454 protein-coding genes, 3 tRNA genes, 2 other RNA genes, 7 pseudogenes and 1 riboswitch (2 of these 467 running past the window's edge) are annotated in these 461,373 nt (G+C 32.6%); of the genes and pseudogenes, 142 read left to right on the forward strand and 324 right to left on the reverse strand.

Translation table 11 applies throughout. The features are described 5' to 3' along the window. The 31 genes from QNH69_RS05700 to QNH69_RS05850 form a co-directional block, all read left to right on the forward strand. On the forward strand, positions 1–169 hold the end of the coding sequence (locus QNH69_RS05700; protein WP_282929591.1) for a tyrosine-protein phosphatase. It extends 548 nt beyond the left edge of the window; only the last 169 of its 717 coding nucleotides appear in the window; the start codon falls outside the window, past its left edge; its stop codon occupies positions 167–169. 9 nt (positions 170–178) lie between these two features. Next, the gene (whiA, locus tag QNH69_RS05705) at positions 179–1,072 is read left to right on the forward strand and encodes a DNA-binding protein WhiA (RefSeq protein ID WP_282929592.1); all 894 of its coding nucleotides are present in this window, start codon (positions 179–181) and stop codon (positions 1,070–1,072) included. Between the two features lie 30 nt (positions 1,073–1,102). After that, positions 1,103–4,570 carry a DNA polymerase III subunit alpha gene (locus tag QNH69_RS05710; RefSeq protein ID WP_282929593.1) on the forward strand — a complete coding sequence of 1,156 codons (3,468 nt, stop codon included), beginning with the start codon at positions 1,103–1,105 and terminating at the stop codon, positions 4,568–4,570. Beyond that, complete coding sequence (pfkA, locus tag QNH69_RS05715) at positions 4,567–5,526, forward strand: 6-phosphofructokinase (protein WP_282929594.1); 960 nt, start codon at positions 4,567–4,569, stop codon at positions 5,524–5,526. Before QNH69_RS05710 ends, pfkA begins: the two co-directional genes overlap by 4 nt. 14 nt (positions 5,527–5,540) lie before the next feature. Continuing rightward, complete coding sequence (gene pyk / locus QNH69_RS05720) at positions 5,541–7,319, forward strand: pyruvate kinase (protein ID WP_282929595.1); 1,779 nt, start codon at positions 5,541–5,543, stop codon at positions 7,317–7,319. Then, positions 7,319–8,569: a 23S rRNA (uracil(1939)-C(5))-methyltransferase RlmD gene (gene rlmD / locus QNH69_RS05725; protein ID WP_282929596.1), complete on the forward strand. Its 1,251-nt coding sequence runs from the start codon at positions 7,319–7,321 to the stop codon at positions 8,567–8,569. Before pyk ends, rlmD (QNH69_RS05725) begins: the two co-directional genes overlap by 1 nt. A gap of 229 nt (positions 8,570–8,798) precedes the next feature. Continuing rightward, on the forward strand, positions 8,799–9,572 hold the full coding sequence (locus tag QNH69_RS05730) for a replication initiator protein A (protein WP_282929597.1): 774 nt from the start codon (positions 8,799–8,801) through the stop codon (positions 9,570–9,572). Further along, a complete protein-coding gene (locus QNH69_RS05735; RefSeq protein WP_282929598.1) occupies positions 9,569–10,396 on the forward strand; it encodes an ATP-binding protein in 828 nt (275 codons plus the stop codon). Before QNH69_RS05730 ends, QNH69_RS05735 begins: the two co-directional genes overlap by 4 nt. Continuing rightward, positions 10,389–10,874 (forward strand): PcfB family protein, encoded by a 486-nt coding sequence (locus QNH69_RS05740; protein ID WP_000606600.1) that lies wholly within the window; start codon positions 10,389–10,391, stop codon positions 10,872–10,874. The genes QNH69_RS05735 and QNH69_RS05740 overlap by 8 nt, the downstream gene beginning before the upstream one ends. Then, positions 10,871–11,605 (forward strand): phage antirepressor KilAC domain-containing protein, encoded by a 735-nt coding sequence (locus QNH69_RS05745; RefSeq protein ID WP_282929599.1) that lies wholly within the window; start codon positions 10,871–10,873, stop codon positions 11,603–11,605. The genes QNH69_RS05740 and QNH69_RS05745 overlap by 4 nt, the downstream gene beginning before the upstream one ends. Further along, on the forward strand, positions 11,598–13,388 hold the full coding sequence (locus QNH69_RS05750; protein WP_282929600.1) for a VirD4-like conjugal transfer protein, CD1115 family: 1,791 nt from the start codon (positions 11,598–11,600) through the stop codon (positions 13,386–13,388). The genes QNH69_RS05745 and QNH69_RS05750 overlap by 8 nt, the downstream gene beginning before the upstream one ends. A gap of 63 nt (positions 13,389–13,451) precedes the next feature. After that, positions 13,452–13,970, forward strand: a complete 519-nt coding sequence (locus tag QNH69_RS05755; protein ID WP_001258253.1) for a ClbS/DfsB family four-helix bundle protein — start codon at positions 13,452–13,454, stop codon at positions 13,968–13,970. A gap of 37 nt (positions 13,971–14,007) precedes the next feature. After that, the gene (locus tag QNH69_RS05760; RefSeq protein WP_282929601.1) at positions 14,008–14,430 is read left to right on the forward strand and encodes an SRPBCC family protein; all 423 of its coding nucleotides are present in this window, start codon (positions 14,008–14,010) and stop codon (positions 14,428–14,430) included. 67 nt (positions 14,431–14,497) lie between these two features. Beyond that, a complete protein-coding gene (locus tag QNH69_RS05765; RefSeq protein WP_282929602.1) occupies positions 14,498–15,115 on the forward strand; it encodes an SAP domain-containing protein in 618 nt (205 codons plus the stop codon). A 221-nt stretch (positions 15,116–15,336) separates the two neighbouring features. Then, positions 15,337–15,648, forward strand: a complete 312-nt coding sequence (locus QNH69_RS05770) for a single-stranded DNA-binding protein (protein ID WP_282929603.1) — start codon at positions 15,337–15,339, stop codon at positions 15,646–15,648. Between the two features lies 1 nt (position 15,649). Continuing rightward, on the forward strand, positions 15,650–15,865 hold the full coding sequence (locus QNH69_RS05775; RefSeq protein ID WP_000394204.1) for a Maff2 family mobile element protein: 216 nt from the start codon (positions 15,650–15,652) through the stop codon (positions 15,863–15,865). Between the two features lie 10 nt (positions 15,866–15,875). Beyond that, on the forward strand, positions 15,876–16,739 hold the full coding sequence (locus QNH69_RS05780) for a VirB6/TrbL-like conjugal transfer protein, CD1112 family (RefSeq protein WP_000466919.1): 864 nt from the start codon (positions 15,876–15,878) through the stop codon (positions 16,737–16,739). Between the two features lie 9 nt (positions 16,740–16,748). Then, positions 16,749–17,039, forward strand: a complete 291-nt coding sequence (locus QNH69_RS05785) for a hypothetical protein (protein ID WP_282929604.1) — start codon at positions 16,749–16,751, stop codon at positions 17,037–17,039. Between the two features lies 1 nt (position 17,040). Further along, complete coding sequence (locus QNH69_RS05790) at positions 17,041–17,451, forward strand: PrgI family protein (RefSeq protein ID WP_282929605.1); 411 nt, start codon at positions 17,041–17,043, stop codon at positions 17,449–17,451. Then, positions 17,342–19,765, forward strand: a complete 2,424-nt coding sequence (locus QNH69_RS05795; protein ID WP_282929606.1) for a VirB4-like conjugal transfer ATPase, CD1110 family — start codon at positions 17,342–17,344, stop codon at positions 19,763–19,765. Before QNH69_RS05790 ends, QNH69_RS05795 begins: the two co-directional genes overlap by 110 nt. Positions 19,766–19,772: 7 nt before the next feature. Beyond that, positions 19,773–22,346 (forward strand): C40 family peptidase, encoded by a 2,574-nt coding sequence (locus QNH69_RS05800; RefSeq protein ID WP_111821620.1) that lies wholly within the window; start codon positions 19,773–19,775, stop codon positions 22,344–22,346. A 14-nt stretch (positions 22,347–22,360) separates the two neighbouring features. Next, positions 22,361–22,600 (forward strand): hypothetical protein, encoded by a 240-nt coding sequence (locus tag QNH69_RS05805; RefSeq protein WP_001080402.1) that lies wholly within the window; start codon positions 22,361–22,363, stop codon positions 22,598–22,600. Beyond that, complete coding sequence (locus QNH69_RS05810) at positions 22,587–24,170, forward strand: stalk domain-containing protein (protein WP_282929607.1); 1,584 nt, start codon at positions 22,587–22,589, stop codon at positions 24,168–24,170. The genes QNH69_RS05805 and QNH69_RS05810 overlap by 14 nt, the downstream gene beginning before the upstream one ends. A gap of 14 nt (positions 24,171–24,184) precedes the next feature. Next, the gene (locus QNH69_RS05815; protein WP_282929608.1) at positions 24,185–25,048 is read left to right on the forward strand and encodes a CD1107 family mobile element protein; all 864 of its coding nucleotides are present in this window, start codon (positions 24,185–24,187) and stop codon (positions 25,046–25,048) included. A gap of 74 nt (positions 25,049–25,122) precedes the next feature. Continuing rightward, positions 25,123–25,734, forward strand: a complete 612-nt coding sequence (locus tag QNH69_RS05820; protein WP_282929609.1) for a DUF6088 family protein — start codon at positions 25,123–25,125, stop codon at positions 25,732–25,734. After that, entirely contained in the window at positions 25,727–26,710 is a 984-nt protein-coding gene (locus QNH69_RS05825; protein WP_282929610.1) for a nucleotidyl transferase AbiEii/AbiGii toxin family protein, read from the forward strand. Before QNH69_RS05820 ends, QNH69_RS05825 begins: the two co-directional genes overlap by 8 nt. 92 nt (positions 26,711–26,802) lie before the next feature. Continuing rightward, on the forward strand, positions 26,803–28,524 hold the full coding sequence (locus QNH69_RS05830; RefSeq protein ID WP_282929611.1) for a DNA topoisomerase 3: 1,722 nt from the start codon (positions 26,803–26,805) through the stop codon (positions 28,522–28,524). Continuing rightward, complete coding sequence (gene dcm / locus QNH69_RS05835; RefSeq protein ID WP_282929612.1) at positions 28,517–29,482, forward strand: DNA (cytosine-5-)-methyltransferase; 966 nt, start codon at positions 28,517–28,519, stop codon at positions 29,480–29,482. The genes QNH69_RS05830 and dcm overlap by 8 nt, the downstream gene beginning before the upstream one ends. Continuing rightward, on the forward strand, positions 29,469–35,723 hold the full coding sequence (locus tag QNH69_RS05840) for a DEAD/DEAH box helicase family protein (RefSeq protein WP_282929613.1): 6,255 nt from the start codon (positions 29,469–29,471) through the stop codon (positions 35,721–35,723). The genes dcm and QNH69_RS05840 overlap by 14 nt, the downstream gene beginning before the upstream one ends. 70 nt (positions 35,724–35,793) lie before the next feature. Beyond that, on the forward strand, positions 35,794–36,006 hold the full coding sequence (locus QNH69_RS05845; RefSeq protein ID WP_282929614.1) for a helix-turn-helix transcriptional regulator: 213 nt from the start codon (positions 35,794–35,796) through the stop codon (positions 36,004–36,006). Between the two features lie 327 nt (positions 36,007–36,333). Continuing rightward, positions 36,334–36,615, forward strand: a complete 282-nt coding sequence (locus QNH69_RS05850) for a toll/interleukin-1 receptor domain-containing protein (RefSeq protein ID WP_282929615.1) — start codon at positions 36,334–36,336, stop codon at positions 36,613–36,615. A 304-nt stretch (positions 36,616–36,919) separates the two neighbouring features. On the opposite strand, the gene QNH69_RS05855 is transcribed toward QNH69_RS05850, so the two are convergent. Continuing rightward, complete coding sequence (locus QNH69_RS05855) at positions 36,920–37,348, reverse strand: DNA starvation/stationary phase protection protein (protein ID WP_019116040.1); 429 nt, start codon at positions 37,346–37,348, stop codon at positions 36,920–36,922. 321 nt (positions 37,349–37,669) lie between these two features. Here QNH69_RS05855 and QNH69_RS05860 point away from each other — a divergent pair, with 321 nt between their 5' ends. The 16 genes and pseudogenes from QNH69_RS05860 to QNH69_RS05935 form a co-directional block, all read left to right on the forward strand. Then, the gene (locus QNH69_RS05860) at positions 37,670–37,960 is read left to right on the forward strand and encodes a DUF3847 domain-containing protein (protein ID WP_282929616.1); all 291 of its coding nucleotides are present in this window, start codon (positions 37,670–37,672) and stop codon (positions 37,958–37,960) included. A gap of 345 nt (positions 37,961–38,305) precedes the next feature. Continuing rightward, on the forward strand, positions 38,306–39,946 hold the full coding sequence (gene mobQ / locus QNH69_RS05865; protein WP_282929617.1) for a MobQ family relaxase: 1,641 nt from the start codon (positions 38,306–38,308) through the stop codon (positions 39,944–39,946). Positions 39,947–40,019: 73 nt separating this feature from the next. Continuing rightward, positions 40,020–40,193: a hypothetical protein gene (locus QNH69_RS05870; protein ID WP_062551877.1), complete on the forward strand. Its 174-nt coding sequence runs from the start codon at positions 40,020–40,022 to the stop codon at positions 40,191–40,193. Between the two features lie 183 nt (positions 40,194–40,376). After that, entirely contained in the window at positions 40,377–40,904 is a 528-nt protein-coding gene (locus QNH69_RS05875) for a PcfB family protein (RefSeq protein WP_282929618.1), read from the forward strand. Positions 40,905–41,168: 264 nt separating this feature from the next. Continuing rightward, positions 41,169–41,720 (forward strand): class I SAM-dependent methyltransferase, encoded by a 552-nt coding sequence (locus QNH69_RS05880; protein ID WP_282929619.1) that lies wholly within the window; start codon positions 41,169–41,171, stop codon positions 41,718–41,720. An 84-nt stretch (positions 41,721–41,804) separates the two neighbouring features. Beyond that, positions 41,805–42,533, forward strand: a complete 729-nt coding sequence (locus QNH69_RS05885; protein ID WP_282929620.1) for a phage replisome organizer N-terminal domain-containing protein — start codon at positions 41,805–41,807, stop codon at positions 42,531–42,533. A gap of 157 nt (positions 42,534–42,690) precedes the next feature. Then, a complete protein-coding gene (locus tag QNH69_RS05890) occupies positions 42,691–42,852 on the forward strand; it encodes a hypothetical protein (RefSeq protein ID WP_019213949.1) in 162 nt (53 codons plus the stop codon). A gap of 78 nt (positions 42,853–42,930) precedes the next feature. Continuing rightward, positions 42,931–44,550, forward strand: coding sequence for a recombinase family protein (locus tag QNH69_RS05895; RefSeq protein ID WP_282929621.1), 1,620 nt, complete (start codon positions 42,931–42,933; stop codon positions 44,548–44,550). A 20-nt stretch (positions 44,551–44,570) separates the two neighbouring features. After that, positions 44,571–46,043, forward strand: a pseudogene (locus QNH69_RS05900) (DNA helicase); the annotation flags it as partial. A gap of 43 nt (positions 46,044–46,086) precedes the next feature. Next, entirely contained in the window at positions 46,087–46,743 is a 657-nt protein-coding gene (locus QNH69_RS05905) for a DNA-binding protein (RefSeq protein ID WP_282929622.1), read from the forward strand. A gap of 552 nt (positions 46,744–47,295) precedes the next feature. Then, complete coding sequence (locus tag QNH69_RS05910) at positions 47,296–47,928, forward strand: TetR/AcrR family transcriptional regulator (protein WP_011528983.1); 633 nt, start codon at positions 47,296–47,298, stop codon at positions 47,926–47,928. A gap of 84 nt (positions 47,929–48,012) precedes the next feature. Next, the gene (locus QNH69_RS05915) at positions 48,013–48,894 is read left to right on the forward strand and encodes an ABC transporter ATP-binding protein (protein WP_000129978.1); all 882 of its coding nucleotides are present in this window, start codon (positions 48,013–48,015) and stop codon (positions 48,892–48,894) included. Then, positions 48,884–50,533 (forward strand): hypothetical protein, encoded by a 1,650-nt coding sequence (locus QNH69_RS05920; RefSeq protein ID WP_000644977.1) that lies wholly within the window; start codon positions 48,884–48,886, stop codon positions 50,531–50,533. The genes QNH69_RS05915 and QNH69_RS05920 overlap by 11 nt, the downstream gene beginning before the upstream one ends. Positions 50,534–51,266: 733 nt before the next feature. Then, entirely contained in the window at positions 51,267–51,998 is a 732-nt protein-coding gene (gene erm(A) / locus QNH69_RS05925; RefSeq protein WP_000810833.1) for a 23S rRNA (adenine(2058)-N(6))-methyltransferase Erm(A), read from the forward strand. 216 nt (positions 51,999–52,214) lie between these two features. Beyond that, on the forward strand, positions 52,215–52,739 hold the full coding sequence (locus QNH69_RS05930) for a phosphotransferase (RefSeq protein WP_001176020.1): 525 nt from the start codon (positions 52,215–52,217) through the stop codon (positions 52,737–52,739). A 283-nt stretch (positions 52,740–53,022) separates the two neighbouring features. After that, positions 53,023–53,238: pseudogene (locus tag QNH69_RS05935) on the forward strand (recombinase family protein); the annotation flags it as partial. Positions 53,239–53,755: 517 nt separating this feature from the next. On the opposite strand, the gene QNH69_RS05940 reads toward QNH69_RS05935, so the two are convergent. Together QNH69_RS05940 and QNH69_RS05945 are read right to left on the reverse strand one after the other, a co-directional pair. Beyond that, positions 53,756–54,973 (reverse strand): tyrosine-type recombinase/integrase, encoded by a 1,218-nt coding sequence (locus QNH69_RS05940; RefSeq protein ID WP_001291561.1) that lies wholly within the window; start codon positions 54,971–54,973, stop codon positions 53,756–53,758. An 81-nt stretch (positions 54,974–55,054) separates the two neighbouring features. Next, entirely contained in the window at positions 55,055–55,258 is a 204-nt protein-coding gene (locus tag QNH69_RS05945) for an excisionase (protein WP_000814511.1), read from the reverse strand. Between QNH69_RS05945 and QNH69_RS05950 the strand changes: the two genes are divergently transcribed. Then, the gene (locus QNH69_RS05950; protein WP_001845478.1) at positions 55,242–55,493 is read left to right on the forward strand and encodes a hypothetical protein; all 252 of its coding nucleotides are present in this window, start codon (positions 55,242–55,244) and stop codon (positions 55,491–55,493) included. The two genes, QNH69_RS05945 and QNH69_RS05950, sit on opposite strands and share 17 nt — an antisense overlap. Positions 55,494–55,718: 225 nt before the next feature. Here the strand turns inward: QNH69_RS05950 and QNH69_RS05955 are convergent, their stop codons facing one another. Together QNH69_RS05955 and QNH69_RS05960 are read right to left on the reverse strand one after the other, a co-directional pair. Then, on the reverse strand, positions 55,719–55,949 hold the full coding sequence (locus QNH69_RS05955; protein WP_000857133.1) for a helix-turn-helix domain-containing protein: 231 nt from the start codon (positions 55,947–55,949) through the stop codon (positions 55,719–55,721). Then, on the reverse strand, positions 55,946–56,368 hold the full coding sequence (locus tag QNH69_RS05960) for a sigma-70 family RNA polymerase sigma factor (protein ID WP_000804885.1): 423 nt from the start codon (positions 56,366–56,368) through the stop codon (positions 55,946–55,948). Before QNH69_RS05960 ends, QNH69_RS05955 begins: the two co-directional genes overlap by 4 nt. 504 nt (positions 56,369–56,872) lie before the next feature. Here QNH69_RS05960 and QNH69_RS05965 point away from each other — a divergent pair. Beyond that, a complete protein-coding gene (locus tag QNH69_RS05965; protein ID WP_001227347.1) occupies positions 56,873–57,226 on the forward strand; it encodes a helix-turn-helix transcriptional regulator in 354 nt (117 codons plus the stop codon). A gap of 59 nt (positions 57,227–57,285) precedes the next feature. Here QNH69_RS05965 and QNH69_RS05970 read toward each other — a convergent pair whose 3' ends face one another. From QNH69_RS05970 to QNH69_RS06070, 21 genes and pseudogenes are all read right to left on the reverse strand, one after another. Next, the gene (locus QNH69_RS05970; RefSeq protein ID WP_000336323.1) at positions 57,286–57,453 is read right to left on the reverse strand and encodes a cysteine-rich KTR domain-containing protein; all 168 of its coding nucleotides are present in this window, start codon (positions 57,451–57,453) and stop codon (positions 57,286–57,288) included. A gap of 118 nt (positions 57,454–57,571) precedes the next feature. After that, entirely contained in the window at positions 57,572–59,491 is a 1,920-nt protein-coding gene (tet(M), locus tag QNH69_RS05975) for a tetracycline resistance ribosomal protection protein Tet(M) (RefSeq protein WP_000691727.1), read from the reverse strand. Positions 59,492–59,506: 15 nt separating this feature from the next. Next, positions 59,507–59,623, reverse strand: a complete 117-nt coding sequence (locus tag QNH69_RS05980; RefSeq protein WP_282929623.1) for a tetracycline resistance determinant leader peptide — start codon at positions 59,621–59,623, stop codon at positions 59,507–59,509. A gap of 244 nt (positions 59,624–59,867) precedes the next feature. Then, positions 59,868–60,803, reverse strand: a complete 936-nt coding sequence (locus tag QNH69_RS05985) for a conjugal transfer protein (RefSeq protein WP_001224320.1) — start codon at positions 60,801–60,803, stop codon at positions 59,868–59,870. Further along, a complete protein-coding gene (locus QNH69_RS05990) occupies positions 60,800–61,801 on the reverse strand; it encodes a bifunctional lysozyme/C40 family peptidase (protein WP_000769868.1) in 1,002 nt (333 codons plus the stop codon). The genes QNH69_RS05985 and QNH69_RS05990 overlap by 4 nt, the downstream gene beginning before the upstream one ends. Further along, a complete protein-coding gene (locus QNH69_RS05995; RefSeq protein ID WP_000804748.1) occupies positions 61,798–63,975 on the reverse strand; it encodes a membrane protein in 2,178 nt (725 codons plus the stop codon). The genes QNH69_RS05990 and QNH69_RS05995 overlap by 4 nt, the downstream gene beginning before the upstream one ends. 2 nt (positions 63,976–63,977) lie before the next feature. Beyond that, positions 63,978–66,425: an ATP-binding protein gene (locus QNH69_RS06000; protein WP_000331160.1), complete on the reverse strand. Its 2,448-nt coding sequence runs from the start codon at positions 66,423–66,425 to the stop codon at positions 63,978–63,980. Further along, on the reverse strand, positions 66,409–66,801 hold the full coding sequence (locus tag QNH69_RS06005) for a conjugal transfer protein (RefSeq protein ID WP_000723888.1): 393 nt from the start codon (positions 66,799–66,801) through the stop codon (positions 66,409–66,411). Before QNH69_RS06005 ends, QNH69_RS06000 begins: the two co-directional genes overlap by 17 nt. An 88-nt stretch (positions 66,802–66,889) precedes the next feature. After that, positions 66,890–67,387 (reverse strand): antirestriction protein ArdA, encoded by a 498-nt coding sequence (locus QNH69_RS06010; protein WP_000342539.1) that lies wholly within the window; start codon positions 67,385–67,387, stop codon positions 66,890–66,892. A 116-nt stretch (positions 67,388–67,503) separates the two neighbouring features. Next, positions 67,504–67,725, reverse strand: coding sequence for a hypothetical protein (locus tag QNH69_RS06015; RefSeq protein WP_001009056.1), 222 nt, complete (start codon positions 67,723–67,725; stop codon positions 67,504–67,506). 42 nt (positions 67,726–67,767) lie between these two features. Continuing rightward, positions 67,768–68,973, reverse strand: a pseudogene (mobT, locus tag QNH69_RS06020) (MobT family relaxase). A gap of 22 nt (positions 68,974–68,995) precedes the next feature. Beyond that, positions 68,996–69,148, reverse strand: a complete 153-nt coding sequence (locus tag QNH69_RS06025) for a hypothetical protein (protein WP_000879507.1) — start codon at positions 69,146–69,148, stop codon at positions 68,996–68,998. Positions 69,149–69,150: 2 nt separating this feature from the next. Then, the gene (locus QNH69_RS06030) at positions 69,151–70,536 is read right to left on the reverse strand and encodes an FtsK/SpoIIIE domain-containing protein (RefSeq protein ID WP_000813488.1); all 1,386 of its coding nucleotides are present in this window, start codon (positions 70,534–70,536) and stop codon (positions 69,151–69,153) included. A 28-nt stretch (positions 70,537–70,564) separates the two neighbouring features. Beyond that, positions 70,565–70,951 carry a YdcP family protein gene (locus tag QNH69_RS06035; RefSeq protein ID WP_000985015.1) on the reverse strand — a complete coding sequence of 129 codons (387 nt, stop codon included), beginning with the start codon at positions 70,949–70,951 and terminating at the stop codon, positions 70,565–70,567. Between the two features lie 15 nt (positions 70,952–70,966). Continuing rightward, positions 70,967–71,281, reverse strand: coding sequence for a YdcP family protein (locus QNH69_RS06040; protein WP_000420682.1), 315 nt, complete (start codon positions 71,279–71,281; stop codon positions 70,967–70,969). Positions 71,282–71,675: 394 nt separating this feature from the next. Further along, positions 71,676–73,007 (reverse strand): relaxase/mobilization nuclease domain-containing protein, encoded by a 1,332-nt coding sequence (locus QNH69_RS06045; RefSeq protein ID WP_025195295.1) that lies wholly within the window; start codon positions 73,005–73,007, stop codon positions 71,676–71,678. A gap of 1 nt (position 73,008) precedes the next feature. Then, positions 73,009–73,365: a plasmid mobilization relaxosome protein MobC gene (gene mobC / locus QNH69_RS06050; RefSeq protein WP_000370326.1), complete on the reverse strand. Its 357-nt coding sequence runs from the start codon at positions 73,363–73,365 to the stop codon at positions 73,009–73,011. A gap of 169 nt (positions 73,366–73,534) precedes the next feature. Then, on the reverse strand, positions 73,535–74,617 hold the full coding sequence (locus QNH69_RS06055) for a virulence RhuM family protein (protein ID WP_282929624.1): 1,083 nt from the start codon (positions 74,615–74,617) through the stop codon (positions 73,535–73,537). Continuing rightward, complete coding sequence (locus tag QNH69_RS06060; RefSeq protein ID WP_111821607.1) at positions 74,610–75,092, reverse strand: hypothetical protein; 483 nt, start codon at positions 75,090–75,092, stop codon at positions 74,610–74,612. The genes QNH69_RS06055 and QNH69_RS06060 overlap by 8 nt, the downstream gene beginning before the upstream one ends. A gap of 8 nt (positions 75,093–75,100) precedes the next feature. Beyond that, positions 75,101–75,649, reverse strand: coding sequence for an ImmA/IrrE family metallo-endopeptidase (locus QNH69_RS06065; RefSeq protein ID WP_053308409.1), 549 nt, complete (start codon positions 75,647–75,649; stop codon positions 75,101–75,103). 8 nt (positions 75,650–75,657) lie between these two features. Further along, positions 75,658–76,059, reverse strand: coding sequence for a helix-turn-helix transcriptional regulator (locus tag QNH69_RS06070; RefSeq protein ID WP_000852880.1), 402 nt, complete (start codon positions 76,057–76,059; stop codon positions 75,658–75,660). 188 nt (positions 76,060–76,247) lie between these two features. On the opposite strand from QNH69_RS06070, the gene QNH69_RS06075 reads away from it, so the two are divergent. The 10 genes from QNH69_RS06075 (at position 76,248) to QNH69_RS06120 (ending at position 84,112) form a co-directional block, all read left to right on the forward strand. Further along, entirely contained in the window at positions 76,248–76,769 is a 522-nt protein-coding gene (locus QNH69_RS06075) for a hypothetical protein (RefSeq protein WP_181566453.1), read from the forward strand. A 269-nt stretch (positions 76,770–77,038) separates the two neighbouring features. Continuing rightward, a complete protein-coding gene (locus QNH69_RS06080) occupies positions 77,039–77,449 on the forward strand; it encodes a sigma-70 family RNA polymerase sigma factor (protein ID WP_053308408.1) in 411 nt (136 codons plus the stop codon). Between the two features lie 537 nt (positions 77,450–77,986). Further along, positions 77,987–78,124: a hypothetical protein gene (locus QNH69_RS06085; protein ID WP_162832783.1), complete on the forward strand. Its 138-nt coding sequence runs from the start codon at positions 77,987–77,989 to the stop codon at positions 78,122–78,124. A 55-nt stretch (positions 78,125–78,179) separates the two neighbouring features. After that, positions 78,180–79,952 (forward strand): recombinase family protein, encoded by a 1,773-nt coding sequence (locus QNH69_RS06090; RefSeq protein ID WP_282929625.1) that lies wholly within the window; start codon positions 78,180–78,182, stop codon positions 79,950–79,952. Between the two features lie 155 nt (positions 79,953–80,107). Continuing rightward, positions 80,108–80,614 (forward strand): GNAT family protein, encoded by a 507-nt coding sequence (locus QNH69_RS06095; RefSeq protein WP_282929626.1) that lies wholly within the window; start codon positions 80,108–80,110, stop codon positions 80,612–80,614. A 196-nt stretch (positions 80,615–80,810) separates the two neighbouring features. Further along, positions 80,811–80,999 carry a hypothetical protein gene (locus QNH69_RS06100; protein WP_282929627.1) on the forward strand — a complete coding sequence of 63 codons (189 nt, stop codon included), beginning with the start codon at positions 80,811–80,813 and terminating at the stop codon, positions 80,997–80,999. Positions 81,000–81,025: 26 nt separating this feature from the next. Continuing rightward, positions 81,026–81,562: a class I SAM-dependent methyltransferase gene (locus QNH69_RS06105; RefSeq protein ID WP_282929628.1), complete on the forward strand. Its 537-nt coding sequence runs from the start codon at positions 81,026–81,028 to the stop codon at positions 81,560–81,562. 132 nt (positions 81,563–81,694) lie between these two features. After that, positions 81,695–82,867 carry an iron-containing alcohol dehydrogenase gene (locus tag QNH69_RS06110; protein ID WP_282929629.1) on the forward strand — a complete coding sequence of 391 codons (1,173 nt, stop codon included), beginning with the start codon at positions 81,695–81,697 and terminating at the stop codon, positions 82,865–82,867. A gap of 4 nt (positions 82,868–82,871) precedes the next feature. Next, positions 82,872–83,807, forward strand: a complete 936-nt coding sequence (locus tag QNH69_RS06115; protein WP_282929630.1) for a serine hydrolase — start codon at positions 82,872–82,874, stop codon at positions 83,805–83,807. A 2-nt stretch (positions 83,808–83,809) separates the two neighbouring features. Further along, positions 83,810–84,112, forward strand: coding sequence for a DUF4298 domain-containing protein (locus QNH69_RS06120; protein ID WP_282929631.1), 303 nt, complete (start codon positions 83,810–83,812; stop codon positions 84,110–84,112). Positions 84,113–84,156: 44 nt separating this feature from the next. Here the strand turns inward: QNH69_RS06120 and QNH69_RS06125 are convergent. Then, a tRNA-Lys gene (locus QNH69_RS06125) sits at positions 84,157–84,232 on the reverse strand. A 46-nt stretch (positions 84,233–84,278) separates the two neighbouring features. Continuing rightward, on the reverse strand, positions 84,279–85,172 hold the full coding sequence (locus QNH69_RS06130; protein WP_282929632.1) for a C39 family peptidase: 894 nt from the start codon (positions 85,170–85,172) through the stop codon (positions 84,279–84,281). 119 nt (positions 85,173–85,291) lie between these two features. Here QNH69_RS06130 and QNH69_RS06135 point away from each other — a divergent pair, with 119 nt between their 5' ends. Continuing rightward, positions 85,292–85,786 (forward strand): QueT transporter family protein, encoded by a 495-nt coding sequence (locus QNH69_RS06135; protein WP_282929633.1) that lies wholly within the window; start codon positions 85,292–85,294, stop codon positions 85,784–85,786. Positions 85,787–85,810: 24 nt separating this feature from the next. Here the strand turns inward: QNH69_RS06135 and QNH69_RS06140 are convergent, their stop codons facing one another. Both QNH69_RS06140 and QNH69_RS06145 read right to left on the reverse strand, forming a co-directional pair. Continuing rightward, positions 85,811–86,086: a metal-sensing transcriptional repressor gene (locus QNH69_RS06140; protein ID WP_044566171.1), complete on the reverse strand. Its 276-nt coding sequence runs from the start codon at positions 86,084–86,086 to the stop codon at positions 85,811–85,813. Continuing rightward, the gene (locus QNH69_RS06145) at positions 86,086–88,647 is read right to left on the reverse strand and encodes a heavy metal translocating P-type ATPase (protein ID WP_282929634.1); all 2,562 of its coding nucleotides are present in this window, start codon (positions 88,645–88,647) and stop codon (positions 86,086–86,088) included. Before QNH69_RS06145 ends, QNH69_RS06140 begins: the two co-directional genes overlap by 1 nt. Before the next feature lie 100 nt (positions 88,648–88,747). Here QNH69_RS06145 and QNH69_RS06150 point away from each other — a divergent pair, with 100 nt between their 5' ends. The 13 genes from QNH69_RS06150 (at position 88,748) to QNH69_RS06210 (ending at position 102,803) form a co-directional block, all read left to right on the forward strand. After that, complete coding sequence (locus tag QNH69_RS06150; RefSeq protein WP_282929635.1) at positions 88,748–89,017, forward strand: acylphosphatase; 270 nt, start codon at positions 88,748–88,750, stop codon at positions 89,015–89,017. 37 nt (positions 89,018–89,054) lie between these two features. Beyond that, on the forward strand, positions 89,055–90,383 hold the full coding sequence (locus QNH69_RS06155; RefSeq protein ID WP_282929636.1) for a Mur ligase family protein: 1,329 nt from the start codon (positions 89,055–89,057) through the stop codon (positions 90,381–90,383). Beyond that, entirely contained in the window at positions 90,380–91,042 is a 663-nt protein-coding gene (locus QNH69_RS06160; RefSeq protein ID WP_282929637.1) for an adenosylcobyric acid synthase, read from the forward strand. Before QNH69_RS06155 ends, QNH69_RS06160 begins: the two co-directional genes overlap by 4 nt. A 117-nt stretch (positions 91,043–91,159) precedes the next feature. Beyond that, positions 91,160–91,483 carry a YerC/YecD family TrpR-related protein gene (locus QNH69_RS06165; RefSeq protein WP_044566176.1) on the forward strand — a complete coding sequence of 108 codons (324 nt, stop codon included), beginning with the start codon at positions 91,160–91,162 and terminating at the stop codon, positions 91,481–91,483. A gap of 89 nt (positions 91,484–91,572) precedes the next feature. Further along, entirely contained in the window at positions 91,573–93,768 is a 2,196-nt protein-coding gene (locus tag QNH69_RS06170; protein WP_282929638.1) for a UvrD-helicase domain-containing protein, read from the forward strand. Between the two features lie 2 nt (positions 93,769–93,770). Beyond that, positions 93,771–95,771 carry an NAD-dependent DNA ligase LigA gene (ligA, locus tag QNH69_RS06175; RefSeq protein WP_282929639.1) on the forward strand — a complete coding sequence of 667 codons (2,001 nt, stop codon included), beginning with the start codon at positions 93,771–93,773 and terminating at the stop codon, positions 95,769–95,771. Position 95,772: 1 nt separating this feature from the next. Beyond that, a complete protein-coding gene (gatC, locus tag QNH69_RS06180) occupies positions 95,773–96,051 on the forward strand; it encodes an Asp-tRNA(Asn)/Glu-tRNA(Gln) amidotransferase subunit GatC (RefSeq protein WP_282929640.1) in 279 nt (92 codons plus the stop codon). An 8-nt stretch (positions 96,052–96,059) separates the two neighbouring features. Then, the gene (locus tag QNH69_RS06185) at positions 96,060–97,463 is read left to right on the forward strand and encodes an amidase family protein (protein ID WP_282929641.1); all 1,404 of its coding nucleotides are present in this window, start codon (positions 96,060–96,062) and stop codon (positions 97,461–97,463) included. Then, positions 97,463–98,881: an Asp-tRNA(Asn)/Glu-tRNA(Gln) amidotransferase subunit GatB gene (gene gatB, locus QNH69_RS06190; protein ID WP_282929642.1), complete on the forward strand. Its 1,419-nt coding sequence runs from the start codon at positions 97,463–97,465 to the stop codon at positions 98,879–98,881. The genes QNH69_RS06185 and gatB overlap by 1 nt, the downstream gene beginning before the upstream one ends. A gap of 27 nt (positions 98,882–98,908) precedes the next feature. After that, positions 98,909–100,171 (forward strand): amidohydrolase, encoded by a 1,263-nt coding sequence (locus QNH69_RS06195; protein WP_282929643.1) that lies wholly within the window; start codon positions 98,909–98,911, stop codon positions 100,169–100,171. Further along, a complete protein-coding gene (locus QNH69_RS06200; protein WP_282929644.1) occupies positions 100,168–101,346 on the forward strand; it encodes an NAD(P)H-hydrate dehydratase in 1,179 nt (392 codons plus the stop codon). The genes QNH69_RS06195 and QNH69_RS06200 overlap by 4 nt, the downstream gene beginning before the upstream one ends. Before the next feature lies 1 nt (position 101,347). Beyond that, positions 101,348–102,460, forward strand: coding sequence for an alanine racemase (alr, locus tag QNH69_RS06205; protein ID WP_282929645.1), 1,113 nt, complete (start codon positions 101,348–101,350; stop codon positions 102,458–102,460). Then, positions 102,450–102,803, forward strand: coding sequence for a type II toxin-antitoxin system PemK/MazF family toxin (locus tag QNH69_RS06210; protein WP_282929646.1), 354 nt, complete (start codon positions 102,450–102,452; stop codon positions 102,801–102,803). The genes alr and QNH69_RS06210 overlap by 11 nt, the downstream gene beginning before the upstream one ends. Before the next feature lie 46 nt (positions 102,804–102,849). On the opposite strand, the gene murC is transcribed toward QNH69_RS06210, so the two are convergent. Then, positions 102,850–104,253 carry a UDP-N-acetylmuramate--L-alanine ligase gene (murC, locus tag QNH69_RS06215; RefSeq protein WP_282929647.1) on the reverse strand — a complete coding sequence of 468 codons (1,404 nt, stop codon included), beginning with the start codon at positions 104,251–104,253 and terminating at the stop codon, positions 102,850–102,852. Between the two features lie 121 nt (positions 104,254–104,374). Between murC and rpiB the strand changes: the two genes are divergently transcribed. The 9 genes from rpiB (at position 104,375) to QNH69_RS06260 (ending at position 114,364) form a co-directional block, all read left to right on the forward strand. Then, positions 104,375–104,818, forward strand: coding sequence for a ribose 5-phosphate isomerase B (gene rpiB, locus QNH69_RS06220; protein WP_282929648.1), 444 nt, complete (start codon positions 104,375–104,377; stop codon positions 104,816–104,818). 67 nt (positions 104,819–104,885) lie between these two features. Then, positions 104,886–105,599, forward strand: a complete 714-nt coding sequence (gene deoD / locus QNH69_RS06225; RefSeq protein ID WP_282929649.1) for a purine-nucleoside phosphorylase — start codon at positions 104,886–104,888, stop codon at positions 105,597–105,599. Between the two features lie 7 nt (positions 105,600–105,606). Beyond that, on the forward strand, positions 105,607–106,998 hold the full coding sequence (gene glmU, locus QNH69_RS06230) for a bifunctional UDP-N-acetylglucosamine diphosphorylase/glucosamine-1-phosphate N-acetyltransferase GlmU (RefSeq protein ID WP_282929650.1): 1,392 nt from the start codon (positions 105,607–105,609) through the stop codon (positions 106,996–106,998). Further along, the gene (locus QNH69_RS06235) at positions 106,998–107,984 is read left to right on the forward strand and encodes a ribose-phosphate pyrophosphokinase (RefSeq protein WP_282929651.1); all 987 of its coding nucleotides are present in this window, start codon (positions 106,998–107,000) and stop codon (positions 107,982–107,984) included. The genes glmU and QNH69_RS06235 overlap by 1 nt, the downstream gene beginning before the upstream one ends. Then, positions 107,985–108,566, forward strand: a complete 582-nt coding sequence (gene pth, locus QNH69_RS06240; protein ID WP_282929652.1) for an aminoacyl-tRNA hydrolase — start codon at positions 107,985–107,987, stop codon at positions 108,564–108,566. Next, positions 108,566–112,054, forward strand: coding sequence for a transcription-repair coupling factor (gene mfd, locus QNH69_RS06245; RefSeq protein ID WP_282929653.1), 3,489 nt, complete (start codon positions 108,566–108,568; stop codon positions 112,052–112,054). The genes pth and mfd overlap by 1 nt, the downstream gene beginning before the upstream one ends. After that, positions 112,038–113,123 (forward strand): peptidylprolyl isomerase, encoded by a 1,086-nt coding sequence (locus QNH69_RS06250; protein WP_282929654.1) that lies wholly within the window; start codon positions 112,038–112,040, stop codon positions 113,121–113,123. Before mfd ends, QNH69_RS06250 begins: the two co-directional genes overlap by 17 nt. Continuing rightward, the gene (locus tag QNH69_RS06255) at positions 113,086–114,003 is read left to right on the forward strand and encodes a SurA N-terminal domain-containing protein (RefSeq protein ID WP_282929655.1); all 918 of its coding nucleotides are present in this window, start codon (positions 113,086–113,088) and stop codon (positions 114,001–114,003) included. The genes QNH69_RS06250 and QNH69_RS06255 overlap by 38 nt, the downstream gene beginning before the upstream one ends. A gap of 85 nt (positions 114,004–114,088) precedes the next feature. Further along, positions 114,089–114,364 carry an HU family DNA-binding protein gene (locus tag QNH69_RS06260; protein WP_044566195.1) on the forward strand — a complete coding sequence of 92 codons (276 nt, stop codon included), beginning with the start codon at positions 114,089–114,091 and terminating at the stop codon, positions 114,362–114,364. Between the two features lie 44 nt (positions 114,365–114,408). Here the strand turns inward: QNH69_RS06260 and QNH69_RS06265 are convergent, their stop codons facing one another. Beyond that, the gene (locus tag QNH69_RS06265; RefSeq protein ID WP_282929656.1) at positions 114,409–116,145 is read right to left on the reverse strand and encodes an NFACT RNA binding domain-containing protein; all 1,737 of its coding nucleotides are present in this window, start codon (positions 116,143–116,145) and stop codon (positions 114,409–114,411) included. Between the two features lie 85 nt (positions 116,146–116,230). On the opposite strand from QNH69_RS06265, the gene gmk reads away from it, so the two are divergent. The 11 genes from gmk to QNH69_RS06320 all read left to right on the forward strand — a co-directional run bounded on the left by gmk (position 116,231) and on the right by QNH69_RS06320 (position 129,848). After that, entirely contained in the window at positions 116,231–116,839 is a 609-nt protein-coding gene (gene gmk / locus QNH69_RS06270) for a guanylate kinase (RefSeq protein ID WP_282929657.1), read from the forward strand. Continuing rightward, complete coding sequence (gene rpoZ / locus QNH69_RS06275) at positions 116,832–117,017, forward strand: DNA-directed RNA polymerase subunit omega (RefSeq protein WP_282929658.1); 186 nt, start codon at positions 116,832–116,834, stop codon at positions 117,015–117,017. Before gmk ends, rpoZ begins: the two co-directional genes overlap by 8 nt. After that, entirely contained in the window at positions 117,014–118,186 is a 1,173-nt protein-coding gene (gene coaBC / locus QNH69_RS06280; protein WP_282929659.1) for a bifunctional phosphopantothenoylcysteine decarboxylase/phosphopantothenate--cysteine ligase CoaBC, read from the forward strand. The genes rpoZ and coaBC overlap by 4 nt, the downstream gene beginning before the upstream one ends. Positions 118,187–118,205: 19 nt before the next feature. Beyond that, a complete protein-coding gene (gene priA / locus QNH69_RS06285) occupies positions 118,206–120,560 on the forward strand; it encodes a primosomal protein N' (RefSeq protein ID WP_349252254.1) in 2,355 nt (784 codons plus the stop codon). Between the two features lie 9 nt (positions 120,561–120,569). Beyond that, the gene (ftsY, locus tag QNH69_RS06290; protein WP_282929660.1) at positions 120,570–121,886 is read left to right on the forward strand and encodes a signal recognition particle-docking protein FtsY; all 1,317 of its coding nucleotides are present in this window, start codon (positions 120,570–120,572) and stop codon (positions 121,884–121,886) included. 140 nt (positions 121,887–122,026) lie between these two features. Further along, positions 122,027–122,803 (forward strand): 30S ribosomal protein S2, encoded by a 777-nt coding sequence (gene rpsB, locus QNH69_RS06295; protein ID WP_282929661.1) that lies wholly within the window; start codon positions 122,027–122,029, stop codon positions 122,801–122,803. 10 nt (positions 122,804–122,813) lie between these two features. Next, positions 122,814–123,482 (forward strand): translation elongation factor Ts, encoded by a 669-nt coding sequence (gene tsf / locus QNH69_RS06300; RefSeq protein WP_282929662.1) that lies wholly within the window; start codon positions 122,814–122,816, stop codon positions 123,480–123,482. 73 nt (positions 123,483–123,555) lie between these two features. Continuing rightward, the gene (locus tag QNH69_RS06305; RefSeq protein WP_282929663.1) at positions 123,556–125,289 is read left to right on the forward strand and encodes an ABC transporter ATP-binding protein; all 1,734 of its coding nucleotides are present in this window, start codon (positions 123,556–123,558) and stop codon (positions 125,287–125,289) included. After that, on the forward strand, positions 125,282–127,030 hold the full coding sequence (locus QNH69_RS06310) for an ABC transporter ATP-binding protein (RefSeq protein ID WP_282929664.1): 1,749 nt from the start codon (positions 125,282–125,284) through the stop codon (positions 127,028–127,030). The genes QNH69_RS06305 and QNH69_RS06310 overlap by 8 nt, the downstream gene beginning before the upstream one ends. Before the next feature lie 100 nt (positions 127,031–127,130). Continuing rightward, positions 127,131–128,672, forward strand: coding sequence for a ribonuclease Y (gene rny / locus QNH69_RS06315; RefSeq protein ID WP_282929665.1), 1,542 nt, complete (start codon positions 127,131–127,133; stop codon positions 128,670–128,672). 195 nt (positions 128,673–128,867) lie between these two features. Continuing rightward, positions 128,868–129,848 carry a tyrosine recombinase XerC gene (locus tag QNH69_RS06320; protein WP_282929666.1) on the forward strand — a complete coding sequence of 327 codons (981 nt, stop codon included), beginning with the start codon at positions 128,868–128,870 and terminating at the stop codon, positions 129,846–129,848. An 18-nt stretch (positions 129,849–129,866) separates the two neighbouring features. On the opposite strand, the gene QNH69_RS06325 is transcribed toward QNH69_RS06320, so the two are convergent. The 6 genes from QNH69_RS06325 to dut all read right to left on the reverse strand — a co-directional run bounded on the left by QNH69_RS06325 (position 129,867) and on the right by dut (position 137,506). Beyond that, on the reverse strand, positions 129,867–131,144 hold the full coding sequence (locus tag QNH69_RS06325) for a methionine gamma-lyase family protein (protein WP_282929667.1): 1,278 nt from the start codon (positions 131,142–131,144) through the stop codon (positions 129,867–129,869). Then, complete coding sequence (gene miaA / locus QNH69_RS06330) at positions 131,134–132,081, reverse strand: tRNA (adenosine(37)-N6)-dimethylallyltransferase MiaA (protein ID WP_282929668.1); 948 nt, start codon at positions 132,079–132,081, stop codon at positions 131,134–131,136. Before miaA ends, QNH69_RS06325 begins: the two co-directional genes overlap by 11 nt. Continuing rightward, entirely contained in the window at positions 132,071–133,864 is a 1,794-nt protein-coding gene (mutL, locus tag QNH69_RS06335) for a DNA mismatch repair endonuclease MutL (protein WP_282929669.1), read from the reverse strand. The genes miaA and mutL overlap by 11 nt, the downstream gene beginning before the upstream one ends. Beyond that, entirely contained in the window at positions 133,864–136,476 is a 2,613-nt protein-coding gene (gene mutS / locus QNH69_RS06340) for a DNA mismatch repair protein MutS (RefSeq protein ID WP_282929670.1), read from the reverse strand. Before mutS ends, mutL begins: the two co-directional genes overlap by 1 nt. Positions 136,477–136,541: 65 nt before the next feature. Continuing rightward, positions 136,542–137,075, reverse strand: coding sequence for a hypothetical protein (locus QNH69_RS06345; RefSeq protein WP_044566211.1), 534 nt, complete (start codon positions 137,073–137,075; stop codon positions 136,542–136,544). Continuing rightward, the gene (dut, locus tag QNH69_RS06350; protein WP_282929671.1) at positions 137,075–137,506 is read right to left on the reverse strand and encodes a dUTP diphosphatase; all 432 of its coding nucleotides are present in this window, start codon (positions 137,504–137,506) and stop codon (positions 137,075–137,077) included. Before dut ends, QNH69_RS06345 begins: the two co-directional genes overlap by 1 nt. 209 nt (positions 137,507–137,715) lie before the next feature. Here dut and QNH69_RS06355 point away from each other — a divergent pair, with 209 nt between their 5' ends. Then, entirely contained in the window at positions 137,716–137,985 is a 270-nt protein-coding gene (locus tag QNH69_RS06355; RefSeq protein WP_044566213.1) for a hypothetical protein, read from the forward strand. A gap of 115 nt (positions 137,986–138,100) precedes the next feature. Here QNH69_RS06355 and QNH69_RS06360 read toward each other — a convergent pair whose 3' ends face one another. The 21 genes from QNH69_RS06360 to QNH69_RS06460 form a co-directional block, all read right to left on the reverse strand. Further along, complete coding sequence (locus QNH69_RS06360) at positions 138,101–138,379, reverse strand: hypothetical protein (protein ID WP_282929672.1); 279 nt, start codon at positions 138,377–138,379, stop codon at positions 138,101–138,103. 80 nt (positions 138,380–138,459) lie between these two features. Continuing rightward, positions 138,460–139,701, reverse strand: coding sequence for a U32 family peptidase (locus QNH69_RS06365; protein WP_282929673.1), 1,242 nt, complete (start codon positions 139,699–139,701; stop codon positions 138,460–138,462). Further along, positions 139,698–140,330: an O-methyltransferase gene (locus QNH69_RS06370; protein ID WP_282929674.1), complete on the reverse strand. Its 633-nt coding sequence runs from the start codon at positions 140,328–140,330 to the stop codon at positions 139,698–139,700. The genes QNH69_RS06365 and QNH69_RS06370 overlap by 4 nt, the downstream gene beginning before the upstream one ends. Continuing rightward, on the reverse strand, positions 140,317–141,996 hold the full coding sequence (locus QNH69_RS06375) for a ribonuclease J (RefSeq protein ID WP_282929675.1): 1,680 nt from the start codon (positions 141,994–141,996) through the stop codon (positions 140,317–140,319). Before QNH69_RS06375 ends, QNH69_RS06370 begins: the two co-directional genes overlap by 14 nt. Further along, positions 141,993–142,436, reverse strand: a complete 444-nt coding sequence (locus QNH69_RS06380; RefSeq protein WP_282929676.1) for a Fur family transcriptional regulator — start codon at positions 142,434–142,436, stop codon at positions 141,993–141,995. Before QNH69_RS06380 ends, QNH69_RS06375 begins: the two co-directional genes overlap by 4 nt. Next, the gene (locus tag QNH69_RS06385; RefSeq protein WP_282929677.1) at positions 142,426–142,668 is read right to left on the reverse strand and encodes a DUF1292 domain-containing protein; all 243 of its coding nucleotides are present in this window, start codon (positions 142,666–142,668) and stop codon (positions 142,426–142,428) included. The genes QNH69_RS06380 and QNH69_RS06385 overlap by 11 nt, the downstream gene beginning before the upstream one ends. Beyond that, entirely contained in the window at positions 142,661–143,080 is a 420-nt protein-coding gene (gene ruvX, locus QNH69_RS06390) for a Holliday junction resolvase RuvX (RefSeq protein ID WP_282929678.1), read from the reverse strand. Before ruvX ends, QNH69_RS06385 begins: the two co-directional genes overlap by 8 nt. After that, complete coding sequence (locus tag QNH69_RS06395) at positions 143,073–143,333, reverse strand: IreB family regulatory phosphoprotein (protein WP_282929679.1); 261 nt, start codon at positions 143,331–143,333, stop codon at positions 143,073–143,075. The genes ruvX and QNH69_RS06395 overlap by 8 nt, the downstream gene beginning before the upstream one ends. 12 nt (positions 143,334–143,345) lie before the next feature. Continuing rightward, positions 143,346–145,961, reverse strand: coding sequence for an alanine--tRNA ligase (alaS, locus tag QNH69_RS06400; protein WP_282929680.1), 2,616 nt, complete (start codon positions 145,959–145,961; stop codon positions 143,346–143,348). Further along, positions 145,942–146,370, reverse strand: a complete 429-nt coding sequence (locus tag QNH69_RS06405; protein ID WP_044566223.1) for an Rrf2 family transcriptional regulator — start codon at positions 146,368–146,370, stop codon at positions 145,942–145,944. Before QNH69_RS06405 ends, alaS begins: the two co-directional genes overlap by 20 nt. An 8-nt stretch (positions 146,371–146,378) precedes the next feature. After that, the gene (locus QNH69_RS06410) at positions 146,379–146,999 is read right to left on the reverse strand and encodes a helix-hairpin-helix domain-containing protein (protein WP_282929681.1); all 621 of its coding nucleotides are present in this window, start codon (positions 146,997–146,999) and stop codon (positions 146,379–146,381) included. Between the two features lie 28 nt (positions 147,000–147,027). Next, complete coding sequence (gene rsfS / locus QNH69_RS06415) at positions 147,028–147,336, reverse strand: ribosome silencing factor (RefSeq protein WP_044566225.1); 309 nt, start codon at positions 147,334–147,336, stop codon at positions 147,028–147,030. Then, on the reverse strand, positions 147,329–147,883 hold the full coding sequence (gene yqeK / locus QNH69_RS06420) for a bis(5'-nucleosyl)-tetraphosphatase (symmetrical) YqeK (protein ID WP_282929682.1): 555 nt from the start codon (positions 147,881–147,883) through the stop codon (positions 147,329–147,331). The genes rsfS and yqeK overlap by 8 nt, the downstream gene beginning before the upstream one ends. Beyond that, positions 147,876–148,472 (reverse strand): nicotinate (nicotinamide) nucleotide adenylyltransferase, encoded by a 597-nt coding sequence (gene nadD, locus QNH69_RS06425; protein WP_282929683.1) that lies wholly within the window; start codon positions 148,470–148,472, stop codon positions 147,876–147,878. The genes yqeK and nadD overlap by 8 nt, the downstream gene beginning before the upstream one ends. A 12-nt stretch (positions 148,473–148,484) precedes the next feature. Then, positions 148,485–148,769, reverse strand: coding sequence for a ribosome assembly RNA-binding protein YhbY (gene yhbY / locus QNH69_RS06430; RefSeq protein WP_282929684.1), 285 nt, complete (start codon positions 148,767–148,769; stop codon positions 148,485–148,487). An 8-nt stretch (positions 148,770–148,777) separates the two neighbouring features. Continuing rightward, positions 148,778–150,058 (reverse strand): GTPase ObgE, encoded by a 1,281-nt coding sequence (obgE, locus tag QNH69_RS06435; RefSeq protein ID WP_282929685.1) that lies wholly within the window; start codon positions 150,056–150,058, stop codon positions 148,778–148,780. Positions 150,059–150,112: 54 nt separating this feature from the next. Continuing rightward, positions 150,113–150,406: a 50S ribosomal protein L27 gene (rpmA, locus tag QNH69_RS06440; RefSeq protein ID WP_044566230.1), complete on the reverse strand. Its 294-nt coding sequence runs from the start codon at positions 150,404–150,406 to the stop codon at positions 150,113–150,115. Position 150,407: 1 nt separating this feature from the next. Beyond that, a complete protein-coding gene (locus QNH69_RS06445) occupies positions 150,408–150,719 on the reverse strand; it encodes a ribosomal-processing cysteine protease Prp (RefSeq protein WP_282929686.1) in 312 nt (103 codons plus the stop codon). 3 nt (positions 150,720–150,722) lie between these two features. Continuing rightward, the gene (gene rplU, locus QNH69_RS06450; protein ID WP_044566232.1) at positions 150,723–151,034 is read right to left on the reverse strand and encodes a 50S ribosomal protein L21; all 312 of its coding nucleotides are present in this window, start codon (positions 151,032–151,034) and stop codon (positions 150,723–150,725) included. Between the two features lie 112 nt (positions 151,035–151,146). Then, a complete protein-coding gene (thiI, locus tag QNH69_RS06455) occupies positions 151,147–152,307 on the reverse strand; it encodes a tRNA uracil 4-sulfurtransferase ThiI (protein WP_282929687.1) in 1,161 nt (386 codons plus the stop codon). Further along, the gene (locus QNH69_RS06460; RefSeq protein WP_282929688.1) at positions 152,304–153,422 is read right to left on the reverse strand and encodes a cysteine desulfurase family protein; all 1,119 of its coding nucleotides are present in this window, start codon (positions 153,420–153,422) and stop codon (positions 152,304–152,306) included. Before QNH69_RS06460 ends, thiI begins: the two co-directional genes overlap by 4 nt. 67 nt (positions 153,423–153,489) lie before the next feature. On the opposite strand from QNH69_RS06460, the gene QNH69_RS06465 reads away from it, so the two are divergent. Then, a complete protein-coding gene (locus tag QNH69_RS06465; protein ID WP_282929689.1) occupies positions 153,490–154,395 on the forward strand; it encodes a ribonuclease H-like domain-containing protein in 906 nt (301 codons plus the stop codon). Here QNH69_RS06465 and QNH69_RS06470 read toward each other — a convergent pair. From QNH69_RS06470 to QNH69_RS06695, 46 genes and pseudogenes are all read right to left on the reverse strand, one after another. Beyond that, the gene (locus QNH69_RS06470; protein WP_282929690.1) at positions 154,390–155,067 is read right to left on the reverse strand and encodes a uracil-DNA glycosylase; all 678 of its coding nucleotides are present in this window, start codon (positions 155,065–155,067) and stop codon (positions 154,390–154,392) included. The genes QNH69_RS06465 and QNH69_RS06470 overlap by 6 nt on opposite strands. Before the next feature lies 1 nt (position 155,068). Beyond that, entirely contained in the window at positions 155,069–155,512 is a 444-nt protein-coding gene (lspA, locus tag QNH69_RS06475; protein WP_282929691.1) for a signal peptidase II, read from the reverse strand. Continuing rightward, positions 155,509–156,276, reverse strand: coding sequence for a YlmH/Sll1252 family protein (locus tag QNH69_RS06480; RefSeq protein ID WP_282929692.1), 768 nt, complete (start codon positions 156,274–156,276; stop codon positions 155,509–155,511). Before QNH69_RS06480 ends, lspA begins: the two co-directional genes overlap by 4 nt. Before the next feature lie 47 nt (positions 156,277–156,323). Beyond that, a complete protein-coding gene (locus QNH69_RS06485; RefSeq protein ID WP_282929693.1) occupies positions 156,324–156,944 on the reverse strand; it encodes a cell division protein SepF in 621 nt (206 codons plus the stop codon). Positions 156,945–157,010: 66 nt separating this feature from the next. After that, entirely contained in the window at positions 157,011–158,000 is a 990-nt protein-coding gene (locus tag QNH69_RS06490; RefSeq protein WP_282929694.1) for an NAD(P)H-dependent glycerol-3-phosphate dehydrogenase, read from the reverse strand. A 3-nt stretch (positions 158,001–158,003) separates the two neighbouring features. Continuing rightward, the gene (plsY, locus tag QNH69_RS06495; RefSeq protein ID WP_282929695.1) at positions 158,004–158,579 is read right to left on the reverse strand and encodes a glycerol-3-phosphate 1-O-acyltransferase PlsY; all 576 of its coding nucleotides are present in this window, start codon (positions 158,577–158,579) and stop codon (positions 158,004–158,006) included. Continuing rightward, entirely contained in the window at positions 158,576–159,895 is a 1,320-nt protein-coding gene (der, locus tag QNH69_RS06500) for a ribosome biogenesis GTPase Der (protein WP_282929696.1), read from the reverse strand. Before der ends, plsY begins: the two co-directional genes overlap by 4 nt. A gap of 2 nt (positions 159,896–159,897) precedes the next feature. After that, on the reverse strand, positions 159,898–161,133 hold the full coding sequence (gene glyA, locus QNH69_RS06505; protein ID WP_282929697.1) for a serine hydroxymethyltransferase: 1,236 nt from the start codon (positions 161,131–161,133) through the stop codon (positions 159,898–159,900). Further along, on the reverse strand, positions 161,133–161,549 hold the full coding sequence (locus QNH69_RS06510) for a SoxR reducing system RseC family protein (protein ID WP_282929698.1): 417 nt from the start codon (positions 161,547–161,549) through the stop codon (positions 161,133–161,135). Before QNH69_RS06510 ends, glyA begins: the two co-directional genes overlap by 1 nt. Then, positions 161,533–163,305 carry an aspartate--tRNA ligase gene (gene aspS, locus QNH69_RS06515; RefSeq protein ID WP_282929699.1) on the reverse strand — a complete coding sequence of 591 codons (1,773 nt, stop codon included), beginning with the start codon at positions 163,303–163,305 and terminating at the stop codon, positions 161,533–161,535. Before aspS ends, QNH69_RS06510 begins: the two co-directional genes overlap by 17 nt. A 9-nt stretch (positions 163,306–163,314) precedes the next feature. Then, a complete protein-coding gene (locus QNH69_RS06520) occupies positions 163,315–163,917 on the reverse strand; it encodes an MBL fold metallo-hydrolase (protein ID WP_282929700.1) in 603 nt (200 codons plus the stop codon). Continuing rightward, positions 163,918–164,367: a D-aminoacyl-tRNA deacylase gene (dtd, locus tag QNH69_RS06525; protein ID WP_282929701.1), complete on the reverse strand. Its 450-nt coding sequence runs from the start codon at positions 164,365–164,367 to the stop codon at positions 163,918–163,920. Next, positions 164,367–166,556, reverse strand: a complete 2,190-nt coding sequence (locus QNH69_RS06530; protein WP_282929702.1) for a bifunctional (p)ppGpp synthetase/guanosine-3',5'-bis(diphosphate) 3'-pyrophosphohydrolase — start codon at positions 166,554–166,556, stop codon at positions 164,367–164,369. Before QNH69_RS06530 ends, dtd begins: the two co-directional genes overlap by 1 nt. Before the next feature lie 6 nt (positions 166,557–166,562). Then, a complete protein-coding gene (gene recJ, locus QNH69_RS06535; RefSeq protein WP_282929703.1) occupies positions 166,563–168,293 on the reverse strand; it encodes a single-stranded-DNA-specific exonuclease RecJ in 1,731 nt (576 codons plus the stop codon). A gap of 73 nt (positions 168,294–168,366) precedes the next feature. Beyond that, complete coding sequence (locus QNH69_RS06540; RefSeq protein WP_282929704.1) at positions 168,367–168,627, reverse strand: preprotein translocase subunit YajC; 261 nt, start codon at positions 168,625–168,627, stop codon at positions 168,367–168,369. After that, positions 168,624–169,745: a tRNA guanosine(34) transglycosylase Tgt gene (tgt, locus tag QNH69_RS06545; RefSeq protein WP_282929705.1), complete on the reverse strand. Its 1,122-nt coding sequence runs from the start codon at positions 169,743–169,745 to the stop codon at positions 168,624–168,626. The genes QNH69_RS06540 and tgt overlap by 4 nt, the downstream gene beginning before the upstream one ends. An 8-nt stretch (positions 169,746–169,753) precedes the next feature. Continuing rightward, positions 169,754–170,776: a tRNA preQ1(34) S-adenosylmethionine ribosyltransferase-isomerase QueA gene (gene queA, locus QNH69_RS06550; RefSeq protein WP_282929706.1), complete on the reverse strand. Its 1,023-nt coding sequence runs from the start codon at positions 170,774–170,776 to the stop codon at positions 169,754–169,756. Further along, a complete protein-coding gene (gene ruvB, locus QNH69_RS06555) occupies positions 170,777–171,784 on the reverse strand; it encodes a Holliday junction branch migration DNA helicase RuvB (RefSeq protein WP_044566253.1) in 1,008 nt (335 codons plus the stop codon). It lies immediately after the preceding gene. Between the two features lie 9 nt (positions 171,785–171,793). After that, a complete protein-coding gene (gene ruvA / locus QNH69_RS06560; RefSeq protein ID WP_282929707.1) occupies positions 171,794–172,384 on the reverse strand; it encodes a Holliday junction branch migration protein RuvA in 591 nt (196 codons plus the stop codon). Next, complete coding sequence (ruvC, locus tag QNH69_RS06565; protein WP_044566255.1) at positions 172,384–172,878, reverse strand: crossover junction endodeoxyribonuclease RuvC; 495 nt, start codon at positions 172,876–172,878, stop codon at positions 172,384–172,386. The genes ruvA and ruvC overlap by 1 nt, the downstream gene beginning before the upstream one ends. Positions 172,879–172,912: 34 nt before the next feature. Next, positions 172,913–173,632 (reverse strand): hypothetical protein, encoded by a 720-nt coding sequence (locus QNH69_RS06570; RefSeq protein ID WP_230197739.1) that lies wholly within the window; start codon positions 173,630–173,632, stop codon positions 172,913–172,915. A 181-nt stretch (positions 173,633–173,813) separates the two neighbouring features. After that, positions 173,814–174,557, reverse strand: coding sequence for an HAD-IB family hydrolase (locus QNH69_RS06575; RefSeq protein ID WP_282929708.1), 744 nt, complete (start codon positions 174,555–174,557; stop codon positions 173,814–173,816). Positions 174,558–174,568: 11 nt separating this feature from the next. After that, entirely contained in the window at positions 174,569–175,117 is a 549-nt protein-coding gene (locus QNH69_RS06580) for a hypothetical protein (protein ID WP_282929709.1), read from the reverse strand. A 10-nt stretch (positions 175,118–175,127) separates the two neighbouring features. Then, complete coding sequence (locus QNH69_RS06585; protein WP_282929710.1) at positions 175,128–175,598, reverse strand: YfcE family phosphodiesterase; 471 nt, start codon at positions 175,596–175,598, stop codon at positions 175,128–175,130. Then, the gene (gene rdgB / locus QNH69_RS06590; protein ID WP_282929711.1) at positions 175,595–176,170 is read right to left on the reverse strand and encodes an RdgB/HAM1 family non-canonical purine NTP pyrophosphatase; all 576 of its coding nucleotides are present in this window, start codon (positions 176,168–176,170) and stop codon (positions 175,595–175,597) included. The genes QNH69_RS06585 and rdgB overlap by 4 nt, the downstream gene beginning before the upstream one ends. Before the next feature lie 47 nt (positions 176,171–176,217). Beyond that, on the reverse strand, positions 176,218–177,699 hold the full coding sequence (locus tag QNH69_RS06595) for a hypothetical protein (protein WP_282929712.1): 1,482 nt from the start codon (positions 177,697–177,699) through the stop codon (positions 176,218–176,220). Then, positions 177,683–179,125: a HAMP domain-containing sensor histidine kinase gene (locus QNH69_RS06600; RefSeq protein WP_282929713.1), complete on the reverse strand. Its 1,443-nt coding sequence runs from the start codon at positions 179,123–179,125 to the stop codon at positions 177,683–177,685. The genes QNH69_RS06595 and QNH69_RS06600 overlap by 17 nt, the downstream gene beginning before the upstream one ends. Further along, on the reverse strand, positions 179,116–179,814 hold the full coding sequence (locus QNH69_RS06605) for a response regulator transcription factor (RefSeq protein WP_044566259.1): 699 nt from the start codon (positions 179,812–179,814) through the stop codon (positions 179,116–179,118). Before QNH69_RS06605 ends, QNH69_RS06600 begins: the two co-directional genes overlap by 10 nt. Further along, a complete protein-coding gene (locus tag QNH69_RS06610) occupies positions 179,804–180,706 on the reverse strand; it encodes an ROK family protein (protein WP_282929714.1) in 903 nt (300 codons plus the stop codon). Before QNH69_RS06610 ends, QNH69_RS06605 begins: the two co-directional genes overlap by 11 nt. A gap of 9 nt (positions 180,707–180,715) precedes the next feature. Further along, entirely contained in the window at positions 180,716–181,672 is a 957-nt protein-coding gene (locus QNH69_RS06615; protein ID WP_282929715.1) for an RluA family pseudouridine synthase, read from the reverse strand. A 1-nt stretch (position 181,673) separates the two neighbouring features. Then, positions 181,674–182,216, reverse strand: a complete 543-nt coding sequence (locus QNH69_RS06620; RefSeq protein ID WP_326544528.1) for a DUF6648 family protein — start codon at positions 182,214–182,216, stop codon at positions 181,674–181,676. A 43-nt stretch (positions 182,217–182,259) separates the two neighbouring features. Beyond that, on the reverse strand, positions 182,260–182,682 hold the full coding sequence (locus tag QNH69_RS06625; RefSeq protein WP_044566262.1) for a hypothetical protein: 423 nt from the start codon (positions 182,680–182,682) through the stop codon (positions 182,260–182,262). Further along, complete coding sequence (locus QNH69_RS06630) at positions 182,683–183,630, reverse strand: TIGR01212 family radical SAM protein (RefSeq protein WP_282929716.1); 948 nt, start codon at positions 183,628–183,630, stop codon at positions 182,683–182,685. After that, positions 183,623–184,015 (reverse strand): DUF1292 domain-containing protein, encoded by a 393-nt coding sequence (locus QNH69_RS06635; RefSeq protein WP_282929717.1) that lies wholly within the window; start codon positions 184,013–184,015, stop codon positions 183,623–183,625. The genes QNH69_RS06630 and QNH69_RS06635 overlap by 8 nt, the downstream gene beginning before the upstream one ends. A 10-nt stretch (positions 184,016–184,025) precedes the next feature. Beyond that, positions 184,026–185,393 carry a hypothetical protein gene (locus QNH69_RS06640; protein WP_282929718.1) on the reverse strand — a complete coding sequence of 456 codons (1,368 nt, stop codon included), beginning with the start codon at positions 185,391–185,393 and terminating at the stop codon, positions 184,026–184,028. A 9-nt stretch (positions 185,394–185,402) separates the two neighbouring features. Next, complete coding sequence (locus QNH69_RS06645; protein ID WP_282929719.1) at positions 185,403–186,143, reverse strand: peptidylprolyl isomerase; 741 nt, start codon at positions 186,141–186,143, stop codon at positions 185,403–185,405. Then, complete coding sequence (locus QNH69_RS06650) at positions 186,143–186,688, reverse strand: RNA-binding protein (RefSeq protein WP_282929720.1); 546 nt, start codon at positions 186,686–186,688, stop codon at positions 186,143–186,145. The genes QNH69_RS06645 and QNH69_RS06650 overlap by 1 nt, the downstream gene beginning before the upstream one ends. 111 nt (positions 186,689–186,799) lie before the next feature. Continuing rightward, positions 186,800–186,952, reverse strand: a pseudogene (locus QNH69_RS06655) (S1-like domain-containing RNA-binding protein); the annotation flags it as partial. Between the two features lie 9 nt (positions 186,953–186,961). Beyond that, the gene (locus QNH69_RS06660) at positions 186,962–187,798 is read right to left on the reverse strand and encodes a YitT family protein (RefSeq protein WP_282929721.1); all 837 of its coding nucleotides are present in this window, start codon (positions 187,796–187,798) and stop codon (positions 186,962–186,964) included. Positions 187,799–187,884: 86 nt separating this feature from the next. Then, positions 187,885–188,748: a hypothetical protein gene (locus QNH69_RS06665; RefSeq protein ID WP_282929722.1), complete on the reverse strand. Its 864-nt coding sequence runs from the start codon at positions 188,746–188,748 to the stop codon at positions 187,885–187,887. A gap of 1 nt (position 188,749) precedes the next feature. Further along, positions 188,750–190,453 carry a phosphoenolpyruvate--protein phosphotransferase gene (ptsP, locus tag QNH69_RS06670; protein WP_282929723.1) on the reverse strand — a complete coding sequence of 568 codons (1,704 nt, stop codon included), beginning with the start codon at positions 190,451–190,453 and terminating at the stop codon, positions 188,750–188,752. A 65-nt stretch (positions 190,454–190,518) separates the two neighbouring features. Next, positions 190,519–190,779, reverse strand: coding sequence for an HPr family phosphocarrier protein (locus QNH69_RS06675; protein ID WP_282929724.1), 261 nt, complete (start codon positions 190,777–190,779; stop codon positions 190,519–190,521). Between the two features lie 60 nt (positions 190,780–190,839). Next, on the reverse strand, positions 190,840–191,850 hold the full coding sequence (locus tag QNH69_RS06680) for a LacI family DNA-binding transcriptional regulator (protein WP_282929725.1): 1,011 nt from the start codon (positions 191,848–191,850) through the stop codon (positions 190,840–190,842). A 51-nt stretch (positions 191,851–191,901) separates the two neighbouring features. Next, positions 191,902–192,345 carry a hypothetical protein gene (locus QNH69_RS06685; protein ID WP_044566271.1) on the reverse strand — a complete coding sequence of 148 codons (444 nt, stop codon included), beginning with the start codon at positions 192,343–192,345 and terminating at the stop codon, positions 191,902–191,904. Positions 192,346–192,355: 10 nt separating this feature from the next. Further along, positions 192,356–193,036: a YtxH domain-containing protein gene (locus QNH69_RS06690; protein WP_282929726.1), complete on the reverse strand. Its 681-nt coding sequence runs from the start codon at positions 193,034–193,036 to the stop codon at positions 192,356–192,358. 274 nt (positions 193,037–193,310) lie between these two features. Beyond that, a complete protein-coding gene (locus tag QNH69_RS06695; protein WP_282929727.1) occupies positions 193,311–194,147 on the reverse strand; it encodes an RluA family pseudouridine synthase in 837 nt (278 codons plus the stop codon). A gap of 43 nt (positions 194,148–194,190) precedes the next feature. On the opposite strand from QNH69_RS06695, the gene QNH69_RS06700 reads away from it, so the two are divergent. Continuing rightward, positions 194,191–194,976, forward strand: coding sequence for an NAD(+)/NADH kinase (locus QNH69_RS06700; protein ID WP_282929728.1), 786 nt, complete (start codon positions 194,191–194,193; stop codon positions 194,974–194,976). 1 nt (position 194,977) lies between these two features. On the opposite strand, the gene QNH69_RS06705 is transcribed toward QNH69_RS06700, so the two are convergent. From QNH69_RS06705 to QNH69_RS06745, 9 genes are all read right to left on the reverse strand, one after another. Next, the gene (locus tag QNH69_RS06705; protein ID WP_282929729.1) at positions 194,978–196,507 is read right to left on the reverse strand and encodes a penicillin-binding protein 2; all 1,530 of its coding nucleotides are present in this window, start codon (positions 196,505–196,507) and stop codon (positions 194,978–194,980) included. Then, on the reverse strand, positions 196,500–197,762 hold the full coding sequence (locus tag QNH69_RS06710) for an FtsW/RodA/SpoVE family cell cycle protein (RefSeq protein ID WP_282929730.1): 1,263 nt from the start codon (positions 197,760–197,762) through the stop codon (positions 196,500–196,502). The genes QNH69_RS06705 and QNH69_RS06710 overlap by 8 nt, the downstream gene beginning before the upstream one ends. Continuing rightward, positions 197,755–198,258, reverse strand: coding sequence for an FHA domain-containing protein (locus tag QNH69_RS06715; RefSeq protein WP_044566281.1), 504 nt, complete (start codon positions 198,256–198,258; stop codon positions 197,755–197,757). The genes QNH69_RS06710 and QNH69_RS06715 overlap by 8 nt, the downstream gene beginning before the upstream one ends. A gap of 84 nt (positions 198,259–198,342) precedes the next feature. After that, positions 198,343–200,040: a phospho-sugar mutase gene (locus QNH69_RS06720; protein WP_282929731.1), complete on the reverse strand. Its 1,698-nt coding sequence runs from the start codon at positions 200,038–200,040 to the stop codon at positions 198,343–198,345. Continuing rightward, positions 200,030–201,925: a type I pullulanase gene (gene pulA, locus QNH69_RS06725; RefSeq protein WP_282929732.1), complete on the reverse strand. Its 1,896-nt coding sequence runs from the start codon at positions 201,923–201,925 to the stop codon at positions 200,030–200,032. The genes QNH69_RS06720 and pulA overlap by 11 nt, the downstream gene beginning before the upstream one ends. After that, the gene (locus QNH69_RS06730) at positions 201,915–204,161 is read right to left on the reverse strand and encodes a glycogen/starch/alpha-glucan phosphorylase (RefSeq protein ID WP_282929733.1); all 2,247 of its coding nucleotides are present in this window, start codon (positions 204,159–204,161) and stop codon (positions 201,915–201,917) included. The genes pulA and QNH69_RS06730 overlap by 11 nt, the downstream gene beginning before the upstream one ends. Before the next feature lies 1 nt (position 204,162). After that, positions 204,163–205,593: a glycogen synthase GlgA gene (glgA, locus tag QNH69_RS06735; RefSeq protein ID WP_282929734.1), complete on the reverse strand. Its 1,431-nt coding sequence runs from the start codon at positions 205,591–205,593 to the stop codon at positions 204,163–204,165. A gap of 2 nt (positions 205,594–205,595) precedes the next feature. After that, positions 205,596–206,717: a glucose-1-phosphate adenylyltransferase subunit GlgD gene (glgD, locus tag QNH69_RS06740; protein ID WP_282929735.1), complete on the reverse strand. Its 1,122-nt coding sequence runs from the start codon at positions 206,715–206,717 to the stop codon at positions 205,596–205,598. A 1-nt stretch (position 206,718) separates the two neighbouring features. Next, positions 206,719–207,852 carry a glucose-1-phosphate adenylyltransferase gene (locus QNH69_RS06745; protein ID WP_282929736.1) on the reverse strand — a complete coding sequence of 378 codons (1,134 nt, stop codon included), beginning with the start codon at positions 207,850–207,852 and terminating at the stop codon, positions 206,719–206,721. A 152-nt stretch (positions 207,853–208,004) separates the two neighbouring features. Between QNH69_RS06745 and ssrA the strand changes: the two genes are divergently transcribed. Further along, positions 208,005–208,359, forward strand: a transfer-messenger RNA (tmRNA) gene (gene ssrA, locus QNH69_RS06750). A gap of 401 nt (positions 208,360–208,760) precedes the next feature. Further along, positions 208,761–209,261 (forward strand): IS200/IS605 family transposase, encoded by a 501-nt coding sequence (gene tnpA / locus QNH69_RS06755; protein WP_084593708.1) that lies wholly within the window; start codon positions 208,761–208,763, stop codon positions 209,259–209,261. A 396-nt stretch (positions 209,262–209,657) separates the two neighbouring features. Here tnpA (QNH69_RS06755) and QNH69_RS06760 read toward each other — a convergent pair whose 3' ends face one another. The 8 genes from QNH69_RS06760 to dnaX all read right to left on the reverse strand — a co-directional run bounded on the left by QNH69_RS06760 (position 209,658) and on the right by dnaX (position 217,695). Beyond that, a complete protein-coding gene (locus QNH69_RS06760) occupies positions 209,658–210,089 on the reverse strand; it encodes a type II toxin-antitoxin system HicB family antitoxin (RefSeq protein ID WP_282929737.1) in 432 nt (143 codons plus the stop codon). 36 nt (positions 210,090–210,125) lie between these two features. Continuing rightward, positions 210,126–210,320, reverse strand: a complete 195-nt coding sequence (locus tag QNH69_RS06765) for a type II toxin-antitoxin system HicA family toxin (protein ID WP_282929738.1) — start codon at positions 210,318–210,320, stop codon at positions 210,126–210,128. 417 nt (positions 210,321–210,737) lie between these two features. Further along, positions 210,738–212,135 (reverse strand): glycoside hydrolase family 32 protein, encoded by a 1,398-nt coding sequence (locus QNH69_RS06770; RefSeq protein WP_282929739.1) that lies wholly within the window; start codon positions 212,133–212,135, stop codon positions 210,738–210,740. After that, on the reverse strand, positions 212,135–214,063 hold the full coding sequence (locus QNH69_RS06775) for a sucrose-specific PTS transporter subunit IIBC (protein WP_282929740.1): 1,929 nt from the start codon (positions 214,061–214,063) through the stop codon (positions 212,135–212,137). The genes QNH69_RS06770 and QNH69_RS06775 overlap by 1 nt, the downstream gene beginning before the upstream one ends. 60 nt (positions 214,064–214,123) lie before the next feature. Then, positions 214,124–215,074, reverse strand: a complete 951-nt coding sequence (locus QNH69_RS06780; RefSeq protein WP_282929741.1) for a hypothetical protein — start codon at positions 215,072–215,074, stop codon at positions 214,124–214,126. After that, on the reverse strand, positions 215,067–215,672 hold the full coding sequence (gene recR / locus QNH69_RS06785; protein WP_282929742.1) for a recombination mediator RecR: 606 nt from the start codon (positions 215,670–215,672) through the stop codon (positions 215,067–215,069). The genes QNH69_RS06780 and recR overlap by 8 nt, the downstream gene beginning before the upstream one ends. After that, positions 215,672–216,007: a YbaB/EbfC family nucleoid-associated protein gene (locus QNH69_RS06790; RefSeq protein WP_282929743.1), complete on the reverse strand. Its 336-nt coding sequence runs from the start codon at positions 216,005–216,007 to the stop codon at positions 215,672–215,674. The genes recR and QNH69_RS06790 overlap by 1 nt, the downstream gene beginning before the upstream one ends. Positions 216,008–216,018: 11 nt before the next feature. Continuing rightward, positions 216,019–217,695, reverse strand: a complete 1,677-nt coding sequence (dnaX, locus tag QNH69_RS06795) for a DNA polymerase III subunit gamma/tau (protein WP_282929744.1) — start codon at positions 217,693–217,695, stop codon at positions 216,019–216,021. Between the two features lie 87 nt (positions 217,696–217,782). Between dnaX and QNH69_RS06800 the strand changes: the two genes are divergently transcribed. From QNH69_RS06800 to cbpB, 3 genes are all read left to right on the forward strand, one after another. Beyond that, a tRNA-Ser gene (locus QNH69_RS06800) sits at positions 217,783–217,875 on the forward strand. After that, positions 217,875–218,142, forward strand: an RNA gene (gene ffs / locus QNH69_RS06805) — signal recognition particle sRNA large type. Before QNH69_RS06800 ends, ffs begins: the two co-directional genes overlap by 1 nt. A 132-nt stretch (positions 218,143–218,274) precedes the next feature. Next, on the forward strand, positions 218,275–218,739 hold the full coding sequence (gene cbpB / locus QNH69_RS06810; RefSeq protein ID WP_282929745.1) for a cyclic-di-AMP-binding protein CbpB: 465 nt from the start codon (positions 218,275–218,277) through the stop codon (positions 218,737–218,739). Positions 218,740–218,755: 16 nt separating this feature from the next. Here the strand turns inward: cbpB and QNH69_RS06815 are convergent, their stop codons facing one another. From QNH69_RS06815 to glmM, 27 genes are all read right to left on the reverse strand, one after another. Further along, the gene (locus QNH69_RS06815; RefSeq protein WP_282929746.1) at positions 218,756–220,390 is read right to left on the reverse strand and encodes an alpha amylase C-terminal domain-containing protein; all 1,635 of its coding nucleotides are present in this window, start codon (positions 220,388–220,390) and stop codon (positions 218,756–218,758) included. A gap of 35 nt (positions 220,391–220,425) precedes the next feature. Next, a complete protein-coding gene (locus tag QNH69_RS06820; protein WP_282929747.1) occupies positions 220,426–221,127 on the reverse strand; it encodes a glucosaminidase domain-containing protein in 702 nt (233 codons plus the stop codon). A gap of 98 nt (positions 221,128–221,225) precedes the next feature. Then, positions 221,226–221,807, reverse strand: a complete 582-nt coding sequence (pyrE, locus tag QNH69_RS06825; protein WP_282929748.1) for an orotate phosphoribosyltransferase — start codon at positions 221,805–221,807, stop codon at positions 221,226–221,228. A gap of 8 nt (positions 221,808–221,815) precedes the next feature. Then, positions 221,816–222,715, reverse strand: coding sequence for a dihydroorotate dehydrogenase (locus tag QNH69_RS06830; RefSeq protein WP_282929749.1), 900 nt, complete (start codon positions 222,713–222,715; stop codon positions 221,816–221,818). After that, positions 222,712–223,431: a dihydroorotate dehydrogenase electron transfer subunit gene (locus QNH69_RS06835; RefSeq protein ID WP_282929750.1), complete on the reverse strand. Its 720-nt coding sequence runs from the start codon at positions 223,429–223,431 to the stop codon at positions 222,712–222,714. Before QNH69_RS06835 ends, QNH69_RS06830 begins: the two co-directional genes overlap by 4 nt. Continuing rightward, complete coding sequence (pyrF, locus tag QNH69_RS06840) at positions 223,418–224,281, reverse strand: orotidine-5'-phosphate decarboxylase (protein WP_282929751.1); 864 nt, start codon at positions 224,279–224,281, stop codon at positions 223,418–223,420. Before pyrF ends, QNH69_RS06835 begins: the two co-directional genes overlap by 14 nt. Next, positions 224,265–225,458 (reverse strand): dihydroorotase, encoded by a 1,194-nt coding sequence (locus QNH69_RS06845; RefSeq protein ID WP_282929752.1) that lies wholly within the window; start codon positions 225,456–225,458, stop codon positions 224,265–224,267. The genes pyrF and QNH69_RS06845 overlap by 17 nt, the downstream gene beginning before the upstream one ends. 1 nt (position 225,459) lies before the next feature. Further along, complete coding sequence (locus QNH69_RS06850) at positions 225,460–225,888, reverse strand: aspartate carbamoyltransferase regulatory subunit (RefSeq protein ID WP_282929753.1); 429 nt, start codon at positions 225,886–225,888, stop codon at positions 225,460–225,462. Beyond that, positions 225,881–226,807, reverse strand: coding sequence for an aspartate carbamoyltransferase (pyrB, locus tag QNH69_RS06855; RefSeq protein ID WP_282929754.1), 927 nt, complete (start codon positions 226,805–226,807; stop codon positions 225,881–225,883). Before pyrB ends, QNH69_RS06850 begins: the two co-directional genes overlap by 8 nt. Positions 226,808–226,865: 58 nt before the next feature. Continuing rightward, on the reverse strand, positions 226,866–227,399 hold the full coding sequence (locus QNH69_RS06860; protein ID WP_282929755.1) for a class IV adenylate cyclase: 534 nt from the start codon (positions 227,397–227,399) through the stop codon (positions 226,866–226,868). Beyond that, positions 227,399–228,076, reverse strand: coding sequence for a metallophosphoesterase (locus QNH69_RS06865; protein ID WP_282929756.1), 678 nt, complete (start codon positions 228,074–228,076; stop codon positions 227,399–227,401). The genes QNH69_RS06860 and QNH69_RS06865 overlap by 1 nt, the downstream gene beginning before the upstream one ends. Beyond that, entirely contained in the window at positions 228,073–229,863 is a 1,791-nt protein-coding gene (locus QNH69_RS06870) for an AAA family ATPase (protein ID WP_282929757.1), read from the reverse strand. The genes QNH69_RS06865 and QNH69_RS06870 overlap by 4 nt, the downstream gene beginning before the upstream one ends. Further along, the gene (locus QNH69_RS06875; RefSeq protein WP_282929758.1) at positions 229,860–230,870 is read right to left on the reverse strand and encodes a metallophosphoesterase; all 1,011 of its coding nucleotides are present in this window, start codon (positions 230,868–230,870) and stop codon (positions 229,860–229,862) included. The genes QNH69_RS06870 and QNH69_RS06875 overlap by 4 nt, the downstream gene beginning before the upstream one ends. Next, positions 230,867–231,436: a histidine phosphatase family protein gene (locus tag QNH69_RS06880; protein WP_282929759.1), complete on the reverse strand. Its 570-nt coding sequence runs from the start codon at positions 231,434–231,436 to the stop codon at positions 230,867–230,869. Before QNH69_RS06880 ends, QNH69_RS06875 begins: the two co-directional genes overlap by 4 nt. A 150-nt stretch (positions 231,437–231,586) precedes the next feature. Then, complete coding sequence (locus QNH69_RS06885) at positions 231,587–235,057, reverse strand: FtsX-like permease family protein (protein WP_282929760.1); 3,471 nt, start codon at positions 235,055–235,057, stop codon at positions 231,587–231,589. Positions 235,058–235,059: 2 nt separating this feature from the next. Beyond that, complete coding sequence (locus QNH69_RS06890; protein ID WP_282929761.1) at positions 235,060–235,761, reverse strand: ABC transporter ATP-binding protein; 702 nt, start codon at positions 235,759–235,761, stop codon at positions 235,060–235,062. A gap of 59 nt (positions 235,762–235,820) precedes the next feature. Continuing rightward, positions 235,821–236,483: a hypothetical protein gene (locus QNH69_RS06895; protein WP_282929762.1), complete on the reverse strand. Its 663-nt coding sequence runs from the start codon at positions 236,481–236,483 to the stop codon at positions 235,821–235,823. An 87-nt stretch (positions 236,484–236,570) separates the two neighbouring features. Then, the gene (locus QNH69_RS06900; protein ID WP_282929763.1) at positions 236,571–237,014 is read right to left on the reverse strand and encodes a Fur family transcriptional regulator; all 444 of its coding nucleotides are present in this window, start codon (positions 237,012–237,014) and stop codon (positions 236,571–236,573) included. Positions 237,015–237,129: 115 nt separating this feature from the next. After that, positions 237,130–237,513 carry a 50S ribosomal protein L7/L12 gene (rplL, locus tag QNH69_RS06905; protein WP_282929764.1) on the reverse strand — a complete coding sequence of 128 codons (384 nt, stop codon included), beginning with the start codon at positions 237,511–237,513 and terminating at the stop codon, positions 237,130–237,132. Between the two features lie 35 nt (positions 237,514–237,548). Next, positions 237,549–238,121 carry a 50S ribosomal protein L10 gene (gene rplJ, locus QNH69_RS06910; RefSeq protein ID WP_282929765.1) on the reverse strand — a complete coding sequence of 191 codons (573 nt, stop codon included), beginning with the start codon at positions 238,119–238,121 and terminating at the stop codon, positions 237,549–237,551. Positions 238,122–238,332: 211 nt separating this feature from the next. Continuing rightward, entirely contained in the window at positions 238,333–239,043 is a 711-nt protein-coding gene (gene rplA, locus QNH69_RS06915; RefSeq protein WP_282929766.1) for a 50S ribosomal protein L1, read from the reverse strand. Between the two features lie 38 nt (positions 239,044–239,081). Further along, a complete protein-coding gene (rplK, locus tag QNH69_RS06920) occupies positions 239,082–239,510 on the reverse strand; it encodes a 50S ribosomal protein L11 (protein WP_044566321.1) in 429 nt (142 codons plus the stop codon). Between the two features lie 58 nt (positions 239,511–239,568). Beyond that, positions 239,569–240,153, reverse strand: a complete 585-nt coding sequence (nusG, locus tag QNH69_RS06925) for a transcription termination/antitermination protein NusG (protein WP_282929767.1) — start codon at positions 240,151–240,153, stop codon at positions 239,569–239,571. Positions 240,154–240,160: 7 nt separating this feature from the next. Further along, the gene (secE, locus tag QNH69_RS06930; RefSeq protein WP_282929768.1) at positions 240,161–240,349 is read right to left on the reverse strand and encodes a preprotein translocase subunit SecE; all 189 of its coding nucleotides are present in this window, start codon (positions 240,347–240,349) and stop codon (positions 240,161–240,163) included. Positions 240,350–240,358: 9 nt separating this feature from the next. After that, positions 240,359–240,508: a 50S ribosomal protein L33 gene (gene rpmG, locus QNH69_RS06935; protein WP_044566325.1), complete on the reverse strand. Its 150-nt coding sequence runs from the start codon at positions 240,506–240,508 to the stop codon at positions 240,359–240,361. Positions 240,509–240,571: 63 nt separating this feature from the next. Further along, the gene (locus QNH69_RS06940) at positions 240,572–240,901 is read right to left on the reverse strand and encodes an aspartate 1-decarboxylase (aspartate alpha-decarboxylase) (protein WP_282929769.1); all 330 of its coding nucleotides are present in this window, start codon (positions 240,899–240,901) and stop codon (positions 240,572–240,574) included. Beyond that, the gene (gene glmM / locus QNH69_RS06945) at positions 240,902–242,248 is read right to left on the reverse strand and encodes a phosphoglucosamine mutase (protein WP_282929770.1); all 1,347 of its coding nucleotides are present in this window, start codon (positions 242,246–242,248) and stop codon (positions 240,902–240,904) included. 122 nt (positions 242,249–242,370) lie between these two features. Here glmM and QNH69_RS06950 point away from each other — a divergent pair, with 122 nt between their 5' ends. From QNH69_RS06950 to rsmI, 3 genes are all read left to right on the forward strand, one after another. Beyond that, complete coding sequence (locus QNH69_RS06950) at positions 242,371–243,795, forward strand: aldehyde dehydrogenase family protein (protein ID WP_282929771.1); 1,425 nt, start codon at positions 242,371–242,373, stop codon at positions 243,793–243,795. Between the two features lie 201 nt (positions 243,796–243,996). Next, a complete protein-coding gene (locus QNH69_RS06955; RefSeq protein WP_282929772.1) occupies positions 243,997–244,701 on the forward strand; it encodes a methyltransferase in 705 nt (234 codons plus the stop codon). A gap of 20 nt (positions 244,702–244,721) precedes the next feature. Next, a complete protein-coding gene (rsmI, locus tag QNH69_RS06960) occupies positions 244,722–245,543 on the forward strand; it encodes a 16S rRNA (cytidine(1402)-2'-O)-methyltransferase (protein ID WP_282929773.1) in 822 nt (273 codons plus the stop codon). A 58-nt stretch (positions 245,544–245,601) separates the two neighbouring features. Here the strand turns inward: rsmI and QNH69_RS06965 are convergent, their stop codons facing one another. The 9 genes from QNH69_RS06965 to hemW all read right to left on the reverse strand — a co-directional run bounded on the left by QNH69_RS06965 (position 245,602) and on the right by hemW (position 254,431). Next, positions 245,602–246,585 carry an NAD(P)-dependent oxidoreductase gene (locus QNH69_RS06965; RefSeq protein ID WP_282929774.1) on the reverse strand — a complete coding sequence of 328 codons (984 nt, stop codon included), beginning with the start codon at positions 246,583–246,585 and terminating at the stop codon, positions 245,602–245,604. A 76-nt stretch (positions 246,586–246,661) separates the two neighbouring features. Beyond that, a complete protein-coding gene (gene rpsU, locus QNH69_RS06970) occupies positions 246,662–246,844 on the reverse strand; it encodes a 30S ribosomal protein S21 (protein WP_282929775.1) in 183 nt (60 codons plus the stop codon). 52 nt (positions 246,845–246,896) lie between these two features. Beyond that, positions 246,897–247,232 (reverse strand): histidine triad nucleotide-binding protein, encoded by a 336-nt coding sequence (locus QNH69_RS06975; RefSeq protein ID WP_073997852.1) that lies wholly within the window; start codon positions 247,230–247,232, stop codon positions 246,897–246,899. 80 nt (positions 247,233–247,312) lie between these two features. Further along, positions 247,313–248,608: a tRNA (N(6)-L-threonylcarbamoyladenosine(37)-C(2))-methylthiotransferase MtaB gene (gene mtaB / locus QNH69_RS06980; RefSeq protein WP_282929776.1), complete on the reverse strand. Its 1,296-nt coding sequence runs from the start codon at positions 248,606–248,608 to the stop codon at positions 247,313–247,315. After that, entirely contained in the window at positions 248,608–249,723 is a 1,116-nt protein-coding gene (gene dnaJ / locus QNH69_RS06985) for a molecular chaperone DnaJ (RefSeq protein ID WP_282929777.1), read from the reverse strand. The genes mtaB and dnaJ overlap by 1 nt, the downstream gene beginning before the upstream one ends. A 95-nt stretch (positions 249,724–249,818) precedes the next feature. Continuing rightward, positions 249,819–251,630, reverse strand: coding sequence for a molecular chaperone DnaK (dnaK, locus tag QNH69_RS06990; protein ID WP_282929778.1), 1,812 nt, complete (start codon positions 251,628–251,630; stop codon positions 249,819–249,821). Positions 251,631–251,643: 13 nt separating this feature from the next. After that, positions 251,644–252,201: a nucleotide exchange factor GrpE gene (gene grpE, locus QNH69_RS06995; protein ID WP_044566988.1), complete on the reverse strand. Its 558-nt coding sequence runs from the start codon at positions 252,199–252,201 to the stop codon at positions 251,644–251,646. Between the two features lie 11 nt (positions 252,202–252,212). After that, positions 252,213–253,226, reverse strand: coding sequence for a heat-inducible transcriptional repressor HrcA (gene hrcA, locus QNH69_RS07000; RefSeq protein WP_282929779.1), 1,014 nt, complete (start codon positions 253,224–253,226; stop codon positions 252,213–252,215). A gap of 80 nt (positions 253,227–253,306) precedes the next feature. After that, positions 253,307–254,431, reverse strand: a complete 1,125-nt coding sequence (hemW, locus tag QNH69_RS07005; protein ID WP_282929780.1) for a radical SAM family heme chaperone HemW — start codon at positions 254,429–254,431, stop codon at positions 253,307–253,309. Positions 254,432–254,540: 109 nt separating this feature from the next. Here hemW and QNH69_RS07010 point away from each other — a divergent pair, with 109 nt between their 5' ends. The 4 genes from QNH69_RS07010 (at position 254,541) to QNH69_RS07025 (ending at position 258,017) form a co-directional block, all read left to right on the forward strand. Then, entirely contained in the window at positions 254,541–255,206 is a 666-nt protein-coding gene (locus QNH69_RS07010) for a response regulator transcription factor (RefSeq protein ID WP_282929781.1), read from the forward strand. 130 nt (positions 255,207–255,336) lie between these two features. Then, positions 255,337–256,248, forward strand: a complete 912-nt coding sequence (locus QNH69_RS07015; protein WP_282929782.1) for an ABC transporter ATP-binding protein — start codon at positions 255,337–255,339, stop codon at positions 256,246–256,248. Between the two features lies 1 nt (position 256,249). Continuing rightward, entirely contained in the window at positions 256,250–257,095 is an 846-nt protein-coding gene (locus tag QNH69_RS07020; protein WP_282929783.1) for a hypothetical protein, read from the forward strand. 13 nt (positions 257,096–257,108) lie between these two features. Further along, the gene (locus QNH69_RS07025) at positions 257,109–258,017 is read left to right on the forward strand and encodes a HAMP domain-containing sensor histidine kinase (protein WP_282929784.1); all 909 of its coding nucleotides are present in this window, start codon (positions 257,109–257,111) and stop codon (positions 258,015–258,017) included. Positions 258,018–258,038: 21 nt separating this feature from the next. Here QNH69_RS07025 and QNH69_RS07030 read toward each other — a convergent pair whose 3' ends face one another. After that, positions 258,039–258,770 carry a hypothetical protein gene (locus QNH69_RS07030; RefSeq protein WP_282929785.1) on the reverse strand — a complete coding sequence of 244 codons (732 nt, stop codon included), beginning with the start codon at positions 258,768–258,770 and terminating at the stop codon, positions 258,039–258,041. Positions 258,771–258,822: 52 nt separating this feature from the next. After that, a complete protein-coding gene (locus QNH69_RS07035) occupies positions 258,823–259,980 on the reverse strand; it encodes an AI-2E family transporter (protein WP_282929786.1) in 1,158 nt (385 codons plus the stop codon). Positions 259,981–260,074: 94 nt separating this feature from the next. Between QNH69_RS07035 and QNH69_RS07040 the strand changes: the two genes are divergently transcribed. The 3 genes from QNH69_RS07040 to QNH69_RS07050 are packed head-to-tail and all read left to right on the forward strand — an operon-like array spanning position 260,075 to position 261,804. After that, on the forward strand, positions 260,075–260,563 hold the full coding sequence (locus QNH69_RS07040) for a sigma-70 family RNA polymerase sigma factor (protein ID WP_282929787.1): 489 nt from the start codon (positions 260,075–260,077) through the stop codon (positions 260,561–260,563). Continuing rightward, positions 260,553–261,413, forward strand: coding sequence for a zf-HC2 domain-containing protein (locus QNH69_RS07045; protein ID WP_282929788.1), 861 nt, complete (start codon positions 260,553–260,555; stop codon positions 261,411–261,413). Before QNH69_RS07040 ends, QNH69_RS07045 begins: the two co-directional genes overlap by 11 nt. A gap of 28 nt (positions 261,414–261,441) precedes the next feature. Then, entirely contained in the window at positions 261,442–261,804 is a 363-nt protein-coding gene (locus tag QNH69_RS07050) for a VOC family protein (RefSeq protein ID WP_282929789.1), read from the forward strand. Positions 261,805–261,851: 47 nt separating this feature from the next. Here QNH69_RS07050 and QNH69_RS07055 read toward each other — a convergent pair whose 3' ends face one another. The 3 genes from QNH69_RS07055 to lepB all read right to left on the reverse strand — a co-directional run bounded on the left by QNH69_RS07055 (position 261,852) and on the right by lepB (position 265,332). Next, entirely contained in the window at positions 261,852–262,805 is a 954-nt protein-coding gene (locus QNH69_RS07055; protein ID WP_282929790.1) for a 3-hydroxyacyl-CoA dehydrogenase, read from the reverse strand. A gap of 88 nt (positions 262,806–262,893) precedes the next feature. Then, the gene (gene lepA, locus QNH69_RS07060) at positions 262,894–264,711 is read right to left on the reverse strand and encodes a translation elongation factor 4 (RefSeq protein ID WP_282929791.1); all 1,818 of its coding nucleotides are present in this window, start codon (positions 264,709–264,711) and stop codon (positions 262,894–262,896) included. Beyond that, complete coding sequence (gene lepB, locus QNH69_RS07065; RefSeq protein WP_282929792.1) at positions 264,712–265,332, reverse strand: signal peptidase I; 621 nt, start codon at positions 265,330–265,332, stop codon at positions 264,712–264,714. It abuts the gene before it with no gap. A 154-nt stretch (positions 265,333–265,486) separates the two neighbouring features. Between lepB and rpsT the strand changes: the two genes are divergently transcribed. After that, on the forward strand, positions 265,487–265,750 hold the full coding sequence (gene rpsT / locus QNH69_RS07070) for a 30S ribosomal protein S20 (RefSeq protein WP_282929793.1): 264 nt from the start codon (positions 265,487–265,489) through the stop codon (positions 265,748–265,750). A 60-nt stretch (positions 265,751–265,810) separates the two neighbouring features. Here rpsT and holA read toward each other — a convergent pair whose 3' ends face one another. Beyond that, a complete protein-coding gene (gene holA / locus QNH69_RS07075; RefSeq protein ID WP_282929794.1) occupies positions 265,811–266,824 on the reverse strand; it encodes a DNA polymerase III subunit delta in 1,014 nt (337 codons plus the stop codon). Beyond that, on the reverse strand, positions 266,821–268,995 hold the full coding sequence (locus QNH69_RS07080) for a DNA internalization-related competence protein ComEC/Rec2 (protein WP_282929795.1): 2,175 nt from the start codon (positions 268,993–268,995) through the stop codon (positions 266,821–266,823). The genes holA and QNH69_RS07080 overlap by 4 nt, the downstream gene beginning before the upstream one ends. Positions 268,996–269,061: 66 nt before the next feature. Between QNH69_RS07080 and QNH69_RS07085 the strand changes: the two genes are divergently transcribed. The 3 genes from QNH69_RS07085 to QNH69_RS07095 all read left to right on the forward strand — a co-directional run bounded on the left by QNH69_RS07085 (position 269,062) and on the right by QNH69_RS07095 (position 273,403). Then, complete coding sequence (locus tag QNH69_RS07085; protein WP_282929796.1) at positions 269,062–269,691, forward strand: hypothetical protein; 630 nt, start codon at positions 269,062–269,064, stop codon at positions 269,689–269,691. A 213-nt stretch (positions 269,692–269,904) separates the two neighbouring features. Next, positions 269,905–271,650 carry an ABC transporter ATP-binding protein gene (locus tag QNH69_RS07090; protein WP_282929797.1) on the forward strand — a complete coding sequence of 582 codons (1,746 nt, stop codon included), beginning with the start codon at positions 269,905–269,907 and terminating at the stop codon, positions 271,648–271,650. Next, positions 271,643–273,403 (forward strand): ABC transporter ATP-binding protein, encoded by a 1,761-nt coding sequence (locus tag QNH69_RS07095; RefSeq protein WP_282929798.1) that lies wholly within the window; start codon positions 271,643–271,645, stop codon positions 273,401–273,403. Before QNH69_RS07090 ends, QNH69_RS07095 begins: the two co-directional genes overlap by 8 nt. Positions 273,404–273,529: 126 nt before the next feature. Here the strand turns inward: QNH69_RS07095 and tnpA (QNH69_RS07100) are convergent, their stop codons facing one another. The 19 genes and pseudogenes from tnpA (QNH69_RS07100) to hflX all read right to left on the reverse strand — a co-directional run bounded on the left by tnpA (QNH69_RS07100) (position 273,530) and on the right by hflX (position 292,023). Beyond that, the gene (gene tnpA, locus QNH69_RS07100) at positions 273,530–274,030 is read right to left on the reverse strand and encodes an IS200/IS605 family transposase (protein ID WP_084593708.1); all 501 of its coding nucleotides are present in this window, start codon (positions 274,028–274,030) and stop codon (positions 273,530–273,532) included. A gap of 163 nt (positions 274,031–274,193) precedes the next feature. Next, positions 274,194–274,784, reverse strand: a complete 591-nt coding sequence (locus QNH69_RS07105) for a TVP38/TMEM64 family protein (protein WP_282929799.1) — start codon at positions 274,782–274,784, stop codon at positions 274,194–274,196. Positions 274,785–274,850: 66 nt separating this feature from the next. Continuing rightward, positions 274,851–275,372, reverse strand: a pseudogene (locus tag QNH69_RS09325) (VTT domain-containing protein). A gap of 428 nt (positions 275,373–275,800) precedes the next feature. Then, positions 275,801–278,227, reverse strand: coding sequence for a leucine--tRNA ligase (gene leuS / locus QNH69_RS07115; protein ID WP_282929801.1), 2,427 nt, complete (start codon positions 278,225–278,227; stop codon positions 275,801–275,803). Positions 278,228–278,234: 7 nt separating this feature from the next. Next, positions 278,235–279,623 carry an asparagine--tRNA ligase gene (asnS, locus tag QNH69_RS07120; RefSeq protein ID WP_282929802.1) on the reverse strand — a complete coding sequence of 463 codons (1,389 nt, stop codon included), beginning with the start codon at positions 279,621–279,623 and terminating at the stop codon, positions 278,235–278,237. Beyond that, the gene (locus QNH69_RS07125) at positions 279,613–280,932 is read right to left on the reverse strand and encodes a replication-associated recombination protein A (protein ID WP_282929803.1); all 1,320 of its coding nucleotides are present in this window, start codon (positions 280,930–280,932) and stop codon (positions 279,613–279,615) included. The genes asnS and QNH69_RS07125 overlap by 11 nt, the downstream gene beginning before the upstream one ends. Before the next feature lie 58 nt (positions 280,933–280,990). Then, positions 280,991–281,440 carry a transcriptional regulator NrdR gene (gene nrdR, locus QNH69_RS07130; RefSeq protein ID WP_282929804.1) on the reverse strand — a complete coding sequence of 150 codons (450 nt, stop codon included), beginning with the start codon at positions 281,438–281,440 and terminating at the stop codon, positions 280,991–280,993. 1 nt (position 281,441) lies between these two features. Beyond that, positions 281,442–282,542 (reverse strand): cell division protein FtsZ, encoded by a 1,101-nt coding sequence (gene ftsZ / locus QNH69_RS07135; RefSeq protein WP_044565023.1) that lies wholly within the window; start codon positions 282,540–282,542, stop codon positions 281,442–281,444. A gap of 25 nt (positions 282,543–282,567) precedes the next feature. After that, entirely contained in the window at positions 282,568–283,398 is an 831-nt protein-coding gene (locus tag QNH69_RS07140) for an FtsQ-type POTRA domain-containing protein (protein ID WP_282929805.1), read from the reverse strand. Continuing rightward, positions 283,388–284,482 (reverse strand): undecaprenyldiphospho-muramoylpentapeptide beta-N-acetylglucosaminyltransferase, encoded by a 1,095-nt coding sequence (gene murG / locus QNH69_RS07145; protein ID WP_282929806.1) that lies wholly within the window; start codon positions 284,480–284,482, stop codon positions 283,388–283,390. The genes QNH69_RS07140 and murG overlap by 11 nt, the downstream gene beginning before the upstream one ends. Beyond that, the gene (gene murD / locus QNH69_RS07150; protein ID WP_282929807.1) at positions 284,479–285,804 is read right to left on the reverse strand and encodes a UDP-N-acetylmuramoyl-L-alanine--D-glutamate ligase; all 1,326 of its coding nucleotides are present in this window, start codon (positions 285,802–285,804) and stop codon (positions 284,479–284,481) included. Before murD ends, murG begins: the two co-directional genes overlap by 4 nt. Continuing rightward, positions 285,801–286,751 (reverse strand): phospho-N-acetylmuramoyl-pentapeptide-transferase, encoded by a 951-nt coding sequence (mraY, locus tag QNH69_RS07155; RefSeq protein WP_044565020.1) that lies wholly within the window; start codon positions 286,749–286,751, stop codon positions 285,801–285,803. The genes murD and mraY overlap by 4 nt, the downstream gene beginning before the upstream one ends. 1 nt (position 286,752) lies before the next feature. Then, positions 286,753–287,154, reverse strand: coding sequence for a hypothetical protein (locus tag QNH69_RS07160; protein ID WP_282929808.1), 402 nt, complete (start codon positions 287,152–287,154; stop codon positions 286,753–286,755). Positions 287,155–287,156: 2 nt separating this feature from the next. Then, entirely contained in the window at positions 287,157–288,077 is a 921-nt protein-coding gene (gene rsmH, locus QNH69_RS07165) for a 16S rRNA (cytosine(1402)-N(4))-methyltransferase RsmH (protein ID WP_282929809.1), read from the reverse strand. Positions 288,078–288,079: 2 nt separating this feature from the next. Continuing rightward, positions 288,080–288,493: a division/cell wall cluster transcriptional repressor MraZ gene (gene mraZ / locus QNH69_RS07170; RefSeq protein ID WP_044565017.1), complete on the reverse strand. Its 414-nt coding sequence runs from the start codon at positions 288,491–288,493 to the stop codon at positions 288,080–288,082. 135 nt (positions 288,494–288,628) lie between these two features. Continuing rightward, positions 288,629–289,429: a prolipoprotein diacylglyceryl transferase gene (gene lgt, locus QNH69_RS07175; protein WP_282929810.1), complete on the reverse strand. Its 801-nt coding sequence runs from the start codon at positions 289,427–289,429 to the stop codon at positions 288,629–288,631. Continuing rightward, on the reverse strand, positions 289,429–290,163 hold the full coding sequence (locus QNH69_RS07180; RefSeq protein ID WP_282929811.1) for a YebC/PmpR family DNA-binding transcriptional regulator: 735 nt from the start codon (positions 290,161–290,163) through the stop codon (positions 289,429–289,431). The genes lgt and QNH69_RS07180 overlap by 1 nt, the downstream gene beginning before the upstream one ends. 8 nt (positions 290,164–290,171) lie before the next feature. Next, positions 290,172–290,810, reverse strand: coding sequence for a YigZ family protein (locus tag QNH69_RS07185; RefSeq protein WP_282929812.1), 639 nt, complete (start codon positions 290,808–290,810; stop codon positions 290,172–290,174). Further along, positions 290,788–292,023, reverse strand: a complete 1,236-nt coding sequence (gene hflX, locus QNH69_RS07190; protein WP_282929813.1) for a GTPase HflX — start codon at positions 292,021–292,023, stop codon at positions 290,788–290,790. The genes QNH69_RS07185 and hflX overlap by 23 nt, the downstream gene beginning before the upstream one ends. Positions 292,024–292,162: 139 nt before the next feature. Here hflX and QNH69_RS07195 point away from each other — a divergent pair, with 139 nt between their 5' ends. Then, positions 292,163–295,090 (forward strand): transglycosylase domain-containing protein, encoded by a 2,928-nt coding sequence (locus tag QNH69_RS07195; RefSeq protein WP_282929814.1) that lies wholly within the window; start codon positions 292,163–292,165, stop codon positions 295,088–295,090. Between the two features lie 106 nt (positions 295,091–295,196). Here the strand turns inward: QNH69_RS07195 and QNH69_RS07200 are convergent, their stop codons facing one another. Continuing rightward, positions 295,197–295,490 (reverse strand): GlsB/YeaQ/YmgE family stress response membrane protein, encoded by a 294-nt coding sequence (locus QNH69_RS07200; protein WP_282929815.1) that lies wholly within the window; start codon positions 295,488–295,490, stop codon positions 295,197–295,199. A 201-nt stretch (positions 295,491–295,691) separates the two neighbouring features. On the opposite strand from QNH69_RS07200, the gene QNH69_RS07205 reads away from it, so the two are divergent. The 3 genes from QNH69_RS07205 to QNH69_RS07215 are packed head-to-tail and all read left to right on the forward strand — an operon-like array spanning position 295,692 to position 299,099. Beyond that, positions 295,692–296,405, forward strand: a complete 714-nt coding sequence (locus QNH69_RS07205) for a response regulator transcription factor (RefSeq protein WP_282929816.1) — start codon at positions 295,692–295,694, stop codon at positions 296,403–296,405. Further along, positions 296,386–297,708 (forward strand): HAMP domain-containing sensor histidine kinase, encoded by a 1,323-nt coding sequence (locus tag QNH69_RS07210; RefSeq protein ID WP_282929817.1) that lies wholly within the window; start codon positions 296,386–296,388, stop codon positions 297,706–297,708. Before QNH69_RS07205 ends, QNH69_RS07210 begins: the two co-directional genes overlap by 20 nt. Before the next feature lie 11 nt (positions 297,709–297,719). Continuing rightward, positions 297,720–299,099: a S41 family peptidase gene (locus QNH69_RS07215; RefSeq protein ID WP_282929818.1), complete on the forward strand. Its 1,380-nt coding sequence runs from the start codon at positions 297,720–297,722 to the stop codon at positions 299,097–299,099. 28 nt (positions 299,100–299,127) lie between these two features. Here the strand turns inward: QNH69_RS07215 and thyX are convergent, their stop codons facing one another. From thyX to QNH69_RS07240, 5 genes are all read right to left on the reverse strand, one after another. After that, positions 299,128–299,886, reverse strand: a complete 759-nt coding sequence (gene thyX, locus QNH69_RS07220; RefSeq protein WP_044565009.1) for an FAD-dependent thymidylate synthase — start codon at positions 299,884–299,886, stop codon at positions 299,128–299,130. A 69-nt stretch (positions 299,887–299,955) separates the two neighbouring features. After that, a complete protein-coding gene (locus tag QNH69_RS07225) occupies positions 299,956–301,149 on the reverse strand; it encodes a hypothetical protein (protein ID WP_282929819.1) in 1,194 nt (397 codons plus the stop codon). A 108-nt stretch (positions 301,150–301,257) separates the two neighbouring features. After that, entirely contained in the window at positions 301,258–302,181 is a 924-nt protein-coding gene (locus QNH69_RS07230; RefSeq protein ID WP_282929820.1) for a hypothetical protein, read from the reverse strand. Further along, the gene (locus QNH69_RS07235; RefSeq protein WP_282929821.1) at positions 302,165–302,668 is read right to left on the reverse strand and encodes a macro domain-containing protein; all 504 of its coding nucleotides are present in this window, start codon (positions 302,666–302,668) and stop codon (positions 302,165–302,167) included. The genes QNH69_RS07230 and QNH69_RS07235 overlap by 17 nt, the downstream gene beginning before the upstream one ends. A 53-nt stretch (positions 302,669–302,721) precedes the next feature. Next, a complete protein-coding gene (locus tag QNH69_RS07240) occupies positions 302,722–303,738 on the reverse strand; it encodes a transglutaminase domain-containing protein (RefSeq protein WP_282929822.1) in 1,017 nt (338 codons plus the stop codon). 128 nt (positions 303,739–303,866) lie between these two features. Between QNH69_RS07240 and QNH69_RS07245 the strand changes: the two genes are divergently transcribed. Then, complete coding sequence (locus tag QNH69_RS07245) at positions 303,867–305,006, forward strand: glycerate kinase (protein WP_282929823.1); 1,140 nt, start codon at positions 303,867–303,869, stop codon at positions 305,004–305,006. A 9-nt stretch (positions 305,007–305,015) separates the two neighbouring features. Continuing rightward, positions 305,016–306,398, forward strand: a complete 1,383-nt coding sequence (locus tag QNH69_RS07250; protein WP_282929824.1) for a GntP family permease — start codon at positions 305,016–305,018, stop codon at positions 306,396–306,398. Between the two features lie 73 nt (positions 306,399–306,471). Here QNH69_RS07250 and QNH69_RS07255 read toward each other — a convergent pair whose 3' ends face one another. The 8 genes from QNH69_RS07255 to QNH69_RS07290 all read right to left on the reverse strand — a co-directional run bounded on the left by QNH69_RS07255 (position 306,472) and on the right by QNH69_RS07290 (position 316,763). Then, on the reverse strand, positions 306,472–307,470 hold the full coding sequence (locus QNH69_RS07255) for a HAMP domain-containing sensor histidine kinase (RefSeq protein WP_282929825.1): 999 nt from the start codon (positions 307,468–307,470) through the stop codon (positions 306,472–306,474). Then, entirely contained in the window at positions 307,467–308,144 is a 678-nt protein-coding gene (locus QNH69_RS07260; RefSeq protein ID WP_282929826.1) for a response regulator transcription factor, read from the reverse strand. The genes QNH69_RS07255 and QNH69_RS07260 overlap by 4 nt, the downstream gene beginning before the upstream one ends. Further along, positions 308,137–310,011: an FtsX-like permease family protein gene (locus QNH69_RS07265; RefSeq protein ID WP_282929827.1), complete on the reverse strand. Its 1,875-nt coding sequence runs from the start codon at positions 310,009–310,011 to the stop codon at positions 308,137–308,139. The genes QNH69_RS07260 and QNH69_RS07265 overlap by 8 nt, the downstream gene beginning before the upstream one ends. A gap of 6 nt (positions 310,012–310,017) precedes the next feature. Next, on the reverse strand, positions 310,018–310,770 hold the full coding sequence (locus tag QNH69_RS07270; protein WP_282929828.1) for an ABC transporter ATP-binding protein: 753 nt from the start codon (positions 310,768–310,770) through the stop codon (positions 310,018–310,020). Positions 310,771–310,813: 43 nt separating this feature from the next. Next, complete coding sequence (locus tag QNH69_RS07275; protein ID WP_282929829.1) at positions 310,814–311,530, reverse strand: hypothetical protein; 717 nt, start codon at positions 311,528–311,530, stop codon at positions 310,814–310,816. 73 nt (positions 311,531–311,603) lie between these two features. Continuing rightward, complete coding sequence (locus QNH69_RS07280; RefSeq protein ID WP_282929830.1) at positions 311,604–313,706, reverse strand: DEAD/DEAH box helicase; 2,103 nt, start codon at positions 313,704–313,706, stop codon at positions 311,604–311,606. Continuing rightward, positions 313,703–315,028 carry an ATP-binding protein gene (locus QNH69_RS07285; RefSeq protein WP_282929831.1) on the reverse strand — a complete coding sequence of 442 codons (1,326 nt, stop codon included), beginning with the start codon at positions 315,026–315,028 and terminating at the stop codon, positions 313,703–313,705. The genes QNH69_RS07280 and QNH69_RS07285 overlap by 4 nt, the downstream gene beginning before the upstream one ends. Next, positions 315,012–316,763 (reverse strand): tellurite resistance TerB C-terminal domain-containing protein, encoded by a 1,752-nt coding sequence (locus tag QNH69_RS07290; RefSeq protein ID WP_282929832.1) that lies wholly within the window; start codon positions 316,761–316,763, stop codon positions 315,012–315,014. The genes QNH69_RS07285 and QNH69_RS07290 overlap by 17 nt, the downstream gene beginning before the upstream one ends. A 184-nt stretch (positions 316,764–316,947) precedes the next feature. Between QNH69_RS07290 and QNH69_RS07295 the strand changes: the two genes are divergently transcribed. Continuing rightward, positions 316,948–318,882 carry a 5'-nucleotidase C-terminal domain-containing protein gene (locus QNH69_RS07295; RefSeq protein WP_282929833.1) on the forward strand — a complete coding sequence of 645 codons (1,935 nt, stop codon included), beginning with the start codon at positions 316,948–316,950 and terminating at the stop codon, positions 318,880–318,882. Between the two features lie 122 nt (positions 318,883–319,004). Further along, on the forward strand, positions 319,005–319,277 hold the full coding sequence (locus QNH69_RS07300) for a hypothetical protein (RefSeq protein ID WP_282929834.1): 273 nt from the start codon (positions 319,005–319,007) through the stop codon (positions 319,275–319,277). Positions 319,278–319,337: 60 nt separating this feature from the next. Here the strand turns inward: QNH69_RS07300 and QNH69_RS07305 are convergent, their stop codons facing one another. The 5 genes from QNH69_RS07305 to QNH69_RS07325 all read right to left on the reverse strand — a co-directional run bounded on the left by QNH69_RS07305 (position 319,338) and on the right by QNH69_RS07325 (position 323,147). Continuing rightward, positions 319,338–320,486 carry a CapA family protein gene (locus tag QNH69_RS07305; protein ID WP_282929835.1) on the reverse strand — a complete coding sequence of 383 codons (1,149 nt, stop codon included), beginning with the start codon at positions 320,484–320,486 and terminating at the stop codon, positions 319,338–319,340. 112 nt (positions 320,487–320,598) lie between these two features. Beyond that, complete coding sequence (locus QNH69_RS07310; protein ID WP_282929836.1) at positions 320,599–320,787, reverse strand: hypothetical protein; 189 nt, start codon at positions 320,785–320,787, stop codon at positions 320,599–320,601. A 96-nt stretch (positions 320,788–320,883) separates the two neighbouring features. Continuing rightward, positions 320,884–321,528 carry a pyroglutamyl-peptidase I gene (gene pcp, locus QNH69_RS07315; RefSeq protein WP_282929837.1) on the reverse strand — a complete coding sequence of 215 codons (645 nt, stop codon included), beginning with the start codon at positions 321,526–321,528 and terminating at the stop codon, positions 320,884–320,886. 9 nt (positions 321,529–321,537) lie between these two features. Continuing rightward, a complete protein-coding gene (locus QNH69_RS07320; RefSeq protein WP_282929838.1) occupies positions 321,538–322,482 on the reverse strand; it encodes a DUF979 family protein in 945 nt (314 codons plus the stop codon). Further along, the gene (locus QNH69_RS07325) at positions 322,482–323,147 is read right to left on the reverse strand and encodes a DUF969 domain-containing protein (RefSeq protein WP_282929839.1); all 666 of its coding nucleotides are present in this window, start codon (positions 323,145–323,147) and stop codon (positions 322,482–322,484) included. The genes QNH69_RS07320 and QNH69_RS07325 overlap by 1 nt, the downstream gene beginning before the upstream one ends. A gap of 236 nt (positions 323,148–323,383) precedes the next feature. On the opposite strand from QNH69_RS07325, the gene QNH69_RS07330 reads away from it, so the two are divergent. Then, entirely contained in the window at positions 323,384–323,683 is a 300-nt protein-coding gene (locus QNH69_RS07330; RefSeq protein ID WP_282929840.1) for a rhodanese-like domain-containing protein, read from the forward strand. A 28-nt stretch (positions 323,684–323,711) separates the two neighbouring features. Here QNH69_RS07330 and QNH69_RS07335 read toward each other — a convergent pair whose 3' ends face one another. The 4 genes from QNH69_RS07335 to QNH69_RS07350 are packed head-to-tail and all read right to left on the reverse strand — an operon-like array spanning position 323,712 to position 328,303. Further along, positions 323,712–324,722, reverse strand: a complete 1,011-nt coding sequence (locus QNH69_RS07335; protein WP_282929841.1) for an alpha/beta hydrolase — start codon at positions 324,720–324,722, stop codon at positions 323,712–323,714. After that, positions 324,719–324,934: a cold shock domain-containing protein gene (locus QNH69_RS07340; RefSeq protein ID WP_044564984.1), complete on the reverse strand. Its 216-nt coding sequence runs from the start codon at positions 324,932–324,934 to the stop codon at positions 324,719–324,721. The genes QNH69_RS07335 and QNH69_RS07340 overlap by 4 nt, the downstream gene beginning before the upstream one ends. Position 324,935: 1 nt before the next feature. Next, positions 324,936–325,664, reverse strand: coding sequence for a class I SAM-dependent methyltransferase (locus QNH69_RS07345; protein ID WP_282929842.1), 729 nt, complete (start codon positions 325,662–325,664; stop codon positions 324,936–324,938). After that, on the reverse strand, positions 325,664–328,303 hold the full coding sequence (locus QNH69_RS07350; protein WP_282929843.1) for a valine--tRNA ligase: 2,640 nt from the start codon (positions 328,301–328,303) through the stop codon (positions 325,664–325,666). The genes QNH69_RS07345 and QNH69_RS07350 overlap by 1 nt, the downstream gene beginning before the upstream one ends. 414 nt (positions 328,304–328,717) lie before the next feature. On the opposite strand from QNH69_RS07350, the gene QNH69_RS07355 reads away from it, so the two are divergent. Together QNH69_RS07355 and ppdK are read left to right on the forward strand one after the other, a co-directional pair. Continuing rightward, positions 328,718–329,527, forward strand: coding sequence for a pyruvate, water dikinase regulatory protein (locus QNH69_RS07355; RefSeq protein WP_282929844.1), 810 nt, complete (start codon positions 328,718–328,720; stop codon positions 329,525–329,527). Between the two features lie 11 nt (positions 329,528–329,538). Beyond that, positions 329,539–332,166, forward strand: coding sequence for a pyruvate, phosphate dikinase (ppdK, locus tag QNH69_RS07360; RefSeq protein ID WP_282929845.1), 2,628 nt, complete (start codon positions 329,539–329,541; stop codon positions 332,164–332,166). 64 nt (positions 332,167–332,230) lie between these two features. Here ppdK and QNH69_RS07365 read toward each other — a convergent pair whose 3' ends face one another. The 3 genes from QNH69_RS07365 to QNH69_RS07375 are packed head-to-tail and all read right to left on the reverse strand — an operon-like array spanning position 332,231 to position 334,773. Beyond that, positions 332,231–332,572, reverse strand: coding sequence for a hypothetical protein (locus tag QNH69_RS07365; protein WP_282929846.1), 342 nt, complete (start codon positions 332,570–332,572; stop codon positions 332,231–332,233). Further along, entirely contained in the window at positions 332,565–333,809 is a 1,245-nt protein-coding gene (locus tag QNH69_RS07370; protein WP_282929847.1) for a DUF1576 domain-containing protein, read from the reverse strand. The genes QNH69_RS07365 and QNH69_RS07370 overlap by 8 nt, the downstream gene beginning before the upstream one ends. Continuing rightward, entirely contained in the window at positions 333,793–334,773 is a 981-nt protein-coding gene (locus tag QNH69_RS07375) for an alpha/beta fold hydrolase (RefSeq protein WP_282929848.1), read from the reverse strand. Before QNH69_RS07375 ends, QNH69_RS07370 begins: the two co-directional genes overlap by 17 nt. A 122-nt stretch (positions 334,774–334,895) precedes the next feature. Here QNH69_RS07375 and QNH69_RS07380 point away from each other — a divergent pair, with 122 nt between their 5' ends. Then, complete coding sequence (locus tag QNH69_RS07380; RefSeq protein WP_282929849.1) at positions 334,896–335,357, forward strand: MarR family transcriptional regulator; 462 nt, start codon at positions 334,896–334,898, stop codon at positions 335,355–335,357. After that, entirely contained in the window at positions 335,344–336,201 is an 858-nt protein-coding gene (locus tag QNH69_RS07385) for a DUF6544 family protein (protein WP_282929850.1), read from the forward strand. Before QNH69_RS07380 ends, QNH69_RS07385 begins: the two co-directional genes overlap by 14 nt. Positions 336,202–336,220: 19 nt before the next feature. Here QNH69_RS07385 and QNH69_RS07390 read toward each other — a convergent pair whose 3' ends face one another. From QNH69_RS07390 to QNH69_RS07570, 37 genes are all read right to left on the reverse strand, one after another. Then, on the reverse strand, positions 336,221–337,120 hold the full coding sequence (locus QNH69_RS07390) for a DegV family protein (protein ID WP_282929851.1): 900 nt from the start codon (positions 337,118–337,120) through the stop codon (positions 336,221–336,223). A 125-nt stretch (positions 337,121–337,245) separates the two neighbouring features. Then, positions 337,246–337,719, reverse strand: coding sequence for an AI-2E family transporter (locus tag QNH69_RS07395; protein WP_282929852.1), 474 nt, complete (start codon positions 337,717–337,719; stop codon positions 337,246–337,248). 118 nt (positions 337,720–337,837) lie between these two features. Beyond that, positions 337,838–338,911, reverse strand: a complete 1,074-nt coding sequence (locus tag QNH69_RS07400; RefSeq protein WP_282929853.1) for a DUF2871 family protein — start codon at positions 338,909–338,911, stop codon at positions 337,838–337,840. After that, on the reverse strand, positions 338,898–339,479 hold the full coding sequence (locus QNH69_RS07405; protein WP_282929854.1) for a TetR/AcrR family transcriptional regulator: 582 nt from the start codon (positions 339,477–339,479) through the stop codon (positions 338,898–338,900). Before QNH69_RS07405 ends, QNH69_RS07400 begins: the two co-directional genes overlap by 14 nt. 177 nt (positions 339,480–339,656) lie before the next feature. Beyond that, complete coding sequence (gene aac(6'), locus QNH69_RS07410) at positions 339,657–340,091, reverse strand: aminoglycoside 6'-N-acetyltransferase (protein WP_282929855.1); 435 nt, start codon at positions 340,089–340,091, stop codon at positions 339,657–339,659. Then, entirely contained in the window at positions 340,088–340,621 is a 534-nt protein-coding gene (locus tag QNH69_RS07415; protein ID WP_282929856.1) for a GNAT family N-acetyltransferase, read from the reverse strand. Before QNH69_RS07415 ends, aac(6') begins: the two co-directional genes overlap by 4 nt. A 23-nt stretch (positions 340,622–340,644) precedes the next feature. After that, the gene (locus QNH69_RS07420; protein WP_282929857.1) at positions 340,645–341,112 is read right to left on the reverse strand and encodes a GNAT family N-acetyltransferase; all 468 of its coding nucleotides are present in this window, start codon (positions 341,110–341,112) and stop codon (positions 340,645–340,647) included. Further along, entirely contained in the window at positions 341,084–342,016 is a 933-nt protein-coding gene (locus QNH69_RS07425; protein ID WP_282929858.1) for a DUF422 domain-containing protein, read from the reverse strand. Before QNH69_RS07425 ends, QNH69_RS07420 begins: the two co-directional genes overlap by 29 nt. 200 nt (positions 342,017–342,216) lie before the next feature. Continuing rightward, positions 342,217–342,720, reverse strand: coding sequence for a YbaK/EbsC family protein (locus QNH69_RS07430; protein ID WP_282929859.1), 504 nt, complete (start codon positions 342,718–342,720; stop codon positions 342,217–342,219). 9 nt (positions 342,721–342,729) lie between these two features. Then, positions 342,730–343,218: a thioesterase gene (locus QNH69_RS07435; RefSeq protein WP_282929860.1), complete on the reverse strand. Its 489-nt coding sequence runs from the start codon at positions 343,216–343,218 to the stop codon at positions 342,730–342,732. Between the two features lie 18 nt (positions 343,219–343,236). Next, the gene (locus QNH69_RS07440) at positions 343,237–343,650 is read right to left on the reverse strand and encodes a GNAT family N-acetyltransferase (protein WP_282929861.1); all 414 of its coding nucleotides are present in this window, start codon (positions 343,648–343,650) and stop codon (positions 343,237–343,239) included. Between the two features lie 2 nt (positions 343,651–343,652). Next, the gene (locus tag QNH69_RS07445) at positions 343,653–344,330 is read right to left on the reverse strand and encodes an FAD-dependent oxidoreductase (protein WP_282930195.1); all 678 of its coding nucleotides are present in this window, start codon (positions 344,328–344,330) and stop codon (positions 343,653–343,655) included. Positions 344,331–344,429: 99 nt separating this feature from the next. Next, complete coding sequence (locus QNH69_RS07450; protein WP_282929862.1) at positions 344,430–344,867, reverse strand: FAD-binding oxidoreductase; 438 nt, start codon at positions 344,865–344,867, stop codon at positions 344,430–344,432. A 10-nt stretch (positions 344,868–344,877) separates the two neighbouring features. Further along, positions 344,878–346,101 carry a hypothetical protein gene (locus QNH69_RS07455; RefSeq protein WP_282929863.1) on the reverse strand — a complete coding sequence of 408 codons (1,224 nt, stop codon included), beginning with the start codon at positions 346,099–346,101 and terminating at the stop codon, positions 344,878–344,880. 21 nt (positions 346,102–346,122) lie between these two features. After that, positions 346,123–347,190, reverse strand: a complete 1,068-nt coding sequence (locus tag QNH69_RS07460; RefSeq protein ID WP_282929864.1) for an enoyl-CoA hydratase/isomerase family protein — start codon at positions 347,188–347,190, stop codon at positions 346,123–346,125. A 156-nt stretch (positions 347,191–347,346) separates the two neighbouring features. Next, on the reverse strand, positions 347,347–348,714 hold the full coding sequence (locus QNH69_RS07465) for an aminotransferase class V-fold PLP-dependent enzyme (RefSeq protein WP_282929865.1): 1,368 nt from the start codon (positions 348,712–348,714) through the stop codon (positions 347,347–347,349). A 270-nt stretch (positions 348,715–348,984) separates the two neighbouring features. After that, entirely contained in the window at positions 348,985–350,283 is a 1,299-nt protein-coding gene (locus tag QNH69_RS07470; RefSeq protein WP_282929866.1) for a S41 family peptidase, read from the reverse strand. A 197-nt stretch (positions 350,284–350,480) separates the two neighbouring features. Further along, the gene (locus QNH69_RS07475) at positions 350,481–351,254 is read right to left on the reverse strand and encodes a hypothetical protein (RefSeq protein WP_282929867.1); all 774 of its coding nucleotides are present in this window, start codon (positions 351,252–351,254) and stop codon (positions 350,481–350,483) included. Between the two features lie 31 nt (positions 351,255–351,285). Continuing rightward, positions 351,286–351,708, reverse strand: a complete 423-nt coding sequence (locus tag QNH69_RS07480; RefSeq protein WP_282929868.1) for a DUF523 domain-containing protein — start codon at positions 351,706–351,708, stop codon at positions 351,286–351,288. Between the two features lie 37 nt (positions 351,709–351,745). Beyond that, entirely contained in the window at positions 351,746–352,504 is a 759-nt protein-coding gene (locus QNH69_RS07485) for an NERD domain-containing protein (RefSeq protein WP_282929869.1), read from the reverse strand. A gap of 47 nt (positions 352,505–352,551) precedes the next feature. Then, positions 352,552–353,079: a GNAT family N-acetyltransferase gene (locus QNH69_RS07490; protein ID WP_282929870.1), complete on the reverse strand. Its 528-nt coding sequence runs from the start codon at positions 353,077–353,079 to the stop codon at positions 352,552–352,554. A 19-nt stretch (positions 353,080–353,098) separates the two neighbouring features. Then, positions 353,099–353,545 (reverse strand): GNAT family N-acetyltransferase, encoded by a 447-nt coding sequence (locus QNH69_RS07495; protein WP_282929871.1) that lies wholly within the window; start codon positions 353,543–353,545, stop codon positions 353,099–353,101. Positions 353,546–353,683: 138 nt separating this feature from the next. Continuing rightward, a complete protein-coding gene (locus QNH69_RS07500; RefSeq protein ID WP_282929872.1) occupies positions 353,684–354,364 on the reverse strand; it encodes a phosphoribosylaminoimidazolesuccinocarboxamide synthase in 681 nt (226 codons plus the stop codon). Between the two features lie 10 nt (positions 354,365–354,374). Continuing rightward, positions 354,375–355,394, reverse strand: a complete 1,020-nt coding sequence (gene purM, locus QNH69_RS07505; RefSeq protein WP_282929873.1) for a phosphoribosylformylglycinamidine cyclo-ligase — start codon at positions 355,392–355,394, stop codon at positions 354,375–354,377. Next, positions 355,394–355,870, reverse strand: coding sequence for a 5-(carboxyamino)imidazole ribonucleotide mutase (gene purE / locus QNH69_RS07510; protein ID WP_282929874.1), 477 nt, complete (start codon positions 355,868–355,870; stop codon positions 355,394–355,396). Before purE ends, purM begins: the two co-directional genes overlap by 1 nt. 9 nt (positions 355,871–355,879) lie before the next feature. Next, on the reverse strand, positions 355,880–357,331 hold the full coding sequence (guaB, locus tag QNH69_RS07515) for an IMP dehydrogenase (RefSeq protein ID WP_282929875.1): 1,452 nt from the start codon (positions 357,329–357,331) through the stop codon (positions 355,880–355,882). Next, positions 357,331–362,223 (reverse strand): phosphoribosylformylglycinamidine synthase, encoded by a 4,893-nt coding sequence (locus QNH69_RS07520; protein ID WP_282929876.1) that lies wholly within the window; start codon positions 362,221–362,223, stop codon positions 357,331–357,333. Before QNH69_RS07520 ends, guaB begins: the two co-directional genes overlap by 1 nt. Positions 362,224–362,235: 12 nt before the next feature. Continuing rightward, complete coding sequence (purH, locus tag QNH69_RS07525) at positions 362,236–363,741, reverse strand: bifunctional phosphoribosylaminoimidazolecarboxamide formyltransferase/IMP cyclohydrolase (RefSeq protein ID WP_282929877.1); 1,506 nt, start codon at positions 363,739–363,741, stop codon at positions 362,236–362,238. Then, complete coding sequence (locus QNH69_RS07530) at positions 363,729–364,283, reverse strand: phosphoribosylglycinamide formyltransferase (protein WP_282929878.1); 555 nt, start codon at positions 364,281–364,283, stop codon at positions 363,729–363,731. Before QNH69_RS07530 ends, purH begins: the two co-directional genes overlap by 13 nt. Further along, positions 364,280–365,623 carry an amidophosphoribosyltransferase gene (purF, locus tag QNH69_RS07535; protein ID WP_282929879.1) on the reverse strand — a complete coding sequence of 448 codons (1,344 nt, stop codon included), beginning with the start codon at positions 365,621–365,623 and terminating at the stop codon, positions 364,280–364,282. Before purF ends, QNH69_RS07530 begins: the two co-directional genes overlap by 4 nt. A 54-nt stretch (positions 365,624–365,677) precedes the next feature. After that, complete coding sequence (locus QNH69_RS07540; protein WP_282929880.1) at positions 365,678–365,821, reverse strand: hypothetical protein; 144 nt, start codon at positions 365,819–365,821, stop codon at positions 365,678–365,680. A gap of 113 nt (positions 365,822–365,934) precedes the next feature. Next, positions 365,935–367,590, reverse strand: a complete 1,656-nt coding sequence (locus QNH69_RS07545) for a formate--tetrahydrofolate ligase (protein ID WP_282929881.1) — start codon at positions 367,588–367,590, stop codon at positions 365,935–365,937. A 175-nt stretch (positions 367,591–367,765) separates the two neighbouring features. Then, positions 367,766–370,204 (reverse strand): ABC transporter permease, encoded by a 2,439-nt coding sequence (locus QNH69_RS07550; RefSeq protein ID WP_282929882.1) that lies wholly within the window; start codon positions 370,202–370,204, stop codon positions 367,766–367,768. After that, the gene (locus QNH69_RS07555; RefSeq protein WP_282929883.1) at positions 370,197–370,877 is read right to left on the reverse strand and encodes an ABC transporter ATP-binding protein; all 681 of its coding nucleotides are present in this window, start codon (positions 370,875–370,877) and stop codon (positions 370,197–370,199) included. Before QNH69_RS07555 ends, QNH69_RS07550 begins: the two co-directional genes overlap by 8 nt. A 50-nt stretch (positions 370,878–370,927) precedes the next feature. Next, complete coding sequence (locus QNH69_RS07560) at positions 370,928–371,782, reverse strand: HAMP domain-containing sensor histidine kinase (protein ID WP_282929884.1); 855 nt, start codon at positions 371,780–371,782, stop codon at positions 370,928–370,930. After that, on the reverse strand, positions 371,783–372,433 hold the full coding sequence (locus QNH69_RS07565) for a response regulator transcription factor (protein ID WP_282929885.1): 651 nt from the start codon (positions 372,431–372,433) through the stop codon (positions 371,783–371,785). It lies immediately after the preceding gene. Between the two features lie 403 nt (positions 372,434–372,836). Then, a complete protein-coding gene (locus QNH69_RS07570) occupies positions 372,837–373,445 on the reverse strand; it encodes a GNAT family protein (RefSeq protein ID WP_282929886.1) in 609 nt (202 codons plus the stop codon). Between the two features lie 253 nt (positions 373,446–373,698). Between QNH69_RS07570 and QNH69_RS07575 the strand changes: the two genes are divergently transcribed. Continuing rightward, a complete protein-coding gene (locus tag QNH69_RS07575) occupies positions 373,699–374,706 on the forward strand; it encodes a potassium channel protein (RefSeq protein ID WP_282929887.1) in 1,008 nt (335 codons plus the stop codon). Positions 374,707–375,136: 430 nt separating this feature from the next. Here QNH69_RS07575 and QNH69_RS07580 read toward each other — a convergent pair whose 3' ends face one another. The 5 genes from QNH69_RS07580 to QNH69_RS07600 all read right to left on the reverse strand — a co-directional run bounded on the left by QNH69_RS07580 (position 375,137) and on the right by QNH69_RS07600 (position 378,967). Beyond that, positions 375,137–375,448: a PadR family transcriptional regulator gene (locus QNH69_RS07580; protein ID WP_282929888.1), complete on the reverse strand. Its 312-nt coding sequence runs from the start codon at positions 375,446–375,448 to the stop codon at positions 375,137–375,139. Positions 375,449–375,450: 2 nt separating this feature from the next. Then, positions 375,451–376,674 (reverse strand): DUF2812 domain-containing protein, encoded by a 1,224-nt coding sequence (locus QNH69_RS07585; protein WP_282929889.1) that lies wholly within the window; start codon positions 376,672–376,674, stop codon positions 375,451–375,453. 161 nt (positions 376,675–376,835) lie between these two features. Further along, positions 376,836–377,081 carry a PLP-dependent transferase gene (locus QNH69_RS07590; RefSeq protein WP_282929890.1) on the reverse strand — a complete coding sequence of 82 codons (246 nt, stop codon included), beginning with the start codon at positions 377,079–377,081 and terminating at the stop codon, positions 376,836–376,838. 215 nt (positions 377,082–377,296) lie between these two features. Next, on the reverse strand, positions 377,297–378,061 hold the full coding sequence (locus QNH69_RS07595) for an MBL fold metallo-hydrolase (RefSeq protein ID WP_282929891.1): 765 nt from the start codon (positions 378,059–378,061) through the stop codon (positions 377,297–377,299). Between the two features lie 255 nt (positions 378,062–378,316). Then, positions 378,317–378,967, reverse strand: coding sequence for a hypothetical protein (locus QNH69_RS07600; RefSeq protein WP_282929892.1), 651 nt, complete (start codon positions 378,965–378,967; stop codon positions 378,317–378,319). Positions 378,968–379,211: 244 nt separating this feature from the next. Between QNH69_RS07600 and QNH69_RS07605 the strand changes: the two genes are divergently transcribed. Further along, a complete protein-coding gene (locus QNH69_RS07605; protein WP_282929893.1) occupies positions 379,212–380,954 on the forward strand; it encodes a hypothetical protein in 1,743 nt (580 codons plus the stop codon). A 146-nt stretch (positions 380,955–381,100) separates the two neighbouring features. Here QNH69_RS07605 and QNH69_RS07610 read toward each other — a convergent pair whose 3' ends face one another. After that, positions 381,101–381,730, reverse strand: a complete 630-nt coding sequence (locus tag QNH69_RS07610; RefSeq protein ID WP_282929894.1) for a sugar O-acetyltransferase — start codon at positions 381,728–381,730, stop codon at positions 381,101–381,103. A 258-nt stretch (positions 381,731–381,988) separates the two neighbouring features. Here QNH69_RS07610 and QNH69_RS07615 point away from each other — a divergent pair, with 258 nt between their 5' ends. Together QNH69_RS07615 and QNH69_RS07620 are read left to right on the forward strand one after the other, a co-directional pair. After that, the gene (locus QNH69_RS07615; protein ID WP_282929895.1) at positions 381,989–383,167 is read left to right on the forward strand and encodes a hypothetical protein; all 1,179 of its coding nucleotides are present in this window, start codon (positions 381,989–381,991) and stop codon (positions 383,165–383,167) included. 151 nt (positions 383,168–383,318) lie between these two features. After that, positions 383,319–383,477, forward strand: a complete 159-nt coding sequence (locus QNH69_RS07620; RefSeq protein ID WP_282929896.1) for a hypothetical protein — start codon at positions 383,319–383,321, stop codon at positions 383,475–383,477. A gap of 152 nt (positions 383,478–383,629) precedes the next feature. Here QNH69_RS07620 and QNH69_RS07625 read toward each other — a convergent pair whose 3' ends face one another. The 34 genes and pseudogenes from QNH69_RS07625 to QNH69_RS07790 form a co-directional block, all read right to left on the reverse strand. Then, the gene (locus QNH69_RS07625; protein WP_349252250.1) at positions 383,630–383,878 is read right to left on the reverse strand and encodes an acyl-CoA thioester hydrolase/BAAT C-terminal domain-containing protein; all 249 of its coding nucleotides are present in this window, start codon (positions 383,876–383,878) and stop codon (positions 383,630–383,632) included. Continuing rightward, positions 383,872–384,411, reverse strand: a complete 540-nt coding sequence (locus QNH69_RS07630; protein WP_282929897.1) for an acyl-CoA thioester hydrolase/BAAT C-terminal domain-containing protein — start codon at positions 384,409–384,411, stop codon at positions 383,872–383,874. The genes QNH69_RS07625 and QNH69_RS07630 overlap by 7 nt, the downstream gene beginning before the upstream one ends. Continuing rightward, positions 384,351–384,668 carry a hypothetical protein gene (locus QNH69_RS07635; RefSeq protein WP_282929898.1) on the reverse strand — a complete coding sequence of 106 codons (318 nt, stop codon included), beginning with the start codon at positions 384,666–384,668 and terminating at the stop codon, positions 384,351–384,353. The genes QNH69_RS07630 and QNH69_RS07635 overlap by 61 nt, the downstream gene beginning before the upstream one ends. Positions 384,669–385,001: 333 nt before the next feature. After that, the gene (locus tag QNH69_RS07640; protein ID WP_282929899.1) at positions 385,002–385,193 is read right to left on the reverse strand and encodes a ferredoxin; all 192 of its coding nucleotides are present in this window, start codon (positions 385,191–385,193) and stop codon (positions 385,002–385,004) included. A 313-nt stretch (positions 385,194–385,506) separates the two neighbouring features. Then, positions 385,507–386,202 (reverse strand): DUF542 domain-containing protein, encoded by a 696-nt coding sequence (locus QNH69_RS07645; RefSeq protein WP_282929900.1) that lies wholly within the window; start codon positions 386,200–386,202, stop codon positions 385,507–385,509. A gap of 73 nt (positions 386,203–386,275) precedes the next feature. Then, positions 386,276–386,962 (reverse strand): Crp/Fnr family transcriptional regulator, encoded by a 687-nt coding sequence (locus QNH69_RS07650; RefSeq protein WP_282929901.1) that lies wholly within the window; start codon positions 386,960–386,962, stop codon positions 386,276–386,278. Positions 386,963–387,067: 105 nt separating this feature from the next. Further along, positions 387,068–388,279 carry an MBL fold metallo-hydrolase gene (locus tag QNH69_RS07655; RefSeq protein WP_282929902.1) on the reverse strand — a complete coding sequence of 404 codons (1,212 nt, stop codon included), beginning with the start codon at positions 388,277–388,279 and terminating at the stop codon, positions 387,068–387,070. 152 nt (positions 388,280–388,431) lie between these two features. Beyond that, entirely contained in the window at positions 388,432–388,734 is a 303-nt protein-coding gene (locus tag QNH69_RS07660) for a hemerythrin domain-containing protein (protein WP_282929903.1), read from the reverse strand. 3 nt (positions 388,735–388,737) lie between these two features. After that, positions 388,738–388,926 carry a DUF542 domain-containing protein gene (locus tag QNH69_RS07665; protein WP_282929904.1) on the reverse strand — a complete coding sequence of 63 codons (189 nt, stop codon included), beginning with the start codon at positions 388,924–388,926 and terminating at the stop codon, positions 388,738–388,740. A gap of 716 nt (positions 388,927–389,642) precedes the next feature. Continuing rightward, positions 389,643–390,383, reverse strand: coding sequence for a hypothetical protein (locus tag QNH69_RS07670; protein WP_282929905.1), 741 nt, complete (start codon positions 390,381–390,383; stop codon positions 389,643–389,645). Between the two features lie 1,358 nt (positions 390,384–391,741). Beyond that, positions 391,742–392,347 (reverse strand): CadD family cadmium resistance transporter, encoded by a 606-nt coding sequence (locus tag QNH69_RS07675; protein ID WP_071125584.1) that lies wholly within the window; start codon positions 392,345–392,347, stop codon positions 391,742–391,744. A gap of 242 nt (positions 392,348–392,589) precedes the next feature. Next, entirely contained in the window at positions 392,590–392,913 is a 324-nt protein-coding gene (locus QNH69_RS07680; RefSeq protein WP_282929906.1) for a hypothetical protein, read from the reverse strand. A 65-nt stretch (positions 392,914–392,978) separates the two neighbouring features. After that, the gene (locus QNH69_RS07685; RefSeq protein ID WP_282929907.1) at positions 392,979–393,146 is read right to left on the reverse strand and encodes a hypothetical protein; all 168 of its coding nucleotides are present in this window, start codon (positions 393,144–393,146) and stop codon (positions 392,979–392,981) included. Between the two features lie 621 nt (positions 393,147–393,767). Then, entirely contained in the window at positions 393,768–394,442 is a 675-nt protein-coding gene (locus QNH69_RS07690) for a DNA alkylation repair protein (protein ID WP_349252255.1), read from the reverse strand. 157 nt (positions 394,443–394,599) lie between these two features. Continuing rightward, entirely contained in the window at positions 394,600–395,043 is a 444-nt protein-coding gene (locus QNH69_RS07695) for a DUF4143 domain-containing protein (RefSeq protein ID WP_282929909.1), read from the reverse strand. A gap of 284 nt (positions 395,044–395,327) precedes the next feature. Continuing rightward, complete coding sequence (locus QNH69_RS07700) at positions 395,328–395,798, reverse strand: AAA family ATPase (RefSeq protein ID WP_282930197.1); 471 nt, start codon at positions 395,796–395,798, stop codon at positions 395,328–395,330. A 439-nt stretch (positions 395,799–396,237) separates the two neighbouring features. Further along, positions 396,238–397,047 (reverse strand): PTS system mannose/fructose/sorbose family transporter subunit IID, encoded by an 810-nt coding sequence (locus QNH69_RS07705; protein ID WP_282929910.1) that lies wholly within the window; start codon positions 397,045–397,047, stop codon positions 396,238–396,240. An 11-nt stretch (positions 397,048–397,058) separates the two neighbouring features. Then, on the reverse strand, positions 397,059–397,787 hold the full coding sequence (locus QNH69_RS07710) for a PTS sugar transporter subunit IIC (protein ID WP_282929911.1): 729 nt from the start codon (positions 397,785–397,787) through the stop codon (positions 397,059–397,061). Positions 397,788–397,800: 13 nt separating this feature from the next. Further along, positions 397,801–398,256 (reverse strand): PTS sugar transporter subunit IIB, encoded by a 456-nt coding sequence (locus QNH69_RS07715; RefSeq protein WP_282929912.1) that lies wholly within the window; start codon positions 398,254–398,256, stop codon positions 397,801–397,803. Further along, positions 398,249–398,659, reverse strand: a complete 411-nt coding sequence (locus QNH69_RS07720; protein ID WP_282929913.1) for a hypothetical protein — start codon at positions 398,657–398,659, stop codon at positions 398,249–398,251. The genes QNH69_RS07715 and QNH69_RS07720 overlap by 8 nt, the downstream gene beginning before the upstream one ends. A gap of 46 nt (positions 398,660–398,705) precedes the next feature. Continuing rightward, on the reverse strand, positions 398,706–399,410 hold the full coding sequence (locus QNH69_RS07725; RefSeq protein ID WP_282929914.1) for a GntR family transcriptional regulator: 705 nt from the start codon (positions 399,408–399,410) through the stop codon (positions 398,706–398,708). Positions 399,411–399,511: 101 nt separating this feature from the next. Further along, positions 399,512–400,528 carry an SIS domain-containing protein gene (locus QNH69_RS07730; protein ID WP_282929915.1) on the reverse strand — a complete coding sequence of 339 codons (1,017 nt, stop codon included), beginning with the start codon at positions 400,526–400,528 and terminating at the stop codon, positions 399,512–399,514. Between the two features lie 1,355 nt (positions 400,529–401,883). Continuing rightward, complete coding sequence (locus tag QNH69_RS07735; RefSeq protein ID WP_000700631.1) at positions 401,884–402,363, reverse strand: Csac_0668 family 2Fe-2S cluster-binding (seleno)protein; 480 nt, start codon at positions 402,361–402,363, stop codon at positions 401,884–401,886. A 398-nt stretch (positions 402,364–402,761) separates the two neighbouring features. Then, positions 402,762–403,696: pseudogene (locus QNH69_RS07740) on the reverse strand (IS3 family transposase); the annotation flags it as partial. Between the two features lie 372 nt (positions 403,697–404,068). After that, complete coding sequence (locus QNH69_RS07745; protein WP_002846220.1) at positions 404,069–404,359, reverse strand: hypothetical protein; 291 nt, start codon at positions 404,357–404,359, stop codon at positions 404,069–404,071. Further along, positions 404,307–406,127 (reverse strand): recombinase family protein, encoded by a 1,821-nt coding sequence (locus QNH69_RS07750; protein ID WP_282929916.1) that lies wholly within the window; start codon positions 406,125–406,127, stop codon positions 404,307–404,309. Before QNH69_RS07750 ends, QNH69_RS07745 begins: the two co-directional genes overlap by 53 nt. Before the next feature lie 55 nt (positions 406,128–406,182). Then, positions 406,183–406,320 (reverse strand): hypothetical protein, encoded by a 138-nt coding sequence (locus QNH69_RS07755; protein ID WP_282929917.1) that lies wholly within the window; start codon positions 406,318–406,320, stop codon positions 406,183–406,185. 304 nt (positions 406,321–406,624) lie between these two features. Then, positions 406,625–408,361 carry an ABC transporter ATP-binding protein gene (locus QNH69_RS07760; protein ID WP_282929918.1) on the reverse strand — a complete coding sequence of 579 codons (1,737 nt, stop codon included), beginning with the start codon at positions 408,359–408,361 and terminating at the stop codon, positions 406,625–406,627. Beyond that, the gene (locus QNH69_RS07765) at positions 408,354–410,075 is read right to left on the reverse strand and encodes an ABC transporter ATP-binding protein (protein WP_282929919.1); all 1,722 of its coding nucleotides are present in this window, start codon (positions 410,073–410,075) and stop codon (positions 408,354–408,356) included. The genes QNH69_RS07760 and QNH69_RS07765 overlap by 8 nt, the downstream gene beginning before the upstream one ends. A 37-nt stretch (positions 410,076–410,112) precedes the next feature. Further along, positions 410,113–411,465, reverse strand: a complete 1,353-nt coding sequence (locus tag QNH69_RS07770; protein WP_282929920.1) for an MATE family efflux transporter — start codon at positions 411,463–411,465, stop codon at positions 410,113–410,115. 12 nt (positions 411,466–411,477) lie between these two features. After that, positions 411,478–412,926, reverse strand: coding sequence for an ABC transporter ATP-binding protein (locus QNH69_RS07775; RefSeq protein WP_282929921.1), 1,449 nt, complete (start codon positions 412,924–412,926; stop codon positions 411,478–411,480). Next, a complete protein-coding gene (locus tag QNH69_RS07780; protein WP_129848987.1) occupies positions 412,923–413,603 on the reverse strand; it encodes an energy-coupling factor transporter transmembrane component T in 681 nt (226 codons plus the stop codon). The genes QNH69_RS07775 and QNH69_RS07780 overlap by 4 nt, the downstream gene beginning before the upstream one ends. Then, positions 413,603–414,181 (reverse strand): MptD family putative ECF transporter S component, encoded by a 579-nt coding sequence (locus tag QNH69_RS07785; RefSeq protein ID WP_180501097.1) that lies wholly within the window; start codon positions 414,179–414,181, stop codon positions 413,603–413,605. The genes QNH69_RS07780 and QNH69_RS07785 overlap by 1 nt, the downstream gene beginning before the upstream one ends. Positions 414,182–414,232: 51 nt before the next feature. After that, on the reverse strand, positions 414,233–414,805 hold the full coding sequence (locus QNH69_RS07790) for a TetR/AcrR family transcriptional regulator (protein ID WP_282929922.1): 573 nt from the start codon (positions 414,803–414,805) through the stop codon (positions 414,233–414,235). A 292-nt stretch (positions 414,806–415,097) separates the two neighbouring features. On the opposite strand from QNH69_RS07790, the gene mobC (QNH69_RS07795) reads away from it, so the two are divergent. Then, a complete protein-coding gene (gene mobC / locus QNH69_RS07795; protein ID WP_282929923.1) occupies positions 415,098–415,448 on the forward strand; it encodes a plasmid mobilization relaxosome protein MobC in 351 nt (116 codons plus the stop codon). Positions 415,449–415,453: 5 nt separating this feature from the next. Beyond that, entirely contained in the window at positions 415,454–416,785 is a 1,332-nt protein-coding gene (locus QNH69_RS07800; RefSeq protein WP_070241767.1) for a relaxase/mobilization nuclease domain-containing protein, read from the forward strand. 22 nt (positions 416,786–416,807) lie between these two features. Here QNH69_RS07800 and QNH69_RS07805 read toward each other — a convergent pair whose 3' ends face one another. From QNH69_RS07805 to QNH69_RS07835, 7 genes and pseudogenes are all read right to left on the reverse strand, one after another. After that, a complete protein-coding gene (locus tag QNH69_RS07805; protein ID WP_282929924.1) occupies positions 416,808–418,523 on the reverse strand; it encodes an ATP-binding protein in 1,716 nt (571 codons plus the stop codon). 9 nt (positions 418,524–418,532) lie between these two features. After that, positions 418,533–419,597: an SIR2 family protein gene (locus QNH69_RS07810; RefSeq protein ID WP_282929925.1), complete on the reverse strand. Its 1,065-nt coding sequence runs from the start codon at positions 419,595–419,597 to the stop codon at positions 418,533–418,535. After that, positions 419,584–419,796: a helix-turn-helix transcriptional regulator gene (locus QNH69_RS07815; RefSeq protein ID WP_282929926.1), complete on the reverse strand. Its 213-nt coding sequence runs from the start codon at positions 419,794–419,796 to the stop codon at positions 419,584–419,586. The genes QNH69_RS07810 and QNH69_RS07815 overlap by 14 nt, the downstream gene beginning before the upstream one ends. Positions 419,797–419,965: 169 nt before the next feature. Further along, positions 419,966–420,809: pseudogene (locus QNH69_RS07820) on the reverse strand (nucleotidyl transferase AbiEii/AbiGii toxin family protein). Beyond that, positions 420,806–421,393 (reverse strand): type IV toxin-antitoxin system AbiEi family antitoxin domain-containing protein, encoded by a 588-nt coding sequence (locus tag QNH69_RS07825; RefSeq protein ID WP_282929927.1) that lies wholly within the window; start codon positions 421,391–421,393, stop codon positions 420,806–420,808. The pseudogene QNH69_RS07820 and the gene QNH69_RS07825 overlap by 4 nt, the downstream one beginning before the upstream one ends. A gap of 318 nt (positions 421,394–421,711) precedes the next feature. Further along, positions 421,712–423,082 carry a 23S rRNA (uracil(1939)-C(5))-methyltransferase RlmD gene (gene rlmD, locus QNH69_RS07830; protein ID WP_282929928.1) on the reverse strand — a complete coding sequence of 457 codons (1,371 nt, stop codon included), beginning with the start codon at positions 423,080–423,082 and terminating at the stop codon, positions 421,712–421,714. After that, complete coding sequence (locus QNH69_RS07835; RefSeq protein ID WP_282929929.1) at positions 423,069–425,372, reverse strand: ATP-dependent DNA helicase; 2,304 nt, start codon at positions 425,370–425,372, stop codon at positions 423,069–423,071. Before QNH69_RS07835 ends, rlmD (QNH69_RS07830) begins: the two co-directional genes overlap by 14 nt. 108 nt (positions 425,373–425,480) lie before the next feature. Between QNH69_RS07835 and QNH69_RS07840 the strand changes: the two genes are divergently transcribed. Continuing rightward, positions 425,481–426,245 (forward strand): nitroreductase family protein, encoded by a 765-nt coding sequence (locus QNH69_RS07840; RefSeq protein WP_282929930.1) that lies wholly within the window; start codon positions 425,481–425,483, stop codon positions 426,243–426,245. Between the two features lie 2 nt (positions 426,246–426,247). On the opposite strand, the gene QNH69_RS07845 is transcribed toward QNH69_RS07840, so the two are convergent. Then, positions 426,248–426,856: a DNA-3-methyladenine glycosylase gene (locus tag QNH69_RS07845; RefSeq protein ID WP_282929931.1), complete on the reverse strand. Its 609-nt coding sequence runs from the start codon at positions 426,854–426,856 to the stop codon at positions 426,248–426,250. A gap of 49 nt (positions 426,857–426,905) precedes the next feature. Further along, a riboswitch (THF riboswitch) is annotated at positions 426,906–426,996 on the forward strand. Between the two features lie 21 nt (positions 426,997–427,017). On the opposite strand from QNH69_RS07845, the gene QNH69_RS07850 reads away from it, so the two are divergent. Continuing rightward, complete coding sequence (locus tag QNH69_RS07850) at positions 427,018–427,536, forward strand: folate family ECF transporter S component (protein ID WP_282929932.1); 519 nt, start codon at positions 427,018–427,020, stop codon at positions 427,534–427,536. A 23-nt stretch (positions 427,537–427,559) separates the two neighbouring features. Here QNH69_RS07850 and QNH69_RS07855 read toward each other — a convergent pair whose 3' ends face one another. The 8 genes from QNH69_RS07855 to QNH69_RS07890 form a co-directional block, all read right to left on the reverse strand. Continuing rightward, positions 427,560–428,066, reverse strand: a complete 507-nt coding sequence (locus tag QNH69_RS07855; RefSeq protein ID WP_282929933.1) for a nucleoside 2-deoxyribosyltransferase — start codon at positions 428,064–428,066, stop codon at positions 427,560–427,562. A gap of 9 nt (positions 428,067–428,075) precedes the next feature. Continuing rightward, complete coding sequence (locus QNH69_RS07860; protein WP_282929934.1) at positions 428,076–428,927, reverse strand: TPM domain-containing protein; 852 nt, start codon at positions 428,925–428,927, stop codon at positions 428,076–428,078. 9 nt (positions 428,928–428,936) lie between these two features. Then, the gene (locus QNH69_RS07865) at positions 428,937–429,530 is read right to left on the reverse strand and encodes a LemA family protein (protein WP_282929935.1); all 594 of its coding nucleotides are present in this window, start codon (positions 429,528–429,530) and stop codon (positions 428,937–428,939) included. 26 nt (positions 429,531–429,556) lie between these two features. Continuing rightward, positions 429,557–430,048: an anaerobic ribonucleoside-triphosphate reductase activating protein gene (nrdG, locus tag QNH69_RS07870; RefSeq protein ID WP_282929936.1), complete on the reverse strand. Its 492-nt coding sequence runs from the start codon at positions 430,046–430,048 to the stop codon at positions 429,557–429,559. Then, on the reverse strand, positions 430,045–432,162 hold the full coding sequence (nrdD, locus tag QNH69_RS07875; protein ID WP_282929937.1) for an anaerobic ribonucleoside-triphosphate reductase: 2,118 nt from the start codon (positions 432,160–432,162) through the stop codon (positions 430,045–430,047). The genes nrdG and nrdD overlap by 4 nt, the downstream gene beginning before the upstream one ends. 114 nt (positions 432,163–432,276) lie before the next feature. Then, positions 432,277–434,859, reverse strand: coding sequence for an ATP-dependent chaperone ClpB (gene clpB, locus QNH69_RS07880; RefSeq protein WP_282929938.1), 2,583 nt, complete (start codon positions 434,857–434,859; stop codon positions 432,277–432,279). Between the two features lie 3 nt (positions 434,860–434,862). After that, positions 434,863–435,786, reverse strand: coding sequence for a J domain-containing protein (locus tag QNH69_RS07885; RefSeq protein WP_282929939.1), 924 nt, complete (start codon positions 435,784–435,786; stop codon positions 434,863–434,865). Between the two features lie 170 nt (positions 435,787–435,956). Further along, complete coding sequence (locus QNH69_RS07890; RefSeq protein WP_044566138.1) at positions 435,957–436,475, reverse strand: adenine phosphoribosyltransferase; 519 nt, start codon at positions 436,473–436,475, stop codon at positions 435,957–435,959. An 85-nt stretch (positions 436,476–436,560) separates the two neighbouring features. Here QNH69_RS07890 and QNH69_RS07895 point away from each other — a divergent pair, with 85 nt between their 5' ends. The 4 genes from QNH69_RS07895 to QNH69_RS07910 all read left to right on the forward strand — a co-directional run bounded on the left by QNH69_RS07895 (position 436,561) and on the right by QNH69_RS07910 (position 440,154). Further along, the gene (locus tag QNH69_RS07895; protein WP_282929940.1) at positions 436,561–437,889 is read left to right on the forward strand and encodes an aminotransferase class V-fold PLP-dependent enzyme; all 1,329 of its coding nucleotides are present in this window, start codon (positions 436,561–436,563) and stop codon (positions 437,887–437,889) included. Positions 437,890–437,949: 60 nt separating this feature from the next. Continuing rightward, positions 437,950–438,099 (forward strand): six-cysteine ranthipeptide SCIFF, encoded by a 150-nt coding sequence (scfA, locus tag QNH69_RS07900; protein WP_044566136.1) that lies wholly within the window; start codon positions 437,950–437,952, stop codon positions 438,097–438,099. Between the two features lie 77 nt (positions 438,100–438,176). After that, positions 438,177–439,562: a thioether cross-link-forming SCIFF peptide maturase gene (gene scfB, locus QNH69_RS07905; RefSeq protein WP_282929941.1), complete on the forward strand. Its 1,386-nt coding sequence runs from the start codon at positions 438,177–438,179 to the stop codon at positions 439,560–439,562. Between the two features lie 70 nt (positions 439,563–439,632). Next, positions 439,633–440,154, forward strand: a complete 522-nt coding sequence (locus QNH69_RS07910) for a hypothetical protein (RefSeq protein ID WP_282929942.1) — start codon at positions 439,633–439,635, stop codon at positions 440,152–440,154. Here the strand turns inward: QNH69_RS07910 and QNH69_RS07915 are convergent. The 15 genes from QNH69_RS07915 to QNH69_RS07985 form a co-directional block, all read right to left on the reverse strand. Then, entirely contained in the window at positions 440,146–440,772 is a 627-nt protein-coding gene (locus QNH69_RS07915; RefSeq protein WP_282929943.1) for a ComF family protein, read from the reverse strand. The two genes, QNH69_RS07910 and QNH69_RS07915, sit on opposite strands and share 9 nt — an antisense overlap. After that, entirely contained in the window at positions 440,765–442,921 is a 2,157-nt protein-coding gene (locus QNH69_RS07920) for an ATP-dependent RecD-like DNA helicase (RefSeq protein WP_282929944.1), read from the reverse strand. Before QNH69_RS07920 ends, QNH69_RS07915 begins: the two co-directional genes overlap by 8 nt. Further along, positions 442,922–444,199 carry a UDP-N-acetylglucosamine 1-carboxyvinyltransferase gene (gene murA, locus QNH69_RS07925; protein ID WP_282929945.1) on the reverse strand — a complete coding sequence of 426 codons (1,278 nt, stop codon included), beginning with the start codon at positions 444,197–444,199 and terminating at the stop codon, positions 442,922–442,924. 11 nt (positions 444,200–444,210) lie between these two features. After that, positions 444,211–444,843: a uracil phosphoribosyltransferase gene (gene upp, locus QNH69_RS07930; protein ID WP_282929946.1), complete on the reverse strand. Its 633-nt coding sequence runs from the start codon at positions 444,841–444,843 to the stop codon at positions 444,211–444,213. A 9-nt stretch (positions 444,844–444,852) separates the two neighbouring features. Further along, entirely contained in the window at positions 444,853–445,890 is a 1,038-nt protein-coding gene (locus tag QNH69_RS07935; protein ID WP_282929947.1) for an L-threonylcarbamoyladenylate synthase, read from the reverse strand. Further along, a complete protein-coding gene (locus QNH69_RS07940; RefSeq protein WP_282929948.1) occupies positions 445,871–446,866 on the reverse strand; it encodes a cation diffusion facilitator family transporter in 996 nt (331 codons plus the stop codon). Before QNH69_RS07940 ends, QNH69_RS07935 begins: the two co-directional genes overlap by 20 nt. A gap of 1 nt (position 446,867) precedes the next feature. Next, positions 446,868–447,938, reverse strand: a complete 1,071-nt coding sequence (prfA, locus tag QNH69_RS07945) for a peptide chain release factor 1 (protein ID WP_282929949.1) — start codon at positions 447,936–447,938, stop codon at positions 446,868–446,870. Positions 447,939–447,940: 2 nt separating this feature from the next. Beyond that, complete coding sequence (prmC, locus tag QNH69_RS07950) at positions 447,941–448,735, reverse strand: peptide chain release factor N(5)-glutamine methyltransferase (RefSeq protein ID WP_282929950.1); 795 nt, start codon at positions 448,733–448,735, stop codon at positions 447,941–447,943. Between the two features lie 36 nt (positions 448,736–448,771). Next, positions 448,772–448,975 carry a 50S ribosomal protein L31 gene (gene rpmE, locus QNH69_RS07955; RefSeq protein ID WP_282929951.1) on the reverse strand — a complete coding sequence of 68 codons (204 nt, stop codon included), beginning with the start codon at positions 448,973–448,975 and terminating at the stop codon, positions 448,772–448,774. 69 nt (positions 448,976–449,044) lie between these two features. Continuing rightward, positions 449,045–450,349 (reverse strand): transcription termination factor Rho, encoded by a 1,305-nt coding sequence (rho, locus tag QNH69_RS07960; RefSeq protein WP_282929952.1) that lies wholly within the window; start codon positions 450,347–450,349, stop codon positions 449,045–449,047. A gap of 54 nt (positions 450,350–450,403) precedes the next feature. Further along, positions 450,404–451,270: a class II fructose-1,6-bisphosphate aldolase gene (fba, locus tag QNH69_RS07965; protein WP_282929953.1), complete on the reverse strand. Its 867-nt coding sequence runs from the start codon at positions 451,268–451,270 to the stop codon at positions 450,404–450,406. A 54-nt stretch (positions 451,271–451,324) separates the two neighbouring features. Further along, the gene (locus QNH69_RS07970; RefSeq protein ID WP_282929954.1) at positions 451,325–453,037 is read right to left on the reverse strand and encodes a proline--tRNA ligase; all 1,713 of its coding nucleotides are present in this window, start codon (positions 453,035–453,037) and stop codon (positions 451,325–451,327) included. An 8-nt stretch (positions 453,038–453,045) separates the two neighbouring features. Further along, positions 453,046–455,133, reverse strand: a complete 2,088-nt coding sequence (locus tag QNH69_RS07975) for a Tex family protein (RefSeq protein WP_282929955.1) — start codon at positions 455,131–455,133, stop codon at positions 453,046–453,048. Between the two features lie 9 nt (positions 455,134–455,142). Beyond that, the gene (locus QNH69_RS07980) at positions 455,143–455,916 is read right to left on the reverse strand and encodes a TraX family protein (protein ID WP_282929956.1); all 774 of its coding nucleotides are present in this window, start codon (positions 455,914–455,916) and stop codon (positions 455,143–455,145) included. A gap of 7 nt (positions 455,917–455,923) precedes the next feature. Further along, the gene (locus QNH69_RS07985) at positions 455,924–457,120 is read right to left on the reverse strand and encodes a hypothetical protein (RefSeq protein ID WP_282929957.1); all 1,197 of its coding nucleotides are present in this window, start codon (positions 457,118–457,120) and stop codon (positions 455,924–455,926) included. A gap of 104 nt (positions 457,121–457,224) precedes the next feature. Here QNH69_RS07985 and QNH69_RS07990 point away from each other — a divergent pair. After that, positions 457,225–457,300, forward strand: a tRNA-Thr gene (locus QNH69_RS07990). Between the two features lie 151 nt (positions 457,301–457,451). On the opposite strand, the gene QNH69_RS07995 is transcribed toward QNH69_RS07990, so the two are convergent. The 6 genes from QNH69_RS07995 to QNH69_RS08020 form a co-directional block, all read right to left on the reverse strand. Beyond that, positions 457,452–457,625 carry a 4Fe-4S binding protein gene (locus QNH69_RS07995; protein ID WP_282929958.1) on the reverse strand — a complete coding sequence of 58 codons (174 nt, stop codon included), beginning with the start codon at positions 457,623–457,625 and terminating at the stop codon, positions 457,452–457,454. A gap of 129 nt (positions 457,626–457,754) precedes the next feature. Further along, positions 457,755–458,564, reverse strand: coding sequence for a regulatory iron-sulfur-containing complex subunit RicT (gene ricT, locus QNH69_RS08000; protein ID WP_282929959.1), 810 nt, complete (start codon positions 458,562–458,564; stop codon positions 457,755–457,757). Beyond that, positions 458,545–459,360: a DNA polymerase III subunit delta gene (locus QNH69_RS08005; RefSeq protein ID WP_282929960.1), complete on the reverse strand. Its 816-nt coding sequence runs from the start codon at positions 459,358–459,360 to the stop codon at positions 458,545–458,547. The genes ricT and QNH69_RS08005 overlap by 20 nt, the downstream gene beginning before the upstream one ends. After that, the gene (locus tag QNH69_RS08010; RefSeq protein ID WP_044566113.1) at positions 459,357–459,686 is read right to left on the reverse strand and encodes a cyclic-di-AMP receptor; all 330 of its coding nucleotides are present in this window, start codon (positions 459,684–459,686) and stop codon (positions 459,357–459,359) included. Before QNH69_RS08010 ends, QNH69_RS08005 begins: the two co-directional genes overlap by 4 nt. Beyond that, a complete protein-coding gene (tmk, locus tag QNH69_RS08015) occupies positions 459,687–460,310 on the reverse strand; it encodes a dTMP kinase (RefSeq protein WP_282929961.1) in 624 nt (207 codons plus the stop codon). Positions 460,311–460,377: 67 nt separating this feature from the next. After that, a complete protein-coding gene (locus QNH69_RS08020; RefSeq protein ID WP_282929962.1) occupies positions 460,378–461,040 on the reverse strand; it encodes a 50S ribosomal protein L25 in 663 nt (220 codons plus the stop codon). Positions 461,041–461,161: 121 nt separating this feature from the next. On the opposite strand from QNH69_RS08020, the gene tpx reads away from it, so the two are divergent. Beyond that, on the forward strand, positions 461,162–461,373 hold the start of the coding sequence (tpx, locus tag QNH69_RS08025; protein ID WP_282929963.1) for a thiol peroxidase. Its footprint extends 289 nt past the window's final position; 212 of the gene's 501 nt are visible here — the first part of the coding sequence; its start codon is at positions 461,162–461,164; its stop codon lies off the right edge, out of view.

Consider the following 461,373-nt stretch of genomic DNA (forward strand, 5'->3'; position numbering starts at 1 on the left):
ATATGATGAAAATGAACCATATTCTGTATTTAGGATTACCAACCCATATTATATGAAAGAAGCTTATGAATACGTAGCACGTAAGTACGATTCTTTTGAAGAATACCTAGCTTATGCGGGAGTAGACGAAAATACTATTAATAAGGTTAAGAAGAAATTATTAGACTAGGTGGCCAAAATGTCTTTTTCAAAAAGATGTAAAAAAGAAGTTTTAAAAAAAGATCCTATAGATGCTCATGCTGAACTACTTACATTTTTTCAGTATATTTCTAGTATAAGAATTTCAAATGCTAGTTATCAGGTGATTTTTAAGACTTATTCAAATACCATAGCAAGATATATCTACAATCTAATCAAAAAAGTATACGATTATTCGCCAATCTTTGAGATAAAAGATATGGATAAGGATAGGTTGTTTTCAGTAATCGTCGAAGATGAATCCCTTTCAGAAGAACTCATGGATGCTTCTAATGAGTTTTTTATAAATAAGGATTCTTATTTGGAAGATGTATCCCTTGATGATATAAAGTCATATCTTAAAATTGCCTTTGTGTTGAAAGGATCAGTAAACGACCCTCAAAGAGGCTATAATCTTGAGCTTTCAACAAATTCTATTGAAGAATCTATACTAACAAAAGAATCTATGGACATCTTTGACCTAAAGCCTAAAATTAACGACAAGGGAGAAATCAAAGTAGTATATCTAAAAGATTCAGATAAGATTTCTGACTTTTTGGCTATAATTGGTGCCAATAAGTCCTTGTTTGAGCTTGAAGATGTTAGAGCCATGAAGTCAATTAGAAACAACATCAATAGGCAAACTAATTTTGATAAGGCCAACATTGACAGAACTGTGAATGCATCACTAAAGCAAGTAGATGCCATAAAGGCTATATTTAAAGCTGGTATGATGGATGTTTTGTCAGCTGAGATGAAAGAATTGGCTGAGCTTAGACTAGTAAATCCCTATACTTCTATAGAAGAATTGGGACAAATGTTAGATCCGCCTATGAGCAAGTCCAAGGTTAATTATAGGTTACAGAAATTTATTAAGATGGCTGAAGATTTGTGAAAACAAGTCTTTTTTAATTAAGGATTAAGTATGGAAAATAAATTTACTCACCTACATGTGCATACAGAATATTCACTATTAGATGGATTTTCTAGGATAAATCAACTACTTGATAGGTGTCAAGAATTGAATATGGATTCTATTGCCATAACAGACCACGGGCAGATGTATGGGGTCATAGAATTTTATAAGGCAGCCAAGGCTAGAAATATCAAGCCAATAATAGGTTGTGAAGTCTATATATCAGAAGATGATCATCTTAAAAAAGATCCTAGCAATAAGCGCTACTACCATTTGATTTTGCTTGCCAAAAACAAAGAGGGCTATAAGAATTTACTAAAAATAGTATCTGAAGCCTATGTAAATGGATTTTATTACAAGCCAAGGATTGACTTTGACTTTATAAAAAATCACAAGGATGGGCTCATCGCCCTAAGTGCTTGCCTAAATGGCGAAGTAAATCAGAGAATTTTAGAAAATGATATCAAAAAGTCCTATGAAACAGCCCAAAAATACAAGGACTTATTTGGCAAAGATAATTATTACTTGGAGCTGCAAAACCATGGTCTAAGGGAACAAAGGCAGGTTAATGAAGTTTTAGACAAAATACACAAAGACTTGGACATAGAACTTGTTGCCACTAACGATGTGCATTACATAAACAAGGAAGATGCTTATTACCAAGACGTACTCTTGTGTGTGCAGACAGGTTCTTTGATCAAGGATGAAGATAGGATGAAAATGCCTGCCGATGAGTTTTATCTAAAAAGTTACGACGAAATGCAGGCGATTTTTAAAGACTATGATAGGGCATTAGCAAATACCCAAAAGATTGCAGATATGTGTAATCTAGAAATTGAATTTCACAATCCTCACCTTCCATACTTTAGCAAATTACCAGAGAATACTACAAACCTTGAGTATTTGACCGATTTGGTTGACCAAGGCTTGGCAAAAAAGTATGAAAATGTGACTGAAGAAATTAGATCACGTGCCCAAAAAGAGATTACCGTAATCAACAATATGGGTTATATAGATTACTTTTTGATAGTATGGGACTTTGTAAAATATGCCAAAGACCATGACATAGCAGTAGGGCCAGGCCGTGGTTCGGCAGCAGGCTCCATTGTCTCCTATGCCTTAGACATCACCCAAATAGATCCGATTAAATACCATTTAATCTTTGAGCGTTTTCTAAACCCCGAAAGGGTATCTATGCCAGATATAGACATAGACTTCGACTACGTCAGACGTGACGAAGTAGTAGAATATGTAAACGAACTTTATGGCAGGGACCACGTATCTCAAATTGTAACTTTTGGTAGGATGCAGGCTAGAAATGCCATAAGAGATGTGGGAAGAGTCCTTGATATTTCTTATGGCAAGGTTGATAGGATAGCGAAATTAGTTCCACAGGTGATTAATATGACCCTCGATAGGGCCCTTGAGGAATCGGATAAGTTCAGGGAAGCCTATCAAAATGATGCAGAAAGCAAGAGACTTATCGACACTGCAAGAAAACTAGAAGCTCTTCCTCGTCACACTTCAATACATGCGGCTGGAGTTGTAATGAGCAAGGAAATCTTGACAGACATAGTACCTTTGGCCTTATCAAATGATCTTGTAGTCACCCAATACAATATGACTGAAATAGAAGAGCTGGGTCTACTAAAGATGGATTTTTTGGGACTTAGAAACCTTACAGTTATCAAGGATACCATAAAGGATGTCAAAAAAAACCGTGGCATAGAAATTGATATAGAACAGATAGATGAAAATGATCCAAATGTCATAAAACAGTTTAATAAGGCTAAAACCATAGGCTTATTCCAATTTGAGTCTGCTGGAATGAGAAATTTCCTTAAAAACTTAAAGCCGACAGTTTTTGATGATCTTATAGCAGCAAACTCATTATTTAGGCCAGGGCCAATGGATGAAATACCAACCTACATCCACAACAAAAACAATCCTGAAGACATAACATATATTGATGAGAAATTAAAGCCAATACTTGGAGTGACTTATGGAATCATAGTTTACCAAGAGCAGGTAATGCAAATAGTTCAACAGCTTGGAGGTTTTTCTCTAGGAGAGGCTGACAATCTAAGACGTGCTATGAGTAAGAAAAAAATGGATGTCATGGAAGCCAATAGAGAAGTATTTGTCCATGGCAAGGTCGATGAAGATGGCAATGTCTTAGTACCAGGATGTATCAGAAATGGCGTAAGCGAGAAAAATGCAAATATAATTTATGATGAAATGATATCTTTTGCCAAGTACGCCTTTAACAAATCTCACTCAGCAGCATATTCATTGGTTGCTATACAAACAGCATATTTGAAACACTATTTCCCAGAAGAATATATGGCCAATCTCATATCATCTGTCATGGACAATACATCTAAGCTATATGCTTATATAAGCGAAACCAAATCAATGGGAATTGATCTGATAGCCCCAGATGTCAACATTTCCTACGAAAATTTCCATGCAAAAGATGGGAAAATAATCTTTGGCCTTTCAGCTATAAAAAATCTAGGAATAAACTTTATAAATGCAATTGTAGGTAGTCGTAATGAGGGAGAGAAATTTTCAAATTTCAAAGATTTCTTAGAACGAGTTGAGGCCTACGACTCAAGAGCTCTTAACAAAAAAGGTCTTGAGTCACTTATAAAGGCTGGTGCTTTTGATTCTATGGGATATATGAGAAGTAGGCTTATGGCTGTCTATGAGTCAGCTATGACCAATGTTCATGAGGGTCAAAAGATAAATGTCAAGGGCCAAATGAACCTTCTAGACTTTGCCGATGATTCAGCTACCAAGTCAACAGATGATATCAATATGCCAGAAATCAACGAATATCCCAAAAAAGTCAAGTTATCTTTGGAAAAAGATGTACTAGGTTTTTATATATCTGACCATCCTTTAAGTGATGCTAGCGATAGGCTATCAAAGCTAGTAAATTTCAAGACTTCATTCAAAGAAGAACTGACAGACTTAGAGATCCAGAGATTGGACAACAAATATGTTACAATGGCTGGAATTATTACTGGAAAATCTGAGATAATGACTAAGTCAAGGACTCTTATGTCCTTTGCAAGCTTGGAAGATATGTACGGTACAATTGAAATGGTTATTTTCCCAGAGACATACAGAAAATATAGGAATTTGATCGAAGAAGATAATGTAGTCCTAGTAAAGGGTAAATTACAAGTAGATGAAAATGATGTGAAATTACTTACATCAGAATTTATAGACATCGAAAGTTTGAATCTTGATATTTTATACCTGAAAACTGAATATAACAGGTATAATGATTTAAGGAGGATATTACAAGAATCCCAGGGAGACACCCCTGTTGTGATATATTTTGCGGATAAGAATAAATCAGTCAAACTTGACCAGAAACTTTGGATTAATATTAATGATAATTTAATGGAAAAACTGTATAATTTTCTTGGATTTGAAAATATTATATTAGATGGAGGAGAATTATGAAAACTATAGGAATTTTAACAAGTGGTGGCGATGCACCAGGTATGAACTCTGCCATTAGGGCTGCAGTTCGTACAGCATTAAGTAGTGGAATGAGAGTAAAGGGTATCAGAAATGGATACGATGGCTTGATGAAAGGTGATATCTATGAGATGAATGTATCATCTGTTGCAGATATCATACATAAGGGTGGTACTATACTTGGTACTGCAAGAAGCCTAGAATTTAAAGGTAAGAAGGGACAAGAAAGAGGTGCCCAAATCCTAAGAGATTATGGTATAGGGGGCCTTATTGTAATCGGTGGTGATGGTTCCTTCCAAGGAGCAAAGGCTCTTTCAGATCTTGGTATCAAAACTGTAGGAATCCCAGGAACCATAGATAATGATATGGGATACACAGACTTTACAATTGGATTTTTTACAGCAATTGAGACAGTATCTGATGCTGTAGGCAAACTTCGTGATACATCAAGTTCTCACGGTAGGGCTGTTGTAATAGAAGTAATGGGCAGAAATTGTGGAGACTTGGCACTATTTTCTGGCCTTGCTGGTGGTGCAGAATCTATCATAGTACCTGAACACGAATTTTCAATAGATGAAATCATAGAAAAAATGGAACACGGTAAGGCTAGAGGCAAGCTCCACCATCTTATAACCCTAGCAGAGGGAGTTGGAGATCCATACTCTGTAGCAAATGAACTAGAAGAAAAGACTGGAATTGAAACAAAGGTTACAGTCTTAGGTCACGTGCAAAGAGGTGGTTCACCATCAACAGTTGATAGACTACTAGGTTCAACAATGGGAGCTCACGCAGTAGAACTTTTACAAGAAGAGAAAACAGGACTAGCTATTGGATATGCTAATGGTAAACTAATTGAAGTTAGCATTGATGAAGCAGTAAATTCTAAGTCACAGTTTAACGAGAAGCTATACGCATTAGCAAATAATCTTTCACGATAGAAAGGAATCATAATATGAATCAAATGCCAGATCACTTAAAAAAGACAAAAATTGTTTGTACTATTGGTCCATCATCTGAAGCACCAGAAATCCTTGAAGAACTTGTAAAAAGTGGGATGAATGTTGCAAGACTTAATTTTTCCCACGGTACACACGAAGAACACTTAGAAAAAATCAAAACTATAAGAAAAATTAGACGCAAATTAAATACACCTATAGCTATAATGTTAGATACTAAGGGACCAGAAATTAGAACTGGTAACTTTGACGTTGACGAAATTTTCCTAAAGCCAGGAGATACATTTATCCTTACAACTAGGGATGTGATTGGTAACCAAGATATAGTATCAGTATCTTATGCTGGTTTGCCAGAAGATGTAGAAGTGGGAAGCGAAATATTTATAGACGATGGTCTAGTACAACTAGAAGTAGTTGATATAAAAGATGGCACAGACGTAGTTTGTAAAGCACTAAATAACGGTGTTTTATCCAATCACAAGGGTGTAAACCTACCAGGACGTCAAACAAATCTACCAGCAATAACACCTAAAGATATTGATGATATCAAGTTTGGTATAGAAAATGATATTGACTTCATAGCTGCATCATTCGTCCGCAAAAAAGAAGACGTATATGACATCAGAAGAGTTCTAGAAGATCACGGTGGAGAAAATATCAAAATCATTTCAAAAATAGAATCTCAAGAAGGTGTAGATAACCTCGATGAAATCATCGAAGCTTCTGATGGTATCATGGTTGCTCGTGGTGATTTGGGTATAGAAATCCGTACAGAACTTATTCCAATTGTCCAAAAAGAGATGATCAGAAAGGCAAACCTTGCATCCAAACCAGTAATAACTGCAACACAAATGCTTGACTCTATGATTAGAAACCCAAGGCCAACTCGTGCAGAAACAACAGACGTAGCCAATGCTATCATAGACGGAACAGACTGTGTCATGCTATCTGGTGAGACAGCTGGAGGAAAATATCCAGTAGAAGCAGTTCGTACTATGAGAAACATCTGTATAACGACAGAATTATCAGATGACTTTAATAAGAATGTATACGAAACAGACATATCAAGCTTTAACAACGTAACAAACTCTATTGCAAGAAACACTTGTGAAATTGCCAAGGAACTTGAAGCATCAGCTATCATTTCATGTACATCAAGTGGTAATACATCAAGAGTAATCTCTAAATTTAAACCAAGAACTAATATAGTTGCAGCCACAACAACAGAAAAAGTTGCAAGACAACTATCAGTTGTTTGGGGAGTATATCCAATAGTAATCCAAGAAGCCAAAGAAACAGATGAATTAATCGAAAGAGCAATATTTGGAGCTATCAACGAAAATTATGTTAATGAGGGAGACTTGACAGTAGTAACAGCTGGTATCCCATTAGGCGTATCTGGTAACTCAAACTTAATAAAAGTTCATATCATAGGCGACATCATTACGAGTGGTACAGGTATAGGAACTAAGTCTGTAGCAGGAAAAGTATGCCTAGCATCAACCAAAAAAGAACTAGAAGAGAAATTTGAAGAAGGGGATATCCTAGTAGCCAAATTTACAGACTCTGATATCACAGAATACATCGAAAAAGCAAAAGCTATAGTAACAGAAGAAGGTGGACTAACAAGCCATACTGCTATATCCGCAGTACACTTTGGAATTCCAGCAGTAGTAGGTGCATTTAACATCAGAAACTTAGTAAATGATGGTGATATAATCACAGTAGATCCAATAGGTGGAGTAATTTACAAGGGAGAAACAAAAGTTATCTAATGATCCTAAAAGATTTAAAGATAATTGATATCATCCAAGACGGCAGAGGAGTAGCAAGAACAGATGCAAAAACAGTTTTTGTAGAAAACGCAATCTATGGCGAGACTCTTGATGCCGAAATCATAGCTGAAAAGAAAAATTTCTTAGAAGCTAGGAAAATAAAAACAAATATAAAAAGCAAATTTGAAAGAAAACCTCCATGTCCATATTTTTATGAATGTGGGGGTTGTTCTATAATGGATATCAATTATGACACACAAATAAAATTAAAAAAGAACTTGATAAAAAATGCCATAAAAAAATCAACACATCTAGAAATTGAAGATATTGAAATCATTGAAAGTCCAGAATTCGCATATAGAAACAAGATTCACTTACAAGTAGACAAAGACGGTGGCCTAAATTATCTTAAAAAATACTCAGATGAAAAAGTTAAAATAAATAATTGTCTGATAGCAAGTGATTATATAGGTCAAAATTTAGGTCAAATAGAAGAAATAAGTAAAGAAATCAATGGGAAATTCGACGGAGTTATTACTGAAATCTCCATTCGCACAAACAATAAAGACATCTTATTAAATCTTTACGGAACTTATGATAAAGACTGTCAAAAATACATCAAAAAGAACTGGCAAAATTCAAAATTTCATATCAATTTGATAGACAGAAGAAAGGCATATGCAATAAATGGCAATGGCAAGTTAGACTTTAAAATAAAGGATAAAACATTTAAAATCAGTGCAGATGACTTCTACCAAGTAAACCAATATCAAATAGAAAATCTCTATGGTGTAGCAAGAGAATTTTTAGGAGAAAATCAAAAACTCCTAGACCTCTACTGCGGAAGCGCAACAAGCTCCATGTCAATCAATGACGATCACATAGTAGGAATAGAAATCAACAAAAATGCTATCAAAGATGCCAAAGAAAATGCCAAAAGAAATGGTTTAAAAGATTATAAATTCATAGCAAAAAACGCAAAGTTTATCGATAGCAAATTCATAAAAGAAAATAAAATCGATGCAATAACAGTAGACCCACCAAGGGCAGGCCTAGACAAAGAAGTAGTAAAAACAATTGCCAATGCTGGCATAGACAAAATAGTCTACATATCCTGCAACCCTCAAACATTAGCCAGGGATATCAAAAGATTTATGGATAGGGGCTATGAACTTAAAAAATTAAAGGCAGTAGATATGTTCCCTCAGACTATGCATGTGGAGACTATAGCGTTGATACAAAAGATGTAAATTTAGAAATCCTGCATTTTAAGCAGTTTCATAAGCATTTTGTCTTCGATAAAGATGAAGAAGGATACGTCAAAAAGACCCCAAAAAACTACATGGACGTAAGAGTAGTTTTACAACTGGTATGAGGAGACACAAAGAAAAATATAATAAGATAAAACCCATTTTATACTTTCTACAAGAGTAGCTTAAATAAGGCTGCTCTTTTTTATTTTAAAGAAAGGAGGTAAGGATGAATTTTGATTATTTTTATAATAGGCAATCTGAAATGTATAACTTCATTAGGTTACCTATGGTATTAATGGAAGATGAGATTTTTAAGAGCATTTCTATTGAAGCTAAAGTTTTGTATTCATATATGCTTAATCGAATGGGTCTTTCATATAAAAATGGCTGGATAGATGAAGATGGAAAAGTCTTTATTTACTACACAATAGAAAGAATAAAAGATCAATTTAATTGTGCGAGTGAAAAAGCAAATAAATTAATATCTGAACTTGATATTAAATCAGGAATAGGACTGATTGAAAAGAAAAGACAAGGACTGGGAAAGCCTAATAGAATTTATGTTAAAGACTTTATGAGCATATTTAATAATATGGAATTAAAAAATCAAGAAGTTCGAAAAACAAAATTACAGAAGTTCGATAATCGAAATTCAAGAGATTCGAATATCGAAAGTCAAGATTTTCGAAAATCGGAAGGTAACTATAACAATATTAGTAATAATGAGTTAAGAAATAATGATTTTAATAAAGGGCAAAAGTCTTATGGAATATATAAAAATATATTTTTGACTGATGAAGAATACAAGGACTTAACAAATGAGTTAGGAATCAGAATTAGTGAGTACATTGATAGGCTCTCATCTTATATGAAAGCAAATAACAGAGTGTATCAAGACCACAAGGCAACGATAATCAATTGGTATCTTAATGATCAGGCAAAAAACATTAATGATAATACAACAAGGAAAATGAATTACGATATAGGAGAGAGTTTATGACAAGCTTAAAAGATTTTGTATTAAGAGAAAATGATATTGAGAGAAATGGTCATATTTATTGTAAGGTATGTGGCAAAAGAGTCGATGGAGAATTACTTGACATTGGATTTACAAAGTTTATTCCAAGAATTAAATGTGAGTGTGAAATAAAGAGAGATAAGGAAAATGAAGCAAGAGAAAGACTAATGAAAATATCATCGCTAAAAAAAGATTGCTTCTCATCGCCAATCCAACACCAGTATACTTTTGAGAAATTCTTAAATGAAAAAGGTCAAGCTTACAAGGTTGCTTACAATTATGCCAAGAGTTTTGAGCAAATGAAGGAAGACAATGTTGGACTGTTATTTTATGGAGATGTTGGCAGTGGAAAGACTTATCTTGCTTGTTCTATTGCAAATGAATTAATTGAAAGAGAACAAGTTAAAGTTAAGATTATGAATTTATCTCAGGTTATAAATCAAATACAGAAATCAGCATTTAAGCTAGATTCAAATGAAATTATTAATAACCTCTCTAATATTCCTTTGTTAATCTTAGATGACCTTGGAATTGAAAGAGATACATCTTATGCAAGAGAACAAGTATATAACATTATAAACTCAAGATACTTAAAGGGTAAGCCGACAATTTTTACTACAAACTTATCATTGGAAATTATTCAAAACCCTAATATTGACCTTGAGTATCAGAGAATATATTCAAGAATACTTGAAATGACAATACCAGTTAAAGTTACAGGAGAAGATTTTAGAAGAAAAATCCATCAAGAGAAGTTAAGAAAATACAAAGAGTTACTTTTATATGGAGGTGGAATAGATGATTAATGAAGAAGTATCTAGGTCAAGTCTTAATCTTGAAGTAAGACTTGCAAAAGCAACAAGTAAAGCAATTCTTGATGCCTTAAAGAAAGTACACAAGCAAATAGAGGAACAAGGAGGCTTGAAAAATGTAATAAAAAATAATGGAGAAGAAGTAAAACTAAAGGATATGGTTAAAAAGGGACAGTTAGAAGAAATTAATCTAAAAGATCCTGAGTTAAAAGAACTAAAGAAAATTTTAAATAAACACGGAGTGAAGTTTTCTGTTATGAAAGATAAGGAAACTGGTAACCACTCTGTGTTTTTTCAATCTAAGGATATAAAGGTAATGGAACATGCCTTTAAAAAAGCAGTTAAGGCTTCTGAAAGAAAGGCCGATAGAAAAGATTCAATAACAAAGACAATAAATAAGTTTAAAGATATGGCTAAGGACACCATTAGCAAAGATAAAGTTAAAAATAAACATAAGGAGCAAAGCTTATGATAAGTAATTTAAAAACATTTGAAAATAAGAATTTTGGGAAACTCACTGTTATAGAAAAAGACGGTGAGTTTTTCTTTATAGCAAATGAAGTAGCAACTATGCTAGGATATGTCAATCCAAGAAAAGCTGTTTATGACCATGTAGATGAGGAAGATAAGGGTGTAACGAAATGGAACACCCCTGGAGGAATACAGAATATTTCAATAATTAACGAATCAGGATTGTATTCACTTATCCTTTCATCAAAACTACCACAAGCAAAAATATTCAAAGCTTGGGTAACTAGAGAAGTCTTACCAAGTATTAGAAAAAACGGAGGATATATAGTAGGGCAAGAAAAGAAAACTAATGAAGATCTACTTGCAGATGCAATTCTTGTAGCCAATAGAATTATTGCCGAAAGAGAAGAAGAGATTGAAGAATTAAGAACAAAGGCAGACTATTATGACAAATTAGTAGATTATAATCTACTTACAAACTTTAGAAATACTGCCAAAGAGTTAGGAATACCACAAAATCAGTTTATAAGTTTTCTAATGGATAAAGGATTAATTTATAGAGATAAGAAAAAGAAACTCTTACCTTATGCAGATAAGAACAAGGGATATTTTGAAGTAAAGGAATGGGTTGATCCACTAGGTACACTTGTAGGAATACAAACATTTATAACACCAAAGGGAAGACACTACCTACTAATTTTATTAGATAGTGAAGGTTTCTACGATGAATAAGGTATTAGAAGCCATTCTTTCTGATATTAAAAACCTAATTAAAATAGACAACCCAAAGAAATTTATATTATCAAACATTCCCTATCTATCATTTTTCTATATTGGAAATATTTTTTCTAAGCACATCAATTCTTATGTAGGAGGAGATATTATTGATAGAATAATGGTAGGAATTTCTGATATAGGAACTTTATCCTATATACCAAGCCTTAATCCAAGGGACTTGTTAGTAGGTGTTTTTGTTGCTGGTATTGTTAAACTAATTGTTTATATCAAAGGAAAAAATAAAAAGAAATATAGGCAAGGTAAGGAATATGGATCTGCAAGATGGGGAGAAAATAAGGATATTGCTCCATATATTGATCCAAAGTTTGAAAACAATGTTCTTATAACTAATACCGAAAGACTTACAATGAACTCAAGACCTAAAAACCCTAAATATGCTAGAAATAAAAATGTATTAGTAATAGGTGGTTCTGGATCAGGTAAGACAAGATTTTATGTAAAGCCAAATCTAATGCAAATGCACTCTTCCTATGTAGTAACAGACCCTAAAGGCACACTTGTGTTAGAGTGTGGAAAAATGCTCTATGAAAATGGATATGATATAAAGATATTAAATACAATAAACTTTAAAAAATCTATGAAATACAATCCCTTTGCTTATTTGAGAAGTGAAAAAGATATTTTAAAGCTTGTTCAAACCATAATTGCCAATACCAAGGGAGATGGAGAAAAGGCAGGAGAAGATTTCTGGGTAAAGGCTGAAAAGTTATATTACACTGCCCTCATCGGTTATATTTATTATGAAGCACCAGAAGAAGAAAAGAACTTTAAGACACTATTGGATATGATTGACGCAAGTGAAGTTAGAGAAGATGACGAAACCTATATGAACCCAATTGATAGGCTCTTTGAGGCTCTTGAAAAGAAAGACCCAAGTCATTTTGCAGTTAAGCAATATAAGAAATATAAGCTGGCAGCAGGAAAAACTGCTAAGTCCATTTTAATATCATGTGGAGCAAGACTAGCACCTTTTGATATAAGAGAGCTTAGAGAACTAATGAGCGAAGATGAATTAGAACTTGATAAAATTGGAGATAGGAAAACAGCTTTGTTCGTAATAATATCAGATACAGATGATACCTTTAACTTTGTAGTTTCAATAATGTATTCTCAATTATTTAATCTACTATGTGATAAGGCAGATGATGTGTATGGTGGAAGACTTCCAGTTCATGTTAGGTGTCTACTTGATGAGTTTGCAAATATCGGTTTGATTCCTAAATTTGAAAAACTAATAGCGACAATTCGTTCAAGAGAAATATCGGCAAGTATAATACTACAAGCACAATCTCAATTAAAAGCAATTTATAAAGACCATGCAGATACAATAGTTGGTAACTGCGACTCTACACTCTTTTTAGGAGGAAAAGAAAAAACAACAGTAAAAGAATTATCAGAAACCTTAGGAAAAGAAACTATAGACCTATATAACACATCAGAAACAAGATCCAACCAAAAATCTTTTGGTCTAAATTACCAAAAAACTGGTAAGGAACTTATGAGTCAAGATGAAATAACTGTAATGGATGGCGGTAAATGTATATACCAACTAAGAGGAGTAAGACCTTTCTTGTCAGATAAATTTGATATTACAAAGCATAAGAATTACAAGTTGTTGGAAGATTATGATAAGAGAAACTTGTTTGATGTGGAAGAGTATTTAAAGAATAGAGATAAAATAAAAATAAACAGGAACAGTTTGATTACAAGATTATGAATTAAGCTTAGGATAAAAATATTTTTGGTATAATATCTATATATAAACCATGGAGGTAGGCATATGAGGTCTTATGAAAGTAATGAAGAATTAAAAAATGAGATAAAGAAAACTTTTGAAAAGTATATTTCTGAGTTTGATAATATACCGGAAGAACTAAAAGACAAAAAAGTAGAAGAAGTTGATAGGACACCGGCAGAAAATCTTGCCTATCAAGTAGGTTGGACAACTTTACTCTTAAAATGGGAAGAAGATGAGAAAAAAGGACTGGAAGTTAAAACGCCATCAGATAATTTCAAATGGAATCAACTTGGAGAATTATATAAGTGGTTTACAGATACTTATGCTCATAAATCTTTAAAGGAGCTAAAAGAACAACTAACACAAAATGTAGAAAATATTTGTCTTATGATAGATGAATTAACAGATGAGGAGTTATTTAAACCCCATATGAGAAAATGGGCGGATGAAGCAACAAAAACCGCAACTTGGGAAGTTTATAAATTTATTCATGTAAATACAGTAGCGCCATTTGGAACATTTAGGACTAAGATTAGGAAATGGAAGAAATTAGTTCTATAGATAGAAAAGTATAAATAAGTTTACTTAGGAGGATTTTATGGCAGTTGCAAATATCAAAGTTACATTAAATTGCCCAATAGAAAAAGTATGGGATAAAGTTACTGACCTTCGTGATTTTGGTTGGAGAAGTGATATCAAAGATATCAAAATTATTGATGATAAGAATTTTGTAGAGATTACAAAAGATGGGATAGAAACAAATTTTAAAGTTATAGAATATACGAAACATCAATGCTGGTCTTTTGAAATTGAAAACGCAAATATAAAAGGAACTTGGATAGGAAAATTTTATTCGAATGGAGATAAAACAACATTAGATTTTACAGAAAATGTTATTTCTAAAAAATTTATATTTAAACCTTTTGTAGGATTATATTTAAGAAACCAACAAAAACTGTATTTTAAAGATTTGAAGGAAGCACTTAATTGTGAAGAAGCAAGTCATGTTCAAGTGTTATGAAAATAATAAAATAGATAAATTGGAGTAGCCTATTCATATATTTATATCTTTTCGAAAGGATAAAACAATGATAGAAAGTAGACCTAAGTTTGATAAAATCACATCGTTTGATGAGTTTAATAAATACTATTGGTATCGTGAAGAACTTTCACAGATATGCAAGTTATTAGGATTAGAATATAGAGGTACAAAACAAGAACTCACTTATATTATTGAGCAGTACTTTAAGGGTGATGTGATTAAAAAGTCATCAATAAAAAACATAAAGAAACAAGTTGATTATATTACTTTAGATATGCCTTTACTTGAGTGTGAATTTTCCTTTAATTCAAAATTCAGAGAATATTTTTCTGTTGTAACAGGTGTTTTGCCTTTCAAATTTACTGCAGATATGGCAACGGCTTGGAGAAAAGTAAAAAGAGAAAATGATTTGAGTTTTACAATTCAAGATATGCTCAAAGTTTATTATGGAAAATCAGATTATGCTAAGTATGATAATTCGGTTTGTCAATGGAATCAATTTTTAAAGGATTTTTGTGCAGACGAAAATAGTTGTAACTACTCTAATAAAATACAAGTAGCTGCAATTCTTTGGAAAGAAGTCAGAGATTCAAAAAACAAAAAAGTTTATTCACGAGAACTTATAAAAAAATATGAGGATAAAATAGAAGACTATCACAAGTAAACAGAAACTATTTTTTTGAATGAAAAAATTAATACAGATAGATGTTAGGCGATAGAAATTAAAAACTCTATCGTCTTTTTTTATACTCAAAATTAGGAGGTTATGATGGTAAGGATAAGAAGTCCCACTTAAAACAATTTAATATATAAGACATTTAGCGATTGAAATATAAGTTCAGTCGCTTTTTTAATTGAAATTTATAGATTAAGGAGAAGAAATTAATGGATAGAGAAATGATAAATATTAATGCAAATTTAGTTAAGGAAGCTGAATTTTCAGAATTTGAAAAAGATGGAGAAAATGTTCAAGTAGCAAATTTTGCTCTTGTAAAAAAATATGGAAAGGGCAAAGAATATACAAATTGCTCAGTATATGGAGAAAAGGTAGAAATTGTAAAAGATTTTGAAAAAGGAGATCTAATCCATGTCTTTGGATATTTCAAAGAAAATAAAAAAGGAGATAAGGTCTACAAGAATTTTATAGTTAAATCACTAAACAAAATAGAAAATAAGAAAGAAAATGAGGAGGAATAATATGGAATTTTTTACAGCTGGAGTTGGAGTTTTAAAGACACTTGTAACTGCAATTGGTGCAGGTTTAGGAGCATGGGGAGTTATTAACTTGATGGAAGGTTATGGTAATGATAACCCTGGTGCTAAATCTCAAGGTATTAAGCAGCTTATGGCCGGTGGGGGAATTGTACTAATTGGTATTAAATTAATTCCACTACTTGCAAATGCTTTAAATTAGGAGAAAGTCTATGTTTGGTATCTTTGACAAGCTAACTGAATTTTTTAAGGATATGCTACTCGGAGGTATCAAAGCAAATCTTGAGTCCATGTTCTTAGATATAAATGACAAGGTAGGAGTTATTGCAACTGATGTTGGGAAGACACCAATGGGTTGGAATGGAGAAGTGTATAACTTCATAAAAAACATTAATGATAATGTGATCGTTCCAATAGCAGGTCTTATCATAACAGCAGTTTTATGTATTGAACTCATAAATATGGTTATGCAAAAGAATAATATGCACGATACAGATACTTTTGAGTTTTTCAAATACATTATAAAGATGTTTATAGCAGTCTACCTTGCAAGCCATGCCTTTGAATTTTCAATGGCAGTCTTTGATGTGGCACAAAATCTTGTAAACAAAGCGGCAGGGGTAATCACTACTTCTGCCACTGTTTCAGGAGATCAGATAGTTGCAATGGTTGATACATTAAAAGAAAAAGAAATAGGTGAGCTTTTAATGATATTAGTTGAAACAAGCCTTGTAAGGATTGCAATTCAATGTATATCTTTAACTATTACCTTAATAGTATATGGGCGTATGTTTGAAATATATGTCTACTCATCAGTATCATCCATACCATTTGCGACTATGGGAAATAAAGAATGGGGTCAGATTGGAACAAATTATATCAAGGGACTTTTTGCCTTGGGATTACAAGGTTTGTTTTTGATGGTATGTTTAGGTATCTACACCGTTTTAATAAGGACGGTACAGATTACAGATATTCACGCAAGCTTGTTTAGTATATTAGGATATGCTCTACTACTTGGACTTATGATGTTTAAGAGTGGAACAGTTGCAAAAAGTATTATGAATACGCACTAGGAGGAATAAATGTTAAAAAAGAAAAATTGTGCTTTATTGGGACTTGGAATTTTATTAGGAGGAACTTATGAAATCTTAAAAGAGAAAAAAAGAAATGAAGAGATTAGAAACTTAAAGAGGAGAATAAATAGACTAGGAAGATGTCACAATGAATTTGTTATGTATCAAGGAGAATACAATGACAGAAATGAAGAAAATCAAGAAGAATTAGAAGAAAGAATTAGCTACCTAGAAGAAGAAACAACATCTAATTATGACCATATACTTGAACTTTCCAAAGAAGAAGTAGAGGGAGATTAAAATGGCATATGTACCAATACCAAAAGATTTGGACAAGATTAAAACAAAGGTTGCCTTTAACTTAACCAAAAGACAACTTATAGGTTTTTCGGTGGCAGGACTAATTGGCATACCAACCTATTTATTTATGAAGAAATATCTACCTAATGATGTTTCAATCATTGTAATGCTAATAGTAACCCTGCCAATCTTTTTTATAACCTTATATGAAAAAGACACTTTAACTTCTGAAAAGTATTTTAAATTTTTCTATCTTCATAAGTTTTATCAACCAACTAAGAGAATAAGAAAGGAGGCATACCTTGAAGCTAAGAAAAAAGCAAATCAGCGACTTAAATCTAAGGGAAAAACAATTAAAAAAAGACCGAAAGGAAGTAAGAAGGCTAAAAACAAAGAAAGATCCAACAAATAGTCTTCTAAGTTTAATTTTAAATAAAGAGAAAAAGAGATTTACAGTTGAGGATACAATTCCATATATAAGAATGTTACCAGAGGGCATTTGCCAGTTAGATGAAAAAAATTATTCAAAGACAATTTCATTTCAAGATATAAATTACCAGTTGGCATTGGAAGAAGATAGAGATTTAATCTTTAACCAATTTGCCAACTTTTTAAATTCTTTTGATCCAAGTGTCCACATTGAACTTTCGTATGTAAATCAATTAGGAAGAAATAAAGACCTACAAGATGCAATTAAAATTGCTGATAAGGGAGACTTCTATGACGATGTAAGAAAAGAGTTTAGGGAGATGTTAAAGCTTCAACTTGCAAAGGGGAATAACGGACTTAAAAAGATGAAGTATATAACCTTTACCACAGAAGCCGATAATCTAGAGCAAGCAAGAGCAAAGTTAAATAGACTTGAAGTAGATATTTTATCTAACTTTAAATCTATGGGAGTAAGAGCAGAAAGCCTTGATGGAGAAGAAAGACTAAGACTTGTTCACGATATGTTAAATCCAGACAAAAACTTTGATTTTTCATATAAGGATTTGAAGAAGAAAGAGTCTACAAAATCACATATAACTCCCAATATCTTTAATTTTACACCAGCAAATAATTTTAAATTTGGGAAATTCATTGGAGCGACGAGCCATTTTCAAATACTTGCAAGCGAGTTATCAGACAGAATGTTATCTGAGTTTTTAGATATTGATGACAACATTTATGTGGCATTTCATATAGATGTAGTTGAACAAGCAGAAGCTATTAAACTCATTAAAAGAAAGAACACAGACCTAGACAGAATGAAAATTGAAGAACAAAAGAAAGCAGTTCGAGCAGGATATGATATGGATATTATTCCATCAGATATAAATACTTTTGGGGCTGATGTTAAGTCAATGTTATCTGACTTACAAAATAGAGATGAAAGGCTCTTTGCAGTATCCATAGTAATGATGAATTTTGCTAGGACTAATCAAAAATTAGAAAATACAATTGCTCAAATTTCATCAATTGCAAATAGACATAATTGTCAGGTAAAAAGATTATCTCATCAACAAGAGCAAGGACTTGTTTCTGTCTTACCTTTAGGAGTTAATCAAGTCGAGATAAAAAGATTTTTAACTTCATCATCAACGGCAGTATTTATGCCTTTTACAACAGAAGAGCTATTTATTGATTCGGCAAATTCTTTGTACTATGGCTTAAATGCCCTTAGCCAAAACTTGATAATGGCAGATAGGAAGAAACTAAAGAACCCTAACGGACTAATATTAGGTACACCAGGTTCTGGTAAATCTTTCTCGGCAAAGAGAGAGATGGCAAATGCAATTCTTGTAACAGACGATGATGTAATTATTTGTGATCCTGAGGGTGAGTATTCAAACCTTGTAAAACAATTTAATGGAGAAGTTATTAAAGTTTCGGCAAAGTCAAAGGACTACCTAAATCCACTAGATATAAATATGAACTATGGAGATGGGGACGCACCTTTAAAGGATAAGGCAAACTTCATAATGTCTATGCTTGAACTTGTAGTAGGAGGATCTGGTCTTACTGCTGCAGAAAAATCTGTTATAGATAGGTGCTTACCAAAGATATACCAAAAATATTTTGAAGACCCAAAGCCAGAAAATATGCCGATTTTAGGAGATTTATACGATATGCTCCTATCTCAAGAAGAGGGAGTTGGTAGAAAACTAGCAACAGAAATGGAAATTTATGTTAAGGGAAGTCTTAATGTCTTTAATAATAGGTCAAATGTTGACTTAAATAGGCAACTGCTCTGTTTTGATATAAAAGAGCTAGGAACACAACTTAAAAAAATAGGTATGCTTGTAATTCAAGACCAGGTTTGGAACAAGGTTTCCTTAAATAGAGGAAGCAAGTCTACAAGATACTATATAGATGAGTTCCATCTTCTATTAAAAGACCCACAAACTGCTTCATATTCAGTAGAAATCTGGAAAAGATTTAGAAAATGGGGCGGTATTCCAACAGGTATAACTCAAAACGTAAAAGACCTTTTAACAAGTCAGGAAATTGAAAATATCTTTGATAATACAGACTTTGTTCTAATGTTAAATCAAGCATCTGGAGATAGGGATATTCTTGCTAAGAAATTAAAAATATCGCCTTATCAGTTAAACTATATTACTAATTCAAACGCAGGTGAGGGACTATTATTCTTCGGAAATACTATTGTTCCATTTATAGATAAATTCCCTAAAGACACCATGTTATATAAGCTAATGACAACAAAACCAGAAGAAGCTAAGTAGGTGTGATATGGATAAAAAACTAAAAAAAGATTTTCAAAAGAAAATTATACGAAATAGGGACGCTCCTGAAAAGAATCTTGAAAGTAAACTTGTTCATTCAGATGATTATACCAATAAGATTATTAAGACTAAGGATAGGTTCGGAGATAAAATTTCAGAAAAAGAATCTAAACTTATTCACGAGAATGTATTAGCAAAAGATCAAAAACAAGATAAACTAAAAGATTTTCAGAAGTCTAAAAACAAGGAAAGAATCAGAAAAGAAATTTTAGATAATAAAGATAAGACCAAAGAAATAAAACAAGCTAATCTTGAAATAAGGACAGATGAAAGCTTTGAACTTGATGAAGACTTAGATGTAGACTTTAAAAAAGTTGATTTTGATAGTGAAAACAGTAGAAATATTAATTCTAATAAACTAACAACAGATGATATTTCAGCTAAGGCTCAACCAATAAGCAATAAGAAGCCATCAAGTAAAAGACAAGTTCTTAAAAATTACGAGGATAAACTTATCCATAATAAGGATAAATTCCAAGACAAAATCAACGAGAAAGAGTCTAAGCGAATCCACACAAGTGAAGATAAACCTATCGAAGCAAAGAAAAGCAAGAGAATATATAGAAAAGAAAAGCTTGTTAAAGATGAAGTAAGTAAGAACGAGAGTAATGCTAATATCGATAAAAAGCAAAAGCTTTATCAAGAAAAGAAGTTTAGAGATAAGGAAAAAATTTCTAAAGAGATAGATAAAGAAAATAAGCTAAGCGAAGTTGATACAGAAAAAACTTTTGATAATCCTGAGATTAAAGAAAATAATCAAGAATTTATAAAAGATGAAAAGGAAACAAGCCTTAAACCTTCAGAACAAAAGAAAGCTAATAAAAAGAAGACTTACTACAAGAGAAAAAATTATAAAAGTGATAAATTCACTCGAAAGAAAATCGATGACTTAAAAAATGAATCTAAGAAAGTTACAACGAAAGATTCTAAGAAAGCACAAGATGTTAAAGACTTTATCTCAGATAAAAAGATTGGAGAGCTTGAAAAGTCTAAAAGTAAGCTAAAAGATAATATCTTAAAAAATAAAACTAAAGGAAGTCTATCTTCTGGGGTTTTATTATCTGGAGCTAAGTCATCAGAGTTAGTGAGAGATTATCTAAGTTCAGGATCTGACAATACTGGTGTAGAATCTGGAGAAAAGGCCGCTAATGTAAGCTCTAAGCTCCAGCATGGAATAAGGAAGTATAAGTTAGACAAAAAGAAAAAGTCCTTAAAAAAGCTATCTAAACTTGATAAGAAAATAAGAAATAGAAAAAGCAAGCTGGAGTTTAAAAGCGGCTTGGAAGATTTAAAAAAGTCAGAATCCTATATAAAGAAAAATAGATTTAAGAAGTTTTACCAAAGAAAACAAATGAAGAGCATGATAGCTAAAAAGCACGAAGCAAGACTTGTAGATAGAGTAAAAAAAGCTATTTTAAGTTTAGGTAAGGCTTCTAAAGAGCTAATAGTAAGAAAAAGCAAGATGGTTCTATTTCTAGTAATAGGACTAGGTCTTATGCTATCAATAATGATTGGTGGTGGAAGTGTTGGTATGAGTGGACTAAGTAACTCAGTAAACTCAGTAATGACAACAACATACCTATCACAAGATACAGTTCTAAGTGAAGTTAATCAAGAATTTTCATCAATGGAATATGACCTACAATCACAAATCGAAAGTGTAAAAACAAGTCATCCTGGATATGACGAATATATTATAAATAAAGAAGGAGAAATTGGTCATAATACCCATGAACTTTTATCCTATATAACTTCAAGATGTGGAGAAGTAAAATCAGCATCTGAAGTAAAAGGAATTTTAAAAGAACTTTTCGATAAGATATATAAACTTGATTTTAAGGAAGAAATTGAAATTAGAACAAGAACAGTAGCAAGAACAAGATATGATAGTCGTGGTAATCCTTATACTAGCTATGAAAAAGAAGAGTACGAATATAAAAAGTTAATTGTAACTTTAAAGAAAAAAGAAATGGATGAAGTTGTTAGGGAAATATTTAAAGATTATCCAGACAATGTAGTTCATTATGAAGCTCTTCTTGAAGCTAAGGGGAATATGGGAGATGTTTTTGGATCAGGTAATGGGGACTTAGGAGAAATAGTAGACAATCCAAACTTTGGAAATCCTGGTCTTGCTTTTGATTCAGCTACTGCAAAAGCCTTATTTAATGAAGCAGAAAAACATATAGGAAAAAGATATGTGTTTGGAGCAAGTGGACCATCTAACTTTGACTGCTCAGGATTTGTATGTTGGTCATTTACAAAGTCTGGTGTAAAGAGAATGCCAAGAACAACTGCATGGAGAATATACAAAGACTATTGTAACCCAGTAAGTCCAAGCGAAGCTCAACCTGGTGATATTATATTTTTCCACTCAACATATAACAGTGGAACACCAATATCTCATGTAGGAATATACGCAGGTAACGGAATGATGATTCACGCAGGAGATCCAATTCAATACACATCAATAAATTCAAAATATTGGAAATCACACTTTTATGGTTTTGGAAGACCAAGATAGAAGGGAGATATTATGTGAACAGAAAACTTATAAGTATTAGAAACAAAAAGAAAAAAATAGAAGAGAAATTGAAAGATTTAAATGCAAAATACAAGGAAATTTGTGATGAAGAAATACAAGTTGAAAATGAAGAAATAATTGTAACTCTTAGGAGAAACAATATTAGCTTGGAAGAATTAATGGAGAAAATTAATGATAGAAAAAGAGAAGAAAAATTAAAAGAAAAGGAGAACATTCATAATGAAGAAATTTAACACGAACAAACTAAGAGCCTTTTTTATGGCTCTTTTATTAGTTTTAACATCAACTTCAACTACTAATGTACTAGCTAAATCTGATGATGCAGATGTTAGTAAAAAAGTGATAGAAAGTTCAATAAGTAATATTAATGATTTAGAAAATCAAATCAAAGACTTAAATGATAAGAGAAAAGAAGACCAATCAAAGATAGATGAATTAAAAGAAAAGTTAAAATCTTGCAAGGATAATGGAGAGAAACTAAAACAAGAAAAGGCTAAGTTAGAAGAAGAGATTAGAGATAAAGACAATAAGATTGCTCAATTGAATAAAGAAATTGAGGATCTTAAAAATTCTAACAATGATGAACTAATAGCAGAAATTACTCAGCTTAAAGATGAATTAAAAAGATTACAAGATGAAAATGCAAAACTAAAAGAAGATTGTTCATCTACAAAATGGGAGTTAGAATCTGAAAAAGAAAAGACCGACAAAAACGAAAATAAAATCAAAGAAATGCAAGAAAAGCTCGAGTCTTTAGAAGGGGAGCTTGCAAAGAAGACTAAAGAAATTGAGGATAAAGATAATAAAATTAAGGGTTTGGAAAAAGCTCTTGATGAAAAAGATACTAAGATAAAAGACTTAGAGTCTAAAAAGAAAGAAACAGAAAATTCTAAGTCAGAATGCTTTAAGAAAATTGAAGAGCTTCAAAAGGTTATTGATAGTTTAAAAGTATCTTCTGAAAATACAAAAAAAGAATTAGAAGATAAGATTAAAGGACTAGAAGAAAAACAAAAAGCTTCTGAAGAAGAAATTAAAAAGCTAAAAGAAGAATTAGATAAGAAAATCGAAGAAGCAAAGAAGTTAATCGAGGAAGCAAATAAAAAATCGAAAGAAGAACTTGAAAAACAAGCTAAAGATGAAAAAAACAAAAACCTAAACCAAGACTTATCTAAGAAATTAGATGAACTTCTAAAACTTCAAAAAGAAAACAAAGAGAAGAAAGAAGATAAGAAATCTCAAGATAAGAAGTGGGACGAAATTTTGAAAGCTGATGACAAGAATATCCTAAATCAATTTGATCTTAACAAGATGAAAAAACAAGAGGAACAACAATCCAAAAAACAAGTTAAAGATGAAAAAGAATTTGCAGTTTTTCAAGTAGACAAAAACTTTTATAACATTATCAACAAAGATGGTAAGACAACAGTTTACATGGATGTAAAAACTTATGTAGACCAAGGAAGAACTATGATTCCAGTTAGATATATTGCCTATACTCTAGGTTTTAATGTTGAGTATGACAACTCTACTCGTGAAGCCATTTTCTCAAATAAAGAGAATAATATCTTAGCTAAAAAAACGTTAAGACTAAATATTGATACTGGTGTTATGAAAGATTCGGATGGTAAGGTCTACAATTCAGATGTTAAGCCAGTGATTATAAATGGAAGAATTCATGCTTCAATTTCAAATATTGCTAAAGCTTTTGGAGCAAGTCATGGAGATATTAAAGATGGTAAAAACCAAACAATAGAATGGGACAATGCTAGAAAAGCAGTCTATGTATTTAAAAATGTAAAATAAGAAAGGATAAAAAAATGAATAAGAGCATTAAACGAGGAGTAGCCATAGCGTTACTCCTTTTTACATTTACAGTACCAGCAACTACATTTGCGATGACAAATGAAGGACAGATTGAAAGTCAAAACGAATCAATCTATGAACCACAAAAAGAAGAATTTGAAAAAATGTTGAAAGATGATGTTTTTACACCATCAAAAGAAGAAATTCCTTATCAAGATGTTCCAAGAATACCAGGAAATACAAGTGAAGCAAACAAGCCTTCAAATAATCCTCCTAAGAAAACACCACTTGTAAAAGGTGGTAATACTAAGGCAGTAAATAGTCTAGCAACACAAGAAAATAAGGCAAGAGGTTCAGTAATTGAAAATGTAGATAGGAATGGAAAAGATATTACACCAAGTGGAGATACAGAAAAAGATAAAGAAAATCCAGTAGATGTAAGACAATTTTTAACATTTCAAACTAAAAGTGGAAAAACTATGCACCTAATAGTGGATCACTCATCAAATCAAGATAATGTAAGGCTATTGACAGAGGTAGGAGAACAAGACCTACTTAATATGATTGAATCAGAAGATAAAAATACTATAAAGGTTGAAGAGCCTAAGAAAGAAGAAGTAAAAAAAGAAGAACCTAAGACTGTTCCAGTAAAAGAAGAAAAGAAAAGCGGAATAGGTTCATTTCTAATTGTTATACTTGTAATTGGAGGAGTAGTAGGAGCAGGATACTATTTTAAGGTAGTCAAAGCTAAGGAAGATAAAATGTTGGAAGACTTTGAAGAAGATGATGAGGATTATATTAGTGAGTCAGAAGATGAATCTGACAATGATGAAAGTCATGAAGAATCAACAGAAGATGAAGATGATGAACTATTATAAGGATATGAAAATTTAATCTAAATTGATTATTTCTCCCGAATATGATACAATATTTGGGAGAAAGGTGGTGCAAAATGAATTCCTATTTAGATCAAATAAAAAATAGAATTAATGATTTTGATAGCAGAAAAGTTTTTATAAACAATGATTTCTTAGATATAGCAGGAAATGAAACTGTTCGTAGAACTTTAAATCAACTAGTTAGTGAAAATAAAATAAAAAGAGTAATTAATGGATTCTATTATAATCCAATATACAGTGAATTAATTGGAGAGTACGAGGCAGTATCGATTCACGAATTAGCAATTGCTATAGCAAGAAAATACAATTGGAATATTGCACCATATAATAGCACAGCCTTAAACTTATTAGGACTTTCAACACAAGTACCAACACATTATAAATATATATCTAGTGGAAGATATAAGGAATATAAAATTGGAGATACCATTTTAGAATTTAAAAAAGTAAATCCAGGAGAAATTGCCAATATGTCCTTAAAGACTGCAACAGTTATTCAAGCAATTAAGTCTTTAGGTAAAGAAAATATAACTAGCGAAGTTATACAAAAGATAAGAGAAAACTTAAGTGAAAAAGAAAGAATAGACTTAATGAACGAATCAAAATCAGTGCCAGCATGGATATATGAAGTAATAAGGGAAATTTGTGAGGGCAAAAATGAATAAGTTTTATATAGAAAACAAAGAAGACTTAAGAGTTTTAATGGTAAATACAGCTAGAAAGAGAAATATATCTGAGGCAGTTATTGAAAAGGACTATTGGGTTACTTTTATCTTAGATTATCTATTTAATGAAAACAAATGGAGGGAATATTTTACCTTTAAAGGAGGAACATCACTTTCAAAATGCTTTGGACTCATTGAAAGATTTTCTGAAGATATAGATCTAATCTTAGACTGGCGAGTATTAGGCTATGAAGAAAAAGAACCATGGTTAGAAAGGTCAAATACCAAGCAAGATAAATTCAACAAAGCAGTTAATGAAAAGACAGAAGAATTTTTAAGAGAAGAATTTTTAAAAGTTTTAGAAGAAGATTTAAATGATATGGACTTTGAATTTTGTGTTGATAGTCTCGATCCACAAACAATTCTATGTAAATATCCTAAAATCTTTGAATCTAATTATTTGACACAAAATATAAGGCTTGAAATAGGAAGCCTTGCAGCATGGACACCTGCAATTGATGTTGAAGTTTTGCCGATAATTGGCGAAGCATATCCAAATGTATTTAAAGAAAAAACTAATATAAGAACAGTATCATCAGAGAGAACTTTTTGGGAAAAGGCAACTATACTTCATCACGAAGCGAATAGACCTGAATCTTCTCCTATGCCACATAGGTATGCAAGGCACTTTTATGACTTATATAAAATAGCAAAATCAGATTATAAAAACAAAGCCTTAGAGGATAAAGAGTTATTAAAAAAAGTGACTGAATTTAAAATGAAATTCTACCCTAGAAAGTGGGCAAGGTATGAAGATGCATTAAATGGTAGATTGAAGTTAGTCCCAAGAGAGTTTCGATTTTCTGAAATAGAAAAAGATTATAAGGCTATGTCAGAAATGATATATGGAGAATATCCAAACTTTGAAGAGATTATAAAAGTTCTTCAAGAACTAGAAAAAGAAATTAATAAGTAAATAGAATTCTCCCGAAAATAATATAATATTCGGGAGAAATACTTTGAGCGAGAGAGAAATCTTTCGCTCTTTTTTTATTTATGGAGGTATTAATGAAGTTAGTAATAGCAGAAAAGCCAAGCGTAGCAGTTACAATTGCAAAGGCAATTGGATCAAGAGTAAGAAAGAACGGATATTATGAGGGAGGTGGGTATATTGTTTCTTGGTGTGTTGGTCATTTAATTCAAATGGCAAGACCAGATAAGATAGATGAAAAATGGAAGAAATGGACAATAGACACTCTTCCTATAATTCCAGAAGAATATATTTATGAAGTATCTAAAAGCACTAAAAAACAATATGGAGTTTTAAAGAAACTTTTAAACGATAAGAACATCGACACAGTTATAAATGCTTGTGATGCTGGAAGAGAGGGAGAACTTATCTTTAGGCTTGTATATAATCAAGCTAAATGTAAGAAGAAGATTAAAAGACTTTGGATATCTTCAATGGAAAACAAAGCTATTGAAGACGGCTTTAGAAATCTTAAAGATGGAGAAAACTTTGAAGACCTATATAGATCAGCAAGTGCAAGAGCCATTGCAGATTGGCTGGTAGGAATGAATTTAAGTAGGCTTTATTCTTGCATTTACAAGGAAACATATTCAGTTGGTAGAGTACAAACTCCAACTCTATATTTGATAGCTAAAAGAGATAGCGAAATAAACCTATTTAAGAAGCAAAAATATTATACAGTTGACCTATCTTATGGAGGATTGAAACTTGTATCAGATAGGATTGATAGAATTGAAGTTGCAGAACAACTATTAAATCTACTAGAAGATGAAATAGTTATTACAGAGGTGGAAGATAAAGAAATAAGCACAAAACCAGATAAGCCTTATGATCTCACTACCTTACAAAGAGAAGCAAATAAATATTTTGGATATTCAGCAAATGACACTTTAAATCTGGCGCAAGGCTTGTATGAAAAAAAGATAATCACATATCCAAGAACAGATAGTAGGTATTTAACCGATGATATGGTTACTACTATGAAAGAATTATTAGAAGGACTTGAAGAAGATTTTAAAATCAATGAATCAAACTTTAAGTCTATTTTTAATTCATCTAAGGTTACAGACCACTATGCGATTATTCCTACTATATCAGGTATTGGAAAAGCTAAAGATTTATCTGATAAAGAAAGCAAAATCTATAATCTAATTAAGGATAAATTACTTGCTTCATGTTCGGATAACTTAAAGGAATCTAGTAGAAAAATCAGATATGAATATGATAAATTTAACTTTAATGCAAGTGGCAAGACTATAATCGATGAAGGTTATACCAAGTATCTAAAGAGCTATGGAAAAGAAAAACAAGAAAATGAATTACCAGATATAAAGACTGGAGATAAAATTAAGCTAACTTCTAAAAATATATCGGAGAAATTTACAAAAGCTCCGAGTCATTATAATGAAGATACACTTTTAAAGGCTATGGAGAATGCAGGGATTGAATCACTGGATAAAGATATAGAAGTTGAAAGAAAAGGCTTAGGAACACCAGCTACAAGAGCAGGAATTATTGAAAATCTTATCCATAAGGACCTTATAAGAAGAGATAAGAAAAATCTACTTGTAACAGAAAAAGGCAATAGGCTTGTATCGATTGTAGAGGATAAGTTTAAATCAGCAGGAACAACATCTGAATGGGAAATGAAACTTGTAAAGATTAGCTCTGGCGAAGTTGATAAAGAAGACTTTTTAAGAGAAATAGAAGATAGTATAAGGGAGCTTGTAGATAGGTACAAGAATAATCTAAATGAATAAGGTAAAAATATTAGAGCTTTTCGGTGGCATAGGTGCTATTAGAAAGGCTTTTATTAATTTAAAGATACCTTATGAAGTAGTTGATTATGTAGAAATAGATAAGGCTTGTGTTAAATCATACAACGCACTTTATGGAGAAGACTATAAGCCAAAATCAGTAGTAGGATATAAAGCACCTAATGAGAATATAGACCTAATTATGCATGGAAGTCCTTGCCAAGACTTTTCAAGAATAGGAAAAAAGCAGGGAGGAGTAAAGAATTCAGGAACTAGATCAAGCTTACTATTTGAAACAATTAGAATAATTAAAGAAATGAAAGAAAAACCTAAATGGATAATTTGGGAAAATGTAAAGGGAGTCCTTGATAGAAATATGAGGGACTCCTTTTTTATTTATCTAAAAGAGTTAGAGAGCCTAGGATATGAAAGCAAGTATGAAATCTTAAATGCAATGGACTTTGGCATACCTCAAAAAAGAGAAAGGATATTTGTTGTTTCATGTCTTGGAGCAAATAACTTTTCTTTTAATAAATTGGAGAGAAAAGAAACAAGACCACTAAGTGAATTTTTGGAAAAGGATGTAAGTGAACTTTACACCATGACCCAACCTTATATGCTGAAATTTTTAAATAAAGGTATAGATAACAGTTTTAGAGGGCGACTAAAAGTGATTAAAGATTTTTCTTATACTATTTCTACAAAACAAATGAGAGTACCCAATTCTGGAATAATAGATATTGGAAATGGTAAATATAGGTATTTAACAGAAAGAGAATGTTTAAGACTCATGGGTTTTGATGACAGTGATATAGATAAACTAGACAAAGTACATCCAAGAAGAAAAAATTGTACTTCAAGCAAGCTATATAAGCAGGCCGGCAATTCTATTGTGGTTGATGTTTTAATGGCTATTATAAAAGAAATTCATAGAATGGAGGTAGGAAATGCAAGTAAATGATTTTAAGAATATACAAGAAGCAATAAAGTATGAAGTTTTGCAAGATGAAAAAGAGTATTTAAAACTCTTAAAAGTTATAGGTAACAATCAAAAATATGATTTTTCTAGCCAACTAAGTATATATAACAAAGAACCTGAAGCTAGAGCTTGTGCGACTTTTGATATGTGGAAAAAATATTTTGGTCGAGTTGTTATGAGAGGTCAAAAGGGTATTCCAATTTTAGTTGGAAGTGATGTAAATCAAAGAATTTCATATATTTTCGATATTAGTCAGACCACATCAATGGATAGGAATATCAATGAGGTTAGCTTATGGCAGTTTGATCACGAAAATCATAACGAGGCTTTAAAAGAAATAATAAGAGATTTTTCATTTGAAGCTAGTGATTCACTTAATGAAAATATATTTTCTTTAAGTCGAATTTATGGAGATGAATATATTAATTTGGCTCTTGCTGATTTGAGAATAGATATAGAGGATAGACTGAGTTTTGAAAAGTTTATGAGAGACTCAATATCCTATGCAGTAGCTAATAGGTTTAATACAGTCTATCCTATGGATATGGAAAATTTAAAAAATAATTTTTCTAGGATTAATACAATTTCTTTAGAACAGATAGGTACTGTAATATCAAGAGTTAGTGAAGATATTATAGATAGAACAATAGAAAAATCTAAGGAAATGGATCGTGCTAGGCTGCTGACAGAAAGGGCCGATGCCGACTATAATAAAGATATAGAAAATATAAATGAAGATAGAGGAGGTCAAGATGATTTATATAGACGAGATGATAGGTCAAGAAGTAGAGATGGACGAGTTTTCACAGATGGAAGCGACAGAGGAAATAGCAATGAAGATCGAAGAGAAAACCTTGGACATGATGGAGAAGGATCTGGAATTTATGGAGAGATTTCCGAATCCGACTTACGCAGTTCTAAGACTGTCTTACCTAGTAGGGAGCGAGGACATGGAGAACTGGAAGAAACTTCAGGAAATGTACGAGGAGAAAACACTTTTGAATCATCTGAAGGAAATTCAAGATCAGGCAGTGGACTTTATCAAGAGAGAGAAAGTCAAGATGATGAAAGCACAAGGATTGACAGAGAAGATGATGAGAGAGAATCCAGAGGAATACCAAGGACAGATGAACAACTTGATAGCAACAGTGAAGAGAATAGCAATCAAGGAATACGTGGAAGCTTAGAAAATGAAATAAGCCAAGAAAAGGAAGCTGATGAAGCTTCTTTTTTTGATGATAAAAACACTGAAAACGGAAAAGATTATTGGATTGTAGAATTTAATGAAAACCACGAATTAGTTCCCGATTATAGTGGGCAGATAGTAACTAAAGACTTAATTAATGTCCTAAGACAAAAGGATATTGATGTTAAAGACCATAATCAAACTCTTGGAGAAAATGAATTTGGAGAAATGACTGATGATTATATCGGATATTTCAAATTCTATTTTGACCACTATGTAGACGGAGAAGTTGTCGAGCATTATAGGATTGACCTTGGTGATGGTGAGGAAGTAAATGAGCGTGAATTTTCATATTTAGTAGAACAAGTTGCATTAAGTGAGGAAAAATCTTTACAAGAAGAAGTTAAGGAAAAGATAGAGCCTAAGTTTAAGATAGGTGATCAGGTTAGATATAAAGATAAGGACTTTACCATTACAGATTTTGATGAACTAAGTGGAGGACTTAAAACTGTAACCATTAGAGATAATATGGAATATATGGGAGGTATGAATAGGGGTTCGGAAGTAATTCCATATAGAAACGATTCATACCTTGAAGAAATCTTTGAAAATCTAAGTCAAACATCAGAAAAACTAGCAGTAAAGGTTGGTAAGGAATTTATTTTAGAAGATGAGAATACCTTTGATGGAATTAACTTAATTGAAACTGGAACTAAGGTAGAAGTTAATGGCGAAGAATTTCCTTTATATAAGGGTAAAACATTTGAAGAAAGTAGAAAGATTGATGAGCTTTTAGATAGTGGAAATTATGAGATATACAAATTATCTGAGTATGAAAAACAAATTGAAAGACAAGTAGAACAAGAAAGCTTTATAGATAACCACAATCCTGAAATTGACCAAATGATGGATAGATACAATGTCCCAAGACAAGCAGCCGAAAACTTATTTAGGGGTAAAGAAGATTTAAATAATCTAGGCTATGAACCTAATAAGGAAAGACTAAGTTTTGCTAGAAATTATGATTTGAAAAATCATATCTACTCAGAATACCTTACACCATCAGAAAAGCTAGATAAAAATATCAAAGCTATTAAAATGCTAAAAAGACTTGAAAATGAAAATAGGAGTCCAAGAGAGTATGAACAAGCCTATCTGGCTGATTATCTGGGTTGGGGTGGTCTTGCCGATGTCTTTGATGAAGAAAAGGGAGGACAATGGCTCGAAGCAAGAAATATTTTAAAAGAAAATCTAACAAATGATGAGTATATGAATGCTAAAGAGTCTACTTTAACATCATTTTATACACCTAGAGAGGTAATGGATGGAATATATAAGACTCTAACAGATATGGGGTTTAAGACCGGGAATATCCTTGAGCCATCTGCAGGGGTCGGTAATTTTATTGGTAATATTCCAAATGAAATGAAAGCGTCTAAAATCTATGGAGTAGAAAAAGATAGTCTAAGCGGAAGAATAGCAAGAGAACTTTATCCTGAAGCTAATATTCAAATTAGAGGCTTTGAAGAAACAAACTTCTCAAATAATTTCTTTGACTTGGTAATAGGAAATGTTCCCTTTGGAGATTTTAAAGTTAACGATCGTGAATATAACAGAAATAACTTTCTGATTCACGATTATTTTTTTGCAAAGTCAATAGATAAGGTTAGGAATGGAGGAATTATTGTCTTCATAACATCATCTGGAACTATGGATAAAAAAGATGAATCTGTTAGAAAATATATTAATGCAAGATGTGAGTTTTTAGGAGCTATGAGGCTTCCTAATACAACATTTAAAGGACTTGCTGGTACAGAGGTTACTTCAGATATTATTTTCTTGAAAAAGAGAGATTCAGTTATAGAAAGAGATGATGATTGGATACACCTAGCAACTGATAAAAATGGTTTGACTTACAACAAATATTTTGTAGATAATCCTCAAATGGTATTAGGGGATATGAAAGAAGTATCTGGAAGATTTGGAAATACAATTACTTGTGATGAAAGAGAAGACGAAAATCTAAAAGATTTAATGGATCTTGCAAGTAAGGAAATATCTTCAAATTCAAAATATGAAGAGGTCGAACTATTGGAAGATGAGGAATTAAGTCTTCCAGCAACAGACGATGTTAAGAATTTTTCTTACACTATCATTGATGAAGAAGTCTACCTAAGAGAAAACTCAGTCTTAATCAAGCAGAATATATCAGATAAAAACAAAGAAAAGATAAAAGATTATCTTGATGTAATGAGTGCTTTAAAAGATGTAATAGAAAAACAAAAGGATGATTTTTCTGATGAAGAAATAAAAGAGTCACAAGCAAAGTTAAATGAAGTCTATGATAACTTTTCAAAGAAACATGGCTTTATTAACTCCTTATCAAACACTAGAGCCTTAAAGGAAGACTCAAACTTTCCTTTAGTATCATCAATAGAAATACTTGATGATGAGGATAATTTCAAAGCTAAGAGTGATATATTCTCAAAAAGAACAATAACAAAGGCAAAAGTAGTAGACCATGTAGATACTTCTCTTGAAGCTTTAGTTTTATCAGTTTCACAAAAGGGATATGTAGACTTTGAATATATGGAATCTATCACTAATAAAGATAGGGACACCTTAATTGGTGAACTTGAAGGCGAGATATTTTTAGATATTAAGGACACAGACCTAATAAATAACAGAATGCCCTTTGAGAACTTTGACAATGACGATCCATTTCATTTTTCATATGTATCTGCTGACGAGTATCTAAGTGGCAATATTAGAGAAAAGATTGGTTATCTCAATTCATATATCGGAGAAATTGAAAATGTAATAGATTTAGCACCTTCTGAAAAGAAAGACACATTATTAAACGAGTTAGGCAAACTCAAATATCAAAGAGAAAAATTACAAGAAGTTATGCCTGAAGAACTCACTGCTTCTGATATAAATGTAAGGTTAGGAGCAACATGGATACCTCAGAAAGATATAGAAGACTTTACTTTTAATCTTTTAAAAACACCAGGTTATGATAGGTGGAATATAAATGTTAGGTTCTCGCCACACACAAGTGAATGGAACATTGAAGGTAAAAGTGTTGACTCAACTAATGACCTTGCTAACATGACTTATGGTACAAGTAGAGTGAATGCCTATAAGCTAATTGAAAATGCTCTTAATCTAAAAGATACGAAGGTATTTGACCAAGTAATAAATGATGATGGGTCTAAGACTTCTGTATTGAATAAAAAAGAAACTATGCTTGCAAGTCAAAAGCAAGAACTGATAAAAGAAGAATTTAAGAATTGGATATTTGAAGATCCTGATAGAAGATATAGGCTAGAAAAGATTTATAATGAAAAATTCAATTCAATTAGAAATAGAGAATTTGATGGTTCTAACTTAACTTTTGATGGAATGAATACTGAAATTAGACTTCGAGAACATCAAAAAAATGCCATAGCAAGGACTCTTTATGGTGGGAATACACTACTTGCCCATGTAGTAGGAGCAGGAAAAACTTTTGAAATGGTAGCTTCTGCTATGGAATCTAAAAAGTTAGGACTTGCAAGTAAATCATTATTTGTAGTTCCTAACCATCTAACCACTCAAATTGGTAGAGAGTTTATGCAGTTATATCCTTCAGCAAACATTATGGTGGCCGATAAAAAAGACTTTCAACCCAAAAATAGGAAAAGATTTATTGGTAGGATTGCAACAGGAGAATATGATGCGGTCATCATAGGACACTCTCAATTTGAAAAAATACCGATGTCTAAGGAATATCAGGTAAGGCATATACAAGACCAAATAGATGATATAGTTTCCTTTATTGATGAGAACAAAAGAAATAGAGGGGAAAATTTCACTGTAAAACAACTAGAAAAGACAAAGAAGAAACTTTTAGTAAGACTTGAAAAACTAAATGATGATTTTAAAAAAGATGATGTAATAACCTTTGAAGAACTAGGAGTAGATAAGTTATTTATAGACGAAGCTCATAATTACAAAAACCTATTCTTGCATACAAAGATGAGAAATGTTGCGGGTATCGGTCAGAGTGAAGCCTTTAAGTCTTCAGATATGTATATGAAATGTAGGTATATGGATGAAATGACAGGTGGAAAGGGAGTTGTATTTGCTACTGGTACACCAATATCAAATTCAATGACAGAGCTTTATACCATGCAAAGATACCTTCAATATGATGATTTAAAGGCAAGAGGATTAGAACATTTTGATGCCTGGGCTTCTACTTTTGGAGAAACAGAAAATACCTTTGAATTATCTCCAGAAGGCACTGGATATAGGCAAAAGACAAGATTTTCAAAGTTCTATAACTTGCCAGAGTTGATGAGCATGTTTAAAGAAGTAGCAGATATAAAGACTTCAGATATGTTAAATTTGCCAGTTCCTGAAGCAAATTTTGAAGTTATAAAAACAAAACCTACTGAGGAACAAAAAGAAATATTAGAAGCTATTTCAGAAAGAGCTGATGCGGTTAGAAACAACCAAGTCGAGCCAACAGAAGATAATATGCTAAAGATTACAAATGATGGTAAGAAACTTGCTCTAGATCAAAGATTAATAAATCCACTACTTCCAGATGATCCTAATTCAAAGGTAAATGTATGTGTAAAAAATATCTTTTCGATCTGGGATAAAACAAAAGAAAAATCATCGACACAATTAGTATTTTCAGATATGTCTACACCAAAAGGAGATGGAGAATTTAATATCTATGATGATATTAGAAACAAGCTAGTGAATATGGGAATACCAAAAGATGAAATAGCCTTTATCCACGAAGCAGATACAGACAAACAAAAAGATGAACTATTCTCCAAGGTAAGAAAAGGAGAAGTAAGAGTATTATTAGGTTCTACTCAAAAAATGGGAGCAGGTACAAATGTACAAAATAAACTAATAGCCTTACACGATTTAGACGTCCCTTGGAGACCGTCTGATTTGGAGCAGTTCCAAGTGGGACAAGTAAAAAAAACAAGGACTATCTCAATAAATACTAACGTAAGCACAAGTATAAAATAGGCTAAAGTGACTTATCAGCCTATTTATGATACAATATATCTTAACAATAAAACGGATAAGGGGTAATAATATGGCAATTTCTTATAAACCATTATGGCACTTATTGGTAGAAAGAGAAATGAACAAAGAAGACTTAAAAAGAGCTGCAAACATAACAAGCAACATAGTTTCAAGAATGAGCAAAAATTCTTATGTGAACTTAGAGTCACTAGAAAAGATTTGCCTGGCATTGGATTGCAGAATTGAAGATGTTATAGAGATTCATATAAATGAGGTGGAATAAAATTGGAAAATCTATCACAGATCAGAAGAGCTGAAATGCTTGAATACCTAGATCATCTAAAAGAAATTCCACAGATGATGAAAGTAGGATTGCACTTAGCAAGATTGAAACAGCCTTAACTGAGAAAAAATATGGATTAGTTTGGGAAGAACACGAAGAAGAAGTGGCAAACAACTCGTTCATATCATACTAGTTTTTAGAGAGGTAGAAGACAAAAATATATTAGCTGATGAAAATGGAGATTTTAATTTTCTTTTAGAGGAGGATAATCTACACTCCCTTAAATTATTGGAAAAGACTAGAAGATTTATTTTAATGAGGTGTTAGATGACAGAAAATAACATTCCAAAAGTATTTATATCATATTCATGGGAAAGTAAAGAACACTCTGATTGGGTTAAATATTTAGCAGATAAATTATTAGCAGACGGTATTGAAACCATAATAGATAGCTATGATGTAAGTCCAGGGGATAGACTTCCAAAATTTATGGAAAGCTCGATAAGAGATAGTGATTATGTAATAATAATATGCACTGAAGAGTATAAAAGGAAAGCTAATAATAGAGAAAAAGGTGTAGGTTATGAAAGTCATATAATATCTGCGTAACTCTACAACAATCACAATGATAGGAAGTTTATTCCAATCATTAGACAAGGAGATTTCAATACAGCTTTACCTACTTACCTAGACGGAAAACTTGCAATAGATTTAAGAGGTAATTCATTTAATGAATGTGAGAATATCTAAAAAACTAGACAAGAACCATTCCTATAGGAATGGCTAAATACTGACACAAAAAAATGTATCAACCATTGCCCTTTTATCAGGATTTAGGTTGATACACAAAATTATTTACAGACCCTAATTATAGGATGACAGTAATTCAAAGTTCTACAAAAGTTAATTTTGCCTATTTAAGGCTTGATTCCACAAACCAAATTTGTTTGTTGTAGTCCTCTATATGATCTTCCATAGCATTAGCTACAGGGAAATTATCAGCTTCATCTGCTTCCTTTCTAATCTCTAGTGCGAGTTCTTTTTGAAGTTTTATGTCAGATAGGACTATTTCTAATGCTTCTTTAATAGATACTTCTTTAGAAGTTTCAATCTCTTTGATTGTAGAAATTTCTAAATATTCTTTTAGATTAGCAACTGGAAATTCTCCAGACATTCTGATAAGCTCAGCAACTTCATCAAGTCTTTCACCAGCCTTATCATATTCAGATTCAAGATACTCATGTACAGATACAAATTGAGAGCCTACGATATTCCAATGTAGATTATGGATTTTAATGTTTAGTACTGCAAGATTTGCAAGATATGTGTTTAATTTTGTCATTTTCTTCCTCCTTTAAAATGATTTTAATTATCTTTATCATTATATGCAATAATAATAAAAAAGTCAAGTCCATAATATTGAATAAAATTTACTAGCAAATATTTATTATTAAATCCTAATATCGTAAAAATGAACAGAAGAAAATTAATTCAGAGATACAAAATCACATCATGCAACAAAAAGGAATGGAAGAAAGATAGAACATATACAAAAGGAAATATTAGATATTATCGAAAAGAGTATTATATAAATTTAATAATGAAACTTTGAAAGGGATAGCAGAAATGTTATCTCTTTTTTAATACAAGAAAGGATATAAGTATGAAAAAATTAGAACAAATAAGACAAGAGTCAAAAGAAATAAAAGATAAAATTGATAATACAGAAGAAAGATTAAGGCAACTAAAAAATCAAGAAAAGAAGATATTAAAACAAGACATAGTAAAAAGAAGAAAAGAAAGAACACATAGGCTAATAACAAGAGGAGCAATCTTAGAAAGCCTTATAGAAAATTCAGAAGAACTAACAGATGAAGAAATAAAAATCCTACTAGAAGAAGCAACAAAGACAAAAGAATTTAAAGAAACACTAAGAATAATGAGAGCAAATTAAGAAAAAATAAAGGGGTTTGTAAATAATCAAATCTCCCTTAGATTTTCTAAGGGCGCAATTATACACCCTAAAGGGTGCTTGCGTCCTGCGGAGCCAAACCCTTGCAGGGAGCAACAACCATTCGCTTTTTAAAAGTCAAGGGTAAATAAACTCGCTAACGCTCGCCCTTGACTTTTAAAATTTGAAATGAAAGTAACAATTAAGCCGACATACTGAAACAACAAAAATTAATTCAGTAGTCGGCTTTTTCTATTCTATCATTTCAAAACGCTCATTCACAAAGAGGATATAGAAAATCTATTAAGCCTCCACATAAAACAACAAAAAAGAAAGGAAGTGATAAAAATGGCAGACAGTTTTCATTTTTCAGTAAACATAATATCAAGAGGAAAAGGAAAAAGTGCAGTAGCAAGTGCAGCATATATAAGTGGAGAAAAAATAAAAAATGAATGGGACGGAGTAACCCATGACTATACAAAAAAACAAGGAGTAATTAGCAAAGAAATATATTTACCAGATCACGCACCAGAAGAATATAAAGACCGAAAAACCTTGTGGAACTCGGTAGAACTATTTGAGAAAAACTCTAATGCCCAACTTGCAAGAAACTTTATCATATCTTTACCAAAAGAGTTAAGCATAGAAGAAAATAAAAAGATGATAGAAGAATATGTTCAAAACAATTTTGTAAAAGAGGGAATGATAGTAGACCTAGCAATTCATGATGAAAGTAGAGAAGGAAATCAAAACATTCATGCTCATATAATGACCATAGTAAGACCAATAAATGAAGATGGAACATGGGGGCAAAAAAGTAAAAAAGAATATATCCTAGATGAAAAAGGAGAAAAGATTTTAAACAAAAATGGAAAACCTAAGACAAGAAAAGTAGAACTAACAAGCTGGAACGATAAAGGCAATGTAGAAAAATGGAGAGAAAATTTTTCAGACCTTTGCAATGAATACCTAGCAAAAAACAAGATAGAAAAAAGAGTAGACCATAGGAGTTTTAAAAGACAAAATTCAGATTATCTACCGACAATCCATTTAGGATCAGCAGCAAGTGCAATGGAAAGAAAAGGAATAGAAACTGACAAGGGAAACTATAATAGAGAAATAAGAAAATATAATGAACTTGTAAAAACAATAAAAGAAGAGATAAAAACATTAAAGGGTTGGATAGGGAATTTATTAGATAACCTAACTAATGCTTATGAAAAATTTAAGGATATAGAAAGAGATAAGGTAATAGACAACCCTAAACTTTTCAATCTAACAAATTATCTATTAACTTATTCAGAAATTCAAAAAGAAAAAAGTAAATACCTAAAAGGATATGCCAAAACTTATAAAGAAAAGTATGACTTCAAAAAGCTAACAAGTGCATATAGTTATTTAAGAAAAAATGACATAGAAACCATAGGTCAGTTACAAACAAAAATAGAAAGTTTAAAGTCTAATAGTTATAGGCTAAATAAAAAAGCAAAGACAATCCATAAAGAAATGGAAGATGTAGAAAAGAAAATTCTATACTATGAAATCTACAAAGCCAAAAAAGAAGTTTATGAAGAATATCAAAAGAAAAACATATTCACAAAAGACACATTCTATAGTAAACATAAGAAAGACATAGACCAATATAAGGTAGTAAGCGAGAAATTAAAAAAACTCCTATCAGATAAGGAAAAACTAAGTCCTAAAAAATGGAATGAAGAAAAAAATCTTTTAATGGCAAATCTTGAAGAAATAAATAAAGAAAAAGACAAGATAAAAGATGAATACCAGGAAATTAATCATATAAAATATTCAGTAGATTTTGTAAATAAAGAACTTGGCATAGACTTATCCATAGAAATAGATAAGTTAATAAAACAAGGTGAAAAACCAAGTGTAATAGCACAGATTAAAAAATTCCAAGACCAAGTTATTAAAGATAATGAATACAGAGAAATGATGAAAAACAAGAAAATGGATCAAGAAAGATAAGACCTGGTAAAAATATCCTATCCAAGCTATAATATGACCAAGAAAATAAAGGCAGATCTAGGAGGTAATAGAGATGAATAAAAGGCAAGAGCTAATAGATGAACTCATAAAAGCAGATCAAGATGGAACATACAAAACCTATAAAAGCACAGAAGAAATAAAAGCGATGAGCAATGAAGAAATACAGATTATATATTCCAACATGAAAAACTATCTATCAGACAAAAGAACACACATAAACTACTAAAGGTGGAAAGGCATTGTAAGCTATTTTAAAGTATAAAAGGTACAAATACCTAAGAAAGCTATATAAACATCAAAATAAGGCATTCCACCACTACCAACAACCAAATAAAAACAAGCAAAGGGAAGTATAGAAAAATTAAAGCCTATACTTCCCTTTTTTTAATTCAAACAAAGGAGATAAAACATGATAAACGAAGAAATAAGCAAAGAAGCAGGTCAAGCAGCACAAACCATAATATCATACACAATAAAAACAGCAAAAGAATCAATCAATCTTGAAAAAGAAATAAGAAAAAAGATGAATGATACCTTAGAAAAAGCAAATGGAAACTTAAAAAGTCTTATGGGAGATAAAATGAAAATAAAAGACTTATATAAAAAAGGACAACTAGAAAATATAAGCGTAGATCAAAGCGACCTCAAAGACTTAAAAAAAGAACTAAACAAACTTGGAGTAAGTTTCTCAGTAATGAAAAACAAAGAAAACCAAAACTATGAAATATTCTTCCAAGCCAAAGACATAAAAGTAATGGAATATGCCTTTAAGCAAGTCATAGCCAAAGAAAATAAAAAAGAAAAAGAAAGTATCCTAAAACAAATAAAGAAATACAAAGACCTATCCAAGAACAAGGATAAGACAAAAGAAAAAGTCAAAAGGAAAGTAAAAGAAAAAGTAAAACCAAGCAAAAAAGATATGACCAGAGAAATCTAAGGGAGTAACGAAAAGTTACACCCTTAAATAACAATAATAACAAGACTTCTAAAAAGCAGAAGTCCAGAATTCCGAAAATCGGAAATCAAGAATTTCGATTATCGAAAATCTGGGAAATATCAAGGCGGATAGGATATAAAATTGAATAAATATAAAATTTATGATAAAATTACACTGATAATAGTTATTAATAGGAGATAGAAATGTTAAAAAAAATTTTTTGAAAATGTAAAAAATCCGAAAAATAATTTCGGCGGTCGCTTCATGGTGAAAGGAATGAATATTGGTCACGAAAAATTGGCGAAATGGGGCAGATCCTTTCTGAATATTAAACCATCAGATGTAGTTTTAGATCTAGGATGTGGCGGTGGACGTAATGTTCAATACTTCTTAACAAAGGCTAGAAAAGTATATGGAATGGACTATTCTAAAACAAGTGTAGATATTGCAAGTTCAGTAAATAGCGAAGCTATAAAAGATGGCAGGTGTAAAATTATTGAAGCAGACGTGGCTAAACTACCTTTTGAAGATGAATCCATAAATATAGTAACTGCCTTTGAAACAATTTATTTTTGGAAGAATATAGAAGTATCTTTTAGGGAAATCCATCGTGTTCTAGTAAAGGACGGTCAGTTTCTAATATGCAATGAAGGAGCATATAGAGAGCATAAAAACATAAAAAAATGGGCGGATATGCTAGATTTTGAAGTTTATTCACCCGAATATCTTACAGAAACATTGAATAAGATAGGATTTAAATGCGAATGCCATCTTGACGAGAAAGAGCATATAGTATTGTTAGCTAGAAAATTATAAAAGAATTTGCGAATAATGAAAAATAAATCATAAGGAGAAGTAGAGAAAAAATCTACTTCTTTTTTTATTGCAAGGAGGATTAGAATGGTAACAAACAAAAGATATTATTGGATAAAATTAAAAGAAGAATTTTTCACAGACAAAAGGATAAAAAGACTAAGGAGAATATCGGGAGGAGATACCTACACGATAATCTACCTTAAACTTCTACTACTAAGCCTAAAAGATGAGGGCAAACTCTATTATGACGGAGTAGAAAGTGATTTTATAAAAGAGTTAGCACTAACGATAGATGAAACAGACGATGATGTAATGGTCACAGTTAATTATTTAATCAATCAAGGCTTATTAGAAGTTGTAACAGAAAATGATGAATACTACCTAACTGAAATACCAAACTTAATCGGATCAGAAACAGCCTGGGCAGAGAAAAAAAGAAGATACAGACAAAATAAACAGAGGACATTGTCCTTAATGAGTCCAACCCATGTCCGACAAGAGATAGAGATAGAGAAAGATATAGAGATAGATAAAGATAGAGAGGGAGAGATAGATAAAAAGTCCACCCCCATCTTTTATGGAGAATTCAAAAATGTAAGGTTAAGCAAAGAAGAATATAAAAACCTTAAAGAAAAATTAAACTCACACACAGAAATAATGATAAATAAACTATCAAGATACATGGAAAGCAGTGGTAAGACCTATCAAAACCACTATGTGACAATTTTAAAATGGTATGAAGAAGATAAAGATAAACTAAGACAGAAAGGTTTAAATAAAAAAATGAACTATGACGTAGGAGAATCTTTATAGATAAAAAGAGGTGGGAAGGCATTATTAAAGACTTTAAGTATAAAAAGGTATAAAAGTATGCCAGAGATAATAAAAATGTAAATATGACACCTAAAAGGCGATTAGAAAATTAAAAATCTAATCGCCTTTTTTTATTGCAACAAAATGGAGGAATTTTATGGAATTAAAAAAGAAAAAACGAAGTGGAAAAATCAACTATGAAATAAAGCGAGTATATGTAGGGAAAAAGCCGATTGAAGAAGTATTTGAAGATATTATCGAGCATGTAGTCGAAAGAAACTTAGAAAAAGACAGAGAAAACAAACAAACGCAAGCGTAAGTATTGATTGACTAAGCGGGAGTATTTTAGTATAATTTAATTATTGAGATAGTCCTGTTTAGAGAAAGGAGATTGAAATTGAGCAGGACTAAAAAATATGTAGCAGGACTTTATTGTAGACTATCAAAAGACGATGGAAACTCAGTTGAGAGTATGAGTATATGGTCACAAAAAGTAATGTTAAAGCAATATGCAGAAAGTAACGGTATCGCTATTTATGATTATTATGTAGATGATGGTTATTCGGGGACAAACTTTGAAAGACCATCATTTAAGAAGATGATTACTGATATTGAAAACGGAAAAATAAATTGTGTTATAACAAAAGACTTATCAAGGTTAGGAAGAAACTATCTTCAAAGTGGAGCATATATCGAAATGTACTTTCCACAAAAGAACATAAGATATATTGCAATAACAGATGGTATAGACACATTAAATAGCAATCAAAATGATATTATGCCATTTAAAAACATTTTAAATGAGATGTATGCAAAGGATACTTCCAAAAAAGTTAAAAGTGCAATTCAAAGCAGAATGAGAGAGGGAACATATATAGGCTCTAAAGCTCCATTTGGTTATCTAAAAGACCCTAATAATAAACGCAGATTAATCATAGATGAGAAAACTAAACCTATAATAGAACTCATTTATAAACTGTGTTTAGAGGGTAAGGGTACTCAACTTATTAGCCAGGAGTTGATGAAGAGAAAAATTCCAAGACCAAGTGCTTTTGTTGAAAATGCTGAAAAGCTTTATGGACTAACAGAAGAAAATAAATATCAATGGTCACATAGAATGGTGTTAAATGTCTTGCGAGATCCAGTTTATTGTGGAAATATGGCAAGAAATAAAAGACCTACCTTATCATTTAAGAACTCAAAAAGAATGTATATTCCTAAAAGTGACTATATTTATGCTAAAGATACCCACGAGGGAATAGTCAGTGAGGAAATATGGGAACAAGTTCAAACAATGATTGATAAGAGGAAGTGTAACAATAAAAAGGGACTCTATTATGACAACATTTTTCAAGGACTTGTAAGATGTCCTAAATGTGGTTATGCATTGACACCAAAAACTGATTATAGGCTTAAAAAGAAAGAACTCATAGACTTTGTTCACTTTTCTTGCTCCACATATAAAAAATATGGAGTAAATGCTTGTTCATCACACAGAATTGAAGCTAGGGATATATATAATATTGTTCTTGAAGATATACAATATCATGGAAGTATGGCACTATCTGCTAAAGAAGACTTTGTAGAAAAGATAATAGAAAAGATTGAAGTAGAAAAAATTGACGAGGGAAAAGAACTATCTAATAAGCTGGAGCTTAAAAAGAACCAATTAGCAGAATTAGACAGAAGCTATGAACAGTTATATGAAGATAGGTTAGAGGGAAATATAACCGAAAGAAACTTCAATCTAATGAATGTGAGCATATCTAAAAAACAAGACAAGTTAATCGAGGAAATCAAGGTCTTAGAGGGCGATATAGAAGTATCTTTTGAAACTGAAGATAACTACAAGAAATTCATGAATAATATTAGCAAGTACGCTAAGATAAAATCGCTAAACAGATATATTTTAAATCAAATAATAGATAAGATATATGTCTATGACAAGGAAGAAATAGACGGTCAAATTAGCCAAAAGGTTGAAATTCACTACAAGTTTATAGGTAAATTAAATTGACCACTTCGGACTACTCACCAGACCTAGAGCAAAGAAGTGGTAGAATTGTTCGTCAAGGTAATGAAAATGATAAGGTAAATATCTTTAGATATGTAACAGAAAATACCTTTGATGCTTATTTGTGGCAGACAATAGAGAATAAGCAAAAATTCATTTCTCAAATTATGACAAGCAAGACACTTGTGCGTGTTGCAGAAGATGTTGATGAAGCAAGTCTATCTTATTCAGAAATTAAAGCTTTAGCTACAGGTAATCCTCTAATTAAAGAAAAGATGGATTTAGATAACGAAGTTACAAAACTAAAAATGCTTGAAGCAAACTACAAGTCTAATAAATATAAGCTTGAAGATAAGGTAAATAAATATTATCCTCAAAGTATTTTAAAAACTGAAATAGAAATACAAGCAGTTAATGAAGATATTGCAAATGTAGAGAAATTAGGAGAGGGAGATAGCAAATTCACTTCAATCAGTCTTGGTGCAAATAAGATTTTAGATAAGAAAGAGGCTGGAGAGAAGCTATTAGAAGAAATAAAAAAGGTAAAGATAAATGATAGTAAGATCATTGGTAAATATAGAAATTTAGACTTACAAGTTTCATATAACTTTATGACTAATGCTCATACCTTTAAACTCCTAGGAAAAGCAGAATACTTCGGAGAGTTTTCAAACTCTACTGATGGCAATATAACAAGACTTGATAACGTAATTGAAAAAATGCCTTCAAGACTTGATAGGTTAAATCAAAACCTTGAAAACTATAAAGAATCTTTAGAAAATGCCAAAGTAGAATTAACTAAACCATTTGAAAAAGCAGATGAGTTAAGGGATAAGACACTAAGACTAGCTGAAATTAATAAACTTTTAGATATGGGAGAAGTAGAAGAATTAGAAAACCAATCACCACTATTAGAAGATTTAAAGAGGGCGATAGTTGATTATTCTAACTACGAGTTTTCAGAATCTAATAGCTATGACGATTTTGACAAACTATATCCTGATTTAAGTCATATAGGACTTGCCTATACAGAAACACCTGATGGTAAGCACTCTATTCAATATGAGGTAAATTTGGAAGAAAAAACATGGACTCAGTATGTAGATAATGTAGCTATTAGAACAGAATCTTTTGTAGAAGACGGTATATCTGATTCACAAGCTATTAAAGACATGACTGAAGCCATAAAGATGTCAAGTTTTGATGATCTGGTATCAGTAGATGAAGAAGATTTAAAACAAGCTCTAGGACTAGAAATAGATGATGATGGAAACTTCTATGACCCACTAGCAAAAGATCTTGATAATGATGGAATACCAGATAGGTATGACAATGATTTTAAAGATAGTGATTACTTTGAATCAACTTATGATGTAGAGGATAATCTTCAGGCAAGGGAAGAGAAACCATCAATATTGGGACAAATATCAAAATTCAAATCAGAAGAAGAAAAAGATAAAAATCAAGAAAAAAGTAAAAAGGAACAAGAAAGATAGAAGAGGGCGAATAGCTCTCCTTATTTAGTACAAGGAGGAAATTATGGAATACAAAGATATTAGAGAAAACTTAGAAGAAATGATGAATGATAATTACAAGGATTTTATAAAAGCACTTGTGAGCATAGAAAAAGGTGTTAATGATGAAAAGGCACTTGAAGAAGTCTATGTTTTATTTATGATCAAAGACACAACAGGTCTATTAAATGATGACTTTGACTATATGATTGATGATATGAAAGAACAAGGTAAGATTGTTGAAAATTCCAACGAACTTGAAGAAAAAGACGACCTCATAAATCTCGTGGGTAATATATCAGGTCAAGTAGAAAATCTTGAAAGAGAAAATGCTAATGGAGAAAAGTTCAAGGTAAGCAACTTTTCAATTGTTTCAAAAGATGACGATGGGAATAAAATTTATACCAATTGTTCAGCCTATGGAGATAAGACAAAAGATTTAGAGAACTTAAAACAAGGAGATTTTGTTAAAATATTTGGACAAGTAAAAACAAGTATTGACAACAACGGAAAGGAACATAAGAATGTTCGTATTTTGTCTTCTAAGCTCTTAAAAGCAAAAGAACAAGTAAAGAGTCAAGACAAGGATAAAAAGTCCATATTAAAGCAAATAAAAAGCTTTAAGACAGATGACAAAGCTAAGTCAACTAAGAAAGACCATAGCAAAGGTGCAGAGAGATAAATATCGGCAGTCTTCGGACTGCCTTTATTTTTTTATATGTATATAGGTTGTATAATGACGTAATAGGGGAAAGGCGTTTTAAATATATTTCATATATTTTTTGACCACTCTACTGTATCTTCCATCCGATAACTTTTCTCCCTAGACATATCCATAATATGGGCCCTATGAGCAAGTCTATCAACGATAGCCCCAGTAAGCATAGAATCTTTAAAAACCTACTCCCATCTTTCAAAGTTCAAATTCATTGTTAAAATTATTGATTCCTTATCAATTCTAGATGATAAGAGTTTAAGGAATCTCACATCCTATCTTATCAAATGAAACATAATCAGGCTTTGAGGTGAATTTACGTAAAGAGCAATGCTAAAGCTTAAAAAATACCTATCTAACAAAGGTGAATTTTTATTTTTATCATATTATGTAGATGGATGTAAATGAATATTATTTTTAAGTATATGTTATTTTTAATTGCTTCATTTCATATTGACTGGATCGGTCAATTTTGATATACTCTAAATGACCAGTTGGGTCATCGGTTTATAAAGAAAGGTGGTTTTGATCATTTATTCAAAATTTAATAACTTAAAACCAGAAAAACAAAAGCAAATTATTAACGCAGCTATAAAAGAATTTGTTCGAAATGGTTTTGAAAAAGCATCTACTAACGAAATTGTAAAAAGAGCTAATATTTCAAAAGGCTCGCTGTTTAACTATTTTAACAGTAAAAAGGATCTTTACTTGTACTTGATTGAGTATAGTAGTAAAGCAATCGTGAATCTAAATGAAGAAATTGATTTGTCTGAAACTGATTTATTTAAAAGAATCGAAAGAGTTGCTTTACAAAAGTTCTATGTTCAACAAAAGTACCCACAGGCATTTGAATTCTTGGCATCAACTAAACAAGAGGAGTCTGTAGAAGTAAAGGATATCATTAAACAAAGGCTCAATCCAATCTATAATCAAGCCATAAATAAATTATATAAAGACATTGATTACTCTAAATTCAGGGAAGGAGTTGATATTGAAAAAGCAATTGAGATTTTGAATTGGACGATGTTTGGTGTAGGAGAGAAAGGACTAAAGGAATTGTTTACCTTTGATGATATTGGTAGATTTGGAGAGAAATATCTAGAAGAGTGGAACGTTTATGCCGAATTACTGAAATACAGCTTTTATAAATAAAACTAAATTAAAGGTGTATTGAAATGAAAATATAATAGCTTTAGATTTTTATCTAAAAAAATTTTAAAGGAGTGTGTCTATATTATGACCGATATAGTAAAAGTACAAGGATTACAAAAAAAGTTTGGTAAATTTCAAGCATTGCGTGACGTTTCGTTCACGATAAAATCGGGGGAAGTGGTAGGGTTTATTGGTCCTAATGGTGCTGGGAAATCTACAACTATTCGTGCCCTATTAGGAATTATAAAACGTGATGCTGGTATTGCCGAGATATTCGGTAAGGATGTTTGGAAGGATAGCCTTGAAATTCATAAGCGAATTTCTTATGTCCCTGGAGATGTTGCCCTTTGGGGATCTTTAACGGGAGGAGAAATTATCGATCTCTTCATTAAATTACATGGTAGTGGAGATAAAGAAAAGCGCGATTATTTAATTAAACGTTTTGAATTAGACCCTAAGAAAAAAGCCAAAGGATATTCAAAAGGAAATCGTCAAAAAGTTGGATTGATTGCAGCATTATCTGTTGATTCTGATTTATATATTTTTGATGAACCAACATCTGGTCTTGATCCTCTAATGGAACAAGTTTTCCAAGAAGAAGTTGAAAAAATTAAAGCATCTGGTAAAGCTATTTTATTGTCCTCCCATATTTTAAGTGAGGTAGAACGATTAGCAGATAAGGTTGTAATTATACGCCAAGGTGAAATTGTTGAAACTGGAACCCTTGATGAATTACGACATTTAACTAGGTCTACTGTCACTTTAGTGACAAGTGGAGATGTATCAAAAATGGCTTTTGTAGATGGAGTACATGATTTTGTTCAAAATGATAGCCAAGCAACATTCTCTGTCGATAATCAATATCTCAATAGTATTTTAATTGAAGCTAGCAAATTAGGTGTCACAAGGTTTGAATCTATACCGCCAACACTTGAAGATTTGTTTATGCGTCATTATGAAAGCTAAACCGTGGGAAGGTGGAAAAATTATTATGAAAGAAAAATTTGCTCGTTGGAACATATTGTTTTTACAGTATTTAAAACGAGATTGGAAAAAAATTATTATATGGGTATTGGGACTTGGCATGTTTTCGGCTGGATTTGTTCCAGCTTTCAAAGAAATAGCAAAAGGGCAAGGTTTAGTCGGCATGTTCGAAACTTTGCAAAACCCTGCAATGATATCTATGGTAGGGCCGACCCCAGTTGAAACAGGAGCTGATTATACCTTAGGAGCAATGTATGCACATGAAATGTTGTTGTTTTGTGGTTTGTTTGCGATGATAATGTCTATTTTACACGTGATAGGTCATACTCGTAAAGAAGAAGATCTTGGCCTTACTGAGCTACTGCGTTCCTTTCAAATAGGTCGTCAGGCAAATTCTCTTGCAGCAATAGCAGAGATAGTCTTTATCAATGGTATACTAGCACTTTTTATTGCAGTAGTAATGATAAGTTTCGGTGCCGATACGATTTCTATTTTTGGTTCCGTGTTATACGGGGCATCAATTGGAATGGCAGGGATTATTGGTGCTGGGATTGCTCTAATAATGGCACAAATTATGCCCACGTCATCGGCTGCAACAGGATCATCATTAGGAATTGTAGGCTTACTATACATTGTTCGTGCTGGAACAGATGTCTCCAATGTTGACTTATCTATGATGAATCCTTTGGGCTGGACATATTTAACTTTTCCTTTTACAGATAATAATTGGTTTCCACTTATTTTTGCTTTAATTTTCAGTATAATAGTGGTGTTCATAGCTTTTTCACTTGAAGGTGGCCGCGATATGGGGGCTGGATATTTACCGCAAAGAGAAGGGCGTGAAAGTGCAAAGCAGTCTTTGCTGTCCGTCCGAGGATTATTTATAAATATTAATAAAGGTGTCATTATTAGTTGGTTAATCGCATATGTTGTTATGGGTGCTGCCTATGGTTCGATTTATGGAGATATGCAGACATTCCTAGAAAGTAATGAAATGATGAAACAAATGTTTTCTCATACAGGATTTTCTATTGAAGAATCATTCACAGGCACAGTTATGATGGTTTTGATTGGTTTAGTTTCCATTCTACCAATTGCGATTGTAAATAAACTCTTTTCTGAAGAAAGACGATTACACTTAAGTCAGATTTATGCAACAAAAGTAACCCGCAGTCAATTATATTGGACTAGTATAGGGTTATCGATATTAAGCGGATTATTAGGAGTTTTATTAGCAGCAGGTAGTCTTGGAGGTACTGCTATCTCTGCGATGGGGAATAGCGGAGAGATGGATATTGTTGACTTTTTTGCTGCTGGCTTTAACCTTTTCCCTACTGTTTTATTCTTTATAGGTCTGGCAGCGTTAGCTCTTGGATGGGCACCGAAACTAGGTAAAATAGTGTATATTTATCTTACATTCTCTTTTTTATTAAATTATTTTAGCGGCTTAATAGACCTCCCGGAATGGTTTTTAAATACTGCTATACAAAGTTGGATGCCTCAAATGCCAATGGATGATTTTGAAGCATCAGTTTTTCTTACAGTTACTATAATTAGCATTGCTTTAATAGTAATAGGTTTCTTGGGGTATAGTAGAAGGGATATGAATGAAGGAGCTTAAATTGATTGAATAGTAAATAGTGTAATCTAATGATTTAAATTCTTGTGTTGTAGGTTTTAACATTAGTCGATGAAAGCAATTAAATTTTATTATTACAGTTTCATATATTTGATAAGGATAGAAGTATTCTAAACTAGAATTATATTTCGATTCTTTTGGCGACCATTAGAAAGCTAGTCGTTATGTTCCCACGAACGTACAAATTAGTCGATATGTTCCCATATACAACAGTTTCGCTAAAAATCATAAATACATCAATTCTATCAACTCGTCCCACGTTGAAGCAGCAATTCTGATGACGTATTGTGGTTTGGACAAGGAATAATAGGAGTCAACCACAACATGTAGTGGTTTGAGTACGAAAATTGGGTCAAAAACAGGCTAAAAAATACCGTTTTTTGACCCTTTTAAATAGGGCATTTGACAGATGACATTTGATGTTTCGGGATTAAAAATCCATAGGGTGAGGTAGATTAGCACAGAACTTTATTGAATAGAGAAATTAAAAGTGATATAATCAGTTGCATAAGGAGGAGTTAAATATGTGTACATGTATTGCAGTAGTAGATATTACTTTATCTCATTTATAATGAAAAAAATTAAAGGAGGTAAAGGTATGGGTATGTTTTCTATATTTGTTATTGAGAGATTTCATTATCAACCAAACCAAAAATAATTGGTTATAATGAGCTCTTAAGATTAGTTCATTATAACCGGCAAGGAGAAGGTTATAATGAAACAGAAAAACCCGAAAAATACGCAAAATTTCATTACATCTAAAAAGCATGTAAAGGAAATATTAAAATATACGAATATCAATAAACAAGATAAAATAATAGAAATTGGGTCAGGAAAAGGACATTTTACCAAGGAACTTGTGGAAATGAGTCAACGGGTGAATGCTATAGAGATTGATGAAGGTTTATGTCATGCCACGAAAAAAGCAGTTGAACCTTTTCAGAATATAAAAGTTATTCATGAGGATATTTTGAAGTTTAGCTTTCCTAAAAATACAGACTATAAAATATTTGGTAATATTCCCTACAATATTAGTACTGATATTGTAAAAAAGATTGCTTTTGATAGTCAAGCGAAATATAGCTACCTTATTGTAGAGAGGGGATTTGCTAAAAGGTTGCAAAATACCCAACGAGCTTTAGGTTTGCTGTTAATGGTGGAAATGGATATAAAAATTCTTAAAAAAGTGCCACGAGCATATTTTCACCCTAAGCCTAATGTAGATTCTGTATTGATTGTACTTGAAAGGCATAAACCATTTATTTTAAAGAAGGACTACAAAAAGTATAGATTTTTCGTTTATAAATGGGTAAACAGGGAATATCATGTTCTTTTTACTAAAAATCAATTAAGACAGGTGCTGAAGCATGCGAATGTTACTGATCTTGATAAATTATCCAATGAACAATTTTTGTCTGTTTTCAATAGTTACAAATTATTTCAATAAATTAAAAATAATTAAGCGTTCTCTAACTTTAAGAGAACGCTTAATCTTATTACATTGAAAAATGCATTCTATTATTTTCAATTATTATGATATAACATAACTATCATTTTACTTATTTGCATATTTGCACGAAAATATAGTTATCGACGACTATTCTGATAATAGCAACTAATATAGTCAATGATAACTCAAAATTTATTGATATAGTAGGTATATGTGCAACTAATTAGGGAAGATTTTAGCTTGCCATTTCTGAAACAGCTAAAACAAGTATTGCGTAAAGAATGCGCCAGTCTTCCCATGGACTTAAAATGCTTGCTTGGGGCACACATAAAACCCCTTGAACAATCTATTGACAGAGTTGAAGGACTGTCGGAGATTCTAAGACGAAGTAATCCTAAAATGGCCCTATGCCATACAGATATTCATAATTGGAACTTGATGCAACGGGATGAGCAGTTAGTTCTAATTGACTGGGAAGGCTTGAAATTGGCTCCAGTAAAAGCTGATCTCATGTTTTTTGTTGATAAGCCATATTATGATGTATTTATGAACATATACCTGAAATTACACAAAGATTTTTTAATCAATACGGATGCTTTGTTATTCTATCATATTAGACGTAAACTAGAAGATATATGGGAGTTTATTGAACAACTTTTATATGACAATCAAGAGGATAAGGAAAGAAATGAAACTATAAAAGTTCTTGATGGTGAACTGAATAACTTAGTGTTTTGAAAAAAGAATAATGTATTATTAAGCTAAATAATATTGGAGAAGAAAATGAATAAACAAGAATTATATCAAATTGCTTTCAGTATAATTAATCATAAAAAGTTACGGAACTTTGGAACTTCAGGGCATGTGGAGACGGTGGTATTGATGTCAAGGAAAATAAGATAATAGGCTATAAAAGTGTTGAAATTAATGGTTTTGGGGTTTTAGAAGAAATCCTAAAAGCCATTTTTCTATTTAGATAAATATCTTAATTATAATTAAAGAATAAATTGAGGATCAAGAACCTCAATATTATATAGAAAATAGCCACGAAGCGATCATACCAAAAGAAATCTTCATGCAAGTCTAAGAAGAAATGGATAGACGAGCTAATATGGTAAGTGGCAAAGGGAAAAGAAGAATCTATTCCAGTAAATACGCCCTTTCAAGTATTGTCTACTGCTCTATATGTGGGGATATTTACAGGAGAATAGCATGGAATAATAGAGGAAAGAAAAAAACAAGTTATTTATAGTGTTAAATTACCAACACTCTTATTACTTCCTATGTAATGTTTACAGTTCTAGTATCATAACTTGTTCAATTAGAGGATTTAAACAGCTTTTTGTGGGCTGTTTTTTCTTTTATAAAAAATGATATAATAAATTATGAGATGCGTATTTATTGCTTATTCTCACATGCTTGTCTGTCCAATTATTGGACTAATAGGTTTAATACTTGGGGTAAGGGAAAAAGATAGGTTTTTTATGGCATTAAATGTCCTTTTTATCTTATTACTTCCTATAGCAATGTTTGCTAGTCATCTAGTAGGATCTCTTTAAGTAAGAGAATAAGTTTAAATTAAACAAAGTATAAATTTCTAATTATCTTTTTATATTTTCTTAAATGCTCGTAAAGCCTTATTCTATGTGCTTTCGAGTATTTTTACTGTAGGAAGATACTTCACGTTTCTTTGCATATTTCCTCATGTCTTAGCTGTCAGAAGTGGTAAATAAGTAGTAAATTCATTTGTACTACTAAGCAACAAGACGCTCCTGTTGCTTCTCTTTATTCAAGCGTTTCATTTCTGCCATTGCAGAATCGAATGTTGCATGTGCGTAATAGTTCAGCGTCATGGCTATATTAGCATGTCCCATAATGTACTGTAATGCCTTTGGATTCATTCCTGCATTTGCATAGTTGGTACAGAATGTATGTCGCAAACTATGTGGAGTGATGTGTGGCAATTTATCCTCGTTATACTTATTGTATTTCTTAACAAGACCTTTCATCATGCCGTTGTAATCACTTGCCACTTTTGGATAGTTCTTTCTATTAAGAAAGAGGAAATCACTATATCCATCAATCTCAACACGCTTATCATTCTTTCGATTCGCTAACACTCGCTTAAATGCTTGATAGGCTTCTTCAACCATAGGAACTTGACGTTCGCCACTTTTGGTCTTTGGTGTTTCAATGTAGTACCCAATTTCAGTATCTCTCAATAGCTGATGGTCTATATTGACAAGACGATTCTCAAAATCTAAATCTGGAAGTGTCAAACCACCAAACTCTGAAATACGAAGACCTGTTTTTAAGAGTATCAGAATTTCATCATAATTTTTGCTGTAGGTTTTATCAGCTTTTGCAAAGGCTAACAGTTTTTCTTCCTGTTCTTCTGTTAGTACGGTCTTAGGGACAGTATCATCATCAAGAACTGCTTTCAGTTGAAAGTCAAATGGATTCTTCCGAACACAATCATCTTGTATAGCAATATAGAATGAAGCCTTTAAAGAACGTTTGTAGTTATTGATGGTTTGATAAGCATAACCATTTTCACTCATTCTAATAGCCCATTCTTTAGCGTCTGATGGCTTAATACTGTCAATACTTCTTACACCTAACTTGTCTTTCTTCAAAATATCCATAAGATATTTGCGTCCAGTTTCAGTGTTTTTTCTAACCTTTGGTCTTTGAGCGTTCTGTTTTGCGTAAAGCTGGCAGAGTGTCATTTTCTTTCCTACAACATCAATACCATCATGAATGTCTTTCTGTAACTCTGCGATTTTCTCTCTAAGTGAGATACAATCACGCTTTCCTGCTGGTACTCGGTCTGTAGCCACAAGTTTCCACGAGTAAACAAATTGCGGTTCTCCAAATGAATCTATATATTTGTATAAGTATCTTCCGTCTTTTCGTTGGCTCTCTCCAGTCTTTAAGATTCGACCTTTATTGTCACGTCTTTTTTCTGACATGGCATTTGCTCCTTTCCTTTATGGAAAGAGCCTTGATACGACTTAATACTATTTTATCATATACAAGACCCTTTGGCGACGCTAGATTGCGTCCAATGTATCTATAATTTTTTCAAATTGTTTTCGTTTAATCTGAATACGATTGCCATTCATAATCAGCCAATTTGCATTTTTATTTTCCTCTGCCAAGCGTCGTAGCTTGTTTTCGCCAATACGAAAATATTTTGACGCTTCTTCAATGGTTAGGGTATAACGTTCCCAAATAGGAATGTCAGTCTGCTTCATAAAATCCTCCTTTCCAAATCACTTATTTGGATTTCATAAAAGTTGTTTTACCAGCAATCGAACAGCTTTAGCAAAGCTCACGGGAGTTCCACCCCTGCATGGTTCTCATGTAGCCATACTCATTGCCTGCGACGGTTTTATCACGCTCGGACTATTGACTGTATGGGAGTATCATTATCACGATAAGAATGTCGTTGCAGGCAATCCTGCTAAAGATTGCTTCTCGGATCACTAACATGAATCGCTCGCTATCTTTATAAGATAGGTCATGGCGGTTAGTTCCGTTGGCTCTTTTCTTATCGAAACGTATTCGATTACTTTTATTCAGTTTTCAAAGAACAATGGCTCGTTAGCCTATCAAAACACATTGAAAGCTCAATATGCTTTGGTGGAATAACAAACCTCCCTGTTCGGGAAGCGTGGAATGGTTTAGCACGCTTCCACGAAAGGAGAGAGGATATTACTTAATTTCAAATGACAAAATCTTTGTAATCAGTCTGGTTTCCATTCTTCCACGTAAGACTTCATCAACGACCATACTTTGATTGCCATATTCATCTTTCATAAGTCGTAGGGAACGCTTCGTTATGTACCCTCTGTAATGATGTAGAATCTGGTTAATCGCTTCGGTATCGCCATCTGTTGCCTTTACAATGAGAGGAAAGGGAATCATAGGATATTGTGTTTTCATTCTTCAAATTCCTCCATAAACTTTTTAATTAAGGCTAGTCCACTGGTTCTATGCCGATAGACAGTAGAACGGTTCAATTTCAACAGGTCTGCAATTTCTGAATCGCTCATGTCCATAAAGTAAAACAGCAGTAGAATTTCACGTTTCTTGTCTGGCAACTCACGTAATGCTTCACTCAACAAATCATTTTCAACGCCTACTGATAACCCATTGAGTGTAAAAATCTGAAAGTCAGTTGAATAGTTATCTGTTGTCGCAAACTGGCTAACAAGATAATCGCCAACATCCGAAAAGGACACCTCACGCTTTGCAATCCTTGAAAGATAAAGCATATAATTCTTTCGCTCGTCTTCCATAGCACGTTTACAGATATAGTCAAACTGATTTTCTATTGTGGTCTGAAAAGAAGATGGTTTCATGTTTCTCACCCCCTTTCTGTCTAGGAAAGGAAGTGAGCCTTGCTCGTTTATCTCCTTTCACTCTTAGTCCCAATGTGAAAGGGGGATTTGTTGCATTACTGATAAATAAACTTTGTAAAAAAGTTCTGAATAGCCAAAAAAGCATATAAACAGATTTATTTCTCTGTTTACATGCTTCTGTTATTCTATCTATATGATTTATAAAACCACATTGGTGGACGTACTTATCTATTGCAGATAGACGACTTTTTTTGATAAATACTCAATGTGGGGAACTTGATTGTATGTGATATACTTCATGGCGACTTTGACCTCCAACAAACCGCCATTTGGAAGTAAGATACAATATTTTAACAGCATAAATAGCACTACCATATAACGGTTTTTTTTATTGGCGTTTAGTAGTGCTTTTTATTAAATATGAACCTATAAACTATATAACATGTTTTTCTATACCTGTTTCTAATTCAATAGGAACAGTAAAATGTATAGAGGTGGTCTACTATGCGTAAAAAAGAAGATAAATATGATTTTAGAGCCTTTGGTTTAGCCATTAAAGAAGCTCGATTGAAACGAGGTTTAACTCGTGAACAAGTGGGAGCATTGATTGAAATTGACCCACGTTACTTAACTAATATTGAAAATAAGGGGCAACACCCCAGCATACAAGTTCTTTATGACCTTGTATCGTTACTTCATGTTTCCGTTGATGAATTTTTCTTACCTGCTAATAACTTGGTAAAAAGCACCCGACGATTACAGATAGAGAAATACATGGATAGCTTTACAGACAAAGAACTATCCTTAATGGAATCTTTAGCCAGCGGTATCAACGAAGCAAGAAACATCGAAGACTAATTAAAAGAATCCATACATAACGGAAAGAGCCGATAAAATGAGATTGTATTAATCTCATTTTATCGGCTCTGCGTCTTTGCGTCTGGCTCTGTAATCACAGTTACTTTGAACTGCTTTATTTCAATTAAATTTTCTTGTCTGCATTTCGGACAATAGAGGGGGAATTTTTTTAATTCAGTATCTTCCCTTATCTTTAATCGTGTTTTATTTCCACATACAGGACACAATATCCACTTGTAGTTTATAATAACTATCTCCTCCTTTACACTTTAATTCAAATCTTTATTAAAGAATATTTCATCTTATTTAACAAGAAACCATATTTATATAACAACATAAAATACACTAAGTTATTTTATTGAACATATATCGTACTTTATCTATCCTACTATTTGGACGACGGGGCTGGCAAACAGGTTCACCGGTAGTAACATGGTACCCTTTTAACTCTGTTAAACAAACACTACGTCCATTTGTAAAGAAAGTTAAATCACTACGATATTCTTGAATACATCGAGCAGGGATTTCTCCACTAAGAATGACCTCATTATTTTTCAATTGAGTGTCTACGATGTTCGCACAATATTTAGGAGCATCGTTGTATGCTCGTGAAAGATATTCCTGTGGCGCATAAATTTTAAAACTAAGATATGGCTCTAACAATTCTGTTCCAGCTTTTTTTAAGACTTGTTCCAATACAATAGGAGCAAGCATTCGAAAATCTGCTGGGGTACTAACAGGGCTATAGTATAAGCCATACTTAAAACAGATTTTACAGTCCGTCACATTCCAACCATATAATCCTTGTTCGCAACCATAGCGTATCCCTTCCATAACTGCATTTTGAAATGATTGATTTAAGTATCCAAGAGAAACCGAGCTCTCATACTGCATTCCACTTCCCAACGGAAGCGGTGATACAGATAAACCAATGGAAGCCCAGAAAGGATTTGGCGGCACTTCGATGTGAATGGTATATTCTGCATTTTTTAACGGTCTCTCCATATAAATGACTGTAGGCTCTTTTAGTTCTATCTCCACATGATACTTTTCTTGCAACAGTGCACTAATCACTTCCATTTGTACTTTCCCTAAGAAAGAAAGTATAATTTCATGTGTCGTAGAATCCACGTAATATCGTAGAAGCGGATCACTATCTGAGATTTCCAAAAGGGCATCAAGCAACATTTCTCTCTGTTCAGGTTTACTCGGTTCAACAGTTGTTTGTAGTAGAGGGTGCGGATTTTCAATCTTTTTTCTCTGTGGCAATAGTTTTGTATCTCCAAGAACACTATTTAACTTCAAAAACTCATTTTGCAAAATAACAATTTCTCCAGAATAAGCTCTATCAATCTTACATAATTCACCATTTATTGAAGTATACATTTCTGTAACTTTTATTTTTTCTTTTTCTGATACTCTAACCGAATCTCGTAAATGTAGTACTCCACTATAAAGGCGTATATATGCAAGACGTTGTCTTTTTTTTGTATATTCAATTTTGAAAACATTTCCGCAAAGTTCAGACGGACCTCGATGTGTTGATGAATAAAATTTATTCGTAATCACTTCTATAAGGTTATCAATCCCTATATTGTTTTTTGCACTTCCGTGATAAACAGGGAACAGGGAACAATTATGAAATCTTATGCTTTCCTCTTGTTCGAGTTCCAATGCTTCTAATGATTTACCGGACATATATTTCTCTAAAAGGTCATCGTTTCCCTCTATTACCGTATCCCATTGTTCAGATTCGGTAAAGTTCGTCACACACATATTAGGATACAGTTCTACCTTCTGTTTGATTACAATTTCGGCAGAAAGTTTCTCTTTAATATCCTGATAAACCGTTGATAAATCAATTCCATTTTGGTCAATCTTATTGATAAAAAAGATTGTGGGAATCCCCATTTTCCTAAGTGCATGAAATAATATACGAGTTTGTGCTTGTACGCCATCTTTTGCAGAAATCAGTAGAATTGCCCCATCTAAAACTGATAATGAACGATATACTTCTGCTAAGAAATCCATATGTCCTGGCGTGTCTATGATGTTCACCTTCGTATTTTCCCACTGAAAAGAGGTTATTCCTGTCTGAATTGTAATTCCTCTCTGACGTTCTAAAAGCGTATTATCCGTCCTCGTTGTACCTTTGTCCACGCTTCCTAATTCTGTAATCGCTCCACTGTTATATAATAAGCTTTCTGTTAAGGTAGTTTTTCCTGCATCAACATGAGCTAAAACTCCAATATTAATAATTTTCATGTGATTTTCCTCCATTCAAAAACCCAAAAGGGCATAAAAATCCCAGTGATAAATACTTTTATCACTGGGATTTTTATGCATAATCATAGGTATACAAAGCATACAGATATTCTCTGGATACTTTAGAATCACATGATAAAGGTATTCTTAAACTGGGTACAAAAAACTAAGCCCTCCTAAAAAAGGACATCTAATTATTTGTTCCCGCTATCAAATTGACAGTTTATTTAAGAATACCTTGCCGCATATTTATTAACTCCTTTTAAATAGATACTTAAATAATAGCACGTAAGAGCATATTTGTAAAGGAATCTCCAATTTTTTATCAAAGAGAGTACGTGATTACAAAATAGCTGTAATAATGTACCAATATTTGTTATTCTATAATCTTCCAATTACTCCCGTTCTTTTCAAGTACCAAATCAAATTGAGATACCTGCGTTGCTTTGGTCTGCTGGTCGATATACTCCACTGTCAGCGATACCGTGACTTGATTATCCTTACGATTGTGAATAGGATTTACCAGTTCTTGAAAGATGTACTCTTTTCCGATTGGTTTTAATATCCCGTCATTCACATAGTAGGAAAGTTCACTGGCTGTCGCTGTAGGATAGAGCTTGAAGAACGTCGTTAAAAACTCATTGATTTCATTGGTTGTAATGGAATCAACCGTCCCCTCACTTTCAATGGCTTTTGGTTTATAACTTGATTTCTTAGGTATGTTGGTAATGGTCGGATTCTTAACCAGTACCATATTTCCAGAACCATCTACATAGACACTCACTATATAAGCAGAGTGGACGGTCTTTGTATTTTCTCCCTCTGTAATGAGCTGGTCTACACTGTAGGTTACATTAAACTCATTGTCGCCAGTTGGCTCTACCGTCCATATCTGAAATCCTCTTACAGAAGACGATACAGGAATATCTTTGCGTACTGTATCAACATTGAGAGCTTGAAGTTCATCTGTCAGATAGCCTTTTAGACTTTCCATTCGATTATCAATGGACTTATCGGATTGCTCCCATGAATAGTAGACTTTCGCAAAGTTCTCTACAAAATTTTCTACATGATGAGTATCAACGTATTCCTTTTCTATGATAGTTGTTTCGTGAATAGTATGAGTATCTATAGCTGTAAAGTGCTTGAATATCGCAAAGCTGAAACTAAGCCCTAAAAGTACCCACAAGGCAATCACAACCTTTTTATGAGGATTGACCTTATAGTAGACACGAGGTTTCTTTTCCTTTGGTATCTGTTTTTCTTTATTCTGATTTTTTCTAAATTTCATCATTAAATCTTCCTTTCTCATTGTTTGATTCGTCCTGCTCCCACTAAATGCTGTTGCCAGTAGGGGCTTGTTAAGTCGGCATAACCGATTGGGTCGCCTGCATGAAACATACGGTTATTGCCAAGGTATATCCCAACATGAGTAATATAAGAGCCAGCGTTATAGGTAGAATGAAAGAAAACCAAATCGCCAGCTTGTGCTTCCGATAGTGGGATATGCTGGGTCACATCATATTGCTGTTGTGCGGTTCGTGGTAAGTTAATTCCAGCTTTTCCATACGTCCATTGTGTCAGTCCGCTACAATCAAAAGAAGTAGTCGGGGAAGCTCCACCGTAAACGTATCGCCAGCCCTCATATTTCAGTGCTTCGTCCATGATGGCTTGTACCGTATCATCATCAAACTCTGTTGTGACAAGATACTGCGTTACCAGTTGCACATAAAACATATTGCCATAGTTGTATCGCCAGCCCCCATTGATAGGTATGGCTATGGGATTGGGGTAAGACACTTTTTCGCCACCTGAATACTCTTTTGAGAAACTTTGAGCCAGTTCAAAGGTATATTTATTTCCACGATTAGCCACATACCCTAAGAAACCACCACCATAATTGTAGGACTGGATAACCGATTCTAAATCTACACTGAGCCTTTCGCTACTGGCTAATAATTCACTGAAATACTTCACACCTTGCTTAATGGATTCTTCTGTACTCAATGAATTAGGTGGAAGACCGAGGGATTCCGAGGACTGCATAACATCTTCCGCAGTACCGCCCGATTCCACCTGTATAATCGCAAGAAGTATGTTGACATATTCTTCAACGCCATATTCTTTGGCATATTTTTCTACCATAGGCTTATGAGCCAGCACTTCTGCGGAAACATTCACACCTCCATAATGAATATTGGAAATTCCGCTGTCCTGTTCATCTGAAAATAAAATGGCAACAAACAGAAGCAGTGAGAAGACCATCAAGAATAATCCAGAACCACCAATCACTAAAGTTTTCAACTTCATGGTTTCTTACCGACTTTCTTAATGGTGGCGGTTTTGATTGGTGGTCTACTTCTTGTATTTTGTAGTGGTACTCTTTGAACAGTAGACGGACGTTCTTTTGTGATTGGACGTTGTGAAGTTCTATCTGCTGTAGTGGTTGAAGTTGCTGGCTTTTGAACGGTTTTTTCTTGAACGGTATTGCCTTGGCGTTCCACTTTTGGACTTGAAAAATCGGACTTAACTGCTGGACGCTCTTGTTTGGCTTGTTGAGATTCCTTATATGAAGTCTGAATATTAGACTGTTTTGAGGTCTGTTCATCATGATATTGTTCTTGTCTTGTAGTCGGTCTTTCATGAACAGAAGAAGCAGGCTGTTTTTTCTGTTTGACCTGTTCCATTTCAGAGCGACGCTTCGCAATGGTTTTTCGCCTTTGTTCCTGCTGTTCCTTGCGTCCACTGGCTCTGTCCGCTTTGGTTTGAGAAATACTACTGGTTAAATCACGGACATTCTCTTTTACTTTGGATTTTCCTTGATATACTGCATATCTTGCATTGGTCGGCAAATCTTTAACCTGTTCTTTCAAACCACTAGCAGTGTCTACCATTCTGTCTTTGGTATCAGCTACTGTACCGATGGTTTGACCGATACGTTTTCCAAGTGTTGATTTTTCCTTTCCGTCTGGTCGGGAGTGATCTGCTTGTGTCCTTGCAGAACTCCCCGAACCCGACTGTCCTTTTTTACCTGTAACAATGGCAGACCCAGCCCCTAGAGTAGTCATGGAACGTCCAAGTTTCCGCTGTAGACGGTGCATGTGAGCGTGCATAAGCATACGAGGTTTTCTCATCACACGACTTCCCACACTTTGAGAATCGTTACTCTGTAGAGAAAACATACTCATTAAATCGCCCAGCTTGAAGTAGATTCCTGCAAAGGTCACAATCTGTAGAAAAGCAATCAAAAAGAACGGATAACCAGCCGATAAGGTATAGAGCATGGTTGAAATACTAAATGCTGTCGTAATAATCAATGTGATTCCAGCTCGTGTCAAAATGGTATTAAAGAGCTTTGTTATGGCTCGTTTTGACATACCATCAAATGATGGAATCATGCTTAAAATAAAGCTCACAGGCAGAAACATAGCATAGATGATAAAAAGTACCTGCGAGAAAATCATGATTCCTGTTAATAGGAATACAAATATGGAAATCCCAATATTGAAGACAAATAGGAAGAAGACTGTACCTAAACGGTTAATGGTCTTTGTAATGGTTAGATTGGTATTGCTTCTGTCTTCAATTTCTTCCGCAACAATTTTTTCTCTGTCTTCGCCATTGTTGGAATCTGGGCTGGTGGAGAGCAGGCTTTCCACACGGTCAATACCGATACTTTCAATGTCTGAACTGTTGTATTGAAGCAGTAGCCACGGTTGCTGAACCTGTATGGAAAACAGGCTATCTCTGATTAAGTCCACGCTGTCCTTGCCTTGACTATCGGAATGGGGCATGACAATCTTCGTGCCAAGTGATAAACTGGCATTACTGATGTCTGATGAAAAGTCATTGATTTTTTTAATGTAGTCGGGAGCGTAGGCAATAAAGGAAGCCGATAGGATAAACACCAGCACAAAATTCATAATGGCATGAATTGCCTTTGTGGTTTCTCTCTTTATCAGTCCCGTATAGGCAACATAAACCCCAAGAACCAAAATCAAGAGTAAGAGGAATCCAACATAGAAACCCTCTGTTGAAAATCCGTTTGCACTCACACCAGCTAAGGTCTGCATATTCTTACCAATGGAATCTGCTGTAGCGGAAATGAAGTCTAAGGAATAGGCTTCCTGTACTAAGTAACCTGTCGCATTGGAAACATACAAACTGATTGTCCAAATAAAATTGGTAATGGCATATAGTCCATACATGACCTGTTTTCCAATCCCGTCCGACCAGTTCCACGGAAGCCAGCCCCAGCTATTATCCACATAAAAATCCAGTTGATAGTTTTCAAGTGGGTATCGGCTGTATTCATTTGCCACATTGACCGTATCATCTACCAAGCCCGCAGCTTGAACCACCGTTCCCAGCATGGCTAAAAGAAAAATGGCAATCACAAGTGTGAAAGCCACTGTCATTGCCACTTTACCTAGACGTTTCAGCGTCCAGTTTGATTTTATTCTGTTTACTATTGATGGTTTCACATTTACACCTCTTTTCGCACAGGTGGTCTGGTATCAAAGGCATGGAGCAGTTCTTCAAATACAGGGTGGAACTGTATCACACCGACACGACCATATAAATCACTGATAAGGCATTGCCCGTTTTCCAAATCACGCAATCGCTTCTGATTGTTTTCGTCCTCTGGGTCTACACCAAAAAAGGCTAAGGTCTTTTTAATCTCGTTAAGGTCAGTGGAACGAAATGCAAATTTTAAGCCGAGGTTATTTTTCAGTTTTTCATCTAAGAGGTCGTCTGTATTTTGGGTCACGAAATATACCCCAGCGTTCATAGCACGACCAGCCCGAACCAGCTTCATAGATAGTGTTTTTCCTTGTGCTACCTGTAAAAAGCTCCATGCTTCGTCTAAATCTACAATCTTGAAAATGCTTCGGTCTGTATGGATAAAGTCTAAAGCAAAGGTACTAATGACAATCAGCATAGCAACGGATAAAAGCTCCATAGTGGTATATTCCTCAAAGGAAGTTTCCTTGTCGGGAAGTACCAAGTCCGCAACCTGTATAATGTTCAGTTGTTTTTCTAAGCTGATAGACTGCTCCACATAACCATTACTGAATAATAAATGTGCAAAGTCATAGTCTGTAAAACTTTCGATATGGTCGGCTATACTGGTACTTAGTGGCGTATTCTCAACCCGTAATTCCTCAATCACTTTCATCAACCCTCGTACTTCACTATTGGTTACTGCACGAATGGCTTTTCTAAGGATTGGGAAGCGTTCCCCATCACGAGAGGAAATCCCCGTAAGGAATGTCAGAATATCAATAGCCAGTGATTCAGAATCTTTGGGATTTTTCATAATCACATAAGGGTCAAGTAAGCCTTTGTTTTTCTCATCAGAAGTCAGAGTGACGATATTGATTTCATGGGAAATCTCTGGCAAGGTTTCTTTCCATCTGCCACGTTCTGCTTTTGGGTCTACAATCACTGCTTGTGCCCCATAAAGCACCGCATAATAGACGATAAGGTTATTCGCAAAGGATTTACCACCACCCAGCGAACCAACAAAAGCCGACGCTAACGCATTGGTTACTGAACCCTTAACCCCTTGACTGGCAAGAGCAGGTTTCAGATAGACATTGCGTCCAGTATCTAAGCTGTAGCCAACATAAATCCCCTCATTTTCCCCCAGCATTTGAGTAGCACCAAAACCTAAACCAGCGAGGAAATCAGAGGTCACGTATTGAATATAATCATTCATATAACGCTTGCTGGCAGGTAAAAATTCTTCATGTAAGCCGAGCATATCCCCAAATGGTCGTACCAGTTTTACGCTTAAATCGTCATAAAAATCTTTCACTTCATTACAACGACGTTTGAGTTCGTCAAGATCATTTGCTGATACCCTTACCACATAAGACAGCTTGTACATAGATTCCTTGCTTTGGTCTAAATTGGTTTCCAGCTCATTCACACTTTCCAGAGCTTCCGCCACATTGGAGCTGGTTTCATTATCACTTTGCCAAGCGTGGTTATCCAAGTCTTTCAGTTCTTTCTTTTTATTGCGGACAGTAGATAGGGCTTTACGATTCGCTACAATTTCCACATTCATTGACGTATCAATCGGGAATGTAAATTGCTGTTGCTGGTAGTAGAAGATTTCAGAGGACGGGAAGTCCAGTTCTCCGACAATGCTGTTAATGGTAAAGTAAGCTACATAGACGGTTTCATCTTCCTGCTGGATTTTCAAATATCGCTGTTTTTCTTCCACCAAACAGCGAGTAGGCTTAATCAAGTCATAGTATTTAATCAGCGTTTCATTATCCAGCTTTTTCTTTGATAGATGGTACTCATACTCTTCATAGGCAGTGCCTGTCTGTCCGTAAAGGTGTTCAATCAGATAGCCGAAGTCGTCCTTATCTAACCTGCGGATTTTGAAACGACGAGAGATTTTATTTTCTAAGAGCTTTTCCATCTTCTGAAAACGCAGGATTTCATCATTACTCATACTAACAAAATCGCCCATCAGCTTATGGTTCACATCATAGACAAAATCAGACAAAGCATTTTTTGCTTCAACGGTAAGACTTTTCATAGAAAACTCCTGATCGTTGAGAAGCAACTTAAAGCCGATAAAGAAACGGTAGTTCACTTGATTTTCGCCAATCATGGATATTAAAGCGTCTGTCTGTTGGTCGATTTTGTCATAGGCAACCGCTTTGAGCTTGCCAGTGACTTCATTTTTGGAACGCTCTTGTGCAGAACGTATGCTGGATTCTGTACTGATTTGTAAAGCATGAATTTTGCCATCACGATTTTGTGCGATAAGCTGTCTGAAAGAATCATGCACTTGTATTTTCTGTTCTGGACTTAGAAATGAGTAATTGTAAGGAACAAGCTCATAGTAAGCATAACATTCCCCGTCTTTATTCCAGACGAGATTGTTTTCAATGTATTTAATTGGATATGCCATAAAATTCACTCCTAACTGCTGTAATGGCTTCTTGTGGCTGGTTTCTGCCAAGCGTTACTTTTTTTCCTGCATAGGTCAGCTTTGGTCGCAGTGCATAAGCAATGACAGACTTCAAAAATCCATAAGGCTTTTTACCATCAAAAGTTTTTGTAGACATAAACCATGTGAAAGCCACAGGAATCCCAAAGTATTTGAGAAATGCTCCCTCTATCATGGAAAGAGGGGGCAAGTTGCCAAGTATCATCACTGCAAAGAGTGACACGACAAACCATGTCATTTGCGTAAAGGTTATGGGAAACGGAAGTCTAAAATCATTGATAGAATACAGTACCTTTTCCACAGACCAGATACTGGTATAGCTTCGTATTTTCTTCATGTAATCAATCCTTTCATAAAAAATAGGGGTAGCTGATTGAGCCACCCCGTAAAATAGAAAATCTGCCAGTAGTAATGTACCGACAGATTTAATAGACGATTTCAAAAATCCCATGATTGGTTGAGATAAACGTTCCTGAAAGGTCTAAATCCCGACCATAGGCTTGATAATCAATATAGTTTTGAAGACTAGCTGGTACTTCGCCTAAAGCACCCGTTTCTTCAATGTAGTAGCGTGCCACGTCATACATATCATCACAATCGGAATGAATGATAATATCCTCTTGATGTTCGCTTAGTTCTTCAATGCTTGAAAAATGAGTGAGCAGAGCAGATAGCTCCGATTGTAATTCTTCGGGTAATTCCGATACCATTTCCCATAGTCGATTGAGTTCGCCAATGGAAGTGTATTCGTCAACCGTAAAGGGTAACTCGTAGTCATGAATGGCGTATTCCTCATATTCATCATTCAAGCCGATTTTCTCTTTGACTTCCTCAAAGTCAATGGGAAAGGTAAACCACGCACCGACCAATTCGCCCTCATTGTATTTGCCTAAATTCGCAATATAGACTTGCATATCGTCCATATATTCACGTCCTTTCTTTGTAGAGATTCAAAAATCCCTACCGCACTTCGTTTGGTGTACCATTCCTTTGCGGAACATAAGAAAACCACTTATATTCCACAAAAGAACGGTTTTATTTAAGCACCAATAATGCGATTGAATAGCTCTAGTAAAATGTCTTTTACTCCAGCAGCGTTGAAGACTAAGCCAACCGCAATAATCGCAATAATTAAAAAGCCAATCAGTTTGCTAAACTCACGCTTGAAGCCAAGATACAAGCCAATCACAACGATTGCTAAAAGCACCAGTGATTGAGCGTTTGATAGAAACCAGTTATAAAGGTTTTGTCCAAAATTCATAAAAATGTTCTCCTCTCTATATTCAATGAATTTGTATTTGAGTTATTTTTTTGTTGTTATCACGTCCTGTTCTTTTACTGACTGTTGCTTCAAAATCTGCTTGTGTCGGTCTGTCAGTTTCGCATGGTCGAGAATGTCTTTTACAACCTGCGTCTGGTTGATTTCATCAAGTTTAATCGCAACCTTTAAGGTCGGGGCAACTTGATGAGATAGCCAGTTCAGCGTCCTTTGGAAGGAGTAAGGCTCTGGTTTTGTGGTTAGTTTTAATCGTTCACGATTGTTCCCAATAAACCAAGCCCATTCTTCATTCAGTTTCCAATCAGAACGAGGTTTGGAATCGTCTTTATCTACAAAACGGATATACCGATTGATAATTTTAAAGGCGGTATGCTCTGGATTGTCATAGACGAGTAAATCACGGACTGCATAATAGGCACGCTCATTTTTCAATCGAATCTAAAAACGGTTTTTTACTACTGCGTCTTCAATGGGAATATCATTTTTCTTGTACTGCTCGTAGTCCTTTTCATAGATACAGAAATAAACTTCACTTTGTAATGAACCGATATAGAGGGTGTTTCCCATACATTCCTTTTCCTCTTTGCGTACCAGTTCGCCACTGCGATAGCTTTTAAAACTGCGGAAGACGGAGATACATTCTTCCTGTTGGCACTTTTCAGTGAGTACAGGGATATTTAAAATCCCTGTCTTATCGTTAATGGCAAGGTCAAGGCGTTTCATCACACCGCCAGCCACCAAAACGTCCATAAAGAACTCATACCAGCTTCTTTGTTGTGCCAGAAGATAGCTTTCAAATTGTCTGCACCCACGACCTTTCAATTCCACCAGAACTCCTTTGTCCAGTTCATGGGAGCAAAGGACGAATATGTCGCCTAAAGCATAATGCTCTGAATAAGAATAGAAACCATAGTCCTCATGAAGAAAATAGGACAGTTTCAGTTGTAAGATGTTTTCGACCACCTGCTGTACGTCTGTTGTCGGAAAGCGAATTCTTACATAATCAAACAGCATTTCAAGGGGAGCGTCGGGATTGAAGCGTTCCAGAGCTTCCCAAAGGGACTGCTGTAAATCCTCTGATGGCTTGACTTTTCCTGTTTCAATATCGCTTAGATACTGCCTTGTAATACCAGTCGCAACAGCTAAACGGTTTTGAGATAGTCCATAAGCCAAGCGTTTTTCTTTTAAATGCTGTAACCAAGTTTGTTCATTCAGTAAAAATCCCTCCAATCAAAAAGGCGTATGTCAACTTTTAAAGCCCATTTGACATACGCTGAAATTTTGTAAATCCCTTGTAACCAAAGGATTTTCTAATGTTTTTTTGACTGTTTCCTGTCGATTTGTACCCCCCTGTTAGATACGGGGGGTTAAGTGCTGGCGTGGCTATTGCCACACCAGCCAGCAAGATCAGTCCACACCTGCGACTTCCGCTTCGCACGTCGCCTGCGTGGACTGTCTGCTGTTGGATAACTTTTTAATTTCCTCCAAGAAATCATATCCTTTTGGTACAAGGGGAGTATAAAACTCTGATATGACACTTGTTCCTACATCAACATAGCCACGACCTTTGATTCGCTTTAAGAAGAAATCCTTTTGTACGTCACTGCCAAACATCATGCCATAGCCCATTTCAGACATACGACCTAAAGCCACTCTGAAATTAAACTGATCACGGATTCCGTCGCCTAAATATTTTGCGTCTGGACGTTGACAAGCCAGTATTAGAAAGAAGCCAGCTTGACGACCTAACATGACAATCTGTTTCAGCTTATTCATAACTGCGGTGTTTTCTTTTGTTCCCAGCATTTCCATGAAAGCGACGTATTCATCAAAGATTAAGAAGTGTGCCGGGAGACCTAAGTAAGCATAATTTTTGCCAGTCTTATAGTTCTTCATCTGCTTCATTTCCTCACTACGTTTCATCATTTCTTCATAGAATGTTTCAATGCAAGAAAGCAAGTCTTCTTTTCTATAGTAGACATTTGCCATCACAGAACCTAAGTCCGCAAGATCAGCATTTTTCGGGTCAAGAATATACAGTTTTGAATCTGTATGAAGCAAGGCTTCAATCAGTGTCAGTATAAAGTAAGTTTTACCGCCACCTGTACCACCAGCAATCAACATATGAGGGAGCTTATCATATTCCCACCATACGTTTTTCATTAAGCGAAGTTTACCATCTTTAGCTTCTACTTCATCAATAGAAATACGACTGGCTATGGTGTCATAGAGCAAAGTATATTCCACATAGGAATCCTTTAACTCTTTATCCGTCAGCTCACAGTACAAGCCACTCTCTAATTTCTTTTCCAAGTGTAAGAGTTGGTCTTGATATTTTCCCAGCGTGATTTCCACCCGTATCTGTATCAAGCCATTTTTAAGTCGATAATACATTTTAGGGAAGTAGGTTATCTTTTCCTTTGTACGACCAGCACTATCTTTAAAGAAACCCTCTGTTTTGACCTGTTCAGATTCATACCACTTGTTTTCAAGTATCATCTTTGCCAGTTTTTGACGGTGGTAAAGTTGTTTAACCGTATCATAGCGAACCCGTTTGAATACAAACGCTACCAGCAAGCAGATAAGAATTGCGACACTGAAACTGATAATTAAATAGGGAATGTCAATCTTATCTGCTTGTGATAGGTTAAAATCCTGCCAGTTGATCTGCTGGATTGTCTTCACATGAAACAGTCCGACAACCAGCAGGAAAACAGGCAGGAGTGACGCTATCGTAAAATGAAAGACTAAATCTTTACCAGATGGGCGAATCCTTTTACCACGCTGTTTCATGCGAAAAAGTCTCCTTTCTACCTAGCGACTATTTGTCTTGTGTCGGTTCTTTCTTTGCTTGTGGTTGAGCTTTGAATGAACTAGAATCCTTTGTCAGCACAATATCGTCTGCCTTGATATACCAGTCAACATCTGCTCCTTGATAGGTGGCAGTAGCAACGGTGTCCGCAATGGGATTGATAAGTTCCACCCGTGCGTTATAATCAAACTCTTTCAAAGGCACGCTGGCAGGAATACTTACTTGAATCATGCGTCCTTGTCCTTTGGATTTTAAGTCATAGGTACGTTCCTTGATTTCATCTGAAACCGACCCGTCTTCATTTTGGATTCTCACTTCACGACGTAGAGCAGAGAATTTCAATTCTCCAAAAGTCGTGTCTTTATCTAATACAATGCCATTTGCTAATCTCATCATTTTTCCTCTCTTTCTTTATTCTTTTATCATGTCGTCAGCATGTAAAAGGTAATTTGTAAAACCACGAGTGCCGATTTTGTAGCCCTCTGCGGTAATACGTGGATTGACTAACTTCACACGTTCCTCAAAGCCGAAATGTTTTTCGCCAGCTTCAGCAGGAAGCACCACCACAATATCATCTGCTCTTTGAACATCAGAATAGAGATTATAGCTTCTTGATAAGACAGTTAGCCGTCCGTTGATTCTTCGCTGAACGACTTTATCCTCGCCAGCAAATTCTAAATTGCCGAATGTTTTTTCCATGTTGGGAATCACAAATTTAAGTTCCATATTTTTACCTATCCTTTCTTTTTTATTGGCTGAATGAATGTTTGATGGTCTTAAAGAGTGGGGAACGACCTTTTGATTCTTGATTTTTTGTTTTCATAAGTTCACTTCCTTTCAAAATCGGGTAAAAAAATAGACACCTCATTTTTTGAAGTGTCTACCTATTAAATATTCAAATTTTATTGGAAGTATCTTTATATCTTCACTTTTCAAGGATAAATCGTCGTATCAAAGCTCATTCATAAGTAGTAAATTAGTAGTAAATTGAGTGGTTTTGACCTTGATAAAGTGTGATAAGTCCAGTTTTTATGCGGATAACTAGATTTTTATGCTATTTTTAGAATAAAAATTTGTAAATAATTTTAAAAAAGCTATAAGTTTATCCGCTTATAGCTTTTTATCTCTCCACTTCCTTTCCATAATAATTTTCATAGTTTTTCCTATACTGAACAAGGTCAGAAAATTGTTCTTTATTCAAAGAATACTCTTGCATAAGGGTGTTCTTTTTTTCTTGCAATTTATCGAGATTTGATAGTATTTCTTTTGTGCTTGGAAGCTTTTTATAGTTTTCTAAAATTTCTTTAGCGGCTATTTTATAAACAGAAAGTTCACTATAATATTCTTCTGCAAACTGATTATCTTCAGGATTTTTCTTGTGGTATTTATAGATTTCATGATACTTATTTATAGAATTTATATTTTCCATATCTTGGGATAAACTCTTCATCTCAGCTTCAATTTTCTTTATTTTATCTAATAAGTCTTGTCTATCATCAGCAGATTTTTTGATCAGATCATCGAGTTGAGTAATTGAATTAATTCCTTGTTCTCGAAGTTTAATTATTGAATCAGCCATTGTTTTGATATTGTGCTTTCTTGCCCAAACTTCATAACCTTTAGAGGATTGTGCTTTTTCATTAGTAGATATATCAATAACATTTCCTACACGCTTTTTAGTAGGATTAGCTTTGTTTTTAATAGATAAATCTATTCTTTCTTTGATTTTTTCCTCAGTATAATCTTCTCCGATAGTCTTAGCTCTTGTAAATCTTTGCTTATCTTTATGACGAAAAGCAATGTGTTTACCAAACTTAATTTCATAATCAATAGATTTCATATTATCTAAAAATTCTTCCCACGATTTAGACTTATTAATCATTCTGTCTATATCAAATTGCAATTTAGATTTCCAAGAATTGCCTTTCTTGTTTTGGTCATATTCATACCAAGATTTACCAGCAGTTTTATATTTTCTTTTGTAAGCTTCATAATATTCATCAATGACTGAAAGCATATTTTCTTTACATAATTCGTCACTTTGATACCTAATTTTATGGTAAGACTTTTTGTTAGATTGGTAGCATTTACCAGTCTTGTAATTAACATTATTAAAAATAATATGGTTATGGATATGCCATCTATCTATATGAGTTGCAAGAACAAATTCATAATCTTCTTTTAAAATTTTCTTACATAATTCCATTCCAATTTCGTGAGCTTTTATAGGATCAACCTCTCCTGGTAGAAAAGATTGGATTAAATGCCTAGCCAAAACTGTACCTTTAGTATCATTGTCTTCTCGTGTTTTCATAAACTGAATATGGGCAGTAGATGGATGACATTTAAATGAAGAAACCAAGACTTTTTCATCAGTTTTTTCACTCTTGGTTATATAATCTATTGCCAAATTTAGAGTTGATTTTATAGGATGTATTTTTGTAATTGCCATACTAATCACCAGAACTTTCTTTTGATTTATTAAGAAGTAGGGAATGGATCTGCCATATTTCTCTTGATAATTTTTCTATCTGCTTATTCATAGATTCAATTTCATTTTTGTAAATAACACCAGTTGTATTAGTAGCTTTTGCAATCTGGTTTATATTATTTGTTGCATTTGAAAGTAGCCATTGTAAGTTTCTAAATGGTTCTAAATCTACAACATAAATTTCTTTTTCTAATACACATTTCCTAAGAAAGTGGGACATGGTTTTGCAATTTGCAAGTTTCATTTTCTTTTCAAAAACTTCTTTTTCTTCATCTGTTAAATATATTTTTAGTTGATTATTTCTTTTTCTATTATCCATAGTATTTCTCCTTATCATAAATTATTGGGGTCTTAGGGTTCTCCCTAACAAGGTAAAATTGATAAAAAAAGAAGCAGTCCATAAAGGTTCTGCTCCATCAATTTTTCGTAAGTGGGTACTCACTTACTGTGCTTGCTATTAAAGTTATAAGCGTTAAGCGTATATTAAGTTATTCTTCTAATTTTTTAGTATTATCTTCTAGTTCTAGGAACTTATCAAAATCACTTTTGTAGAGTCTATCTTGTATTATTCTATATTTTTCAAATTCACTCTCTGCGTGTTTTTTAGCAAGTGCTGCAGAGACTTTTCCTGCATCGTTTAAGATTTCTTTATCCCATAATTGTAAAAATCCATTCAATCTTTTTTCCCAATCTTCCATTGTCATTGGGATATGTCTTTCTGCTTGTAGTTCTGCCATGTCTAAATAAGATGAAACAATTCTTTGCATTTGATTTAATTCTTCTTCGTTTAAATAATTTTTTGCAACTACTACATCATATTTATGAATTTTTGAATTTGGAGAGCCTTCCCAAGTAGTAAGTCCCATATTTTTAGTTTTGTGATTGGCTCTATCTACAATTAATTCGGCTGCAGTTTTTCCATGAATTGCATAGTGCAATTTATTTTGAATAGCTGCAAAAAATCTTTTTGTTGCTTTTGCAGATGGATCATAGTCTAAAGATGTGGCATAAATATCTGTGATTTTTTGATAGAATCTTCTCTCAGATAATCTAATTTCACGAATTTTTACAAGTAATTTTTCGAAATAATCTTTGGTAAGTTTTGTGCCAGAATTTTTTAATCTTTCATCATCCATTGCCCAACCTTTAATTGTAAAATCTTTTATAATTTGGTTTGCCCACTTTCTAAATTGGACTGCACGTTCGTTATTTACTTTAAACCCTACTGCAATAATTGCTTGCAGATTATAGTGCTTTGTTTCCCTTGAAACATTTCTAGAACCTTCTTTTTGAACTATTAGGAAATTCCTAATAGTTGCTTCTTCTTGTAATTCACTATCGGCATAGATTTTTTTAAGATGTTCATTTATTGTGGCGACACTAACATCATAAAGAGCTGCCATCATTTTTTGAGTTAGCCAAATATTCTCATCTTCATATCTAATTTCTATAGCTTCTTGATCATCACCATTTGCTGCAATAAAAGTCAAGTATTCAGCAGCAGATGATCTAATTTGAAGTTCCTTTTTATCATGATTTTCGTCTTTATTTTTATCCATTTCTTTACTCATAATTTCCTCCAAATATAAATTTCATTCTACTTTTAAACACTGGAATACTAATCAAGAATACAATTACATAATGTATATAGGAATTTATCATCATATTTTTTGCTATTGGTAATTGATGATAAGTTTGACCTATTATTTTAAAAGCACTTAGTGTGCTTGTAATAAAATCAAGTGCCAACCATAGGGCAACTGATGAGCCTATAAAAGCAATTATATAGTTTAAAAACTTGCTAACTTTTGGTAGCTTTTGATTTATTAAAACTAGCAATATTCCATAAACTATTACTACTGTAATTGAAAGGGGAATAGCTAATTTGTTATCTAGTCTATCTTTTATGGATATATAAAATCCTAAACCTACAACTATAAAATCAATCAAAAATGCTGAAATTTTTACAGAGTAGGTAGAGATGAGATAGTAGAAAACTACTCCAGAAAGGATTAATAAAATATATCCTGCAATAAAAATTCCCATAGAGTCTCCTAATAATATTCATCGTGTTCAGGGCGATAGTTTTTAAGAAAATCTCCCTGAGGTATATTAACATTAATTGGTTTATTAAACTTGCCCATTTTTGCTAACTCAGAAATTTTTAGATTTAGTAAATTTATATCAACACCTAATTTTCCAGCGATTTCATAATCACAAACTTGATCATTTATATTATCGAGGACATCTTCATCTCTAATTAATAAATGAGCTGCAAAAATATTAGCTTCAGTTTCAAATTTATTTGTAGGGTTTAGCACTGTTTGGTCATGAAAAGCTCCGCCACTCATACAATAATCTCTGTGAAGTTGATCGTGACCTAATTCATGTGCTAATATAGTTTTTCTATTAAAATTTGTGTTGCTACTGATAAAAATAAATCTGTTCCTTTGAATATAATGGTACATTCCTAAAAGTATTTTTGTTTCAGGTAGATATACCAGGTTAATATTCAAAGCTTCTATTAATTCGATAGGATCTCGTGTCTTATATTTTTTTATAAGTCGATTAACCTTATCATATATATAGCGATTCATGCTCATAAAATCACCTAATCTTTTTTCTTACGACCGTATTTCTTGTTTTCTCTTTTAGCCTCCCAATAAGCACGAGTAATAGCTTCAAAAGCAGCATCTTTATCTTCGTCAGAAATTTCTCCACCAGCAAATAAAGAGCTTAGACCTTCTGTTAATGCTCTAGCTTTTTCTAATTCTCTTTTGCCACCCATGTTATAAACTCGATTTAAAAACTCGTCACTTTCTTCTAGAAGATAATTGTAATCACAGTCCATAACTTCAGCTATTTTTTTGTAAACCTCGACATCTCTTGGGTATCTTTCTCCGTCTTCATAATGTACAAGAGTTCTTGTACTTATTCCTATCATCTTTGCAAAATCTGCTTGACTTAACTTTTCTTTTTCACGAAAATCCTTTAATCTATCCGCAAAAGCCATAACTTTAACCTCCTGAACTAATGTGCTTTTATAACTTTCGATACGAACAATAGTGCTTGAATTATTTTTCAATTTGAGATATAATACAAACTGAACTTATATTCATATTATAGCACAAACATTCAGGATTGTAAATAAGTTGTATTGGGGTGATTAGATTGAGAATAAGTAAAACTTTAAAGAATATAATGAACTTGTATGCAGATAGCAACTTGAAATTTGAAAAAATCAGTTCAGCTGCAAAACTTATTTTAAGTTTATATAGACAAGTTACTTGGGCAGTAGATAACAGGGCAAATTTTATGATGTTTGAGAGTAAAGAAAACTATGGCTTAACTTCAGAATCTGCTTACTTGTATCTTTCTACATTTGCTCCAGAAAAAGTTGAAGAAAAGTTTAATAATAGAGTTTCCAATGTAATGGATAGTAAGCTTATGCTTTTAATAATTTATGACGCCTGTGTAAGGCTAAAAGTTTATCCAGAGTATGGAGAAATCTATCATAAGATTATTTATAACTACTACATTGCTGAAAAAAAGATTACTGATGAAGCTTGTATGAGAAGTGTATCTTTAGAGAGAACTGTTTATTACCAAAGAAAAAAGGAAGCAATTGCATTGGTTGGTGTAATAATTTGGGGATATACTTTACCGACTGCTATTAGCCAGCTTGAAGACGGTCGTAGCATTGAAGAAATAATGAACATCTAAGAAATTAATTTATGACGAACTTATTGCGTACTATTTCCGAATGAAAAAAGTACCATATACGAATTTTATGTGTACTTAAGTGCATATATAATATTCATGATGGGTGATTTGCACCTAAATTTAATATTGGCATTTATTGACTGAAAGAATTTATTTTCTTTCGGTCTTTTTTTATGCCCAGGAGAATATATGCATAGAATTAGAAGCCCTCCTTGTGTGAATTTCATTTTCAAACAAAAGAAATTCAAGCGGGCAAGGAGGAAAAATTAATGGACAAAGAATATTATTTATTTGTAGAAGGAAAGAAAGTATTTGTTAGCAAGGAAGTATATCTTGCTTATCATAGTGAATTGAATAAAGAGAAATATCAAATGAGAAGAGACAGGTTAAATAACTGTTTCTTTTTTTGTTCCTATGATCATGATGGTAATTTTGAAGAAAATTTGGAAGATCTGGAATTTGATGTTGAAAAAATTATCGAAACAAAGGAAATGATTGAAGAAGTAAGAAGAGCTATTTCTAAACTCAACCCTGTTGAAAGGGATTTGATAGAAAGTCTTTTTTATAAAGAAGAAACAATTAGAGAAGTAGCTGCTAAACTCAATATATCTCATCCAGCCGTTATTAAAAGGCGTAATAAAGTCTTAGAAAAACTAAAGGAAATGTTGGATGACTTTTAGATGACAGTTGCCAAGAGGGTCTAATTTTCACTGTTACTTATGCAGTGGGAATTGGACCTTTTTATTTATCCAAATTTATTTTTGAAAATTGGTTACCAAGAAAGACTTCTTTTCACTGTTAAGTATAAGAGGGTAATTTTAAACAATTTTGTTTCATCAAGATAAGTATTTTCTGATGGTCAAATTTAAAAAAGATTAATAACTCTCGATAAATTTTGAACCTTAACAATTGAATAGACCAAGACAAGACGTTAATCATTTTTGGAGCGTAATAACCTATCCGCCAAGATCTTTCTGCTGAATAATTCGGCAAAACAAGTACTGCTAAGCTATAAGCAAGGGAAGAAGAAAGGGAGCGATAAGTAAGAGTTTGAATATAGGGAGGGATACCCTATTCGCTATGAAGAAAATGAGGATAATGATACTTCTAAGGTTGAAGCCGGCTCATCCTGAATAGAGGCGGAGGTGAGATTCCTATGTTGCTAATCCAAGGCACTTGTCAATGTCAAAAAACTTAAATTTACATAGGAGGTTATTATGAAAGCAATAAAAGTTTATAGCATGAGAGTTGCTATGTTATGTAGACTTTATGATCTTAAATTAATTAATGATAAGGAATATACAAAAATAAAAAATAGAATAGAAAATGATTATAAGAAGAGAGATAGAAAGTAGTTAATCTTGTGATATAATAACACTGTAGAAAGATACAAAATGGGAAGGAGGTAAAATGAATACTAAAGTAAAATTAATAAAAGCTTCAAATACAGGAGCTAGAAATAGAAATGCACTAGATTTAGATTTAAAACGTGTTGCAGCATATTGTCGAGTTAGCACTGATAGTAAAGACCAACTTGAATCATATAAATCGCAAGTTGATTATTACACAAATCTAATAAAAAATAATAAAAACTGGACTTTGGCTGGCATATACGCAGATGAAGCAACCACAGGAACAACTGCTACCAAAAGAGCTGATTTCATGAGACTAATTAGCGATTGTCAAAATGGAGATATAGACATGATAATTACTAAATCTATATCAAGATTCGCTAGAAATACATTAGATACCTTAAAGTATGTAAGACTATTAAAGGAAAACAATGTTGGTGTAGTATTTGAAGAAGAAAATATAGATACTTTGACAATGGATGGAGAGCTATTATTAACAATATTAAGTTCAGTAGCTCAACAAGAAGTAGAAAATACCTCAGCCCATGTAAAAAAAGGACTGAAAATGAAAATGGAAAAGGGGGAACTTATTGGTTTTCAAGGTTGCCTTGGCTACGACTATGATCCTACAACAAAAAGTATATCTATAAATGAAGAGGAAGCTAAAATTGTTAGATATATTTTTAAAAGATATTTAGAGGGCAATGGTGGTTCAGTCATTGGCAGGGAATTAGAAGAACAAGGATATCTCACTCCTAGAGGTAAAACAAAATGGTCTGACACTACAGTGTTAGGAGTAATTAAAAATGAAAAGTATATTGGTGATATACTAATGGGAAAGACCTTCACAGTTGATCCCATAACAAAAAGAAGACTAGCAAACTTTGGTGAATCTGATAAATATCATATTGAAAATCATCACGAGCCAATTATATCAAGAGAAGACTTTGAAAAGGCACAAGAGATTAGACTCAGGAGAGCACAAAACAGAAACACTATAGCTAACAAGGATAGAAAAAGAGAAAAACTATCAAGACAATACGCTTTTTCAAGTATGCTGGAATGTGGATTTTGTGGCGAAATACTGTCAAGAAGAACTTGGCACACAAGTTCAATTTACAAAAAAATTAACTGGCAATGTGTAAAGTCAACAAAAAAAGGTAAAAAATATTGTCCTCATTCAAAAGGAATACAAGAAGCAGCAATAGAAAAAGCATTTGTTGAAAGCTATAGGCAATTATGCCATGCAGATTCAACAGTAATAGATGATTTTTTAAAAATTGTAGAAGAAGAAATAAATGATAATACTTTAGTCAAAGATTTGAAAAAGTTAGAAAACCAATTAAACAGAATCATTATTCAAGAAAGAAAGTTAGTTGATCTTCATTTAGAAGATAGTATAGACGAAGAAGTTTATGCTAAAAAGTATAAAAAACTTACAAAACAAAAAGAAGAATTACTTGATGAAAAGAAAACACTAGAGCTAACTATCAAAGATGAAAACTCTATTAAAGAAAGATTAAAGCAATTTAAAAAGGTCTTAGAAAACAAAGAAATTATAGAGGAATTTAATAGAACAGTATTTGAAAGCATAGTTGATAAAGTCGTGGTGGGAAGAATTGATAAAGACGGAAAAGTTCATCCTTATGACTTAACATTCTATTTCAAAACAGGAGTTAAAGATAGTCAAGATTCTAATAATTTCAAAGATAAAAGAAAAAATGCCAAAGACAATGACATTAATAAATTGTGTTCCTACAAGAATGACGAGGATAAAAAATTATGTACCCAAGCAAAAGACAACGCACGTGGAAACTATAGCGTTGATTAGGAAGATGTATGAGTAGGAAAACTCTAAAATACATGAAATTAATAGATTCATGAATTTTGGCTTATAAAATTAGAAGCTATATTTTTAGAAATTGATAGTAATTGGTTGTGAATATTTGATATATATAATAAATATACCTTATGAAGGAGTTAAAAATGCAAATAATGGAAACAGATCGTTTAATACTTAAGGTTCCTACTTATGATGATTTTGATGAGTTATACTCAGTTCACGCAAATCCTGAAACTAATATCTATAATCCAGGATGGGAAAAGCCAAGCAAAGAAGAATTTATGGGGACTTTAAATACGATTATTGACCACCATAAAAAGTATGGATTTGGTTATTATTCTTTAGTAGATAAAGTTGATAATAGAGTTTTTGGTTTGTGTGGTTTAAGGTTTACAACAATAGAAGATAAAAAATATTTGAATCTGTATTATAGAATAGATCCATCTAAAACGAGAAATGGATTTGTAAAAGAAGCAGCTAGAAAAATAATTGATACTATTACTTGTGAATTAAATAATGAGTATCAAGTAGTGGCTTTAACTTTAGATAAAAATATTCCTTCAAGAAAAACTGCAGAATCCTTAGGTTTGAAATACAATAAAGATTTTGATGATGTAGATGGGAAAGGAAACGTGTATTACTTTAATTAGTTATAAAGTTGTAAAACTAAATCTAGATAATTGACATGCATCTTAATGCTGCATGTATGAAAATAGTATTATTATGTCCAAGAAATGTAAAAAAGCGCTTTTTATCTATAGTAAAGACTAAAAGAACGTAGAGGCATATCTTTATTAATAAAAGATTCAAAATAGAGAATACTAATTTAGATTAGGGAGATAAGTTATGAAATCATATCAGCAAATAAATAAAGAAACTATTGACAAGTGGGCTGAGAATGGATGGGAATGGAGCAAACCTGTTTCACATGAAGAATTTCTAAAAGCTAAACAAGGAAATTGGAATGTATTTCTGACACCAACGGTACCTGTTCCGCATAATTGGCTTGGAGACTTGAAAGGCAAAAAATCCTAGGATTGGCTTCTGGTGGTGGACAACAAATGCCAATATTTAGTGCCCTAGGTGCGGAATGTACTGTCCTTGATTATTCAACAAAGCAAATAGAATCTGAGATAATGGTTTCTAAAAGAGAAGGCTATGAGATAGAAGTTATCGAAGGAGATATGACAAAGAATCTTCCTTTTGAAGATGAATCATTTGATATAGTTTTTAACTCTGTTTCAAATTTTTATGTTGAAGATGTATACCATGTATTTAATGAAGCATACAGAGTGTTGAAAAAAACTGGTGTTTTATTAGCGGGGCTTAATAATGAAATTAATTATATTGTGGATAATGATGAGAAAGAAATAGTTTGGCAAATGCCATTTAATCCTCTGAAAGATGAAAAAGCAAAAGAGTTTATGGTTAAAGAAAATGCAGGGATACAATTTTCACACAATATGACTGAACAAATCGGTGGTCAACTTAAAGCAGGCTTTACCTTAGTTGACATATATGAAGACACAAACGGATTTGGTAGATTGTATGAATTAAATATAAAATCGTATGTATCAACAAAATCAGTAAAATTATAAAAGTATAATTGCTAATTAAACCATATTTGATTATATAAACAGCAGAAAATTAAACAAGATATTCAGATTTAACAACAAAGATGCTAAATATTGGGTAAACATTAACTAAGAATAATGTGCAAAGGAGATTTTATGTACGATTTTATTTTTAACATACCAACTAAAGTTTTATTTGGCAAAGATCAACTTAAAAATTTGCCAGAAGAAATTAAAAAATATGGAAGTAAAGTTCTTTTGGTTTATGGAAGAAACAGTATAAAAAAGATTGGTCTTTATGATGATATTATTAAGCTATTTAATGAGAATTCAATAGAAGTTTTTGAGCTTTCTGGCATAGTTCCAAACCCTAGAATTGATAAAGTTCGTGAAGGCGTTAAGATTGCCAAAGAAAATGATATTGACTTTATCCTTGCTGTCGGTGGTGGATCTACTATTGATACTGCCAAGCTTGTAGCAGTAGGTGCAAAATCATCGGCTGATCCTTGGGATATAGTTATTGGCAAAGAAAAACCTAGCGATGGTATAGCTCTAGGAAGTATATTGACCCTAGCAGCCACTGGATCAGAAATGAATGCAGGTTCTGTAATCACTAATGAAGAAACAGGACAAAAACTAGGTTGGGGCTCTGAATATGCGAGACCAAAATTTGCTCTAATAAATCCAGAATATACTTACAGTGTAAATCAATACCATACAGCTGCAGGTACTTGTGATATTATAAGCCATACTTTAGAAAATTATTTCACTTTGAATGATGGGGCATATTTAGATGATAGATTTGCAGAAGCAATTTTAAAAACTTGTATTAAATATGGACCAATAGCACTTAAAGAACCAGAAAATTATGAAGCTCGCTCTAATCTAATTTGGGCAAATACCTGGGCTATCAACGGCCTACTAAATGCTGGTAAATCTACAGCATGGTCAGTTCACCCAATTGAACACGAGCTTTCTGCTCTAAGAGATATCACTCACGGTGTCGGTCTTGCAATACTTACTCCTTATTGGCTAGAATATTGCTTAGATGATGAAACAAGCAATAAAATCGCCACATTTGGTTACAATGTATTTGATATAGAAAAAACAGGCTCTACAATGGATGATGGAAAAAAAGCTATAGAAGCACTAAGAGAATTCTTTACTTCCATTGGTATACCAGAAAACTTAAGATCTGAGGGATTTAGAGAAGAAGATCTCCCTATAATGGCAAAAAATTGTGTAAATAATAGGCCAAAACCTCAAATAGATGGATTTAAACTTCTTAAAGAAGAAGACATTTTAAACATATATAAGATGGCTCTATAATTATATGGCAGATATTGAAAAATTAGCCAAAGATATTGTAAATAAAGGTGATTCTGCAGAAAGCATAATTATTTTTGACAATAAAAATAATAAGACCATAGAATTTGCAAATGATAAAGTTTTCGATGTAAGGTCAATCTCTAAGACAGTCTTATCCCTAACTTGTGGAATTTTAATTAATGAAAGTAGGGGAGAATTTAACTTAGATACCTATATATATCCAATTATTAAAAATAAGATGAATTTAGAAAATGAAAAGAATTTAGCTTATCTTAAAGAAATTAAAGTTAAACACCTTCTAACCCATACAACTGGATATAGAGACTTGCTATTATACAGCAAAGATATAAGAGAAAGTGATTATGGCGATCTATTTGATTATGTCATAAATTACCCTTTGTATCACAGGCCTGGGACCCACTTTCTATATTCAAATGCTGGATATTATCTCTTAGCTGTAACTATGGAGGAATATCTAAAGTACGATCTATTTGACTTTGTTGAAGAGAAATTATTAAAACCTTTAGGAATTGAAAATAGGTCTTGGGGCAAATATGGAAACTATATTGCAGGCGCCACAAAAATAAACTTAAATGCCTATGATATGCTTAGAATAGGTAAGCTTATCATTAACAATGGCTACTATGATGATTTGCAAATAGTAGATAGCAATTATATAGACTTGATGCAAAAACCACACAATAAATCTATGTACGAGGTTAAAAGAAAGTATATCTCTGAAGACTACTATGGTTATGGTATATGGATATCTGAAAGAGGAGTTGTATTTGCATCAGGAACTGGTGGTCAGCTTATAGTAATATTAAAAGATAAGAATATGATTATTGTAACTACAAATTCAGGGTCAGACAGCAAAAGTTACAAAATAAAATCAGACATTGACAAATTAGTTGATATTATATACGAAGATAGGAGATAGAAATGGATTATAAACATATTGACGAATACACTAAAATTTATGAAGACCACAAAATATTACTAGATAATCTAAGTAAAGCTTTGGAAGAATTTAAAGATCATCAAGAAGAATTAAATAAGCTTGAAAAATATTATTATTCTGAAGAATTTATGAAAGACTATGATGCATCAAATAAGGGGGAGATACCAGATGATATTATACAAGGTATTCTTACCGAAGATGCAATTTACGATTTACTAGGTGACAATTATTTTATAGCAAAAGATTTATTAAATCTTGCTAATGATATTATCCAAGACAAATAAATAAAAAATAGACCTTAGCGATTTGGCTAAGGTCTATTTTTATATGGTGCGCCATCAGAGGCTCGAACTCTGGACACCCTGATTAAGAGTCAGGTGCTCTACCAACTGAGCTAATGGCACTGAAGAATACTTTTCTATTATATAGCACCATTATAGTTTTGTCAAGTTAATATATGGACCAAATTTTTACAATTTGATTACTAATCTGATCAAAAGTCCATTCTATCTTAGAATTTCTAAGGCTATTTGGATCATTTATTATAAATTTACCATCTTTATATGAGTCTATCACAAATATATGGCCAAATAGAGTAAAATATCCTCTATTTACTGAAACTAAAAGGGGACCCTTTTCCAATGCCTTTTTCATAGCTTCTTCGTTTAAGGCAACGTCCTCAATTTTATAGTCATATTTTTTTGCTCCATCATAAAAGAAGTTCCAAGATATACCTTCGTTACCCATGTAGTTTTGAGCATCTTTGGCGATTTTATCAGGTGTGATGGAATCATCTTTCTTTAGCCTAGACAAAATCATAGCCATAGATGTAGGTCCACAGCCACTAATACCAATATTTCTATTACCTAGCTTGTTGTAGGCCCATCTATTGTCCCATTGGATAAAATAGGGAGTTTTTCTTTCTAAATCAACTGATTGGCCGGGAGTGTATGGGAAATTGGTTAAACCGTTATTCATATTATAAACAAATTCGATTGTGTCCTCGTCATTTCCTGCCAAATATGCATCTATATTATCCAAATCATCGAAGTTATCATATACCCACTTGGCTTTTGGATTTTCGCCTAACCATGATTCTATATTTTTCTTAAGCTCATCCTTGTTATCGGACTTAAGTTTAGGATTTGTGTTTTGGTCAATATCTTCATCATTAGATAGCGCAAGTCCCTTTTTAGGTATAAATGTATCTATAGCAAGTTCGTTTATACTTGTAAGAATATTTAAATTTTCTTCATTAACTATGCCTTCATTTTCTCTAATATCATCTTTGGAACAAGAAGATAAAAGGGGAATTAAGAGGGCTATTATAAGATATTTTTTCATAAGATTACTTTACTATTATAAAGATATGCTTCAATACTTGTGATAATTATTAAATTTATGATATAATATTTCGGTAATGTTTCTTGGCACCCATTGTAAAAAATATCAAGGAGAGAAAAATGAATAAGAATTTTACAAAGGATACTAACTTTTTGGTTAGATCTGCAGTAGTTGCTGCACTTTACGCAGTGTTAACTTTACTTGTACCTATGCCACAGTATGGACCTATACAATTTAGGTTTTCAGAAATTTTGGTATTATTAGTTTTCTATAATAGAAAATACATACCGGGACTAGTTTTAGGATGTGCTATAGCAAATTTATTTAGCCCTATGGCATGGTTTGATGTTATATTTGGTACTTTATCTTCATATATAGCATTTAGATTGATGGAGAAGACAGATAAGTTATTTATAGCATCTTTATTTCCAGTACTTATGGTCTCTGTACCTGCAATAGGAACTTATCTATTGCTAGATAATACAGGAGCATTCATAACTATGCTATTCTCATTTATGGCAAGTGAATTTGTAATGGTTTCTATCATTGCTGTTATTATTTTTAAAATCCTAGAACAAAATACTGGTTTTATGAAAATTATTACAGAATTTTAAAAAAGCTCCCAATTGGGAGCTTTTCTAGATTTTATTTAGTTTGTCAATTATAGCTTCAATTTCTTCTATTTTTTTTAGGCCATCTTCCTTATCTTCATTGCTAATAGCATCGTATACACAATGCTCTAGGTGTCCCCTTAGAACATCCTTATTTACATTTTTTAATATAGAAATTGATGCCATCAATTGATTACTTATATCTATACAGTATCTATCATCTTCAACCATTTTTATTAATCCATCGATTTGCCCACCGACAGTTTTTAATTTTCTAATGGTTTTTGCTTTATCAGCATGCATTATTTATATTCGATACCCTTATATTCATATCCTGCTTCATTTATAGCTTCTTCAATTGCTTTCTCGTCAGCAGTTCCAAAATATGTTACTTCAGCGTTTTTATTATCTAAATTAACTTCTGCATTTTCAACAAATGTTAATTCCTTTAAAGCTTTTTCTACATTTGCTTTACAGTGATTGCATGTCATTCCATCTACATTTACTAATAATTTATTTGTTTGTGCCATTTTATTTTCTCCTTTATTATTTTCATTTATTTTTCTTTCTTCTGGGTTTTCATCTAATATTTTTTCAATTTCTTTTTGATTTTTAAATTCAGGTCTAAATCCCTTTAACCTTAATGAGTTAATACATACAAATATAGATGATACACTCATAGCAAAGGCTGCAAACATAGGATTTAGAGTAATTCCAAAGCTTGGATATAATAATCCTGCAGCTACTGGAATTAAGATAACATTGTAGAAAAATGCCCAGAATAGATTTTGCTTTATAGTTTTAATTGTTGCTTTAGATAATTCAATTGAACTAACTATATCAAGCAATGAGTTTCTCATTAAAACTACATCAGCTGAATCTATAGCAACATCAGTACCATTACCTATAGCCATACCTATATCACTTCTGGCAAGTGCTGGAGCATCATTTATACCATCACCTACCATGGTTACTTTCTTACCCGTATCCTGGAGTTCTTTCACAACTTTATCCTTATCTTGAGGAAGAACTTCAGCAAATTTCTTATCTATATTAAGTTCAGATCTAATTGCTTCGGCCGTTGTAGCATTATCTCCAGTTACCATAGTTACTTCATAACCTAGGTTTTTAAGCTCATCAATTGCTATCTTAGATGTATTTTTAGCAACATCTTTTACTGCTATAATTCCAAGTACTTTCCTTTCATCAGAAAAATACATTGAAGTTTTGCCTTGGCTTGCATATTTTTCAGCTACACTTTCATAATCAACTAGGTCAATATTTTCTTCTTTCATTAGTCTAAGGTTACCAGCAAAATAAGTCTTAGAATCTACTATAGCTTTGATACCCTTACCAGATAGAGCATTAAATTCATGAACTTTAACTGGATGAATGTTATTTTCATCAGCATAAGTTGTAATAGCTGTACTTAGTGGGTGTTCGGATGAACTTTCTATACTTGTAGCAAGCTCTAAGAAATCTCTTTCATCCATGCTAGTTTCTATATCAGTAACAACTGGTCTACCTTCAGTAATAGTTCCTGTTTTATCTAGTAGGATTGTATCTACCTTGTGTAAGTTTTCTAGGGATTCAGCATTTTTAAATAACAATCCAAGCTCAGCTGACTTTCCAGTAGACACCATTATAGACATTGGTGTTGCAAGACCTAGGGCACATGGACATGATATTACTAATACTGAAATCATAAGATTTAAGGCAAACTCGAAGTCATACCCTAAAAGCATCCATATAACAAAAGTAAGTATGGATATAACAATCACAACTGGTACAAATACAGCTGAAATTTTATCCGCCATTTTTGCAATTGGTGCCTTAGTTTCATTAGCCTCATTTACTAGGTTAATGATTTGAGCAAGGGTTGTATCTTCACCAACAGCTGTAGCTTTAAACTTAAATGATCCATCTTTATTTATAGTAGCTGTTACTACTTGATCATCTACACTCTTATTAACAGGAATAGATTCACCAGTAATAGCTGATTCATCAATTACTGAAGAACCTTCTACTATTACACCATCAACTGGTATGGAATCACCAGGTCTAATTAGGATAATATCACCCTTATTAATCTGATCAACATCTACTTCTTCTTGCTTTCCATCTACAATCCTTGTAGCTTTTTTAGGGGCAAGGTTGATTAAGTTTTCTAGACTAGCCTTTGTCCTGCCCTTAGATTTTGCTTCAAAATATTTACCTAAGGTTATTAGTGTAAGAATCGTTGCTGCAGATTCAAAATATAGGCTATGCATATAGGTATTTACTAAGTCAAAGTCTCCAAAACCTAGACCATAAGCCATACGCATTATAGAAAAGATTCCATATATTGTAGCTGCACTAGATCCTAAGGCTACTAGAGTATCCATGTTAGGAGCCCTATTTATAAGGCCTTTAAAACCAGATGTAAAGAATTTTCTATTCACAAACAATACGGGGATAGTTAATAAAAACTGTAAGAAAGCATTGTTTAAAGCACCTTCTGGTCCAGTTACAAAATCTGGCACAGGTAATCCTACCATTGGTCCCATAGCTAGATACAAAAGTGGGATCATAAAGGCAAAGGAAACTTTTAATCTATGTTTGGTTTCGTCTTCTAATGAATCCTCATTTTTTTTACCACTCGTTTTAGGTGTTTCTGCTGATTTTAAACTTGCACCATATCCGATACTTTCGACAGCATTTATTATATCATCATCTGATATCTTGCCATCATCATAATCAACACTCATAGATTCATTGATAAGATTGACATTGACATCATTTACACCGAGCTTTTTTACAGCTCTTGTAACATTAGCCTGGCAAGCAGAGCATGACATGCCTGTTATATCATAACGTTGTTTCATCTAACCTCCTTCTAACACCCATAGGGGGTGTCAGTATCACTAAACAATTTTTAGTTATTTTTGTCAAGCTAGGGTATCTAAAAATAAATAGGAGGAACTTATGAAAAGATATAGGATTTTGTTTAAAGGAAGAGTCCAAGGCGTTGGTTTTAGATTTACTGCAAAGATGATAGCAGATAGATTAAATTTAACAGGTAGTGTCAAAAATTTATATAACTATGATGTTGAATCTTATGTACAAGGAGAAGTAGAGAATATAGAAAGATTCATATATGAATTACAAAACCAAAGATTTATTAGGATAGAATCGATTGATAAAACTGAAGTTGATACGATCCAAGATGAAAATTCTTTTGATATAATTGGCTAACTATTGATTAACTTTTATTATAAGATATATTAAAACTATGAGTTTTAAAAATAAATTTTCAAAAGTAATAGCAAAAATAGTTAGGGCAGGCCTTAGGCTTACAAAACATAATGCCACTAGTCTGCCAGGATATGTAGCTTATAAATTAGATAAAGATATACTAGATGAGTTATCAAAAAATACCAAGTTTATTTTCGTAACAGGAACAAACGGAAAGACTATGACAACTCATTTTTTGGTAAGCATACTTAAACAAAGGTATGACAAGGTCTATACAAATGAATCAGGATCAAATATGATTCAAGGTATTATCACAACATTATTAGATAACCCTGCCAATGAAGAGACAATAGCAGTGTTAGAAGTTGACGAGGCTAATCTAGTTAAAATTGGCAAAAATATAAAGGCTGATTATGTTGTATTTACAAATATCTTTAGAGACCAAATGGATAGGTTTGGCGAAATATATAATATATACGCAAAGCTTATTGATGGAATGAAAGTTATGCCCGATGCAAAAATAATTGCAAATGGAGATTTGCCAATATTTAATTACAAAGAAATGAAAGACTTTAATAGGTCTTACTTTGCAATAAGAGATTATTCAAAGGCTAGTGATAACTATGAGTTAGATGCAGAACTTAATTCAGATGGGATTTTGTGTCCGAACTGTCACAGCGTACTTAAATACAGATTAAATAATTACGCTTCATTGGGTGATTATGCATGCCCAAATTGTGATTTCCGCACACCTGATATAACATACAGCATAGATGAGCTTATAAAGCTAGATGCTAATTATTCCGAATTCATATTAAATGTCAAAAAATATGAGGTAAATGTCGGTGGCTTATATAATGTTTATAATGCTCTTGCTGCGCTAAGTGTAGCAAAGGAGCTTGGACTAAGTGATCAAGAGATTTACCAAGGACTAAGAAATCAAAAAAATGTCTTTGGCAGACAAGAAAATGTAGTTATAGATGGTAAAAACCTAACTATAAACCTAGTAAAAAATCCTACTGGTCTTAATCAGATAATTGATCTAATGATGCTAGAAGAAAATGAAATATCTCTAATTTGCCTATTGAATGATAAATACGCTGACGGAACCGATATAAGTTGGATTTATGATTCATATTATGAAAAATTAAAAGACCTAGATATTAAAGATATATATGTCTCTGGAATCAGAAAAAAGGATATGAAAAGGCGACTAGAAATAGCAGAAATATTTGATGGTGAAATTTCAGAATTCGATTACGAAAAAGAAATTTTTGATGTGATTAAAAATTCTAAAACAGATAATATCTATATACTATCGACCTACACAGCAATGTTAAAATTAAGGGAGGTATTAGCTTTATGAAAAATATAAATATATGCCACCTTTACGGTAATTTACTAAATACTTATGGAGATGTTGGAAATGTTATGGCTATTAGCCACGAAGCCCACAAAAATGGTTATGAAGTAAACACCAAGATTGTAACTGTAGGCGATGATTTTGATCCTAATGATTATGATTTTGTATTTTTTGGCGGTGGTCAAGATTATGAACAATCAATAGTCCAAAAAGATCTGGGTGAAAAGGCTAGCAAACTAAAAGAATTTATTGAAAATGATGGAGTCTTGCTTGCTATTTGTGGTGGATACCAGCTATTAGGTAAGTATTATTATGATGCCTACAACAATAAGATAGATGGCTTATCAATATTTGCTCACTACACTAAGAATCAGGAAAATAGCAAAAGATTCACAGGACCTATAAAAATAAAAGACAGTTTAACTGGAGATATTTACGAAGGTTTTGAAAATCATGGGGGAGTTACATTTTTATCTGATGACCAAAGTCCTTTTGGTATTGTTGTTGAAGGTAATGGAAACAATGGTTCTGACAAGACAGAAGGCTTTAGATACAAAAATACTATTGGCACCTACCTACACGGACCATTACTCGCTAGGAATGAAGTTTTATGCGAGAATGTATTTAAATTGATCGAAAAAAATGCTAATTTATCCAAGTAATTACTTTAGTGCAAAATAAGTATAAATTTATTAGTTAAAAATTTTTAAAATTTTATACCAATTTAACAATAATGTAGTATACTAATATAGAAAAGAAAATACCTTTTAGGGGGAAGTATGACAGATTCAAAATTACGAAATGAACAAACCGATGAACTTTTTGAAGCAATCTTGATGTTAAAAGATGTTGATGAATGTTATAGTTTTTTTACAGATATATGTACAGCTAGAGAAATTCAATCAATAGCTCAAAGATTACACGTAGCTAAGCTATTAAAAATAAGAAAAACATATAATGTAATTGAAGAAGAAACGGGGGCTTCTACTGCAACTATCTCTAGAGTTAATAGATCATTAAACTATGGTCTAAGTGGTTATGACCTTGTTTTGGATAAGCTTATAGAAAAAGATTTAAAGAAACAAAGAGAAAATAATAAATAGAAAATAGTAAATTTCTAAGATACAATATAAGAGTTGGCTTATGCCACTCTTTTTTTGTAGTATAATTAATAGGTAGGAAGGATTTAATTATGGAATTTGAAGGATTAAATGATAAGCAGAAGCAAGCCGTATTACATAAAAATGGCCCCTTGCTGGTATTGGCAGGAGCAGGCAGTGGTAAAACTCGTGTATTGACTACGAGCATAGCAAATTTAATCGAGAATGAAAATATAGATCCAAGAAATATTTTAGCAATAACTTTCACAAATAAAGCTGCAAATGAAATGAAAGATAGGGTTTCAAATCTATTGAATATGGACGTAAGCCATTTATGGATAGGAACTTTCCATTCAATTTGTGCAAGAATTTTGAGGATGAATATTGAAAAAATAGGATATACATCAAATTTTACTATCTATGATACTAATGATCAGAAAACCCTAATTAAAGATATAATAAACGAATTAGGTTATAAAGACACAATTAGTCCTAGGAGTGCCCAAAATTTAATTTCTTCTCTGAAAAATAAATCTATTAGCCCAAAAGAATTTTTAATTATAGATGGCTACTATCAAAATAAGAATGAGTATTACGAAATATATAAGTTATATGAAAAAAGAAAGTTTGAATACAATGCTCTAGATTTTGACGATTTGATTGAAAAGGTACTGGATTTATTTGCTAAAGATAAAGAAACTTTAAAGTATTACCAATACAAGTTTTCTTATGTATACGTGGATGAATACCAAGATACAAATAAGTCCCAATATGAACTTATAAAGTACTTTGCTAGCTACCATAATAATGTTGTAGTCGTAGGAGATGCTGACCAATCAATATATTCTTTTAGGGGAGCTAATATTAATAATATCCTTAACTTTGAGAAAGACTTTGAGGATGCTAAGCTAATAAAGCTTGAACAAAATTATAGGTCGACTTCAAATATACTAAATACTGCTAATTCTTTGATTGTAAATAATATAAATCGTAAGGATAAAAATCTGTGGACAGATAATGACAATGGTGATGAAGTAATATATAAGAGCAATTCTGTTGAAAGCGAAGAAAGTAAATTTGTAGTTGATGAGATTAAAAGTCTACAAAATAATGGTTATGCCCTAGAGGATATTGCAATTTTATATAGGACCAATGCTCAATCTAGGTCATTTGAAGAAGCTTTGATGAAAAATCTGATTGACTATAAGGTAGTTGGTGGACTTAAATTCTATGATAGGAAAGAAATCAAAGATTTGATCTCTTATCTAAAAATTATTGTCAATCCAAAGGATGACTTAGCTTTAAAAAGAATAATTAATGAGCCCAAAAGAGGTATAGGGAATAAGAGTGTTGAACAAATGGAGAAGATCGCTACTGATAACGAATTATCCATCCTAGATCTTATAAGAAATCCCCTTTATGACTACCTACTATCAGATAGGCTAAAAAATTTAGCAAATAAGTTTTATAATCCACTAAGTGACATATTTGATAATGTGGATAAGTATAAAATAACGGATTTAATTAATGAAACACTAGAAAAATCTGGCTACTTAAAGGCTCTTGAATCTAGCTATTCTGTTGAGGACAGGTCAAGAATTGATAATATAAATGAGTTTATATCAGCGGCTAGCGAATACGAAGAAAATAATCCAGAAGATACAATTTACGATTATCTGGAAAATTTAAGCTTGATATCTGACTTGGAGAAAACTGAAGACAGTGACCAATCTGTTTACCTAATGACCATGCATGCGGCAAAGGGACTAGAATTCCCAGTTGTTTTTGTTGTTGGCTTGGATGAAGGATTATTTCCAGGTAAAAGATCAATCGATGAAGGTAATATAGAAGAAGAACGCAGGCTTTTTTATGTTGGTATCACCAGGGCCAGGGAAAAGTTATACTTAACTAGCAGTCAAGTTCGTAGGGCCTATGGGAAGCCAATATATTACAAGCCATCTCGTTTTATAGATGAAATCAGAGAAAATATAAATGAATTAGAAAATTCATCAATTGGACAATTCACCTCTAAATCTTTTGAAAGAGCATCAAATGAAGATTATATGAGGGAAAAGACAAGACAATCAGTACTTGATACAAAGTTAAAAGCACGTAAGAAGGATGATGAAAGCTATCAAATCGGAGATAAGGTAATGCATTCTAAGTGGGGCCAGGGCATGATTGTCCAGATAAAAGAAAATGAAGACGGTAATGAGTTGGTTGTTGCTTTTGATAAAAAAGGACTAAAAAAACTTAACCAGGATTATGCTCCAATAACAAAGGTGTGATTATGGGAAAAATAGAAGAAATTAATGAATTAATAGAAAAAATAGAAGAATTAAACTACCATTATTACACCCTCGATGCGCCTTTGGTTTCAGATGGTGAATATGACAAACTATACGATAGGTTAAAAGAACTTGAAGAAGAAACTGGATTTTCTCCAGAAAATTCGCCTACCAAAAAAGTTGGTGGCCAAGTATTAGAAAAGTTTGAGAAGCACTTTCATATTTCAAGGCTATATTCCCAGGATAAGGCCCAGTCATTTGAAGATCTTGAAAACTGGATAGGAAGAGTAAATAGGCTACGCGATTCCTACAATGAAAGCCACGAAGATAAGCTTGATGATATAGAATACATCTTAGAATATAAATTTGATGGCCTGACTATTAATCTAACTTATGAAGATGGCGAATTGATAAATGCTGCTACTAGGGGTAATGGTAGTGTAGGAGAAGAGATATCATCCCAAGTCCATACTATAAAATCAGTGCCTAGAACTATTAAAGAGCAGTCACTTTTAGAAATTCAAGGTGAAGCTTTGATGCCCTTATCTGAGCTAGAAAGATATAATAAAGAAAATGAATTTCAGCTAAAAAACGCTAGAAATGCCGCGGCTGGAGCTCTAAGGAATCTAGATACAAATGAAACTAGAAAAAGAAATTTAATAGCCTATATATATAATATTTCTACCACTAATTTAGATTTTAAAAGTGAAGAAGAAATGTTAGACTTTTTAAAAAATCAAGGTTTTCAAGTTCACCCTTACCACAAAAAAGTTAAAACCTATGATGAAATAATCAAAGAGTTAGATAAAATAGAAGAAGAACGCAAAACTTTGGACATCTTAACAGATGGGGTTGTAATCAAGATTAATGATAAAAAAACTCAACAAGCTCTAGGTTATACAAACAAATTTCCAAGATGGTCATTAGCTTATAAGTTTGAAGCTGAAGAATACACAACAACGCTTTTAGATGTGGTGTGGAATGTAGGAAGAACTGGAAAAGTTACACCATCTGCGATTCTTGAACCGGTTGATTTTTCGGGAGTCACAGTATCTCGTGCAACCTTAAATAATTATGATGACATATTAAGAAAAAAAGTTAAACTAGGATCAAGAGTATTTATAAGAAGGTCAAATGACGTTATTCCTGAAATATTGGGAGTTGTTGATGAAAATCAAGAGGGAACAAAAGTAATAGAAAAGCCAAGTCATTGTCCATATTGTGGCAGTGAATTAATAGAAGGCAATGTTCATATTATTTGCCCAAACTCTTTATCTTGTACTCCACAACTATTAGCAAGGATTGAGCATTTTGCATCTAGAAATGCTATGGATATTGAGGGACTTTCTGAAAAGACTATCGGCCAATTAATGGATGAGCTTGGAATAAAAGAAGTTTATGATCTCTACGATCTAACTTATGATGATCTTATTGATTTAGATCGTTTTGGTCCTAAAAAAACAAACAATCTCTTAGATGCAATTGAAGCTAGTAAAGATGTGGATTTAAATAGATTTATATATGCAATTGGTATACCAAATGTAGGGGAGAGAACAGCTAGAGATTTAGCAAGTCAATTTAAAAACTTTGATAGTCTAAGAAAAGCAGAAGCTAGTGAACTAACACAAATCCCAGACATTGGAGATATAACTGCAGAAAACATTATGGAATTTTTTGCGGATGCAAATATCAATGAAGCAATTGACTTGCTCCTATCAAAGGGAATAAATATAAATGAAGATATAAATGAGGCTTCAACAAGTATATTAGAAGGCTTAACCTATGTAATAACTGGAACCATTGACAACTATAAAAGAGATGAGATTAAAGACTTAATTGAGAAAAATGGGGGCAAAGTCACAGGCTCTGTTTCAAAAAACACTGATGCTTTAATCTGTGGAGAAAACGCAGGTTCCAAGCTTGATAAAGCAAAAAGTTTAGATATTAAAGTAATTGATGGCAATGAACTAAAGAAATTTTTAAACGAACTAGAAGGGAAGTAGTATGGATACAAAGGAAGTTGAAAAGATTTATAATCTTTCCAATCTGAGCCTAGAAGGTAAGGATTTGGAGCTTATGACTGAAAAATTCAATCAGGTATTAGATTTTATTGAGGGAATTTTTGATGTAGATACTGAAGGTGTTCCTATGACAGAAAGTATTTATAACCATAAAGCAGTATTTAGAGAGGATGAAGTTTTTGAAGAAACTTCAAGAGAAGATGCTCTCAAAAATGCTGGTGACAAAGAATTTGGATATTTTAGATTGGATTGGAAGTTATAGTGGATATGATGAATATAGAAAATTTAGTAAATAAGTTTAAATCTGGTGAAATTTCAGTAAGCCAATATACAAAAGAAACTTTAGATAAAATTAAAGATAATAAATATAATGCATATATTTCTTATGATGAAGAAGATAGCATAAAAAGAGCTGAGTATTTAGAAGAAAAACTAAAAAACGGTGAAGAACTTGGTAAGCTATTTGGTTTACCAATCACTATTAAAGATAATATTTCCTATAAAAATATGAAAATGACCTGTGGATCTAAAATGCTAGAAGATTTCACACCAATATATAATGCCACAGTCATAGATAATCTTTTGGATGAAGATGCTATCATAATAGCAAAAACTAATATGGATGAATTTGCTATGGGTGCAAGCTCAAAAACATCGTATTTTGGTCATGTACAAAACAATCTAGATACTGAAAGAATATCAGGCGGATCTTCATCAGGATCAGCTGTATCCGTATCAAGTGATGATGTTTTGGTATCAGTTGGAACAGATACAGGTGGATCAGTAAGAGGACCTGCATCATATACAAATATTATCGGATACAAACCAACCTACTCGTTAATGAGTAGATATGGGGTGGTATCCATGTCAAATACTTTAGATCAAGTTTCTCTATTTGCAAAAAACATAGATGATTTAAGGACTCTAGCTAGTGTATCTTCATCTGCTGATAAAAATGATATGACTTCTATACTAGAACCATATGATTACCAAAAAGAAAGCTATGATTTTAAAGGCAAAAAAATTGGATATATCTCTACAGAAAGCAATCTTTACCATGGGATTGATGATGCAGTAAAAGAAGACTACCACAATGCCCTAGATAGACTCAAAGAACTTGGAGCGGAATTAATTGAAATAGAATTAAAATATGCTAAGTTCGCAAATCCTGTTTATAATATTGTAATGAGTTGTGAAGTTTCATCTAATATGAGCAGATTTGACGGGGTTAGATTTGGTCATCAAACTAAGGACTATAAGGATGTAAATGAACTTTTTGTAAAATCAAGATCTGAAGGCTTAGGAGAAGAAGTCCAAAGAAGAATTGCCCTAGGTACTATGTATCTATCTGCCAACGATGGTCAAAAAGTCTATAAAAAAGGTCTACAACTTAGAACATTGATAAAAGAAGAACTTGAAGAGTATTTCAAAGAAGTAGATTTGATAGTCACTCCAACAACAACTAATCTACCACCAAAAATCTGCGAAAATAATGACGATCCACTCAGTGATTTTAGAGCTGATGGTTTTAATGTAATAGTAAACTTAGCTGGAATGTGCGGAATATCAGTACCAGTAAGAGATGGACTTTCTGGATCTATCCAATTTATAGGCGATAGATTTGATGATAATAATATAATCAATGCTGCACAAAGATTTTTAGAGGAGGAATAATGACTACAAAAACAATAATAGGACTAGAAATCCACGTAGAATTAGCTACAAATACAAAAATGTTTTGCTCCTGTAAAAATGAATTTGGAGCAGTACCAAATACTCATGTATGCCCAGTATGCCTAGGTCATCCAGGGGCTCTTCCAGTTGTCAATAAAAAAGCAGTTGAACTTGCTATAACAGCTGGTCTTGCTTTTAATTGTGATATAGCCAAAGATCAAAAAATGGATAGAAAAAAATATTTCTATCCAGACTTAACAAAGGGATATCAAATAACACAATTTGACAAGCCATTTGCTACAAATGGTTATATAGAGCTTAAAAATGGTAAAAAAATCGGTCTTATAGAAATCCATATGGAAGAAGATACCGGTAAGTCTAATCACGATGAGGAAAATAGAGCTCTTATGGATTATAACAGAGCTGGTGTGCCATTGATTGAAATAGTAACAAAACCAGACATAAATTCACCAGATGAAGCTCGTGAATTCGTAGAGACCCTAGCCTCAACTTTGAAATTTTTAGAAATATCCGACTGTATCATGGCTCAAGGTTCTATGCGTGTAGACGTTAATATCAATATGGTTGATGAAGAAACTGGCAAAAAGACAGCTATTTCTGAAATCAAGAATATGAACTCTATTAAGGCTATAGAAAACGCACTAGCTTTTGAAGAAGAACGTCATAGAGAGCTTCTAGCAAATGGGGAAAGTGGAATAAAGGAAACTAGACGTTGGGATGATGAAAAGCTTCAAACCATCCATATGCGTGATAAGCTTCTTGGAAATGATTATAGATTCTCTGTAGATGGGGACATACCTGAAATAAAACTTGAAGACATTTTCATAGACAATCTTAAAAATAATCTACCAGAGCTTCCTAGCAAAAAAGAAAAAAAATACACAGAGGAATATTCCCTAAGTGAATATGATGCTAATCTTTTAGCAAATGATAGAAACCTTGCTAATTTATTTGAAGAAACTAATGAAATTGTAAAAGATCCAAAGGTTGTTGCAAACTGGATACTTACAGAATTATCAAGAAGACTCAATGAAAGTGAGATTTCAGCTGATCAAATGAATCTATCTATTGAAAACTTTGCCAAACTAATAAACCTTGCTAAGGATAATAAAGTTAATAATAACGTAGCAAAGAAACTTTTAAGAGAAATCTTTGAATCAAATGAAGATCCAGAAAAATTAGCTGAGGATAGAAATTTACTACAAATATCTGATAGCAATTTCCTAGAAGAAGTGGTAGATGAAGTCTTAGCAGAAAATCCAGAATCTATCGAGGATATCAAAAATGGTAAAGATAGAGCTTTTGGTTTCTTAGTAGGTCAAGCTATGAAGAAGACTAAGGGTAAGGGAAATCCTGTTGAAATAAATGCATTACTTAAGGAAAAAATAGGAGAATAGGAGTGGATTACACTCCTTTTTTGGAATATGAAAACACTTATCAAAAATACATCAATCCTAGATATGCTTAGTCCTGATATTATCAATGGAGATATTTATATTGAAGATGATAAAATACTAGAAGTAGGGTATCTTGAGAACTTTAAGGCTGATAAAGTTATTGATGGTACAAACTTTCTAACTATGCCAGGCTTTGTCAACTGCCATACCCATGTTGCCATGAGTTATTTTAGAAATTATGGCAATGATACTACTTTGATGACTTGGCTAAATGATTATATATTTCCCGTTGAAGAGAAGTTAAACGATGAGATTGTTTACAATGCATCTATTTTATCTTTTGCTGAAATGATTAAATCTGGTACAACAAGTTTTGCTGATATGTACTTTTTTGAAGAGGCAACTATCAAAGCCTTGGAAATAGGCAAATTGAGGGCACAAATCTCAAGGGGCCTATCTTCACCAGATTCAGGTGATTATAGAATTAATGAAAATATCAACTTGTTTAAAAATTATGATGGGAAAGATGATAGAATAGATATTGCCCTAGGACCTCATGCTGTATATACAATCGATAAGGATTATTTGAAAAAAATAGCAAGTATTGCGAGAGAATATAAAATGCCTATTCACATCCACTTATCAGAAACTAAATTTGAAAATGACCAGTGCATGAAAAAATATGGTCAAAGTCCAACAGAAGTATTCGATGAATGTGGAATTTTCGATAATAGAACTATAGCAGCACATGGTGTATATCTAAGCGATGATGATCTAAAAATCTTAAGTGAAAAAAATGTTTCTATAGTTCATAATCCTACAAGCAATCTAAAATTATCTTCAGGTATACTAGATGTTAATAGATTGATGGATGCTGGAATAAATGTGTGTTTAGGCACAGATTCAGCAGCAAGTAACAACAAGCAATCAATGCTTAGAGAAATAGAAATGGCTGCTCTTTTAGCAAAATACCATTCTCCAGATGCTTTGAAAGCATTCGATATATTAAAGATGGCTACTGTTAATGGTGGAAAAGCCTTGGGACTTTTTGACCAAATAGCTAGTATAGAAAAAGGTAAGAAGGCTGATTTAATTTTGATTAATCTAGATAATATTAATCACTTACCAAATAATGATATACTTAGCTCCGTTTGCTACTCAACTTATGAAGATGATATCAAGTACGTATTTATTGATGGAGACTTAGTCTTAGATAATGGTAACTTTGTATATCTTGATGAGGAACATATTAAATCAAAAGCAAAGAGTTTATCTAAGGAATTAATATGATTGGAGTGGATTTAGTTGATATCGACAAATTTTCGTCGAAAAGCAATATCCGAAAGATTTTTACTGAAAATGAAATTTCTCATGCAGAAAGTAAAGTAAATACAAGTGAATCTTTGGCTGGAATTTTTGCGGCAAAAGAAGCTGTTATTAAGGCATTTGGCTTCAATCTATACTATATTTTAAGAAAGAAAATTGAGATAGTATATGAAAAATCAAAGCCTATTGCCTATATCAACGGACAAAAATCCATGGCAGATGTTTCCATAAGCCATGATGGTTCATATGCCATTGGCGTTTGTTCTACTAACATGCACAATATTCATATAATAGATCAAGAAGTTAAAAATATTTTACCAAAAAGAAAATCTGATAGTCACAAAGGTACATATGGTAGAATTGGATTATTAGGTGGAAGTCCTGGTATGGCAGGATCTATCTACATGGCTAGCCTTGCCACTTTAAGATCGGGTGCAGGTTTAACTTATATTCTTGCCCCAGAATCTATAGCAGACATTCTTGCAATAAAATCCAATGAACAGATAATAAAACAAATAGGCTGCTATAGTTTTTGCTACGACGATACTGTAAAAAAACAGATCTTATCAGCTAGTGAAAATTTGGATGTTCTAGCCATTGGCCCTGGTATGGGTCAAGCTCAGGATTTACATAGATTAATTGATGAAATTATCAATAATATCAATAAGAAATTTGTTATTGATGCTGATGGTATCAATGCCATTAGCAAAGATTTAAATATATTAAACGCAAACAGGGAAATGATACTAACACCACATCTGGGAGAATTTGCCAGACTAAGTAAACTTTCGGTTGATGAAATAAAAAAAGATAAAATAAATCTAGCTAAAAATTTTGCAAAAACTTATAACGTAGTTTTGGTACTAAAAAGTAACCAAACAATTATAACAGATGGTGATAAACTATACATAAATAAAATTGGAAATTCTGGTATGGCAACAGCTGGAAGTGGAGATGTCTTGACAGGAATAATATCTTCACTTTTTAAAAGACTAGATGCCTATGAGGCAGCAGTTTTGGGAGTCTATATCCATTCTTTAGCTGGAGATTTAGCAGCTGACGATCTTGGAGAAGAATCTATTATTGCAAGCGATATTATAAATTATTTACCTGATGCATTTAAATTATTAAGGAATTAGTATGGAATCATATCTTAATGTAAATTTAGATTACATTGATAGAAATATAGAAAATATAAGAGCATTAAAACCCAACAAACTATTTTGTGCAGTACTCAAAGCGAATGCATATGGTCTAGGACTTGTTCCTATAGCTCAATCAATTGAAGACAAGGTTGACTATTTTGCAGTGGCAAGATTGGAAGAGGCAATTTGCCTTAGAAAGAGTGGTATAAAAAAACCGATCATGCTTTTAGGTTATATAGCCTACAATGAGGTTGATGAATGCATAAAATATGATGTAGACATCCCAATATATGACATTTCATATGCTAAAAAGATTAATGATAATATCAACAACAAAGTGAATGTACATATAGCTATTGATAGTGGTCACGGGCGATTGGGTTTTAGAGAAAATCAGATTGACGATATTTTAGCTTTGAAAAATCTAAACAACTTAAATATTATAGGCATTTTTAGCCATTATTCGACAGCTGATGAAATAGATCTTACATTTACTAAATTACAAAATGAAAGATTTGAAAGAATCTTAACAAATACCAGTAAATATTTTGATTTTAAGTACATACATATAGAAAATAGTGCTGGAGCTCTAAAGATTAAAAGCCAAAGTAATATGATGAGAGTAGGGTTGGCTTTATATGGCTTATATCCATCTATCGAAATGCAAAATAATGTTAAACTATATCAGTCATTTGAATTCAAAACACATATTTCATTTGTAAAGAATATAGAAAAAGGAATGCCAATTTCATATGGTCGTACATATATAACAGAAAAAAATATGCAAATTGCTACAATTCCTATTGGATATGCTGATGGTTTTTTGAGAGCTTTTTCCAATGTAGGGGAAGTTCTAATAAAGGGAAAGCTTTGCAGAGTTCTAGGTAGAGTATGTATGGACCAAATAATGGTTGATGTTACAGCTCTTGACGTAAATATTGATGATGAGGTTATAGTATATTCTGATATTTATGAAGAAGCTAATAAAATTAATACCATAAGCTATGAATTAATGACAGACATAGGTATGAGAATTCCACGTGTCTACATAAAAAACGGTAAAGTAATAGATGTGATTAATTATTTAGGAGAAATCTATGAAAATTAAAAGAGGAGATTTATTCTATGCAGATTTATCTCCCGTGGTTGGCAGCGAGCAGGGGGGAGTAAGACCTGTAATTGTCGTACAAAATGATGTCGGCAATAAATATTCGCCAACTATTATAGTGGCTCCAATAACTAGTCAACTAAATAAGGCAAAACTTCCCACTCATGTGAAGATTAAGGGCAATGAATTTGGCCTGCCCAAAAATAGTGTAGCTCTTCTTGAGCAATTAAGAACAATAGATAAGAGAAGGTTACGCGAAAAAATAGGAACATTTGATAACAATGTCATGGTAAAGATAAATGAAGCTATGGCTATATCATTAGATCTAATAAGTGATTATTAAAAAAAGGTGCCGTTGCAAATATATAAATGCAACAACACCTTTGTTTTTATGCGCCAATTTTTACTTGATCATCTACAATCATATGAGCAAGGACATCTGGATTACCACAACCTGTAGTAATAACTAAGTCCTTATCAGAAACTATATCGTATATATAATCTCTTGCTTTTTCAAAAGTTCCAATATATTTAGCGTTAATTCCTTTTTTTACTAAGGCATCAACTACATCTTTAGAATGGATTGTTGGGTCAAACTTTTCTCTAGCTGCATAGATATCTGTAATTATAACTTCATCACAAGCGTCAAAACAATTTAAAAAGTCGTTAAACAATGTTTTAGTTCTACTGTAAGTATGTGGTTGCCACACACAAACTAACTTACCGTCAGTATGTTCTCTTAATGCTTCTAAGGTTACTTCTATTTCTGATGGGTGGTGACCATAATCAGTCATAATAGTTGCATCATTAACGTGTCCTATTATTTCCATTCTTCTTTTTAGGCCAGAATATTCTTTGATATTTTCTTTTATAGTTTCTAGATCTATGCCGTTTTCATATGTTGAAATAATAGCAGCCATAGCATTATTTATATTATGTCTACCGATAACTCCAAGTTCAAAATGTTCAACCATGCCATTTTTCATCTTTAAATCAAAATTTGGTCTACCAATCTCATCAAACTTAATGTTATGGGCTACGTAATCTGCATCATAATTTTCTTGAGCATAGGTTATTAGCTCACCTTTAACTGAATCAATTATCAATCTATTGTTAGGCTCATTCAAATTTAGAATTGTCTTAGAATTTTCGTCTTGATTTTGCAAATAACATTTAAAAGTATCAACTATATCCTCTAAATTTTTATAATAGTCTAGATGATCTTCGTCGATATTTAAGACAATAACAGTTTGTGGGTAATAATATCTAATATTGCCCTTGTATTCACAAGCTTCTGTTACTAGATATTTTTGCTCACCAACGTGAACATTACCCTTCATTTCTTCAAGTTCTCCACCGAGAAGAATAGTAGCATCTTCTTTGGAATTTAGTAGGATTTTTGAAATCATACTGGTAGCTGTGGATTTTCCATGAGACCCTGAAACAGCTATTGAATTTTCATAGTTTCTCATTAGAGCGCCTAGAAAAACTCCTCTACTAACCACCGGAATATCTAATTTTCTAGCTGCAATAATTTCTTCATTATCATCTAAAATTGCATCAGTATAAACGACCAAATCAGGATTTTTTATGTTATCCTTACTTTGACCAATAAAAATATCTGCTCCTTCATCTTTTAGATGTTTAGTAATTTCTGTAAGTGACCTGTCTGAACCAGACACTTCATATCCTTTATTTAACAACAAAGAAGCGATACCGCTCATCGAAATACCGCCTATTCCAATAAAATGAACCTTTTTAAAATCATGTTCATTTAAATTAAATTCAAACATTATATCTCCTAATTAGTTTATCTTTTGGGTTTATATCATATATCATATGCTTTTTTAATTTACTTGTAAAGTACTTTGACCTGTGTTAACATAAAATTAGAAAATTATGACGGAGGATTATATGAAGTATGTAATTGGAAATGATCATGGTGGTCTAGATCTAGTTGATGTAGTAAAAGAAACATTAGAGTCGCTTGGACATGAAGTTATTCACGTGGGAACTACTGAGAATGAAAGTGTTGATTATCCAGATTTTGCAAATCTTGCCTGTCAAAAAGTTCTAGAAAAAGAAGCTGATTTTGCCATATTAATCTGCGGAACAGGTATAGGAATGAGTATATCAGCTAACAAAATATCCGGTATAAGAGCAGCAGCAGTATCTGAATGCTATTCAGCAAGGATGAGTAGGGCCCACAACAATGCAAATTGTTTATGCATTGGAGCTAGAGTTATTGGCAGTGAAACAGCAAAAATGATAGTAGAGGAATTTGCTAAAACAGATTTTGAAGGTGGACGCCACCAAAAAAGGGTTGACAAAATAATTAATTTAGAATCTAATAAATAAGTTAGATTTAAAAAATCATCCAAAAATGATATCATATAATTAATGAAGTTTATAAAAGGAGAGTTAAATGAATATACCTACACCACATATCTCGGCTAAAAGTCCAGATGAAATTGCTAGTACAGTATTAATGCCAGGAGATCCACTCAGGGCAAAATATATTGCAGAAAATTTCTTAGAAGATGTCACTCAATTTAATAATACCCGTGGAATGCTTGGTTTTACTGGATATTATGAAGGAAAGAGAGTTTCTGTAATGGGTTCTGGAATGGGAATCCCATCATCAATGATTTATTACAATGAATTGTTTGGTGGATATGATGTTGACACAATTATAAGGATTGGTACAGCTGGTTCCATGCAAGAAAATATAAAGCTACACGATATAGTAATAGCTACAAGTGCTTGTTCAGAAAGCTCAATAAATGATAATCTATTTGCAAATATAAACTTTTCACCAACCCCAGATTTTGACTTAATGCTAGAAGCTTATAATAAGTCAGTAGATTTAAATTACACAACCCACTGTGGACAGGTTCATAGTTCAGACCAATTCTATAATGAACTACCTGAAGGTGTATTTGAAAATCTAAAAAAATACGGGGTTTTATGCGTTGAAATGGAATCATATGGCCTATATATGACCGCAAGAAAATATGGCAAGAAGGCACTAGGTATATTTACTATTAGTGATTCATTAGTAGAAAATGTTGCAGATAGTGCAGAAAATAGAGAAAAATCATACACAGATATGATGAAGTTAGCATTAGAAATCGCTTAGGAAATTTATGATAAAAACAATAATATTAGCAGCAGGTGAAGGGACTAGGATGAAGTCACACAAATCCAAAGTTTTACACAAATTACTCAATAGAGAAATGATTAGATATGTTGTGGATTCTTCAAAATTAGACGAATCTCAAACTATTATCATTGCTGGCAAAAATAAAAATGCTTTAGAAGAAATTTTTACGGATGAAATAATTGTTGAACAAAAAATAGGGGAAGCTTACCCTTATGGAACTGGCTATGCTGCCTCCCTTGCAATAAATGAAATCGAAGATGATGATACAGTTTTAGTATTAAACGGGGACATACCTCTAATTACAAAAGCTTCCATAAAGGAATTTGTGGACAATCACATAGAAGCAAATTCTTGCGCTTCTGTATTATCTACTAGAGTAATTAATCCTATTGGCTATGGAAGAATCATCAGAGATGAAAAAGGGGAATTTATAGGCATAGTTGAGCATAAAGATCTTGACCTATCTCAAAATTCAATTGATGAAATAAATACAGGAATATATGCTTTTAATGGTAAATGCTTCAAAAACTCTGTGACATGTCTAGAATCAAATAATGAACAAAATGAACTATATCTTACAGATTGTATAGATATATTATATAACCAAGGCGAAAAGGTTATGGCCTTTACAGCCCATGATCCTAGCGAATTTTATGGAATTAATAATAAAAAAGAGCTTGCTGAAGCAAGTAAAATACTACAAAAACGAGTAAATGATAATCATATGATAAATGGAGTTATAATTGAAAATCCAGATATGGTTATCATAGATCCATTAGTAAAAATTGGACAAGATACAGTGATTTCTGGTCCAGTAAAACTATTGGGACAAACAGTCATTGGAGAAAACTGTATAATAGAAGGATCAACAAGGATTGAAGACTCAAAAATAAGTAATGATGTAAAAATTGACAATTCTGTTATAGAATCTTCAAGTGTTGCCGAAGGAACTGATATAGGTCCTTACTCTCATTTAAGACCAAAAGCTAATCTGGGCAAGAATGTTCACATTGGTAACTTTGTTGAGGTCAAAAACTCAAATGTTGGAGATAATACAAAAGCTGGACACTTAGCTTATATTGGAGATAGCGACCTTGGTAGTGGCATCAACATAGGATGCGGAGTTATTTTTGTAAATTATGATGGTAAGTTCAAACATAGATCTATAGTGGAAGATGATGCCTTCATAGGTTCAAATTCAAATATAGTAGCTCCAGTTAATATCAAAAAAGATGCTTATATTGCAGCGGGATCAACAATTACAAAAGATGTTAGCGAGGGTATGTTATCTATAGAGCGAGCTGAACAAAAAAATATTGCTGGTTATACTTATAAAAAACGACAACGAGATATGGAAAAATCAAAGGAGAAATAATGTCATCTAAAAATTCACAATCATTCATCCAAAGAGGGGAACTAAAATTACTAAGTGGAAATGCCAATCCAAAGCTTTCTCAATCCATTGCAGATGCGTTGGGTGTTAAACTAGGAGAATCCGAGATTGAAAAGTTTAGTGATGGTGAAATAAAAATTAAAATCAATGAATCTATTAGGGGAAAAGATGTGTATATTGTTCAACCTACATCTTATCCAACTAATGATAATCTTATGGAACTACTAATTATGGTAGATGCTTGTAGAAGAGCTTCAGCAGGTTATATCAATGCTATAATTCCATATTATGGTTATGCTAGGCAAGATAGAAAGACTAGAGGTCGTGAACCAATAACTGCAAAACTTGTTGCTAATCTACTGACAATAGCTGGAGTTGATAGAATTATTACAATGGACTTGCATGCTGGACAAATTCAAGGTTATTTTGATATACCAGTAGACCACTTTTCAGCTATAAGACTTCTATCAAGCTATTTTACAGATATGGCGTATGATAAACCAGATGACTTTGTTGTAGTAAGCCCTGACTTGGGTGGTGTAAGAAGAGCTCGTGAATTTTCAGATTATCTAAAACTTCCAATAGCTATTATTGAAAAAAGACGTCCGATGCCAAATGTATCAGAAGTAATGAGTGTAATAGGCGATTTCAAAGGCAAACACGCCATACTTGTTGATGATATGGTTGATACTGCTGGTACTATCACCAATGCTGCTAACTATTTGATCGAAAATGGAGCAAAAGACGTTTATATAGCAGCAACCCATGGAGTATTTTCAGGAAAAGCAATAGAAAGACTTTCTGATTCTTCTGTAAAAGAGGTTATTATAACAAATACAATTGAACTTCCAAAGGAAAAACAACTTGATAAGATAAAACAATTGGAAGTTGGACCATTACTTGCTGAGGCAATTCATAGAATCAACACCTATGAATCAATAAGTGGTCTTTTTGATGATGGAGAATAGATGTATTTTATAGTAGGACTTGGCAATCCAGGTAGGCAATACGAAAATACCAGGCATAATATTGGATTTTTGATTATTGATTACCTTGCCAATAAACACAATATTGACGTTAAAAAATCAAAATTTAAATCACTATATGGCCAGGGAGAAATTTCTGGCCAAAAAGTCATGCTCATAAAACCACAAACTTACATGAACAATTCTGGTGAAGCTTTAAGGGAGCTTAGGAACTTTTATAAATTTGAGGAAGATGAGCTTATAGTAATTGTAGATGATATAGATATTGATTTCGGAAAAATAAGAATAAAGAAAAAAGGTTCTGCAGGAACTCATAATGGTATGAAGTCAATCATTTATCAATTACAATATGATACCTTTCCAAGGATAAAAGTTGCAGTAGGCAAAAAACCAGAGTATATGGATCTTGCTAACTTTGTATTAAGTGGTTTTAGCGAAAAAGAAGTTGAGATAATAAGAGAAGAAATAAAACTTGCAACTGAAGCTATTGAAACATTGCTTGAAAGTGGCATTGACAAAGCAATGAACAAGTTTAATTCAATAAATTTGTTGGAAGAGTTGTAATGAATCCATTAATTAATAGATTAGTTAATCTTGAACAAATAAAAACTGTAAATGAAAATATAGGAAATAGCTCTCCAATATATATGCATGGACTTACAGAAGGGATAAAAGCACATTTGGTTTTATCTCTTTTTGCAAGTTTAGATAAGAATATTGTTTTAATAGCCGAGAATGAAAAAAGAGCTAAAGAATATTTAGCCGATATCAATAGCTTGGAAGATATTGGATTATATTATCCAGCCTATGATATTAATTTTTATAATATAAAATCAATTGATGATCAAATCACCTCTGATCGTATGCAAATTTTGATAAAACAAGCAAAAAAACAAAAATTCATTACAGTTACTACTCTTGATGCCATAAAAAATAAATTGACGCCTTTACACAAATTTAATGAGAGTTTTGTTAATATAACAAGCGAGGATGTGATTGATGATGCAAAGCTTATTAAGACTTTATCAGATTTAAACTATACAGTTACATCTTTAGTTGAAAATAAGGGCGAATTTTCTAGACGTGGATCCATAATAGATTTTTGGCCAGTAGATTATGACCACCCAATACGTCTAGAATTGTTTGATGATGAGATTGATTCAATTAGAATTTTTGATGAAAAAAATCAAAGAACCATTGAAAATATTGATGAAGTTACAATTTCTCCCTTAAATGAGCTTATATATGATGTTAATGATTTTGATGCCGCAATAGTTGAAATCAAAAAAGAGATTCATAATATTAGCCAAGATGATAGCAATGACCAGAAGTTAGTTGATAAATACAATCAAATAATAGATTACCTTACAAATAGTCGCTACGTATCAAATTGGGACTTGATAAATCCTTACAGAAAAAGCAATTATGAAGTTTTTACAGATTACTTAGCAGAAGATACAGTTTTTGTATTTGATGATATTTCTAGAATAGCTCAAGCAGAGGAAAACAATGAAACTAGTTTTATAGAAAATATTACCTATCAAAGGGATAGGGGTGAGGTATTTAATAGTTTTAAAGATTTACTGCTAACTAGTAATGACATATACAAAAAAATTGAAAGATTTTCTATTGTAAATCTCACATCTTTATTAAAAAGATCAAAGCTTTTTAGCCCAAGGCTTTTAGTGGATTTAAAGACAATGGAAGCAGAAAATTTTAATAAAAATATCGATGCTTTTGTTGAATTTACACAAAATTTAGAAAGTAAGGCTAAAGTTTATGTTCTTACGTCAAATGAAGATAATAAAGAAAAGCTATACGATGTTTTCAAGTACAATAATAAATCCAATGCTTCATATAAAGATACAAGTCAAGTAAGTATATCTGATATATATGCCAAAGAAGGATATTATATACCAAATGCTGAGCTATATGTATTTACTCAAAAAGAGCTACAGGGTCATGGTAAGAACAAAGCTCACAAGAAGATTAAAAACAAATTATCTTCATCAGATATCATAAACTATTCTGATTTAGATATTGGTGATTATGTTGTACATGAGAATAATGGTATTGGAATCTATAGTGGCCTGGAAAAAATTGAAGTTAACAATATTCAAAAGGACTTTATTGTCATAAATTATAAGGGCAATGACAAGGTATATGTCCCAATTGATCAAATGAATCTAGTTTCCAAATACATTGGTAACAAGGGAGAAAGGCCAAAACTATCAACACTAGGCTCACCTACTTGGACTAAGGCTAAGCAAAGAGCCAAAAAAGTAGTAGATGAAATAGCTGATGACTTGGTAAAACTCTATGCACAAAGATCAAAGATTCGTGGTCATGCCTTTGGATCAGACACACCATGGCAAAATGAGTTTGAAGAATCTTTTCCTTACGAAGAAACCTATAGTCAAATACGAAGTATTCGTGAGATAAAAGACGATATGGAAACTGATAAACCAATGGATAGGCTATTGACAGGTGATGTTGGTTATGGAAAAACAGAAGTTGCCTTAAGAGCTGCCTTTAAGGCTATTGTAGACGGGTATCAAGTAGCTTTTCTTGTTCCAACCACAATACTTGCAAGTCAACATTATGAGACGGCAAGGGATAGATTCAAAGATTTTCCTATGGATATAAGGCTACTGTCTAGGTTTAATAGCAAGAAAGAACAAGATCAGACAGTTAAGGACCTAAAGAATGGCAAAGTTGACTTTGTAATAGGTACTCATAGGATTTTATCAAAAGATGTATCATTCAAAAAATTGGGTTTATTAATAATTGATGAGGAGCAAAGATTTGGTGTTAAAGATAAGGAAAAGTTAAAAGGACTTAAAACTAACTTAGATGTCTTAACCCTATCAGCAACACCAATACCAAGAACCTTACAAATGTCTCTGGCGGGTATTAGAGACTTATCAACACTTGATGAGCCGCCTGAGGAAAGACTTCCTGTTAATACCTATGTCATTGAATACGATGAAAATATTATTAAATCTGCCATAGAAAAAGAACTAAACAGAAATGGTCAAGTATATTTTGTATATAACAGAGTTCATAATATAACTTTATTGTACAATCACCTAGCTGAACTAGTACCAAATGCAAGGATAGAGATAATCCATGGCAAATTAAGCCCTAAACAGATAGAAAATATAATGAATGATTTTGTGATTGGGGATATTGATATTTTGCTTTCTACAACCATAATAGAAACTGGGATGGATATTTCAAATGTGAATACCCTTATAGTATATGATTCCGATATGATGGGGCTCTCCCAACTTTACCAGCTAAAGGGTAGGATAGGTAGAGGTAATAGGTCTTCCTATGCTTATTTTACATATAGGAGGGGAAAAGTTTTATCTGAAATTAGCGAAAAGAGGCTAAAATCCATTAGAGACTTTTCTGATTTTGGTAGTGGTTACAAAATTGCTATGAAAGACTTGGAACTAAGAGGAGCTGGAAATCTCCTAGGTGAAAGCCAAAGCGGCCATGTTGAAGCAGTTGGTTATGATTTATATGTTAAGTTCTTACAAGAAGCTGTAGAAAAAGCATCGGGCAAAGAAGTAGATATTAAAAAGAAATCTGATGTATATATAGATATTAAAGTCGATGCTTATATTCCAAACTCATATATAAGTGATGAAGCTCAAAAAATTGAAATGTATACAAGGATTGCAAGCATTAGTGATAGCGATGACTATAATATTTTGGTCGAAGATTTGATAGATATTTATGGCGATATTCCAATAATGGTGGATAATATAATGTATGTATCTCTTATTAAATCCTTAGCTGAAAAAATAGGCTTTAAGGAAATAAGAGAATTGAAAGGTTTTGTTAATTTATATTTTGAAAATAGAGAAGATTTTTCTTTGGAAGAACTAAAGGAAATAAGCACATCATTTAAGGGTGAAATGCAAATGGATCTATCGGATAGACCATCTTTTAAGATTCCAATTTCAAAAACAAAATTAATTGATACCTATAATCTTTTACAAGTAATTGATAATACAAGGAGTAATGATGAAAAAAACAAGTAAATTAGTAGCACTTTTATTAACAAGTTCAATGTTTTTAGCAGCTTGTAATAACAATCAAGATGCAAATAAAAAAGAAGACACAAAAGTAGAATCAACAGAAAAAGCGGCAAAAGAGTCTAATTCCCAATTAGATGATAAAACCGTTGCTATGGTAAATGGTGAAAAGTTGACCAAGGATGACTATAAAAAAGAAATTTCTTTCTATGGGGCAACTCTTGCAAGCCAACAACAACTTAAAAATTCAGTTATCCAAATGATGATTCAGGATAAACTTATTGCTGATGATTCAGCAAAAAATGATTTAAAAGTAGATGATAAAGAAGTTTCAGACGCATTTTTACAACAAGTTGATAGACTTGGTGGCAAAGAAACATTCGACAAGATGTTAGATGACTACAACATGGATGTAGAAATGTTTAAGGAAACCATCAAAAAAGATTTAATGTATAAAAAACACAAAGAATGGTTTGACAAAAATCATGAAGTAACTGAAGATGAAATCAACAAATACTATGAAGAAAACAAAGACCAATTTAAGAAAGTTGATGCATCTCACATATTAGTAGAAGATGAAGAAACAGCTAAAGAAGTAAAACAAAAATTGGACGATGGAGAAGACTTTGCAAAATTAGCTGGCGAATACTCTAAAGATACTGCCAACAAAGACAAGGGTGGAGAATTAGGAGAATTTGCAAAAGGACAAATGGTTGCAGAATTTGAAGAAAAAGCTTTTGCAATGAAGAAAGATGAAATAAGTGATCCAGTTCAAACTCAATTTGGTTGGCACATTATTAAGGTTAATGATGTAAAAGAATCTGCAGAAGATTCAAAAGAACAAATCAAGACTTTATTAGCTAATGAAAAATACAAAAATTACCTTCAAGAATTAAGAGATGGTGCAGATGTAGTTACTGAAGATTCTAACAGCACAGAAGAAGAAAATGCTGACAGTGAAGAAAAAGAATCAACAACAGAAGTTGAAACTAAAGAAGATGCTGATTCTAAAGAAGAAGCAGAAACTGAAGAATCTGATGAAGCAGACAAAGATAAAGAAGACAAAAACAACTAAGCTATTATTAGCTTTACTTGTTATAATAAGCTTAAGCTCTTGTAATAATAAAAAGGAATACAAAAATTCTATAGCCTTAGTTGGAGATGTTCCTATTAGCCAGGAATTATTTACTAAAGAGCTTGAGTATTATCAAAAGTTTTATACCAAAAAATACGGCGAAGATTATTTGGATATCGAAGTTGCTAAAGGTAAGACTAATAATGATGTCCTACAAGAAGAGTTGACTGATTCCTTGGTAAAAGATCAACTTATGCTAAATGACCTAAAGGCAAATAATATTAAAGTAGATGATTCAAAGGCAGCAGAATTAAGAAATGATCTAGAAGATCAGCTAGGTGGAAAAGATTCATTAAAAGCTAATATTACTGCCATAGACTTAAGTGAAAATGACTTTAGTGATGTTTTATATAGAGACTCTATAAGAAAACAACACTATGATTATTTCATAAATCATAATAAAATAAAAGACAGCGAAATCTTAAGCTACTACAAAAAAAACGATAAATACCATAGGATGTATAAGTATGATGTCTTAGTTTTTGATAACGAGAATGAGGCAAAAAGATTTAGGGAGAAGATTAAATCTTCTGATGGCTTTTACCAATATGTCAAAAGTCCTATTAAGAATTATGATGTCATAAGATCGGATTTTGTGTATATAGATGATCCCAAAATAGAAAAAGCAAATGTTAGCAAAAAAGATGAGCTAAGTGATGTATTTGAATTTGATGATAAGTTTATGATTTTGATGATTAATTCTTATAATGAAAACGAGAATGAATTATTAATCAAGCTTAAGGAAATATATTTGAAAGAAAGTTACGAAAAATATCTAAATAATTTGACGAAAAAGACTAAAATTAGGCTTTTTATCTAATATAAGTCTTGAAAAAAGACAAATTGTTTTGTATAATCAAGTATAGAGTTAAACAGAATCATATATTTGATTTATAGGAGGAAATATGAATAAATCAGAATTATTAGTAAGCATTTCAGAAAAAAGTGGACTTAAAAAAAGTGAATCTGAAAAAGCTTTAAACGCATTAATAGAAACAATTACTGAAACATTAGCAAGTGGCGAAAAAGTTCAGTTAGTTGGTTTTGGAACATTCGAAACAAGAGATAGAAAAGCTCGTGAAGGAAGAAACCCAAGAAAACCTGACGAAGTTATTAAAATTCCAGCTTCTAAAGCACCAGTTTTCAAAGCAGGTAAAACATTAAAAGAAGCAGTAAACTAAAAATATAAAAAACAAACCGGAACTTGAAATAAAGGTCCGGTTTTTTATATTTCTTTATATCTATCTTTCATACTAATATTTGAGTCGACAGTAATGGTTTTAAAATCTTCATAATATACCATGCCAGGGGCAGCTCCTTTGGCTTTGTTGACATTTTTCTTTTCAGTATAATCTATATCTATTTTGTTATCATTTGATATTGATGAGTTTATAGCTGCAAGATAGGAAGCAATTTCTATATCTTCTTGATTTATATTATCTGATCTTAATATTACATGGCTACCAGGAACATCTTTTACGTGGAACCAAAGATCATTTTTGTTAGCTAGTTTCAGTGTGATGTAATCATTTTGTTTAGAGTTTTTGCCTACATATATATCTGAGCCATTGTTAGTCTTATAATGATATGGTTTGGATTTTGAATTTTTCATTCTTTTCTTTGTTGATTTTTTTATCAAACCATTTTCTACCATCTCTTCTCTAATATCATTAATATCTTCAATACTTTTAGTCCTTGATATAAAGTCTTTTAGTTGTCGTAGATATTCTAAATGACTTTTTTGCTTAGGTAAGTCTTTTTTAGCGTAGTCAACTGAATTTTTAATCTTTTTAGCTCTATTATAGAAACTCTCAGCATTTTCCCAAGGTGTTTTTAGAGGATCTATGTTGATTGTGATTTCTTTATTAGCATCGTAGAAGTCAGAAACGATTATTTCCTTATCACCTTTTTTTATTCTATGAACATTTGCAGATAGAAGATCTCCATTCTTCCTTAAATCAGCGAGTTTTTCTTCGTTTAATATATTCGTATTCAATATGTCGATTTTCTTTTCAGTTTGTTTTATATGAGAATCAACTTTTTTAATATAGTCTGTTTTAAGCTGATTTAACCTATCGTTGGTTTTGTTATATTCATAAAAATGTTCTATGGATTCGCTCATCAGATTGTATTGAATTTCTTGGTAGGCAAGATGGCTTAATTTTATTGTATGAAATTCTTTGACTTTTCCGTCTTCTTCATAAGAGTAGGATTCTAGATCATCATTTATAATTCTATCTTTTAAATCATATAATAGGTCATTTAGTCTAGCTTTCTCATCCTCACTTACTAATCCCCATTTTATATTTGGTTCTATACCAGCCCTATAGATTAATTCTTTTCCTATAATAGGGGAGAAACCCTGGTAATTTTGATAGAAAATTTTATAGGGAACGGCAGTATCCGCTAACCTTTGATCCAAAGTTTTAATATCATAATCTTCTACACTAATATCGTGTTTGCTATCTTCTATGAATTCATATTTTAAACCTGGTAATAATTGTCTTACCTGACTCATAGAAAGATTAACTCTTTTTATTGAATCAATTATCCTATAGTCATCATCAGTTAAAATGATATTTGAATGTTTGCCCATAATTTCAACAATTAATTTTTTGGATGTATCAAAGCCCATTTCATCAATTGAACTAATAGAGAAGATAACTACTCTATCCAAACCTCTTTGTGTTATATCAACAATCTTACCTTGGTTTATATGTTTTCTAAGTACCATAGTAAAATTTGGGGGTACATCAGGGTTTTCATATTTTTTATTAGTCAAATGGATTCTAGCTTCATTGTTATTTGCACTAAGCAACAATTTATAAGCCTTACCCATTGAATAAACGTTAAATACTATATCATTTTTAGAAGGTTGGGTTATTTTTTGAATCTTACCTCCTAAAAGTGTTGTTTTTAGTTCATTTACTATTTTTCTAGTAACTATTCCGTCATAGCTCATTTCTTCACCTCCTTGCTATTATACTTTATTTTCTAACTTGTAATAAGAAAGGCTAAAAGTAAAATAATTATAATAAGGAGGCGTAATGAAGAAAGGTTTTTTACTAGTAGTATCTGGTCCTTCAGGAGTTGGAAAAGGTACTGTCCTTCATGATCTTATGAATACACAAAAGAATCTTGTTTATTCAGTTTCAGCAACTACAAGAAATAGGAGAGATGGCGAGATTGAAGGAGTAAGTTATTTTTATAAGACTCATGATGAATTTAAGCAAATGATTGATGAAGATGAATTTCTTGAATATGCCAAGGTACATAACAATTATTACGGAACTCCAAAAGAATTCGTAGAAAGAAAAATTAATGAAGGTAAAATTGTAGTTCTTGAAATAGATGTCCAAGGTGCAGTAAATGTCAAACAAAACACTGAAAATGCTGTTTTCATCTTCCTCGCTCCACCCAGCCTATCAGAACTTAAAAATAGGATAGTGGGTCGAGGTACCGAAACAGAACAAGACATCAATGTTAGAATGAAAAATGCTAGAAAAGAGCTTGAGTACATCAAGTACTACGATTACCTTGTTATAAATGATCACATTAACTCAGCTATTAACTCTGTAAACGAGATTATTAATGCTGAAAAGCATAAGGTCTTTAGAGAAGAAGATTTTGATATAAAGGAGATTTTAGATGAATAACCCATCTTTTAAGAAGCTATCAGAAATTAGCCCAAGTAGATACGACATTTGTATGATTGTATCAAAAAGAGCAAGAAGAATTGTAAGTGGTTCTGCTCCACTAACTAAAAAAATTGAAGCAAAACCAGTCACACAAGCCCTAAACGAAGTAGTTGAAGGTAAAGTTTGTAAGAAATGATTAAAGGAAAAAATATTTTACTAGGGGTTACTGGAGGCATAGCTTGTTATAAAGATCTTGAGTTATGCTCAAGACTAATAAAAAAAGGTGCCAACATAAAGGTGATTATGACTCCTAGTGCGACAGAATTTGTGAGACCATTAGCTTTTGAAACCATGGCAAGGTCAGAAGTTTACTCAGATATGTGGGAAGGTCACCATGATATAGTTCATCATATTGATTTACCTAAATGGGCTGATGTAATGCTTATAGCACCGGCTTCAGCTTCAACTATTGGTAAGATGGCACATGGAATCTCAGACAATTTCCTAACAGCCGCTTACTTGGCTTGTGCCAAGGATGTTATCATAGCTCCATCTATGAACACTCAAATGTTACAAAATCCTGCTACTCAAAAAAACATTGAAACTTTAAAATCTTATGGCGTTAAGGTCATAGCTCCAGAATCAGGAATCCTTGCTTGTGATACAATAGGTGACGGTAGGATGGAAGAACCTGAACAGATTGTAGAATACTTGGAAGACTACTTCACAAATAAAGATTTGCTTGGCAAAAATATAATAGTGACTGCTGGACCAACTATAGAGCCTATAGATTTTGTAAGATATATTACCAATCATTCATCAGGTAAAATGGGCTACAATATAGCAAACGAGGCTAAAAAAAGAGGAGCCAATGTAACACTTATATCTGGACCTGTTAAACCTTTCGAAATAGCTGGTATTAATCGAATAGAGATAAAAACAAATGATCAGTTAAAGTATGCTATAGAAAGTAAATTTGATGATGCAGATGCACTAATAATGGCTGCAGCCCCTGTAGATTATAGGGCAAGTGAAGTTAGCGATAAGAAAATCAAAAAATCAGGATCCAATTTAAATATGGAATTTATCGAAAATACTGATATACTTAAACATTTTGGATCAGTAAAAACTAAGCAAACCATTATTGGATTTGCTGCTGAAACTGATGATTTGATTGATAATGCAAATAAAAAACTAATTTCCAAAAATGCTGATTATATTATCGCGAATGATTTGAAAAAAGAAGGCGCAGGATTTAACACCGATACCAATATTGCAAGTATTATTTCAAAAGATAATGTCATAAATCTTGATATAATGACTAAGGTAGAATTAGCAAATAAAATATTAGATTTAGTTAGGTGAGATTATTTACGCTAAAGTTATAATCGATAGTAAGAGTAGGTTTTTAAATAGACCTTTTACTTATCGTATTCCAGAAAAATTTAATAAAAAAATAGACATAGCAATGAGAGTTTTAGTTCCTTTTGGTAAAGGGAACAAAACTAGCGTTGCTTTTGTTTATGAAATTTTAGATGATGTAAAGCTTGATTTTGAGATAAAAGATATATTAGAAATAATTGATCAAAAACCTCTTATATCAAAAGAGCTAATTGATTTAGCTTTTTTTATGTCCCAAAAATATATGTCACCCATACAAGCTTCTTTAAGTCAGGTGATGCCACCTACTGAAATAAAGAATATTAAGACCTTTTATCAATCAAAGGATGAGGATATTGGAGAATTTACAAAGTTTTTAAAAAAACCAAAAACAATGGAAGAGATAGTAGGGGAATTTGGGGATGTAAAAGATGATATTATCTCTTTACTTGATGATGAGAAGATTTTAGTTTCCTATGATATTAAAAAAACTCAAAAGATATCATATGACCAGTATGCTAAATTAGTAGACAATTCAAATATTAAAATTAGTGGCAATGCGATTAAGCAAAAAGAAATAATAGAATTTTTGAAAGAAAATGGACCATCAAGTGTTAAAGAAATACTGATGAAAACTAAGTCTAGTAAATCTAGTTTAAATTCATTGGTGAAAAAAAATATTGTCGAATATTATTATATCGAATCAAAAAAAGAACTAACAAAAGAATATAAAAAATATGACAAATTTATCTTAAATGAAGAACAACAAAGAGCTTATGATAATATAGTTGATAATCCTTCATCTGACTTTTTATTGTATGGAGTTACAGGATCTGGTAAGACAGAAATTTTCCTCCAAGTTATAGAGAAAGTAATAAAAGATGGCAAAGAAGCAATAATTTTAGTTCCTGAAATTTCACTTACTCCCCAAACCATTGAAAGATTTAAGGGTAGATTTGATGAAAAAATTGCTATTATTCACTCTAGATTAACCCCTAAGGAAAGATTTAATCAATGGAGGATGATTAATAATAGAGAAGTTAAAATAGCAATAGGAGCAAGGTCAGCAATATTTGCCCCTTTTAAAAATCTTGGAGTGATAATTATCGATGAAGAACATGACCAATCTTATATTTCTTCCAAAGACCCCAAATACCACACAGATGAGATAGCAAGGTTTAGGTCATCTTACAATAATTGTAATCTTATATTAGCAACAGCAACACCGTCAATAAAAACAATGAATAAGGTGGAAGTTGGCACATATAAGTTGATACACTTAAAAAATAGAGTTAACAAGAGACCGCCATCTATCGAAATAGTAGATTTAAAAGAAGAATTAAAAAGTTCAAATTACTCAATTATTAGTATGAGGCTAAGGGAAGAGATTGAGAAAAACTTAAAGAATAAAGAACAAACCATTTTGTTTTTAAATAAAATAGGACACGATTCTTTTACATTTTGTAGGTCTTGTGGTTATGTTGTAAAATGTGAAGCTTGCGATGTAGCTATGACTTATCATAAAAGGGTTGATAAACTTGTTTGTCACTATTGTGGACGAACTGCAAATCAACCTAAGGTTTGTCCTGTCTGTCATTCCAAAAAAATTAAAGAATTTGGTGCAGGAACAGAAAAGCTAGAGGAAGAAGTAAGAGAGTTATTTCCACAAGCAAGAGTTCTTAGGATGGATAGTATGGTTGCCAATCAGAAGAATTCTTATGATATGATGTATTCAGCTATGAAAAATAATCAGATTGATATATTGCTTGGAACCCAGATGATTGCCAAAGGATTGGACTTTAAAAATGTCACCCTAGTTGGCATAATATCCGCAGACTTGTCTTTAAATGTTGGAGATTTTAAGGCTCAAGAAAACACCTTTCAACTATTAACTCAAGTTGCTGGAAGGGCAGGGAGAGACAAAAAAGACGGAAGAGTTATAATTCAAACATACAGACCTGATAATTTTGTCATCCAAGCTGTAAAAAACAATGATTATGAGAGCTTTTATAAAAATGAGATTGTTGAGAGAGAAGCTTTTTCATATCCGCCTTTCAAAAATATAATTACAGTAAAAATTATAAATGTATCAAGATCTAAGTGTGCTAATATTTCTAAAGAATTTGTTGAATGCTTAAAAAAGAAATTATTTTCTAAGGAATCTATTGAAATAATAGGGCCTAACCCTTGTAAGATTTCAAGAATTAACAACAAACATAGGTATAATATCATTGTAAAAGCCTTTGATAGTGATCTCAAAGTAACTATAGATGCAATTAATCATTTGCGAAATAAATTTATAAACAAGTATAAGGATACAAGTTTTATCCCAGCCCTAAACCCTAGCATTATTAATTAAGGAGTGTATATGTTTGATTTTTTTAGAAGAAAAAAAGATAAAGAGAAGACTGAAGAGCTAAAAAAAGAAAGCGAGAATTTAGCCTTAGAAAATGAAATTGAAGAAAATGATATAGATGATGATTCTAACAAAGAGTTTAAGCTAGATAGTCATGAAGATAATGAGACATTAGTATTTGAAGCTGGATCTATATCAACTGATATGGAAAGTAATAACGTTGATAATGATGATATCAAGTCTTTTGATGAAGAAAAACTAAACGAAGATACTAGCGAAAATCATTTTGATGATAATTTTGATGAAATAGATAACCAAGATACATCAAATGAAGAAGAAACTCATATATTTTTAGAAGAAGAAATTGACGAAGCTAATCCAGAATTCGAGAACAATGATAGTGAAGTTAAAAAAATAGGATTTTTTGACCGTATTAGAAATGGATTAGTAAAAACTCGAGACCAGTTCTCCTCTCAAGTTAAAAATCTATTTACTGCAAATGTAAAGATTGACGATGAACTGTTTGAGGAATTGGAAGAAATTCTTATTTCAGCCGATATAGGAATGGATACAACTCTTGCTATAGTTGATAGTCTTCGCTATGAAATAAAAGAAAGAAAGATTAAAGATCCAGACCAAATATATCCACTGCTTGAAGAAATAATGGTCAGACACTTGGATAGAGATAATCTAAACAACGACTTAAATATTAATGATACTGACCTAGCTATAATATTAGTAATTGGAGTAAATGGTGTCGGTAAAACTACTACTATTGGTAAGCTTGCCTATAATCTCAAAAACGAAGGTAAGACTGTTATGCTAGCAGCTGCCGATACTTTTAGAGCAGCTGCCATTGAACAACTTGGGGAGTGGGCAGATAGGGCAGATGTAGAAATGATAGCTCACCAGGAAGGAGCAGACCCTTCTGCAGTTATATTTGACGCCATACAATCGGCAAAAAATAAAAATGTTGATGTATTAATTTGTGACACAGCTGGTAGACTTCACAACAAGAAAAACTTGATGAAAGAGCTTGAGAAAATTAATAAAACTATTGATAGCCACGCAGGAAAAGCAACAAGAGAAAATATCCTTGTATTAGATGCCACAACCGGACAAAATGCAGTAAGTCAATTAAGAGAATTTAAAAATGTTACAGATATCACTGGCTTAATATTAACTAAACTAGATGGAACTGCAAAGGGAGGAATTATATTCCCATTACAATATGAACTCAACGTACCAGTAAAATATATTGGCCTTGGTGAGGGCATTGATAACCTGGAAAAATTTGATTCAAAAACTTTCGTAGATGCTCTATTTTAGCTATTGAAATTTTAACAAGTCTATAGTAAAATATTACAGTACTACAAAAATATACACATTCCTGGATAGATGCTTCGTTGCCAGATAATGGTTAAGTATCTATAAGAAGGGGATGGAAGAAGAAAACGGAGGAATAATATATGGCAGTAGTTTCAATGAAAAAATTACTAGAAGCTGGTGTACACTTTGGACACCAAACTAGAAGATGGAATCCTAAAATGTCTAGATTCATCTTCACAGAAAGAAATGGAATCTATATAGTAGATTTACAAAAAACTTCTACTCAACTTGATGAAGCATATGCAATGATTAGAGATATTGTTGCTGACGGTGGTGAAGTTTTATTTGTAGGAACAAAAAAACAAGCACAAGATGCTATCGAGCAAGAAGCAAAAAGATCTGGTCAATATTACGTATCTAACAGATGGTTAGGTGGTATGTTAACCAACTTTAAAACAATTAGAAAAAGCATTGACAAACTAAAAAGATATGAACAAATGGAAGAAGACGGAACATTCGATCTTCTACCAAAAAAAGAAGTATTACAATACCAAAAAGAAATGGACAAACTAGAAAAGAACCTTGGTGGTATCAAAGAAATGACAAAACTACCAGATGTTCTATTTGTAGTTGACCCAGGTGAAGAAGCAATAGCTGTTCATGAAGCAAGAATACTTGGTATCCCAGTTGTAGCAATTGTTGATACAAACTGTGACCCAGATGAAGTTGATTTAGCTATTCCTGGAAACGATGATGCAATCCGTGCTGTAAAACTTATCACATCAGTAATGGCAGATGCTGTTATCGAAGCAAACCAAGGAAGCGAATTTGCTCCACAAGAAGAAGATGTTGAAGACCAAGCAGATGAAGATTTAGAAGTTGTTGACCAAGACGAAGAAGAAATAGAAGAAAATTAAGGAGTATAAGATGGCTATAAGTGCAAGCTTAGTAAAAGAATTAAGAGAAATGACTGGCGCTGGAATGATGGACTGCAAAAAAGCTCTACAAGAGACTGATGGTGATATCGACGCAGCAGTTAAACTATTAAAGGAAAAAGGACAAGCTACACTTGATAAGAAAGCTGGACGTATTGCAGCTGAAGGTGTTATCGGTTCATACATTCACAATAATAAAATAGGTGTTATCGTAGAAATCAACACAGAAACTGACTTCTCAGCTAATACTGATACAGTTAAAGACTTTGCTCGTGACATAGCAATGCACATTGCAGCATCAAACCCATTATATATTTCAGAGGCAGATGCAGACGAAAAAGATATAGCTGAACAAAGAGAAATCCTAACAAACCAAGCAATCAATGAAGCAAATGAAAATATGCCAGAAGACAAAAAGAAAATGATTGCTGAGAAAAAGGTTGAAGGAAGACTTAAAAAATACTTCTCAGAAGTTTGCCTATTAGACCAAGCTTATATCAAAAATCCTGACCAAACAGTTGAACAATATCTAAGAGATACAGCTAGCAAGGTTGGTGAAAACATCAAAATTAGAAGATTCGCTAGATTTGAAGTAGGCGAAGGTCTTGAAAAGAAAGAAGAAGATTTTGCAGCTGAAGTAGCTTCACAAATGAACGCATAATAATTTTAAATTATTTAAGTGTCACCTATATTTATAGGTGACACTTTTTAAATAAAAGCTTATTGGAGTATATATGTTTAAAAATTTTAAATGGTTCCTAAAATACTCTAAGAAAAATTATATTATAGGATCAATATCTCTTATTATTACTGATATAATTTCTTTATTTTTACCTTATTTAACAGGTAAGTTAATAGATATGGTTTATCTAGGAACCCTTACGATGGACACCTTCATAAAAATGATAGTAATAGCATTAATAATGGTTATTTTAAAATATGTAACAGCTATTGCATGGTCTTATAATATTTTTAAATCATCGTCGTTGATGGAATATGTTACTAGAGATAAACTTATGAGTAAGTTTTTGAAACAATCTCAAAGATTTTTTGAACAAAATTCTACTGGATCATTAATGAGTAAATCTACCCAAGATGTAGGCCAGGTGGCTATGTTTGCTGGTTTTGGAATATTGGCATTTTTTGATGCTTTAGTTTTCCCTATATTTATTTTACTTATGATGGTAACTACGATTGATTTTAGGTTAACAATATTTTCGATATTACCTATGCTTGTTTTTTTGATTGCTTATTCAAAGCTTGTAGGTAAATGGTATATAAGATCAAAAGCTGTAAATGAAAGCTTTGATGACTTAACTAATAGAGTTTTAGAAGATGTTGAAGGCATAAGAATTGTTAGAGTTTTTAATATTGGTGATATTAGATACAATAATTTTAAGGAGTCTGCAAGGGAACTAGCTGATAAAAGTATTGACTTAGCTAGGCTTCAATCATGGATGGAGCCATCAGAAAGATTTACTGTTACCTTAGCTTATATAATTTCGATTGGTTATGGATCAGTATTGATTTCTAGAGGAGATTTAAGTGTAGGCCAAGTAGTATCTTTCACTTATTATCTAAACATGCTTATATGGCCAATGTTTGCCTTTGGTGAATTTATGAATTTAAACCAACAGGCAAATGCAGCAATGGATAGGATAATGGAAGTACTAAATTATAAGGAAGAAATCCCTAATTCTGAAAGTTTAGAAAATGTGGACAATAATCCATCCATTAGTTTTATAGAGCATAACTTTACTTATCCATCAAATAATGAGAAAGTATTAAAAGATATAAATTTAAGGATTGACCAAGGAAGTTCTTTAGGTATTATAGGTAAAACTGGATCTGGGAAAACATCTTTGATTAGGCAACTACTTGATATATATAAGGTAGATAAAGAATCTATTATAATTTCAGATGACAGCTTTAGTGAGATATCATCAAAATCTTTCAAAGATAAAATAGGATATGTTCCACAAGAACATATGATATTTTCTGACACTTTGAAAAACAATATCAGATTTTCCAAGCTTGATGCTAGTGATGAAGAAATAGATGAAGCTATTTCTATTGCTGACTTTACAAAAGATATAAAAAAATTTTCTGATGGTCTAGATACACTAACTGGCGAGAAAGGTGTATCCTTATCTGGCGGTCAAAAACAAAGACTTGCTATAGCTAGAGCTGTTTTGAAAGATCCGGATATATTGATACTTGATGATGCTATGAGCGCAGTAGACGCAAATACAGAACAGAATATAATTAAAAACCTGTCAACTAGTAGAAAAGATAAAACGACAATAATTATAGCCCACAGGATAAGCCAGGTTCAAAATTGTGATAATATAATTATTCTAGAAGATGGTAAAATAGTTGATTCTGGAAATCACGATGAATTGATGAGTAGAGAGACTTGGTATAAAGACCAATATATTAAACAGATAAGTGGAGGTAATAATGGCTAATACGGATAAACAAGTAAGAAATTTGCTTAAAAATTATGCCTTAAATGAAAAAACGTCCTTTATCAAAGGTTTCGTGCTTTCGCTTTTAAATACAATATTGCAACTGCTTTCGCCACTAATTATAGGATACATTATAAATAATCTTTTGAAAAAAGGTATAACAAGTGCTGATTTTACAAATATAATCAAATATTTGATACTGTATTTTTTAGTTAATATGATTGCTAGCTTATTTTTAAATAGAGCTTTTATTACTTTTCAAATTGCATCAAATGATATAGCTTATCAAATGCAAAATGATGTGTATAATAAGGTCAATTCTTTTCCAATTGCTTATTTTGATAACCTACCAGCAGGAAAAATATCATCTAGAATTACTAATGATACTAATAAAGTAAAAATGCTTTTTAAGCTAATAATAACAGATATTACAACATCTATGATTCTTGCTGTGGGGCTTGGGATTACAATATTTATTACAAACCCAATTGCTGGTTTAATGTTAATACCTTTAGCTCCTATCATATATATAATCTATAAGTCTTACACTTCTTACACGCGAAAATATACTGGGGAAATTAGGAAAAACACTTCTGAAATTAATGCTCAGATTAATGAGTATATTCAAAACATGGAAGTTATCCAAGTGTTTAATAAAGAGGATTATATAAAAGATAAATTCGATGAGACTAATAATCATATATTCTCATTATCTAGTGAACTTGCCAAAATAAGGTCCTATTCAGGTTATAGAGCAATGGATATAGTTTCTTACTTGGCATCATTAATAATTTTGGTTTATTTTGGTTTAGGTCAAATCACTGATTATTACTCAGTAAGTATTGGTAGTTTATATGTGATATTTGAATACACATCTAGATTGTTTAATGAAATAAGATTTATAATAATGAGGGTTGGAGAAGTGAATGAATCAATGGCTAGTGCCAGCCATATTTTTGAAATATTAAAGTTAGATAGCCAGGAAGAATTATTTGATACAATTGACGATATCAACCAAAAAATTACATTTGATGATGTGAGATTCTCTTACACAGAAGGCGAAGAAGTTATAAAAGGAATCTCATTTGATGTCAATGCAGGTGAATCTGTAGCCTTTGTTGGTCAAACTGGTTCTGGTAAATCGACATTAATTAACCTATTATTAAATTTCTACTCTCCCCAATCTGGTAAAATCACAATAGGGGATAAGGATATATCAAAGGTCAATAGAAATGATCTAAGACGTGATATGGCTGTAGTTCTTCAAGATGCCTTCCTATTTAAAGGAGATATTGGCGAAAATATATCTTTAGGATATGAATATAGCGACAAAGAAATTAAAGACGCACTTAGGGCAGTAGGGGGAGATAGGTTAATAAATAAAGGAATCCACACTCAAGTTATGGAAGGTGGATCAAACTTATCCCAAGGAGAGAAACAACTTATAAGTTTTGCAAGAGCCTATATAAGAAATCCTAAAATATTAATTCTTGATGAAGCTACTAGTAATATAGATACTGAGACAGAAGCTATAATTCAGCAAGGCATTGAAAAGTTAAAAGAAAATAGAACAACTTTTATAATAGCTCATAGACTTTCTACTATTAAGGATGTAGATAATATAATTGTATTATCTCATGGAAGAATCGTAGAAATGGGAGATCACAACAAACTTATGACATCTTCTGGCTATTATAAAGAAATGTATAACAAGCAAATGAAAGAAAATTATAGTCTCTAATTTTATTAGAGGCTATTTCTTTTGCTAATAAAAATCATTTTATGGTATAATTATAAAGGAATGTAAATTCCAAGTAAAATTTTATAGGAGGTGATAATAAATGGATAATCCAGTTGTTATAATCATTACTGTCGCCTTCGTATTGTTAGCTTTTATTTTAGGCTTCATATATCATAAAGTAACTAGTGAAAAAAAGATAGGCGCGGCAGATGCCTTAAGTCGCCAAATCATCGAAGATGCTAATAAACAAGCAGAAACTTTAAGGCGTGAAACTCTTAAAGAAGCAAAAGATGAAATATCTAAAATCAAATTAGAAAATGATAGGAAGTTAAACAAACGTTCTAATGAACTTGATAAAAAAGAATCGCGTTTGTTTAAAAAAGAAGAAAGTCTTGACAATAGAGCTTTATTGATTGACAAAAAGGCTGATCAGATCTCTAGCGATCAGAAGAGGTTAAAACAAAAAGAAGACAGCATTGATAAACTGATTGAACAACAACAGTTAGAATTGCAAAATATCGCAGGTCTCACAAACAACGAAGCTAAAGAAATTATACTAGAAAATGTCAAAAACGAAACAATTCACGAAACAGCAAAACTGATCAAAGAAAGTGAAGAACGCATAAAATCTGAAAGCAAAAAAATTGCAACAGAAATACTTGCAACTACTATACAAAGATATGCTGCAGAACAAGTAGCTGAAAATACTGTATCAGTAGTGTCTCTTCCAAATGATGAGATGAAAGGTAGAATTATCGGACGTGAAGGTAGAAATATTAGGGCCTTCGAACAATTATCAGGAGTTGACTTAATAATAGATGATACACCTGAAGCGGTAGTTATATCATCCTTTGAGCCAGTTAGACGTGAAATTGCAAAAGTAGCACTAGAAAGATTGATTCAAGATGGCCGTATAAACCCATCAAGAATTGAAGAAACACTTCAAAAAGCTGAAGAAGAAGTTGAACAAAGAATCATAGAAGATGGTGAAGAAGCTGCTGAAGCTGCAGGAGTTCATAATCTACATCCACAACTTATAAGAATGGTTGGTAAGATGAAGTTTAGAACCAGCTATGGTCAAAATGTTATGAAGCACTCTGTTGAAGTTGCTAATCTTGCAGGAATGCTTGCTGAAGAAATTGGCGCAGACGCGCAAACAGCAAGACGTGGCGGACTTCTACATGACATAGGTAAATCTATAGATCAAGAAGTAGCAGGAACTCATATAGAACTAGGTGTAGATGCAGCAACCAGATATGGTGAAAACAAGTATGTTATAAACGCTATCCAATCACACCATGGTGAAGTTGAACCAAATTGTGTAGAATCTATATTAGTTCAAACGGCAGATACAATATCTGCTGCCAGACCTGGTGCTAGACGAGAAAGCTTAGAAAATTATATTAGAAGATTAGAATCTCTTGAAGAGATAGCTAATTCATATCAAGGAATTGAAAAATCATTTGCTTTACAAGCTGGTAGAGAACTTAGAATAATGGTTAAACCAGAAAAAATAACAGATGATGAAATGATTGTAGTTGCTAGAGAGATTGCAAAAAGAATTGAAGATGAATTAGAATATCCAGGAGAAATAAAAGTAAATGTTCTTAGAGAATCAAATGCGATAGAATATGCAAGATAATTATTAAAAGTAATTATGACAAACTGCCATTTATTTAGTGGCAGTTTTTAATTGCTATAAAAGTGCAAAATAGAGAGAGGCTTGTCAATATAAATTATTGCACAAAATAATAATTTTGTGCAATAATTGTAAATTTTTAAAATATCAGTACAATATTATTATAAAAACTAAAATTTACCTTATTTGGAGCAATTCATGAACCAACCAATACTACTTATAGACTATTTAAACTTTTTAAAATCAATTCGAGGCCTATCACCCAATACAATTAAAGAATACGGATACGATTTGGAAGTTTTTTTCAAATATCAAATTCTAAGAAAAGTTTATTATGGAGATCAAAGCTCATTTGAAAAAGAATTTAAAGATAAAGATATGAAAAAAATAATTGATGCCAAATTCTTATCTAGTCTTAATATAGCTGATTTTTATGCTTATCTATCATATCTAGATAATGAAAAAAACGACAACCCTACTACTAGATCTAGGAAGATTTCAGCTATAAAGTCTTTTTATAAGTATCTATACCAAGAGATTGAAGTTATTGATGAGAATATAACTGAAAAGCTTAGAAATCCCAAAATCAGCCAAAGACAACCCGTCTACCTCACTTTAGATGAGACAGAAAGATTATTATCTGTAGTTAACACTGAGAAAAATGACTTTTTAAGGGCGCGTGATTTAGCCATTATATTCACTTTTCTTACAACTGGAATGCGATTATCTGAGTTAGTATCAATAAATGTATCGGATATAGAAAATGATCATTTCAAAATAATTGGAAAAGGAAATAAAGAAAGGACAATATATTTAACCGAAAACGCTCTAAAATTAATTCACCATTATTTAAAAATTAGAAATGAATATTTGGATGGTATGTATATAGAAGCTCTATTCATTTCTACAAGAAAAAAGAGAATTTCTAATAGAGCTGTCCAATCTACCATAGAAAAATACCTTAATAAGGCTGGATTTGATACCTCCTTGTACTCTACCCACAAATTAAGGCACACAGCTGCAACTTTGATGTATAAGTATGGCAATGTAGATATAAGGGCTCTAAAAGATATACTAGGACACACAAATATTTCAACAACTCAAATTTACACCCACTTAGATGATGAAGACCTTAAGGATGCTGTAAATAAGAATCCGCTTACAAAATTAGACCTTTAGATAAAAAATCAAGGGTACCTATATGTATCCTTGATTTTTAAAACGGCTTAAAACGAGTTTTAGAGCGAGCTTTCCATGGTAATAATTTAATCCACCTTGTAGATATGCAATATATGGACTTCTTAGTGGACCATCTGCAGAAAGTTCTGATGTTGATCCTTCTACAAAACCACCAGCAGCCATAATCACAGGATCTTCATATCCTGGCATTGGAAATGGTTCTGGAATTAAATTTGAATCAACTGTAGAAGCTTCTTGTATAGCCTTACAAAATGTGATGACCTTATCTGGATCTTCAAATTTTATCGCTTGAACTACATCGCTTTGAGGATCTCCGATTTTAGGGATAACTTCATAACCTAGTTCGTTAAATACTTTTCCGAATAACATTCCTACTTTTATGGCTTCTTTAACAATTTGTGGCGCAAAATATAAGCCTTGTAAGACATATCTAGTTGTACCAAAACTTAAGCCTTCGTCCTTGCCAATTCCTGGTGCTGTTAAGGTATTTGAGCAGTACTCTATCAAATCTTTTTTACCCACAACATAACCGCCAGTTATAGCTATGCCGCCACCAAGATTTTTAATCAAGGATCCAGCTAATATATCTGCACCAACCTCTATTGGCTCTTTATCTTCAGTAAATTCGCCATAACAATTATCCACAAAAATAATAGTTTCAGGATTTGCTTTTCTAATTTCTATTATAGCTTTTTCAATTTCTTCTATTGTAAAGGCGCGTCTTTGAGTATATCCAGTAGATCTTTGAATTAGTGCTAATTTAGTATTTTTATCGAAAACTTTGTGAATATTTTGATAATCAATTTGATTATTTTCATCTAGGCTCAGTTTTTCATAAGAAATTCCTTTTGAGATTAAATTACCTTTCTTATTACCTACAATCCCTATAACTTGTTGCATAGTATCGTATGGATCATCAGTTATTGCTACCATTTTATCCCCGTAGTTTAATAAAGCAAATAGAACTAAAGATAAGGCGTGGGTCCCTGCAACAATACTTGGTCTTACTAAAGCATCCTCAGCTTTAAAAAAATCAGCATATATTTCTTCTAACTTTTTCCTACCGGTATCAGCATAACCGTATCCAGTTGCACTTATAAAATCTTGAGTATTAAGATTATTTTTATTGAATGCTTTTAATACCTTAAGTTGGTTAAATTCAGCTATTTCTTCTAGTTTGTTAAAATCTTCACATAGGCATTCTTGAGCTTTCTTTATCATATTATCAAATGAGTCATCTATATTATAATGATCATATATTTCGTTAAAATTCATAAATATCCTTAATTGTGCTTATTATAATATCACTTGCATCATATTTACTTATATTATCCATAATAATTTCGTGAGCAAAATTATAATTTAGGTATCTTTTCATCCATGTTACTTGTCTTTTTGCGTAGTGTCTTGTATTTTTTTGTATCAAATCTATAAGTTCATCAATATCTATTTCTTCTTTTATAAAAGGAAAGATTTCCTTATATCCAATTGCTGCCATAGATTGGGAGTTTTCATCAAGATTATAAGTCTTAACTACGTTCACAAATTCTTCTATTAAACCTTCTGAAATCATTTCTATAACTCTATTATTAATATTTTCATAAAGTCCTGACCTGTCTTTAAAATTTAAGAAGAATAAAATTGGATCAATTTTTTCATTTAATACTTTTTCCCCACTTCTTACATCAGAAGGTTTTTCACCTGTAAGTTCATAGATTTCAAGTGACCTAATTATCCTATTTCTTTCGTTTTCGTGGTATTTATCTGCTGTTATGGGATCAATATTCTTAAGTTTATCATATAAATATGAGTTCCCCTTATTATCAGCGATTGCTTCAAGTTCATTTCTTAGATCAGAATCTCTAGGAGTTGCCCCATAATTCATATCAAATAAAATAGAATCTATATAAAATCCAGTACCTCCGGTAAGTATTGGAATATGTCCATCTTCATTAATTTGATGAATCAACAAACTTGCCTTTGATGAGAAATCTTCCACAGTGAAGTTTTCATTTGGATCAATCACATCAATTAAATGATGATTTATGCCGTAAGTTTGATCTATTTTATTTGTTCCTATGTTCATATCTTTATAAATTTGCTGGCTATCGGCAGATATTATTTGCCCACTAAAAGCCTTGGCAACATTTATTGCTATATCACTCTTGCCACTAGCTGTAGGTCCTGTTATTATAATTAATTTATCTTTCAAAATATCTCTCCACATCCGTATCTGTTAATTCTATAATAATTGCTTTCCCATCATAAGTTTTGTATGGATTGTCAAGATTTAATAGGTCATCAAGATATTTTCTAGCTTCGATTTCACCAAGCTTGTTACCTTTTCTAAATGATTTAGACTTGATATATTTCCTTATATTTTTATAGAATATATCTCCCCTATCTTGTAAATCCAGATCTAACAAATCATAAAAGAAATTACCATAAGTATCATTATCAAACAATTGAGGAATAGATCTAATTAGTACTTTATCTTCGGCAATTAAGTCAATATCAAAACCCAAGCCCAATAGATCATCTCTTTTGTCAATAAATTTCAATTTATCATTAGCTTTTAGATTAATTACAATAGGCTCTAATAATAATTGTTGACTAACAGCACCATCTTCTAACTCTTTTATAAAATTATTGTAAAGTATTGCTTCATCAGCCCTCCTATTATCTACAAGAATAATATTGCCATTAGAGCAAGCAAATAAGGAATATCTTGAAAACAAGCTTGTAAGATATGAATATGATTTTTCCTCAGTAAAAGAGATGCTATGATAATCATTAGATGGCAGTTTGTAATCATCGTGACTCTCAAGCTTTTTCTCATCAACTTCGTATAGTTTTTTATCTTTGTTTTCGAAAAAGTTATTTTCCTCATAAGAAGACTTATTTTCTTTTACTAAAGAAGAATTTTGATATTTCTCTAAGACGCTAGCATAATCACTAAAATCTAATAAAGAATTATCCTTATTTTCATCAATGGTAATCTTATTTGGATACATATTTTCCGATAGAGATTTATAAATACATTCACTAAGCAAAGATAATAAATCATCTTCATAAATAAATTTTATGGTCCTTTTGTTAGGGTGAACATTTATATCTAAATTCTTTGGATTAGTGCTAACAAACAAAAATAAAGCTGGAAATCTACCATTAGGAATATAAGTTCTATATTCATTTTCAATAGTATTAATGATTAAAGGACTATCAACAAGTCTATTATTAACATATAGATATTGGAGTGACCTTGATGCTCTGTAATAGTTTGAGCTTGAGATAAATCCATTTATACTATAGATTTCATTGCTTGCATCTATTTCAATAAGTTCATCCTTTAGATTATCATCTAGTAAATTATAAATCCTAAGATCAAGTGATTCATTTGCTGTAGTTTTAAATTCTAATCTATCATCTTTTATATACTTAAATCCTATGTTATTATAACCTAAGGCCAAAGAATACATCAATTTAGTAATGGCGTTTGACTCGGCTAGATCAGATTTCAAAAATTTATATCTAGCAGGTAGATTAGCAAATATATTTAATACTTCTATACTTGTACCAGTATTTGTCGCAATTGAAGATTCATTAATCTTGTAATTTGTAAACTCTATTTTGCTACCTATATTAGCATCAGATGTTTTTGTAATGGCTTTCACATTTGCAACACTTACTATAGTAGATAGAGCCTCACCTCTAAAACCTAGAGAGTAAATATCATATAAATCTTCAAAATGTACTATTTTTGATGTAGTATGTTTTTCAAAGGCAAGTTTTAGGTCATCTTTAGCTATGCCACTTCCGTCATCAGTAACACGTATATAGGTTTTTCCGCCATTTTTTATTTCAACTGTAATATTTTTTGCCTTAGCATCTATTGAATTCTCTACTAGTTCTTTTACAACAGAAAAAGGTGATTCAATCACCTCTCCTGCTGCTATTTGTTCTATTGTATATTGGTCTAATTTTCTAATAGGCATTACGCTAATCCATTTATCCTTTCTACTAAGGAATTAAGCTTATTAATTGCTTCTAGAGGTGTTAGGTCGTTTACATTAATATCTTTAGTAATAGAAATTATTTCTTCCATATTTTTTGTATTTATATCATCAATGGTATCTACAATATTCTTAGTTTTATTTACTTCAAAATAATCATCATCAGAAATTTTATTCATAAAGACTTTGGCATCTTCGATTATTTCTTCAGGAAGACCACTTAGTTTTGCTACTTCAATACCATAAGACCTGTCAGATTTTCCTGGAGATATCTTTCTAAGGAATATAAGATTGTCATTTTCATTTAATATTTCTATCTTTAGATTTTTAACGTTATCTAGCTCGTTTTCAAGAACTGTCAGCTCATGAAAATGCGTTGCAAATACAGTCTTAAACTTCTTGACTTTTGATATATATTTTACTAGAGCCATAGCAATACTTAATCCATCATCTGATGATGTTCCTCTGCCAACTTCATCTAAGATAACAAAAGACTTAGGACTTGCATTTTTCAAAATATTGGAAACCTCATTCATTTCTAACATAAAGGTAGATTCGCCCTTGGATATATTATCGCTTGCTCCAATCCTAGAAAATACCTTATCACAAATACCTATATCTGCATAGCTCGCAGGTACAAAGGATCCCATTTGAGCAAGTATTATTATAATTGCCATCTGCCTCATATAAGTAGACTTGCCTGCCATGTTAGGGCCAGTGATTATTTGAATCAGATTATCATCTTCACCTATATCAGTATCATTAGCAATAAATTCATTTTCTTTAAGTTTGCTTTCTATTACAGGGTGTCTACCATCTTTAATTATGATTTTGTTGCCATTATTAAGTACTGGTCTTACATAATTGTTGAAATTAGCAACTCTAGCTAGGGTGTTAAGACAATCGATATTAGCTATCATCTTTGCCAAAGCTTGTAGCATTAAAGTTTTTTCTAATAAGATATCCCTTATTTCGTTAAATAATTGGTATTCAATGTCATTAACTTGGTCCTTCCCATTTAAAATTAAGCTGCTTAGTTCTTCAAGTTTTTCAGTTGTATAGCGTTCCTGATTCTTTAAAGTTTGTTTTCTTATATAAGTTTCTGGAACTTTGTCTAAATTACTTTTTGTTATTTCTATAGAATAACCGTTATTTTTGTTAAATATTATTTTGTAATTTTTAATGCCAGTTTTTTCTCGCTCTTCACTTTCATATTTTGTAAGTTTTGTTAGAGCTTCTTCTGAGGATATTTTTAAATCATCAAGTTTATTAGAATATCCTTCTTTTATTATTCCACCTTCTGTTATAGATATTGGTGGATCATCACATATAGATTTTTCCAATAATTTATATATGTCTAATACATCAGGTAGGTTAATACCAAGATTTCTGATCATTTCATCATCTGAATCTTCTAGATAAGATTTTAATCTAGGAATATCTTCTATAGAGTTTTTAAGTGATATAAAATCTCTAGCATTGGCTCTCTTGTAAGATATTTTCCCGATTAATCGTTCTAAATCCATAACATTTTTTAGAAAGTTAGAAATATTTTGCGACTCTATTGGATTATTAGTAAAATATTCAACTATATCAAGTCTTATGTCTATCTTTTCCTTATCAATTAGAGGCCTTTCTAACCATTGATTTATGAGCCTAGAGCCCATTACAGTATCACACTTATCAATAATATTTAGTACAGTATCTTCTTTGCTATTATTATTAAGATTTCTGTGTAATTCTAGGTTTTTCCTTGTATTTGCCTCTAGTTCTAGAAAATCATTTATTTCTAAAATTTCTATATTATTGATATGGATGAGTTTATCGTCATAAAATTTATAAATATAGTCAAGTAAATTTGCCGTAGAAACAAGACTAAGACGCATATTTTCGATTTTTTTAAAGTTATCTATAGATAAGTAATCGATAATCTTTCCGCTAATCTTGCTATAATTATTATCATCATCTATATAATTTAAAAATACATCTGAATCTTGTTTTAAATATATTAAAACATCTTTTAAATTAAAATTACTATTTATTATTATCTCAGAAGGATTGATTTTTTCTATTTGGTCTATAGTTCTTTTTGCTATTAAATCTTTTGAACCTTTTATTTCAAAACTTGTTAACTGACCTGTAGATATGTCACAATATGTAAGGCCTAGGCCGAAATCATTTTGAAAAATTGATAATAAATAATTATTTTCTCTATTATCAAGAGCATCAATATCTGTAATTGTTCCAGGAGTTACAACTCTGGTTATAGCTCTTTTAACGAGTCCCTTGGCCTCTTTAGGATCTTCTACTTGATCACATAAAGCTACCTTGTAGCCTTTTTTTACAAGTTTACCCACATAGTTATCAATTACATGGTGGGGAACTCCACACATAGGAGCTTTATTTTCATGGCCACATTCTTTGCCAGTTAGGGTAAGCCCCAATGTTTTGCTAATAATGATAGCATCGTCAAAAAAAGACTCAAAAAAATCACCTACCCTATATAAGAGCAGTGCATCTTTAAAAGAATTTTTTACATCTACGTAATGTTTCAACATGGGTGTTAGTTTTTCATATTTAAAATTATCCCTCATAGCTATCCCCTATCTTTACTCATATTATACCATAATAAAAAGACTCACTATAAAGCTATGTCTTATTACTTTATATCTAGAGTCTTAACATTTGTTATCCATTTTGCTGATGAATTTGTTGCTGTATCTATTATTATCATTTTACCATAGCCTGGATTTATATCATAAATTGGTTTGCCATCAATCCTATATACCAGATATATTCTTCCTGGCTCTAATACATCAGACATAGCTACCCTTGTTGAGTTTCCTTCATCATCTTCTATTACCATAACACCACTATCTTTTAGATTGTAGTCAAGTTTTCCAATAATTTGTTCTATAGAGATACCTTCCACTGGAGTAGTCTCGAGTCCATTATTAATGCTTATATCAAGCTTTTGGCTCCCCATTGATCTTAATTCTTTTAAGGTTAAAGAATCAAGCTGGTCTCCATTGCCTTTAACTATCAATATCTCATTATCATATTTTGCTATTTCGTTTTCACTACTTACTTTTTTAAAGACAATAAACGCTATGCTAAGAATAAAAATTATGGCTAATATTAGAAATATACGATACTTATTCTTTTTAAAAACTTTTGAAAAATTATTATTCATTAATTGCCAGTGGAACCAAAACCACTTTCACCTCTATCCGTTTCATCTAAACTTTCTACTTGAACTAATTCACATTTCTCATAAGGTTGAATAACTAATTGAGCTATCCTATCTCCATTTTTAATGACTTGGGGATCATTACCATAATTATACATAAAGATCATAATTTCCCCTCTATAGTCTGAATCTATAACTCCAACAGTATTTGCTAGCATTAGCTGCCTTTTAACACCAGTTGAAGATCTGGGATACACTGCTCCAAAAAAGCCTTGAGGAATTTGTACTCTAAGACCTGTATTAATTTTTTTCATATCTCCTGGCTCAATTATTATATCTTCATCATTTGAACAATATAAGTCTATGCCACAGGAACCCGATGTTTGATAAGATGGGATTTGTCCATCTGTCATAATTTTTAATATTTTATTCATTTTTATCACCTTCACTACACAATAATATACCAATTTTTACCTATAATTACAAAGGAATATAAAAATATTTTAAATGATACTATTTGTAATATATTAATAGGTAAAATCTTAATTAAATTTGCATAAATTGTTAAAGATATTGCAATAAAAATCTAAGTGTATTATAATTATATTAAAGATAAAATGTACATATAAAAAGGGAGTAAATTATGACAGATAAGAAAAAAGATAAAGTAATTGATCCAAAAACAGGTGAAGTTTGCTGCTCTAGCCAATATGAAGGTAATGATGAGCTTGACAAAAAAACTCGTGCATCAGAAACAACAAAAGGTGGAGATGATATAGACAAGAAATATTCTCCTGACCAAGAAGAACTTAAAACAGAAGTAGATGAAGCAGATCAAATCTCAAACGTTGGTGTAGAAAGCAGAAGAACACGTGAAGATGATTTGTCAGAAAATCCTTCTAAAGATAAATAGTTTATAATACTTACATAGCCTCCATTTCACTTGTGATTTGGAGGTTTTTTTTAATAAAAAACCAAGCTTTGCGATTTTTACAAGGCTTGGTAGATATTTAACTTATATTGACTTATTAATTATCACTTTCTTCTGATGGATTTTCTGAAAGTTCATCAACTCTTGTTCTTCTTCCTTCAGCACTTGGCCCAGATACTTGTCCTGCCTCATCAATTGTGCTGTTTCTATACTCTGTATCAGTAGTATATTTGTCATCAGGGTCTTTAAAATTTAAGCTTTGATCACTTGATTTTACTTTTTCTTCTAAAGATTCATCGCCTTCAAATTGACTAGTTTCTTTTTCTTGTCCAGTTTCAGGATTTATAATTTTTTCGTTTTCTTTTTTATCTGTCATTTTTAACTCCTTTTCTATTCCACTATATTTTATACCCAAATAAAGGTAATTTAAAATTTATTGTTGTTTTTTCTAAAATATCAGTCATTATCTTCGCTAATGGCTCTTCTCAGTAAATCTCCCTTTTCTAGTGGATAATCAATTGTCATATAGATTTTTTCCTTGGCTTTGTTAGCAACTTCTATATCCTCACCCTTGGAATTTCTCATATTCTCGATTTTAAATTCGTAAAAATCTTTTTTATTGCCAAATATTTCTATCTCTTCTCCTAGGAAAAACCTATTTCTTTGTTCAATAATAGCTTCTTTGCTATCATTATTGTAATCTAATACCTTGCCTATAAAGTCATATTTTCTAATATATGATGAAGTTTCATAGATTTGACCATCTCCATCAGGTTTATTATGGAAGAACCCCTTTGTATAGTGCCTGTGACTTGCTTTTTCAACTTCATTAAAATACTTTTGGATAGTTTCTTTATTATAATTACCTTCATAATAAGCATCTATAGCCTGTCTATAGCTTCTTATAACAGTAGCAACATAAAACTCTGTCTTCATTCTTCCTTCGATTTTAAAGCTATCAATACCAGCTTCTATAAGCTTATCAAGTTCATCTATCAAACATAGGTCTTTAGAGTTCATTATATAGGTCCCTGAGCCATCTTCTTCTATTGGATAATACTCTCCCGGCCTATTTTCTTCTTGTATACTGTATTTCCATCTACAAGCTTGAGCACAATCTCCTCTGTTGGCATCACGTCCTGTCATATAGTTAGATAGTAGACATCTACCTGAGTAGGATATACACATAGCTCCATGAACAAATACTTCTATTTCCAAATCTTTTGGAGTATTGTTCCTAATCTCGATGATTTCTTCCAATGACAGTTCACGAGCTAATATAACTCTTTTTGCTCCCATCTTATACCAAAAATTAACAGTTGCTGTGTTGGTTACAGAAGCTTGGGTAGATATGTGAAGGTCTATATTAGTTAGTTCCTTAGCCAATGTAAAGATACCAGGATCAGAAATTATAAGTGCATCAACACCTATCTCATCAAGAAAATTTAAGTAATCTTCAATACCGTTCATATCTTCATCGTGAGGCACAATATTCATTGTTATATGAACTCTAACTCCGTTGTCATGGGCAAATTTTACAGCTTCAATCATAGCTTCTCTATCAAAATTTTTGGCATTTGCCCTAAGACCAAAGCTATCTCCAGCCATAAATACTGCATCTGCTCCAAACTTTACAGCTGCTTCTAACCTCTCCATATCACCTGCGGGGGCAAGTAATTCCACTTTTTCTCTAGTCATTTATTCTCCTTAACACTTATAGTTAAACCATCACCTATTGGTATGATAGAAGTTTTAAAGTATTTCCTATCGCTAACATAGGCTAGGTAATTTCTTAATCTTTTTACAATAGTGATCATTCTCTTATTTACCAAATCATCATTTAAGACCATGCCTTTGAACAGAACATTATCAGCTATAATTATTCCTCCATCATTTAATAAATCAGCACAAATTTTAAAATAGTCTTCATAGTGAGCCTTATTGGCATCAATAAAAACAAAATCAAAGCCTTGACTTATATTATTCAAGGCTTTCATTGCATCATCATTTATTAAATTTATAGGGGCATTGTATTTATCAAAATTATTTTTGGCTATATTTGATGTAGTTTCATCTAATTCTATGGTAGTAATATCAGCTTTAGTATATTTATAAAAAACTAAGGACGAATATCCTATTGCCGTACCTATTTCTAGTATGGTTTTTGGTCTTTGTATAGCCAATATACTTTTGATAAATTCTTTGCTCTCTACATTCATTATAGGGACATCATTCTTTAAAGCGTATGACCTTAGTTCTAAAAAGTCCCTATCTTCAATAATGTTTTCTAAATAATCACTAGTATGCTGGTAATTAATATATCTCATTATTTTCTACTTCTGATATTACTGGTAATATCATAGGATCACGACCTAGTTCATTATATAAATAAGATTTTAAGTCTTCTCTAATTTGATATTTTATTTGACTTAAAGCTCTTATTTCTTCTTTTTGACATTTTTCAACAGATCTTAGTACTACTTCTTTTGAGTTTTCTATAATATCTTGGTTTTCTTTTACATATACAAAACCACGAGATACTATTTCTGGACCTGCAAGTAGAGCTTGGGTATTTCTATCAAAAGTGATGGATACAACCATAAGACCATCTTCTGATAGGTGTTTTCTATCTTTAAGGACAATATTGCCTACATCACCAATACCAGAACCATCTACCAAGACTTTGCCAGCTGTTACTTTTCCTGATACTTTTGCTGATTTTTTAGTAAACTCTAGCACATCGCCATTTTCTAGAATAAATATTTTATCTTTATCCATTCCCATATCTTCGGCTATCTGTTGGTGAGTTTGTAATTGACGAGCCTCACCATGGGCAGGTAGTAGATATTTTGGTGTAGTTAGTTGGTACATTAATTTTATTTCTTCTTGGCAAGCATGACCTGATGCATGGACTTTTGCTAGAGATGCGTATATTATATTTACACCAATCTTTGTAAGTTTGTTAATGGTATTATTGATAGCTATCTCGTTACCTGGAATTGCTGATGAAGAAAGTATTACAGTATCTGTTTCATTTAGGTGAATTTGTTTGTGTTCTCCATTAGCCATTCTTGTTAGTGCTGATAGCGGCTCACCTTGAGTACCTGTTGAAAGAACAACTATCTCATCATCAGCATAAGATTTGATATTTTTCATATCAATTAGTGTATTGCTCTTAACTTTTAAATATCCCAAATCGCTAGCAATCTTAACGTTATTTAGCATAGATCTACCAGAAAGTGCAACTTTTCTGTTATATTTTTCGGCCGCATATATTACTTGTTGAACTCTATGAAGGTTACTTGCAAAGGTAGCAACAATTATCCTGCCACTTACTTGACCGAAAATCCTTATAAAAGTATCTCCAACTTCTTTTTCACTAAGTGAGTGACCAGGTCTTTCAACGTTTGTACTATCTGCATAAACTGCTAGTAAGCCTTTTTTACCTAGTTCTGCTAGCCTTTGTATATCTGTTGGATCACCATCAATTGGTGTAAAGTCCATTTTAAAGTCACCTGTAAATAGGATTGTTCCTACAGGTGATTTAACTGCTATAGAACATGAATCTGGAATAGAGTGGCTTACTCTAATAAATTCTACACTTAATTCGCCAACATTAACCTTATTATTGACGTTTACCATTTTGATTCTATTTGGATTTAATCCATGTTCTTTAAATTTGTTTTCTAATAGACCTTTTGTTAATTTTGAACAATATACATTTGTATCTACACTCTTTAAAAAATATGGAATAGCGCCAATATGGTCTTCGTGCCCGTGGGTTACAAATATACCCCTTAGTTTATCCTTATTTTCTTCTACATAGGTAAAATCTGGTATTACTATATCTACCCCAAGCATATCTTGGTCAGGGAATGTAAGTCCACAGTCTATCATAACCATGTCATTTCCGTATTCAACTACAGTACAGTTCTTACCAATTTCTTGCAATCCCCCGATAGGAATTAGCTTTAATTTCTTCTCATGTCTCATTTATACTCCTTAAGTTTTTGACATTCGGAGCATGTGCCATAAATTCTCAGAGAATAATATTTCATATCAAAATCATACGTATCTTTTAATGACTTTGTTAATTCATTTTTATCTATACATTCATCTTCAATTATTTTCCCACAACTAGTACAAATAATATGATCGTGATGGTCATTTAATGAATCTATAAGCTCATAGGTGTAGGCATTGTCAGTAAATTCTTGTTTGTTAACAATACCCAATTCTTCAAAAATATTTAAAGTTCTATATATTGTTGCAATTCCTACTTGCTTATTATCCTCATGAACAATGGAAAATAGTTCTTCTGGTGTAACATGCTTTGGAGAGCTATCTTTTAAAACATTAAAAATAATCTCTCTTTGCTTTGTAAACTTTTGATTATGATCTTCAAAAATTTTTCTAACTTCTTTAGTTTCCATTGTCTTCATCCTTCATTTCTTCATACAATTTGATGATTTCATCTAATTCTTCCTGATCATCTATAGCTTTAAATATAACTTCATCGTCATTATTTATTACTTCTGCTATAAGAATCAAATCATCATCTTCTTGTTGAAGGGCACAGTAATTTTTGTCATCTACTCCGAAAGTATCTATTATATTAAATTTGACTTCATTATTATCTTCATCATATAAAACAATACTATCCATTGTTTCTCCTGTCTAAATAGCTTTGCAAGATAAATGTAGCTGCAATTTTATCTATATATTTCTTCCTATTTTCACGTCTTACATCCATATCAATAAGCACCCTTTCTGATTGAAGAGTGGTCATTCTTTCATCCTCATAAATAATCTCTTTGTCAGTTTGCTTTTTTAGCAAATCTACAAAACTCATTACTTTCATAGATTGAGGGCCTATGGAATTATTCATATTTTTAGGAAGACCTACCACAATTGTTTTTACATCTTCTTTTTCTATAATTTCAACTAGCCTTTGAATATCTAGGCTTGCTTTTTTTCTTTTTATTGTTTCTATAGGATGAGCCATCAAAAACATAGGGTCGCTAAGAGCAACCCCAATAGTTTTATCACCTACATCCAGACCCATTATCCTAGTCATTGATATAGCTATTTAATAATTCTTCAAGTATTTCATCTCTATCTACAACTCTTATTAGTTTACGAGCACCATTGTGAGCTGTAATATAGGTAGGATCCCCAGATAACAAATATCCAACGATTTGCCCTGTTGGTTTATAACCTTTTTCTTCTAGGGCATTATAAACAGTAGTTAGAATATCTCTTATATCCTTTTGGTTATCTCTTTCAGGTTTAAAAGCAATAGTTTCGTTAAAATTATTATTTTCAGTCATTTTAAAACTCCTCTATATAATCTGATGAGCTCTTTCTAAAGCAAGATCTACTTTAGAAATATCTTTTCCTCCAGCTTGTGCGAAGTTCTTTCTTCCTCCGCCGTTTCCACCAGTTAACTGACTTATCTCTCTTACTATTTTTCCTGCGTCATATCTATTAGTTAAACTATCATCAACAGAAACCGTAAATATCAACTTATTATTACTTAGACTTGCAAAAACTATGACTAAATTATCAAATGTTTGTTTTAATCTATTTTCATAATCACGCATCTGATCTGTAGTCGCATCTTCAAATTTATAAATAAGTAGATTTATATCATCTTTCTTCTCTACAGCTTTTTTTAATTGATCAAAAGTATCTTTGTTTGAAGATGATTTTAATCTTTTTATTTCTTCTTTTTGATTTGCGATTTCTTCTTTAATAGATTTGATTCTATTTTCAATTAAATCTTCTCTAGTTCCTAGATCCGCAGCTATTTGTTCTAGGTCATCTTTTTGTTTTTGTAAAAGCTCATAAACTTTTTTACCGCTTATAGCTTCTATTCTACGAACGCCAGCAGAAACTGATGATTCGCTTATTATTTTTAACATTAAGATTTCAGATGAATTGTTTACATGGCATCCGCCACATAATTCTTTAGAATAATCTCCGATGGAAACGACCCTAACTTCGTCTTTGTACTTGTCCTCAAATAGTCCTATAGCTCCCATTTCTTGGGATTTTTTGAATGGGAGAATTTCTTTTGTTACATCTAACTGTTCTCTGATTTTTTCGTTAACTATATCTTCAATTTCTCTTTTTTGGCTAGCTGTAAGTGATCCATTATAGGTAAAATCAAATCTGAGTTTCTCATCATCTACTAGAGATCCTGCTTGGTTTATACTATCACCTAATACATCTCTGAGGGCTTGGTCTAATAAGTGAGTTGCTGAGTGATTTCTTGTTATATCTAAGCGACGAGTTTTACAAACTTCAAAAGTATATTCTTCATCAGTATGAATTTCACCATCTATGATTTCTACATAGTGGAAATAAATATCATTTTTCTTTTGAACATCGGTAACTTTTGCCTTAGCATTATCACTATATATATAACCTATATCAGCTACTTCACCACCGCCTTCAGCATAAAATGAAGTCTTATCACTTACTACTATACCTTCTTGGCCCTCTTTTAGCGATTTTACTTGGCCATTTTCGTCAAATAAATTAGTAATTTTTGCATTAACTGATAAATTATCATAACCAATAAAGTCTGTTGGGTTGATTCCATCAGTAACTATATTATCAAGTGACCAACCAGCGTCTTTTTTCCTTGCATTACGAGCTTTTTCCCTTTGATCTTCCATCTCTTGATTAAATTTATCTTCATCTACATCGTAATCTTGTTCATTTAATATTTCTTTAGTCAAATCAAGAGGGAATCCATAGGTATCATACAATTTGAAGGCTTCAGATCCATCTAAGATTTTTTTGCCATCTTCTTCCATTTCAGCTATTAGAGTATTTAATCTATCTAAACCTTGATCTATAGTTTTTTGGAACCTATCTTCTTCTTCGATGATAACTTCGAGTATATGTTCTTTATTATCAGCTAATTCTTTGTATTCATCTTTATAGGAATCAATGACTTTATTTACAATCTTAGTTAAAAATTCGCCGTCTATACCAAGAAGCTTGCCGTGTCTATAGGCACGTCTGATAAGTCTTCTAAGGACATATCCACGTTTTTCATTTGATGGAACTACTCCATCTGAGACAAGGAATGTCATGGCCTTTACGTGGTCAGTGATAACTCTGATTGAAACATCATCTTTTGGATTTTCTTTATATGTTTTGCCTGATACTTTTTCTATTTCTCTTATAATATCTTGAGCTATATCAACTTCAAAGATATTATCTTTTTCTTGGAGAATCATGGCAATTCTTTCAAGGCCCATGCCAGTATCAATATTTGGATGAGCTAGAGGTGTATAGTTACCTTCGCTATCTTTATTAAATTGAGTAAATACTAGATTCCATATCTCTAGAAATCTATCAGAATTGTCATTACCAGGAGCATTGTCATTTTCATCAACTGCCTTGCTAGGACCCCTGTCTACGAATATTTCTGAACATGGTCCACATGGACCAACTTCTAGCTCCCAAAAGTTTTCATCCTTATCTTGACGTAGGATACGTTCTTTTGGCATGCCTACTTCATCTTTCCAAATGTTATAGGCTTCATCGTCATCTTTGTAGACAGTAACCCATAATAAATCCTTAGAAATTTCTAGGTGCTCAGTCAAATATTCATAAGCCCAAGTAATGGCCTCTTTTTTAAAATAATCTCCAAAAGAAAAGTTACCCAACATTTCAAAATATGTTCCATGGCGTTCAGTTTTTCCAACTCTTTCTATATCTCCAGTTCGAACACATCTTTGTGAAGATGTTGCCCTATTATTTTTCATGCTTTCTTCACCAGTAAAATACTTCTTAAGTGGTGCCATACCTGCATTGATTAAAAGCAAAGATTCATCATCTTTTGGTATTAGGGAAAATGATTTTAAAATTGTGTGATTTTTTTCATTACCAAAAAAATCTATATAAGATTTTCTAAGTTCGTTAACTCCTAAGTTTTTCATCGACTCTCCTATTATTTTGATTTACCATAGTATCTAATGTTATGGAATCAATAGTATCATTTATAGCTTCATCTAATTTATTAAAGGCAAAATATGCCCTACATTCATTGTCACAATGACTACCATCTTCAAGGCAACCTGTTACATTAAAAGTACCCTCAAGAACTCTTAATACTTCACCAACTGTTATTTGATCAAGTTTTTTTACTAGCTTATATCCGCCTTTTGGACCCCTAGTGGATTCAACTATATTAGCATTTTTAAGTAACCTTATGAGTTGTTCAAGGTAGTTATCTGACAAGTCAAGATTTTCTGATATTTCAGAAACAGGTATATATCCCCTATCTTCATTTTCTGCTAAGTAGCAAATAGCCCTTAGCCCATATTTACTTCTAGTTGATAATTTCATTATATCTCCTATACAGTTATCAAATCTTTAAGAGATTGATAAAATTTCTCTCCAATTCCATTTACATTTTTTATATCTTCAATAGTTTCAAATTTGTTAGATTCTCTATATTCTAAGATAGAATCAGCTCTCTTGTCTCCAATATTTGGCAAGGACATCAATTCTTCCTTGCTGGCCTTATTGATATTTATTTTATCCTTACTAGAGTCTTTGCTATCAGAAGTTATGATTGGTATTGTATCAGCAGTATCATCTGAACTTATTTCATAGATACTAGGTATGTATATTTTCATCTCATCTTCAAGCTTCATGGCAAGGTTTAAATCTTTTGCGTTTGCATTTTCTGTCAAACCACCAGCTTTTTTGATCAAATCATCAAGCCTGTCGCCATCTTCAAATTCGTAGACACCTTCTTTACTAATCTCACCAGAAATGTAGACTTTCATTTCATTTATTTCAACGTTTTCGTCTTCATCTGCAGGTGATAATGCATCAGAGGATGTATCAAGTAAAGAAATTTCTGATCCTAATAAATCATCTTCGTTATTCTTGACATAGTTATTAGCAAATAAAGCCACAACAACTATGATTAGACCCATTATAATTTTATCTTTTCTCTTATCATCCATTTTGAAAACCTAGCAATTTATGAGAAGATTATTCTTCCCATAAATCGTCTATTCCATAAAATTCCCTTTGTCTTTGTGTGAAGATATGAACTATAATATCATCTGCATCCATTAGTATCCATTCTCCTTCACGCAAACCTTCTTTAGATAGCAATTCATATCCGTTTTTATTAAGCTCTTCTTCAATATAGTCTGCTAGAGCTTTTGTTTGGATAACTGAAGTACCTGTTGCAATCACAAAGGTATCAGCAATAGAAGAATCGCTTAGTTCTAAAACATTAATATCTTCAGCTTTTCTATCATCTAAAACTTTTAAAATAATATCTAATTTATTCATTTTTCTCCTTAATCAAATAGTTGTAAGCACTGATAGTAAGTGGATGAATCAAAATCTGCTTATTGGTCAAATAGATAATATTGTGACTTAAGCTAGATAGTACTGCTTGGTCTATATCTTTTTTAGCCAAATCTCTTAATTCATCTACGCCCGGATAAGATCTTTCAGGTTCTATGGCATCTGCTAGGTAAATTATTTTTTCTAATTCACTCATATTTTCTTTGCCCGTAGTGTGATATCTTATAGCATCAAGTACTTGGTCATTATCTATATTATACACTTTTTTAGCTACTTCTGCTCCTAAAAAAGAATGCAAAACAGATTTATAATTGATAGTCTCAGAGCTTATATTAGCAGGAAATAATTTTAGATACTTATCTTCGTTGTACTTTGCGCAATCGTGAAGTATTGCTGCAGTTTTAACCAAATCATCATCGATATTTTTATTTAGTTTAAGGGCGGTTTCCATTACTCTCTTGCAATGTTTGAACCTTTTTGATCCAATATCCTCTACCAAGCTATTTTCCCAATTTTTCAAATCATACATATAGATTGTGCTCTCCTATAAAATCTATAACTTCATCAGTAACGAGGTATTTTATACTTTTACCCTCTTTTACCAAGCTTCTTATTAGGGTAGAAGATATGTTAATGTTTAAGTTGTTTATAAGATAGATTTCTTGGTTATCCTTTTTTATTTGATCAACTTTTTTCACAAGATCACTGTCACTATCGGTATTTGATCTTGTAAAGACAATTAACTTATCATTTAAAATTTTTTCATAATTTTTCCAAGTATCTATTGTCATAAAAGAGTCTTCACCCATGATATAATAGAATTCATTTTCTGGATAAGTCTTTTTGAAATAATCTAAAGTTTCATGGGTATAAACCACATCATCATTTCTAGCTTCATAGGTGGAAAGCTCTACCCTTGGATTGTCAGCTATTGCTCTTTTTACCATTTCAATCCTAAGGTCGGCCTTGGTTTTTTGTTTGTTTACTTTGTGTGGTGGATTGGAACTTGGAAGAATTATTATCTTATCTATGTCTAGGAAATTGAACACATTTTCCATGACTATTAGATGTCCAATATGGATTGGATCAAATGTTCCTCCATATAAACCAATTTTCATAATATATCCTGACTAAATATCGTATTTATTGTCGTCATTTTTCCTATAGATAGTAATAATACTTCCTAGGTGATTGACAAACTCAGCATTCAATTCTTCTAATAGTGTTTTTACTATCTCATCTTGGTCATCTAGGTTATTATTTAATACCTTGATTTTTATAAGTTCACGAGCCTCTAAGGCTTCGTCTATGGCTCCTATAGTTTCTTTAGTAAGTGAGTTTTTGCCTATATTTATAACTGGCTTAAAATCATGGCTTTCTGCCTTTAATTTTGCTCTTTGTTTACCACTAATCATTATTTCTCCTATTCATAATACTCAAAGACAATATCGCCAACTGCAACACTATCTCCTTGCTCAATTCCCATTTCCTTTAATTTGTCAAAAACTTCCATTTCTCTAAGTGTTTTTTCAAAAAACATACGAGAATCGTAGTCTTCAAGATTTACTTTTTCTAAAAGATTATCAATTCTTTTGCCGAATACAACAAAGATTTCATTATCTTTTGCAAATTGTAAGTCGTAGTCTATTTCCCTGTTATAATATTCTTCTAGGAAGTTCTCATCAACATCTTCCATAAGGTCAAATTTCTTATCTTCACTTTTTAAAAGAATGTCATAGCTTGCATCTAAAAGTTTCTTAATGCCATCAGTTGTTGCTGCGGATATTTGATAAATATCATAAGTATCCCCAAAAGTTTTAATAAAGTTCTCTGCATTATTATTAGTATCTAAGTCAGTCTTATTTAAGGCAACAATCATTGGTTTGTTGGCTAAATTTTCATTGTATAATTTTAGTTCCTCGTTGATAAGTTTAAAATCTTCTATTGGATCTCTTCCTTCTATTCCTGAAATATCAACTAGGTGGATAAGAACTCTACATCTTTCTATATGTCTTAAAAAGTCATGTCCAAGACCTTGACCTTCATTAGCTCCTTCTATGAGTCCTGGAATATCTGCGACTATAAAAGATCTTTCATTATCAATATTTACTACACCTAGGTTTGGATCTATGGTTGTAAAATGATAGTTTGCAATCTTTGGTTTAGCTGAAGAGATTACTGAAATCAATGTTGATTTACCAACATTTGGTAGACCGACAAGTCCAACATCAGCTAAGACTTTTAGTTCAAGAAGCAAATCGATCTCTTGTCCCTTTTTACCATTTTCTGCAAATCGAGGCGCTTGACGAATGGAGTTTTTGAAATGAACATTTCCTCTACCACCTTTGCCTCCTTTTGCTATTAGAAACACTTCTCCATCTTGCTTAAAATCTTTAATAATGGTATTAGAGTTTGCCTCTCTTAATATTGTTCCAACTGGAACTTTGATTATTAAATCATCACCTTTTTTGCCAAATTTCTTGTTTTTACCACCTGGTTGACCATTTTGTGCCTTATATTTGCTTTTGTATCTGAATTCATCTAGGGTAGATAGGTTTCTTGTAGCTTTAATAATGATACTACCACCATTGCCACCGTCACCACCAGCTGGTCCACCTGTCGGCTCGTATTTTTCCCTACGCCAAGCTACAGCTCCATTTCCGCCATCTCCAGCTTTTAGACTTATTTTTGCAAAATCTATCATAAAAAATTCCTTTCATATGAAAAAAACCTGCCGAAAAGGCAGGCTAAGTTTTTCTTAGGCAATATCTTGTTTTGGATAAACAGAAACTTGTTTTCTGTCGCGTCCTTTTCTTTCAAATTTTACAATTCCTTCACATGATGCGTATAGAGTATCATCTCCACCTTTTTTTACATTGTTGCCTGGGTGAATTTTTGTTCCTCTTTGTCTAACGATGATTGTTCCAGCGTTTACGAATTGACCATCAGCTCTTTTTGTGCCTAGTCTTTTACTTTCTGAATCTCTACCGTTTTTAGAAGAAGATACCCCTTTTTTACTTGAAAATCTTTGTAAGTTAATATTTAAAATCATATTATATCTCCTTATAATTTAATTTTACAAAGTTATTATAACTTTGCTCTAAGGTCCATATTCCTGTCTTAAAACTTGTAAATACCACTTCTGCCTTTTCATTTGTTTGATAGGTCATTAGTTTCATAATTTCATCGTCATCAGTAAATGAAAATTCATCAATGTATAACTCAAGAGTATTTACACAGGTGTAAGCAAGTATGCTTACTGCTGAACAAACTATGTCCTTGCCATACTCATCATAATCGGCATGGCCACTTATTTCAAATCCTACAATGTTTTCTTTTTTTAATAAAAGATTAACATTAATCATTTATTATAAAGAAATACTGTTAATTTTAACTAAAGTATATGGTTGTCTGTGACCTTGTTTTTTTCTATACATTTTCTTAGGTTTATATTTGAATACGACGATTTTCTTGTCTTTTGCTTGGTCTTCGATAGTTGCAGAAACTTTTGCATTTTCTACTGTTGGAGCTCCAACTTTTACATCACTATCTCCACCAACTAAAAGTACTTCATCAAATTCAACAGTTTCGCCTACTTCGTATGGTAGTTTTTCAACTCTAACTAGGTCGCCTTCTGATACTTTATATTGTTTTCCACCTGTTTTTATAATTGCGTACATAGGTGTCCTCCTAACTTCTCAAATTCTCGCCAGCGTAGGTGATCAGTACCCAAACTGAGCGGTTTACCTTATAATAATACTAATATAATAGTATTTTGTCAAATATTTTATCTTATATTCTTATAATTTCTATTGTATCCAGAGATTCATCTACTAACTTGTCTATATCAAGCTTTTCTTCACTCATTTTTATATAGTGAAGTTTAGGTTTTGTTAGTGGATTATCTGGGGCAAATATTGAACAACAATCATCAAATGGTTCAATTGACTTTTCATAGGATCCAATGTCCTTTGATAAATCAACTATGTCTTTTTTATCCATAGCTATTAATGGTCTTAGTAATGGTAAACTTGTTGCTTCTTCTACTACAGATAGGGATTCTAGGGTTTGACTAGCTACTTGACCTAGACTATCTCCAGTAATTAATGCCTTATATTCATATTTTTCTGAAAGCTTTTCTGCAATTCTAACCATAAATCTTCTAGATAAAATGGTTGTTTCACGTCTGTCACAGTTTGTAGCAATAGCCTTATAAATTTCAGATAAGTTTACCATAAATAAGTTCATTGGTCCAGTATAATCGCTCATAATTTCTGCTAAATCAATTGCTTTTTGTTTTGCTTTAAGGGAGGTATATGGGTAGGAATGAAAATGTAGAGCATTGACTTTCATACCACGTTTTGCCATCAAGTATCCAGCAACAGGTGAATCTATCCCACCTGATAGCATTAATAGTCCATTTCCACTAGATCCTATAGGAAGTCCTCCGAGACCAGCATATCTTTTTGAATATATATAGGCATTGTTCTTAATATCTATAAACACCTTAAAATCAGGATCGTGAATATCAACTTTTAGATTTGGAAACTCATCCAAAATTTTATCACCCATCAACATATTAAATTCAGGTGATTGATATTTAAAGGACTTATCAACTCTCTTTGTTTGAACTTTGAAAGTTAATTCATCTTCTCCATAAGCGTCTATTATAGATTTTTTGATGGCCTCAAATATATCTTCTTCATTTTTTTCTGTCCTATATACTATATCTATATATGCTATACCAAATACTTTTTGTAATTGTTCAATAATAGCTTCAAAATTCTCCTCATTAGCCTCTATATATAACTTGGCACTTTCTGTATAGTACTTATCGTAGCCGATAGATTTTATATTTTTAAATATATGGGATAGGGCGTTGTTATAAAATTGCTTCCTATTTGCTCCCTTGAGAAATAGCTCTCCAAAACTTACTGATATTAGAGCTTTCATATCATAACCTTTCTAATTTCACTAATACTATTTTTTAAAACCTTAATAGTCTTATCAATATCTTCCTTGCTAGTTGTATCTGTAAAAGAAAATCTAATTACACCATCTTTGTAAGCATCATCAACACCCAGAGCCTCCAAAATCCTATTATTGTTTCCCTTAGAACAAGCTGATCCACTTGAAACATATATCTCTTTTTGCTCTAGCATATGGAGCAAAACTTCAGATTTTATGTTTTTAAAGGCTACTGAAAGTATGTGAGGAGCAAAATTATCATCTGGCGAATTAATTTCTATGTCTTCGATATTATCTAAAATCTCATTTCTCATATATAGATTTAAATTTTTGACAGATTCTCTATCAAAATTTTCCATATGTTCTTTTAGGGCTACACCCATAGCATATATAGCTGGGTGGTTATCTGTCCCACTAGATATAACTTGTTGACGACCACCAAATAAAACTGGTTTCAATTTTGATAGGATATTTTTCTTAACATATAGGCCACCTACTCCCTTTGGGCCGTGGAATTTGTGGGCAGAAAAACTCATTAAGTCAACTCCGAGTTTCTTTACATCGCAATCTATCTTTCCCAAGGCTTGGGTTGCGTCTATGTGTAGGATGATATTTTTACCCTTAAGAATTTTACTAATGGCAGTAATATCTTGGATTGTTCCAATTTCATTGTTTACATAGATTATTGAAACTAGTTTGACATCTTTATCATCTATCTTTTCATTTAATTCTTCCAAATCTATGTAGCCATGCCTATCCGTTTTTAAATAAATTACTTCTTTGTAAGGATATGAATTAAAGCTATCAAAAACAGATGAGTGTTCAATAGAAGTTGTAATAGCCTTTGAATTATCACCACTAAAGGAACTTATAACTATATTATTGGCTTCAGTGGCTCCCTTGGTGAAATAAATTTCGTTAGGATTGGCATTAATAACTTTTTCGATAATTTTCTTTGATTCATCAATCAATTCTTCAGATTTCATGCCAAAAGAATGCAGAGATGAAGAATTTGAAAAATATGTATTCTCGGCAAAATCTCTTGCTTCCTGGCTTTTTTTTGAAATTTGTGTAGTAGCTGCATTATCTAAATATATCATAGCATCTCCTTCAAGTATATAATTATATTACTAACTTTAATATATACAAATCAAGTATAATATAGATATGATAACTTACAAAAAATTATATCAACCTGATAACATAAAAGAAAACGAAATAATTTTAGATATAGAAACTACAGGATTGGATTCTTCTTGTGATCAACTAGTAGTCTTGGGTACCATTGCCTATGAAGATGACAAGTGTTACATAAAACAATACTTTGCTGAAGATGACCATGAGGAAAAAAGATTATTAGAAATATATACTAATTTAATAGTTGATAAGACTATAATTAATTTTAATGGAGATATATTTGATATTCCTTTTTTGAACAACAGACTCATAGCAAATGAACTATTTCCAGTATTTCCAGATTCCTACGATATACTCAAAGAGATTTCATCAAATCGAAAATTCTTTGTGTTTGAATCTATGAAGCTAATAGATCTAGAAAAAAAGATAGGCATATTTAGAGATGATCCAAGTAGGTATAAGGTTATAAGCAAGCTTACAGATGACATAATAAAAAGAGATAAACCAAAGCCTATAATGATTCATAATGAAAATGATCTAATTGCAACTGAAAAACTTGCAAATATAAAAGATTACTTTAATGATGAACTTTCTACAAACTTAGCAAATAATAAAATCACCTTAAATTCTTCCTGGATTAATAATGATATTGCCAAATTTGTACTCACTTCAGAAAAATCTTTTGCAAATTCTTATTTTAACGGTCCTAACTATGAGCTTAGAATTGAAGAGGATAAGATAGATATAAACTTACAAGTTCTTTACGGGATGTTTGATGAAAACACCAGAGGATTTGTTGCATTAAATATTTTTAATATAGAAAATATTAGTAGAGTAGATGTGGATCCAAATCTTTTTGTTATTAAGGAAAACTATATTTTTAATTACAAAAACATACTAAATTTAAGCAAAAAAATAATAGAGACCCATTTATAGGTTCTCTATTTGCCAATCTATAGGTTCTTGACCCATAGATTTTAAGAAATTATTTGTTCTTGAAAATGGCTTTGATCCAAAAAATCCCCTTGATGCCGAAAATGGTGATGGATGAGGTGATTTTATTATTAAATGCTTGGGATTAGTAATAAATGGTTCTTTGCTTTGAGCATTTCGTCCCCAAAGTATGAAAACTATTGGTTTTTCTCTATCATTTAATAATTTGATTATCCTATCTGTAAGTATCTCCCAGCCTAGTTTTTCGTGTGAATTAGGCTCACCTGCTCTTACTGTTAAAGATGTATTTAGTAGTAGAACTCCTTGGTCTGCCCATTTTTTAAGGTAACCATTATCAGGAATGTAAGTTCCTATGTCTTCGTGCATTTCTTTATAAATATTTAAAAGAGATGGTGGTGTCCTTACACCTTTTTTGACAGAAAAAGCATAGCCATGAGCTTGTCCTTTACCATGGTAGGGATCCTGGCCTAGGATTAAAACCTTACAGTCCTCATAAGCTACAGATTTTAATGCATTAAAAATGTCATACATATCAGGATAAACGGTATAGTTTCTGTACTCTTTTATAAGTTGTCTTCTCAAATTTTGATAGTAAGTTTTTTCCCGTTCAGCCGCTAATAGCAGGTCCCAATCATTGCCAATAAATACACTCATTTTAGTTCTTACTTTCTTCAAAAAACAATAGGTAGATAATAATTAAAAAACTTCCAACAGTAACAAATATATCCGCTACATTAAATACAGGGAATTTAACAAAGGCAAATTCTAAGAAATCGACAACATATCCTTGGATGAGTCTGTCATAAAAATTACCTATGGCTCCTGATATTACAAAGGCAAGAGCTATATTTAGAATTTGAGGATTTGTTTTATAATTTTTTATAAAATAAAAAATTAATCCGGCTACAATAACAATAGTTAATAGAATAAAAAATATTCTATTATCCTGTAATATACCAAAAGCAGCCCCCCTATTTTCCAAGTATGTAAGGTTTAAAAGCTTGCCTTGGTGAGGATTTTCTATAAAATTATTTATAGCATAATTTTTGCTTACTCTATCTAGTACTATTCCTACAATTATTATTAAAATATATATCATTTCAACTTCCTATAGTTAATATGTAAGTTACCTTTTTTGCTTGATCCAGTAATCTCATCAAATATGAATCTACCTTCTTTTCTTATAGAAATCATAGCTCCTTCATCGATAGTTTTACCAGGATCATCGATAAGTTCATAATTAACTTTTACATTTTTATTATTTATTATATCTTTAGCCTTTGACCTTGACCTGTTTAAAAACATGGAAATAAGATTATCTAGTCTAAGAGAAGATACAAAACCACTAAATTGATCAAACTCATCTTCTATAATATCTAGCTGTGCTTGATTTTTTATTTCTATATCTATTCCTTCTCTTTTTATTTTCGTGAGATTATATTTTACAAAATTTGCCTTATCTTTTAAGATAGCAAACTCACAAAAATCATCAGCAATTACTATATCTCCCACCTTAGTCCTATCTACATCAAGACTCATCAAGGCTCCTAGAACATCCGGATGCCTTAGGGAGTTTTGCTTAAATCTTAGTATAGATATGTAGTTTTCTTCTACTAATGGTAAATAGTAATAATTTGCTACAAATATTTTTCTTTCGGCAAGGTCGTTACCGCCAATAAAACTTATATCTATTCCATTTTTTATGGCGATTGATCTTATGACATCTTGCTCATATGGATCTAAGAAAAAACTTGATTCTTCTATGTTCTTATAATAGGATCTTTCAAGGATTGCTAAGGCTTTTTTTATGTTACTTTTCTTTGCTTTGTCTGTTATAAAGTCTAAATTAAATTCTAAGCTCATAAAAAATAAAAGGGCTGTTATTAATCAAACAGCTCCTTATCCTTTACCTATAATTGGTTGTAGTTTCCTTCAGATATTTGTTCTGTGACTGTGTTGTCTATCTCAACACCATTTGGTGTTATTACAAATATTCCTTTGGTTACTTTTTCTACAGTTCCATCTAGGGCATATACAGCTCCAGATACAAAGTCAAAGATCCTTCTTCTCATATCTGCATCTACCATTTCTAGATTTAGAACAACTACTTTCTTGTTAATAATGTCATTTATTACACTTGGAGCATCTTGTTCGTAATCAAGTGGTTCTTGAATACTGATTCTTAAAGATGATCTGCTAGTAAAATTATTGTCTGTCATACTTCCTACTCTATCTCCTCTTTTTGATGGTCTTTGGTAACGGCTACTTGCTGGTTTGTAATCAGTTGATGAGTAGCTACTATCAAGGTAATCTGAAGAATAATTATATGAATCACTTGATGATCCACTATATTCACTTTCATAGGTCTTTGTATTGCTTTCAAAAGATGATTGATTATCATCTAATAAGCTTGCATAGCTTTCCCTACTTGTTAAATCTTCTTTTTCCTCATCTTCGTAATAAGCTTGATCCTCATCGTAATCATCATAGTTATCGTCTATACCAATAAATTCTTTAAACTTGTCAAACATATAAATTCCTTTACTTTTTTTCTTCTACATATTATTATAACTCAAATTATTCAAAATGAAACATAATTATATGAATTCACTTTTTAAATTTCTACCCATTAAATCGCTAATTGATTCATCAGCTGATTTATTTTTGTAAAGAATTTCATAAATTTCTTTTGTTATTGGTAGTTCAATATTTTTCTCACTTGCCAATTCATAGATTGCCCTAGTAGTAGGTATACCTTCAACTACCATATTTATTTCATTATTAACTTCTTCTATGCTAAGACCCTTACCTAATAGAATACCTGCCCTATTGTTTCTGGAATGCATACTTGTTGCAGTTACAATAAGATCTCCAATTCCCGCAAGACCATTTATAGTTTGCTGGTGTGCACCAAAAGATTCGGTAAATCTACTCATCTCATGGATTCCCCTAGTCATTATAGCAGCCTTTGTATTATCACCATAACCAAGGCCAGAAACTATACCTATACCTAAGGCAAGAGTGTTTTTAATTGCTCCACCTAGTTCAACTCCTATGACATCTGTTGATCTGTATACCCTAAAGAAGTCTGTATTGAAGATTTCTTGGATTTCTTTAGCTACATTTTCATCTTCGCAAGCACAAACTATGGCTGTAGGCATTTCTAGTATGACTTCTTCAGCATGAGTTGGACCACTTAATACAGCGTAGGTAATATTTTTCCCTAGGATATCATAAAATATCTCAGACAGGCGAAAATGAGTCTTAAGCTCTAGTCCTTTGGATAAATTAATAAATACATTGTCTTCACTTACATATTGCTTTAGCTTTTCTAGAACACTTCTAGTACTTTGGGTAGGTATTGCATTAACAATAAATCTATTGGAAAATATATCTTCCAAATTATTTGTAGCTCTAATATTTTCTGCTAGTTTAAAATCACTTAAGTATTTTCTGTTTACATGGTTTTGATTGATGCTTTCAACATCGTCTATGTTTCTAGCATATAGAAGGACATCATATTTTGTTGAGAGTACATGAGCTATAGCTGTAGCCCAAGATCCTGCACCCAAGATTGAAATTTCCATAGTTTACCTTATCTTTGATTCCTCTCTATTAATAATTCTCTTAATATTTGACTTGTGTTTATAAATAATTAACAAACATACAAGTATTAAAGTCCAGAAAAGCTTACTTGGGTAATAGTTGATGTAAGCTAGTACCATAACGCTAATGGCTCCAAGTATTGATCCAAGTGAAACCATCTTACTTATTACAACAGTCAATATAAATACTATTAGCCCAATGATTAGAATCATTGGATTTACAAATAACATTGCACCTGCAGAGGTAGCCACGCCTTTACCAGCTTTAAATTTAAGAAATACACTGTACATGTGGCCTATAACTACTAGGAGAAATCCTACACACATACCATCATAACCAGCTAATTTCCCACCAATAAAAACTGCTAAATAACCTTTTAGCATATCAAGTATTAGTGTAATTATTGCTGGTTTCTTGCCATAGTTTCTTAAAACATTTGTAGATCCCACATTACCTGAACCTAGGGTTCTAATGTCTGATTTGTGAAAATACTTACCAATTATATAGCCATTTGGTATAGAACCCAAAAGATATGCTATTAAGCCAACTAGGAAAATCATTTGTCAGATCCTCTCTCTTTTAATATGAAGCTAAATGGTACCCCTGTCAGATTATAATTACTTCTTATTTGATTTTCTAAATATCTCATATAAGAAAAATGCATCAAATCTCTATCGTTTATAGATAACATAAATTTTGGAGGTGCCACATCTACTTGAGACATATAAAATATTTTCAATCTCTTACCCTTATCTTGAGGTGGTTGGTTTAGCATTATTGCATCTTGTAAAATTGTATTTAAGACGCCTGTACTAATTCTAGTATTGTAGTTGTTGTCAACTACTTCAATCATATCCAATAAGTTGTCTATTCTTTGAATTTTGAGTACTGATACAAAGACTACTGGTGCATATGAAGCAAATGATAATGATTTTCTAATATCTGCTTCCATCTGCCTCATGGTATTAGTATCTTTATCTACTAAATCCCATTTATTAACTACAATTATCATAGCTTTTCTATTATTGTGAGCATATCCTGCTATTTTTGTATCTTGTTCTGTAACACCTACAGTTGCATCTATAAGAAATATACATATATCAGCGCTATCTACAGCATCAAATGTTCTTTGATTGGCATAAAACTCTATGTTTTCTCTAACTTTGCTTTTTTTTCTCAGACCTGCCGTATCGATTAATACATAGTTGTGATCATTGTAAGACCAATAGGAATCAACAGCATCTCTTGTAGTACCAGCTACATTAGTTACAATCATCCTGTCTTCATCAAGCAAAAGATTAACCAAGGAAGATTTGCCAGCATTTGGTTTTCCTATAATAGCTATCCTTGTTTCATCTTCTATTGCTTCAAAAGATGAAAAATCAATATGATCAACTATAAGATCTAGCAAATCACCAAGACCCTTTGATTGTTCTGCAGAAATGATAGCCAAATCGTCAAAACCAAATGTATAGAAATCATAAATATCATCAGGTACTTTTTGACCGTCTATTTTGTTTGCAACAATTATGATTGGTTTGTTATATCTTCTAATAACATCAGCAATTTCTTTATCATATGGACTTAGGCCAAATCTACCATCAACTACGAACAATATTAGATCAGTTTCGAGTAAGGCTTTTTCAACTTGTGATTTAATCTCTTGATTCATCATTTCTTTATTTGAAATATCAAGACCACCAGTATCCACTAGGGTAAATTCATTTCCTTGCCATTCGACCCTATCTACAATACGGTCTCTAGTTACACCACTAATATCTTCAGTGATGGATTTTCTTTTGCCGACAAGTCTATTAAAAAGTGTACTTTTTCCTACATTAGTTCTTCCAACTAATGTTACTATTGGCATAGCCATAATTAACTCCTATAAACAGGAAATTGTGCTGTTAGATCGAGAACTTCTTTCCTTATATTTTCGATACTATCTTTTCTTTCAAGTGTTCTAGCGATTAACTCTACAATTTTCCTTGCTTGATCTTCTTTCATACCCCTAGTTGTAATGGCAGCTGTACCTACCCTTAGACCGCTTGTTACCATAGGTGAAAGCTTCTCATTTGGGATAGTATTTTTGTTTGTAGTTATACATACTTTATCAAGAAGATTTTGCGCATCTTTTCCTGTAATATCTTTGTTTGTCAAATCTAAAAGCAATAAGTGGTTGTCAGTACCGTCAGAAATCATTTTGAAATCATGGTCTCTAAAAGCTTCTTCCATAGCTTTTGCATTTCTCTTGATTTGCTTAGCATAATCTTTCCATGATGGATCAAGATTTTGCTTAAATCCTAGAGCTTTTGCCAAGATGATGTGTTCAAGAGGTCCGCCTTGAAGACCAGGAAAAACTGCCTTATCAATTGCCTTAGCATATTCTTTTTTGCATAGGATAATTCCCGATCTTGGTCCCCTAAGTGTTTTGTGAGTAGTAGAAGTAACCACATCACAATATGGAATCGGATCCATATGTTCTCCAGCTACTACAAGGCCAGCTATATGAGCAACATCAGCCATTAATAAGGCACCTACTTCATCCGCTATTTCCCTAAACTTTTTAAAGTCAATTTCGCGTGGATAGGCACTTGCACCACATACTATAAGTTTTGGCTTAACTTCTTTTGCTTTTTCTAATACTTTATCGTAATCTATTCTTCCTGTTTGATGGTCTACTCCATAGTGATGAAAGTCGTATAATTTACCAGAAAAGTTGACGGCTGAACCATGAGTTAAGTGTCCACCTTCTGTCAAATCCATAGCCAAAACCTTATCTCCAGGATTTATAAGTGCAAAATATGCTGCAATATTAGCATTTGCACCAGAGTGAGCTTGTACATTGGCATGGTCTGCCCCAAATAATTCTTTAGCTCGATCTATAGCTAGTTGTTCGATAACATCGATATTTTCACAACCCCCATAGTATCTTTTATCTGGTAGACCTTCTGCATATTTGTTTGTAAGTACTGAGCCACAAGCCTCAAGAATTTCCTTGCTGACATAGTTTTCTGAGGCAATTAGTTCTATGTTTTCTTCTTGCCTTTGAACTTCCTTTGTCAGTGCTTGATAGGCCTTAGGGTCGAATTCTTTTATAAGTTCATAGTCCATTATATTTTCCTCACTTTCATAACATTATCGTCTTTTATTTTTCTATCTATGCATTTAACTATGAAAAATGATAAAGCCATAAATATGACAATTGATAAAAGTGTCAATAAGTTTAAATCCAATCCTTTATCTTTCAATAATAGATTAGGTAATAGTGCTCCTAATATCATCAAAATAACTGGCAAAATATAAACATACATAGAATACTTAGTTATATCTGAAGACTTGCTTTCAATAAGAATTCTATCTCCTTTTTTGATATCATCAGCAGAAAATATCTCTATTATAGTTTCAGATTTTTGGCCACATGAGCCTTTGGCAGCACATGCTCCGCAGGCTTCATTTCTAGCAATACTTACAGTAAGGTTACCATTGTTATTTTCAAGGACAGTGCCTTCTTTAATCATTGTCGCCATTAGATTCACCCCTTATAGAAATTTGTAATACATCTAAGGCTGCCTCATCAACTTTTGTTGGTGCTTCACTTAGTGGACAAGATGCTGATTGAGTTTTTGGGAAAGCAATAACATCTTTTATATTATCGGTTTTTGCAAATAACATCAACAATCTATCAAGTCCATAAGCAAGACCTGCATGAGGAGGAGTACCGTATTTTAGAGCTTCGATAAAGAAACCAAATTTCTTTTTGATATCTTCATCCGTAAGTTTAAGAGCTTCAAATACTTCTTTTTGTAAATCAGAATTGTTAATTCTTACAGAGCCTCCGCCCATCTCATCACCATTAATAACAATATCGTAGGCTTGAGTTCTTACCTTTTCTGGATGTGTTTTTAGTAGTGGTATATCTTCTTCGTTTGGCATAGTGAATGGATGGTGTTGAGCAACATATCTATCTTCTTCTTCACTGTATTCAAACATTGGGAAGTTTACTACCCAAGTTAGGGCATAATCTTTTTCATAAAGTTCATTGTCCTTAGCAACCTTATTTCTCAAAGCACCAAGACCTTCAAGAACTGTTTTATCTTTATCAGCTGCAATCAAAACTAAATCATTATCTTCCATCTCTAGTTTTTCTACCATTTTATTTAAGATATCGTCAGTTAAGAATTTAGAAATTGAAGAGTTAATCTCTTCTCCGTATTTGATATAAGAAAGACCAGCTAAACCATAATCTTTTACAAAATCAGTAAGTTTATCAAGTTGTTTTCTTGAGTATTTATCTGCAATGTTCTTAAAGTTTATTGCTCTAACAGATTTTCCATCGCTTGTATTATTTGCAAATACTTTAAAGTCGCTATCTTTCCAAATTTCAGATATATCGTTAATCTTATATCCAAATCTTAAGTCTGGTTTATCTGAACCATATGAATTCATAGCTTCGCTATAGTCCATTCTAGGGATAGGAAGTTTTAAATCATAATCAGTATATTTATCAAACAATTCCTTTAAGAGACCTTCATTTACTGCTATTACATCATCTTGTTTTGCAAATGATAGTTCCATATCTACTTGGGTAAATTCAGGTTGCCTGTTTGCCCTTAGATCTTCGTCCCTGAAACATTTTACAACTTGAAAATACCTATCAAGAGATCCAATCATCAGGATTTGTTTAAATAATTGTGGTGATTGTGGTAGGGCATAAAACTCACCTGGTTCTAGACGAGATGGAACTATGTAGTCCCTTGCACCTTCTGGAGTAGGTTTGGTTAAAAATGGTGTCTCAACTTCAGTAAAGTCGTTGTTATACATGTACTCTCTAATAGTTCTAATAATATCTGATCTTAATTTAAGATTTCTTTGAACAGAAGGTTTTCTCATATCCAAGTATCTATATTTTAATCTAAGATTCTCTGCTACATCATCGTCATCTTTTATATATATTGGTGGTGTGTTTGCCTTATCTAAGATATTAATTTTACTTGCTACAATTTCTATATTGCCTGTTGGAATATCAGGGTTTTTGCTCTCACGTTCACGAACACTTCCCTTTACCTCTACAACATATTCACTGCCTAAGTGGCTTGCAATATCATGGTTAGCTTCATCATCTTCTCTTACTACTACTTGGCTGATACCTGTCTTATCTCTTAGGTCGAAAAATACAAGAGATCCTAGATTTCTTTTTTTTGCGACCCATCCCATTAGAACAACTTCTTGACCAATATTTTCTTCTCTTAATTGTCCACACATGTGGCTTCTTTTAAATTCCATTATTACTCCTTATATTAAAAACGGATTATTCATAAATTCAAATTCTAGTGTAGTTTCGTTTCCATGTCCTGAATATACAATTGTATTTTTGTCTAGATTACTATATTTATTTTTTATAGATTCTATTATTGTTTGATAATCTCCTCCTGGAAAATCAGTCCTACCTATAGACATATTAAATAAGGTATCCCCAGAAAAAAGAACGTTACCTAATTTATAGCTAGTTGAATCTAAAGAGTGGCCTGGTGTTTTTAAAACTTTTATTTCAAAGTCTTTTATTATCTCACCATCTTCCAAATAATAATCTATTGGCACATGAAGATTTGGATAATCAAAGCCTAGATTGTACATCTTATCATTTGCAATCTCTTTAGCTTCACTAGCCGCATAGACTTTCGCATTATACTTATTCTTATAGAAATCTAATCCCAAGACATGGTCAAAGTGGGTATGAGTTTGTAAAATAAAATCTATTTTAATGTTATTTTCTGATATATAATCACAAACTTCCTTGCTTTGATCAACAGCATCTACAATAAATCCGTGACCATTTTCACTAACAACATATAAGTTTGTCATGACAGGCCCTAAGATAAATCTTCTAATCTCCATCTAAAATGTCCTCTCACTATCAAGTAGTATTGTTACAGGGCCATCGTTAATTAGAGAAACTTCCATATGCGCTTGGAATTTTCCTGTCTCTACCTTAAAACCATCAGCTATTAGCTCATCTTTTAGAAGCTGATAGTATTGATTAGCCTTGTCAGGTCCTGCAGATTGTGTAAAGCTAGGTCTGTTACCCTTTCTCACATCTCCATAAAGTGTAAATTGGGAAACCAGCAAAATTTCTCCACCAACATCTTTGATAGAAAGATTCATCTTACCTTCTTCATCTTCAAATACTCTTAAGTTTTCAATTTTTCTCTTAATATAGGCTAAGTCTTCTTTAGTATCAGTATCTTTTACTGCTAGAAGTACTAAATATCCTTCTTTAATCTCTCCTATTAATTCATTATCAACTGTCACATTTGAATTTTTAACTTTTTGAATTACTGCTCTCATTAATTATTCACCCTGTATACACTGTACAAAGCCGAAATCGACTTTAGTTTACTCATTACATCATCAAGTTGGTCAATGCTATTTACTTCTACAGACAAGTCAATAACTCCTTCGTTATTGTCATTTACTCTAGCATTCATGCCAACAATATTGACATTTAATGCTGACAAAATCTTACTTACATCAAAAATCACTGAAGGAGAATTATTTGATATAAGTTGGATTTTTACTGGGAACTTATCTGTTTCATCATTTTGCCAATACACATCAATCAATCTTTCTGGATGACGGTTATTTATAATGTTTGGACAAGATTTTGTATGGACAGATATGCCATTTCCCATAGTTATAAAACCAATGATTGGATCCCCAGGAACTGGAGTACAACATTTTGCAAACTTGACTTCAATATCATCTTCTAAGTCAGAAACTTTAACTTCACCCTTAAATGTTTTGCTAGGATTTGCCCCTTTGTTAATATTTAAGGATTCGTTTAAATCAGTTTCTTTCTTTTCACTTTCTTTTTCCTTTTTAATAAGTTTTTGAATTACCTGTTCACTAGTAATTCTACCATAACCAACTGCTGCATACATTTCATCTTCGCCAGGAAAACCTAATTCACTTGAGATTTCATCTATCCACTCATCTTTTAATAATGACTTATATCCACTTCTATTCTTTTTGATATCTCTTATTATTTGGTTTCTGCCAGTTTCAATGTTTTCTTCTTTATCATTTCTTTTGAAGAATTGTTTGATTTTGCTTTTGGCTTGGGAACTTTTAACAATATTTAGCCAGTCTCTACTTGGTCCAGCTGAGTTTTTAGATGTTAAGATCTCAACAACATCACCGGTTTTAAGCTTATGAGCTACTGGTACAATGGAACCATTTACCTTAGCACCAATACATTTATTCCCAACTTCTGTATGAACCTTATAGGCAAAGTCTATGGTACAAGATCCTAAAGGTAGGGAATATATTTCTCCAGCTGGCGAATAAACATAAATTTCCCTAGAGAAAAAGTCTGTTTTGAGAGTTTCCATAAACTGTTGGCTGTCTATATCTGCGGCGCCATCTCTCTGCCATTCCATGATTCTTCTTAGAAATTCCATGGCAGAGTCAAACTCGGTTTCTTTTTTGTTATTTTCCTTATATCTCCAGTGAGCAGCAACCCCATATTCACATTCTTTATGCATTTGACGGGTTCTAATTTGGACTTCAAAAGGTTTGGAATCTTCACCGAAAACTGTTGTATGCAATGACCTATAACCATTTGGTTTAGGTTGTCCAATATAATCCTTTATCCTATTTGGAATAGGTCTCCACAAAGAATGGACTTTTCCTAAGACCTCATAACATTCAGCAATTGTATCAACTAAAACTCTTACTGCGGTAAGGTCGTAAATCTCCTCAAAAACTATGTTATTTCGATTCATTTTTTTATAAATGGAGTAAAGAGATTTTGGTCTACCAGATATTTCATAATTAATCTTACTATCTTTGAGACTATCAGTAAGAGTTTCGATTATTTCATTTATGTAGGCTTCCCTCTCTCTTCTCTTACTTGCTACCATCTCTGCAAGTTCATAGTATTTCTCTGGTTCTTGGTATCTGAAACATAAATCTTCCAATTCCCATTTGATAGAATAAATACCAAGCCTGTGAGCAAGTGGGACATATATTTCAATGGTCTCTGTAGCAGTTTGGATTTGTTTTTCACGAGTCTTGTATTCCAAAGTTCTCATATTGTGAAGTCTATCTGCTAGTTTTATAAGTACAACCCTAACATCATTACTCATGGCCATTACCATTTTCCTAATGTTTTCAGCTTGTTTTTCTTCCCTTGATGAATAATTTAGATTTTTAAGTTTGGTAACACCTTCTACTAAGAAAGTAATCTCTTCACCAAATTCTTCTTTCATCTGATCATAGGTTATAGGAGTATCTTCTAAGACATCGTGCATTAGCCCAGCGCATATAGTCTGGTCATCAAGTTTCATATTAGAAATAGTCTTAGCTACGGCAATTGGATGGATAAAATAATCTTCACCAGAATTTCTCTTTTGTCCCCTATGATTTACTTCACCAAAATAATAGGCTTTTTTTATCAAAGCTATATCAGCATTGGGATTATTTTCTAGTATTAATTTTTCAAAAATTTCATATTCTTTATCAAAATCAGTTGTCATATCAGCTCACCTAATATCAACCAGTCTAAGTTGTAGAGTTCTGTTGCCCCTAAATTCATTAATATCAGGGTAGTAAACTATATCAATCTTGTTGCCAGTAATATTCTTTCCAAATTTATTAACTAAGTAATTTGCTGTATCTATAGCATTAAACTTAATAGCATTTACTATAATATCATTTTTCCTTAAGGATAATTTCAAGGTATTTTTATTTTTACCAATCATGGCAATACTTTCAATAATAACAGCCTTGTCGGCAAATATAGGTTTCTCAAAATCTTTGCCAAAGGGTTTTAAATTATTTAAAGATTCTGCAAATTCTAATGAAAGCTTATCAATAGAAATTGCAGTATCAATATTAATAACTTTCTCCTTATCTTTTTTGGTCATTTTTGAATTTTCATTTAGAAATTTTCTAAAATCATCAATTTTAGAAACTTCAACCGATAATCCACAAGCCATCTTGTGACCTCCAAAAGACTCTAAATTATCCTTATACTTATAGCAAGCTTCGTGGATATCAAAACTTTCTATTGACCTGCCTGAACCTTTTGCAATATTTTCTTTAAGTGAATTTGTTAATACAATGGTAGGCCTATAATATTTTTCCTTAATCCTACCTGCAACTATTCCACATATGGATTCATTAATGGATGGTTCATAGACTACAATTACGTCATTATCTTGATAGTTATTTTTTTCTATAATCTCAATACATTTATCAAGGCCTTCTTCAGTAAGATTTTTTCTTTCGACATTTAATGAAACTAATTCTTTTGCTATTTCATATATCCTGTCTATATCTTCTTCCATCAATAATTCTATTGCAAGTTTAGCTGAAGCAAGTCTTCCTGTTGCATTCATAGTTGGCCCTATGATAAAGCCAAGTGTATATTCATCAATGGGTTTATGCCAATTCATTTCATCCAAAATAGCCTTTATCCCAATTTTTTCTGTGTAATTTAATCTCTTTAACCCTTCTATGACAAAAATACGATTTTCATCAGTCAGAGAAACAATATCACAGACAGTTCCCATTGCAACATATTCTAGTAGGCTTGCCAAATATTCAAAGTCACCACCAATTTTTTGATACAAGGCCTGAATTAATTTGAAACAAACACCTGCACCACACAAATCTTTAAAGGGGTATGAGCTATCAATTCTTTTGGGGTTGATAACAGCATCGGCCTCTGGTAGTTTCTGAGCTTGCCACTCTCCATCTGTAGATGTTTCTATCTCATGGTGATCGGTGACTATAACGTTAATATCTGCTTTTTTAAGACTATCAACCTGATCAAAACCTGTTATACCATTATCACAAGTAATTATTAATGAAACGCCATCTGTTATTGCTTTTTCGACCATTCCATCGCTCATACCATAGCCGTCTTCAACCCTGTGTGGAATATCGTAGGACAAATTATCATAAAAATATAAAAATCCATCAAGCAAGGTCATTACAGATGCAATTCCATCTTGATCGTAGTCTCCAAATATACGAATTTCTCCACCATTTTGCATAGTTTCTATAATAAGACTTACAGCCTTATCCATATCTGCAAGTAAAAACGGGTCGTGCAATTTTCCTAAATCAGGATTTACAAACATTTCCACTGTCTCTTTGTTCGTAATATCTCTATTAGCTAAAATTAAGGCTTGTAGTTTTGTAATATCCTTATTTTTTAAATTTTCTAAATAATTTGATTTTTTGTTATAGATAAACCAATTTGCCATTGCATCACCCTTCCGTACTATAAAAACTATACCTTTTTGCTTAGATATATAAAGAAATAAGGCCATAATGGCCTTAGCTTATAATATTTGATATTTCTTTTTTTAGAAGCCTAATATATGAATGATTGTCAACTGAGCCTGTAATTAAAATCACATCTTCACCATCTATTTTGACAACTTCTCCAACTATACCTTTATCTGTAGTTACTTTTGAACCTATTTCTAGATTATTTTCTATAAATTCTCTATTTTTCTTTTTTTTAATTTCAGATTTTATACTTGTTTCATAAAATCCCAATGCAAGGATGGCAAGTATTAAGTATTCTAATCTCATAGGTATCCATATTTTTTGTAAAACTCTTCTTTGTATTCCAAAAACTTATCTTCCATTATAGCTTGTCTAATATTTTCGCAAAGTTTTAATAAGAAATACAGGTTGTGATAACTTAGTAATCTTGCTCCAAGAATTTCATTTACATTTACCAAATGTCTTAGATAAGCCCTGCTATAATTTTTGCAAGTATAGCAATCACATTCATGGTCGAGAGGAGTGAAGTCATCCTTGAAAGATGCGTTTTTTACAACTAATCTACCTTCTGAAGTTAGGGCCGTGCCATGTCTTGCCATTCTTGTTGGAAGTACACAATCGGCCATATCAATACCCGCTTGATAGGATTCGAATAGATAATCTGGAGTCCCAACCCCCATATTGTATCTTGGCTTATCTTCTGGTAAAAGTGGTGTAGTAAAGTTTAGAATATCTATCATTTCTTCCTTTGTTTCACCTACTGATAGGCCACCAATTGAAAATCCATCAAAATCCATTGCTGTAGTTTCGATAACAGACTTTTCCCTTAAATCTTTGAACATACCGCCTTGAACAATACCAAAAAGAGATTGATCTTTGTGAGAATGTTCTTTATGATAATCTAAGCCTCTCTTGGCCCATCTTATGGTTCGCTCCATAGATTGTTTAACATAGTCATAGTCTGCCCTTGCATCTACACATTCATCAAAACTCATCATAATGTCAGAATGAATGTCATTTTGTATTTCTATAGATTTTTCTGGGGTAAAAAAATGTTTAGACCCATCAATATGACTCCTAAATTCCACTCCATTTTCATTTATCTTTCTCATGTCAGATAGTGAGAAAACTTGAAATCCACCAGAATCTGTAAGTATTGGCCTATCCCAGTTCATAAACTTATGTAGGCCACCTGCTTGTCTCATAATTTCCATGCCAGGTTTTAGGTAAAGGTGATAGGTATTGCCAAGGATGATTTTTGCATCCATTTCCTTTAATTCTTCCACAGTCATTGTCTTTACAGTGCCAAGAGTCCCTACTGGCATAAAGATTGGAGTAGGTATGTCTCCATGTTCAGTGTGGATTACTCCTACCCTTGCATTGGAATACTTGTCTTTTTTTATTAATTCATATTTTAAAGCCATATTACTCCTTAGTGAATAAACATCGCATCGCCAAAGCTAAAGAATCTGTATTTGTTATCGACAGCGTATTTATAGGTATCTAAAATCATTTCTCTTGATGTAAATGCTGCTACTAGCATAACTAGGGTTGATTTTGGCAAGTGGAAATTAGTAATAAAGGCATCTACCACCTTATATTCAAATCCTGGGTAGATAAATATATCTGTCCAGCCAGAATCCTCAGTAATCTTGCCACATTTTTTATAAACTGATTCTAGGGTTCTAATACTTGTTGTACCAGTTGCTATAACCCTATGTCCAGATTCGCGTGCCTCATTTATAATATCTGCAGTTTCTTTGGATAAAGTGTAAAACTCGCTGTGCATTTTGTGTTCACTTACATCTTCTACACTTACTGGTCTAAAAGTTCCAAGCCCTACATCTAGTGTAAGATAGGCAAGCTTGATGCCCTTTTCTTCAATCTGTTTTAATAAATCTTTTGTAAAGTGAAGGCCAGCTGTTGGGGCTGCTACAGATCCTGGATTTTTTGAATATACTGTTTGATATTCTTCTGGTTCTTTTAACTCCTCTTTAATGTATGGAGGCAAAGGAACATTTCCAAGTTTATCCAGAATTTCATTAAAAATTCCTTCGTAAGAGAACTCAATAATCCTATTACCGTCTTCTTTTATATCTTTGACCTGACCAGATAAATCTTCTGAAAATATAATTTTTGTACCAATCTTCATTTTCTTACCAGGACGAACCAGGCATTCCCAAGTTTTACCCTCTGTATTACGGAGTAAAAACACCTCTATAGACTCTTCTTTGTCCTCTCTATGGCCAAAAAGCCTAGCAGGTATAACCCTAGTATCATTCATTACTAGAACGTCTCCAGGATTTAAATAATCAATAATATCATAGAAGTACTTATCACTAACTTCTCCAGTTTCTCTATCTAAAACCAGAAGTCTTGCGTGGTCTCTTTTTTCTGCTGGGTGTTGGGCTATTAATTCTTCTGGTAAGTAGTAATCAAAATCGTCTGTTTTCATCTATTCCTCGTATCTTAGTCCATAATGTTCATAAGCTTTTCTAGTTAAGACTCTTCCTCTTGGAGTCCTAGTTAAAAATCCAATTTGAAGCAAATATGGTTCGTAAACATCTTCTATTGTAACATTTTCTATGCCTGTTGAGGCTGCTATTGTATCTATACCAACGGGACCACCATTAAAATTGCTATACATGATAAGAACTATCTTTTTATCCATAGGATCTAGTCCCATTTCATCAATTTCTAGTAGTTTAAGACCCTCCATGCTAGTTTCATGGTCAATTATGTGATCTTTTTTTACAATAGCGTAGTCTCTTACTCTTTTTAATAATCTATTTGCAATTCTAGGCGTACCCCTAGATCTTTTTGCAATCTCATAAGCACCTTCATCATCAATTTCTATATCTAAAATATTTGCCGATCTTTTAATAATTGTTGTTAGATCTTCAGCTGTGTAAAGATTTAATGAGAGCATTACCCCAAATCTATCTCTAAGTGGTGCAGAAAGCATACCAGATCTAGTAGTCGCTCCTATTAGTGTAAATTTTTCCAAGTCAATCCTAATAGATTGGGCATTTGGACCCTTGCCTACAATAATATCTAGTACAAAATCTTCCATAGCGGAATATAAGATTTCTTCAACAGACCTATTGATCCTATGAATTTCATCTATGAATAAGACATCACCATAGGATAGGTTGGTAAGTATACTTGCAAGATCTGATGGCCTTTCTATAGCTGGTCCACTTGTTACCCTTATATTTACACCTAATTCATTAGCTATAATGGTTGAAAGTGTAGTTTTTCCCAAACCTGGTGGTCCTTGCAAAAGAACGTGGTCAAGTGGTTCCTTCCTTGATAAGGACGACTCTATGAAAATTTCTAGTTTTTCCTTGGCTTTATCTTGACCTATGTATTCACTTAGCCATTTTGGTCTGATAGAGTTTTCGTTAGTTAGATCTTCCTTTAGCTCGTTTGATCCAACTATTCTTTCGTTTTCATCGTACATTAAATTCCCCTATATAAGTCTTTTTAGACTCTCTTTTACAAGTTCTTCCAATGATAAATCCATATCCTTAAGTTCTAACAAGACATTATTGATGTCATTTTGCGCATATCCTAGGTTTACTAAAGCTTCTTTAGCTACATCAAAGTCTTCATTAGTGTAAGTTATTACTTTTGATGGACTTGTATTATCTTCAATAGGCATCTTTTTAACCTTATCCATAAGCTCTAGAATTATCCTACTGGCTGTTTTCTTACCAATACCTTTGGCTATGGTAAGCTTATCTATATCACTATTTACAATAGCTAATTTTATATCATTTACTCCCATAGATGAGAGAATACCAATAGCATTTTTCGGTCCTATTGAAGAAACTGATGTTAATAGTAAAAACATTTCTAGTTCTTCCTTGGAATAAAAACCATACAAACTCATATCATCTTCTCTTACTTGTAATGACGTATATATCTTATATTCGTTATTTAATTCTAGTAGTGCAAGTGTTGATAAGGAAGATTTGATAAGATAACCCATTTGATTATTTTCTAATACAAAATCTTCTTCGCTTATACTTCTCACATCTCCAATTATATATGCTATCATCAGTTCATCCTAAAGTTTTCTTTAAATCTCTGGCTTAAAGCATGACAAAGAGCAACAGATAGGGCATCTGCTGCATCGTCTGGCTTTGGTATTTCTTTCAAATTTAAGAGAGTAGTTACTGTCTTTTGCATTTGCATTTTGCTGGCCCTTCCATAGCCCGTTATGGCTTGTTTGATTTGCAGCGGTGTGTACTCAAAAATAGGAAGACTATTTTCCTGGGCACATAATATTTGTATACCTCTAGCATGACCAACTGTTATGGCAGTCTTTACATTTTGGTTGAAGAATAATTCTTCAATTGCAAACTCATCTGGCTTATGCTCTAGTATAATTTCATTTAAATTGTTATACAAAATACTAAGCCTTTCTGGAGTTTTTGTTTTGCTAGATGTTGTAACTACACCATTTTCTATTACTTTAACCTTATTTCCATCAAATTCAACCACGCCATAACCCATGATTGCAATCCCTGGATCTATACCTAATATTTTCATAATTCTAATAAGTAAAAAAGAGCTTATATAAGCTCTATTGATATCTTTCTAATACTTCTCTAATAAGTCCCCTAAAATAATACTCTGCATAAACGTCTACTATTGATTTATACAAATATGAAAGGGACTTATCGTAAATCTTTCTCGTCTGATTTAAGGTAATATCTTCAGTATATATAAAATTACTTGTATCAAACCTTAGCTGCTTGTGAGTGCTTTGGTCTATGTTTAATATACTAGATCTAATTTTCAAATCGCAAAATTTACCCATATTGGCCTTTAGATTTGAAACTAGTCTTTTGTCAGTGTAGATATTGTCCTTAAAGTTTTCTCCAATTTCTCTAACTTTTGGATCATTTTTGCTAGAATAGTAGGAGAAATTGCGCATCATATAGGATACACCAAAACATTCGATAAGTTCATATTCCAAATTGTCTACCATCTTTTTATCTCTAAAGGCCCTGTATTGAGCCTTGATGGATATAAGATATTCATATCTATTAATATCAGCCGTGATAGAAGCTTCAAGATAGTCTATGATTTGATCGATGTTTGATAGATCCCAAAAGTATTTTTTGAGATTTTTCATAACATAGTCTTTAACATAGTAATCATTTTTGGAAAATTTTACGAAATTTTTATCATATAATAAAGACATAAGAGTGTTTAATGAATATACATCTTCATTTATCAAAAAATTGTATTCAAGTTTTTCAATTATAGGATATTGTTCACTAAACTGTGCCTTCATCATTTTTTTACCTCGTTATACTATTTTATCATAGATGAGCTTATATTTATTTAGATATATTTATAGCTAAAATAAATAAAGCTAAATTATTAGTAATAATATACGTTTAAATCTAATTTTTGCATATAATACTATTGATTTAGCCTATAAGATTTTTAAAATAAAATTTTATTCATTATAAAATTTAAAACTTTTTGAAGATTACATTCAAATCAGAAAGATGAAAACTATAGTTAACATCTTTTCTTTCTATATCTATAACTGTCTTTGCTTTTAAATCTTCATCCATAAAAAGTTTATCAATAAGTTCGTAAGATGGATTAATGGCATGGGGATTGCCAACTAGCTGAAACATTGTTATATCACCATTAGTATCTCCATAAGCATAAGAACTATCCAAATCCAAATTATATCTTTTGGTTAGATCCATCACAGCACCAAGCTTGCTACGGCCATCCCACATTGGTCTAACCTTGCCTGTAAACTTATCATCAGCATCAAATTCATATTTGGTTGCTATAGATTCGTCTGCCCCATAGATATGGGCAAATTGGTTTACAAGAAATTCTGGCGATCCAGATATAAAGAAAATTTTATAACCATTATTTTTGTGAAAGTCTACTGCCTTTTTTGTTGTCATGTATACTTTGTTTTTATTCTTTTCTATAACTATATCGGAATATTTGTTGATGGTATCTTTATCTATGCCAACTAATTTTTGTTGGTAGACCAAGCTTGCCTTATCAAGGTAATCTTCATAGGCTCCTAGCCTATTTTGATATTTTTCAAAAAGTGGACCTATTTCTTGGCTCCAAGCAGATTCTGGAATAATACCATCAGCTGTTAATAACAAAAAATGTTCTATCAACAAACTATTTCTAAACAAAGTTCCATCAATATCAAAAAATGCAGCCTTATCTCTCTTCACAATAGCTCCTCTTATTTATCTTTAGCCTCAAAAGTTTGTTTTTTACTTTTTGAGGAATTATCTATTCTTTTAGCTTTTACATTATTTTTTGTATTTATCTTTTTTGTAACATACTTGATTTCTTGCTCTTTGCCTTTAACTTTTGGTCTTTTTTTCTTAGCAACTCTAGTCTTATGAGATTTATTAGTTCTAATTGGCTTATCTTCTTTGGCTGATTTTTCATCTTTTTGATTTGATAATTCCATTTCAGATGTTTGCTTTCTGATGGAAACTATTAAATCAATTATAAAGCATGTAAAAAGTCCTACAAGGGCTGCTGTCCCCAAAAATACAGCTATCCATGATAAATCTAAACCCCTTGCAGAAGTAAACTGTCTTAAGCCGCTAAGAAGTATAATTAAAGCAGCCACTCCCAAGCACAGGGATGGTATATACTTGATGATTTTTTTCTTATTTAAGAAATGTATAAGGATTGTAATTATTATATTCATCACTACTATTATTGGTAAAATATTTAGTTTTGATGAGTGTTGACTTATTAAATTGATTATGCCTGACATTGACTCTCCTTTATACACTTATTCTTTTTATATCTATATTGTCATCTTCTATATTCATTATCAAGAATCCAGGATTATTATCTCTTGGCAAAAAAATTGTTCCTGGATTTAGTATCAGTATATGATCTATATACTTGTTTACATAAACATGGGTATGGCCATGGATTATAATGTTACACTTATTTTCTTTTGCTTTTTCTATAAGCTTATCATAAGTATAATCAACACCATACCTGTGACCATGACTTAAAAAAATCCTCTGATTTTCTATATCAATTATTTTATCATAAGATTCATTTGAGAAAAAATCATTATTTCCCTTTACTACATAATAGGATATGTCGGTTTCATAGTGGATGTTTTCAACATCTTCAACTCCATCTCCGGCATGTATTAAAAGATCAATATATCCATTCTCCAAAATATAATCGCTAATTAGCCCATAGTTTCCGTGGGTGTCCGATGTAACTAAAACTTTCATATGTGCTCTTTATAAAATTTGACAAAGCTTTCAATAGCTTTGGATCTATGAGATATTTGGTTAATCTCTTTTTCTGTCATCTGACCTAAGGTTCTATCAGACCCCTTTGGTAAGAATATCTGATCGTAGCCAAATTCAAATTGACCAATTTCTTCCTTAGTTATTGTACCTTCAAGTATGCCCTCAAAGTAATAATCTTTTCCATTTTCATCAATATAGCAAACAAGGGTCTTAAAATATGCATCTCTATTGTCTTTATCTTTAAGTTCTGATAGTAGTTTATCCCTATTATCCTTATAGGTCGCATTTTCTCCTGCATACCTATGAGCATATATGCCAGGTCTATTATCCAAGGCTTCTACAAATAGTCCTGTGTCGTCAGATATAGTCGGTACCTTAGCTAAATCAAAATAAGTTTTTGCTTTTTTATACGCGTTTTCTTTTAGACTTTTCCCATCTTCCACTACATCTATATCATTTAAATCAAAGTCTTTTGGTGACTTCAAATTATCAATCATTAGTTCTACTTGTTTTAATTTATCTATGTTTCCCGTTGCGAATAATAGGGTCATATTTGCTCCTTTTATAATAACATTTTAGCTTATCTCTTTCAATGAATTTAATTACTTTCTATAATTTTGTTGTTGTTTACAAATGCTTGATTTAAGGTATCGGCATTTTGTCCACTTTGTTGATCTATTGAAATAAATGCGGTTGAATTTGGTGTTGGTATAGAGAAAAGTGGTTCCTTTTCTATATTTCCATTATCAATCTTATGGATTAATATCTCATCTGCACTTTGAATTACTATATAATTACCATTGTTTAATATATGATAATCTATAAATTGATTGTTTATGTTTCTTACTTGGTCCCTGGTAATATTAGTATTGTTTTGTGTATCTTCTTCTACATAATTTCTCATTGGAATCTGGGTAGCTGCTTTTAGCAAGCTATTTTCAGTATATATAGATGTTTGGCTAACCCAAGATCCCGAATCTCTTACCAAACCAAAGTTTGTACTATCAATTTTAATATCAGATGGCTCTATCTTAGAGTCAAGGTTGGTAGCTTCATTTACTACCATATATTCAAATTGCTCATAGGCATCCTTATCACCAGTAAACTCATCTATAGTAATTAGTCTATTATCTTCCAATTCATTTGTAGCCACAAAGCCATATTTGGTGATTGTATTGTCAAATAGCTGTCTTTGGTAAGAAAATGATATATAATTTTTGTCGACAAAGCTTAGTCTTATGTTCATATCAAAGTCTTTAAAAGAATACCTATCTAGATTAGTCTGATCATCCATCTTTTCTTCTAGCCTGACTGGAAAGGCCTCGATATTATCATATAGACCACTTAGAGTACTTTTCTTGCTTCTAACTTTCCAAAATTCATCTTGACCACGCAAAAATATATCATTGGCTTTAAGATATTTGATGTCTTTATCTTTTGGTATCTTGATTAGATAAGTATAGTAGTTGTACTCCACTTGCTTGTTTGATAGATCTGTTCTTTCCCTTACTCCAAGGAGTAAAGATGTATCCTCCTTGGTGGCTGAATCGTGACTTTCATGGTCTCTATCATCTTTGGCAATTTCTTCGTAAGAAATTATTATATCATCGCTTACATCATCAGAAACCTTGGATAGGTAAACTAAATTATTATCAGCTATATAAAATATTTCTTCATCACTTCTTTTAACAAAATCCCTTGAAAAGAACTGCCCCTCTGATGCATTTACCACTACGACATTTTCATTTATATCAATATTATCAAATGAATACCCCTTGTTTTCTAGGTACTTATTAAGGTTTACATATTTTGAGCTAAAGGATGGTGGATAAGCATATTCCTTGTTTATAGCAACAAGGTCTTTGTTGATATAAAGCCTATCTCCAATTTCTGGAGGCTTAGTATTACTTACACCAGTAATTTCTTCGACTTTGGTAACTTGCCATGTTCCTTCAAGAATTGGCGACGTAAGTTCAGGTGTTACTATCAAATCATTTAGCTCTTCTGGTGAATTCTTATTGCAGGCCGATATAATTATTCCAATAACGAATAAACAAAATATTTTAATTGTCTTTTTCATCATTTAACCTCGGAATTTCTACAATAACTGATGTACCAGATCCATACTTGCTTTTAATAATCATATTACCATCATGTGCCTTAATAATCTCTTCACATATAGAAAGACCAAGACCGGTTTGGGATTTGGAAGAAGAGCCTTTATAAAACTTACTAGCGACATATGCTATTTCGTCTTCTTTTATTCCTTCACCATCATCAGTAATACTTATAGATATTTTATCTTTATTAACTTCAATTAATATATCAATATTGCCATCCTTGTCGGTAAATTTGATTGCATTGTCGATAATGTTTATAAAGACTTCTTTCATTCTATTTTTATCTGCATATACCATAAGTGTTTTATAAACTGTGGTGAAAGTAAAATTTATACCCTCATTATTGGCTCTAGGACTTAGCTGGGTGTGAACTTCTTTTACAAGTTCTACTATATCTATATTATTCTTATCATATTTAAATTTGCTTGATTGAAGTCTTGAGAAGTCTAGGAGATCTTCCACCATCATAGAAAGTCTATCACCTTCACTTTCGATTATGCTTAGCCCTTGATTGAGCATATCTCTATCGCTTTGAATCTCTTTTGATTGAAGAGTAATAGCCCAACCTTTAATGGATGTAAGCGGTGTTCTAAGTTCATGAGATACTGAAGATATAAATTCATTTTTCATATCCTCTCTTCTAACTATATTTTCACTCATAAAATTAAGGGTTCGGCCTAGTTTTGAAAGCTCATCTTTGCCTGTGACCTCTGCTTTGGCATCAAAATCACCCTTTGCTAACTTTTCTGATACATCAATTAACTTTAATATAGGCTCAACCAACTTTTTAGAAGCAACAAGGGATAGGAAGTAAGCTCCTATTAGAACAAAAATTCCAAATAAAAAATAAAAAAACATATCAGCTTTAACTTTTTTCTTTACCTTGTTTAATGATGAAGTTAGTCTTAGAATTCCAGCTTGTTGATCATTTACCATTAAGGGATAGCTAATAGATAGTACTTCTTCTTTAGTTTTCTCATTGTAGGACTTATAAATACCCTGTTTACCCTCTTTTGAGGAAAGGACATCAGCTTTCATTAACTGGGATCCTACTTCATCAGATGCTTGAGAATCAAACAAAACTATGCCAGAATTGTCTAGTATTTGAACTTGGCTTACATTTCCTCTGTAAAAGGCGTTTTTGTCTCCAATTATAATATCTGACAAGTCATACTTATTTGTGTAATTGTCAAATATAAGTTGATTAATCTTTGCCTGGTTTAGCATTGAGCCTATAAGGTTTTGCTTGTAGTAATTTTGGATACTATTGTAGGCAAATATTTCAAAGCCAATTACAACAGTAAGTACAAAAAACATTATAAATCTAATAATTGTTGACCTGTATGAATTATTAATATTTATATTATAATTATTTTTTATTTCCATCTATAACCTGTTCCCCAGACGGTTTCTATATATTGAGGTTTTGCTGGGTCTTCTTCTATTTTTGATCTTATTCTTCTTATGTTTACATCAACTATTTTTGTATCATTGCTATAATTCTCACCCCAAGTTTGAGCCATAATCTCATCACGAGTCATAGCCTTGCCTTTGGATTCTATGAAGTTCTTAAGGATAGCAAACTCTGTTGGTGTCACATCTATTTCTTTGTCATTCTTATAGAAAGTTTTTGCATATATATCTAGGGTAAAAGGTCCATCAGAAATAGAGTTTCGTTCTTTTTTATCCTCGACTACTTCTGTTAAGTTGACCCTTCTCATCAAAGATCTAACCCTGAGTATTAACTCCTGTGGATTAAATGGTTTGATGATATAATCATCTGCTCCTCTTTCAAGGCCTAAAATTTTATCTATATCTTGACTCTTGGCAGAAACCATGATTATACCAACCTTTGGAGATTTTTCCCTTATAGCCTGGCAAACTTCATAACCTGATATTCCTGGAAGCATTACATCAAGTATAGCTACAGCTGGATTTTCCTCCTCAAAAACCTTTATAGCTTCTTCTCCTGTTGCAGCCTCACAAGTTTGGTATCCTTGATACTCCAAATTTATCTTCATAAATTGTCTTATTGAACTTTCATCATCAAGGATTAAAACCTTATTATTTTCCATTGCTCATCCTTTCAAAGGCAATTTTCCCAGCACCTATTACTCCTGCATCATTTAAGAATTTAGCTGGTATAACACTTATATTTAGGGTGTTGTTACAATAATCATTGAATTTTTCAATCATTCCATCCCACCAAACTTCTTTGGAGTTGATAACTCCACCACCAATTACTATGACCTCTGGATCAAAGATATTTCTTAGACTTGTCAAATAATAAGCTAAGTTAGTCTGATAAGTTTCAAGAACTTCCATAGCCTTTGGATCTTCATTAACTCTAGATAATATTTCTTCACCAGTCAAATCTTTTCCAGTAAGTTTTTTGTAAGTTTTTCCTAGAGCTGTTCCTGCACAGTATGCTTCTGCACATCCATGTTGGCCACATGTACAATAATCTCCGCCTGGATATAATATCATATGTCCAAGCTCTGCTCCTTGGAAGTGGGAACCTGATAATAGTCCACCTTTTTCGTTATATACTGCACCACCTAGACCTGTACCAAGTGTTATCATTACTATATCTTTGGCATTTTGGGCTGCTCCAATCCACTTTTCTGCAACTAAGGCAATATTTGCATCATTTTCTACAAATACTGGTATATCTACAAATGCTTCTACTGCTTCTTTTAAGTTAAGTCCAGTCCAGCCGTCTATGTTTCCTGCAAATGTTACGATTCCATTTTCTGAATCTATAAAACCAGGAGTTCCTATACCAATAGCCTTGGCTTGTTTAAAATCAAGACCGTATATTGCCTTTCTAATATTTGATAAAACGGCATCTCTACCTTTTTTTGCTTCTGTTTCTATACTGTTTCTCTCAACGATATTGCCGTCTTTGTCAATTAGACATGCATTAATTTTTGTACCACCTAAGTCTATTCCTATTACTTTATCCATTAAATTCTCCTACATTTTAAATAGTGCACTCTTCAATTTTTCTATATCATCGATTCTTTTTGACTTGAAAGTTTTACCTTTAAGATAGTCTAGATTGTCTACTTGGTCGAATCTAACCTTATAAGCTAGTAAAACTTGATTATTTACATCAAATTTCTCGCTTACAAGTTCATTAGTCTTCCTGTCCCCATATTTCCTATCACCTATAATTGGAGTTCCATTCTTCTTTAGAGAATATCTAATCTGATGGGTTTTACCTGTTATAAGCTCACACTCTAGCAATGTATACTTATGATTAGATTCTATTGGTCTAAAATTTGTTATAATCCTCGACCCATCTTTGGCTGATTTAATCTTATTTTTACTTTCATTTTTTGATATTCTTGTATCAATGGTAAAAGCTTCTTTGATTTCGCCTTTTACTATGGTTAGATAATATTTTGAAATTTTATTTTCTCTAATGGCTTTATTTAGACTTCTTAAAGCATTTGCATTTTTTGCACCAATGATAAGCCCTGCTGTATTTCTATCAAGCCTATTTACTACTGCTGGATTAAAGGTCCTGTCAGTCTTGTCAACTTGATTTGTCTTATACAAATATGACAACATATAATCTACCAAATTATGACCATAATCTTCCTTTGTAGAAGAATGAGTCAATAATCCAGGCTCCTTATCCATAATTATAATGTTCTTATCTTCATAAACTATATCTAGATTAAAATCACTTGCCTTAAAATCAGTCTTAGTAAGCCATTTATTATAGTTTTCATCAGATATATACATCTTTATATTATCGTTTTCGTAGACGTAATCATCTGCTTTGGCCCTCTTATCATTTATTTTAAAGTTCTTCTTTCTGATATTTTTTTGTATTACAGATAATGGAGCATTTTCAAAGTATTTCCTTAAAAAACGATCGAACCTTTGGTTGCCTTGGTTTTTGTTTAATATTATTTCAATCATACTAGTAAGATTTATTCACATAAGAATCAATAAGTGATGGTCTTAAAGACTCATCAAAGACATGGTTTTCTCTAAGTTTTTTAAGTAAAACTTTGGATTTAGAATGTAGTATAACCTTATCTATAGATTTTATATTTATCTCAAAAATTACACCTCTTAGTCTCCTAGATTTTAAGTCAATAAAATAGCTTTCAACATTTTCATAATTAATCATTTCTAATAATCTCATTGTAGCTATATCTTTGAGATAATAATAGTTTTCTCTTTGATTTATTAACCTAATATAATTCTTCTTCTTTTTGTCCAAATGACTTATTTTGTTTGCCTCTATATTTACTTTTTTTGCCAAAAGATTGTAGTATTGGTAATTGTACAAGGCTTGGCTTATAGAAGTAATTGTTGAAAAAGGTTTCAAATCTAGTTTATTTATGTAATTTAAGTTTGTGTTTAAGAAAGACTCTTTATCGAGTTTTGATTCTTCTAATAAATCTATGCTTTCCTTTCTAAATGTCTCAAATGACTTTAGCTTTTCTTTCTCATTCATAATAATAAAAAACCGCCTCATTAGAGACGGTCATTTGCTAATATTATTGATTAAGTTCAATTATTGTAGCTTTATCTGACTCAGGAATATCTTCTTTTGACCAGTCTAGACTAAGGTAGATATCTGCTTTTGCATATTCTGATAGTTCACTTAAACTGTCTGTAAGTTTTTCAAGTTTTTCTTTATCAAAATCTATAATATCGTAAATTCCATCTACATATACTTTTCCAATATCATAGTCACGAGCCAAGATTCCTGCAATGAATCCTTTTAGTGCACAATGGCAGTTGATATTGTAACTTCTTGCGTTGATGACTCTAACTTTGTGATCAGATATTCTAGTTCTATCCTTATCTGTTGTTATGAAAACTATATTGTTTATATTGTTTTCTTTTTCTTTGTTAGCCTCATCAACTAGATATTGTGTCTTTCCTGTTCCTTCTTCTCCAATTACGTAATAAAGCATTTACATATCCCCCTTAATTTTATTAAACACTACTTTTTGAGACTTGTCCCCTTGGACAAATCCGTTTCTATTCATTTTTTCTATTATCTCATCCCTAATCAACCACCATGATGTGTCCCAATTACAAAAGGCTGTTTCTTCTTCTGGAGCTCTTCCTACTAGCCTTTGAACCGCAACATCAGAATTTATGATTCTTAGAAACTCGATAACATTTTCTATATATTCTTCCTTTGTAGGCATTATAAATTCGTTATTTTGGTACATTTCATATAATTTTGTACCCTTTATAACAAATAGCGAATGTATTTTTATTTCCTTAACATTTAAAGCATTGATTATCCTAGCTGTTTCTCTGACATCTCTTATATCATCCCAGGGTAGGGATAAGATAACATGAGTACAAATACGAAAACCGTATTTATTAATAAGATTACAAGCCTCGATAAAGTCAGCTAATGTTTCACCCCTATTTAGTATATCCAGGGTCTTATAATTTGCAGTTTGCAAGCCTAGCTCAAAGATAATATCCTTATCAAACTCTTTGCTCCAATTTTTTAGAAATATAAGCTTATCCTCTGTAATAGAATCAGACCTGGTTGATATTGATACACCAACTATATAGTCTTTCTCACAAGCTCTTATTATTTCCTTAAATTCATCTAAAGACATATAAGTATTGGTAAAGTTTTGAAAATAAGCAATAAACTTATTTGCCTTGTATCTTTTGCCAATGTAGTCTTTATTTTGGCTAAGCTGGGCATCTACACTTAAGTATGATGGCAAATTTTCAAAAGAACCACCAGTTTCACCGCAAAATATACATCCACCATAACATTTGGCCCCGTCTCTATTTGGACAGGTCAATGATAGCTTTACAGGAAGTTTATAGACCTTTTCACCATAGGTGTCTTTGTAGTACTGGCTGATAGAATAATATGGATTATTCATCAATATCTTCTACATCTTCCTCTTCTAAATCTTCTATTTCCTCTAGTTCAACTTCTAAATCTGAATTATAGTCTTCCACTACTTGATCTATAGCTTCATCATCCCAATAGTGGGTGAATAAATGGAAAACTTCTTCTAATTCTTCTTCATCATCTATTAATCTTAGGTCGATTTCATCTTCTTCGAAAGAATCCTCATAGTAGAATAAATAAATTTCATAACTTTCACTAGAAATCAAAGCTACATAATCTGTTCCATCAACTGAAAATATATCCAGTAGATAACACTCATCGCTAGCTTCACCTAAATCGATTTCAATGATAGCCTTGCCTTCGTTTTTTAAAAATTCTACTTCATGACCGTGCAATTCTAATTTTTCTGTCATAAGCTACTCCTTATAGTTTTGCTAAATGGGTTAGGGCAGTGTCCACTAATTTTACAATATCTGCTATATCTTCTAGTGGAGAAAAATATTTGCCGTACTCCCCTTGTTTATATTCTACCCCTAATGAAATCAAGTTAACATCTAAATTGTTAAAAATTATACTTGAATCTAGTGAATATTGTGTTTTTACCACATCAAGTTCTTCTCCAGTCAAATCATTGAAAGCTTGTTTAAATACTTCAGTTAAGTTATCTTTACTGTTTTTCCACCTCGGTATTATTAAACCACTTTTTATATTAGCCGAGCTTATCTTTGCAGCCATTTTGGTTGTCTTTAACATTTCTTTCATTGATTCACTAGTTAAAGACCTATAAACTATGATGAAATTGAAAAATTCTTCACTAGTTCTTGAAATGGACAAGTTGATAGATGATATAAGTTCATTGTTCAAATTATCAACAGCATAGGCGCCAGATGGAACAAGCTCTACAAAGGAAGCCAAGTGTTCAAATGATACTTGAGTTATAGGATTATAGTCGCTTAAATTGATTTCTTCTATAGAAAAATCCATATTTGGCTCATGTTTTAAGTTTTTTTCCATATATTCATTTTTCACTAGGTTGAAAATATCCTTTAGAGCACTTTCATAGTCAGATTTGATTATAAAATCTATATGGCCAAAGCTAGGTATCCTGTCGTACCTATCCCCTGCTTGAAGGTTTATAATATCAAGGTCTACCTTTGCCTTAATTTTTCTTATAAAAGTTACTAAAGATTTTATAGAATTTATCCTAACCTTATCAAGGTCAGATCCGCTATGACCACCTATCAGATTTGAAAGGCTAATTCTAAATATCTTATAGTCATAGTCAGGATAAAATCTTTCCACTGGAATATTTATTTTTGACAAAATCAAAGCAGAAAATTCATTTGCAAGACACCTTGATTGTCTAAGATTAAGATTGATTATATTCTTATTTCTTAGTAGAAAATATAAGGCCTTATAGTCTCTATTCTCATTTTGAAAATTATTGTTGGTAATCAAAACATCAAAATCATTAGAAGATTTTTCTAAAAGTTCATTAATTGCTAACAAAGAATTTATATAGTTTAAATCATTGCTAGAATACAGATAAAGACCATCTTCGCTTAGTGATATTTTTGAATTTTTTATATTTGAATCAATATTTAAGTGTAATACAGCTTTTGGATTATCTGCTTTTTTGATATAGATGGAATCATCGAAGTATGATATATCGTATTTTGATGAATGAATAATAAATTCTTCTATATATGATTTTTCACTGGTTAAAGCATCTATCGATTCAAATTGTCTTAAATTTTCTTGAAGATTACTTATCGTATTTGCATAATCCATAACTTTTGCCTAATAGTATTTTTTGACCTCAGATTTTTTATAAAGATCATTTACTAGTTCTAAATATTTTTCCTGTCTTTTTATCATTTCATAGGTAGATCTAACATTGTCTTTAATGTCTTCAAAGTTTTGTTCATTTACTTTTTTATCATCAAGTTTTATAAGATGGTAGCCAAATTGAGATTTGACTGGTTTAGATACTTCTCCTATTGATAGTTTATCAAGTCCCTCTTGGAATTCAGGGACCATAACTCCTTTTGGAAATGTTCCTAAGGATCCACCGTTATCCTTTGATGGGTCTAGGGAATATTTTTTTGCTGCCTCTGCAAAGTCTAGACCATTTTCTATCTCTTCTAGTATTTTATTAGCTTTATTTTCATCTTCTACTAAAATATGAGATGCGGTATAGGTTGTCGGACTAAATAAGGTATCCTTGTTTTTATTGTAATAATCAAGGACTTCATCGTCATTTATAGTCACTTCATTAAAAATCTTATGCATAGCATAGTTTTTTAGCATATCATTTTTGACTTCTTCGAGTCTTTGCCTAAATTCGTCTTCTTGGTCAAAATTATTTTCTTTGGCGTTTTGAAGTATAAGTTCTTGGTTAACAAGTTCATCAGTCAATATATTAAATCCTTCTTTGGAATTAAATCTTTGCTTATCTTCTATGCCAGCTAAAAGATGAAATACATCATCTTCGTATATTTTTTTACCATTTACTTCTGCCAATAATTTATTTTCGATCATCAGTTCCTCTTTACTAGTTCAATTCTGTTATCATATATCTTAATATCGTTATTTTTATAAAGTCTGCCTATAGCTCTTTTAAAAGATGATTTGCTTATTCCAAATATAACATTGATCTTATCTGGGCTAGACTTATCTGATAGATGAACTACACCATCGTGGTCTATTAAATAATCCAAAATCATATCACTGTCGTTATTAATTTCTAGATAGGCTCTTTGTCTTAGGGAAAGTTCAATCTTCCCATCATCTTTGACTTCTTTTACCCTGGCTTCGATTAGTTCGCCTTCAACGTGAACTCCTCTTAATTCATCCATTCTAAGCAAGGAATCGTACTTATTATCTATCGCAACAAAAGCACCGATTGCCTTATTTATAGAATAAATTCTACCAGTAACTTCATCATTTTCTTGAAATTCGTGGTCAGTTGTAAGTAAATCACGGATTTTGCTAGTTAGATAAATAAAACCATTACTATCTAACTTGAAAGCAACAGGATAAGTCATATGCATGATAACTCTATAAGTTCTTTCTGTAAAAGGCATAAAAACATGGTTTCCTCCTTCTATTTCAAAGTAGACTCCCTTCTTATCAACTTTTACAGCTTTCAAATCATAAATCTTATCTACTTCATAGGGAAAATCTCTAGTCGCTCTTATTATATTATCGTAGTCTCTATATAAATAAGCTTCAACTTTTTCCCCTTGATGTAGGTCTCTTACTTCTTCTTTATCTATTGCGGCATCTCCAAATTTCGTTTGTAAATATGCCTTATTTTTTGTAAATCGTTTAATCTTATATTCTTTAATAACAAACTCCTAATTCAATTGTTTTAAGGTAAATCCTTCACCAAGCACTTCAGATATAGTATTTGTGAATATGAAGGCCCTATCATCAACCTTTAATATATCTTCTTTGATGAGTGGATATCTTCTAAAGGTAGAAACTGTTAGGATAAGCTTCTTTTCTCTACCTGTATAACCACCTTCGGCATGGAGTAGAGTCACTCCTCTATTGTGCTTTTTAATAAGTATTTCATTGATTTCTTCATACTTATCGCTAATAACATATACAGCAATCTTCCTTCCAAGACCTTGTATAGCATTATCTAGAGCAATGGATTGGATAATAATGGCAAGTGTAGCATACATGGATTTTTCTATGCCTATTACAAATGCTGATAATACTACTACTGTAAAATCGGCGAAGAACAAAGAAATATGTATAGGAACACTTGTATATTTATTAATAATAGTTGCTATAACATCTGTTCCACCTGATGAGCCGCCATTGTAAAAAATAAGTCCAAGACCAGTCGCAAGAACTATAGGTCCACACAAAGTGTTTAATAGCGCATCACTAGAAAGGCTAAAATCAGGTAGAAATCTTTCAAATAAAATTATCTCTATTGATACAGTTACAGCAGATAGAAGAGATTTTTTTGCAAAATCTACGCTTACAAATATGCCACCCAAAACCAATACAAGGGCATTTAATATAAAGTTTATTATGCCTAGGTCAACATTAAACAGGTTTGAAAATACAAGTGATAGACCAGATACTCCACCAGCTGAAATATCATGGACTAACAAGAAAAAATATAGGCCTGCACCTAGGAGTAAAGATCCTACAAAAATCGATATATTCTTTTTCATCCACTACCTCCACTATCTTATAGTAAAAGCTTATCATAAAATTTTAATTTCGTAAATTAAAATAAAAAAGAGAGCCAAAGACTCTCTCATATCCACTGAGGAATTTCTTGATTATAATTATCATACATTAAAAGTAATAATTTTTCCTCTTCCTTGCTAAATAAACAAGGCTTTGATGATCTAGCATTTACCATATTTTCCAATATTAAATAAGCTTGGTAAAGGGCAAGAAGTCTAAAAAATTTGATCGGTGCTTTTTTACCATCAAAATACGCGTTTATAACTCCTCTAGAAAATTCCGAATTTTTTATAGCAATTCTGTTTATATTTGTAAAATCAAATATAGGATCACCAACTTCCTTAAAGTCCAAGGCTAGGATATTAAATTTGTCATCTATGATAATGTCATCAAAGCTTATACCACCAAGTAAATAGCTTGTTTTAACAGACTTAGTTAGGTGCCTATTATGGCTAATATAATCAACCAATATATAATCATTATCTCCAATAGTATCGCTTAAGCCATGCATATAAAAAAGATAGTTGGCTTTTGTCTTACATAGTTTATACCAGTCAATATCTACACTTGCTGGTAGGCTATGAAATTCTTTTAAAAATTTACCAAACTTAAATCCCATGTCATATTGATCCTTTTCATTAGATTTTTTTAAGTATTCTTCTAATGAAATGGAATTGTTAATATCATAAATTTGGTAGTATTGATTTACTTCTTTCAAAAACCCTTGTTTAATAGCTTTTGAAAATTTCTCAAATTTATTTATAGATTCACTATCGCTTCTTGGTGAATTATCATATAGCTTTAGCAAATAAGACCTATTATCAGCTATTATTTCATAGGTATTCTTAGAAATATAGGTAAAATCTTGGTCAGATAAATCATCAGCTAAAAATTCAATTTTCTTAAGTGTATCTATTATTCTTTTATCCATTTTATTTATATTTATTAATTTCTTCTTCCACTTCTTCTGGGCCTTCTAGATCTAAGATCCTATTTGAAAAGTCTTCGCACTCTTTAAAAGATGAGTTAATTATGATATCCTTAATTTCTGCTACTTTTGCTGACGCTGATGAGAACTCATCTAGACCTAGGCCTAGTAATAGTTCAGTTGCAAATGTATCGGATGCGAACTGTCCACACATACCTGTCCATTTGCCGGCCTTGTGAGAAGTATCTATAACGTGTCTAATAGCTCTTAATACGGCAGGGTTATAGTTAGAATATAGGTCAGAAATAAATTCATTGCCTCTATCTACAGCTAGGGTGTATTGTGATAGGTCATTTGTTCCTATTGAGAAGAAGTCTACATATTTTATTAGCTTATCTGCCATAAATACAGAAGCTGGTGTTTCAACCATTATTCCAACATCAAGGTCTTTGTTATAGGCAATGCCTTCTTTGTCGAATTCTTCTTTGATTTGCTCTATTAATTCCAAACTTCTCTTGATTTCAGCCACACTAATAACCATTGGAATCATTATTTTTAGATTACCATAGGCAGATGCACGAACTAGTGCCTTTAATTGGGTTATAAATATATCTTCCCTATCTAAGCATAGTCTTATTGCTCTGTAGCCTAAAAATGGGTTGTCTTCTACAGGAAATTCAAAGTAATCTAATCCTTTATCTCCACCTATATCTAGAGTTCTGATTATAAGAGGTTTTTCTCCTAACATTTCTGTAGCTTCTTTGTATACAGCAAATTGCTCTTCTTCTGTTGGGAAGTGATCATTTTCCATATATAAGAATTCAGTTCTAAATAATCCTACCCCATCACAGCCATTCTCAATGGCAATTTTAAGATCTTCAATATTGCCAATATTTGCAGATACTTCTACATGACGATCATCTTTTGTTACTGCCTCTTTATCTTTTATCAAAGAAAGTCTTTCTTTCTTTTCTTTTTGTTCTTTGATTTTTGATTCATATTCGGAGACTAATTCATCAGATGGATCAATAATTATAAAACCTTCATTTCCATCTATAATAGCTTTTTCTCCACCCTTAATCTTTGTTGAAATATCTTTCATACCAACTAAGGCTGGCATATCTAAAGTTTGGGCTATGATTGATGTATGGCTTGTTTTTCCACCTAGATCTGTAGCAAATCCAACTACATTATCCTTATTCATATTTGAAGTATCAGATGGAGTTAATTCTTTGGAAATTATTATAGAATTTGGCTCAATTAGAGATAAATCTTTTGGCTTGATTCCCTTTAATTTATACATCAATTGATATCCTATATCTTTGTAATCGCTCGCTCTCTCTTTTAGGTATTCATCATCAATTTGGCTCATAATTTCTACCATTTCATTAATGGTTTCATTTAGAGCAAGTTCAGAATTCTTTAATTCATTGGCAATTTTACTTTCTATTGTATCTGAGAAATATGGGTCTTGTAATAATTCTTTGTGAGCATTAGCAATATTTATTTGCGCTTCATTTGCCCCATTTGTATCACTAAGTTCTTCTAGGTAAGAGTCTAATGCGTTTTGAATTCTAGTTTTTTCTTCTTCAACCATATTTTCACTTATTTTAGATTTGTCGATAGCTACTTCTTGCCTATTAAAAAGGTAGATTGTACCTATAGCAAGTCCACTAGAAGCTTTGATTCCTTCGTATTTGGTATTCATATTCATCCCTTCTAAATAAAGTATAAAAAAAAGGATACTTAATCAGTATCCTCTTACTAGTTAAATTATTCTGATAAGTTTTCTATAAAATCTACTAATTCATCAACAAATTTTTCTTCATCTTCACCTTCTGCAATTAGGGTGATTTCTGTACCTTTTGCAATTCCAAGGCTCATAACGTTGAAGATTGATTTTGCATTAGCTTCTTTACCGTCTTTTATAATTTTAACTTCACCAGGATAGTTTTTAACAAATTGAACTAAAGTTGCTGCTGGTCTAGCGTGTAAACCTGTTTCGTTTGTTACAACGACTTTTCTTTCTGCCATAATAATAGCCTCCTATATTCTTTTTCTATGTTTATATTATAATTGAAATTGTTTATATTTTCAACTTAAAGACTTGGTTGATTCTCTTAATTTAAGGTTTGCATCAATGATCCAATCCTCAGTTAAGATATCATCTTCTTGACGAATTCTCTTTATCAAAGCTCTTATTGCTATTGCACCAATATCATAGTACGGGATAGCCATAGTTGTTAGATTTGGCCTATAAATACTTGCTATTGATCCATCTCCAAATCCTGCTACAGACAGGTCATTAGGTACATTGATTGAATTGTCAGTACAGTAATCTATAAAACCTATAGCAAGCTCATCAGAACAACAAGCCACTGCGCTGATATCATTTTCTTTGCAAAGAGCAATGGCCTCTTTACCGATCTCGTATCCATCATTACTTGTCTTGCCATTACATTCTAAATAATAAATGTTTTTGCCAAGCTCGCTACAAGCTTTCTCGTATCCAGATTTTTTGGCGTGATTTAAGATGTTATCAGCACTATCATTTAAAAATAATACATTTTTATGGCCTGACTCGAATAGATGCTTAACTAGTCTATATTGCTCTGTTTCATAGTTAATTCTTACTGTATGTAGCGTTTTAAATGAATGGTACTTATCTAATAGTATAAATGGAATTCTTGTTTCTCTAAGTTTTAGAAGTGTCTCATCACTTACGTCTTCTGCTATGATTACTAAGCCTTCTACTTGCTTAGTAGCTAAAAAATCGATAGAATTATTTATTTGTTCTTCTTGTCCATAAGAAGAAGTTAGTAGCATATCGTACTTATAGAGTCTACCTATTTCTTCAATACCTCTTATAAGCTGAGCCATGTATTCTATACCAATATCTTGAACTATAACACCAATTAAGTTTGATTTTCTCATTACAAGAGATCTTGCAAGTTCATTTGGTTTAAAGTCAAGCTTATTGATAGCATCAAGTACTTTTTGTTTGGCTTCAGGGCTTACTGGCTTTGAATTATTCATTACCCTAGATACTGTAGATATAGATACTCCAGCCAATTTTGCTACATCTTTTATTGTTGGTTGACCCATATTTTCACCTTCCTAAGAAAAAGAGCCATCTCTTCGATGACCCTTGACTCATTATCTACCAGATATTACATTTCTTACTATATCTATTACATCCATAATCAATGATGAATAATCACCAACAGATGCAATTCCAGCTCCTACAGTATCAATACTATCTACAGCTGTTTCTCCGACATAGTTTACAGTGTCTCTGATGTCATCAGTTATACTATTGACATTTGTCATAGTATCGTTAGCCTTTGCTATAGCCATTCTTAGATTTGGATCTTGAACAACTGTGTTAACATTTGCTACTAACGAATTTGCTTGATCAACTACTCCAGGAAGTTTTTCAATAACATCATCAAGATTGTCTGCATTCTTATCTAAAACTTCTTGGACTGAGCCAACTAACTTGTTAACACTTGCTAAAGTTTTAATCAAAAACACTAGTGCAACTATACCTACTATAGTCAGTATTATATTTCCAAGAAGATTAAAATTAATAGTTACCATCTAAAACTCCCTAGTTCTTTTTATTTTTCTTCTCTATCTCAACTTTTACTTTTTTATCAGCGTTTTTAGTTTCTTCTGCTTTATCTTTTGCAAGATCAGCTGTTTTATCAACGCTGTCTTTTACTTCTTCTTTTGCTTTGTTAGCTTCTTTTACGTTTTCTTCGTGTTTTTCACTTGTTACTTCAGCAGCTTCTTTAGCTCCTTCTTTAACATCGCTAGCAACATCTGTAGCAGTATTAGAAATAATCTTTCCTACTTCTTCTGCACCTTCTGCAACATTGTCTTTTACATTTTCAGCTGTTTCAGCTAATTGTTTACCAGTTTGTCTAGCAATTTCTTTGCCATGGTCAAAACCTTCTCTAACTGGTTCAAGGTCTGTATATGCTCTATATTTCATATCTTCATAAGAATCTTTAGCATTATCAACCATATCAGCTGCACTATCTACTAAATCATTTGTAGTTTCTTTTACAGTTTTAACAGTTTCATCAAATGCATCACTGATGTCTTCTCTAGTTTCCTTGCCAGATTTTGGTGCTAATAATATACCAGCTGTAACACCAACTAATGCTCCAAGTAGAGCACCTTGGGTTCTCATTCTACTGTCGTGGTTTTTAGCTTTCCAAATCTCGTATTTTATTTCTCTTTGTTTAGCGCGTGCTTTGTCTTCAATATAATCTGCTATTGACATATATTAATCTCTCCTTTTAAGTTTTGATATTTAATATATACCCACAAACAAAAGTATATAACAAATAATCATAAAAAATCCTAAGGTGGCCCTATATTATAACCTTCGCTTCTGTGAAGGTGGGCAAGCCGTCTAGAATTTCTGAAGTCCACTCTTTGGAGGCATTCCATCCAAACTAGAACAAAGCAATCCCTTATAATAGTTGTAGGTTTAAATTCGGACCTGTCTTCCTTAGGATGTCTTAATTATAATATATAGGAAAAAGTTTTTCAAACTAAATATTGACTAAAGATGGCTTAGAGTTTAAATCTATCAACTTTCGGTCAATAAATCTTTTAAATTTTATCTCATAACAATGTAGCAAAAACCTATCCATTTCTATATTTGAACCGTATAACTTATCGCCTATTATAGGATGGCCCAAATATGATAGTTGTGACCTTATCTGGTGTGTTTTACCTGTCCTTATATCCGCCCTAATATAGCTGACATTATTTTTTTGATCATAATCTATCGTCTTAAAGTGGCTTATAGCAAGTTTGCCCTCGCTACCTACATCATATCTTTTCATATTCTCATTATAAGAAAGTTTTGTTTTGATAGTTTTATCAATTTTTACATTTCCCTCCACGACTGCTAGGTAATATTTAAAAAAATTATTGTCTTCGATTTGTTTTTGATAGTAGGCAAAGGCGTATGGATTTTTGGCAACCATTAATAAACCTGAAGTGTTCATATCAAGTCTATTTACAAGTCTTATCTTTGATTTTATATTGTTATCTTGAAAGTAGTAGGCTAGGTGGTTTGCTAAAGACTCTTGTCCCTTGGAATTTACAGTAAGATTAGCTGCCTTGTCAACTACCAATATATCACAATCTTCATAAACTATATTTAACTTGCCTTCTATGGGATCATAGTCCAATTTTTCATCTTCTATCGGGATTTTCAATAAATCTCCTTCTTTTAAATCTTGATTATTACTAGTATTAATGTCGTCAATTATATATCCAGTCTTTACTATGTCTGTAATTGCTCTTTTTGAAAATCCATTTTTTACTAAAAACTTTTTAACTTTTATATCTTCGTTTATTTTAAAACTAATGTAATTCATATTCACCTCTATGTTATAATAATTATATGAGAGGATTTTTGATATGACAAATGTTATTAATATTTTTAGAAATAAATCAAAATTTAGCAAGAGTGTATTTTTTAAAACTAAGGACATATTAGAAGATTATGGCTTTGAGGTTTCTAGCAACTTTAATACTGATGCTATCTTAAACCTAGTTATTGGTGGTGACGGCACATTTCTTAAGGCAGTACATGATACAAACTTTACCAACATCCCATTTATCGGCATAAATACCGGACATCTTGGCTTCTACCAAGAGGTTGAAGTCGATGAGATTGAAAATTTTGTTAAGGCCTTTAAAGATGGCAATTACAAGGTGGAAGAACTTACCATTCTGGAGTCACAAGTTAACAAAAAACGCATGGATTCACTAAATGAAGTCGTTGTTAAGTCAAATAAAAATCAAATAGTTAGGCTCAAAGTTTTTATCGATGGCAACTTTGTGGAAAATTTCCAAGGTGATGGCCTGATTATCGCTACTCCTCACGGTTCTACTGCCTACAACTTATCTTGTGGTGGATCTATCTTGCACCAATCTTTGAAGGGCTATTCACTAACCCCAATTGCGCCTATTTTTTCAAATTTGAATAACGCAATTATTTCTCCAGTCGTCCTTCCAGAAGACGCAACTATAGACATTTTAGTTTCAAAAAGGGACAATTACCACACTGTCTTTATTTTTGATGGCAAAGAATACAACACTAGAGACTATAAGATTAGTATCAGAGTTTCAAATAAGACAATAAAAAAACTTATTCTAGATAAAAATCACTATTGGACTAATATCAAGAATAAGCTTTTATAAATTAATCGAGATTAACTTGGTTAAAGATATCTCTTATCAGATTTCCAGCAATTGGTGCAACCGTCACACCACCAGTATCAGCTGAGTTTTCTACAACTATTGCTACTGCAATCTTAGGGTCATAGGCTGGGGCAAAACCAACAAACCAAGCATCAATAAATCCATTGGACTTATCTGCTGTTCCAGTTTTGCCTGCTACTTGGATACCGTCAACATACGCACCCTTGGCAGTACCTTCATTAACTACATCTACCATCAAATCACGAATAGTATTTGCATTGGTCATATTGGTAACCTTAGATAGGATTTCTTTCTTATTTTCATAAATTACATTATTATCTTTATCTGTAATAGTTGAAACCAAGCGAGGTTTCATCATCACTCCACCATTGGCAATTGTCGATGTTATCATAGCCATGTGAAGAGGAGTCACTTGAGTTTTACCATAACCAAAGCCAGTCATAGCAAGGTCAGCTTGGTTTAGTTCTTTATATGGAATTACAGAATCATATTTTTCCAAATCAAATTCATAAGGCTTGTTAAACATATACTTATCTGTCATATTCATCATACTTTCTTTGCCCATCTCGTTAGTTTTGGCTGCAAAGTAAGTATTAACAGAATACATAAAAGCACGTCTTAAATCCAAGGCTCCAAAAACTTGATTGTCAAAGTTTGTTATCTCAAAATTTTGTATTACTTCAGATCCTGTATCTTCGTATGACTGATCTATCTTTGAATCCAATAAAGCATTGGTCGTTACAATCTTAAAGGTTGACCCTGGCCTATAAAGACCAGCAGAAGCTCTATTGACCAATGGCCCGTTGTTATTTGCTATGAGGTTTTCCCAATCAGCATCTAAAGAATTTGGATTGAAAGTCGGTAGAGAAACCATAGCAAGGATTTCTCCAGTCTTTGGATTCATAACCACTGCCGCTCCAGTGTATTGGCTCATATAATTATAGGTTAAATTTTGTATATTTTGATTTAAGGTAAGGTGCAAATCGTTGCCCTTATCGTTATTTACAATCATCTTCCTAAATTGACTTAAATTATCATCATGAAGGTTTAATAACCACTTGTTGTAGGTCTTTTCAAGACCTGTTTTGCCATAAGTCTTGGAATTATAACCTGTTATAGTAGAGCTTATAGCCCCATAATTATAAATACGAGTTTTCGAACCGTCGGAATTTTCCTCATCATAGGCCAAAAGATTGCCTAAGCTATCATAAATATCTCCCCTATCTATGGCATCCTCATTTATCCAAAGCCTCCTATTGTTTTCATTTTTTGCTATTTCATTAGCTTTAAAAAGCTGGAAATAAACCAAATAGATGGCAAGACCCATAAATAGGACGACAAAAAATATCATTACAAAAAGAAGTCTCTTGTTTAGGGTAGATTTTGATAGGACTTTTAGCTCTTTGCTATCTTTGATCCTATACTCTTCTTCTTTTTTCATTATCTTTTTTAGAAAAGTTTCATCTGTCTTTCTTTTTTTACTAGCTCGGTATTTTTTATCTTCACTCATCTATTTCATCTCCATATTTAATGTCAGATGCGCAATATTGCAGACATCCAAGTAGGATAAAACCAGATAACATGGATGATCCACCTTGGGATATAAATGGCAAAGTTACACCAGTTAAAGGTATTAGCTTTAGTACTCCACCAAGTATTATAAATGCCTGTATAGCAAATAATACTCCTATACAAAAGGCAAGAGTAGAAAAGAACTTGTCCTGTTGTATAAGGGAAATTTTAAAGGCCCTATATACCAAAATCATAAATAAAAGTATTACAGCAATTCCCATAAAGACTCCCATTTCTTCAGATATGGCTGAGAAAATAAAGTCAGATTCTGCAACTGGTATATAATCTGGATGTCCTAGGCCAATTCCTGTGCCAAAAAGTCCACCACTTGCCAAAGCAAATAGAGCTTGGGTAATCTGGTAGCCCGTCCTATTTATATCAGACCATGGGTCAAGCCAGGTTGCAACCCTTATTCTAACGTGACCAAACATAAAATAAGCCAAAATAGAACCTAAGATCATGGCTATTATATTAAAGGTAATTAAAAATCTATCCTTTTCGAAGACAAATTGGCTTAGAATCATTAGGCCAAAAAATATCAAGGCCGTTCCCAAGTCTTTTTGCAAGAATAGGAATCCAATGTATACAAGGATTACAAATTCCATGTAAAATCTTCCAAAAGGTTTGCTAACGATTTGGTTGTAATTGCTATAGAAACTTGCAATAAAAAATGCTAGTGGTATCTTAATAAATTCAGATGGTTGAATAGTAATTATATTTTTAATAACAATCCAGTTTTTTGCCCCACCAATATAGGTACCAAAGACAAGGGTTGCCATAAATAGTCCTATAGAAACTACTACATAAAATATAGAAATCTTGGACCAAAACTTAAAGGCTTTCAAAATAAAAAATGTCAGGAAAAATAGAACCATGCCCACAAGGTAAAATTGTAATTGTCTCTTACCATAGGCAGGATCCAGCCTATATATCATTGAAACACCTATTGAAAACAGCATATTTACTATCATTACTAAAATATTATCAGCCTTGGTAATTTTACTTACCAAACTCGTAGATAGGATAACTACCAATAAGATTGCCAGGTAGGTATACAAATCAGTGTCGCCTATGTTTTGAATATTGTATATCAAAGATAGGGACAAAGATAAAATGGTAAATAATAGTAGTAAAACAGCTGATTTTCTTGTGTATTTTTTCTCGTTTTCTACTAATACTAGGTCCTTATTCATTTTCCTCTCCTTGGATAAATAAGAACTGCAATTGACCAATATGAATTATGTCATTTGATTTTAGCTCAATCGCATCGTAAATCCTCTCATCGTTGAGATAGGTTCCATTGGCAGATTTTAGGTCTTCCAAGAAGTATATGTCTTCATCTTGAATTATTCTCGCGTGAAATTTTGATAAATACTTATCCTTAATGCAAATGGTATTTCTCTCATCACGACCTATAGTATCGTCCTCACCGATGAAGTAATATTCTTGAACTATGAATCTAAAGCCATCTTCTCTATTTAATAATTTGAGATATGTATCGGATTCCTTTTCCTTTTTAAGTGTAGTTCTTACGTCATAGTAGATTATTCTAATGATTGAATATATGAAGTAAAATACAACGACAACAAATACGTATTTTAGTATTGTTGAAATCAATTGATATAAAGTTAAGTTTCCAAATACATTTATTGAAAAAAATTTATCTATAAAATTAAAAAAACTTTCCATAATATCTTCCTTTTCTTTAGTATCTATATTTTACCACATAATATTCTTTTTAAAACTAAAAACTAGGGCAAGGGCCCTAGTCTATTATTCTACACTATCAATGATTTCTCTCATTGCCTTTATAAGATCATCTTTTTTCGCCTCTGAACCATCTCTGCTATCACTTATAGCATTGACATACATTTTGATTTTTGGTTCAGTTCCTGATGGCCTTAGTGCTAGCCATGATTTGTCTTCAAAGTAATATTTCAAAACATTTGATTTTGGAAGTCCAGTTTCATCAAATTTATAGTCTATGATTTTTTCTGTTTTTAGTCCAGCAAGTTCATCAATAGGATTATTTCTAACTTCTTCCATGATTCTTCCAATCCTTGCTTGTCCGTCAAGACCTGTTAGGGTGATTGATACAACTTCGTTGGCATAGAAACCGTGTTCTTGGTATATATCTTCAAGTACATCTAGTAGAGATTTGCCTTGTTTTTTGTAGTATCCTGCCATCTCAGAGATCATCATAGCTGAGTTTACAGCATCCTTATCTCTTACGAAATCCTTGTAGTTATAACCAATTGATTCTTCAAAACCAAAGACAAATTTACCTTCGCCAGTTCTTTCAAGCTCATTTGCTACAGCATAAATGTTCTTAAATCCGGTTAATACGTCGTATTTTTTAACACCGTATTTTTCACAAATAGGACTAATCAAATCTGTTGATACTAGAGATTTTACTACAGCTGGATTTTCTGGAAGCTCTCCATTTTCTTTTAGAGCTGATAGGATATAATTGGTCAAAAGTGAACCTATTTTATTGCCTGTTAAGAAGACGTATTCGCCATTCTCATCTTTGATTTCTACTGCGCATCTGTCTGAATCAGGGTCTGTTGCAAGTAGAAGATCTGCATCTTTTTCCTTACCAAGTTTTTCTGAATACTTGAAGGCAGCTGGGTCTTCTGGGTTTGGGTATCCTACTGTTGTAAAGTTTGGATCTGGGTTTTCTTGTTCTGGCACAACATATATATTTTTGAATCCACGTTCATCTAATATTCTTCTTACTAGCTTGTTACCAGCTCCATTTAGTGGAGTATAAACAATTTTGATATCTTTATCTATATCTATATCTTCATTAATTGTACAAGCTAGTACTTCTTTTACATAATCTTCAATCAAATCATCGCTAACCCATTCGATTATGCCATCTTCTAGACCTTTTTCAAAATCAATACGTGGAATTTTGAAAAAGTCTGGATGTTCAGCAATGTGTCCTAGGATTTTGTCTGCAGTTTCATCAAGGATTTGGCTACCTTCACTATTGTATGCCTTGTAACCATTGTATTCCATTGGGTTGTGGCTTGCTGTTATCATTACACCTGCAGATGTTTTTAGGTGTCTAACAGTATAAGATAAAACTGGTGTTGGTTGAATTTCTTTGTGAATGTAAACCTTGATACCATTTGCAGCGAAAACCTCTGCTGTCACGCGTGCAAAGTCTTCTGATTTGTGGCGCACGTCATAAGAAATAGCAACTCCTGCTTTTTTTGCATCTTCGCCCATTTCAGCAACTGTATCTGCAAAACCTTGGCTAGCTTGGGCTACCATATATTCGTTCATACGGTTGGTTCCTGCACCTAGTTTACCACGAAGTCCTGCTGTACCAAATTCTAATGAAGAATAAAACCTGTCTTTGATTTCTTCATCATTGTCTTTGATTTCTTCAAGTTCCTTTTTTGTTTGATCGTCGAATTTGTCATTGTTGTACCATAAATTAAAAGATTCTTTATAGTCCATTTTTCCCTCCTAAATTATAAACATTTATTGATAGACCTTCTACATAAAGGTCTCCTTCTATCTTCTTACTTGTATTTTTACCCTCTTTGGTAAAAATATTCTCAACACTTAGATTTTTATCATTTATAAAACTTTCTATTGATCTTCTAGGGACTATTTCTCCTTCTTGACCTACATTTATCACGACAAGATTCTTTGAATTCTTGTAGGCTAAAGAATAAATTATCATCGAATCCTTTATTCCATCCATAAATTTTAGATTATTGCGGATAAAGCTAGCATCTGTCCTTGTAAAAGCCTTTAATGACTTCCTAAGTTCAACCAAATCTTTTGTGTAGTTAAAGATATCTAGATGTTCCTCTTTTTCTTTCCAATTGATAGCATTTACAAAAAGTGGAGAATTATAGGAATTCCTGTCGTTTTTCTTTGTGTGATTGAATTCATTGCCCTCATATATAAACACTTTACCAAATGATAGGAAAATTAATCCCATAGCAAGTTTTACATAATCATCAATTTGGTCCAGATTTTTAAGAGAAATCTGCAATTTATCATATAAAATCAAGTTGTCGTGGCAATTGAAATAATTAATCGACTCACTTGCATCATCAGCAAAGCCAGCTCTTACCTCATCATAGGCAATAGATCCAGCTATAGACTGCTCTATTATTGGCTTTAGATAATAGTCTCCTTGGATATAACCTGTCCCATATGAATCAGTGTCTCCCTTTATAGCATCTCTAAAGATGTCATTAAATACTCCAAATCCATTGGATCTTTGCGATCCCTTTATAGTATGAAGATTAGCTGGTAGTGTCGTTTCAAGGGCCATCCATGGTTCCCCATATATTATGATGTTTGGATTTATCTTTCTTAGTTCCTTTACTGCAAGTTTTATAGTATCAAGGTCAATTATGGCCATTAGGTCAAATCTAAAGCCATCAATCTTGTACTCCTTGACCCAATACTTCAAAGAATCTATGATTAATTTTCTTACAAAGGGCCTCTCACTTGCAAGTTCATTGCCTACACCTGTGCCATTAGAAAAATTCCCATCCTTGGTCATCCTATGGTAATAATTTCTCCCTAGTGTGTTGAGATTTGAATCATAAGACTTAAAAGTATGGTTAAAGACAACATCCATTACAACAGCTATATTTTTTTCATGAAATTTTCCAATCATCTCTTTAATATCAAATATCCTATTTGTAGGATCAGTAGGATCTGTAGCATAAGAGCCTTCCGGGTTAAAATATAGCTCTGGGTCGTAACCCCAGTTGTAGTTGTCATCATCAAAAAATCTATCATTTGATTCGTCAACACTTATAAAGTCATATATAGGCAAAAGCTGGACATGGGTCACACCCAAGTCAACTAGATTACCAATGCCTGTAGCAAGTCCCTTATAAGTCGTCCCCTCTTGGCAAAGCCCAAGGTACTTACCTCTGTGCTTGACTCCACTTGTCTCATCAGCTGTATAATTTTTGACATTAAGTTCATATATTATAGCTTCATTTTCTGGTATTTGTGGGACTGGAGTCTCTAAAAATCCTTGAGGATTTGTTTTTTCCATATCGCAAATTACAGAATACATAGAATTTATAGAAGAAGCAAAGGAATATGGATCGGTCACCATGTACTTATCATCTACCAAATAGGAATAAAAATATCCCTCATAATCTCCTGATAGAGTAACTTGGTAGATATCAAATTCTCCCTTTTCCATCTTTATAAAATCTTTTCTAGGATTTCTATAGTCTTTTGATATGGCCAGATATATTTGCTTGACTGATGGAGCAAAGACTTTAAAAGTCGTCTCATTCTTGCTATATATGGCTCCAAGCCTTATATCTTTAATCTGTTCATAGCTAATATTATTTATCAAAACTTCTTTTCCTTTTTAATAAGTTATCTAAGTTAAATTTGCTTGCCCATATGAAATTTTGCATTTGCTTTTGTATCCATTTTTCCTTGTCTATATAATCTTTTTGGATATTTTTTCTCAAGTTCACAAGATTTTCAAGGTCAAGGAATACATTAAATGAATCATTGTAGAGTAGTATCTCGTCATATAAGTTTTTAAAATCATATGGGAAAGCTTCCTTAGGCTCATTTAATAGCCTGTCAATAGTATATTTTACTATTTTATTTTGATAAATGATATCATTAGCAATATATTTTCTTTCGTTTCTTATTATTTCATATGATTTGTAATCATCATCCATTAGGTAAAAACTGTTAGCAATATCAAGATTTTCAACTATTCCAGCCTTAGTTGAGACCACATTTGACATATTGTATAGGCTGTTTAATATATCAAAGTTTTGGTTATCCATCAGTGGATGAGCCAGATTAGAATATATATCTGCCGCTGGATAAAGTATTCTTAGATCTTTTACCCCAGTATTTTCTACAAAAATAATCTTGATTTTCTTACTTATAATTTTATCTGCTTCTATAAGTTTTTTAAGGGCAAGAATAAACTTTATAGTTTCCTTTGCCACATAGTATCCCTCATTGGCCTTGCCAGAAAAAATATAAGTTTTTGGCACATAATAAGCATTTGCATTATCTCTTAGATAAAAATATTCATAAGCAATTTCAATGGCATTTAATATTTGCCTCTTGCTTTCATGTATTATAGAAAGTTGCAAATCAAATATTGAATATGGATTTATAGATGAATCATTCAAGTATTCAATTAGCTTTAATTTATTGTTGTATTTGATTTCATCAAGGCTATCTATAAAGTCCTTATCTTCTTTTAAATATATAAGTTTCTTGCTATCATTACTATAATCATTGATATTATATTCTCTAAGCAGATCATAAAGCTTAGGATTTGCAGATTGACCGTACATTTGCCTATCGCTTCCCATGTTCATATAGGAAGAATTGTTTGATAGGGATTTGTTTTCAAAAAGAACTTTTGATAAGAAAATATATTCTCTAGATAAGGCTATATTTATATGCTTAAAAATTACCTGTCCATTTTCTATTAATGGTAAAAAGCTTTCAGTTTTGCTAAGTTCTGCTTGTATGTCTATGATTGTATTATAAAGATCTGGGTTTAACTTTCTTATTTCATCAGCTGGATATTTTTCTAGGGAATCATCAGTTATAGAAAACACTAGATGGTAGAATATTTCCCTAGTGTATGCAATTGCCTTTTTCATGGTGAATTTATGGTCTCTTGTAAGGATTCTAATAAATTCAACTAAGGCTAGGGTCGGGTGAATGTCGTTTATGATAACATTGGTTTGCTTGTTAATATTATTTATATCTTTATAATACAGCAAATACCTTCTGACAAAGTCCCTCATAGCCGATGCTGCAAAGAAATATTCTTGCTTTAGCCTTAAAATCTTGCCCTCATATGATGAATCATCTACATAAAGAAACTGAGTGATTGAAAGGTTATTAATATAATCTTCGTAGGCGTTTATGATATCTCCATTAGAAAATTCATTGACATCTATTACTGATGTAGGCTCAGATTTGAAAAGTCTAAGAGTGTTTACAAATTTGGCATCAGATGAGACTATAGGCATATCATAGGTCACAGTTTTGTGGTTTTTGCCATAGATTTCTATTAGATTGGTGAAAGATTTTTGATGTTCCCAATTTGACCCATGCTCTAGCCAAGAATCCGACCTTACTTCTTGCTTACCGTTGGCTATAACCTGCTTAAAATCACCCGATTCATAACGAAGTGCGTAGGCTGTGGCCTTTATCTTTTGATCTGTTAGGGCATTTATAAGGTAGGACGAACCCATTCCCATATCACCAATGCCGAGGGCTGGGTCGAGGTCATAGGCCATTATGGAATCATAATCAAAGCCTATTTCTCCAATGGCAGCTCTAATTTCTTTTTCAATATCAAGTTTATAGATAATATTTGCTAGAAAAGATCCTGGCAAATATTCAAAACTTAATATATATACTTCGTAGCCTTCTTTTATTTTCTTAGAAGAAACCCAAGTCTTGCCCACACTTTCCATAATATAGCGGCACAAGCAATCGTAGATTTCCCTTTCTCTTGCTGTATTTAGGTCTTTAGCATAAAAAGAATACAAATAATTTTGTATTCTTTCTATGATAGTATTCTTATTAATTTCCATACTAGGCTCTTATTTCTTCGTATAAATCCTTATATTTATTGGCTGACATTTGCCAATCTATGTCACTTTTCATTGCATTATTCACAAGTCTATTGTGTGCTTCTTTATCGTTCTTATATATGTTTATAGCGTTTTTGATAGTAAATAACAATTCATGGGCATTGATATTTGAGAAAGAATATCCTGTACCCTCACCTGTGTATTCATTGTAAGGAATTACTGTATCCTTAAGGCCACCTGCCTCACGAACTATTGGTAGTGCTCCATAACGCATAGCTATAAGCTGGCTTATCCCACATGGCTCTGAGATTGAAGGCATGAGGTAAAAATCACTTGATGCATAGATTTGGTGAGCTTCTTGGCCTCCAAAATAAATTCTTGCGGCAAGTTTTTCTGGATATTTCCAAGCAAAGTATTTTAACATTTCTTCGTAGGTATAATCTCCAGTTCCTAGGGCTACAATCTGGATATCTTCTTCAAGTAGTTCATCTAATATGTACCTTACAAGGTCCATACCCTTCATTTCGTTTAGTCTTGTAACCATACCAATCATTGGAACGTCTTCTCTTTCTGGTAGGCCATACAATTTTTGCAAGGCTAATTTATTATTAACTTTTTTGTCAATACTATCTATATCAAAATTTTGTTCTATTAGTTTATCTGTTGCAGGATTCCACTCCTTATAATCTATACCGTTTACAATCCCTGAAAGCTTGTAGTCATATTCTCTGATAACTCCATCTAGGCCCTCTCCATAGAATGGGTAGTGGATTTCACGAGCATAATTTTCAGAAACTGTATTTACTGCTGTAGCATGGATTATACCAGCTTTCATAAAGTTAATTGCATCGTAATATTTAAGGTCATCTTCGTTGAAATATCCACCATCAAGGCCAGCAAGTCTCATTATGTCTGGGTTAAATACTCCTTGGTATTTCAAATTATGGATGGTAAATAAGGTTCTGATATCATCATAATAGCTATCCCCATGCCTAAAATCATTTACAAAGACATTAACCATTGCTGTATGCCAATCATTGGAGTGGATGATGTCTGGTTTAAAGTCAATTTCTTTTGGAAGTAGGGTACAAGCCTTGGAGAAATAGATAAATCTCTCTGCATCATCTCCAAATCCATAAGGATATCCCCTATCAAAATATTCTTGATTGTCTATAAAATAGTAGGTAACCCCGTCATAATAAAGTCTATAGACTCCTGCGTATTGGTGCTTCCAATCTAGATCTACATAAAATTCTGTGACCTTTTCCATTTTTGAAAGATATTTTTCATCAATAGATCCATACATAGGGATGACAACTCTGACATCCACACCCATATTTTTTAATTCTTTTGGTAGAGATCCAGCAACATCGGCCAGACCCCCAGTTTTTATAAATGGTACTGCTTCACTAGCAAGAAAAAGTACATTCATTATTAGCTCCATTCTTCCAATACTTCATTTTTTGATGAAACAAATGGGTGGACTCTGTTACCAAATAGTTTCATATTATTACCAACTTTTGTTCCCTTATCACTAATCACAAAGTTAAGTATTGCATCATTACCAATTACTGAATCTTGGAATATGACTGAATTTTTGATAACTGCACCTTTCTTAATGGTAACTCCCCTAAATATTATTGAGTTTTCAATCTCTCCTTCTATGATAGAACCATTGGCAACAAGGGAGTTTTTAACCTTGCTATCTTTTGTGTAAGATGTTGATGGTTCATCCTTTGACTTGGTGTAAACTAGGCCGTCTTGGTAAAATAAAGAGTCGTATAATTCTTCATCTAGAAGCTTCATATTGGCTTCAAAGAAAGAATAGGTATCCATTATAATTTCAAGGTGTTTCTCAGTTCTGTAGAAATCAATGTTTAGATCTTCTGGCAAAGAGAAAATTGCTGTAAGTAGTGAGGAAATAGTATTTCTCTCAACTGCATATCTTAATACCTTGATAAAGACTTCCCTTTTCATAAGTATAGAACCAGCGAAGAGGTCGAATTCATCAGAAAGACCGAGGTTAGTGCCTACACTTACTGGCTTATTATTTTCATCGGAATTTATTATTTTCCTATTTAGATAGAAACCATCATCATCACGCATTCTTTGTGTAAATATCAATACATCGGATTCATTTGACTTGATAGCTTCTTTTGCATCGCTTATATCAACCTTTGAGATGTACATTGGATTGGTTATAAAAACATACTCTGCATTAGAATCTTCAATAGCTCTGATGGTATCGTAATATGTTTCAACTTCGCTAGGATTTGCAATATCGTAGTTTGGAGGGATTATTGTAAGGCCACCACGTCTACGGTTAAGTTCCCAGCTCCTACCATTTCCAATGTGATCTAAGGTCGATCTCAACTTTCTACCTGCAAAAAGTATCACATTAGTAATATCATAATTTGTCAGATTTGATAAAGTAAAGTCAATAATCCTGTACCTTCCACCAAAAGGTAGCATATAATCTGGTCTAACCTTGCACAATTCATCATAATTTCCAGAATCAAACTCTGAACTATATACTAAAGCTAAAACGCTATCCATCTTATTCCTCCTCGATTCCTTCTGAACTTACAAGATAAACCTTATCTTCGCCTTCTTTGCCAATATTTTCTGTAATCTCAATATCTTCAGCAACAACACAGTTGTAAATCTTAACCCCTGCCTTAACCTTAGACCCATTTAATAAGACACTGTCATAAACTTCAGCACCTTCTTCAACTTTTACATTTGAGAATAAAACAGAATTCTTAACCTTGCCATTAATCACACAAGCTTCATTAACAAGAGCATCATCAAGAACACCTTCTTTACCAATCCTATGTGGTGGTAAGTTTAGGCTTGTAGTATAGATTTTCCAATCTTCGTCATAAATTCTTAGCTCATTATTAGGATCGATAAGGTCAAGGTTAGCTTGCCAGAAACTTCTTACGGTTCCAACATCTTTCCAATAACCATTAAATTTGTAAACGTATAGAGGCTTTCCATCTTCTAGCATCTTTGGAATAATATCCTTACCAAAGTCATTTGAAGAATCAGGATTTTCATTATCTTCAATTAGTGACTTACGAAGCACTTTCCAGTTAAAGACATAAATCCCCATAGAAGCAAGGTTTGATTTTGGATTCTCTGGTTTTTCTTCAAACTCAGTAATCTTACCATCTTCATCAGTATTCATAATACCAAATCTGCTAGCCTCATCCCAATCAACTTCCATAACAGCAATAGTCGCATCTGCACCCTTTTCCTTATGTATATCAAGGAGTTCTCTATAATCCATCTTGTAAATATGGTCACCTGAAAGAATCAAAACATATTCTGGATTGATGCTATCAAGATACTTAATATTTTCATAAATAGCTGATGCCGTACCTTCGAACCACTTACCTCCTTCTTCAGTATAATAAGGAGATAAAATTCTAAGTCCTCCATTATTTCTATCATAATCCCAAGCAGAACCTATACCTAAGTGGCGGTTTAAAAGTTGTGGCTTATATTGAGTCAAAACACCAATATCTCTAATCTCAGAATTGGTAGAATTACTTAAAGCAAAATCAATAATTCTGTATTTCCCACCAAAAGGAACTACAGGTTTTGCCATATCCTTAGTCAAGGCCTTAAGACGTGAACCTTGGCCACCAGCCAATAGCATAGCTGCTGTCTTATTTGAGTTTCTCATTGTACCCTCCATTAAAGCATAATTATATTCTTATTATATTGATACCCAGTAAATCTGGGCCTAATTCAGAAAAACCTTTTCTTACTATATATTTTACAAAATATCAGGACTTTTGACAATAAGGATTTTTGCTAGTATAATTTATTCTACTTGGGGATGCCATGGTTTCGACGTGGTCGAATAATCATTGGTAGCAGGTCGTTTGCTGATCGTAAATCAGTGTTTAAATATAAACGCAAACAACAATAGCGAAGCAAACTTCGCACTAGCTGCCTAAGAAACTGGTAGCAATGAATTGTAGGTTGGTCGCGAACTTACAATTTGTTTCATAATCTAAGCGACAACTCTTCTAGCAAAGCTTTGAGCTAGTAGCAGTATAATGAAGCTAGCATATAACTTATTTGTAAGTTTATAAAGTTATCTGCGAAAAAACTAAACTTACTAAACCTGTAGAAGCCTCTGAGGACACTTCCACGGACATGGGTTCGACTCCCATCATCTCCACCATATAATATTTATACAGTAACAAAGAAGAAAATAGTAGAATATAAAGGAATGGGATTTATAAATATTCTATGATTAGTGTATAAAAGAACGTAAAAGAATAAAAAAGAATGGGTTTGTAGTTTTTTTGTAGTTAGTGAATATATTCATTTATCTTTAAATTTAAAACAATTCATCACGATTCTTTTATTTTTTTATGCTAAAAAGTATAAATATACACTTCATATTGTCAAAAATATAGAGGGAAGCTCTATTAGCTCCCTCTATTTTCATTGCGTTCACTTAAGTGAGTTGAGCGAACGAATGTGAGCGAAACAAAAAACCACCTGCTATGCAGGTGGAGGGATTAAGCTTTAGCTTCAAGACCAAAAAATTCTCACTTGTAATATAATTGTGATAACCACATGCACAATAAAAACAAGGAGAATAAATTGGACAACAATAGTTTATCACATACAAAATGGAGATGTAAATATCATATAGTATTTGCCCCGAAATTTAGAAGACAAGAAATATATGGGAAACTAAAAAAAGACATAGGTCAAATACTACGAGAACTATGTCAAAGAAAAGGAATAAACATAATAGAAGCGGAGCTGTGCCCAGATCATGTCCATATGCTTATAGAAGTACCACCAAAATATAGTATCTCAGAAATAATGGGATATCTAAAAGGAAAAAGTTCACTAATAATATTTGATCGACACGCAAACTTAAAATATAAATATGGAAACAGACATTTCTGGTGTAGAGGTTATTACGTAGATACAGTAGGGCGAAATGAGAAAATGATAAAAGAATATATACAAAATCAACTAAAAGAAGACTATTATGCGGATCAAATAAGTATCAAGGAATACTATGACCCGTTTACGGGAGAGTCAGTAAAAAGAAGCAATAAATAAACTGCTTAAGCAGAAGCTGAGAAAGTGGTGCATGTGGAGATAATACTCGGAGCCCCAATAGGGGCGTGCCGGTATTCGCGCCTTCTAGGCGCTGTGGAAACTACCAGCTAAGCTGGTAGTTCTGATTTTTAAATCATTTTTTTCTAACTGATCAATAATCAAATCTAAATTGTTATATACCTATAAAAATACTTGAAAACACAAAATAAGAGCCACCCACAAAAGGTGACTCCCCCAACCCTTATCCAAACCATATAAAGAGGTGCCTTAGATGAGTACTCCCATCACACTTCTACTCACAGAAAGACTTTTCTGCTTTCTAACTAGTCACGGTCATTATACCACAAAAAAGAGCCGACACTGTTGCCGACCCTAATATATTGCCATCGATATATATTATATCATCTTCAATTCTTTTTTTAAAGCTTCTTGCAATAAAAGTGAGAAATTAATATTATTCTCAATCCCAGCTTCATTAAGATAACTTGGTATAGTTAAAGTTTTTTTAACATTTTTAATACTAGATTTCTTTACATAATCCGTCAAATCTAAAGAAACATAGTTTTTAAAACTACCTTCATATAAAAAGTATTCTTTATCTTCTTCATCTATCTTTAATTCAATATCATCTATACTAGATGCCTTTGGTATATCGTTAGGCTTGGTATAGTATTCAAACAGATATGCCCCTAACGCATCCTGAGCCATTTTTAAAGCATCATTAACGCTATCACCATAAGTAACACATCCCTGCAAATCTGGAAAAACTACAGTAAACGCATCACTATCTTTTTCTTTTAAAAATAAAGCAGGATAATTAACAAACATATGCTCACTCCTAGTATTTATTTTGGTAAGGAGGGGCTATTTTAGCCCCGCTTGTTTCAAGATTACGTGTTCAGTACCCTTGGGTAAATCCTTACCCCCATGGTCAGGTACTATTGTAACCTTACCAGTCTCAAAGTTTTTGAACTTCTTATGAGATCCATCTCCTGATGGTACATAAGTAAATCCGTTTTTCTTTAAGAACTTAATCATTTGCTTTGACGTCATCGGCATAATGATTTCCTCCTTACAATAATAATTGTACGTACTAACACGTATAATGTCAAGCTTTAATATATTATTTTTTCTAATCAAAACTACCTTGATTAGCTGGTAGTTTTGATTTTTTTAAGTGTTGAATTTATACTAATTTTTAGCTGTTCTGGTAACTTCAAAATTAATTTGACAATTAATAATTAGAATTTTTTTACTTATATTTTAAAATAGCTAAGATTTAAAATCAAAATAGAAATCATAATCTATTTTCTTCGCTCACATTTGTCAGTTGAAAGAATGCAAAAAGAGCAGGGTCCTTGCCCTGCTCTTTTAAGTTAAACACATGCGTTTTATATTCCTTTTACTCACCTACATTTTACAATAATTACTTGAATTTTAGAGTCTTACGGATAATTTACAAGTATGATTCTCTTCTTAGAATTTTTTCTCCCACTTAATATTATCCATTTCATAAAGAGTGCCTATAATACTTGATTTAAATAGACTTTTCTCACTATAGACTCTACTTGTCATTACATATTGTCCATCATTGATAAAAATTTCGACCGAAGATGTGTCTGAATATATGCTTATATTATCTATTTTTTCGATTCTTATTTTTCTCTTATCTCTACCGTATCCGCATCGGCCTAGTTTAAGGCTTAGGATTTGATCTTTGTATGTTAATTTTGCATCATACCTTAAATTTATCTCAAATTCTTCATTGATTCCCTCTGCTAGAAATTCAAATTGATCTATAAAGTATTCTAGATGTTTTTTTATTTCAATTTTTTCTTTTCTTAAGGATTCTATTTCCTTTATTGGTTTTTGGAGAAGTTTATTGTCTCTTGTTTTTAGCTCTCTAGGCAGAGTCAATGCGTGTTGCCAGTTATTTTTAACTGTCGGATTTGTGTAAGAGGCATCTGGCATGCCCATCCATCCAATTAGGATTCTTCTGCCACTTTCATCTTCGAATGTTTGTGGAGCGTAGAAATCAAATCCATAGTCTAGTTCAACAAATTCTCCTAGCCTGTATGCTTTTGCTTTTAAGTCTATGTCTATTGGAAAATATCCTGATTGGTAGATATTTTGGTATTTGAATTCTTCACTTTTCAAGCCTTGTGGAGATACCATAAGGAATTTTTTACCATCTATTTCAAAGAAATCTGGACATTCCCACATATAGCCAAAGGCGTAGTTTGTGGTAATTTCCATATGGTAGGAAAATTCTTCTAAATCCTTTGATTCATAAACTATGACCTTGCCCTTATCATTTTTATCTCTGGCTCCCAAGAATAGATAGTAATTTCCGTCTTCTTCATAAATCTTTGGATCTCTGACATGTCTAGTCAAATCCTTTGGATAGTCATCATTTGATAGAATTAATTCTTTTTTATCGTAAGAAAATCCATCTTCTGATACGATTTTGATTGTGTTGTGGTCGCGACCATCATTGATATAATCGTAATTGCCGGGATATTTGACATTGCCTGTATAAAAAAAGTTTATTTTACCATCTATTATAAATGCAGAGCCAGAATAAGCTCCATCTTTATCAAGACTTGTATCTGCAAATATAAATGGTTCATGGTAGTTATAATTTATAAAGTCTTTTGTTGTAACATGTCCCCAAATAATATTTTTCCTAATGGCATGAAGTGGATCTGCCTGATAATATATATGATAGGTCCCATCAACTTGGCAAAGTCCATTGGGATCATTGAGCCAGCCTGTGATAGGGCTTATATGGTAACTAAGATTAAATGGGTCATTAATCTTTTCTTCTATTTTATTTCTATCAAATTCTTTATTAAAATATTCTTTGCTGTACATTAACTAATCCTAATTATATGATCTCCTACTTCTTTTTGACCTTGATCTACACTTATTGTTCCTTCCACATCCATCAAGACTAGCATAGTTTGTGTTGAGTATCCTGCCTCTTTAATTACTTGAGGGTCCATTTCCATAAGCAAGTCCCCTTTTTTGACTTCATCCCCTTCACTTACAAAAGATTTAAATCCCTTGCCTTCTAAGTTTACTGTATCAATTCCTGCATGAATTAGGATATTGATACCATTTGAAGTTGAAAGTCCAATAGCATGTCCTGTAGGAAATACTGTTTCTACCTTACCATCACAAGGAGCAAAAATTTGATTAGATCCTATGTCAATTGCTACACCATCTCCAAGGGCCTTTGAGGCAAATGCTCCATCTTCTGATTCACTTATTGGTTTTACTAGCCCTTTCATAGGTGAAAATAGGTCAAATTCTAAAACTTTTGTCTTTGCTGAATCTTTTACCTCTTTTTCTTCTGGCTCATTTTTTGTCATAGACTTCTCATCTTTTTCTACTTGACGTAGCATACCTGACTTATCAAAGAAAATGGTTAGGGCAAATGAAACCCCAAAGGCAAGAATCATTCCTATACCAAAGTCTAGCCAACTTTCTGGTCTTATGGATATAAAACCTGGTATACCTGCAGCTCCTAGGGCAATAGCTAAAACATGACGAAAGGCAAGCCATGCACTTCCTACTGCAGATCCAATGATTGCTGCAATGAAAGGATAGCGCAATCTTAAGTTAATACCAAACATGGCAGGTTCAGTTATTCCTAATAGGGCGGAAACTCCTGATGCTGCTGCAGTTGATTTCATCTTTTCATTTTTTGTAGTCATAAGAACTGCTAGAACTGCCGCTCCTTGAGCGACGTTATTCATTGAAGCAGTTGGGAATATGAAAGATCCACCTGCACTTGTAGTAGCCTTAGCAATAAGTTGGGTTTCTATTGGAATGAAGCTGTGATGCATGCCAGTCATTGTAATTGGTGCATAGAATAATCCAAACAAAGCTCCACCCAAGAATCCAAGAGTATTGTACATTGTTGTAATACCAACTGTAAGTAGGTCACCAGCAGTTCTTAATAGTGGACCTACAAGGGCAAAGGTTATAAATCCTGTAATTAATGTTGCTAACAATGGCGTTGTTAGGTTGTCAAGCCAAGTAGGTGTAATCTTATGTAGTCTTATCTCAATTTTAGCAAGTATCCAAGCTACAGCAAGTACAGGTAAAACAGTCCCTTGGTAACCTACTGCCGGTATATCCCAACCTAAAATGTTCCACAAGGGGATTTCATTTGCAGGAGTTGCTGCCAAATTATAAGCATTTAACAAATCTGGATGGACCATAATCATACCCATTGCAGCTCCTAGGTAAGGGTTACCTCCGAATTTCTTGGTAGCAGAAAAACCGATTAGAACAGGTAAAAATGCAAAAGCTGCTGATGAAAAAGTATTTATCATCTGCGCAAGGCCTGCAATTCCAGGATAAAGGCTTATTATTGAGTCCGTTCTTCCATTAAAAAATGGTGCTGTCAATATATTATTTAGTCCCATCAAAAGACCACCAGCTACTATAGCTGGAATTATTGGAACAAATATATCTGAAAGAGTTTTTACAGCCCTTTGTAACCAATTGCCTTCCTTTTCTACTGGTGCATCACTTAGCTTGTCATCACCAATGATTTTTAAAACTTCATCAGTAACTAAGTTTACTTTTCCAGATCCTAAGATAATTTGATACTGGCCATTTGCCATGTTAGTTCCCTTGACATCATCTAGATCCATTATAGCTTCATCATTTCTTAGCGAAAAATCTTTAAGCTGTAATCTCAAACGAGTAGCACAATGTTCCGCTGAAATAATATTTTCCTTGCCTCCGACATTTTTTATAATATCTTCAGCCAATTTTCTATTATCCATATATATTTCCTCCTATACTTTATTATAGCAAATTTCTAAAGAAAAAAAGAGCCTAAGCTCTTAATTATAATAGAAATCATCTCCTGGTTTGTCGCCAGAGAATATGTTTTTATCTAATTGGTATAATTGGTCAATGAATTTTCCGTAGATTTCTTTCATTGATTGGCCACTTACATATGTGATATTCATCTTATCTAGGGCCTTTTCTGCTTCATCTTCTGTGATATCATAAGTACTTAATAGGTCATTGGATAGTCTTGTATTTTTACCTATTTTATCAGAAGCTTCTTTATAAGATTTTAGGAAATCCTTGAAGGTCTCCTCGTTATTTTTTAAGTAATTATTATTTACTATAATAACCTCGCTGATAAAGTCTCCCTCACCCATTTGTAGCAAGTCATCAACACTAGATACGTATTGGGTATTTCTTAAGGATCTGGTGTAATAAGGATCAGCTAGAATTGCAACATAGTTTGATGAATGCTCCATTTTTTCTACTATTTCATCTAAGTTTTTATAGTATTCTACATTAAGCCTTAGGACAAAGTTTAATGGGCCTAGCTTGTTTTCTACAATTTTGCTTAGATTATTGGCCAAATCTGCTATATAGAAATTCTTGCCCTTGTAGTCCATTTGGTTGTTTATTTTTTGATCACTTACCAAGTATAGATTTCCTGTCGATGTGATTGCAGCAACCTTAATATTTCCATTAGTTTTGTTGTAATAGTAAGGGGCTAAGTAGCCAGGAACAACTGCGACATCAAAGTCATTTTGTTCAATTTTGCTATAATTATTAGTCTTATCAATGTTAAAATCAAAATTATCATCTTCTATATTTTCTAGAATAACTTTAGATGCAAATGTTCCTGGTTTAATATTGATATTGTTTGTTTCTTCTTTAATTTCTTCTTTGATAGCAGGTTTTTCTGCAGGAGCTTGTGGCTCTTCCTTTTTCCTGCAAGCTGTTAGAAGAATAATAAAGGTTAATAATATTATTATTTTTTTATTCAATAACTTCTCTCCTATCTTCTATTGCACGCTCTAGGGTAAGTTGGTCGAAGTATTCTATGTTTGATCCAACTGGTATGCCCTGAGCAATCTTTGATAGTCTGACATCTTTTTTGGCTAATAAGCTTGATAAAAATAGGCTAGTTGTTTCTCCTTCTATAGTGGAAGAAATTGCAAGTATTATCTCCTTTACCCCATCTTCATCAATTCTTTTGATAAGTTTATCTATATTTAGCTCTTCTGGGCCAATGCCATCTGATGGGGATATCAAACCACCTAGGACGTGGTATTTGCCGTGATAGGCGTGAGATTTTTCTATTGCTATGAGGTCAGTTACATCTTCGACTACGCAAATGAAGTCATCTTCACGGGTGATATCCTTACAAATATCACATGTATCATTTTCTGTGAGGTTGCCACATATGTCGCAATGTTTAATCTTTTCTTTGACCTCAATAAGTGCCTTAGAAAAATCTTCTACACTATCCCTATCCCTAGTAACTATGCTCATAGCAAGTCTTTCAGCAGATTTTCTGCCTATAGTTGGAAGTTTTTGAAATTGTTCTATTAGATTATCTAAACTTTCTGGATAGATTGCCATTACATAAGACCTGGTATGTTTAGTCCACCTGTTAGTTTGCCCATTGTCTCTCCACTGTATTCATCTGCCTTTTTCATTGCATCATTAATAGCAGCAATAATTAAATCTTCTAGCATTTCACTATCTTCTGGGTCGATTACATCTGGGTCAATTTTGATAGCTAGGACTTCTTTTTTGCCATTGACTGTTGCAGATACAACGCCGCCGCCAGATGTTGATTCAAATTCTCTTTCTTCAATCTCTTGCTGAGCCTTTTCCATTTGCTCTTGCATCTTTTTAACTTGTTTCATCATATTGTTCATATTTGCTCCGCCTGGGAATCCGCCTCTTGCCATATTTATCTCTCCTATTCTATGACTAAATCTTCACCAAAAACATCTAATAGTCTTTGTGAATTGTCAGTTTTTTTTTCTATTTTTGTATCCTTCTTATTATCATTATGGTTTAAATCTTCGCTTGTGGCAATAGTAAATATATATGCACCATTTAAGATTTCCATAAGATTTCTTTCTATATCGTCAGTTTTCTTTTCTAAAATGAACCTATAAAATTCCTTATCTGCTGCTAAGATAAACTTATTGCCGTCGATTTTGTATTGTAAACCCTGGTCACGGAAGAATTCATGGAAAATCCCTCCGGCAGTTTTTATAATCATATCCTGGACTTGCAACTCTTGTGATTTTGAAAGCTTTCTTTCTTTTATTTCTTCAAAATCTTCTTGGTTATTATCTTCTCTTGGGATATCATCCTTGTCTTCTGCTAAAGTTTCATCTGGCTCATTTACTTCGAGTGTTTTTTCACCTTGACTACTATTAATATTAGGTCTTTGTGGTAAATTGTCTAGATTCGCTAATCTATTATCAACAATCTTATTTACCAAATCATCGATATCGGCTGGACTAGCCATCTCCAAGGCTCTGACTCTCGATTCTAAGCTCTTGGTATTTTTAAGTTTTACTAGTCTTAGTATACAAAGTTCTGTCAAGACATCAGTATTGTCAACTTGCTTTAGCCTTGTTCCATAGTCAATCAATATGTCAAGATAATCGCCAATGTCAAAAAAATCTATGTCATTGGCTAGTTTTTTTATAAAGCTTAGCCTCTCTTCATTTTCGAAAAACTTATCATTTTCGCTCATCTTATAGATCATTATGTCGTTAAAATAACTAACTAAAGAATCTATGATATCCTTATTGGTTTTATTATTTTCTTTAAGAGTAAATACTAAGTCCAAAGCCTTAGATGAATCCTTGCGGGCTATTGCTCTAGCTAGTTTATCTATATCGTAAAAGTCTACTACGCCAAGCAAGTTTTCCACTTCACTTAATTTATAGGATTCTTTCTCCAAAGATAATACTTGATCTAGGATGGAAAGAGCATCACGCATGGCACCATTGGCTTTTTTAATAATTAACCTTATGGCTTCATTTTCCATACTTATAGACCTATCCTCTAGGATATAGTCTATTTGCTCTTTTATTTTATTTTCATCAATCTTATTAAATTCGTATTTTTGAAGTCTTGAAAGAATTGTTGATGGAATTTTTTCTATTTCTGTTGTTGCAAGTATAAAGACCAAATGACTTGGTGGCTCTTCCATGATTTTTAAGAGAGCATTGAAGGCTTCTCTTGTTATCATGTGGGCCTCATCTATGATGTAGACCTTGTATTTAAGTTTATTGGGTGGGTAGATTACATTGTCCTTTAAGTTTCTAATGTCATCTATCCTACGGTTGCTTGCAGCATCCATTTCTACTACATCAATGGTAGTTTCTTCTTCTATAGCCTTGCAATTTTCACATTCCATACAGGGTGAACCGTCTTTTGGGTTAAGACAATTGATTGCCTTTGCAAAGATCTTTGCACAAGTTGTCTTTCCCGTGCCACGCTCGCCAGAAAATAGGTAAGCATGGCTGATATTGCCGGATTTGACCTGGTTTTTGAGGACATTTACAACCCTATCTTGGCCTAGGACGCTATCAAAAGTCTTTGGCCTATATTGTCTATATAAAGCTTTTGCCATAATCTTCCTTTCTAATCTTAATCATTATACCATAAGAAATTTTGCATATGAATAATCTTAGGGTATAATTTTATATGTTAATCATAAGGAGAGCTGTCCGAGTGGTTGAAGGAGCACGATTGGAAATCGTGTATACGTGTTTTAAGCGTATCATGGGTTCAAATCCCATGCTCTCCGCCACGCACTAGACGGGGAACTAGCGATGCCTTGTAACCTGCGATTCGCTACAGCAGGGTTTAATCCCCAGTCAGAGGGATACATTTTTGTTATAAGCCTAGTAAGACTCGTGTTGATTGATGGGTCTTGCGCAACAGGAAACTATGAACCATGTCAGGACGGGAACGTAGCAGCATTAAGTAGATCTTTCTGTGTGCCGCAAGGTCACCTATCATGAGCGAAGCTTACTAGAAACTACAATGGATTTATATTTCGACGCTGGGTGTGCTTACATATTTTGGTTGTTGCAAGAGACATAAATTATTCTAATATTAATGAGAATGTTTATTGCTTGCAGCAACCTTTTTTTAACTTTAAATATATATCTAAATAGTTTATAATATTAGATATGAGGAGTTAGTAATGATAGGAAAAATTGTAGAAGAAATGTTTAAACAACCTACAGAAAATATAATGATTCCAGCTAGCGATGTTGCTACAGTTCACGAAGACGATAACCTAGTTCATGCTATCTTGGTCTTGTCATCCTCTGGCTATCAAACTATTCCAGTCCTTGATAATAAAAACAGGGTTAGAGGTCTTATATCTATATCAAATATATTCACTTCAGCCCACGAACTTTCCATATTTGATGAGGACCAACTGGCTGATTTTAAAGTTTCTGAGGTTATGAATCAGATGGTTCCAATGCTTTTTGATAATTATAATCTTGAAGATGTATTAAGGCTTTTGGTAAACAATAACTTTATATGTATCACCCACAAGAACGGCTATTTCTTAGGGATTATCCCTAGAAAGATAGTTCTAGAAAGATTTACCTACATAGCCCACAATATAGAAAATGAATATGATCTTACAAAAAAATGATGAGTTTTTACACCCATCATTTTTTTATTTCAAATACACATGCCCCAAAATCTTCTATAAATATAGTTTCATTTTGATTAATCTTGCCATTTATATTACCCTTACCTCCATATTTAAGATCTGAAGAATTGATAAGTTCCACTAAGTCATATGGCGATTTTATCTCATAGTCTATGTCAGTAAAGTTCATTATGACAAGTAATTTCTTTTCTTTATATGATCTAATAAAAGCGTAAAGGCTATAACCTTCTACATCTAGAAGCTTAGTTGTTGAATCAACATGGTTTAGTTCTTCTTTTTTTAGATATAGTTTTGAAATATCTTTGTAAAAATCATTAAGATAAACCTGGTCTTCACTAAGTTCGTCCAAATCTATATTATCATAAACTGAAAATGTTAGATCAGAACCTATCTCATCTCCATTAAAGAGTAATTTTTTCGAATTTAGACTATAAAGCAAAGTAAGCATAGCCTTATATTGTTTATACTTATCATTGCTGCCATTTATTTTCATAAATAAGCTTGCTTCATCTAGGAAGCTATCTATATAGTTAAAGCCTAAGATTTTCTTACTATTATCTGATCCAATCAATGAATTTATCTCTTTTTTGTAGGAATCTCGTTTGTATGGCAAATCTTGCATGGACCTTATGATAGGTCTTAAGCTATAGTCTATGCAGTAGTCAAAGTCAAAGTCGTATTTGTAAATTCCATTAAAACTTGCTAGGGCTAGGGCCTTGTTTTTGTGAATTTCTTCTATCAAATCACCTAATAGGTCTATCCACTTATCATTTTCTCCCCTTGCCTCATCGCCCTGCCAATAAATCATATTTTCAACATTTGTAAGCATTATCCCATCAAGGTTAAATTCCTTAAGCCAAAAATTAACTGCTGATTTCAAATAAGATTTTGTAAAGTCCTTAGTTGGGTCAAAGTTCATATCTCCATAATAAGAATACTTGATATCATCATAATCATAAGCAAAATACTCTTCTAAACTTTTGAGATAATATGGATCACAATCAAAATGCGCCAAGTCTAAATCTATTAAAACGCCCAGATTTTCTTTATGGCATTTGTCAATAAATTTCTTAAAATCAAGACTAGATCCATAGCGTTTACTATAGGCAAACAAACCTGAGCTCGTAAATCCCATTGATTTATAGTTAATGTATTCGCTTACTGGCATAAACTTGATGTGGGTGAAGTTTTGTTCTTTGGCGTATTTAATCAAATCATCAGGGTTATTATGAAGAAATGAACCCATGTATACTTCATATATATTTAACTTGTCTGTCTTTAGCTTTTTATTTTTAAATTTATAGGAATTGTCAGAAACAACCGAACATTTTTCTTCAACTATAATTTCTTGAGCAAAGGGATCTACAATCTTTCTTACTTCATCATTTGCATCGGTTATTAGAAATTGGTACCTGTCCCCTTTTTTGGCTTCTTTAATTGTTACAGTAAAGACTCCTGAGGCATATCCACGCATTTTCTTAGGCTGCCAGTCGTTAAAATCTCCAATGATTTCAACTTTTTTAGCATGTGGATGGCATATTCTAAACATATATCCCTTAGTCTTTTTAACTGGTCCAAAGTAGCTATAGGCATCGTTTGCCTTGCCATTTAAATAATCTTTTGTATCCATTATTAATCCCTTTCTAGTCTTTTAAAAAAGACAGACTAATAGCCTGCCTCTTGTCTAAATGAATCTATCATATTCTGACTTACTTCTATCATCATCCAATTTACCTTACTTGCCCAATCAGGGTCTGTAGCATAGGATATGCCAATGCCATCGGTTGATACACCATTGTAATATGAACCCTTGGAATCTAGGTAATTTTCTTTTAAGTGCTTGGCTAGGGTGTCTATAGAATCTGCTGGAGTTTCAAAGTGGCTGGCTTTGTTGTAGGGATCATCATCTACAGCATTAAAGCCAAATAGATTGTTTTTATCACTAAAAAGTTCACTTGTTCCATTGCCTGTCTCATGCTTTGCCATGGCCATAAGCAAAATTGCATTTACTCCGTACTTATCCTCTGCTGCCTTGAAATCTTTGCCAAGGCCAGCAAGGCCTGTGTCTTTGATAGCATTTTCTAGCTCGTCAGCGCTAAATTGATTAGTATTTAATAGGTATAACATATTTGAAGAATCAATTCCACTTGATCCTTTCTCTTTAAAATCTTCAAGGTCCCTAGCTAGGTTTTCGTACTTGATTGCCCTTGACTGTCTAAGTAATGTCGTCTGATAATTTATTTCATTGATACCAGAATTCAAAGACTTTGAGGTTTCAACTTTACTAGCTCTAGCTATGGACATCGTAAATAATAAGGCAAATATACAAATGCCATTTATTATGTTTATAGTTTTTGTCTTTTTCATAAGCTACCTTCTCATTTCTTTAAATCATTATACCTTTTTTTATAATGATATTAAAAGAAAAAACGAAGCCTTGGGATTTTCCCTAGCTTCGTCTTAGCTTATTTATTTTCCATTATCCTACTACCTGGCTTTATTGCAGGTGTATCTTTTAAATGTTCTGGAAGATCATCTGGATCCCAGCTTTTGACATCTATTTTTGTAGCAGAAACTACTGGCAAGCCATTTATTTCATCTAGACCAGACCTATTAACTATTGATGTTAAGGCTACGACTTCTGCACCATATGATTTAACAACTTCAACGCTTTCAAAAGATGATTTACCTGTAGTAATGACATCTTCTACTATGATTACTTTTGCACCTTCTGGGATTTCAAAGCCACGGCGAAGAGTCATGATATTATCTACTCTTTCTGTAAAGATAGCATTTAGACCAAGGGCTCTTCCTACTTCATAGGAGATGATAACCCCTCCCATAGCAGGTCCTAGACAAAGGTCTACGTCTATGTTCTTTTCCTTAAGCTTATGGGCGATGATTTCTGCCACTTCCCCACAATATTCTGGGTGTTGGATTAGTTTTGCACATTGGATATACCTATCTGAGTGTTTGCCAGATGATAATAAGAAGTGACCTTCCAAAAGTGCATTTGATTTTTTGAGTAATTCTAATGTTCTATCCATTGTTTCTCCTATATAATTCCTATAATCTCACTTAAAGATGCGATCTTTTCTTCATCTAAATATTTTTCTATGCCTTTGTTAATATCTATCATTGTGTTGTAATCGATGAAATTTGCAGTTCCTACTTGGATAGCAGTCGCACCTGCCATAATAAACTCAAGAGCATCTTCGTAATTCATTATCCCACCCATACCAATTACAGGAATATCTACTGAGTGAGCTGCTTCATATACCATTCTTAGGGCTATTGGCTTTATGGCTGGACCTGAAAGACCTGCTGTTTTGTTAACAAAAACTGGGGCCTTTGCCCTTATATCTATAGCCATGGCGTTAAAGGTATTTACTAAAGATATGGCATCAGCTCCACTATCTTCTGCAAGTTTTGCAAAAAGTGGAATGGATCCAACATTCGGTGAAAGTTTAACTATAAGTGGTTTTGTTGTGACTTTTCTTACTTTAGAAATGACTTCCCTAGCCTTATCTGGGTCAGTTCCAAAAGCCATGCCACCTTCTTTGACATTGGGACAAGATATATTTAGTTCAATCATTGGAACATCAGTCTTATCCAGAATCTCTGCCCCAAGAACATATTCTTCTACAGAGTGACCTCCAAGATTTGCTATGGCAACGGTATCTTGTTCTAACAAATATGGGAGTTCAATATCTACAAAGTATTCTATGCCAGGGTTTTGTAGGCCAATAGAATTCATAATTCCTGCAGGAGTTTCATGGATCCTTATCCCCTTATTGCCAAGGTTTTTCTTAAGGGTGAGTCCCTTTGAGCATATGCCACCAAGTTTTGATAACTCTATATATTCTCCAAATTCTCTACCAAAACCAAAGGTCCCACTTGCTGCAATTACTGGGTTTTTAAACTTAACTCCTGCTATTTCTACGGATAAATTCACTCAAATACCTCCCTAGAATCAAAGACTGGACCATCCTTGCAAACTCTTATAAATTCGCCATCTACTGATTCTACTGTGCATCCTAGACATGCCCCAATCCCACAGGCCATGTGAGCTTCCATGGATATTTGTATCTCAGCAGTCTCATTCATGTCGTGAATTGCCTTAAGCATTGGATTTGGTCCACAAGCATATATTAGGTCGTAGTCATTTGGATCAAAGGCCTCTGTGATGAATTTGCCGTCCTTTTCAAAAGATGTGTAAGTAATCGACTTGACATAAGGCTTAAACTCTTCGGTGAAATATGGATCATTGGTAAAACCAGCATAAAAATCAGCCTTGGTATCTAGATTTTTTACTAGATATAAAAGTGGAGCAATACCTATGCCACCAGCTACTACAGCTATCTTCTTATCCTTTGTATCATCAATCCTAAAGCCATTGCCGAGAGGACCTAAGATCTTTACTTCAGCGCCTTTTGTAAGGCCTGCCATAATATCTGTCCCCTCACCTACAACTTGGTATAAAATTGTTAGATTGTTATCATCACAAATGCCAAAGGGACGGGATAGGAGAGGTTCGTTTCTAAAGGAATCACACCTTAGCATAAAAAACTGACCTGGCTTTCCATCAAGGCTCATATCTAGGGTCATCTTGTATATATTTGGCCCAATTTCTATGTTTTCTAAAACTTTGCCTTTTTTATAAGTCTTCATTGATAGATATATCCTTTAAAGTTTTCTCTACTGCAAGTCTTGCGTATTTGCCAACATTATCATTGCCATCTTCGTAGTTTAAATATGCTTTTAGTACACCACGAGAATTGTTTACAACTCCTCCGTTCTTGTCATTTAGAAGTTTGTAAACATTTAATGAATCAGCTCCTTGGGCACCAAAACCAGGTATTAGGAAAAATTCTTTGTCATATCTTTTTCTGATCTCTTCTACTTCTTCAGTGTGGGTTGCTCCAACTACTAGACCTATTGGACCGTAGCCAGACTCTCCAAGATAATTCTCGTTTAGGGCCTTTATCTTATCGCCTATTTGGTAAAATAGCTCTTTGCCATCAACACTTAGAGTTTCAAAGTCGCTTGCGCCAGGGTTTGATGTGCGTAAGAGGACAAATACTCCCTTTTTCCCACTTTCTATGTATGGCAAATATGGAGATATAGAATCCATGCCCATATATGGGTTGAGGGTTATAAAGTCTGTCTCAAAGTCGCCTTCAAAGTGGGCCTTGGCATATTGGCTGGCAGATGCTGCTATATCTGATCTTTTGACATCTCCTATAGAAAGAAGTTTTTTTTCTCTCAAATATGCCAATGTATCACGATAAGCCATCATTCCTTCGATTCCGTAGGATTCGTAGTAGGCTATTTGAAGCTTATAAATAGCTGTTATATCAGCTGTTGCATCTATGATTTCCTTGTTAAAATCCACCAAAGCCTGGCTGATGGTCTTGCCCTCTTTGTAAGAAGCTGGCAAATAATCCATAGAAGTATCTAGGCCTACACATACAAAGCCTTTTTTGCTAACTTCTTGGTAAAGTCTATCTATTATCTTCATATTTTAAAACACCTTTCTTGTAAACTTTCTTCACTCTTCCAGAAAGGTCTTTGCCTATTAAAAGTGAATTCTTGGACTTGGATAAGATCTCATCTTCTGTATAAGTGTAGGTCTCATCTAAGTCTATCAAAGTAAAGTCTGCCTCATAACCTATGTCAAGTTTTCCCTTGTTTAGACCAAGTAAGCTTGCTGGATTGGTAGACATTAGTTTTATAAGATGATTTATGGAAATCTCTCCGGATTTGACCAAGACTTCGTAGCATGTTGAAAAACTTGTCTCAAGACCTAGAAATCCTGGTGCTCCATTTTCCTTTTCCTTGGCTGAATGTGGAGCATGGTCGGTTGAAATACAATCAACTGTGCCATTTTTTATCATTTCAATTAAACTTAGCCTATCCTCTTCACGCCTTATAGGTGGATTGACCCTCATCTCATCGCGTGATTTGTCAGCAAAGTATAAGTGATGTGGGGTAACCTCACAGGTTATTGGTGCCCCTAGGTCCTTGAAGTATTTTATGGCAGTAATGGCTCCCTTGGTTGATACATGGGAAAAATGTACTGGGCAATTTAGCTTGTAGGCATAATAGCAATCCCTGAGAGTCATAGCATCTTCGGCTATTTCATAGTCTATGGCAGAAACTTGAGCAACTTCCTCGTGGAGGGTCATCCTTACTTTCTTATCCATAGCTGCAATCATTGCCTTATACATGGTCATATCGTCATTAACACCGTGGCCATCATCTGAGATGAATTTGACAGATACTGGCATCGATTCTAGGTGGTCTAGAGTTTTGCCATCAAAGTTTTCAGTTATAGTATAAACTTGGTCTATATCTATCAAATCTAGGTCTTTGGCACGTTTTTTGATGTCATTGTAGATTTCTGGGCTTGATACAGTTGGTTTGGTATTTCCCATCAAAAGCACAGAAGTAAAGCCACCCTTTAAGGCAGCTTTGGATCCACTTTCTAAATCTTCTTTGTAGGTAAAACCAGGATCTCTGAAATGTACGTGTAGGTCTGTAAAGGCTGGAACTAAGGTAAGATTTTCGCAGTCTATGACTTCTACGTCATCATTTATTTCAAAAGCTTCTGTTATGATTCCATCTTCTACATAGATAGGTTTTCTAGTGATTTTGACATCATCAAAAGAATAATGATTGGTAAATACTTGTTTCATATTATTCTTCTACATCGTAAATGTGGCCACAGTAGGCACATTTGTAAGATTTTTCTTCTTTGTCTATTAGGATAAATTTGCTTTCAACTGATCTTTCGCTTGTTGAAACGCATTTTGGGTTTTGGCAGGTTAGGATATCTGTGATTGTTTGAGGATATTCTATAGATTTCTTCTCAACAACCTCTTCATTTTTGATGATATTTACTGTTGCACTTGGATCTACCAAGGCTACTGCATCAAGATTAATATCTGTATGATCTTCTATCTTTATAATATCTTTTTTGCCCATGGTTTCGCTGCTTGCATTTAGGATAAGTGCAACTTCTTCTTCTAATTCTTCTAGGCCTAGTAGGTTAAATATTTTTAGGCCGTTGCCTGCTTTTATGTGGTCAATTACTACGCCGTTGTTTAAACTTGTGATCTCAAGCATTGTTTGCCTCCAATAATTTCAAGATAAGAGCCATTCTGACATACATTCCGTATTTTACTTGGTTAAAGTAAACTGCCCTTGGGTCCTTGTCTACTTCTGTTGCAATTTCGTTTACCCTTGGTAGTGGATGAAGGATTATCATATCTTCCCTAGCATCTTTCATCTTTTCATTATCAAGGACATAGGAATCTTTAAGTCTTGTGTATTGGCTAGTTGAGAAGAATCTTTCCTTTTGAATCCTTGTCATATATAATATGTCACATTCTCCTATGACTTGTTCTAGGTTTCTAACTTCTTCATATTGAGAATTCTCATCAAATACTTCTTCTTTAACATATTGTGGTAATTTTAGTTCATCTGGTGAGATTAGGATGAATTTGTTGTTATCAAACATATTCATAACCTTGATAAGTGAATGAACTGTTCTACCGTATTTCAAATCTCCAACTATACCTATGACGTGGTTATCCAAGCTTTCCTTGTATTGGCAGATGGTTAGGATATCTGTAAGGGTTTGGGTTGGGTGTTGGTGGCCGCCATCGCCAGCATTTATGATTGGACAATCTGCTGTAAGGCTTGCTAGATATGCAGCTCCTTCTTGTGGATGGCGCATAGCTATGATGTCAGCATATTGGCTTACTGTCCTTACTGTATCTGCAAGGCTTTCTCCCTTGGTGGTTGATGAGCTAGCTGCTTCAGAAAAGCCTACTACCCTGCCGCCAAGTCTGTTCATTGCTGATTCAAATGATAGTCTAGTCCTGGTTGAAGGCTCAAAAAAAAGAGTCCCTAATAACTTCCCATCACATATGTGAGAAAAGTCACTGGGACTCTTAACTATTTCATTTGCTAAATCAACAATTTCGTATAAATCTTCTTTTGTCAAATCTTCTGAGTTTAATAAGTTTTTAATTTTGATCATTTAGCACTCCTTAATTTTTTTCAATTTTACACGAAATAAATTGACCTGTCAACTATTTTTATGAATTTTTTAAATTTTCTCTAAGTTCGCTGATAGATTGAGTGGTGACATTTACCCTATCAATAGCCAAATCATCGAGAACTTCATCTACCTTATCCTTGTTAGTAAATTCAATTTCCATATATGGTTCTGGGTAGGTATTCTTATCCCAAATATCTATATCAAATCTTTGACCCTTGTAGGTATATGATCTTCTTTCCTTCTCTCCTTTAAACTGCAATGAAACTCCCAATTGGTTTAGGATCTTTGTCATCATAGAAATAGAATCAATATTTACAGTGTATTCCCTGTTAACTCTAAAGTCATCTACATTTTCAACTTCCTTAAAGGTTAGCTCGATTTTTTTACTATCATCAGTGAATTTGGTCTCACGAATTCTTAGGTAGCCATTGGAAAAAGCTCCCTCTTCTGGGGCAAAGGTGTAGTTGGTTTGATATTCACAGCTTACCTCTTGGCCGCCTAAGGCTAACAATTTTTCTTCCATCTCATCAACATCTATATTTAAAACTTTTACTTCAATTTCTCTTTGCATTATCCTATCCTCACTGCTTCAAAATTTATATAATCGCCTGCTATACATTTAACATCTATACCGTCAAAAATCCCCTCTTTGATAAGCCTATGGCCAATACCGTGGAGGTGGCCGTAGACAAGGTGTTTGACCTTGTAGTCCTTGCAAATATCAAAAAACTCATTAAAGGTCCTATCTACATTGATTGGTGGGTAGTGGAGCATTACTATCTTTTCTTTGTCAGAGGCATTTTTTAGGGAATTTTCAAGCCTCATAAGCTCCCTATTAAAGACCTTCTCATCGTGGTCTGTAAAGTCCTTGCTATCCCTGCTCATCCATCCCCTAGTCCCACAAATCTCATAGCCCTCTACGGTAAATGAATTGTTTTGGAGAAAATCTATGGTCGAAAGGCCCAAATTGTTGATCTTATTAAGCGAAGTCCACCAATAATCATGGTTGCCCTTAAGGATAATCTTTCTGCCATTTTTTTCATCAATCTTTTTTAGATCAATATAGGCATGATCCAAATCCATGGCCCAAGATATATCACCAGCTAGTAAAACCGTATCATCTGGACTAATGATGTCATTCCACTTGTCAAATATTCTATTTTGATAATCTTTCCAGCCATCACCGAAGACTTCCATGGATTTTTCTTCTGTATAATCTAAATGCAAGTCAGCTAGTCCATAGATCATATATCCTCCAAATCAATTATCTTATAATCAATCCCTTCACTATTTAAAATATCTTCCTCTCGCCCATGGCAAGTAAAATATATTATCTGCCTAAAATCTCCTAGGTCCAATAGGTAAAATAGGGCGATTCTCAGTCTATCAAGGTCATAATTTATAAAGGCATCGTCAAATATCATAAAAGTATCCAGATTTTGCTCGTTAATAGAAAATTTAAAGGCAAAATTCATCTGGTCATAAAAACCTGTGGAAAGCCTATCCAAATCCAAATAGCTGCCGTCCTTTTGTAAAATTTCTGGCAGAAGATTTTCATCATAGGTGATTTTCTCATACTTGCCCTTGGAAAGCTGGGAGATTATATGTGAAACTTCCTTGCTGTGCTTGACAAGATTTGAATTATTATCTTTGCTTATCTCATCAATTATTTCTATGGCAAGATTTAGCGCCTCTATCTCTTTTTCCATTTGGGAAAGTTTTTCTTTTTGAAAGTTTAGATCATCTTCTAGGTCAACTTCCTTTGAAAGTTTTTCCTCAACAGCTGCCAAATTCTTCTCCAAGGCTAAATTGTCGTCATTTAGCTTTTGCAAATCTTGGTCAATCTTGCTAATCTTATCGTATATCTCATTGATATCGACATTTTTAATGGCCAAATAATCTTCTAGATTAGAATTTTGCATTTCTAGGACTCTTATAAGCTCTACTAGTCTCTCCTTATCTTTGATAAGTCCCTTATAAATTATATAATTTTCATCTAGATTATACTTCTTATCTGTATTTTTTCCCTTTTTGTACTTTTCTATAAAATAAATCACTAGGGGCAAAACAAAGGCAAGGGCCAAAAGATATGACAATTTGCTTTGTAACCAGAGCATGACAAAAAATAAGGAAGTAAGAGCGTAGATGAGGAAATTTCTCCAATCAATCTTATTATGAGAATCGTCTAGATTATAATCTTTGTATTCTTCGTATTTGGCCAGCTCTTTTTCTATGAAATTAAGCTCGTTTTGGTATTTGATTTGCTCTTCTAAGCTCTTGTAAGATGGGTTGTCCCTATAGTCATCCCTAATCTTTTTTAGTTCGTCCAATTCCTGCCTATGTCGGTCTATTTTGTCTCTATTTTTGTAAAGTTTTTCCAAGTCATTATTGTAATTCTTCCTCAAAGATTTAAGGTAGGCCAGATCATTTTCTAGATTTTCTATCTTCTCAGTGGTTTTTGCATAGGCTTTGGTATATGCCCTGGGAGTGCCAATCTCTGCCAGTCTCCCTTTTAGATTTTCTATGGCAAGGGCTGGAGAAAAGTAATAATCATCGCCAGAACTTAGTATTTCACTAATCTTATCCTTTATAGCAGCTAAGGATTCCTGGCTTTGGTAATTGGCAATTAGATTTTTATACAAATCATAATCTATTCCAAGGAGAAACTCTCCTGGATAGTTGAGATTACTGGCCTTAGATTCTACTACTTCATTAGTGTCCAGATTATAAATCTCATATGTCCCATCAAAGAAATTGCGGCTTATCCTGTAATTTGTCCCATCCTTACTAAAAATCCCGAAGCCAGCATACTTATATGAATGTGTGGGCTTATAGATTTCCTGTTTCTTGTTAAAGTGGCGGACCTTTTTCCCATCGTCAAAACCATAGAGTAGGCCTTCTATAAAACTTACTATGGTGGACTTGCCGGATTCGTTTTTGCCGTAGATTAGATTAAAGGCAGGGGAAAATTCTATATGAACATTTTCAAATTGACCAAAGGAGATTATGTATAATTTCTCGATACAAAGACTCATTTTTTGCTCCTTAGTATGGCATCGCAACCTAGCTTTAGGGCAAGTTTTGATATTTCGTCATCCTTATCTCTTAAGCTTTCTTCAAATTTGCTCAAAAGTGTATTAGGATAAAGGCTAGATAGATTTTCCATATCCAAACTTTGATCTATTTCTACAAAAGAAAAATCTGCCCTAAGCTGATTTTGGATATTTTTACTATTGATGCTATCTCTTGACCTAATTTTAAGTCTAAGAATATTTTTCTTATCCGACAAGTTTTGATTTACATATTCTATCAAGGCATTTTCATCAGCAAAATCATCATAAGATAGGTCAAAAGTCTTAAATTCCATTAGATTAGAATTTATATGACTAAGCTTTCCATTATCATATAAGATATAACCAAAATTTTCTGTATCTGCAAAAGAGCGTGGTTCTATGCTTGATGGATAGTGGATGTTTTTATAGGACCTAGCCTTGTGTATATGGCCAAGACCCACATAGTCAAAGCCTACTTGGCTAAGCTTATCCTTATCTAAATCTAGGTAATTTGTAGGGCTATCAGATATATCTCCATGGGCCAAAAGTATATTATAATAATCCCTATCCAAGGAGATATCATAGGGAAAGTCCCCAGCATATATTCTATCGGTATAGGAAAGTCCATAGATTCTCACTCTTTCATTTTCAAACATAGATAGCTTTTCGCTTGTGAAGATATGGAGATTGTTTGGTTTTTGGTTTAGAAAAATCTTATTATAGGAATCAAAGTAATCGTGGTTGCCAGTTACATAATAAATGTCTTTGCCAAATTCCTCAAAAATGGCAAAGAGTCTAGCAAAATCTTTGGATGAAAAGTAAGACCTCTCAAAGAGGTCTCCTGCTATAAGGGCAAAGTCTACATCTTTGTTGGTCGCAAAGATATTTTCAAAGGACTGCCAGGTATTTTTCCTAATGAAAGAACCAAGGTCATCGCTAAAAGTCGAATTATCCGCCAAATGAGCATCTGCCAGGTGGATAAATCTCATAGATTGTTTACCTTTTCTATTAATTTAATGTTGCTTTTGACGTCAAAAACTGTGATTGCACCATTTTCAATCCAAAAACTTTCCCAATCGCCTAGATCCTTGAGAATCCAAAATAAACAGGACTTGATGGCAATGCCGTGGCTTACGCAAAGGGCATTTTCATTTTTCTTTGAAATCTCATCCAAAAATTCGCTAGTTCTTTTGATAAGATCCATCCTAGATTCACCATTTGGATATCTGGTATTAAATGGATCTTTGTCTTGTTCTTTGAAAAATTCCTTGTAATTGGTCCTTACTTCTACAAAAGATTGGCCTTTGAAATCTCCAAAATCTAGTTCATTGATGCGAGCATCCGGGGTAAAATCCTCAAAGCCTAGCATCTTAGCAGTCTGTTGGCTTCTTAGCAAGGCTGATGTGTATACCTTATCTATCTTGTATTTTTCTAGGGCGCGCCTAGTGTTTACCAAAACATTAAATCCGCTCTTACTAAGTTTTGTACTATCAAGTGAATAAAGACTTGACATATTTGCTTCAGTCAAGCCATGTCTTACTAAAATAATCTTCATTATTACTCCTTTGTCCTTTTATATTAAACTATCCCCATACAAAAACAAGGCCAAGGACCTTGTCTTTGTTGGGTGAAAAACTCAAATTAAGAATATCTAAGTATCACTTAATTGCTTAAGTTTTATCTACTATAAAATTAGATACCCTATTTATTCCCCGCTACTCATAGCTTCAGCCATGTCTATCTTCTTTAGCTTATTATGAACTATCAATAGTAAGACTATGGAAATTGCTATGGTGATAAGTCCACTGTATAAAAACGGTATAAAATGGACCCTGTAGGCTAGGAGTATGTCTCTTGGTGCAACAACAGATATTATATATCTAAACATTGCAATTCCTAGGAAATATCCAAGAATTATTCCCAGTATGGTTAGAATAAATATTTCTCTAAATATATAAGATGTCACTTCTTTTGGATAAAATCCTAAGACCTTGATAGTTGCAAGCTCCCTCTTACGCTCGCTTACATTAATATTTATCAAATTGTAGAGAACTACTAGGGCAAGCATTACAGAAACTAGGGTTATGACCCCTATAACTAGGTTAAGATTTGCCATAAGCACATCAATTGATGCGTAGATTACAGTTGAATTGATGATGGCGTTTACTGCTGATTCATCTTCTATATCTTCTATAATTTGGTCAGCATCTCCTATTAGATAAGTGGCGTTTGTTGTAAGTTTACCTCCTGTTATGGCTTCAAATTTCTCCTTATCCATGTAGATATAGTTACCAGTGTAATTTTCCGCTATATTACTTATAGTGAAATCATAGGTCTTGTCCTTGTAGGAAAGCTTTATGGTATCGCCAGGGGCAAGCTTAAGGGCTTTGGCAATTTTTTCAGTCATAACAGCTTCTTCACCCTCTAGCTTTATAGGATTTCTCTTTAAGTCATATAGACTTATAAATGAATCAAAGTCATCTCTTGAATTTGCCACAACTAGGGAAGCTTCACGGGTCTTATCATCGCCCTTTAGCTTTACATCTTCCATTCTGATAGGATGGGACTTGTATGGCTTAATCTTTTTATTAAAGCTTTCTATGTCAGAATCTTTGGCCTTTTCATCTACAACAGCTATCACATCGTAGTGGCTAATCATATCCTTTTGAAGGTTTATGGTATCTTTGATTGAATCAATCATAGCAAAACCAAAGAAGGTTAGGGCTGTACAGCCAGCTACTCCAAATAGGGTCATAAACATCCTAGACTTGTACCTAAATAAGTTCCTAGATGTTATCTTTTGCAAGAATGATAGGCGTTTCCAGATTGGCTTAATCTTTTCTAAGACTATCTTCTTGCCTGGATCTGGTGACTTTGGAAGTAATAATGCAGCCGGAGTTTCCTTTAAAGTTTCTTTTGATGATAAAAAGACTGTAAGGGCAACTAATAGCGACGATAGAATCACCGCAAAGACCATGTAAGGCAATGGATTGACATAGTCTATGCCTAGGTTTCCAAATCCTGAGGAATAAGCCTTTATAATAACTTCTGCTACTACAAATCTTCCAATGATTGCGCCAATAATTGAGCCAATAAATGTTGGGATTATCCCATATAGATAGAATCTTTGGCTGATTTGCTTATTTGAATATCCTAGGGCCTTCAAGGTCCCATTAATTGTTCTTTGCTCATCTATAAAACGCTTCATGGTTGTAAGGGTTACAAGCATGGCAACCAGGTAGAAAAATGTCGGGAAAACCTTGGTAAGCTCGTCCATATTTAGGGAGTTTTGATAGTAGGTATTGATCCCCTCGTTATCTCTGATAGTTTGGATATCATATTCTGGGTCGACTAGTCTTGCCAATGTGTCTTTGGCATCAGATATTTGATCTTTACCATCAGCTATGCCCTTTTGGGCGTCCTTTTTCTCATTTTCAAACTTAGAAAGATTTGTCTTATACTCTTCTTCCCCGTCTAAGATTTCCTGGTAGGCATCTTCCAATTCTTTCTGGCCCTTGGTCCTCTCGTCGGCAAGCTTCTTTAGGCCAGCCTTATAATCAGTCCAACCCTTGTCAATCTTAGCTTGGTTTTGATCTATTTGTGCTTTGGCAGAGTCTAAGGCTCTTTGGCCAGAAATTCTGTTATTTGTCAGCTCTTCCTTACCTGCTGTAAGTTTGCCAAAGCCTTGGTCAATTTCCTTTTGCTTGGCATCTAATTCAGCCTTTGCTGAGTCAATCTTTGATTTTTCACTATTATAGCGATTTTCTAGGTCATTTTTATTAGCTTCATAGTCTGCTAGACCCTTTTCATATTCTTGATAGCCTTGCTCTAGCTGGGCCTTCATAGCCGCAATTTCTTCTGGGCTAGGCTTAGGGGCTTCTTGATTTTCTTCAGGCACATTCTCATTGGCTTCTGGATTTTTATTTGAGGACTCCAAGAGGTCGATTTCTGCTTTCTTGGCATCCAGTTCTGCCTTAGTCGCTTGAAGTTTTTCTAAAGCCTTTGCAAGTTCATTTCTAGGACCTGCAAATTCTTCATCTAGCTTTTTATATCCCCCTTCAATGTCTTTTTTGCCTTGGTCAATTTCTGCTTGTCCACTTACTAATTTTTCTTCATTAGCCTTAAGCTCAGCTTCTGCTGCGCTAATTTTATCCTTAAAATTCCTAAGGTTATTTTGATAAGTTAGCTTGCCAGATTCAAGTTCGTTTTGTCCATTAATGAGCTCAGCTTTTGAATCTTCAAGTTTTTTCTCAGCGTCGGCAATCTCTTTGGCAAAATCTTCCTTGCCTTTTTGGTAGTCAATATTTGCCTGGTCTAGGTCTTTGCGACCGTCTTGTAATTTCTTTTCTGCATCTGAGATTTGATCTTTAGCATCGTCTATGTCTTTTTGGGCATCATCTAGGTCTTTTTTGCTGTCACTTCTTATATCAGCCAAAACCTCTCCAGGACGATTGGCAAAGGCTTCTTCGATTTCTTCCTGCTTTTTGTCCACATAGGCTAGGTATTCATCGCTTGTCCTATCCATGTCCTTAGTTTTTTTGTAGGATATATTAATCTCGCCAAATTTGTCCGTATCAAAATCATCTTCCATGACAAAAGCGTATCCATCGATTTCCTTTTTGGCAGTAAAAGATATCTCTCTCATATCCTCCATAAAATAATCAGAAGATTTGAAAAAACCTACGACCTTGTAGGTCAGACTTTTCATCACTTCTTCGTCAACTCTGGCATTTTCTATATAGGAAAAGCTTAGTTCATCGCCTATTTTTCTATTACTTGCAAGGCCAATATCAAGGGCAATCTCACCAGATTTTTCTGGCATACGCCCTTCTACAACAATAGACTTTTTAATATCTTTATTGTAGGATTTAAGCCTTATTAAACTCTCCCCTTCCATAAGGTCGGCTGTTTTGACCTTGGTCATCTTTTCTATGTCTGGGTCTCTTTTTAAAATCAGCTCATCTTCATAATCCAATCCATAAGTAGAGGTCACTATAATATCAGCATGATCGTAGGTCTTTAAGGACTTATCAAGAGTATTTCTCATAGATGGCCCAGTCAAGGTAAGTGCTACCACCACTAGGGCGGCAAGTCCTACCATTATAGCAATGGATGCCACCTTGCCCTTGGTGTTTTTAATATCTTTGAGGATATTTTTAAAGTAAGTCTTATTCATAATTACCACTCGATTTCATCAATTGGCTTTGGATTGTCATTTACATAATTTTCCACTATTTTTCCATCACGAAGCTCTATGACATCATCTGCCATAGGTTTTATGAGGGAGTTGTGGGTTATGATTATAACTGTTGCTCCCATAGATCTAGATGCATCTTGGAGAAGTTTTAGGATGTTTTTGCCTGTTTCATAGTCTAGGGCTCCTGTAGGTTCATCACATAGCAATAGCTTTGGATTTTTGGCAAGGGCCCTTGCTATGGCAACTCTTTGTTGCTCTCCGCCAGATAGTTGGGATGGGAAGTTTTCTGACCTTTGTCCTAGGCCTACTTCCTCTAGTACAAGATTTGCATCTAGGGGGTCTTCGGCAATTTCTGAGGATAGCTCAACATTTTCAAGAGCTGTAAGATTTGGCACTAGGTTATAGTGTTGAAAGACAAAGCCTACGTCATTTCTCCTATAGGTCGTTAGATCCATATCAGAAAGTTCCGCTAGATTTTTGCCATCGATTAGAACATCGCCACTAGTGGCCTTTTCCATACCACCAAGGATATTTAAAAGTGTAGTTTTTCCTGCTCCTGAGGCACCAACTATTACTAGTAGCCTGCCTTTTTCTAGCTCAAAGGATATATCATCATTAGCAAGTATGGTAGAGTCACCAGACTTGTATTCTTTTGTTAGATTGTTTAATTGAATGTATGCCATAATAGCCTTTCTATTTTTTACTTATTATCTTAATTATACCTATTATTAGAATTAAGTAATCAATTTTTAGCTTTATAAAGCTTTTCAAAATTTTCTCTTCTCAAAAACCAGGCAAAATCTACTTGAAAACGCCTTGCGTATGAAGAAGTCTTCATAGACCTTATAGTATCTAGTACTTCTTTTTCAGAATAATCGAGTATAAGCATCCTAAGATCGTAAGTAATCTTAAAATCTTTTAGGATGTCATCAAGCTTTACTACCATAGATCCAAGGTCATTCCAAGCATCTTGGAAGAGGTACAAATATTTTAAATTCTCTAAGTACTTTGTACCATAAGTCATTTGTCTATTAGTACTTATTAGTCTGTCTTTATCAACATTAACACTTCTTTGATCTTCAATAGCTAGATTAACATTTTGTTTATCTGGATCATATTTCTTTTCATATACTTCAGTTTCCCAACGAACTATGACCCCGTTTTCACGAATTGGATAGCGTCTAATGTAACCTTCTTTTATAAGTTCATCAATCCCAGACCTAAAAGACCTGATCCCATCCTTAGAATGGGTGATAATTTCATCAAAATAAATGACCCAATCACCAGGTAAGGACAAGAGATAGGTCAAAATCCCCTTGGCCTTAAAGGATAGATTTTCATCTCTCAAGTAATCGTTATCAACTATAGTAAAATTCTCATTTTTTTGTATTTTCTTTGCAATCATAACCTACTCCTTTTACCTTTATATAGGAAAAAAGAGTAATTATTCCCGAATAATATAAAAAACCTCCCAATATATACTATTGGAAGGTTATTTGCAATCAGGGCATAGGCCCCTATATGTAATATCTACACTTTCTATTTCATAGTCAGAAAGCTCTTCTATCTTATAGTCATTATTATCTTTTAAATCGATGATTTTGCCGCATTTTACGCATATAAAGTGGCTGTGACAATCCTTGGCAAATTCATATCTCTTACTTGTTAGGTTGAAGTCTAATTCTTTTACTATGTTTTTTGCTGTAAAAATCTTTAGCGTATTATAAACTGTCGCCTGAGATATGACAGGATCTATCTTTTTTAGATCAGTGAATATTGTTTCAGCTGAAGGGTGTTTGTGATTTTTTGATAAATAATCAAGGATTAAAAGTCGCTGGTGAGAAACTCTTATACCATTATCTTGCAATAATTGTTTTTCTGCTTCTAGTCTTTCTGCTGGCTCTAAGAATTCTAAGTTTTGAATCTTCTCTTCCATCCAATCCCCCCTTTATCTTAGTATATCATTATACAATGTTACTATTATATTACAAGATAGATAAAATTACAAATAAAAAAAGCCCTCAATGAGAGCTTTTTAATGTTAAAGTTAATTAAGCAATTTCTACTTCTGCGCCAGCTTCTTCTAGTTTAGCTTTTAGTGCTTCAGCTTCGTCTTTAGAAACTTTTTCAGCTACTGGTGCTGGAGCGCCATCAACTAGAGCTTTAGCTTCTTTTAGTCCAAGTCCAGCTGCGTCTTTAACAACTTTGATTACGTTGATTTTAGCTTGTCCAGCTGATTTTAATACAACGTCAAATTCTGTTTGTTCAGCTGCACCTGCTTCACCAGCGCCTGCTGCTGCTGGAGCTGCTGCTACTACTGCTGCTTGAGCTGTTACGTCAAATTCTTCTTCGATTGCGTGTACTAGGTCGCTTAGTTCAAGTACTGTAAGAGTTTTGATATCTTCTAATATTTGTGTTACTTTTTCACTTGCCATTTTTAAATTCTCCTTAAATATTTATTATTTCTAAATTATGCTTCTGTTGTTTCTTCTGCTACTTCTCCTGCTTCTTCTTTTTTAACACGTACTGCATCAAGTGCAAGAGCAATTTTGCCGATTGTGTTATTAAGATCACCAGCAAGATGTTGAATTGGTGCTTGTAATACATTTGCAAGCATTGAGTATAGAACTTCTTTGTTTGGTAATGATGCAATTGCAATCATTTGTTCGCCAGTTTGGATAGTTCCATCTAGTAGACCTGCTTTTATTAGTAGCTTTTCTTTTTGTTCGTCGCCTTCTTTTCTGTAGTCAACTGCAACTTTTGGTCCTGTTACAGAATCTTCGTTTGAAAATATAAGAGCGTTTGAACCCTTAAGTTCGCTTACTAAATCTTCATAACCAAGTTCTTCGAAAGCAAATCTCATCATTGTGTTTTTGTAAACTTTGTATTCTGAGTTACCTTCTCTAAATTTGCTACGTAGGTCAGTGATCTCTTGTACGTCCATTCTATCAAAACTTACAAGAGTTGTTGATTTTGCGTTTTCAATCTTTTCTTTGATTTCATTTACAACTACTTGTTTAGCTGCTATAGCTTTTTCGCTCACTTTTTCACCTCCTAAAGGCTAACTTGTGGTAAATATAAAAATCCCCAACAAAGCTAAGCATGACTTACCATGCTTACACCGGTGGGGATGTAAGTTTTTCTCTTCCCACCTATACGCAATTATTAAACCCTAGGGTCTGCGTAGTCTTTGGTAGCCTGTTTATTTGACTATGATATTATATCACAGTTTTTTAATTTTGCAAATATTTTTATTATCTTTCTACTAGATCCATAGCTCTTTGTGGAGATAATTTTACACCAGGTCCCATTGTTGATGCAACAGTTACTGATCTTAGATATTTACCCTTAGCTGCTGCTGGCTTATCTTTTACAACTGCAGTAAGTAGTGCACGGATGTTTTCAGCTAATTTTTCATTACCAAATGAAACTTTTCCTGTTGGAACGTGGATTAGGTTTGCTTTGTCAGTTCTGTATTCTACTTTACCAGCTTTTACTTCTGCGATAGCTTGTTTAACATCCATTGTTACTGTTCCAGTTTTTGGGTTTGGCATCATACCTTGTGGTCCAAGGATTCTTGCAACTCTACCAACTGTAGCCATCATATCTGGTGTTGCTATTACAACGTCAAAGTCTAACCAGTTTTCTTTTTGGATTTTTTCTGCTAGTTCTGCTCCACCTGCGTAGTCTGCACCAGCTTCGATTGCTTCGTCAATTCTATCTTCCTTTACGAAAGCAAGGATTTTTTGTGTTTTACCTGTTCCGTGTGGAAGAATGATTGTACCACGTACTTGTTGGTCAGCGTGTCTGCTATCTACACCAAGTTTTAAGTGAAGTTCTACTGTCTCGTCAAATTTAGCTTTTGCTGATTGTTCAACAATTTTTAGTGCTTCTTCTAATTCGTATTCTTTTGTAGAATCATAAGCTTTTTTTGATTCTAGATATTTTTTTCCTCTTTTTGCCATTTAATTCCTCCTTAGTGGTTAGCGAGTTACCTCTCCCACTAGTCTTCTACTGTGACTCCCATACTTCTTGCTGTTCCAGCTATCATGCTAACTGCAGCGTCTAGGCTTGCTGCGTTAAGATCTTGCATTTTTGTGTTTGCAATTTCTTCTAGTTGTGCACGTGTGATTTTACCAACTTTGTTTTTGTTTGGTTCACCAGATCCCTTGTTAAGGTTGATAGCTTTTTTGATTAATACTGGTGCTGGTGGTGTTTTTGTTATGAACTTAAAGCTTCTATCCGTAAATACTGTTAGTTCTACCGGTATTATCATTCCAGCTTGGTCGGCTGTTTGTGAATTAAATGCTTGCACGAAGTCCATGATGTTGATTCCGTGAGGACCTAATGCTGTACCTACTGGTGGTGCTGGAGATGCTGCTCCTGCTGGTACTTGTAATTTTACTACTGCTTGTACTTCTTTATCTGCCATATTTTACCTCCTTGTGGTCGTATCGGGGGATTACCCTCCCACTGTTGACAGTTAGTAACTAGATTGTTTCAATATCTGAATATTCAAGATCGATTGATGTATCCCTACCAAAGATATCTACAAAGGCTTTGATAGTTTGTTTCTCCTTGTCAATCTCTGTAACTCTTCCTACAAAGTCCTTGAATGGACCTGCAATGATATTTACATCGTCTCCCACATTTACGTCTATGTCTAGGACTACCTTCTCTTCTTTGACACCAAACTTTCTCACTTCTTGTGGTGTTAGTGGAACAGGTTTCCTATCTGGACCTACAAAGCCTGTAACTCCTTGGGTATTTCTGATGATATACCAGCTTTTGTTGGTGATATTCATCTTTACCATTACGTATCCTGGGAATAATTTTCTAGTTTTTACTTTTTTCTGATCGTTTTTAATCTCTACGTATTCTTCTGTTGGCACTGTTACATCGACTATATCTGGGTTTTGTTCGTTTTCGATCATTGATCTAATCTTATCACAAACCCTGTTTTCATAGCCGGTATAGGTATGGACTACATACCATTTTGCCTTATCGTTAGATTCTTCTGTTTCTACAGTATCTTCTACTGTATTTTCTTCTAAAGATTCATTTTTATCTGACATATGTCACCTAAATAATAAATCCTAATAGGAAAGCAAACAATTTGTCTAGTAAGTAAATAACTACACCAGTGATAGCACTGATTAATAGTACTAGGCCTGTGTATTGAAAAGTGATTTCCTTACTTGGCCATTGGATTTTTTTTCTTTCCTTTTTAGTAGATGCGAAAAATCCTTCGTTTTTCTTAGCCTTAGCCATTTCTTGCTCCTATTTTGTTTCTTTGTGAACTGTATGTTTTTTACAGAAAGGACAATATTTTCTAAGTTCTAATCTTTCTTGATTAGTCTTTTTGTTTTTTGTGGTATCGTAGTTTCTGTTTTTGCATTCAGTACATGCTAACTTAACTTTATCTGCCATTCAAACACCTCCTATATTTTATACGGATATTTCCTACAAGTGAATATAATACCTTGTAATGGACTATTTGTCAACAGTATTTTCTTCTAATTTTTGGTAAAATTCGATTCTTTTCTTAAGAAGAAATTCTCTTATGTCTTCCATATCGTGGTTTGAATAAGTTTGGTCCATATATTCTATTATAATATCTTCTATGTCAGGCAGAATAAATACTCCCTCGTCATACATCTTGCCAAGGAAATTATCATCCCTATCATAGTAGACTTCTGGTGGGTAATCTTCTAGTTTGCTGGTATCAAAGCTTATAAAGCTTTCCTTAGTATAGACCCTACCATGGCTAACTAGGACACACTCTTTGGGATTTATTTCACGTTCTGTTTTATAATCTCTCATCTAGAGGGCCAATCCAAGATTAACCATTTCATCTTTAATTTGATTTGCATAAGTTTCTGCAAGCTCATTTGTACTTGCCTCAACCATAACCCTAATGAGTGGTTCTGTACCAGATGCCCTTACCAAAACCCTACCAGAATCTCCAAGTTCTTTGGTAATCTGATCGATTTTTGCATTTAGCTTTTCATTGGATAGACTTTCTTCTTTATCTTTAACCCTTACATTTACTAGAACTTGTGGGTAGATTTTAAGGTCTCTTGTTAGGGATTTTAGGTCAGTTTTTTGATCAATCATAGCTTCCATGATTCTAAGTGATGTTAAGATTCCATCGCCTGTGTTGGCGTATTTGGAAAATATTATATGTCCAGATTGTTCTCCACCTAATTCTAATCCTTGTTCATCCATGGCTAGGTGAACGTATTTGTCCCCTACTTTGGTTTTTACATAGTCTATGCCTATATTATCCAAAGCCTTGTATAGACCGATATTTGACATAATAGTAGTTGCTATGGTATTACTTTCTAGTTTTCCCTCATCTTTTAAGTGTTTACCACATATATAAAGGATAGCATCGCCATCAACTACATTTCCATCTGAGTCAACTGCTATACACCTATCTGCATCTCCATCAAAGGCAAAGCCTATGTCAAGCTTATTTTCTCTAACAAATTTTTGCATATATTCTATGTGGGTTGATCCAGCATCTACATTTATGTTAAAACCATTTGGTCTGTCGTTTATTACATAGGTATCAGCACCAAGTGCATCATATACAGGTTTTGCTATGGTAAAGCTTGCTCCATTAGCACAATCTAGACCAACTTTTATGCCTTCAAAGGACTTATCTACAGTTTGGATTAGAAAGGCAATATATCTATTACGGCCACCTATGAAGTCTACTGTCCTACCTATCTTATCTCCTTGGGCTAGTGGTATATCCTCGATGTCAGCATCTATGTATGCTTCCAATTCTTCCAAGAATTCATCTTCCATTTTTTCACCCTTGGAATTTATTATCTTGATACCATTGTCTTGGTATGGATTGTGGCTTGCAGTGATCATTACACCACAATCAAAATCTTCACTTCTTACTATATATGATACAGAAGGAGTTGTTGTAACGTGGAGCAGGTGGGCATTTGATCCAGATGAGGTTATACCAGCTGCAAGTGCATCTTCGAACATATAAGAAGAACGTCTGGTGTCCTTACCTATAACAATCTTGCCGGCAAAACCCTTGTCTTTGTTGAAGTAGTCTCCCAAAAATCTTCCGATTTTAAAAGCATGGTAGACATTCAAATCCTTGTTTGCCTCTCCCCTAAATCCATCAGTTCCAAAATATTTCATATTTCCTCCAATAATTTAAATGACATATTTTATATCATTAATATTATACACTTAAGCTGGCCTATGAAAACATAATGGTTAAATTTATAGTACTTAGGGTAAAAGTCACTTGAGGTGATATTATGAATATAAATGAATTAAATAATGAAAAATTATATATAGATGGCCAATTTGTAGACGCATCAAGCGGAGAATTCATTGATGTAGAAAATCCTGCAACAGAAGAAATCATAGCAAAGATTCCTTCTGCAAGCAAAGAAGATATAGACAAAGCTTGTAATGCAGCCTATGAGGCCTTCAAAACTTACTCAAAGACTAGCCTTGATGAGAGAATTGCCTATATGGAAAAGCTAAAGGATTGGATAGTTAATCACCAAGATAACTTTGACGAGATTATCCTCCTAGAGCTTGGTATTCCAAAACACATAGGTCACGATTCTCAAGTCAAAACTCAAATCGAACGAATCGAAACTTTTATAAAAGAAGTTAAAAATATCAAAACAGAAGAAGAATATGAAGGCGGACTTTTACTACGTGAACCAATTGGTGTAGTAGCATCAATCACCCCATGGAACTACCCACTCGGACAAATCGTTCAAAAAGTAATCCCTGCCCTCTTGTCAGGCTGTACAGTTGTTCAAAAACCAGCAACTGCAACCCCACTAACAGCTTACCTATTTACCAAGGCCCTAGATGAAATTGGACTTCCAAAGGGAGTATTTAACCTAATCACAGGCCAAGGTTCTGAGGTTGGAGATGTCCTAAACAAGCATCCAAAAGTAGCCATGGTTTCATACACTGGATCTATAAAAGGTGGTGGCCAAGCAGCAGGCCTTGCTATGGAATCTGCCAAAAAAGTTGTCCTAGAACTAGGTGGCAAGTCCCCAGCAGTATTCTTAAAGGGAGCTGACATTAAAAAGGGTGTCAAACAAGTCCTAGACACAGTTTATAGAAATGTAGGCCAAACCTGTTCCTGCTTATCTCGTGCTGTAGTTGTTGAAGAAATTTATGATCAAGTAGTAGAAGAATTCAAAAAACAATATGAAAATTATCCGGCAGGAGATCCAAGAGAAGAAAGCACTGTAGTAGGCCCACTATCCAGCCGAAAGCAATTTGAAAGAGTTCAAAAATACGTAAATATCGGTCTTGACGAAGGCGCTAATCTTCTAAAAGGAGAAGCCATAGAAAAGAATGGCTCTGGATATTTTGTAAAACCAGTAATATTTACAGATGTTAAGCCTGGTATGACTATCCACGATGAAGAAATCTTTGGACCAGTCCTTTCAATTATCAAGGTTAAAGATAAAAATGAAGCCATAGAAGTAGCAAATGCAGTAGAATACGGCCTATCTTCAGCGGTATTTGGCGAAGATGATGAAGCCTTGGAAGTTGCAAGAGAAATTAGAGCTGGCGAATGCTATGTAAATGGCGGAGCTAAAGGCCCTAACCTACCATTTGGTGGCTACAAACAATCTGGAGTCGGCAGAGAAGGCGGCATCCACGGTCTATTAGAATACTACGAACTTAAATCAGTTTATAAAAAATAAATCCTAAAAACGAAGTCCTAAGCAGGAAAATCCAGTAAAATTATTATCTATAATCGCAAGCTCGTTCAAATCAATAATACGGTTTTATAAAATCACCAATTTGGAAACCAAAAGATTTTACCTATTCCTTGCAAGGGACTTTTGTTTAAGAAGGGCTTTGGCTCTTCTTTTTTTATTTTAGAAATTTGATATACTAGACTTATGAGAAAATTAGATTACATACCAAAAACAAAAATAAAAATGATACATGTAGATAAGTCTTATTCCTTTGGCATAGATTCAATACTGCTGATGGATTTTGCCAAGATGAGGTCTGGTAAAACATTGATAGATATAGGAGCAGGATCTGGAATCCTTGCCCTTGGGGCCAATAGCCTTTATAATTTGAGGGAAGTTATGGCAATAGAAATCCAAGAAGAAAAGGCAAGGCTTCTAGAAGAAAATATCGCCCTAAATAATCTTAATAATATAAAAGTGATTAACGATGATTTAAATAATGTAGAAATTGCAGAAAATTCCTACGATTACATCATCACCAATCCCCCATATTACAAGATTTGTGATAATATATCCAACAAAAGTGAGGAATTTCTAATCTCTCGCCAGGAAAAATATCTCAAACTTAACGATATATTCAAATTTGCCAACAAGAGTCTAAAGGATAGGGGAAAATTATTTATGATTCACAAACCAGAACGCATGGTTGATATATTTACTCAATCCGGCAATTTAAAGGCCAAAAGAGTCCGCTTTGTCTCTTCCACTTACGATAAAAAACCAGAATTTATCCTCATAGAATTTGTAAAGAATGCAAATGACGGTCTAAAAATTGAAAAACCCTTGATTATCTACGAAGATGGTCAATATAGCCAAGAAGTTAAAGAAATAAACGGCATAGAAGAATAAATTATTTTAAAGGAGTTTATATGGACTATCAAATATACTTTATCCCAACACCTATTGGAAATCTTGAAGATATGACCATTAGAGCTATCAACACCCTAAAGGAAGTAGACATTATCGCCTGCGAAGATACCAGAGAAAGCAGGAAGCTATTAGATTATTTTGATATAAAAAAAGAACTCACTTCCTACCATAAGTTTAATGAACTAGCAAAAAGTGAAGAAATAATTGAAAATTGCAAAAATGGTATGACCTATGGAATAATCACCGACCAAGGAATGCCAGGTATCTCGGACCCTGGCCATATACTGATCAAAAAATGCCAAGAATTTGGCATAAGATACACTATTTTGCCAGGAGCAAGCTCAATACTCACAGCACTCGTTGGCTCGGGTATAGAAAACAATTCCTTTATTTATTACGGATTTATTCCCAAAAAACAAGGGGACAAAGAAAAACTCTACCAGGAGCTAAAAGAGCAGACTCGCACTAGTATTTTATTTGACACTCCCCACAACATAGGAAAAACTATAGAAGATTTTAAGAAAATTTTCCCAGAAAGAAAACTTTGCATAGCCCGAGAGCTTACAAAGAAATTCGAAGAATATTATATAGAAGAAATCAGCAAAATTAACATAGACGAATTGACCTTGAAGGGTGAATTTGTCCTAGTCTTATCGGGAGGAGAAGAAATAAAAAATCAATCTATAGAAGATTTTGAAGGGGAAATAAAAGCCTATATCAAACAAGGTCTTCGCACCAAAGAGATTACAAAGATTATAAAAAATAAGTCTTCCTTTAATAAGAATGAAATATATGAATATGTTTTGACTTTATCAAAATAAAATGATAGAAGCAAATAATAAAGGCCAAGCTAATATTTCCTGCTTGAGCCTTTATTTTTTAATTAATCGTATTTTTACTATCTCCTGTTTCCAAGACTTCTACTACTGCATTTAATGCGTATTTGACTTGGTTTTCTAGGGATGTATTGGTCAGATATGTTATGTGAGGATAGTAGTCGACCCTATCATTTGACAAAAGCCTGTCAATAATATCATCTTGGTAGTTTGGGTCTTTTTTGCCATTTATAACTTTCTCATTTTCATAGACATCAAGGCCAGCAAAGGCAATCTTTCCACTATCAATGGCTTCGAGCAAGTCTTCTGTATTGATAAGACCTCCCCTAGCCGAATTAAATATCATTGCTCCATCTTTCATCTTGACAAAAGCTTTTTTATCAAAGAAATGATAGTTTTCCTCTGTAAGAGCTGAATGAATTGTTATGATATCTGACTTTTCAAAAAGCTCATCATAGGAAGATAAAAATGTCACTCCATCAATATCTTTTTTGCCACGAGAGCTGTAAGTAACTACATTTGCTCCAAAGGACTTTGCAATCTTTGCTACATCTTGCCCAATTCTTCCAAGGCCATAGATGCCCAAAGTCTTGCCCTTAAATGTTTGTCCTAGGATATTTGCCTTTTGCCTATAGTCATTATCCCTTAAGTTTTTTTGAATTTCTTTATCTTTCTTTAGTGCCTTTAGTATCATCATTATGGTAAATTCCGCTATAGATTCTGGAGAATAGTCTGGAACATTAGTTATGATGATGTCATTTTCCCTTGCTTTTTCAAGGTCAAAGATATTATAGCCTACAGATGTTAAGGCAATCTGCTTGATACCTAGTCCATGTAATTTCTCGTAAATAGAATTGTCAAAGTTTTTGGGTAAGGTCATTGCAAGGCCATCGTAATCAGCCAATATATCCAAATTATCTGGGCTGAGTTTCTCGTCAATTATATCAACTTTTATCTTATTTTCATTTTCCCACTCCTTGACATAGTCATAGGCAAGGTGGTGGGTTTTAAAAAATGCTATTTTCATATTTTCACCTCATATATAGGATATCTACCCAATTTATAGCAAAATAAAAAGAACCCTAGGGTCCTTTAAAATTTTATTATTTCTTTTTTCTGTTTTTTCTTTTAGCAGCGTCATTTTTTTTCTTTCTGATAACGCTTGGTTTTTCGTAGTGTTCTCTTCTTCTGTATTCAGAAAGTACACCGGATCTTGCGCATTGTCTTTTGAATCTTTTAATTGCACTATCGATTGATTCGTTTTCTCCAACTCTGATCTCTGTCATCTCTATCCCCCCTCTCGTATAACACAATTTTTTCAATATTCTAAGTTACAAATCAGCCTGGTGGCCAGTTAAATGATCTGCCGCCTAGTACATGAAAATGCAAGTGAGGAACGCTTTGTCCCCCTTCTTCGCCGATGTTTGTGACAACTCTGTAGCCTTCTAGGCCTTTATCTTTGGCAAGTTTTGCTATAGTTAGCATAATTTGGCTTATAAGAGCACTGTCAGCTTCATCAAGCGTAGCTAAACTTGTTATGTGCTTTTTTGGTATAACAAGAAAATGGATAGGTGCTTGTGGATCTAGATCATTAAATGCAATTAAATTTTCATCTTCGTAGATCGCCTCAGTAGGAATTTCTCCTGCTGCAATCTTGCAAAATACACAATCCATACTTCACCCCCATTGCTATATATAATACCACAAGAAAAAATCTCAGTCAACAAAATATTGATAAATAGACATCTAAAAATTTAAACTATTTCTCCTACAAGTTCGCCTTTTATAATATCTGTTATTTTAACACTTGCTATAGTATTGGCAGGTATATGGTTTCTGACATTTACCTTTAGATAATTTGTAGAATATCCTCCAGAGTACCCCTCTAGGTCAGATTTAGATTCTATTAAGACTTCTAGGACTTTACCTATTTGTTCTTCTAAAAAGGCCATCCTGTTTTTCTCTTCGATTTTCTCTAGTTCGTGGAGTCTTTGCTTTTTGATATTGCCATCAACTTGGCCAGTCATTTTAGCAGCCCTTGTGCCTTCTCTTGGCGAATATTTGAAAAGGTGAGTTTTGGCAAATTTAATCTCATCTACAAAGTCCATGGTTTCTTCGTGGTTTTCTTGGCTTTCTCCAGGAAAGCCTACGATTATATCTGTTGTAAGTCCAGCATTTGGGAAGACTTCTCTTATGAGGTCTACTTTTTCCTTATATATTTTCCTATCGTACTTGCGGTTCATTGCCTTAAGAATATCGTCAGAACCTGATTGTAGGGATAGGTGGAAGTGGTCGCATGCCTTGCCTGTAGCTTTCATTCTTTCTAGGAAATCTAGGCTTATATGTCTTGGTTCCATAGATGAAAGTCTGATACGCTCTATTCCTTCAACACTTGCCACAGCTTCTATGACATCTATGAGTGTAATGTCACTATCAAAGTCCTTGCCGTAGCTTGCTACGTGGATTCCTGTTAGGACTATTTCCTTAAAACCATTATCAGCAAGCCTTTTTGTCTCTTCTACTATAGAATCTATATCACGGCTTACAATGTTGCCCCTAGCATAAGGTATTAGACAATATGAGCAATACATATTGCAACCATCTTGGATTTTTATATAGGCCCTGGTCATTTCTGTTTGGTTTGATATCTCTAGCTCTTCGTAAGTTTTAGTTTCTGATGGAGCTATGATTTTATCAATAGCATCTTTATTTTGAAGTATGTCTTCGCATAGGTCTACGACCTCTTCCTTGTTGCGAGATCCTAGTACTATATCAACGCCTTCGATTTCTGCCACTTCTTCTGGTTTCACTTGTGAGTAGCAACCCATTACAGCAACTATGGCATTTGGGTTGTCGCGACGAGCTTTGGATATCATTTGCCTTGACTTTCTATCGCTCATATTGGTCACAGTGCAGGTGTTTATTACGTATATATCTGCATTTGTTTGGGCTTTTTCATAGCCTTTTTGTAAAAATAGTTCTTCTACTGCTTCTGATTCGTATTGGTTTACCTTACATCCTAGTGTAATGATGTTAAATGTGTTTGCCATTAATCAAATAAATCCTTTAGTTTTTCGAAGAAGCCTTTCTCGTGCTCTTTTACTTCTGCACCTACAGTATTGGCGTAGGCCTTGAGGGCTTCTTTTTGTTCGCTGTTAAGATTTTCTGGAGTTAGGACTTTTACATAGAAATACAAGTCGCCTGTTCTATTAGTCCTTGCATCTGTAATTCCTTGTTTTTTGACCTTAAACTTAGTGCCTGTCTGAGTGCCAGCTGGTATATCAAAAGGCATTTTTTCCTTAAGAGTTGGTATTTCGATTTCGCCTCCTAGGGCAGCTGTTGGGAAAGATATTGGCATATCGTAGTAAATGTCTAGGCCATCGCGTTTGAATATGTCATGTTCTTCGACATGCATGATGACATATAAGTCCCCATTTGGCCCACCATTGTAGCCGGCATCTCCCTTGTTTGAAACACGCATAACATTATTTGTTTCAACACCTGATGGGATTTCAATCTTAATTCTCTCGCTTTTTTGAATCCTACCTTCCCCGTGGCAATTCCTACATGGTTCTTCTATGACCTTGCCTGTTCCATGGCATTGATCACAGGTAACAGTCCTACTCATTCTACCAAAAGGTGTTTGGCTAACTTGGTTTATAACACCTTGGCCATTACATTTTGAACAAGTATGGATGGAGTTTTCGTCTTCTGCACCTGTTCCCCCACAAGTTGGGCATATTTCTTCCCTGCGGACTTGGATTTCCTTATCAACTCCAAAGGCAGCTTCTGCAAAAGTTAGATTTACAACTTGTTGGATATCGGCGCCCTTAGTAGGTCTGTTTGTCTGTTGGCTTCCTGCTCCAGAAAATAAATCTGTAAACAAGTCTCCAAACAAGTCTCCAAAGCCTCCAGTAAATCCACCAGAATAGCCTCCACCACCATTGGTAAAGGCAGCTTCGCCAAATCTGTCGTATTGGGCTCTTTTTTCCTTATCTGATAGGATTTCATATGATAAAGTTGCTTCTTTGAACTTTTGTTCTGCTTCACTATCTCCCGGATTTAGGTCAGGGTGATATTTCTTGGCAAGTTTTCTATATTCTCTTTTAATCTCATCTGCTGTGGCATCTCGGCTTACGCCAAGCACTTCATATGGATCTTGCATTTTTCCTCCACTATTTAGACTTAAAAAAAGCTATTTCATTATGAAATAGCCTTTTTATTTACTTATTATACTCAAGCTATATTTATTTGCTAATATTATTCTTCATCCTCATCGATTACTTCATAGTCAGCATCAACTACGTCTTCGTCAGCGCTTGCTTGTTCTGCGCCTTGGGCATTTGCTTGGTACATCTTTTCGCTCATTGAATAGATTGTGTTTTGTAGTTCTTCTGTTTGAGCTTTGATTGCTTCAGTATCATTTGAATTGATAGCTTCTTCTAGTTTGTTGATTTTTGCTTCGATTTCGTCTTTTTCAGCACCTTCGATTTTGGCATCTTCTAGTGTCTTACGAGCTTGGTAAACTAGGCTTTCTGCATTGTTCTTTGTATCGATGTCTTCTTTTTTCTTCTTATCTTCTTCAGCAAATTGTTCAGCTTCTTTTACTTTTCTGTCGATTTCTTCGTCAGTTAAGTTTGAGCTTGATGTGATTGTGATCTTTTGTTCTTTACCTGAACCTTGGTCTTTTGCTGTTACATTTACAATACCGTTAGCATCTATATCAAATGTTACTTCGATTTGTGGAACACCACGTCTTGCTGCTGGGATTCCTGTTAGTTGGAAACGTCCAAGTGTTGTATTGTCTGCTGCCATTTCACGTTCACCTTGAACTACGTGGATGTCTACTTCTGTTTGTCCATCTGCTGCAGTTGTAAATACTTGAGATTTCTTTGTTGGAATTGTTGTATTTCTTTCGATAAGTTTTGTTGCAACTCCACCTAGGGTTTCGATACCAAGTGATAGTGGTGTAACGTCTAGTAATAGTAAGTCTTTTACTTCACCTGTAAGAACTCCACCTTGGATAGCTGCACCTAGAGCTACTGATTCATCTGGGTTGATATCTCTTTGTGGTTCTTTGCCTATGATGTTTTTAACAAGTTCTTGAACTGCTGGGATTCTTGTAGATCCACCAACAAGTAATACTTTTTCTACATCACTTGCAGCTAGTCCTGCATCTTTTAGTGCGTCATTTACTGGTCCTCTTGTTGCTTCTACTAGGTCTTTTGTAAGTTCATCAAATTTAGCACGTGATAAAGATATATCCAAGTGAACTGGTTGGCCATCAACAGCTGTAATAAATGGTAGGTTTACATTTGTTGTCATTGTTGATGATAGTTCTTTCTTAGCCTTTTCAGCAGCATCTTTTAGTCTTTGCATAGCTGTTAGGTCTTTTGTTAAGTCTACGCCAGTTTCTTTTTTGAATTCACTTGCTAGGTAATCTACTACTTTGTTGTCAAAGTCGTCTCCACCTAGTTTGTTATTACCACGAGTTGAAAGTACTTCAAATACTCCATCTCCAACTTCAAGTATTGAAACGTCGAATGTACCACCACCAAGGTCGTATACCATGATTTTTGCTTGGTCGTGTTCTTTATCTAGACCGTATGCAAGAGAAGCTGCAGTTGGTTCGTTGATGATTCTATCTACTGTAAGACCTGCAATCTTTCCAGCGTCTTTTGTTGCTTGTCTTTGAGCATCTGTAAAGTAAGCTGGTACTGTGATTACTGCATTTGTTACTGTGTCGTTTAAGTATTTTTCAGCATCTGATTTTAATTTTTGTAAAATCATAGCAGAAATTTCTTCTGGTGAATATTTTTTGCCGTCAATTTCAGCTGTTTTGAAATCAGAACCCATTTCTCTTTTGATAGAAGAAATTGTTCTATCTGGGTTTGTTATAGCTTGTCTTTTTGCTGTTTCTCCAACTAATCTTTCTCCGTCTTTTGAGAAAGCTACAACTGATGGAGTTGTTCTATTACCTTCGCTGTTTGGGATTATTACTGGGCTACCACCCTCCATAACAGCTACTGCTGAGTTTGTTGTACCTAAGTCAATTCCTATAATTTTTGCCATATTAATTAGCCTCCTATTTTGCTACCTTAACCATTGCAGGTCTTATTACTCTATCGTTTAACTTATAACCTTTTTGAAAAGTTTCTATTATATGATCGCTTTCTACAGTGTCTGATTCTTCTGATAAAACTGCTTGGTGAACATTGTAATCAAAAACTTCACCATCAGATGGGATTACTTCTAAGCCTTCGTTTTCAAGGATCTTTAGCATCTCGTCACGAGTCATAACCACACCCTTTATAAGTGGGTCATCTTCGCTTGCACTTGCTATAGCCCTATCAAAGTTGTCCAAAACTGGCAAGAGCTTTTCTACTAAGTTGGAACAAGCGTACTTTTTAAAGTCAGCCTTGCTAGCTTCTTCTCTTTGCTTATAATTTGTAAAATCAGCTAGAAGTCTTTGGTACTTGTCCTTAAATTCATTGAAGTCTTCCTCAATAACTTCTTCGCTAATTTCCTCATCTTCATCTTCTACTATTTCAGCTTCGATTACTTCTTCATCATCGCTATCTTCTATGATTTCTTCTTCTAAATTCTCGTCTAAATTTTCATTTTTTATTTTGTCATTATCCACTACAAACTCCTTTATTTATTAAGCAAATCTGATATCATTATTATATTTGATATCACATCCAGGTAATTAAGTCTGGTAAGGCCAACCACTCCAATGTGGCCAACTACTTCATCATTGACCTTAAAATATGATGTGATGATAGTATTATCCTTAAGCTCATCTAGGCCATTTTCATAACCTATAGAAACATATAGATTATTGTAGTTTCTATCGGCAATAATCTTATTTACCCTATCCTTGCTATCAAATAACTTAATAAACTCACGTGCCTTAGATAAATCTTCATACTCTTTAAAGTTGAAGATATTGCCTAAGCCCTCAATTTGAACATCTCTTTCTGCGTCATTGTAAGATTTGCCCTCAAGTCTTCTATGGATATTATCCATAAGATCCCTATACTCACTTAAAAGATTATCTTCAAGTTTCTTTAGGTTTTCGTTAACATTTTTAATATCAGATCCCACTAAAGTGTCGTTTAGGACATTGTTAATAAATATGAGTTCGTCAGTTGATATTTCATAATCTAAGTGGATTATTTCATTTAATATCAATCCGTTGTCAAAGACTGCCACAAGCAATACTTGATTGCTAGAAAGTCTTATCAACTCCATATTATTTATTTTCTTGATTTGGTTTTTTAATGTGACTGATACTGCGGTCAAATTTGTAAGATCGGCTAGTATCTTAGTTGCAGTCTCAACAATGTCAGATGCATTGTGATATCTTTTATCCAATAGACTTATCATCCTGTCACTTCGATTAGGGCGGATATTTTCATTAAGTTCATTTGCCAGTATATAGTCAACAAATAACCTATAGCCCTTATCCGAAGGAAGCCTGCCGCTTGATGTGTGGGCTTTTTCTATAAAACCCATCTTCTCAAGAGCGCTCATCTCATTTCTAATTGTTGCAGGTGAAATATTCATATTGTATTCATCAGCCAAAGATTTTGAACCAATAGGCTCGCCGTCTATGATGTAAGAGTTTATGATAGAGAATAATATTTTCAGCTTCCTATCATTCATTTTATCTCCTTTTAGCACTCATTACTGTCGACTGCTAATAATAGTATACTAGCTAATCACCCCCTGTCAAGCAAATAAAATTAAATTATAAGTCTATAGAATTCATTGGATAAATTCATACCCTTTTGGCTAAATTTGAAGTTTTCATCTATGACAAAAAAGTCATCATCTATGAATTGATCAATTTCCTTTTCATAAGTATGCAAAAAATAATGACCAAATAATTTTTTGAAATCTGCTAGATTTATACCCGACACCTCTCTTAGTTTAAAAATTATATATTCCTTTTCCCTATCTTCCTTATCTATATAGGAAATCTCATCAATCGGAAGCTTTCCCTCATTAATCTTTTGCCCATAGTGAATAAAGTTTCTAGTATTGGTGTACCTGTAGTTTGTAAGGTAGCCCGATCCACTCATACCAAAAGCAATATATCCCTTACCTTCCCAGTATTTTTTGTTGTGGTAAGATTCATGGCCTTTCTTGGCAAAATTTGATATCTCATAGCGCTTAAGACCAAAAGAATCAAGTTCTTCTATAATTTCTTCAAATATATCAACTTCATCATCATCGTCCATCAAATCGAGCTTGCCCTTTTTATCCAAGGCATAAAATCTAGATCCCTCTTCTAAGATAAGTGAATACCAAGAAATATGTTCAGGAGAAATCTTTTTAACCATTTCCAGGTCATTTTTAACTGACTTATAATCTTGCTTTGGAAGATTTAGCATGAGGTCAAAGGATAAGTTGTCAAATCCAGCATCCCTAATCACATCTATATCTTTTAGGGCAATTTCTGCTGTATGATTTCTGCCAATTTCTCTTAAGACTTCATCGTCAAAAGACTGGACACCAAGTGAAATCCTATTGATACCAAGATCCTTATAGATTGCTAGTTTTTCCTTAGATATAGAGTTTGGATTACATTCTATGGTAAATTCTTTTAAGTCGCTTATTTTAAATTTTCTTACTTCATCTATAATCTCTTTTATATATACGGGATCTATATAAGAAGGGGTCCCACCTCCAATATATATGGAATCAATATCCACACTAAGCCTTTCTTGGTAAAGATTTATTTCTTTTTTCAAATTTTTAATATAGGAATCAATCCTAGCATCCACATTCATATAGGCACAAAAGTCACAATAATAGCACTTTTTTGGGCAAAATGGTATGTGTATATAGCATCCAACTTTTTCCATAATAACTCCTTTTTTCATAAAAAATATACTAGTTTAAATAAATTTATCTATTATAATAAGAAAGGCTAATATGTGATATACTTTAATCAAAGAAACAAAGGGGATACATATGGCAAAAAAAGTTCTAATCATAGAAGATGACAATGACATTAATAATATAATTTCTGAAGTCTTGACAAAAAATGACTTTGCTTGTAAGAAAGTTTATTCTGGTACAGAAGCTCTCATATATATTAAGGAGGATTTTGACTTATTTATCCTAGACCTAATGCTACCAGGACTAGCTGGGGAGAAAGTCATAGAAGAAATAAAAAAAGTGACCAACGCTCCTGTCTTAATCCTATCGTCAAAAGATTCTATGGACTCAAAACTCGCCCTACTAAGGGGTGGAGCCGATGATTATATGACCAAGCCCTTCAACCTAGAAGAACTCCTTGCCAGGGTCAATATCCTTACAAAAAGAAGTGAACATTCTGGTCAAAATCTAACCTACAAATCCCTAAGGCTAGATACTGATAACTACCAAGCTTATGTTGATGATAAGGCTCTTTCTCTAACAAAAACAGAATTTAGAATCCTAGAACTATTAATTTCAAATCCAAATCAAGTATTTACTAAAGAAAATTTATATGAATATAGCCAAGGAGACTATTATCTTCCTACAGATAATTCTATAAACGTTCATATATCTAATCTTAGAAAAAAGATTAAAAAATACACCAAGGAAGATTATATTGAAACGGTTTGGGGAATAGGATTTAAACTTGCAAAATAGTTATTTTTAAGCCATCATTATGATGGTTTTTTTAATCTTTATGATTTCTTTAAACTTTATATATGCTTTGTTAATAATTTTCATATATTATATAGATAGACAAAGATAGATACTTTTGAAAGGAGCGATTATGAATCCAATAGTACAGACAAAAAACTTATGCAAAACTTTTGGCAATTACAAGGCTGTAGACAATATATCTTTGACCATAAACCAAGGAGATATATATGGACTTATAGGAAAAAATGGTGCTGGTAAAACTACTTTTATGAAGATGATTGCTAATTTATCGAAACCTACTTCGGGAACTTATCAAATATTTTCTAATCCTTACGAGGACAATAAGATAAGTCAAAGAAGACTATCAGCTCTGATAGAAAATGTAGGATCTTACCCTACCATGACAGCCTACGATAATATGCTACTTAAAGGTAAGTCCCTAGGACTAGTAGGCGATAAGTACATATATGAAACTCTAGACTTGTTAGGACTTGGAAATGTTGGCAAGAAAAAGATCAAAGATTTTTCCCTCGGAATGAAACAAAGACTTGGCATATCCCTAGCCCTTGTTGGTAATCCAGATATAGTGGTTCTAGATGAACCAATAAACGGCCTAGATCCCCAAGGAATTATTGATATTAGAAACATAATAGCTAAGTTAAACAAAGAAAATAATATAACTTTTCTCATATCTTCACATATATTAGATGAACTAGGAAAGCTTGCAACAAATTTTGCTATCATAGACAAGGGATCTCTAGTAGCAAACTTTACAAAAAAAGAACTTGAAGAGTCCACCAAAGACAGGATAGAAGTCCTTACTGATGACCCCAAAAAGACTATACTTGCCCTAGATAAAGGACAAATCGGCCCATATAGAGTGCTTGATAATAATATGATTCATATATATGTAGATAGCAAATATACCAATGAGATAATCTCTTGCCTATATGAGGCTGGCATCAAGATTAATTATTTTAATGTTCACAATACTTCCTTGGAAGAATATTACATCAAATTATTGGAAAACAAAGGAGCCTAATATGCTTAATCTTATGAAAATGGAAATCACTAGAATTTTTAAAAGCAAATATTCCTATTTTATATTTTTTGCAAGTCTTCTTACATTTTTACTAACAGTAGGTCTGGTCGATTACACTAGCAAAAATATAGACAATTTCGAAGAAAATGTCATTGAGACAAATGATGATGATAGTAATGGAGTCAAGGTTGATGTTGACAAAGGTGAATTAGAAAAATTGACCGATTCTGGAGAAGACTTTGTCATATCATCTTTTTCCCAATCCACCTACCTAATTTTTCTAATAATCTTTGGTTCCCTATTTTTTACTAATCCTTATGCCAATGGCTTTGTAAAAAACTTCCTTGGCATGACCAAAAATAAGAGTTCGTATATAATAGCGACCTTTATTACAGCTTCTCTATTTGTTATAGTAAGCTTTGCCCTAGGAGCAGGTCTTCTTACTATAACAGGAGCTTATATAAACAATGGTATGCTCAAATTTACCAACTATCCTAGATTATTTTTTGTTTTATTAATAGAGCTAGTCTCTCATATCTCCTATCTAGCGCTGATCTTACTAGTAGCTACATTTACTAGGTCTACAGCAAAAACCTTGATGTTTACATTATTGTACCCTACTATATTTTTTAACCTTTTAAGAGGTATTGGCGACCAGTTTCTATCTTTATTTATCAATTTGCCAGATGACTTTTCTATAGCAAATTATGTTAATATAGGCAATATAATCTCAACAAATTTTGCCTCAACTAATGCTGATCTTACTAGATCTCTAATCGTAGCAATTATAATAGGAACTATAGCATTGGTCTCATCTTCTGTTATAATAAATAAAAAAGATATATAGAAGGGAAAATATTATGTATGCTATCTGGATTCTTGTTTTGTTACTTGTAATCTCACTAACAGTCAACTTCCTTATGATAAGAGAAGTTTATAACATTTACCAAGAAGTAAATTTTCTTATAGAAAATAATACGCAAATGAGAATATCTACTGGTTTTTCTATAGGACCTTTTGACCAATTAGCTGAGATTATCAATAAGTTTTTGGATAGTTATCATAATAAAGAAAAAGCTTATATCAACAAGGAAAAGTACTTACAAAATACTATAAGGGGACTTTCTCACGATATTAGAACTCCCCTCACTTCCCTTGATGGTTACTTGCAGGTTATAGCAGATAATAAGGAAGATTCTGACAATGACAAGTACCTTTCCATAATGAAAAATCGCATCAATAGTCTAAATAGTATCCTAGACCAGCTATTTACCTTTATAAAACTTCAAGAAGAAGAATACATACTTGAGATGGAGAAAATTGATATTACATCTCTTGCCCTAGAAACTTTATTTAATTACTACGAAGATTTTAAATTAAGGAATATTGAACCTACAATAGACTTTACAAAAAATAAAGTTTTTATATTGGCAAACAAGGATGGTCTTTGTAGAATTTTTCAAAATATTTACAAAAATATATTGGAACATGGTCAAAGTCCAATTCATCTTAGTCTTAGAGAAGTAGATGATAAAATAATTTTTGTAAGTAAAAATAAAATGAAAGACGATCTTACAATAAACAAAAATGATGTATTTAAGGAATTTTACAAGGCGAGTGATTCAAGAACTGGTTCATCTACAGGTCTTGGTCTTGCCATTTGTAAGGGGCTTGCCGAAAAGATGAATGGAGAAATATCAGCAGATATCGATGGAGAATACTTTTCAATTATCCTTAGTTTTGATAAGATAAAAAAATCTTCCAAGTAATATGCTTGGAAGATTTTTCTCTTAAAGTATTATTTTATAATTTTCTAAAGTCTTAAAGATTATTTCTCTTTTTTCTGGTTTTTTGTCAATTATTAGCTTGTCATCTTCGATTCCATTCTCCCTTAATATATATAGGGTATCTAGAACAAAGTTTTCGCTGCCTACTACATAAAAATATCCATCACTTTTATTTTTTGCAAGGTTTTTTATCTTTTCAAGGTAGTCGCTTCTACTGTCTAACCAATATTTTAATAATAGTGAATCATCAATACTTGAAAAGTCTCTTTCGTAAAGATGGGTGTCTTTGGCATTGACATTTACGCTAATAAATTCTGGGATATTTGAACTATCTTCTTCAAATCTTTTTATAAGTGGTCTTATAGTTGACATAGCAAGGCCTTGGGATAGGGCTATGACAGGGGCATCTTCTCTCTTCAAAGCCATATGAGATTTGATTTTAAAGATTGTGACCATATCACCAGCTTCAAGATTTGATAAAACTTTTTTAAATGGTGACTTTCTTATAGGGATTTTAGTTGTAAATCTTATATTGCCCTCACTTATCAAAGTATTTATACTAAGGTGGTGGATTAGCTTTTTATTAACTTCTTCACCCTCATCGTAGCCAGGCAAGGCAAGGTGGAAGCTAGATCCCTCCTCCCAAGTCAAAGCTTCTGGTTTTTCCAAAGTATATGTCCATACGTTTTTGTATTCTTCTTTTTTATCTAAAATTTTAACTTGATATTTGTCCATAATCTCTCCTATTGATAATTGTTATCACTAAGTCCACTATACTTATTTTTTATTAATTATCATCCGGTATGTCTATATTTCTTTTACCAATGTTTAAAGTATTAGAAACATACTTGAAAAATTCTTTGTAATCATATATCCAATTATCAATTATTCCTGACCTATAAATTCCTACAATAAATATAAATATAACTGGCAAAAATATTGCTCCCATCACTCCAAAAAGCTTAAGTCCAGCATAAAGGGCTATGACTGATAGTATTGGGTGTATATCTGCAGAGCTTCCTATTACCTTTGGAGCTATGACTTGTCTAAGCCCAGTCCAAGCCGTCAATACAATCAATAGTCCTAAGGCTTTGAAGGTATTATCAAAGATAAGTAGTTCTATTATTGACCATGGCAAGAGGACTATTATAGGACCAATCATAGGAAGTAGGTCTACAAATCCTAATATTAGGGCTATTGGTATGAAGTATTGTTGGCCTATGAAAAACAGAAAAATCGCCATTATTATTGTGCACAGCAAGGCTAGTTTTAGTTGGGATTTTATATAATTCCAGGTTGAATTCTTAAAGACGGTCCTTATCAAAGAAAGGTTATTCTTTGACTTTTCTGGTATCAATAGATGGTATTTATCAGAAACATTTTGCATATCGCCAAGTATTATATAAAATGCTACTACAAAGGTAATCACAAAAAATATTATATCATTGGATGTATTTATAAAGGCTTGGGTAAATCCAAAGGTAATATTGATTGCGTTTTTCTGTAGGCTACCCAGCCATTCATAGAGTGAGTTTAGGCCAGACCTTATGGTGTTTGATACATAATCTGGCATGAGGTTAATCTGAGAATTGGCATCATTGATCCAAGTATTTACAGAAGATACAATCTTATCCCAATTGCTTATGATATTACCTACAAGTCCAGATACTTGATTTACTATAAATTGGATGAACCATACCATGAAGGATAGTAAAAGCAAGAGCAGGATTGTACCAAGCAGGTAGGATACCGCCTTGTGTTTGATTGGCAGGATATGGTCAATCTTTCTTATATATGGAGACAAGAGTCCCCCGATTACTAGAGCTAGTATTATGGGCATTAGGGCGTTTATTAAGGCTGGTGCTAAAAATACTAAAAATAATATGGATAAAACAATTATTGTCGTTCTTAGAAATATTCTTTCATAAAGTTCTTTAATTCTCATGGCATTTCCTTTAATATTTGATAATATTATTATATCAGAAAGAATGGCTGTAAGAAATATTATTCTCAATTGTCTTATATATGAGGAGGGCAAAATGGATATCGAAAAAATATATAGAATATACTTTGAAGATGTGTATAGATTTTTGCTCTCTTTGAGTAAAAATAAGGACATAGCCCAGGATATAACAAGCGAAACTTTTCTAAAAGTCATAAATAATAGTAAGAAAATAGAAAAAACTACAAATATTAAGGCCTATATTTTTACCATAGCAAAAAATACTTACATCAACTACTATAATAAAAATAAGCTAATGATGGCAACAGATGACATAGAAAAGTTTGACCAAGGGATTGATTCCTTTGAAGAGAATCTCATAGAAAGAGATAATGTAAAGGTCCTAAATAATGCCATAGATAAGCTTGATGAACCCTATAGGTCTATTACAAAGCTTAGGTTAAATGATTTGTCATTTAAGGAGATAGGAAAAATCTACGGTAAAACGTCTAACTGGGCCTGCGTTTGTTATTATAGGGCAAAGGAAAAATTAAAGGATATCTTGGAGGATAATTGTGGATTGTAATATTATAAAAGACTTGATCCCCCTATACAAAGAGGGGATTTCTAGCAAAGAAAGTAAAAAATTGGTAGAAGAACACATAAAAACTTGCAAATCTTGTAGGGATTACTATCAAAGCCTGGATGATGATGAAGTTACAAATAACCAACCCTTAGAATTTGTAAGCCAAAGTATAGAAAAAAACAAGAAAAATCGCTCGCGAATGATTGGATCTTTGGTTTTTTCAGTGCTTTTGATAGTATTTTCTTTTTTAACAAATCCTAGGCAAATAGATTATGACAAGGAATTGATCAAAAGTTCATCAACTGATGATAAGATAATCTATGAATTTAGGGACGATGTGACAAGAATCTACACAGATTACGCAAATGGCGAATATGGTGACACTCTATACATAGATGGTAGTTATTCCTATTTAGATAGGATATTGGGAGGAGAAAAGCAAGTTCTCACTCTTGATAAAAAAGACTACAATGTAATTTTGTATAACAATAACGGCAACAAGGCAGCAAAGGTCTTATACGACCCTAATGGCAACACAATAAATTCTGGGTCTCTTTCCTTGCCTAGATTGATATTTGCTTTTTATGCAAAAATAGCTTTATGCCTATTTGTTTTAGGACTAATCTTATCATTTACAATTTTTAGAAAATGGGATAAGTTCAAGAAAATTAGACTAGTAAGTTTGCCTCTTTCCTATGTCATAGCTACTTTTCTCATAAAAGGTTACGACTTAGCAAGCTTTCACCCAGTCCGAGACCTAGGATTCATCCTAATCACCGCCCTTGCTATTTACCTTTTTATATTCTCAACAAGCCAATATTTTGAAGAAAAAGAAAAATATAAAATATAGTTGGGTAATAAACTATTAGGAGGATATCATGATAGATCATATAACACTACAAGTTTCAAACTTAGATAAATCAAAGAAATTTTACGAAGAAATTTTAAATGAAATTGGATTAGCTAAAGTAGCAGATGATGAATATGGGGTTGCTTTTGGCAAAGAAGATTCTAACACAGCACCTGAGTTATGGCTTGATAAAGGCAACCCCAACAAAACCCATATAGCTTTTAGAGTTAACAGTGAAGAAGAAGTTAAAAACTTCTACAAGAAGGCTATTGAACTAGGTGCAAGTGACAACGGTGGTCCAGGCATACGCGAAAAATACGCTCCAAACTACTACGCAGCATTTTTCCACGACTTTGATGGAAATAATATAGAGGCTGTATATTACAAGTAATAAGCATAAGAAAAGTGGCTCTTGGGCCACTTTTAATGTGCAATAATTTATTTATATTTATAGAAACCTTCACCAGTTTCTCTACCTAGCAGACCTTTTTCAGCCATTTGCTCAAGTTTTACTAGTGCTTTACCAATATCAGTTTCAGGATCAAGTGCATCTGGACTCATTTTAACAACGTTGATAATAGTTGTAAGTCCTACCATATCTATAATTTCAAATGGTCCCATTGGTGAGCCAGTAGATATTTTCCAATCCATGTCTATATCATCATAATCAGCTACTTCTGCCCCATAAAGTCTTAGACCAGCACCTAAGAAAGGACCTAAAAGTGAATTTAGGATATATCCAGGTTGTTCCTTATTGAGAACTGCTGGATACATACCAATATCTTTTGCAAATTGAGTCACAATTTCAGTAGCTTCATCACTTGTAGTATCATGTCTCATGATTTCAGCAATGTTTTGTCTGTGTATATCGTTAGCAAAATGCAATGATAGGTATTTTTCCTCTCTTCCTGTGAATTCCTTGAAACTAGATGGTAGCAAGGTAGAAGAGTTGGTTACTAAAATAGCATCTTCTTTTAAATATGGAGCTAATTTCTTGTAAAATTCAGTTTTTTCATCTGGAATTTCTGCGATTGTTTCTATAACGAGATCAGCATCTTTGACAGCTTCTTCCAGATTTGTTAAAAATTTTAGTCCCTTATATGCATTTTCATTTACTTTTTTAAGTTCTTCGATTCTTTCTTCTGTTATTTCACTTTTATCATTAAAAAAAGATCTTGGATAATTTGGATTTTCTGCACCAATATATGCTGGGGCTAATTTTAGTTCTTGGGCATAAATTTCATTAATTTTTGCAAGTCTTGGTTTCATTCTCTCTATGGAACCCTCACTTCTGCCCCATAAAGTTACGTCAAATCCGTGAAAAGCAATAGCATATGCAATTTGTGCACCAAGCACGCCACCACCTGCTACTGTAACATTTTTTATAGCCATATTATCTCCTTTATCACTGTATTATACTTATATATAATACCCAAATCTTTCAAAAAATATCACAAAAAAACGGCTATTAACCGTTTTCTTAATTCTCGTCGTCGTCATATTTAAGTACTGCAAGGAAGGCATCTTGTGGGACTGCTACGCTGCCGAGTTGACGCATACGCTTTTTACCTTCTTTTTGTTTTTCAAGAAGCTTTTTCTTCCTGGATATATCTCCCCCGTAGCACTTTGCTATAACATCTTTTCTTAGGGCCCTTACAGTTTCCCTTGCTATAATCTTGCCACCTATGGCTGCTTGGATAGGGATTGCAAATTGTTGACGTGGTATCTCATCTTTGAGCTTTTCAACTATACCACGACCCCTAGTATAAGCACTATCCCTGTGGACAATGATTGATAGGGCATCTACAACTTCATCGTTAATTAGGATTTCAAGTTTTACTAGATCTGATTCCTGATAACCAATTAGTTCATAATCAAGAGAAGCATAGCCACGTGTTCTAGATTTTAAACTATCAAAGAAGTTATATATTACCTCATTTAGTGGGATTTTGTATTTGATAGAAACTCTGGTCTCGTCAATATAGGTCATATCTATCAGTTCCCCACGTCTGTTTTGGGCAAGGTTCATAACTTGGCCAATATAGTCAGATGGAGTTATAATCTCAGTCCTTGTGATTGGTTCTTTGATATAGTCAATTGTAGCAGGATCTGGGAAATCATTTGGGTTTTGGATTTCTATCTCTTTATCATTGCCCTTGGTTTTGATCCTATATATAACTGATGGAGCTGTTGCTATGATATTTAGGTCATATTCACGCTCTAATCTTTGGGTTATGATGTCCATGTGGAGCAATCCCAAAAATCCTGAACGCAAACCTACACCAAGAGCTTGGGAGTTTTCTTGTTCAAATACTAGGGCCGCATCATTTACTTGAAGCTTTTCTAGGGCATCGCGAAGTTTATCAAAACTTTCCCCCTCAGCTGGATATATACCAGAATAAACCATAGGAAGTACTTCCTTATAGCCAGATAAAGCTTTTTCAGTAGGATCATCTGCTAGGGTTATGGTATCGCCAACTCTGGCATCCTTTACTTCCTTAATAGAAGCTTCTATAAAACCTACATCACCAGATCTTAGTTCTTTTGTCTCTATGCGATTTTTCATGGTGTAGCCTACTGTATTTACCTCGTAGGTCTTACCAGTATTCATCATCTTTATCTCATCGCCAGGTTTTACCACCCCTTCAAACACTCTGACATAGCATATTACTCCACGATAGGAATCGTAATAAGAATCAAATATTAGAGCCTTTAGTGGCTTATCATCGTGGTCTTCTGGAGCTGGGACATTTGCTACTATATCTTCCAAAACATCTTCAATATTTAAGCCTGTTTTAGCAGAAACTAGGGGAATGCCCTCTGTATCTAAGCCAATTTGGCTTTCAATTTCTGCTTTGATTTCATCAACTCTAGCAGAGGGTAGATCAATTTTGTTTAGTACTGGCAATATTTCCAAATCTTGTTCTAGGGCAAGGTATGTATTGGCTAGTGTTTGTGCCTCTACCCCTTGGCTAGCATCTACTACAAGAATCGCACCCTCACAAGCCTTAAGTGATCTTGAAACCTCGTAGTTAAAGTCCACATGTCCTGGGGTATCTATTAAATTTAAATCGTAAATCTTTCCATCATTAGCCTTATAGTGAATCTTAATTGACTTAAGCTTAATTGTTATACCACGCTCACGTTCTAGATCCATGTCATCTAGCATTTGGTTGGTCATCTCTCTTTGTGATATGTGTTCTGATTTTTCAATCAGCCTATCAGCAAGTGTGGATTTACCATGGTCTATGTGAGCTATGATGGAGAAATTTCTTATATTTTCTTTTCTCTTTGTCATCTAATTAGTCTCATTTCCATATGGATTACTATCTATTTTACCAAAGTCATCAAAAGGATAAAATCTCAAAAATGCATGGCCTACTATATCATTTTTCATAACAGGTCCAAAGTTTCTAGAATCATTGCTAGCTCCTTCTTCCCTATTATCTCCCATTACAAAATACTCATCTTCGCCGAGTGTCCAAAAAGTTCCATCAGCCTCTGGCAAAGTGTAGTCAACAGAAATATATGTTTCGTCAAGCTCATTGCCATTTAGGTAGACTTTCTCGTCTTTAAGTTCTATAGTATCCCCAGGTACACCAATAACTCTTTTAACATAAAGTTTATTAAGATCATCAGGAGCCTTTAGGATTACAATATTTCCCCTATGGTAATCCTTAAAACGAGGTCCAATCTTATCTACCAAAAGCATATCATCATGGTAGAGGGTATTTTGCATAGAAAAGCCAGCCACCTTAGTAGCATCAATCAAGAACATCTTTATTACAGTAGCTATCAACAAAGCTATAGCTATGGTCTTGATCCAATCTAAGATTATGTCAGTTAAACTTTCCTCATTCTTATTTTTTTTATTATCGTCCCCACTGTCATTTGGGACATAGATTTTTTCTTCAGTCATTATATATTCCTCTCATTTCTTCTTATATTATAAACTATATTTGCAAAACTACAAAAATCTAGACAAAAAAATCTAGATAACTTGTAAGTTTCCTTCCTTTATGGTAGAATAAATCAGTCAAGCAAAAATAGTTGAAAAGAAAGAGGGTGAAATAATGGCTAATATTAAATCAGCTCAAAAGAGAATTGAAACAACAAAAAGAGATACTCTTAAAAACAAATCTCGCAAATCTGAAGTTAAAACATACATCAGAAAATTTGATGAAGCAATTGAAGCTGGAGACATCGACAAAGCTCGCGAAATTTTCATTCACGTTGACAAAAGAATGAAACAAGCAGAAGCTAAAAATGTATTCCACAAAAATAAAGTAGCTAGAACAACATCTAGACTTCAAAGAGCATTAAACAACGCTCAATAATAATATGAGTAATTATCAGTAATGGATCCTCACATATGACTACTGATAATTACTCATTTTTTATTTGCAAATCTTCTGAATTAGAAGCAATAATTCTATTTTCATATCAAAATCTGTCGATTTTTGCCTTACTTCCATATCAAAAAGCCTAGAGTGGATGTCAAAAAGCTCTTCGTATGTAAAATTATTTATAAATCCCCTGACCTTCCTAAGCTCATATGGACTTATACCTATGCTTTTCATAATATAAGCGTCATTTTTATTATTAGTAAATAAAGTCTTGATTCCAATAATATTTCTAAATTGCCTAATAATCATATGAAAGATCATAAACAAATCTTCATCCCTTGTTACCATATTTAGATAGGTGGTAGATGCTAATTTCAAATCTTTCCTTGATATGGCATCGGTTAAGTTAAATATGTTTAGATTTAAAATCTGATCTAGTTGGTCGTAGACATCTTTTTCTTTTACAATCTCATCTTCAGAACTTGCTATGATTTTATCTACTGTATTTACTATATCAAATAGATCAAGGTCACTATCCCTATCTAGGTAGGAAAATCTTTGGACTATTTCTGCAAGCATTGATTTTTTTATTTTCTTGCCGGCTTTGACAAATCTCTTGCCTATAAAATTCTCAAGCTCACTTTTATTTAGCCTATCAATTGTTACGATATTGCCGTATTTTTTAACTTCCTTGTAAAATTTCCCTTTAAAGGGACTAGAGTCAGAAAATATTAGAAATGTAGTGTATTCTGGGAAGTTTTTTATATCACCTGTCAAATTTGTAAGGAGATCTTCGTATTCCTTGAGGGAATTTTTGGATAAATCTATATCTTTCCATATGATATATTTCCTATCTTCCATAACAGGATAGGTCTCATAGGCATTTTTCATATCCTCAAAATCTACATTGCCCTTTAGTTCTATTAGATTAAAGTCAGCAAATGATACTTTTTCCTTTGCAAAATCTATTATGGTTGTATTTAGATAATCTTCCTTAGAATCAAATAAGTAGATTCCTTTTGCCTTATCTTCTATCAAATTTTCCATAAATTCTTTGTAATTCATCTAAAATAACCACCTTTTACATAGCTTTCTACACTAACTTGTTTTTTAAAATTTATCTTTACCATACCATTAATTTGACTATTATATATCTTAACTCCATCTAAATTTTCTATAACTTCCCTAGTCGGGTGACCATATTTGTTGTTTCTGCCTGCAGAAATTAGGGCGATTTGTGGATCTACTTTTTCTACAAAAGATCTAGAAGTAGAAGTCCTCGACCCGTGATGGGATACTTTGAGCACATCAGCTCTTATATTAAGATCATCCTCATATTCACTTGGCAAATCTCCTAAAGTAAGGATTTTAATACCCTTAATATCAATAATATAACCTACTGATTCGGCGTTTTCCTCACCTTCTACCCCATCAAAGACACAAGTAATAGACCCATCTCTTATCTTTATTCTGTCATCTTTTTTTATAATTTTAGGATTGTAAGTCGCTAGAGAATTTGTATTTAATTTAGAAGTCATAATATTTTCAACATTGAAATTATCTACCACGCTACCAATATTACCCGCATGATCACCATCTTCGTGGGATATAAATACTGCCTTAATATTTCTTATTCCCAAGGAATTTAGGTAAGGGATAAGTATCCTCTCTCCTGAATCATAATTATCATACTTTGGTCCACCTACATCAAATAAATAGTAATCTCCCCTATCCTTAAGCAAAAAGGCATCTCCTTGGCCTATGTCAATCATAGTAAAACTTATTTCTGGATTTAAATAATCATAGCAAAGACTAAAACTCACTACAAGAAGATTTATACCATAGAAAAGCTTCAACAACTTCTTGTTAGATCTCCTCATATAAAATATTAGCAATATCAAGACGAATAAATATATAGTCACAAAAATACTTGGATGAGCAAATCTTATATTAAATAGACTAAAGCTATTTAAAAACTTAACAATATTTAAGATAGTAAGCAATAAAAAATCCAAGACCTTAAAAAAAGGACTTACTATAAAACGCAAGACTGGGTACAAAACCACTAGTCCAAAGGCTACATACATAGCTATGGTAAATATTGGCACTACCAAAAAGTTTGCAAGTATAGATAGGAGATTTATATTCCCATAGTAAAATATAGTAAATGGAAAAAGTCCAAGCTGAATAGATCCTGTAAAGGCGAAATTTTCTTTTATTTGATTATTTGAAAATCTTCTTTTTATTTTTGGATATATCAAATAAACGGCGCTGGTAGCCACAAATGATAAGATGAAGCCTGAGTTTAGTAGAGCAAAAGGATTTGCTAGTAATATAAGCATTCCTGCTATTAGTAATGATTTTATCTTATCTTCTGGATTTGCTGTTAAAAAGGCAAGAAATCCTATTAAATTTATGATCAAAACCCTGATTACAGAAAAAGGAAATCCTATCAAATATCCATAAAAAAGACAGATACCTAGAGCTAAGGCGTAGCCATACTTGTAATTAAATCTCGCCAGTATAAATAAGATAAATCCCATAAGCAAATCTATGTGAAGACCTGAAACTGCGAGTATATGTACAAGGCCCAAATCTTTTATGTCAGCATTTTCTATTAAGTTCTCTCCTAAGATAACTGAAATTATAAAGTCTGATGCAGTTTTTGATAAGTTTTTTTCAAAAGTTTGGTGTACATACTTATAGAACTTATTTCTCGCCTTTAGGAAAATACTCTTGCTATATGAAGACTTATAAACTTTCTTAATCTCTAACTGACTTCCTATCCCCTTTGAAATCAAATACTTCCTATAAGAAAAAAGATTAGGATTGGTGTTTGTATCTGGAATTGAAACATCTGAATCTGCAAGGAGAATTTCCCCTATGTCCAAATCTTCCTCAGCAAATAAGACTGATTTTTCATCTATCTTATTAGCCTTAACCCTTACAAAATACCTATAATTATCAGCCGTTTTTCGCTTTTCTAAGATAGTAATCTGCGCCTTGATTTCCTTATAATCTTTTAGCTTGTAAGTCCTAAAATTAAAAAAACTAAGGATAAATCCTAGTAAAATACCCAAGGGAATTATCATATATTTCTTGTCAAATAGGCATAATAATCCAGCAGAAAGTCCACAAATGACCATTACTTTAATTAAAGATAGGCTCTCAAAATTTATGAATAATCCTATGCCTGCCATAATCCCCAGCAAGCAATAAAAAATTTTCTTTCTCATAGGCTAACCTCGGGTATATTATATCATAAGTACAAACTATAGTTTTAGACTAAAGGAAGGTAAGTAATGCAAAAATTATACCTAAATTATCCAGAAATAACCGATATAAAGGCAAATATAGTATCCAGAAGATCTAACGGTGACAATACACAAGTAATACTCGACCGCACTATTTTTATGCCTAATAATGACTATTTCCTAAAAGATAGTGGAAATATATCTGGTCTTAAAATTATATCTATCGAAGAAAAAAGGGACAATATAATTCACACTGTCAAAGGCAAGTTCCAAAAATCTGCCGTAAACCTACATTTGGATAAGGCAAACAGGATGATAAATCTTACATATAATACAGCTTTTATCATATTTAAACTGGTTTTCCAATCTTTTTATTTGTCAAAAGATATAAAACTTCTACTGTTAGATGATAAATTTATTATAAGGATAAATAATTTTTATGATTTTCTAGATACAAATCTTATGGAAGATCAAATTAATTTCCTTATTTCAAAAGCAGTGCAAATTGAAAATAATAGCGGAATCACAAGTATTTATCCTTTTGGAGAAGTAATTAATAATGATATTTGCTTTGATAACACAAGCAAAGTCCGAGGATTTAAAATTATCTCTAGTCAAAATATAGGAAATGACTTGGATATAGAATTTATTGCAGGAGATGATTTGATCAATAATTGATGGCAAAAGCCATCTTTTTTAATTTTTAGATATATTTACACTATCACTTTAATTTGTTATAATTAAATAAAATTTGAAGAAAGGAGAAGAATAATGAACATTAATCTAAATAAGAAAATCGGAGTTTCTAAAAATTAGTCAAAGTAAGTACATATATAACTCCTTGCTTTGACTATAATAAAAAATCAAGGAGGAAGCGGATTTACCGCACTTATGAAAGAATTAAAATTTATTTTCAAAGAAATGTGGTCTAAGGACCCATTTATGTATGTGATTATTGTAATAAATGCAATAATTAATGGACTATTACCCTTCATCTGGATCCTAGCTCCAGCTTATGTAATCGATAATAGAGATAAGGGAATAGAATTTTTCATTCCATTTTTTATCTTTCTATTTGTAGCTACTTCACTTATGAAGTTTTTAAATTCATTTTTGACTGGTAATTATAGGATGAGAATGAACAATCTTCGCTACCAGCTTAATAGAAATATCATAGAATACAGTCTCAATTTATCCTATGCCGACCAGCAAGACAAAAAGCAAAAGGAACTTATAGCTGATGCCATAAGAGCAGTCGAATATCCCTTTGATGGTTTTGGCAATATTGTATTAAATATGCCAATGGGCTTTGGTCTAATCATATCTTTAATAGCATATCTATGGATATTTACAGCTATGCCTTGGTACTTAGTCTTATATCTAATCGTTCTGACTACTATTATTGGCAGAATTATGTATAAAATTACTTTTATTTACGAAGACTTTTGGGAGAAAATCGACCATACCTGGGAAGAAGTTCACCAACTAAATTATGAACTGCAAAATCCTATATCAAAACTTGACATATTGATGTACGATATGAAAAAAGTCTTTAGAAAGTATTATTTTTCATTAACTGATATACGCTATAGTGAGATGTACGCTGCAGATAAAAAGACATTTAAAGTTTTTATCAAATCTAGGATTATTTCTCTGATACGTGACATCCCTATATTTTACTGGATGATTTTAAGTCTATCTAATGACCAGATTAATATTTCACGTTTTTATGTCTTATTCACATCTGTCTTTGCTTTTATGATAATGATAGATCAGTTTTGTAATCAAGCAGCTTTTTTAGTAAGAGATCTTAAGTTTTTCAAATATTATTTCAAAATACTAGATTTCCCAACAAAATCTTATAAAAAAATGGATTTCGATTCTGTAAATATAGAAATTAAGAATCTATCATTTAAATATCCATCATCTGACAAGTACGTCCTTAAAAATATCAACCTGGACTTGTCAAACAATAAGTCTATTGCCCTAGTAGGCGAAAATGGTGCCGGAAAAACTACTCTTGCACTAATACTTGCAGGACTACTAGAACCAACAAGTGGTGAAATTTTATTAAATGGCAAGGATATTAATTCCTATGGCATAGACAAAAAAGACCTAGTATCAGCAATTTTCCAAGACACTCTACTCTTGCCATATTCTATCAGGGAAAATGTGGCTATGAATTCTAATGATTGTGATTTAACTGATGTCTATGAAAAAACTGGTCTAGATGACATTATCGCAAAATATGATAAAAAAGATGAACAGATACTCTTAAGAACCTTAGATGATAAGGGAATCGACCTATCTGGCGGTCAAAAACAAAGATTATTTTTGGCTCGTGCTATCAACAAAAAGTCTGCCAAAATATTAATCTTAGATGAGCCAACAGCTCAACTAGACGCCATAGCAGAAAGAGATCTATATGAGCTTTACAACGAAATGACAAGGGATAAATCTAGCATATTTATCTCCCACAGGCTAGCTTCCACCAAGTTTTGTGATAAGGTGGTTTTCCTAAAAAACGGTGAAATCATCGAAGAAGGGACTCATGAAGAATTGTTAAAAGCTGATGGCGAATACAAGGAATTATTTGAAATCCAAGCCAAAAATTACAAGGAGGAAGATCATGCGTAATTACATCAGACTTTTTAAGATAATAGAAAATAAGCACTCTGGATTTATCAAAAAAGTTATATTTATAAGCGTGCTACTAGGTCTACTTCCCCTATTTAATATAATTGCACCGAAATTAATTATAGATGAATATAATGGCCTAAGACGATTTGAAGTCATGTTTGCATTTATTGTTTTAGCCTTAATATTAAATGTGGCTAACGAATTAATTGCTTCATATTCAAGAAGCTACTACCAGAGGACCTTGCAAATTTTTAACGACGAGTTGGCTTTTGCAGTAAATGAAAAAGTACTATCTCTTCCAATAGAGCTTACTGATAGTAAGTCAACCCAAGAAAAAGTGGAACAAGCCCTATATGGAGTGGGTATGACCTACGCCATATTGGAGTTTCTAGCCTTTGCGACCGGAGCAGTAGCTACAGGTATTGTATCAATCTTCATACTTTTAAGCTTAAATCCTCTCATACCTTTATTGATAATAGGTCTTAGTTTGTTAAACAAGCCTTTTAGGAAAATCATTAAGGAAAATGAAAAGAAATATCAAGAAAACTCAGCCAAAGATAACAGAGTTTACAAATACTATTATGATTTTTCTAGAGATTATAAGTACTCCAAAGACATAAAAATATTTAATGCTGAAGATATGATACTTTCAAAGGCAAAATACCACATGAATCAGATGTTTTTGACAAATCACAAGTACTACAGCAAAAACGGCGCCATGAATGGTGGCATGAATGTCATAAACAATTTGGGAGTTGTGGGATCATTTATTTATATAGTTATAAAAGTAATAGAAAGAACAATTACTATTGCCAATTTCACCCTATACTTCAACTGCCTTAATAGACTTATCGAAGCTTTGAGAGTTTTTCAAGAATATTATGCTGACCTAGCAGGATTAAATGTTGCCCTCAATTCTTTATATGAGTTTTTGGATATAGATGATAGTTGGAATAAGGGTGGAAAAATCGATAAGGTCGACTTAAGTAAAGTATCAATCGAATTTAAGCATGTGTACTTCAAATACCCAACAAGTGAAGACTACATTCTAGAAGATTGTTCCTTTGTCATAAATCCTGGTGAGACTGTGGCCCTTGTAGGCAGAAACGGTGCTGGTAAGTCTACTATAGTTAAACTCCTTTGTAAGTTCTATGAGCCTACTAGTGGGGAGATTTTATTAAATGGGATAAATATTGCCGATATAGATACCAGGTACTACTACCAAATCCTATCACCTACCTTCCAAGACTTTAGACTCTTTCCTTTTAGGATTGATGAAAATGTAGCTTGCTTAAAGGCAGATGATATTGACGATGATTCATATAAGGATATGGAAAAATCTTTTAAATTACTAAATATAGAAAAATGGATAGATTCATTGCCAAAGGGAAAAGCAAATTATATTACCACCTTGTTTGATAAAGAGGGAGTTCAACCTTCAGGAGGTCTTGGCCAAAAACTTGCACTAGCACGTTCTATGAACCATAAGGGCAAATTTATTATCATGGATGAGCCAACTAGTGCCCTAGACCCTCGTAGTGAGCAAGAAATATTTGAAAATATGCTTGCCATTACTAAGGACCAGACATCACTTTTCATCTCCCACAGACTATCGTCCACCAAATATGCTGATAGGATACTCGTTTGTAACCACGGCAGGATTGATGAAGAAGGAACTCATGAAGACCTTCTAAAAGAAAATAAATTATATAAAGAGATGTTCACCACCCAAGCAGAACTATATGCATAAATCAGAACTACCAGCTTAGCTGGTAGTTTCCACAGCGCCTAGAAGGCGCGAATACCGGCACGCCCCTATTGGGGCTCCGAGTATTATCTCCACATGCACCACTTTCTCAGCTTCTGCTTAAGCAGTTTATTTATTGCTTCTTTTTACTGACTCTCCCGTAAACGGGTCATAGTATTCCTTGATACTTATTTGATCCGCATAATAGTCTTCTTTTAGTTGATTTTGTATATATTCTTTTATCATTTTCTCATTTCGCCCTACTGTATCTACGTAATAACCTCTACACCAGAAATGTCTGTTTCCATATTTATATTTTAAGTTTGCGTGTCGATCAAATATTATTAGTGAACTTTTTCCTTTTAGATATCCCATTATTTCTGAGATACTATATTTTGGTGGTACTTCTATAAGCATATGGACATGATCTGGGCACAGCTCCGCTTCTATTATGTTTATTCCTTTTCTTTGACATAGTTCTCGTAGTATTTGACCTATGTCTTTTTTTAGTTTCCCATATATTTCTTGTCTTCTAAATTTCGGGGCAAATACTATATGATATTTACATCTCCATTTTGTATGTGATAAACTATTGTTGTCCAATTTATTCTCCTTGTTTTTATTGTGCATGTGGTTATCACAATTATATTACAAGTGAGAATTTTTTGGTCTTGAAGCTAAAGCTTAATCCCTCCACCTGCATAGCAGGTGGTTTTTTGTTTCGCTCACATTCGTTCGCTCAACTCACTTAAGTGAACGCAAAAAGAAGCGATTAGATTTAATCTAATCGCTTTTAAAATTTGTTTACTAACCATTCTAATCCCATGGCCCAACCCATGGAGTATAAAAATATTGAAGGTGGCTTACACAAAAGAATTATTGTAGCATATTTTTTAAAACTCATATCGGAAAGGCCAGTTAGATAGCAGAGAAAATCATCTGGTGCTACAGGCAATAGTATAGCCCAGGCAAAGAATTTTTCATATGTCTTATCCTTTATCCTATGCTTATACTTATCAAAAGTTTCTTCTCCAAAGAAATTTAGTATAATCGACTTGCCAAAAGTCCTAGATATGAAGAATACTAGCATAGATCCTGCACATATAGATATGTAATTATATATAAATCCCCAGAAAGGTCCAAATATTACTACACCAAATACTGTAGTAAGGCCTCCTGGTATAATCGGTACAACAATTTGTGTGACTTGGACTAGCATAAATATTATATTTGCCCACACTCCAAAGGATAGGATAAATTCTCTAAAGGTATCTATCGAGTTGAATAAGCCCCTTTTGTAGCCAATGTAGCCTAGAATTGTAAGAATCACCAAAACTAGGACTGCTATTATGTTGTAGATATTTTTCTTGATAAATTCTTTCATATAGCCTTCTTAATCTGTATTATTAATATAATACAATAATACATTATTTAAATATTATTGTCAAATTTATTTAAAATTTAAATTGCTCATTATTAAATCAAAGCCAAAGTACCAAGCCATAGAATAGGCAAATATAGGTAGTGGTTTACAAAGAAATATAATTTTTGCAAATTTTTTAAAACTCATATTGCTTAAGCCTGTTATATAGCACAAGAAGTCATCAGGAGCTACAGGTAAAAGTATAGCCCAAGCAAAAAACTTTTCATAGGAATCTTTCTATATTTTATCTTTATATTTATCAAATTTCTCTTCTCCAAATACTTTTATTAGCAAATCTTGGCCAAAAGATTTTGATATTAGAAAATTTATTATAGATCCTATACATATTGATAAATAGTTGTAAATAAAGCCTTTTAATGGTCCAAAGGTGATAACTCCAAAGGCTAAAATAATTCCTCCTGGAACTCCCGGAACGACAACTTGCATTATATTTGCAAGAAAAAATATCAAAAACGCCCATGGTCCATATGATAGGACATAAGCTCTAAAACTTTCTATTGAATCGAAATTTCCATTTTTGTATCCCATATAAGCTAATAATCATAAGATAATAAATATCCCTGCAGAAAGTATCGAGAACTTATACTTTTTTATAAAATCAATCATAATACCTTCTTAAAGTCTATTAAAATAAGTAGTGTACCATATATAATGATACACTAATAAATAATAATTACAATATATCTGAAATAAAAATTAAATATTAAGCTCAAAAATAATTTAAGTAAATTATTTTCTTATTAAAGTTAAAATCATTAATATTAAATAGTCATTAAATCCTTTTAAGTATTATTAGAAACATTATATAAAAAAACAAGTCTTGAAAAGCAAGCTTGTTATTCAATCTATTATATATTTATTATGCTTATAATTTTTTATTTCTCGTAATATTATATATACCCCAATTGAAATTAGCCTTTGGATAAAAAAACTAGGACATTACATCCTAGTCTTCTCTATCCCACAACAATATTTAAAATCTTGCCAGGAACATATATTATTTTTCTTATTTCCTTATCTGCTATGTGACTTGCTATATTGCTATCGTTCTTGGCAGCTTCTATGGCATCATCTTTATTTGCATTTATTGGCATTATCACCTTGCCACGTACCTTGCCGTTGATTTGAACTGGCATTTCAAATTCATCTTTGACAAGCTTCTTCTCATCGTAAGTTGGCCAAGATGTTTGGTTTAGCTTTCCTTCAAATCCTGCCATCTCCCACAATTCTTCTGTTAGGTGTGGAGCAACTGGATTTAGTAAGATAATATAGGTCTTAAAATCTGCCTTTGTGATTTTTCCTGCTGCTCTCATATCGTTTGATAGGGACATTAGGCTTGCTATAGCTGTATTAAACTTAAGATTTTCATAATCTTCTGTGACTTTTTTGATAGTTTGGTGAATTGCCACTTCTAGGTCTTTAGAATAATGGTCCCCATCTTCTACTAGGTCAATCATGTTATAGACACGTTCTAGGTATTTTCTACAGCCACGAACTCCCTCATCAGACCATATTGCTGTTGATGAGAAGTCTCCTATAAACATTTCGTAAGTTCTTAGTGTATCTGCTCCATAATCACGGATTATATCATCAGGATTTACTACATTGCCACGAGATTTACTCATTTTTTGGTGGTCTTCACCAAGAATCATACCGTGGCTTGTTCTCTTCATATATGGTTCTTTTGTTGGAACTATACCTAAATCATATAGGAATTTGTGCCAGAATCTTGAATACAATAAGTGAAGAGTTGTATGTTCCATTCCACCATTGTACCAATCAACTGGGCTATAGTAATCCAAAGCTTCTTTGCTTGCAAGAGCATCAGTATTATGTGGGTCCATATATCTTAAGTAATACCATGAAGATCCTGCCCATTGTGGCATAGTGTCTGTTTCTCTTTTTGCAGCTTTCCCACAGATTGGACAAGTTGTATTAACAAATTCCTCTATTTCTGATAGTGGAGATTCTCCAGTAGCTGTTGGTTCGTAAGATTCTACTTCTGGAAGTTTTACTGGAAGGTCAGCTTCATCAACTGGCACCCAACCGTGTTCTTCGCAATAAACCATAGGAATTGGCTCTCCCCAATATCTTTGACGGGAGAATACCCAGTCACGAAGCTTAAAGTTTGTAGTAGCTTGGCCTAAGTTCTTTTCTTCTATATATTCTATAGCTTTTTTCTTAGCATCCCTAGCAGAAAGACCATTTAAGAAATCTGAGTTAATTGATATACCTTGGTTAATATCTGTTAGTGGTAATTCAGTTTCTTTCCCATTTTCGTATACTGGAAGTATTGGCATGTCAAAAGTTTTTGCAAATTCATAGTCTCTACTATCATGAGCAGGAACAGCCATAATAGCACCAGTACCATAGGTCATAAGTACATAATCAGAAACCCATATTGGGATTTCCTTGCCAGAAAGAGGATTTATGGCTGATAATCCATCGATCATAACTCCAGTCTTATCTTTGTTTAGCTCAGCTCTTTCAAAGTCTGATTTTTTACGTGCTTGGTCTTGATAGTCAACAAGCTGGTCAAAGTTGTTAATTTTTTCTTTATATTGATCAAGTATTGGGTGTTCTGGAGATATTACCATATATGTTACACCAAAGATGGTATCTGGACGAGTTGTATAAACTGTAAGTTTTTGATCGGTATCTTTTATATCAAAGTCTACATTGGCACCCTTAGACCTGCCTATCCAGTTGATTTGTTGAGCTTTTATCCTATCTTCATAATCAACTTCATCTAAATCATCAATTAATCTATCAGCATATTCAGTAATTTTTAGCATCCATTGATTCTTCATCTTATGGACTACTTCGCTGCCACATCTTTCGCACTTACCATCAACTACTTCTTCGTTAGCAAGCCCTACTTGACAGTCTGGACACCAGTTTACACTCATCTCGTCTTTATAAGCAAGGCCTTTTTTATATAATTGAGTGAAAATCCATTGGGTCCATTTGTAATAGTCTGGATCGGTAGTATTTACTTCCCTATCCCAATCAAAAGAGAAGCCAATAGATTTTAGTTGATTTTTGAAGTTTTTAATATTATCTTCAGTTACCTTGGCTGGGTGTATTTTATTTTTAATAGCATAGTTTTCTGTTGGTAGACCAAAGGCATCAAATCCCATTGGATATAAAACATTCAATCCATCAAGTCTCTTTTTTCTAGAAACCACATCTAAAGCTGTATATGGCCTTGGGTGACCAACGTGTAAGCCTTGTCCAGATGGATAAGGAAACTCTACTAGGGCGTAGAATTTTTCCTTATTATGGTCTATTTCGCTATGAAATGTTTTCTCTTCATCCCAAATTTTTTGCCATTTTTTCTCAATAGCATTGGGATTATATTCTGGAAATTTATTATCAGTCATTTTTCACCTAGTTTCTATCAGTAAATGCATTTACATATCTTGGGTAAGGGATAACATCACGGATATTTTTCATACCAGTAACATACATAACAGCACGTTCAAAGCCTAGACCAAATCCTGAGTGAACTACAGATCCAAATCTTCTTAGGTCAAGATAGTTTTGGTAGTCTTCTTCTTTTAAGCCATTTTCTTCAAATGATTTTAGAAGTTCGTCCAAATTTTCTTCCCTTTGAGAACCGCCTATTAGTTCTCCAACACCTGGAACAAGCATATCAAATGCTGCTACGGTCTTGCCATCATCATTTCTTTTCATGTAAAATGCCTTGATATCTTTTGGATAGTCAGTTACAAATACTGGTCCATCTACTATAACTTCAGATAAGTATCTTTCGTGTTCAGTTTGTAAATCCATGCCCCATTCAACTGGGAATTCAAATTTTTCACCGCTTGCTTTTAGTTTTTCTATTGCATCTGTATAACTTATTCTTGCAAATTCAGCATTTCTAACTTTTTCTAATCTTTCAAATAGACCCTCATCTATGAATCTATTGAAAAATTCCATTTCATCTTTGTTGTTTTCAAGGACATAGTCAATTATATATTTGATCATGTCTTCAGCTACATCCATTGCTACATTATAATCAGCAAAGGCCAATTCTGGCTCAAGCATCCAGAATTCTGCTGCGTGTCTTGGTGTGTTTGATTCCTCTGCCCTGAAGGTTGGGCCAAAGGTGTAAACATCACCAAAAGCTAGAGCGTAATCTTCTGCCTCTAGTTGTCCAGATACAGTTAGATAAGATTTTTTGCCAAAGAAGTCTTTGCCGTAATCAACGCTTCCATCTTCTTTTAATGGAACTTCTTTTGGGTTCATTGTTGTGATATTGAACATCTCACCAGCACCCTCTGCATCAGAACCTGTAACAATTGGTGGGTTCACATATAAGAAACCTCTTTCTTGGAAGAATTTATGTAGGGCATAAGCTAGTGAACTTCTTACCTTAAATACAGCTCTAAAGGTATTTGTTCTTGGTCTAAGGTGAGGAATAGTTCTCATAAATTCAAGTGTTTGTCTCTGTTTTTGGATTGGAAACTTGTCTGAAGATTCGCCCAAAACTTCGATATTATCAGCTTGAATTTCATAAGGAGTCTTGTTATTGCCTGTAGCAACAAGTTTTCCTTCTACCTTTAAACTTGTTGATAAAAATTGGTGGGAAAGTTGGTCATAATTTTCCTTATCTGTTCCTACTACTATTTGTAAGTTCTTGAAAGTAGAACCATCATTTAGTTCTATAAAACCAACATTTTTACCAAATCTTGAGTTTCTAATCCAACCTGAGACAACTACATCAGTATCAACATACTTATCTATATCATTTAAAATTTCTCTAATCTTCATTGTTTCCTTCTTTCCTTTTATTTAATCTTTCTATCATATTCTTTTCGTATCCAACAAAAATCGGATCATAAAATCTTTCTCCGACAAAATCATCCGGAAGATAATCCTGGTCTACATATCCACCAAAATCGTGGGGATATAGGTAGGAATCATGGATTAGATTCTTGCTGCCTGGATAGTGGGAATCCTTTAGCTTATTTGGAACTTCCCTGTCGGGGTTATTTTTCACAAAATCCATAGCTTTTGCTATGGCCTTATAAGTCGAGTTGCTCTTAGGAGCAGCTGCAAGGTAGGTTACCGTTTGGGCAAGAATTATCCTTGCTTCTGGCATACCAACTGTGTTTATAGCATCAAAAGTTGATGTAGCAAGGATAAGGGCATTTGGATCTGCATTAGAAATATCTTCTGCTGCAAATATAATCATTCTCCTTGCAATAAATTTGATATCCTCACCAGATTCAAGCATCTTTGCCAGGTAAAATAAACTTGCATCAATATCTGATCCCCTCATAGACTTGATAAAGGCAGATATTGTATCGTAGTGCCTATCGCCCTTTTTATCATAAATCGCAATCTTTTTTTGGATAGAGTGTTCGATAGTATCTTTGTCTATAATAATTTTACCATCTTTCTCATTTTCTGAAAATATTGCAATCTCCAGTCCATTTAACAGAGCCCTACTATCACCATTTGAATATTTTATAAGAGTTTTTCTAGCTTCTTCATTTATTTCAATGTTCTTATTTGCAAGAATTGTATCAGTACTTATAGCCTGATCTATTAACTTATTCAAATTATCATCTGTTAGACTCTTTAATTCAAAAACATACATTCTTGATATGAGGGCCTTATTTACTTCAAAATATGGATTTTCAGTAGTTGCTCCAATAAGTATTATGGTGGAATTTTCTACAAAGGGCAAGAGATAATCTTGCTGAGACTTGTTGAACCTATGAATCTCGTCTATGAATAAAATGGTCTTCTTGTTCTCATAGCTTAGATTGTCCTTAGCTATTTGAATCTTATTTTTTACATCAGAAATCCCACTAGATACAGCGGAAAGTTCTTCAAAAGCCATATTTGTAGATTGGGAAATAATTTTGGCAAGTGTAGTCTTGCCAACACCTGGTGGTCCATAAAAAATCATAGAATAAATTCTATCTGCCTTTATCATACGATTTATAATCATTCCCTCGCCCACCAAATGCTCTTGGCCAATGTACTCTTCCAGAGTTTTTGGTCTAAGCCTATCAGCTAGTGGTGCAGATTTTTCTAATTCATATTGCCTATTTAATTCAAATAAATCCATAAAAGCCTTCCTATAAAAAAAGAAGCTAGCTTATAGCCTAAGCTTTTCACTAGCATCTTTAATCTTTTAAATTAAGTATTTCATCATAAAATGAATCGACATCTTTAAATTCTCTGTAAACTGAGGCAAAGCGTACATATGCAACTGGATCAAGATCCTTTAGTTCATCCATGACAAGTTCGCCTATATAGGTTGAAGTAACTTCTTTTTTGCCTGTATGGTTAATCTTTACTTCAACATTTTTGGCAACTTCTTCTATCTGATCCATGGAAACAGGTCTTTTTTGGCAGCTTTTCACTACCCCTGATATAATCTTAGATGGGTTAAAAGACTCTCTTGTTTCATCTTTTTTAATAACCATAACGGTATTATCTTCATACCTCTCATAGGTTGAAAATCTTTTGTCGCAATCTTCGCAAAGCCTTCTACGTCTGATAGCTGTGTCATCTTCGGTGGCTCTTGAATCAAGAACTCTTGTATTATTTGAATGACAATAAGGGCATTTCATATTACTTTAAGAAGTCTGGTAAATCTATATCGTCAAATGGATTTTTCTTAGCCTTTGTTTCTTGGTTTGATCTTTGATTTCTTGGAGCTGATTCATAATCGCTTCTTTGACTTCTGTGTGGGTTAAGGTCATCACGACGTTTAGCTTGGTTGTCAAAACCTGTAGCAATAACAGTAATCTTGATGTCTTCACCAAGTGATTCATCACTACCTACACCAAAGATGATATTTGCATCAGAATCAATATTATCGCGAATTAATTCTGCAGCTTCGTTTGCTTCCATCAAACCAACTTCAGCAGCTGTAACATTTAGTAGAACTGCCTTTGCACCTTCGATAGATGTTTCAAGAAGTGGAGAATTGATAGCAGCTTTTGCAGCATCAACTGCTCTATTTTCGCCATTTGCACGACCAATACCCATATGAGCTATACCTTGATCGCTCATGATAGATTCAACGTCAGCAAAGTCTAAGTTGATTACATTTGGAACTGCAATTAGTTCTGAAATACCTGAAACTGCATCCATCAAAACTTGGTCAGCAAGTTTAAATGCATCTACCATTGATGTTCTTTTTTCAACTATTTGAAGAAGTCTATCATTTGGAATTGTAATAAGTGTATCAACATTTTCTTTAAGTCTTTCTACACCTGCTTCTGCTTGGGATTGTCTTTTTCTACCTTCAAATGTGAATGGTTTTGTAACAACACCTACAGTTAATATTCCCAAATCTTTTGCAACATTTGCAACAATTGGAGCAGCACCTGTACCAGTACCGCCGCCCATTCCAGCAGTGATAAATACCATATCGGCTCCCTTTAGGGATTCTGTGATATCATTTTTGCTTTCTTCGGCAGCTTTTTCTCCAACTTCTGGATTAGCACCAGCGCCAAGTCCACGAGTTAGTTTTTCACCAATTTGTAGGCGAATGTCTGCATTTGATTCTTGTAGAGTTTGTAAGTCTGTATTTACTGCAACAAATTCTACACCTGATAGTCCATTGTCTCTCATTCGGCTGATAGCGTTGTTTCCACCGCCACCTACACCGATGACCTTTATCTTAGCTAATGCGCTATTGTCCATTTCCATATTAATGTTTGCCATAGTTTCCCCCGTCATCTCTAATTTTTTAATAATTTAGATCTTCACTAAATGATTGATCGTCCACTTTTACTCTAGGATTCTTGCCATTATCTAGGTCTATTTGAACAGCAAGCACGCCCTTTTGGTCGATATCATTTAGGATTTTATCTAGTAATTTTAACTTATCACTAATATTGTTCAAATCACCGAATTTTACATCTATATCATTTAACATTATACCAATTTCGGCCTTATTTTCCAAATCTATTTCTTTTACCTTGTCAATGTAGGAAAATTCCTGGATTGCCTTAATAAAATTAAGTGAAGCTTCTGAGCTAGTAAAGTTTTCACCTGTGATGTTTCTAAGCTTTGCCCCTCTGATTTTGATAAGTCCTTCATTGTTTTCTGGGCTATTTTCTGTAATCTTAGCTTTGTTATCTATATAGTAAGTCTTATCTTTTTCTTCTTGATAAAAGAGTGGATAACTTTCATCTACTTCTATGGATAAAAGATTTGGAAAAACTTTCTTGATTTCTACGCCATCGACAGAGTCAATAGCATTAATCCTTTCTTTGCTGTCTGCTACATTATAAATCAATATGTTTTCTCCGATAGGATTTGACATTTGACTTATAATTTGTTCATCACTTATATTTTTGTTGCCGCTTATGTATATATCAGATATTTGCATAAAAGAGTGGATATATAAGCTGTAGAGAACAGTTAATAGAAATAATAGTATGAGAAAAAATACAAAGGGCTTAGAAAATAACTTTTTCTCCTTTTCAAAGTTCCGATTATTTTTCTTGGCCACGTAAGTTTTCTTTACGGTTTTTCCATCTTTTTTTAAATATCTGTTATCGTTATTATTTTGCATCTTTACCAACTAATTCCAATACTAAGTCTAGAATCTTATCACTAGCATCCTCATCTGCAAGCAAACCTGCAGCCTTGCCCATAGCTCCTAGCTTTTCTTTATCGTTTATTATAGAAAGAATATCATCATATAAAAGTTTGCCATCAAGATTTTTTTCTAGAATCATAAGGGCTGCACCATTATCAACATAAGTTTGTGCATTATATTGTTGGTGATTTTCTGTAGTGTAAGCTTTAGGTATCAAAATAGAAGGTTTTTTTACTGCTGATATTTCAGCAAGACTCATTGCCCCACTTGATGCTATTACCAAGTCGCTTACAGCATAGAATAAATCTATATTGTCAATATAGGAAAATGCCTTGATATAAGGATTCTCAGTGACTTCTTCCATAAATTTATCATAGTTACGTCTACCTGTTTGATGAAGTAGGTAAAATTCATCCTTTAAAATCTTTGAAAGTTCTATTACCGCCTTATTTAGGGCGTATGAACCGTTTGATCCTCCAAAGGAAAATACTACTGGCCTATCTTTCTTTATGCCAAGCTTTGCCAAGTCCTCATCAGTAAAAGTTTCCTTGAAATTTGTCCTAACAGGATTGCCTGTAACGACAATATTATCCTTGTATTTTAAGTGTCTTTTGGCTTGTGGATAAGATATACATAGGTAGTCTACTCTTTTTGATAGGAATTTGGATGTGACTCCTGGATAAGAGTTTGATTCGTGGATTATAGTAGGAACCTTAGCCTTAGCAGCCTTATATATAATAGGTCCACACACATAGCCACCAGTACCAATTGCTATATCTGGTTTATATTCCTTTACAATATGTCTTGCCGCCTTAAAACCCTTCATATTTTTGGATAGGGATTTGAAAAATCTTTTGTTAATCTTTCTAGGTAGACCCATGCCATCAATCGGCCTAAATTCATAGCCGTATTTTTTTGCTATAGCTTCTTCTGGTCCACCTTTGATCCCAACATAAAGAATCTCACAGTTTTCAATATTAGCTTGTAATTTTTGGGCTATGGCTATGGCTGGATATATGTGTCCACCAGTTCCACCACCTGAAATTATTACTCTCATTTAATATTTCCTTTGTACTTATCAATCTTTTCTTTAAAATCTCGACCCCTAGTTTGGTAGGAATCGTACATATCCCAGCTTGCACTAGCTGGAGATAGCAAGATGATATCAGGACTTTGCGCTATGCTTACAGCATATCTTACAGCCTGGTCCATATCATCAACTACTTTGTATTTAACAGAATATTTTTGGCACAAATCTTTTAGCATTTCCTTAGTTTCGCCAAGGATAATCATTTCTTTGCCGTTTTTTGTAAAAGCTTTTACATAGTCACTATAGTCAATCTTCTTGTCATAGCCCCCTCCTATTATAATTATAGGATCTGTGAAGCTATTGATTGCCTTTATAGAACTATCAACATTTGTACCCTTAGAATCATTATATATCTTCACGCCACAAACTTCATCAACAAATTCTAGGCGGTGTTCTATAGACACAAAAGTCTTGCTTGCCTTTGCTATTTGATCAAAATCTAGTCCAAATAGGTAAGTTTCAAGAATAGCTGCCATCAAATTTTCATAATTGTGATTACCTATTATTTTTAAATCTTTGACATCTAGGACTTCTATTTTTTTATCAGCTTCAGAAAAGATTATTTTATCATTTTCTAAATATAAACCCTTAGTAATTTCTCTCTTACTTGAAAACTCATAAATATTTGCCTTAAATTTATCCTTGTTCTTAGATAAAATCTCATCCTCATGGTTAATGATTAGGTAATCATTGTTATCTTGGTTCTTGGCAATATTAAACTTAGAATTTATATAATCCTCGTAAGATCCATGCCAGTCTATATGATCTGGACTTATATTTAGTATAGCTCCTATGTGTGGATGGTAGGAAGATGTGTCTTTTAGCTGAAAAGATGAAAGCTCTTCAACAAAAACAGCATCATTATTTTTCATCTGCCACAAAATACCCTCGCCAATATTACCTACAGATATGGCCCTAATTCCATTTTCATTTAAGATATGACTAATCATAGAAGTTGTAGAAGTCTTACCGTTAGTTCCAGTAATAGCTAAAAACTTCTTATCAGGAAAAAGCCTATAAGATAATTCTATATCAGAAATTATTTCATATTTTTCCGCTAATCTTACCAATAAATCGTCACTAGGCTTGATTCCTGGAGATTTTACCACAAAATCATAGTCAATATCCATGATTTTTGAATCAGAAATAGGGCTATAATTATAGCCCTTCAATTGTTCAATTTCTATTTTATTTTTATCATAAGTATAAACTTGATAGTCCATCTCAGCTAGGCTTTTAACTGTGGATATACCACTGACACCAAGTCCGTATACTAAAACTTTTCTCATAAAATTGCCACCAATGTTATTAAACATAATAAAACACTAACTATTGTAAAGCCACTTACAATTTTTGGCTCCTTGTATCCTTTTAACTCAAAGTGATGGTGGATTGGAGTCATCAAAAATACTCTTTTCTTGTTTCTATGCCTATATGAGAATACTTGAATCATTACTGATAAAGTTTCCATCACATAAACTCCACCAAATATCACTAAATAGATTGGAATTCTTTCAATGATAGCAAGGGCAACAACAGCCCCACCTATTGCCATAGATCCTGTATCACCCATGAATACTGAAGCTGGATTTGAGTTAAATAACAAAAATCCTAATAGCACTCCAAACATTATAATAGAAAATATTCTTGATGAGTCTTTTGTACTTATCAAAAATAAGGTGATAAAGACTGGAAGTGATACGCTTGTAGCAAGTCCATCTAGGCCGTCAGTCAGGTTAACTGCATTTGTTGTTCCTACTATGATAAATATCAAGATTGGAAAACCTAGGATGCTTACAGATAGCGGATAGTTTGAAAATGGTATTGTCATTTTCATTACACTATCTTTGTCGTTAATAAAAGCTAATATTGTAATAAGTATAGCTAGGCCAAATTGTAGTATTATTTTTTGTTTTGGGTTTAATCCTTCAGATTGCTTTAAAACTAGTTTTCTATAGTCGTCTATAAAACCAATGGCTCCGTAGCCAAGAAATGCAATTATTATAATTGCAGAGCTTAGATTAAATGGAACATAGATTAAAGTTATCAAAAGTGCTGCTATCAAAAATATTATTCCACCCATGGTAGGTGTACCTGCTTTTTGGTAGTGGCTTTTTGGACCTTCTTTTCTAATGTTTTGTCCCACTTTCATATTTCTTAGTATGGGAAGTATAGCATAGCCTAAAACTATAGAAGATAAAATACTAATAATAGCAATCTTAAACATATCTGTCATATTAATTACCTTCTATGTTATTTATTGGAGTCTCATTTTTTGCATAGACCATGCCAAGTTCTTCCATAGCATAGCGTTGGATCCTGTTTAAATCAACAGAATTTTCTAGTTTTGCTTCTAAACGATCTCTCTTTAATTCTTTTGTTATTACTTGATTCATAAGAGTATTATACTCAATTCTCTTAGCTTTCAATTCTTTTCTTTTATTTATATTAAAATATGACAAACTTACAATCACAGCCAATGACAAAATAATCAAAGTACTTTTTAGCCTTCTATCCCTTTTTCTTAGCATTTTGTTCTTATGCTTTTGACTATATCTAGGACCTTCAGAAACTTTTAGTCTTTTTCTATTGTGATTGGTATTAATTGAAGTTTGATTTATAGTTTTGCTATAATTCATAATTAAACCCTCTGACATACTCTAAGCTTAGCGCTTTTTGATCTAGAATTCTCACTTAATTCTTTCTTTCCTGCAACAATTGGTTTGTTGGTGATAATCTTTACTTTCCTAACAGTATCACAAACACATACTGGGAGTCCTGGTGGACAAGTACAGTCTTTTTCCAGGTCCTTGAACTTGTTTTTGACAATCCTATCTTCTAGTGAGTGAAATGTTATGATACAAAGTCTACCACCAACATTTAGATGATCAACCACATCTTCTATAGTATTTTCCAATACTTCTAGTTCCCTATTAACTTCAATACGTAGGGCTTGAAAAACCCTTTTTTCTGGATGAGCTTCCTTAGTTCTTACCGATTTATTAACTATATCTCTTAATTTGAAAGTCGTATCTATTCGCTGTTTATTTCTATAATCGACAATATTTCTAGCTATAGTTTTAGAAAATCTTTCCTCACCGTATTTGGAGAAGATTTCAGTAAGTTCTTCTTTGGAATACTCGTTTACAATTGTCTCTGCTGTTAACTCATTTTCGACATCCATTCTCATATCAAGTGGGCCATCGTGCATATATGAAAATCCACGGCTAGCATTATCAATTTGATACGAGCTGACACCAATATCCATCAAAGCACCATCTATTTTTGAAATATTCAAATCTTTCAAAGTCGATTCAAAATTTTCAAAATTGGTATTGACGTAAATTACATTTGAAAAATCCTTAAGATTTTCCTTGGCAGCCATTATAGCTTCCTTATCTTGGTCAAAGGCTATTAGCCTACCCTTATCAGATAATTTTTCCAAGATTTTCTTGCTATGGCCACCCTTGCCAAGTGTAAGGTCTGCATAAATTCCGTCAGGTTTTATATTCAAATTTTCTATAGTTTCTTCTGCCAAAACAGAAATATGTTCAAATTCCATAATTATTCATCCATAATATCGGATAAATTCACCTCGACTTCATTTATATAAGCTTGCCATGTATCTACATCCCACAACTCAATTGTTGTGTTGTTGCCGATAATCATAGCCTCACTTTCGATATTTGCATAATCTCTTAAATTCTTATTTAGCAAAACCCTGCCTTGTTTGTCTAGACTAGTCTTGATTGTGGATGAGAAAAATAGTCTTTTTATGGCCCTATTTTTTTTGTTTTCATTTATGAGATTATCAAGCCTTACGCTTTGCTTATCAAATTCATCCTTGGTATAAATCACCAAAGAATTCTCTGGTCCCTTTGTGATAAAAAATTCTTCAGTCAAATCATCACGAAATTCACTAGGAATCATTATTCTATTTTTTGAATCTAACTTGTGAGTAAATTCTCCTAAAAACATTTCTTACCACCATAAACCACTTTAATCCACTTTGTAATTATTTTATACCATATTAGCTAATAAAGCAAACAAAAAAAATCGACCAAAATGATCGATTTCTTAATATTTTATATTTATTTGCCTATTTTCTTAAATTTATTTGAAATTTATGATGTTTTGCTTCTTTTCCACTTGTTTTTTGGACTTAAAATAAGGTGGGAGATTTTTCTTATTTGATATAAAAAATAAAACTCCTCCCAACAATATAAATACTAGGGAAATGATTTGAGCTGTTCTTAGTGGGCCCCAGTATAGGGAGTCTGTCCTTAGTCCCTCTACAAAGAATCTCAATATTCCATAGCCTATCAAATACGAGGCTGAAATTTTGCCCTTGTCTGGATTATTTTTGTGCCAATTTATTAATATCAAAAATATTATTATATCTCCAAGAGATTCGTAGAGGAAAGTGGGATGAACTTTTACTCCATCAATTATTATTCCCCAAGGCAGGTCTGTAGGTCCACCGTGAGCTTCTTGATTTACAAAGTTTCCCCACCTGCCTATGCCTTGGCCTAGAGCAAGGGATGGTATCATAACATCTGTCATATCTAGGAAAGGTACTTCTTTGCGTTTGGAATATAGGTAAAGGGCAAGGGTTCCAAATATTATTCCACCGTGAATAGCTAACCCTCCACCTCTTATATTTAGAATTTGTCCAGGGTTTTGTGAATAGTAATCCCACATGAAGATTACATACCAAAGTCTTGCACCGATTATCCCGCTTGGCAAAATGACAAATAGGATATCATAGATAAAGTCTTCTTCAAAACCTCTTCTTACAAATTCTTTTTTGGCAAATTGTGTTCCAAGTATGACCCCAAATACTATGATTAAAGCATACCAATATATTTTTATACCAAAAATCGAAAAAGCTACGGGGTCTATATTAAAAGTCATTATTCTTCCTCGTCTGGTTCTTGCCAGTTTGTATATACTTCTTGTACGTCATCGTTATCTTCTAGGCTATCAATTAATTTTTCTAGGGCCTTGTGGTGGCTTTCGTCAACTTCAATATAGTTTTGAGCAAGATATGTTATCTCAGCTCTTTTGCTCTCATAGCCAGACCCTTCTAGACTTTCCTTTGCATCATTAAAAGCTTCGACACTTGTTATAGCTTCAAAAAATTCGCCTTCTTCGCTTACATCATCTGCTCCAGCTTCAAGAGCATCCATCATAAAGCTATCGAAGTCCTTGTCTTTACCGTCAACAAGTATTATTCCCTTTTGGTCGAACATAAACATAACTGATCCATCTGTTCCCAAATTTCCACCATTTTTGTCAAAGGCATGGCGAACATCCGGTGCAGTTCTTTGAACATTATCTGTAAGACAATCTACTATGATAGCTACTCCACCTGGACCATAGCCCTCATAGATTATCCTTTGGTAATTATCTCCTGCTCCCTCACCTGTTGCTTTTTTGATGGCACGGTCGATGTTATCATTTGGCATATTATCTGCCTTTGCCTTATCAATTGCCGCCTTTAGTGCTGGGTTATAGTCTGGATTATCTCCCCCCTGACGAGCTGCTACAGTGATATTTCTAGCGTGTTTGGTAAAGATCTTGCCTCTTTTGGCATCTTCACTTCCTTTTTTGTTTTTAATCTTGCTCCACTTATTATGTCCTGACATATATCCTCCTACTTAGTAAAAAGCATTTTTACTTCTTTTTTTTCAATATTTATTTGTCCACTGGTCAAATTGGTCAAATCCTTTTCGATTTTTTCAAAAGTATCTAGACTTATATAAGCTCTTTGACTTACCTTGTCGGTAAAATCTTTGCCTATAATCTTTATCTTATTTTCATTTAGATAATTTTCAATTTGACCGAGAACATTATACGAATGAATTAATTCTACTACATAAAAAGGTCTTTTGTAAACAATATTTCCATCGATTACATCACTTACTCCCCTAGAATAAGCTCTAACAAGACCTCCCTTGCCCAAAAGCTTGCCACCGAAATACCTTGTAACGACAACAGCCACATTTGTAAGCTCATTTTTTTCTAGGACACTTAACATGGGTAGACCAGCTGTACCAGTTGGCTCTCCGTTGTCATCATATCTTTTTATAAGAGGTATCTCATTTATTATATATGCCGTACAATTGTGGGTGGCATCTTTGTATTTTTGTGAAATCTCTCCTATAAAATCTTTGGCCTCATCTTCACTTTCTACATGGGAAATACTTGTAATAAAAACTGATTTTTCTTCTTCAAACTGACTCTGATTTTGACCCTTTACGGTCTTATATTCATTTGATGATATATCGGTCATATTTGTTTAAGTCCTCTTTTGATATATCAAATTCTATATTAGTGCCATCTGGGTCATATTCGGTATTTTCTATATCGTAATTTGTCATCATATAGTCCAAAACTTCCCCATGGGCAAATGGTATGTGCATATTTACTCTTTGGTAATCGCTTTTTATTATTGATACGATTTTTTCCTTAAGTCTTATTATATCATCGTCATCCCTTGCTGATATATAAATCCTATCCCTATCCCTTTTGAAAAGCTCAACCTTAAGCTTATCATCAACCTTATCCATCTTATTGAAGACATAAAGTATCTCCTTATCGGCTACTTCTATGTCTTCTAGGGCTTTTTCTATCGCATGGATTTGGTGTTCTATGTTGTGACTTGCATCTATTACAATCAAGAGCATATCTGCAAATTTTATCTCATCTAAGGTTGTCAAAAAAGAATCGTTAAGTTCTTCTGACAAATTGTCTATAAAACCAACTGTATCTGTGAGGGTAACCTTGGTATTGGCAAAGTCTAGCCTCCTAGTTGATGTATCAAGAGTTGCAAATAGCAAGTCATCAGAATAAACGTACTTATCCTTGCCAAATAATTTCATCATTTGATTTAAGATAGTAGACTTACCTGCATTGGTGTAGCCCAAAAGAGAAATATTGTGGATATTTGTCCTGGCTTTCCTGTTTATTTTCTTAGTTTTTTCTACATCCTTAAGCTGACTTTCCAAAGATTTGATATCTCTAACGACAGCACGCCTATCAGTCTCAAGCATGGTTTCACCAGGTCCTCTGGTACCTATACCACCAGCCTGCCTAGACAGATATGAAAACCACTTGTTAAGTCTAGGTAACTGATATTTGAGCTGAGCTAGTTTGATTTTTAGCCTACTTTCCTTGGTATTAGCACGCAAGGCAAAGATATCTAGTATCAAACTTGTCCAATCTACTACGTGAAGTTTTAGTTCTTCTTCTAGGTTATATAGTTGGCTAGCTGATAGTTCCACATCAAATATAACTGTGTCTATCGATAGCTTTTCTGCCAAATCTTTAATCTCACTAACCTTGCCCTTACCTATGTAGTATCTAGGATTAACCTTATCTACTACTTGGCTGACATAGGCCAGGGACTTACCCCCAGCCGTGTTAATTAATGATTCCAATTCGTATATTTTATTGTCTAAATCATCATCTCTATTTAAAACATTAACTTGAATTACTTCCTGCATAAAGATCCTTTCCATTTGATTATACGATTTGAAGAAAATTAATAAAGAAAATGGCTTATAGATTATTTTTTAAAAAAATGATAAAATAAGAATAATATTGAAATAAATAAATGAAAAAATAAAAAATTTAGGAGGCTTAATGTTTAAGAAAATTGCCTCTATAGTGTTAAAACTCATATTAATAGTCCTACTATTTGTTGGATCTATAGGAATTGTCTTAGCCGGCCTTGCTGGCGGTGCAATCCTTGAGGTTATGAAAACTGCTCCAGAGATAGATCCTAACATTATCAAATATGAGATGAGTCAAAACTCCACTATAGTTGATGAAGATGGTAATGAAGTAGATTCAATAGCTACTAGCGAATACAGAGAAATAGTTGACAATAAACAAATCCCAGATGATTTGAAACATGCTTTTATAGCTGTTGAAGATGAGAGATTTGAAAGTCACCCAGGACTAGACTTTAAGTCCATATTAGGATCAGCCATAGATAACTTCAAGGCTGGCGGTATCGTCCGTGGTGGTTCAACTATAACCCAACAATTGGCACGTAATACTTACCTTACAAATGACCAAACTTATGAAAGAAAAATCAAAGAAATTTTCCTAGCCCTAGAGATTGAAGATGCCTTGGATAAGGACGAAATACTAAGCGCTTACCTAAACCGTGTATTTATGGGCCAAAACTCATACGGTGTCCAAGCAGCTGCAAGAACCTACTTTAATAAGGATGTTTCCGAGCTAAACCTTGCTCAATGTGCCGCTCTTGCAGGTATTGTCCAATCTCCATCAGAAAATTCACTTTATAAGGCTATCAAAACTAGCGAAGTGACTGACCAAAAAGTTTTGGGCGAGTTTACTATTGAAGGTGAAAAATATTCTGCAATTTATAACCCGGAACCATACAAGAGACAAAAATATGCCCTAGAGAAAATGCTTGAACTTGGCTATATTTCAAACAAAGAGTACAAAGAAGCTGTTGACTTTGATGTGGCCGCATCAATTGTTCCAGCCGAAAGATCTAATACAGAAATCGCAAACTACTTTAACTCTCTTCTTGAAAGACAAGTTGTCAAAAAACTTCAAGAACTTTACGACATGAGCGAAAACCAAGCTTGGGATAGGCTATATTACGGCGGACTTAGGATAACAACAACTATTGATGAAGATATGCAAAAAGAACTTGAAGCAATCTATGCTGACTTTTCATCATATATTATGGGCGACACATCAGGCTACCAACAAGCCCCACTCTTGGATTTAAATTATGACCAATATGGCAATATTTTAAATAAAGAAGGTAATTTACTTTATTATGCTCAATCAAATATATTAAATGACGATAATGATCTAAGATTAAGACCTGACGAAGCTTGGTTTGATGATCATGGCAACCTAGTTCTAAAGACCTACAAGGCATATCTTGACCAAACCAACTTGATATTTAGGAATTTCTACACACTTGATGAGAATAATAAGAATCTTAGAACCCACAGAACGGGCCACATTGCCTTTGGATCCAATGAAGAAATCAGCCTAGATGAAGAGCAAAATATAGTTATTTCCAAAGATTATTTAGATAAAAATGAAGATTTACTGACTGCATACGATGATGGATCTTTCTCACTATCAAAAGATTATTACGATATTGACCTTGAAGGGGTAATCCAACCTCAATCATCAACTGTAGTAATAGACCAACAAAACGGTCACATCAAGGCCATAATGGGTGGTCGTGACCAAACCGGTATTAGATTACTCGATAGGGCATCTGTTATTCCTAGACAGCCTGGTTCATCTATCAAACCAATCGCAACTTATACTCCTGCCTTGGACAATGGATATAACCTTGCTACTGGTATGGACGATGTTCCTGTTATAAAAACAGAAGATGACAAACCTTGGCCAAAGAATGTGTACGAATATTATATGGGCGTTATTCCAATCAGAAAAGCCATAGAATATTCTATCAATACAATTGCAGTAAGAACCCTAAAAGAAATTGGTATTCCAACAAGCTTAGAGTATCTCAAAAACTTCGGAATCATCAAAGAAGATGGCGATGATAACTTTGTTACAAAAGAAGATAATGCTCAAACCAATGACGAAAACCTTGCTGCCATGGGTCTTGGAGCAATGACTAGAGGTCTTACAACACTTGATATGACTGCAGCCTATGCAGCCCTTGCAAACAAGGGAACCTATAATGAACCATTGACCTTCTCAAAAATAGAAGATTCTACTGGCAAGGTATTATTTGATGATGACAATGTAACTACTCATGAAGTTACAACAGAAGATACAGCTTACCAAATAACCTCTGCCCTCCAATCAACTGGTAAGTATTACAACAATATTTATATAGACGATATGGATTTTGCAACCAAGACAGGTACAACAGACAACCAAGTTGACTTCTGGTGTATGGGCTATACCCCATATTACACAGTTGGTATATGGATGGGTTCAGATGACCAAAACTTACACTTGAACGGCACATCAATCCAAAGAGCTGCCTTGATGTGGAATGTTATAAATAACCACATACTAGAAGGTTACGAGATTAAACAATTTGAAAGACCTGATAGCATAGTAGAAATGCAAGTGGACACTATGAGTGGTAAACTACCTTCTGAGATCTCTGCTTGGGACCCACGTGGAACTGTGATTACAGAAATATTTGGACCAAAGAATACTCCAACAGAAGAAGATGATGTTCACGTAATGGTTACTGTAGACTCAAGAAATAATCTCCTAGCATCTGATGTTACACCAAGCTGGGCTGTAGAAAATAGAGCCTTTATAAAGCCAAAGAGCAACTATGATCCTAATGAATTTGGTGGCATCTTGCCAAGAGACTGGAATTACAGACCACCAACAGAATATTCAACCCTTATCTATGTCCCACCTGAAGAAGACGAAGATGATGAGGACGATGAAGATAAAGATGAAAAGGACAAAGACAAAGACGAAAACGGTGATAATCCAAATGCTGGTTCAGGAACTAATAACAACCAACAAAATCCTGGATCCGGTACAGGAACTGACGGCAACCGTGGATTTTAGAAGAAAAGCTTAAGCAAGTTTATACTTGTTTGAGCTTTTTTCTTTGCAATAAATCTGCACAAAAAAATCAGAGCTATTAAACCCTGATTTTTCAAATCTCTAAATATTAGAATCTTTTCTTTGTATTACCCTTTTTACTCTTATTAGTAATTAAGTTAATAATCCATAGTAAGATTACAGCACCAATTACTGCCCATAATACTTGGGTAAATGTGCTTGGAGCAGCTCCCTTTAGGAAGAATGCATCATAAATCCATCCACCTATAACAGAACCGATAATGCCAACTATGATGTTAGCAACGCCTCCCATTTGAGCATCTTTGCCCATAATCATACTAGCAATCCATCCAGCTAATGCGCCTAGGACTAGGGTCATAATAATTCCTGTTTGATTAAACATATTTACTCCTTTCAAATTTGTAAAAAATTACCTAATAAATTAAGTATTATCACATTATATTTATATCCCAAAAACACATTTTGAAACAAATATTTTTAGCTTATTCAATTTTTATAAATCTCACAAATATTACAATAATCTATAAAGACTATGAAAACTTTATCTTGTCCTTATGGTATAATAATTTGTGAGGTATATACTATGAATGAAATAACAATTTTAATAATAGAAGATGAGAAAAAAATCTCTACAATAATGAAATCATATTTTGAAAAAGAAGGTTACAAAGTTCTCCAAGCCTTTGATGGCATGGAAGGTCTAAAAGTTTTTGAAGAAAATAACATAGACCTAGTAATCCTAGATTTGATGCTACCAAAACTTCCTGGAGAAGAAGTAATCAAGGAGATTAGGAACAAATCTGAAATCCCAGTTATCATGGTATCTGCAAAGGTTGAAGAAAACAACCGTGTTGACGGACTAAGACTTGGTGCAGATGACTATGTAACAAAGCCATTCTCACCAAAAGAATTGGTAGAAAGAGTAAAGGCTGTCCTAAGAAGGATAGAAAAATATAATATTCCAAGAGCTGACATTATAAAAACCAATGACGGCAGACTTGAGATGGATCTTGAATACAACCGTATTTTTAAAGATGGTAAAGAGATCATGCTTACAAAAAATGAGTTTCAGATTCTTAAAACCCTATTTTCAAACCCAAACAAAATCTATTCCAGGGATGAAATTATTGAGCTGACATTTGGCTATGACTACGAGGCCTATGACAGAGCTATCGATACTCATATAAAAAATATCAGGGCAAAAATAGAAGATAATCCAAAAAAACCAAACTATATAAAGACAATCTATGGTATGGGTTACAAATCAGGCGGAGTTGATGACTACATTAAAGAGTAAAATCATCAGAAACTTTATAGCAGGTATCCTAGCCTGCGTCCTTGTGTTTTCCATATTAGTGACCTTATTTGTCACTTTTAACTACAGAGAATTATTAAGTGATATACCTGACTATAGACCCAACGAAGTTAGTTTTTGGTTTAAAAACTATATCAAAGATCCAAATATTACTATAGACGAGATGTGGGACAATCTCGATGACCTTGCCAAAGATTTGGAAGTTGATATTAAGTATGAGGATAGCAACGGGAATACTTCCTATGAAGTTAATGGAAGAGATAAAAATAACACCTATCCCCTCTTGCACAAAAATATAAACTTAGTCAATTTGGATAGAAAGCAAAGATCGGGAACTCTTACAGTAACCTACAATGCTAACCCCGAGCCCATACACCAACTTCAAAAGAACTTCTCTTCGGCTATTGTATACTCCCTACTAATATCGCTTGTCATAGGTATAATAATAAGCCTTATCCTATCGGATAATATATCTGAACCAATAATGACAATAAGCGATGATGCAGTAAAGATTAAAAATGGCGATTATAATATAATTAATCAAAATACAGATATAGTAGAACTAGAAAACTTGCAAGATAATATAACTTACCTATCAAAAAACTTAAAGAACCAAGAAGAAATCAGAAAACAATATGCCCAGGACATTTCCCACGAGCTTAGAACCCCTCTTACCAACTTGCAGCTTTATATAGAAGCAATCAGAGATGGAGTTGTCGAGGCTGATGAAACAACCATGGACATATTACTTGAAGATGTAACAAGGCTTGAAGGTCTAGTTATAGGGCTTAAAAAGACTTTTGATGAAAATGTAAAGTATTTTGAGGTTAAAGATGAAGAGTTTGACTTATCCCTACTTATTAACCGCATCATTTATACATTTATGCCAAATGCAAATAATAACCGAATCAATATTAATTCTCATATTGAAGATCAAATCGTAATTACATCTGATAAGGATAAGTTTACCCAAGTTATACAAAACCTTATATCAAATGCCATAAAGGCTATCGGCCAAGATGGTAATATTGATGTTTTCCTATCTGGCGACCCTAGTTTATTTGAAATCAAGGTAATTGATGATGGTGTAGGTATTGCAGAAGATAAGATTGATAGGATTTTTGAGAGGTTTTATCGTATAGAAGATGCTAGAAACACAAATGAAAATGGCCACGGCTTAGGTCTATCTATAACTAAAAATTTTGTGGAAGCTTTAGGAGGAAAAATCGAAGTTAACTCTGTTCTAAACCAAGGAACGACCTTTATTTTAACTTTTAAAAATTAAAGCAGGATATTATGTCAAGAGATACAAAAAGAAAATCAAGGCAAAAAAAAGACCTTGATAAGAAAAAATCCCCAAAAAATACAGAAAATATGAGTCCAGCAAGGAGAAAAAGAGTCGAAAAAAAGAGGAAACAAAGGCGTAGAAAATTCCTCATTCGTAGAATTGTCATATTGGCAATACTTCTTACAATCCTATTTTTTGCAACAAAGGCAATTGTAAATAGTATTTATTCCTATAAGAAAATGGGATATCCAGCATTCCGTGACGAAGTTTTGGATAGTATAGGAAGCGAGGTTTTTGTAAGCCCATCTGAAAACAGGTCCCTATCAACTGCAGAAAAGATTACAGATTTTGACGACTTATATGATGTGATTTCAAAAAATTATGCCGTTGATAAACTAAATACCAAAGATTTTCTAGAATTTTCTAACCAATACCAGAATTTCAGAAAAAAAATAGCTGCTTCTAAGACTGACCAAGACTATTACTCTATACTAAAACAGTACTTGGATGTCTTGGATGACACTAGGACCTTTGTAATTGATAAACAAACTTATGATAGTTTATTTGATTATTACAGGAACAAAGGCAAGTCTCCACAAAAAACAGTCTTAGAAAATCCACAAGCTGTAGATAGGTACAAGAGACTCTTGGAAAACGCAAATATTGATAAGCCTTCTATGCAAATAACCAAAGCTGAGAATAATGTTGCTACCATTACCTTAAAAGACTTTAGAGCAAATGAAGTTGATGGAGATATTAAAAAAATAACTGACTTCTTTAGAGATAATGGACCTATTGGAACTATTATCTTGGATTTGTCAGACAACAATTCTATTGATGATACCTACTGGATAGAATTATCAAAGATCCTTATGGCAAATGACCACCATGAGGATAATATGGTATTTTATAGGTCTAAACTTTTCCAGGATAGTCTTGCAAATTTCAAGGAAGATGAAAATAGCCCCTACAAAACAGCCTATGTAAAAAACGATTCATCAAAATATCCAGATGAAATTGACCTTATAGATCCTAACCAATACCTATATTATGATCAGCTAAGCCTTGATATTAAAAGAAATATAGAATATGCGGTGAGGAAAATATATGTTTTGACCAATGAAAATACTGCTAATGAAGCTATCAAATTTGCTAGAGTATTGCAAACAAATGGTGCTTATATTGTAAAAAACGCCCTAGAATCTGCTAGAACTCATAAGGATGTCATCTACAATGCCCCTAGCAATTTATATATATTGGAACACTCAGGTCTTATTGTTTCAATAAACTCATCCTTTAGCAAGAACGAAGAAAATTTATATTTAGAATATGATCAAAAAATCAATTCCAAAGAGCCAATTAATTCAATGCTCAATATACTAAGATAAGCTCCCCATTTTTTTAGGAGCTTATTTTTTATAGATTATTGTAGATTTCTCTAACCTCTTTTATCTTACCACAAGTCATTTTACCTTCTGGACAAGGACCATTTACGCAGGATGGACCAGCATTTTTAAATAAAGTAGGATATATTTCTTTACATATTTTTACCATCTCTAAGGCCATCTCTCTTATCTCCCATTGAGCCCTGTTGCAACATCTCAGAGAAAAGAAATGAAGCAAGTTTCTAGCATTCATAGTAAAAACTATTTTTGTTTCACAAGCATTTGGAAATACATATCTAGCATCTTCTATTGATTTTTTCTCTGCCTTTGACTTAGCTTCCTTTTCATTAAGCCCATCTGATATATTCTCCTCATAATATTTATCAAATAGTGATTCTGATATCTTTAGGTAAGCTTCTTTGGAATTTTCCATGGCCTTTTCATATATTTCTAGGGCCTTACTGTCCTCTTTTATAGCGGGTGGAATTATGTATTCAAAATTTTCTAGCTTTACATATCTCTGTGATTGTTGGGAGTATGATGCAAGCCTATGCCTAACTAATTGGTGGGTAAGTGTTCTTGAAACTCCTTCAACAGCAAATGTAAAGCTAACGTGCTCAATTGGTGACATGTGTCCCATATCCATTAGCATTGTTATGTATTTTTCTATAGCTTTATCATCTAATTTTTCTTTTATTTCATCTACTCCAACTTTGGAATAGCAAAGTTTTCCAGCTTGGGCTATGGTTTCTTCTGCATTTTTGGTGTAATTTATCAATTCAACTCTCATTCTATCCTCCTTCAATTATATTAACACAAAAAAAAGAGAAAGGCTAAGCCTTTCCCCTTAAAAAAATTATTATCTAATTGTTTCTTTTCTTACAAGCTCTTTTGCTTTTTGTTCACCCATTTGGCCACCCCATGCTGATAGTGCAAGAGCTGCAATTAGGCCAAGGAATGTGATTACTGAACTAGCTGATGCTTTTTTGGATGCTTCATCTGCACCTTCTTTTGCATTTTCAACTGTTTCGTCTACTTTGTTTTCAGCTTCTGTTGCATAGTTGTCAATTTGTGTTGACGCATCGTTTAGGGCTGTTTGAGCTTGCTTGTTAGCTTCAACTAAGCCATTGTAAATATTATCAGTTACTTCTTCTGCTTCTTCTTGTGTTAGATCAGAGTTTTGTGCCACTGCATTTGCAATTGCATCTCTATCAGCAGAATCAGCTATTGTATTAGCCTTATCTTGAAGTGATTTTGTTAAATCAGAAATGATATTTTTTGCATTTTCTGGGTTTAGTGCAATATCTTTAACTGCTTGACCAATCTCATCTTTTGATTCTTCAAGTTGATTGTTTAGATATTCTGGTTGTAATTCTTCAATATCTGTATCGCTTAGATATTTTTCAACATTTTCTTGTAGTTCTTTTGTGTCTACTTCACCAATTGCATCTCCAGCTTTTTCTACACCAGCACTTACTGCATCGCCTGTAGCTGAAATTGTTGATCCTGCTACATTTCCTGCAACGTTAGCTGCTGTATTTGCTGCAGTTCCTGCTACATTTGCTGCTGCTCCTAGTACTTGACCGATAGCATTTATTACAAATGTTAGTAATAGAAGTAGTGTAACTGCCCAAGTAATAGCACCGTGCAATTTACCTGTTGATCTTGCTGAATAACCTGCAACAAATCCACCTGCTAAAAATGATAGGATTAGAGTGATAGCAGTCCAAATACCTGTTCCAACTCCAACACCTGATAGTGGATCACTAGTTGTTGGTGAGAATAGGCCAAATCCTAAGGCAGCTGTAAGTAAGCTTAGTGTAGCAAAGCAAGCTGCTGCTGTTACCGCTCCAGCTAGTATTGATGCCCAAGAAAGGTTGTTGCCAGCTGGTATAGCGCTTGTTGCTTGTTCATATACTGGAACACCTGGTCTTTGCTTTCTTTCTCTCTCGCTTCTGCGTGGAGCTCTATTAGTATTCCTGCTAGATCTTTCAACATTTTTCTCTGTTTCAAAAATTTCTTTTTTTGAATCATTATTATTTTTTTCAGTCATGATTCCTCCTTTTATAATAACAATAAAATATAATTTTGTTACTAATTATATTCTACCCATTCACTAGGTTTTTAAACTTTTTTGGAAGAAATAATAATATTATTAAAATTATTGGCTGATATTAGCCTTGATATCTTGGGCTCTTTCAATCTCTCTTACCATGTCTCTGCCCTTAATCATTTTCTTGATATTCTTTACATCTAGGATAATAACATCATGCTTTAAAAGCTCATCCTTGCTCTTATCATCAAGGTAAGATGAATGGATTATTAATACAGGAGTTATTCCTTCTATGAGTCCTTCGTATTGCTTGACCAAATCATCAATAAATTCCTTATCCACAGTTTTTTCGTATTCATAATTTTTGATATCTATGGCATATTTCTTTTTATTTTTTCTGGCAAATAATTCAAAATCGTGGCTTCTTTGGTATTTGTCTTGATAGTCTTCTATGTGGTAGCCACAATTCTTAAAGGCTGTTTTGATAAGTTTTTGAGAGTTATAGTCAAATTGGATTTTCTTTAGAGCCCTAAGTAAATCAGTTGGATTAATCTTAAAGAATCCACGATACTCTGTCTCCTTGTCATTTCTTTGTATGTCAAAGCCTAGCAAAGTATCGTCAATGATATTGAAATTCCCATGAGCAATAGCATTTCTTATATGTCTTAACAAAGCCATAGTTTTTGTCTCTCCAGGAGATATGGTCATAATAATTTTATATTCTTTGGGACATACTTCTTTTAGAAAGGGCTTTATGATCTTTTCATCAATTGTTTCTGTAAATAAAACATCCTCATCTTCTAAATTCATAGCCTTCATTATTTCTAAGAAAATATAATTGTCGTATTGGGGATTTAATAAAAGTTCGTTCTTTTTTGATTGCTCTGACTTTATATTTGGCACATACCAGAGCAAATAGTAGATTGCTTCTGTTAAATCAGGGCTTATTTCAATAGGGATTTCTCCATGGTCTATAGTATATGGTGTTTTCTTCTTGCAAGAATCAAATTCAAATTTATCTGTAAGTTCCATTATTCATCCTATCTATTACTTCCTTATCAACTATAGTAAGGTAAACGTCCATATCATTTTCTTTTAGAAAATTTTCAATTGTCTCTTTTGCTATTTCAAAAGCTTTGATTTTGGGAAATCCATAAATCCCAGCAGATATCAAAGGAAAAGCAAGCGATGAAACATAATTTTTCTTAGCAAGAATTAAGGAATTTTTGTAAGAATTTTCCAATAGCCTTACAGATTCCTCGTCATTATTTGGATTATACACTGGACCAGCCGTGTGGATTATATATTTCGCCTTTAGATTAAATCCATCTGTTATGACAGCACCTCCTGTATTTATTGGTGCTAGGTCATCGCATGCCTTAGTAAGCTTATCAGCTCCTGCAGCTCTAAAGATGGCTCCACAAACTCCACAACCCATTTTAAGTCCAGTATTTGCCGCATTTACTATAGCATCTACATTCATACTTGCTATATCTTCATTAACTATCTTAAAACTCATCTATACCTCTAATAAAATTTGTCCATCCCTGCCCACTTGTTATGGGTTTACAATCATCTTATATACTCCTCAATGTCCTTGTAGAATTTGCTCACATAGTAGTCAACAAATTCATACTTTGACCTATCAAAATAATAGTAATAGTAATCGCTGCCATTGGCAACCATGCCTGTTACATCGACATAGGACCATGTATCATCAAGCATTATTACATTCCACTGGTGTTCTCCAGAGTAGTCATCAGGTCTATTAGGATCTTCTGTATTTCCTGTAACTGAATAGCAAGGAATTCCTACCTCTTGGCAGAGTCTTGTAAAGCTTTGGGCAAAACCAGAACATTGGCTTAATCCCTTTACCAAGGCTCCGTACATATTGTTTTCTATGATATTATCCTTATCTCCGTGGTATTGGTAGTCGTTATTTTCGGCTAACCAGAGCGCAAAATAATATGCCTTATCATAGTCATTGTCGTAATTTTCGTTTGCATAGTCGACTAGAACCTTGATTTGACTTTCTACTGCCTTTTCTTCATCTGGATTTAGATAGGTTTTGGTGTTCTCCTCAATGACATATCTAGGTTTTAAAGAGAAAGTCCTTTCATCAAACCAGTAATTATAGTAAATATAGGGTTCAATTTTACCCTTTGAATAAAATGGGCTTAGCAAAAATAGGTCTGTAGCAAAGTCCATCTTGTCATCAAAATCATTTTCGATCTTTACATTTGGATCCTTTAAAGCTTCTGTTAGGATTCTACTTACATGAAAAGTCTGATTTACATCATCATAATATTCAACCATCATCACAGCGTACTTGTCCTGAGTTCTTAGGTCTCTAAACCTATCTTCAAGCAAAAAACCCGGCTTTATTATTTCATAATCTAATGACTTTGCCTTAAATGGTGGTTCTTTAAGAATAGGACTTTTGGGCTTTTTATCATCCAAAGATACCTTGCTTTCATCAATCATCCTATCTTCGCTCAATGTATCAATAGGTGGAACACCACCCTCCTTAGATTTGTTGGTGCATGAAGATAGTATTAAACATATTAAAATATAAATAATTTTTTTCATATTATCCCTCGAAATCTCTGTATTAGTATTTTACCACATTTAAGCAAAATTCTTAGACCATGATAAATTATATCATTTAATTTACAAAAACGTTTTTCTAGTTTAAAATTATATAAAGGAGGTGACCTATGAAAATCCTAATAATGATTGATTCCTTCAAAGGATCTTTATCATCCTCAGAAGCTGGAAACATTATCAAAGACGAGATAGAAAAGCTTAATCCCAGAGAAGATATTACAGTACTTCCTGTAGCTGATGGAGGTGAAGGCACTGTAGAATCTATGAGCGAACTTGATGGGGCCAGTCTTATCGAAGTCCAAGTTGAAAATCCGCTTTTTGAAACAATTATTGGCAATTATGTAATAATAAAAGATAAAAATCTGGCTATAATGGAAATGAGCCAGGCTGCGGGTTTGATCTTGATAAAAGACAGATTCTCCCCTCTAAAGGCAAGCACTTATGGCGTTGGGACTATGATAAAAGATGCACTTGATAAGGGAATAAGAAATTTCATTATTGGTATCGGTGGCTCAGCAACAAATGATGGTGGGATAGGTATGTTATCTGCTCTTGGCTTTAAATTTTATGATAAAAATAACAATAACATCCATCCATCAAACGAGGGTTTAGGAAGCTTATCAGCAATTGACCTTTCGCAAGCTGATCCTAGGCTTAAAGAAGCTACATTCAAAATAGCATGTGATGTTGATAATCCGCTTACTGGCAAAAGGGGATCTGCTAGTGTCTACGGCCCACAAAAAGGAGCAAATCCTAGAGAGGTCGAGATAATAGATAATAACTTATCTTTATTTCACAAAAAAACTCTTGAAGTTATAGAGAATGCAGACGACACTTATCCAGGAGTCGGAGCAGCTGGAGGCTTAGGCTATGCTTTTAAAAACTATCTAGGGGCCGAACTTTCTCCAGGTATAGAACTAATCCTACAAATGCTAAATGTCAATGATTATCTAAGTAATGCAGATTTGGTAATAACCGGTGAAGGTAAAATAGACTTTCAATCATCAATGGGCAAGGCTCCTACAGGAGTTGCAAAACTTGCCAAAAAATACGGTGCTAATGTTATTGCCTTTGCAGGAGTAGTCGATAATGATGCCATAGAAGTGAACAAGCATGGCATTGATGCTTTCTTCCCTATCCTAGATCAAATAAGGACTGTTGAAGAAGCCATGGATGCCAAAAAAGCAGAAGAAAATTTACGCAGATGTGTTAATCAAGTATTTAGATTAATATATTTATACAAAAATTAGGAGAAAAAAATGACAGGTATACCATTAATAATTGTTTTTATAGTGACAATTGTACTAATGATATTTATGATTAGTAAACTAAATATCCATCCATTCTTATCCATCTTATCAGTTTCTTTAGTCTTTGGACTCATAGCTGGTATCCCACTTGTGGATCAAACTGCAGAAGATGGTACGGTTGTCTCAGGTATTGCCAATGTAATAGGCGAAGGTTTCTCAGGTGCATTTACATCGATTGGTATAGTAATCATCCTTGGAACCATAATAGGAACGCTTTTGGAAGAAACTGGAGCAGCCCTTAAGCTTGCAGACATGGTTGTAAATCTAGTTGGAGAAAAAAGACCAGAGCTAGCTATGCTAATAATGGGTTGGGTTGTATCCATCCCAGTATTTTGTGACTCTGGTTTTGTAATCCTTAACCCTATTAGAAAGGCCCTAACCAAAAGAACAGCAGCTTCATCAGTAGCAATGACCATGTGTTTATCTGCAGGTCTATATGCATCACACGTATTTATACCTCCTACACCAGGTCCAATAGCAGCAGCAAATACCATAGGTGTAGGTAGCGACTTATTGCTTGTAATGGGTCTTGGTTTATTAGTATCTATCCCAGCCCTAGCTGGTGCATATTTTTATTCCAAAAGACAAAGTGCAAATATAGAAGAATTAGTAGAAGATGATAATTTGAAAACTTACGAAGAGATAAAAGCCGAATACGGCACACTTCCAGGTGGATTCTTATCACTAGCACCAATTATAATCCCAGTAATACTTATGGCATTAAGCAATATATTTAAGATTATGAAAGCAGAAGGATTTGTCAATGATTTGTTCTTATTCCTAGGAACTCCAATCATAGCTCTAGCTGTAGGACTTATCTTTGGTATCATTCTCCTAAATAGTAGGGGAAAAATAGACCATCTTTACGACATTGTCAACGAGTCTCTAAAAGTTGCAGGACCAATTCTATTTGTAACAGCAGCTGGCGGAGTTTTGGGCAAAGTTATAGCGAACTCTGGCATAGTTGGATTTATCACAGACAATGCTACAGTATTTCAAAGTATAGGAATATTCTTTCCATTTATCATAGCTGCAATACTAAAAACAGCTCAAGGTTCATCAACAGTTGCAATCACAACATCAGCTGGAATCATAGCACCACTACTTCCAGTCCTTGGCCTTGACTCAACAGTAAGTTCAGCTTTAGTAGTAATGGCTATAGGAGCAGGAGCAATGACAGTATCCCACGCCAACGACTCATATTTCTGGGTAGTAACCAAATTCGGTGGCCTACGCGCGGAAGACGGCTACAAAACTCAAACAATGGTAACTCTAGTAGAAGGTATTTGCGGTATGCTAGGAGTATTTATCCTATCTTTATTCTTACACTAATTTTTCTAAATAAAAATGAAAAACTAGGCAGGTCCAAGGGATTCTGCCTAGTTTCAATAATATAGCTTTAAAACTAAAATTCATTTATATCTTTAAAAATAAGCTCAATTAAAAATTTATCATCACTTGTTATCATGGCATGAACACCAATTCCCAAATCATCAGCAAATGATTTTACTAGATATAATCCAAGTCCAGTTGAAGCTGATCCTTTACTATTCTTACCTGTATAAGATTTTTCAAATATAAAGGGCATATCTCTAGTAGAAGGCACTGACCCGTCATTTGACACCCTTAGTCTCATTCCGTGGTTATTAATGGTTGCAAAAATTATTTCACTATCAGCATATTTGATGCTATTGGAAATTAACTGTGATATTATAAAGCCCAAAGTATTATAATCACTAATTACATCTACATCAAAGGTATTGTTTACAATTTTTAATTCCTTCTCCATAATAGTAGGATAGAAGTCAATAAGTGTATTTTCTAAAACTTCTTTTATATTTACTTTTTTCATTGTATAATCTTTTTTACTAGAATTAGACCTTGCGTAAAATAATACTGTATCTAATTTATTCTTTATCTGCTGATTTGATATATTTAGTTTTTGATATAAATCGGAATCCATATTAGATTTATTATTTTCAATTAGCAAAGAAGATGCAGCCAGGGGAGTCTTTATATCATGAGCCCATTTTTCAATTATTTCCCTATATTTTATCAATTCAGACCTATTATATTGGAATTTTGATAATAGTTTATTTTGATTATAAAATACACTGTCAACTAAGGGCTTATAATCTATGCCTAGTTCATCAATTAATTTATCTCTTTTCGAAAAATCCATATTATCATAAAATTCATAAACTAACTTTCTGATTCTTTTTTGTCTATTAATTTCACTGACTAACAATATAAATACACAAATTATGAAATATAAAATTAAGAATATAAAAATATTATCAAAATTTTCTACTTTGAGGACTTTCATAACTAAGCAAAATACCAGAATAGTGCTTAGTAATATTATTATTGGCTTTGCTGTATTTTTCAAAAAACTATATTTCATAATTTATCCGTGTCCAATCTATAACCAATTCCCCTTACAGTTATGATAAAATCATCTATGCCTATTGTTATAAGTTTCTTTCGCAATCTATTAATATTTACTTGTAGGATATTTTCATCGATATAAATGGTATTCCAGCCAGATTCTAAAAGCTCATCCTTAGTCAAAGTTTTTGGATAAGCTTTGATTAGAGCTTTTAATAAGTCACTTTCTGTTTGGCTAAGTATTATAAAAGTATTTTTATAGGTCAACTTATTTGTACTAGTTTCAAGAATTAAATCTTTGATCTTTTCCTCATCAGAAAATTTTTGATAGATATTAAGTAGTTTTTTGGCCCTTGCAATGAGTCTATTAGACATAACTGGCTTTGTCAAAAATTCATCTGCTCCCAAATCAAAACTCAGAAGTTCATCATCTAGCTTATCTCTACTGGTTAAAACTAAAACTGGTATAGTTAAGTTTTCTTTAATATGTGATAGAATTTCGTAACCACTAACACCTGGTAAATTTATATCTAAAATAATCAAATCTGCCTTTGGAATTTCCATCAACTCTGGATCATCTTTAAAATCATCCAATGCTATAGCTTCAAAACCATTAGATGTAAATATTTTTATTAACTCTTCTACAATTATCCTATCATCTTCTATAATATATACTTTTTTCTTATTCATAATTAATATCCTTAAATGAAACAAGTTTCTCACTAATAAGCATTAATAACATAAAAAAGACCGGAATCAAAACATAAAAAGCTAGCATATAAAAATTTGATCTAAAATATACATATTCTGTGCTTATCGATTTTATATATCTAAAGTAACAAAAATAATTTATCAATGACAAAGATATAATGAGACTATAAATCTTAACAATATGTGACTTTTGAATTTCCAACAAACTTTCTGCTGTATCTCCAAGAAGAGATAAAACTTTAAAGTCATTAGACTTTCTATTAAAAAATGCCATTATGTTAATTGACAAAAATAATCCAGATATAAGTATTAGTATTATTGAAAGATATATCATAACAAATTGTCTGGACAAGATATTACTATAAGATTGCTTAATCATCCACACTAATGATTCAAATCTAATACTTCTTTTAAAGAAATCATTCCTGATTTTCTCCAAAGCTGTATTTTTGCCATACTTTTTTATATAATCATCTGATACTACAAAATTATAGGCTATTGGCTTTTTCTCTCCTACAAATCTGTCGTATATATCATCCTTAATAACATAAATATTACTATCCCAATACATATCATTAGCAAAAATTATGTCAGATCTAGCTACAGCACTGACCTTAAATTTTAAAGCCCCTATATTTATAAATGATTCATTATCCTCCAAGTATGCATTTATAATTGCAAAACTAGTTCTATCTATTTGCTTAGAGTACAAATAAATTGAATCTTCTTTTGAACTAAGATTAATGGCCTTATCACCAAATACTTTTTTATATGATGAATAGGCCATGATCTTTGGAGAAGATACCGTATAACCATTTGTTAAATCAACTAGATTTTCTATTTCATTTTTAAAGTCACTATCATCAATATCAGAAAATCCACTAATATTAATAGGATAAATATCAGAAAAAATATTACTATAATCTTCTCTTATATCATTTATGACATCAATATCTTCAAAAACACTAAAATGAGGCCTCAATTTCGAATCTGTCAAATAATAGCCAATTTCAAATAAAGATTTGTTTAGGTTAGCTAAAGATACTGTAAGCGCAATTAAAATAAATATCAGAGTTATTTTTGCTTCATTTGTATGAGATAAAAACAAAGATTTTTCATAGCTATAAACTTTGGATGCGTTTATTAATTTTCTTATAAAAAATATTATAAGAATATCAATAGCTATTAAAAATAAAGTAAGTTTAAAAAAATTCATTATGGCCTTATCACTGGCGTAGTAGACAAAACCAAGGATTAAAAGAACTTGTATTATTAATACTGGAATTTTATTACTATTTACTTTATCCTGATACTTTTTCCCTAGTGATAATACAATTATGGCTAATGAAAGCATGACAAATAATACAAGCAGAGCAAGGGTAAGTCCCATAGCTTTTGCATCAAAGTTTATCCTATGGGCTCCAATATTTAAATCCAGTATTAAAATTGATAGCAAGTCAATAATTTCAGCCAGTAAAATTCCCAAGGGAAGTCCAAGAATAAAACCCAAAAATGTTTCAAGACCTATAGAACTTAGCAAGATCATGTATAGCTTACTTCTCTCTAATCCCATATTAATTAAAAGTTTTATTTCATCATGGTTATTATAAACCTCATTTTTTAGCCCATAGTAACTAAGAACTGCAAATAAAGCAATTGCTAGAATATAAGTATTAAAGATATTAGTAATTACATAGTTCCTGCCATCTTCATATAAATATTTAAAAATCTCATTGTTTTGAATACTCAATAGTAAGTATGAAAACACAGTAAAAATAATTAATATTTTTAAAATTAAATCATTAGATTTATTTGCTTTCAAATTTATTTTGAAGTTTCTATTCATAATATCTCACACGATGATTTGCTTGTTTGCCTTGTTAATCCTATTATAATAGTCCTTTTGACTCTCATTATCCCCCATCATAAGTTCATTAATTATTTTCCCATCTTTTATAAACATAATCCTATTTGCAAAGCTAGCTGCATAGGAATCATGGGTCACCATTATTATCGTAGTATTCTCTACTTTGTTAATATCTTTTAATATCTTAAGTAAATCAATAGAACTTTTTGAGTCAAGCGCTCCCGTAGGTTCATCAGCTAGAATTATTTTAGGATCAATAGCTATAGCTCTAAGGGCAGCAACTTTCTGTTTTTGTCCTCCAGATAAGTCTTTGGGATATTTATTTAGTAGTTCAAAAATATCCATTCGCCTTGCTAGTCTATGAATTTTATTCATATCCCATCTTTTGCTATGGATTTTAAAAGGTATTAGCACATTTTCTAGGGAAGAAATATTATCAATTAATTTAAAGTCTTGAAATATATAGGTCACAAGATTTCCCCTATAATTTTCTAATTCCTTTCTGCTAAAGCTATTAATATCCTTACCATCAAATATGATTTCCCCATTAGTCACTTTAGATACTCCTGCAAGCATATTTAATAGTGTAGTTTTACCAGAACCACTTGTTCCCATTATAGCAAAAAATTCACTATCCAAAACATCAAAGCTCATTTCATCTATGGCAGTAAATGAAGATTTTCCTCTTCCATAAGTTTTTTCAAGATATTTAATTTGTAAAATTCTTTTATAATCCATAGCATGCCTCAAAAATATTATAACATTATAAAAAGAAAACTGCTTAGTTAGCAGCTTCCTTTATATCAGCTATATTATCTGTATAGGTCATCTCACTTGTCAAGGACATATATCTTTCATAAACATCTAGCACATCTTCATCTGTTTCTAGAAGTTTACTTGTAACCTTACCTTGGCTATTGTCAAGATATGTCTGAAATAAATCTCCATTTTCATCATATAAAGAATATCCGTAGTTAAGGTCATCAGAAATAGTAACCTTATAGCCAAAATCTGTTTTTTCCACCTTATTATAATTATCTAAAGCTCGAAGTACACTTTCTTCACCAAAACTTAGTTCATTTGTTGTACTTATTGTTGGAATGTCATAATCAGATCTATTATCACTATGATAAAGATTAGTTTGTGTATCTATCCAAGTTCTGTCATCGCCTTTAGATATAAAGACATTTAGGTAATTATTTTTTAATCTTCCGTCGATATCTATATCATTTTCTTGATCACAGCCACTGATACTAATATAATCTACTGACCCATCTTCTGATTTTGTCTCCCAATACTCAATCCCATTGGACCTCTCTTTTGATTCTAGCTTTTCGATAAATTCTCTTGTAAGATCATCTGCATTTTCTTTTATTGATGTTAATTCAGTTCTTCTTTCGTCATTTTCTTTTTGGTAGTAGTTATTGTCAAATCCAGAAAATATACCAAGCCCTAATATAACTGCCATTGATGCAAACAAAATATTTCTTTTTTTCATAACATCCTCCTTTGTTTGTGATTATAGGATATCATGCTTTATTCATTAATTTAATTACAAGTTTTGTAAGAATCTAAATTTCAGCTTTTATGCCAAGATATTCATAAGTCCCTTTTATATCTAAGCTATTTTTTATAATATAATCAATTTTCAAGTCTGTAGGGACTAGGACCATGTATTTATTTGCTCCTAAGAAAGATTCCATGTATGTTTGGTCTTTTTCTAAGAATTTTGTTATCTGCTCTTCTCCAATTGGATTTATTCTAATTTGATCGAAGTATCTGATTATTTCTGGTCCCATGACAGTGGAATCTGTTTCGTTATTTGAGTAATCTTTGCTGTTTGATGCAATATTTAGCATTAGGGCAAGGCTTCTATTAATTTTTGAGTTTTTGAAAGTCCTTAGAGATATCGTATCTTTTTCTGCTACAAATAGGTAGTCATCATCTGTGTATTCTTCTCTAAGCTCACCAACTATTTCGTTTATTGGTTCATCAAAACTATATTTGTCGGGATATTTTAGGATTTCTTTCATACGATTTCTTATGATATCTGAAATATCCATATCCCCTATACTGGTAAATTTGGGAGCTTTGCCAGCCTCTGCTCTTTGGACTATTATTTTTTTATTTTTACTAAGAATTTGCTCAATTCTCCGGATAGATCCAGCCAGATAAATATTGGTATCAACTTGGATTTCTGGGCTAATTTCAACTTCTCCTATCTTTGCCTTATCATTATAAACAGTGTATGAACCACCTGTTATAAATTGATTGTAAAAATTACCACGACTCATAAGCTTTTCTATGGCACTTCCTGCTATTACTTCATTTTCCAAGATTTCTATATATCCCTCTTTCGCCAAATGCTCGCTAATTTGTGCAAAGTCTTCATCACTTATATCAGAAAATGTCGAAAGTGTTTTATTGAGGTACTTGTATTCTTCAATACTTAGGCCAAAATTTTCTAAAAGTGTAGAAAGTACTTGGTGGGTAAAGACATCATAGGCTTTGTGAGTTTCTTCCGTCTTATCCAAGATCCCATCTTTATATAGACTTATTGTGGCCAGAGATTCTAGCAAGTCCCAAGGATTTGCAGATATTTGGTGGAGGATAGAAGTTTTTGTTTTTCTACCGCTTCTGCCAAGTCTTTGGGCTAGGGATAGGACGGAATGACTTGGTCCATATTGGCAAACACTTGTTACAGCACCAATATCTATGCCAAGCTCTAGGGTTGATGTTGCACATATTACAAATTGCTCCATCCTGGCTTTCTTGGCAAAATCTTCTATCTCTTTTCGCCTATTTTTGCTGACTGACGAATGGTGGGCAAAGACTCTAATATCTTTGCCAGTCTCCTTAAATTCTTCACTAAGTTTAACAGCAAAAGTTTCAACCTTATCCCTAGAATTGGGAAAAACTAACATGGCTCCATCATCAGCATAGGCACTTATCTTTTTGATCGCATCTGAAGAAATATTTTCTGATGGAAAGTAGTCAATTGTCACTTCTAAATCATTTCTAGATTTATCGACTATGATATTTGTGTCTCTGCCATTTGCAAAAAAGTTTTTGGCTAAGGAATAATTTTCTTCACCAATGGTTGCAGAAAGTCCAATCATCCTTGGGCTCTCATAAGTATAACGTAAGATTCGAGTAAGCAAAGACTTTAACTGAAGACCTCTATTGCCTGATAAAAAGCTATGAATTTCATCAACAATAACTACTTCAACATCTTTGAGTAGATTTTTTGCAAGATCTGATTTTCCAGAAAGGAGTGCTTCTATAGATTCTGGGGTGATTAGTACAATACCTCTGGGGTTTTCAATTAAGGCATCTTTTTTACTCTTGCTAGCTTCGCCATGCCAAGCAGTTATAGCTATATCCATATCCAAGCACATATCATTGATTCGTTTAAATTGATCATTAATTAGAGCTATGAGTGGCGAAATATATAATATCTTTAGGCCGTCATCAAAATCATCAATCGAACTTATAGCTGGCAAAAAGACAGCTTCAGTCTTGCCCTGGGCAGTTGCTGCTGACAAGATTAGGTTGTTGTCATTGGCAAAATAAGTTTTAATAGCTGCATTTTGTATTCTTGTAAGTTTTGGCCAGCCTTTTTCGTGGATATAAAACCTCAAATCCCTATTTAATAATGAGTAAGCATCTGTCATATTATCTCAATCTCATCATCTTTGTCATCAGGATCTTTGCTTATTTCTACTATATTTTTAAATTTCATGGAAAGAATCTCAGTGATTTCGACATCTGGATTTTGCCTTTTTAAATCAAGAATTTCTATAAAATCCTTTATGACAGCACGAGGAGTTAGGAATTCATCTGCTCCTGGCCTATTTAGTTGGCCTTCCATACAGGTTATAATCTGATCTTGGCTTATAGTAATAGCCTCTTTATAATTCACATTATAAATATTTACCAAATTTTCCAAGAGTGTGTAGATTTCTTCATTGGAAAGTGGTTTTAGGCCTAGGACAGTTCTATTGGTATTTATAAGTTTACTATCCATACTATCCTCGCTACCAAGGCGTCCCTTCAATGCTCCATAAGAAGACATACCCCTATTTTCATCAAATACTGTTTTTCTAGTAGCACCAAAGTTTACAAATAGGCCCCTAGCTTCATTGGACTTAGTCTCGTTATAAATATTTAAAATTCTTTCGTAGTTTCTTTCACGAGTTACAGCATAAGGGAGTTTGTAGAGATTCACTGCTTCATCAAAATTAACTACAAAGCCTGCAAATCCAATTTCTAAAAATAGCTCACTCATATTTTTGAGGGCATCAAACCAATTATCATCTGTTATTATTTGATTAATGCCAAGTATTTTTTTAGCCTCTGTTTTTGTAGTAATATCCCCCCTAAGCCATCTTATGGCATTTGTTTTAAGGAGTCTATTACCAGTTACAAAGCCTTGGTAATATTTTGTTAGTGCCTGGCCAAATTCATAGGATAGGCCAACTGCCTTAAATCTTCCCAGGGTATTTAATATCTCATTTATAACTTGATCTTCTTTTTCTCCCTTTAAAACTTCTATCACATCTATTGAATTATCGCTTGCAATCTTACTTGACAATTGGTTAATCCATTCCTCTATGATAATCTCAAGGACATTTCCACTTCTTTGAGTTTTAGTTTTTATATTGTCTATAATTTCAGTGTATAGGGCAACAGCCTTTCTATCTGTAGCATAAAATCTCCTCGATGGTGTGAGATCTATGCTTGATACTACAAAGTTTTTGCCTAGGGAAATTTGTTCGATAGTTGCTAACATAAAGCTCTTACCTGAACCAAAATCTCCAACCCAAAACCTTATATCAGAACCACCATCAGTGATATTGTCCAAAATTTTTATAAGTTCATCTACTTCCCTATTCCTGCCAACTAGAAGATGTTGGACTCCCATATTTGGGACAACCCCACCTTCTAGAGACTTTATAATAGTATTTGCTTCTTTAGGGTTAATTCTTGTTGCCATCTAAGTACTCCTTTATCATTTCAACATAAAAAGGGTCAATAATAACATTATCATCTTCTATCATTAAGGCTTGGTCGCCTATATAATCAAAAAGTTCATCATTTATCTTTCCTAGGAAGGTGTTTGTAGTTAGCTGATCAGCTAGAGCAAAGTCAGAAAGCTCTTCTTTGCTCATAGAGCCTTTTTCTAAAATCTTTTTTAAAATCTCATGGTATTTCCCACCATTATCTTGGTTTTCTTCTTTTGGATCTTCTGGAAAATCTTCTTCTGGCTTATCATCATCCAAGAATTCGTTGACCATACTGATAGTTTTACTAAGATTATCCCTAGACCTATCAATCCTATTTATATCAACTTCTATTTTTTTTATTTTGTTTTCATTCAGTGATTTTATTTCTTCATAAGTGGCTAAATCCATATTTTTCGACTCTACCAAAGATAAGAAATCGTCAAAGTTTTCAGTTTTTATTATTTCAAATAATATATTTTCGTGTGATTTTTTATTATAATTAAGTTTATATATATAATATAAGGCAATTATCCTATCTTCTGTATTATCTGATTTTACAGTTGCTTCTAAAATCTTTGGGAATTTATCCAATGTAGATATTTCTTCTATAAAAGAAATTTTCCCTTTTAAATCAAGCCTTTCCATATAATTTACATAGTCTTTTATTTTGCCAGGATTTTCTTTTAAATGATTTTCATAAATCTTTTTAATAAAGCTAGGGTCTATGGTTTTTATATAGGATTTTTGGATTTTTTCTATATATTCTAGGAGTTTACCACCGTCAAATTCCACTAAGCTTTCTTCTGCCTTAGCTTGATTGCTCTTATTAAAGAAAGTAAAAACTTCTCTAATATTTTTCTCGCTAATAATTAATATACTTTCTAGGGCAAGCTTTGATTGCTTGTAAGGCTTCATAATTCTAATGAGACTTATGCTATCAATGTCATCATTGTCAAAAATATTCCTCAATGTAAATAAATACATATCAAGGAGAAGTTTCACAACAAGAGGATTTTTCCAAAGGACATTGTTGCGCTTAGATATTTGATTGATGGCTATTTCCTCATCTTTTGATATATTATATTTTTCTCTTAGAAGCCCATCTTTATCCCACCAAGTTGAAACTTTATTATTGTCAGTAAGATTAAAATATTCTCTGGTTTCCTTATCAGGCTTTTTAAGATGGTTGGCAAGCTCCAGCGCTCTGGATTCTAGCAAATATCTAGCCTTTATTGAGATAGAATTTTCAATGATTTGATATGATTTTTCTGCAGATTTGTTATAAAGCGGGTTATAGAAACTTAAGACAGTGTTTTCTGCAATCAGATAAATTGTATAATATATATCATATGAGAATTGCTCACGTCTTAACCTTGATACCAATCTTGCAATGCTTGTTCCTTCTTTGTTTAAGTGATATTCCAAGCTCTCACATAAGTCAGCATAGGTCTTCAAGGAGTCAATATTAACTTGAGATACTCTCATGGCAGGATTTTTGTAATATCGGTCAAGCTTTAATATCCAATACTTGTAATCTTTGATGAGTGGTTTTTCATTGAAATTTTCTTTAGGGATTTTTTCTTCCTTATCTAGGCTTATATCAATCACACCTTTTAGATTTGATGAATCTATTTTTCTTTTAATAGTCCTATTTTCTCCATTAGATAATTTACTCAGGTCACTAAGCATTCCATTAATCACCTTTTTTATATCATCAAAATCCATAAGCTCCCCTCCTTTTTACCTTTACTTATCATTATACTTTGACTTATAATAAACTTCCTTAAATTTAGCAATCTTCAAAAAGTCTATTTGATAAGAAAATATCAGCTTTTTTTACAAGTATTACTTGCAAAATGTTTACTTACTTTATATGATAGAAGTGTAAATAAATATATTAGGAGGAAATATGCAAAACAAAAAATCAAAATTATTATTTACAGTTGCTTTTGCTACAGCATTTTCCGTTACAAGCTTGTTTGCTGGATTTAATCCTGCTTATGCAGCAAGTTTGACTGAGGCGGAAAAAGTAGAATTTGAGAATTCATACTTTAACAACAGCGTTGTTAACAAAGCAAGTAGAATGTTACTAAAAGATGCACCTGCTACAACAGCAAATATCAAAGATACTCTTAACCAACAAATCGCTGAATCAGATGCACTTCTTGCAGAAAGTAAAGATGTGATTGAAACTATCAGACCAGAAAGAGCTAACGAATCCAAAACAATTAAAGATTTGGATCAATCAGTTTTCGATAACCAAGTTTATCAAGAAGCAATATTTATGCTCTTTGACCTAACTCCAAAGACAGTTGAATCTATCAAAGGTTCCCTAACAGAACTATTAAATTCATCTATCCCAGAAAATAACGAAGCTACTAATCTTCTTTATTCTATGCGTGGCTTAAAACAAATCAGCATAATCCACTACAATGACACACACGGCAGAGTAGAAGAAAACGCTAAAAACGGTGAAATCGGCTATGCTAAAATTAAAACTTTCTATGATTACAAAAATGTAAATAATAATACCCTCCTCCTAGATGCTGGAGATACATTACACGGAACAATTTTTGCAAATATTGCCCAAGGACAAAGTGTTGTCGAAGCAGTTAATAAAATGGGACTTACAGCTATGACAGCTGGTAACCACGACTTTAACTACGGCTATAAGAGACTTCTAGAATTAAAAGACCTTGCCAATTACCCAATCCTTGGCTCTAATGTAGTTGATGAAAGTGGCAATCAAATCCTTGATGTTAGCCAAATTGTTGAAATAAATGGTGTAAAAGTTGGTATATTCGGACTTTCCACTCCAGAAACCAAGACAAAGTCTTCTCCAGTAAATACCGAAGGATTGACATTTGAAGATCCAGTAGAAGTAGCAAAAAAAGAAGTTGAAAACTTAAAGGCCAATGGCGCTGACATAGTTGTTTGCCTAACTCACCTTGGTATAGATGAAGAAAGTGAAGATACATCTACTAAAGTAGCTGACAATGTTGATGGAATTGATCTAATCATAGACGGTCACTCTCACAGCCAACTTGACGAAGGAAAAATCGAAAAAACAACCCTTATTGCACAAACAGGAGCACACGGCTACAACCTTGGTGAAGTGACACTCCTTGTAGACAAGGATAATAAAGTCAATGCAAAATTCGCTAAGCTCCATCCTTACAAAAAAATGCAACACATCAATGCTAACCAAGAAATTCTTGATGTAATTAATAAATACAGTGAAGCAAACAAAGATGTATTAAGCCAAAAAGTTGGTATGACAGATGTCGACCTTGACGGTGTTCGTGGCAATGTTAGAACAAAAGAAACTAACCTTGGCGATTTCATCGCTGATGCTATGAAAGAATCAATAGGTGCAGATATTACAATCACAAATGGTGGCGGCATAAGAGATTCAATAGTAAAAGGTGACATTACAAAAGGTGATGTACTTACAGTATTCCCATTCACCAACTTCCTAGTAAAAATCGAGATTACAGGTGCAGATATCCTAGCTGCCCTAGAACACGGTCTAACAGATACTCCAAACGAAGCTGGTAAGTTCCCACAAATAGCTGGTATGACTGTAAAATATGATTCAAGCAAAGAAGCTGGTAGTAAAGTAACAGAAGTATTAGTTAATGGCGAAGCTCTTGATCCAAACAAAACTTATTCACTAGCAACCAATGATTTTATGGCTATTGGTGGAGATGGATACGAAATGTTTAAAGGCAAAACAAGAAGCGAAGAAAGAGGACTCATCTCTGATATCTTCGAAGAAGCTATCAAGGCAAATGGAACAATAAATCCTAGCACAGATGGAAGAATGACAGATATAAGCAAATAGATAGTAAAAGCTCTTATGAAAATAGGAGCTTTTTTTATATTTATTTATGATTTATATATAACTTTGACATTTGACTCATTAAGAAATATAATTATCATCACAAAGGAAGAAAGGAGATTACGATGAACAAAAAACTATTAGCATTAGCTTTAGCAGGTACATTCGCATTTGCAGGTTGTGGTAACAACGCTGAAGAAAAACCAGCAGAAACAACAACAGAACCAGCAGTAGAAGAACCAGCAAAAGACGAAGCTGACAAAGCAGCTGACGATGCAGCTAAAGAAGCTGATGACGCAGCAGAAAAAGCTGACGATGCAGCAGAAAAAGCTGATGATGCAGCAGAAGATGCAACAGACGCTGAAGATGCAGCTGATGACGCAAACGGAAATAACTAATTTAAATAATAAATCAAAAACAAAGAGCTAGCAATTTTTGCTAGCTCCTTTATTTTGTCCTTATCTTACAATGGTATGCATTGTATCATAGTTCATAGATTCCGCTATTCCCATCAGATACCTATCATCTTCTGTAATATCATCTTTTTGTCCATATAAGTATTCATCTATCACATAGGCCCTATTAAGTAGTCCATAATCATCAAAAATCGTACCTACCCAGGTAGTATGATAGGTCGTATTTAAAATCTTTGCCTTTGTATCATTAGCTCCTTTATAGATTATAGTATCGACCAACAAACCGTGTTCTACCCTATAGTCTCCATCAAAATTATTGTGATTTTGATTGGAAACGAGATTTCCTAATGAATAATAAATTATCCCCTTACGCCCATCTTTTGCTTCGTATTCTTCTCTTGGTTGAATTACGTGAGGATGGTTACCAATGACCATGTCTGCACCCCAATCAATCATATCGTGAGCAAGTTCAATTTGATACTCTGCAGGGTAGGATTGGTATTCAACTCCCCAGTGAGGATAAATTATAATGAATTCTGCTCCATCCTTGAGGGCATTAGAAATATCTCTTCTTATAAGTACATCGTCAATCATATTTACTTTTGCTATCTTATCAGCTGTATCTAGCAAGTATTCAAAGCCATTTAACTGTTCAGCATAGGCAAGGATTCCTACCTTGATCCCATTTATATCCTTGATCAAGTAGTTTTTATCTTCGCTATTTTTTTGTGTACCAACATTTTCAATGCCAGCTTTATTTATTGCATCTATCGTGTAGTCCAGACCATCTAGACCAGTATCCATACAGTGATTATTAGCTGTAGTTATAACATCAACGCCAATATCACTTAAGGCTCTAAAGATATCCCCATTTGAGTTAAAAGTTGGGTAACCAGAAGGTTCTAGGGCAGGATGGGTTGTAAATTCACAATTGACCATAAAATAATCGCTCTTTGATACATAATCTTTTAATTTTTCAAATGGTCTATCGTAATTATAGTCACCTGCTCCATAGTTTCTAGCATAGTTATCAAAGTTAATATGTGGCAAAACATCGCCAGCAAAAAACAAGCGAGCCATTTTGACATCTGTGTCTTGCTTTTCCGAACTTGCTGCATTGGCTATGTTTATATTAGCTAATGAAAATATACTTAGCAAACTTATAATGATAAATTTTTTAATTTTTTTCATAAGGTACCTTTCTAATAGAGTTTTAACCATTATATCACGATTATGTGGAAATTAAAAAAACTGACCACAATATCATTTGATATTATAGTCAGTTTAATCTCACAAATTTATTTTATCTATCTGGGCTTTCGTAACCATTTTCTACTATGGTTTCACCATCACATGTGTTGATTCTTTTACCTTCGAATTCAACAATACCACAGTTTTCGCCATTGCTCATTGGAACATCTTCGTTTGATTTTTTTGTTACTGTTTGATTATCACCAGCTTCGAAAACTTTTTTTTCATTTTCTTGTACCATAATATCCTCCTATGAATATTTAATGATTATCTTATATCTATTTTACCCATTTTTATTAAAATCTCACACAAAAAAAGACCCAAATGGGTCCTTTTTCTAGTGTGTTGCTCCACCTGTAATATTTAAATCTTTTTTGTCATCGTATTTTACAATGGCTCTTATAGCTGCATTTAAACCTTTTACTATATCCTCAAGACTCATTGACGCTGTGTTAGGCTTATCTACAACTTGTTCTGTCAAAAATGGCACGTGGATAAATCCTGCTTTTATGTCACCATATTTTTCTGCTAGGTATAGGTCTTGGTACATGATGTGGTTACATACAAAAGTACCTGCTGTATTTGACACGCTTGCTGGAATGTTTTCTTTTTTGATTTCTTCTACCATTGCTTTGATTGGTAGAGTGGCAAAATAAGCTGGCGCACCATCTTCTCTTATTTTTACATCTATTGGTTGGTTGCCTTCGTTATCTTCTATGCGAGCATCATCTTCGTTAATAGCAACACGTTCTACAGTTATACCATATCTTCCACCAGCTTGGCCAACTGAAAGGATTACATCTGGTTTAACTTCTTTGATTTTTTCTTCAACTACATCAGCTGCCTTATGAAATACTGTTGGTATTTCAAGTTTTATTATCTCTGCTCCTTCGATATTTTCGTCTATTCTTTTTACAGATTCGATTGCTGGATTTGTTGGTTCTCCGCCAAAGGGATCAAATCCTGTTACTAATATTTTCATTATTACCTCCTAAAAGGCCCAAAATCTCATCAATAGTATGTGAACTACTATCATAAGTATAGAGAATAGTGCCTGTTCTTTTATTACCCCATTTTTATCTTCCATCTCTAGTAAGCCTACTGGTAGTACGTTGAAGTTTCCTGCCATTGGTGTTAGAAGAGTACCGCAATAGCCTGCTGTCATTGCTAGAGCTGCCGCTATAGCTGGATCTGCACCTTGAGCTATAACAAATGGAACTCCAATTCCTGCTGTAATAACAGTAAAGGCCGCAAAGGCATTGCCCATTATAGCTGTAAATATTACCATGCCTAGGACATAAGCAATAGACCCAGTCCATGGAGAAATAGTTGGAATCATGCCACCGATTATTGATGCTATTACATCACCTACACCTGCAGCCGCAAAGATTGCACCAAGAGCCGCAAGTAATTGTGGAAGTATTGCAACTGCACCAACTTGTTGAACCATCCTATCTGATTGTTTCATCATTCCTGCAAAACTTGTTTTTGTCATAATCATTATAATTACAAGGGCTACAATTGCCGTAAAACCAAGGATTGATGAGCTTGATTCTGGTATAAGTTTTGCCAAGATTATTGCAAGGACTGCCATAACAATTACTGGTATGAAAATCTTGTTACCAAGTCTGTTTGATCCTTCAACTTCTGTAGCTTCATCATTAGTTATTGCACCTTTGACTACAATACCATTGATTAAGGAAATAATTCCTATCACTACTACAAGTGCTCCTGATACCATTGATGGTATTAGCTTACCAAAGGCAAATAATACACCAAGTATTATCCAAAAAGCCATTGTTGTCACTTTCTTATCATTATCCTCTGCCTTAAAAACTCTGTAAGCAGTATAGAAAAATTGTAGGCCAATTAGTACATAAATAAATTCCAAAAATTTCGCAAAGAATTCTTCAGCTGGCATTCCAAATATAGTCATTATTTGCCCCCTTTCATTCTCTTATCATCAATGATGTTTTTGATGACACCGAGTACTAAACAAATGATAGCAATTGGTAGTGATTTGCCTGCAATATCAGCATTAGTCACAGGATATCCAAGAGATTCCATTTGACCAACTATTAGCAAAACCCCGCCTGCACCAATAAAGGTATTTTGAGCAAAGAAGTTACCAAAGTTTTCCATTGCAGCTGCTCTAGATTTTAATTTCTCGCTATCTTTTTTCTCTAATTTGCCATTTTGTTTCTCATAAGATGCTTCTGCCATTGGGAATATGATTGGCCTAACAAATTGTACAAGACCATAAATTCTCATTGAGAAAAATCCTGCTAATTCCCTAAATAGTAGATATACACTGTACAATGCTCCTGGTGAAAGGTTGTCGCGTTTTTTTACTATTTTTTCTGCTGATTGTTTTAATCCGAATTGTTCAGATAGACCTATTACTGGCAAGGTGATTATAAATAAGGTTACTATCCTCTGGTTAACAAAGTTTTCGCCAAGTATACTAAGAAATTCTCCTATAGAAATTCCTGATACTAAAGCTGTGATAAATCCTGATAAAATAACTGTGAAAACAATATTTAATTTGAAAACAAAGCCAAGTACAATTATCAGAATACCAATTAGTTTTAAATATTCCATATAAATCCTCCTTTAAAATATTTATATAATCTTAAAATGAAAACTAGAAAATGTCAATAATTATAATTTTATTTTAATTGTTTTTCATTATTAACCTTATAGAATCTTCTAGGTTCTTTGTTAAGATTTTAACCTCTTGTAGCATATTTTGAAAATAAATACTACAGTATAATTATAATAAATATTACCTATAAATACAATTATAAAATGTAGTATATTATTTTTAGGAGGAGAATATGAACTTTAAAGAAATTAGCGGAATCGACTTGGAAAATAACTTGGATTCTTATGTTATTTATGATGTTAGAAGCAAAGAAGAATACAAACTTGGTCATATCAAAGGTGCTATTAACATTCCCTACGATGAAGTTGCAGATCATATTGATGAATTTAGAAATTTAGATAAACCAATAGTACTACATTGTAGGACCAATAATCGTAGCTCCTATGCCGCGTCCATCTTACAAGGAGCAGGTATTGATGATATTATTATTGCTCCAGGAGTGGCTTATTACGATTATAAATTGACAAAATAAAAGCTCCACAATCGGAGCTTTCCTTAGTCTACATATTAAAAAATTCTAGTATATCTTGGTAAACAATAGACCTATCTTCTTCATTAAGTATTTCATGACGCATATGATCATAAACTATATTGTTAATATCTGTATAGCCTGCTTTTTTAAGAGTATTAATGCTATCTTCAAGGCCCTTATCAGATCCTGTTACTATGTCATCTGCGCCTGTTGCAGATAAGATTTCTAAATCTGGGTTTTTCACCATGTATCTTCTAACTTTTGACATCTTATTATTCATATCTATAATTGCAACCACACCACGCTCTAAGAATGTTTGGACTCTTTGCTTATCATTTCTCTTGTCAATAACATTGTCCATATTATAGGAAATCCAAGTGTCATCACCCTTAAAACCTGGCAAAAGTGGGCTTAAGATAGCCGGTTGATATTTGTTGAAATAAAAAGTAATAATATTACCTAGAAAAAGTCCAAATCCAGCAACCTTGCTATGTTCAACAGTTCCAGTAAGTACTAGCTTATCTATAGTGTCGTCATACTTTTGTAGGTAAAGTCTTGAAATCATAGAACCCATAGAATGTCCTATCATATAAACTTTTAGGCCCGGATGAGTTTCTCTAGCAAATGAATTTACAGCATAGACGTCATTAATGACTTCTTCTGTAAGTCTCATATAACCAGTTGGATACTTTTCAGAAATACTCTTACCATGGCCCCTATGATCGTGGGCAATGACTGTAAACCCATTGGCATTTAGATACTTTATAAAATCTATATAATTATAAGAATGCTCTGCCATGCCATGGATTATATGTACTATCGCCTTTGAATCTGCCACTTCGTAGAGCCTTAGAAAAATATCGTGGCCATCATAATTTGTAAGATAAATCTCTTGGTGGTCATCAAAAATTCTCTTATTCCTAATAAAATACTTTCTAGTATTCTTAACCCCTTCAAAATCTCTAGTAATTTTAAAGTAATAAAATTGAGGAAAGAGAATTAATAAGGCTATTATAATCCAAATTGTTTTTGCGCTCATAAATCATCCTCCATTTTTCTCACATTGATAGCAGAAGGCCCCCTTGGCCCATCTTCTCCATCAAAAGAAACCCTATCACCTTGGTCAAGTTTTTTGTAGTCATCATCAGATATAATACTTGTAAAGTGAACAAAATAGTCAATTCCATCAGATGACTGAATAAAACCATATCCTTTTTTATTATCAAAAAATTTAACTATTCCTGTTTCCATATCATTTCCTTACTGCTTGAAATAGAATGCGCATCGTTTGATCATCCACCCTATCCATAGTATCCTCGTCAAACATTTTGACATCTTTAAATCCTTTTTGATGTAAAATATTTTTTATATATTCCCTCTCATATACCCTTTCTTGTTGGTATTCATAGATTCTTTTGTAGGAACCGTCTTCATTTTCTACAAAGAAATTTAGGTGCATATCTACTAGGTCATCTTCCATGAAATTATCCCAGGTGTAGAATATATCTTCGTATTCGTAGACATAGCAGTTTGAGCCAAATATTTCACGCATTTTATACTCGGAATTAATATCTAAGATTAATAGCCCATGCTCTTTTAGGTTTTTGTAACAGTTTTCTATTAATTTCTTCAAATCTTTTGGATTTGTCACATAGTTTATGGAATCTAGGAGTATTACTATCAGGTCGTAGGCTCCAGGATTTTCATATTCTACCATGTCATAGTAAATCAAATTGACATTGTCATTGTCGTATTTTTCTGCAAATACATTTAACATATCTGTTGATATGTCTAGGGCATCTATTTCTTTAAATTCATCAAAGAAAAAATTTGTAAGCATGCCAGAGCCTGCTGCAAGCTCTAGCATCTTATCTTTTTTTATATTATGTTTTTCTACCAAGCTTAAGATATTTTGAGCATATTTCTCATATTCTATATCAAAGCTTAGTTTGTCATATATATAGGAAAAATCTTCATACATTACTTATCTCTTATTTCTTCTAGTGAAGCCTTGGTTTTTTCTAGCAAATCTTCATAATTGGCAAGTTTCTCACGTTCCTCGTTAACAACGGCCTCTGGAGCCTTGTTTACGAAGTTTTGATTGTTTAGTTTGCCACTTGCTCTTTTTATTTCACTTTCTAGTCTCTTGATTTCATCATTTAGACGAGCTCTTTCTTTATCGTAATCCATCAAATCATCTAGACTCATTAGAACAGCGAATTCATTAAATACAAGGTTTACAAGACCTTCTTTGTCTTCATTAAATTCTTCTTTTAATAAGACTTTGACAACTCCAGCATTTGCAAGATTTACAAATTGATCTTTAAGCTCATCTAGTAAGTTCTTATATGATTCATTTTCTGCAAGGATTATCAGATCTTGTTTAGTTTTTGCACCTACATTTAGAGTTGCTCTTTGGTTTCTAATTGCTGTGATGGCTTCGATAGCTGAATTTACTGTAGCTTCTTCGTTTATAAATTCAAATTTTTCTTCAAAGCTTGGCCAATCTTCAACTATTAACATGTCTTTTTTGTCTGGTAGGGCAGAATAAATTTCTTCTGTAATAAATGGCATAAATGGATGAAGTAGGGCAATCATTTTGTTTAGAACATATAGTAATACTTTCTTAACATCTGCCTTAGCCTCTTCATCTTCTCCGTAAAGTCTTAGCTTAGCAAATTCTATATACCAGTCGCAGTATTCTTCCCAGATGAAATTTTCTATCCTAGATGCAGCTAGACCTATTTCGTAATTTTCTAGGTTTTTTGTAACTTCTTCGATTACATTGTTTAGGCGTTTTAGTATCCACTTATCTTCAAGTTCTAGATTTTTGATTGTTGAGAAGTCTAAATCGTCGCCTTCTTCTATGTTCATTAGTACAAAACGACTTGCATTCCAAAGTTTGTTGGCAAAGTTTCTGCTTGCTACAATTCTTTTTTCATCATAGCGCATATCATTGCCCGGGCTATTGCCAGTGATTAGGGTAAATCTTAGGGCGTCAGCACCGTATTGGTCTACAACTTCGATTGGATCTACACCATTTCCAAGAGATTTACTCATCTTGCGTCCTTGTGGATCGCGGATAAGGCCTGTAAATAATACGTGGTCAAAAGGCACTTTGCCTGTTGTGTAAAGGGATGAGAACACCATTCTGATTACCCAGAAAAATATTATGTCATAACCTGTTACAAGGATATCTGTTGGGAAGAAGAAGTCTAGCTTCTCATTTTCTACCGGCCAACCAAGTGTTGCAAATGGCCATAGAGCTGACGAGAACCAAGTATCTAGGGTGTCTTCTTCTTGGGTCACATGAACACCATCAAGCATTCCATGTTCATCTGGCTCATCTTCTGAAACTATTATTTCTCCATCATCGGTATAGAATACTGGCAATCTATGTCCCCACCATAGTTGACGAGATATAGTCCAATCGCGAATGTTGTTTAACCAGTTCATGTAGGTTTTGCCAAGTGATTCTGGTATTAGTTTAAGTTCACCATCTTCGTAAGCATCAATAGCCATTTTAGCAAGTCCATCCATTTTTACAAACCATTGTTTTGATATAAGTGGCTCGATTACAACATTTGTCCTCTCACTGTAACCTACAGCATGAGTTAGACTTTCGATTTTTTCTAAATATCCTTCTTCTTCAAGTTCAGCTACTAAAGCCTTACGAGCCTCATACCTTTCTAATCCAGAATACTTGCCATAGCCATCTTTTATATGTCCCTTTGTATCGATTACTACACATTGACCTAGGTCGTGGCGAGCTCCCACTTCAAAGTCATTTGGGTCATGAGATGGGGTTATCTTTACACAACCTGTACCATATTCCATATCTACATAGGAATCTTCTATTATTGGCAATTTTCTACCGACAATTGGGAGTATTACATTTTTGCCAATTTTATCCTTAAATCTAGGATCTTCTGGGTTTACAGCAACTGCAAGGTCGCCAAACATAGTTTCTGGACGTGTAGTTGCTATTGTGATGTAATCCTCGCTATCTTCAAAAAAGTATTTAATATACCAAAGATTTCCTTCTTTTTCTTCGTGGTAGACTTCTGCATCAGATATAGCTGTTTCAGCCTCTACATCCCAGTTTACTATCCTATTTCCTTGATAGATTAGACCATCATCGTACATTTTTTTGAAAACTTTTTTGACAGCACGAGTTAGGTTCTCATCCATGGTAAAGCTATCGTAGTCCCAATCGCAAGAAACGCCTATTGTCCTTAGTTGTTTTTTGATTGTACCACCATATTTTTCTGTCCAAGCCCAAGCTTCTTCTAGAAACTTATCGCGGCCTAGTTCTTTTTTTGTATGTCCTTCGCTACGAATCTTACCAACAACTTTTGCTTCTGTAGATATAGAAGCATGGTCTGTTCCTGGTATCCATAGAGCTTCAAATCCGGCCATTCTTTTATAGCGAATAATAATATCTTGGATAGTATTGTTTAAGGCATGGCCTAGGTGAAGTTGTCCTGTTACATTTGGTGGTGGCATTACTATAGTAAATGGCTCTTTGTCCTTGTTTACATCAGCCTTAAAGTAACCACCATCTTCCCACTTGTGGTAAATTTCTTTTTCAAATCCTAAAGGATTATATTTTGTGTCCATAAATTTCTCCTTAAAAAAAGTGGCAAGGCAATAGCTCTAGGACGAGTTATCGCGTTACCACCTAAATTTCTTTTTTAAAAAAAGACTCTCTCTTGCACTTATGCGTGCCACATGAAATATGAATAAAAGCAACCTTCAAAGGGTCAATTTAAAGATTTGCACCAACCATCTTCTCTCTAAAAAATCTTACCTTCTACTCCTCTTTTAATATTTCCTATTAACTAAAAATATTATATTTCATTTATCTTTTTTGTCAAAAAGTTTCACTTCTATGAAAATATTTGCCAGCTTATTATGTAGAGTTTTAGTTTAGAAACTTGTTTTTCTATTATATGTTAAATTATTTGCTAGCAATTGTTTTCATATTTTAATTTTGTGTTATAATATCAATAGGGTTAGAGAAAGGTGAAATTTATGGAATTATTTGTTTACATTATTTCCGATACAGATGGAGTAGGTATTACTCAACTATCCAGAAATGCTATGGAAAAATTTAATGTTACTTATAAAGAAAACTTATATGTAAATATCCATGATGAAATAAGTCTTAAAAATATACTCGAAGAAGTTGGCAAAGATCGAGGTCTAAAGATTATTTTTAATTCTCTAAACAACCCAGGCCATAACAGAACCCTAAAAGAATTTTGCAAGGACTATTCTATCTTATCAATTGACTTCACATCCTACTCGCTAAATAAAATTAGCAATTATCTAGGAATCCACCCTACTAATAAGGATTATTTAGAAGATGATAAGATTTACCATAGTTCAAAGAGAATTGATGCTATTGATTTTGCTATCAAATATGACGATGGCAAGGATTTTAGGGGGCTAGAATATTGTGATATTTGTATAGTTGGAGTTTCAAGATCATCCAAAACCCCACTTTCAGTATATCTTGCTAGTATAGGCTACAAAGTTTCTAATGTTCCACTTGTCCTAAATTCTAAGGTTCCAAAAGAACTCTTTGAGATTGATTCTAGTAAAATCTTTGGTTTAACCATGGATTATGATAGATTAGCTCAAATTAGAAAAGCTAGGCTAAATGTAATGCATTTATCCAAAAGCTCAACTTATAGTGACGAAGAATATATCAAAAAAGAACTAGCCTATGCTGAAGAAATAATGAGAGATTTGGATTGTAAAATCATAGATGTAACTAATCAATCAATAGAAGAAACATCCGATTATATCATCAGTAATATTGAAAAAGTTATTAATTGAAAGGAGATAATATGGCTGATAAATTTGTTTATAATTTTAACGAAGGCAACAAGGAGATGAGAGCCTTACTTGGTGGTAAGGGTGCTAACTTGGCTGAAATGACCAATTTAGGAATACCTGTTCCATACGGATTTACCATCACAACAGAAGCTTGTACAAGATTTTACCAAGAAGACAAAGCTTTATGGGAAAGCTTAAACGAAGAAGTAACAAACCACATCAAAGACTTAGAAGCAGCTAACGAAAAAACATTTGGTTCAACTGAAGATCCATTACTAGTTTCAGTAAGATCTGGTGCACCAATTTCCATGCCAGGTATGATGGATACTATCCTTAACTTAGGTTTAAATGACCAAGCTGTTATTGGTCTTGCTAAAAAAACTGACAACGAAAGATTTGCATACGACTCATACAGACGTTTTATCCAAATGTTTGCTGACGTTGCAATGGAACTTGACAAAAATAACTTCGAAAAACTTCTTACAGCTAAGAAAAAAGCAAAAGGCGTAGAACTTGATACAGAGCTTGATAGCAACGACCTTAAAGAATTAGTTGAAGAATACAAGGAAAAATATAAAGAATTAAAAGGCGAAGCTTTCCCACAAGAACCAAGAGAACAACTAGACCTTGCAATATCAGCTGTATTTAGATCTTGGGGTAACGAACGTGCTATTCTTTATAGAAAATTAAATGACATTGATGATGCAATGGGTACAGCAGTTAACGTTCAAACCATGGTTTATGGTAACATGGGCGATACATCTGGTACAGGTGTAGCATTCTCAAGAAACCCAGCTACAGGTGAAAACCAACTATTTGGTGAATACCTAATCAATGCTCAAGGTGAAGACGTTGTTGCTGGTGTAAGAACACCACAAGAAATCCACACCCTAGAAAAGGCAATGCCAGAAGTTTATGAACAATTTGCTGCAACAGCTAAAAAACTTGAAGACCACTACCAAGATATGCAAGATATGGAATTTACCATCCAAGAAGGTAAATTATTCCTACTTCAAACTAGAAACGGTAAGAGAACAGCTCAAGCTGCAGTTCAAGTAGCGGTTGATCTAGTAAACGAAGGTCTATTAGACAAAAAAGAAGCAGTATTAAGAGTAAACCCAAAAGATCTTGACGGTCTACTCCACCCTACATTTACAAATAAAGCTAAAGATACAAACGAAGCAGCAGCAACAGGACTTGCTGCATCTCCAGGAGCTGCAGTTGGTAAAATTTCCTTTACAGCAAAAGACGCTGCAAAAAGAGCTTCTGAAGGCGAAGCAGTAATACTTGTTCGTGAAGAAACATCACCAGAAGACCTTGAAGGTATGGTATCTGCACAAGGTATCCTAACAGCTCGTGGTGGTATGACAAGCCACGCTGCAGTAGTAGCTCGTGGTATGGGTAAATGCTGTGTATCTGGAGCAAGCGATATCCACGTTGACGAAGACGAAGGAACCATGAGAATTGGCGAAAATATCTATACTAAAGAAGATACAATCTCTATAGATGGGTCAACAGGTAAGGTTTATATTGGAAATCTTGAAACTCAATCCCCACAACTAGAAGGTAACTTCGAAACATTTATGGGATGGGTTGACGAATATAGAGATATGAAGATTAGAACAAATGCTGATACACCAAGAGATGTAAAACAAGCTCTAGAATTTGGTGCAGAAGGTATTGGTCTATGCCGTACAGAACACATGTTCTTCAAAGAAGACAGAATCTTCCAAGTAAGAAAAATGATTCTTGCAGCAGATCTTGAAACTAGAGAAGCAGCACTTGATAAAATCCTTCCAATGCAAGAAGATGACTTCTATCAAATCTACTCACTAATGGGTGAAAGACCAGTTACAGTAAGACTTCTAGATCCACCACTACACGAATTCTTACCAAGAGGAGAAGCTGAAATCAAAGATCTAGCTCATGACTTGGGTATTGAACCAAACCGTGTACGTGAAAGAATAGCTGAACTACAAGAAGTTAACCCAATGCTAGGCTTCAGAGGCCTAAGACTTGGCGTAAGATATCCAGAAATATCTAGAATGCAAGCTCGTGCTATAATCCAAGCTGCTATCCACTGCCATGAAGACGGAATCAAAGTTATACCAGAAATAATGATTCCACTTTCAAATGATGTTCATGAATTAAAATATGTTATAGACGAAGTAAACGATGAAATCGAAAAAGTATTTGAAGAAAAAGGCACAAAAATCGACTACCTAGTAGGTACAATGATTGAAATCCCTAGAGCTGCAATAACAGCTGACGAAATAGCTCAAATCACTGACTTCTTCAGCTTCGGTACAAACGACTTGACACAAATGACCTTTGGTCTATCAAGAGATGACGCTGGTAAATTCTTACCACTATATCTAGAAAAAGAAATCTATGAAAAAGATCCATTCCAAGTACTAGATCAAAAAGGCGTTGGTTTCTTAGTAGAAACTGCAGTTGAAAAAGGACTAAGCACAAACAAAGACCTACACCTAGGTATTTGTGGTGAGCACGGTGGTGAACCAAACACTGTAAAATACCTATACAATGTTGGACTTGACTATGCTTCATGCTCTCCATTTAGAGTTCCAATAGCAAAACTTGCTGCTGCACAAGCTGCTATAGAAAAAGAAAACAAATAAAAAATAGCCAGTAAATTTTATGAAGTGAACCAATAATTTAGGTTCACTTCATTTTTTATGACTATTATTTTAAGTGTTTTCTATAAAGTTTTACTAATAGAGTACTTCCATCTAAGTTTATATAAGCTTCATCCATCAAGTATCCGATAGTATTAAACTCCTCCATATCTGCAGTATTCATCAATCCCTCGTAATAGTGGTCGTACTCACTTACCCTAGGATTCATAAATACGCTTTCTAAATCCTTGGTATCGACACCCCTAGGATTTACTTGACCTTCTACTACAATCTTTGTCCTTTCTTCATCTATTGAAATATCAACATTTATATGAGAGTATTCATGGTAAGTATAGTATTCCATTATAAGATCTACTATTCTACGTGCGTTTTCTCTTTCTTTATTCATCCTTATACCTCTCAATTAAATTTCTAAATAATGGTACCAAAACTGCAGCAACAAATCCTCCTGCAAGTCCATTATTATATAAGTTTATACCACCGTGAATGAAACCGACATTTGTAGCAACAGCCTTATGTGAGAATCCTGCAAAAAGACCGGCTATTATACCAAACTCCCCAGCAATAGGTGCTATAGTAGTTGAAAACAGAGCTGTTAATATGGCTGGTGTTCCAGAAGGATCATACTTATTAAAAATACTCGCTATGAGAACACCTAGCATTATAGGAAGTATATTTTTGGGATGTTTTCCAAAAACACTAAAGCCCATTACAGTGAGAATACCTCCTAATATTGGTCCATTAGTAACTCCCCCACAAAATTTGACAAATAATATGCAGATAATACCAGTTATTCCAACATTAAAAATAACCAAATATTTATTAAACAAAATAGTAAAATCGCTTACTAGTCTACCACTTTGTTTGAGCAATTTCCCGTAGCCCCTAAGACCCTTATTATTAATCAAACCATAACATACAAATATTAGACATATGATTAGCATAAATACCATAGGATATAAGTCACTACCTGTATATATTATATTAACTTCTGGGATGAGCCTATCAAACATCCTCAAGTTACCAGCAATGATTATTCCTATAACGCCAAGGCTAAAGCCAACATTGTATAGGGAATATCCGTCATGGAAACTGATCATGCTTGCCGAAACAGGAATTATTATAAAACCTACCAATATACCGACAAGAGTGCCCAGGATAAGGCCTGTGATTATGTTAAAATTTAAGCCAAAGTAAAACAAAGATACAACTGGGCTAATACCAGTTACAAAGCACATAACATGCATATAATTTGATACTTCTAACTTTTTAAACTTACAATACAAGTAGACTCCAAGCATAAGTGGGATTGTATTTAAAATATTCTTGCCAAAAAAGGAGAAGCCCAAGACTGTAAATAGGCCAGATATGAGTGCACCTGTAAGCCTTGCCCCACTTTTATCAGCAACAAAAACTGAAAATAGTAACATCAAACCAGCATTTACAAAAGCTGCACCCATTCCTCCTATCTCCATATAATCAGAAACCAAAACAGATGGAGAAGTCAAAATATTTAATAACCCTTGGTATATATTTGTTATAGAATCTAATGACAGACCAAAAATAACAAATATTAAACTTGCTATATAAAAATCTCTATATCTAAAATCACTCAGTCGACTCATCTATATCCTCACTATCTGCTTGATATTTTTCTAAAAAATCTTCTACTATTTTCATATATTCATCATTGGCATTTTTTGGAAAAGACGCATGGTTAAAGCCATCTATCAGGTGAAGTTCCTTTTTATCATGGCTTATGGCCTTGTATAAATCCTCAGCCATATATGGTGGTGTCAAGGTATCGACATTTGAATTTGTAATAAGAACTGGCTTTCTTACATTTTTAATCCATTTTAAGCCATCAAAATCACTAAACTTTATCCCAACAGCAAATCTAGAATACCAATCCCCTGCCGCCATCAAATATGACATAGGTATATCTTGACCCTTTGTAGCGTCTTCCATCACTTCTTCAAGTAGGATTCTTCCATCAGATATACTAGAATCCAAAATCAAATAATCTATATAATAGTCTTCACGACCTGCAGCAATGATGCTTGTAAGTCCCCCATATGATTCTCCCCACAAGATTGACTTGGCATCTTGGTATTTTTCCTTGTATTTAGGAACTATATAGGACAAAACAGCAAGTGTATCATAAGATTCTAAAACTCCAAATGTGTTATAATCTACCATATTTTCACCAGAATTCCTTTGATCATAGGCAAGAACATCATAACCAATGTCCAAGAATCCTTCAACTAAATCTGCCATAGATTCTTTTGTCCCACCCATGCCGTGAACTAGAACTGCAATATTGTGGTTGCCTTCTTTTTGAACTAAAAAAGCTGGTACTTTTATATCAGAATTATCCTTTGGAATGTCTATCTTATAAAGCTTGTACTTATCGACAAGTTCATCATAGGATTTTTTGCTATAGGAAATATTTTCTACTGTCTCCTCACGTGACGCTGCATTGCTATAGCCTTGGAAAACTTGCCTACCAACAAAGGCTGTAAATCCTGTCACAGCAATAATAAAAATAGCAAGAATAGCAAGCAATACTTTCTTTAGGGTCTTTTTCATAATTCACCTCACATATTTTATATACTATACTTTTCCTTTATTATATAAAAATATTTTCCTATTGACAACGGATATTATTTTTTATACTATTATAGTAACTAGTTACTACTATAGGAGGCATTATGCAAGAAAATATCGATAATAAACAATATATTTTCGCAAGTATATTTATTTTGGCAAACAGGCTACAAACTGCATGTGAGAAGATCCAAAAAGATATAACTATGAAGCAATGGCTGATGCTTGCCTTGATAAGTAAGACAGATAGCAAGCAAAACTTAAGCGATATTGGAAAAATCATGGGATGTTCCAGACAAAATGTAAAAAAATTAGCAAGACCTCTTCAAGAAAAGGGATACATAGAATTTTTAAAAGGAGATAATAATTCCTTGAATATCATAACAACAGATAAGTTTGATCAATATTCAAAATCTATGGCAAGTAGACATAGTAAAAGCCTAGAATTATTGTTTGATGAATTTTCCAATGAAGAACTAATTAATATGGCTAAATATTTTGATAAATTTTTCCTAACTATAGAAAATGTAGAAGCATACGGAGAAGAGATTAATGAAGGGAAGTAAAAATACATTTATGATTATCTTTGGCATATTACTAACTATTGTAGGTATACTAATCATTTATTTTAATATATCATATTCCCCTATTAGAAATAATTTTGAGAATGATTATAAGCTACTAATTGAAAGATCAGCCGGTAAAAAAGAATATTTCAATAGCGAAGACTTTGAAAATTTTCCTCTACCTATTCAAAAATATATAGCTAATAATGGGTTTCTTGGAAAAGAGAAAATGGACTATGCTTATATTGAATATTCAAATATTGATTTTGCCCAAAGTCCTGAAAAGAGGATTAAAATCAACTATATCCAATATAATTTTGCTAATAAAGCAAACCGCATAGCCATGATCAAAAGTTCAATATTTGGCATTCCTTTTGAGGGTTACGATTATTATATAAATGGTCAAGGTGGTATGAAAGGTATGATTGCTAAGATGGTCACTTTGTTCCATGAAAAAGGCAAAGAAATGGACAAAGGAGCACTTTGTACTTACCTATCTGAATGCTTATTTATTCCATCAAGCATCATTTATAATGACAAGATTAGTTTTGAAGAAATGGATCCTTACAATATCAGAGCAAGTATTGATGATAATGGTACAAGTGTCAGTGGTATTTTTTCTTTTAATGAAGATTATGAAATCACTAGATTTTATACTGAAGATAGGCCAGCAGTAAAAGATGATGGTAGCATAGATTATATCCCTTGGAGTGCAAATATTTTATCTTATAAGAAATACAAAGATGGTATCAATATGGCAAGTCACGTTCAAATAATTTGGCATTATCCAAAAGAAGATTTCCTATATTTTGATGGGCATTTAGACAAATTAATCTACAAATAAAAAATAAGTCACGTAAGACTTATTCTTTATATCCAACCATTCTCTCCTTGCCCCAATAAAATACTGCCAGGGTACCTGGGCCAATGTGGCTGCCTATGGTTGGTCCAATATTTGAAACTTTGATTTCTTGATCTAGTTTTTTAAATTTATCTTTAATTAATTCAATTAATTCATCTACTATCTCTATATTATCAGCATGAGATATATAAATTTGATCATTGTAATCTAGACCATCATTGGCATTTGCTGCCATCTTATCTACAATTGTTTTTAATAATTTCTTCCTTGTTCTAATCTTGCTTGTCACTATCATATGACCTGTGTCATCTACTTCGATTAGAGGACTTATATGAAGCAAGCCACCAAGAGTAGCAGCAGTTTTTGATATCCTGCCTCCTCTAGCAACATATTCTAAGTTTTCATTTGAAGTGTAATTTATTACATGCCTTTTATTATCTTCAGCCCATTTATATAGGCTTTCTATATCCATGCCTTCTTTTTTCAGCTGAGCAAGTTTTGAAGTAAGCATACCAAAACCAGCTGATGCCATAACAGAATCAACAGCATACATCTTTCTTTCTGGAAACTCTTCTTTTAACAATTCAAATGCTTGAACTAAAGAATCAAATTGGCTAGACATTCCTGATGAAAGGCATAAGTGAATAATATCTTTGCCATTTTTAAGTATCGGTTTAAAATATTCTACATAAGTATTGGTATTTATCCTAGATGTGCTAGGGCTTGCACCATTTCTCATATTATCATAAAAAACTTTCATATCTAAACTTTGGCCAAAATCATCTAAGTATACTTGGCCATTTAATTCATAATTTGCATTAATAATACTAATATCAAGTTCATCAACAAAGCTAGGATCTAAATCTATGGTTGATTCAGAACTTAAAACATAATCCGTCATTATTTCCCCCTTAATTATTTGAGTCAGTCTAATAGATAAGTATTCATATATAATATACAATATAACGATTAAAAATAAAGATTTTAATTATAGTAAGAAATCGTACATTTAATATCAAAACATAATTAGGCTTTTTTATTGTAGGTATTTTTTATATCTATTATCACAGCTATTATAATTGATATTATAGATCCAATTATTGCTCCCATGGCAGGCGAAAATACAATCATGGATATAATTGTGATAAGTAATGTATATATAGGTTTTAAACCCACACTCTTTCCAAAGATTAATGGTTGAACTACTTGTTCAATTACAAAAGTTAAAATAAATATAATTATTAAAATAAAAGCTAGCTTATGATTAGTCTGAGCAAATGCTATTATTGACCATGGTATGAGAATTATCCCTGATCCTAGGACTGGTAGCATATCAACTATTGCTATAACTAAGGCAATAAGGCCGAAATATGGAACCTTTCCAATGTATAGACCAAATAATAGCAGGGCAAAACATATAGCTGATGTTATAAGCTCTGATTTTATATATTCTTTTAGACCTATGCCAGTTTTTCTCAAAAATTCTTTAAATAATTCCATCAATTCTTCCTGTATTCCTCTGTAACTTTCTGTTTAAATCTTATTCATTTCTTAAACTTATAATACCCAATATCTACATAAAAAATACCAATTGATTATTCAACCAATTGGTAAAGATTTAATTCATATTCGCAACTTTTTCAAACTTATAGATTTTGTAGAGCATCCAAACCATAGCAATTGTAAGACCTATATGTCCAATACCTGTGATTCCTTGTAAGGCAGAAAGATTAATAACACCTTTATCTACGCTTCCTATAACCTGGTATAGTCCAATAACAAACATGCATACAAAGGAAAATATATGTGATCCAACATAGATATGAAATGGCTTTTTGATTTCTTGGATTTTCTGCTTATCATATTTTTTCATTAATAGGTAAAGGACCATAATAGCCAAAAATCCCATAGCTAAATTATGTGTATGAACTAGGTTTAATTGGTTGTGGCCATATACTCCGTAGAATCTAGAGAATTCTCTGGCAAAAGCACCTGTAAATATTCCCATAATAGCATAGGTAACTGAAATTCCTAATAGGGAATTGATAGTAAATTCTCCTATAAAATATTTAAATCCAGAGATTACTATAAATAAGTAAGCAAGAGTCTTTGGCATCATTAGAGCACCAATTACTGGTATAGTATCCGCAAATAGAACAACAGGAATGTAAAATGCGAAGCTAAGTAAAATTAGCCACCACATATTTTTAAGTCCTGGCTTTTCTTTTTCTTTATAAGACCAAATTATGAGCAATAGTCCCATTATAGCAAATGGTATATTTCTATAAATGCCCCAAGTATAGGATTCATCTGGTCTGCCCCAATTATTTTGTGGCATAAGAACAAGAATTATCCTAATAGCAGCTAGTGCATATATAATAATTTTCTTTCTATTGTCATTATCACCACTTTGTTTTCTATAAAAATAGTAATACAAAATATAAAATATGGTCATTGTAATACTTGTGACAAATTTACCCCAAGAAAGACTAGCCACATAAGCCTCAAATCCTCCTGAGCTTAGGTGGGATATAACTCGTGGTATTAAATGAAAACTATCACCAGCTCCCAAAATAATAGCCATGATTCCAAACAATTTTGCTTCTTTTTTATCTTCCAAAACCAGCCTTATACCCAAGGCCATTACCAAGCCTAAATAAGCTATATCAAATAAACTTTCAAATATTTGCATTAAAAATTCCTTCCTTGACCCATCCCATATGGATCTTATATTTTTCTAAAAAAGTTGCCCTATCCCATTCTTCTCTAAAATTTCTCTGAATTAGATTATGGACTATTGCCCTCACAAAAATTATTTTTTCTTCATCCACACCCATTTTCTCTATGTTTTTAAAAAGATCTTTGTAATCTTGGTGGCAATTATTCCACGATTTGTTTAAGCTTTCATCCCAATAGAGAAATCTATTTTTGTAAAGCATGTACGAATCTTCCTTAAAAATGATATCAGCAATATCATATCCATAATCATTTAAAGAAGAAATTACATCACCGTCATTTTTTTCTAAACTTGTCAAAAAAAGCTTATGTATGTCGTGGGTTTTTTTATCCAAGATATAAAAATAAGAATCTTCCAGATCTTCAAAATACTGATAAAAGCTCCCTCTGGCAATCCCCAATCTTTCTACAATTGTTTTAACATTCACATCTGAAAATGGTTTTTGTGAAAATTCTGATATCAAAACTTCCGTAATCTTTTTTCTCTTTTCTTCATCTAAATTATAAAAAGTTTCCTTTGGCAATCCTTAGTCCTCCTTTATGACACCGTGTCATATTCGTATTATATGTGACACCTTGTCATTTGTCAAGAAAAAAATATAGGCTTATGATTTATTATTAGCTATTGGATAAATCCAAAATATAGTAACAAATTTAAACCTACACTTTTTTATCTACAATAATTTATTTCTTTTCTATTTTTACAAATCCTTCTTAAAGCAAATAATTCTGTTAGCTTCTTCAAATCCTATGGCTTTGTGAAAGGCAAAACTACTTAAATTTGTTAGTTCGCAGTCACTAGCAAATTCTTTAATATCTCTATCTTTGGCCCAGTTTTCACAAGCTTTTACCAAATCTCTGCCATAACCCCTGTTTCTATACTTTTCATCAACATATATTCCCTCAAGATAGGCAACAGGTGTTGTTTCGCAGCCTTCCACATAGTCATAACGTATGCTAAGATTTGCAAAGCCAATAGGATTACTATCTTCATAGATAATAAAACTTACCATGTTTTGATTCTCAGCAAATTCTTCAAATTCTTTTTTAAATTCTTCAACTGAATCATTGCCCCAAATTTTTCTTGCCATTTGGGCCGGGACTAATGCTTCTTCTTTCCTAGCTTCTCTAATCATCTTTTCTCATACTTTTTTCTTTCTCTTAAATCTAAAACCATATAGTCAGTGTCAAAATACTTACCATCAATCTTCATATCTGCAGGAATAGTCCCTGTCTTTTTAAAACCAAATTTTTTATACAGATTAATTGCTCTTTCATTATCACTTCTAACTGTTAATTCTATTATTTCAAGACCAGATTCATTGGAAAATTCAATCAATTTAGCCATTAATTCTTGTGCAATGCCCTGTCCCCAAAATTCTTTTTTAATAGATATACCCAAGACTGCCTTATGATTCATTCTATTTCTTGTCTTTGCAGAAATATTTCCAAGTCCTATAATTTCATCATTAAGACATGCAAGTAAAAATATTGATTTATCACTATTAGATACACGTTCTAAAATATTTTTTTCTTCATCAATTGTTAGTCCTAGTCCCTCACTTCCAAAAGTAAGATTGTTTGTTTGACCTCCAACTATCTTAGTATATTCAAGAACTTTCTCTGCATCTTCTTTTCTTGCTTCTCTTATAATATATTTTGTCATAAAATCTCTCCCATCACTATTAACTATTTTATAAATTTAATATAAATCTGGCACGGGTTCCACTCATCCCACATATCCGGAAAGCATTCAAGTTCCACATATCCCAAAGACTTATAAAAGTTATTAGTAATGTCATATTCGACATAACGACCTGATTTTACAGTTTTGACTTGAGAATATGAATATCCTCTTTCAATTGCCAATTTTTCATAAGATTTAACAAGATTTGTACCAAGGCCAAGCCTATGAAATTCTTTTTTCACTCCCATTACAAAAATCTCAGCTGTATCAGAACTTGTAGGATTTAAAACTATAAAACCGGCAACTTTCTCATCTACATATCCAGCAAAAAAATCCTTATCTTTTGAATCTCTAATATATTCTTCAGTTGATTCTGGCAAACCAAACCACTCTGGCAGATCATACAAGATTTCACGAGCTATGGTCTCTTTTTCATTTTTATCAGTTATTTCTTTTATTTTTATTTTCATTAATATTTCCCCTATTATTTTCTATTTCAACAAGTGATAAAAATAGGCTAAATAAACTTAGCAATATTGCAAAAGCTCCATAAATAGGCTTTAATCTTACAATATCTAAGCTTACAAGACCTAATATGCAATATATGTAAAGTGATCCGAAAAATACTATAATAGTCCAATCTTTTTTACCAGTTAAAGTCAAATAATTCCTATTAATTACTAATTTTTTTATAATGGCAATTAAAATATAAATCCAAAGTATAGTAAATGCTAAAAATGCAAACCATTCATCACTAATTTTATTTAAAAACAAGGAAATTCCACTACAAATACCTACAAATAATACTCCAGCAAAGCCTATCAAGATGGATTTAAATAAATTGACTTTATTTTTATCCTTTTCCCAATTTTTTAGGGTCATATATAATATGGCAGGTACTTCAAACATATAGCCCAAGAAATTCATCCAAATTACACTCATAAACATATGGTGGTTGATATCAAGAGTAATTGGTCTGCCATCCCATACCCAAAATCCACCATTAAGCCTTATTGCAACAACATCTAAGAGCAAATCCATGGTTACTACCAAAAAGCCACCGACTAGGGCTGTCCTTAGATTATCAAAATTAAACTTCCTAGCAATTCTTAGGGCACAAACACTAATGCCACCCCACATAAGACCGCCAAAAAAAGGAAATTGATAGGGTTTAAAACCAATACTAATATAAAAATCCTGGCTATAGTGGTAGATATCAGTAAATTTAACAGCAAGAAGTTCAAGAGAAAAACCAGCAATGGTACCAGAAATCAAAAGACCTAGTTCCCTATAATTTTTCATCTTTAATATATCAAAAACCAGAATACCAACAATAATGTAGCATAAGATTTCAAAAGCATTTATCCAGTTCATATTAGTCCTCTTTATTTTAAAATAAGCTCCAAACGTACGACTATACATTTTCTTTTAACTGTGATAGCAATGATTTGGAGCTTAGAGATTATATTCAATTATTAAACTTAGTTTTTTGGGGAATCAGTATTACACAGAAAATAATCAAATATTATTAATTAGCAGATTTTATAAAAATAATCTCCGAGACCTTCTATAAATTAAAATTCAAGGCTCACATTAGAAAAGAAACTTGCCTCATTGCCATTTTCTCTTATCAAATCCATCAAATCTGTCACTTTAAGCCAAATTGTAGCTGTATTTTCGTTTGGGTGGCAGGCTATTAATTGGTCTTCCTTGTCAAAATATTTGTCTAAATAAAATTCTACTTTGTGATCTTTGTCGTTTAATATGCTTAATGGGCTTACTGATCCTTGAACTACATCTAGAACTTCAGCTAATTGTTCATCATCAGCAAAGTTTAGAGATTTTATGCCGTAATCTTTTTTAAATTTTTTCAGATTGGCTTTTTTGTCCCCATGAACAGTTATTAAATAATATTTATCATTCTTTTTGGCATAAACAAATACATTTTTGGCATTAGCATCAGTTACTGGCATTTCCATGCCTACTAAGTCATCCATTGAATAAACCGGTTCATGGTCTAATCTCACATATTCGATTCCCTTCGAATCCAAAAATTTAAATACTTCTTCTTTGTTCATTTTTACCTCCTAAATATTATCCTTCACACCAACAGCAATAATTCTTGATTCTGCTCTTTTTTCTCCACAAGCTTCCATAGTCATATTTACTATAGCTTTTCTGTCAGTAAGTTCTTCTAATGTTGATATTACAGTTATTTCTTCATTCATTGGTACTGGTTTTTTGAAGTCTACTTCTAGTCTTGCGGTTATATATCTTCCTATTACAGTTTCTTCACTAAGTTCTAATCCCTTGTTTTTGTGATTAAAATATGCTGCTGAAGCTGTTCCGTGGCAATCAAATATCATTGCAATCATACCACCAAAGAGGTTTTGAGGTACTCCTCCTGTAAATTTCTCATCTGGAATCACCTTACAAATCACACTTTTCCCATCTTCGCTTGGATAAGATTTTAAATGTATACCAGCTTCATTTTGTGGTCCACAACCCCAACAATGTTGGAAACGTTCACCGTATGTTTCTTGGATCGCTACTTTGTTTTGTTTTTCTTGTTTCATATTTTCTCTCTCCTGATTTTATCTTATATATGTTTTTAATGGACAAGTTTTATTATTATCGGTCATTCCCATAGCTTTGTAAAAAGAATTTGACCTAGTATCATCAGCATCAGTTATTAGCAAAAACGTTCTTACATCTTTGAAATAATTAGAGACTAGGCTGTATAGTTTTTTCCCTATTCCTTGCCTATAATAATCAGGATCTACAATTAAATCCTGGATAAAGACTATATGTTCACCATCACCTACACATCTGATAAATCCGACAAGTAATCCATTATCAAATGCACCAAGTACATATAATGAATTTTCAAATGATCTTTTTAGTTTTTCAAGATCATCAAGATATGCTGTCCATCCGTTTTTTTCATAAATACTTAACACTTGATTTATCAGTTCAGTATCAAATGTTTGATAATTTATTTCATCCATTTTCATCTTCCAAGCCTATATGTCTCATATTCATCAAGTGACTCACCCTTTATCCACTTTGTTGCCATGGTAGCTCCTATTTTCGAGTACACAGTACCATTTCCGCCTACCCCACATATTACAAAGATATCCTCGTTTTCTGGATCTATGCCCATGTAAGGTAAGTTGTCCTTGCTTATTCCAAAAAGAGCTGTGTAGGAGTAGTTAGTTTCTATATTGTATTTTTCTACAAGCATAGAATTAGCACCTTTTTCTAGGTCTTTATCTCTCTTTCCCACATCCTTATCTTTTATCGTATCAGCTTTTTCATCAAATCCACCTATCATAAGTCTATTGTCAAAAGTTTTCTTAAAGTAGGTATAGGCATCCTTTACTTCCCAAACTAATAAATCTTCGTAGCCTTTATCTTCTACTTTGTTAGTAACTGATACGTAGGTTTTATAAATTTCAACATTCTTAAGATTTTTCTTAAATTGATCAGGCGGATTGTAACCTGTTGCAATTACAATCTTTTTGTAAGATTTATTTATATTCTGCCCACCTATTTCAAGGCTAACAATGTTTTCGTCATTTATCTTCTCACATTTTATAAATTTCACACCCTCTACAATTTCTAAATTATAATTATCAACAGCAGTTTTTAGTAAACGAAGTACAAAAGCATATGGATTTAGTTTAATATCTGGTCAACATAATAGGCCACCATATGCTTTCAAATTGTAATCAGCGAGCTGGTCATAGTTTAAATATTTAACATCATAACCAATTTCTTTTTGCATCTATGTTTCTTCTTTGACATCAGAAGTTTTTTTCATCTCCGTAGCCAAAATCATACTGTTTTCTTGGATGAAATTTTCTTGGTCAATATCTACCAATTCATCGTTAATTTTAATTAAATGATCTACTGCCTCTTTTGACTGATTGTAAAATCTAATTGCAGCATCTTTTCCAATTTGCTCTGCAAATTTTTTAACCTCTTGGTCAGACATATATTGTATTAGGCCCGTATTTGCAGATGAAGATCCACTTGCAATTCTATTTTCTTCTATCATTGTCACCTTATATCCAGCTTTAGAAAGTTCATAAGCTGACAAGGCACCAGACATACCTGAACCTACTACAAGTACATCCTTATTAGGCTCAAAATTGTTGTGAATCTCTAAGGAAATATCCTCTGTATTTGAGGGCCAAAATAAATTTCCTTTGTGTAATTTCATAAATCCTCTTTTATAATATTTTATTTAACGTTTGCATAATCTGCTTACTCAAATTATCATCAAAAATACCCGTTTTAACCCCATCTACTAATAAATCGATTAATTCTTGTGGAGGCGCAATTCCTTCATTTGCCATATATTCCATCATATCTAGCATTTGCAACATCTCATCATCACTAATTACATCAGAATCATTAGTCTCATCTGGCAACTGTGAATCTAGATAGTCAAACAATTCATTTTTTACTTCATCTAAATCTATTAAATTATCTTTGACAAATATTTTAATATTACTACTAGCACAAATTTCTTTAAGTAGATTAAAGGTTCTTTGATCTGGTACATTGATTACTTCTGGGATTAAATCTAGATTTAATAACATTTCAAAAAAACTATTTACAATTTCATTTGGATTCTTAGTATAGTCTTCCACAGGATCTGTACTAATTGCTTCACCACTTCTTTTATCTACAGCCAATAAAGTTTGAGGATAATGAGGCACAAAATCACTATCTTCTACAGGTTCTGGCAGCACTACTAACTGACATTCCATTTGCCCAGATTTTTTAGCTTTTTTAATATTTTTTAAGGTTTCTATATTGATTATATTTGCTATAGGGTAGCTAATCTCCTTATTCCAATCAACATCCACGCTATCCTTAATTTTGTAACTTTCGCCATCATTTTCAAGAACCATAATGCTAGGCTCATCGTAAATGCTATAAATATCTACATCTTCTGCATTTGAATCGCCTAATATATTTGACAAATCAATACTTGCACTAATGGCTTGCTTTATATAACTATAATCTTTTTCATTATCAAATTGTTTTAGTGGTGAAAATTTTTCTGATTTTCTAAAATATGGAAATGTCAATGAGCCTGATATTTTTATGCCATGGTCTTTTTTAAACTTCCTAACTTCTTTTACTTCACCAGGATCTAAATCATCCTTATTACCGAATATCAGTTGATGATTCTCCAAAAGTAGTGTTGAAACAAAATAATCATAATTAGAATAATCCATATTACTTTCGATAACTTTTTTAAAATTTAATAAATTATCCTCACCAATTGTTAGGTTTATAGCATTAAATTCATTGCCTGCTCCCATGATATTAATAAAACCAATTTGTCCATCATTAAGTCTTATAGCAAAAATTTGGTCTTCAGATATCTTCTTCCATAGCTTAGTTTTTCTGTATTCATAGGCTAGTTCGTAAAGTTGGTCCATAATTGTTCCTTTAACTTCAATCTAATCAATATTTTCTTTATAAGTATTTTCTAGGTCAAGTAAATTTTTTACATCATCCATAGAGACTTCTTCAATAGATTTGTGTGGCCAATTAGGATTATTATCTTTTTCTATAATCTTTGCTCTAATTCCCTCATTTACTATCTTTTCTTGCATTGAATTTTGGATGATTCTAAGGTCTCTTTCTATTACTTCTTCATAAGTTAGGTTCTTATCTGCAAAGTATTTTTCAAATTGAACTGCCAAGCTAAAAGGATCTCTTTCTTTTAAAATAGCAAGTGTATTTTTTGCGAAATCATCATTAATTTCATTTTTCTTAAGGTTAGCAAAGATTTCTTCAATGCTTGGGTGGGAAAAATACTTGTCAATTTTTTCCATATTTTTATCTATCTTGCTTTCTTCTAATTCTTGGCCAAAACTTTCTATGCTTTTGCTAAATTGATCTATAAGGTCCTTGCCGTCATAATCTTTGGAAAGTAAAAAGAGCTTATCAATCACATCCTCATAGTCGCTTGATTTTATATAAATATCTGCAAAACCATATCTGATTAAATCAGAAGCTTCTAGACTTGCCCCACATAAGCCAACATATTGGCCAAGTGCTTGGGGTAGGCTTGATATAAATTTGCCTACACCTACATCTGGAGCAAAGCCTAGACTTGTCTCAGGCATGGCCCAATTTATATTTTCTTCAACTATTATAAAATCTGAATTGATAGTAAGGCCAATGCCACCACCCATGGTTATCCCAAACCAATGGCTAATAATAGGTTTCTTGTAGGACGCTACATATTTGTCAAGATCGAACTCGTTTTTCAAAAGGCCATCTTTTTCCTTACAATTTTCATTAACAAGGTAATCATAATACATGGATTTAAGATCGCCTCCAGCAGAAAAACCTTTTTCTATAAGGCTATCAAAAAGTACTGCCTTGACCCTATCATCTTCCTCATAATTTTGTAGTATATCTCTAATACTATTAATAGCATTATCATCTAAGGCATTTAGTTGACCCGGTCTATCTAAGTAAATTATTCCAATATTTTCTTTTATTTTTTCTTTAATCATTCTCCATCCTCAATACAATTTAGAAATTCATTCTGTATTAACAAAATTTATCTTTATAAATTATATCTACCCTTTATCGTCTATTTATATTGATTATAAGGGATTTTACAAAATTAAAAGCTCCACTCATGTATTTAAGTGAAGCTCAGTTACTATCTATTTTGTTGTTTCTAATACTATATTTATTGCTTTATCTATGTCAGTGTTTGGGTTTAAAAATGCTAATCTTAAGATTACTTCCCCATCTATACTTGATGGAATACACAAAATCTTTCCTTCTAGGGCCAAATCATTTGACCATTTTGCGTAATCGTTAAGTTCCCAGCCCGTTCTTTTAAAGACTACTATTGATAAAGTTGGTTCCATTACCAATTCTAAGTGGTCACTATCTTTAATGGCTTGTGCACATTTCTTTGCGTTGGCAATGCATTTTTCAATAGCTTCAGAATATTTTTTGCTACCATAGGTTGCCAATGAATACCAAAGTGGGAGTCCTCTTGTTCTTCTAGATAAATGAATAGCCATATCAGATGGATTGCTTTGGCTATGATCAACTCCTTCAAGGTATTCTGCATGTTGTGAGAAAGTATTGTAAACTCTCTTAGGATCTCTATAAATCAAACAACAGCAATCGTATGGAGCAAACAGCCATTTATGTGGATCTACGATAAAAGAATCTGCATTTTCTATACCTTTATATAAGTCCCTCACACTTGGAGCTAATATTCCAGCCCCACCATAGGCACCATCTATATGTAGCCATATGCCATATTCTTTGCAAACCTTGCTGATAGAATCAATATCATCAATTGTTCCTGTGTTTGTAGTACCACAAGTTGCAACAACTGCGAATACCCCATCATTAGCTTCTATCAATTTCTTAACAGATTCACCAGTCATCCTGGCTTTATCATCTGTATCTGCTATTAAAACATCTACATCCAAGACTTTTGCAATAGTTCTAACTGATGAATGTGTGTCCTTTGATATGATTAGTTTGTAGCCTTCACTAGGTCTTCCCTTTGGATAGATATTTTCAGCTTCCCATTTATTTTTTGCATTATCTCTAGCACAAGCTAGAGCAGAAAGATTGCCATAAGTTCCTCCGGATACAAAAGTTCCAATAGCTTCCTCTGGCCAGCCAAGATTTTCTTTAAGCCAATCTACCACTTGATTTTCTGCATAAATAGCACCAGCTCCATTTTCCCATATACCACCAAATACATTAGCTGCAGAAACAACCTCATCAAAGGCAACTGCTGCCCTAGTAGGAGCACATGGAATATAAGCAAAATTCATAGGATCATCTGCTGAGCGTGTGGCCTTATTTAGACTTTCAAAAATATTTAAAGCTTCCTTTGGACCAATACCATCCTCTGTGATAGTATCGCCAACTGTATGCCTCAACTCTTTGGCTGAAAGAGCGGTGGTTTTAGGATCCGAACCAGAAACCGTCCTCTCCTTAGCCCAATTCAAAGCCAATTCCACAGATTCTTCTTCATAATTCCAAAATTTATTATCCATAATTCACCTCAAATATTAAGATTAATGGTTTTTAAAACAAACCCCTTACTAGTAAAATACATAAAAATTCAAAACTACGCAAGCACACGGTATGAATCACTAAAGTAATATGAATAAAATATTCTATTATTTTTAAGAGGATAATGTACAAAAATAATTCATAATAAAAAATAGTTTTAGAAAACAATTGTAAATCTAAAACTATTTTTAATCATGGTATCCATATCAAAATGACACTGAAAGTAGAGCTACTGAATATAATAAGTAAAATTATACAATCCCCGCATCCTTAATAACAGCCTTTATGATTTCTTGCTCTTTTAATGGTTTTGTAGTTGTTGTAAAGTCTTCTTTAACTTCTATATCTGGTTTTGTTTTGTCTAGTTCATTTATTGATCCAGATTCTGTTAGACCTAGACCATCTGAAAATCTTAATACATATCCAGTTCTTGGCAGGTCAACTTGCAAAGGATCAAAGCCTATACCATCTCCCCCAGTCCTTGTGCCGACTAGTTTTGCTAGTTTTGTTTCTTTGCAAAACGATGCGAGCATTTCAGCTGATGAATACACTCCCTCATCTACCAATAGATAAATATTTCCTTTAAAACCAATTGTATTCTCATCGGCGTCTACATAGTCTTCATAGGATAGATAGTAATCAAAGTCCTTCAATATATCTTTTGTTTTTTCATCAAAATCACAGTTTTTTACAAAAGAGTCTGTATCTGGCCTGTAGCCTTCTTGTTTTATGGCTTTGCTATTAATCTCACCCGATTTTATAAAACTATAGTTTATTGTTTGGTAGTTTTGATTAATTATTTGGGGTAGTAGAAATTCTTGCCAGTATCTAGAATCTCCTCCCCCATTTCCCCTAATGTCTATAATTAAATTAGGATAATTTTTGATTTCTTGTAAAAATTTTGTTAAAGTTATTTCATCATTTTTTCTATACAAATCTTCGAGCATAGAATTTACTTTCATATAGGCAAGCTGATCTTTTATTATTATATCGGTTGTTAGATTATCAATATCTGATGAATCCTCACTAGGATTATCTATGTTTTCTTTTATGTATTTTTTTATGCTTTGATTATTGATGTTGTATCTTTTTCTAACATTTTCTTTCTCATATATCTTAGAAAAATCGTGACGCCAATCAGCGTTAGCTGTGTGATAATAGCTTATGTATAAGGTCATGGCAAATGACTCATCAATTAATCCTGTATGCCAATTATTTAGATCTCTTAAAACGTCATTCATTCTATTATAAAAATCTGAGTCACTTTTAGATTCTTTTATGTAATCTTCATAATCTTTTTTATTATCAAGCCAATCTATACCATATGCCATTTTATTAATTTCAAAAAAAGGATAATATTTTTCTAATGTGTCATAAGCATAGTTAAAATCATACAAATAATCTTCAGTAGTTAGGTTAAATTCACTACTGTCAATTTCTTTTAAGTTTATTGTATTTATGTCATTAGCTTTATTTTGATTAATATTGTTTACAAATGCTATTATTACTATTAAAATAGGGATAATTATAAGTAATTTTCTTTTCTTCATAGAGGCTCCTAGGTATATTATCAGATGATTTTTATATACTAATTATAATAAAATTGCAGATATAATAAAAGCAAGCAATTAATAATTTTTTCATTAAAATGCTTGCTAAATGAATTTATTTAATATTGTGCTTTTCCATTCTTTGTTGAAATAAATCTGTGATTATTTTCCTAAGTTCTTCGCCTTCTTATATAAAATTATAAATCTTTTGATTTTTTAATCCAATCATTATTAGAAATTAATTCATTATGTATTTTATCAAATTCTTCTTTTGTTGTGTATATGCTGATTTCTCTAGAAGTAAATATTACCTTGTAATTAAAAGTAAAATTATCTAACAATAACTCCGATAATTTTAAATAAGTTCTTTTATTGATAAATATTTCAATATCTATCAAATCCTTAATTAACGAAAAATGTCTTGTTGAATGAAAATGCTCACCAAAATCATTATATATACTATTAAAAAATAAGGCATCTTCTTCATAAAAGAAAGAAGCAAAATCTTTAAAAATATAGAGTTCATCAGTATTCCATTGATTTAATCGTTTCTTTGCTAGTGGATACGCTCCACCAATAGGATCTGCAGGAAAGGGACAATTATTGGCTTCAGTTAATATATATCCATAATGTTTCCCTAAGCAAAGTACATGATAAGCTACTATATAATAAACTTTATCAACTACTTCTCTATTATTTATTATATGCAATATAAAAGAAATATATTCTCGCGTTAATCTTTCCTCGAATGATTTAACATCTATTCTAAAATGACCAATCCTAGGTTGAAGAAGTACACCACTAAGTTTATTAACACTTTTATTATTATAGATGAAGTTTTCATTAAGTTCTGGGGTTATTAATATAAAATCCGAAAGATTATATTTGTATGAAAGAGATATAATTTCTAATTTTAGGTCTGTATTGTTACTTAAATAATCATCTATATAATTTTTTGTAATATTTTCCATAATTAATCCTTTATTTTCATATGCCTTTAAATCAGTCGTACAAATCTTCAACATCAATTACATCTATACCATTGTCTACAAGAAGTTTTGCAAATACTCCTTTTCCATCTATTAATTTACCCGAAAATGAACCATCATATATATTATTTACTCCGCAAGATGGACTTCTTGATTGGAGGATTACTAAATCCACTTGATTGTCAATAACTTTATCCAAGGCTATTTGAGCACCTTTTTTGAATTCATAGTCTACTGATGATCCATTTTCCAATTTGACTTCTCCATCGACAATCTCTGCCGGCTTTCTAGGTATGGGTAGGCCTCCTAATACTTCTGGGCATATGCTTATAACTTCCTTGCCTTTTAGGAATTCTACTAATTTTTTACTATAGTTATTGCCTCCGTTGTATTTGCAATTTTCACCTAATAGGCAAGCACTGACTGCTATTTTCATAGGTTTCCTTTCAATTATATTATGCTCTAATTATAAACTACTTTTTGTTAACAACAAATCTACATTTTGGATAGTTTGAGCAACCGATAAATTCTCCGTATTTGCCCTTTCTTTCAACTAGTTGACCACCGCATCTTGGGCAAATGTTTTGTTTGATTTTTTCTTCATTAGCTTTTTTTATCTTCTTTATATCTCTAGTATGAGAGAAATCACTTTGATATGATTTATTTTTCTCTATTATTTTTTCAATATTTTTCACTTCATCAAAAGATATTACTTCTTCGGTGGATAAGGATTTAATAACATTACTTACATATGCTATTTTACAGACTTTTGCATTATTAACCTCAATTGAATCTAAGTTAGCTTCTCCAGAAAAGGCAATTATAGAATGATATACCATGTCTGGATAATATGGTTTTAATATTGCTTCCAGTGCTTTAATATGGGCATAGTTTTGGAAAATTGGATTCATAAAATAATATTTTTTACCAGATAGGTTTTGAGTCCACTGGTTTGAGAATTCTTTACCATAGATCTTGCCCTTATATCCCTTAGTTTCAATGCAAAATATTCCATAACAAGATATTACAATATGATCTATTTGAGTAGTTTTTGTATTATCGCTTGGGTTCTTAAGCTTTATATCATGAAGTTTGATATATTTATCCCTGTCCAAATCTTTGATTAAAAGAGCTGTAGCAAGTTCCCCTATATCTCCCTTAAATTTGGATCGAAAGACAGTTACTAATAAAATACATCCTATAAAAAATGCAATTGATAATTTCAATGCCATAATATCTCCTTGATAAGTTACATATCTGTTAGTACTATTCCTTATATTTAATCTAATGTTATAAAATTTATCTCATATTTTAAGCTTTTTCTTTGTTGGTTAGTACCTTTCTTAGTAAAGTAATCCTCACTAACAACTCTACCACCACACTTTTCTGCCACGCGTTTTGATGCTATATTATCTTCGTTAACAAAAATAGTTACTCTTTCGGCTCCTTTGCTTTTGGAGTATCCTATCAAGCCTTTTGCAATTTCAGTTGCATATCCCTTGCCCCATAAATCTTTGTGCACACAATATGCTATATCATAGACTTTATCATCATCAGTTTTAATAAAACTGCAAGTACCTACCCTTTCCAAAGTATCTCTAAACACTGGTATCAGATAGCAACACTCCTCATCATCGCCCAATTTTTCTAGTTCTTTAAGATATTCCTGGTCTATCTCATATTTCACCTCATCTGGAAGATACTCTCCGATTTCTGGATCATTCCAAATTTTATATGCCCAGAGAGCATCCTCTTTGGTAAATCCTCTGATTAATAACCTAGGCGTTTCAATATTTTCAATTTTCATAATTTTCCTTTAAATATTTTTATTTATCTTTGATTACTAGTCTCATCTTTATGTGGGCAATATCATCGAGCAAAAATTCATCAGAAATTTGTACAAAACCCAGATTTTCATAAAATTCTTTGGCATAGCTTTGGGCTTCTATGTAAATAGCATCGGCATTAAAAAATTCTTTTGCTGCTTTTATCCCTTCCTTTAAGACCAAAGTTCCAAGGCCTTTGCGTCTTTTCTTTGCTATGACTCTGCCTATTGCAACATCTTCACTTTCAACTCCCCTGTCTAAAACACGTAGATATGCTACAATTTCATCTCCATCTTTTATGTAAACGTGTATAGCATCTTGATCAAGGTTATCAATCTCTTGGTAAAGGCACTCCTGCTCTAGGACAAATACATCAAACCTAAGTTTCAAAATACCGTACAATTCATTGGTATCAAGTCCGCTAAAACGTTTTCTATAAAATTCCATAATATCACCTCTCTAGAATATAAAGTAACTATTAAGTTAATACTATTATATCAAATATTGTTTATTTGGCGATTAAGTATAAAATTATAAATAATAAAAAACCCGCCTAATAATTATCAGACGAGTTTTATAAAAATCTTAACCAAGCATAATTTTTTCAAGTTCAAGTGGTTCGATGTATTGGTCTCCCTTGTAGGCTCTCATATTTCCACCAGATATTTCATCTATTAGTGCAACCTTACCATCTTCTATCCTACCAAATTCAAATTTGATATCGTATAAGTCTAGTCCCTTTTTAGCTAATTCTTCTTTAACTATTTCCCCAATATTTAAGGCTAAGTCTTTGAGTTCTTCGTATTCTTCTTCTGTCATAATATTTAGTAATGCTAGGGCATCTTTTGTGATTAGTGGGTCATTTCTGTCATCATCTTTTAATGTGATTTCTACATATGGATCGATTTTTGTTCCATTTTCTATATATTTACCATATCTTCTAATAAAAGATCCTACTGCATAGTATCTAACTATTACTTCTACACCTTGACCAAATACTTCTGCTTTTTTGACAACTGCTTCATTTTTGTCTAAATCAGCTGATACAAAGTGAGTTGTAAGTCCCTTGTCATTTAGCTTTTCATAGAAGAATTTTGTCATCGCAACTGCTTGGTGGCCAGCACCTTCCATGGTTAGACCAACAGTATTTGCACCTGGATCAAATACACCGTCGTTGCCTGTAACATCATCTTTAAATTTTAATAAATATTCTTCATCATTTAATTTGTAAACATCTTTTGTTTTTCCTGTGTATACTTTTTCCATATCATGCTCCTTATAAATTAATTTTTATATCTTTATTTCCTTTTGTAACTTTACCTATTTTTCTAGCTTCATCGCCCAATAATTCCAAGGTTTTTTGCTCATATTCTGGGCTTACAAATACCACCATACCTATGCCCATATTGAATGTATGGTACATTTCCTCAGTATCTATCTCGCCCCATTCTTGGATTTTTTTAAATATTGGATCTATTTCAAATTCACTAAGGTCAAATTCAACTGACAAATCATCTTTTAGTACCCTTGGTACATTCTCATATAGGCCACCGCCTGTAATATTGGCAATAGCCTTAACTTCTACATTTTTAGTAAGATCTTTAATCTCTTTTGCATAGATTTTTGTTGGTGTAAGTAACTTTTCTCCAATACTTTGATTTTCATCAAATTGATCAGATGATTTTATACCAGCTTGTTCTAATGCTGCTCTTACTAGAGAAAATCCATTACTATGAATACCAGAAGATTTTAGTCCTATGGCCACATCGCCTTCTTCTAAGTTTTCTCCAGTTATTATTTTTTCTTTATCAACAATTCCTACTGCAAAGCCTGCAAGGTCATAGTCATCTTCCTTGTATATGCCAGGCATTTCTGCTGTTTCTCCACCAATTAGTGCTGCACCTGAATCTAAACAGCCTTGGGCAACTCCACTTACTAAATCTGCCATTTTCTTTGGATTTAGTTTGCCAGTAGCTATATAATCTAAGAAAAACAGTGGCTTTGCCCCTTGGCAAATAATGTCATTTACACACATGGCTACACAGTCTATTCCAACTGTGTCATGCTTATCCATTTCCATTGCTAGTTTGATTTTTGTACCAACTCCATCTGTGCCACTTAATAAAACTGGATTTTTCATACCAGTTAAATCAGGAAGAAAAGCACCTGCAAAACCACCTATGTCTGTTAGAACTTCTTTGCCATGAGTTTTCTTCACAATTTGTTTGATAAGCTCTACTTCTTCGTAGCCCTTTTCCTTATCTACTCCCGCATCCTTGTATGTGAGTTTTGCCATTATATTTCCCCAAGATTTTTGTCATCTTCTATAACTTTGTCTAGCATTTCTTTCTTGTGATCTTTTAATCTTTGAGAAAGATCTTCATCAGATAGAGCCAAGATTTGAATTGCTAATAGGGCTGCATTATCTCCACCATTTATAGCAACTGTTGCAACAGGAACTCCCTTTGGCATTTGTACCATGGAAAGAAGTGCGTCAAGTCCTGCAGTATTTGTTCCTCCGACTGGTAGGCCGATTACTGGTTTTATTGTCATTCCTGCCATAACTCCAGCAAGGTGAGCTGCCATTCCTGCTATGCCTATATAAACTTTTGCATCATCGGCTGCCATTGTTTTTTCTAGGACATCTAGGGCACGGTGAGCAGAAATTACTGAAACTTTGTAATCTATATCAAATTTCTTTAATATTTTAGTAACTTTCTTTGCAATTTCAACATCGCTTGCTGATCCCATTATTACTCTAACATCTGTCATTTTTTCCTCCTAGTTTTTGCTATAGTTTGGTGATTCTCTGGTTATTGTGATATTGTGTGGATGGTTTTCTATGAGTGAAGCTGAAGAAATCTTGATAAATTTAGCTTTTTCATAAAGTTCATTTAAGTCTTTGCTTCCAACATATCCCATACCAGATTTTAGTCCACCTAGTAATTGGTAAACTACTTCCCCAACAGGACCCTTGTAGGCCACCCTACCTTCGACACCTTCTGGCACGTATTTTTTTGTATTTGTTTGGAAATACCTATCTCCTGATCCATCTTTCATTGCAGCAAGGGATCCCATGCCACGGTATTCCTTGTATTGTCTACCTTCAAATACTATAGTTTCTCCTGGTGATTCTTCAGTACCTGCAAACAATGAACCAGCCATTATAACTGATGCACCACAAGCAAGGGCCTTGGTGATATCTCCTGAATACTTGATACCACCATCAGCAATCACTGGTATGTCGTATTTTTTGGCTTCATTTACACAATTAATTATCGCTGTTATTTGTGGTACCCCTATACCTGTAACAACCCTAGTTGTACAAATAGATCCAGGTCCTATACCTACTTTTACAGCATCTACTCCAGCCTTTATCAAATCACGTGTTGCTTCTGCTGTTGCAACGTTACCTGCAATAACTTGTAAGTCAGGATATTTTGCTTTCAAATCTTTAATTGCATTTATTACATTTTTAGAATGACCGTGAGCGGTATCTACAGTTATGACATCGACATTGGCTTTTACAAGAGCATCGACTCTTTCAAGCATATCATTTGTAATACCTACTGCTGCTCCTACAACTAGCCTATTATTAGCATCTCTTGCAGAATTTGGATATTGTCTTGACTTTTCTATATCTTTTATTGTTATAAGGCCCTTTAGTTTATTGTCCCCGTCTACAATTGGTAGTTTCTCTACTTTAGCAGATTCCATAAGCTTTATTGCTTCTTGCATCTTGATACCTTCATAACCTAGGACAAGATTATCCTTTGTCATAATCCCATCGATTTTTACACTTGGATCATCTTGGAATCTAACATCTCTATTGGTTAGGATTCCCTTTAAATACATTTCTTTATCTACTATAGGTACTCCAGAAATCCTATAATTTTTCATTATATCTAGGGCATCTTGCAAGATATTGTCTGGGTGTAGATAAAAAGGATCGGTGATAACTCCATGTTCAGATCTTTTTACAACATCAACTTGTCTGGCTTGTTCTTCTATAGACATATTTTTGTGGATGATGCCTATACCACCTTGTCTAGCCATGGCTATAGCCATTTGGGACTCTGTAACTGTATCCATACCAGCTGACATCATTGGTATATTTAACTTAATTTTTTTGGTTAAATAAGTTTGTGTGTCTACTTCATTTGGTAATACTTCTGATGGCCCTGGGACTAATAGGACATCATCAAATGTTAATCCTTCTCCTAAAAATTTCATTAATATTCCTTTCTAAAATAATTCACTGCATTTTCAAAAACTTCTTCTCTTTGGACATTATAAACATTCTTGTATAGGTCATCATCTAATCTTTCGGCATGACCCATTCTTCCTAGGATTTTGCCATCTTTGGATAAAATTCCTTCAATGTTATAATTCGAACCATTTGGTGATGATTCATATACAGAAAATATTTGATCATTTGCTAAAAGTTCTTTTAATTTTTCTTCACTTATTACAAATCTTCCTTCTCCATGAGAAATTGGAATTCTATAAGTTTTGTCTAAATCAACTCCGACAGTCCAAGGACTGTTATTTGTCAATGTCTTAGTATTTACAAAAGTTGAGATGTGACGTGAACATGTATTGTTGGTAAGTGTCGGATCATCTGCTTCTGGTATGATGACTTTGCCATAAGGCAACAAGCCTGTTTTGACCAAGGCCTGGAAGCCATTACAAATTCCTAAGATTAAGCCGTCATTTTCATTTAATAAGTAGTCAATTGCTTTTGATATCTTTTCATTGCGTATTATATTTGCCAAAAACTTAGCTGACCCATCAGGTTCATCTCCAAGTGAGAATCCACCAGGGATTACGAATATCTGTGACTTCCTTAATTCTTTATCAAGATTATCTATAGATTCTTTAATATCAGCTTCATTTTGATTTTTAAACACTAGTATATTTGCATCAGCACCAGCATCTACTAGTGTTTTTTGAGTATCCCATTCACAGTTAGTGCCAGGTGCTGCCAGGATTAGGGCTCTTGGTTTTTCTAAAGTCTTATCAGATTTTAGCTTTCGATGGGCTTTTCCAGGTTTTAATTTCTGGTATTTCACCTCTTTATATCCTGGGAAAATTTCATCTAGACTGTGGACATAGGAATCATATAGCCTATCTTTATCCAATTTTTGACCATTTACTATGATATCTTCGCCAAATTCTCCAATATTTTCTATAAAATCACGGTCATCTTTGTATTCTACAACAAAGGATCCAAACATAGGATTGTATAGGTTGTCATAATCTATAGTAAATCCAGTATTTCCAACTGCTTGTTCATAAATATCTGGTAGAAGTCCTTTTCTAGTCAAGGTAATAGCTGAAATAATATTGCCTTCTCTTATATCTTTTATAAGCTTATTGTAATTATTTTCCAATTCTTCTAGGTCTAAAGTGCCATCTCCTTTATATGGGGTTCTTATAAGTCCTAGTTTGCCTTTGCCTTTTAGATCATTAGTAATAATATTTTCGACATCCTCAGTAGTTACAGCAAAGGAAATCAATGTAGGTGGAACCTTTATATCTTCAAAAGTGCCACTCATGGAATCTTTGCCACCAATTGGTGGGATTTCAAAGAAACTTGTCACTTCAAAGGCACCTATTAAAGCCTTTAATGGTTTTGACCAAGTCTTGGCGCTATCCATCTTTTCGTAAAATTCTTGGAAAGATAGTCTTATTTGATTTAGGTCAGACCCTGCAGCAACTAACTTGGATATAGATTCAATAACTGCATAATATCCACCTAAATATTGGCTTGCACTAGAAAGATTTGGATCAAATCCATAAGTCATTAGAGAGGCTGTTTTTGAAATACCATCTCTTACTGGGATCCTTGCTGCCATAACTTGGGATGGATTAAGAAGTTTTTCACCTCCAAGTGGGTTTAAAACAGTATTCTTACCTACAGTTGAATCAAACATTTCTATTAGATTTTTCTTTGATGAAACATCTAGGCTCGCTACTTTTTCATAAAACTTACTTGGATCATCATCTTTTTCACTAATAAGTTCAGGTAAAGATTCGCTTACTACTTGGACTTTTTCTGACCTATCAGCACCATTGGTATTGATGAAATCATAGGAAAGTTTGGCTATTACTTCATCCTCATAATACATAGTCATAGTATTATTATCAGTTACACTTGCCACTAGTGTTGCTTCTAAGTTTTCACTTCTTGCAAGCTCCATAAATCTTTCTTTATCAGCACTATCAATTAATACTGCCATTCTTTCTTGAGACTCTGATATAGCAATTTCAAATGGTTTCAGACCTTGGTATTTTAGTGGAACTTTGTCTAATTGAATATCAATTCCATCAGCCAGCTCCCCTATTGCAACTGCTACACCTCCAGCTCCAAAGTCGTTACATTTTTTGATGAGCTTAGCAGCTTGTGGGTTTCTAAATAACCTTTGGATCTTTCTTTCTTCAGGTGCATTTCCCTTTTGAACTTGGGCAGATTCTGTTTGAATTGATGTTACCTTGTGAGATTTAGAAGAACCTGTTGCTCCTCCTATACCATCTCTACCAGTTTTGCCACCCAGCAAAATTACTATATCGCCAGGCTCTGGATTTAGTCTTTTGACATTTTCTGCCGGAGCGGCTGCAATTACTGCACCACACTCCATTCTTTTTGCCTTGTAACCTTCGTGATAGAACTCATCAACCAAACCTGTTGCAAGTCCTATCTGGTTACCATAGGAAGAATAGCCAAGAGCTGCTTCATGAGTAATTTTTGCTTGTGGAAGTTTACCCTCTAGAGTTTGATTATAGGATTCTTTGATATTTCCTGCTCCAGATAGTCTCATAGCTTGATAGACATAGGCTCTTCCTGAAAGTGGATCACGGATTGCGCCGCCTAGACAAGTAGATGCTCCTCCAAAAGGTTCAATTTCAGTTGGATGGTTGTGGGTTTCGTTTTTAAACATTAATAGATAATCTTCTGTACTTTCTTTGCCATCTCTTACCACTCTAACCTTGGTATAAATAGAGCAAGCGTTGATTTCTTCAGATACTTCTAGGTCAGCAAAGTTATCATTAGCCCTCATATATTTGGCAAGAATTGTACCGAAGCTCATCAGATTAATTGGCTTTTTGATATCAAGGGCCCTTCTCATTTGTAAGTATTTTTCAAATGAATCCCTGATTGCTTCGTCTAATAGGGTAGCTGTGTCAAATTCTATATCTAAAAACGTATTAAATGTCGTATGCCTACAGTGGTCTGACCAATAGGTATCTAGAATTTTCATCTCAGTTTCGTTTGGATCACGACCTTCTTTTTCAAAATAATCTCTTACAAGTCTTATATCATCAAGGCTCATAGACATAGAGTTTTCTTCTAAGAATTCACAAAGCCTACTATCGTCATAATCTCTAAAACCGTGATAAACTATATTTTCCAAATTCTTATGATTATCTGCCCTTAGAGTTGTTGGAATACCTAGCAAGTTAACTTTTTGAGAATCTACTGGATTTATTAAAAATTCTTCAATTCTTTCTAGATCTTCATCATTAGCCCCAGATATTTCATAAACTGTCGAAGCTTTTACTAAGAAATTAGAATCATCTATTATCAAAGAAGCTGTATCTACTACACCTTTTTCTCTAGGGTTGAATTGACCTGGCAAGTATTGGCTAACTATTGTTTTCCCAAAAGATGCTTGTAATTTGATAGCCTCACCATAAGCATAAACTTGGTCACCTGGCGCTTCTGCCAAGACTTGATATAGTAGCTTATCTAGATTCTCATCATTTGTTTCAAGGTCATATCTTTTGTAAATTTTGATGTCACCTAAGTCTATGCCCAATGAATTTTTTATTTTTGTCTTAAGATTTTTGGATGCAAAATCATATTTATCTTTTCTTTTTACATAGACTCTTTTTACTGAAGGACCAATATCTTTTCTGTAGTACTTGTTCTCAAACTTTATTTTTTCTGCATCTTGGTAAACTTCTCTTATTGCCTGATCGAAAGTATCAGCTTTTGCAACTATGTTTAATACTCTGCCACCAGAAGTTAGTATTTGGCCATTTTCTTCTCTTGATCCTGCATGGTATATTGTAGATTCAATCCCATCTTCAAATACTATTACTTTATCTTTTTCATAAGATCCTGGATAACCATTAGATGCTAAGACTAAGCAAACTGCTTTCTTGTCATTTACCTTAAGATTAATATCTTTTAGTTTCTTTTCGGATGTTGCTATTAACAAATCAAGTATATCATTATCTATTAATTCTAAAACCACTTGGGTTTCCGGATCTCCAAATCTAACATTGAATTCTAAAACATAGATACCAGATTCATTTATCATAAATCCTATGAATAAAACTCCTCTGTAGTCAATGTTTTCTTTGTTAAAGCCATCAATAATATTTGGAAGAATTTCTTTTTCGATTTTTTCTGTATAAGCTTCTGCTTCTAGATTTGGTGCATAGGTCCCCATGCCACCTGTGTTTGGACCGACTTCTTTTTCAAATATTTTCTTGTGGTCTTTGCTTGTTGGTAATGGAATTATGGTTTGAGAATCTGTCAGACATAGTAGACTCATCTCAAATCCATCTATATATTCTTCTATGATTACTTTTCCATCTTTGCCAATAATTTCATCAAGAGTATTAGTAAGATCTTCTACGTTATCTATTATTGATACACCCTTACCAGCAGCTAAACCATCTCTTTTTAAAACTACTTTGCCATTTTTTTCTAATAAATCTTTTCCGTAGTTTTCCGCTTCTTTTTTGTCTTTTGTGTTAAGATAATCACCTGTTTTTATATTGTATTTGTTTAGGAATTCTTTGGTAAATCCCTTGCTTGATTCAAACTTAGATGCCTTTTTATTTACACCAAATATTTTAAGGTTGTTTTTTTCAAACTCATCTACAATTCCTTGGCATAGAGGCAATTCTGGTCCAACTATAGTAAAGTCAATATCATTATTTTTCGCAAAATCTAAAAGTTTTTCAATATCATCTACTTCTATATCTATGTTTTCTCCAATATCAGAAGTACCACCATTTCCTGGTGCAAAGTAGATTTTCCTATCATTTGCTGAAATTTTCTTGCCAAGGGCGTGTTCACGACCTCCAGAACCAATAATCAGTATATTCATCAATGATTCTCCTTAATGTTTAAAGTGACGAGACTTGCTAAATACCATGGACATACCGTATTCATTACATTTGTCTATAGAGTCCTTATCTTTTATAGAACCACCTGGTTGAATGATAGATCTTATGCCCATTTCATGAGCAAGTTCTACTGTATCTGGGAATGGGAAAAATGCATCTGAGCCAAGTACTGCCTCTGAAAAATCCCTATCCTTAAAGTGGTCTCTTATGGATTCTAAGGCCCATACTCTTGATTGTTGGCCAGCTCCGCAGCCTAGGGTTTGCATATCTTTTGCCACTACAATAGCATTTGATTTGACGTATTTTACAACCTTTTGAGCAAATAATAAATCTTTTATTTGAGCCTCACTTGGCTTTGCATCTGTCACAACTTCAACTTCATCTTTTCCAAAATCTTTGTCTTGGATAAGGACTTTGCCATTTAGGTATCTGATTTCTTCCCTAACTGTTTCGTTGTCAAAGTTTACTCTTACTAGCCTTACATTTTTCTTTTGTTGTAATATTTCTAAAGCTTCATCACTAAAATCACTTGCAGCAATTATTTCTAGGAAAATCTCGTGCATTTTGCCAGCTGTTTTCCCATCAACAACTCCATTCACTGCGACAATTCCCCCAAAGATTGATTGGCTGTCACATTCAAATGCTTTGATGTATGATTCATAGACACTATCTTTTTGAGCAACTCCACATGGAGATTGGTGCTTTAATGCTACGACTGCATTTTCTCCTAATTCTTGGGCCAATTCTAGGGCCGGATTTAGGTCATTGTAATTGTTATAGCTCATTTCCTTGCCATGGATTACTTCCATATCATCCATAAGACCTTTGACAAATGGATCGTTATAGAGAGCAGCTGCTTGGCCAGGGTTTTCTCCATATCTTAAATCACTTTCTTTTTCAAAACCGTAGGTTTTGTATTTAGAATCTTTGCCAGTTAACTCTTGAAAATATCTAGCTATTACAGAATCATAAAAAGCTGTAAGGCTATAGGCTTTCATGGCTAATCCTTGCCTATAGTCAAGGTCTATATCATTATTTTTTAGTCTTTCTAATAATTCATTATAATCTGCTGGATCTGTAACTATTAGCACGTCCTTGTGGTTTTTGGCAGCAGATCTGACCATAGATGGACCACCAATATCGATATTTTCTATAATATCATCAGGGTTTCCCTTCTCAAGCGCCTTTTGGAATTCATAAAGATTTACTACAACTATATCAATTGGCTTGATATCAAGGTCATTTATTGTATCCACATGGCTCTTTTCATCTCTCTTATAAAGTATGCCTCCATGGACATATGGGGAAAGTGTCTTTACTCTTCCTTCCAATATTTCTGGAAAGTTTGTTATCTGATCAATTTCAATTGCATCAATACCTGCATCTTTTATTTTTTTGTATGTACCACCAGTAGATACAATTTCTATTCCAAGATCCTTTAGTCCCTTAGCTAATTCTTCGATTCCTGTCTTATCTGTTACTGAAATTAATGCGCGCACTCTTCATCCTCCAATTTCTTAATTACTTCTTTTAGCGTCTGATGTTCTACTTTCAAAACTTCACTTGCAATTTTCTCTGGAGTTTTGCAATGACTTATGTCAACTTCCTTTTGCAAGATGATATCTCCATCATCCAAGTTTTCGTTGACATAGTGAACTGTTACTCCACTGACTTTTTCCTTGTTGGCAAATACAGCCTCATGAACGTGTATTCCATAAAATCCCTTGCCACCGTATTTTGGCAATAAGGATGGGTGAATGTTTATAACTTTAAAGTTATCCAGTATCTTTTTACTGATTTTAACAAGATAACCTGCCAATACTATTAGATCGATATCATAATTCTTTAGTGTATCAATGATTTCATCCTCGTACTTGCTGATTAGATAATCTATGTTGTTATTCCTTGCATGTCTTAAGCCCGGTGCATCTTTATTTGCTACTATTATTTTTATTTGGCTTTCAAAATATCCGCAATTTTGTGCATCTATTAAGGCTTTGAGATTTGACCCACCACCTGAAATAAAAACAGCTAATTTCATATTTTTTCCTTAACAACTGGATAAGATCCAGTAAAACAAGCTGTGCAATAATTATCAGGATTATTAGTCAATTTCAACATATTTTCCAATGATAGAAATTCTAGGCTATCAGCACCAATTTTTTTTCTTATATCATCAATTGACATCTTTGCAGCTATTAGCCTATCTTTATCAGGAGTATCTACTCCATAATAGCAAGGATTTATAAAAGGTGGAGAGGTTACCCTCAAGTGGACTTCCTTTGCTCCGGCTTTTCTTATCCTTTCGATAAGCTTTTCGCTGGTAGTCCCTCTTACTATAGAATCATCAACCAAGACTATCCTCTTGCCATCTATGACTGATTTTTGTGGATTAAGTTTTAGTCTTACAGCAAGCTCTCTCTCTTTTTGATTAGACTTTATAAAGGTCCTACCCATATACCTATTTTTAACTAGACCTGCTGCAAAGGGTATGCCAGATCTTTGGGCAAAGCCTATTGCTGATGGAGTTCCTGAATCTGGTACTGGACAAACCAAATCAGCTTCTACAGGAGCTTGGTCATACAAGAGCTCTCCACTGCGTCTTCTAAACATATAAGCATTAGTATTTTCAATGTTGGCATCTGGCCTTGCTGTATAAACATATTCGAAGATGCAAGATTTATAGGATGCTTTATCGTCCATTGGATAAGATTTGATTCCATCTTTATCAACAACAACAATCTCACCTGCTTTGACATCTCTATAATTATCAATGTCTAGTATCTCAATAGCTGCATTTTCACTTGCTATTACTACATTTTCATCATCATAACCTAACATCAAGGGTCTTATTCCATTGTAGTCTCTAAATCCTACAATCTTATCTGGCATACAAAGAACACAAGAATATGCACCCTTGATATCTTCCATGGCCCTTCTTACTGCCTTTACAATATCGCCTTCAAAATACCTAGCTATCAAGAATAAAATAAGTTCACTATCTGTTTGGGTATGAAAAACCATACCCTTATTTTCTTCCTTGCTTTTTAGATCATAATAATTTATCAAATTCCCATCGTGGGCAATAGAAAGTTCATTATCTTTAACAAAACTTAGCAAAGGCTCGACATTATAGTCCCTATTGCAACCTTCTGGTGCACTTCTAACATGGCCTATTCCAATTTTCCCATCGTGATATTTTAGATTATTATCATTAAAAACCTCATTCACTAGGCCCATTGCTTTGACTCTATCCAAATAAGATCCATCAGATATGATAATTCCTGCTGAATCTTGGCCCCTATGCTGAATAGAGCTTAATGAATAAAATAGTTTTTGTACAACACTATCCTTTGATTTTATTGCAACTACGCCACTCACTGAATCTCACCCTCCTTGCTTTTTCAACAAATTTACATACATAAAAAGAGAACCCTATAGAGGGTTCTCTTCTAAAGCACGGCAAAATACGCCAATTGGAAATCTTAATTTTTTGATGTAGGCAAAGATAGGGTATGAAAGATCAGAAAAAACATTTCTATCTGCAAATGTCTTAATGTTTAGACACTCATTGTTCATAATACCCCTCCATCTATCCCTTAAATTTTTATATAAGACTATTATAAATATTTTTTAAAAAATTTCAAGTCTAAATTTATATTATTTTGCAATATAGGTAAATTTTCTATTAATTAAAATAGACCAACAATCTCATTATTATCATCTAGATCAATATTATAAGCATTTGCTGCCTTAGGTAAGCCTGGCATAGTTAAAACATTTCCAGTATAAACTACCAAAAATCCTGCTCCAGCATTGACTCTAATGTCTCTGATATTTATTTCATAATCATCGCATGTAATATTTATCTTATCATCATCTGATAGAGAATATGGAGTTTTGGCTATACAAATAGGTAAATTAGAATATCCTAGTTTTTCTATCTTATTAATTTCTTTTTCACATTTTTTACTATAAACTACTCCCTTGGCCCTATAAATGTCCTTGGCAATAGTCTCGATTTTTTCTTTTATAGGTAAATCAAGTTCATATAAGTATTTAAAATCATTGTCATTTTCACATAGATCAACAACTTTTTGAGCTAACTCGACTCCACCTTGGCCACCATCAGTAAACACTGTGGTTTCAACAGCATCAACTTCCAATGTTTGTGTCAATTCTTTTAATAATTTGATTTCATTATCTGTATCTGTTGCAAATTTATTAATGGCAACCACAATATTTTTGCCAAACTTTTTCATATTTTCAATGTGGATTCTAAGATTTTTAAATCCAACTTTTAAATAATCCAAGTTTTCATCTGCTAGATTATCAAAAGCCATTCCTGCGTGGTATTTCAAAGACCTAATAGAAGTTACTATGACAGTTGCATCTGGCGCTAGCCCTCCTAGTCGACATTTTATATCGTTAAATTTCTCAGCTCCTAGGTCTGCACCAAATCCTGCTTCTGTAACAGCATAGTCAGCAATGCCCAAGGCTGTTTTTGTCGCAAGTAGAGAGTTGCATCCATGAGCTATATTTGCAAATGGTCCACCGTGAATTATTGCTGGAGTGTTTTCTGTTGTTTGAACTAGATTTGCCTTTAGGGCATCTTTCATTACAACTGCAACAGAGCCTGTAGCTCTGATGTCATCAACTGTAACAGGGTTATTGTCGTAATCAAAGGCAACAATCATTTTGCTAACCCTGTCTTTGAAATCTTCAATACTAGTTGCAAGGCACAAAACAGCCATCATTTCTGTAGCAACAGTTATGTCAAATTTATCCTCACGAGTAACACCATCAGTCCTATTACCCATTCCAATTACAATATTTCTCAAAGCTCTATCGTTAAGGTCAACACATCTTCTCCAAACAATTTGTTTTGGATCTATGTTTTTTTCATTGCCTTGGTAGATATGATTATCCAAAATTGCAGCAACTAGATTTACAGCAGAAGTTATAGCGTGGAAGTCTCCAGTAAAGTGTAAGTTTATCTCATCCATTGGTAAAACTTGGCTATAGCCACCACCAGCCGCACCACCTTTTCTACCAAAAGAAGGTCCCATGGATGGTTCCCTCAAAACAGAAATAGCATTTTTACCAAGCTTGTTTAAAGCCATTGATAAACCAATGTTTAAGGTAGTTTTACCCTCTCCACTAGGAGTCGGATTTGTAGCTGTAACTAAAATCAACTTAGAATTTTCTTTTTTCTTATCAGCATATTCTAAGCCTAATTTTGCCTTATACTTGCCATATTTCTCGTAATCATCAATCCCTAAATAATGACAAATATCATCAATATCCCTGAGTTCAATCTCTTTTGCAATTTCAATATCAGTCTTCATAAACCAGCCTTTCTTTAATATGTATTATTTAAGCAACAAACGTTTGACTTTAATATACCATATGCTTTTAAATTTTAAAATAATGTATGTGATTAATGTATAATTGTGATTTTAGATAAAAATATGGCTTCTAGTATTTATTTAAATCCTAAAAGCCATTTATTCCAATATATTATTAAATTGTTCTTATAAGTTCTACTGTTGGTCTATCAAGTATTCTCTTTAAGGAAAAATGATATATCAGTAGATTAATACCATAGACTAGAAAAGAAAATCCTAGGAAAATTTTGTAATCATAATATTTTAGTAAATTTAAAAAAGTCAATCTCGATGAGAATATTGAAATTATAAACATTATACCTATGCTAGTTAATACAACTATAAGTAATGATTTTATCTGTTCATTTATATATTCTTTCTCATAAACCTTTTTAAGTTCATCTAAATCCATCCCACAAGAATATAGACTGCCTATTTCTTTTTTTCTACTCATCAGACTTAAATTAATGGATGAGTAGCCATTGATGATATTTAGTACAAAGATGATTGATGCAATTCCTATTGTAATTTTCATTAAACTTTTTAAATCTTTATATCTATTTTCTCTCTGCTCTTCACCTGTCATAATATTAAATCTGTCTTCAGGGGAAAGTTTTCCTCTAATCATTGCTTCTACATATTCTTTTATATCTTCAGTATCAGAATCATTTATTCTCATATCTAATGTAAAAGGATAGTTTTTATATTTTTCATCATCTGCTTTTTGCATTAGATTATAAAATGTATCAAAATCTGTGTATATTTTTACATCAAATGGCATTGTTCTAGATTTAAGTTCCCCTAAATCTTCTATTGCTTTAGAAATTTTAATACTTGTTTCGTACTCATCTCCAATACTTATATCAAGACTTGTTGGATTTTCAAAATATGGTATCTTCTTCGCTTTAGATATTGGTATAGATGAATCCTCTTGGATCATATTGTAAAGTATAAATTCACCTTTTTTCCCTCCTAGCTCTTTTAAGTCATCTTCTTCTAATGCAATTAAAAATCCGTCCATTCCTTCTGAGTTATATTTTTCTATATCTTTCTCAGCTTCTTTATCTAGACCCGCATTTTTAGCTTCTTGTGAAAAGTTTAGATTATTTTTAACTATCACATATTTCTCTTTAAATATATAAGATTTTTCATTAGGTGTCTTCTCTCTAATTTCGCTAAGTGCCATCGGGACTTCATCTTTTTCACTATAATACTCTACAGAAAAGTTATATCCAGTATCATAATATGAATAATTTCTAAGATAACTTGAAATACCAATAATAATTATAAAAACTGAGATAATGAGTATACCTAATGCAGAAATATATCGTTGAGACTTTATTGAAGCTAAGTTATTAAGTCTAAGTTCCTTCCAAAAATCATTGGCTCTTTTCTTTTTAGATTTTGAAAAATCTATATTTCCTCTTATTCCATCTATAATATTGATTTTAGAAATCTTTTTTGCAGGAGATTTTATAGCCAAGGCAACAATTATAAAAGAAACAAATAGTATAGCTAAACTTAATAATGGATTAAATCTTACTGCTTCAAAGGCACTTACTCCCTCACCTTTTTGTATATTACTATACAAATAATATATAAAGAAAAAACCAGCTATATGACCTAAAAGTATTGGAATTGCTGATATAATTAAACCTTCCTTTAAAAGCATCAAATAAATTTGACCATTAGTTGACCCTATAGATTTATATATAGATAGCTCTCTAATTTTTCGAAGACCCCAAACCCAGAAGATGTTTTTTATAAAAAATACAAAGACGAATATACATCCTAGTATAGATAATACGATAACCGCTTTACTCATAATATTTTGTAAAGGATCCCTTTCAATACCGTAATAGTATATTAAGTCATCAGAAAATTCTAGCTCTATATCTCTACCAAGCTTATTATTTATATCTTCCTGAATATTTTCTTTATTTTTATAGGATTTTTCAAATGAATTAAACTTTAAATATGTTTTAAAGGATGACATCTTTTCTTGTAATCCTAAAGCAAAATTTAATTTACTATATTTGTTATAAACATCTCCGTAAACTCCTACTACAGTAAAAGATTTAGTAGAATCTTTTTTAAATATCTCCTTATCAGTATTTGCACTAGTAGGACCTATTTCTTCCCCATCTATAAACCTATTACCTATTTCAAATTTTATTTCATCACCTAAATTAATACTATTTTTCTTTGCAAGGCTCTCAGATACTACAATTTCATCTTCATTTTCAGCAAATCTACCTTCTTGAAGTCTTGAATACTCTCTCATTTCATTTATTGCTTCATCTAGATAATTAATAACTATTAAGTCATCATTATATTTTGCATTATCTGGTTCAAGGGACATTTTTCCAATTAATTCGATATCTTCAATAGACCTTAGTTTTTCTACTTCTTCATTTGATAACTCATCCTTAATCTCAGCATGATAAAAATTATTTGACATGGCGTATCCATAGTTGGCCTGTCTATTTATATAACCATAATAAAAAACCACTGTAAAAAATAAACTTACAATAAGTAGAGATATAAAAATAGGAAAATTTTTCTTCTTATTCATTTCTTTCATCTCCCACAATTTTGCCATCCACAATGGTCACGATACGGTCTGCTTGTAAAGCTATTTCTTCGTCATGGGTGATTAGGATAATTGTTTGTTTTAAGGTCCTATTGAAATATTTAAAGATATCTATAATTTCCTTAGAATTTTTCCTGTCAAGATTACCTGTTGGTTCATCTGCTAATATGATAGATGGATTGTAGATAAGGCTTCTTGCTATAGCAACTCTTTGTTGTTGGCCTCCTGATAATTCACTTGGAAAAGAGTCCAATTTGTTCTCTATACCAAGTCTTAGAACAATATCAGAGAATTCTTTCTCATTAATTTTCCTATTATCAAGTTTTAGTGGAAGTTCTATATTGTGCATTACTGTTAAGTTTGGAATCAGATTATAAAACTGATAAATTAGCCCAACTTTTCTTCTGCGAAAATATGCTAGTTCTTTTGATGAATAATTTGCAATATCATTTCCATCTATGTAAACCTTGCCATCATCTGGACTATCGACTCCACCAATGATGTGAAGGAGAGTAGATTTTCCTGATCCACTTGGCCCAACTATAGCAACAAATTCTCCTCTATCTACTTTTAGATTTACTCCATCCAAGGCTACAACCTTGCTGTTGCCACTTCCGTATTCTTTTCTTAAATTTTCTACTTTTAATATTTCCATACTTGCTCCTCATCTTTCTTTAAGCTAAGTATATAAAAGTAAAGTGATTTTTAGGTGACATTATAAAATTTCATTTCAAATCTTGCTCCTTGATCGGTGTTTATGACTGAAATTTCTCCATTATTCTTCTGGGCAATTGTCTTTGCCATAGCAAGGCCTATTCCAAATCCATTGGAATCTGGTGTCTTATAAAAGCGTTTAAAGATTTTTTTGATATTTGCTTTCTCTATGCCTCCGCCATTATCTTCAATGATTAAGCTTGTATAGAGTGGATTTTTGTAAGATGAAATTGAAATTTTATCGCAAGAGGGTCTATTATCAGCGTTCTTCAAGATATTGATCACAGCTTCCGTCAGCCAATAAAAATCTCCACATATGACATTCTCTTTTAAACTTTCATCTACATCTATGGTTTTCTTTAAATCAAGGCTATCAAGTGCATATGTAGCTAATTCTTCTAGATTAAAGTTTTCTTTTTTCATCAAATCTTTGTTTGCATCAAGGCTTGAAAGTTTTAACAAAATATCTGATAAAGAACTTAACCTTAGAATTTGTCTTTTTAATATTTCTATATCACTATTACTAGGGTAATCCAATTCCAAATTTTCTATAGAAAAAAGCATGGATGTGATTGGTGTTTTTATCTGATGGGCTATGTCTTCTAGGTATTCGATTTGCATTTCGCTATTTTTTCTACTTGTTTCTTTAGCTTCCACTATTTCTATAAATAGCTTGTAAATTTTATCCTCCAAAATAGAAAAATCATCTTGTTTCATAGGTATTTTATAATTTTGATTTTTCATATTGTCGATTAAATCTATAAGCTCATCTATTCTTTTTTTCTTTCTTTTTTCAAGAACATAATAAAGGAAAACTAGACTTCCTATCCAAAATATATAAACCATCTAATCCATCCTATAACCAATTCCTCTAACAGTGGTGATAATTTCTTTATCCAGCTTTTCTCTAATTCTTTTGATTGTTGATGTAAGAGTATTATCGTTTACAAACTTATCCCTATCCTCCCAAAACATCTCCAAAAGTTGACTTCTGGTATAGACCCTATGCGGATTTTTGATAAACAAAAGTAAAATCTCATATTCAAGAGCAGTTAATTCCACTTCTTCTTCCTTAAAATAAACTTTCGAATTATTTATATCTATTTTAATATCCTTGTATGTAATAATATTATCTTGACTTAGTGGAATAGTTCTTAAAACCGCATCAATTCTCGCCCTAAGAATAGCAAGGGAAAATGGCTTGGTTAGATAATCATCTGCGCCTTGATCAAGAGATGCTATTATAAAATCTTCATCATTTTTTACGGTAGTAACTATCACTCTGATATCTTTATCTTTTAACTTTCCAATCAAATACTGACCATCTTTGTCTGGTAGATTTATATCTAGTAGCGCACAATCGAAATTTATATCCATCTTATACAAGGCTTCATAATATGAAGAAGCAAGGTCAACTTCATATCCATTTTTTGATAAGTACTTTTTTATTTGTAGAGCAATTTCTTCATTGTCTTCTATTATTAATATTTTTTTCATATCTTCACCTATTCTAATACTTCAAGAAATTTATGGAATTCATATTACCAAAAAAATAAAGTTCATATGTTTACTTATAGTATACATTAAGACCTAAATTATAAATAGGATATTAAGTAATCTATCTACTAGTCACTTAAAAGAAAAGCTTCATAATAACTAATAAATAAAATGACACCTACAAAACTGCAGATGTCGTTAAAAGTTCGTAAATATAATTTTGTACTTAAATATAAGATATCCCTACATCTATTAAATATTCATTCAGCTGGTTATGCCAATTATCCATGTCTTCATCATTAATCTCTCTTATAACTTGTTAGAGATATCTAGGTGTAATTACATTTTTTCACAGCATACTGACATGATATTATTTTGGCTCATTAAATCACTTTTTTACTTATTATCTATAAATAAAGCTGACGTTTAATAATAATCTATAAGTATAACCATCTACATTCTTCCCATTTAATTGATGGCAATTTTTATCAACATCAACTAAAGTAAATCCTAATTTTTGAATTAATTTTTGTGCTGGTATATTGCCAGACCAAGTTTGAGTATATACTTCTTCTAGTCCTTTTGACTTTAAATAATCTATATAAAGTGACCAAGCCTCACTAGCATATCCAGATTTTCTATAATCTTTTTTATAAATACCTATCCCTATTGTAAAATGCTTGCCTCTACTAGAATAATTGTAATTTTCATCAATATGGTAGCTATTAATTTTCCCCAAAAATTCTCCATCGGAAAGTCGCTCGATAATTAGAGTACGGTAAATAAATGTTCCTGATGTAATTTCTTTGTATCTTAAATGATTAATTTGATTTTTTAATCTATTTTCAAATTCTATTTGGTCAAAAATTTCGCCATCTTCATTTTCCCATGGAGCATCCCATTGCTGCCGTTCTATATCATCTGTCATATAAAAAATTAGATTGTTAATATCCTTTTCTTCTAAAGGTCTAAGCCTAACTAATTCCCCTTCTAATTTAAAATTATCATTCATTCATTATCTCCTCTTAAAGTAATATAAAGTAGCCTACTAATTAACTTTTACAACTTCTCTTATAAATTAAAATATTAAGATGTCCTCAAAATAACGAATGTTATAGCAATGAACTTGTAATTTCTCTTTATCATATGTATTTAATTAATACCCTATTATGGTTTATAGTATTGTTAAGGTATATAAAAATATTTATTATCAACCTAGTTTATTGTGAAAATATATATTATAATCAATATATAAGGAGAATCTTATGGAAGAAAAAAAGAAACTAAGATTTATAATTATTGCATTTGTACTTTTACTTACTCTAGGTGTGGTTGGGTATATCTATCTACTTGATGTTGAATTTATAGATGCTTTATATATGACTGTCATTACTATATCAACTGTAGGTTTTGGTGAGGTTGGAACATCCAGCAATGAATCAGAGATTTTTACTGTTATTCTAATATTCTTAGGAGTTGGAGTTGTTGGTTATGCTTTTACTACTATAGTAGCTATGTTTGTTGAAGGAAAGCTTGTAGATATATGGAAAGGTAGCAAAATGGAAAGAAAAATCTCCTCTTTAAGTAATCATTATATAATATGTGGTTCTGGTGAAATGGCAGAAGTGATAATAGATAAATTTGTAGAAGAAGCTTTGGATTTTGTTGTAATTACTAACAAACACAAGGATCTAGATGAATACAGTCATGATAATATATTAGTAATAGAGGGTCAATCTACTGAAGAAAGTGTTCTTGAACATGCGGGAATAGATAAGGCCAAGGGGTTGATTGCTACATTAGATGCTGAGGTAGATAATATAGTAACAGTGCTTACTGCTAGAAACCTCAATAGTGAAATCTACATTATTGCAAATGCGCTTAGTAAGTCAGGTAGTAATAAACTCATGAAAGTCGGGGCCAACAAGACTTTATCTGCTATTGAAATAAGTGGGAATAGAATGGCTTCTCTTATGATAAAGCCAAATATAATTTCATTTTTGGATGTGGTCACAAGAATAGGTGATGTAGAACTTGATCTTGAAGAAGTAATCATAAAAAGTGGATCATACTTAGAAAATACAAGTCTACTAGATGCTCAAATTCCAAACAAAACTGGACTCATAGTACTAGCAATCAAAAAACATGAAGATAAGCAAATGATTTTTAACCCATCAATTGATTACACCTTTAAAACTGGTGATGTATTAATAGTGCTAGGCAAAGATGACCAAGTTAAAAAACTTAGAGATTTAAGTGATGGAGTAAAATAAATCCATCTATATCTGCTAAACTTTTTATCTAACTAAGTAGATTAATTAACTCTAATATAGACTAAATTATAATCTAGCTTTAAATAATCTTCTTATAACCAGTTATGTTTACCTCAATATAAATTAAAATCAAAATTACAAGCTTAGCTGGTAGTTTGCACAGCGCCTATAAGGCGCGAATACCGGCACGCCCCTATTGGAGCTGACGAGTATTTCATCACATGCACCACTATCTCAACTACTACTTAAGCAGTTTTTTATTTGTTTTTATTTGACTTTCTCAACCGTGCTAAGCTGAATCCCTCCACCTGCATAGCAGGTGTTTTTTTTGTTTCGCTCTCTTTCGTTCGCTCAAGTCGCTTAAGTGGGCAAATAATAATATGTAAGAATTTATATTTTATATATTATTACTACAAAATAGCTTTTAATATTATTGATTAAAAAATTTATCATAATTATCTACTAAAAGTCTCAGCCTTTGAACTTCTTTATATAGTAGGTCTTTGCCCTCATCAGTAATAGTGTAATGCTTACCTTTTTTATTAACATCTACTCTAATTATCAAATCATCATCTAAAAATTGGCCTAATAATGCATACAGTGTTCCTGGTGCTAATTTTATCCTTCCTTTTGTAATTTGATTTACCCAAGAAGTTATTTCAGCCCCATTTCTAACTTTGTCTAGGGCCATGAGAATGAAAAACATTGGCTCTGTAAGTGTCTGATACTGGTTCCTTGCCATATTCAGTCTCCCAATTCTTTCTCTATGGCCATTTGTATTTCTGGATTCTTTATATCGCCTATCACTTTTAAAACTGTTTGATTATCCAATATTATATATGAATTCTCATTGGCCAAACTATAGGTCATATCGTAAGAATAATCACCACTTATATCTTTAACAAGGTCTGAATTGTATGGGTGGTTCTTGGCATTTTTAATTTCTCTCTCAAATAAAGTTCTTGCTAGGTCACTATTCCTGCAAACAATTTTTTCTACCTGCACATTTAATTGGTCATCTTTATAGATAGTATGGCTTTTTGTTAGCAGACTTTTTTTAAGATGAACTATATCAGATGTATTATCTTCAAAATCTTGACCTGTGATAGATAAGCTATTAATTCTAATAAAGGTAAAAATTATTGTAATTATGACTACAGATAAAACCATCAATTGTTTTTTACTTTTAGTCTTGAAATCTGTCTTCTTTATCTCTTTAATTAAAACAAAAATAATTAAAGGAAGTAGTAATGGCATTAAACTTACAAGGATAAGTCCATTCTTGTTAGCCATCGAGCTTGATAATATATTACTAAAAATACCAACAATTAGTAAAACAAAGGATATGATTAAGGTCATTACATATATTTTTGAATAAACAATTTTGGAAAAATTGATGTTACTTATATTCTTGACATTTTTATTCTTTTTTCTAAAGGAGATATTATCAACTATCGAAAAAATAGTGAAGACTAATAATGAAATACTGGCTGGATATAAGAATATTACCAAGTTAGAATAAAATATTTCAGGCGAATGGAAACTTGCACTCATAAAAAATAAATTAAGTAATAGAGCAAATCCTGCTATAATAATTGAGATTAGTTCACCTTTTATTCCTTTATTTAAAACTTTTAATTCTTCCAAGTCATCATTATAAAGAGACCCAGCCGCATCTTTTTCTAACCTATATAGGTTCATATTAAAACACCTATCAATTAAAGTCCATCCATAATCTTTAGACATCTGATCAAAATCATCAAGCTCATCTTTAGTAAAAGATGAAAAATATCCCTCATTTTGAGCTAAGGATATCTTATATTTTACATGATCTGGCTTAGCTTTCTTAAATTTATGAACAAAAGGTAGAGGAATCTTTTCTATTTGCCAGCCCTTTTTTGCCATGTCTTCATACCATTTTTCTACTAATCCAAAGTTTGAATATGTTAAGTATCTAAATTTTAGCATCAGCCTAACTCCTTTCAATATCGACTATCGATACTTAAATTATATATCGATATTCGATATATGTCAATCTAAAGTATTATGAAATAAAAATACCCGACAACAGCTTGAGAAAAGCTTGTCGGGTATTATTATGTGCACTCGTATTATTTAATTAAATTTTATTATATAGCGGCAAAAGCTTGTTTTATATCTGCTAATAGGTCATCTATATGTTCTGTTCCTATTGAAAGACGAACTGTAGATTTGCCTATGCCTTGGCTTTCTAATTCTTCTTCACTTAGTTGAGAGTGAGTTGTTGTTCCAGGGTGGATTACTAGAGATTTAACATATTCTACATTGACTAGGTCTGAAAATATCTTTAGATTGTCTATAGTGGTTTTTTGTTTCGCTCTCTTTCGTTCGCTCAACTCACTTAAGTGAAGTAAATAAAAGAGCCTGCACCAAAATTGGCACAGGCCTACTTACTTTTAAAACACATACCTTGAATTACTTTTTATTCAAATAAATAACAATTATTTAATTTATTGACGTCAATATTACAGAATTGAGTAATAAGTATAAATAACATTTGATATTTTTAAAAAACCTCGTATGTGGGAATATATCTAATATAATTTAAAGATCAAATCCAAATTTGATAGTTACCAAAATCGAAAATTCCCTTCCCGTGTTTCAAATCTCCTCTTGATTCTAATAATCTAAAACCAGCCTCTACCTCGTTAGTTAGCGAGCTTGCAATATTTAAATCATGATGACCAGGCAAAACTCTTCCTACATCATATTTTTGTATCTTTTTTATTGATTTATAAAATAATTTAGGATCAGTTGTAGGATAATAAGCGTATAGACAGCCTTTATAAATTAAATCTCCAGAGTATAAATATTTTCTTTCATGTTCATAAAAACAACAATGACCAGGAGAATGTCCCGGTGTATGTATAACCTCAATAGTTCTCCCGCCTAAATCAAATGTATAGCCATCTTGAAAAACTATTTGTGGATTTACTTGGAAAATTTTATAGTCATCAATATTAAAATCACAAGGAAAATTATGTGCTTTTTCTGTTAATTGCTTTTTTACAACTTCTAATGGAAGAGGAAACTTTTTTGAAAGCCATTCCTTTTCTTCTTTGTGAACACCAATACAATCAAAATATCTATGGCCACCAATGTGATCCCAATGAACATGTGTAGTAAAAACTGTAACTGATAAAGCTGTTAATTTTTCTACAACTTTTTTAATATTTGAAACACCGAGTCCTGTATCTATTAAAAGTGCTTTATCTTCTCCACATAATAAGTAACTATGAGTTTCTTCCCAGTGTTTGTATTCACTTAATACAAATGTTTGAGAATCTATTTTTTCTATTGTAAACCAAGTGTCCATAACTGCTCCTTATTAACTCTTCACTTTATAATATTTTGGTTAAATGATAATTATCTTATTACTAGTAATATGTTTTTCTTCTAAGGAATGGATAATTTAATAATTTATCATCTTTTATTCCTAATTGTCTGATAACATGGTAATAAATTACATATTTTAAAACAATACTAGAATTATTTAATTCATTGGAAGTTCTTAGACGTGATCTATGCTTATTTTTACTAGGGCCATGCGTGTGGTAATTTCTTGTATCTTTTAACCTATTAGCAAAGTTTTTTCGAAACTTACATCATCTTCCCATTTCTGATCAACTAAATTAAAAATGTTTTTTAACTGATAAGGTATATTCTCTAAAATAACAGTTAGTTTTTCTCTTAAAGTAGGACGACTTTTCCTATCATTACCTAATCTCTTAGTGATTTCCTCTTTAATGGAAATATCTATATTACTTTTATCTAGATAATCTTTAATTTCTAAATAAGCATTGTCTATATTTGGAGCATGGCAATTTTGTATTTCTCGTGAACTATTGAAAAAGTTATCGTAAATTCTTTCCATCATCTTAATTTGGTTTACAAGAATACTTTCTATATCTAGGGTAGAAATATAATTTCGAGTATATAAATCGATTACTGGTTTAATTTTTTCTTTATATTCAAACCAATTACAAATTATAGGTTCTAAATTTTCTTTTACATCACTCAATCTTAATGAATTAAATCTGGGTTCTTGTGCTTGTTCATCCAATTGAGGAAATATAAACTGACCATAATATATTGGATACTCATATTCATAGTCTCCATTGTCTAAATATTTAGATTGAAATTTATTATTTTCATCTTCTAGATAAAATTTGATGTATAAAAATCTTTTTTTAGATTGGGTTAAATAATCAATCAGTTTCATAAACCATTGTGAGATTACATAAAACTCCTTAATGCTTTTAACTTCGTAATTATCAGATATAACTTCTATGAAGTAATCTATTTTAACACTAGAGCCTTTATTTAATTCACAAATTGCTCTAATATCTCTCTTTATTTTTATAGTAAATTCATTATCTAAAATATTATCACTAATATATAAGACAATATCCAGTCTCTTATATTTTAAAGCAGTATAGTATTATTATAATGATACGAGGTGAATTATGAAAGCTAATAAATATTTTTTTCTAATACTTGTCCTTCCAATAATGTTAGTAAATAAAACATCTTATGCTAGTAAAGAAGAGTCTTCTAACGCTACAATTAGCTCTATTAATGAAGATAGCAATCAAATTCTTTCTTCTGACGAATCTTTAGATACTAATCTTAAAGAAAGAGAAAGTCTTGAAAGTTATATAGAAGAAATTAAAAATAGCACAGATTATATTAATTCTTCTAAGGAAATAAAAATATTATATGATAATGCCATAGAGTTTAGTAGCAGAGCTTTGGATAAAGACAGCATAGATTGGATAAGTTTTTCTTATGATAATCTAAAAAAAGATATAGAAATAATAGAAAAGCTTGCTAATGAAGATTATCTAGAGAAAGAAAATATCAATCAGAATTCTATTTTTTTTAATAATCCTTCATATAAAATTGCTTATTTAAAGCTAGATGACGATAAAAGAGAAGTCCTGGACAGTTATAAAAAGGATGGAGATGACCAAGAAGCTTTATCGATTTTTGCTTTATCAGACTCAGATGAAATCCAGGCATTAGTACTATATAGCGACTGGATGTATCCTTTTATGGATGATGAAGATAGTGACGGAATGATTTCTGATTCAAAAATCCTTATAGATGCCTTAGAAGAAGATAAGGCTTTAATTGAAACTTTCAAAAAAACTAAATTTGACGATAGAGATGAATTAATAAGGGACATAATAAATAATCGTGAAGATGATGCAAATGAATTAGATTTAAATAACAATCTAGAAAACACGGATGAGACCAATACTATTGATGAAGATCAAAATGATGATGGAAGCCTTATTGAGGATTTAAATGATAGTGTTTATGATCAAGACTCCGATACTTCTCAAAGTCCTGATAGAGAAAGATTAGATTCTGATAAAATAAGCAAATACAAATATCAGTCTATGTTTTATATAAAAAATAGGACCCGAAAGTATTATGAAGATCTAAGTGATAAGCAAAGAGACGAATTAGATTCTATGGATACTGATAATAATGGGGTTTTGAGTATAGAAGAGCTAGAAGCATCTCCATATTACACTCTCCCTATTGCAAAGGAAATAGATTGGCTATATCCTTTCATGTACGATAGAAATGAAGATGGTGTTATTGATGAATCTGATAGAAATAAAATTTTCCCAGCAAATGAAACAGATTCAAAGGAACCACAAATAATTAGTACAAATGACAAAGAATTTGCTGGAAAAGATAATAATCAAACAAAACCATATAACTCAATATTCTATCTAACGGAAAAAACAAGGGCTGCATATGAAAACTTGCCTGAGGATAAAAAACAAATTCTTGATCAAATCAATACTGATGGAAAGTATCCTCTAACATTAGAAGAAGTCGAGGCTTCAGGCCTATTCCAAATACCTGTAAAATCAAGTGATTGGATTTATCCATTTATGATTGACAAGAATGGAAATGGAGAAGTTGGAGAAAGCTATGATTATTTCAAAAATTCAGAATATACTCAAAGCTCAAATCCGAGTACCAAAAGTGTAGATAATAGTGCATATGCTAGTTCTTATCAGCCTCTTACGTATACTTATCCTACAAGTTCATCAAACAATAGGATTTCCCATACTAATGTAAAAACTGGTATTAAAGGACTGGGATCTATAGTAATAATTTTAATAATTGCAAGTATAGGCTATTACTTAATTAAGAAAAATGGTAAAGAAAATAATAAACTACACTAAATATTATAAAACTTTTAATTTAGTTTCTGAGGGAAATTGATAAACATCTTGTTATTTGAAATGAAAAATGGAGCTTAATCCTAGACAAACAAAATGCCTGGGATCAAGCTCCATTTGTTTTGTTAATACAAATTCATTGTTTTTTATTATATATCAGATTCCCCTACATCTTCTAAGTAATCATCCAGCTGATCATGCCAAATTTTCCTATCTTCGTCATCAATCTCCCTTATAACTCGACATGGATTTCCAGCTGCAATTACATTGCTTGGTATATCTTTTACTACAACAGATCCTGACCCAATTACTGTATTATACCCGATAGTAACCCCTGGATTAATAACGACATTTCCACAAATCCAAACATTATCTCCTATTGTTACAGGCCAGGCGTATTCTAAATCTTTATTACGAACATCCTTATCGATTGGATGGCCGGCAGTATATATGCTAACATGAGGAGCAAGAAATACATTATCTCCAAAAGTTACGTAGTTCTCATCTAATATAGTCAAATCAGTATTAGCAAAAAAGTTTTTACCAAAAGATATTTTATCCCCATGGTCAAAGTATACTGGTGGTATGAGGACCATATCATCGGGGGCTACTTTGAAACATTTTTTCAATTCTTCAAAAGCAGCCTTATCATGCCAATATTCTGACTCATTAAATTTCTTTTGGGCAATATGGACCTTCTCAAAAGTATTAACCCCTACACTATAAGGATGATAAAGTTTGCCTGCAATCATCCTATCCCACTCTTTTTTATTAACCATTATCTATCCCCCAATTTTATTATTTGTCTAATATTTATATCCTAATCTTTATTGTACACTAAAGCAAAAAATGAGCATATAGGGACATTTTACAACGATATATAATTGTAAATATATTTTTTATTTGATATGATTTATATATAATACTCGTATTGTAAAATAGAAATTTTTGCGTAGTTTATAAATTGTTGTCGATTGTGATATTGGTCTAATTATTGTAAAAATTATCGTAATAAATTATTAGTAAAAGAGGAAATGATGAATAAATTTATATGTAAAAAAATAAGTCTTGCACTATGTTTTGCCCTTAGTCTGTCAGCTTGTTCAAAAGAAACAAAAGAAAATTCTACAAAGCCTGCTGAGCAAACAAAAATAGAAACTACTAGTGAAAAAGAAGATAAATACATAAATGAAAGTAATGAAAATGATAAAAACATTAATGAAACTAGTGATGTTGAAGAAAAAGAAGCCCTATCTGAAAACAATATAAGACTATCTAGTTTATATAATAAAGTTTTGGACAATATAGACACATATACTTTTTTAGAAGAGAGTGATCAAATATATACCGAATATTCATACGCTTTGGTAAATATGAATGACTCTGACCTTCCACAACTACTTGTAGCTCAAAAAGTCGAGCAGGGTTTGGATTATATTAAGGTTTTCTATTCAAATGATGATTTTACTAAAGAACTTACTAGCGATGAAGTTTTACCCCTTGGTGTGGCAAGTGCAGGAGGATTTAGAGGTGCGCTAGTGCAAAATGAAAACCTAGATGGCTTGGCATACATTACATTTGTATCTGGAACTGGAGCAGCTGCTAAAGAAGAAGTTACAGTATCCTTAGAAAAAGATAAGCTTACAATCGAAAGAAACATTGCCTGGGAAGGACTTATAAATGAACTCCCTGATTCGAATTCATCCGAGATAGAATTCATAGACATAAATGATAGAAAGAAACTTGATGACTTAGCTTCTATAAAAGATGGTGAGTTTAAAGAAACTATGGCTAAGAGAATAGATGAACTTAAAAAGCTAGAAGAAGCTGAAAGTGTCGAGGAAAATTCAACTATAAACGAGCAAGTCCAAAAAGAAATCGACCAAGGAAAAATGGTTGTTAGTGGAACTGTTAAAATATTTACCCATGATGAGATGGTTTCATACCAAAATCAAAATCCTCAAATATTCCCCGATATGGGAGAAATTTATGTAATTCTACTTCTAGATGACTATGCAGATATTAATGTGCAATTAGCCGCAGATCCAGATTATATGACTAGAAGTGTTAATATGATTAAACTTCCAGATGATATGGCAGATTATGCCGGTCAGAGAATTACAATCAGCTTCACTCCTGATGATGGCTATTGGCAATCTGATGCAAGTCTTCCTGTAGGTGCTCCAAGAATGAATAAAGTTAATGTATTAGAATAATATATTTTTCTTATTTATATTATGAAATTTATTAATAAGTCGAATGTATATTATATACTTAGGCCAACAAAACAAAGGCAAGATAGGCTATAATTAGTCTTCTTGCCTTAAATAATTCCCTGCATTTTAGAAAAATGTAAAGACAATAGTCATGCCCAATACAACTGAAATTATTGTCACTATTAATGCCACAATAAAGAATATTGGTTTTGAAAAATTATATTTATTTGTCAAAATAGATAAAATAAGCCCACCTATTGGCGCATATACTATGCCAAAGAAAGCAAGTATGAGCATCAAATCATCATAATATTTAGACAAAAAATACAATATGATGAGCGATATGAAATAAACAAAAAACGAGTACTTTATGAATTTTAACATTTTTATTTCCTTGATATTTAAAATAATTTAAAAACTAAGCAACATTTACATATTAGTTATGGCTAAAATTAATCACAGTTAATGTTCATGGTGGTCTTTTAAGAAATTTTCTATAGCTGCATCTGATTCGATTTTAGCTTTTTGATTCGCATCCAAAGTTCCACCAGTATTAATTCTCATATTATCTAAGTTTAGGATACCATTACCTGCAAATATATGTCCAGCATCCTTGTATGATAAAAGCTTTTCATCAGGCAATTTACTTTTAATTTGATTTGCCATGCTTAAACTATCCCACAACTGATCTTCTTTTCCTGCAATCAACAAAATATTTGCCTTAATATCTTTATTGGAATCAACTTGCTAGCACTGTTTGAGTCAGTTTCTACGGCACTTGAATAAGTTTCTTTATAAGAAATAGGTGCTTTGACAAATGAAGATAAAACAATGTTCTTAAAGAAAGCTAAAAATGATCCATTTTTTATATCTATATAAGGAAGTTCTTCATCTTCATATGTCCATGAAGAACCATAATCATTGAAGTCTAGTCCAGCAAAATTATAACTTGATGGTGCAATCAAAACCAAGTTTGAAATTTCAGAATATTTGCTAGCTAGATTTAGAGCATACTCCGCACCTTTTGATGCAGCGATAACACTTATTGGACCTTGGTCATTCTTATTTTCATTTAAGTAATTCAAAATATCATCAAATTGTTCAAGAGGAATTCTTACTAAAGTATCTTGTTGATTTTTCATGCCATACATAAATACGGCAAATGTCTCAAAACCTTTTTGAGCTAATTCTTGTGCACTTTCAAAATTAGGGCTTCCCTCAGAACCACCAAAACAAAGTACCACACACTTATACAGCTTTTTGTTAGGGGGGTTAAATGAAAGCCTTGAAATCTATTTTCATCAACATATTTAACATCTACACCATCTATATCAGTTGGATATAAGTTTATATTTGTTAAATCATTATAGTATTCAGCTGTGGTTGAATACTCAGAATCATTGTATTTTGAATCATTATATATTCTACTTGGAAAAACGACAGCAAATATAGTAGAAGCTATTAAGAGAATTTTTTTCAAAATCTTAGTAGTTTTTTTCATTTCTTGGCCCTCTTTATTATAAAATATTACCCAAAAAACAACCGTTAAATTATCATATAGGTACTTTAAAAGCCTAATGGTATGAAAAAATATATTTTTTATATAATTCAACTAATGAATTTCCATAGATTTGCCCTGAAATTAAATCCAAAAGTATTGCATTAACATTTGAATAATGAGCTTTATTTTGACCTACTACAAATTTTACTTCTAAAGATAAAATTAAACGGAATGTCCTCTATTGATTACAGATTACATTCCGCCTAAAATAATTTTATATATTCCGTTTTACAGGTTCAGCCCATGAACTGCTATGCCTGATATTCTGAATAATTAATCATCTACTTCTTCTATTGCACCAACTGGGCAGCCTTCCTTTGCTTCCGCTGCTGCTTGTTCATATTCTTCAGCTACTTTTTCATCTATAGCTACAGCCACGCCTTCGTCAGTCATTGAAAATACCTCTGGGCATGTCGCCTCACACATTCCACAACCTATACAATCTTCATTTACTCTATATTTCATAATTATAAACCTTTCTTTCTATTCTACTTATAGTAAAGTGCCATTTTGAACTTATTTATAGCTTCTAATAAATCTAGGTTTCCTTTTGCAAAATGCAAATTCCACCTGCAAGAATTAAATGATCTTACTCTCATATCAAATCATATCCTCCCCTTCCAAGGCGAAGATAATTGCTCGTCCTAGTTTGCCATGTTCCAAAAGCTCCGTTCCCTCATCAAAATTTATATGACCAAGTTCCATATACAATGGGACCAGTAATCTATACTGTATAAGCCCATCTTTTTAATTATATTGATATTTATTTTATTTAGGATTATTCACCAAATCCTCTATACTTTTCAAACATGATGGAATTTTCCTTAAAAATATGAACAAATACATCTTTTACTAGTTTTTCTAATAATTCAAAGGTGTATTTGTAAGTATTGCATGCATCCTCTGGAGCAGTGAACCAATCTGTCAAATCTATCATTTCTTTGATAATATTTCCTGCTTTTTCATGGTCAGATTCTAATTCTTCAACCTTTTTTATAGTCTCTAGACTTGGATTTTTATTTTCTAGCATAAGTGGGAAGGTAATTTCTTCCTCTTTTACAAAATGCTCTTCCAAATCTTTTTTTAAGTCAGCAAATAACGAGTGAAGTCTCATTAGTTCTTGACCATGTCTACTATAGTGGACAGAAAGAATTTTATTTAATAGAGGGTCTATTTCAAATAATAAATCTCTTTCTTTTTTGTGGTGGTCTATAATTAAAGAGTCTACCATCTCTTCAATACTTAAAGTTTTAAAATCTTCTAAATCCATTCCTTCTTTTTTAGAATTATCGAAATCCATATTATTTTCGATACTCTTTAGGAGATTATTTGAATCCAACTTTTTTTCTTGGGCCACTTCTTCAATAGTCTTGTGTCCATTACAGCAAAAGTCGATTTTTTCTTGATTGAAAAACCCCATCATACTACTATCTATCTTTACTATATCTTCTATCTTGGTTTTTGTATTTATCATATTAGCCTCCTATTCTTTGCCTAATATTATTTTAAGTCATAGAAGGAGATATTTCCGTGTCCTATATCACAAATTACAAGTTTGTCAGTTTATTTAGATCAGAAAGTTTTTTTATTCTAATATTTTTATAGGATTGATTTTCGATATAGCCTTCCTCTTCAAGCTCAGATAGCTTTCTTGAAACTGTTTCCCTAGTCATATTTAATGATGATGCTATATTTTCTTGGCTGAGCTCAATTATATCATTTTTAGTTAGTCTGGCCCTATAAGCCAAAAAGGCTGCAAGTCGTAAGTAAGAATCTTTTATTGAAAGGATTTCTAACATCATTTCAGTTTCATAGACCCTTTGGCTCAATGACTTTATCATTTTTAATGAAAAATCATGGTCTTTAACTAATATATTTCTAAGAGTAGCCTTATCAATTTGACAAATACCTGTTTTTTCAATTGCTTCTCCATTGACCTGATAAGATTTGTCCAAAAAAATTGAATCCTCTCCAATTATATCCCCTTGGACATAGATTTTTCTAATACTCTCCCTGCCATTTTCATCATAGGTGGAAGTTTTGATCTTTCCATATCTAAGAATTGTTATCTTATCTATAGGATCTCCAAAAGAAAATACACTTTCACCCTTATGATAATCCTTGTGATCAGCAGCAAGATAGATACTTTTTGATTCATCAACTCCTAGTCCTTTAAAAAGATTAATCTTTGATAAGCAATTGCCGCGGGCTTGGCATGCTTTACACATCTGCATGACTTCCTCCTAATATAATAATGCATCATTTTTATGATAGGCTGGTAATATCCTAATAAAATTTAATATAGTTATAACTAAGTCTTAAAAATATTACTTGTTACATTATTCTTTTTTCTCAATAAAAGACGCTTCAAGCAAAGATTTAGAAAATTTTTCTGTTTCTTTCAAAAATTCATCATCTGGCATCCATAAAGCTTTTATTTCATCATCAATAATTTGGAATCCTGCTTTTTTAAGCTCTTCTTTCAATACCTTATTTCCTTCACCAGACCAACCGTATGATCCAAAAACACCGGCCACTTTATCTTTGAATTTAAGTTCTTGAAGAAAATGTAGCCAGCCAGACATAGTAGTAATAGCTGATCTACCAACTGTTGGCGAACCAACAGCTATTGCTCTTGACTTAAATACTTCTGTCATAATATCATTTCTATCCATTTCAGCTACCGATAAAACTTTTGTTCTGGTAGTTGGTGAAATTTCTCTAATATCATCTGCAATTTTGTGGGCTATTTTTTTAGTAGCTCCCCACATTGAATCATAGATAACTGTTACTTGATCTTCCTTATAGTTATCGGCCCATTCAGCATATTTCTGTACTATCTCTAGAGCATTTTCTCTCCAGATGCTTCCATGACTAGTAGCTATAATATCTATAGGGAGGTTCATTGCAACTATCTCTTCTATTTTCTTTTTAGCAAAAGATGAAAAAGGTGTCAAAATATTAGCATAATATTTCATAGCTTCATTCCAAAGAATATTAGGATCTGCTTTATCATTAAATAATTCACTCAAGGCATAGTGTTGGCCAAATGCATCATTAGAAAATAATATATTATCGCCTGTCATATATGTTGCCATTGAGTCAGGCCAATGAAGCATGGTCATTTCTACAAAAACTAGTTGCTTGCCATTGCCTATATCCACAGAATCACCAGTCTTAACTACCCTATAGTCCCATTCTGGATGGTGATACTGGCCAATTAGAGATTTCTTTCCATTGGCTGTACAATAAATCGGTTTGTTTGGAATTTCTTCCATGATTTCTACAAGTGATCCAGAATGGTCTGGTTCTCCGTGATTAATTACAATATAATCAATTTCCTTTAGGTCAATTTCTGTTTTAAGATTTTTAACAAATTCTTCTTTATGAGGTGTCCATACTGTATCAATCAATACAGTTTTTTCTTCTTGTATTAGGTATGCATTTTGACTAGATCCATTGTGGACAGAATATTCTGATCCATGAAATTCTTTTAGTTCCCAATCGATCTTTCCAACCCAATATACATTATTTTTTATTTGTTTTTTCATTATTCTCCTCCATTATTTCTATATTTTTCAAACATTATAGAGTTTTCTCTAAAAATATGCACAAAAACGTCTTTTACTAATTCTTCTAACAAATCAAAAGTATGGATATATGTTCTACAGAAATCTTTCGGTGCTTTAAACCAATCTGTCAACTAAATCATTTCTTTGATCAAATCCCCTGCCTTTTCATTGTCAGCTTCTAAAGCTTCAACTCCCTTAATTAATTCCTTACTAGGATACTCATTTGCAAGCATCAGCGGGAAAGTAATTTTTTCCTCTTTAATAAAGTGTTCTTCCAATTCTTTCTTGAGAGAAGCAAAAAGTGAGTGGAGCTTAATCAGGTCTCCTCCATGATGTTCAAAATGAACAGATAAGATTCTATTTAATAAAGGATCTATTTCAAATAGTAAATTCCTTTCTTTTTTATGATTATCAATTAAGATAGAATCTATCATCTCTCATAATATAAGTTCGCTAAAATCATCTAAGTCTATAATTTCTTTTGCTTTGGAATTACTAATATCTATACTATCTTGAATTTCTCTAAAAAGGATAATAGGATCTATATTTTTTTCTTTTGCAACATCTGCAACAGTCATATATCCATAGCAACAAAAATCTATCTTCTCCTTATTAAAAAAAAACAATCATATTGGTATCCATATTAACTAGTTCTTCTATCTTAGTATGAATACCTATCATTTAATCCTCCTTTATTTATCTAATTATATTATAAAGGAAGATTTTACAATTTTCTGTGTTGTATATCACACTTTTGTATATTGGTTAATTAAGGCAACTAGATTTTTAATTTTTATCTTTTTATAATCAGTGTTTTCTATATATATATCTTTTCCCATTTTAGATCATTTTCTAGAAACGATTTCTCTAGTCATATCTTTTGACGAAGCTATATTCTCTTGATTGAGACATATAGCCATAATTGTCAACCCGCTCTATATAGCAAAAATGCTCCTAGTCTATTGTATGAATCTTTTGAATACAAAATTTTTAAAAGTTTTTCGGTTTCATAAAGTTTTTTGCTTATTGATTTTATCAAGTTTAAAGAAAAATCATGGTCTTTGATTAAAATTTTCCTAAGAAGAGTCATTGCACTTGCCGTGTCTTTTATAAACAAAGGAATGATATAAAAGTCAATCAGTAAATGTAAATATAAGACCACGTTTTTTTAATTTTTCCATCATCGCAGTATCCTTTCAACTAATAAGTACTCATCTTCTAAGCTTTCTTTCTAACCCATACTGCAGTCTTAAATTAAAAGTACAATCACTTAGCTTGTAAAGTAGTTCAGTCTGTTGTAGAATATAATTCTGATTAAGTTCAACAAACGGAGAATTGTAAACTACAAAATCTTTGACATTAAATGTAACTTGCAATAATCATCTTCAAACACAATTGCTTCATCTTTATAATTATTCTTAAGAAAGAAGTCTATATTTCCATTTGGAAAAATACCAATTTCATCTGAAATTACAAGTACTTTTTTATACTTATTTTTTAAATAATCTTCTAACGCCATTAATGGTGCAGACTTATAGTCATAATCTTTATTTGATAAATAAATACATGTTATAAATGCAGTTTCCTCACTTCTTGGGATGTCGTATGGTACCAGATTAGACGGAACAAACTCAACTCCACCTAATAATTGATTACCTGAAACATTAATGAATCCATAGACATCTTCATTCATTGAATTATACATTTTAATCTTGCTAGCACACCCCAAACAATTGATCCTAGATGTGCATTGAGATGCAATATTATAATTTTCTTCAGTAATTGGCTTAATTGTTTTAGCTACACGTTTAGTACCTAGCTCTGGAATATACGGCTTTTCTACTGGAATTATTCCTGAAACAACCTGCTCCATGAATTTCTTATTAATTGGTGCATAGTATCTATTAACATCATTAATTACAGTTAAAAATGGAAAAAATATTTTTCTATTTTTACTAACCGATAGATCATTAGATATTTCATAAGTATTTATATTGACTTTACTTTTATATCTATGAATCAAATCTAATATTTCTGCACTAATCGGGCACATATTCCCCCAATAATAGAAATCTATTTTCATTTGTAAACCTCACAAATTTCTGACTTTTACTCATCTAATAAATACAAATTTATAATCTAAAGTTTTTTGCAGTTAGTGCAAATTCTAACATTTAAGCATATCGTATTCCAAACCTAACAAAATTATGAGAAACTAATGTAGGAATTTTTCGGATTTTGTATAAGTATCCTCTTTTTTCTTTGTAAAAATAATAAATTCTCTACTATTTAGTGCTAAGGTTTAAAGCATTGCTAATTCAAAAAATTCATACACTAATACTGCTGCCTTCTTCATTCGATTCTACCATATATAACTATTCTGTTATTTCTGCTTTAAAAACCATAATTACATCAGCATCTTAGCAGCAGAATTCAGCCGTTCCCTTCTCTTGTCCTGGTAGGCTTCCACCATATCTTAAAATATCAATATATGGAAAGGCGCAGTGCATAGCCATTGGCAAATTTTACCTCGATCTGTATCATAATCAAATACATCTCCAACTTTATAACCGCGGTGAAATCCCATATTTGGTCTTCTTCCACACTTCATCTATCTTATCTCCTCTTTCTTTAGTAGTTATTTGAAATAATGATTAACTTAGTTAGTCATTTATTACTTCCTCGAATATCTATTCTATCCATAAAGCCACAGCAGCTACTTTCGTAAACTTATTTAAAAAACATCATTATGATCTTCTCTATAGATATTGTATGCAAAGATGCTTTTGATGTAGTTTGAATTTAAATTTACTCTCAAAATATTTTTTCATAAGATATATTACTACTTGCTTTTATTATATTGATATTTACAATTATTTTCTATTTATCACTTACTTTGTAAAATTTGTATTCAATCTTTATTTTATTATCTAAATTTTTAGAAAATCACGGTATTTTTCCTAAACCGCCTATGATTAGCCCATACATTAGTACAACCGTCTCTAGATGGCTTGAGTGGTCAGTATGGATAAAATTTTATATTTTAAGTAAGCGTAGTATGTGAGAATATATCCATAAGTATATTTTTTATGTTTTATATTATCCCTATATCTAAATTTACTTATAATATATAATTATCATTTGTATAAATGAAATACTATAAATATTGTAGACGAGATTTATCGAAATTTATTTATTATTTTTTGTTTTGCTATTACATAGTCTTTTGAGTGTTCTTCAAATAGAACTTCTTTTTCTTGTTCAGTCTTTCTATTCGCATAATTTACCTCCAATATCACAGGCAAAAAAATAACACTTATTTTTAACATCCTACACAATTCTTCCTTCTCATATTTCTTTGGACAGATAAGAGAATTTTGAGAAAACAAAAAAGACCTACTAAAGATTTCCTTTAATAGGTCTGAAATATAAAAATAACTATTAACTTGTGATTAGGGAAATGAGATAATTAATCGTTCCATTTTCAATCAATATATAGAGACCGAGCCCTATAAACACAACTGGTACAATTATTTTTTCGTACTTTTCTACAATCTCTCCGATAGCAGAAATTGATGCGAGATTTTGAGATAATTTGCATAGAACTAAAATCCCTAACGCAAATATTACTAGACTTATACCAATCTCAATCAAACTCTTTCCTGTAAAATAGGGAATATAAATTCCTAAATTATCTCCACCCATTGCCACTGTTAAACTTGTAAATGCTAAGATTTTTGATCCATCACCAGTAATTTTTCCCTCTATATCTTCTTCATCAATATCTTCATCCACAAAAATTGCTCTTATACCAAGACCTAGTGGAATTAGACCAAGGAGTCCGATAATCCAATCTTGTGGAATAAAATTTAAAAAGTAAGCGGCAATAAGACTAACCAGAACAAGCAGTCCTGTACCTAAATACTGTCCTGCATAAATTGATTTCAAACCTTTCTTGCCTTGACTAGCGAATAAAATAGTCAAAACAACTAAGTAGTCAATTGATGTAGAGACAAAAACTAATAAAGCGGATACTATTGTTTCCATTATTTCTCCTTTCAAAATGTTTAATTTTTTAGACAATCAAAAATTGACTGCAAACACATTGTGCCTTGGCAGTTGCCAAAGGAGATAATTGAAGAAATAATTTCACAATTTTCCCACCTTTCCTTTTAATATTAGCTAAAGTATACTAAAATAGTCGGATTTTGTCAACTATGATGATAGATATCTACGCAAACTATAGAGATTGATATTATATAAAATTAGATATACCAAACATTATTTATCTAATATTTTATCATCTCATTCACTCTTTTCTGAACTGCGTAGTAATCATTTCCAGCTTGTATATTAAGTCCATGACCAGCAGATTCTGGATGGGTAATGGCTACAGGAATTTCACCTTTATTCCATTCTTTAAAGTCTTCATTTGTTTTAAGTTCTCTTACATCAAATTTATCTTTTATTCTTCTTAAGTATGACTTATACCAATAAGCTATCAGAACAGGTTTTCCATTGACACCCTCTATTAAATCTTCTAAAGCATCAAGTTTAATATAATGGATATGAATCATATTTTTATCTTCATCATAAACAGAACTGTATGCCATTTGAAGTAACTTATTAGAAATGGTTGCAGCATTAACGGCATATATATCATTATCCTTAATACTAACTACCAAGTCTTTTTTAAGGTCTCATAGATAACTCTTTCTTTATCTGATAGACTTACAAAGACTTCAATGTTTACCTTCTCTGGCATTTTTATGTAATCTTCAGTTTTCATAAAAGCTGTGATATCTAATATTTTACTGATTATTTCGCTTGTCAAGTCCTGGTACATCCTGTACACTCCCCCCTAAAACATCTATAGTGTCAACATACTCTGTTATAATCTACACTCAAACTGCTCCCACAAGGTATTTTTTAAATGGAAAAATGGCTTTTAAGATCTTTTAAATCCTAAAAGCCACTTGTTTCAACATTCTAATGACTTCTTATTTTATTTTCTTGACATCAATACTACCGTCTTCACATGGCTTGAGTGGTCAATATGGATAGTATTTAATATTTTAGGGAAACCTTGTATGTAGGAATATATCCATAACGAATAAGTTAAGCTGTTCATTATAAGTCTAAACTTTCCTTGTTTAACAAATTTGGAACTTAATCTAAGTATATCATGAAGAATAAGGTCATATAATTCAAATCTATTTAGAAATAATTCCGTATCGGACATATTTTTAAATTAGCGTTTTAACATTCCCACTATCATCTTACTTTACCAGCAAAACTTCAATTCCCTGTTTTCTTGTCGAACACACAACAATTTTAATATTTATTTAGACTAACCTGATGATATACATACATCAAGATGTGAGTTCTAACACTAATTGCATGGTGAAAAATGCAAAAAATATATCCTAGGAGGTGTAAGTTAAAGTTCAATATTAACTAAATTTCGTCACCCTTTAAGTGACTTTAAATATTCTTTTTGTTTCGGTGTAATGCGCTTACTTTCACGCGCTTTCTGTATTGTCTTGTTGTGAGTCCATGTGTCTAGGCGCTGATCTTCAATGTATTTTATGGTCATATCCCACTCTTTTGCCAAAGCAGTTGCAAAAAACCACGCAATCATCATCTGAACGTAATACTCTTCACTATTAACAGAAAGAGGTATTTCCAAATACTCAGGCTTAAAATCATCATCAAGAAAGTGAGACATTAACATCTCAAGACCAAAACGGCAAGTATATTCTTCTTCCGATTTGGACCATTCTTTAATTTTTTCCAAAAGTGCTTTTTTATTTTTTTTGAAAATCTTTGGAGACATAATATCGCAAACAGCCCAATTATCTACATAAGGCAGAAATTCATCGACTGCCTCAATACAGGTATCATAGTCTTTTATTTCAGAAATTAGGAGTCCGTGAAGCATATTTTCATCATAATATTTATGGGGTAAATCTCTTAGAAATTTAGATGTTTCCGGCTCCCCTATAATTCTTTTAGCAAGCTTCCTAGCCTCCGGAACTCTAACCCCTATAAATAGGTCTCTCGGAATATTTGGTGTCAATTTCGCTTGAAAATCAGCGTATGAAATATCCTGCAATGCCAATAATTCTTCTTTGATGTTCACTTCTTTCACTCTCCCTATAATTCTAATTTGTCGCTCTACTATGAATCTTTGTCATCAATGCTACACTCTCCACATGGCTTGAGTGGTCAGTATGGATAAAATCTAATATTTTTCAAAAGCCTCGTATAGGTAAATATGTTAATAAATGCTAATATTATCAAGGTCTTAAAGCCGTAATAGGTATTACGTAAACATCATCATCTCTTTTATAAGCAAAAGGTGCTTTGGCACATAATACCACCATAAATGAGGGTTTGGACATGTTTTTTGTATCTATTTTAGATGCTAAATCTTTTAAAGTTTCAGCACCTTCCTCAATTAACTTATCTCCACCAAGTTTAATTTCAACTAGACCATAATCTCCATTTCTTAGATGAATCACTGCATCACATTCTAATCCGTTCCTGTCTCTATAGTCATAAACTGTTCCATCTAAATAGTCTGTATAAATTCTTAAATCACGGATACATAAGTTTTCAAACAAAAATCCCATGCTATTTAAATCATCTAGTAAATCCTTAGGACCTACGCCTAATGATGCCGTTGCGATAGATAGGTCTGAAAAGTATCTGGTATCTGTTGTTCGCATGGATGTTTTCAACCTTAAATTTGGATTCCACGCAGTAGAATCTTCTATTACGAATATTTTTCTTAAGGCATCAAGATAAGAATAAAGGGTTACCTGATCAAATGTATCTTATTGATTAGCTAACATATCCTACCTAATAGTTTCTAGCGAACTCTGTGTTCCTACATGTCTTGTATAGGATTTAAGTTATCTCTTAGCCTTTTCTTTATCTCTTTTTACCGAGTTCACTCTACTTATATCAGTTGAAACAACAGCATCAAAATAATCTATAGCTTGGAATAGGGCTGATTTTTCATCTAAACCAATTGCTTTTGGCCATCCACCTCTACATATAAAAAAGCTATTTCTTCAAGACTGGTTTCATCAATCGCTGAGATGTTTTCTCCTTTAAATAAATCCCTGAGAGAAATCGATCCACTTGAATCCTTTGAATCATATAGACTCATAGGTCGCATTAGAAGTCTAGAAATTCTACCCGAACCTGTATGCATAGAGTCATCAAATTCATTATGTACTGCTGAACCGGTTAATATAAATTGTCCAAATTCATCTCTATTATCACCCTCATAACGCACAGCATTCCATAAATTAGGTACTATTTGCCACGCATCAATCAGTCTTGGCGTTTCTCCTTCAAGTAAAGTGCTAGGAGAAAGTTCTGCCATTTGCTGATACTGTCTAGTCATATCAGGTCGGTCTATAGATATAAAGCTTATTGCCTTTTGTTTTGCTGTTGTTGTCTTGCCACACCATTTAGGACCTTCAATTAAAACTGCTCCTTTTGCGACTAATCATTCTTCTAATAATTTATCTGCAATCCTATGTAAATACTTTTTCATTATTTCTACCCATACTCAATATTTAAGTGGATTTTATCATTTATTCAAGTGTTTATCCGTATTCTATATATAGTATTGCCTAAAGTGCTTCTTGAATATCTTGTGCACTTTGAGGCTGATATTCTTCAATTAACATTTTTGCTATCTTACTTCATTTTGTTTCTGGCCTTTTTCTTGGCATAAAAAATCCTCCTGATTAGTTTTTTTACCCTAATCAGGAGGTTTGTATACACAAAATTTTGCACGGTCTCTAATATTATAAAGAAGCGAAAATATTTATAAGTTTCAATTATTTATTCAATTATGGATTTTTGATTAATGATAAGTTAAGATAAAAATTTTTTTAAGTATATTATCACTAAACTAGCTAAAACAAACCTATGAATGTTCCTAATATTCCAAAAACAAATATACCAAGTATAATCCAAACTACTTTAATATTCTTCTTTAATAGAAAATAAGCTAAAAATGTTAAGCCCAAAGGCAATATTCCTGGAAAAATGTCATCAAATATCTGTTGGATAATTATTTCGCCACCAGATGTATTAAATGTCAAAGGTATACTAAAGTCGACAAGCGAAAATGTCATAGCACCTATAGACATTAATCCTACTATAGAAGCGGCCAGAGAGAAGCTTTCTAAATAATTATTTTCATATGCTTTTTCAACAGCGTTTGCTCCCATGTTGTATCCTATTTTTAAGGATCCATACCTACCAACAAAATGAAGTATAGTATATATTAAAAAATATAATATGGGTCCTAAAATATTACCTTGTGTCGCAAATGAAAGTCCAATACCTGCGGCAATAACTCTAAATGTTCCCCAATAAAATGTATCACCTATACCTGCAATAGGTCCCATTAATGACACCTTAAGAGATGATATAGTTTCAGTATCAAAATCATCATTTTTGGAATTTTCTTCTTCTAGAGCCAAAGACATTCCCATTATAAAAGGTGCTACGTGTGGCGTTGTATTAAAGAACTCTGTATTTCTATAGAGTGACTCGTATAATTTTGTATCGTCTCCGTCATAAATTTTATTCAAAGCTGGTAGTATCGAATAACAATAACCCATTCCCTGCATATCTGTGTATGATTCTGAGCCTTGTAACGCAAATGATCTCCAAAATACCTTATTTAAATCTTCCCTAGATAAAATCTTATTATTCATTTATATACACCTCAAATTTCTTTTTGTCTTTTAAATTGAATAATTAATAATGACAACATTATCGCCAATACAGAAACACCTATTATAGGCATATCTAAATAAGCACTGAGAATGAAACCAATAAAATAAAATGGTGCTAATTTTTTATCCATCATTACTTGTATAAGCATCGCTATACCTACAGCTGGTAATAATCCCGAAACTACAGAAAATCCATTCAATAGTGTCTCAGGCATAGAGCTAACAAAATGACTTGCAGTATCAGTTCCAAAATATAATACTAAAAAAACTAGAAGGAATGATGGTAATCTAACTATTAAGGGAAAGAAATGCCATTTTTTAAATTTTTTTATATTTTTTTCTTCTAACGCTTTTCTACCTCGCGAAATAGTAAATGAGTTTATAGTAAACGCTAACATATTTAGTCCTTGAGCAAGTATAGCAAAAGGCATAGCTAAAGCAACAGCAACATCTGCTCCTGAGCCACTTTTTATAGCCAAAGCTGTTGCTATTGTTCCAGCAACACCAACGTCTGGTGGTAAAGCCGCACCAATTGTTACTACTCCAATAAATAACGCCTCCAATGCCGCGCCTATTAAAATACCTTGTCTTAAATCTCCTAAAATAAGTCCTACCAAAGGTCCAACAATAATTGGTCTATTCATCATTGATGCACCAAAGTATCTTTCATCAATTGTTGTTAAATAACCTACTAGTGCTATTAATAAACTCTGTATCATCTCTGCCTCCTCATTAGTATGTTGTTTTACTGCCATTTGGTGTTGCTTGTAAAACAATCTTAATATTTAAATCTTTAAATTCATTTAACATACTTTTTTCGTGATCAGATAAAAACACTGAATCAGTAATTTTTGATCTACCTTCCTTATGACGTATGCCACCTATATTTAAATATGGAATTTCAGACTTCAAATTTGGCAGTATCTTAACAGCTTGTTCTATAGAACCAATAACGACCATAATATTTTTTGATTTATACTTATTATAAATATCAATAAATTCTGATGTCGAAACGATATCGAGATCAGTAGAACTAGGTTTTGCCAAATTCAAAATCATTGATTTCATCTTATCATTTGCTGATTCATCATCCACAACTATAATTTGATTAACATCCATAAATTTGGTCCAAGCCATAGCAACTTGTCCATGAATTAATCTATCATCTATTCTAAATAACTTAATCATTTATTCCTCCTAAAATATTATTACAATTCACTATAGCTCTCTTAGATGATTCTATATAATTATTTATATTTGTATTATTCAGGAAATCGTTATCATTTACGTTCGAACAAATTTCTAGTACTAAATTCAAATTCATACCAGTGATAACTTTAATCCTATCAGATAAATTATTTTTATAGACATAAGTCACCCAAGCAGTATTTACACTCCCTCCCAATAAATCAGTAATTACTATAGCACGTTCAGTATTTTGTAAAAGTTGGTTTATTTCAGATTCAATATCATATTTATCAGTTGTGTATGCAGTCATTACCCTAACGTTAGGTAATGGTCCAAGAATAAATTCTAAGCTTTCTTTCATGCCTTTAGCTAACGTCATATGACTTGCTAAAATTATTTCCATTTATTTTCTCCTAAATTCGAATATTTCACATTATGGCTTTATTGGTTTAATTAGACACAACACTTTCAAATTTCGTTTTATATGCTGGATATTTAGATATCTCATACTCGAAAGGTTTGTGATTTTCATCAAATCCTATACTATTAAATATAAAAATGGGTTCATTTTCCTTCAGCTCTAAATATAATTTTTCCAACTTTGAAGCTGTACTCACTTCAATAGATCTTTTAGCATATTCCATCTTCAAACCTTCTCTTTGTAAAACATCAAATAATGATTCAGTAGAAAAATCATGATTAATGATATCAGGATACAAGCTCAGTGGAACAAAACTCTTAGCTATACAAATTGGTTCGTTATCTACGTATCTTATCCTTTCAAGAACAAATACTAAATCATCTTTAGTTAGTCCAAGTTTATTGCTAATATATTTATAAGGTTGTACAATTGATTGCCTTATTATTTTGGAAGATATATTTTTTCCTTGTTCCTTTGCATCTTGAAAAAAACCAATAAAAGAATCTAACTCATGATCAATATATTTATTATTTTTATTTTTAATAACATATCCTATCCCACTTAACTTTGTAATGCAATCGTCATCCTCTAGCTCTGCTAAAGCCTTCCTTATAGTGGGTCTACTTACAGAAAATTCACTAGCTAATTGTCTTTCTGATGGTAATATATCAGAATCTCCTACCTTTTTGATATACTTTTCGAATATTTCATCTTTAATTTTCTTATATACCATTAAATCAATTTATCTCCTCTTAACCGTATAAGAACAAATGTAACTGTAAAATATATCTAAAATATCAATTCAATATATTACCACCAGTAAACTAATCTGTTCTAATAATCCATTTTCTTGTAATATCTTCTAGTAGTTAATGGATGATTTCTTTCTTTCTCCAAATAAGTACTTATTCTTTCAAATATTGTTGCTATTACAATTGGTGAAATAATTTTCCTTACCTCACCAGTTATTGTAGGTAGTTCGTAATCTTTTGTATCAATAACAGTAGTATTGCATGTAATTTTTTTCGCAAAGTTTTCTACTCTATCTGAAAGTGCTCTATATTCATCTTCTCCCTTAACCACTATAACACTAGTATCTTGTTCTAATAATTCCAATGTTCCATGGAAAAAATCTGCAGAGTGAACAGGTCTAGATTTTATCCATTGCATTTCTTCAAGTATACACATTCCATAATAGTATGCTTCAGCCCAGCTATCACCAGATCCAGTCAAAATATGATAATCTGTATCTTTATACTTAGAAGCAAAGTTTTTTGCAAAATCTTCTGATTGTTCTTTTACGTGAACAAGAGCCTCTGGTAATTTATTTAATCCATTAATATAATTATTATAAGTTTCTAATGTTATATCATTGTTATATTTTAGCATATATAGAGCTATTAATAAACCTTGGATATAATAGTTTTCACTTGAAGTGTCATCTATTACATCGTTATAAATTGTAAATGTAGCTTTCTCCTCTAGAGGTGTGTTAGGACTTCCGACTAAAGCTAAAGTCTTAACATTCCTATCATTGCAGAAATCTACCAACTCAATAGTTTCTTGAGTTGTTCCTGAAACTGAAGGAATTATTACTAGACTTTTACTTCCAAAAGTTTTATTTGGGCAAGCCATAAATTCTGCTGCTATAACTCGGTGGAATGGAAATGAAGTCTTAGGTCTTAAAAATTCAATTGTAGAATCAAATAAAATCCCAACACCACCTGAGCCTATAAAATATATTTCGTCAATATCATCTATGATGTTATCAAATATTGACACCAGCTGTTCATTTGACTTAACAGCACCATTCTGAGTTCTTAAAAAACGTTTTTCATCGAAGTTAAACATATGTACCTCCTTATTTAACTACACTAGTTTCTATACCATAATATTACCACTGGTATATAATTCTGTCAAGCATTTTTTTAATATATGTAATTACTGACTATAAACATTTTTTGATTAATCTATATATTTTGCAAATAATTTTGTGCGCCTATCTAACTACTGATTAAAGTATGATATGTGATTCATTTTTGATATATGAATATTTTTTTATCTTATTAATATTCCACTAAAATAAGAAGGATCAAACCTTCTTATCTTACTATGTGTACGCGTTTAACTTCTTAATTAATTCTGTGATGTTTACATATTATACGTACTTAGTTGACTTTCTTATTTGCTGTATTATGATTTTTTACTTTCTACTCTTGGATAACGGATACTATAGATTCGCTAAATACAAGTAGCTTGGCTGCTGATAATATTAGTAAATCTTCTAGTCCTATTTCTTTAAGTTGATCTAATACCAAAATCCAATATTTTCTTGATACATATTAACTACACAAATACCCATTATTTATTTAAATCTTTCAAGCTTGTAGCTTAAGGCAAAGTATACTACTATATAAACTATTATTTTGATTTCTTTGACGTGATATAGTATACCATCTAAAAATATCATAGGATAAACTCTTTCCACAGGTCTATTTTTCGTTCTTCTATGGTATAGAGTATTTTACTTTCCATTGTTTCATATATATAAAACCTAAAATATCTTTGATATTGCTTGGTATATGTCTTGTGGTCAATTCTTAAACATAAATATACATCCTCTGATTCTCTATGCTTGATACGCCTTCTTAAATTTTTTTAATCCTTTTGTATCTAATCTGCCTTATCTGTTTCTTGATATATTTAAATCTACGTTTATATATGTGGTATTTTGCTTGTACCATTTCTTGCATTAATGATAAGTTTTTTTCTCTATTCTCATAGTCTAGATGTCTTTTCAATTCATTTTTTAAAGATCTTGCATTGTATTTCTAAAAGATCTTTTATAACGTCTATAACATTATGTTCATTTTGAGGCTTATATATTTCGATTAAAATTTTTACTAGTTTACTTCTTTGTATTTAATATATTTTTTAGCAAAAAAATCCCTCCTGATTAGTTTATATTTATTCTAATCAAGAGGTCTTTCTATATACAAAATTTTATACAGTCTTCTATACATCTTATCAGTAAACTTTTAACTTTTAATATATCAAAAAGATTTTTATCTTTAATGTTTTTTTCTATCTATTTTTGTCATCAATACTACATTCTCAACCCCTATGGTTATGGGGAACATATCCACGCTCGTAGATGGAAACATATCAAAGATTGGCTCTCGTTTGTAGGAACATATCGACTGTAATTATTTCATTTTCAAGCCTTTATCGATAGCTTCCTGAATAATCTTATGACAACAAACTCCCAACGGATTGTTTTCTTTACAATTAGAATTTTTCATTGCCCCAGTGATGGCATTTACTTCTTTTACGGATTTCGCGCCATGCTTTACAACTGCTTCAATTACCTGATTTTCTGTAACTTCGCTACAATAACAAGCATACTTAGGATCTGCATCTTTCTTAAACCAGATAGGAACTCTAACTTGGTCTTTCAAGAATTTTATTTCATTATCTAAGTTATAGTAAACAACGTCGCAGTCCTCGTTCATGCAAATCTTATATTGATCTCCGTTAACAGCATTACGATAATCATCTACCACTAGATGTTCAACAGTTACTTTACTAACGGAAATCCCTTCATTATTACATACAGGACAATTGTCTTTAATTTGATCCGGCTTTTCTGTTTTGCATCCACAACAACATTCATTATTAATCTTCATATTCTTAGCCTCCATATTTTCATTATAATTTCTTTTTTAAACTAGGTAAAACCAATTTCATATACTTGTCATTTATTAATAGCGTCAAACATTTTAGCTGGTGTTAATTTACTTAGCTCCCTGTTGTCAGCCAACGCACGTGTAGCTTTTTTGTGTATAAACACATCAGCGTCATGTTACCCATTGCTCGGCATTCTTCTAATGAACCCAAATACATGGAATGGCAACCCTTTTTTAGACAATTTATAACCGAACATTATCAAGCTTGAAAGTTTCTTTAGATTATAAAATATATTCTCAGACAATCAAGGGTAAAGGCTTCGCCCAAATTTCGTTGAAATTTGCCCTTGACAGTCTGTTCATATATTTTATTTAATTTATGAAACTTCCAGAGCTTTTTATTCTGCTTTTCTATATTCTACTGGTGTTTTATATCCTAAAGATCCATGAATTCTTAGGTTATAATACCAATATACGTATTCTGCTAATTTTAGATTAAGTTCTTGGAAATTAGTAAAGTTCTCCTGATATATGAATTCTGTCTTCATTACTTTATTGACTGCTTCGCTTACTGCGTTATCATATGGGCTTCCTTTTTTACTTAGCGATCTTTTTATCCCAAATACCTTTAATATTTCTTCTATTTTTATATTTTTAAATTCTCTTCCTCTGTCTGTGTGAAATATTTTTATACGATTTAGTGGCTGCCTTATTGAGTAAAATGCTTCTGCTACTAGATTTGCATCTTTGTTTTTACCTGATGAGTATCCTATTATTTCACGGCTGTTTAAGTCTATTATTAAACATATATAATTCCATGTTTTTCCTACTCTTACATATGTTAGGTCGCTTACTATTGCTTCTAAATAGTCTCTATTGTCAAATTATCTATTTAAAAGGTTAGGGATGTCTTCTTCGTTGCATTTGGATCTTATTACTTTATATTGTGCTACTGTATAGTTTGAGACTAGGCCATTTTTCTTCATTATTCGGCCTATTTTTCTTCTCGATATTTTATATCCAATTTTCCCTAGTTCTTTTTTTATTTTGCGTGTTCCATAGTTGTTTCTACTTCTTCTGAATATTTCTTTTATTTCTTCTATTAGTTTTTCATCTTCATCTAATTTCACATCTTTTTCTTTGTTCAAATGATAATAGACTAAACTTCTTGTGACCCCAAGTAGTCTAGACATTGCACTAATGCTATATTTATCTCGGTTCGAGATAATGAGGTCTATTTTTTGCCTAACAGTAGTGCAGCTTGCTTTAAAATATCATTCTCCATTTCAACCTGTTTCAATTTTTTACGAAGTCTGATTATCTCTTTTTGTTTCGCATCCACATTATCAAAATGGTTACTCTAAGCAGCACACCAACTATTTATTTTTTGAGTTTTAAACTTTGGTAGAAGTCTTGAACTCTTTATATTTACATAACTATTTGCCTCTATCACTATTATGACACGAAACCCTGCACAATGATCTAAAATTTTCAATTCTAACAAGTCTTTTTCAGTATTTTTAACTTCATAAAAACCTCTTTGGCAATAATGCCTAATTCTTCTTTAGTTGTTAAAATTTTTTATTTTACCATCATCGTTCCCCTGATTTTCAATTAATCTTCTTAGGTTATATAAGAAGTACATATCTTTTTAATCTTAAAGTTTTTAAGTCTTAATTTTAAAATTTTCAATCTTAGATATTATTTAAATCATTCCAAAATGCTCTAAAGCATCTTCGATTGCTTTTTCTTTTTCTTCTGGGCAATTTGGCACTCTTTGATTTTCTTTCTTACTAAAATTATAATTTTCTCTCTCTATTAGACCATGTTTCCTTTTTATTTGTGCAATATATAGGCTTGAAACTTTTAGTCCGTATTTATCTAACACATACTTTTTAATTTCTCCATAAGTTGCGTCTTTTGAAAAGTCAATTTCAGATAATTCATCTTCCCCTATTTCTATATCTAAATGATGTTCTGTATTTAGTTTGGACAACAGAGCTACCGTCTCTATATGCGTTGTCTTTTGATTGGGAACATAATTTTTTATCCTCGTCATTCTTGTAGGAGCACAATTTTTCACTGTCATTGTCTTTGGCATTTTTTCTTTTATCTTTGAAATTATTAGAATCTTGACTATCTTTAACTCCTGTTTTGAAATAGAATGTTAAGTCATAAGGATGAACTTTTCCGTCTTTATCAATTCTTCCCACCACGACTTTATCAACTATGCTTTCAAATACTGTTCTATTAAATTCCTCTATAATTTCTTTGTTTTCTAAGACCTTTTTAAATTGCTTTAATCTTTCTTTAATAGAGTTTTCATCTTTGATAGTTAGCTCTAGTGTTTTCTTTTCATCAAGTAATTCTTCTTTTTGTTTTGTAAGTTTTTTATACTTTTTAGCATAAACTTCTTCGTCTATACTATCTTCTAAATGAAGATCAACTAACTTTCTTTCTTGAATAATGATTCTGTTTAATTGGTTTTCTAACTTTTTCAAATCTTTGACTAAAGTATTATCATTTATTTCTTCTTCTACAATTTTTAAAAAATCATCTATTACTGTTGAATCTGCATGGCATAATTGCCTATAGCTTTCAACAAATGCTTTTTCTATTGCTGCTTCTTGTATTCCTTTTGAATGAGGACAATATTTTTTACCTTTTTTTGTTGACTTTACACATTGCCAGTTAATTTTTTTGTAAATTGAACTTGTGTGCCAAGTTCTTCTTGACAGTATTTCGCCACAAAATCCACATTCCAGCATACTTGAAAAAGCGTATTGTCTTGATAGTTTTTCTCTTTTTCTATCCTTGTTAGCTATAGTGTTTCTGTTTTGTGCTCTCCTGAGTCTAATCTCTTGTGCCTTTTCAAAGTCTTCTCTTGATATAATTGGCTCGTGATGATTTTCAATATGATATTTATCAGATTCACCAAAGTTTGCTAGTCTTCTTTTTGTTATGGGATCAACTGTGAAGGTCTTTCCCATTAGTATATCACCAATATACTTTTCATTTTTAATTACTCCTAACACTGTAGTGTCAGACCATTTTGTTTTACCTCTAGGAGTGAGATATCCTTGTTCTTCTAATTCCCTGCCAATGACTGAACCACCATTGCCCTCTAAATATCTTTTAAAAATATATCTAACAATTTTAGCTTCCTCTTCATTTATAGATATACTTTTTGTTGTAGGATCATAGTCGTAGCCAAGGCAACCTTGAAAACCAATAAGTTCCCCCTTTTCCATTTTCATTTTCAGTCCTTTTTTTACATGGGCTGAGGTATTTTCTACTTCTTGTTGAGCTACTGAACTTAATATTGTTAATAATAGCTCTCCATCCATTGTCAAAGTATCTATATTTTCTTCTTCAAATACTACACCAACATTGTTTTCCTTTAATAGTCTTACATACTTTAAGGTATCTAATGTATTTCTAGCGAATCTTGATATAGATTTAGTAATTATCATGTCTATATCTCCATTTTGACAATCGCTAATTAGTCTCATGAAATCAGCTCTTTTGGTAGCAGTTGTTCCTGTGGTTGCTTCATCTGCGTATATGCCAGCCAAAGTCCAGTTTTTATTATTTTTTATTAGATTTGTGTAATAATCAACTTGCGATTTATATGATTCAAGTTGGTCTTTACTATCAGTGCTAACTCGACAATATGCTGCAACACGTTTTAAATCTAAATCTAGTGCATTTCTATTTCTAGCTCCTGTATTTGAAGCTTTTATTAATTTTACTTTAGTATTCATTTTACCTCCTTCCCATTTTGTATCTTTCTACAGTGTTATTATATCACAAGATTAACTACTTTCTATCTCTCTTCTTATAATCATTTTCTAATCTGTTTTTAATTTTTGTATATTCCTTATCATTAATTAATTTAAGATCATAAAGCCTACATAACATAGCAACTCTCATACTATAAATCTTTATTGCTTGCATTTTAACCTCCTATGTAAGTTATTTTTTTACCTTGATAAGTGAATTAAATTTGAAATATGCTAATCTCACATAATCAATTTTAAGAATATTCACACTTCAAAGTATTTTGATTTTTATAGAAAGATGACAAAACACCCCTCACTTTATAAAGTGAAATTTGCCCTCTTTGGTAACCAGAATTTTTATTTTTATAGTATTTTTGAGTTTTAATGATTAATTTGAACATAAAAAAAGGACTTATACCACTAAGCATAAATCCTCTTAACTAAATTTTACTGTTTAAAGACTTTAATATTTCTTCCTATCAATTATTTAATTTCCATGATTCCGCCTTAGCTTTTGCATTGATAAGATCAGAATAAAGTCCATTATTTTTAATCAGTTCTTCATGATTTCCACGTTCTACTATTTCCCCATCTTTTAAAACTAAAATTTGATCTGCATTTCTTATGGTTTTTAGTCTGTGGGCAATCATAATTACTGTTTTGTTTTTTGTTAATGATTCAATTGCTTCTTTAAGTTTATCTTCATTTTCTGGGTCTATATTTGCTGTTGCTTCATCAAATATAATTATGTCTGCATCTTTTAGCATAGCTCTTGCAATAGAAATTCTTTGTTTTTCTCCACCAGATAGGCTTGCTCCACCTTCCCCAATGATAGTGTCATATCCTTCTGGTAAAGCTTCTATAAATTCATGACATCTTGCTTTTTTTGCAGCTTCTACAACTTCTTCATGGCTTGCATTTTGTTTTCCAAATTTTATATTATTTTCAATTGTATCTTCAAATAGATATACATCTTGAAATACCATGGAAATAGAATTCATAAGATTTTCTATCTTATAGTCTTTTATATTTTTTCCACCAATTAAAATCTCTCCAGAATTTACATCCCAAAATCTCGCTATGAGATTACAAAATGTTGTCTTACCAGATCCAGATGGTCCTACAATGGCAGTCATAGTATTTTCTTTTATCTCTGCTGATACATTTTTTAAAATTGGTCTGTCATCATAAGAAAAAGAAATATTTTTAAAGACTATATCATGATTTTTTATAGGCTCTGTAATACTTCCTTCTCTCATATCAGGCATAGAGTCGATAAAACCTACAGAATCTATGGCATTTTCGCAAGCTCTTAGGATTGCCATGTTTGATCCTGCCCCGATTAAGCCTTCAAAGATAATAAAGGATGCCATAATCATAAGAATTGTTTCAGCAAGTGGAAGTTCACCAGATAAATTTAATTTTAATGATACATAGACCATAAATACTGTTGTTATTCCCATTACAATTCTTTGAATAACTGTGTAGGGTGCTACAGATTTCTCCAGGTCTAAGAGTATTTTGGATGTATCTTTTATAGACTTTCTCAAAGCCCTGTTATTTTCTCCACCAAGATTATAAGATTTTATAACCTGCATTCCTTGTAAAGTTGCTAATACTTCTTTTGTAAGTCTTGTTTGTGTTTCTGTCATTTTATCTGCATTAGCTGATGATTTTTTCTCCATCATTGATGTAACGATGAAAAATACTACCACACCTGCTACTGCAACAAACCCTACCTTTACATTAAATATTAAAGTTCCAAGGAGAAAGACTAAAGTATTTAAAACTCCACCAAGTACAAGAACCAGTAGCATAGGCACCCATTGCTCTGCTTGGGAAAGATTAGATGTGGCAATACTTGTAAGTCTTCCCAGTGAAAAGTCTGAAAAGAAACCCATGGGAACTCTTTTTATCTTCTCACCTATTTCTATTCTCTTATGGGCAGCCATAAAATATCCTGCGTGTGTTTGTGCCATTTGTGATGATTTTTGTGTCATTATCTTTCCGACAAGGGATATAACTAATATTCCAAGACAAATAAAGATAGCCTTATAGTCTAAAGTTTTAGAGAGTATATTTACCAACATATAGTAAATTGCACCAAATTGTAGAGCATTAAAGACTGCATGAAAGAATCCAGCCAGAATAGATTTTTTAATATTTGCTTGTTCTTCCTTAGAAAAATTCCATATCTTTTTAAACACCTTAAGCATTTTCATCACCCCTTACATTGGCATCAACCATTTCCTTATAAAGCTCTGATGACTTTAATAGTTCTTTATGATTTCCATAAGAATCCAATTTACCATCTTTAATAACAAATATCCTATCTGCATCAACAATTGTCTTTAACCTATGAGCAATTATGATTAAAGTTTTACCCTTAACTAGATTTGCCAAGGCGTTTTGTATGAGAGCTTCATTTTCAGGATCTATATAAGAAGTTGCTTCATCTAAAATTACGATTGGTGCATTCTTTAGCATTGCACGAGCAATAGATATTCTTTGTCTTTCTCCTCCAGATAGATGACCTCCACCTTCGCCAACTCTTGTATCATAACCGTTAGATAGATTCATAATAAAATCATGGCAGGCAGATTTTTTACATACATCTATAATTTCTTCGTCAGAGGCATTCTTATTTCCAAGCCTAATATTTTCCTTTATAGTCATATCAAAGAGGAAATTGTCTTGGGATACAAAAGAAATAAGTGAAGACAAGTTTTCGAGCGACACATCTTTTGTTTCTACTCCACCAATTTTAATAGATCCCTTATCTACATTCCAAAATCCAGCAATAAGTTTTGCTATTGTAGACTTGCCTGATCCAGAAGGACCAACGAGGGCTGAAACAGAAGATTCTTTTATTTCCATAGAAAGATTATCTATAACCTTATTTTTTCCATCGTAAGAAAAGTCGACGTCTTGAAGTTCTATATTATAGGATTCTATTTTTTCTCCCTTGTCGATATTTTCTAACTCTCTTGAATCTAAAATCTTTCCTATTTCAGAAGTTATAGTTGATATTCTTGACATATCATCCATATAGTTCATGATTTTTAAAATGCTAGAAACCGTAGCAAAGGATAAGACGATTAAGGTAATTAAATTTCCTAAATCAATACTTCCATTTATATAAAATAAAATCCCAAAGGGTATGATTGTAATAATTCCCATAGGAGAAAGTAATCTACCTATGGCAACCCTATTCATAGATTCACCCATCCAGTTATAATAAAAGCTTGCATTGTCATAAACTGCATCAGCATATTTTTTATAAGATGATTCGCTTTGATTAAATGTCTTTATTACTTCTATCCCATTTATATACTCAACAATAGAATTATTCATATGTTGACCAATGGCAACTGACTTTCCAAACATTTCCTTATAATGAGCATTCATAACAGACATCATGGTAGCCATTCCCACCACAAATGGAATTAGTGATAGCAAGGTCAATCGCCAATCTAATGTAAACATATAAATAAATAATAGAATAGGTCCTACTAAGTTTGCCGTAAATTCTGGCACTAGGTGGGCAAGTGAAGTTTCCATAGAATCAACTTGCTCAACTATAATATTTTTTAATTCTCCAGATGATCTTGATAATACATCTCCCAATGGCATCTTAAATAATTTTTTGGAAATATCATTTCTAATTTCTCCTAATGAATTAAAGGTTGCTGTATGAGAAATACTTGTTGATATTCCTGCTGCCACTTCTTTAATAACAAATGTTATCAAAATATTTATGCATAGTGGAGTATATAAACTCATATCATTTGCGCCATTAATTAAGTTTACAACGATTTTTGCCATGTATATATAGGAAAAAAACCCTGCCACCACTCCCACTATCGCAAGTAGGACGGATGCAAAATATGATCCTTTTCTTTTATTTACATATTCTTTTACTAAATTCACTTTAAAACCTCCTTTAGTAATATTTTTAAATAGTTTATTATATTTTTTTTATTTCAGAGGGCATTCTATTAAGCTCTCCAATCATCATTGCTATTCCAGCTAAAATCATAATTAAATCTACAAGAGGTTCAGCAAACCATACTGCCTTAACTCCAAATGTCATTGGTAGAATAATCATGGCAGGAACGAATAAAAATAATTGTCTTAGCATGACGATTATGCCTGCTTTTTTAGCGTTTCCTATTGATTGGAAGAATGTTATAGTCATTACCATTACTCCATATAGGATAAAGATAGAATAAAATAGTCTAAAGTTTCCTATTCCCTGAGTTATAATACTTTCTTCTACTCCAAATAAGGAAAGTATATTCTTTGAAAATGCTAATGCTGGTATCCAAAATATTGATGCAAGAACTAATCCTCCGATAGAAAATACTTTCATAGCTTCTTTTACTCTGTCGTATTTTTTCGCTCCAAAATTTGTACCAACTACAGGTTGTAAACCTTGACTCATTCCCCAAAGTGGAATGAATGAAAAGGCATATATTCTAAGTGTTGCTGCCATCAAGATAGCATTTGTATCTCCGCCATATTTAAATGACATTTTATATAGCATTGTTTGTTGAATCATAAATAAAATTTGCATCATCATAGCAGATGACCCTACGCCAAACATTTCTTTTTTTATTTCCTGATCAGGTTTGATTTTATTTATTTTTACTGCTTTACTTTTATATTTGAAGTAATGGAGTGTTATTATTGCTTGAACAAATTGTGCTGTAATAGTTGCAAGTGCAGCCCCTTCAATTGCATATTTTCCCATTAATTTCATTAGAATGGGATCAAGAATTATGTTTAAAAAAGCTCCTAGCCCCATAATGAGCATTGCTTTTTTCATTAATCCTTCTCCACGCATAACCATGTTTGCTGATTGAGTAAAGTTTACAAATAAAGAACCAATAAAAATTACTCGTAAATATCTGATACCATATTCTTTAATTTCTCCACTTGCTCCAACCATATCTAAAAAATGTGGTGCAAGTAAAATTCCGCCTATTGTAATAATTGATGAGAATAGAATAACCCAAAAGATTAAATTCCCCATAATTTTATCAACTGTTTTTTTGTCGCCCTTTCCTATAGCTCTTGATAAAACCGATGCTGAACCTACACCAATAAGTGTAGATACACCACTATTGAAAAATGTAAGTGGCATAGCTACACCACAAGCTGTCATTGCTGTTTGTCCTATAATATTTCCTGCAAAAATTCCATCCATTAGTGGATAAAGACCTATTACTATCATTCCTATTACAGCAGGGATAGATAATTGAAAAAGTAAATCTATAGGTCTTTTTGTTAATAATTGTTCTTTCATATCTTGTTTCAAAAAATCAACTCCTTACACAATCAGTCCATCTTTAATAAATTTCAAAATATCTTTTTCATGTCCTTGAACATATACTTTCTTATATCCATCTTCTTCAAGCATTAACACAGAATTACAAACTTTAAAAATAAGTTCTATATCATGAGTTATTATGGCAAAAGGATATATTTTTGAATATCTTTTTATTATTTCAGAAATATCATTCATCCTCTTGTAATCTAAACCTGACGTAGGTTCATCAAGAATTATTAGTTTTCTACCACTTAAACAAGCAGTTAATAGTGCAAGTCTTTGTTTTTGTCCACCAGATAGATTTTGTGGATGGTCATACCTATTTTCCCAAAGGTCAATATGTTTTAATTCGTTTCTAAGTCTATTTAAATATTCAACGTCATTAATTCTATCTTTTTGTAAAAGCTCATTTTCCACTGTATCAAAAAATATTTGGTATTCTACATCTTGCATCATATAATAAGCGTTTCTTAATCTTTCTTTTTTATTTCTCCCAAAGCTTGTCTTGCCTTTAAAGTTTAATAAACCAGCTAAAGATCTTGCAAGAGTCGTTTTACCTACTCCATTTTTACCTATAATCGCCATTATCTCATTTTCACATAAGCTTATATTTAAATTTTTTATTAATTCTTTTTTACCAATAGAAATACCAACTCCTCTTATATCCTCAACTACATTTTTGCAATTATCAATATTTTCAGATAGCAAAAAATTATAGTTAGTTGTTCTTAAAGAGTAATTTTTACAATCCTCTTCTGTTAATTCATCTTTTTTAAAAACTTTTTCGATTTTACCATCTTTCATATACAAAAAACGATCATATAAATCATTTAAATAGAACAATCTATGCTCAGATATTATTATCGTTTTTCCTAAGGATTTTAATTTTTCAAGAATATTCTTAAGTTCGACTATTCCCCTATAGTCTAAATTTGATGATGGTTCATCAAAGAAAATTATTTTAGTATCATAAACAAGAGTAGATGAGATAGCAACTTTTTGCTTTTGTCCACCTGATAAAGAATTGATATTTCTATATTTTAAATTTTCAATTCCCATCACACTCAAAGAGTCATCAACTCTTTTCTTTAATTCTGAAAGATCCATTCCTAAATTTTCTCCAACAAAGGCAAGCTCATCCTCAACAATATTTGCGAAAAACTGATCTGTTGGATTTTGAAATACATTTCCTATATATTTTGCCAATTCTCCATTGTTATATTGCGAAATATTTTTTCCTAAAATAGATACTTGTCCATATAATTGTCCTTGATAATGATTCGGAATTAAACCATTTAATATTCTTGTTAGCGTAGTTTTTCCACAACCAGATAAACCACTTATAACAACAAGTTCCCCTTCTTTAATATTTAGCTCTATATCTTTTAAAATTACCTTATCATTTCCGTCATAAGAGAATTTTTTAATATCTGCTTCTATTACATTCATATTGACCTCCACAATAAGAAAATAGCTAAAAGTAAGAATACGATATCAAAAAATTTAAAAGTTATTTTATGATAATTAGTCCTTTCCCCTCTATATTCTGCTCCTTTAGATATAATAGATGAAGTCAAAGTTTCACTCACTTGCAAACATTTATAGATAAGAGGGATGAAGTAAAGTTCAAAAGACCTAATAGGATGGAGGGGACTTAATCTTAGTCCCCTTACCTTCATGCCATTCTTTATTTCTTTAAGCCTTAACCCCATTTCTGATATAAACTTCATTCCTATCACTATGCTTAGAGCAAACACATTTGGAATGTGTAAAAACTTAAGTGAACTCATCATTTTAAGTGGTGATGTATTCACAAGAATACCGCCAATAATAAATATCGGAAAGAGTTTTAATACGATTTCTACAAGACCTAAAATTGCATTTCCACCTATTCCTAAGTCTATAATAGTTAATGTTTTGCCAACAATTAACAAGATAAGAACTGTTGCTAGTTGTTTAATAAATTGTTTTAAGGAAAAAGTTAAGGTTAGAAACATTGATATTCCTATCATAATATAGTAGCCAATATCATCTGTTATAAATAATATAATCGAAAACGCTAAAATTAAAACAAATAAGATTATAGGATTTACAAGACAGTTGTCATCTCTCCTTATGTTTTCCATTACAATATTCCTGATTTTTTACTCTTTTTAAAAAACTTATTATTTATATATAATCCAAATCTTCCTGCTATTAATACCAAAACGATATTAATTCCTATTGAGATTAGCATTGCCTTTGGTGTAAAAAAGGCATCCATAAAGGCAGCCTGTTCTTTTGTAAATACGCTAAAAACTTCAACAATTTTTTCTGGTCCAAGTAATTTTACAAATGTCATTGCATGCATTGAAATAACAAACATTCCAGCAGATAATGCTAAGGCAACTCTATTATCATTTTTATAGTTACCTATAATTAATTCTGCTACAATAGCTGCGATGGCATTTACTATAAGCATTGGCCAATATCCACTTAATGCATAAAATACACCCAGCAACATGAAAAATATAAAAGCTATTCCTCTTTTTTGTAATTTTTTAGCCATAATTATAAATGGCGGAGCTACTACAAAGGAAGAAAATCCTGCCGCTATATATAAGGATAAAGTTCCTAACATTCCTGTTGCTGTTGATACAGCCATGTTTAATATAAACGCCACTACTGTAAAAATTGTAACTTGTACGATATCTTTTAATTTCATATAAACCTCCAATTTAAGATATGTTTTTTCTTTCTGAGTAAACCCTAAGATTTACTTAGCATTATTATCTAAGATAATTCCTATCATTTTTTTTAATGCAAGTTTGTTCTTCACAAAATTTTCTCTTGCATTTAGAACTTCACAACCTAGAATAAATGTGTTAATAAAATCAGTTATTAATTCGATAGCTCCACTTAATTCACCTCTTACATCTTCATCAAATAACATTAAAATACTATCAGATGATGATTTTTTTAGTTTCTTATATAAGTCTTTTAACTTATCGTCATGATTTAATTCCTGCAAAAACATTGCATAAATTGAAACATAGTCACTCTGATATAGCATTTTTTCTAAAATAATCTCAGATAAAACTTCGCTAAAATCCTGACTTGTTTTATTCATCTCATCATAGATTATCTTCTCTCTGTATTTATTTCCTTCTAACATAATGTCGTATAAAATTTCATAGGTAGAACCATAATGATGATACAAACCACCTCTAGAAAGCCCAGTAGCTTCCATAATGTCATTCATAACTGTATTTCTAAATCCCTTATCCAAAAAGACTTTCATAGCTGCTTGTCTAATCTGCTTTTTTCTTTCATCAGCTTCCATTTTCATTTCATAAATAACCTCTAAACCGACACTATTGTCGGTATTATCATATCAACACTGATAATCATTGTCAATAGCTTCGCTTATACTTCTTTATTAATTTCTTTAAATGCGGTATAATCAATAAAATTGAATAAACGCTTAACGCTTATAACTTTAATAGCAAGCACAGTAAGTGTACGGACACTTACGAAAAAATTAATGGAGCAAACCTTTACGGAATGCTCCATTTTTTTTAATTTTTACCTTGTTAGGGAGAACCCTAAGACCCCGAAATATATTTATAAAGGAGAATAAAATGGCAAATAGATTTAGAAATGAAAGAATAGAAATAAAATTAACTAAGGAAGAAAAGGAAGTTTTTGAAAAGAAAATGAAACTTGCTAATTGCAAAACTATGTCCCACTTTCTTAGGAAATGTGTATTAGAGAAAGAAATTTATGTAGTAGATTTAGAACCATTTAGAAACCTACAATGGCTACTTTCAAATGTAACAAATAATATAAACCAGATTGCAAAGCGAGTTAATTCGACAGGCATAATCTATAAAGAGGACATCAATGACATGAAAAAAGAGATTGAACATTTCTCAAAAGAACTGTGGCAAATTCATTCTCTGCTCCTTAACAGAACTTCCGGAGGTGATTAGTTTTTATGGCTATTACAAAAATACATCCCATAAAATCGACTCTTAATCTTGCTATCGACTACATTGTAAATGGAGATAAAACAGATGAACAGATTTTAGTCAGCACTCATAAATGCCATCAAGAAACTGCCCATACACAATTTTTAAGGACACGAAATGATGCAGGAACAAAGGGAAATGTTCTTGCAAGGCATCTTATTCAATCCTTTTTACCGGGAGAAACTACGCCTGAAATAGCACACCAGATTGGCATGGAGCTGTGTAAAAAGATATTAAAAAATGAGTATGAATTTGTCTTATCTACTCACATAGACAAAGGACATATTCACAATCACATCATATTCAACAATGTAAATATGGTAACGGGTAGATGCTACCAGTCTAATAAGAAAAGCTATCATCAAATCCGTTATCAGAGCGACAAGCTATGCAAAGAAAACAACCTATCTGTCATTGATGAGTTTTACGAAAGTTACAAGAAGAAATATAAGACTAACGGTAAATCTTGGTATGAGAATGAACAGGCAAAGCGTGGTACTTCTTGGAAAAGTAGACTTCAATTTGACATTTACAGAATGATTAAACAGTCTAAGGATTGGGATGATTTTCTAAAGAAAATGGCTGATCTTGGCTATCAAATTAAGTATGGCAAACACATTGCTTTTAAACCGAAAGATAAGCTGAGATTTATAAGATCTAAAACAATCGGAGAAGATTATACTGAAGAAAGGTTAAAAGAACGCATTGCAGAAATATCGTCTATTAAAACCCCTGCTGTCAAAAAACGCATTGGCAATGTTATTGATATGAACACAAATGTTAAAGTAAAAGAAAGCAAAGGCTATGAATATTGGGCAACCAAACATAACCTTAATACAATGGCTGAGTCTGTTATCTTCCTCAGAGAACAAGGTATTAAATCCGTTAAGCAACTTGATGAGTACATCCAAAAAGCAGCCGATGAAAGGCAAAATTTACAGAATAAAATCAAGGTTATTGATGAGGAAATGCTGTTGCTTTCTGCCACTATGGAACAAGTTAATACCGTTAAAAAATACAGGGCACACTACAAGGAATATAAGGCAAATCCGTCTGATAAGTCATTTTTTGAAGAGTACAAAGCTCAGATTACCCTATATGAAAATGCCCTTTCAGAACTCAAAAAATCCTATTCCAAGCTCCCAGATTCAAAGGATATTTTATCTAAACTTGATAAATTACAAGAAAAAAAGAATACCCTTATGCAAGAGTATTCTTCTACAAAATCTACAATGGACGAGCTTTATCAAATACGAAAGAACTATGGAATTTATATGGGTAAGGAGATGGAGAGATAGTTTCCTATATTCTCTTCTCCCCCTACCTTGTCTGTTTAATCATACATTTAATTGCTTCATCAATATTGAAAACTGTACCTTTTCCATCTAGCCATCTGTCCCAAAAATCAATAGTTGAACTCTTGGGTTCTTCCTTAGGTTTGTCTAAAATAATTTTAGTAGGTAATTTAATTGAATCTCCAATAACAATACATTCTCCAACATCAAGATTAGGTAATGTTTCAACCAAACCTACCAATGAATCAGTTAACATAGTTGCTACTGCCGATTTATCTCTATCATTCGTAATTTTCAAACTTATAATATTATTGCATTGAGATATTATAGTAGAATTTAATTCTGCAGGTCTTTGAGAAACAATCACCAATGAAACACCATATTTTCTCCCCTCTTTAGATATTTTTTCAAATATCTCCAGCGATTTATTCTCAACCGCTTTCAATTTCGTTGTATCTCTCGGCATATATAAGTGTGCTTCATCGCAAATAAAGGCTATAGGATGCCTAGTCTCATCTGTTTTAGGCGACATCCAAAATTGGACTTCATATACCAGTCTTGTAACAATCCCTATTATTATAGGTAACATATCTGATGGGACTTCTGATAAATCTATTACTTTTATCTTTTTATCTAGTCCCATTATTTTATCAACAAATTCTTTCAGATAGTCAGCTCTTACAGTATTATCTTCATTAAATACAAACCCATATTTTTTATCATCTATTTTTGTCTGAAGTCTCGTAATAAGGTTTGTTAATTTCCCATAGTATTGACCTTGTTTCGTCTTTGCTTGTCCTTTTTTATCTCCGGTTTTATATACTTCACCTGTTGTTTCTTCCTTTATATTTTCATCCTCTAAATATGCTTTTAACCCTTTTGCTGAAAAAGGAATCGGCGTATCTGCTGTAATTATTTCGGATGAAAATTCAGTCATATTTTCTTCAAGATACCTTTTCTTATGCTCTAAAATATATTTAATTACTGCTGCCCTTTGATTTGTAGATGTCCCTTCAGAAGATTCAATAAACAATGAATGAATTTCCTCATAATTGAAAAACCACAGAGGAATATGTAACCCATCCTCAGAGTCACAAATTTTTATCTGTTCAGCATAACTTAATTCATTGTATTCACCGTGCAAATCAAAAACAATTAAATTAGCGTGCTCCAACTCATTTGCTTTTTCAAGAATATTTGCTACAGTAAAAGATTTTCCACTTCCAGTACTTCCTACTAATGTTGCATGTCTTTGAAAAAATCTATTTCCATCCAAAATAGCTTCAACAGTTTTATTACTTGCATATTTGCCAATAATTAATCTTTTTTCTGAAGATATCTCATTTTCAAGAGAGTTCATAATAATAGATAGAGCTTTACCATCTGCCAAATAAACTTTGCTATTGATTTCAGGATAAGTGTTCACTGCTCTTTTGAAAATATTTTGTTTAGTTGAAGACAATTTTTTATAAAATGTACCTACTAAAGTTATATTGCAAAAGTTATATGAATACTCTTGTTCTTCAGTTTCTTCGTCATCAATATCAATTCTCTTTTTGCTCACCCTAGTTACTATTCCAATTAGTTTTTCATCTGCATTATTTCCAGATAAAACAACTATATCATTTATTTTTAGCCTATTTAAAATTTCTTCCTTTTCTACTGATACAGATACTTTCTTGGTATCAACATTTTGAACAACTCCAACTTCTTGATTTAAATAATTTTGAATATCTTCCATAATTTTCTCCTATCCTAAAAAAGTTTCCGAAAATACATTTATATCCCATAATTCCTTATTTATATTATATTTTTTACCTTTATATACCATATAATTTCCTTCTTCTGTATTTTCTTCTTTATCTTCATATTTATAAAATAAAGTCCAGTTTTCGTTTTTCATTGCTCTATCTAAAAATGATTTTTTAATAGTCCTTGTCAAGACAATCACATCCTTTTGAGTATCCTCGAATACTGTATTAAAATGCTGGTCATTGAATCCATATCCATAAATAAATATAGAAAAATTCTTTTTAGAATCTGTTATCAATTCATTAAAAATTTCCCTATGACATCTAAAAATACCGTTAATCATTCCTAACTTATATTTCATACTGCCTGGTGTAATAATATCTATATAGCACTTGTTATCTTTTAGTAACTTATAATCATTAATCTGATATTCTCTCTCATTCTTTTTTATCCAATTAACTGATCCATGTGGCTTAAATAATCTTACTAAAGGAACGCTTTTAGAAAAAAAATCATAAGGTTGCTTTAGTATATTTTCATTAAAAGTTTGATACATATTCCCCGAAAATCCTAATGTAGTTGATAGTTTTAATTTATCACAAATTAGTTCTATAATTCTGTCATAATTAGGAGTCATTATATCGATTACTTGATTATTTACACTTACAGTTCCCAATAAGTACTTTAATAATTTTTCAAATCCGGAAATTTCATTTAATATATCACTATGCTGATTATATTCTTCATCTAAAATAAATTCACTCGTTATCTCTCGAATTATTTCCACAAACGATTCTTCACTTATTGAAACATCTAATAAGGCTGCTTCTAATCCTTCATCTTTGATCTTCCCCTTATATTTGTTCCACTGCTTCTGTAACTCTAAATCACCGATACTTTCAAACGATTCCTCCAATTTTTCAGCCAATTTTGACATTCCCGGAATATTCATTGCAATAGAAAGCCCTGTTCCAACTATTAATTTGGGGAAATTTACACCTGATAGGTATCGTTCCTTAATATCCATAAATATTGGTTCAAATTCTTCACTATCTATATTCATCACTACACTCCATAATTTCTTCAATACCACAATCCAAAGTATTGCAAATTCTAAGTAAAACATCCGTCGTTATATTCTGCCCATTCTTCATTTTGTAAAATGTGCTTTTACTTATTTTTGCCTTTTCCATCAATTCATTATTTGTCATATCTAAATCTATTAGTTTTTTTAATAATCCTTTATGACTAAAAGTTCTCAATATACCAATGTTGAAGACTTATATTTATTATATTATACCATTAAATGTCCGCTTAATATAAAAACGTTCTCCTTGAAATAACATTTAAGTATTAAAAAAAGAAGTAGAATAATTCCACTTCTATACTTAATATTTCTTGTCTATGATTTCCTAGACAATGTCTGGAATATTACATCTCATTAATTCTATTTGATAAAATTGTAACTACACTAACAACCTTATCAAAGTTCAAATCTCCAATATACTTATTTTCACTGAGATATACATCCCACAAGGATCTTAGGTATGAATCTTCTTTTATGTCCTCGATTATTTCCTCATAGTCTTTCATTATCTCCTGACTTCCTCTTTTCTTTGAGGTTCTCTCTATTGCCTCTTTTAAAATTTTATAATCTATCTGGTCTTTTTTTTAGTTTGTAGACGGTGTATAGGTCGTAAAAGTCTCTCATTCTTGTTGTTGCTATATTTCTTCTGATTATGGTTTCGTATTTTTCAGCTAAAATTGTTTCTAATGGATATGCCATTATTTTTATATCTTCTTTGGTAAATATACATGGATAGGTATATTCTATTTCCCTTGGTGTTATTGCATCTCCTGTTGTTAGGTCTAGTTTCATCGGGTTTTTGGTCTTTCCAACATTTGCTATTAGTGATATTCTAAAGTTCTCGTACTCGTCCTCTTCCCTAATATAACTAATGTCTTTTATTTCAAATTTTATTCCATCTTCTACATTGATATTTATAATTTCATCTACGACTTCTTTTATTTTCTCTTCTTTTAGGGCTATGCCTTTTATGGTTGTATCCATGTCCATAGTTGTTCTATTTTCAATACCAATTAGAGATGATATCAGGAATCCTCCTTTTATTACAAAATTATTTTTGTAATTTGATTTGGATAGCCTTTCTAAAAATCTTTCGAAGAAATATATTTGCAGAACTTCTTGTGATTTCAGATTTTTCTTCTCTGCAAGACTTCTTATCTTGCCCTTTATACTCTCGATATTAATCACGATAATACCTCCATGTATTTTCTAATTTCATTTTCTATTTTAAATAATCTACTGTATTTTATGAGTCGTCTTAGATTTTTATTTAATGATTTAAAGTATCTTTTTATGGCTTCTGTAAAAATTTGCTTATCTATTTTTTCTCTGTCGATTATGATGTCACAAATTGTTCGATCTATATCGTAAACTGGAATAAGGTTGCCTTGTGGTGATTTTATTTCTGTCTTTCCTAGTTCGTATAAATCTCTTTTTACATAGTGAACTTGTAGATCTTCGTACCTCTTTTTGATATGGCTGGCATTGTAGCCTTGGGGTACAGATATATGAAATACATTTGGGGTCCTATCTGATAGGTCATGTAGATATAGGGCTGTTTGATGGGAAAATATAATTCGATTGCTATTTGATGATATTAAAACAAAATCGTCTATTACTTTTCCTTTTAATTGATATAGTCCTGGTCTTAATCTTTCTAATTGTCCGATTTTTGTTAATTCTGATAAATTATGCCTAGTATATCCAAGTTCTTCTGCTTCTTTGTTGGTGATTACTAAATTTTCTTGTATATATTCTTTAAGTATATTCATAGTCCGCCTCCTCTCGTTTACGCTTTTATTATATGTTGTAAAAGCGAATATGTAAAGTTGGCTTGTGAATGCTTTATATTTTGAAAAGGATGTAACAAATCCTTACTCCCTTCAATAAAAAAAGAGCAGCTTTTAAGCTACTCTTGTAGAAAGTATAAAATGGGTTTTATCTTATTATATTTTTTGTGTCTCCTAATACCAGTTGTAAAACTACTCTTACGTCCATATAGTTTTTTTGAGTCTTTTTGACGTATCCTTCTTCATCTTTATCAAAGACAAAATGCTTATAAAACTGCTTAAAATGCAGGATTTCTATATTTACATCTTTTGTATCAACGCTATAGCTTCCACATGCCTAGATTTTGGGAATTGGTCTATTACTTCGTATTTTTCGATTTTGTATCCATTTGCTAAAAAATCTTTCAAATTCTCTACTTGAGTTTTTGGGTTGCAGGAAATGTATATAAATTTTTCTGGATTTAATTTTAAAATCTTTTCTAGCGCATTTTGAGCTATTCCCACTCTAGGTGGATCTAGGATTACTAGGTCATAGTCTCCTTTTATTTTATCAATTTCTTCTAGAACATCTCCACATAGGAATTCTATATTTTTGATGTCGTTGATTTCTGCATTTTCATATGCTTTTTCTACTGCTTCTTCTACTATTTCTATTCCTGTAGACTTCTTTGCAGCTTTTGCCATTACTTGGGTTATTGTTCCAGTTCCAGAATATAGGTCTAGTACTTTTGTATCTTGGTCTATTTCTCCAAACTCAAAGGCTTTTTTATAGATTTTTTCTGCAGTGAATACATTTGGTTGGAAAAATGAAAATGGTGATATATTAAATGTAAGACTCATCATTTCCTCTCTTATGTGATCTTTTCCAAAGATTAGGTCGATTTTTTCAGGGACTACTGCATCTGCTGGAGAATCATTTGTAACATGGAATATAGAAACTATGTTACCTTGTAAATCAAGATCTTTTATGAAATTTACAAATAGTTTTTTTCTAATGTCATCAAAGCTTTCTTCACTTGTTGTGACTAGGACGACCATAATTTCACCAGTTCTTAGAGCTTTTCTAATTATTAGGTGACGCAAAAGTCCTTCTCTTGTTGACTTGTGATAAAAACTAGTTTTCCTATCTCTAAAATATTTTTGTACTGATTTTCGTATTTTATTGAAATCATCATCTACAATATTACAATCAATGGTATCTACTATTTCATAGAATCTATTTTGCCTATGGAGGCCAAGGACTAAGTCACCACCTTTTTTGCTATCCCCGAAGGTATATTCCATTTTATTTCTATAGCCACTAACTACATCCGCCCTATTTATCGAAATATCACCATCGTATTCAATATCATTATCAGCAAATAGTTTCTTAATCATATCAAGCTTTAGCATAAGTTCTGTTTCATAGGCCAATTTTTGATAAGAACATCCACCACATATATCTGCTTTAGGGCAATGATTTTTATTATTTTCTAGGTAAGAATTGTCAACTAATTCTAAAAATTTGCCTTTTTTATATCCATTTCTATTTCTAGTAATTTTAACTCTTGCTTTTTGTCCTAATATTCCACCCTTAAATTCTACAATCTGATTATCGCTTGTTTTACCAATGGAAATATTAGGGTATTTCATATCGTATATATCTACTTCAAATGTCTTATTCTTTCTCACTATCTGTCTCCCAAAATCTACTTATTTCTTTTCTAAAATCTCTCGATTCATTTACAATTTTTATATCTTTTTTTCTCCGATGCTTAGGATAAAGCATTCTATATTTGAAGCTAGTAAATCTATCGTCTAGTAAATAAATTATTCCCCTATCATCTTCACTTCTTATGACTCTTCCTGCCGCCTGAAAAACTTTATTTATGCCAGGATATGTATAGGAATAATCAAAACCATTTAAGCCCAACTTGTCAAAATGCTCTTTGATAAGATTTCTCTCAAATCCAACTCCTGGCATACCCACAGAAATTACCATAGCACCTATCAGTCTATCACCAAGTAAATCTACTCCTTCAGAAAAAATACCTCCCAGTACTGCAAAAGCAGTATTATTTGTATCCTCGTCAAATTTTCCGAGAAATTTATGAGCATCCTTTTCACTCATAGATCTATCTTGGAGTAAAATCTCATCGTCAAATCTTGACGAATAATCTTCATAGACATACATCATATATGAATATGATGGGAAAAATATAAAATAATTACCCTCTCTAGAATTAATAAATTCATTGATAGACTCACTAATTATAGGCACATTGTAGTTTCTATCCCTATACCTGGTGGATATTTCTCTGGCAAATATAGCATAATTTTCATTTGGAAATGGCATATCGAGCTTTAGTCTTAGGGCATCATTAGCACCAAGCATCCTCATAAAATAATCCATTGGTGAAAGGGTAGCTGAGAAAAACACTGTTGTTTTGGCAAAACTATATATGTTTTTTAAGACTTGCGATGGATCTATACATTTTATTTCAAAGTATATCTCGTCGTTTATCTCATCGTAGGCAATTATTGAATAGAATCCTTCGGTGTAATGATCAGTTATTTTAAAATACCTATTGATATCAAAATACAAATTTAATAAGTCGTCATAGTTTTCATCTTCCCTGTCTTCGACCAAATACTTCTGTAGAGGTTTTAAAAGTTTTGTAAATATATCATCAAAATCATCTATTTGTTTTTCCTGGTAATAGAACAATTTTTTACCATGCTTAGCATAAAGATTATTAAATTCTTCGACAATTTGTTTTAAGTATTTTATTAAAGTTTTGTATTTTTTCTTATTCAATTTGTCAAAAAGAACCTTAAAGAGAGTCTCAGTAAATCTAAAGGAATACATATCCCTAGACCTTTCTAAAAGGTTATGGGATTCGTCTACCAAAAATATGTACCTATCGACAATTTCATCAAAAAATCTTCTGAGATACACCGTTGGATTAAATACATAGTTATAATCACAAACTATAAAGTCTGCATAGTTTGATATGTCAAGTTGAAACTCAAATGGACATACTCTATATTTTTCTGCATAAGAAGTGATAGTATCAAAATCGATTATTTCTTCCTTTGAGATTATATCTAAGAGAGCATCATTTACCCTATCAAAATGTCCTTTAGCAAACGGACAATCTACCGGATTGCATTTCACTTCATCATTTAGGCATATTTTTTCTTTGGAAGTAATTGCCAAGGCTTTGATAAACATTCCCTTATTTTTGAGATTTTTGATCGATTTCATAGCTTCTTTTGCCTGGGTATTTTTACTTGTAAGGTAAAATATCCTATCAGAAAGGTCCTCTCCCATTGATTTTATAGAAGGGAAAACTGTAGATATAGTCTTGCCAATGCCAGTGGGAGCATCTACAATCAGATTATTTTCTTTCATTATAGAAGAATATACTGCAACAGCGAGCTTCCTCTGGCCCTTCCTATAATCTTTATAAGGAAAGTCTAAATTTTTTATTGTATCATCTCTTCTAATTTTGTTATTAGCCAAAATTTTTGAAAAATTCAAGTATGACTTTAGCAAATCATAATAAAAAGTATTTAAGTACTCAAAATCAAATTCTTTTTTGAATATTTTACTAGTGTAATCTTCGATATTTACATATGTCAGCGTGATGAATATACTATCTAAGTTCTTATCTAAGCAATAAAAATAAGCGTAGCACATAGCTTGCGCCCAGTGTAATTTGTTAGAATCATCAATTTCATCTAAATTTCTACTAGTAGATTTTATCTCATCTATAGTGTAAATACTCCCATCTTTAATAAGGCCATCCGCCCTACCTTCGACTTTAAATTCTACATCATCTATAATAGTAGTATTTTTTAAAGAATATTCCTTTTTGTAATTTTTACCATAGGAAGACTGTATTTTTTGATGAGCTTTGATACCCTCAATCATCCTAGCATTGTCACGAAATCTATTGTCTATATCTCCAGATCTCATTACAAATTCTATTAGATTTCTAACTGAAATTTTACAAGCATATTATCACCTTTAATTTAATATACCATAAGCTGGGTATATAGGTATAAAGAAACATAAGGAGATGTTATGAATACAAGTATTGAGAATCAATTAAAGCATAGGACAATTAGGGAATTTAAAGACGAGAAATTAGATGAAAGTCTAGTTAATAAGCTACTAGAAGTTGCAAATAGATCTGCATCAAGTAATGGTATGCAATTTTTTTCTATAATCAATGTAACAGATCAAGCTATCAAAGATCAACTAGCAGAAAATGGTGGCCAAGAATATATGGCTCGCGCACCACATTTATGGATTTTTGTTGCAGACTTATATAGAAATTACAATATCGCCAAAGAAAACGGCCAAGAAAATGATGAAATGATAGGTTTCGATAAATTTATCCAAGCTATGACCGATTCAATTATTGCCGCTCAAAACGTTACAGTCGCTGCCGAAAGTTTGGGACTTGGAACAAATTATTTTGGTAATATTCACAATGACACTCAAAAAGTTATAGAACTATTAGACCTTCCAAAGCTAACCTATCCTGCTGTGGGACTCTCTTTTGGCATCCCAAACCAAGAACCACAACTTAAGCCAAGACTAGATATAAAGTTAAAAACTTTTGATAATTCTTATAAAGTTTACGATAATTACAACGAAATGATAAAAGAATATGATAAGGAAATGACAACATATTACGATTTAAGAGATGCAAATCGCAGATCTGATTACTTTAGCAAGCAAATTCCTAAAAAACAAGGATCAGTTATTAAAAACAGAGGCAAAATGTTTGAAACACTTTTAAATCAAGGCTTTAAGATAAGCTATAAAGATGAGCTAAATTAGGCTCATCTTTTAAATTTGGAAACATATAGATTGTCTTTGATATAAAATCTGTATGGATAATCCTTAGCTTCTTTTGCATAATCTATTCCTATCCTTACATCTGTCTCAATTTCAAAGTCTTTATCTCCGTCTATTAGATAAATTTGTGCCCCAAATAAATTTCTACCATTTAAACTTTTATCAATATCCAAAGCTTTGGTAAATTTACCAGGTCCATTAGTCAGGTTATTTTTTTGATATTTGTTTAAATCTGTGTAATTCTTTCTAAATCTATTAATACTCATTTGATTAATTCCTTCGATTGGCTCAACAGCTCTGATGAGCACTGCTTCTGGATTTGATTTATCTAATGTTACAAAATTCATCAAGTAATGGATGCCATAAGTTTGATAAACATATATAGTTCCAGCATCTTCATACATTATTTTGTTTCTTTCAGTCTTTCTTCCTCCAAACGTATGGCAAGCCCTATCTTCTATACCTAAATATCCCTCTGTTTCTACTACCATAGCTTTATATATATGGCTATGAGTTTTTCTTACTATGATTTTGCCTAATAAATCTTTTGCAACACATAATGTATCCCTATTAAAAAAGTTTTTATCTAACATTTTAACCTTCCATGTATTAATTATTTCTCTTATATGTTATCATATAATCATCAGAGTAGATAGGAAGCATCAAGTGCTAAGAAATGGGTTGTTGTTCTTAGACGAAGCTTAGGCTATGATTTTCTATCGCAACCGCTGCCTCTGATAGAAAGGGGATAAAATTGAATAAAAAACTAACGGTTAATATGCTAACCAAAATTGCAATTTTAGCAGCACTAGCAGTTGTATTAAGAAGGTATTTTACAATTACAATTCCTGTAAACAAAAAAATCGGCATAGGAGATGCTCCTATTATGATATCAGGAATCATATATGGACCAGCCCTTGGTGGGCTAACTGGAGCTCTAGCAGATATTGTTGGGATGCTCTTAAATCCAGATGGGGTGTTTCACCCAGGTTTTACCTTTACTGCTTTTTTGACTGGATTTTTGCCAGGAATCATTTCTTACTATGTTTTTAAGAAAGACTACGATAAAAAGCTAATATGGATAATTGTTATAAGTGCTATTGTTGTATTTTTGGGAGTTAAGTTATTTTTAGATTCTGTTTGGCTACAACAATATTCTAAAAACCCATATTGGATATATGTACTTAGAAGGATTCCAAAACAGATAATCGATACAATTATAAATGTCTTGGTTTTAAATATCTTAATTCCAAGAATTAAAAATTACGCATAAAAATTGGGGCTAAATTTAGCCCCTCATTTATTTTCTTCTATAAATTTATTTATATGATCTATAACTTCATCAACATATGAATCATCTCCAGCATAACCAACAACCAGATGACCATGTTCCTTTACCTTACCTACTATCATTAAGTTCCTGTAAAGTTTGTTTTCACCTGTACCAAGATATCTCATATCAGTTATTATGCCTATGATAAGTCTTGGAAAATCAATATTATTTTCCTCTTCCATCTCTGCCATGACCCCATGAGCCATTATTTCTCCGGCAACTCCATCGTCTATAGTTAGTCCATCAAGACAAGCTATTAGTACATTGGATTTTTTTAGTTCTGCTGTATCAGCCTGAGCTATTTTTATATCAGTTATGATATCATCATTATTTTTCTTATCATTTATATCTGCATTTCTTTGTGGCACATATAATTCTAACTCAGTTCTTTCTTCTATTATTTTAGCCAAATTTTCAGTCCATTTAAACATGGCATCGTTGAAAAAATGGCTTGCTAAATATCCATACATCTTTTCTCCTTAAAAACTCCTGCCGGCTCCTCCGCCACCAGAGCTACCACCGCCGCTTGTGAATCCACCAGAAAAGCTAGAATTTGATGAAGATCCACCAAATGAACCACCAAATGAATTGGTAGAATTTGTCCAAGTATAGGAATCAAATGGGTCATTGTGATATCTTCTATAGCGTGGATATCCTCTATAGTATCTACCCCTATTTCTACCGTAGAATCTAGATCTATTGAGCATATTAGAAATCACAATAAATACTACAAGCATCATAAACAAAGTTCCAAAGCTTATCTCATAGCCAGATCCAGCATTTTCATTTAGATAATAATCGTAATTACCATCAAGCTTAACATTGTACTCATCAGCAACTTCAGCTACTATAGCATTGAATCCTTCATTGATTGCCTTTGAATAGTTACCATCTTTTAAATCTTCAAGCATAAAATTATCAATGATTCTACCAACTTTTCCATCGTTGAGTCTACCTTCGATGCCATAACCTGTAGTTATGAATACTTCTCTCTTGCCTGATAAGTCATCTTCGCTTATTAATATTAAAACACCATTTTTCTTATCTTTGTCTCCTATTTTCCACTTGTTAAATATTTGTGGTCCCAAATCTCTCGCTGGAAGTCCATTTGTATTCTTTACTGTTGCAACCATTACTTGAGATCCAGTTTTACTTACTAATTCCTTGTTGGTTTTAGTGATATTTTCCTTAGTGTTATAATCTAGCATGCCAAGTTCGTCATAGTAAAAGTCACTTGGTATAGCTGGCAGTGACGCCATAGATTTTAGGGGAAAAAGTAAGATAAGTAAAGATATTAATAGATTTATTCCTACAAATTTTCCCTTTTTCATAATTCACCTCTAATTATCTTTGCTAAAATCGACAGTTGGTGCGTTTTCGCTTCCTTCACTTGCTTGGAAATACTCTGCTTGGTCATAGCCAGTAATTCCAGCTATAATATTAGTTGGGAATTTTTTAATGTCAGAATTGTATTTTTTAACAGCGCTGTTATAATTTCCTCTTTCGACAGAAATCCTATTTTCAGAACCAGCAAGTTCATCCATTAGTTGTGTGTACTGGGTATTTGCTTTTAGGTCTGGATATGCTTCTGCAACAACATTAATATCTCTAATAGCTTGGCTAACTTTTTCATTAGCATCAGCCAATTCTTGTGGTGAAGATGCATTTTTAACCCCAGCCCTTGCTTCAGTTACCTTTGTTAGGGTCTCTCCTTCATAATCAGAATAACCCTTTACTGTGTTTACAAGGTTTGGTATCAAGTCAGCTCTTCTTTGTACAACATTTTGCACTTGTGCATAGGCTTCGTTTACATCTTCACGAGCTCCTGCAAGTCTATTGTAGGTCGGAACTGTTAGGACTAATAGAATCACAACTATTGCAATTATGATGCCTACAGTTCCAAAACCTGATTTCTTATTGTTCTTAATTTTCATATTTCCTCCTATTTGTCTATATATTATTAATACCCTTCAAGGAGGATAAGTTCATCATTTAGCAAACTTTCTTTTACATCAATTATTCTTTGATTTCTTGATCCCCTAAAATAGAGGTTAAGATCTTTCATGCTTTCTATAAAAGGACCATCTACAAGAACATCTACAAGTTTAAGAAGTTCAAGAGTATCCTCGTGTTTTATTAGGAAATCATAAGTATAGCCAGAGTATATCCAGATGGACTTATTAGTTTTGATTTTTTTTAGTAAGGAAATTAGTCCTTGAGCATTTTCAAAAGGTTCACCACCAAGAATGGTTAGTCCTGCTACATTAGGATCACTTAAATATGAAATCAATAATTCATCTTCTTTTTCGGTCCAAAGATTTCCAAAACTAGGATTTTGGTAGTCTTTATTAAAGCAGTTTTTGCAGTTTAGACTACATCCTGTTACAAATATGCTGGTCCTAATTCCTGGTCCATTTGCTATATCATATTTTCTTATTTGTCCATAATTCATATATGAAGCACCCTAGCTTTTATTTCTTTTGTCCTTCCTTCATTCCAAAAGTTCTCTCCAAGGTATCCACATGTCCTACGCACCACTGTAAGTGTACTGCGATCTTTATTACCACAATTTGGACAGTACCACTCGTTTTTATCATTAAGTAGGATCTCCCCATCAAAACCACAGTTAGCGCAATAGTCAGACTTTGTATTAAACTCAGCATATTGGATATGGTCGTAGATATATTTAATCATAGTTAGTAGTGCTTGGTGGTTTTTTGTCATATTAGGTATTTCAGCATAGGAAATACAACCACCTGTTGAAAGAGCTTGGAATTCACTTTCAAAATCAAATTTATCAAATACAGAAATTTCTTCTCTTACATCAACATGGAAAGAGTTTGTATAATATCCCTTGTCTGTTACATCTTTGATATCACCAAATCTTTTCTTATCTATTGAGCAGAACCTATGGGTCAAACTTTCTGCTGGTGTGCCATATACAGCAAAGGCTATTCCGTATTCCTTAGTCCATTCTTCTTTTTTATCATTTAATAATTTCATTATTTTCTCAGCAAATTCTTTGCCAACTTCACTTGTATGAGACTTTCCAGTAACAAGAATACTTGCTTCGTAAATTCCAATGTAACCGATAGTAACTGTAGCATATCCATTTTCAAGAAGTGGCTTTATAGGTGTATGTTTTGGCAATCTTGCTATAGCCCCATGGCTAAAGTGGATTGGGGAACTATCACTTGTTACTTTTGATAGATGTTCATATCTCAATAGGCCAACTTCTTTGACAAGATCTAGTCTTTTATCGAGAATTTCAAAGAATTTATCTTGGTCATTTCTAGCAAGGATTCCTATTTGTGGGAGATTGATGGTACAAACTCCCATATTGAATCTTCCATCAAATTTGTACTTGCCATTTTCATCCTTATATGGAGGCAAAAATGCCCTGCATCCCATTGGAGAAAATACATTTCCCTCGTAATTTTCTCTCATCTTCTTAGCGGAAATATAATCAGGATACATTCTTTTAGCAGTGCATTTGCTCGCAAGTTCCGTTAGATAGTAATACTTGCTATCTTCATGGATATTATTTTCATCTAGGACATATATTAGCTTTGGAAAGGCTGGTGTAACGTAGACACCTGCTTCATTTTTTATCCCTTGAATCCTTTGTTTTAGAATTTCTTCAATAATTTTTACTGTTTGTTCTATGTATGGGTCGTTCTCATCTGTGTGCATAAATAGTGTTACAAATGGAGCTTGACCGTTGCTAGTCATAAGGGTATTTATCTGATATTGAATAGTTTGTATACCTGATTCCAAGTCTTTTTGGGTCATAGCAGCTGCCATTAATTCAGCTTTTTTACTATCTTCTAGAGTCTCTTTTGCTAATTTAAGATTCTTCTTGTAGGATTTTTTTAGATATAGGCTTAGACAGGATATGTTTATTGACTGACCACCATATTGATTTGATGCAATCTGGGCTATAATTTGAGTCATCACGTTACAGGCTACTTGAAAAGACTTGGGACTTTCTATCATCTTGCCATTGATGACTGTCCCATTGTCAAGCATATCTTTCATATCTACTAAACAACAGTTAAATATTGGTTGAATTAGGTAGTCAAGGTCGTGGATATGAATTGCACCTGATTCGTGAGCCTCTACCAAATCAGCAGGTATAAGCTTTCTTTTTGCTATATCTTTTGCGACTTCTCCAGCTATCAAATCCCTTTGGGTAGATGCAATTACAGGATTCTTATTAGAATTTTCCTCCATTACATCTATATTTGTCATATTTAAAAGAGATAATATGTCTTTATCGGAAGTGTTTTGCTCTCTTTTGTATGTTTGTATAGACTTGTAGGATTCATAGGCTCTGGCTGTTGCTGGATTACTTCTTTCAATTAATTTATAATAAACTAATTCTTCTATGTCATAAATGGATATTTCTTTATCTTTAACTTCATTTTTAATCTCATTTGCTATTTCACTTGCTTGATTTTCTATGTATATACCACTAGGGCTTTTCATTGCTTTTTCTATAGCTATTACAATTTTTTCTGTATTGAATTCAGTTTTTCTACCGTCTCTTTTTATTACTTCAGTCATATTTACCCCTCCAATTTCTATAAAAGTATACCATATGTAGTGTTATTTGTAAATGACATACTATATATAGTGTTTTGCTAGGGTATAAAAAACGGGCCGTAAAGCCCGTCCTTATCAAACTCTGAAAGTTAATTCATTTTTTTCTCCAAGATCTAGTATTGCCTTATCTTTTGCTTTTACTTTGCCTTCAATAATGAGCTTACCTAGTTTTGTTTCAACATTCTTTTGTAGGTATCTTTTTACTGGTCTTGCACCATAGTCTACATCGTAAGAATTATCAAGAATATATTCCTTAGCTCTTGGAGTTATATCCAAGTCTATATTTAAGTCCTTTAGTCTCTTTCTAATATCAGACACTTGTAAGTCTATAATCTTATAAACTTGATCGCTAGTTAATGGGCTAAACATTACTATATCATCAATACGGTTTAAGAATTCTGGTTTAAAAGAAGTTCTTAAAGCTTCTTCTACTAATTTTTGATTCATATCATCAATGCTACCATCATCTTTTAGACCATCTAATAAATATTGGCTTCCTATATTTGAAGTCATTATTATAATAGTATTTTTAAAGTCTACTGTCCTACCCATACTATCAGTTAATCTGCCATCATCTAGGACTTGTAATAATATATTAAATACATCAGGATGAGCTTTTTCAATCTCATCAAATAAGATAACGGCATAAGGCATACGGCGTACTGCTTCTGTTAGTTGGCCACCTTCTTCATAACCTACATAACCTGGAGCTGCACCTATAAGTCTTGATACTGAGTATTTTTCCATATATTCACTCATATCAATTCTTATCATATGGTTCTCGTCATCAAACATTGCTTCAGATAATGCCTTTGCAAGTTCTGTCTTACCAACACCAGTTGGACCTAAGAATATAAAAGACCCAATTGGTTTAGATGCATCCTTTAGTCCACTTCTAGCACGAATTATAGCTTCTGAAACAGCTTCTACTGCTTGATCTTGGCCTATTACTCTTTGATGAAGCTTATCAGGCAAAGATAGTATCTTTTCTCTTTCACTTTCTACAAGTTTTGATACTGGTATTCCTGTCCAATTGCTTACAACATCAGCAACATCTTCGTCAGTTACCACTTCTTTAATAGAATCTTCATTATCATTTTGTGATAAGTCACTAGCTTTCTTTAATTTTTCTTCAAGACCTGGAAGAGTTCCATATCTAAGTTCAGAAAGTTTCTCAAAGTCATAGTTACGTTCTGCCTTATCAATTTCAACCTTTACCTTGTCTATTTCTTCTTTGATATTTTTTACATCATCAATTGAAGATTTTTGTTCTTTCCATTTTAAAAAGTCCGAATCGTATTTTTCTGATAGGTCAGCTAATTCTTTTTCTAGAATATTTAATCTCTCTTTTGAAGATTCATCCTCTTCTTTTTTAAGAGCAGTGATTTCTATTTGCAATTGCAATAATTTTCTCTTTGCCTCATCAAGATAAGTTGGCATTGTATCAATTTCTGTACGAACTGTAGCACAAGCCTCATCCATAAGGTCTATGGCCTTATCTGGAAGAAATCTGTCGGTGATGTATCTATCAGATAATTGGGCTGCGGCTATTACGGCACTATCTTGTATTCTAATACCGTGGAAGATTTCGTACTTGTCTTTGATGCCTCTTAGGATACTTATAGTATCTTCTACACTCGGTTCATTGACCATTACTTTTTGGAAACGTCTTTCAAGCGCTCCATCTTTTTCAATATATTCACGGTATTCGTTTAGGGTTGTTGCTCCGATTACCTTTATTTCACCACGGGCAAGCATTGGTTTCATAATATTTGATGCATCCATAGCACCTTCTGACTTGCCAGCTCCAACTAAGGTGTGAATTTCATCTATAAACATTATAATTTGGCCGTCAGAATTTTGTACTTCTTCAAGTACTGCCTTAAGTCTCTCTTCAAATTGACCACGATATTTTGCTCCAGCTACAAGAGAACCCATGTCAAGAGAAAATATAGTTCTACCTTGTAGTGGCTCTGGAACGTCGTTATTTACAATTCTTTGGGCTAGTCCCTCTACTATTGCTGTTTTACCAACTCCAGGATTACCAATCAAAACTGGATTGTTTTTCTTACGTCTTGATAAAATCCTGAGGGCATTTCTTATCTCACTATCACGACCTATAACTGGATCTATTTTTCCTTCTCTAGCCTCTTGAGTAAGGTCACGACCAAATTTTTCCAAAGGATTATTAGTTTCTTCTGGATTATCGCTAGTAACTTTTTGACCTTTTCTGACCTTTTCTATAGAATTTTTAAAAATCTTGTAAGTCAAACCATATCTCTTGTTGATATCGCTGACCTTAGTTTTTTCATTTAAAAGTGCCAAAAATATATGTTCAAGGGAAACAAAACTATCTCCCATTGCCTTGGCTTCATCTTCACTCTTTAGTAATATTCTCGTAAATGTTTGTGTAGGATAGATATCAGAGCCTCCACTTGCTTGTGGAAGTCTTTCTACTAAATCTCTTATCTCGTTTCTATAAGCATTGAAATCAACATCCATAGTTTTTATCACTTGAGCTACTATAGAATCTGAGTTTTCAATACTAGCATAGTTTAAGTGAATTTCATTAACTTCTGGATTGGAGTTTTTGATTGCTATGCTATTTGCATCATTTATTGCTTCTAATGATTTTTGTGTAAATTTTTTATAATCCATAACTTATCCCTCTATTTCACTTAATTTTTCATATAGTTCTTTTGCTTCTTCACTCATATTTTCTGGGTTATCAACCATTAGTTCTAAGATTAAATCACCTTTCTTGCCTTTTCTATCCTTGTAACCAAAACCTTTTAACCTCATCTTTTGTCCAGAATGTATTTTTTCAGGTATGGTTACCATAAGACTTCCATCTAAAGTTGATATTTTTTTCTTTGTTCCAAAATAGGCATCCCAAGGCATAATTTTTTCCTTTTGTATTATGTCATTGCCTTCGACCCTACGGTTATCTTCTTCTTTAATAATTACTTTGGCCAAAATATAAGCATTAATACCAAATTTTGAACCATTTACCTTAATTTTATTATTATTTTTTATTCCTTTTGGTATAGAAATTTCTACATTTTTAGTAGTATTGCCATCTTTGATAGCTATTGTCTTGCTAGTACCATTGATTGCTTCATCTATTGTTATTTCTATTTTTGCATCTAAAGTATTTTTTTTCTTTGCATTAAAACCTGGTCCATTAGTAAATCTTTTAGATTTAGCTTGTGAAGCCGTTCTTCCTATGCCACCAAATAGGGTATCAAAAAAGTCTGAAAATCCACTATCTCCACCTGTTGAGTAGCTATAGCTAGCTCCTCTACCAAAGTTTCCAAAGTCAAAACCAAAATCGCTTGGATTGAAGTTTTGTCCACCAGAGAAATTAGCGTTCTTACCAAACATATCGTATTTTTTTCTCTTTTCAGGATCTGAAAGCACTTCATATGCTTCATTTATTTCACTAAATTTTTCATGTGCATCTTTATCATCTGGATGAAGGTCTGGGTGGTACTTTTTTGCAAGTTTTCTGTACGCTTTTTTGATATCAGCATCACTTGCTTTTTTGTCCACTCCTAATAATTCATAATAATCTCTATATTTCATTTGCGCCTCCATCTTCATCTTTATTTGACCATCTCTGACCTTAATCTAATTATACTATCACGCATTCCTTATTCAAGTTTTCTAATATAATTTTTTACTATCTAAAGATTTCTTTTAAATAAGTTAATATATAAAGAAACTTATAAAAGCCATCATAAGATGGCCTTTATTTAATGATCGTATTTTACAAGTGATATTACCTTATAGTCTTTTAATGCTTGTCTAGCATTTAATTCTTCAAGTTCAATTAAGAATTCAAATGCAGCTACTTCTGCGCCAAGAGTTTCAATTAGTTTAGCACAGGCTTTTGCAGATCCACCTGTTGCTATAAGGTCATCTATTATTACGACCTTATCTCCCTCATTAAGTGCATCTTTGTGCATTTCAAGTTCATTACTACCATATTCTAGTTCATAAGAAACTTTTTCTATTTCTCCTGGTAGCTTGCCTGGTTTTCTTACAGGGACAAATCCTACTCCTAGTCTGTCAGCTAGTGGAGCACCAAATATGAACCCTCTAGACTCAATACCTACGATATAGTTAAAGTCAATACCTTCAAGCTCTTTTTCGAGCATATTTAATGATTCTTCAAATGCATCTTTGTCTTTTAAAAGTGTAGTAATATCCTTAAAAGAAATCCCTTCTATTGGGTAGTCTTCGATTACTCTAATTTTTGATTTAATATCCATTCCATCCTCCAAATATCTTTATACCCTTATTATACCTTTATTATCTTCTAAGATTTAGTGTAAAATAGTATTTGAGGTGATTTCCATGCTTAACGAAAAATTAGACCAATATTTGAGAGAAGATTACTATCCCTTTCATATGCCAGGATCAAAAAGAACTAATATTTTAAGAGAAGATATTCCCTATAAGAGAGATCTAACAGAAATAAATGGTTTTGATAACCTAAATGATCCTAAGGATATATTTTGCCAAATGGAAGAGAAAATAGCTGATATTTATCAAGTAGAAGATGCTATAATTTCTACTAATGGTTCAACTTGTGGAATTTTATCTACTATTAGAGCTTTAACTTATGAGAACAAAAATATCCTTATCCAAAGATCTTCCCATAAGTCAGTCTACAATGCTATTGAATTGAATAATTTAAAATCTGATTATATAAATGTGATTATAGATAATATGGGAGCAATAATTGACATTGATTATAAGGACCTAGAAGAAAAATTATCTAATAAGGATTATGCTGCTATAGTAATTACTTCCCCATCATATGAAGGTTATTATTTAGATTTAGGTAAAATATATGATATTGCCAAAATTTACTCAACTCCTCTTATTGTTGATATGGCCCATGGATCGCACAGTATATTAACTGACAAATATTATAATGACTTTGATATTGCTATAACGTCATTTCACAAAAACTTATCAGCCCTAACTCCATCCTCTGGAGTTCTTATAAACAATAAGGATTATTCAAAGGAAATACGCAGAAATATGGCTATATTTCAAACATCATCACCGTCATATGTAATCTTACAATCTATTGATGAAATGATTGATAAATTTCCAGAGTTTTATCATAAATACAGCGATTTAGAAAAAAACTTGGATGCAATTTATGAGCTCAATTTAGATCATTTAGAAATTGTACACGATAATAAAAAAGATAGGAGCAAAATATTAGTTTCTACTGCTAATACAGATATCGATGGTTTTATTTTAGAAGAAATGTTAAGGGATAGAAAAATAGAAATTGAAATGTCATATCCCACTTATGCCCTACTTATTGCAAGCATTTTTGATAGTAAAATAGGATTTGACCGCTTGCAAGATGCTCTTATGGATATTGATAAAAGGATCAAAAAATCCACCAATAATTTTTATTTTTCTTATAAGATACCAGAAAAATCACTAGAAATATCTGAAACTATTGTTAAAGGAAAATCTACAGTTAATATAGGAGATTCAGCTGGTAAAATCTGTGGGCAGTTTGTCTATGCCTATCCTCCAGGAATACCAATACTAAGTCCAGGTGAAGTAATTGATAAAGATATAATTTCTACTATGAGATATATGACAGATCATCAGACTAAACTGAATATAGGAGATACAATACTTATCCTAGATTGACAAATTTTCTCATAACTGTTAATATTAATTTGTATAGGAATTATACAAAGGAGTATACATATGAAAAGAATTGTAACTTTAAATACCAGAAATCTTCACAATAGCAAGAAAAATGGTGGATGTGGCGAATGCCAAACATCTTGCCAATCTGCTTGCAAAACAAGCTGTGGAGTAGCTAACCAAGAATGCGTTAGCAAAAAGAATAAATAAGGGATTATCCCTTATTTTTTTCTTTTAAAAACCTAGTATTTTAGTATAATACTATATATTAAACTTAAGGAGAATTTATGATACACCAATATAAGGCCAAGGGCTTTAATATAGTTTTAGATACATATAGTGGTTCTGTTCATGCAGTTGATGATGTAACTTACCAAATTATTTCATTATACGAGGAGAACACAAAAGAAGAAATCAAAAATCTTTTATCTACATATAATCTATCTGATGATCAATTTGAAGAAGCATATGATGAGGTAAAGACATTAGAAGAAGAAGGAATGTTATTTACAACAGATAACTTTGCTGACCTATCAATAGATGTCACAAAAAGACCTACTAATGTCAAAGCAATCTGTTTAAATGTGGCTCACACTTGCAACCTATCTTGCGAATATTGCTTTGCAAAGGGTGGCAAATACCATGGGCCTGATGCCATCATGACAGTGGAAACAGCAAAAGATGCTATAGACTTTTTAATAGAAAATTCTGGCAACCATTTTAACTTAGATGTAGATTTCTTCGGTGGTGAACCTCTAATGAACTGGGATGTTGTTACTCAAACTGTAGACTATGCCAGAAGTTTAGAAGAAAAATATAATAAACACTTCAACTTCACCTTAACTACCAATGGCATGCTTTTAGATGACGATAAAATTGACTATTTAAATGAAAATATGAAAAATGTAGTCCTATCTCTGGATGGTAGACGTGAGGTTCATGATGAATTCAGAAAAACTATAGGCGGTAAAGGTTCATTTGACACAGTAGTTCCAAAATTCCAAAACTTTGTCAAAAAACGTGGAGACAAAGAATACTATATGCGTGGGACTTTTACAGCAAATAATCTTGATTTTACCGAAGATATAAAAACATACTTAGACCTTGGTTTTAAGAGAACTTCTCTAGAACCAGTTGTAGGTAACTCTGAATCAGCATACGCCCTTAAAGAAGAAGATTTGCCAATTCTTTATGAAGAATATGAGAAATTAGCAGATATGATGATGGAAGCAATTGATAAGAACGATGAATTCATCTTCTACCACTATATGATTGACCTAGAAAATGGTCCATGTGCTCACAAAAGGCTATCAGGTTGTGGATCTGGAACAGAATATATGGCAGTAACCCCTAGTGGTGAATTATATCCTTGCCATCAATTTGTAGGAAATGAGGACTTTATTATAGGAAATCTTAAAGAAAGTATACTAAGAGATGATTTAGTCAATCAGTTTAAAACCTGCAACTGTTACTCAAAAGAAGAATGCAAATCATGCTGGGCTAATATGTACTGTTCTGGCGGTTGTGCTGCAAATAACTTTAATGCCAATGGAGATATAAACCAAATTCACGAATATTCTTGTAAATTATTTAGAAAAAGAATTGAAATGGCCATTGCCATTAAGATTTATGAATATATGAAAGAAACTGACGAGGAAGAAGTCATAGCATAATAACACTACCCAATAATAGGCTGAATAAAGGTCTTATTATTGGGTATTTTATTATTATGGAGGATTAATAATGACTGATGATAAAAAAAGAACCTTTGAAGCCGGAGACGGTGACAATGTTAAGGATCAGGTAAAAGAAACTGGCGATAATATCAAAGAATCAATAGATAAGACTAGTGATAATATCAAAGAAGATTTTGAAGAAACTAGCAAAGAATTAAAAACTAACTTCAATAAGGCGAAAGATAATCTTGAAAAAGATTTCGACAAGGCTAAAAAAGAAGTAGAAGAAAACTTTGATGATGTAAAAAGTGATGTAGAGGAAGATTTTGAAAGAGTAAAAAATAAGGATAATAAAGATTCTTTTTCCTACAAAAAAGAAGAAGATCATAGCAGGGCTAATAGGAATAACAGAAGTAATAGCCCTAATCACAGAAGTCCTAGAGAAAGAAAAGCTGCTGAAGCAGAAAAACCATTTTATACAACATGGTGGTTCTGGGTACTTATAGTTATTCTATTATTCCTATTATGGAAATATGGATTTAATAAGTCTACAACAACAGCATATTTACAATCATACTTATTAGTTTAATCTATGTTCTGAGGTGATAGCCAAGGCTGTCACCTCTTTTACATTGGATTTTTCTAAAACTTTCGCCATCTCTTTTACAGTATTGCCAGTGGTTATAAGATCATCTATTATTAAAACTGACTTACCTGACAAATCACCATCAAATTTAAAGGCTCCCTTTAGATTGTAAGACCTTTCGTCTTTAGAAAGTGTATGTTGGGCCTTGGTATTACGCTCTTTTGTAAAATTATCCAAATATGATGGATTAATATCATCAATAAAATAATCACAAATCATTCTGATATGATCAAAGCCTCTATCATTTATAGTCTGTCTAGAACTTGGCGAAGGTAAAATATAATCAACATCAAATAGTTTGTGGACTCTGCCATAATCATACAAAATGCTAGAAAATACCTTGCTAAGAGAGGTGTTCCTATTAAATTTATAGTCAGCGATTAGTTTTTTCATCGTCTCATTATAAAAATAAACTGCATGTGCCTGATAATTATCGATTTTGAATTGATTTGCAACATAATCCAGTTTTTTTAGGCAATCCTTACACAAGAAATGAGCAACTGCCTCATTAGATTTACAGATGTAGCATATATTTTTGTCAAGAAATAACCAATTAATCATCAATGACATCCCCCATCTCATTTATCCAGTATGATAAATTAGTATACCTCTTATTGGAAGAATTATTATCAACCATTTTCTTTATTATCTTTTTATCTCCAACCAAAATAACAAGTTTTTTGGCACGAGTCACACCTGTATAGAACAAATTCCTAGTTAAAAGCATTGGAGCTACTTGCATCATAGGTATAATCACACAATCAAATTCGGAACCTTGGGACTTATGAATTGTTATGGCATAAGATAAATCTAAATCTTTTATATCTTCTTTTTTGTATTTTACAAAAGAACCATCATAAAATACAACTTCTAAGTTCTCATACTCTCTATCAATTTCTCTAACAAAACCAATGTCACCATTATAGACACCCTCAGTTTCATAGGTAGAATTTTCTGGTATAAGGTTATAGTTATTCCTAATCTGCATTACCTTATCATTGACTTTGAAAATTTGCTTATTTATTTCTACTTTATCTTGTGATAAGTTGATAGCTTTTTGCATATTTTCATTTACATATGCTGATCCCCATGGAGTTTTCTTGCTAGGGCAAAGTATTTGTATGTCCTTAACCTTATCTATGCCGTAAAACTTCGGAAGCCTATTATTTACTAGGTCAATCAAAACATCATTAAAATTATTTCGGTTTGCCTCTACAAAAAAGAAATCCTTACCTTGCTCATTTAGTATTGGATACTCACCATTATTGATCCTATGGGCATTGATAACTATATTGGATTCTCCTGCTTGCCTAAAGATCTTTTTAAGTCTTATGGTTTTTATATCAGTTTCTATGATATCTTTTAGTACGTTGCCAGGTCCAACTGATGGCAATTGGTCGCTATCCCCTACCAAAATTAAGGCTGTACTTGCTGATATAGCTGAAAGTAAGGTCTTCATTAGATAAATATCGACCATACTCATCTCATCCACAATTATATAATCTTTTTCTATAGGATTTTCTTCATTGTATTCAGATATGACTTCATCTGGCCTTATTCCTATCATCCTATGTATTGTATAGGCCTCATCATTAGTTGATTCCTGCATTCTCTTTGCAGCTCGTCCTGTTGGAGCTAATAGAGCATAGGAGAGATTATTAGACCTTAATATAGAGGTAATGGCCTTTATTATAGTGGTTTTTCCTGTACCCGGACCTCCAGTAATTACTAAAAGCATATTTTTGAATGCTTCGTTTATGGCAAGTTTCTGTTCATCAGAAAATACAGATAGATCTTCATCTATTGTCACATCAAAGGCATACGATGTTTTCTTTTTGTATGAAAGCTCCAAACCGACAGATTTCTCTGCCTTAAATAATGAGTTTTTATAAATAAATTTATGTTCATTTATGAGTACATTATATAATTTGCCTTCTAGAACATCGTCATTTATTTCTTTTACTACTTCTTCTTTTTTAACTCTCAAAAGTTTACTAACATTATCTACTAGATAATCATATTTTAAGGCTGTATGTCCATTAAATTCAGATTCATAATTCAATATATAGGTAATCCCTGCAGATATCCTGAATTTAGAATTTGACTTCATCTGCATATTTTGACCAATAGTATCAGCCATTTTAAATCCGATTCCAGATATGTCTTCCATAAGTTGGTAGGGATTTGTCTTTATTATATCTATAGCATCATTACCATAAAGTTTGTAGATTTTCATAGACAGATTATATGATATATTTAAGCCTTGTAAAAATAGCATTGTATTTCTCGAATCCCTAGATTCTTCTGAAGTCATCTTAATATCAGCTATTTTCTTTTTGCCAATACCTGGTATTTCTATGAGTTTATCGGGATCATTATAGACGATATCTATTGACTTATCTTTAAATCTGTCGTAGATATCTGATGCTGTTTTTTTGCCTATGCCTTTAATATTTGCATTGGCCAAATAATTTATGATGCTGGCTTTCCCTGTTGGTTTTTTTAAATTTACAGAGTTAACAATAATTTGCTCTCCATATTTATCATGGTAGGTAAAATCGCCTTCGATTTCTAAGTTATCTCCAGGCTCAAAAAAAGGCATAGTACCCACACAAGTTATATCAGAATCAGAAGTTTCAACAACAATAATGTTGTAGCCATTTTCTTCATTTCTATAAATTATGTTTGTTACTATGCCTTCTATTTTCATTTAATCTATTGTTACTCTCTTAATATCTCCACCAAGCTTAGTAAATTTTTCAACTAGCTTGCTATAGCCCCTATCTATATGATAGATGTCAGATATCTTTGTTTGTCCACTTGCAGTAAGACCTGCCATAACAAGGGCAGCACCAGCTCTTAAATCAGTTGCTTTTACATCAGCACCGTGGAGTTTGTCTACTCCAACTATAGTAGCTCTATTGCCACTTGTTGCGATAGCAGCACCCATTTTATTTAATTGCTCTACATGCATGAATCTATTTTCAAAAACAGTTTCTTGAATTTTACTTTCACCATCACAGACTGTCATTAAAGCCATAAATTGTGCTTGGGCATCTGTTGGAAATCCTGGGTATGGTAGGGTTTGTATATTTGTTGGTTTAAGCTTTTGATTTGCAGAAACCTTAATAATATCTTCTTCTTCGATTTCTTCTACGCTAGCACCCATTTCAATAAGCTTTGCTATAACTGGTCTAATGTGTGAGCCAATCACATTTTTGATTGTCACATCACCCTTGGTCATAACAGCTGCTAACATATAGCTTGCCGCTTCAATCCTATCTGGAATTATGGTATGACGTGTACCAGTAAGTTTCTCAACACCATCTACTACTATAGTTGATGTACCAGCCCCCTTAATCTTTGCCCCCATTTTTGATAGGAAAGATGCAAGGTCTACAATTTCTGGTTCTTTAGCAGCATTTTCTATGATAGTTTCGCCCTTAGCAAGGGTAGCTGCCATCATTATATTTTGTGTTGCACCAACAGATGGGAAGTCTAGGTATATTTCATTACCTATAAGTTCACCCTTGGTAGTTATTGATATGGCTTCATCATTTACAAGCGCCTCTGCTCCTAAAGCTTCAAATCCCTTTAGATGAAGATCTATAGGTCTAGCACCTATATTACATCCTCCAGGAGCCTTAGTGTGTGCTTCTTTAAATCTTGATAATAATGGACCCATAACTACAAATGAGGCTCTCATCTTATCCATAAGTTCAAAAGGAGTTTCACAAGTATTTATACCAGATGAATCTATTCTTAAGGATTCATCTCCTATATATTCCACCTTACTGCCAAGATGTCTTAATACTTCAATCATTATCTCAACATCTTTAAGATCAGGTACACCATCTAGAATTATTTCTTCAGTACCCAAAACACAAGCAGCAAGTATTGGTAGAGCAGAATTCTTGGCTCCTGAGATAATAACTTCTCCTCTTAATGGTCCGCCACCGTTTATAAGTAAAATTTCTTTCTTATCCATTTATATTTCCTTTATTTTGTACCAAATAGTCTATCTCCTGCATCACCAAGGCCAGGTACAATGTAACTATTTTCATTTAATCCCTCATCAAGTTGCGCAACTGTGATTTCAACATCAGGATGAGCTTCTCTTAGTTTTTCGATTCCTTCTGGAGCCGCTATAATGCTTAGTAATCTTATACTATTGCAACCTTTAGCTTTTAAATTGTCTATTGCATCACAAGCTGAACCACCTGTTGCAAGCATTGGGTCAATGACAATAATGTCTCTTTTTTCAACATCTAATGGCAATTTAGAATAGTATTCAACTGGCATTAGGGTCTCTTCATCCCTATACATACCTATGTGTCCAATTTTGGCTGCAGGAAAGACCTCCAAAACACCATCAACCATGCCAAGACCAGCCCTTAAGATTGGTACTATGCCAAGTTTTTTGCCAGATAGCTTGTAACCAGTTGTTTTAGCTATTGGTGTTTCAACTTCGTATTCTTCAAGCTCTAAATCTTTTGTAGCCTCATATGCTAGAATCATAGCTATCTCTTTTATGATAGATCTGAATTCGTTTGATCCTGTATTTATATCCCTAAGAATAGATATCTTGTGTTTAATTACCGGATGGTCCAAAATTTTTACATGTTCTTGCATTCATTTCTCCTATACATAGTTTACATTAAAAGATGCTGACTTCTTCATTCTATTCATTATACTCTTACCCAAGCCTTCTTCACTTACACCCTCAGCTAAGATTAAATCAACATTTTCATCATCCATCATCCTAAGTGATGTAAATAAAACATGGGACATATAGTTAAGTTCTTCTCTGTTACCAAGACTTATAAGCTTAAAATCTTTAAACTTACTTATTTGGTCTTCAAATATTAGTACTCCTACCTTCTTACCTTTTTCCTTTTCATCTATAGCCTTTTTGAGTATTTCATCAGAGGCTTTTTCCCCTACAAAAATTTCCATCCTTGCCTTTGGAGCATAGTGAGTGTATTTTTGACCAGGGGATTTTGGTGTTTTTTTGCTATCAACTATAGAATCATCAAGTCTTACATTTGGCAAGATTTCCTTAATATATTCATAAGTATAAAAGCCTGGTCTAAGTATGGTTGGTACTTCTTCGCTGAGGTCTATTACTGTTGATTCAATACCTATATCACAAGATCCACCATCAATAATAAGTGGAATCCTTCCTTTTAGGTCTTGGTATACATCAATGGCCCTAGTTGGTGATGGCTTGCCTGATAAGTTTGCACTAGGAGCTGCAATTGGAGTATTTGCCGCACTTATTAAGGCAAGAGCTATCTCATCTTTAGGATACCTTATTGCAACGGTGTCTAGGCCTGCTGTGACGGCACTAGGGACCTTATCTGATTTTTTAAATATAATAGTAAGAGGTCCCGGCCAGCAACTTTTCATTAATTTTTTACTTTCTTCGTTTATATTATCAGTTAAATTATATAACATAGATATATTAGAAATATGTAAAATTAGTGGGTTGTCACTTGGTCTTCCCTTGGCTTCAAATATATGCTTGCACGCATCTTCGTTTAAGCCATCGGCACCAAGGCCATAAACAGTTTCAGTAGGAAAGGCTACTAGGGAGCCTTCCTTTATGATTTTTCCTGCATTTTCTATAATTTTTTTATTAATATTATTTCGATCTATTTTAGAAATCGTCGTATTCATTTATTGCCTGTTTTTCTAATTGTTCAATTTCTCTTTTCAAATTATCATTAAGTATTAGGGAATATGTTGGATCTAAATGTACATTTAGTCTAATTCCTGTTTCTTTTTCTACTTCTTTTTGAATGTCAGTTATTAATTGATGGGCTGCTAAAAGTGATATATTTTGTGCTATTTCAACATCAACAGTTCCATCCATATGTCCTTTGCCGTAATCGTGTATTTCTAATCCATGATAACCAATTATAAAATGATTATCCATCAACAAATCCCCAAGCTTTTTCTCAACTACTGGGCTAAGCCTTTGGCCTAGTAGATAGTTCATGGTGTCTCTAAACATATTAAAACCTGGCATAAATACTGCACCAGATAGAATAACACCTGCTAAGGCATCCAGGTTAAAGTTTATATATTTTTGTAGGTACAAAGATATAATTATGGCAAGAGTTGATAGTATGTCATTTCTTGAATCTATCATAACCCCTAAATTTAGTTCAGAGTCAAGATTTCTATATAATCTTCTATTTAGAAAATAAATATAGATTTTGGCAAGTATACTTATGACTAGTACTCCCATTGTTAGATAGTTAATTGATACTATATTATCTTCCTTAAATTTTCCCAAGGAATTTATAAGCAAGGAAAATCCAACATACATTATCAATATACTAACTAGCAAAGTAATTAACGCTTCTCCCCTACCATATCCGTGAGGGTGTTCTTTATCTGCAGGTTTCCTACTTATTTTAGCACCCACAAAGGCCATTATAGCTACAATAGTATCAGACAGGTTGTTAAATCCATCATTAATTATAGCAGCAGAGTTTACTATCACTCCTACTATTAATTTACCTGCACTAAGCAAGATATTTATTACAATTGATATTATAGATGAAAGGGATATTAAAGCCAATCTAGTGTGAGGATTATTCTCATTCTTATAATCATCTACAAATTTACTAGCTAATAAATTAAACAATTTATTCACCTATGTGTTCTAGTTTTCTAGTTTGATCTTCAGTTGTTAGTGCTTCAATCATTTCTTCAATATTGCCATTTAAAAAGTCTTCTAGTTGGTAGATGGTTTTATTGATTCTATGATCTGTAATCCTACCTTGAGGGAAGTTGTAGGTCCTAATTCTTTCAGACCTATCACCAGTTCCGACTTGGGATTTTCTGTTATCTGCAATTTCTTTGTTTCTCTTTTCCTCTTCTATCTCATAAAGGCGAGCTCTCAAAACTCTCATTGCTTTTTCTTTATTTTTAATCTGACTTTTCTCATCTTGACAGGTTACAACAAGACCTGTTGGTTCGTGAGTAAGTCTTACAGCAGAGTCTGTTGTATTTACAGATTGCCCACCATTACCAGAAGATCTATAAACATCTACTCTTATATCGTTTGGGTCAAGTTTTATATCAACTTCATCAACTTCTGGCATTACTGCTACTGTTGCTGTAGATGTATGGATCCTACCACCAGATTCTGTTTCTGGAACACGTTGAACCCTGTGAACTCCAGACTCATATTTTAGTTTTGAGTAGGCACCTTCACCCTTTACAACAAAGGTAGCTTCTTTGATGCCCCCTACTCCCTGGGTAGTAACTTCTATTTCTTCTGTCTTAAAGCCTGCTTTATCAGCATACATATTGTACATTCTATACAAATCGCCTGCAAAAAGTCCGGCTTCATCTCCACCAGCTCCTGGTCTAATCTCTACGATTACGTCTTTTGTATCGTTAGGATCCTTAGGAATTAGTAGAATTTTCATTTCTTCGTTATAAACTTCAAGATTTTTCTTTTCTTCGTTGATTTGCTCTTTTAGCATTTCAACCATTTCTTCATCATTGGTTTCTTCTAACAATTCTTGGTTTTCTTCTATAGTTGCTTCAGAGTTTAGGATATCCTCGTATTTTTCAACCACTGGTTTAAGTGAATTGTATTCTCTAGATATCTTTGTGTATTTTTCAATGTCAGAAATAATTACAGGGTCTGCAAGTTTTAACTCCAAATCCTTAAAATTTTCTCTAATATGATCTAAATTTTCGAACATAGTTATCCTTTCTGGGCAATGATAAACCTATCAAACCCATTAAAATCTTTCAAATTAATTATATTTTTAAAATCAGATTTGACCAATAGTTCATTGATTGGATCCTTTTGATCATATCCAATTTCAAAAATTAGATGCCCTTGATCATTTAAATAATCATTAGCTTGGTCAATAATCTTTTTATAGAAATACAGACCATCTTTTCCACCATACAAGGCTAGTTTTGGTTCATGGTATAGCTTTTTGTCCAAGGCAAGATAATCTTTCTCGTTAATATAGGGAGGATTTGAAACTATAATGTCAAATTTATCGCTGATATTATCAAACAAATCACTTTTTATAAAATTAACGTTAGTAAGGTTCAAATTATTTTTATTCTCATTGCAAAGACTTAGTGCTTCATCACTAATATCTACTCCCAGTACCTGAGATTGAGGCAAATTTTTACTTAAACTAAGGCTTATGGCTCCAGAGCCTGCCCCTATGTCCAAGATCTTATCTTTTTTAAAATCAGATTTTATTATATAGTCGACTATAATCTCAGTTTCAAACCTAGGTATGAGCGCTCTTTTGTCAACTATTAAACTTATATTTAAAAACTCCCAATATCCTAGGGCATATTGCAATGGGATTCCATTATTTAGATCTTCTTCTATGGATAAAATTTTTTCTTCTATATCGCTTGTTAATTCTTCATGTGAATTTAAATATAAATATGATTTTGACTTATCCATTAGATATGATAATCCTATTATTAAATCATCATTTGCCTTATTTATAATATCTTTTACTTTCATTATGCATACAAAAATAAGGTTAGTTTCCTAACCTTATTATTTTCTACCGTATCTTCTGTTAAATTTCTCTACATTACCACCACGTTCAGCTGTTCTTTGTTTACCTGAGTAGAATGGATGGCAATTGCTGCAAACTTCTACTTTTATTTCTTCTTCTGTAGATCCAACAGTAAATTCATTACCGCAAGAAATACATGTTACCTTAGCTTCGTGGTATTCTGGATGTAAGTCTTTTTTCATATAAACACCTCTATCTTCTTCATTCAATAAGCATTTAAGATTATACCATGTCTAAAGCTTATAATCAAGTCAAAGTGTTCTATTTATAAGATCTACAAATTTATCATTAGAATCGGTTCTTTTCATAAAGTCAATGAGATCAATAATTGATCCTGTTTTATCTAATTCTGATTTCCTTAGCTTATAGATTGCTTCTAATTCTTCCTTATTTAGTAGTAAATCTTCCCTTCTGGTAGATGATTTTTCTATATTTATAGCAGGGAAGATTCTCCTATCAGAAAGTCTTCTATCAAGGTGGACTTCCATATTACCAGTTCCCTTAAATTCCTCGAAAATAAGGTCATCCATTCTAGAACCAGTATCGATTAGGGCTGTAGCAAGGATTGTAAGAGATCCTCCACCCTCAATATTTCTGGCCGCTCCAAAAAATTGTTTTGGACCTACAAGGGCCATAGGATCAAGTCCACCAGATAAAGTTTTACCTGATTGAGGAGTTACTATGTTATAAGCTCTTGTAAGCCTTGTTATAGAGTCAAGTAGGATTACAACGTCCTTTTTGTCTTCTACGAATCTTTTAGCTCTCTCCAAAATCATATCTGCTATTTCTACATGATTTTGTGGTGGCATATCAAAAGTAGATGAGGCAACTTCTGTTCTCATATAATCATTTGAAGGGTCCCTGTATTCATTTACAAATCTTATAAAGTCTGTAACTTCTTCTGGCCTTTCATCGATTAAAAGTACAAATATTTTGACATCATCATAGTTTTTTTCTATAGATCTTTCTATCTGTTTGATTAGAGTGGTTTTACCAGCCTTAGGTTGGGAAACTATCAGACCTCTTTGACCCTTGCCTATTGGGGATATGATGTCTATGATTCTGCCCGATAAATCATCAGCAGCTCTTTCTAATTGTAATCTTTCATCTGGATATATAGGTGTTAAGTCTTCAAAACTTATTCTATTAAAGGCCTCACCAGGTTTTATACCATTAACATCCGTTACGAATATTAATGGAGCAAATTTATCTTTGTCGTGCTTTTCACGGGCGATTCCTCTTATGTAATCTCCTGTTTTTAGTCTAAACATCTTTATTTGCTTAGGTGGTACGTATATATCATCGTCACCTTGCTCATAAAGGTCAGATCTTAGGAATCCATAACCATCTGGTAAGATCTCTAGTACACCCTCACAATCAAACTTAGCTCCCAGATCATTGTCTTGTTTTTCTTTTTTATCTTCTTCATTTTCTTTTTGAGCTTGTTCGATTAGTTTTATTAATTCATCTTTTTTATATTTAGTAACTGAGGAGATTTCTAATTCTTTGGCAATTTCTCTCAGTTCAGCTACTGTATTTTCTTGGTAATTTGTCATATATTCCTTAATAGAAATAAAGGACCCAAAGGCCCTTTACTTTCAATCTTTTTACTATTTATTAGCAGAGCCTTCTGAACCCATCATAGCTATTTTTTCATAAACAACTTCTTTGATAGCCTTTGTTCCTGGTGCTAGTAGTTTTCTTGGATCAAAGCCTTTACCTTGTTGGTCTTTGCCTTCTTCGATATATTTTCGAGTTTCTTTAGAAAATGCTATTTGACATTCTGTATTTACATTGATCTTTGAAACACCAAGTTCTATAGCTTTTTTAACTTGATCTTCAGGTATTCCTGTGCCACCGTGAAGTACAATTGGCATATTTACTGCATCAGAAATTTCTTTTAATCTATCAAAGTTTAATCCTTTCCAATTTTCTGGATAAACACCGTGAATATTACCTATACCTGCAGCTAGGAAGTCAATACCACAAGAAGCTATCTTCTTACATTCTTCTACATCTGCAAGTTCTCCTTCGCTTGCTACACCGTCTTCTTCTCCACCAATGCCACCAACTTCTGCTTCTACAGAAATGTTTTTAGCATGAGCAAGTTCTACTATTTCACGAGTTTTTTCAAGGTTTTCATCAAGTGGAAGGCTTGATCCATCAAACATTACGGAAGTAAATCCTGCTTCTATACAAGCTTTTGCACCTTCATATGTTCCATGGTCTAGGTGTATAGCAACTGGAACAGTGATGTTTAACTCATCGTGCATAGCGCGAACCAGGTCAGCTACTACTCTAAATCCACCCATGTATTTTGCAGCACCTTCAGATGATGCTATGATAACAGCGGTTTGTTTTTCTTCTGCAGCTTCAAGGATTGCTCTAGTCCATTCAAGGTTGTTTGTGTTGAAATGTCCTATTGCATATCCATTTTCGTATGCTTTGTCTAAGAATTCTTTTGCATTAACTATCATTATTTTCTCCTTATAATTTAAATAAGTTTCTTTACTACTTAGATGATACCCTTTTTATCTTCCTAAGTCTTCTCTTACAGATGAAATAACTTCTTCTATAGCTTTTGACTTCTCAATCTTTTCATTTTGCATTTCTTTTCTTGTTGAGTATTCAACTACATTGTCTTTTGCATCTTTTCCTACTGTTATCCTATATGGAATACCTATGAGATCTCGGTCGTTGAATTTAACTCCAGCTCTTTCTTTTCTATCATCTAGGAGAACATCAATACCTTTTTTTCTTAACTCTTGGTATATTTCTTCTCCAAGCTTCTTTTGATTTTCATCATTGATATTTATGATTGTAATCATAGCTTCAAATGGTGCTACAGATGTTGGCCATATTATTCCCTTATCATCGTAATTTTGTTCAACTATTGCTGATATTGATCTAGATATACCTATGCCATAGCTTCCCATAATAAATGGTTGTTGTTTGCCGTTTTCATCTAGGAAATATGCCTCAAGGCTCTCAGAATATTTAGTTCCTAATTGGAAAATATTGCCTACTTCTATACCACGAGCAGATTTTAATTTGCCAGATTCATCATAGGCCATATCACCTTCCTTGGCAGTAAGTAGGTCTTCTACAACTTCACCTTCAAAATCTCTAGCAAAATTTGCATTTATATAGTGGTAGTCAGTTTTATTTGCACCTATAACAACATTGTTGATTTTTGTTATAGATTCATCAACAAGGACTCTCACATCTTCTAAGCCTTTAGGACCTGTAAATCCTGCTTTTGCTCCTGTTATTTTCTCTATGGTTTCATCATCCATCATTTCAACATCGTGTTCAGCAACCTTCAAATATGACAAAAGTTTTGCTTCATTTAGTTCACGGTCACCAGGAATCACTACAAAAACTGGCTCACCTTTTACCAGCAAGTCAACTACTTTTGCAAATTTATTAGATGGAATCGCTAAGAATTCACTTACTTCTTCTATAGTAGTAACATTTGGTGTTTCTATAAGTTCTAAATCTTTTAAATCTTCTACTATTGGCTCAAATTTAAAGCGAGCCTTCTCATCAGTAGCAGCATAATCAGAGTCTTCAGTAAAGAAAATCACTCCTTCACCTGTTTCTGCTAGTGCTATGAATTCATGAGACATTCTTCCGCCCATTGAACCAGTATCACCTTCTACAATTTTGTAATCAAGACCCATCTTATCAAAAGCCTCTACATAAGCATCCCACATCAATTTGTAAGATTCTTCCAAACCTTTTTGGTCTTTATCAAAAGAATAGGCATCTTTCATTAAGAAGTCACGACTTCTATTGATACCAAATCTAGGCCTTTTTTCGTCTCTAAACTTATCAACTATTTGATATAGATTTAATGGTAATTGTTTATAGGAATTAAGTTCGTTTTTAACTAAAGCTGTAAGAGCTTCTTCTGCTGTAGGTCCTAGGGCGTACTCTCTTTCGTTCCTATCTTTTATTTTGAACATTTCAGGACCAAAAGTATCCCAACGTCCACTTTTTTCCCAAATTTCTTTATCTTGCAAAATAGATGTAGAAATCTCTATAGAATCATGGCCGTCCATAGCTACTTTGACTATATCGATAATTTTATTTTTAACTTTTTGTCCCAATGGTAAGAATGAATAAATACCACTAGCTTGCTTTCTAATAAATGCTCCTCTAACTAAGAGCTTGTGGCTTGCTGTCTCTGCGTCAACTGGGTCTTCCCTTAGTGTTGGCATGTAATACTTTGATAATCTCATAATTCTCCTTATTTAACATCCTTCATGGATAAACCAATTCTTTCTCTTTTCTTATCTATCTCTATAACTCTTACTTTCACAATGTCTGAATTTGTCAATACTTCATTTGGATCTTTGATGAATTTATTGCTGATATTTGAAATATGGACTAATCCATCAATTCCAACTCCTATATCTACAAAAGCCCCAAAATCTGTGATATTTCTAACCTTACCTGTAAGCTCGTCCCCTATTTTCAAATCGTCAATAGTCATTATTTCAGACTTAGTGAGGATTTCAGGATTATCTTCCCTAGGATCACGGCCAGGTTTTTTAAGCTCACTAATAATATCTTCTAAAGTCGGCCTTCCAACTTCCAATTCACCAGCAAGTTTATCTATATCAATTTCAGTTAAATCTAAATCTTTAACCTTGTTGGCTATCTTATAACTTTCTGGGTGGACACCTGTATTATCTAAAATTTCAGGTGAGTCAGGAAATCTTAAGAATCCTGCTGCAAGTTTGTAGGTCTTATCTCCCAATCCCTTAACTTTTTTCAAATCTTTTCTATAGATTAGATTTCCTTCTTTAAACTCATCTTCTATACGCTTTGCAATGGTTAAATTTAGGCCAGATACATAGGACAAAAGCTTATAGGAAGCATTGTTAATAGTAACTCCTACTTCATTTACTGCATCTTCTACAACTTTTGAGAGCTCTTCATCGAGCTTTTTCTCGTTTATATCGTGTTGATATTGGCCTACACCAATGTGCTTAGGCTCGATTTTTACTAGTTCTGCCATAGGATCTTGGAGTCGTCTGGCCATGGATATAGCTCCACGAATAGTAACATCAAGGTCTGGGAATTCCTCCTCACCAAGACTTGATGCAGAATATACAGAAGCTCCTGCTTCGTTTACCACAGCATAGGCAATATCTTTATCTATTTCTTCTAATAATTTATTTACAAAAACTTCTGTTTCCCTACTTGCAGTTGCATTGCCCAAGGCTATTAAACTCACATCATGTTTTTCTATAAGATTTTTCAATATTGCTATTGATTCTTTTTCTTTTTTGTGAGGTATGACTGGGTAAATAACAGCTTGGTCCAAATACTTTCCATTTTGATCAACTACTGCTACCTTACAACCTGTTCTATAACCAGGGTCAAGCCCCATTACATTTTTTCCTTTTATAGGTCTTTGTAGTAAATAAGGCTTTAAGTTGTTCGAAAATACCTTAATAGATTCATCTTCTGCATTTTCTGTCAAGAAATTTCTAAGTTCTGTGGTTATTGACGGCAGTATCAGTCTCTTATATGCGTCATCAATAGACTTATCTATCAATGATTTTTGATAGTCATTGTTTACTTCATATAAGTTACTGATTAGTTTCTTGTTATAATCATCAGAAAACTCAACTTTTATAGCAAGTGCATCTTCTTTTTCAGCACGATTTAAGGCTAAGATTTGATAAGCCTTTATATCTTTTAGTTTTTTAGAAAAATCATAATAAGTTTGGTAAAGATTTTCGGAATCTTCTTTTTCTGTTGCAATAATCTTTGCTCTTATCATCCCATCACGTCTTATAATGTTTCTTGCATCTATATTGTTAGAAATATCTTCAGCCATAATGTCAAGAGATTTTTCAATTGCTATCTCTGGACTTTCAACATCATCGTTTATAAAATCTTTGGCAAAATTTAATGCATCTTCGTTATCTTTAGCTTCAGAAAATAAATACTTATATAAGTCTTCAAGTCCAAGTTCCCTTGCAAGATCAGCTCTTGTCTTTCTTTTTTTCTTATAAGGGCTATAAATATCTTCTAGCAATGTTAGAGAATTGGTAGATAGAATTTGTTCTTTTAGCTCTTCTGTAAGTTTACCTTGAGATTCTATAGAACTAAGTATTTCCTCTTGTCTTTTCTCAACATTTCTAAGTTTATTGAGATTTTTTTCGATTTCTCTTATCTCAACGTCAGTTAAATTTCCAGTTTTTTCTTTTCTATATCTTGCAATAAAGGCTACTGTAGAACCTTCATCTAGTAAGTCTCTAACACTTATAATTTTTTCTTCTTCTAGATTTAATTGCTCTGATAAAATATGTATTATATCCATAATTTCCTTTTATAAAATTAATAGTTTCAACAAATAAATTACTAATAAATGAGCAGGATAAAAAATATAAAAAGCCCATTTATTTTGCTTTCCTTTTTTCCCATTATATAGCATAATTAAGGGAATGGCTAAATATACAAATCCATAGCTAATGGGTATAACAGATCCCCAAACTTCAAATTCAAACAAAAATCCAATCATTAAAGCTAAGGCACTAAGTATTTTATTATTTCTAGCCAAATATAATAAAACAATAGCCAATACTCCTTTGGATGAGTAATCAGTCCTTAATAGTACAGCCAAGTGCATAGCAGCTATAGTTAATAAAATAATACCAGCAATATTTATTATAATGTTTTCATATCTCTTTAAAAGTTTTTCAATGAAAAATATAGCCAAGGCTGCTATTAATATTGTAAATATAACATTTTGTCCATATGAGTAGAAAGGCTCTTCATAGAAGGCCAAGTCATAGGGCACTTCAGCGACCAAAGCGAAGGCTAAAAGTCTAAAAAAATATTTCTTATAATTTTTTGTGTGAATTACAGCTTGGACTGTAAAAAAACAAAATATTGGCATAGCTATTCTTCCGATAAAAACAAAAAGATCAGCCATAAACCAATATTCTTCACCCATATTATACATTAAATTCGTTTGGGCAAGATGGGATAGGAGCATAGTGAAGATAGCTATCCACTTTAAATGCCCAGCAGTTAAATATGACCTATCCCTATTCCAAATTTTATTATATTCTTCTAAAGAATTTACCTTCAGTATATCCATAAAACTCCTAGTTGCCAGTAATGAAATTTATCTTATATTTTGGAAAATTCATACTGATAATCTTGCCCCCAACATTAGCATAGTCTGTTTCATCTATATCATAAACATTTGACGGATCAAAAAATATTATCTTATTGTTAGGGTTTGTAGATGGTGCTACTTCAAGTTCAAATTTATATCTATCCTTATCCTTTGAGTAAGCAAGAAGTATGTCAATAAATCTTCCATAATCATATTCATTTACAGTCTCAAATTCCAAGTCGATTTTATATTCGTTTTCTTCGTGAATTTTTAAAATCGGTCTCTTACTTTTGTAGCTAGTTACTTCTCCACTTCTAAGGTCAGTAATAGACATAACTGTTATATTTCTAATCTGATCAAAATCTCCAGACACAAGTTTAATTATATCAGTATTTGAAAGTTTATTAGTATCTGAACTTTCATAAACTTCACTTTCTGAACTTGGGACTTTTACAAAATTATAATCATTTGTGTCCACAGCATGATTATTGGATTTTTCTGGCTTTTCATAAATCTTGATGGTTTCATCACCATCATTATCTATATCAAAAGACTTTCTTGTTCTTCTTCCCTGATTCTTTGAGTTAGTTTTATTTTCTGGTTTTCCATCATCGTTCAAAAATTCTTGAATCTCTTTAAAATCCATCTTATCTTTCAATAGAAAATTATCTTTGCTTGATAAGTACCTAGATGTAGAATAGACAGTTTTGATGGTCATGTAAATAAAACTTATAGAAGTTAAGATAGTCAATATGTTTTTAGGGATTAAATCATTATAATTAAACAAGTTAATTACTAGCATCAAAAGAAATGGTGTGATTCCAGTGAATTTTAGAAAATCTTTAAACTTGGAATTTTCATTTGTTTCAGATTTTCTCGCGTTATTATTAATTCTTATTGACATCTTTAATACTTTTAAGAAAAATATTACAAAGCCAAGTATATAAAGACCGGTTACAGCATTATATAACCAAGGGATTTGCCCATAAAGGTCAAACGGAAGCATCTTAATAGCATAGTCAATAGCAAAAGCTAAGACCAGCACAAATAGACCAGCTTTTCTAAATGTTTTAGACACTAAAAATATAAGCAAATTTAGTACAATTATTGCAATTGGAACTAGCGCTATTTTATAATCTGTTGATAAAGTCTGTAATTGTCTAAGAATAAATGATAAATCCATAATAACTCCTTTTATAATTATATCAAATTAGCAATTACATACAAATATTTTTAAAATATATAACTTTGATTATTTTAATATATCAGTATAATATCGTATTATAGGCTTCAATAGCTCAATTGGCAGAGCAACGGTATCGTAAACCGTAGGTTGCAGGTTCGATTCCTGTTTGAAGCTCCATACTATGATAAATGACCTAGGTACAGTTATTTTTTCTTACTAGGTCTTTTTTTCTTATTAAATAATAATTTTAAATAATAATTATTACTTTACAAAAAAACTACCAAGACAAGCTTGGTAGTTTTTAATATGTCTACTTTTTATGTACTTTTTATTCTGGATCAATTGCGTCTACTGGACAAACAGAAGCGCAAGTTCCACAATCAATACATGTATCTGCTTCGATTACATAAGCATCGTCTCCAGCTGAGATTGCTTCTACTGGACATTCACCTGCACATGTTCCACATGAAATGCATGTATCTGCGTCTATTACGTAAGCCATTATTTTACCTCCTAATGTTTTACTAATATGAGTATACATTATTAATTCAAAAATGTCAACTAAAAGCTAATATTTATACTTAAAACGCCTAAAATCCGATAAATTATACAAAGTGATAATTATTATCAATTACATTTCTAAATTAATTTCTGATAATTTAAATATTTTTTCTATATTTTCTTCATCATCAGATTTTATCCTAACTCTACACTCTTCTTTTACGTAGTCATTTCTTAGTACTACTCCACAGCCTTCTTCTGTATTTACTTTTTGCCCACATTTTGGCATTATTTTTTTCATGTACATATAGTTATCTTCTTCAAAAGATAGACAACACATTAGTCTTCCACATACACCAGAAATTTTTGCAGGATCTAGGCTGATGTTTTGGTCTTTGGCGTATTTTATAGATAATGGTACAAAATCAGTTAGGTGCCTCGAACAACAACATTGCTGACCACAAGTTCCAAAGTGTTGGATTAGTTTTGCGTGATCTCTCACCCCTATTTGCCTTAATTCTATTCTAGATCTGAATCTTTGGGCCAAATCTTTTACTAATTCTCTAAAATCGACTCTTTTATCAGATGTGAAAAAGAAAACTAGCTTGTTTTTATCCAAGGTATAGTAAGAATCCACCAGCTTCATATTGAGCTTATATGAATCAGCTAGGCTTTGACAAACTTCTAAAGCTTCTTTAGCTTCAATATTGTTTAGAATTTTTCTTTTCAAATCCTCGTCATTAGCAATTCTTACAACTTTTTTTAATTTTTTATTAAATTTTTCTTCGTCTATATCAAGATTAATTAGGGCAACTTCTCCTATTTCCAAGCCATTTTCTGTTTCTACGACCAGACTTTGCTTACATTTATAGTTCTCATCTCCCGCATCAAAATAATATATTTTACCGGCTTTTCTAAACCTAACGCCAACTACGTTCACTTTGCAGCATTCCTCCCATGTAAATATTAAATATAATTTCCTCTATTGATAAATCATAATTAATATTTGTTTTTATTCCTGTTTTCACTTTATTTATTAATTCAATATGATTTTCGATTTGATCAAAAGTCATTTTAGCTAAGTAGCTCAAATTAAACTTGGTATCTTCTCCTATTTTTAAATCATTCTTGTACTTATATAATAATATTAGTTGAAAAAGATCTAGGAATCCATCTAAGATATCTAACTTATCTTCTTTGAAGCTTGCAAAAAAATCTTTATTTTGATAAAAGCTAATAAGTTTTCCTTGATAGATATCTTTTATGATTGATGACAGTTTAACCATATCCACATTATATATTTTTTTATTATTGGCTAAGCTAATAATCTGACATCTCGATCTAATAGTTTTTAACATAAGATTACTATTAGTCGTAGTAAAGATAATCATATTATAATCTTTAAGCTCTTCTAATGTCTTTAAGAGGGCATTTGAACCCTCATCCCTCAAATTTTGAGCATTGTGTAGTATATATATTTTTATCTTTTTGTTTGTTGGGCTTAGAGATATGTCTTTACTCAATAATCTAATAGTATTTATGTCTATGATATTATCATCTTTATCAATTATAAATAAATCGGGATTAGAGTCACTATTTATATCCAATCCCTTTGCTTTAAATACTTGGTTTGCAAACTCTTTTGCAAATACTAGATTATCACTATCATTCTCACCTTCAAATATATAAGCATGAAATAATTGATTATTTTTAATCTGTCTTTCTAGTATACTCATAATCTAATGTATTGATCTACATCTAAGATAAATATTGTTGCTCCTCCAACTGTTATATCAACAGGTACTGTATTTGTTAAAAGTGAGCTTTCTGCAGATGGGTTAATAATAGTTGTTGTTGTGTTTCTCCTCTTGCAGTTTTTCTCTATAACGGCTAATACTTCATCAAGTTTTTCTTCCTCTACACCTATTAAAAGTGTTGTATTGCCTTTTTTCAAGAATCCACCTGTTGTAGAAAGTCTGGTTACCCTATATCCACTTTCTGTTAGAGCGTCCATTAAAAAGTTCACATCTGCATCTTGTACAATGGCTAATAATAATTTCATTTAATCCTCCAGTATATTTAATATTAAATCTAAAGCAGACTTACTTACTTCATCAATTGATTTACTCGCATCTATTTCACATATTTCATCTTGGTAAAGTTTTGCCATATCAAGATAAGCATCAAAGATTTTTTTGTGAAAATCAAATTCTTCATTTTCTAATCTGTCAGCCGTGAAATTAGCTCTTTTTCTGATAAGGGCATCTTTGTAATCTATGTTAAAAAATACGGTTAAATCAGCTTTTAAGCCACCAGTTGCAAAATCATTAATGGCTTTGATCTCATCAATACCTAGACCCCTGCCTACTCCTTGATAAGTTAGGGAACTTAGTACAAACCTATCGCACAAAATAATTTCTCCAGCTTCCATAAGTGGTTTTATTTTCTCACTTACTAGCTGAGCTCGGCTTGCTGCAAATAACAAGGCTTCGGTTTTTGCATCCATATTTATATTTTCATTATCAATAATAATATCTCTAATTTTTTCTGATATGAATGTGCCACCTGGTTCTCTCAACAAGTTTGTCTTGTAGCCCTTTGATATTAATATTTCGTTTACTTTATTTAAGATTGTGGTTTTGCCCGAACCATCTGGTCCTTCAAAAACAATAAATTTTCCATTCATATTATTATTATAACAAATGCTAGTAATTTTTGGAAATAAAAAAAAGACCCTGAGGTCTTTAAATTAATTATTCAGCATCTTCGCTTGATTCTTCATCTTCTTCTGTTTCATCAACAGTTGGAACATCAGCTGCATCCACCGCTTCGCTATCTTCATCTTCAGGAATTTCAACTTCTTGAACTTCTTGTAGTGAACAGATAACATCGTCATCTTCAGCTAGGATTGTGATGTTTTCATTTCCAAAGATATCAAGGTCTGCTACAGTTCTTACATCACCAATTTGAATTTCTGTAACATCTGTTTCTGCTGTTTGTGGAATGTATTTTGGTAAACATTCAACTTCAACTGTATCTACATTTTGAACCAATACTGATTGATCAATCTTGATATCATCTCTACCAAGTAGAACAACTGGTACAGATACTCTGATTGTTTCGTTTTGGTTAATTGCTTGGAAATCTACGTGTAGATATTGATTTTTGTATGGGTGTGTTTGGTAATCTTTAATAAGTACATCTTTTTTATCACCTTCAATGTCTAATGTGATAATTGTTGATGTACCAGCTTGTCTTAATATTTTATCGAAATCTCTTGATGTGAATTGTACATTAAGATTATCTTCACCTTTGGCATAGATAACGCCTGGAATTAATTCTTCAGCTCTTAATTTGTTAACTTTATTTTTTCCAGTAGCTTGACGATTATTTGCGTTTAAAACTAAGTCTGCCATATTCCCTCCTTATAATATTTTCATACTGACTAATTATACCCTAATTCTCACATCTTTACAATGATAAACTTTTATTATAAGATAAGTGGTAGTAGTGTTTAATATCAAAAAGGAGAATATTATGACTCAAAGAAAAGCTAAGTTTGGAAGTTTTGATATTAGCTTATCCGGCGAAGAATTGAAAATAGGAGATAAAGCACCAAATTTCAAGGCTTTAACTAAAGACTTAGAAGATTATGAATTTTATAAAGAAATGCAAGGAGAAACTATTATATCAGTTGTTCCATCTCTTGATACATCTATTTGTGAATTACAAACATATATGTTAAATAA

The organism is Anaerococcus sp. Marseille-Q7828 (assembly GCF_949769285.1).
Taxonomy (GTDB): domain Bacteria; phylum Bacillota; class Clostridia; order Tissierellales; family Peptoniphilaceae; genus Anaerococcus.

What these genes read in the sequence shown, in the direction of transcription:
- whiA (WP_282929592.1), top strand. Translation starts at nt 179, where the DNA reads ATGTCTTTTTCAAAAAGATGTAAAAAAGAAGTTTTAAAAAAAGATCCT.
- QNH69_RS05710 (WP_282929593.1), top strand. Translation starts at nt 1,103, where the DNA reads ATGGAAAATAAATTTACTCACCTACATGTGCATACAGAATATTCACTA.
- pfkA (WP_282929594.1), top strand. Translation starts at nt 4,567, where the DNA reads ATGAAAACTATAGGAATTTTAACAAGTGGTGGCGATGCACCAGGTATG.
- pyk (WP_282929595.1), top strand. Translation starts at nt 5,541, where the DNA reads ATGAATCAAATGCCAGATCACTTAAAAAAGACAAAAATTGTTTGTACT.
- rlmD (WP_282929596.1), top strand. Translation starts at nt 7,319, where the DNA reads ATGATCCTAAAAGATTTAAAGATAATTGATATCATCCAAGACGGCAGA.
- QNH69_RS05730 (WP_282929597.1), top strand. Translation starts at nt 8,799, where the DNA reads ATGAATTTTGATTATTTTTATAATAGGCAATCTGAAATGTATAACTTC.
- QNH69_RS05735 (WP_282929598.1), top strand. Translation starts at nt 9,569, where the DNA reads ATGACAAGCTTAAAAGATTTTGTATTAAGAGAAAATGATATTGAGAGA.
- QNH69_RS05740 (WP_000606600.1), top strand. Translation starts at nt 10,389, where the DNA reads ATGATTAATGAAGAAGTATCTAGGTCAAGTCTTAATCTTGAAGTAAGA.
- QNH69_RS05745 (WP_282929599.1), top strand. Translation starts at nt 10,871, where the DNA reads ATGATAAGTAATTTAAAAACATTTGAAAATAAGAATTTTGGGAAACTC.
- QNH69_RS05750 (WP_282929600.1), top strand. Translation starts at nt 11,598, where the DNA reads ATGAATAAGGTATTAGAAGCCATTCTTTCTGATATTAAAAACCTAATT.
- QNH69_RS05755 (WP_001258253.1), top strand. Translation starts at nt 13,452, where the DNA reads ATGAGGTCTTATGAAAGTAATGAAGAATTAAAAAATGAGATAAAGAAA.
- QNH69_RS05760 (WP_282929601.1), top strand. Translation starts at nt 14,008, where the DNA reads ATGGCAGTTGCAAATATCAAAGTTACATTAAATTGCCCAATAGAAAAA.
- QNH69_RS05765 (WP_282929602.1), top strand. Translation starts at nt 14,498, where the DNA reads ATGATAGAAAGTAGACCTAAGTTTGATAAAATCACATCGTTTGATGAG.
- QNH69_RS05770 (WP_282929603.1), top strand. Translation starts at nt 15,337, where the DNA reads ATGGATAGAGAAATGATAAATATTAATGCAAATTTAGTTAAGGAAGCT.
- QNH69_RS05775 (WP_000394204.1), top strand. Translation starts at nt 15,650, where the DNA reads ATGGAATTTTTTACAGCTGGAGTTGGAGTTTTAAAGACACTTGTAACT.
- QNH69_RS05780 (WP_000466919.1), top strand. Translation starts at nt 15,876, where the DNA reads ATGTTTGGTATCTTTGACAAGCTAACTGAATTTTTTAAGGATATGCTA.
- QNH69_RS05785 (WP_282929604.1), top strand. Translation starts at nt 16,749, where the DNA reads ATGTTAAAAAAGAAAAATTGTGCTTTATTGGGACTTGGAATTTTATTA.
- QNH69_RS05790 (WP_282929605.1), top strand. Translation starts at nt 17,041, where the DNA reads ATGGCATATGTACCAATACCAAAAGATTTGGACAAGATTAAAACAAAG.
- QNH69_RS05800 (WP_111821620.1), top strand. Translation starts at nt 19,773, where the DNA reads ATGGATAAAAAACTAAAAAAAGATTTTCAAAAGAAAATTATACGAAAT.
- QNH69_RS05810 (WP_282929607.1), top strand. Translation starts at nt 22,587, where the DNA reads ATGAAGAAATTTAACACGAACAAACTAAGAGCCTTTTTTATGGCTCTT.
- QNH69_RS05815 (WP_282929608.1), top strand. Translation starts at nt 24,185, where the DNA reads ATGAATAAGAGCATTAAACGAGGAGTAGCCATAGCGTTACTCCTTTTT.
- QNH69_RS05820 (WP_282929609.1), top strand. Translation starts at nt 25,123, where the DNA reads ATGAATTCCTATTTAGATCAAATAAAAAATAGAATTAATGATTTTGAT.
- QNH69_RS05825 (WP_282929610.1), top strand. Translation starts at nt 25,727, where the DNA reads ATGAATAAGTTTTATATAGAAAACAAAGAAGACTTAAGAGTTTTAATG.
- QNH69_RS05830 (WP_282929611.1), top strand. Translation starts at nt 26,803, where the DNA reads ATGAAGTTAGTAATAGCAGAAAAGCCAAGCGTAGCAGTTACAATTGCA.
- dcm (WP_282929612.1), top strand. Translation starts at nt 28,517, where the DNA reads ATGAATAAGGTAAAAATATTAGAGCTTTTCGGTGGCATAGGTGCTATT.
- QNH69_RS05840 (WP_282929613.1), top strand. Translation starts at nt 29,469, where the DNA reads ATGCAAGTAAATGATTTTAAGAATATACAAGAAGCAATAAAGTATGAA.
- QNH69_RS05845 (WP_282929614.1), top strand. Translation starts at nt 35,794, where the DNA reads ATGGCAATTTCTTATAAACCATTATGGCACTTATTGGTAGAAAGAGAA.
- QNH69_RS05850 (WP_282929615.1), top strand. Translation starts at nt 36,334, where the DNA reads ATGACAGAAAATAACATTCCAAAAGTATTTATATCATATTCATGGGAA.
- QNH69_RS05855 (WP_019116040.1), bottom strand. Translation starts at nt 37,348, where the DNA reads ATGACAAAATTAAACACATATCTTGCAAATCTTGCAGTACTAAACATT.
- QNH69_RS05860 (WP_282929616.1), top strand. Translation starts at nt 37,670, where the DNA reads ATGAAAAAATTAGAACAAATAAGACAAGAGTCAAAAGAAATAAAAGAT.
- mobQ (WP_282929617.1), top strand. Translation starts at nt 38,306, where the DNA reads ATGGCAGACAGTTTTCATTTTTCAGTAAACATAATATCAAGAGGAAAA.
- QNH69_RS05870 (WP_062551877.1), top strand. Translation starts at nt 40,020, where the DNA reads ATGAATAAAAGGCAAGAGCTAATAGATGAACTCATAAAAGCAGATCAA.
- QNH69_RS05875 (WP_282929618.1), top strand. Translation starts at nt 40,377, where the DNA reads ATGATAAACGAAGAAATAAGCAAAGAAGCAGGTCAAGCAGCACAAACC.
- QNH69_RS05880 (WP_282929619.1), top strand. Translation starts at nt 41,169, where the DNA reads ATGGTGAAAGGAATGAATATTGGTCACGAAAAATTGGCGAAATGGGGC.
- QNH69_RS05885 (WP_282929620.1), top strand. Translation starts at nt 41,805, where the DNA reads ATGGTAACAAACAAAAGATATTATTGGATAAAATTAAAAGAAGAATTT.
- QNH69_RS05890 (WP_019213949.1), top strand. Translation starts at nt 42,691, where the DNA reads ATGGAATTAAAAAAGAAAAAACGAAGTGGAAAAATCAACTATGAAATA.
- QNH69_RS05905 (WP_282929622.1), top strand. Translation starts at nt 46,087, where the DNA reads ATGGAATACAAAGATATTAGAGAAAACTTAGAAGAAATGATGAATGAT.
- QNH69_RS05915 (WP_000129978.1), top strand. Translation starts at nt 48,013, where the DNA reads ATGACCGATATAGTAAAAGTACAAGGATTACAAAAAAAGTTTGGTAAA.
- QNH69_RS05920 (WP_000644977.1), top strand. Translation starts at nt 48,884, where the DNA reads ATGAAAGCTAAACCGTGGGAAGGTGGAAAAATTATTATGAAAGAAAAA.
- QNH69_RS05940 (WP_001291561.1), bottom strand. Translation starts at nt 54,973, where the DNA reads ATGTCAGAAAAAAGACGTGACAATAAAGGTCGAATCTTAAAGACTGGA.
- QNH69_RS05950 (WP_001845478.1), top strand. Translation starts at nt 55,242, where the DNA reads ATGTCAGTCTGCTTCATAAAATCCTCCTTTCCAAATCACTTATTTGGA.
- QNH69_RS05945 (WP_000814511.1), bottom strand. Translation starts at nt 55,258, where the DNA reads ATGAAGCAGACTGACATTCCTATTTGGGAACGTTATACCCTAACCATT.
- QNH69_RS05955 (WP_000857133.1), bottom strand. Translation starts at nt 55,949, where the DNA reads ATGAAAACACAATATCCTATGATTCCCTTTCCTCTCATTGTAAAGGCA.
- QNH69_RS05960 (WP_000804885.1), bottom strand. Translation starts at nt 56,368, where the DNA reads ATGAAACCATCTTCTTTTCAGACCACAATAGAAAATCAGTTTGACTAT.
- QNH69_RS05965 (WP_001227347.1), top strand. Translation starts at nt 56,873, where the DNA reads ATGCGTAAAAAAGAAGATAAATATGATTTTAGAGCCTTTGGTTTAGCC.
- QNH69_RS05985 (WP_001224320.1), bottom strand. Translation starts at nt 60,803, where the DNA reads ATGAGAAAGGAAGATTTAATGATGAAATTTAGAAAAAATCAGAATAAA.
- QNH69_RS05990 (WP_000769868.1), bottom strand. Translation starts at nt 61,801, where the DNA reads ATGAAGTTGAAAACTTTAGTGATTGGTGGTTCTGGATTATTCTTGATG.
- QNH69_RS06000 (WP_000331160.1), bottom strand. Translation starts at nt 66,425, where the DNA reads ATGGCATATCCAATTAAATACATTGAAAACAATCTCGTCTGGAATAAA.
- QNH69_RS06005 (WP_000723888.1), bottom strand. Translation starts at nt 66,801, where the DNA reads ATGAAGAAAATACGAAGCTATACCAGTATCTGGTCTGTGGAAAAGGTA.
- QNH69_RS06010 (WP_000342539.1), bottom strand. Translation starts at nt 67,387, where the DNA reads ATGGACGATATGCAAGTCTATATTGCGAATTTAGGCAAATACAATGAG.
- QNH69_RS06015 (WP_001009056.1), bottom strand. Translation starts at nt 67,725, where the DNA reads ATGAATTTTGGACAAAACCTTTATAACTGGTTTCTATCAAACGCTCAA.
- QNH69_RS06030 (WP_000813488.1), bottom strand. Translation starts at nt 70,536, where the DNA reads ATGAAACAGCGTGGTAAAAGGATTCGCCCATCTGGTAAAGATTTAGTC.
- QNH69_RS06035 (WP_000985015.1), bottom strand. Translation starts at nt 70,951, where the DNA reads ATGATGAGATTAGCAAATGGCATTGTATTAGATAAAGACACGACTTTT.
- QNH69_RS06040 (WP_000420682.1), bottom strand. Translation starts at nt 71,281, where the DNA reads ATGGAACTTAAATTTGTGATTCCCAACATGGAAAAAACATTCGGCAAT.
- QNH69_RS06045 (WP_025195295.1), bottom strand. Translation starts at nt 73,007, where the DNA reads ATGGCAATTACAAAAATACATCCTATAAAATCAACTCTAAATTTGGCA.
- mobC (WP_000370326.1), bottom strand. Translation starts at nt 73,365, where the DNA reads ATGGATAATAGAAAAAGAAATAATCAACTAAAAATATATTTAACAGAT.
- QNH69_RS06055 (WP_282929624.1), bottom strand. Translation starts at nt 74,617, where the DNA reads ATGAGTAAAGAAATGGATAAAAATAAAGACGAAAATCATGATAAAAAG.
- QNH69_RS06060 (WP_111821607.1), bottom strand. Translation starts at nt 75,092, where the DNA reads ATGGGAATTTTTATTGCAGGATATATTTTATTAATCCTTTCTGGAGTA.
- QNH69_RS06065 (WP_053308409.1), bottom strand. Translation starts at nt 75,649, where the DNA reads ATGAGCATGAATCGCTATATATATGATAAGGTTAATCGACTTATAAAA.
- QNH69_RS06070 (WP_000852880.1), bottom strand. Translation starts at nt 76,059, where the DNA reads ATGGCTTTTGCGGATAGATTAAAGGATTTTCGTGAAAAAGAAAAGTTA.
- QNH69_RS06075 (WP_181566453.1), top strand. Translation starts at nt 76,248, where the DNA reads ATGAACTTGTATGCAGATAGCAACTTGAAATTTGAAAAAATCAGTTCA.
- QNH69_RS06080 (WP_053308408.1), top strand. Translation starts at nt 77,039, where the DNA reads ATGGACAAAGAATATTATTTATTTGTAGAAGGAAAGAAAGTATTTGTT.
- QNH69_RS06085 (WP_162832783.1), top strand. Translation starts at nt 77,987, where the DNA reads ATGAAAGCAATAAAAGTTTATAGCATGAGAGTTGCTATGTTATGTAGA.
- QNH69_RS06090 (WP_282929625.1), top strand. Translation starts at nt 78,180, where the DNA reads ATGAATACTAAAGTAAAATTAATAAAAGCTTCAAATACAGGAGCTAGA.
- QNH69_RS06095 (WP_282929626.1), top strand. Translation starts at nt 80,108, where the DNA reads ATGCAAATAATGGAAACAGATCGTTTAATACTTAAGGTTCCTACTTAT.
- QNH69_RS06100 (WP_282929627.1), top strand. Translation starts at nt 80,811, where the DNA reads ATGAAATCATATCAGCAAATAAATAAAGAAACTATTGACAAGTGGGCT.
- QNH69_RS06105 (WP_282929628.1), top strand. Translation starts at nt 81,026, where the DNA reads ATGCCAATATTTAGTGCCCTAGGTGCGGAATGTACTGTCCTTGATTAT.
- QNH69_RS06110 (WP_282929629.1), top strand. Translation starts at nt 81,695, where the DNA reads ATGTACGATTTTATTTTTAACATACCAACTAAAGTTTTATTTGGCAAA.
- QNH69_RS06115 (WP_282929630.1), top strand. Translation starts at nt 82,872, where the DNA reads ATGGCAGATATTGAAAAATTAGCCAAAGATATTGTAAATAAAGGTGAT.
- QNH69_RS06120 (WP_282929631.1), top strand. Translation starts at nt 83,810, where the DNA reads ATGGATTATAAACATATTGACGAATACACTAAAATTTATGAAGACCAC.
- QNH69_RS06130 (WP_282929632.1), bottom strand. Translation starts at nt 85,172, where the DNA reads ATGAAAAAATATCTTATAATAGCCCTCTTAATTCCCCTTTTATCTTCT.
- QNH69_RS06135 (WP_282929633.1), top strand. Translation starts at nt 85,292, where the DNA reads ATGAATAAGAATTTTACAAAGGATACTAACTTTTTGGTTAGATCTGCA.
- QNH69_RS06140 (WP_044566171.1), bottom strand. Translation starts at nt 86,086, where the DNA reads ATGCATGCTGATAAAGCAAAAACCATTAGAAAATTAAAAACTGTCGGT.
- QNH69_RS06145 (WP_282929634.1), bottom strand. Translation starts at nt 88,647, where the DNA reads ATGAAACAACGTTATGATATAACAGGCATGTCATGCTCTGCTTGCCAG.
- QNH69_RS06150 (WP_282929635.1), top strand. Translation starts at nt 88,748, where the DNA reads ATGAAAAGATATAGGATTTTGTTTAAAGGAAGAGTCCAAGGCGTTGGT.
- QNH69_RS06155 (WP_282929636.1), top strand. Translation starts at nt 89,055, where the DNA reads ATGAGTTTTAAAAATAAATTTTCAAAAGTAATAGCAAAAATAGTTAGG.
- QNH69_RS06160 (WP_282929637.1), top strand. Translation starts at nt 90,380, where the DNA reads ATGAAAAATATAAATATATGCCACCTTTACGGTAATTTACTAAATACT.
- QNH69_RS06165 (WP_044566176.1), top strand. Translation starts at nt 91,160, where the DNA reads ATGACAGATTCAAAATTACGAAATGAACAAACCGATGAACTTTTTGAA.
- QNH69_RS06170 (WP_282929638.1), top strand. Translation starts at nt 91,573, where the DNA reads ATGGAATTTGAAGGATTAAATGATAAGCAGAAGCAAGCCGTATTACAT.
- ligA (WP_282929639.1), top strand. Translation starts at nt 93,771, where the DNA reads ATGGGAAAAATAGAAGAAATTAATGAATTAATAGAAAAAATAGAAGAA.
- gatC (WP_282929640.1), top strand. Translation starts at nt 95,773, where the DNA reads ATGGATACAAAGGAAGTTGAAAAGATTTATAATCTTTCCAATCTGAGC.
- QNH69_RS06185 (WP_282929641.1), top strand. Translation starts at nt 96,060, where the DNA reads ATGAATATAGAAAATTTAGTAAATAAGTTTAAATCTGGTGAAATTTCA.
- gatB (WP_282929642.1), top strand. Translation starts at nt 97,463, where the DNA reads ATGACTACAAAAACAATAATAGGACTAGAAATCCACGTAGAATTAGCT.
- QNH69_RS06195 (WP_282929643.1), top strand. Translation starts at nt 98,909, where the DNA reads ATGAAAACACTTATCAAAAATACATCAATCCTAGATATGCTTAGTCCT.
- QNH69_RS06200 (WP_282929644.1), top strand. Translation starts at nt 100,168, where the DNA reads ATGATTGGAGTGGATTTAGTTGATATCGACAAATTTTCGTCGAAAAGC.
- alr (WP_282929645.1), top strand. Translation starts at nt 101,348, where the DNA reads ATGGAATCATATCTTAATGTAAATTTAGATTACATTGATAGAAATATA.
- QNH69_RS06210 (WP_282929646.1), top strand. Translation starts at nt 102,450, where the DNA reads ATGAAAATTAAAAGAGGAGATTTATTCTATGCAGATTTATCTCCCGTG.
- murC (WP_282929647.1), bottom strand. Translation starts at nt 104,253, where the DNA reads ATGTTTGAATTTAATTTAAATGAACATGATTTTAAAAAGGTTCATTTT.
- rpiB (WP_282929648.1), top strand. Translation starts at nt 104,375, where the DNA reads ATGAAGTATGTAATTGGAAATGATCATGGTGGTCTAGATCTAGTTGAT.
- deoD (WP_282929649.1), top strand. Translation starts at nt 104,886, where the DNA reads ATGAATATACCTACACCACATATCTCGGCTAAAAGTCCAGATGAAATT.
- glmU (WP_282929650.1), top strand. Translation starts at nt 105,607, where the DNA reads ATGATAAAAACAATAATATTAGCAGCAGGTGAAGGGACTAGGATGAAG.
- QNH69_RS06235 (WP_282929651.1), top strand. Translation starts at nt 106,998, where the DNA reads ATGTCATCTAAAAATTCACAATCATTCATCCAAAGAGGGGAACTAAAA.
- pth (WP_282929652.1), top strand. Translation starts at nt 107,985, where the DNA reads ATGTATTTTATAGTAGGACTTGGCAATCCAGGTAGGCAATACGAAAAT.
- mfd (WP_282929653.1), top strand. Translation starts at nt 108,566, where the DNA reads ATGAATCCATTAATTAATAGATTAGTTAATCTTGAACAAATAAAAACT.
- QNH69_RS06250 (WP_282929654.1), top strand. Translation starts at nt 112,038, where the DNA reads ATGAAAAAAACAAGTAAATTAGTAGCACTTTTATTAACAAGTTCAATG.
- QNH69_RS06255 (WP_282929655.1), top strand. Translation starts at nt 113,086, where the DNA reads ATGAAGCAGACAAAGATAAAGAAGACAAAAACAACTAAGCTATTATTA.
- QNH69_RS06260 (WP_044566195.1), top strand. Translation starts at nt 114,089, where the DNA reads ATGAATAAATCAGAATTATTAGTAAGCATTTCAGAAAAAAGTGGACTT.
- QNH69_RS06265 (WP_282929656.1), bottom strand. Translation starts at nt 116,145, where the DNA reads ATGAGCTATGACGGAATAGTTACTAGAAAAATAGTAAATGAACTAAAA.
- gmk (WP_282929657.1), top strand. Translation starts at nt 116,231, where the DNA reads ATGAAGAAAGGTTTTTTACTAGTAGTATCTGGTCCTTCAGGAGTTGGA.
- rpoZ (WP_282929658.1), top strand. Translation starts at nt 116,832, where the DNA reads ATGAATAACCCATCTTTTAAGAAGCTATCAGAAATTAGCCCAAGTAGA.
- coaBC (WP_282929659.1), top strand. Translation starts at nt 117,014, where the DNA reads ATGATTAAAGGAAAAAATATTTTACTAGGGGTTACTGGAGGCATAGCT.
- ftsY (WP_282929660.1), top strand. Translation starts at nt 120,570, where the DNA reads ATGTTTGATTTTTTTAGAAGAAAAAAAGATAAAGAGAAGACTGAAGAG.
- rpsB (WP_282929661.1), top strand. Translation starts at nt 122,027, where the DNA reads ATGGCAGTAGTTTCAATGAAAAAATTACTAGAAGCTGGTGTACACTTT.
- tsf (WP_282929662.1), top strand. Translation starts at nt 122,814, where the DNA reads ATGGCTATAAGTGCAAGCTTAGTAAAAGAATTAAGAGAAATGACTGGC.
- QNH69_RS06305 (WP_282929663.1), top strand. Translation starts at nt 123,556, where the DNA reads ATGTTTAAAAATTTTAAATGGTTCCTAAAATACTCTAAGAAAAATTAT.
- QNH69_RS06310 (WP_282929664.1), top strand. Translation starts at nt 125,282, where the DNA reads ATGGCTAATACGGATAAACAAGTAAGAAATTTGCTTAAAAATTATGCC.
- rny (WP_282929665.1), top strand. Translation starts at nt 127,131, where the DNA reads ATGGATAATCCAGTTGTTATAATCATTACTGTCGCCTTCGTATTGTTA.
- QNH69_RS06320 (WP_282929666.1), top strand. Translation starts at nt 128,868, where the DNA reads ATGAACCAACCAATACTACTTATAGACTATTTAAACTTTTTAAAATCA.
- QNH69_RS06325 (WP_282929667.1), bottom strand. Translation starts at nt 131,144, where the DNA reads ATGAATTTTAACGAAATATATGATCATTATAATATAGATGACTCATTT.
- mutL (WP_282929669.1), bottom strand. Translation starts at nt 133,864, where the DNA reads ATGCCTATTAGAAAATTAGACCAATATACAATAGAACAAATAGCAGCA.
- mutS (WP_282929670.1), bottom strand. Translation starts at nt 136,476, where the DNA reads ATGAGGGATAATTTTAAATATGAAAAACTAACACCCATGTTGAAACAT.
- QNH69_RS06345 (WP_044566211.1), bottom strand. Translation starts at nt 137,075, where the DNA reads ATGAATAATAATTTTTCAAAAGTTTTTAAAAAGAATAAGTATCGTATA.
- dut (WP_282929671.1), bottom strand. Translation starts at nt 137,506, where the DNA reads ATGAATAAAATATTAAAAATTATGACAGATGGACAAATCCCATCTTAT.
- QNH69_RS06355 (WP_044566213.1), top strand. Translation starts at nt 137,716, where the DNA reads ATGACAGATAAGAAAAAAGATAAAGTAATTGATCCAAAAACAGGTGAA.
- QNH69_RS06360 (WP_282929672.1), bottom strand. Translation starts at nt 138,379, where the DNA reads ATGACAGATAAAAAAGAAAACGAAAAAATTATAAATCCTGAAACTGGA.
- QNH69_RS06365 (WP_282929673.1), bottom strand. Translation starts at nt 139,701, where the DNA reads ATGACTAGAGAAAAAGTGGAATTACTTGCCCCCGCAGGTGATATGGAG.
- QNH69_RS06370 (WP_282929674.1), bottom strand. Translation starts at nt 140,330, where the DNA reads ATGAGATATATTAATTACCAGCATACTAGTGATTATTTAGAAAACATT.
- QNH69_RS06375 (WP_282929675.1), bottom strand. Translation starts at nt 141,996, where the DNA reads ATGAGACATGAGAAGAAATTAAAGCTAATTCCTATCGGGGGATTGCAA.
- QNH69_RS06380 (WP_282929676.1), bottom strand. Translation starts at nt 142,436, where the DNA reads ATGGAAACTAAAGAAGTTAGAAAAATTTTTGAAGATCATAATCAAAAG.
- QNH69_RS06385 (WP_282929677.1), bottom strand. Translation starts at nt 142,668, where the DNA reads ATGGATAGTATTGTTTTATATGATGAAGATAATAATGAAGTCAAATTT.
- ruvX (WP_282929678.1), bottom strand. Translation starts at nt 143,080, where the DNA reads ATGACTAGGATAATGGGTCTGGATGTAGGTGATAAAACTATTGGGGTT.
- QNH69_RS06395 (WP_282929679.1), bottom strand. Translation starts at nt 143,333, where the DNA reads ATGACTGAAAATAATAATTTTAACGAAACTATTGCTTTTAAACCTGAA.
- alaS (WP_282929680.1), bottom strand. Translation starts at nt 145,961, where the DNA reads ATGAAAAACTTAGGAGTTAACGAACTTAGAAAATCTTATATAGATTTT.
- QNH69_RS06405 (WP_044566223.1), bottom strand. Translation starts at nt 146,370, where the DNA reads ATGAAATTATCAACTAGAAGTAAATATGGGCTAAGGGCTATTTGCTAC.
- QNH69_RS06410 (WP_282929681.1), bottom strand. Translation starts at nt 146,999, where the DNA reads ATGGATGATAAGAGAAAAGATAAAATTATAATGGGTCTAATCATAGTT.
- rsfS (WP_044566225.1), bottom strand. Translation starts at nt 147,336, where the DNA reads ATGAATAAATTAGATATTATTTTAAAAGTTTTAGATGATAGAAAAGCT.
- yqeK (WP_282929682.1), bottom strand. Translation starts at nt 147,883, where the DNA reads ATGTATGATTTGAAAAATTGGGAAAATAGCTTGGTAGAGGATATTGGA.
- nadD (WP_282929683.1), bottom strand. Translation starts at nt 148,472, where the DNA reads ATGAAAATTGGTTTATATGGAGGAACATTTGATCCAATCCATATTGGA.
- yhbY (WP_282929684.1), bottom strand. Translation starts at nt 148,769, where the DNA reads ATGATTAGTGGTAAACAAAGAGCAAAATTAAAGGCAGAAAGCCATGAT.
- obgE (WP_282929685.1), bottom strand. Translation starts at nt 150,058, where the DNA reads ATGATAGATTTTGCAAAAATAAGTCTAAAAGCTGGAGATGGCGGAAAT.
- rpmA (WP_044566230.1), bottom strand. Translation starts at nt 150,406, where the DNA reads ATGATTTTAAATATTAACTTACAAAGATTTTCAAGTAAAAAAGGGGTA.
- QNH69_RS06445 (WP_282929686.1), bottom strand. Translation starts at nt 150,719, where the DNA reads ATGATTAATGTTAATCTTTTATTAAAAAAAGAAAACATTGTAGGATTT.
- rplU (WP_044566232.1), bottom strand. Translation starts at nt 151,034, where the DNA reads ATGTACGCAATTATAAAAACAGGTGGAAAACAATATAAAGTATCAGAA.
- thiI (WP_282929687.1), bottom strand. Translation starts at nt 152,307, where the DNA reads ATGAAAGCTCTAATATCAGTAAGTTTTGGAGAGCTATTTCTCAAGGGA.
- QNH69_RS06460 (WP_282929688.1), bottom strand. Translation starts at nt 153,422, where the DNA reads ATGATATATTTAGATAATGCAGCTACTACACAAATTTCAAAAAAAAGC.
- QNH69_RS06465 (WP_282929689.1), top strand. Translation starts at nt 153,490, where the DNA reads ATGATAACTTACAAAAAATTATATCAACCTGATAACATAAAAGAAAAC.
- QNH69_RS06470 (WP_282929690.1), bottom strand. Translation starts at nt 155,067, where the DNA reads ATGAGTGTATTTATTGGCAATGATTGGGACCTGCTATTAGCGGCTGAA.
- lspA (WP_282929691.1), bottom strand. Translation starts at nt 155,512, where the DNA reads ATGATATATATTTTAATAATAATTGTAGGAATAGTACTAGATAGAGTA.
- QNH69_RS06480 (WP_282929692.1), bottom strand. Translation starts at nt 156,276, where the DNA reads ATGAGCTTAGAATTTAATTTAGACTTTATAACAGACAAAGCAAAGAAA.
- QNH69_RS06485 (WP_282929693.1), bottom strand. Translation starts at nt 156,944, where the DNA reads ATGTTTGACAAGTTTAAAGAATTTATTGGTATAGACGATAACTATGAT.
- QNH69_RS06490 (WP_282929694.1), bottom strand. Translation starts at nt 158,000, where the DNA reads ATGGAAATTTCAATCTTGGGTGCAGGATCTTGGGCTACAGCTATAGCT.
- plsY (WP_282929695.1), bottom strand. Translation starts at nt 158,579, where the DNA reads ATGATTTTCCTAGTTGGCTTAATAGCATATCTTTTGGGTTCTATACCA.
- der (WP_282929696.1), bottom strand. Translation starts at nt 159,895, where the DNA reads ATGGCTATGCCAATAGTAACATTAGTTGGAAGAACTAATGTAGGAAAA.
- glyA (WP_282929697.1), bottom strand. Translation starts at nt 161,133, where the DNA reads ATGGACTATGAACTTATAAAAGAATTCGACCCTAAGGCCTATCAAGCA.
- QNH69_RS06510 (WP_282929698.1), bottom strand. Translation starts at nt 161,549, where the DNA reads ATGGCGACAATGATTAAAGAAGGCACTGTCCTTGAAAATAACAATGGT.
- aspS (WP_282929699.1), bottom strand. Translation starts at nt 163,305, where the DNA reads ATGGAATTTAAAAGAAGCCACATGTGTGGACAATTAAGAGAAGAAAAT.
- QNH69_RS06520 (WP_282929700.1), bottom strand. Translation starts at nt 163,917, where the DNA reads ATGGAGATTAGAAGATTTATCTTAGGGCCTGTCATGACAAACTTATAT.
- dtd (WP_282929701.1), bottom strand. Translation starts at nt 164,367, where the DNA reads ATGAGAGCAGTAATTCAAAAAGTTAAAAATTCAAATGTGACAGTTGAT.
- QNH69_RS06530 (WP_282929702.1), bottom strand. Translation starts at nt 166,556, where the DNA reads ATGACAACTGATTTTGATAAAGAATATGAAATTTTTGAAAAATTAATA.
- recJ (WP_282929703.1), bottom strand. Translation starts at nt 168,293, where the DNA reads ATGGCAAATTGGTTTATCTATAACAAAAAATCAAATTATTTAGAAAAT.
- QNH69_RS06540 (WP_282929704.1), bottom strand. Translation starts at nt 168,627, where the DNA reads ATGAGATTAGAATACTTAATACTTGCCATCCTTGCATTGGGATTTTAT.
- tgt (WP_282929705.1), bottom strand. Translation starts at nt 169,745, where the DNA reads ATGGCTTTAAAATATGAATTAATAAAAAAAGACAAGTATTCCAATGCA.
- queA (WP_282929706.1), bottom strand. Translation starts at nt 170,776, where the DNA reads ATGAAAACAGACGATTTTGATTACTACTTACCAGAAGAATTAATAGCC.
- ruvB (WP_044566253.1), bottom strand. Translation starts at nt 171,784, where the DNA reads ATGTACGATGAAAACGAAAGAATAGTTGGATCAAACGAGCTAAAGGAA.
- ruvA (WP_282929707.1), bottom strand. Translation starts at nt 172,384, where the DNA reads ATGATAGCATATATAATTGGAGATGTGAGAAGTATAAGCGAAGAAGAT.
- ruvC (WP_044566255.1), bottom strand. Translation starts at nt 172,878, where the DNA reads ATGAAAATATTAGGTATAGATCCAGGGATTGCAATCATGGGTTATGGC.
- QNH69_RS06570 (WP_230197739.1), bottom strand. Translation starts at nt 173,632, where the DNA reads ATGATGAAGGCACAGTTTAGTGAACAATATCCTATAATTGAAAAACTT.
- QNH69_RS06580 (WP_282929709.1), bottom strand. Translation starts at nt 175,117, where the DNA reads ATGTCAGGCATAATCAATTTAATAAGTCAACACTCATCAAAACTAAAT.
- QNH69_RS06585 (WP_282929710.1), bottom strand. Translation starts at nt 175,598, where the DNA reads ATGAAAGTTTTAGTTACATCGGACACCCACGGAAACTATGGGCTAATT.
- rdgB (WP_282929711.1), bottom strand. Translation starts at nt 176,170, where the DNA reads ATGACCCTATTATTCGCAACGGGAAACATAGATAAATTAAAACAAGTA.
- QNH69_RS06595 (WP_282929712.1), bottom strand. Translation starts at nt 177,699, where the DNA reads ATGAAAAAGACAATTAAAATATTTTGTTTATTCGTTATTGGAATAATT.
- QNH69_RS06600 (WP_282929713.1), bottom strand. Translation starts at nt 179,125, where the DNA reads ATGGAAATAAAAAATAATTATAATATAAATATTAATAATTCATACAGG.
- QNH69_RS06605 (WP_044566259.1), bottom strand. Translation starts at nt 179,814, where the DNA reads ATGGAAAATAATAAGGTTTTAATCCTTGATGATGAAAGTTCAATAAGA.
- QNH69_RS06610 (WP_282929714.1), bottom strand. Translation starts at nt 180,706, where the DNA reads ATGGATAAAGTAATAGGAATAGACTTAGGTGGTACAAAAATTAATGCA.
- QNH69_RS06615 (WP_282929715.1), bottom strand. Translation starts at nt 181,672, where the DNA reads ATGATTGAAATAATATTAAACAAAAACCAAGGCAACCAAAGGTTCGAT.
- QNH69_RS06620 (WP_326544528.1), bottom strand. Translation starts at nt 182,216, where the DNA reads ATGAATGAGAAAGAAAAGCTAAAGTCATTTGAGACATTTAGAAAGGAA.
- QNH69_RS06625 (WP_044566262.1), bottom strand. Translation starts at nt 182,682, where the DNA reads ATGCTTTATTACGTAATTGGAGAAGAAGGAACAGGAAAGACACAATAT.
- QNH69_RS06630 (WP_282929716.1), bottom strand. Translation starts at nt 183,630, where the DNA reads ATGAATAATCCATATTATTCTATCAGCCAGTACTACAAAGACACCTAT.
- QNH69_RS06635 (WP_282929717.1), bottom strand. Translation starts at nt 184,015, where the DNA reads ATGACAGAAAAATTAGAATTGCACGGTCATGAAGTAGAATTTTTAAAA.
- QNH69_RS06640 (WP_282929718.1), bottom strand. Translation starts at nt 185,393, where the DNA reads ATGGATTATGCAAATACGATAAGTAATCTTCAAGAAAATTTAAGACAA.
- QNH69_RS06645 (WP_282929719.1), bottom strand. Translation starts at nt 186,143, where the DNA reads ATGATCGAAAATAAATTATTGGCAGAAGTAAATGGTAAAAAAATATAC.
- QNH69_RS06650 (WP_282929720.1), bottom strand. Translation starts at nt 186,688, where the DNA reads ATGCCTTTTACAGAAAGAACTTATAGAGTTATCATGCATATGACTTAT.
- QNH69_RS06660 (WP_282929721.1), bottom strand. Translation starts at nt 187,798, where the DNA reads ATGAAAAAGAATATATCGATTTTTGTAGGATCTTTACTCCTAGGTGCA.
- QNH69_RS06665 (WP_282929722.1), bottom strand. Translation starts at nt 188,748, where the DNA reads ATGGATAAAAGAATAATAGATACACTTAAGAAAATTGAATTTTTAGCT.
- ptsP (WP_282929723.1), bottom strand. Translation starts at nt 190,453, where the DNA reads ATGAATACCAAATACGAAGGAATCAAAGCTTCTAGTGGACTTGCTATA.
- QNH69_RS06675 (WP_282929724.1), bottom strand. Translation starts at nt 190,779, where the DNA reads ATGGCAGAAAGAAAAGTCGTTGTAACAAACGAAACAGGTTTACACGCT.
- QNH69_RS06680 (WP_282929725.1), bottom strand. Translation starts at nt 191,850, where the DNA reads ATGGGTCAACCAACAATAAAAGATGTAGCAAAATTGGCTGGAGTATCT.
- QNH69_RS06685 (WP_044566271.1), bottom strand. Translation starts at nt 192,345, where the DNA reads ATGGTAACTATTAATTTTAATCTTCTTGGAAATATAATACTGACTATA.
- QNH69_RS06690 (WP_282929726.1), bottom strand. Translation starts at nt 193,036, where the DNA reads ATGTCAATAGCAGATTATATTGAAGACAAAGCACGCGCTAAACAAAGA.
- QNH69_RS06695 (WP_282929727.1), bottom strand. Translation starts at nt 194,147, where the DNA reads ATGAATTACATTAGTTTTAAAATAAACGAAGATATAAAAGTTAAAAAG.
- QNH69_RS06700 (WP_282929728.1), top strand. Translation starts at nt 194,191, where the DNA reads ATGACAAATGTTATTAATATTTTTAGAAATAAATCAAAATTTAGCAAG.
- QNH69_RS06705 (WP_282929729.1), bottom strand. Translation starts at nt 196,507, where the DNA reads ATGAGTGAAGATAAAAAATACCGAGCTAGTAAAAAAAGAAAGACAGAT.
- QNH69_RS06710 (WP_282929730.1), bottom strand. Translation starts at nt 197,762, where the DNA reads ATGAATAAGGACCTAGTATTAGTAGAAAACGAGAAAAAATACACAAGA.
- QNH69_RS06715 (WP_044566281.1), bottom strand. Translation starts at nt 198,258, where the DNA reads ATGGAAAGTTTTTTTAATTTTATAGATAAATTTTTTTCAATAAATGTA.
- QNH69_RS06720 (WP_282929731.1), bottom strand. Translation starts at nt 200,040, where the DNA reads ATGGACTATAAAGAATCTTTTAATTTATGGTACAACAATGACAAATTC.
- QNH69_RS06730 (WP_282929733.1), bottom strand. Translation starts at nt 204,161, where the DNA reads ATGGAAATTAATAAGAATACTATCATAGAAAGAATACAAAATTATTTG.
- glgA (WP_282929734.1), bottom strand. Translation starts at nt 205,593, where the DNA reads ATGAATGTACTTTTTCTTGCTAGTGAAGCAGTACCATTTATAAAAACT.
- glgD (WP_282929735.1), bottom strand. Translation starts at nt 206,717, where the DNA reads ATGGATAGCGTTTTAGCTTTAGTATATAGTTCAGAGTTTGATTCTGGA.
- QNH69_RS06745 (WP_282929736.1), bottom strand. Translation starts at nt 207,852, where the DNA reads ATGAGAAACTCAAATAAGACAGCAGCTATGCTATTGGCTGGTGGCCAA.
- tnpA (WP_084593708.1), top strand. Translation starts at nt 208,761, where the DNA reads ATGCACAATAAAAACAAGGAGAATAAATTGGACAACAATAGTTTATCA.
- QNH69_RS06760 (WP_282929737.1), bottom strand. Translation starts at nt 210,089, where the DNA reads ATGTTTGTTAATTATCCTGCTTTATTTTTAAAAGAAAAAGATAGTGAT.
- QNH69_RS06765 (WP_282929738.1), bottom strand. Translation starts at nt 210,320, where the DNA reads ATGCCGATGACGTCAAAGCAAATGATTAAGTTCTTAAAGAAAAACGGA.
- QNH69_RS06770 (WP_282929739.1), bottom strand. Translation starts at nt 212,135, where the DNA reads ATGTACAGCAAAGAATATTTTAATAAAGAATTTGATAGAAATAAAATA.
- QNH69_RS06775 (WP_282929740.1), bottom strand. Translation starts at nt 214,063, where the DNA reads ATGGATAATAGAAAATTGGCTGAAGATATTATAAAAAATGTCGGAGGC.
- recR (WP_282929742.1), bottom strand. Translation starts at nt 215,672, where the DNA reads ATGGCAATCTATCCAGAAAGTTTAGATAATCTAATAGAACAATTTCAA.
- QNH69_RS06790 (WP_282929743.1), bottom strand. Translation starts at nt 216,007, where the DNA reads ATGGCAAGAGGCGGATTCCCAGGCGGAGCAAATATGAACAATATGATG.
- dnaX (WP_282929744.1), bottom strand. Translation starts at nt 217,695, where the DNA reads ATGGCAAAAGCTTTATATAGACAATATAGGCCAAAGACTTTTGATAGC.
- cbpB (WP_282929745.1), top strand. Translation starts at nt 218,275, where the DNA reads ATGATAGGAAAAATTGTAGAAGAAATGTTTAAACAACCTACAGAAAAT.
- QNH69_RS06815 (WP_282929746.1), bottom strand. Translation starts at nt 220,390, where the DNA reads ATGGATACAAAAGATTATTTAAATGGCAAGGCAAACGATGCCTATAGC.
- QNH69_RS06820 (WP_282929747.1), bottom strand. Translation starts at nt 221,127, where the DNA reads ATGAAAAAGACAAAAACTATAAACATAATAAATGGCATTTGTATATTT.
- pyrE (WP_282929748.1), bottom strand. Translation starts at nt 221,807, where the DNA reads ATGGATAGAACATTAGAATTACTCAAAAAATCAAATGCACTTTTGGAA.
- QNH69_RS06835 (WP_282929750.1), bottom strand. Translation starts at nt 223,431, where the DNA reads ATGAAGACTTATAAAAAAGGCAAAGTTTTAGAAAACATAGAAATTGGG.
- pyrF (WP_282929751.1), bottom strand. Translation starts at nt 224,281, where the DNA reads ATGAAGATAATAGATAGACTTTACCAAGAAGTTAGCAAAAAAGGCTTT.
- QNH69_RS06845 (WP_282929752.1), bottom strand. Translation starts at nt 225,458, where the DNA reads ATGAAACAAGTATTTACCAATCATTATTCTTTTGATGATGTCAAAATC.
- QNH69_RS06850 (WP_282929753.1), bottom strand. Translation starts at nt 225,888, where the DNA reads ATGCTTGAGATCACAAGTTTAAACAACGGCGTAGTAATTGACCACATA.
- pyrB (WP_282929754.1), bottom strand. Translation starts at nt 226,807, where the DNA reads ATGATCAAAATTAAAAACTTATTAAACTCAGAAGATTTGACAAAAGAA.
- QNH69_RS06860 (WP_282929755.1), bottom strand. Translation starts at nt 227,399, where the DNA reads ATGCAAAGAGAAATTGAAGTAAAAGTTTTAAATATAGATGTTGATGAG.
- QNH69_RS06865 (WP_282929756.1), bottom strand. Translation starts at nt 228,076, where the DNA reads ATGATCTATGGACTAGCTGACTTGCATTTAGATTATACAGAAGAAAAA.
- QNH69_RS06870 (WP_282929757.1), bottom strand. Translation starts at nt 229,863, where the DNA reads ATGAGTCTTTGTATCGAGAAATTATACATAATCTCCTTTGGTCAATTT.
- QNH69_RS06875 (WP_282929758.1), bottom strand. Translation starts at nt 230,870, where the DNA reads ATGAGATTTATCCACCTGGCAGATGCTCATTTGGCGGATAATTCGACT.
- QNH69_RS06880 (WP_282929759.1), bottom strand. Translation starts at nt 231,436, where the DNA reads ATGAAGATTATTTTAGTAAGACATGGCTTGACTGAAGCAAATATGTCA.
- QNH69_RS06885 (WP_282929760.1), bottom strand. Translation starts at nt 235,057, where the DNA reads ATGAATAAGACTTACTTTAAAAATATCCTCAAAGATATTAAAAACACC.
- QNH69_RS06890 (WP_282929761.1), bottom strand. Translation starts at nt 235,761, where the DNA reads ATGGCATACATTCAATTAAACAATCTAACAAAAGAATACAAGTCTGGT.
- QNH69_RS06895 (WP_282929762.1), bottom strand. Translation starts at nt 236,483, where the DNA reads ATGATTGCAAAGAAAATACAAAAAAATGAGAATTTTACTATAGTTGAT.
- QNH69_RS06900 (WP_282929763.1), bottom strand. Translation starts at nt 237,014, where the DNA reads ATGGAAGAGAAGATTCAAAACTTAGAATTCTTAGAGCCAGCAGAAAGA.
- rplL (WP_282929764.1), bottom strand. Translation starts at nt 237,513, where the DNA reads ATGGCAAGTGAAAAAGTAACACAAATATTAGAAGATATCAAAACTCTT.
- rplA (WP_282929766.1), bottom strand. Translation starts at nt 239,043, where the DNA reads ATGGCAAAAAGAGGAAAAAAATATCTAGAATCAAAAAAAGCTTATGAT.
- rplK (WP_044566321.1), bottom strand. Translation starts at nt 239,510, where the DNA reads ATGGCAGATAAAGAAGTACAAGCAGTAGTAAAATTACAAGTACCAGCA.
- nusG (WP_282929767.1), bottom strand. Translation starts at nt 240,153, where the DNA reads ATGTCAGATAAAAATGAATCTTTAGAAGAAAATACAGTAGAAGATACT.
- secE (WP_282929768.1), bottom strand. Translation starts at nt 240,349, where the DNA reads ATGGCTAAGGCTAAGAAAAACGAAGGATTTTTCGCATCTACTAAAAAG.
- rpmG (WP_044566325.1), bottom strand. Translation starts at nt 240,508, where the DNA reads ATGGCAGATAAAGTTAAGTTAGCATGTACTGAATGCAAAAACAGAAAC.
- QNH69_RS06940 (WP_282929769.1), bottom strand. Translation starts at nt 240,901, where the DNA reads ATGAGAGATTATAAAACAGAACGTGAAATAAATCCCAAAGAGTGTGTC.
- glmM (WP_282929770.1), bottom strand. Translation starts at nt 242,248, where the DNA reads ATGAAATATTTTGGAACTGATGGATTTAGGGGAGAGGCAAACAAGGAT.
- QNH69_RS06950 (WP_282929771.1), top strand. Translation starts at nt 242,371, where the DNA reads ATGAATATAAATGAATTAAATAATGAAAAATTATATATAGATGGCCAA.
- QNH69_RS06955 (WP_282929772.1), top strand. Translation starts at nt 243,997, where the DNA reads ATGAGAAAATTAGATTACATACCAAAAACAAAAATAAAAATGATACAT.
- rsmI (WP_282929773.1), top strand. Translation starts at nt 244,722, where the DNA reads ATGGACTATCAAATATACTTTATCCCAACACCTATTGGAAATCTTGAA.
- QNH69_RS06965 (WP_282929774.1), bottom strand. Translation starts at nt 246,585, where the DNA reads ATGAAAATAGCATTTTTTAAAACCCACCACCTTGCCTATGACTATGTC.
- rpsU (WP_282929775.1), bottom strand. Translation starts at nt 246,844, where the DNA reads ATGACAGAGATCAGAGTTGGAGAAAACGAATCAATCGATAGTGCAATT.
- QNH69_RS06975 (WP_073997852.1), bottom strand. Translation starts at nt 247,232, where the DNA reads ATGGATTGTGTATTTTGCAAGATTGCAGCAGGAGAAATTCCTACTGAG.
- mtaB (WP_282929776.1), bottom strand. Translation starts at nt 248,608, where the DNA reads ATGGCAAACACATTTAACATCATTACACTAGGATGTAAGGTAAACCAA.
- dnaJ (WP_282929777.1), bottom strand. Translation starts at nt 249,723, where the DNA reads ATGCAAGATCCATATGAAGTGCTTGGCGTAAGCCGAGATGCCACAGCA.
- dnaK (WP_282929778.1), bottom strand. Translation starts at nt 251,630, where the DNA reads ATGGCAAAAATTATAGGAATTGACTTAGGTACAACAAACTCAGCAGTA.
- hrcA (WP_282929779.1), bottom strand. Translation starts at nt 253,226, where the DNA reads ATGAATGATAGGAAGCTGAAAATATTATTCTCTATCATAAACTCTTAC.
- hemW (WP_282929780.1), bottom strand. Translation starts at nt 254,431, where the DNA reads ATGGAAAAAGTTGGATGCTATATACACATACCATTTTGCCCAAAAAAG.
- QNH69_RS07010 (WP_282929781.1), top strand. Translation starts at nt 254,541, where the DNA reads ATGGCAAAAAAAGTTCTAATCATAGAAGATGACAATGACATTAATAAT.
- QNH69_RS07015 (WP_282929782.1), top strand. Translation starts at nt 255,337, where the DNA reads ATGAATCCAATAGTACAGACAAAAAACTTATGCAAAACTTTTGGCAAT.
- QNH69_RS07020 (WP_282929783.1), top strand. Translation starts at nt 256,250, where the DNA reads ATGCTTAATCTTATGAAAATGGAAATCACTAGAATTTTTAAAAGCAAA.
- QNH69_RS07025 (WP_282929784.1), top strand. Translation starts at nt 257,109, where the DNA reads ATGTATGCTATCTGGATTCTTGTTTTGTTACTTGTAATCTCACTAACA.
- QNH69_RS07030 (WP_282929785.1), bottom strand. Translation starts at nt 258,770, where the DNA reads ATGGACAAATATCAAGTTAAAATTTTAGATAAAAAAGAAGAATACAAA.
- QNH69_RS07035 (WP_282929786.1), bottom strand. Translation starts at nt 259,980, where the DNA reads ATGAGAATTAAAGAACTTTATGAAAGAATATTTCTAAGAACGACAATA.
- QNH69_RS07040 (WP_282929787.1), top strand. Translation starts at nt 260,075, where the DNA reads ATGGATATCGAAAAAATATATAGAATATACTTTGAAGATGTGTATAGA.
- QNH69_RS07050 (WP_282929789.1), top strand. Translation starts at nt 261,442, where the DNA reads ATGATAGATCATATAACACTACAAGTTTCAAACTTAGATAAATCAAAG.
- QNH69_RS07055 (WP_282929790.1), bottom strand. Translation starts at nt 262,805, where the DNA reads ATGGCTATAAAAAATGTTACAGTAGCAGGTGGTGGCGTGCTTGGTGCA.
- lepA (WP_282929791.1), bottom strand. Translation starts at nt 264,711, where the DNA reads ATGACAAAGAGAAAAGAAAATATAAGAAATTTCTCCATCATAGCTCAC.
- lepB (WP_282929792.1), bottom strand. Translation starts at nt 265,332, where the DNA reads ATGACTGAAGAAAAAATCTATGTCCCAAATGACAGTGGGGACGATAAT.
- rpsT (WP_282929793.1), top strand. Translation starts at nt 265,487, where the DNA reads ATGGCTAATATTAAATCAGCTCAAAAGAGAATTGAAACAACAAAAAGA.
- holA (WP_282929794.1), bottom strand. Translation starts at nt 266,824, where the DNA reads ATGAATTACAAAGAATTTATGGAAAATTTGATAGAAGATAAGGCAAAA.
- QNH69_RS07080 (WP_282929795.1), bottom strand. Translation starts at nt 268,995, where the DNA reads ATGAGAAAGAAAATTTTTTATTGCTTGCTGGGGATTATGGCAGGCATA.
- QNH69_RS07085 (WP_282929796.1), top strand. Translation starts at nt 269,062, where the DNA reads ATGCAAAAATTATACCTAAATTATCCAGAAATAACCGATATAAAGGCA.
- QNH69_RS07090 (WP_282929797.1), top strand. Translation starts at nt 269,905, where the DNA reads ATGAAAGAATTAAAATTTATTTTCAAAGAAATGTGGTCTAAGGACCCA.
- QNH69_RS07095 (WP_282929798.1), top strand. Translation starts at nt 271,643, where the DNA reads ATGCGTAATTACATCAGACTTTTTAAGATAATAGAAAATAAGCACTCT.
- tnpA (WP_084593708.1), bottom strand. Translation starts at nt 274,030, where the DNA reads ATGCACAATAAAAACAAGGAGAATAAATTGGACAACAATAGTTTATCA.
- QNH69_RS07105 (WP_282929799.1), bottom strand. Translation starts at nt 274,784, where the DNA reads ATGAAAGAATTTATCAAGAAAAATATCTACAACATAATAGCAGTCCTA.
- leuS (WP_282929801.1), bottom strand. Translation starts at nt 278,227, where the DNA reads ATGACTGATAATAAATTTCCAGAATATAATCCCAATGCTATTGAGAAA.
- asnS (WP_282929802.1), bottom strand. Translation starts at nt 279,623, where the DNA reads ATGAAGATTAGAGAAATTTTAAATGATATAGATAAGTATGTTGATACT.
- QNH69_RS07125 (WP_282929803.1), bottom strand. Translation starts at nt 280,932, where the DNA reads ATGGATTTATTTGAATTAAATAGGCAATATGAATTAGAAAAATCTGCA.
- nrdR (WP_282929804.1), bottom strand. Translation starts at nt 281,440, where the DNA reads ATGAAATGCCCTTATTGTCATTCAAATAATACAAGAGTTCTTGATTCA.
- ftsZ (WP_044565023.1), bottom strand. Translation starts at nt 282,542, where the DNA reads ATGGCAAACATTAATATGGAAATGGACAATAGCGCATTAGCTAAGATA.
- QNH69_RS07140 (WP_282929805.1), bottom strand. Translation starts at nt 283,398, where the DNA reads ATGCAAAATAATAACGATAACAGATATTTAAAAAAAGATGGAAAAACC.
- murG (WP_282929806.1), bottom strand. Translation starts at nt 284,482, where the DNA reads ATGAGAGTAATAATTTCAGGTGGTGGAACTGGTGGACACATATATCCA.
- murD (WP_282929807.1), bottom strand. Translation starts at nt 285,804, where the DNA reads ATGAGAAAAGTTTTAGTATACGGACTTGGTGTCAGTGGTATATCCACA.
- mraY (WP_044565020.1), bottom strand. Translation starts at nt 286,751, where the DNA reads ATGACAGATATGTTTAAGATTGCTATTATTAGTATTTTATCTTCTATA.
- QNH69_RS07160 (WP_282929808.1), bottom strand. Translation starts at nt 287,154, where the DNA reads ATGAATTATAGCAAAACTATAAATCAAACTTCAATTAATACCAATCAC.
- rsmH (WP_282929809.1), bottom strand. Translation starts at nt 288,077, where the DNA reads ATGGAATTTGAACATATTTCTGTTTTGGCAGAAGAAACTATAGAAAAT.
- mraZ (WP_044565017.1), bottom strand. Translation starts at nt 288,493, where the DNA reads ATGTTTTTAGGAGAATTTACTCACAAGTTAGATTCAAAAAATAGAATA.
- lgt (WP_282929810.1), bottom strand. Translation starts at nt 289,429, where the DNA reads ATGACTTTTAATATAGACCCCGTAGCTTTTTCGATTTTTGGTATAAAA.
- QNH69_RS07180 (WP_282929811.1), bottom strand. Translation starts at nt 290,163, where the DNA reads ATGTCAGGACATAATAAGTGGAGCAAGATTAAAAACAAAAAAGGAAGT.
- QNH69_RS07185 (WP_282929812.1), bottom strand. Translation starts at nt 290,810, where the DNA reads ATGACCGATATATCATCAAATGAATATAAGACCGTAAAGGGTCAAAAT.
- hflX (WP_282929813.1), bottom strand. Translation starts at nt 292,023, where the DNA reads ATGCAGGAAGTAATTCAAGTTAATGTTTTAAATAGAGATGATGATTTA.
- QNH69_RS07195 (WP_282929814.1), top strand. Translation starts at nt 292,163, where the DNA reads ATGTTTAAGAAAATTGCCTCTATAGTGTTAAAACTCATATTAATAGTC.
- QNH69_RS07200 (WP_282929815.1), bottom strand. Translation starts at nt 295,490, where the DNA reads ATGTTTAATCAAACAGGAATTATTATGACCCTAGTCCTAGGCGCATTA.
- QNH69_RS07205 (WP_282929816.1), top strand. Translation starts at nt 295,692, where the DNA reads ATGAATGAAATAACAATTTTAATAATAGAAGATGAGAAAAAAATCTCT.
- QNH69_RS07210 (WP_282929817.1), top strand. Translation starts at nt 296,386, where the DNA reads ATGACTACATTAAAGAGTAAAATCATCAGAAACTTTATAGCAGGTATC.
- QNH69_RS07215 (WP_282929818.1), top strand. Translation starts at nt 297,720, where the DNA reads ATGTCAAGAGATACAAAAAGAAAATCAAGGCAAAAAAAAGACCTTGAT.
- thyX (WP_044565009.1), bottom strand. Translation starts at nt 299,886, where the DNA reads ATGAGAGTTGAATTGATAAATTACACCAAAAATGCAGAAGAAACCATA.
- QNH69_RS07225 (WP_282929819.1), bottom strand. Translation starts at nt 301,149, where the DNA reads ATGACTGAAAAAAATAATAATGATTCAAAAAAAGAAATTTTTGAAACA.
- QNH69_RS07230 (WP_282929820.1), bottom strand. Translation starts at nt 302,181, where the DNA reads ATGGAACTTACAGATAAATTTGAATTTGATTCTTGCAAGAAGAAAACA.
- QNH69_RS07235 (WP_282929821.1), bottom strand. Translation starts at nt 302,668, where the DNA reads ATGAGTTTTAAGATAGTTAATGAAGATATAGCAAGTATGAATGTAGAT.
- QNH69_RS07240 (WP_282929822.1), bottom strand. Translation starts at nt 303,738, where the DNA reads ATGAAAAAAATTATTTATATTTTAATATGTTTAATACTATCTTCATGC.
- QNH69_RS07245 (WP_282929823.1), top strand. Translation starts at nt 303,867, where the DNA reads ATGAAAATCCTAATAATGATTGATTCCTTCAAAGGATCTTTATCATCC.
- QNH69_RS07250 (WP_282929824.1), top strand. Translation starts at nt 305,016, where the DNA reads ATGACAGGTATACCATTAATAATTGTTTTTATAGTGACAATTGTACTA.
- QNH69_RS07255 (WP_282929825.1), bottom strand. Translation starts at nt 307,470, where the DNA reads ATGAAATATAGTTTTTTGAAAAATACAGCAAAGCCAATAATAATATTA.
- QNH69_RS07260 (WP_282929826.1), bottom strand. Translation starts at nt 308,144, where the DNA reads ATGAATAAGAAAAAAGTATATATTATAGAAGATGATAGGATAATTGTA.
- QNH69_RS07265 (WP_282929827.1), bottom strand. Translation starts at nt 310,011, where the DNA reads ATGAATAGAAACTTCAAAATAAATTTGAAAGCAAATAAATCTAATGAT.
- QNH69_RS07270 (WP_282929828.1), bottom strand. Translation starts at nt 310,770, where the DNA reads ATGGATTATAAAAGAATTTTACAAATTAAATATCTTGAAAAAACTTAT.
- QNH69_RS07275 (WP_282929829.1), bottom strand. Translation starts at nt 311,530, where the DNA reads ATGAAAAAAAGAAATATTTTGTTTGCATCAATGGCAGTTATATTAGGG.
- QNH69_RS07280 (WP_282929830.1), bottom strand. Translation starts at nt 313,706, where the DNA reads ATGACAGATGCTTACTCATTATTAAATAGGGATTTGAGGTTTTATATC.
- QNH69_RS07285 (WP_282929831.1), bottom strand. Translation starts at nt 315,028, where the DNA reads ATGGCAACAAGAATTAACCCTAAAGAAGCAAATACTATTATAAAGTCT.
- QNH69_RS07290 (WP_282929832.1), bottom strand. Translation starts at nt 316,763, where the DNA reads ATGGATTTTGATGATATAAAAAAGGTGATTAATGGAATGCTTAGTGAC.
- QNH69_RS07295 (WP_282929833.1), top strand. Translation starts at nt 316,948, where the DNA reads ATGCAAAACAAAAAATCAAAATTATTATTTACAGTTGCTTTTGCTACA.
- QNH69_RS07300 (WP_282929834.1), top strand. Translation starts at nt 319,005, where the DNA reads ATGAACAAAAAACTATTAGCATTAGCTTTAGCAGGTACATTCGCATTT.
- QNH69_RS07305 (WP_282929835.1), bottom strand. Translation starts at nt 320,486, where the DNA reads ATGAAAAAAATTAAAAAATTTATCATTATAAGTTTGCTAAGTATATTT.
- QNH69_RS07310 (WP_282929836.1), bottom strand. Translation starts at nt 320,787, where the DNA reads ATGGTACAAGAAAATGAAAAAAAAGTTTTCGAAGCTGGTGATAATCAA.
- pcp (WP_282929837.1), bottom strand. Translation starts at nt 321,528, where the DNA reads ATGAAAATATTAGTAACAGGATTTGATCCCTTTGGCGGAGAACCAACA.
- QNH69_RS07320 (WP_282929838.1), bottom strand. Translation starts at nt 322,482, where the DNA reads ATGACTATATTTGGAATGCCAGCTGAAGAATTCTTTGCGAAATTTTTG.
- QNH69_RS07325 (WP_282929839.1), bottom strand. Translation starts at nt 323,147, where the DNA reads ATGGAATATTTAAAACTAATTGGTATTCTGATAATTGTACTTGGCTTT.
- QNH69_RS07330 (WP_282929840.1), top strand. Translation starts at nt 323,384, where the DNA reads ATGAACTTTAAAGAAATTAGCGGAATCGACTTGGAAAATAACTTGGAT.
- QNH69_RS07335 (WP_282929841.1), bottom strand. Translation starts at nt 324,722, where the DNA reads ATGAGCGCAAAAACAATTTGGATTATAATAGCCTTATTAATTCTCTTT.
- QNH69_RS07340 (WP_044564984.1), bottom strand. Translation starts at nt 324,934, where the DNA reads ATGGAAACAGGAATAGTTAAATTTTTTGATAATAAAAAAGGATATGGT.
- QNH69_RS07345 (WP_282929842.1), bottom strand. Translation starts at nt 325,664, where the DNA reads ATGTATGAAGATTTTTCCTATATATATGACAAACTAAGCTTTGATATA.
- QNH69_RS07350 (WP_282929843.1), bottom strand. Translation starts at nt 328,303, where the DNA reads ATGGACACAAAATATAATCCTTTAGGATTTGAAAAAGAAATTTACCAC.
- QNH69_RS07355 (WP_282929844.1), top strand. Translation starts at nt 328,718, where the DNA reads ATGGAATTATTTGTTTACATTATTTCCGATACAGATGGAGTAGGTATT.
- ppdK (WP_282929845.1), top strand. Translation starts at nt 329,539, where the DNA reads ATGGCTGATAAATTTGTTTATAATTTTAACGAAGGCAACAAGGAGATG.
- QNH69_RS07365 (WP_282929846.1), bottom strand. Translation starts at nt 332,572, where the DNA reads ATGAATAAAGAAAGAGAAAACGCACGTAGAATAGTAGATCTTATAATG.
- QNH69_RS07370 (WP_282929847.1), bottom strand. Translation starts at nt 333,809, where the DNA reads ATGAGTCGACTGAGTGATTTTAGATATAGAGATTTTTATATAGCAAGT.
- QNH69_RS07375 (WP_282929848.1), bottom strand. Translation starts at nt 334,773, where the DNA reads ATGAAAAAGACCCTAAAGAAAGTATTGCTTGCTATTCTTGCTATTTTT.
- QNH69_RS07380 (WP_282929849.1), top strand. Translation starts at nt 334,896, where the DNA reads ATGCAAGAAAATATCGATAATAAACAATATATTTTCGCAAGTATATTT.
- QNH69_RS07385 (WP_282929850.1), top strand. Translation starts at nt 335,344, where the DNA reads ATGAAGGGAAGTAAAAATACATTTATGATTATCTTTGGCATATTACTA.
- QNH69_RS07390 (WP_282929851.1), bottom strand. Translation starts at nt 337,120, where the DNA reads ATGACGGATTATGTTTTAAGTTCTGAATCAACCATAGATTTAGATCCT.
- QNH69_RS07395 (WP_282929852.1), bottom strand. Translation starts at nt 337,719, where the DNA reads ATGGAATTATTTAAAGAATTTTTGAGAAAAACTGGCATAGGTCTAAAA.
- QNH69_RS07400 (WP_282929853.1), bottom strand. Translation starts at nt 338,911, where the DNA reads ATGCAAATATTTGAAAGTTTATTTGATATAGCTTATTTAGGCTTGGTA.
- QNH69_RS07415 (WP_282929856.1), bottom strand. Translation starts at nt 340,621, where the DNA reads ATGACAAAATATATTATAAGAGAAGCAAGAAAAGAAGATGCAGAGAAA.
- QNH69_RS07420 (WP_282929857.1), bottom strand. Translation starts at nt 341,112, where the DNA reads ATGAAAATAAAAATAAAAGAAATAACTGATAAAAATGAAAAAGAGACC.
- QNH69_RS07425 (WP_282929858.1), bottom strand. Translation starts at nt 342,016, where the DNA reads ATGAACTGGATAAATGCTTTTGAAATCTTATGCTACATTATTGTTGGT.
- QNH69_RS07430 (WP_282929859.1), bottom strand. Translation starts at nt 342,720, where the DNA reads ATGAACAAAGAAGAAGTATTTAAATTTTTGGATTCGAAGGGAATCGAA.
- QNH69_RS07435 (WP_282929860.1), bottom strand. Translation starts at nt 343,218, where the DNA reads ATGAAACAAGAAAAACAAAACAAAGTAGCGATCCAAGAAACATACGGT.
- QNH69_RS07440 (WP_282929861.1), bottom strand. Translation starts at nt 343,650, where the DNA reads ATGGATGAAATAAATTATCAAACATTTGATACTGAACTGATAAATCAA.
- QNH69_RS07450 (WP_282929862.1), bottom strand. Translation starts at nt 344,867, where the DNA reads ATGAAATTACACAAAGGAAATTTATTTTGGCCCTCAAATACAGAGGAT.
- QNH69_RS07455 (WP_282929863.1), bottom strand. Translation starts at nt 346,101, where the DNA reads ATGGACCAACTTTACGAACTAGCCTATGAATACAGAAAAACTAAGCTA.
- QNH69_RS07460 (WP_282929864.1), bottom strand. Translation starts at nt 347,190, where the DNA reads ATGATTAAAGAAAAAATAAAAGAAAATATTGGAATAATTTACTTAGAT.
- QNH69_RS07465 (WP_282929865.1), bottom strand. Translation starts at nt 348,714, where the DNA reads ATGGATAATAAATTTTGGAATTATGAAGAAGAATCTGTGGAATTGGCT.
- QNH69_RS07470 (WP_282929866.1), bottom strand. Translation starts at nt 350,283, where the DNA reads ATGAAGAAAAGAAAATTACTTATAATTATCCCTATTTTAATAGTAATA.
- QNH69_RS07475 (WP_282929867.1), bottom strand. Translation starts at nt 351,254, where the DNA reads ATGGAAAATATTACAAAAAATTATATAGATGATTATTTAAGTAACAAT.
- QNH69_RS07480 (WP_282929868.1), bottom strand. Translation starts at nt 351,708, where the DNA reads ATGAAAATAGCAGTCAGTGCTTGCCTATTAGGTGAAAATTGCAAATAC.
- QNH69_RS07485 (WP_282929869.1), bottom strand. Translation starts at nt 352,504, where the DNA reads ATGGCATTGAAATTATCAATTGCATTTTTTATAGGATGTATTTTATTA.
- QNH69_RS07490 (WP_282929870.1), bottom strand. Translation starts at nt 353,079, where the DNA reads ATGAAAATTGAAAATATTGAAACGCCTAGGTTATTAATCAGAGGATTT.
- QNH69_RS07495 (WP_282929871.1), bottom strand. Translation starts at nt 353,545, where the DNA reads ATGGAATTTTATAGAAAACGTTTTAGCGGACTTGATACCAATGAATTG.
- QNH69_RS07500 (WP_282929872.1), bottom strand. Translation starts at nt 354,364, where the DNA reads ATGGAAAAAGTATACACAGGAAAAACAAAAGATGTTTACAAATTAAAT.
- purM (WP_282929873.1), bottom strand. Translation starts at nt 355,394, where the DNA reads ATGGCAAAACTCACATACAAGGATGCGGGAGTAGATAAGGAAAAGGGC.
- purE (WP_282929874.1), bottom strand. Translation starts at nt 355,870, where the DNA reads ATGACAGATGTTAGAGTAATAATGGGATCAGCAAGCGATGTTGAAATT.
- guaB (WP_282929875.1), bottom strand. Translation starts at nt 357,331, where the DNA reads ATGAAATTTTTAGGAGAAGGATTAACATTTGATGATGTCCTATTAGTC.
- QNH69_RS07520 (WP_282929876.1), bottom strand. Translation starts at nt 362,223, where the DNA reads ATGAATATACTGATTATTGGTTCTGGAGGTCGTGAACACGCCCTTGGC.
- QNH69_RS07530 (WP_282929878.1), bottom strand. Translation starts at nt 364,283, where the DNA reads ATGAAATTAGCTGTTTTTATTTCAGGTGGTGGGTCAAATCTCAAAGCC.
- QNH69_RS07540 (WP_282929880.1), bottom strand. Translation starts at nt 365,821, where the DNA reads ATGAACAATGAGTGTCTAAACATTAAGACATTTGCAGATAGAAATGTT.
- QNH69_RS07545 (WP_282929881.1), bottom strand. Translation starts at nt 367,590, where the DNA reads ATGAAGACTGATATTGAAATTGCAAAAGAGATTGAACTCAGGGATATT.
- QNH69_RS07550 (WP_282929882.1), bottom strand. Translation starts at nt 370,204, where the DNA reads ATGAATAAGAAGAAAAATTTTCCTATTTTTATATCTCTACTTATTGTA.
- QNH69_RS07555 (WP_282929883.1), bottom strand. Translation starts at nt 370,877, where the DNA reads ATGGAAATATTAAAAGTAGAAAATTTAAGAAAAGAATACGGAAGTGGC.
- QNH69_RS07560 (WP_282929884.1), bottom strand. Translation starts at nt 371,782, where the DNA reads ATGGTTTATATATTTTGGATAGGAAGTCTAGTTTTCCTTTATTATGTT.
- QNH69_RS07565 (WP_282929885.1), bottom strand. Translation starts at nt 372,433, where the DNA reads ATGAAAAAAATATTAATAATAGAAGACAATGAAGAAATTGCTCTACAA.
- QNH69_RS07570 (WP_282929886.1), bottom strand. Translation starts at nt 373,445, where the DNA reads ATGAATGATAATTTTAAATTAGAAGGGGAATTAGTTAGGCTTAGACCT.
- QNH69_RS07575 (WP_282929887.1), top strand. Translation starts at nt 373,699, where the DNA reads ATGGAAGAAAAAAAGAAACTAAGATTTATAATTATTGCATTTGTACTT.
- QNH69_RS07580 (WP_282929888.1), bottom strand. Translation starts at nt 375,448, where the DNA reads ATGGCAAGGAACCAGTATCAGACACTTACAGAGCCAATGTTTTTCATT.
- QNH69_RS07585 (WP_282929889.1), bottom strand. Translation starts at nt 376,674, where the DNA reads ATGCTAAAATTTAGATACTTAACATATTCAAACTTTGGATTAGTAGAA.
- QNH69_RS07595 (WP_282929891.1), bottom strand. Translation starts at nt 378,061, where the DNA reads ATGGACACTTGGTTTACAATAGAAAAAATAGATTCTCAAACATTTGTA.
- QNH69_RS07600 (WP_282929892.1), bottom strand. Translation starts at nt 378,967, where the DNA reads ATGAAACTGATTGATTATTTAACCCAATCTAAAAAAAGATTTTTATAC.
- QNH69_RS07605 (WP_282929893.1), top strand. Translation starts at nt 379,212, where the DNA reads ATGAAAGCTAATAAATATTTTTTTCTAATACTTGTCCTTCCAATAATG.
- QNH69_RS07610 (WP_282929894.1), bottom strand. Translation starts at nt 381,730, where the DNA reads ATGGTTAATAAAAAAGAGTGGGATAGGATGATTGCAGGCAAACTTTAT.
- QNH69_RS07615 (WP_282929895.1), top strand. Translation starts at nt 381,989, where the DNA reads ATGAATAAATTTATATGTAAAAAAATAAGTCTTGCACTATGTTTTGCC.
- QNH69_RS07620 (WP_282929896.1), top strand. Translation starts at nt 383,319, where the DNA reads ATGCCCAATACAACTGAAATTATTGTCACTATTAATGCCACAATAAAG.
- QNH69_RS07635 (WP_282929898.1), bottom strand. Translation starts at nt 384,668, where the DNA reads ATGAAAAAAACTACTAAGATTTTGAAAAAAATTCTCTTAATAGCTTCT.
- QNH69_RS07640 (WP_282929899.1), bottom strand. Translation starts at nt 385,193, where the DNA reads ATGAAATATAGAGTAAATGAAGATTGTATAGGTTGTGGAATGTGTGAG.
- QNH69_RS07645 (WP_282929900.1), bottom strand. Translation starts at nt 386,202, where the DNA reads ATGATAAATACAAAAACCAAGATAGAAGATATAGTAAAGATAGATAGT.
- QNH69_RS07650 (WP_282929901.1), bottom strand. Translation starts at nt 386,962, where the DNA reads ATGCAGATGTGTAAAGCATGCCAAGCCCGCGGCAATTGCTTATCAAAG.
- QNH69_RS07655 (WP_282929902.1), bottom strand. Translation starts at nt 388,279, where the DNA reads ATGAAAAAACAAATAAAAAATAATGTATATTGGGTTGGAAAGATCGAT.
- QNH69_RS07660 (WP_282929903.1), bottom strand. Translation starts at nt 388,734, where the DNA reads ATGATAGATTCTATCTTAATTGATAATCATAAAAAAGAAAGGAATTTA.
- QNH69_RS07670 (WP_282929905.1), bottom strand. Translation starts at nt 390,383, where the DNA reads ATGAAAATAGATTTCTATTATTGGGGGAATATGTGCCCGATTAGTGCA.
- QNH69_RS07675 (WP_071125584.1), bottom strand. Translation starts at nt 392,347, where the DNA reads ATGGAAACAATAGTATCCGCTTTATTAGTTTTTGTCTCTACATCAATT.
- QNH69_RS07680 (WP_282929906.1), bottom strand. Translation starts at nt 392,913, where the DNA reads ATGGCATACAGTTCTGTTTATGATGAAGATAAAAATATGATTCATATC.
- QNH69_RS07685 (WP_282929907.1), bottom strand. Translation starts at nt 393,146, where the DNA reads ATGTACCAGGACTTGACAAGCGAAATAATCAGTAAAATATTAGATATC.
- QNH69_RS07705 (WP_282929910.1), bottom strand. Translation starts at nt 397,047, where the DNA reads ATGAATAATAAGATTTTATCTAGGGAAGATTTAAATAAGGTATTTTGG.
- QNH69_RS07710 (WP_282929911.1), bottom strand. Translation starts at nt 397,787, where the DNA reads ATGATACAGAGTTTATTAATAGCACTAGTAGGTTATTTAACAACAATT.
- QNH69_RS07715 (WP_282929912.1), bottom strand. Translation starts at nt 398,256, where the DNA reads ATGATTAAGTTATTTAGAATAGATGATAGATTAATTCATGGACAAGTT.
- QNH69_RS07720 (WP_282929913.1), bottom strand. Translation starts at nt 398,659, where the DNA reads ATGGAAATAATTTTAGCAAGTCATATGACGTTAGCTAAAGGCATGAAA.
- QNH69_RS07725 (WP_282929914.1), bottom strand. Translation starts at nt 399,410, where the DNA reads ATGGTATATAAGAAAATTAAAGATGAAATATTCGAAAAGTATATCAAA.
- QNH69_RS07730 (WP_282929915.1), bottom strand. Translation starts at nt 400,528, where the DNA reads ATGTTTAACTTCGATGAAAAACGTTTTTTAAGAACTCAGAATGGTGCT.
- QNH69_RS07735 (WP_000700631.1), bottom strand. Translation starts at nt 402,363, where the DNA reads ATGAAGATTAATAATGAATGTTGTTGTGGATGCAAAACAGAAAAGCCG.
- QNH69_RS07750 (WP_282929916.1), bottom strand. Translation starts at nt 406,127, where the DNA reads ATGAATACTAAAGTAAAATTAATAAAAGCTTCAAATACAGGAGCTAGA.
- QNH69_RS07755 (WP_282929917.1), bottom strand. Translation starts at nt 406,320, where the DNA reads ATGCAAGCAATAAAGATTTATAGTATGAGAGTTGCTATGTTATGTAGG.
- QNH69_RS07760 (WP_282929918.1), bottom strand. Translation starts at nt 408,361, where the DNA reads ATGCTTAAGGTGTTTAAAAAGATATGGAATTTTTCTAAGGAAGAACAA.
- QNH69_RS07775 (WP_282929921.1), bottom strand. Translation starts at nt 412,926, where the DNA reads ATGAATGTAATAGAAGCAGATATTAAAAAATTCTCTTATGACGGAAAT.
- QNH69_RS07780 (WP_129848987.1), bottom strand. Translation starts at nt 413,603, where the DNA reads ATGGAAAACATAAGGAGAGATGACAACTGTCTTGTAAATCCTATAATC.
- QNH69_RS07785 (WP_180501097.1), bottom strand. Translation starts at nt 414,181, where the DNA reads ATGAAATTAAAAGATATCGTACAAGTTACAATTTTTACAGTAGTGGCG.
- QNH69_RS07790 (WP_282929922.1), bottom strand. Translation starts at nt 414,805, where the DNA reads ATGAAAATGGAAGCTGATGAAAGAAAAAAGCAGATTAGACAAGCAGCT.
- mobC (WP_282929923.1), top strand. Translation starts at nt 415,098, where the DNA reads ATGGCAAATAGATTTAGAAATGAAAGAATAGAAATAAAATTAACTAAG.
- QNH69_RS07800 (WP_070241767.1), top strand. Translation starts at nt 415,454, where the DNA reads ATGGCTATTACAAAAATACATCCCATAAAATCGACTCTTAATCTTGCT.
- QNH69_RS07805 (WP_282929924.1), bottom strand. Translation starts at nt 418,523, where the DNA reads ATGGAAGATATTCAAAATTATTTAAATCAAGAAGTTGGAGTTGTTCAA.
- QNH69_RS07810 (WP_282929925.1), bottom strand. Translation starts at nt 419,597, where the DNA reads ATGAATATAGATAGTGAAGAATTTGAACCAATATTTATGGATATTAAG.
- QNH69_RS07825 (WP_282929927.1), bottom strand. Translation starts at nt 421,393, where the DNA reads ATGAATATACTTAAAGAATATATACAAGAAAATTTAGTAATCACCAAC.
- QNH69_RS07835 (WP_282929929.1), bottom strand. Translation starts at nt 425,372, where the DNA reads ATGAGATCTGGAGATATAGACAATAGATTTCGTGACAATGCTAGGATG.
- QNH69_RS07840 (WP_282929930.1), top strand. Translation starts at nt 425,481, where the DNA reads ATGAATACAAGTATTGAGAATCAATTAAAGCATAGGACAATTAGGGAA.
- QNH69_RS07845 (WP_282929931.1), bottom strand. Translation starts at nt 426,856, where the DNA reads ATGTTAGATAAAAACTTTTTTAATAGGGATACATTATGTGTTGCAAAA.
- QNH69_RS07855 (WP_282929933.1), bottom strand. Translation starts at nt 428,066, where the DNA reads ATGTATGGATATTTAGCAAGCCATTTTTTCAACGATGCCATGTTTAAA.
- QNH69_RS07860 (WP_282929934.1), bottom strand. Translation starts at nt 428,927, where the DNA reads ATGAAAAAGGGAAAATTTGTAGGAATAAATCTATTAATATCTTTACTT.
- QNH69_RS07865 (WP_282929935.1), bottom strand. Translation starts at nt 429,530, where the DNA reads ATGAAAATTAAGAACAATAAGAAATCAGGTTTTGGAACTGTAGGCATC.
- nrdG (WP_282929936.1), bottom strand. Translation starts at nt 430,048, where the DNA reads ATGAATTATGGACAAATAAGAAAATATGATATAGCAAATGGACCAGGA.
- nrdD (WP_282929937.1), bottom strand. Translation starts at nt 432,162, where the DNA reads ATGACTGAAGTAATAAAAAGAGACGGTAGAAAAACTGAATTCAATACA.
- clpB (WP_282929938.1), bottom strand. Translation starts at nt 434,859, where the DNA reads ATGGATTATAAAAAATTTACACAAAAATCATTAGAAGCAATAAATGAT.
- QNH69_RS07885 (WP_282929939.1), bottom strand. Translation starts at nt 435,786, where the DNA reads ATGAAATATAGAGATTATTATGAATTATTAGGAGTGGACAAAAAAGCA.
- QNH69_RS07890 (WP_044566138.1), bottom strand. Translation starts at nt 436,475, where the DNA reads ATGGATATTAAATCAAAAATTAGAGTAATCGAAGACTACCCAATAGAA.
- QNH69_RS07895 (WP_282929940.1), top strand. Translation starts at nt 436,561, where the DNA reads ATGCTTAACGAAAAATTAGACCAATATTTGAGAGAAGATTACTATCCC.
- scfA (WP_044566136.1), top strand. Translation starts at nt 437,950, where the DNA reads ATGAAAAGAATTGTAACTTTAAATACCAGAAATCTTCACAATAGCAAG.
- scfB (WP_282929941.1), top strand. Translation starts at nt 438,177, where the DNA reads ATGATACACCAATATAAGGCCAAGGGCTTTAATATAGTTTTAGATACA.
- QNH69_RS07910 (WP_282929942.1), top strand. Translation starts at nt 439,633, where the DNA reads ATGACTGATGATAAAAAAAGAACCTTTGAAGCCGGAGACGGTGACAAT.
- QNH69_RS07915 (WP_282929943.1), bottom strand. Translation starts at nt 440,772, where the DNA reads ATGATTAATTGGTTATTTCTTGACAAAAATATATGCTACATCTGTAAA.
- QNH69_RS07920 (WP_282929944.1), bottom strand. Translation starts at nt 442,921, where the DNA reads ATGAAAATAGAAGGCATAGTAACAAACATAATTTATAGAAATGAAGAA.
- murA (WP_282929945.1), bottom strand. Translation starts at nt 444,199, where the DNA reads ATGGATAAGAAAGAAATTTTACTTATAAACGGTGGCGGACCATTAAGA.
- upp (WP_282929946.1), bottom strand. Translation starts at nt 444,843, where the DNA reads ATGCAAGAACATGTAAAAATTTTGGACCATCCGGTAATTAAACACAAG.
- QNH69_RS07935 (WP_282929947.1), bottom strand. Translation starts at nt 445,890, where the DNA reads ATGAATACGACGATTTCTAAAATAGATCGAAATAATATTAATAAAAAA.
- prfA (WP_282929949.1), bottom strand. Translation starts at nt 447,938, where the DNA reads ATGTTCGAAAATTTAGATCATATTAGAGAAAATTTTAAGGATTTGGAG.
- prmC (WP_282929950.1), bottom strand. Translation starts at nt 448,735, where the DNA reads ATGAAAGTAAAAGATATTATAAATAAGGCAAATGATGATTTAATAATA.
- rpmE (WP_282929951.1), bottom strand. Translation starts at nt 448,975, where the DNA reads ATGAAAAAAGACTTACATCCAGAATACCACGAAGCTAAGGTAACATGT.
- rho (WP_282929952.1), bottom strand. Translation starts at nt 450,349, where the DNA reads ATGACAAATTACCAAGAAAATACAGTAGCTGAACTGAGAGAAATTGCC.
- fba (WP_282929953.1), bottom strand. Translation starts at nt 451,270, where the DNA reads ATGATAGTTAATGCAAAAGAATTCTTAGACAAAGCATACGAAAATGGA.
- QNH69_RS07970 (WP_282929954.1), bottom strand. Translation starts at nt 453,037, where the DNA reads ATGAGATTATCAAAGTATTACATGCCAACACTAAGGGAAGACCCAGTT.
- QNH69_RS07975 (WP_282929955.1), bottom strand. Translation starts at nt 455,133, where the DNA reads ATGGATATAATACATATTTTATCAGAGCAATTAAATCTAGAAGAAGAA.
- QNH69_RS07980 (WP_282929956.1), bottom strand. Translation starts at nt 455,916, where the DNA reads ATGGATATACTGAAGGTAAATTCTTTAGAAGAATATAATAAAATTTGG.
- QNH69_RS07985 (WP_282929957.1), bottom strand. Translation starts at nt 457,120, where the DNA reads ATGGATTTATCATTTATTCTTAGACAATTACAGACTTTATCAACAGAT.
- QNH69_RS07995 (WP_282929958.1), bottom strand. Translation starts at nt 457,625, where the DNA reads ATGGCTTACGTAATAGACGCAGATACATGCATTTCATGTGGAACATGT.
- QNH69_RS08005 (WP_282929960.1), bottom strand. Translation starts at nt 459,360, where the DNA reads ATGAGTATACTAGAAAGACAGATTAAAAATAATCAATTATTTCATGCT.
- QNH69_RS08010 (WP_044566113.1), bottom strand. Translation starts at nt 459,686, where the DNA reads ATGAAATTATTATTAGCCATTGTACAAGATGCAGATGTGAACTTTTTA.
- tmk (WP_282929961.1), bottom strand. Translation starts at nt 460,310, where the DNA reads ATGAATGGAAAATTTATTGTTTTTGAAGGACCAGATGGTTCGGGCAAA.
- QNH69_RS08020 (WP_282929962.1), bottom strand. Translation starts at nt 461,040, where the DNA reads ATGGCAGACTTAGTTTTAAACGCAAATAATCGTCAAGCTACTGGAAAA.